The sequence below is a fragment of the Spirosoma harenae genome, from assembly GCF_054776975.1.
The window spans coordinates 1-461373 of record NZ_BAAHBD010000010.1; the positions used below are offsets into that span (position 1 = coordinate 1).

At 45.5% G+C, this 461373-nt stretch carries 385 protein-coding genes and 1 pseudogene (1 of these 386 only partly in view); 180 read left to right on the forward strand and 206 right to left on the reverse strand.

Features of this window, described 5'->3' with window-relative positions; all coding sequences use genetic code 11:
* The 9 genes and pseudogenes from ACYVE4_RS13955 to ACYVE4_RS13995 form a co-directional block, all read right to left on the reverse strand.
* Positions 1–407 (reverse strand): annotated as a pseudogene (locus ACYVE4_RS13955) (hypothetical protein); the annotation flags it as partial.
* A gap of 525 nt (positions 408–932) precedes the next feature.
* Positions 933–7148 carry a DEAD/DEAH box helicase gene (locus tag ACYVE4_RS13960; RefSeq protein ID WP_461040721.1) on the reverse strand — a complete coding sequence of 2072 codons (6216 nt, stop codon included), beginning with the start codon at positions 7146–7148 and terminating at the stop codon, positions 933–935.
* 12 nt (positions 7149–7160) lie between these two features.
* Positions 7161–10502: an STY4851/ECs_5259 family protein gene (locus tag ACYVE4_RS13965; protein ID WP_461040723.1), complete on the reverse strand. Its 3342-nt coding sequence runs from the start codon at positions 10500–10502 to the stop codon at positions 7161–7163.
* Positions 10503–10708: 206 nt separating this feature from the next.
* Positions 10709–14056 (reverse strand): DUF499 domain-containing protein, encoded by a 3348-nt coding sequence (locus ACYVE4_RS13970; RefSeq protein ID WP_461040725.1) that lies wholly within the window; start codon positions 14054–14056, stop codon positions 10709–10711.
* 35 nt (positions 14057–14091) lie between these two features.
* Positions 14092–17193: a DUF1156 domain-containing protein gene (locus tag ACYVE4_RS13975; protein ID WP_461040726.1), complete on the reverse strand. Its 3102-nt coding sequence runs from the start codon at positions 17191–17193 to the stop codon at positions 14092–14094.
* 65 nt (positions 17194–17258) lie between these two features.
* Positions 17259–18137: an HNH endonuclease gene (locus ACYVE4_RS13980; RefSeq protein WP_461040728.1), complete on the reverse strand. Its 879-nt coding sequence runs from the start codon at positions 18135–18137 to the stop codon at positions 17259–17261.
* Positions 18118–19485, reverse strand: a complete 1368-nt coding sequence (locus ACYVE4_RS13985; protein ID WP_461040729.1) for an AAA family ATPase — start codon at positions 19483–19485, stop codon at positions 18118–18120. The genes ACYVE4_RS13980 and ACYVE4_RS13985 overlap by 20 nt, the downstream gene beginning before the upstream one ends.
* 89 nt (positions 19486–19574) lie before the next feature.
* Positions 19575–23048: a helicase-related protein gene (locus ACYVE4_RS13990; RefSeq protein WP_461040731.1), complete on the reverse strand. Its 3474-nt coding sequence runs from the start codon at positions 23046–23048 to the stop codon at positions 19575–19577.
* Positions 23049–23086: 38 nt separating this feature from the next.
* A complete protein-coding gene (locus ACYVE4_RS13995; RefSeq protein WP_461040733.1) occupies positions 23087–24310 on the reverse strand; it encodes a DUF2130 domain-containing protein in 1224 nt (407 codons plus the stop codon).
* 137 nt (positions 24311–24447) lie between these two features.
* On the opposite strand from ACYVE4_RS13995, the gene ACYVE4_RS14000 reads away from it, so the two are divergent.
* Complete coding sequence (locus ACYVE4_RS14000) at positions 24448–25905, forward strand: sigma-54 interaction domain-containing protein (RefSeq protein ID WP_461040734.1); 1458 nt, start codon at positions 24448–24450, stop codon at positions 25903–25905.
* Between the two features lie 686 nt (positions 25906–26591).
* Positions 26592–27278 carry a nucleotide-binding protein gene (locus ACYVE4_RS14005; protein WP_461040735.1) on the forward strand — a complete coding sequence of 229 codons (687 nt, stop codon included), beginning with the start codon at positions 26592–26594 and terminating at the stop codon, positions 27276–27278.
* A gap of 486 nt (positions 27279–27764) precedes the next feature.
* On the opposite strand, the gene ACYVE4_RS14010 is transcribed toward ACYVE4_RS14005, so the two are convergent.
* From ACYVE4_RS14010 to ACYVE4_RS14050, 9 genes are all read right to left on the reverse strand, one after another.
* Positions 27765–28586 carry a DUF6371 domain-containing protein gene (locus tag ACYVE4_RS14010; protein ID WP_461040737.1) on the reverse strand — a complete coding sequence of 274 codons (822 nt, stop codon included), beginning with the start codon at positions 28584–28586 and terminating at the stop codon, positions 27765–27767.
* Positions 28587–28838: 252 nt separating this feature from the next.
* Positions 28839–29927 (reverse strand): AAA family ATPase, encoded by a 1089-nt coding sequence (locus tag ACYVE4_RS14015; RefSeq protein WP_461040739.1) that lies wholly within the window; start codon positions 29925–29927, stop codon positions 28839–28841.
* Positions 29928–29929: 2 nt separating this feature from the next.
* The gene (locus ACYVE4_RS14020) at positions 29930–30277 is read right to left on the reverse strand and encodes a helix-turn-helix domain-containing protein (RefSeq protein ID WP_461040740.1); all 348 of its coding nucleotides are present in this window, start codon (positions 30275–30277) and stop codon (positions 29930–29932) included.
* 77 nt (positions 30278–30354) lie between these two features.
* Positions 30355–31128: a hypothetical protein gene (locus ACYVE4_RS14025; protein WP_461040742.1), complete on the reverse strand. Its 774-nt coding sequence runs from the start codon at positions 31126–31128 to the stop codon at positions 30355–30357.
* A 9-nt stretch (positions 31129–31137) separates the two neighbouring features.
* A complete protein-coding gene (locus ACYVE4_RS14030; protein WP_461040743.1) occupies positions 31138–32268 on the reverse strand; it encodes a tyrosine-type recombinase/integrase in 1131 nt (376 codons plus the stop codon).
* Positions 32269–32270: 2 nt separating this feature from the next.
* A complete protein-coding gene (locus ACYVE4_RS14035) occupies positions 32271–32831 on the reverse strand; it encodes a helix-turn-helix domain-containing protein (RefSeq protein WP_461040744.1) in 561 nt (186 codons plus the stop codon).
* Positions 32832–33072: 241 nt separating this feature from the next.
* On the reverse strand, positions 33073–34449 hold the full coding sequence (gene mnmE, locus ACYVE4_RS14040) for a tRNA uridine-5-carboxymethylaminomethyl(34) synthesis GTPase MnmE (protein ID WP_461040746.1): 1377 nt from the start codon (positions 34447–34449) through the stop codon (positions 33073–33075).
* Between the two features lie 4 nt (positions 34450–34453).
* On the reverse strand, positions 34454–35527 hold the full coding sequence (locus tag ACYVE4_RS14045) for an oxygenase MpaB family protein (protein ID WP_461040747.1): 1074 nt from the start codon (positions 35525–35527) through the stop codon (positions 34454–34456).
* A gap of 126 nt (positions 35528–35653) precedes the next feature.
* The gene (locus ACYVE4_RS14050) at positions 35654–37180 is read right to left on the reverse strand and encodes a TolB family protein (RefSeq protein ID WP_461040748.1); all 1527 of its coding nucleotides are present in this window, start codon (positions 37178–37180) and stop codon (positions 35654–35656) included.
* 243 nt (positions 37181–37423) lie between these two features.
* Between ACYVE4_RS14050 and aat the strand changes: the two genes are divergently transcribed.
* The 6 genes from aat to ACYVE4_RS14080 all read left to right on the forward strand — a co-directional run bounded on the left by aat (position 37424) and on the right by ACYVE4_RS14080 (position 41733).
* Positions 37424–38032: a leucyl/phenylalanyl-tRNA--protein transferase gene (gene aat / locus ACYVE4_RS14055; protein ID WP_461040749.1), complete on the forward strand. Its 609-nt coding sequence runs from the start codon at positions 37424–37426 to the stop codon at positions 38030–38032.
* A gap of 53 nt (positions 38033–38085) precedes the next feature.
* On the forward strand, positions 38086–39120 hold the full coding sequence (gene proB, locus ACYVE4_RS14060) for a glutamate 5-kinase (RefSeq protein WP_461040751.1): 1035 nt from the start codon (positions 38086–38088) through the stop codon (positions 39118–39120).
* A 42-nt stretch (positions 39121–39162) separates the two neighbouring features.
* The gene (locus tag ACYVE4_RS14065) at positions 39163–39432 is read left to right on the forward strand and encodes a hypothetical protein (protein WP_461040753.1); all 270 of its coding nucleotides are present in this window, start codon (positions 39163–39165) and stop codon (positions 39430–39432) included.
* Positions 39429–39815 (forward strand): toxin-antitoxin system TumE family protein, encoded by a 387-nt coding sequence (locus ACYVE4_RS14070; RefSeq protein WP_461040754.1) that lies wholly within the window; start codon positions 39429–39431, stop codon positions 39813–39815. The genes ACYVE4_RS14065 and ACYVE4_RS14070 overlap by 4 nt, the downstream gene beginning before the upstream one ends.
* Positions 39812–41062: a glutamate-5-semialdehyde dehydrogenase gene (locus ACYVE4_RS14075; protein WP_461040756.1), complete on the forward strand. Its 1251-nt coding sequence runs from the start codon at positions 39812–39814 to the stop codon at positions 41060–41062. Before ACYVE4_RS14070 ends, ACYVE4_RS14075 begins: the two co-directional genes overlap by 4 nt.
* 62 nt (positions 41063–41124) lie before the next feature.
* On the forward strand, positions 41125–41733 hold the full coding sequence (locus tag ACYVE4_RS14080) for an OmpH/Skp family outer membrane protein (RefSeq protein ID WP_461040757.1): 609 nt from the start codon (positions 41125–41127) through the stop codon (positions 41731–41733).
* On the opposite strand, the gene solA is transcribed toward ACYVE4_RS14080, so the two are convergent.
* The 6 genes from solA to ACYVE4_RS14110 all read right to left on the reverse strand — a co-directional run bounded on the left by solA (position 41730) and on the right by ACYVE4_RS14110 (position 48188).
* Positions 41730–42899, reverse strand: coding sequence for an N-methyl-L-tryptophan oxidase (solA, locus tag ACYVE4_RS14085; RefSeq protein WP_461040759.1), 1170 nt, complete (start codon positions 42897–42899; stop codon positions 41730–41732). The two genes, ACYVE4_RS14080 and solA, sit on opposite strands and share 4 nt — an antisense overlap.
* Positions 42900–42922: 23 nt before the next feature.
* Entirely contained in the window at positions 42923–43135 is a 213-nt protein-coding gene (locus ACYVE4_RS14090; RefSeq protein ID WP_461040760.1) for a DUF4926 domain-containing protein, read from the reverse strand.
* 63 nt (positions 43136–43198) lie between these two features.
* On the reverse strand, positions 43199–44470 hold the full coding sequence (locus ACYVE4_RS14095) for a replication-associated recombination protein A (protein WP_461040761.1): 1272 nt from the start codon (positions 44468–44470) through the stop codon (positions 43199–43201).
* A 106-nt stretch (positions 44471–44576) separates the two neighbouring features.
* Positions 44577–45176 (reverse strand): RNA polymerase sigma factor, encoded by a 600-nt coding sequence (locus tag ACYVE4_RS14100; RefSeq protein ID WP_461040762.1) that lies wholly within the window; start codon positions 45174–45176, stop codon positions 44577–44579.
* 94 nt (positions 45177–45270) lie between these two features.
* Positions 45271–46977, reverse strand: coding sequence for an adenine deaminase (gene ade / locus ACYVE4_RS14105; RefSeq protein WP_461040763.1), 1707 nt, complete (start codon positions 46975–46977; stop codon positions 45271–45273).
* 2 nt (positions 46978–46979) lie between these two features.
* Positions 46980–48188 (reverse strand): acyltransferase family protein, encoded by a 1209-nt coding sequence (locus ACYVE4_RS14110; protein WP_461040764.1) that lies wholly within the window; start codon positions 48186–48188, stop codon positions 46980–46982.
* A 294-nt stretch (positions 48189–48482) separates the two neighbouring features.
* On the opposite strand from ACYVE4_RS14110, the gene ACYVE4_RS14115 reads away from it, so the two are divergent.
* Together ACYVE4_RS14115 and ACYVE4_RS14120 are read left to right on the forward strand one after the other, a co-directional pair.
* A complete protein-coding gene (locus ACYVE4_RS14115; protein WP_461040766.1) occupies positions 48483–50156 on the forward strand; it encodes a UxaA family hydrolase in 1674 nt (557 codons plus the stop codon).
* Positions 50157–50247: 91 nt separating this feature from the next.
* Complete coding sequence (locus tag ACYVE4_RS14120; RefSeq protein WP_461040767.1) at positions 50248–51021, forward strand: SDR family NAD(P)-dependent oxidoreductase; 774 nt, start codon at positions 50248–50250, stop codon at positions 51019–51021.
* Positions 51022–51147: 126 nt separating this feature from the next.
* On the opposite strand, the gene ACYVE4_RS14125 is transcribed toward ACYVE4_RS14120, so the two are convergent.
* Together ACYVE4_RS14125 and ACYVE4_RS14130 are read right to left on the reverse strand one after the other, a co-directional pair.
* Entirely contained in the window at positions 51148–52086 is a 939-nt protein-coding gene (locus ACYVE4_RS14125) for a DUF4249 domain-containing protein (RefSeq protein ID WP_461040769.1), read from the reverse strand.
* Positions 52087–52088: 2 nt separating this feature from the next.
* Positions 52089–54515, reverse strand: coding sequence for a TonB-dependent receptor (locus ACYVE4_RS14130; RefSeq protein WP_461040770.1), 2427 nt, complete (start codon positions 54513–54515; stop codon positions 52089–52091).
* A gap of 627 nt (positions 54516–55142) precedes the next feature.
* On the opposite strand from ACYVE4_RS14130, the gene uvrB reads away from it, so the two are divergent.
* Positions 55143–57164 carry an excinuclease ABC subunit UvrB gene (uvrB, locus tag ACYVE4_RS14135; RefSeq protein ID WP_461040771.1) on the forward strand — a complete coding sequence of 674 codons (2022 nt, stop codon included), beginning with the start codon at positions 55143–55145 and terminating at the stop codon, positions 57162–57164.
* A 116-nt stretch (positions 57165–57280) separates the two neighbouring features.
* Here uvrB and ACYVE4_RS14140 read toward each other — a convergent pair whose 3' ends face one another.
* Positions 57281–57757, reverse strand: a complete 477-nt coding sequence (locus ACYVE4_RS14140) for a hypothetical protein (protein ID WP_461040773.1) — start codon at positions 57755–57757, stop codon at positions 57281–57283.
* 84 nt (positions 57758–57841) lie between these two features.
* Here ACYVE4_RS14140 and ACYVE4_RS14145 point away from each other — a divergent pair, with 84 nt between their 5' ends.
* Complete coding sequence (locus ACYVE4_RS14145; protein WP_461040775.1) at positions 57842–58372, forward strand: DUF2911 domain-containing protein; 531 nt, start codon at positions 57842–57844, stop codon at positions 58370–58372.
* Positions 58373–58484: 112 nt separating this feature from the next.
* Here the strand turns inward: ACYVE4_RS14145 and ACYVE4_RS14150 are convergent, their stop codons facing one another.
* Positions 58485–59432, reverse strand: coding sequence for an alpha/beta hydrolase (locus tag ACYVE4_RS14150; protein ID WP_461040777.1), 948 nt, complete (start codon positions 59430–59432; stop codon positions 58485–58487).
* 139 nt (positions 59433–59571) lie between these two features.
* Here ACYVE4_RS14150 and lacZ point away from each other — a divergent pair, with 139 nt between their 5' ends.
* Entirely contained in the window at positions 59572–62847 is a 3276-nt protein-coding gene (gene lacZ, locus ACYVE4_RS14155) for a beta-galactosidase, LacZ type (RefSeq protein ID WP_461040779.1), read from the forward strand.
* Positions 62848–63046: 199 nt separating this feature from the next.
* A complete protein-coding gene (locus tag ACYVE4_RS14160) occupies positions 63047–64198 on the forward strand; it encodes a sigma-54-dependent transcriptional regulator (protein ID WP_461040781.1) in 1152 nt (383 codons plus the stop codon).
* Between the two features lie 67 nt (positions 64199–64265).
* Here the strand turns inward: ACYVE4_RS14160 and ACYVE4_RS14165 are convergent, their stop codons facing one another.
* Positions 64266–65369: a LuxE/PaaK family acyltransferase gene (locus tag ACYVE4_RS14165; protein ID WP_461040783.1), complete on the reverse strand. Its 1104-nt coding sequence runs from the start codon at positions 65367–65369 to the stop codon at positions 64266–64268.
* 38 nt (positions 65370–65407) lie between these two features.
* On the opposite strand from ACYVE4_RS14165, the gene ACYVE4_RS14170 reads away from it, so the two are divergent.
* Positions 65408–65950: a hypothetical protein gene (locus ACYVE4_RS14170; protein WP_461040785.1), complete on the forward strand. Its 543-nt coding sequence runs from the start codon at positions 65408–65410 to the stop codon at positions 65948–65950.
* Here the strand turns inward: ACYVE4_RS14170 and ACYVE4_RS14175 are convergent.
* Entirely contained in the window at positions 65947–67143 is a 1197-nt protein-coding gene (locus ACYVE4_RS14175; RefSeq protein WP_461040787.1) for a sensor histidine kinase, read from the reverse strand. The two genes, ACYVE4_RS14170 and ACYVE4_RS14175, sit on opposite strands and share 4 nt — an antisense overlap.
* Before the next feature lie 239 nt (positions 67144–67382).
* Between ACYVE4_RS14175 and hemA the strand changes: the two genes are divergently transcribed.
* A complete protein-coding gene (hemA, locus tag ACYVE4_RS14180; protein WP_461040789.1) occupies positions 67383–68675 on the forward strand; it encodes a glutamyl-tRNA reductase in 1293 nt (430 codons plus the stop codon).
* Positions 68676–68828: 153 nt separating this feature from the next.
* A complete protein-coding gene (locus tag ACYVE4_RS14185; RefSeq protein WP_461040791.1) occupies positions 68829–69422 on the forward strand; it encodes a DUF4230 domain-containing protein in 594 nt (197 codons plus the stop codon).
* Here the strand turns inward: ACYVE4_RS14185 and ACYVE4_RS14190 are convergent.
* Positions 69419–69829, reverse strand: coding sequence for a hypothetical protein (locus ACYVE4_RS14190; protein ID WP_461040793.1), 411 nt, complete (start codon positions 69827–69829; stop codon positions 69419–69421). The genes ACYVE4_RS14185 and ACYVE4_RS14190 overlap by 4 nt on opposite strands.
* Positions 69830–69882: 53 nt before the next feature.
* Positions 69883–71118 carry a sulfite oxidase gene (locus ACYVE4_RS14195; RefSeq protein WP_461040795.1) on the reverse strand — a complete coding sequence of 412 codons (1236 nt, stop codon included), beginning with the start codon at positions 71116–71118 and terminating at the stop codon, positions 69883–69885.
* 197 nt (positions 71119–71315) lie between these two features.
* Between ACYVE4_RS14195 and ACYVE4_RS14200 the strand changes: the two genes are divergently transcribed.
* From ACYVE4_RS14200 to ACYVE4_RS14255, 12 genes are all read left to right on the forward strand, one after another.
* Positions 71316–71876: a YqgE/AlgH family protein gene (locus tag ACYVE4_RS14200; protein ID WP_461040797.1), complete on the forward strand. Its 561-nt coding sequence runs from the start codon at positions 71316–71318 to the stop codon at positions 71874–71876.
* Positions 71877–72003: 127 nt separating this feature from the next.
* A complete protein-coding gene (locus ACYVE4_RS14205) occupies positions 72004–72615 on the forward strand; it encodes a porin family protein (RefSeq protein WP_461040798.1) in 612 nt (203 codons plus the stop codon).
* 13 nt (positions 72616–72628) lie between these two features.
* Positions 72629–73096 (forward strand): NADH-quinone oxidoreductase subunit A, encoded by a 468-nt coding sequence (locus tag ACYVE4_RS14210; protein WP_461040799.1) that lies wholly within the window; start codon positions 72629–72631, stop codon positions 73094–73096.
* 110 nt (positions 73097–73206) lie between these two features.
* A complete protein-coding gene (locus ACYVE4_RS14215; RefSeq protein WP_461040801.1) occupies positions 73207–73632 on the forward strand; it encodes a hypothetical protein in 426 nt (141 codons plus the stop codon).
* 4 nt (positions 73633–73636) lie between these two features.
* Positions 73637–74131 (forward strand): NADH-quinone oxidoreductase subunit B, encoded by a 495-nt coding sequence (locus ACYVE4_RS14220; protein ID WP_461040802.1) that lies wholly within the window; start codon positions 73637–73639, stop codon positions 74129–74131.
* 90 nt (positions 74132–74221) lie between these two features.
* The gene (locus ACYVE4_RS14225; RefSeq protein ID WP_461040804.1) at positions 74222–75166 is read left to right on the forward strand and encodes a hypothetical protein; all 945 of its coding nucleotides are present in this window, start codon (positions 74222–74224) and stop codon (positions 75164–75166) included.
* Positions 75167–75336: 170 nt separating this feature from the next.
* Positions 75337–76128, forward strand: coding sequence for a sialate O-acetylesterase (locus tag ACYVE4_RS14230; protein WP_461040805.1), 792 nt, complete (start codon positions 75337–75339; stop codon positions 76126–76128).
* A gap of 70 nt (positions 76129–76198) precedes the next feature.
* Positions 76199–77467: an MFS transporter gene (locus ACYVE4_RS14235; RefSeq protein ID WP_461040806.1), complete on the forward strand. Its 1269-nt coding sequence runs from the start codon at positions 76199–76201 to the stop codon at positions 77465–77467.
* Positions 77468–77619: 152 nt separating this feature from the next.
* The gene (locus ACYVE4_RS14240) at positions 77620–78867 is read left to right on the forward strand and encodes an MFS transporter (RefSeq protein WP_461040808.1); all 1248 of its coding nucleotides are present in this window, start codon (positions 77620–77622) and stop codon (positions 78865–78867) included.
* Between the two features lie 114 nt (positions 78868–78981).
* On the forward strand, positions 78982–79398 hold the full coding sequence (locus tag ACYVE4_RS14245) for a hypothetical protein (RefSeq protein WP_461040810.1): 417 nt from the start codon (positions 78982–78984) through the stop codon (positions 79396–79398).
* Positions 79399–79614: 216 nt separating this feature from the next.
* Entirely contained in the window at positions 79615–80841 is a 1227-nt protein-coding gene (locus ACYVE4_RS14250; RefSeq protein ID WP_461040812.1) for a heparan-alpha-glucosaminide N-acetyltransferase domain-containing protein, read from the forward strand.
* A gap of 32 nt (positions 80842–80873) precedes the next feature.
* Positions 80874–81332, forward strand: coding sequence for a lipocalin/fatty acid-binding family protein (locus ACYVE4_RS14255; RefSeq protein WP_461040814.1), 459 nt, complete (start codon positions 80874–80876; stop codon positions 81330–81332).
* Positions 81333–81523: 191 nt separating this feature from the next.
* Here ACYVE4_RS14255 and ACYVE4_RS14260 read toward each other — a convergent pair whose 3' ends face one another.
* From ACYVE4_RS14260 to ACYVE4_RS14275, 4 genes are all read right to left on the reverse strand, one after another.
* The gene (locus ACYVE4_RS14260; RefSeq protein WP_461040816.1) at positions 81524–82111 is read right to left on the reverse strand and encodes a hypothetical protein; all 588 of its coding nucleotides are present in this window, start codon (positions 82109–82111) and stop codon (positions 81524–81526) included.
* Positions 82108–82272, reverse strand: a complete 165-nt coding sequence (locus ACYVE4_RS14265; RefSeq protein WP_461040818.1) for a hypothetical protein — start codon at positions 82270–82272, stop codon at positions 82108–82110. Before ACYVE4_RS14265 ends, ACYVE4_RS14260 begins: the two co-directional genes overlap by 4 nt.
* A 103-nt stretch (positions 82273–82375) precedes the next feature.
* Positions 82376–82738 carry a hypothetical protein gene (locus ACYVE4_RS14270; protein WP_461040819.1) on the reverse strand — a complete coding sequence of 121 codons (363 nt, stop codon included), beginning with the start codon at positions 82736–82738 and terminating at the stop codon, positions 82376–82378.
* 211 nt (positions 82739–82949) lie between these two features.
* A complete protein-coding gene (locus tag ACYVE4_RS14275) occupies positions 82950–83864 on the reverse strand; it encodes a serine hydrolase (RefSeq protein ID WP_461040821.1) in 915 nt (304 codons plus the stop codon).
* 149 nt (positions 83865–84013) lie between these two features.
* On the opposite strand from ACYVE4_RS14275, the gene ACYVE4_RS14280 reads away from it, so the two are divergent.
* Positions 84014–85195: a cystathionine gamma-synthase family protein gene (locus ACYVE4_RS14280; RefSeq protein WP_461040822.1), complete on the forward strand. Its 1182-nt coding sequence runs from the start codon at positions 84014–84016 to the stop codon at positions 85193–85195.
* A 191-nt stretch (positions 85196–85386) separates the two neighbouring features.
* Here the strand turns inward: ACYVE4_RS14280 and ACYVE4_RS14285 are convergent, their stop codons facing one another.
* Positions 85387–86139 carry a hypothetical protein gene (locus ACYVE4_RS14285; protein WP_461040823.1) on the reverse strand — a complete coding sequence of 251 codons (753 nt, stop codon included), beginning with the start codon at positions 86137–86139 and terminating at the stop codon, positions 85387–85389.
* A 17-nt stretch (positions 86140–86156) separates the two neighbouring features.
* Entirely contained in the window at positions 86157–87845 is a 1689-nt protein-coding gene (locus tag ACYVE4_RS14290; RefSeq protein ID WP_461040824.1) for a VRR-NUC domain-containing protein, read from the reverse strand.
* 76 nt (positions 87846–87921) lie between these two features.
* On the opposite strand from ACYVE4_RS14290, the gene ACYVE4_RS14295 reads away from it, so the two are divergent.
* The 4 genes from ACYVE4_RS14295 to ACYVE4_RS14310 all read left to right on the forward strand — a co-directional run bounded on the left by ACYVE4_RS14295 (position 87922) and on the right by ACYVE4_RS14310 (position 91992).
* On the forward strand, positions 87922–88887 hold the full coding sequence (locus tag ACYVE4_RS14295; RefSeq protein ID WP_461040826.1) for a DUF2157 domain-containing protein: 966 nt from the start codon (positions 87922–87924) through the stop codon (positions 88885–88887).
* Entirely contained in the window at positions 88884–90074 is a 1191-nt protein-coding gene (locus tag ACYVE4_RS14300) for a hypothetical protein (RefSeq protein WP_461040828.1), read from the forward strand. Before ACYVE4_RS14295 ends, ACYVE4_RS14300 begins: the two co-directional genes overlap by 4 nt.
* Positions 90075–90175: 101 nt before the next feature.
* The gene (locus ACYVE4_RS14305) at positions 90176–90709 is read left to right on the forward strand and encodes an OmpA family protein (RefSeq protein WP_461040830.1); all 534 of its coding nucleotides are present in this window, start codon (positions 90176–90178) and stop codon (positions 90707–90709) included.
* Positions 90710–90804: 95 nt separating this feature from the next.
* Positions 90805–91992, forward strand: a complete 1188-nt coding sequence (locus ACYVE4_RS14310; protein WP_461040831.1) for a phosphoglycerate kinase — start codon at positions 90805–90807, stop codon at positions 91990–91992.
* A gap of 140 nt (positions 91993–92132) precedes the next feature.
* On the opposite strand, the gene ACYVE4_RS14315 is transcribed toward ACYVE4_RS14310, so the two are convergent.
* A complete protein-coding gene (locus ACYVE4_RS14315) occupies positions 92133–93077 on the reverse strand; it encodes a LysR substrate-binding domain-containing protein (protein WP_461040833.1) in 945 nt (314 codons plus the stop codon).
* 162 nt (positions 93078–93239) lie between these two features.
* On the opposite strand from ACYVE4_RS14315, the gene ACYVE4_RS14320 reads away from it, so the two are divergent.
* From ACYVE4_RS14320 to ACYVE4_RS14335, 4 genes are all read left to right on the forward strand, one after another.
* Positions 93240–94028, forward strand: coding sequence for a hypothetical protein (locus ACYVE4_RS14320; RefSeq protein ID WP_461040834.1), 789 nt, complete (start codon positions 93240–93242; stop codon positions 94026–94028).
* A gap of 77 nt (positions 94029–94105) precedes the next feature.
* A complete protein-coding gene (gene hemH / locus ACYVE4_RS14325; RefSeq protein ID WP_461040836.1) occupies positions 94106–95167 on the forward strand; it encodes a ferrochelatase in 1062 nt (353 codons plus the stop codon).
* 329 nt (positions 95168–95496) lie between these two features.
* On the forward strand, positions 95497–98505 hold the full coding sequence (locus tag ACYVE4_RS14330; RefSeq protein WP_461040837.1) for an alpha/beta hydrolase family protein: 3009 nt from the start codon (positions 95497–95499) through the stop codon (positions 98503–98505).
* Between the two features lie 91 nt (positions 98506–98596).
* On the forward strand, positions 98597–98974 hold the full coding sequence (locus ACYVE4_RS14335; protein ID WP_461040838.1) for a pepsin/retropepsin-like aspartic protease family protein: 378 nt from the start codon (positions 98597–98599) through the stop codon (positions 98972–98974).
* A gap of 37 nt (positions 98975–99011) precedes the next feature.
* Here the strand turns inward: ACYVE4_RS14335 and ACYVE4_RS14340 are convergent, their stop codons facing one another.
* Entirely contained in the window at positions 99012–99404 is a 393-nt protein-coding gene (locus tag ACYVE4_RS14340) for a DUF1573 domain-containing protein (RefSeq protein ID WP_461040839.1), read from the reverse strand.
* 282 nt (positions 99405–99686) lie between these two features.
* Between ACYVE4_RS14340 and ACYVE4_RS14345 the strand changes: the two genes are divergently transcribed.
* From ACYVE4_RS14345 to ACYVE4_RS14355, 3 genes are read left to right on the forward strand one after another with little or no spacing between them, the layout of a single operon-like run.
* On the forward strand, positions 99687–101015 hold the full coding sequence (locus ACYVE4_RS14345; RefSeq protein WP_461040840.1) for a sensor histidine kinase: 1329 nt from the start codon (positions 99687–99689) through the stop codon (positions 101013–101015).
* A gap of 2 nt (positions 101016–101017) precedes the next feature.
* Entirely contained in the window at positions 101018–101689 is a 672-nt protein-coding gene (locus ACYVE4_RS14350; RefSeq protein ID WP_461040841.1) for a response regulator transcription factor, read from the forward strand.
* Between the two features lie 45 nt (positions 101690–101734).
* Positions 101735–102859, forward strand: a complete 1125-nt coding sequence (locus ACYVE4_RS14355) for a hypothetical protein (RefSeq protein WP_461040842.1) — start codon at positions 101735–101737, stop codon at positions 102857–102859.
* Between the two features lie 146 nt (positions 102860–103005).
* Here the strand turns inward: ACYVE4_RS14355 and ACYVE4_RS14360 are convergent, their stop codons facing one another.
* A complete protein-coding gene (locus tag ACYVE4_RS14360; protein ID WP_461040843.1) occupies positions 103006–104403 on the reverse strand; it encodes a sulfatase family protein in 1398 nt (465 codons plus the stop codon).
* 299 nt (positions 104404–104702) lie between these two features.
* On the opposite strand from ACYVE4_RS14360, the gene ACYVE4_RS14365 reads away from it, so the two are divergent.
* The 7 genes from ACYVE4_RS14365 to ACYVE4_RS14395 all read left to right on the forward strand — a co-directional run bounded on the left by ACYVE4_RS14365 (position 104703) and on the right by ACYVE4_RS14395 (position 110178).
* Positions 104703–105407: an OmpA family protein gene (locus ACYVE4_RS14365; RefSeq protein ID WP_461040844.1), complete on the forward strand. Its 705-nt coding sequence runs from the start codon at positions 104703–104705 to the stop codon at positions 105405–105407.
* Positions 105408–105493: 86 nt separating this feature from the next.
* Complete coding sequence (locus ACYVE4_RS14370) at positions 105494–105706, forward strand: hypervirulence associated TUDOR domain-containing protein (RefSeq protein ID WP_461040845.1); 213 nt, start codon at positions 105494–105496, stop codon at positions 105704–105706.
* A 7-nt stretch (positions 105707–105713) separates the two neighbouring features.
* On the forward strand, positions 105714–106058 hold the full coding sequence (locus ACYVE4_RS14375) for a DUF3140 domain-containing protein (RefSeq protein WP_461040846.1): 345 nt from the start codon (positions 105714–105716) through the stop codon (positions 106056–106058).
* A 107-nt stretch (positions 106059–106165) separates the two neighbouring features.
* Positions 106166–106621: a ferritin-like domain-containing protein gene (locus ACYVE4_RS14380; protein ID WP_461040847.1), complete on the forward strand. Its 456-nt coding sequence runs from the start codon at positions 106166–106168 to the stop codon at positions 106619–106621.
* A gap of 120 nt (positions 106622–106741) precedes the next feature.
* Positions 106742–108868: a glycogen debranching protein GlgX gene (gene glgX, locus ACYVE4_RS14385; RefSeq protein ID WP_461040848.1), complete on the forward strand. Its 2127-nt coding sequence runs from the start codon at positions 106742–106744 to the stop codon at positions 108866–108868.
* Between the two features lie 171 nt (positions 108869–109039).
* Complete coding sequence (locus ACYVE4_RS14390; RefSeq protein WP_461040849.1) at positions 109040–109954, forward strand: LEA/WHy family protein; 915 nt, start codon at positions 109040–109042, stop codon at positions 109952–109954.
* A 68-nt stretch (positions 109955–110022) separates the two neighbouring features.
* Positions 110023–110178 carry a hypothetical protein gene (locus ACYVE4_RS14395; RefSeq protein WP_461040850.1) on the forward strand — a complete coding sequence of 52 codons (156 nt, stop codon included), beginning with the start codon at positions 110023–110025 and terminating at the stop codon, positions 110176–110178.
* A gap of 115 nt (positions 110179–110293) precedes the next feature.
* Here ACYVE4_RS14395 and ACYVE4_RS14400 read toward each other — a convergent pair whose 3' ends face one another.
* Complete coding sequence (locus ACYVE4_RS14400; RefSeq protein ID WP_461040851.1) at positions 110294–111544, reverse strand: MFS transporter; 1251 nt, start codon at positions 111542–111544, stop codon at positions 110294–110296.
* A gap of 319 nt (positions 111545–111863) precedes the next feature.
* Here ACYVE4_RS14400 and ACYVE4_RS14405 point away from each other — a divergent pair, with 319 nt between their 5' ends.
* Positions 111864–112997 carry a Gfo/Idh/MocA family protein gene (locus ACYVE4_RS14405; protein ID WP_461041306.1) on the forward strand — a complete coding sequence of 378 codons (1134 nt, stop codon included), beginning with the start codon at positions 111864–111866 and terminating at the stop codon, positions 112995–112997.
* Positions 112998–113020: 23 nt separating this feature from the next.
* Positions 113021–114166 carry a Gfo/Idh/MocA family protein gene (locus ACYVE4_RS14410; protein WP_461040852.1) on the forward strand — a complete coding sequence of 382 codons (1146 nt, stop codon included), beginning with the start codon at positions 113021–113023 and terminating at the stop codon, positions 114164–114166.
* Between the two features lie 42 nt (positions 114167–114208).
* Here ACYVE4_RS14410 and ACYVE4_RS14415 read toward each other — a convergent pair whose 3' ends face one another.
* On the reverse strand, positions 114209–114553 hold the full coding sequence (locus ACYVE4_RS14415) for a hypothetical protein (protein ID WP_461040853.1): 345 nt from the start codon (positions 114551–114553) through the stop codon (positions 114209–114211).
* A gap of 68 nt (positions 114554–114621) precedes the next feature.
* On the opposite strand from ACYVE4_RS14415, the gene ACYVE4_RS14420 reads away from it, so the two are divergent.
* The 8 genes from ACYVE4_RS14420 to ACYVE4_RS14455 all read left to right on the forward strand — a co-directional run bounded on the left by ACYVE4_RS14420 (position 114622) and on the right by ACYVE4_RS14455 (position 121512).
* Positions 114622–115674, forward strand: a complete 1053-nt coding sequence (locus tag ACYVE4_RS14420; protein WP_461040854.1) for a sugar phosphate isomerase/epimerase family protein — start codon at positions 114622–114624, stop codon at positions 115672–115674.
* A 56-nt stretch (positions 115675–115730) separates the two neighbouring features.
* A complete protein-coding gene (locus tag ACYVE4_RS14425; RefSeq protein WP_461040855.1) occupies positions 115731–116594 on the forward strand; it encodes a YDG/SRA domain-containing protein in 864 nt (287 codons plus the stop codon).
* A 22-nt stretch (positions 116595–116616) separates the two neighbouring features.
* Positions 116617–116820, forward strand: a complete 204-nt coding sequence (locus tag ACYVE4_RS14430; protein ID WP_461040856.1) for a hypothetical protein — start codon at positions 116617–116619, stop codon at positions 116818–116820.
* A gap of 64 nt (positions 116821–116884) precedes the next feature.
* The gene (locus ACYVE4_RS14435; RefSeq protein ID WP_461040857.1) at positions 116885–117886 is read left to right on the forward strand and encodes a phosphotransferase; all 1002 of its coding nucleotides are present in this window, start codon (positions 116885–116887) and stop codon (positions 117884–117886) included.
* Between the two features lie 55 nt (positions 117887–117941).
* On the forward strand, positions 117942–118496 hold the full coding sequence (locus tag ACYVE4_RS14440) for a pyridoxamine 5'-phosphate oxidase family protein (RefSeq protein WP_461040858.1): 555 nt from the start codon (positions 117942–117944) through the stop codon (positions 118494–118496).
* Positions 118493–119047, forward strand: a complete 555-nt coding sequence (locus tag ACYVE4_RS14445; protein WP_461040859.1) for a YdeI/OmpD-associated family protein — start codon at positions 118493–118495, stop codon at positions 119045–119047. Before ACYVE4_RS14440 ends, ACYVE4_RS14445 begins: the two co-directional genes overlap by 4 nt.
* A 128-nt stretch (positions 119048–119175) precedes the next feature.
* Positions 119176–120702, forward strand: coding sequence for a gliding motility-associated C-terminal domain-containing protein (locus ACYVE4_RS14450; RefSeq protein WP_461040860.1), 1527 nt, complete (start codon positions 119176–119178; stop codon positions 120700–120702).
* 18 nt (positions 120703–120720) lie between these two features.
* Entirely contained in the window at positions 120721–121512 is a 792-nt protein-coding gene (locus ACYVE4_RS14455; RefSeq protein WP_461040861.1) for a ThuA domain-containing protein, read from the forward strand.
* A 167-nt stretch (positions 121513–121679) separates the two neighbouring features.
* Here ACYVE4_RS14455 and ACYVE4_RS14460 read toward each other — a convergent pair whose 3' ends face one another.
* Together ACYVE4_RS14460 and msrA are read right to left on the reverse strand one after the other, a co-directional pair.
* Positions 121680–122888 carry an MFS transporter gene (locus ACYVE4_RS14460; RefSeq protein WP_461040862.1) on the reverse strand — a complete coding sequence of 403 codons (1209 nt, stop codon included), beginning with the start codon at positions 122886–122888 and terminating at the stop codon, positions 121680–121682.
* 86 nt (positions 122889–122974) lie between these two features.
* A complete protein-coding gene (gene msrA / locus ACYVE4_RS14465; RefSeq protein WP_461040863.1) occupies positions 122975–123631 on the reverse strand; it encodes a peptide-methionine (S)-S-oxide reductase MsrA in 657 nt (218 codons plus the stop codon).
* Positions 123632–123788: 157 nt separating this feature from the next.
* Here msrA and ACYVE4_RS14470 point away from each other — a divergent pair, with 157 nt between their 5' ends.
* Positions 123789–124637, forward strand: a complete 849-nt coding sequence (locus ACYVE4_RS14470) for a helix-turn-helix domain-containing protein (RefSeq protein ID WP_461040864.1) — start codon at positions 123789–123791, stop codon at positions 124635–124637.
* A gap of 77 nt (positions 124638–124714) precedes the next feature.
* Here ACYVE4_RS14470 and ACYVE4_RS14475 read toward each other — a convergent pair whose 3' ends face one another.
* Positions 124715–126277, reverse strand: coding sequence for a RagB/SusD family nutrient uptake outer membrane protein (locus ACYVE4_RS14475; protein ID WP_461040865.1), 1563 nt, complete (start codon positions 126275–126277; stop codon positions 124715–124717).
* Positions 126278–126311: 34 nt separating this feature from the next.
* Positions 126312–129542 carry a SusC/RagA family TonB-linked outer membrane protein gene (locus ACYVE4_RS14480; RefSeq protein WP_461040866.1) on the reverse strand — a complete coding sequence of 1077 codons (3231 nt, stop codon included), beginning with the start codon at positions 129540–129542 and terminating at the stop codon, positions 126312–126314.
* A 407-nt stretch (positions 129543–129949) separates the two neighbouring features.
* Between ACYVE4_RS14480 and ACYVE4_RS14485 the strand changes: the two genes are divergently transcribed.
* Both ACYVE4_RS14485 and ACYVE4_RS14490 read left to right on the forward strand, forming a co-directional pair.
* Positions 129950–131095 carry an FG-GAP repeat domain-containing protein gene (locus ACYVE4_RS14485; protein WP_461040867.1) on the forward strand — a complete coding sequence of 382 codons (1146 nt, stop codon included), beginning with the start codon at positions 129950–129952 and terminating at the stop codon, positions 131093–131095.
* A gap of 82 nt (positions 131096–131177) precedes the next feature.
* Positions 131178–131585, forward strand: coding sequence for a hypothetical protein (locus ACYVE4_RS14490; protein WP_461040868.1), 408 nt, complete (start codon positions 131178–131180; stop codon positions 131583–131585).
* 82 nt (positions 131586–131667) lie between these two features.
* Here the strand turns inward: ACYVE4_RS14490 and ACYVE4_RS14495 are convergent, their stop codons facing one another.
* The 4 genes from ACYVE4_RS14495 to bshA all read right to left on the reverse strand — a co-directional run bounded on the left by ACYVE4_RS14495 (position 131668) and on the right by bshA (position 136691).
* Positions 131668–133170, reverse strand: a complete 1503-nt coding sequence (locus tag ACYVE4_RS14495; RefSeq protein ID WP_461040869.1) for a Gfo/Idh/MocA family protein — start codon at positions 133168–133170, stop codon at positions 131668–131670.
* Positions 133171–133390: 220 nt separating this feature from the next.
* Positions 133391–134038: a sterol desaturase family protein gene (locus ACYVE4_RS14500; RefSeq protein WP_461040870.1), complete on the reverse strand. Its 648-nt coding sequence runs from the start codon at positions 134036–134038 to the stop codon at positions 133391–133393.
* An 85-nt stretch (positions 134039–134123) separates the two neighbouring features.
* Entirely contained in the window at positions 134124–135461 is a 1338-nt protein-coding gene (locus ACYVE4_RS14505; protein WP_461040871.1) for an NAD(P)/FAD-dependent oxidoreductase, read from the reverse strand.
* A 90-nt stretch (positions 135462–135551) separates the two neighbouring features.
* Entirely contained in the window at positions 135552–136691 is a 1140-nt protein-coding gene (gene bshA / locus ACYVE4_RS14510) for an N-acetyl-alpha-D-glucosaminyl L-malate synthase BshA (protein WP_461040872.1), read from the reverse strand.
* 205 nt (positions 136692–136896) lie between these two features.
* On the opposite strand from bshA, the gene ACYVE4_RS14515 reads away from it, so the two are divergent.
* From ACYVE4_RS14515 to ACYVE4_RS14525, 3 genes are all read left to right on the forward strand, one after another.
* Positions 136897–137772 (forward strand): geranylgeranylglycerol-phosphate geranylgeranyltransferase, encoded by an 876-nt coding sequence (locus ACYVE4_RS14515; protein ID WP_461040873.1) that lies wholly within the window; start codon positions 136897–136899, stop codon positions 137770–137772.
* 127 nt (positions 137773–137899) lie between these two features.
* A complete protein-coding gene (locus tag ACYVE4_RS14520) occupies positions 137900–138601 on the forward strand; it encodes a TapB family protein (protein ID WP_461040874.1) in 702 nt (233 codons plus the stop codon).
* A 158-nt stretch (positions 138602–138759) separates the two neighbouring features.
* Positions 138760–139140: a MerC domain-containing protein gene (locus ACYVE4_RS14525; RefSeq protein WP_461040875.1), complete on the forward strand. Its 381-nt coding sequence runs from the start codon at positions 138760–138762 to the stop codon at positions 139138–139140.
* 159 nt (positions 139141–139299) lie between these two features.
* On the opposite strand, the gene ACYVE4_RS14530 is transcribed toward ACYVE4_RS14525, so the two are convergent.
* From ACYVE4_RS14530 to ACYVE4_RS14555, 6 genes are all read right to left on the reverse strand, one after another.
* Positions 139300–140382, reverse strand: a complete 1083-nt coding sequence (locus ACYVE4_RS14530; RefSeq protein WP_461041307.1) for a cytochrome-c peroxidase — start codon at positions 140380–140382, stop codon at positions 139300–139302.
* A 23-nt stretch (positions 140383–140405) separates the two neighbouring features.
* On the reverse strand, positions 140406–141218 hold the full coding sequence (locus ACYVE4_RS14535) for an MbnP family protein (RefSeq protein WP_461040876.1): 813 nt from the start codon (positions 141216–141218) through the stop codon (positions 140406–140408).
* 413 nt (positions 141219–141631) lie between these two features.
* Positions 141632–142477 carry a sugar phosphate isomerase/epimerase family protein gene (locus ACYVE4_RS14540; protein ID WP_461040877.1) on the reverse strand — a complete coding sequence of 282 codons (846 nt, stop codon included), beginning with the start codon at positions 142475–142477 and terminating at the stop codon, positions 141632–141634.
* A 17-nt stretch (positions 142478–142494) separates the two neighbouring features.
* Complete coding sequence (locus tag ACYVE4_RS14545) at positions 142495–143577, reverse strand: NAD(P)H-dependent flavin oxidoreductase (protein ID WP_461040878.1); 1083 nt, start codon at positions 143575–143577, stop codon at positions 142495–142497.
* A 21-nt stretch (positions 143578–143598) separates the two neighbouring features.
* Positions 143599–145641 carry a beta-L-arabinofuranosidase domain-containing protein gene (locus tag ACYVE4_RS14550; RefSeq protein WP_461040879.1) on the reverse strand — a complete coding sequence of 681 codons (2043 nt, stop codon included), beginning with the start codon at positions 145639–145641 and terminating at the stop codon, positions 143599–143601.
* A gap of 192 nt (positions 145642–145833) precedes the next feature.
* The gene (locus ACYVE4_RS14555) at positions 145834–146325 is read right to left on the reverse strand and encodes a DUF6252 domain-containing protein (protein ID WP_461040880.1); all 492 of its coding nucleotides are present in this window, start codon (positions 146323–146325) and stop codon (positions 145834–145836) included.
* Between the two features lie 342 nt (positions 146326–146667).
* Here ACYVE4_RS14555 and ACYVE4_RS14560 point away from each other — a divergent pair, with 342 nt between their 5' ends.
* Positions 146668–147018 carry an MmcQ/YjbR family DNA-binding protein gene (locus tag ACYVE4_RS14560; protein WP_461040881.1) on the forward strand — a complete coding sequence of 117 codons (351 nt, stop codon included), beginning with the start codon at positions 146668–146670 and terminating at the stop codon, positions 147016–147018.
* 138 nt (positions 147019–147156) lie between these two features.
* Here ACYVE4_RS14560 and ACYVE4_RS14565 read toward each other — a convergent pair whose 3' ends face one another.
* From ACYVE4_RS14565 to ACYVE4_RS14575, 3 genes are all read right to left on the reverse strand, one after another.
* A complete protein-coding gene (locus tag ACYVE4_RS14565; protein ID WP_461040882.1) occupies positions 147157–148164 on the reverse strand; it encodes a 3-hydroxyacyl-CoA dehydrogenase family protein in 1008 nt (335 codons plus the stop codon).
* A gap of 114 nt (positions 148165–148278) precedes the next feature.
* A complete protein-coding gene (locus ACYVE4_RS14570; RefSeq protein ID WP_461040883.1) occupies positions 148279–149136 on the reverse strand; it encodes a helix-turn-helix domain-containing protein in 858 nt (285 codons plus the stop codon).
* 48 nt (positions 149137–149184) lie between these two features.
* Entirely contained in the window at positions 149185–149733 is a 549-nt protein-coding gene (locus ACYVE4_RS14575) for a cupin domain-containing protein (protein WP_461040884.1), read from the reverse strand.
* A 112-nt stretch (positions 149734–149845) separates the two neighbouring features.
* Between ACYVE4_RS14575 and ACYVE4_RS14580 the strand changes: the two genes are divergently transcribed.
* From ACYVE4_RS14580 to ACYVE4_RS14595, 4 genes are read left to right on the forward strand one after another with little or no spacing between them, the layout of a single operon-like run.
* Positions 149846–150052: a DUF4287 domain-containing protein gene (locus tag ACYVE4_RS14580; protein ID WP_461040885.1), complete on the forward strand. Its 207-nt coding sequence runs from the start codon at positions 149846–149848 to the stop codon at positions 150050–150052.
* A gap of 29 nt (positions 150053–150081) precedes the next feature.
* Positions 150082–150987 carry an aspartyl protease family protein gene (locus ACYVE4_RS14585; protein ID WP_461040886.1) on the forward strand — a complete coding sequence of 302 codons (906 nt, stop codon included), beginning with the start codon at positions 150082–150084 and terminating at the stop codon, positions 150985–150987.
* Between the two features lie 27 nt (positions 150988–151014).
* On the forward strand, positions 151015–151995 hold the full coding sequence (locus ACYVE4_RS14590) for an aldose epimerase family protein (protein ID WP_461040887.1): 981 nt from the start codon (positions 151015–151017) through the stop codon (positions 151993–151995).
* A 15-nt stretch (positions 151996–152010) separates the two neighbouring features.
* Complete coding sequence (locus ACYVE4_RS14595; protein WP_461040888.1) at positions 152011–152631, forward strand: trimeric intracellular cation channel family protein; 621 nt, start codon at positions 152011–152013, stop codon at positions 152629–152631.
* Positions 152632–152637: 6 nt separating this feature from the next.
* On the opposite strand, the gene ACYVE4_RS14600 is transcribed toward ACYVE4_RS14595, so the two are convergent.
* Positions 152638–153102 (reverse strand): Lrp/AsnC family transcriptional regulator, encoded by a 465-nt coding sequence (locus ACYVE4_RS14600; RefSeq protein ID WP_461040889.1) that lies wholly within the window; start codon positions 153100–153102, stop codon positions 152638–152640.
* Between the two features lie 203 nt (positions 153103–153305).
* On the opposite strand from ACYVE4_RS14600, the gene ACYVE4_RS14605 reads away from it, so the two are divergent.
* The 3 genes from ACYVE4_RS14605 to ACYVE4_RS14615 all read left to right on the forward strand — a co-directional run bounded on the left by ACYVE4_RS14605 (position 153306) and on the right by ACYVE4_RS14615 (position 157594).
* Positions 153306–154268, forward strand: a complete 963-nt coding sequence (locus ACYVE4_RS14605; RefSeq protein ID WP_461040890.1) for an NAD-dependent epimerase/dehydratase family protein — start codon at positions 153306–153308, stop codon at positions 154266–154268.
* A 5-nt stretch (positions 154269–154273) separates the two neighbouring features.
* On the forward strand, positions 154274–155482 hold the full coding sequence (gene kbl, locus ACYVE4_RS14610; protein ID WP_461040891.1) for a glycine C-acetyltransferase: 1209 nt from the start codon (positions 154274–154276) through the stop codon (positions 155480–155482).
* Positions 155483–155557: 75 nt separating this feature from the next.
* A complete protein-coding gene (locus ACYVE4_RS14615; protein WP_461040892.1) occupies positions 155558–157594 on the forward strand; it encodes a beta-L-arabinofuranosidase domain-containing protein in 2037 nt (678 codons plus the stop codon).
* 196 nt (positions 157595–157790) lie between these two features.
* Here the strand turns inward: ACYVE4_RS14615 and ACYVE4_RS14620 are convergent, their stop codons facing one another.
* Positions 157791–158798, reverse strand: a complete 1008-nt coding sequence (locus ACYVE4_RS14620) for a LacI family DNA-binding transcriptional regulator (RefSeq protein ID WP_461040893.1) — start codon at positions 158796–158798, stop codon at positions 157791–157793.
* Positions 158799–158963: 165 nt separating this feature from the next.
* Between ACYVE4_RS14620 and ACYVE4_RS14625 the strand changes: the two genes are divergently transcribed.
* The 7 genes from ACYVE4_RS14625 to ACYVE4_RS14655 all read left to right on the forward strand — a co-directional run bounded on the left by ACYVE4_RS14625 (position 158964) and on the right by ACYVE4_RS14655 (position 168310).
* On the forward strand, positions 158964–159758 hold the full coding sequence (locus tag ACYVE4_RS14625; protein WP_461040894.1) for an SDR family NAD(P)-dependent oxidoreductase: 795 nt from the start codon (positions 158964–158966) through the stop codon (positions 159756–159758).
* Between the two features lie 51 nt (positions 159759–159809).
* Positions 159810–160823, forward strand: a complete 1014-nt coding sequence (locus tag ACYVE4_RS14630; RefSeq protein WP_461040895.1) for a zinc-binding alcohol dehydrogenase family protein — start codon at positions 159810–159812, stop codon at positions 160821–160823.
* Positions 160824–161168: 345 nt separating this feature from the next.
* Positions 161169–162536, forward strand: a complete 1368-nt coding sequence (locus tag ACYVE4_RS14635) for a Gfo/Idh/MocA family protein (protein WP_461040896.1) — start codon at positions 161169–161171, stop codon at positions 162534–162536.
* A gap of 108 nt (positions 162537–162644) precedes the next feature.
* Positions 162645–164174, forward strand: a complete 1530-nt coding sequence (locus tag ACYVE4_RS14640; RefSeq protein WP_461040897.1) for an arylsulfatase — start codon at positions 162645–162647, stop codon at positions 164172–164174.
* A gap of 78 nt (positions 164175–164252) precedes the next feature.
* Entirely contained in the window at positions 164253–165371 is a 1119-nt protein-coding gene (locus ACYVE4_RS14645) for a GHMP family kinase ATP-binding protein (RefSeq protein WP_461040898.1), read from the forward strand.
* 22 nt (positions 165372–165393) lie between these two features.
* Positions 165394–166905 (forward strand): sulfatase family protein, encoded by a 1512-nt coding sequence (locus ACYVE4_RS14650; protein WP_461040899.1) that lies wholly within the window; start codon positions 165394–165396, stop codon positions 166903–166905.
* A gap of 19 nt (positions 166906–166924) precedes the next feature.
* Entirely contained in the window at positions 166925–168310 is a 1386-nt protein-coding gene (locus ACYVE4_RS14655; RefSeq protein ID WP_461040900.1) for a sulfatase family protein, read from the forward strand.
* Positions 168311–168400: 90 nt separating this feature from the next.
* Here the strand turns inward: ACYVE4_RS14655 and ACYVE4_RS14660 are convergent, their stop codons facing one another.
* The 6 genes from ACYVE4_RS14660 to ACYVE4_RS14685 all read right to left on the reverse strand — a co-directional run bounded on the left by ACYVE4_RS14660 (position 168401) and on the right by ACYVE4_RS14685 (position 173247).
* Positions 168401–168622, reverse strand: a complete 222-nt coding sequence (locus tag ACYVE4_RS14660) for a GNAT family N-acetyltransferase (protein WP_461041308.1) — start codon at positions 168620–168622, stop codon at positions 168401–168403.
* A gap of 10 nt (positions 168623–168632) precedes the next feature.
* Positions 168633–169220, reverse strand: coding sequence for a hypothetical protein (locus ACYVE4_RS14665; RefSeq protein WP_461040901.1), 588 nt, complete (start codon positions 169218–169220; stop codon positions 168633–168635).
* Positions 169210–169722 (reverse strand): RNA polymerase sigma factor, encoded by a 513-nt coding sequence (locus ACYVE4_RS14670; protein ID WP_461040902.1) that lies wholly within the window; start codon positions 169720–169722, stop codon positions 169210–169212. Before ACYVE4_RS14670 ends, ACYVE4_RS14665 begins: the two co-directional genes overlap by 11 nt.
* Positions 169723–169902: 180 nt before the next feature.
* Entirely contained in the window at positions 169903–171150 is a 1248-nt protein-coding gene (locus tag ACYVE4_RS14675; RefSeq protein WP_461041309.1) for an NAD(P)/FAD-dependent oxidoreductase, read from the reverse strand.
* A 105-nt stretch (positions 171151–171255) separates the two neighbouring features.
* Entirely contained in the window at positions 171256–172260 is a 1005-nt protein-coding gene (locus tag ACYVE4_RS14680) for a 4-hydroxyproline epimerase (RefSeq protein WP_461040903.1), read from the reverse strand.
* 81 nt (positions 172261–172341) lie between these two features.
* Positions 172342–173247 carry a dihydrodipicolinate synthase family protein gene (locus ACYVE4_RS14685; RefSeq protein ID WP_461040904.1) on the reverse strand — a complete coding sequence of 302 codons (906 nt, stop codon included), beginning with the start codon at positions 173245–173247 and terminating at the stop codon, positions 172342–172344.
* A gap of 143 nt (positions 173248–173390) precedes the next feature.
* On the opposite strand from ACYVE4_RS14685, the gene ACYVE4_RS14690 reads away from it, so the two are divergent.
* Positions 173391–174266 (forward strand): helix-turn-helix transcriptional regulator, encoded by an 876-nt coding sequence (locus tag ACYVE4_RS14690; RefSeq protein ID WP_461040905.1) that lies wholly within the window; start codon positions 173391–173393, stop codon positions 174264–174266.
* Positions 174267–175068: 802 nt separating this feature from the next.
* Positions 175069–175488: a hypothetical protein gene (locus ACYVE4_RS14695; RefSeq protein ID WP_461040906.1), complete on the forward strand. Its 420-nt coding sequence runs from the start codon at positions 175069–175071 to the stop codon at positions 175486–175488.
* A 143-nt stretch (positions 175489–175631) separates the two neighbouring features.
* On the opposite strand, the gene ACYVE4_RS14700 is transcribed toward ACYVE4_RS14695, so the two are convergent.
* The 8 genes from ACYVE4_RS14700 to ACYVE4_RS14735 form a co-directional block, all read right to left on the reverse strand.
* Positions 175632–177254, reverse strand: coding sequence for a hypothetical protein (locus ACYVE4_RS14700; protein WP_461040907.1), 1623 nt, complete (start codon positions 177252–177254; stop codon positions 175632–175634).
* A gap of 59 nt (positions 177255–177313) precedes the next feature.
* Positions 177314–179083 (reverse strand): L-lactate permease, encoded by a 1770-nt coding sequence (locus ACYVE4_RS14705; protein WP_461040908.1) that lies wholly within the window; start codon positions 179081–179083, stop codon positions 177314–177316.
* 55 nt (positions 179084–179138) lie between these two features.
* Positions 179139–181436: a GH92 family glycosyl hydrolase gene (locus tag ACYVE4_RS14710; protein WP_461040909.1), complete on the reverse strand. Its 2298-nt coding sequence runs from the start codon at positions 181434–181436 to the stop codon at positions 179139–179141.
* A 97-nt stretch (positions 181437–181533) separates the two neighbouring features.
* Positions 181534–183831, reverse strand: a complete 2298-nt coding sequence (locus tag ACYVE4_RS14715; protein WP_461040910.1) for a GH92 family glycosyl hydrolase — start codon at positions 183829–183831, stop codon at positions 181534–181536.
* 167 nt (positions 183832–183998) lie between these two features.
* Positions 183999–185438: a RagB/SusD family nutrient uptake outer membrane protein gene (locus tag ACYVE4_RS14720; RefSeq protein ID WP_461040911.1), complete on the reverse strand. Its 1440-nt coding sequence runs from the start codon at positions 185436–185438 to the stop codon at positions 183999–184001.
* A gap of 30 nt (positions 185439–185468) precedes the next feature.
* Entirely contained in the window at positions 185469–188954 is a 3486-nt protein-coding gene (locus ACYVE4_RS14725) for a SusC/RagA family TonB-linked outer membrane protein (RefSeq protein ID WP_461040912.1), read from the reverse strand.
* Positions 188955–188975: 21 nt separating this feature from the next.
* Entirely contained in the window at positions 188976–189995 is a 1020-nt protein-coding gene (locus ACYVE4_RS14730; RefSeq protein WP_461040913.1) for a FecR family protein, read from the reverse strand.
* Between the two features lie 79 nt (positions 189996–190074).
* On the reverse strand, positions 190075–190773 hold the full coding sequence (locus ACYVE4_RS14735) for an RNA polymerase sigma-70 factor (protein ID WP_461040914.1): 699 nt from the start codon (positions 190771–190773) through the stop codon (positions 190075–190077).
* A gap of 459 nt (positions 190774–191232) precedes the next feature.
* Here ACYVE4_RS14735 and ACYVE4_RS14740 point away from each other — a divergent pair, with 459 nt between their 5' ends.
* The 5 genes from ACYVE4_RS14740 to ACYVE4_RS14760 all read left to right on the forward strand — a co-directional run bounded on the left by ACYVE4_RS14740 (position 191233) and on the right by ACYVE4_RS14760 (position 198563).
* The gene (locus ACYVE4_RS14740) at positions 191233–193416 is read left to right on the forward strand and encodes an alpha-amylase family protein (protein WP_461040915.1); all 2184 of its coding nucleotides are present in this window, start codon (positions 191233–191235) and stop codon (positions 193414–193416) included.
* Between the two features lie 101 nt (positions 193417–193517).
* Positions 193518–195287, forward strand: coding sequence for an L-lactate permease (locus tag ACYVE4_RS14745; RefSeq protein WP_461040916.1), 1770 nt, complete (start codon positions 193518–193520; stop codon positions 195285–195287).
* 82 nt (positions 195288–195369) lie between these two features.
* A complete protein-coding gene (locus ACYVE4_RS14750) occupies positions 195370–196329 on the forward strand; it encodes a D-2-hydroxyacid dehydrogenase (protein ID WP_461040917.1) in 960 nt (319 codons plus the stop codon).
* A 93-nt stretch (positions 196330–196422) separates the two neighbouring features.
* A complete protein-coding gene (locus ACYVE4_RS14755) occupies positions 196423–197562 on the forward strand; it encodes a glycerate kinase (RefSeq protein WP_461040918.1) in 1140 nt (379 codons plus the stop codon).
* Positions 197563–197627: 65 nt separating this feature from the next.
* Positions 197628–198563 carry a S1/P1 nuclease gene (locus tag ACYVE4_RS14760; RefSeq protein ID WP_461040919.1) on the forward strand — a complete coding sequence of 312 codons (936 nt, stop codon included), beginning with the start codon at positions 197628–197630 and terminating at the stop codon, positions 198561–198563.
* Between the two features lie 129 nt (positions 198564–198692).
* On the opposite strand, the gene ACYVE4_RS14765 is transcribed toward ACYVE4_RS14760, so the two are convergent.
* On the reverse strand, positions 198693–199250 hold the full coding sequence (locus ACYVE4_RS14765) for an RNA polymerase sigma factor (RefSeq protein WP_461040920.1): 558 nt from the start codon (positions 199248–199250) through the stop codon (positions 198693–198695).
* A gap of 316 nt (positions 199251–199566) precedes the next feature.
* A complete protein-coding gene (locus ACYVE4_RS14770; protein ID WP_461040921.1) occupies positions 199567–201072 on the reverse strand; it encodes a peptide MFS transporter in 1506 nt (501 codons plus the stop codon).
* Positions 201073–201220: 148 nt separating this feature from the next.
* Between ACYVE4_RS14770 and ACYVE4_RS14775 the strand changes: the two genes are divergently transcribed.
* From ACYVE4_RS14775 to ACYVE4_RS14785, 3 genes are all read left to right on the forward strand, one after another.
* On the forward strand, positions 201221–201865 hold the full coding sequence (locus ACYVE4_RS14775) for a peptidoglycan DD-metalloendopeptidase family protein (RefSeq protein WP_461040922.1): 645 nt from the start codon (positions 201221–201223) through the stop codon (positions 201863–201865).
* An 87-nt stretch (positions 201866–201952) separates the two neighbouring features.
* Positions 201953–202453, forward strand: coding sequence for a GbsR/MarR family transcriptional regulator (locus tag ACYVE4_RS14780; RefSeq protein ID WP_461040923.1), 501 nt, complete (start codon positions 201953–201955; stop codon positions 202451–202453).
* Between the two features lie 53 nt (positions 202454–202506).
* On the forward strand, positions 202507–203271 hold the full coding sequence (locus ACYVE4_RS14785; RefSeq protein ID WP_461040924.1) for a thiol-disulfide oxidoreductase DCC family protein: 765 nt from the start codon (positions 202507–202509) through the stop codon (positions 203269–203271).
* Between the two features lie 31 nt (positions 203272–203302).
* On the opposite strand, the gene ACYVE4_RS14790 is transcribed toward ACYVE4_RS14785, so the two are convergent.
* Together ACYVE4_RS14790 and ACYVE4_RS14795 are read right to left on the reverse strand one after the other, a co-directional pair.
* A complete protein-coding gene (locus ACYVE4_RS14790; protein ID WP_461040925.1) occupies positions 203303–204229 on the reverse strand; it encodes a hypothetical protein in 927 nt (308 codons plus the stop codon).
* 71 nt (positions 204230–204300) lie between these two features.
* Positions 204301–205095: an alpha/beta fold hydrolase gene (locus tag ACYVE4_RS14795; RefSeq protein WP_461040926.1), complete on the reverse strand. Its 795-nt coding sequence runs from the start codon at positions 205093–205095 to the stop codon at positions 204301–204303.
* Between the two features lie 99 nt (positions 205096–205194).
* On the opposite strand from ACYVE4_RS14795, the gene ACYVE4_RS14800 reads away from it, so the two are divergent.
* The 4 genes from ACYVE4_RS14800 (at position 205195) to ACYVE4_RS14815 (ending at position 206943) form a co-directional block, all read left to right on the forward strand.
* Entirely contained in the window at positions 205195–205464 is a 270-nt protein-coding gene (locus tag ACYVE4_RS14800; protein ID WP_461040927.1) for a hypothetical protein, read from the forward strand.
* A gap of 60 nt (positions 205465–205524) precedes the next feature.
* Positions 205525–205785 carry a hypothetical protein gene (locus ACYVE4_RS14805; RefSeq protein WP_461040928.1) on the forward strand — a complete coding sequence of 87 codons (261 nt, stop codon included), beginning with the start codon at positions 205525–205527 and terminating at the stop codon, positions 205783–205785.
* Positions 205782–206171, forward strand: a complete 390-nt coding sequence (locus tag ACYVE4_RS14810; RefSeq protein ID WP_461040929.1) for a DoxX family protein — start codon at positions 205782–205784, stop codon at positions 206169–206171. The genes ACYVE4_RS14805 and ACYVE4_RS14810 overlap by 4 nt, the downstream gene beginning before the upstream one ends.
* 67 nt (positions 206172–206238) lie before the next feature.
* Complete coding sequence (locus tag ACYVE4_RS14815) at positions 206239–206943, forward strand: hypothetical protein (protein ID WP_461040930.1); 705 nt, start codon at positions 206239–206241, stop codon at positions 206941–206943.
* A gap of 61 nt (positions 206944–207004) precedes the next feature.
* Here the strand turns inward: ACYVE4_RS14815 and ACYVE4_RS14820 are convergent, their stop codons facing one another.
* Positions 207005–207532, reverse strand: a complete 528-nt coding sequence (locus ACYVE4_RS14820) for a hypothetical protein (protein WP_461040931.1) — start codon at positions 207530–207532, stop codon at positions 207005–207007.
* A 142-nt stretch (positions 207533–207674) separates the two neighbouring features.
* On the opposite strand from ACYVE4_RS14820, the gene sufB reads away from it, so the two are divergent.
* Positions 207675–209168 (forward strand): Fe-S cluster assembly protein SufB, encoded by a 1494-nt coding sequence (sufB, locus tag ACYVE4_RS14825; RefSeq protein WP_461040932.1) that lies wholly within the window; start codon positions 207675–207677, stop codon positions 209166–209168.
* A 67-nt stretch (positions 209169–209235) separates the two neighbouring features.
* On the opposite strand, the gene ACYVE4_RS14830 is transcribed toward sufB, so the two are convergent.
* From ACYVE4_RS14830 to lysM, 3 genes are all read right to left on the reverse strand, one after another.
* A complete protein-coding gene (locus ACYVE4_RS14830; RefSeq protein ID WP_461040933.1) occupies positions 209236–210120 on the reverse strand; it encodes a trypsin-like peptidase domain-containing protein in 885 nt (294 codons plus the stop codon).
* An 80-nt stretch (positions 210121–210200) separates the two neighbouring features.
* Positions 210201–211115: a DUF937 domain-containing protein gene (locus ACYVE4_RS14835; RefSeq protein WP_461040934.1), complete on the reverse strand. Its 915-nt coding sequence runs from the start codon at positions 211113–211115 to the stop codon at positions 210201–210203.
* 294 nt (positions 211116–211409) lie between these two features.
* Entirely contained in the window at positions 211410–211877 is a 468-nt protein-coding gene (lysM, locus tag ACYVE4_RS14840; protein ID WP_461040935.1) for a peptidoglycan-binding protein LysM, read from the reverse strand.
* Positions 211878–212150: 273 nt separating this feature from the next.
* On the opposite strand from lysM, the gene ACYVE4_RS14845 reads away from it, so the two are divergent.
* Both ACYVE4_RS14845 and ACYVE4_RS14850 read left to right on the forward strand, forming a co-directional pair.
* The gene (locus ACYVE4_RS14845) at positions 212151–213440 is read left to right on the forward strand and encodes an SGNH/GDSL hydrolase family protein (protein WP_461040936.1); all 1290 of its coding nucleotides are present in this window, start codon (positions 212151–212153) and stop codon (positions 213438–213440) included.
* A 7-nt stretch (positions 213441–213447) separates the two neighbouring features.
* On the forward strand, positions 213448–214245 hold the full coding sequence (locus ACYVE4_RS14850; RefSeq protein WP_461040937.1) for an outer membrane beta-barrel protein: 798 nt from the start codon (positions 213448–213450) through the stop codon (positions 214243–214245).
* 39 nt (positions 214246–214284) lie between these two features.
* On the opposite strand, the gene ACYVE4_RS14855 is transcribed toward ACYVE4_RS14850, so the two are convergent.
* A complete protein-coding gene (locus ACYVE4_RS14855; RefSeq protein WP_461040938.1) occupies positions 214285–214920 on the reverse strand; it encodes a hypothetical protein in 636 nt (211 codons plus the stop codon).
* Positions 214921–214979: 59 nt separating this feature from the next.
* A complete protein-coding gene (locus tag ACYVE4_RS14860; protein ID WP_461040939.1) occupies positions 214980–215318 on the reverse strand; it encodes a winged helix-turn-helix transcriptional regulator in 339 nt (112 codons plus the stop codon).
* Positions 215319–215673: 355 nt separating this feature from the next.
* Between ACYVE4_RS14860 and miaA the strand changes: the two genes are divergently transcribed.
* A complete protein-coding gene (gene miaA / locus ACYVE4_RS14865) occupies positions 215674–216570 on the forward strand; it encodes a tRNA (adenosine(37)-N6)-dimethylallyltransferase MiaA (RefSeq protein WP_461040940.1) in 897 nt (298 codons plus the stop codon).
* Positions 216571–216613: 43 nt separating this feature from the next.
* Here the strand turns inward: miaA and ACYVE4_RS14870 are convergent, their stop codons facing one another.
* The 8 genes from ACYVE4_RS14870 to ACYVE4_RS14905 all read right to left on the reverse strand — a co-directional run bounded on the left by ACYVE4_RS14870 (position 216614) and on the right by ACYVE4_RS14905 (position 223788).
* Positions 216614–216907, reverse strand: a complete 294-nt coding sequence (locus ACYVE4_RS14870; protein ID WP_461040941.1) for a rhodanese-like domain-containing protein — start codon at positions 216905–216907, stop codon at positions 216614–216616.
* Between the two features lie 68 nt (positions 216908–216975).
* Complete coding sequence (locus ACYVE4_RS14875; protein WP_461040942.1) at positions 216976–218967, reverse strand: T9SS type A sorting domain-containing protein; 1992 nt, start codon at positions 218965–218967, stop codon at positions 216976–216978.
* Between the two features lie 23 nt (positions 218968–218990).
* The gene (locus ACYVE4_RS14880) at positions 218991–219767 is read right to left on the reverse strand and encodes a PASTA domain-containing protein (RefSeq protein WP_461040943.1); all 777 of its coding nucleotides are present in this window, start codon (positions 219765–219767) and stop codon (positions 218991–218993) included.
* A 53-nt stretch (positions 219768–219820) separates the two neighbouring features.
* On the reverse strand, positions 219821–220414 hold the full coding sequence (locus ACYVE4_RS14885; RefSeq protein WP_461040944.1) for a riboflavin synthase: 594 nt from the start codon (positions 220412–220414) through the stop codon (positions 219821–219823).
* A gap of 47 nt (positions 220415–220461) precedes the next feature.
* Positions 220462–221232 (reverse strand): class I SAM-dependent DNA methyltransferase, encoded by a 771-nt coding sequence (locus ACYVE4_RS14890; RefSeq protein ID WP_461040945.1) that lies wholly within the window; start codon positions 221230–221232, stop codon positions 220462–220464.
* An 80-nt stretch (positions 221233–221312) separates the two neighbouring features.
* Positions 221313–222227, reverse strand: coding sequence for a glycosyltransferase family 2 protein (locus ACYVE4_RS14895; protein WP_461040946.1), 915 nt, complete (start codon positions 222225–222227; stop codon positions 221313–221315).
* 83 nt (positions 222228–222310) lie between these two features.
* Positions 222311–223396, reverse strand: a complete 1086-nt coding sequence (locus tag ACYVE4_RS14900) for a DegT/DnrJ/EryC1/StrS family aminotransferase (RefSeq protein WP_461040947.1) — start codon at positions 223394–223396, stop codon at positions 222311–222313.
* A complete protein-coding gene (locus tag ACYVE4_RS14905) occupies positions 223393–223788 on the reverse strand; it encodes a sugar 3,4-ketoisomerase (protein ID WP_461040948.1) in 396 nt (131 codons plus the stop codon). Before ACYVE4_RS14905 ends, ACYVE4_RS14900 begins: the two co-directional genes overlap by 4 nt.
* Positions 223789–224087: 299 nt before the next feature.
* Between ACYVE4_RS14905 and ACYVE4_RS14910 the strand changes: the two genes are divergently transcribed.
* From ACYVE4_RS14910 to ACYVE4_RS14945, 8 genes are all read left to right on the forward strand, one after another.
* The gene (locus ACYVE4_RS14910) at positions 224088–224732 is read left to right on the forward strand and encodes a DUF1684 domain-containing protein (RefSeq protein WP_461040949.1); all 645 of its coding nucleotides are present in this window, start codon (positions 224088–224090) and stop codon (positions 224730–224732) included.
* Positions 224733–224802: 70 nt separating this feature from the next.
* Positions 224803–227232: a phenylalanine--tRNA ligase subunit beta gene (pheT, locus tag ACYVE4_RS14915; protein WP_461040950.1), complete on the forward strand. Its 2430-nt coding sequence runs from the start codon at positions 224803–224805 to the stop codon at positions 227230–227232.
* Between the two features lie 86 nt (positions 227233–227318).
* Positions 227319–227657 carry a hypothetical protein gene (locus tag ACYVE4_RS14920; RefSeq protein WP_461040951.1) on the forward strand — a complete coding sequence of 113 codons (339 nt, stop codon included), beginning with the start codon at positions 227319–227321 and terminating at the stop codon, positions 227655–227657.
* Positions 227658–227704: 47 nt separating this feature from the next.
* Positions 227705–227992, forward strand: a complete 288-nt coding sequence (locus tag ACYVE4_RS14925; RefSeq protein WP_461040952.1) for a cell division protein ZapA — start codon at positions 227705–227707, stop codon at positions 227990–227992.
* A 104-nt stretch (positions 227993–228096) separates the two neighbouring features.
* On the forward strand, positions 228097–229701 hold the full coding sequence (rny, locus tag ACYVE4_RS14930; protein ID WP_461040953.1) for a ribonuclease Y: 1605 nt from the start codon (positions 228097–228099) through the stop codon (positions 229699–229701).
* 389 nt (positions 229702–230090) lie between these two features.
* Complete coding sequence (locus ACYVE4_RS14935) at positions 230091–230762, forward strand: hypothetical protein (protein WP_461040954.1); 672 nt, start codon at positions 230091–230093, stop codon at positions 230760–230762.
* A gap of 168 nt (positions 230763–230930) precedes the next feature.
* Positions 230931–231608, forward strand: a complete 678-nt coding sequence (locus ACYVE4_RS14940; RefSeq protein ID WP_461040955.1) for a DUF4230 domain-containing protein — start codon at positions 230931–230933, stop codon at positions 231606–231608.
* Between the two features lie 54 nt (positions 231609–231662).
* Entirely contained in the window at positions 231663–233657 is a 1995-nt protein-coding gene (locus tag ACYVE4_RS14945; protein ID WP_461040956.1) for a M1 family aminopeptidase, read from the forward strand.
* A gap of 128 nt (positions 233658–233785) precedes the next feature.
* Here ACYVE4_RS14945 and ACYVE4_RS14950 read toward each other — a convergent pair whose 3' ends face one another.
* The 14 genes from ACYVE4_RS14950 to ACYVE4_RS15015 all read right to left on the reverse strand — a co-directional run bounded on the left by ACYVE4_RS14950 (position 233786) and on the right by ACYVE4_RS15015 (position 252731).
* A complete protein-coding gene (locus ACYVE4_RS14950; RefSeq protein ID WP_461040957.1) occupies positions 233786–235810 on the reverse strand; it encodes an alpha-1,4-glucan--maltose-1-phosphate maltosyltransferase in 2025 nt (674 codons plus the stop codon).
* A 119-nt stretch (positions 235811–235929) separates the two neighbouring features.
* The gene (locus ACYVE4_RS14955; protein ID WP_461040958.1) at positions 235930–237438 is read right to left on the reverse strand and encodes a vanadium-dependent haloperoxidase; all 1509 of its coding nucleotides are present in this window, start codon (positions 237436–237438) and stop codon (positions 235930–235932) included.
* Positions 237439–237561: 123 nt separating this feature from the next.
* A complete protein-coding gene (locus tag ACYVE4_RS14960) occupies positions 237562–238482 on the reverse strand; it encodes a hypothetical protein (protein ID WP_461040959.1) in 921 nt (306 codons plus the stop codon).
* 208 nt (positions 238483–238690) lie between these two features.
* Positions 238691–239914: a DUF3179 domain-containing (seleno)protein gene (locus ACYVE4_RS14965; RefSeq protein ID WP_461040960.1), complete on the reverse strand. Its 1224-nt coding sequence runs from the start codon at positions 239912–239914 to the stop codon at positions 238691–238693.
* A gap of 8 nt (positions 239915–239922) precedes the next feature.
* Positions 239923–240501 carry a carboxymuconolactone decarboxylase family protein gene (locus ACYVE4_RS14970; protein ID WP_461040961.1) on the reverse strand — a complete coding sequence of 193 codons (579 nt, stop codon included), beginning with the start codon at positions 240499–240501 and terminating at the stop codon, positions 239923–239925.
* A 69-nt stretch (positions 240502–240570) separates the two neighbouring features.
* On the reverse strand, positions 240571–241158 hold the full coding sequence (locus ACYVE4_RS14975) for a carboxymuconolactone decarboxylase family protein (protein ID WP_461040962.1): 588 nt from the start codon (positions 241156–241158) through the stop codon (positions 240571–240573).
* Positions 241159–241202: 44 nt separating this feature from the next.
* On the reverse strand, positions 241203–242423 hold the full coding sequence (locus ACYVE4_RS14980) for an MFS transporter (RefSeq protein ID WP_461040963.1): 1221 nt from the start codon (positions 242421–242423) through the stop codon (positions 241203–241205).
* A gap of 21 nt (positions 242424–242444) precedes the next feature.
* Positions 242445–245234, reverse strand: coding sequence for a TonB-dependent receptor (locus tag ACYVE4_RS14985; protein ID WP_461040964.1), 2790 nt, complete (start codon positions 245232–245234; stop codon positions 242445–242447).
* Between the two features lie 99 nt (positions 245235–245333).
* Positions 245334–245894 (reverse strand): carboxymuconolactone decarboxylase family protein, encoded by a 561-nt coding sequence (locus ACYVE4_RS14990; protein WP_461040965.1) that lies wholly within the window; start codon positions 245892–245894, stop codon positions 245334–245336.
* Between the two features lie 108 nt (positions 245895–246002).
* Positions 246003–247550 (reverse strand): vanadium-dependent haloperoxidase, encoded by a 1548-nt coding sequence (locus ACYVE4_RS14995; RefSeq protein WP_461040966.1) that lies wholly within the window; start codon positions 247548–247550, stop codon positions 246003–246005.
* Between the two features lie 11 nt (positions 247551–247561).
* Positions 247562–248458 carry a hypothetical protein gene (locus ACYVE4_RS15000; RefSeq protein WP_461040967.1) on the reverse strand — a complete coding sequence of 299 codons (897 nt, stop codon included), beginning with the start codon at positions 248456–248458 and terminating at the stop codon, positions 247562–247564.
* A 26-nt stretch (positions 248459–248484) separates the two neighbouring features.
* Complete coding sequence (locus ACYVE4_RS15005) at positions 248485–250689, reverse strand: TonB-dependent receptor family protein (protein ID WP_461040968.1); 2205 nt, start codon at positions 250687–250689, stop codon at positions 248485–248487.
* A gap of 92 nt (positions 250690–250781) precedes the next feature.
* Entirely contained in the window at positions 250782–251897 is a 1116-nt protein-coding gene (locus ACYVE4_RS15010; RefSeq protein ID WP_461040969.1) for a hypothetical protein, read from the reverse strand.
* A gap of 294 nt (positions 251898–252191) precedes the next feature.
* On the reverse strand, positions 252192–252731 hold the full coding sequence (locus tag ACYVE4_RS15015) for a hypothetical protein (protein ID WP_461040970.1): 540 nt from the start codon (positions 252729–252731) through the stop codon (positions 252192–252194).
* A 342-nt stretch (positions 252732–253073) separates the two neighbouring features.
* On the opposite strand from ACYVE4_RS15015, the gene ACYVE4_RS15020 reads away from it, so the two are divergent.
* From ACYVE4_RS15020 to ACYVE4_RS15045, 6 genes are all read left to right on the forward strand, one after another.
* The gene (locus ACYVE4_RS15020; protein WP_461040971.1) at positions 253074–254675 is read left to right on the forward strand and encodes a hypothetical protein; all 1602 of its coding nucleotides are present in this window, start codon (positions 253074–253076) and stop codon (positions 254673–254675) included.
* Positions 254676–254735: 60 nt separating this feature from the next.
* Positions 254736–255716 (forward strand): GTP 3',8-cyclase MoaA, encoded by a 981-nt coding sequence (moaA, locus tag ACYVE4_RS15025; RefSeq protein WP_461040972.1) that lies wholly within the window; start codon positions 254736–254738, stop codon positions 255714–255716.
* A gap of 40 nt (positions 255717–255756) precedes the next feature.
* Complete coding sequence (locus ACYVE4_RS15030) at positions 255757–256827, forward strand: redoxin domain-containing protein (RefSeq protein ID WP_461040973.1); 1071 nt, start codon at positions 255757–255759, stop codon at positions 256825–256827.
* Positions 256828–256948: 121 nt separating this feature from the next.
* Positions 256949–257572: a hypothetical protein gene (locus tag ACYVE4_RS15035; RefSeq protein ID WP_461040974.1), complete on the forward strand. Its 624-nt coding sequence runs from the start codon at positions 256949–256951 to the stop codon at positions 257570–257572.
* A 62-nt stretch (positions 257573–257634) separates the two neighbouring features.
* Entirely contained in the window at positions 257635–258324 is a 690-nt protein-coding gene (locus tag ACYVE4_RS15040; RefSeq protein ID WP_461040975.1) for a hypothetical protein, read from the forward strand.
* 37 nt (positions 258325–258361) lie between these two features.
* On the forward strand, positions 258362–260044 hold the full coding sequence (locus tag ACYVE4_RS15045) for a M1 aminopeptidase family protein (RefSeq protein ID WP_461040976.1): 1683 nt from the start codon (positions 258362–258364) through the stop codon (positions 260042–260044).
* A 9-nt stretch (positions 260045–260053) separates the two neighbouring features.
* Here the strand turns inward: ACYVE4_RS15045 and ACYVE4_RS15050 are convergent, their stop codons facing one another.
* From ACYVE4_RS15050 to ACYVE4_RS15060, 3 genes are all read right to left on the reverse strand, one after another.
* Entirely contained in the window at positions 260054–261013 is a 960-nt protein-coding gene (locus tag ACYVE4_RS15050) for an ABC transporter substrate-binding protein (protein WP_461040977.1), read from the reverse strand.
* 233 nt (positions 261014–261246) lie between these two features.
* Positions 261247–262734: a capsule assembly Wzi family protein gene (locus tag ACYVE4_RS15055; RefSeq protein WP_461040978.1), complete on the reverse strand. Its 1488-nt coding sequence runs from the start codon at positions 262732–262734 to the stop codon at positions 261247–261249.
* A gap of 140 nt (positions 262735–262874) precedes the next feature.
* Positions 262875–263648 (reverse strand): NUDIX hydrolase, encoded by a 774-nt coding sequence (locus tag ACYVE4_RS15060; protein WP_461040979.1) that lies wholly within the window; start codon positions 263646–263648, stop codon positions 262875–262877.
* Positions 263649–263734: 86 nt separating this feature from the next.
* Here ACYVE4_RS15060 and ACYVE4_RS15065 point away from each other — a divergent pair, with 86 nt between their 5' ends.
* Positions 263735–266524 carry a PQQ-dependent sugar dehydrogenase gene (locus ACYVE4_RS15065; RefSeq protein ID WP_461040980.1) on the forward strand — a complete coding sequence of 930 codons (2790 nt, stop codon included), beginning with the start codon at positions 263735–263737 and terminating at the stop codon, positions 266522–266524.
* A gap of 61 nt (positions 266525–266585) precedes the next feature.
* Positions 266586–267611 carry a sugar phosphate isomerase/epimerase family protein gene (locus ACYVE4_RS15070; RefSeq protein WP_461040981.1) on the forward strand — a complete coding sequence of 342 codons (1026 nt, stop codon included), beginning with the start codon at positions 266586–266588 and terminating at the stop codon, positions 267609–267611.
* Positions 267612–267684: 73 nt separating this feature from the next.
* On the opposite strand, the gene ACYVE4_RS15075 is transcribed toward ACYVE4_RS15070, so the two are convergent.
* The 9 genes from ACYVE4_RS15075 to sucD form a co-directional block, all read right to left on the reverse strand.
* Positions 267685–268614, reverse strand: coding sequence for a polysaccharide deacetylase family protein (locus ACYVE4_RS15075; RefSeq protein ID WP_461040982.1), 930 nt, complete (start codon positions 268612–268614; stop codon positions 267685–267687).
* Positions 268615–268738: 124 nt separating this feature from the next.
* A complete protein-coding gene (gene porN, locus ACYVE4_RS15080; RefSeq protein ID WP_461040983.1) occupies positions 268739–269788 on the reverse strand; it encodes a type IX secretion system ring subunit PorN/GldN in 1050 nt (349 codons plus the stop codon).
* Positions 269789–269851: 63 nt separating this feature from the next.
* Positions 269852–271438, reverse strand: a complete 1587-nt coding sequence (gene porM / locus ACYVE4_RS15085) for a type IX secretion system motor protein PorM/GldM (RefSeq protein ID WP_461040984.1) — start codon at positions 271436–271438, stop codon at positions 269852–269854.
* Between the two features lie 127 nt (positions 271439–271565).
* Positions 271566–272378 (reverse strand): type IX secretion system motor protein PorL/GldL, encoded by an 813-nt coding sequence (gene porL, locus ACYVE4_RS15090; RefSeq protein WP_461040985.1) that lies wholly within the window; start codon positions 272376–272378, stop codon positions 271566–271568.
* 46 nt (positions 272379–272424) lie between these two features.
* Positions 272425–273555 (reverse strand): T9SS ring complex lipoprotein PorK/GldK, encoded by a 1131-nt coding sequence (gene porK, locus ACYVE4_RS15095; RefSeq protein ID WP_461040986.1) that lies wholly within the window; start codon positions 273553–273555, stop codon positions 272425–272427.
* 250 nt (positions 273556–273805) lie between these two features.
* Complete coding sequence (locus ACYVE4_RS15100) at positions 273806–274780, reverse strand: PorP/SprF family type IX secretion system membrane protein (RefSeq protein WP_461040987.1); 975 nt, start codon at positions 274778–274780, stop codon at positions 273806–273808.
* Positions 274781–274948: 168 nt separating this feature from the next.
* Positions 274949–275731, reverse strand: coding sequence for a uroporphyrinogen-III synthase (locus ACYVE4_RS15105; protein ID WP_461040988.1), 783 nt, complete (start codon positions 275729–275731; stop codon positions 274949–274951).
* Positions 275732–275852: 121 nt separating this feature from the next.
* On the reverse strand, positions 275853–277139 hold the full coding sequence (locus ACYVE4_RS15110; protein WP_461040989.1) for a DUF4271 domain-containing protein: 1287 nt from the start codon (positions 277137–277139) through the stop codon (positions 275853–275855).
* 32 nt (positions 277140–277171) lie between these two features.
* Positions 277172–278047, reverse strand: coding sequence for a succinate--CoA ligase subunit alpha (sucD, locus tag ACYVE4_RS15115; RefSeq protein WP_461040990.1), 876 nt, complete (start codon positions 278045–278047; stop codon positions 277172–277174).
* Between the two features lie 163 nt (positions 278048–278210).
* Here sucD and ACYVE4_RS15120 point away from each other — a divergent pair, with 163 nt between their 5' ends.
* Together ACYVE4_RS15120 and ACYVE4_RS15125 are read left to right on the forward strand one after the other, a co-directional pair.
* Entirely contained in the window at positions 278211–278807 is a 597-nt protein-coding gene (locus ACYVE4_RS15120) for a DUF6962 family protein (RefSeq protein WP_461040991.1), read from the forward strand.
* 125 nt (positions 278808–278932) lie between these two features.
* Entirely contained in the window at positions 278933–280015 is a 1083-nt protein-coding gene (locus tag ACYVE4_RS15125) for a DNA topoisomerase IB (protein WP_461040992.1), read from the forward strand.
* Between the two features lie 2 nt (positions 280016–280017).
* Here the strand turns inward: ACYVE4_RS15125 and ACYVE4_RS15130 are convergent, their stop codons facing one another.
* The 3 genes from ACYVE4_RS15130 to ACYVE4_RS15140 all read right to left on the reverse strand — a co-directional run bounded on the left by ACYVE4_RS15130 (position 280018) and on the right by ACYVE4_RS15140 (position 282438).
* Entirely contained in the window at positions 280018–280707 is a 690-nt protein-coding gene (locus ACYVE4_RS15130) for a DUF421 domain-containing protein (RefSeq protein WP_461040993.1), read from the reverse strand.
* 45 nt (positions 280708–280752) lie between these two features.
* The gene (locus ACYVE4_RS15135) at positions 280753–280962 is read right to left on the reverse strand and encodes a DUF2188 domain-containing protein (RefSeq protein ID WP_461040994.1); all 210 of its coding nucleotides are present in this window, start codon (positions 280960–280962) and stop codon (positions 280753–280755) included.
* 87 nt (positions 280963–281049) lie between these two features.
* Positions 281050–282438 carry a TolC family protein gene (locus ACYVE4_RS15140; RefSeq protein WP_461040995.1) on the reverse strand — a complete coding sequence of 463 codons (1389 nt, stop codon included), beginning with the start codon at positions 282436–282438 and terminating at the stop codon, positions 281050–281052.
* A 112-nt stretch (positions 282439–282550) separates the two neighbouring features.
* On the opposite strand from ACYVE4_RS15140, the gene ACYVE4_RS15145 reads away from it, so the two are divergent.
* Positions 282551–284182, forward strand: a complete 1632-nt coding sequence (locus tag ACYVE4_RS15145) for an amidohydrolase (RefSeq protein WP_461040996.1) — start codon at positions 282551–282553, stop codon at positions 284180–284182.
* A 46-nt stretch (positions 284183–284228) separates the two neighbouring features.
* Here the strand turns inward: ACYVE4_RS15145 and ACYVE4_RS15150 are convergent, their stop codons facing one another.
* Entirely contained in the window at positions 284229–284693 is a 465-nt protein-coding gene (locus ACYVE4_RS15150) for a 3-oxoacyl-ACP synthase (protein WP_461040997.1), read from the reverse strand.
* 1 nt (position 284694) lies between these two features.
* Positions 284695–286407 (reverse strand): GMC oxidoreductase, encoded by a 1713-nt coding sequence (locus ACYVE4_RS15155; RefSeq protein ID WP_461040998.1) that lies wholly within the window; start codon positions 286405–286407, stop codon positions 284695–284697.
* Positions 286408–286515: 108 nt separating this feature from the next.
* Here ACYVE4_RS15155 and ACYVE4_RS15160 point away from each other — a divergent pair, with 108 nt between their 5' ends.
* Both ACYVE4_RS15160 and ACYVE4_RS15165 read left to right on the forward strand, forming a co-directional pair.
* Complete coding sequence (locus tag ACYVE4_RS15160) at positions 286516–287877, forward strand: cytochrome P450 (RefSeq protein WP_461040999.1); 1362 nt, start codon at positions 286516–286518, stop codon at positions 287875–287877.
* Positions 287878–288090: 213 nt separating this feature from the next.
* Positions 288091–288465 carry an HPF/RaiA family ribosome-associated protein gene (locus ACYVE4_RS15165; RefSeq protein ID WP_461041000.1) on the forward strand — a complete coding sequence of 125 codons (375 nt, stop codon included), beginning with the start codon at positions 288091–288093 and terminating at the stop codon, positions 288463–288465.
* A 78-nt stretch (positions 288466–288543) separates the two neighbouring features.
* On the opposite strand, the gene metK is transcribed toward ACYVE4_RS15165, so the two are convergent.
* The 4 genes from metK to ACYVE4_RS15185 all read right to left on the reverse strand — a co-directional run bounded on the left by metK (position 288544) and on the right by ACYVE4_RS15185 (position 292967).
* Complete coding sequence (metK, locus tag ACYVE4_RS15170; protein WP_461041001.1) at positions 288544–289821, reverse strand: methionine adenosyltransferase; 1278 nt, start codon at positions 289819–289821, stop codon at positions 288544–288546.
* Between the two features lie 84 nt (positions 289822–289905).
* Positions 289906–291081, reverse strand: coding sequence for a lycopene cyclase family protein (locus ACYVE4_RS15175; protein WP_461041002.1), 1176 nt, complete (start codon positions 291079–291081; stop codon positions 289906–289908).
* Positions 291082–291169: 88 nt separating this feature from the next.
* On the reverse strand, positions 291170–292048 hold the full coding sequence (gene lipA / locus ACYVE4_RS15180; protein WP_461041003.1) for a lipoyl synthase: 879 nt from the start codon (positions 292046–292048) through the stop codon (positions 291170–291172).
* Positions 292049–292181: 133 nt separating this feature from the next.
* The gene (locus ACYVE4_RS15185; protein WP_461041004.1) at positions 292182–292967 is read right to left on the reverse strand and encodes a hypothetical protein; all 786 of its coding nucleotides are present in this window, start codon (positions 292965–292967) and stop codon (positions 292182–292184) included.
* A gap of 217 nt (positions 292968–293184) precedes the next feature.
* On the opposite strand from ACYVE4_RS15185, the gene ACYVE4_RS15190 reads away from it, so the two are divergent.
* Entirely contained in the window at positions 293185–293634 is a 450-nt protein-coding gene (locus ACYVE4_RS15190; protein ID WP_461041005.1) for an OsmC family protein, read from the forward strand.
* 186 nt (positions 293635–293820) lie between these two features.
* On the opposite strand, the gene ACYVE4_RS15195 is transcribed toward ACYVE4_RS15190, so the two are convergent.
* Positions 293821–294630, reverse strand: coding sequence for a hypothetical protein (locus ACYVE4_RS15195; RefSeq protein ID WP_461041006.1), 810 nt, complete (start codon positions 294628–294630; stop codon positions 293821–293823).
* A gap of 548 nt (positions 294631–295178) precedes the next feature.
* On the opposite strand from ACYVE4_RS15195, the gene ACYVE4_RS15200 reads away from it, so the two are divergent.
* From ACYVE4_RS15200 to ACYVE4_RS15225, 6 genes are all read left to right on the forward strand, one after another.
* On the forward strand, positions 295179–295967 hold the full coding sequence (locus ACYVE4_RS15200; RefSeq protein WP_461041007.1) for a FecR family protein: 789 nt from the start codon (positions 295179–295181) through the stop codon (positions 295965–295967).
* 39 nt (positions 295968–296006) lie between these two features.
* Positions 296007–299111: a SusC/RagA family TonB-linked outer membrane protein gene (locus ACYVE4_RS15205; protein WP_461041008.1), complete on the forward strand. Its 3105-nt coding sequence runs from the start codon at positions 296007–296009 to the stop codon at positions 299109–299111.
* Positions 299112–299159: 48 nt separating this feature from the next.
* Positions 299160–300863 carry a RagB/SusD family nutrient uptake outer membrane protein gene (locus ACYVE4_RS15210; protein ID WP_461041009.1) on the forward strand — a complete coding sequence of 568 codons (1704 nt, stop codon included), beginning with the start codon at positions 299160–299162 and terminating at the stop codon, positions 300861–300863.
* 172 nt (positions 300864–301035) lie between these two features.
* Entirely contained in the window at positions 301036–301962 is a 927-nt protein-coding gene (locus ACYVE4_RS15215; protein ID WP_461041010.1) for a sugar phosphate isomerase/epimerase family protein, read from the forward strand.
* Between the two features lie 75 nt (positions 301963–302037).
* Entirely contained in the window at positions 302038–302778 is a 741-nt protein-coding gene (locus ACYVE4_RS15220) for a 3-keto-disaccharide hydrolase (protein ID WP_461041011.1), read from the forward strand.
* Positions 302779–302846: 68 nt separating this feature from the next.
* Positions 302847–304172 (forward strand): Gfo/Idh/MocA family protein, encoded by a 1326-nt coding sequence (locus tag ACYVE4_RS15225; protein WP_461041012.1) that lies wholly within the window; start codon positions 302847–302849, stop codon positions 304170–304172.
* An 87-nt stretch (positions 304173–304259) separates the two neighbouring features.
* On the opposite strand, the gene ACYVE4_RS15230 is transcribed toward ACYVE4_RS15225, so the two are convergent.
* Both ACYVE4_RS15230 and pyrF read right to left on the reverse strand, forming a co-directional pair.
* Positions 304260–305543, reverse strand: coding sequence for a DUF2851 family protein (locus tag ACYVE4_RS15230; protein WP_461041013.1), 1284 nt, complete (start codon positions 305541–305543; stop codon positions 304260–304262).
* A gap of 88 nt (positions 305544–305631) precedes the next feature.
* The gene (gene pyrF / locus ACYVE4_RS15235) at positions 305632–306456 is read right to left on the reverse strand and encodes an orotidine-5'-phosphate decarboxylase (protein ID WP_461041014.1); all 825 of its coding nucleotides are present in this window, start codon (positions 306454–306456) and stop codon (positions 305632–305634) included.
* Positions 306457–306572: 116 nt separating this feature from the next.
* On the opposite strand from pyrF, the gene rfbC reads away from it, so the two are divergent.
* Together rfbC and ACYVE4_RS15245 are read left to right on the forward strand one after the other, a co-directional pair.
* Positions 306573–307118: a dTDP-4-dehydrorhamnose 3,5-epimerase gene (gene rfbC, locus ACYVE4_RS15240; protein ID WP_461041015.1), complete on the forward strand. Its 546-nt coding sequence runs from the start codon at positions 306573–306575 to the stop codon at positions 307116–307118.
* Positions 307119–307386: 268 nt separating this feature from the next.
* A complete protein-coding gene (locus ACYVE4_RS15245; protein ID WP_461041016.1) occupies positions 307387–309015 on the forward strand; it encodes a hypothetical protein in 1629 nt (542 codons plus the stop codon).
* Between the two features lie 18 nt (positions 309016–309033).
* Here the strand turns inward: ACYVE4_RS15245 and ACYVE4_RS15250 are convergent, their stop codons facing one another.
* A complete protein-coding gene (locus tag ACYVE4_RS15250; RefSeq protein WP_461041017.1) occupies positions 309034–309726 on the reverse strand; it encodes a type 1 glutamine amidotransferase domain-containing protein in 693 nt (230 codons plus the stop codon).
* Positions 309727–310014: 288 nt separating this feature from the next.
* On the opposite strand from ACYVE4_RS15250, the gene ACYVE4_RS15255 reads away from it, so the two are divergent.
* Positions 310015–310410 (forward strand): hypothetical protein, encoded by a 396-nt coding sequence (locus ACYVE4_RS15255; protein ID WP_461041018.1) that lies wholly within the window; start codon positions 310015–310017, stop codon positions 310408–310410.
* An 87-nt stretch (positions 310411–310497) separates the two neighbouring features.
* Here ACYVE4_RS15255 and ACYVE4_RS15260 read toward each other — a convergent pair whose 3' ends face one another.
* The 6 genes from ACYVE4_RS15260 to ACYVE4_RS15285 form a co-directional block, all read right to left on the reverse strand.
* On the reverse strand, positions 310498–312099 hold the full coding sequence (locus ACYVE4_RS15260) for a hypothetical protein (RefSeq protein ID WP_461041019.1): 1602 nt from the start codon (positions 312097–312099) through the stop codon (positions 310498–310500).
* A gap of 94 nt (positions 312100–312193) precedes the next feature.
* Positions 312194–313219 (reverse strand): DUF6807 domain-containing protein, encoded by a 1026-nt coding sequence (locus ACYVE4_RS15265; RefSeq protein WP_461041020.1) that lies wholly within the window; start codon positions 313217–313219, stop codon positions 312194–312196.
* A 100-nt stretch (positions 313220–313319) separates the two neighbouring features.
* On the reverse strand, positions 313320–313934 hold the full coding sequence (locus ACYVE4_RS15270) for a hypothetical protein (protein WP_461041021.1): 615 nt from the start codon (positions 313932–313934) through the stop codon (positions 313320–313322).
* 99 nt (positions 313935–314033) lie between these two features.
* A complete protein-coding gene (locus tag ACYVE4_RS15275; protein WP_461041022.1) occupies positions 314034–314927 on the reverse strand; it encodes a glycoside hydrolase family 16 protein in 894 nt (297 codons plus the stop codon).
* Positions 314905–316473: an aldehyde dehydrogenase (NADP(+)) gene (locus tag ACYVE4_RS15280; protein WP_461041023.1), complete on the reverse strand. Its 1569-nt coding sequence runs from the start codon at positions 316471–316473 to the stop codon at positions 314905–314907. The genes ACYVE4_RS15275 and ACYVE4_RS15280 overlap by 23 nt, the downstream gene beginning before the upstream one ends.
* A gap of 98 nt (positions 316474–316571) precedes the next feature.
* Positions 316572–318332 (reverse strand): DUF885 family protein, encoded by a 1761-nt coding sequence (locus ACYVE4_RS15285; RefSeq protein WP_461041024.1) that lies wholly within the window; start codon positions 318330–318332, stop codon positions 316572–316574.
* A 241-nt stretch (positions 318333–318573) separates the two neighbouring features.
* On the opposite strand from ACYVE4_RS15285, the gene ACYVE4_RS15290 reads away from it, so the two are divergent.
* From ACYVE4_RS15290 to ACYVE4_RS15300, 3 genes are all read left to right on the forward strand, one after another.
* A complete protein-coding gene (locus ACYVE4_RS15290; protein WP_461041025.1) occupies positions 318574–319377 on the forward strand; it encodes an alpha/beta fold hydrolase in 804 nt (267 codons plus the stop codon).
* Entirely contained in the window at positions 319374–320198 is an 825-nt protein-coding gene (locus tag ACYVE4_RS15295; protein WP_461041026.1) for a helix-turn-helix domain-containing protein, read from the forward strand. Before ACYVE4_RS15290 ends, ACYVE4_RS15295 begins: the two co-directional genes overlap by 4 nt.
* A 106-nt stretch (positions 320199–320304) precedes the next feature.
* Entirely contained in the window at positions 320305–322584 is a 2280-nt protein-coding gene (locus tag ACYVE4_RS15300; RefSeq protein ID WP_461041027.1) for a S9 family peptidase, read from the forward strand.
* Here ACYVE4_RS15300 and ACYVE4_RS15305 read toward each other — a convergent pair whose 3' ends face one another.
* The 6 genes from ACYVE4_RS15305 to ACYVE4_RS15330 form a co-directional block, all read right to left on the reverse strand.
* On the reverse strand, positions 322585–322971 hold the full coding sequence (locus tag ACYVE4_RS15305) for a VOC family protein (protein WP_461041028.1): 387 nt from the start codon (positions 322969–322971) through the stop codon (positions 322585–322587).
* Between the two features lie 28 nt (positions 322972–322999).
* The gene (locus ACYVE4_RS15310) at positions 323000–323404 is read right to left on the reverse strand and encodes a helix-turn-helix domain-containing protein (RefSeq protein WP_461041029.1); all 405 of its coding nucleotides are present in this window, start codon (positions 323402–323404) and stop codon (positions 323000–323002) included.
* A gap of 23 nt (positions 323405–323427) precedes the next feature.
* Positions 323428–324867: a serine hydrolase gene (locus tag ACYVE4_RS15315; protein ID WP_461041030.1), complete on the reverse strand. Its 1440-nt coding sequence runs from the start codon at positions 324865–324867 to the stop codon at positions 323428–323430.
* A gap of 12 nt (positions 324868–324879) precedes the next feature.
* The gene (locus ACYVE4_RS15320; RefSeq protein ID WP_461041031.1) at positions 324880–325998 is read right to left on the reverse strand and encodes a serine hydrolase domain-containing protein; all 1119 of its coding nucleotides are present in this window, start codon (positions 325996–325998) and stop codon (positions 324880–324882) included.
* Between the two features lie 85 nt (positions 325999–326083).
* Positions 326084–327991 carry a histidinol-phosphatase gene (locus ACYVE4_RS15325; protein ID WP_461041032.1) on the reverse strand — a complete coding sequence of 636 codons (1908 nt, stop codon included), beginning with the start codon at positions 327989–327991 and terminating at the stop codon, positions 326084–326086.
* A 184-nt stretch (positions 327992–328175) separates the two neighbouring features.
* A complete protein-coding gene (locus ACYVE4_RS15330) occupies positions 328176–328829 on the reverse strand; it encodes a hypothetical protein (protein ID WP_461041033.1) in 654 nt (217 codons plus the stop codon).
* A 244-nt stretch (positions 328830–329073) separates the two neighbouring features.
* On the opposite strand from ACYVE4_RS15330, the gene ACYVE4_RS15335 reads away from it, so the two are divergent.
* The 4 genes from ACYVE4_RS15335 (at position 329074) to ACYVE4_RS15350 (ending at position 333060) form a co-directional block, all read left to right on the forward strand.
* Positions 329074–329871: a HipA family kinase gene (locus tag ACYVE4_RS15335; RefSeq protein WP_461041034.1), complete on the forward strand. Its 798-nt coding sequence runs from the start codon at positions 329074–329076 to the stop codon at positions 329869–329871.
* The gene (locus tag ACYVE4_RS15340) at positions 329849–330232 is read left to right on the forward strand and encodes a DUF3037 domain-containing protein (protein ID WP_461041035.1); all 384 of its coding nucleotides are present in this window, start codon (positions 329849–329851) and stop codon (positions 330230–330232) included. The genes ACYVE4_RS15335 and ACYVE4_RS15340 overlap by 23 nt, the downstream gene beginning before the upstream one ends.
* A gap of 176 nt (positions 330233–330408) precedes the next feature.
* Positions 330409–331707, forward strand: coding sequence for a serine hydrolase (locus ACYVE4_RS15345; RefSeq protein ID WP_461041036.1), 1299 nt, complete (start codon positions 330409–330411; stop codon positions 331705–331707).
* A 36-nt stretch (positions 331708–331743) separates the two neighbouring features.
* Positions 331744–333060, forward strand: coding sequence for a serine hydrolase domain-containing protein (locus tag ACYVE4_RS15350; RefSeq protein WP_461041037.1), 1317 nt, complete (start codon positions 331744–331746; stop codon positions 333058–333060).
* A 156-nt stretch (positions 333061–333216) separates the two neighbouring features.
* Here the strand turns inward: ACYVE4_RS15350 and ACYVE4_RS15355 are convergent, their stop codons facing one another.
* Positions 333217–333660, reverse strand: coding sequence for a YybH family protein (locus ACYVE4_RS15355; RefSeq protein WP_461041038.1), 444 nt, complete (start codon positions 333658–333660; stop codon positions 333217–333219).
* 99 nt (positions 333661–333759) lie between these two features.
* Between ACYVE4_RS15355 and ACYVE4_RS15360 the strand changes: the two genes are divergently transcribed.
* The 9 genes from ACYVE4_RS15360 to ACYVE4_RS15400 all read left to right on the forward strand — a co-directional run bounded on the left by ACYVE4_RS15360 (position 333760) and on the right by ACYVE4_RS15400 (position 340680).
* A complete protein-coding gene (locus tag ACYVE4_RS15360) occupies positions 333760–334263 on the forward strand; it encodes a hypothetical protein (protein WP_461041039.1) in 504 nt (167 codons plus the stop codon).
* Positions 334224–334589: a LytR/AlgR family response regulator transcription factor gene (locus ACYVE4_RS15365; protein WP_461041040.1), complete on the forward strand. Its 366-nt coding sequence runs from the start codon at positions 334224–334226 to the stop codon at positions 334587–334589. The genes ACYVE4_RS15360 and ACYVE4_RS15365 overlap by 40 nt, the downstream gene beginning before the upstream one ends.
* A gap of 59 nt (positions 334590–334648) precedes the next feature.
* The gene (locus tag ACYVE4_RS15370) at positions 334649–336838 is read left to right on the forward strand and encodes an alpha-galactosidase (protein ID WP_461041041.1); all 2190 of its coding nucleotides are present in this window, start codon (positions 334649–334651) and stop codon (positions 336836–336838) included.
* A gap of 12 nt (positions 336839–336850) precedes the next feature.
* Positions 336851–337219 carry a VOC family protein gene (locus ACYVE4_RS15375; protein WP_461041042.1) on the forward strand — a complete coding sequence of 123 codons (369 nt, stop codon included), beginning with the start codon at positions 336851–336853 and terminating at the stop codon, positions 337217–337219.
* Between the two features lie 63 nt (positions 337220–337282).
* Positions 337283–338029, forward strand: a complete 747-nt coding sequence (locus ACYVE4_RS15380; RefSeq protein WP_461041043.1) for a hypothetical protein — start codon at positions 337283–337285, stop codon at positions 338027–338029.
* A 24-nt stretch (positions 338030–338053) separates the two neighbouring features.
* Positions 338054–338521 carry a hypothetical protein gene (locus ACYVE4_RS15385; protein ID WP_461041044.1) on the forward strand — a complete coding sequence of 156 codons (468 nt, stop codon included), beginning with the start codon at positions 338054–338056 and terminating at the stop codon, positions 338519–338521.
* Between the two features lie 69 nt (positions 338522–338590).
* The gene (gene xylA / locus ACYVE4_RS15390; protein ID WP_461041045.1) at positions 338591–339931 is read left to right on the forward strand and encodes a xylose isomerase; all 1341 of its coding nucleotides are present in this window, start codon (positions 338591–338593) and stop codon (positions 339929–339931) included.
* A 60-nt stretch (positions 339932–339991) separates the two neighbouring features.
* Positions 339992–340210, forward strand: coding sequence for a PLDc N-terminal domain-containing protein (locus ACYVE4_RS15395; protein WP_461041046.1), 219 nt, complete (start codon positions 339992–339994; stop codon positions 340208–340210).
* Entirely contained in the window at positions 340207–340680 is a 474-nt protein-coding gene (locus ACYVE4_RS15400; RefSeq protein WP_461041047.1) for a hypothetical protein, read from the forward strand. The genes ACYVE4_RS15395 and ACYVE4_RS15400 overlap by 4 nt, the downstream gene beginning before the upstream one ends.
* Positions 340681–340807: 127 nt before the next feature.
* On the opposite strand, the gene ACYVE4_RS15405 is transcribed toward ACYVE4_RS15400, so the two are convergent.
* Positions 340808–341623 carry an enoyl-CoA hydratase-related protein gene (locus ACYVE4_RS15405; protein ID WP_461041048.1) on the reverse strand — a complete coding sequence of 272 codons (816 nt, stop codon included), beginning with the start codon at positions 341621–341623 and terminating at the stop codon, positions 340808–340810.
* Between the two features lie 108 nt (positions 341624–341731).
* Here ACYVE4_RS15405 and ACYVE4_RS15410 point away from each other — a divergent pair, with 108 nt between their 5' ends.
* Positions 341732–342847: a T9SS type A sorting domain-containing protein gene (locus ACYVE4_RS15410; RefSeq protein WP_461041049.1), complete on the forward strand. Its 1116-nt coding sequence runs from the start codon at positions 341732–341734 to the stop codon at positions 342845–342847.
* On the opposite strand, the gene ACYVE4_RS15415 is transcribed toward ACYVE4_RS15410, so the two are convergent.
* Positions 342848–343825 carry a radical SAM protein gene (locus tag ACYVE4_RS15415; RefSeq protein WP_461041050.1) on the reverse strand — a complete coding sequence of 326 codons (978 nt, stop codon included), beginning with the start codon at positions 343823–343825 and terminating at the stop codon, positions 342848–342850.
* A gap of 78 nt (positions 343826–343903) precedes the next feature.
* Positions 343904–344746: an acetyl-CoA carboxylase, carboxyltransferase subunit beta gene (gene accD / locus ACYVE4_RS15420; protein ID WP_461041051.1), complete on the reverse strand. Its 843-nt coding sequence runs from the start codon at positions 344744–344746 to the stop codon at positions 343904–343906.
* Positions 344747–344941: 195 nt separating this feature from the next.
* Here accD and ACYVE4_RS15425 point away from each other — a divergent pair, with 195 nt between their 5' ends.
* Positions 344942–345382, forward strand: a complete 441-nt coding sequence (locus tag ACYVE4_RS15425) for a hypothetical protein (RefSeq protein ID WP_461041052.1) — start codon at positions 344942–344944, stop codon at positions 345380–345382.
* 159 nt (positions 345383–345541) lie between these two features.
* On the opposite strand, the gene ACYVE4_RS15430 is transcribed toward ACYVE4_RS15425, so the two are convergent.
* From ACYVE4_RS15430 to ACYVE4_RS15455, 6 genes are all read right to left on the reverse strand, one after another.
* Entirely contained in the window at positions 345542–347272 is a 1731-nt protein-coding gene (locus ACYVE4_RS15430; RefSeq protein WP_461041053.1) for a S41 family peptidase, read from the reverse strand.
* Positions 347273–347373: 101 nt separating this feature from the next.
* Positions 347374–349614: a peptidase domain-containing ABC transporter gene (locus ACYVE4_RS15435; protein WP_461041054.1), complete on the reverse strand. Its 2241-nt coding sequence runs from the start codon at positions 349612–349614 to the stop codon at positions 347374–347376.
* Positions 349611–350798: an HlyD family secretion protein gene (locus ACYVE4_RS15440; RefSeq protein ID WP_461041055.1), complete on the reverse strand. Its 1188-nt coding sequence runs from the start codon at positions 350796–350798 to the stop codon at positions 349611–349613. The genes ACYVE4_RS15435 and ACYVE4_RS15440 overlap by 4 nt, the downstream gene beginning before the upstream one ends.
* A 161-nt stretch (positions 350799–350959) precedes the next feature.
* Positions 350960–351202 carry a hypothetical protein gene (locus tag ACYVE4_RS15445; RefSeq protein ID WP_461041056.1) on the reverse strand — a complete coding sequence of 81 codons (243 nt, stop codon included), beginning with the start codon at positions 351200–351202 and terminating at the stop codon, positions 350960–350962.
* Positions 351203–351268: 66 nt separating this feature from the next.
* Positions 351269–351511 (reverse strand): hypothetical protein, encoded by a 243-nt coding sequence (locus tag ACYVE4_RS15450; RefSeq protein ID WP_461041057.1) that lies wholly within the window; start codon positions 351509–351511, stop codon positions 351269–351271.
* Positions 351512–351591: 80 nt separating this feature from the next.
* The gene (locus ACYVE4_RS15455; RefSeq protein WP_461041058.1) at positions 351592–351834 is read right to left on the reverse strand and encodes a hypothetical protein; all 243 of its coding nucleotides are present in this window, start codon (positions 351832–351834) and stop codon (positions 351592–351594) included.
* A 364-nt stretch (positions 351835–352198) separates the two neighbouring features.
* Here ACYVE4_RS15455 and ACYVE4_RS15460 point away from each other — a divergent pair, with 364 nt between their 5' ends.
* Together ACYVE4_RS15460 and ACYVE4_RS15465 are read left to right on the forward strand one after the other, a co-directional pair.
* A complete protein-coding gene (locus tag ACYVE4_RS15460) occupies positions 352199–352474 on the forward strand; it encodes a helix-turn-helix domain-containing protein (RefSeq protein ID WP_461041059.1) in 276 nt (91 codons plus the stop codon).
* A gap of 88 nt (positions 352475–352562) precedes the next feature.
* On the forward strand, positions 352563–352862 hold the full coding sequence (locus ACYVE4_RS15465) for a Dabb family protein (protein WP_461041060.1): 300 nt from the start codon (positions 352563–352565) through the stop codon (positions 352860–352862).
* A gap of 73 nt (positions 352863–352935) precedes the next feature.
* Here the strand turns inward: ACYVE4_RS15465 and ACYVE4_RS15470 are convergent, their stop codons facing one another.
* Positions 352936–353349: an Ohr family peroxiredoxin gene (locus ACYVE4_RS15470; protein ID WP_461041061.1), complete on the reverse strand. Its 414-nt coding sequence runs from the start codon at positions 353347–353349 to the stop codon at positions 352936–352938.
* Positions 353350–353702: 353 nt separating this feature from the next.
* On the opposite strand from ACYVE4_RS15470, the gene ACYVE4_RS15475 reads away from it, so the two are divergent.
* The 5 genes from ACYVE4_RS15475 (at position 353703) to ACYVE4_RS15495 (ending at position 359679) form a co-directional block, all read left to right on the forward strand.
* Positions 353703–355484 carry a tetratricopeptide repeat protein gene (locus tag ACYVE4_RS15475; RefSeq protein WP_461041062.1) on the forward strand — a complete coding sequence of 594 codons (1782 nt, stop codon included), beginning with the start codon at positions 353703–353705 and terminating at the stop codon, positions 355482–355484.
* Between the two features lie 129 nt (positions 355485–355613).
* Entirely contained in the window at positions 355614–356486 is an 873-nt protein-coding gene (locus ACYVE4_RS15480) for a DUF4292 domain-containing protein (RefSeq protein WP_461041063.1), read from the forward strand.
* A 25-nt stretch (positions 356487–356511) separates the two neighbouring features.
* On the forward strand, positions 356512–357936 hold the full coding sequence (locus ACYVE4_RS15485) for a murein hydrolase activator EnvC family protein (protein ID WP_461041064.1): 1425 nt from the start codon (positions 356512–356514) through the stop codon (positions 357934–357936).
* 102 nt (positions 357937–358038) lie between these two features.
* Positions 358039–358857: a 3-methyl-2-oxobutanoate hydroxymethyltransferase gene (gene panB, locus ACYVE4_RS15490; protein ID WP_461041065.1), complete on the forward strand. Its 819-nt coding sequence runs from the start codon at positions 358039–358041 to the stop codon at positions 358855–358857.
* 75 nt (positions 358858–358932) lie between these two features.
* Positions 358933–359679, forward strand: a complete 747-nt coding sequence (locus tag ACYVE4_RS15495; RefSeq protein ID WP_461041066.1) for an RluA family pseudouridine synthase — start codon at positions 358933–358935, stop codon at positions 359677–359679.
* A gap of 744 nt (positions 359680–360423) precedes the next feature.
* Here the strand turns inward: ACYVE4_RS15495 and ACYVE4_RS15500 are convergent.
* From ACYVE4_RS15500 to ACYVE4_RS15510, 3 genes are all read right to left on the reverse strand, one after another.
* Positions 360424–361641 carry a pyridoxal phosphate-dependent aminotransferase gene (locus tag ACYVE4_RS15500; protein ID WP_461041067.1) on the reverse strand — a complete coding sequence of 406 codons (1218 nt, stop codon included), beginning with the start codon at positions 361639–361641 and terminating at the stop codon, positions 360424–360426.
* Positions 361642–361718: 77 nt separating this feature from the next.
* Complete coding sequence (gene folK, locus ACYVE4_RS15505) at positions 361719–362198, reverse strand: 2-amino-4-hydroxy-6-hydroxymethyldihydropteridine diphosphokinase (RefSeq protein ID WP_461041068.1); 480 nt, start codon at positions 362196–362198, stop codon at positions 361719–361721.
* 51 nt (positions 362199–362249) lie between these two features.
* Positions 362250–363254, reverse strand: a complete 1005-nt coding sequence (locus ACYVE4_RS15510; protein ID WP_461041069.1) for a formylglycine-generating enzyme family protein — start codon at positions 363252–363254, stop codon at positions 362250–362252.
* Positions 363255–363375: 121 nt separating this feature from the next.
* On the opposite strand from ACYVE4_RS15510, the gene ACYVE4_RS15515 reads away from it, so the two are divergent.
* Both ACYVE4_RS15515 and ACYVE4_RS15520 read left to right on the forward strand, forming a co-directional pair.
* Complete coding sequence (locus tag ACYVE4_RS15515; protein WP_461041070.1) at positions 363376–365271, forward strand: ABC-F family ATP-binding cassette domain-containing protein; 1896 nt, start codon at positions 363376–363378, stop codon at positions 365269–365271.
* 97 nt (positions 365272–365368) lie between these two features.
* Entirely contained in the window at positions 365369–366040 is a 672-nt protein-coding gene (locus tag ACYVE4_RS15520) for a DedA family protein (RefSeq protein ID WP_461041071.1), read from the forward strand.
* Positions 366041–366166: 126 nt separating this feature from the next.
* On the opposite strand, the gene ACYVE4_RS15525 is transcribed toward ACYVE4_RS15520, so the two are convergent.
* The gene (locus ACYVE4_RS15525) at positions 366167–366649 is read right to left on the reverse strand and encodes a MarR family winged helix-turn-helix transcriptional regulator (RefSeq protein WP_461041072.1); all 483 of its coding nucleotides are present in this window, start codon (positions 366647–366649) and stop codon (positions 366167–366169) included.
* A gap of 177 nt (positions 366650–366826) precedes the next feature.
* Here ACYVE4_RS15525 and ACYVE4_RS15530 point away from each other — a divergent pair, with 177 nt between their 5' ends.
* The 4 genes from ACYVE4_RS15530 (at position 366827) to ACYVE4_RS15545 (ending at position 371288) form a co-directional block, all read left to right on the forward strand.
* Positions 366827–367939 (forward strand): HlyD family secretion protein, encoded by a 1113-nt coding sequence (locus tag ACYVE4_RS15530; RefSeq protein ID WP_461041073.1) that lies wholly within the window; start codon positions 366827–366829, stop codon positions 367937–367939.
* 7 nt (positions 367940–367946) lie between these two features.
* Entirely contained in the window at positions 367947–369527 is a 1581-nt protein-coding gene (locus ACYVE4_RS15535) for a DHA2 family efflux MFS transporter permease subunit (RefSeq protein WP_461041074.1), read from the forward strand.
* 94 nt (positions 369528–369621) lie between these two features.
* Complete coding sequence (locus ACYVE4_RS15540) at positions 369622–370956, forward strand: TolC family protein (RefSeq protein ID WP_461041075.1); 1335 nt, start codon at positions 369622–369624, stop codon at positions 370954–370956.
* A 101-nt stretch (positions 370957–371057) separates the two neighbouring features.
* Positions 371058–371288, forward strand: coding sequence for an acyl carrier protein (locus tag ACYVE4_RS15545; protein WP_461041076.1), 231 nt, complete (start codon positions 371058–371060; stop codon positions 371286–371288).
* A gap of 175 nt (positions 371289–371463) precedes the next feature.
* On the opposite strand, the gene ACYVE4_RS15550 is transcribed toward ACYVE4_RS15545, so the two are convergent.
* Entirely contained in the window at positions 371464–372219 is a 756-nt protein-coding gene (locus ACYVE4_RS15550) for a methyltransferase domain-containing protein (RefSeq protein ID WP_461041077.1), read from the reverse strand.
* Between the two features lie 308 nt (positions 372220–372527).
* On the opposite strand from ACYVE4_RS15550, the gene ACYVE4_RS15555 reads away from it, so the two are divergent.
* On the forward strand, positions 372528–372950 hold the full coding sequence (locus tag ACYVE4_RS15555) for an EamA family transporter (RefSeq protein ID WP_461041078.1): 423 nt from the start codon (positions 372528–372530) through the stop codon (positions 372948–372950).
* A 73-nt stretch (positions 372951–373023) separates the two neighbouring features.
* Here the strand turns inward: ACYVE4_RS15555 and ACYVE4_RS15560 are convergent, their stop codons facing one another.
* The 5 genes from ACYVE4_RS15560 to ACYVE4_RS15580 all read right to left on the reverse strand — a co-directional run bounded on the left by ACYVE4_RS15560 (position 373024) and on the right by ACYVE4_RS15580 (position 379222).
* Positions 373024–373734: a 2-phosphosulfolactate phosphatase gene (locus tag ACYVE4_RS15560; RefSeq protein WP_461041079.1), complete on the reverse strand. Its 711-nt coding sequence runs from the start codon at positions 373732–373734 to the stop codon at positions 373024–373026.
* A 111-nt stretch (positions 373735–373845) separates the two neighbouring features.
* Complete coding sequence (gene gcvT, locus ACYVE4_RS15565; RefSeq protein ID WP_461041080.1) at positions 373846–374937, reverse strand: glycine cleavage system aminomethyltransferase GcvT; 1092 nt, start codon at positions 374935–374937, stop codon at positions 373846–373848.
* A gap of 182 nt (positions 374938–375119) precedes the next feature.
* Complete coding sequence (locus tag ACYVE4_RS15570; RefSeq protein WP_461041081.1) at positions 375120–376571, reverse strand: TonB family protein; 1452 nt, start codon at positions 376569–376571, stop codon at positions 375120–375122.
* A 70-nt stretch (positions 376572–376641) separates the two neighbouring features.
* Entirely contained in the window at positions 376642–377289 is a 648-nt protein-coding gene (locus ACYVE4_RS15575; RefSeq protein WP_461041082.1) for a deoxyribose-phosphate aldolase, read from the reverse strand.
* A 91-nt stretch (positions 377290–377380) separates the two neighbouring features.
* Positions 377381–379222 carry a pseudouridine synthase gene (locus tag ACYVE4_RS15580; RefSeq protein ID WP_461041083.1) on the reverse strand — a complete coding sequence of 614 codons (1842 nt, stop codon included), beginning with the start codon at positions 379220–379222 and terminating at the stop codon, positions 377381–377383.
* Between the two features lie 282 nt (positions 379223–379504).
* On the opposite strand from ACYVE4_RS15580, the gene ACYVE4_RS15585 reads away from it, so the two are divergent.
* On the forward strand, positions 379505–381523 hold the full coding sequence (locus tag ACYVE4_RS15585; RefSeq protein WP_461041084.1) for an acetoacetate--CoA ligase: 2019 nt from the start codon (positions 379505–379507) through the stop codon (positions 381521–381523).
* 11 nt (positions 381524–381534) lie between these two features.
* Here ACYVE4_RS15585 and ACYVE4_RS15590 read toward each other — a convergent pair whose 3' ends face one another.
* The 4 genes from ACYVE4_RS15590 to ACYVE4_RS15605 form a co-directional block, all read right to left on the reverse strand.
* A complete protein-coding gene (locus ACYVE4_RS15590) occupies positions 381535–382086 on the reverse strand; it encodes an RNA polymerase sigma factor (RefSeq protein WP_461041085.1) in 552 nt (183 codons plus the stop codon).
* 341 nt (positions 382087–382427) lie between these two features.
* On the reverse strand, positions 382428–384863 hold the full coding sequence (locus tag ACYVE4_RS15595) for a 3-hydroxyacyl-CoA dehydrogenase/enoyl-CoA hydratase family protein (protein ID WP_461041086.1): 2436 nt from the start codon (positions 384861–384863) through the stop codon (positions 382428–382430).
* Positions 384864–384923: 60 nt separating this feature from the next.
* Entirely contained in the window at positions 384924–385394 is a 471-nt protein-coding gene (locus ACYVE4_RS15600; protein ID WP_461041087.1) for a MarR family winged helix-turn-helix transcriptional regulator, read from the reverse strand.
* 208 nt (positions 385395–385602) lie between these two features.
* Positions 385603–386874, reverse strand: coding sequence for a peroxiredoxin family protein (locus tag ACYVE4_RS15605; RefSeq protein WP_461041088.1), 1272 nt, complete (start codon positions 386872–386874; stop codon positions 385603–385605).
* Between the two features lie 81 nt (positions 386875–386955).
* Between ACYVE4_RS15605 and rsmH the strand changes: the two genes are divergently transcribed.
* Both rsmH and ACYVE4_RS15615 read left to right on the forward strand, forming a co-directional pair.
* Positions 386956–387861, forward strand: a complete 906-nt coding sequence (gene rsmH, locus ACYVE4_RS15610) for a 16S rRNA (cytosine(1402)-N(4))-methyltransferase RsmH (RefSeq protein WP_461041089.1) — start codon at positions 386956–386958, stop codon at positions 387859–387861.
* A 41-nt stretch (positions 387862–387902) separates the two neighbouring features.
* Entirely contained in the window at positions 387903–388748 is an 846-nt protein-coding gene (locus tag ACYVE4_RS15615) for a polysaccharide deacetylase family protein (RefSeq protein ID WP_461041090.1), read from the forward strand.
* Positions 388749–388796: 48 nt separating this feature from the next.
* On the opposite strand, the gene ACYVE4_RS15620 is transcribed toward ACYVE4_RS15615, so the two are convergent.
* From ACYVE4_RS15620 to ACYVE4_RS15640, 5 genes are all read right to left on the reverse strand, one after another.
* A complete protein-coding gene (locus tag ACYVE4_RS15620; RefSeq protein WP_461041091.1) occupies positions 388797–389819 on the reverse strand; it encodes an SPASM domain-containing protein in 1023 nt (340 codons plus the stop codon).
* An 86-nt stretch (positions 389820–389905) separates the two neighbouring features.
* The gene (locus tag ACYVE4_RS15625; RefSeq protein WP_461041092.1) at positions 389906–391537 is read right to left on the reverse strand and encodes an autotransporter outer membrane beta-barrel domain-containing protein; all 1632 of its coding nucleotides are present in this window, start codon (positions 391535–391537) and stop codon (positions 389906–389908) included.
* 226 nt (positions 391538–391763) lie between these two features.
* Positions 391764–392954, reverse strand: coding sequence for a PQQ-dependent sugar dehydrogenase (locus tag ACYVE4_RS15630; RefSeq protein ID WP_461041093.1), 1191 nt, complete (start codon positions 392952–392954; stop codon positions 391764–391766).
* Positions 392955–392994: 40 nt separating this feature from the next.
* On the reverse strand, positions 392995–393708 hold the full coding sequence (locus ACYVE4_RS15635) for a LytR/AlgR family response regulator transcription factor (RefSeq protein WP_461041094.1): 714 nt from the start codon (positions 393706–393708) through the stop codon (positions 392995–392997).
* Entirely contained in the window at positions 393708–394814 is a 1107-nt protein-coding gene (locus ACYVE4_RS15640; RefSeq protein ID WP_461041095.1) for a sensor histidine kinase, read from the reverse strand. The genes ACYVE4_RS15635 and ACYVE4_RS15640 overlap by 1 nt, the downstream gene beginning before the upstream one ends.
* Before the next feature lie 271 nt (positions 394815–395085).
* On the opposite strand from ACYVE4_RS15640, the gene ACYVE4_RS15645 reads away from it, so the two are divergent.
* The 9 genes from ACYVE4_RS15645 to ACYVE4_RS15685 all read left to right on the forward strand — a co-directional run bounded on the left by ACYVE4_RS15645 (position 395086) and on the right by ACYVE4_RS15685 (position 404823).
* Positions 395086–395874 carry a hypothetical protein gene (locus tag ACYVE4_RS15645; protein ID WP_461041096.1) on the forward strand — a complete coding sequence of 263 codons (789 nt, stop codon included), beginning with the start codon at positions 395086–395088 and terminating at the stop codon, positions 395872–395874.
* Positions 395875–395945: 71 nt separating this feature from the next.
* Positions 395946–396242 carry an ArsR/SmtB family transcription factor gene (locus tag ACYVE4_RS15650; protein WP_461041097.1) on the forward strand — a complete coding sequence of 99 codons (297 nt, stop codon included), beginning with the start codon at positions 395946–395948 and terminating at the stop codon, positions 396240–396242.
* A gap of 301 nt (positions 396243–396543) precedes the next feature.
* Complete coding sequence (locus ACYVE4_RS15655) at positions 396544–397023, forward strand: (2Fe-2S)-binding protein (RefSeq protein WP_461041098.1); 480 nt, start codon at positions 396544–396546, stop codon at positions 397021–397023.
* Positions 397024–397103: 80 nt separating this feature from the next.
* Positions 397104–397697: a hypothetical protein gene (locus ACYVE4_RS15660; RefSeq protein WP_461041099.1), complete on the forward strand. Its 594-nt coding sequence runs from the start codon at positions 397104–397106 to the stop codon at positions 397695–397697.
* Between the two features lie 7 nt (positions 397698–397704).
* Complete coding sequence (locus ACYVE4_RS15665) at positions 397705–399852, forward strand: molybdopterin cofactor-binding domain-containing protein (protein WP_461041100.1); 2148 nt, start codon at positions 397705–397707, stop codon at positions 399850–399852.
* Between the two features lie 10 nt (positions 399853–399862).
* Positions 399863–400762, forward strand: coding sequence for a helix-turn-helix domain-containing protein (locus ACYVE4_RS15670; RefSeq protein ID WP_461041101.1), 900 nt, complete (start codon positions 399863–399865; stop codon positions 400760–400762).
* 124 nt (positions 400763–400886) lie between these two features.
* The gene (locus tag ACYVE4_RS15675; protein WP_461041102.1) at positions 400887–401873 is read left to right on the forward strand and encodes an aldo/keto reductase; all 987 of its coding nucleotides are present in this window, start codon (positions 400887–400889) and stop codon (positions 401871–401873) included.
* 57 nt (positions 401874–401930) lie between these two features.
* The gene (locus ACYVE4_RS15680; protein ID WP_461041103.1) at positions 401931–404105 is read left to right on the forward strand and encodes a xanthine dehydrogenase family protein molybdopterin-binding subunit; all 2175 of its coding nucleotides are present in this window, start codon (positions 401931–401933) and stop codon (positions 404103–404105) included.
* 355 nt (positions 404106–404460) lie between these two features.
* Positions 404461–404823, forward strand: a complete 363-nt coding sequence (locus tag ACYVE4_RS15685; protein WP_461041104.1) for a hypothetical protein — start codon at positions 404461–404463, stop codon at positions 404821–404823.
* Positions 404824–404923: 100 nt separating this feature from the next.
* Here ACYVE4_RS15685 and ACYVE4_RS15690 read toward each other — a convergent pair whose 3' ends face one another.
* Together ACYVE4_RS15690 and ACYVE4_RS15695 are read right to left on the reverse strand one after the other, a co-directional pair.
* Complete coding sequence (locus ACYVE4_RS15690) at positions 404924–405637, reverse strand: LolA family protein (RefSeq protein ID WP_461041105.1); 714 nt, start codon at positions 405635–405637, stop codon at positions 404924–404926.
* Positions 405638–405748: 111 nt separating this feature from the next.
* Positions 405749–408319: a TonB-dependent receptor gene (locus ACYVE4_RS15695; protein WP_461041106.1), complete on the reverse strand. Its 2571-nt coding sequence runs from the start codon at positions 408317–408319 to the stop codon at positions 405749–405751.
* Positions 408320–408609: 290 nt separating this feature from the next.
* Between ACYVE4_RS15695 and ACYVE4_RS15700 the strand changes: the two genes are divergently transcribed.
* Positions 408610–408918, forward strand: coding sequence for a hypothetical protein (locus tag ACYVE4_RS15700; RefSeq protein ID WP_461041107.1), 309 nt, complete (start codon positions 408610–408612; stop codon positions 408916–408918).
* A gap of 483 nt (positions 408919–409401) precedes the next feature.
* Here ACYVE4_RS15700 and ACYVE4_RS15705 read toward each other — a convergent pair whose 3' ends face one another.
* Complete coding sequence (locus ACYVE4_RS15705; RefSeq protein WP_461041108.1) at positions 409402–413637, reverse strand: hybrid sensor histidine kinase/response regulator; 4236 nt, start codon at positions 413635–413637, stop codon at positions 409402–409404.
* A gap of 524 nt (positions 413638–414161) precedes the next feature.
* On the opposite strand from ACYVE4_RS15705, the gene ACYVE4_RS15710 reads away from it, so the two are divergent.
* From ACYVE4_RS15710 to ACYVE4_RS15720, 3 genes are all read left to right on the forward strand, one after another.
* Complete coding sequence (locus ACYVE4_RS15710; RefSeq protein ID WP_461041109.1) at positions 414162–417473, forward strand: SusC/RagA family TonB-linked outer membrane protein; 3312 nt, start codon at positions 414162–414164, stop codon at positions 417471–417473.
* 20 nt (positions 417474–417493) lie between these two features.
* Complete coding sequence (locus ACYVE4_RS15715) at positions 417494–419344, forward strand: RagB/SusD family nutrient uptake outer membrane protein (RefSeq protein ID WP_461041110.1); 1851 nt, start codon at positions 417494–417496, stop codon at positions 419342–419344.
* A 95-nt stretch (positions 419345–419439) separates the two neighbouring features.
* Positions 419440–422841, forward strand: coding sequence for a VCBS repeat-containing protein (locus ACYVE4_RS15720; RefSeq protein WP_461041111.1), 3402 nt, complete (start codon positions 419440–419442; stop codon positions 422839–422841).
* Between the two features lie 63 nt (positions 422842–422904).
* Here ACYVE4_RS15720 and ACYVE4_RS15725 read toward each other — a convergent pair whose 3' ends face one another.
* On the reverse strand, positions 422905–423888 hold the full coding sequence (locus tag ACYVE4_RS15725; protein ID WP_461041112.1) for a lipid A-modifier LpxR family protein: 984 nt from the start codon (positions 423886–423888) through the stop codon (positions 422905–422907).
* Positions 423889–424043: 155 nt separating this feature from the next.
* Between ACYVE4_RS15725 and ACYVE4_RS15730 the strand changes: the two genes are divergently transcribed.
* Entirely contained in the window at positions 424044–424667 is a 624-nt protein-coding gene (locus ACYVE4_RS15730; protein WP_461041113.1) for an HAD hydrolase-like protein, read from the forward strand.
* Positions 424668–424670: 3 nt separating this feature from the next.
* On the opposite strand, the gene ACYVE4_RS15735 is transcribed toward ACYVE4_RS15730, so the two are convergent.
* Positions 424671–426962 (reverse strand): FAD-dependent oxidoreductase, encoded by a 2292-nt coding sequence (locus tag ACYVE4_RS15735; protein ID WP_461041114.1) that lies wholly within the window; start codon positions 426960–426962, stop codon positions 424671–424673.
* Positions 426940–428988 carry a glycoside hydrolase family 2 protein gene (locus ACYVE4_RS15740; protein ID WP_461041115.1) on the reverse strand — a complete coding sequence of 683 codons (2049 nt, stop codon included), beginning with the start codon at positions 428986–428988 and terminating at the stop codon, positions 426940–426942. Before ACYVE4_RS15740 ends, ACYVE4_RS15735 begins: the two co-directional genes overlap by 23 nt.
* Here ACYVE4_RS15740 and ACYVE4_RS15745 point away from each other — a divergent pair.
* Together ACYVE4_RS15745 and ACYVE4_RS15750 are read left to right on the forward strand one after the other, a co-directional pair.
* Positions 428987–429289, forward strand: coding sequence for a hypothetical protein (locus ACYVE4_RS15745; protein ID WP_461041116.1), 303 nt, complete (start codon positions 428987–428989; stop codon positions 429287–429289). The genes ACYVE4_RS15740 and ACYVE4_RS15745 overlap by 2 nt on opposite strands.
* Positions 429286–429696 (forward strand): putative toxin-antitoxin system toxin component, PIN family, encoded by a 411-nt coding sequence (locus ACYVE4_RS15750; protein WP_461041117.1) that lies wholly within the window; start codon positions 429286–429288, stop codon positions 429694–429696. The genes ACYVE4_RS15745 and ACYVE4_RS15750 overlap by 4 nt, the downstream gene beginning before the upstream one ends.
* Here the strand turns inward: ACYVE4_RS15750 and ACYVE4_RS15755 are convergent.
* The 7 genes from ACYVE4_RS15755 to ACYVE4_RS15785 form a co-directional block, all read right to left on the reverse strand.
* Complete coding sequence (locus ACYVE4_RS15755) at positions 429646–431373, reverse strand: sodium:solute symporter family protein (protein ID WP_461041118.1); 1728 nt, start codon at positions 431371–431373, stop codon at positions 429646–429648. The two genes, ACYVE4_RS15750 and ACYVE4_RS15755, sit on opposite strands and share 51 nt — an antisense overlap.
* A 15-nt stretch (positions 431374–431388) precedes the next feature.
* Complete coding sequence (locus ACYVE4_RS15760; protein ID WP_461041119.1) at positions 431389–433911, reverse strand: glycerophosphoryl diester phosphodiesterase; 2523 nt, start codon at positions 433909–433911, stop codon at positions 431389–431391.
* Between the two features lie 44 nt (positions 433912–433955).
* Positions 433956–435041 (reverse strand): FAD:protein FMN transferase, encoded by a 1086-nt coding sequence (locus ACYVE4_RS15765; RefSeq protein ID WP_461041120.1) that lies wholly within the window; start codon positions 435039–435041, stop codon positions 433956–433958.
* On the reverse strand, positions 435013–436818 hold the full coding sequence (locus ACYVE4_RS15770; protein ID WP_461041121.1) for an FAD-dependent oxidoreductase: 1806 nt from the start codon (positions 436816–436818) through the stop codon (positions 435013–435015). Before ACYVE4_RS15770 ends, ACYVE4_RS15765 begins: the two co-directional genes overlap by 29 nt.
* A gap of 1 nt (position 436819) precedes the next feature.
* Entirely contained in the window at positions 436820–437944 is a 1125-nt protein-coding gene (locus tag ACYVE4_RS15775; RefSeq protein WP_461041122.1) for a hypothetical protein, read from the reverse strand.
* A 235-nt stretch (positions 437945–438179) separates the two neighbouring features.
* Positions 438180–439655, reverse strand: coding sequence for a RagB/SusD family nutrient uptake outer membrane protein (locus ACYVE4_RS15780; protein ID WP_461041123.1), 1476 nt, complete (start codon positions 439653–439655; stop codon positions 438180–438182).
* 86 nt (positions 439656–439741) lie between these two features.
* Entirely contained in the window at positions 439742–442798 is a 3057-nt protein-coding gene (locus tag ACYVE4_RS15785; RefSeq protein WP_461041124.1) for a SusC/RagA family TonB-linked outer membrane protein, read from the reverse strand.
* A gap of 332 nt (positions 442799–443130) precedes the next feature.
* Between ACYVE4_RS15785 and ACYVE4_RS15790 the strand changes: the two genes are divergently transcribed.
* Positions 443131–444183, forward strand: a complete 1053-nt coding sequence (locus ACYVE4_RS15790; RefSeq protein WP_461041125.1) for a LacI family DNA-binding transcriptional regulator — start codon at positions 443131–443133, stop codon at positions 444181–444183.
* Here ACYVE4_RS15790 and ACYVE4_RS15795 read toward each other — a convergent pair.
* The 18 genes from ACYVE4_RS15795 to ACYVE4_RS15880 all read right to left on the reverse strand — a co-directional run.
* The gene (locus tag ACYVE4_RS15795; RefSeq protein WP_461041126.1) at positions 444167–445021 is read right to left on the reverse strand and encodes an acyl-CoA thioester hydrolase/BAAT C-terminal domain-containing protein; all 855 of its coding nucleotides are present in this window, start codon (positions 445019–445021) and stop codon (positions 444167–444169) included. The genes ACYVE4_RS15790 and ACYVE4_RS15795 overlap by 17 nt on opposite strands.
* A 66-nt stretch (positions 445022–445087) precedes the next feature.
* Positions 445088–445750, reverse strand: a complete 663-nt coding sequence (locus ACYVE4_RS15800; protein ID WP_461041127.1) for a Crp/Fnr family transcriptional regulator — start codon at positions 445748–445750, stop codon at positions 445088–445090.
* Positions 445704–447662, reverse strand: coding sequence for a hypothetical protein (locus ACYVE4_RS15805; RefSeq protein WP_461041128.1), 1959 nt, complete (start codon positions 447660–447662; stop codon positions 445704–445706). The genes ACYVE4_RS15800 and ACYVE4_RS15805 overlap by 47 nt, the downstream gene beginning before the upstream one ends.
* A gap of 261 nt (positions 447663–447923) precedes the next feature.
* Positions 447924–450944, reverse strand: a complete 3021-nt coding sequence (locus tag ACYVE4_RS15810; protein ID WP_461041129.1) for a two-component regulator propeller domain-containing protein — start codon at positions 450942–450944, stop codon at positions 447924–447926.
* A 79-nt stretch (positions 450945–451023) separates the two neighbouring features.
* Entirely contained in the window at positions 451024–451656 is a 633-nt protein-coding gene (locus ACYVE4_RS15815; RefSeq protein WP_461041130.1) for a hypothetical protein, read from the reverse strand.
* Positions 451657–451785: 129 nt separating this feature from the next.
* On the reverse strand, positions 451786–452001 hold the full coding sequence (locus ACYVE4_RS15820) for a hypothetical protein (RefSeq protein WP_461041131.1): 216 nt from the start codon (positions 451999–452001) through the stop codon (positions 451786–451788).
* An 8-nt stretch (positions 452002–452009) separates the two neighbouring features.
* Positions 452010–452627 carry a hypothetical protein gene (locus ACYVE4_RS15825; protein WP_461041132.1) on the reverse strand — a complete coding sequence of 206 codons (618 nt, stop codon included), beginning with the start codon at positions 452625–452627 and terminating at the stop codon, positions 452010–452012.
* Between the two features lie 111 nt (positions 452628–452738).
* Positions 452739–453230, reverse strand: coding sequence for a hypothetical protein (locus ACYVE4_RS15830; RefSeq protein ID WP_461041133.1), 492 nt, complete (start codon positions 453228–453230; stop codon positions 452739–452741).
* 23 nt (positions 453231–453253) lie between these two features.
* A complete protein-coding gene (locus tag ACYVE4_RS15835; RefSeq protein ID WP_461041134.1) occupies positions 453254–454024 on the reverse strand; it encodes a leucine-rich repeat domain-containing protein in 771 nt (256 codons plus the stop codon).
* A 17-nt stretch (positions 454025–454041) separates the two neighbouring features.
* Complete coding sequence (locus ACYVE4_RS15840) at positions 454042–455151, reverse strand: hypothetical protein (protein ID WP_461041135.1); 1110 nt, start codon at positions 455149–455151, stop codon at positions 454042–454044.
* An 8-nt stretch (positions 455152–455159) separates the two neighbouring features.
* Positions 455160–455282, reverse strand: a complete 123-nt coding sequence (locus tag ACYVE4_RS15845) for a hypothetical protein (protein ID WP_461041136.1) — start codon at positions 455280–455282, stop codon at positions 455160–455162.
* Positions 455283–455415: 133 nt separating this feature from the next.
* Positions 455416–455895 carry a hypothetical protein gene (locus ACYVE4_RS15850; RefSeq protein ID WP_461041137.1) on the reverse strand — a complete coding sequence of 160 codons (480 nt, stop codon included), beginning with the start codon at positions 455893–455895 and terminating at the stop codon, positions 455416–455418.
* A 136-nt stretch (positions 455896–456031) separates the two neighbouring features.
* Positions 456032–456655 (reverse strand): ankyrin repeat domain-containing protein, encoded by a 624-nt coding sequence (locus ACYVE4_RS15855; protein ID WP_461041138.1) that lies wholly within the window; start codon positions 456653–456655, stop codon positions 456032–456034.
* A gap of 57 nt (positions 456656–456712) precedes the next feature.
* Entirely contained in the window at positions 456713–457909 is a 1197-nt protein-coding gene (locus tag ACYVE4_RS15860; protein ID WP_461041139.1) for a hypothetical protein, read from the reverse strand.
* A complete protein-coding gene (locus ACYVE4_RS15865; RefSeq protein WP_461041140.1) occupies positions 457893–458153 on the reverse strand; it encodes a hypothetical protein in 261 nt (86 codons plus the stop codon). Before ACYVE4_RS15865 ends, ACYVE4_RS15860 begins: the two co-directional genes overlap by 17 nt.
* Positions 458154–458173: 20 nt before the next feature.
* Positions 458174–459706 (reverse strand): TPM domain-containing protein, encoded by a 1533-nt coding sequence (locus tag ACYVE4_RS15870; RefSeq protein ID WP_461041141.1) that lies wholly within the window; start codon positions 459704–459706, stop codon positions 458174–458176.
* A gap of 6 nt (positions 459707–459712) precedes the next feature.
* Complete coding sequence (locus ACYVE4_RS15875; RefSeq protein ID WP_461041142.1) at positions 459713–460561, reverse strand: DKNYY domain-containing protein; 849 nt, start codon at positions 460559–460561, stop codon at positions 459713–459715.
* Positions 460562–460567: 6 nt separating this feature from the next.
* Positions 460568–461373, reverse strand: partial view of a hypothetical protein gene (locus ACYVE4_RS15880; protein ID WP_461041143.1) — the 3' portion only. Its footprint extends 34 nt past the window's final position; only the last 806 of its 840 coding nucleotides appear in the window; its start codon lies off the right edge, out of view — the gene reads right to left on this strand; the stop codon is at positions 460568–460570.

The following is a 461373-nucleotide window of genomic DNA, read 5'->3' on the forward strand; positions in this document are numbered from 1 at the left end:
CGGCCACTACTGGACGCATCGCCCATCTGATCAATTGAGACATATTGTAGAATCGAAGCACTACTCTCTGCATTAAAATAAATGGTTCCCCCATGAGTGGATTGAGGGTGGTAGGCAAGATCCGCTTTACCACGAAATCGGATAGAATCAGAGACGGTGCCCTTAGCAATCAGTATACCATATACATTAATGTCGCGGCCAAACTGAGATGATTCAACCACCACCCCTGCCTCCATAGTTAATGTTTGTCCAACAGGTATAGTTATTGAACCCGTAATTATATACGGGCTGTTGGCTTTGGTCCATAAACCAGATACTTCCCCATTTACGCCTGTCTGCCCAAAACTATTATTCTTGGATAAGAGAGCAGCAAAAAAAAATAGTAACCATCGAAAGGCTGAAGACATAACTTTTCAGGAAGATGTGGAAAGTAACTAATTTACAACCGTTACCTCCTCTTTAGTAGAAGAAGAGGTAACATATTAATTATTAGATCTCTATACGTTGAGGATTATTCGAAGAACCTGTATTATATTATAATTTTGGTTTACCAAGTGATAAAGTCCAACTTCAATCGTCGTTTGGTATACTTATCAGTAATGAGGCTACTTACTATTAAATCTGGCACATAAGCTCTATAGGATAAACCATTGTTTATAAGCCACTTACTCCTTTCTAGATCAAGCAAAAATGATACCAGATTTATACAAAGGGGAAATCATGGCTAATTCGAAGTACATTCACCTATATCCAGTTGAAAGGTCAACATAAGGAATGCCATCAGTTCTTCCCAATGAGAGCTGGGAAGAACTGATGTAGGCAACTCATTGGCATTATATTTTCCCACTCACTACCAATTTTGGGTCAGGAGTAAGTCAAAAAACATAAACGTTCTTTGTTTATTAGCATGAGTTGTAATCCAGAACTGAGTTTTATGATCTTCTAATAAATACATAAGTCGGTTCTAGCTGCCCATTGCGTATCCTGTATTTATTTATACTTGTTTGTACCCACTGCAGCTGGTCGAACAATGGTTTATCAAAAGGAAATATTGGATGTGGGAATGTATCGTTTTGCCAGTAACCTACACCTTGATCAAACCTAAATACGAGATGATGTCCATTATCAAAGGTTATTTTTAGGTTTCGGGAGTGGCTAATATCCTTTGTACTATTATACATTGTAACGGTACATTCCGTTGATAAATCCTCTAGTATTTTTTCTGTGAATGCTTGCCGCGACATATCCTCATATGGATACCAATTGGCAGTAACTCTTCGGCTATAATATTGATTTTTAGCGTCTTGCGAGATTAATACATGTAATCCAATCGAGCATTCATCTTCTACCGCAAATGGTATTGCTTTAAGAAGCTGAGTGAATAGGATTACGGTTAATGGAGAGGCTAGATACCTATCTGAGTACGTTATTGCACAGACTGATTGCTGCTTAAAATCATCTATGACTTCTGGTGCTTGCTGCCGGACCATTTCCCAAAACTTAAGTCCAAAATTGGCCAGCGTCCCATTTAACTCGGTAGTAATGGATACTTCCGCAAGATTTGGATTAACGACAGGTAAAAGCGTATTTTTATCAACTGACTTTCCGTTTAGAATCCATTCCAAATCGGACGAACGTACCAATAGCGCTCCTTCGGTATCCCCCCAGTTTTCATTGAATGCAAGTGCTTGGGCTTGTGTAGTTGCAAACGCTAGTTTGGTGGTATTCCCATTTCTGATAACACAGATTAGCGAGCCCGTCTTCAACGCAATCTCTTGAGTCGTTATTATTAAACTAATCCGATTATCGATCGATAGAAGGCTGTACAAGTCCCGTTTGCTTTCTTCGTCCAATAAATTCAGCTTTTCCGAATTGAGCCATATTTCTATCCCTGAAAACTTTTTTAGATAATCACCAATCCGTTTTCGGATAGATGACTCGCTTATGCTCCAATCGGATACGTCTCCATCAATTAGAATCTGTAGAACATCACCAGGTTCAGTACGTAGGAAATTCAGCGCTTGTTGTAATGTATAAACACAATATTTCGATGAAGTACCTAATAACTGGTCTTGTGGTTGCAGACCCAGTTGCTGCAAATAGCCATCGTTTAAAAATGCCAATGCTCTATGACGATCCAATTTATTGGCAACTTTCTGGGTGTCGTATTGTAATAGGCAACTTTCGCAGGCATTTATGCAGTGAGCTGGACATTCCAGCAGTCGTTTAGCTCCCTCAAACATTTCCTGTAAAACATGTGGAGCCTGCGAAGCAAACCCAGATCCCCCACCATTTGTATCGTATAGGCAAATACTATAAATAGGATAATTGTCAATCTCACTGTTATTGACCTGCCTAACTAATACACCAACTTCTTCGACATTGACCCCCAGTACTTGAGTAAGTCCATATCGTAATGCTACACCTAAGGACCAGCATAGTTCTTGATTATCAACAGTATCAATACGCAGAAACTGATTATTAATATTTTTTACAAAAAGTTCAAAAACATCAGTATAATGAACATGCCCTAAATGAAGGTTATGCTTAATACTATTTTGCGATGGTTCACAAAACCTATTACTTGTTGATTGTTTACCCCGTAGCTTTTCGTGCTGATTAAAGTTGATTGGTAACGAACCGTCGACTTTCATAGAATCGGCATAACCACAGCTTAGACAAACAGCAAAACCTTTCCCATGCTCGCCTGAGTTGTGATGGAAAACCTGTCCATGTTCATCGGTTCTGAAATGACCTAACGCTACATTTGGCAGTGGTTGAAGCGGTGTCATCGAGTTTACCCGTGGCACTTCGGTAGGTATATATTTCTGCTGAGATACGTTGTTAGTCGCATTTTCATAAAATCCCGTAGCAAAGCCAGTAGGTTCAATAAACGCAAATTGCTGATCAGGTTTAATAGACTTATCACACTGAGGACATTGACCAGAAAATGCGTTTCGTGCTACACCAGACATACCACAAGCTGTGCATCGCCAGGCGGTTTGTATTAATTGGGCTTCACGGTCTGTATCATCTAGATTATGCCAGTTTAGGGTAATACCTTTTGAAGTATATACTTTTCCATCGAGGACAATTTCTGCACCTGGTGCATACTCACTCAGCGCCACTGAAATGTCACGACTAGGTTTTTCTCGAATCAGCGACATACTGTCCTCTCGCTCCTCTTTCAGCTCCTTTGTCCATCTGAAATCGCTTATAGTGAACGGATTAAACGTGGCAATATTTGTGGGGAAACCATAGCCAGGTAGATAATCACCTGTAATAAGTTCGGTTAGCAGATACTCCTGCTGATGGCGTTTCAAGTCAAATTTAATCCTATTCACATAAGCGCTGTTGGTATCTGGACCTGCTGCTATTAATTCAGTTTGTAATCGGTCATAGTTGGTTTGCCACTGTTCTGCGATTTGTGTCAGTACCTGTGCTGATTTCAGATAAATCTGTTCTAGTTGTCCAGCCTGTAGCACGCTATTTCGTCGAATTGAATCGAGTCCTTTGTGCAGAGTCAACTGCTCACTACTGTCAGCTAATTTATTAAACCAGTCCAGCATCCGTTGACAAATTGATACTCCTTCTTGTTCAGCACGGAAAAACCAGTCTGTCGTAAGAGTTATCGTGTTGCCTGAAACAACCAACACCTCATTTAGAAAATAGCCAAACAAATAAGCGTTCAAGTGACGCTGGACAATACGTTCACTGGACAGAGTAATATTAGGTTGCTTCATCTTCGTCACAAATGGCCATAACGGGTTCCTAAAGACCTGTTGATCGAGTGGGTTACTTTTGCAAAGAGTAAATGAAAGTGCTCGTGACTCTCGGCGACGGCCCGCTCGACCTGCTCGTTGTAGATAATTGGCGGGGTATGGCGGCACATTATTATTACAGACGATGGTCAATCCTCCAATATCAACCCCCATCTCCATAGTCGTTGAACAACTCAACACATTAATACGGCCATCTTTAAATAGACGTTCATACTCCTTTAACCGTCGAGCTGATTGTTGAGCGGAGTGTTCAGCTGCTCGATAGAAAATCCCACCTTCAGCAATGCGATCGCTTTGATTCGTCCAGATTCCTTCGCTTCGTGCTGCTTGTACAAGTGGATCTGTTCTGAGCCAAGTACGCACCTCCTGCAGTTTTGCCTCATAATCCTGCGCCACTAGAAGTGGACGTTCGGGCATCTGGATGCTTCGACACATACCCTCACTCAAAAAAGCTCCGATGGGCAAATAAGGCGTAATACCCCGTAATGTAGTATCTAGTATACGTAGCGTGATTGGGCAGAACCAGGCCTCAGTAACTTTCCGAAATTTCATCTTAGTGAGCGGAAGTTGAAAACGCCCATCACCAAAAGGTTGTAGCAAACCAACACTGGTTAGCGCGAACCATGCCCGTTCTGTTAACTCGTTTAGTATGTCAATTTGTTGGCGATTGATTATAGTCAGATCAAAGCCCAGCACATGAGCCAACAATCGGATAATACGATGCTGCCTTACTCCACGAGTTTCACTGAAAGATATCCATTTTTTGAGATTCCGCTGCGACGCTTCAGGGCTGTTGGGTGCGAGTAGATACCTTGGATAGATAGTGGCCCCCATCCAATTAAGCCAATCCTCCGAAATACTAATATACACGTCGTCACGAACGTAAAAGTCTAAACACACTTTTAAGAAATCATGCCAGTCACTGAGTGCAAGGCCAGCACTAGTCCAAACGCCAGGCACTATTTTAACTGTATCCAATCCTTCATAGACAACGGCGGTTAATCCGAGCGTTTCGGGTGTATTAGCTCGTTTGGGTCGTCGGTTAAACTCGCGAGTAAGTAAAAAACGACAGAAATGTTCTAACGCCTGTTTACTAAATGATGCAGGGGCTAGGTCATGATAATATGTAAATAAGTGGTGTTTAATGTCCGGTTCATTGCTGAGAGCAGTCACCATCTCTTCCCATGTAACTGTATTTTGACTTAAGGTTAGCAGTTCGGCTTTTTTCTCATCAATTACAGTTTGTAAGCTTGGAATCAATGAAGCATGTGGTTCAATTTCCTGTATTTGCTTTTTGAGTTCAGCAATTTTAGTCAGGTTTACACTCCCCTGTACCTGTTGGTACACTAGGCCTCGAATCCGAGCACGTTCGGCATACTGCTGCATCTTCACGGCTAGACGCGCCGTTCCCTGTCTACTATCAGTAAAGGTCAATAACGTTCGCCCACGCATGGGCTTTGTTAACTCATTAGGGGTACCATCTGGAATATGCTCAAGTAGTGTTGGTACGACAAGACTTGTATAGAAGGGCATACCAAGATAGGCAGACCGAAAGGCTGATTGTTGTTTACGTCCTTTATAACCACAAGCCGAGCATTTTTCTGAGAACTGATTCCAATAAATCCGAAAAGCGTTCCGATTCGTTCCAGTTGTCAACGTACCTGAATGATCAAGCCAACCTTTTTCATATTCATACTCTTCATGCTGGAAAGTGCTTAATATAACACTTATTGAACGGCTATCCTGATTTACATCTTCGTCATCACTGTCGGGGATTTCGATGTCAAATGAAAAGCCATCTTCTTCATTTTGGAGGGATTGTACTAATTGGTCATCACTGCGTTTGGCTTTCAGATGTATTGTGTTGCATTCGTTGCATGACACTAGTTCATAAACGGGTGCCCCACAACCGCAGCTCAGCCGCTGTTGTGTATAAACATTACCAAAGCGCCAAGTAGGGTCTTCCAATGGAGTAGTTATTTTTTTTGTGCATTCAGGGTTAGCGCAAGCCCACAATCCGTGCAACACTTTATGAAAAAGATGCCCTCTTATAGGTAAGAAATGAGGTATATCCTCCACCATACTTGGCTGCGATACAAGGTCAAGCCATTCCAACGTTTGCTCTTGTTGCTGCCAAGAATCAAGTGTTGGTAGTATCGCCTGGCCTAAATTTGTTAATGTCTGAGGCCCTTGGACCAATTGTTCTCTTAAGTGTCGGGCCGTCTTATTGTTGATAATGGCAATTTCACGTTCTGCGTCAGACATAGATTTTAATACATCCGTTGCTAACGTGTTAGGTATATCCAGAGGAGGAAGGGGATGAACGTAACGATTTCCGTCGATAACGTCAATGTTTGTCATGGCAATGCCTGCCAAATCTGCTAAGTATTTTTTGAGACGCTCCTTAGCATTATCATCTGAACCAATGGTAGCTGATGTTGCAATAAATCGTACGTCCTCAGCCTTAACTCCAAAGCCATTTAACGCCCTTCGTAACAGTAAAGCTAATTCAGTTGCCTGCGAACCTATGTAAGTATGGGCTTCGTCCAGTACGATGTATTTGAGCTTACCTTGTGATCGCTTCAGGATAGGACGGTCTGCCTGTCGTATAAGCATATACTCCAACATAGTTGGATTCGTGATCAAAATCGGTGGGGGCGACTGCCATAAATTTTCGCGATCATGTACTTCATTTGCTGGACGATTTGCTACGCTATCTCTCTTTAAGCTACGAGGTGTATTGCCGTTATAAAGACAAAATCGAAGCCGATGTTTATAGGGTAATGTCCAAGCAAGTAGCCTTTCTCGCTGGCTATTAATGAGGGCGTTAAGTGGATAAATAAATAATGCTTGTACACCTTCAAGTTGCGTGTTATCTGATTCTTTTTCAATCTGCCCAACCAAGTCATTCAGAATAGGTACCATGAAACACTCCGTCTTACCAGAGCCGGTACCACTTGTCACAACAATGGAACGAGGTTCTGGAGACGATAAAATATTCCATGCCTGTAGCTGGTGAGTGTAGGGTTTGATATGTTCAGCTAAAGCTTGCTCTGAAAGATTAAGTATTGTATCATCATAAGGCACCTTTCGCTGTTCTTTCGCTAGTGCGCTCACCAATGCAGGACGGAGCGTACCATCAGCTGACAATTGTTGAAATGTAAAGGGACCACTTTCCCATGGAAAGACAGCTTCAAAAACAGGGTCGCTAAGGATACGATTACCTTCCGCTAGCTCGGTACTGAGTTGACGATGAAGATGGTTCTTTAGTGGTTCTGATTTAATACCCAGAGTACCCAGCGTAGCCTCAATTGAGCGACTACTCAATTGATTGAATAAAGGTTTAAAATAAGGTTTGTTAGGCATCTCTCAGCAAGTTTATGAAGCCAGTGTAAGCCAGCAGAATGACTGAATAAGATTAAAAAAGAAATAGAAATGTTCGGCATCAAAATCGATTAGCTTCGTAACTAGATGCGGAGATAACTGACGAATATCAATATGCTGTGGGCAAACCGAATGATAAGCTAGCACAACAGGCAAATACACAAGCGGTCGCGTATACGGCTGCGCTTTTAAATCGGGTAGTAATTGACGTACTGTTATAGGTAGCTGCAGTACACACGATCTGAGTTCTTCGGCAAGGTCGGTGGGGAATTTCTGATTAATATGCCTTCCAATAAGGCCTGCTTCCTTTTCCTGACCGATTAAGGCTGAGCTCAGTAACCATTGTACGGTTTTTGTTTGACTATAAACCTGAAAATTGTCATTAGAATCAGAAGACTGGCTTAAGTTGATTCTTCGAAGTATCTGCGCCAGACTCTTTAGCTTAAATCCCTTGTCCAATTCAGTTAGCTTTTGCTCTATAGCATCGTTAACGATCTCTCTGCTAGGCAGGTTAAGGCCATCCAGATATTGACGATAGGCAGCTATACCCTGTTGCCAGGTTACTATAGATATTCGATACCAGCAAATAGAAAATTCGTCAGTAAAGCGTTCAAGTCGATCTGGGGTTGAGCGTAAAAAAAAGCAAACCAAACCTCCATCAGACATCATGAGGGCTTTCCATGCATCCAATGCCTGAAGTGACAAATGCTTTGTAATTGTGTACAAGGCATCCAGTTCCACCCAATTAGCATCACTGAAATCGGATGCAATAGAATCGAATAATTTCCGAAGTACCTCCTGCCGATTCTGATAGGATAGATTAGCGGCCTCCCAAATGGCCGTTACTGTAGTACAGTCTCCTATTTCGGAATTCTCTAAAACAGCCACCTTCGGCCTGATTTGAATGCTTGAATCGGGGGCAGCGAAATAAAACCATTTCCCTTGGCACAAGGCAGGGAAACTCCAACCTTCTGCCAACGCTTCTAGTCGAATTAACTTCTCTGGCTTGAATGACTCATCTAAACGAAAGGCTTGTAAAATGGGTAATTGATTTATAGGCGAATCCCCTTTTAAACTAATTGTTCTGGTTGACTGATCAAAATTCGTATTGCAAGTATGCTGAGTAAGCCACAGGCGAGGACTTACAGGAAAAGTTGGTACTGATACGCGAACTTTTGCATCAACTGAATCGGCATACGACAACAACCTACGTATATCATCTTGAAAGCGGATAAGCGGAATTATTTCGGATGAAAAGGGTTTTAGTCGAATTTCTCGACGAATTTCTGCTAAAGAAGGGGGTTTATGACAGCCATCTAGAGTAAAAACAATGTCGTGTGTTTTCTCCCTTGAATCTAAATTGTTTACTACTAGTCCATTACCATAAATCTCATTTACTGAAAGTCGATTCTCACGTGGTGATTGAGCACTATATTTATCTATAAAATATCCACTAGTAGCAGGAAAAGGTACGTATATGTCAATTGCTTGAGTGGTTGGTGATGAAAGTCGAAGCCGGATTCGCTCACGATCATTATCACGAAGCAGCGTAACTCGGTGGCCATTACCTTCGCGGCTTATCTGTGCACTTAAATCTGTTTTACCAATGTATACACTTAAAGCAAACCGTTCCGACTGGAATAGTACGATTGATGGGTTCTTCTGATCAATATGAATAGCAAAATCAGATGGTAAGACTGAAATCTCCTGGCTATAGACTAATGCTCCCTCAGAGTCGATAGTTCTGATTTTGTAGCGTCCATATTGGAATTCGGCCCGGGTTAAATCACGCCAAGTAGAGCCTATTTTATATTCAATTCGGTTCAGAGAAACCAGTGAACGAATACCCGAGAGCGTATGAACTCGGAATAGTCGAGGAAAGCCTAAGTAGAGATGAGGGTGTAATCGTGGAAAATATTTGATTTGGCTGGCCCCTGATTGCGGTAAAAGCATGTACACATATGTATCATCAGCGTTCTCAGCAAGTCTTATTTGAAATGTCTGACCATCGTTTAGATCGTGTAAATGCGCCGACGAATGAATGTCGTAAATGACCAGTTCATTAGTTAAATCTCCAATGTACATTCGGGGTTTTTCAGTGTCTCGCCAATTTAGGCTGGCGGAGCAGACAACGCGTGCCTGACTCGACCGAATGCGGATGCTACCAATACCCGCTAATAACCAGTCGCCGACTTCGTTTTCGATAAAAACCCAAGGTAAGTCAGTTGGTAGTCCGTCACAATAGGGTATCGGGATGGTAGTAATAATCTCGTTATAGGTGTTAGTCAGTACTAACTGCCAAGGTTCTGTAGCTATATCATCAGGAATTATAACTTGAGTTAGCCCACGAACAGATAACTCATTTCCGTTTTTAAAGGCATAATCTAATCGATGCTCAGTCTTCGCTGTAACTAATTTAATAGCTACTTTATCTGGTAAGGACGCAAAATCATCCTGCATTATTGAAAGATCATCAGCACGATAGTGACCGTCAGGAATACAAAGCGTAGACTGGACGTACCAAATCTCCCTAGTCTGTTTCAGTCGATATTTTATAGTAATCTTCGTTGGCTCTCGGCGTGGAGTTCTGACTGTTTCTACAAGTAATTCGCCTAAGAATGTACCTGCTTTTGCATCGTGGTCAAGCCATAGTGGTAACCTGTCTTGCCAGTTAGGGACATGTTGTTGCAGATAAGAGAGTGGGTCGGATTGTAATGCCAAGCCATATTCCTTTTTCAGAGACAGAAGCCCACTTACTACCTGCCCGATTAGTTCATAAAAGGCATCATTCTGTAAGGTAGCAGGCAAGTTTAAACTCTGAGCAGCTTCTCGAACCAGCAACAAATAGTCATCAGAGAAGTACGTCTGCTGTTGATCAAATGCACGGACTACTAATTCACGAATGTGGCTGCTGGGATTAAGCAACACACCTATTGGTAAACCTGCTTCAACAAAAACGGTTCCTAAATAAGCGCGGTCACCGTTTGCGCGCTGAAAAACAGAGCGTTTCCAGTACTGTAATCCATTGGTAGTTAATAATTGTCGAGTGTTGGTATTATTCCATGACGTATGCCTGATTTCTGAAAAAATCGGTTCCCATTCCCAGTGTCCACCACTGTAATTACGTCTCCACCATTCGGCAGCAAATAGGACGAAACAAGCTGATATACTAAGTGAAGTGTCAGTTGGAGATGCTTGTATAAGCAATGTCTTTAAAGCTTTATATTCTTCTCGACTTGTCTTATATGAATACAAAGGTGTATCAAAAGAAGGGTTTCTATGGCGTTTAGTGAGAAACTGACTTAGAAATTCTTTTGCAGGGTGAGGAACTAGCATGGTGTCAAAAATTACGATGGTATACGTATATAATTGAGCAAGCACTATGCCAGACCTTAAAAGAGGCAAATAGGACCATTAAGATCTACCATAGATAGTATTTTTTGATTTTATATAGTAATTATTACTACATAACAGTATAATTATACTGCTATGAGAATCTACTCGGTAGCCTATATTTTTTAGTAATTTGAGTATTGAGGTTTCTATTCTTCGTCAACCTGCAACCCTAATTGACGAGCGCCTTCTATCACCACTTTATACTCCTGTGATGTCTCGGTTAGTGGCTTGGAAGCGGTGGATTTGCCTTTGATCCGAATTTCGATTTCAACGCCGTTCTGGGCCAACGGCATGATGAATGTTGTAAAAACCTGATTGTAATTGATTATATCGACCTTGCCATGAACTGTTACAGACTTAATTGGTCGAGGTCCATTATCCGGCTTGGAGCCTTGATCTGGCCAGGGTTCCTCAAAGCCTTCAGGTTTAACAGGATTTTGATAAGGCCTTGATCCATCAGGATCTGGTTCAGGCTCTTGTGCTGGCTTGGGTTGATATAAACTCTTATCAACTAGCCAATATGTGCTGTCCTGAACATCGAAGTAGGGAACAGATTCTTGATAGTAGACACGTTGAAAATCTTTACCATCCCCAGCAGCAATAGCAAATTGACCTGCACTACAGTAACGCAGTAGACTCTCCTGCAAAGCCTGTGGTCCAACGATCATATCTTTATCGTCGTACCTCAGAAAAGCTTCGTAGATTTCTTTAGCCTGAATAGGATGACCAACGGCGGGTAAAAGGTTAGCTTTAGCCAATGTGTTATAGCTAACTTTTTCCAGCACACAGATATCTTGACTACCTTCTTTCAATAAGGGTACCAATACGCCATTTACCTGTGCATCGAACGATTCGCGGAATTGGGCGGCTTCTACTTTGGTGATGCCATTCTTGGCAGAATACTTAATCAATACCGAATAAGTAGCAGCAAGCGCTTTTTCTATGTCCTGGTTTGTTGTATCAATTCGCTTTTTGAGATCAGTACGCTGGTCTGTATCTAACTGGCTTATGTAATCTAAGCTAACCCGCTGGCTGGCCAAGTAGGTAGTTACATAATCATTCAACTTGCCTAAACCAGCTGAGGTTGGCAATAAAAAGAGTAGCGTATTACGATATAATCGTTCATTGTTACCACGTTTTGTAGCTAGTCGTTCGATTCGTGCCTTAGCTTTCGTAGAAACGCCGTCATGCGTAGCTGGTTTATCGGGACCTAATACGATAAGGGTAGGTTTCTGTTGTTCCGGAATATCATCCACGGGGTCAATTAGTGTAGTAAACGTTTGTATATTGGCTTTCCGCTCGTTCAGTCGTCGCAGAATTTCCGGTTCAATGCCCGATTGCACTTCTTGCCGTGCACGGCTAACCAATATATTCAGACTCGGTTTGGTAAAGAACCAGTATCGTCTGGGGTTATTGCTGTAGTAGAGGTAATAGGCATTTGCTTCCAGCGCATCCAGCACCGCGTTGATGACGTTGTGGTTAAATGAGTCTGGTTTCATTACCGCTAGTTTCAGCTCATCAACACCAATACCCTGCCGAGAACCCGTAGACCCAAAGCTGTTGAGCAGAATAGTAGTGGCTATTCCCTGCGTAAGATTATACCGGCCAAAATCTGCCCGGTCGCTGTCTAAACGTCCGGCATTTGAGGCTGATCCAATTACATCAGCTGGTAAAACGGCATCATAGCCATTGCCATATAACTTTTTCATCTGGCCGGTTAACGCATCCAGATTAGCGAAGTTGACATCGGATGGGTGAATAAGTCCGTTAGAGCCAGGTAGGGATCGCTGCCGATTCCATAAATCAGAAACAATGGACCCTAGAAGCCGCAATACCCCTCGAGTTCGTTGAAAATCACTATTACTGGCCCATCGCTTATGAAACACGTCCATTAACGACGGATGAAAGGGATAGGACTTCCGCAAGAGATCACGGTATTTGCCCTGGCTAGCCTCGGCTGGGAGTTCAGATTTCATTTTGCGGTATTGCTCCATGTAATCCGAAATGACGGCTTCCCGTTCTTCTTCATCGCCCATGTCTTCGAATAAGCGACGTCTAACTACTTCATAAATCTCATCGTCGGCAACCGGTTTGGTATCCGCTCCTACGCGGGCCATCCTGGCTTGCAAACTACTCAGTATTTGGGCAGCATTTGGCGATGATGCTACCTCGGCCACACTAGCGGGTAACGTAGCTACTAGGACACATCTCTCAGAAGCCGATACCGACTCGGTCAGTTCTTGCAAGAAGCTAGTCGTTTGGTCGGCCAGGGTTAGCGCTCCTACAGGAATTCCAGATGCCGATATGCAGTAATCCGCTAATTCATCTACCAGTATCAGTGCTGGCTGGGCTTGAGCCAACACTTTTTTGAATAATCCTTTGGGAGCTACTCGGGTTTCATCATTCACCCGAATGAGTTCATAGGCCTCACGCCCACCAAGCTGGTAGGCCAATTCGCCCCAAATAGTCCTAAGCGTAATGTCTGCTTCAACCGGACGACCTTGTGACGGATCGTTCGTTGTGTTGGTAAAAACGGCAATGTTGGCCTTCTCAAACGTAGGTTCGCCGATCTGTGCCAATAAAGCTTTTGTTGCCTCGTAGTTAGTGGCCTGACGGCCCATTTTGGCCAAGTGGAACAGGCTAATCAACGTGTGTGTTTTACCACCTCCAAAACCAGTCTGCAAGGAAATAACCCGATTTTCGGCATCCTGACCGCCATTCAACCCCTTAATTACTCGACTTGCTACGGTTCGTAATCCTGCAGTTGGATATGTTTTGTCAAAAAAGAGTGGGGCGTTTCGATAAACTTCTGGTCCCTGATCCTGGGCCACATCAGCCAGGTTAGCCGCAAAAACCGACTCATCCAGATGCCCCCGTCGAATGTCCTGATGGGGTCTTACGACACTAAACCAAGGCTTTGCCGTGGCCAGTCCTTTTGCTGTAGATGCCGGAGTGTTAGTTACTTGGGTGGGTAACTGAGGAGTTGGGATGGATGGCGACGAGACTGTAGCCGCAGCAACTGGTGGTATCTCTATACTGGGCGAATCAACACCAGGCTGTTGTAATCGTTTGAGACTGTCTTTCAAATCTGTCATCCCGGTTTTGTCGGCAATGCGGCTCATATTGAAAAAAGCCATCGTTACCTCTGAGTCAGAAAGCTCTGTGTTATAATGGGCAAGTTTGTTCCGAACAGCAGTAATATCATCCAGCCAGGTTGCCAAACTATTAGCATCTTTGCCAAAGTCAGTTCTTAGTAGTTCCTTGAAGCCTAATGCGAAACTGCGGATGTTATTAAAGTCAATAAGTTGCTCCGGTGCTGTTCCATTGCGTAGTCCTTTATCCCAATTGTCTCGCTGGCCCATACTCAGCTTGTTAGCGTATTCGGCAGGCCACTTGTCGCCTTCGTTTTTAGCGAGGAGTGAAATAATATAGGGGCGGAATGCGTCGATAAATAGCCCTAAGGCTTTAAAGAGGTTTTCGTTTATTGTGGCCATGTTGATTAGGAAGGGTTATGGTGTATGGAATGGTACTAAAATTCTAAGCCTAACTGCGTACTTTGACTGGCTGCCGATGCCTGCCCCATAGCGCGAGCTTCGCGCAACAGACTGTCTCTGCTTGACAGTAATCCCTCTGCCGCCTTGTGATCGGCAGTACCACGAGGGAGCAGCTCGAACAACGATGCCAGTACCCGCCAGAATGGGGATTCGGGAGTGGAAGCCATTTGCCCGATGTACTGCACCAGCGACCGACGATCGGTACCAGCCCAGCGAAACATAGCCTGATGGAGTTTATCAATCATTGGGCTGTCGTCGGCTTGACCGATAGTACGGCCCGTAAAGGTGCGGTCAGTAGCGGTGGCGAGGGTTTGGCGATTGCCGTTTTGTAGTAGCAACCGGTGCCCTTCTATATCGGCGATGTTGAGGCTTAGGCTCATTTGAACCAATCGGCGAACATCGTCGTGATCGGCTTCGGCAAAGCCGTTGAGTTGCAACCAGGCCAAGTAAAAGCGGGTGTATTCATCGGTATCGATGTCGTTTACGATAGCGTTGAAGGCTGACTCGCGAGCTAACTCCAGCAATTCGGCGACGGTTACTTCATCACCATTAGGTTTTTCAACGAGCCGGTACTGCCCAAAAACCGATACCGTTTGTCCGAAGCAGGCAGTGAGTAAATCGGCACCCCGAAAGCCTAAGGTGGTCAAGATTCGAACCTCTTCTCGAACAGCCTTCTCAATATCCCGTTTGACCTCCCTAAACTCGCCAATACCTCTCTGTTCGGTTGGTCGACAGGATACTGTAACAGAAGATTCTAAGGCAGCATTACCAATACCTATCATACGGTTTCCAAGCTCTGTATCAATGGCCCAGCTTCCCGTAATATTCATCCTACTTCCAAGAATAGAATTACAAAGTGTAGTCCATGCACTCGTACTTTGGTGGGCAAACATAATACTGACCACGCCGGACGTTTGCTGTTCAATAGCGTTGAAAATCTCTTGAAGCTTGTCTTCAAAGTGCTGTTTTGCATTAGCGGCACTACCTTTATGGTGATGTTTAAGGGCAGTACATTCTTCGGCTTTGGGCGTTTGTGGCAATGCAAACGTCATAGGAAATACATTGCCCAATGTACGTTTTAGCCATACATAAAAGAAGTCTGATAAATCAGCGTAGGCTATGGCATCGTAGTAGGGGGGATCAGTGATAACTGCATCCAAAGATTTAGCTCCAAACTGATGCACATCTCCACTGGACGCATTCTGTAATTTAGCCGCAAAAGGACTATTACATTCGCTTTCAATGTATCGATTTATCCAGTCCAGTTGATTCAATGCACCTCCAGTAGTTTCACCAAATGGATTAGCTTCAGGGTAGTCGAACATCATTGCTATTCCTTGACGAGCAAACGGGGATTGTACATTTTCTCGGGTTATATCCCACCGGCCAAAAGTGTTGAGGATTGGGGCAACTCTATCAATAAAGATTCCTAAGTACGCACATACAGCTTTTTGGTAATCGGTTAGGTTTAGAACTAGCCCGTTTCCACCCCATTCCTCCTTAAGTTGGTTTAAAAGTCCTAGAAGAGTTTGTAGAGACAATAGTTGACGGTTAGAGAACATGTCTCCCCAAGTTGTCACGCCCCAAAATGTGACCCAGAGATTACGCGAGTCCCCCGGAGTGATTATTTCATTTATCTTTTCTAGTGGTGTTTCTATTTTTGCGCATTCAATTTCTTCTAAAATGGGTAAACGATAGGATTTGCCATTATCTCCATTTTCTATAACAGCTATAAGGCGCTGGGAAATGGTTTTATTAACAAACTGTTCTTTGAGATTGGCATTTGATGTAACATTTCCACAAACAGGGCATTTAAGATTTCCTCTGTTCAAGACCCACCCCTCTGCACTATAACTTCCCTCTCGAACCTCAAAATCAATCTGCTTCCCCTCAATAATTGGCTTCAAATAAACTTTTTTATCAGGTTTGTTGCAGAGATAAAACTGCTTTAACAGCGGTACTTCAGCACGGCAGGATGGGTTCGCACAGGTACCTACGCGAGCCCAATAATAGGCAATGGGTTTGTGTCCATTTACGGCTGGGTAATACTGGCCTACAGCTGCTTCGGCTTCGCTCAGGAGCCGTTTGGCGTAAAAAGCTACGTCGTGGCTGAGCCGGTTTTTGATGTGCACGGTGCCATCCTGTTTTACCTGTCCATTCTGCAGCATGGTTCTGTAGCTATCAGCACCATATAGCTTTTCAAACTCGGCTTTCGAGTAAATAATTGGTTTGCCGTAGCGTTGCGGAAACTCCAGGCTTCCGCGCTGAATGATATGTGCTACGGGGTTTATATCGTTGCCATAGGTACGGCAACCCAGCCGAGCCGCTTCGAGAGGTATAGCCCCACCGCCGGCAAACGGATCGAACACGCGCGGCATTCGGTCCAGAAACGCATCGATAGCAGTTTGTAGGTTTTCCGTTTTCTGTTTTCTGTCGTCAGTATCGAGGTGCCGATCCGTAGTTTGGTATAGATCGTGTTCAGCTTCTTTAATGGCCTGGTAGTATCGGTCAAAATCGGATAGGAGTGCGTTGACCTCACCCCGACCCTCTCCTAAAACAGGAGAGGGAGAAGTGGCTGCGTTATGAGATACCCAGATGAGTTTGCGGGCAATACCAAGGATTTTCTCATTGGCTTTATTATCCCACTTAATCAGACTGTGTTCGCTGATTTGCTGGCCCGATGGGGTGCTCTTGCCGGCTTTTTCGTTCGCAATAAACGTATCAGAAAACTTGCCAATAAAAGTCAGTAACCGATTCCGTCGCGTATCAGGTACAGGGTCAATCGCTGAGGTATATGGAATATCTTCGTAGGGCTTGTATGGATCGCCTGGATTATTTTTCTGACCAAGCAACGTATCAACCGCTTGTTGAAAAACAGCAGGGCAATTTGCATCGTCAGGGTCAGGAACCAAGCTGGCGAATACCACCGCCCGGCAAACAGGTAGTGGTCGGCGTGCCCACCACAGGTGTAATGTACTAATATGGCCGTGCCTAATCGATTTATCACGAACGCTCTCTGCCGAAACCTCGCGCACAGGCATGGCTACTTCAATCAGGTACTTATAAGAATTTGTCATGTGTTGTTAGGCCGTAGTTACGGTCGTTAGGATATTATCAGCTTTAAAGCGCATCTAGATTTCGGTTACCAGTCCAGAGCTTCAGGCGCGCTAGTTAAAAACTGATCTGTTTTGCGCAGGTTATTTCGCTGACGTTTCAGCTCAGCCCAAACGGTTGGGTGGGAATAGGTTTGTATATCGGAAATGATTTGCTCGCAGATTCGTTGCTTTTCTTGTGCCAAAGGAAGGTTCTGATCTATCCAGTCAGGGTCTTGCACACAGTCTTCAAGTATTTCGAATGTGTCGGCATCACGAGCTTTTATGTAACGTTCCAGCCGGTCAAGATAATATTTTGCTGCTGTCTTCCGGGCCGTCACAAGTGCATCGCGATTGTTAAGGCCAAGAAGTTTGAGCGTATATTCAGCTCTACTTTTATCGCGAGTATTAAGATTAATCTTTGGGTCGAGAACAAACGTTCTGTTTTCAATATCCAGCCAAAAAAACTGCAATGGATCTTCAATACGCGGGTCAATCATTACGCTGTCGTCTGTAATAGGCTGCGTATCTCGGACCAGTTCAATAGATGTATTGGAGCCGATAGGAGAAAATACGGCAAACTTATCGAGTTTGTGGCCACTATTGCATGTTTTACAGGCCAGCAGGTAGTTCTCCCATTGAAATGCGCGCCCCGGAAAATAGCTTTTCGGGTAGATATGTTCTACGTCGGTGGCTTCATTGTTTTCGCAGTAATTACAAATCTCAACGCCAACGCACATCTTAATCAACTTCTCTTTGATCTCACCAAAAGCAACTTTTTTTGCATTAGAACTAGCTTTGTTATCCCATTCAGTTTGAGCACGAGCCGCTTTTTCAGCAAAGTCGGGCTGACCGTCTATACGAGCCTGAACAGAAGCTAAATGATCTATAGCTAACTGCGACAGCGTATCAGAACTCAGTTGTATCATCGGTAATTAAAATTTTTCGCAGGTTCTGTAGCTCATTCTTTTCTGGCTCTGATATAGCCCCATAGCTATTTAATTGACTGAGGTGAGCCAGCCTTTGTAACTTATTCTTTGAAGTATCTGAGCGTTCCACATCCTGCCCAAATGCTTCCGTACCATATGCATCCAATACGTTACCGAAAATCAATCGATCACGCTCAACACCAGTTATCTCACCAGATTTTTGCTGACTACCAGGGGCGGCTAATCTCCAGATGGTTCCTTTTTCTGCTGCACGGCATACAAGTGGGCTGTGAGTTGTGACAATGAATTGCAAATTAGGGAAGTATTTGGTGAACCATTGGCCAATTTGCGTTTGCCATGTTGGATGCAAGTGAGCGTCTATCTCATCTATAAGCACTACACCAGGAAGTGTTATTTTTTTATATTTTTCCAATTCTTCATACACTCGATCGACCTTAAATACTCTCACTAATTGCCGAATAAGCTCGAATGTCATGCTCAAGATAGATCTGTATCCATCGCTCATTTGAATGGCGGATACCTCTTTACCATAGCCATCTTTAAAATAGACTCCATCAGTGGTAACGTTCGAAAGTTGTGTACCATGAGGTAATAGATTAGCGTCGTTTATAAAGTTGAAAATGACATCATAAAACTGGGCATCTGTTTGACGATTTGGCAGTTTGCCAGTATGATACTCCAAGCTTCTTGTATAAAGATTTGTGATATATGAAAGAGCCTCCGACAAGGCAACGTCTTCACCAAAAACGGAAAGGTGAGCGCCTAAATGAGGATTATTGGAATAGGCTTTTTCTTTAGCACTGTCACCGCCGGTAAATCTGCGAAAAGGCCCATATCCGGATGAAAACCAGTAGTCTATTGGTTCCTTAGGGGGCGCAGGTGTTGGAGTTGGAGTCGGGTATTGTGTAGTCGTTGAGGTACCTGAACCTGAACTCTGACTTCTATAAAAACTTATTCTCCCTCGAAAAACCACCTCAAGGATAGCAGCTCTGGCATCTGGGTAAACTCCCTCCCAACCTTGCCGATCAAACGTAATCCTGTTTTGTACTTTGTGGTTCGGTGTGTCTTTGTATTCTTCTGAGTATAAAGACAAATCAATTTGACCAAGAGGTTTTTCCTTTTTTAACCATTCGTTCCAGTCCTGATTACTCGCAACTATATCGCTGTAATCCAATAACCCCAATGCAATTGAACGCACAATTGTTGATTTCCCTGAACCATTATCACCTATTAATACGTGCCAACCCGCTTCTTTCCCAATAGGAAAGGCCATTTGGAAATGCTCAATAGAGCGTATGTTCTTTATATTGATTTCACGGATATACATTACTCAAATTTGATGGTTCTGTTCGATATTTTTAACTGTTCGACAAAATCGCACAATCAAAAATATCGAACATTTGTGACAATCACTCCCTAATTGCTAACATAAGGTATGCTTTGCGTCTGCTTACTTTTCCACTCGTTTTCGGCGAGAAAATACTGGACGCCTTTCGTCTGTCTCTCGAAACGTAATGTGGCTGCTGGATTCTGAAATGTAAAAAGCTGAGGACTACTTTTACAATGTGTAACGATGTAGAGCCAGGCGGATGAACCGAGCTGCTCTAACCGAAACATTTCGTTATCAGAAAGCATAACAGATCCGTCAACGCTCCGTCCTTTAACTTCAATATATCGTCTTATTCCATCAGTATCGACACTGCGAATATCATAGCCTACATTATCTGCTGAGACATCCGTTGGAAAACGTCCCGCTTCCTCTTCGAAGCTTATAGCAATTTTCATGGCAATTTGCTCAGCATCATCATCACGACTCATACCGAAATGGCCCTTAAATTCCATTTGCGTTAGAGGAACGACACGCGCACAGCCAAGTATCTGAGGTTCTTTCAGACTTAGGTTCGTCAACGATTCCAAATCGGCCAATCGTTGACTCTTACGTTCTATTAGCCGTCGAATATGATCTTGTTTTCGGTTAATCTTATCCTGCGCGCGGTTATCACCTAAAAGCCATTTTCGCTGTAAATCGCTGATTTCTGCCGTCAATTGAATAATCAGATTGGTAAAGGCCGTTTCCAAATACTGCCGACGTTGGATCGCATCCTGTTGAATCCGATTCTCTGTGTCGACTAACTGAGGTTCCGTAATATGTACGAAGCTCCAATCGATTATGGCATCTGTATGTACACTGGGAGGTATTTCTACCGGCTTTGCCAATAAAGCTGGTGGAAGCAAATCCAGCAGTTTAGCTGCCGATGTTACGGATATCTTGCCATCTTCAGCTTCACAGATCAGCATCAGCCTTTCATCAGCTACCGAGGTCGCACCAGTTTGGTTTCCTGTTTGCCGATGGTACGTTACCTGCGATTGTACCAAGAACGCCGTAAACGGTTCAGCATCTTCAGGAGATACCAGTATAGCTCCTTTAAGCGCATCAGGTCGGCATTGATGCTGAATTAGTTTTATTAGTGCATCGAAAATGGCATTGCCAGGATTAATGTAAACGGTCTTTGTTACATTACTGATCTGCCGCTGGCGTTCAAGAAAAAGGCGTTTGTCGAAACATAATAATAAGTTAGCAGGGTTGAACAGCATATCGTAGCTGGTACGCAGCAACGAAGCTAATTCATCCGGCATGTTTGTAATTCGAAAAAGCTGCGGTTGTTCTTCAGAAAGAGTACCCCCTATATGAGCAAAGGCTTTTTCGAAAAACTGTCGGATGTAAACAGGTTGTAGACGTTTTTCATCCGATTCTTCTTTTAACTGTCTTGCCTCTCTGTAATTTATACCACTATGTGCTAACTGATTTCGTTGCTCATTGATATGCTGTCGAAGAACAGTCGGATTTAATTGTTGTCTAATGGCTTCATTAAACGTCGTTTCTTCTCCATTAAATACCGCGTTAATAATATCGTCTAAACCAATATTCTCAAACACATCAGAGATTACATCATACACTCGGTCGTCGCCCATTTGATTCCTTATTTCGTCAAGCTTAAGAAGCAGCCGTTCCATGACTGAGCCTTCGCGTGTATTCTGAGCTACCAGATTAAATACCATTACGTTCTGTTGTTGCCCATAGCGATGAATCCGCCCCATACGTTGCTCCAGCCGATTGGGGTTCCATGGGATATCCCAGTTGATCAGGAGCCGACAGAATTGTAGGTTAATCCCCTCGCCAGCTGCATCAGTAGCAATCAGGATCTGAGCATCACGGGCAAATTCAATCTGCGCTACACGGCGTTCATCAACCGATTTGCCTCCGTGAATCGTGACTACCCTATAACCATTGTTCTGAAGCCGTTTTTCCAGATAGTCGAGCGTATCTTTATGTTCAGTAAAAATGACTAACTTTTCATTATGGTCTCGTACACCTTCTGAGCCGAGTAATTCACGCAACTTTGCGAATTTCTGCTCTTCCTGTTCAGAACTATATAGTGCTTCAGCAAGATCATATAAGGCTTTCACCTGACGAGCCTCATCACGAATTTCAGCTGGACTTTTGGCCGTAGTAAACAGACGAAATTTACGCGGGTCAGATAGAATATTTTCTAATCCTTCACGCTCTCGATCATCTAATTCATCATAATCATCAATCGAGTCAAGTCCCAATGAAGTCATAGCTGGATCCAATCGTTGCCGTTGACTCCATAAATTCGGATTGTTTGTCAGCTCATTAATTAGTCCTTGAAGGGCTTGATGACGATGTAATAATGTACGTTTGATAGCGTAGATTGAGCTAGTCAATCGTCGTTGCATTACCATCAAGGCTAACGTTACATGGATGTTCTGCTCCTGCCGAGCTTCTTCACGTTGTTGGGTCAGATAGGCCGTTACTCCATCATATAGCTGCTTTTCAGCTGGTGTCAACCGATATAAAATAGTCTTTGTGAAACGTTCTTTAAATAGCGGTTGGCCTTGCCAGTCCCGCATGTCTTCTTTAAGCCTTCTAATAAAGAATTTGTTGATTCCATTTTCGCCTAATTCTCTTACCCGCTCCGTTACGAGTGTGTCGGTTGCAAAAATATCTTCATCCAGTAATTGAAGCAGATTCCGAAAGGTATCCCGACGTCCTCGATGTGGCGTGGCTGTAAGCAGCAATAGATGTTCGCAAGACTGAGCTAACGTCTGAATAGCTTCATAGCGTTTCGATTTATATTTTCGCTCACCATAATCAAATGCGGAGAGCTTATGGGCTTCATCGACCACGATCAAATCCCAACGCAATGAACGTACTACGTTAAGTACACCTTCTCCTCGTAGAAAGTCGATAGACGTAACAATCCGATTTGAGCTCTGGAAAATAGTGGGATCGGCAGAAAACGCGGCCCGGTTCACTAGCTTAAAGGGAATATTAAATTTCAATCCCATTTCATCTTCTTGCCACTGACGAGTCAACCCTCCTGGTGTCACTATCAGAATCCGCTCTACTAAATTACGCGTCATCAATTCCTTGATGAGCAGACCTGTCATGATTGTCTTTCCTGCACCGGTATCATCAGCGAGCAGAAACCGAATATTCGGAAGGGGAAGTAAGTATTTATAGACTGCTTCTACTTGATGTGGTAACGGGTCGACTACACTGCAGTTGACGGCAAATAAGGGATCGAACTGGTAAGCAGAAAAAATACGTTCGGCCTCCGCAAAAAGGGTAAAGCCTGTCGGGTCGCCTGTAAAGGAAAACGATCCTTCTTCTGCTAATATCACTAGCTCGTCAGCTCGCTGTTGCGTAATGACCATGGTGCTGGCCATTCCTGTATGCTTACCAGTATAATGAAGTGAAATTCGCTGCCCCCGTGGCTGTACATTGGTAAGTACAACGGGTTCGCCCGGAACAAGATTACTAATAATTTGCCCGACTTGTAAAGAGCGTGACTGGGAAGTGAACATGGTTGATGTAGAACAATTCTATTGGATTAATAGCTCAGTTACTCAGACTCCATCAATTGGTGGTCTTCAACGAGAACCTCGTAATCGTCGAATTCTGTCAGGGTGAGCCCTGCAATACCGTTTATGGAGCCGACCACACCAGCTAGGCAATGCAAAATGGTATCGAGTTGTTTTTCTCGCTTGCTGAATATAGTTAGAGAGCGTTTTTTTTCAGCATCAAGGTTTCGACGCATCTGTCCAAATACCTCTCGGATAGTCACCAATTGATTTTTAAACTCTGGTCCCGTTAAGTAATTGTAAAGCAATTTCATTTTATCTCCCTGATTGGCTTGAATAACTTGCACTTCTTCTACCTGTACTAGCTGCGCTCGCAGGGCTATGGATAGTACTTTAATATCAGCCATAGTACAGATAAAAATGTTGTCGTCACATCGATGGTCAATACCCTCTACTCCTTTGGGCATAGTTGCCGTAACTAAAACGCCAATGAATGCATTCCGCTGGTGCATGTCCTGGCGGAGTTTATTAACCCACTCTTCACTAAAATGCTTCGTACGCTTGCTTTCGTAGAGGATGGTACCGCATAGTTTTCCAAAATGGTTTCGTACGACTTGTGCAACATCCGCTCCAAGCTCTCCCTTTCGGATCTCTTCTATATGATCAAGCCTATAAGTATCCCGTAGTAGCTGTTCCAGTAATATTTCCTGAACTTCGCCTTGCACCTGCATAGAGCCCTGATTGATTTTCTGCTGCATATCTTGCACTCGCTTATTAAGTTGATCGATCAGCAGATCTTTTTCCTGAATAAGGAACTGTGCTTTTTGCTTTGCTTCGGTGGCAAGTTGGGCTTGTAAGATTTTTCGTTCGGTAGCCAATCGCCGTTCAATTTGCGTTTCAATGCCAGCCTGGGCTTCTTCCAGCTCTCGTTGCTTACGACGCAGATCGGTCTCTGTTCTAAGCAACTCACTAATTTTTCTTGATTTAGTAGCCAGCTCTGTTTCCATCACCTGTTGCCGAGCAGCCATCTCGTTTTCTAGCTGCTTTCGAAGTTGGTCCTTAAGTTCTCGCTCTCGGGCTTGTACTTTCTGCGTAATTATCACTTCGTGTTGAGACTGTTGCATAGTCAATGTCTGCTCGCGAAATTTTAGGTCTTTCTCCCGCTGAGCATATTGAGCGCGATATTTAGCGTCAAACTGATCGGAAAGAACGGCGTCAATATCGAAATGATGTTGACACTGGGGACATGTAATGGGATGCGACATAAGGTGAAAAGTTTTGAAGGTTATAGATTTATATACTCAACCTGCAAGCCCTATGCCACATGGCTAATATAGCTACTATTGTAATTTTTTCCTGATTTATATAGTAAAAATTAAATTATTATATCAATATTTACTACATGAATATACTAATTTCCTGGTACGCCTACAAAAATGATTTTGATAAAATAGGTGGAGAGATCCATGTGAAAGAAGATGGTCCAACCATGCAATTCCATGAGTGGTTTTATAAGCAAGCTAATTATGAAAAACATGTGTTGTTAAGTACAGCTCGAGAAGCTGATGGCGATCAGGCTATTGATAGATTAAAGACAGCCATCTTGAGAAAATATCCCCATCGAGTAATTGAACCACATTTTGTAGATGTGAGTGATCCCATCGATCTAGTATCAATAAAAAATAAAGTAGAACGCATTCTACTACAATACCGGGAGTGTGATATTGACATCTTTTTTTCGCCTGGAACGTCTGCAATGCAGGTAAGTTGGTACATCTGCCATACAACACTGAATCTTCAGACACGCTTATTACAAACCCGTTCGGCAATATTTACTATGAGCAAAAAGCCTGAACTACTGGAAATGAGCGTGGAGGTTTCTCGAGTACCCTATTCAGCTATTATTGCTGAACAGCAAACGCAACGCACATCTCCTCCTGACGATTACTTAATTACCGAAAGTCTAAAACCTATCTATGAACGAGCTCGTCTAGTAGCTAAGGCCGAGCGTGTATCCTGTTTGATTTATGGAGCCAGTGGTACTGGCAAAGAACACCTAGCGCGATATATCCGTCAGCAAAGCGTGCGATACGACCGTCCTTTTGTAACTGTCAACTGCTCAGCCTTGGGAGATCAGTTGCTAGAGTCGAGACTCTTTGGATATGTTAGAGGGGCTTTTACCGACGCTCGCGAGGACCGAAAGGGCTATTTTGAAGAAGCCAACGGAGGTACATTATTTCTAGACGAAATCGGCGACATTTCCCCCTACATGCAACAATCACTACTTCGTGTATTACAAGAAGGTGAGATTATTCCAGTTGGAGATACCAAAGCTAGAAAAGTGAATGTACGAGTTTTGGCAGCAACCCATCGTGATCTTGAAACTATGTGCGCACAAGGGCACTTTCGTTGGGATTTATATTACCGATTGGCTGTAGTAGAACTCTCCATACCAATGCTGAGTCAACGGGGTGATACTGAAAAGAGAGCCCTTTTGGATTTTTTCCTGAAAAGAGTTCGAAAAGAGTTTGGCAAGCAGAACTTGCGCTTGAGCGCGGAAGCTCGTGAGCAACTTATACGATATCCTTTCCCTGGTAATGTACGCGAGCTACTAAATCTGATTACACAGCTAGCCGTTTTTGCTGAAGAAGAGATAAGTATGGCTGATTTACCACCACGAATAACACGTCCAAGCGTATCTAGCTCAGAGACATTCAACTGGGAAGAGGTCGAAAAAAATCTGCTAATTCGAGCACTAAACTTTTTCAAGGGTAATCAACGCCGGGCTTGGCAAGCAGTGGGTTATAAATCGTTAAGTACATTTAGAAAAAAGCTGAAAGATTATGGAATTGCTCCTTGATACCGTTCCAGCATAAACAACTCACTATCATAAACTTACCCCTTCAACAACCTTTTTTAACCCGAGATTATCAAAAAGGTATAACTAACCTCTTTAGTATCAATATCTCCTAGCTATTAATACTAAAGAGGTTAAACTATGTATGTTTAACTTCCTTAAGGTTAACGTCTGGAAAGTAACTTTTTGAAGCACCCGGGGTAGGTATAACACTAACTAATACTGGGGGCGGGTACGGGGGTAGGTACCAGCTCGTGCGTATTCAGATAAATATTAGGTCCAAAAAAATTTCTAAATTTTTTGATGAATTCCTGAGATCATCTATTCGGTTAGCTTCTATTTCTATATACGTTTAGACCCGTTAAGCTTCAATTATAGCGATATTATAGGTAATGCATAGCAATGAAACTTATACAGTCATAACTACTTGGCAGAAAAAAGAGGATATATGAATAGGCTGCTGTTTGCGCACGCTCAACGTATATAGATTCAGGTTACTCAATTTGTAGACCTTCAGCTTTTTTGTAGACCTTCGTATTTTTTCGAAGGCCTTTTTGTAGACCTTTTTTGTAGACCTTCAGTTTTTTTGTAGACCTTTGATAACCAGATAATTACACTGAATTTTGTAGCTCTACTAATTGTTTCCCCTTAACTTTGCACCTACTTATATATATTTTATACCTAGGAGGATGGGTAAACCTGTGGTCATCTTTATTACTTCGGCGAAAGGAGGAAGTGGAAAATCAAGTATCGCTTGGGATCTCGCAATTTTAGCTACTAAACGAAGCTGCCGAGTCGCCATCCTTGAGATGGATAGAAACCGAATGTGCTACAAGGCTTCAGAGTCACGACGAAGAAATATCAGTCTGTGGAATCAACAAAACATAGACGTTTACAATCCCCCAACTAGATTACTTCCACAATACATAGCTGACTTGAAAGGCAACACCGATATTATTCTAGTCGATGATGGCTTTTTATCAGAGGAGTTAACTCAGATTTGTTTAAAGGTGTCGGATGTTATCCTAATCCCTGTATTAGCCAGTAGACCAGATATTGAGGCATTGATTAACTACTATCCTATTCTATTGAAAGCTGTTCGAGTTGTAAAGAGGACAGTATCAATCGGTATTGTTATAAATAGAGTCAAGGATAAGCGAAATAACGCTGTAAAAATTATCAACAAATTAAAAGGGTTAGTGGGTGTCTATTTATTCCGACAGGTTCTCCATGACAGGTCAATTTATGAACGAAGCTTTATAGAAGGTCTAGGTATTTGCGAAATCCAGGGCAGAAACCAGGATAGTACTGCGGAAAAGGAGTTGCAGCAGGTTTTCGACGAGCTTAACGATTTAGTAATCAAAATCTTAACATAGAATCAAAGAGGGTGTATAAAATACTACTGAGCCTAGCCATTTTATACACCCATTTACCTTAATTTCGGTTAATTCCAGTTTGTATATGACAGATACTGCTCTAATCCGTTTCTGGCCTCTTGGTAGCGAGGTAACAACTCATAAAGTTCGTACTGTAAAATCAACCGACGAACCGAGATAAAGACAAGTAAACACATCGAAGAAGCCAACGAGGGCACAGACTTATGAAAAATTTCAGCTTCACTGAGTAAAAAGCTGATTTCCTGAATCTCCCCTATAATGTACTTACGAAGGATTATTTCAAATCTATCTGTTAGACTTAGGGTTACTAGCAGCTTACCAGATTGTCCGAATGACAACCCATTTTTCAAATAGCTAGGTCGTTGATCGTAAAAAATGGCCTGTACCTGTTCAGGAGAAATTGATGTACAAGAAAATGTATGATTGAGAAATGCTTTTCCTGATAAGTTATTCTTCATATATGGCTTAGTTCAGTTGGAAGGAAAGGGATGGATTTAGAGTAATTGCTTCGACTGGAGTACTCTTAAATTCTGTTCGCGCCGAACCTTCTTTGACACTTTCGCTAACAGGTTTATAGTCTCGCATAAGGAAATGTGCGATGCTAAATCCTGCAGCTCGTTCTTCGTCAGACGCATTATCTTCCAAGTAAGTCGAAACAACAATTTGACAGCCCAAATTCAGCTGAATTTCCCGAACTATACGATTCCATTTATTAAACGCCATTCCGTTACTGGATAAATTTGGGTATACAACAATATTCCTACCGGATAATCGCTGGAATTGGCAAAAATCAAGACTCAACCTCTTTTCTCCGCTAGCCAGCCAAACATAGTCAGGGTAAAACGCGGTTGCGATCAAGGCGGTTATTTCATCCTCGACGATAGCAACAACTGCATCTGGCTTCAGCTTCAATTGATGCTCACCGAACAAAGCTGGACGCACAGAGAAAGGATAAAGACCCAAAAACTGATGCACCATGCTTGTCTCTGGCTTCGGTCTTCCCGTTATGGGGTCGAAAAGTTTGATTACCCCCAATCGCGTCTCGCCGTCACGATCAATCTGCCAGAGAATGGTACCACCATTCCAATGATCTGATGTACCTATCTGAAATCTATCAAACAAGTTGCGAGCTTCATTTTCCCCAATCAAGGTGCAGATAAATAGAAATAGGTTATTCCGTTCATAGTTTGTCAATGAGGCAGAAACTATCTTAGAATCTATCTGGCCAGGAGGCATAGTCATCCATCTTGGTTTTAAATCGGATTCAAAGTACTCTTCGTGTTCCATTAGTAGAATTTTTTAGAATAAATTGTAGATAACATACGCCAGCCAGCGTATATCTGTATCATACATCCGCTCTACCCTATACAAGCTTGTTAGAGTTGCTCTCAGCCAAGGAATGTCAACTTCCCTCCAGTTCCAACAATAATTGTAACACTACCTATCTTTGTAGGTGGAAGCTACAGAAACGTAGCAGTAGGCGGTTGTTTCACTTGTTTCATTGTTTCAATTTGAAACAATGAAACAAGTGAAACGAAATCAAGCAGAAGTATTTAGGTGTCGATTCACCTTCGATAATGAAATACCCATTTCTTTAGCTATTTCACGTTGTTTCTTACCCTGGGATGTCAGCTCCCTTACTTGGGCAGATTCATACTCTTTTTTTGCAGCTTTGTCGACTAGTTGTGTAGTCTTTAGGTGTTCAAATTCAGCAGCATTGCTTACCCGTTCAAATTGAAGAAAACTATTCCGTTTTATAATCTGGCAGACGATTACATTGTCAGCATCATACTCAATAGCAACATTACGGGCTTTTACCTGTTTGAGATATTTCAAATCGCTTGCTTGTGTACTAGCTCCAATGCCGAAGCTACTATCACAGAACTGGATAAGTCGAGAACTCCCCTGAACATCATTTTGCGAAAGGGGTCTTGACGCATCGCGCTTAGGAGTATGAGCCAAAACCAGGAGAGATAGATCATACTTGGTTTTCAGCGCCTTTAATTGTTTCATCAATGGGGCTGCGGCCTTTGAAGTCTCCATGTCGGATCCCAAATAGGTCAGGTTGTCGACAATAACGACTTTTGTACCAGTGTGCTCAATAGCCTGCTCAATGGATTTGACCAGATAGTCTTCAAAACTAGAATAGCCAACCGGCATAGTAGCATCTGGATGAATCTCGCACCGATTTAAGTTATGCGACCAGCGATAATGCTTACTGCCTCCTTCACTATAACGAGCCTCAAATTGTTTAAATGACATTTCGAAGTCAAAATACAGCACAGGTTGCTCGCTGGTTTCTAATTGAAATCCTGAAATAGGCCTCCCAGTGCTGATACTGTCGGCAATTTGGACAGCCAGAATTGTTTTACCTTGATTAGAACTGGCAAATAGAATACAGATTTCACCTTCGAACCAGAAGGAATCAAAGAGCTTCTTTGGTGTTGGATGTTTTTGTGCTTCACTAATCCAATGGTTTGCTGACCGTACAACGAACGCGCCAATGCGTTCTCTGGGTTGCTGTAGGAGCTTATCATTACGAGCAAACTCCGATAACAGGCCCTCCATCGTGATGCCTCCATGTCGAGAAATAATAATTGGTACCTTTTCGGGAATATAGTTCTCCATCACTACTTATTCCGTTTTTGGGTGGTAGCGAGATATTGATCTGCTTTCGAAGCAATTTCGCTGTTAGTTTTACGATGTTGCTCTTTAAGCCATTGGTCAATCTCTGACTTTAAGAATGCCAAACGGTTTCCCATCTTTTTATGTGGTATCTCACGCCGTCGCACTTTTCCGTATATGGTCGTAATTGCAGGTTTACTTGGTAAGTATTCACTCAGTTCTTCAACTGAAAACCAGCAATCAGACTGCTGCTGTACTAGTGAAGGTTGATAGTTTGCTAATCCGCTCCTGACAGCTTCTTCCAGAAGTAGTTTTAGTTGGGAAGGAGTTGTAATTATAAATTCTGATGCCATGCGCTTTTGTTTTAGTGAAACATGGCGCAAAAATGAGAGAGTTATATTGCGTTGATTGCGTTGACTGCACAATGCAATCAACGCAATATAAGGTGGGTGAATTCTTCAACTATATTTTGATCAGGATCTGATAGGGTACGCCCCGCTTTACCTAAATTAAGTCCAGGAAAACGCTTTTCAAGAAGAGGTACTAATCTCCATATAGGACGAATAAATTGAATTTTATCACAATCCTCCATTCTGCGTATCCATGCTGCTAGAACTGCTTTTGCCCCATCTCGTTTCTGCCATCGTCCGGTTTCAATGCTGATGACTGGCCTTTCGGGACGAATAGTATATAAGGCCATCACACACACAGGCTCATCATCAGGGTTTAAAAATAGCTCACTAAAATCCTGAATAACATTACCATTTTCAGCTATAGGCACATTGGCAAAGGTTTCATAAATCGTAGCATCTACTGTTTCCTTACGGAGCTTAAAAAGAGCCTTCTTCAACCTTTTACGAACTTTTTTTAGTAGATGGTGTGTAATTTTTTTCGTTATACGAGATGAATGACTTTCAAACAAAATGAGCTTATATTCTTCGGTAAGTATTGCAGTATAAGCATCAGTATATGGATCACCTAAATCTAGGCCATAGTGTTCGCAAGCATCTTTATAGTGCTCGTTTAAGACATATTCAACTTCTTCAAATAAGCCATTAATCCTTTCAAACACACGTTCCTCAAAGGCAGTCCCACCTACCCTGTAAGAAGCATTATATAATTCCGATATTTTCGCTTGTATAATCTGTTCATCCTCGATCAATAAAAGATCGACAAAAAAACTAAGGAAATCATCTTTACTCATTTACCCAATTTATTTTAATTCGAACAAATCAATTTTAATACGATCAGCAGCTTCGCGCTTTGACTGATCAACTATCTTAGCATAAATCTGCGTTGTCTTCAGCTCACGATGACCTAACATCTTGGAAACAGTGTAAATATCTGTTCCAAGCGATATTTGTAGAGTAGCATAGGTATGTCGGAAACTATGGAATGTTATCGGCTTAGTAATTCCGGCATCTTTCACCCACTGCTTCAAGATTTTGTTCCAGTGTGCAGAATACGTAAGTCCGGGGAAGGCCGGTTGATTGTCTCCTAAACGTTCGCCCATTAGAGATACCGCCAGCTCTGATACCGGCATATATTCTACCCCTTCAGTCTTCTCCTGCCGAAAAGAAATAGTATAGCCGTTCAGGGAGTCATACCGAATCTGCCCCCAAGTCAGGGCTTCAATGTCTGAGTAGCGAAAACCCGTCAAGGCAGAGAATAGAGCGGCTTGTTTCAGGATTGGCAGAGTAGATAACTCCGTCGCGGCTAAAGCCTGTAATTCTGCTAATGTGAGATATTCACGCCGTGTCTCTTCTGGCTTGATCCCTTCAATTTTGGCGTCAAGGTCAGTACTTATTAGTCCATCTTTATAAGCTTGCTTAAGTGCTGCTTTAAACTTATTAAAATAACCAACAGTAGAATTGACAGCTAGTTGTTCACCGTTACGGCGACTCTTTGCTTGCATCATGTAAGTACGAAAATCTCGGCATTTCTTTATAGTCAGATCAGACAGTTTGAGCGTTCCGCCCGTAAAATCGCGCAGGTAATGTAAGGCACTCTCCCAGCCGTCTTTATTACTGCCGACTCGGGCAGCAGTTAACTGTTCACAGTAAGCAACAAAGCATATATTCTGCGTTTTTTTTGATAGAAAGCCATAGGCACCCAGTTGAACATCAATTTGCCGTTTAGCCCGGATCGTTGCAGCCAAGGCGATTGTCTCGCTATTCTGTTCTTTGTCGGCTGGTGTTTTAGGCCGATTGAACAGATACAGACCTAGAAACTCACGACGGGTCGGTTTACCCGTGTCAGGGTGAGGAATGGCTGGGTAGTAATCTAGATACAGGCTGGTTCTTCCGTTCGAAATCGGCTTTTTACGGAGTTTAACTTTAATCATTCTTACCCAGAAATAAGAGTCAATAGTTGGTCAATCGGCATTTTTGGTATATAGACAAACTTCCCTTTATGTTGTTTAGGGATGTTATGACGTCGAATCAGGTCGTATAAGGCTTTATTGGAAATAGGGTATTTCTCCAAAATCTCTTTGAGTGTATAGCAATTTTCGAGAGCAACTGGATCAGGTCTACTGGCTTCCATTAATTGTGTAGGTCGTTCGACAAGTTTGTCAATATCTGCCCTACGGATAATGGTACGACGAATTAGTTTGACAAATGGTAATTCACCTCGTTCATTCAGTCGGTACAGGGTACGGCGGCTGATACGTACTAAGCGAGAGGCTTCATCTATGGTAAGAAACTCCTCAGCTTTTAAATCCAATAAAGGTTTGTCAATAATCTTTCGAGTCTGCTCATTACTGGTCTTTATCTTTTCATCTCGCTGACGAGCCTTATAAGCCCTCTTACTACATAGATCGCTACAAAGCCTTGATGTCGTTTTACGAGCTTCAAAGCTTTGCTTGCAGTATTCGCAAATTCGGGTGACTCGAATGTTAGAGCTCATGTTATCAGTAAGTGTATATAATATCCCAGATATGCCTGAATATGTCAGTTTGTGCCATTATTTCGCCAAAAAAACGGATTCTTAAAGAGAATCCGCCGCCGAGGTACATCTAAGGTACAAATATTCACTCAACAAACAAATATTACCACTAACTAAACTGTTCCTAAATCATATCTAAAGTCTAATTTTAAGACTCTATGTACGATTTAGTAGTAAAATACAGTAGGTATATTAGGTCCGGTTACTTTCCGATACAGAATTTACTAAATATCGAGTCTAATAAATCATCTGTCGTTATTTCCCCGGTCAGTTCACCTAAATGTCGCAAGGCAACCCGTAAGTCCATGGCTAGCCAATCGGGAGTAACCTGATTATCTAATCCGATGATGGCGCGGTCTAGGGCGTCATCTGTAGCAGTAAGATGCTCGAAATGGCGGGCGTTGGTCACTACAGCGCTGCCCGTCTGCACGGCTGAATCGGTTCGAACACGAGTGGAAAGGGCTGTTTTCAGTTCGTCTAGATGTGTATGCTGGATGGCTGATATCCAGACGATCGATTCACCGGCGGCCTCCTCTAACTGAGTCTGCTGAGATGCTGTCAGCGCATCGAGTTTATTACCAACCAAGAGATACGGTTTATCTGACGCACGTACCTCTGCAACAGCTTTCTGCAATTCCGCAGGGCTATTATTTTTTCCGTCAAAAAGGTAAATAACTAGTGCGGCATCTCGCATTTTCTGCTGAGTTCGCTCAATCCCAATAGCCTCGATCCGGTCGGTCGCTTCTCTCAAACCAGCCGTATCAATAAGCCGAAAACGAATGCCATCAATGAATAACTCATCTTCGATAACGTCGCGGGTAGTACCGGGAATATCAGAGACGATTGCTTTTTCTTCGTTCAACAAGGCATTCAAGAGCGTTGATTTACCTGCATTCGGTTTCCCAACAATCACCGTTGGAACGCCGTTTTTAATGGCATTACCAGTTGAAAACGAGTCAATTAATGGATGAAGTACCCGTCTAATATCGACCATCAATTGCCGGAGTCGATCACGGTGAGCAAACTCAACATCCTCTTCGCCAAAATCCAATTCTAGTTCGACCAATGCGACAAAATCAATGAGTTGCTGACGAAGTTCTTTTAATTGTTTTGAGAAACCACCCCTAAGCTGCGTGAGTGCGGCTCGGTGACTGGCATCCGAATCCGACGCAATTAAATCAGCTACAGCTTCGGCTTGTACGAGATCAAACTGCCCATTCAGAAATGCTCGTTGTGTGAATTCCCCCGGTCGGGCCAGTCGAATACCTTCCTGGGTTAACCGACGGAGAATTTGCTGAATAATAAATTCCGATCCATGACACGAAATCTCAACAACGTCTTCCTTGGTAAATGAAGTTGGTGTATGAAAAACAGTAATCAAAACCTCGTCAATGATACTTCCATCTTTATTTCTGATCGTACCAAAATGAGCGGTATGACTGGCTTGTTTTGTGAGGTCTTTCCCTCGGAAAATACGATTAGTAAGCGAAATAGCGCCTTCGCCTGAGACGCGGATAACGGCAATGGCACCGATACCCGGCGCAGTAGCTAAGGCAGCAATAGGTTCTAGCTGATACAACTGTTTACGATTTACTGAAAAATGGGGTCCATTGATTCATCAGGCTAACCAGACGTTTTTCAACTGCTACATCTGGAATACCGAGCCAGTTGGCATAGGTATCGCCCAGAAAGAAACGCATTTCTGCGGCTGCGAGGTTCCGACGATTTTCGTACCCAGCGAATATACCTCCTGCCGGGTTCGCTGGCTGAATCTGCTGTAGTGCCGGGTCGGCCAACGCATTTAATAGCGCGTGTGTAAGGCCGATACCCGCTTCGGACGGGGCAAACTGCCGTCGGATAATTGCCTGATGGAGTGTATAGGCTTCGCGAAGATTTCGGGGCAACAACTCATCTGCCACGCCGTTTAGCCAGCCAACTACGTTGATATGATGCAGATAATTCTCTTCGTCCTCATCATCAGCAGATCGGACCGACCAACGACTAGCCGCTTTTCGTAGGCCCAGAAGGACAATATAGGAAAACGCCAGATTCGTTCCAGCCATATCTTCCTGATTGACAGGAAGTCCCCAGGCCATATTCCATCGCCCAGAGTGTAAAGAGAACCAGCGGGCACCAGCATGAATCAGACGGACTTTGAGAGTTCTTATGGTTGCTTTTCCCACCTGGGCATGTGTAGAATCAGGCAACCATTCTTTAGGGTTATTGACGGCCAATATCCATTCACCCGTTTCGCGCAATCGACGTAAGGTATCGTTTTTAATGCGTTCGGTTAGCCAGAGAACCTGTGCGCCATGAGCTCCTAAATATGAATAAGGGAGTGAAAAAAAACCGAGTACAAAACCAATCTGTTGAGCGTTCTTCTGGAAAAAGCGCATGCCGCGCTGCATTTTTTCCGTATCCGCCCAACTGGGTAAGTGCGCGTATTCAGTAAAAAACTCCTGAACGGAGGGATGTTGTTCGCTAACAGCAAAATCGCTCGTATCAGTCAGCCACTTCATCAGTGAACGCAATCCGATCGATCCACCTCCCTCAACAACAGACGCGATGACTGCATCGGCAGGTGCATCCCCCTGTTGTCGATGGCCCTCTAATAGCTCATCTGAAAATGGCCGTGTTGATTTGATAAGCGTTGGCATCGTTGCAGTAACGGTTTAAACGAACAACGATGTGCGGAAGGGATTGGTTTTCGCTTGTAAAGTTTGAGGTTAGTTGACGCATCAGCAATATATGCGTCAACTAACCTCAAACTATGCGCATCAACCTCATTTTTCAACCGGACTAATGCTGCTTTCTGCTGTATTGCTGATAAAGGCAACTCGTTTGCCGTCGGGCGACCAGGAAGGGGTATTGATCGTACCTTGTCCGCCATAGATGTAAGCCAGCACTTTAGGCTTTCCAGCACCAGAAATCGGTAGTAACCGAAGGTAAACGTGCTTATAGAATGGATGCTCATTGGATTTGACTTCCTCCTTTAGGAAGGACAGGAAAATAATCCATTTCCCATCGGGCGAAATATGCGGAAACCAGTCGTGAAATTCGCCATCCGTAACCGCTTCCTGTTGACTGCCATCAGCTTTCATTCGCCAGATTTGCATCGTACCTGTCCGATCGGAGTTGAAATAGATATACTTACCGTCTGGCGTAAACTCGGGTCCATCATCAAGGCCTTTAGCATCTGTTAATCGCACTTCGGGTCCACCGTCTGCGGGGACGTTATAAATATCAAATTCATTATTCCGAGAGCCAGTAAATACAAGCGTTTTATTATCTGGCGACCAGCCGTGCAGGTACGATGGTCCTTTAGGCGTAATCTGTTTAGGTTCTCCGCCCCTTATTGGAACAGTATAAATAATCGAACCGCCAAGTTCTCTCACCCCACTACTTAATCCAATCATTTTTCCGTCGAATGATAAGACGTGGTCGTTGTTGTTGTTCTTTACCGTACCCGTATTAAACACAGTGGGTTGCGCTTTAGCCAGATCAAACGCATACATGAGTCCATCACCATTGTACAATAGCGTTTTCCCATCTGGCGTCCAGTTAGGGGCCTGAATCGACTTAGGCGCATTGAAAATCACTTGTCGTTTTCCGGTAGCAATTTCCAGTAACTCTAAATTACTTGCCAGGTATTCGCGGTATGGAACAAGCTTGTCGTGTGCAGGTATGCTAATGCGCACATCCTGAAAAACCTCTCGCTCCAGCACATCTTTATTGTGTGAGCTAATAAATAAACCAACATATACTTCTTCGCCCAAATCTAGATCGGTAACTTGCTCGTTCACAAACGGTTCGCCGAATTTCGCCACTCGCATGGTGTAGGTATTACCCTTTCGTTCCAGTTGAAGAACATCAGCCTGAGTTATTTTAGAATGGACTTCTTCCGTATTAGCTCCCGATGTTTTTCGGAATTGCAGCGCATTCATTCCATCGCCATGTGTAGCTACGGTAACATGCGGAGACTTCCCGTCGAGGCTACTGCGAACCATCCAGCCTATTTTCCGGTGGCCATCAACTCCTTTCCCAACCAATGAGGCTCGTGTATAAAGGATAAAATCGCCTTTCATACGTTTCCAGAGGTACTGAAATTCGTCGTGATCGAACCAAATATTGTATCCGGAACCCGACATAGCATACTGATGGGTCTTCGAGTTATAACTGGCAGAACCTGGTTTTAAGACCGCCCCAATGTCTGTATGGCCCTCAAAAATACCGAGGTTTAACTTTTGGGCCTGACTAGTAGAAACTAAGAGTATACTGGTTAAACAGGCTAGTAGCGTTAGAACTTTCATTACGTTTTAAATAGGTTTAGGGAATGTATTTTCCTGAAATGCACCGTACGATTATCACTAAAGCAGTGTCATCCAATCACTTACTTAACCGATCAGTAGCTGATACGGTAATTATCTAAAAAGACGTATCTACCACACTAACAGTGAATTAATTCAGTCAAAATGACTCTTTATTGTACAAAATAGCGTATCAATTTTTCATTGAATTTTCTATCTTTGTCAGAATACACATTTACGATTTTGATGGACAAGCTCACTGCCGATGATTTAATCTACGGGTACGTGAACGGCATTTTTCCAATGGCCGATGCAGATGGGACGCTTTACTGGTATGCTCCCGATCCGCGCGCTATTATCCCAATTCATACCTATAAACCCGCCAAATCGCTTCGTCCGGTTCTAAATCGCAACCAGTTTGAGATACGACTGAATACAGCTTTTGAGGAAGTTATGCGCGGCTGTTCGAAACCACGCTCCGAAGAAGATAGTGTCTGGATTTCCGACGAAATTATCGATGCGTATACGGAATTGCATCATATGGGATTAGCGCATAGCGTCGAGACGTATATAGACAATCGGCTAGTGGGCGGCCTTTATGGAGTAGCATTAGGCTCCGCGTTTTTTGGTGAATCGATGTTTACCGTTGTGAGTAATGCATCGAAAGTGGCATTCCATTATTTAATTATGATGCTCCGCCAGCAGAAGTTCACCTTACTTGATACTCAATTCATTAACGATAACGTTCGACGTTACGGAGCCATTGAAATCCCTAAAGCTGATTATCTGCGACAACTCAAGCTAGCCCTGCGTCATAAAGTAAAATTCACGAACGAGTTGCCGGAGCAGGTGTAACGGTAGGCGGTTTACCGAAAACCGAATATCAAAAACCCGTTATCTTTGCCCGCATGTCAAAACCCGTTCTTGTTCTTAAATTCGGTACTGCTTCCATTACAAAACCCACCGGCGAGCCTAACGAGCCCGTTATGGTCGATATCGCTCGACAGGTAGCTGCGTTGCATCCTCATTATCGGATTGTACTGGTATCGTCGGGTGCAGTCGGCGCCGGGAAATCGTTGATTCGTGATTACAAAGGCGATATCACCCAGCGAAAAGCTGCCGCAGCTGTCGGCAATCTGTTGTTACTCAACCAGTACTCCAGGTTCTTTGCCATTTATGGAATTTCCATTGCACAAAGTTTATGTGAACGGCATCATTTTGCGAGTCGCGATCAGTTTCTGCAATTAAAACAGACGTACGAAGAGTTGTGGGCCAATGATCTGATTCCTATTGCCAACGAAAACGATGTGGTCAGCGACCGCGAATTGAAGTTTTCCGACAACGATGAATTAGCTACCCTGATTGCTATAGGTTTCGGTGCTAAAGCGCTCATGCTTTGTACATCCGTAGGTGGATTGCTCGACAACAATGGCCAAATTATTCGCCAGGTCACGGACTTTGATGAGCGAATTTTCGGTGTGGTTCGAACGGATAAATCGTCGTTGGGTCTAGGAGGTATGGCGTCTAAACTGACATTTGCGAAACTGGCGACCCGGATGGGGATTCGGGTCGTCATTTTCGGATTAAACGAAGCCAATAGTCTTAGCCGGGCATTAAAGGGCGAAATGGGAACTGAGTTTATTCCGCAAACGAATACGTTATCGGCCCGGAATCGTTGGCTTGGAAGTGGTAGTCTCGTGGTTGGCCGTATACAGATAGATGCCGGTGCCGGGCGCGCCTTAAAACAGCGTAGAAGTTTGTTAGCGGTGGGTGTACGAAACATTTTAGGTGAATTTGCGGCTGGTGAAATGGTCGAAATTTTAGACGACGAACAGGCAACTATCGCCGTAGCCCGAACGAGGATTTCGTCAGAAACGTTATCGCAACAGCTTAGCCAGCAAAATGTTGAAGTCGCCAATGCGAATGATATTGTACTTTTGTAGACCAATCTTTTTGGTCAATTTTGTGATTTAACGACGTACGTTATGGTACAGGTAACGAAACAAGCAGTGCAACAATGGATGTTACAAGACTATCTTGTGAAACAGCATCGCTTTCAGGATACAATTACCCAAATGGAGCGGAAATACGGTATGACCCTTGAGGAATTTGAGAAACATATCGAAACGGCCGAAAAAGAAGTCTTTGAAGAATGGGACGATAATATCGAATGGACAGCGGCTGTTAGTATGCTACCGGATGTACTTCACAGCATTGAGGAAATTAAGCAAGGGGCTATTGAAATAATTGAATGAGCGATAATTATTCCTTGATAGAGCATATTCTGGACGATTTAAACAAGCACACATTTATTAGTCAATATGGTATTCTTAAGTATGAACATACTGCCTTAAAGTTCCAGTTAAAATTGCGAATCGAATTCACAAATCAATATGTCTTATTTACAAATGAATACGTGGGAGGTGAAATCCGAAAGTATGCATTTCAATGGCAAACCGCTGATAATACGTGGTTGATGCGCTGGGACAATGTTCCCCATTTTCCTAAACTTACGTCATTTCCGCATCATAAACATGATTACCGAAGTGGCTCCGAAGTAGTCACGGAAAGTTTTAATATTTCACTGATGGACGTATTGGTTTACATCCATTCTCAGTTTCTGAATACTAATCAATGACACCAATTACACCTTTACTCCAGTCAGCACAACAGGCAGCCGCGACGGTTCGGCGGTTGAGCCCCGCTCAAAAAACGGATTTACTCAATCGGTTGGCGGACGTACTGGAAGCCAATTCACAACAGATTGTGATCGAGAATCAAAAAGATCTCGACCGAATGCCATCAACCGATCCGAAATATGATCGGTTGAAACTGACAGCGGCACGTATAACTGATTTGGCGAAAAGCTTACGCGACATTGCCGTATTGCCCGATCCGGCTGGCGAAGTAATTCTGGAGCGAACCATTGAGCAGGGATTACAGCTAAAAAAGATAGCCGTTCCGCTTGGCGTTGTGGGTGTTATCTATGAAGCCCGTCCGAACGTAACGGTTGATGTGGCCTCATTATGCCTTCGGTCAGGAAATGCGTGTGTGTTGAAAGGCGGCAAAGAAGCTGATTTCTCAAATCGCTATCTAGTAGGTCTGATTCAGAGCGTACTGGCGGAATTCAATGTACCGAAAGCCGCTGTTACCCTCCTCCCACCCGACCGGGCCGTGGTCAACGAATTGCTTACCGCGACTCGCTACGTCGATATCATTATTCCGCGCGGTTCCGACTCGCTGATTCAATTTGTTCGCAAGAATTCGTTGGTACCTACCATCGAAACAGGGGCTGGTGTCTGCCATGCTTATGTAGAAACTACAGCTGATTTGACTAAGGCAGTTGCAATTGTTGTCAATGCTCGGGTCTCTCGCCCATCGGTTTGTAATTCACTGGATTGTGTATTAGTCGATGAACAGATTGCGGAGCATTTCCTGCCTATGCTGGTTGACGATTTCAGAAAATGGAACGTCGAAGTTTTTGCCGATGAAATCAGTTATGCGATTTTTGAAAAAGCCGGTTATACGGCCTTGCAACACGCACAACCTGAAGATTTTGGCCGCGAGTTTCTGGATTATAAATGTGCGGTGAAAGTAGTAGCGGGTATGGATGAAGCTTTATCACATATTCAAACCTATTCATCCCGGCACTCTGAAGCGATTCTATCACAAAATCAGGAACTTATCGACCAGTTTCTGCGTGAAGTTGATGCAGCCGCTGTTTATGCTAATGCGTCAACCCGATTTACGGATGGCGGAGTCTTTGGACTAGGTGCTGAAATAGGCATTTCGACCCAGAAACTTCACGCTCGCGGACCATTCGCTCTCGAAAAACTAGTAACTGAAAAATGGATCGTTGTGGGCGACGGCCAGGTCAGATGGTAAATAAAGCGTATACATAAATCAGAACTAAAATTCAGCCTTACACTTGTTGATTATTATTGCTAATGATTAAATCAAACATTCTGTTTTCTACGCTTGTCGGAGCGTTATTCTTCTTCGGTATTAATGTACAAGCTCAATCGTTAAAAGTCGGTTTTACCCGCATTGACTATATTGTATCTCAAACCCCTGAAGCAAAGGAAGTTACCAATCAATTAACCATTCAACAAACCCAGGCTGAGAATGAGTTGAAGCGAATGCAGAAAGAGATTCAGGATAAATACGCAGCTTATCAGTCTGGGGCTGCTCAGATGACCGACGCAATTCGGAAAGCTCGGGAAACTGAAATACAATCTCTCCAGACTCGAATTCAGGAATTTAGTCGGACAGCGGAGGAGTCGTTACAGACGAAATACACCCAACTGATGAAGCCCATCCTGACGAAAGTTCAGCAGGCTATTGACGCAGTCGCGTCTGAAAATGGGTATAGCTATATTTTAAGTGCTAATGCAAATGGCCCCTCTCAAATTCTCTACGGAGCAGAGGAATTAAACATTACGGATCTGGTCCTTAAAAAATTAGGCATCACTCCTGGCCAAACCCCCGCCCCTACCGCACCTGCGAAAACTACGGCTACACCGCCTGCCAGTACGACAGCACCTAAAAAGAATTAAAGCTTCGTCCGTAGGTGTGTATCGAGTTGAAAGGGATTAGTAGGAAACTCCGTCCGGCCCTCTAAAACCAGTTCAGCCAGCATCTGCCCGACTGCGGCCGAGTGTTTGAAACCATGCCCTGAACATGCCGATGCCAGCAATACGTCTGGATAGCTGGGGTGTTGGTCAATCAAGAAATCGCCGTTGGGTGTCATGGTATACAGACAAACCGTCGATTTGACGCAATCGGACCCTATTCCGACAAAGTTTGGCTTGACGTAGTTTTCGTACATGAACTGCGTTTCGGCCTCGCTAACCGTTCGATTTACACTCTCAGGAGTTGTCGGAAATTCAAACATTTCTGTCGCTACTTTAATCCCTCCCCTTGGCCCGTTCACTGCCGGGAAACCATATACAGCCCGATCATTGAGAATAAAAACGGGGAACCGATCAGACGTAAACGTCTCATAGTCAGCTGTTATAGCAAACCAGTATAGCACCTGCCGATAGACACGAAGCAGATCTGCATACGATGTATCGCGAATCGATTCTGTTATCCAGGCCCCAGTCGTCAGAATTAATTTCCGGGTTTGATAAATAGCATGATCCGTTTGAATAGTGAGGCCGTTCGACGTTGATTTAATGGCTTGCAAACGCTCATTGGTATGGATCGAAGCTCCATTTTTTCGCGCTTGTTCGAGTTGTACGGTGATGCATCGTTCCGGCCCTAAAAAACCAGCTTCCTCTTCAAAATACCCGATGTCGTTTGGCTGAAATTTGAACTGCGGAAATCTTTGTCGAAGCGTATCCGTATTAAGTAGACTATGTGGAATATGAAACTGTTCAGCTGCCTGAATCGTCGTTGTCAGCCAACCCGCTTTGTTTCGCGTGCGAACGTCTGAGTTAGGTTGTCCAACAAAAAGTCCTCCCGTTATGGTCAATAATTGTTCGCCCGTAAGCTGTTCGAGTTCACGCCAGATATCGTAAGATCGTAATGCCAGAGGAACAAAATGAATTCCTTCGCCAATAGCCTGTCGGGTGATCCGGGTATCGCCATGCGTAGATCCCAGCGTATGCGGAGGAGCAAACTGATCGATTCCTAGTACATGAGGTGTCTGTTTGGAGAGCTGGTAAATCGCAGCGCTCCCCATTGCTCCAAGTCCTACCACAATCGCATCGTAAATCATAGATCCACTGAGCCTTTATCAGACTATACTTCGATTGGCTCTTGATAGACTTTCAGCAATTGCGTATCTGTTAACGAAGGCATAGCGTAGGTAACACCGTTTAGGTCAGCGAACTCAACAAGATAATTCCCCTTGTCAAACACCTCAACAATTGTCCCTAAGCTACCCTTTTTTAGTCTTTCGGCAGGTAAATCAGTGAGTAGGACAACCACATCTAATACGTGTAAAGAATCCATATAGTCTATCTTAATCGTTAACCTAACAACTTACTAAACGCGGAAACGGCACAACGATTTACGCTAATAGCCGTACCAATCGCTCCACCACTTCTGCAAACTCCGGCGAATTTCGGCTTCGCGCGCATTATGGCCGGGTTCATACAATTTGCGTCCTTTCAACTCGTCGGGCAGAAAATTCTGCTGAATAAAATTCCCCTCGTAACTATGTGCGTATTGGTACTCTTTTCCGTAACCAATTTGCTTCATCAATTTTGTCGGCGCATTGCGCAAATGTAGGGGCACCGGCAAATTAGCAGTTTGCTCTGCCAAGGCAATAGCCTCATCAATCGCTACATAACTAGCATTGCTCTTGGGCGACGTAGCCAGATAAACCGCTACTTGCGATAGGATAATTCGTCCCTCAGGCATCCCAATGGCTTTTATAGCTTGCACAGCTTCCGAAGCCATAATCATCGCGGTTGGATTAGCATTACCAATATCTTCCGACGCCATAATCAGCATTCGTCGGGCAATAAAGACCGGATCTTCACCCGCCACAATCATTCGAGCCATCCAGTACAACGCTGCATTCGGATCAGAACCGCGTAACGATTTGATAAAGGCCGAAATAATGTCGTAATGCTGTTCTCCCGATTTATCGTACCGAGCAATATTCTGTTGAGCAACCGCTGTTACACCTTCATCGGTAATTACTAACGGATCGGTTGATACGTGTGCTGACGCAACCAATTCGAGCAGATTTAATAGCTTGCGCCCATCCCCTCCCGACAATCGCAGTAAAGCATCGTAGGATTCAAACGTAATCTTTTTCGATTGCAAAAACGGGTCCTGAGCCACGGCCCGATCTACTACCTGAATCAACTCCTCACGACTGAGCGCTTCCAGAATATAGACCTGACAACGTGATAATAAAGCACTATTTACCTCAAACGATGGATTTTCAGTAGTGGCGCCAATGAGCGTTATTTGGCCTTTTTCTACAGCGCCTAGCAAAGCATCCTGCTGACTTTTATTAAATCGATGAATTTCGTCGATAAAAACAACGGGCGGGAACATACCACTTGGCCGACTCAGCACATCCCGAATTTCTTTGACGCCTGAATTTATGGCGCTTAGTGCAATAAAGGGTCGTTTAACCGCTTCGGCTAGTAATAAAGCCAGTGTCGTTTTACCAACGCCCGGTGGTCCCCACAAAATCATGGAAGGCAACCGACCGGCTTCGACTGATCGACGCAAAGCGCCACCGGGACCAATTAGCTTTCGTTGACCAATGACGTCATTGATTGTTTGCGGACGAACCCGCTCAGGTAAAGGCGTTGAGTCTGTATTCATCCAGCGAAGTTAATCACGACGACGCAAACCTTTTCCCTACTGCATAAAACAAAACCCGATAACTGAACCAGTTATCGGGTTCGGAAAGGGGTAGAAATAGCCAGCGTCAGAGTGACACATTTTCAAGCGTGACATACCGCTTGAGGTTACTCATAGCGCCAAAAATCAGATTATATACAGACTGGATATTGATTTGCATTAAGGCCGAAATTTCTTCGTTGCTCATGTTCTGAAAATACCGAAGATGAACGGCTTCGCGCTGACGGCGGGGAAGTTTTTCGAGTGCCTGATGCAGACAATCGTTGATAAACATATCCTCCTCGTGATTGATCAGCAAATTTTCGTGAGAGGGATCGGAGCCGGGGAGCGTATCGCCAACGCGTCGGCCATTTACCATCTCGTCCTGACTAACTAATTTCTGCTCGGCGGTCAGGTGACGAACTAATTTACGCTTAATTGAGGCCATTAAATAGAATCGTACCGAAGTGGTTGGCCCGATGGTGGAACGATGCTTCCAGAGTTCAACGAACAGGTCGTGGATGCAGTCTTTAATTAGCGCCCGGTCGGTGGCAAAGTGGACGCAGTAGTGATAAAGAGTTTGAACATAATTTTGATATAGTCGGGCAAACGCATTTTCATCGCCCCCGCGAAACAGATTCCATAAGGTTTCGTCGTCGGGGCCATTTTGGGTACGAGAGCGGGCCATGATGTAGGGAGTAAAGGTTAGGAATAGCCTTGAGGTCTGTAAACTTACCGATAAAAAATAGAATTAAAAAAATACCGTAAAAAAAAATTTCTGTTCACGGTTTTCCCGTTTGCAGAGACACGAAGGAAAAGCTTTTCCCATCGAATAACCCCTTATCACTCAGTTTCAAACTAGGAATAACTAGAAGTGCCATAAATGACAATGTCATAAACGGAGCGTCTAACGTGCTACCTAATTCTTGCTTGGCAAACTGATCGAGTGCCAAATATTGTGTTGCTATATCATATCCATCGCTGTCTGTCATTAGGCCAGCTACGGGTAAAGGCAGAAGTAAATTTTCCGGAGTCGTGGTCAAATGAAGGAACTCCCGTCGGCTCATCAGCTCATGATCGTGTTCATGTGGAGCCGTATTTTTTACAGCTGATAAACCACCTTTTGCTTCAATGACCAGGTTGATAGCCTCGCTAATACTAGCATCATCACAGCCAACCGCCGTAATGTTATGTGAGTCGTGACCGACGGATGAAGCGATGGCCCCTTGTTTTAATCCAAAGTTTTTAATAAACGCAACCGACGGAGGAACATCCTGATATCGATTGACAACGACTAATTTCAGAATATCCTGCGCTACATCAGCAACGATCTGCCCATTCTCCGCATTTGGTTCGTAGAGAAGTTCATTCGTAATCAATTGCCCGTTCAGTGCTTCAATCACGCGAAGCGGCCCTCCCTCCGAAGAATAGCTGACAGCAAAATCAGCTGGATTTTTAGGTGAGCAGTTGAATTTATTGACATGTTCACTCCGTAAGTCGGGGATAGCCGACTTTCCATTTTCCGCCACTACCTCGCCATTGATGACTGTTTGCTGTACGGTAAAGTCTTGTAAATTATCAACTACAATATAATCAGCCGGATCGCCTTCGCGTAGCAAACCGACGGGCAATCGATAATGTAAAACCGGATTCAGACAAGCCGCTCGCAATACATTCCAGAGTGAATTTCCTTTAGCCAACGCCCGAACGACTAACTGATTGATATGGCCCTCAGCCAGCGTATCTGGATGTTTATCGTCAGAACAGAACATGATTTGCTCCGGAAACTGAGCCAGTAGCGGGATCAGCGCATCGAAGTTACGGGCGGCACTCCCCTCGCGAATCAGAATGTACATGCCCCGCTGCGCTTTATCGAGCCCTTCTTCATACGTAAAACACTCGTGATCGGTAGTAATTCCGGCATCAATATAGCGCTGCGCATCGTCGCCCATCAGTCCCGGAGCGTGACCGTCAACAGGTTTGTTGAAGGCTTTTGCATAGGCAATTTTTGTCATTACTTCCGGGTCCTGATGCAGTACGCCCGGAAAATTCATCACCTCGGCCAGATATCCGATCTCTTTAAGCGCCAGTAATTTTTTCACTTCCTGCGCGCCAATCGTAGCACCAGCCGTTTCGAATGTAGTAGCCGGAACGCAGGACGGAGCGCCAAACATGAATTTAAACGGAACGCGCTTAGCCTCCTCAAGCATATATCGCACGCCATCTACGCCAAGTACATTACCAATTTCATGCGGATCAGACACCGTCGCAACCGTTCCATGAACAACGGCTAGCCGGGCAAATTGAGGTGGCGTCAGCAGCGAACTTTCGATATGGACATGCGCGTCGATAAAACCGGGCAATACATATGGTTCACCCGGACGTTCGGCGCTGAGTCGGCTAAATTGAGCAATACGGCCTTTCTCAATGGTGAGTTTGCCATAATAAATCGTTTGATCGAAAAGATTCAGAACGTTTGCAGTAATCATAATTAAATGCGGATAAATAATTTACGAGTGTACATCCACCAAAGTATCAGGTAAAAAATGCCCAGAGCAGTTATACCCATAAGCAAGGGCTCGTACGGTTCGCCCAGTAGAAGAAACGGTCCGTGTCCCAAATGTGTATATAGAGATGTAACGATGAACTTATCGATCAAATGCACCAGACAGTAGATGGCGATGGAATTCATGCCGACGACAACCAGTGGAAAAGCCCACTTCCGCCAGCCACCCACATCAATTACACCATAGAAAAAGGCCAATAACCAAAAGCACCAACCACCACTAAACAGTACCCAGGCCGGTGTCCAGATTCGTTTCACAACCGGACAAATTCCAGTTATATGCAAGAGCAATCCAGCAATAAGGCCGATAAAACCAGCTATGATAAAATATTTCAAGATGTCTCGATTCGACATTCCAGACCGCAACCAACGACCAGCCTGTAATCCTAACACCATTGTGCCGAGTGTTGGAATAAAACTGAGTGTAGCGTATCCACCGCCATTATATAGAAACGGCTTTGCCCGCGGAAATATGTTTAGAAACCAGGTATCGAATGCCCAGGCGAGATTGCTGTTTTTATTAAAATGAGCCATCAACCCGGTATAATGCTCTTGCCAATCAGCCGGAACGCCTACTGCGCTATAATCGAAATCGACAGTTGGAGGAGCTGGATACAGGATAAACGCCAACCAATACCCAACTAAAATTCCCGCAAACGTGAACCATCCGATTCGAGGTTTTGCATTGCCCAGTAAAAACAAAAATGGGTAGCCAAGCCCGATTTGGGTCAGTGTATCCTCAAACGTAAAGTTCGTTTGATCGGCATGGGTAGACCGAAGAAAAAAACCCAATAGAATTAAAATCAGAGAGCGCCGAATGGCATGGCCAAATTGTACGGAAAACGTTTGCGCCTGCTTTACTCGGCTGGCTATGGAATAGGGTAAGGCAACGCCCACCAAAAACGAGAATGACGGCTGAATCAGATCATGAAGTGAGCAACCGGCCCACTCCACGTGGCTCTGATGATGCGTCAGAAATGCCCAAAATTTGCTATCCGGCAATGATTCGTGCAGGCGATGAAATCTCAAAATTTCGGCAGCCATCAATGTCATGACAAAGCCTCGATAGGCATCCATCGACATAAGTCGGCCAGCCAGAAAGCCGGTCTGGGTATCGGACGTTACGTTGGGCATAGGAAACGGGTAGGAATTCGCTGCCAAAACTTAGCAATGGCATTCATATTCGCAACATTGCTGAATAAAGTTTTTCAGAGTGGTGGTATATTTCGGCCCGTTACGTCTCTTTAAAGAGAAGGTCAGATCGTTAATCCCGTGTCTGTGTCCTCACAGACACCTATGCGTCAGCAAAGATTAGCCTACCGGAAAGGTGTCTGTGAGGACACAGACACGGGGGACAAGGGACAACCAAGTTTTCTATTCTTGATTAATACCTTATTACGTTTACCAATTGTTTAAACCAGTTTTTCGATGACTGCGCGTGTTTTAAAAGTTCATCCCGCCGATAACGTAATTGTTGCGCTCCGGAATTTGTCGGCTGGCGAACGGGTTGAGTTTGAAAACGATACCTACGAGTTACCCTATGCCGTTGGCGCTAAGCACAAATTTGTGACGGAAGATCGGCAACCTGGCGATCCGATTACGATGTATGGCGTTCTGGTTGGCAAAGCAACCCAGCCCATTCGACGGGGGGAACCGATTACGACGTTCAACCTGAAGCATGATGCGGATCGCTACGGTCTTGATAAAAAACAGCCTTTTTCCTGGCAACCTCCCGACGTTTCGCACTGGCAAGGCCGAACGTTTATGGGCTATCACCGCGCTGATGGCAGTGTTGGTACCCGAAATTATTGGGTTGTGGTGCCGCTGGTCTTTTGCGAGAATCGAAACGTTCTGATTCTCAAAGACGCCTTCGAACGTGAATTAGGATACGCACAACCCGAAATCTACCGGGATCAGGTTCACGAGATGTTGAGCCTGTATAAGGCTGGCGAAATGGATGTTGTCCATAAAATGCAGCCGTTCGTTGATGAGTCGCAGAATAAAACACTCAATCATGCTCACGAAACTGCCAAACGTCCATTTAAAAATATTGACGGAATCAAATTCCTGACCCATGAAATGGGTTGTGGTGGCACTCGGCAGGATTCGGGCTATTTATGTTCCCTGCTGGCTGGATTCATCAACAATCCCAATGTAGCGGGAGCGACCGTTTTGAGTTTAGGCTGTCAGCATTTGCAGGTCGATATGATTGGTGCCGAAATCAAACGGCAAAATCCGAAATTTGATAAACCGTTGCTCCTGTTTGAACAACAGGCCGGAACCGAATACGCACTAATGTCGCAGGCGATTAAAGAAACGTTTTTAGGACTGGTCGAGATCAATAAAATTGAGCGGAAACCTGCTCCGTTGAGCGCCTTAACTGTTGGCTTAAAATGTGGTGGTTCCGATGGATTTTCGGGAATATCAGCCAATCCGTCATTAGGTCATCTATCAGATATTGTCGTAACGCTCGGCGGGAAAACTGTACTGGCCGAATTCCCTGAACTCAATGGTGTTGAACAAGAACTTATCAACCGCACAGGCGATACGGAGAAAGCGCAGAAGTTCATCGACCTGATGAGTACCTACTCAGCTCAGGCTGAAGCCGTTGGTTCAGGATTCGACATGAATCCATCACCGGGAAACATCAAAGATGGCCTTATTACCGATGCCATCAAATCGGCAGGAGCAGCTAAAAAAGGCGGCACCTCCCCTGTAACCGATGTACTGGATTATGCAGAACCGGTCAGAACTCCCGGTTTAAATCTGCTCTGCACACCTGGTAACGATGTCGAAGCCACAACAGGGATGGCTGGTTCGGGTACGAACGTCATCGTATTCACAACAGGACTTGGTACGCCAACGGGCAACCCGGTTTGTCCGGTTGTTAAAGTATCGACCAACACAGCGCTCAAAAATCGAATGCCCGATGTCATTGATTTCGACAGTGGTCCAATCATCGACGGCGAAGAAAGTATTGCACAAAATGCCGACGCCATGCTGGAATACATTGTTAAACTAGCATCAGGCGAAATCATAACCCAAGCCGAACGACTAGGCCAAGACGATTTCATCCCCTGGAAACGGGGCGTTTCACTTTAATAATTGTGAATGAGTGATTGAGTGATTGAGTGAATAGCTTACGCATGATTTATTCACTCAATCACTCAATCACTCATTCGCTCATTCACTTATGTTTTCACTCAAAAATAAAACCGCCCTCATTACCGGGGGAGCCAGTGGTATTGGGCTGGCCATTTCAAAAACGTTTGCGCAGGCAGGCGCATCGGTTCATATCCTTGATCTCAATGCTGACCTAGCTGAACAGGCGGCTGACAGTATTCGACAAGATGGTGGACAGGCTAGTAGTCATGAGGTTGATATCTCGAATCAACAGCAAACGATTGAGGTTATCAACCAAATTGCGGCAGAGAAACCCATCAACATTCTGGTTAACAATGCTGGCGTTTCGCATATCGGTACGGTGGAAACCACAACCGAAGCTGATTTCGACCGGATTTTCCGAATCAATATTAAAGGGGTTTACAACTGTCTGTTTGCCACGATTCCGCATCTGAAAGCAAATGGGGGTGGTGTCGTGCTCAACATGGCATCGATAGCGGCTACAATAGGCATCCCAGATCGGTTTGCCTATTCAATGAGTAAAGGTGCTGTGTTGACGATGACACTATCTATCGCGAAAGACTATCTGAAAGATAAAATTCGCTGCAACTGCATTTCGCCAGCTCGCGTTCATACGCCGTTTGTCGATGGATTTATCGCCAAAACCTACCCTGGTCGCGAAGCGGAGATGTTTGAAAAACTATCGAAAACACAACCCATTGGCCGTATGGCCGAACCGGAAGAAATTGGCGCGTTAGCGCTTTATCTATGCTCCGATGAAGCTGGATTTATCACCGGTTGCGACTATCCTATTGACGGTGGATTTACAAGGCTGAATAATTAATAATTTACCGTTGTCCTGCTCTGATCCAGGTTGTCAATTTCAGGCGAAAATTGACAACCTGGATCAGAGCCGCATCAGCAATTCCTGGATAAACAATTGGCTAATTAGGGCGGTATGCTTCCCGCTTTAGGGGAGGTGTACCGTCACGGTGGAGCGGTTGTAAGCGCCAAAGCATCCCAGCCCTCCTTGAATATTAGTCGGAAGCAGGACGGGCTCGGCAAATGGATTGTTGGCTGACTGAACCTGCCGATCAATAGCCTCGTGATACCGATAATAAGCTTCGTCCGTGTTCAGCAGATACGCATTGATGGGGCCGGTTGGTCGGCTGAGCTGAGCCTGATCATTGAGCCAGATTGACGGCGTAAAAAGTTGACCGCCCGTGAATATCATCTCATTACCATCGTTGCCAACGTCGGTTACCAGGGCACTTGATTGGAAAAGCCAGTTTCCACGGCCATCCCGAAATAGCCCTGGGTCAGCCATTGACAAGCTTTTTTGAAAATGGTATTCGTTGGTCCCCGCAATTCGGTAATAGTTAAGCTGTCCGACCGGGTCCCGCCAGTGTAATCGGGCGTAATAATCTAAATAGTTTCCGGCGCCTTCCTGGTAGGCCAACGAATCAATACGTACCTCCGTGATCGGTACGGCATTAGGGACTGTACAGGTACTCACAACCGACCGTCCATCCGGCACACTGACCCGCAGGGTGTAAGTGGTACCGGCGGCAATGGGAAACGCAATCGCCTGGACACTATACAGCGTATAGTCGATGCCGTCAAGCCCCCGGTTGTGTCTGCCGGACAATTGAACCGATCGACTGCCGTCCGAGAGCATAACAGTAGCATCAGCGACATCCGTTTTTAGCAAGGTGTCGGCTCCAAACAAGGGTTGGGACCAGGAAATGCGGGCCGCCAGCACGGTATCCTGCGGGGAAATAAAACAGCTAACCACTAATTTTTGGGTTTCTTCCGTAAACGCTTTCGGAAATACTTCCTTGCGCAGGCGATCACAACTAGTCAATAGGGTTCCCAGCAGGAACGTGACGCATAAAACGTAGAATCTCATGATTAGAATTTAAAATTGTAGCTGATGGATGGAAGAATGGGAAATACCGAGTAACGGAAGAGACCAACGGGACTTGAGCCACCCGAATAGACAGGCTCAATTCGATAAAAAAATGGATTCCAGCGATTATAAGCGTTATATACGCTGAATTCCCAGGTTCGTTCATGGTGCTTTTTTTGCTTATGAAACTGGAGGGATAGATCCAACCGGTGATAGGCTTCCGCCCGAAAATTATTTTTCTGCGGGCTGTACTCGTTCACCTTAGTGCCACCATCAAAAAAAGGACTGATAAAATAAGGCGATCCCTTAACATCAAAGACCGTCTGCAAACCGGGGTCATTACCATACGCCGAGTAACTGGCGAGGGGTAAAGTGAGCGCATTCCCCGTACCATATACCCAAGTGGCCGACAGCGTAATCCGTGGGCTTAGTTTGTAAATCCCAACCAATGAGATGTCGTGCCGCCGGTCGTAGCGGGGATAAAACGGGTTGCCCGCATTTAAGTCGGCGAATTGCCACTTTGTCCAGGAAAGAGTGTACCCGACCCAGCCCGATAATCGACCGATTTTGCGTTGAAACAGCACTTCGGCTCCATAACTCCAGCCTTTACCGGTCGTTACATTATCTTGCCAGTCAACGTTTTCCGTCGATTTAGGATCATCAATCAACAGAAAGCTGGCGCCTTCTTTATAGTTAACGAGATTCCGCATCGACTTATAATAGCCTTCCACCGTTAAGGCAAACCCCTTGCCCAGGGCAAAGTCATCCGCAAAATCGGTCGCTAAACCAATGGCTAGCTGCTGAGATTGCTGCGGTTTCACCCGGTCCGTAGTGGGTACCCAGAGGTCTGTTGGCAGACCGATACCCGTATTGCTAAGCAGATGGATATACTGATTCATAGCACCGTAGGAGAATTTAGCAGCTAGCGCAGGACGAATCTGGTAGGAGGCCGAGAGTCGGGGTTCGGGCCGCCAATAATGCGCCGTCTGCTGCGTAAACGAACTCAGCCGTACTCCACCATTGATGCGCCACCGCTGGCTGGGCCGCCACGTATCTTCCACATAAACACCCGTTTCCAGGGCCTTGATGGTATTGACCGATGAGTTGAATGCGTTCGCTGCGGGATTGTTGACGATGAGGGCACTCGGGGTAAACTGGTGAAAGACCATCTGGGCCCCAAGGCGGATGGAGTGCTGGGCCGACGGATAATAATCAACATCGAACTTAGCAGATACATCCCGAACGCCTGATGAATAACGCAGCGATGAATTGAGCGTCTCGGACAAGCGTTCATCGGACGCAATCTGAAACTGGTAATCGCTATAAATAAGGGAGAGATTGGAAAAAAGTTTCTGATTAAACAAGTGATTCCAACGGAGCGTACCGGTCACATTGCCCCAGCTGAGACTATTATTCGACGCGAGATCATTAGCGTAAAACCGATCACGACCAAGATAGCCACTCAGATAAAGTTTGTTTTTTGGCCCAAAATCGTAGTTGGCTTTCGCATTGACATCATAAAAATAGTAGCCCCCCTTCCCTTTGTTGTCACTCTGACCAGCCAGTATTGGGGCCATCAGCACGTCCAGATACGTGCGTCGGGCCGAGACCAGGAAGCTGCCTTTTTTGTTTTTGGTGAAGGGGCCTTCCAGGGTCAGTCGACTGGCAATCAGGCCAATTCCTCCCTCGCCGTGTAATCGCTCTTTATTGCCATCTTTCATGTTCAGCTCAATAACGGATGAGAGCCTGCCGCCATACCGGGCGGGAAACCCGCCTTTGATAAGTTCGACACTTTTGAGCGCATCCCCGTTGAAAACCGAGAAAAAACCGAACAAGTGATTGGCATTATAAACAGTGGCTTCATCCAGAATGATCAGATTCTGATCAGGGCCACCACCCCGTACGTAAAGACCTGTCTGGCCTTCCGACCCTTTCTGAACGCCAGGTAGTAGCTGGAGTACCTTTAACACATCTTTTTCGCCCATAATGGCGGGGATTTGCTTGATCTGCGCAACCGGAAGGTCAATTTGACTCATCTGAAGCTGTTCACTCACTTTTTCCTCCGAACGGCCTGCTTTCACATCGACAGCGGCTAACAACCGGCCGGGTGTTAATAGGATAGTCAGCGTAGTATTTTGCCGAAACGGAATGGTCTGTCGATGGGTTTGATAGCCAACATAGGAGTAAGCTAGCTGTAAGCTATCCTGAGCGGGCAAGGTCAACGAGTAGAATCCGTAAGTATTGGTGGTGGTGCCCAGGGCCGTACCGGGCAAATAGACATTAACGCCAATCAGGGCTTCCTGGCTTCCCAGCTCACGCACATAACCGCTGAGAGTGACTCGGTCTGCGGATGACTGGGAAAAGCCAGATTGAGGTAACAGGAAACTGAGGATCAGCCAAGATCCAATGGCAAAAAGTAAAGATCGCATAATACGTATAGAGTAAGGTCCCTGCTTCAAGGGGACAGGCTGTTGATTGGCATGAGCCAATAGGAAACGTTTGGGCTAGCTAACCAACACTGCTGGCGGTTAGTGTTGTCAGACCGGTTATAAACACGACAGGAGCAGATAGGCACACTTCCCCTTTACACCCAGTTTGACGCTGGTGTAGGCACATTTTATGGTAAGCACCTGGAATGTACTGGGCAGCGGATGGGTAAACCGAAGAATGTATTATTCAGTTGGCAGGCAAGTGGCCGGGACTGCGCGGCAAGAATTAGTAAGCGTAAACTTGTGAAAAGAAGGTTAGTCATGAATACTATTAATGGGTACTACCAGCTTAAACAATCCCGAATGGAATGTAGTAGGGATAACTTAATGAATACATCAAAAAATGTTGTCAAACGTGGTAAACATGACATCAATGAGCCGAAACCTACTCGTTTCTGGCTGAGCTATTGGATTAGCTAATCTATCCTCGTTCCATTACTGAAAATAGGTAGTGAATGCGCCCACAATTACCTTACTAAAAATTGTCATTTAGAGGTGTTATTTTAAAAACCCTCCTTGCAAAACAGGCCACTTTTTCGTAAATTGTCCAGATTCTAAACGGCACTGATGAACTTTAAATTAACTTCAGAATTTCAGCCCACTGGCGATCAGCCTAAGGCGATTGACCAACTTGTAAAAGGCGTAAACGAAGGTGAACCATCGCAGGTATTACTTGGGGTGACGGGATCAGGTAAGACATTCACGGTAGCTAACCTGATCGCTAAAACCAACCGCCCGACACTCGTTCTGAGCCATAACAAGACATTGGCAGCGCAGCTTTACGGCGAATTCAAGCAGTTTTTCCCCGAAAACGCAGTCGAATATTTCATTTCTTATTACGACTACTACCAGCCGGAAGCCTATATCGCTACGACGAATACGTATATCGAAAAAGATCTAGCCATCAACGAAGAAATCGACAAGCTTCGGCTGGCGGCAACGTCATCGCTGATGAGTGGTCGGCGCGATGTTATCGTAGTAGCTTCGGTTTCCTGCATTTATGGTATGGGCAACCCCGAAGAATTTAAGAATAATGTGGTTCGGATTGGGGTTGGCGAACGGATGAGCCGCAATCAGTTTCTGCATCAGTTGGTGAGCATTCTCTATAGCCGAACCGAAGCTGAATTTGGTCGCGGCAATTTTCGGGTTAAAGGCGATACGGTGGACTTATACGTCGCCTATGCTGACTTTGCTTACCGTGTCATATTCTTTGGCGACGAAATTGAAACCATTCAACGGATTGATCCATCGACGGGTAAAAAACTCTCGGAGGAAAGTCTGGTGACGATTTTCCCGGCTAATCTTTTCGTTACCAGCAGCGATACGCTTAAAGGTGCTATTCATCAAATTCAGGATGATCTGGTTGCTCAGATACGCTATTTTGAATCGGAATTTCGCGAACAGGAAGCCAGCCGAATTCAGGAACGAACTGAATTCGACCTCGAAATGATGCGAGAGTTAGGGTATTGTTCGGGCATCGAAAACTACTCGCGCTACTTTGATCGACGGCAACCTGGTCAACGTCCATTCTGTCTGCTCGATTATTTCCCGGATGATTATCTGTTAGTTGTCGATGAAAGTCACGTAACGATTCCACAGATTCGGGCGATGTGGGGCGGTGACCGTTCCCGAAAAACCGCCCTAGTCGATTACGGATTCCGGCTTCCCTCAGCGCTGGACAATCGCCCACTGACGTTTCAGGAATTTGAGGATTTATCGGGGCAAACCATTTATGTATCCGCAACGCCATCCGACTACGAACTCCGCCGAAGCGAAGGCGTTGTCGTCGAACAATTAATTCGCCCCACAGGGTTACTCGATCCTGAAATTGAAGTTCGGCCAAGCCTGAATCAGATTGACGACTTACTCGAATCGATTGATACGCGGGTAAAACGTGGTGAGCGCGTGCTCGTTACCACACTGACCAAGCGCATGGCTGAAGAATTGACGAAATATTTGGATCGGGTAGGTATCAAAACCCGCTACATTCACTCTGAAGTGAAAACACTGGATCGCGTCGAAATTCTGCGTGATTTACGATTGGGCAATTTCGATGTATTGGTTGGGGTTAACTTATTGCGCGAAGGCCTTGATTTGCCTGAAGTATCGTTAGTTGCAATTATGGACGCCGATAAAGAAGGTTTCTTACGCGACATTCGATCACTGATTCAAACCATTGGTCGAGCCGCTCGAAACTCGAACGGGAAAGTGATTATGTATGCCGATCGAATTACGGGTTCTATGCAGAAAGCCATCGATGAAACCAACCGTCGCCGGGCAATTCAGATGGAATACAATACCGATAATGGTATTACGCCAACTACCGTGCTAAAATCCCGCGAGGCCATTATGGGTCAAACCAAAGTGGCCGACTCAAAAGTGAAGCACTTCTATGTCGAACCCGAAGAAATTCGAATTGCGGCCGATCCGGTGGTTCAATACATGGGCAAAGGCGACCTGGAAAAAATGATTGTTGAAACGCAATCTAAAATGGAAAGAGCGGCCAAAGACCTCGACTTCCTAGAAGCCGCCCGTCTGCGCGACGAACTATTTCAGTTACGAGACAAGCTGAAGAAAGAGACGGCGTAGTCCCGATTTTGTAATTAAATGATTACAAATTGAAAGTATTTAATTACATTTGCAACGGTTGGGGAGAGATCCTCGACCCTTCCTTGAGGTAATGCGACCGGCCGGATAGCATTACCTCATTGTATTTTACGGCTAATAGTGCCATCGAAAATCTCCTTCCGTTTTAGCCGGAAAAGCTCACCTTTCCAGATCAGCCAGAGTTCCTTTATTTTCTGAGAACTAGTTCTCTTAAGTCGGTCTTTAATAGCCCATATCAATTTATTCCGGTCAATAGAACTCTGAATGTTAATCAGAATATAGTTAGCCTGTCCATGCGCATCCCTAATCTCATTATCAACAGCTCCAACAGTAGGCGTTTGGTTATGCTTGAATTCGATATAAATCTGTTCTTTTAATAAATAAGCATCCGGAGTGCGAAAAGCTGTATCAATGGCTAATAAACGTACCTGATAACCTAACTTTGCTAGCAAAATAGCGGTTTCAATATTTTGTTGAGCTTCGTGGGAGTTATGCGTACGGTGCACTTCAACATATCCTCCAGAATAATCTTCCGGATCAGGATAAACGAGCTTATAATTGCGGGTGTCAGACATTCGGCGATATCAACATAAAAGAACCCGCAAGTTACAAAATCTTATTACCTTAGCAGTCTGTCAACTTAAAACTACCTCGTAGCGATGAAACGTATTCTGGTCATTCTTGGCATTATTGCCGCCGTCGTCTTAATTGGCGTATTCTCGTTTAGTAAATGGACGAAGTCAGCCAGTCCGGAAGCGATCGCGCAGGTTGACCAGAATGGACTAAAAATTAAGGTCGATTATTGCCAGCCGTATAAAAAAGGGCGTAAGATTTTTGGTGGACTGGTCCCTTACGGAAAAGTCTGGCGTACAGGGGCTAACGAAGCTACGTTAATCGATTTCGATCAAAATGTGATTGTCGCCGGGCAACCTTTAGATAAAGGCGAATACACGCTTTGGACGATTCCCTCACAGGATGGCTGGATTGCAATTTTCAACGGTGAGACAGGCCAATGGGGAACCAACTACGACCAAACCAAAGACATTTTACGCGTGCCAATTGTATCGCGTAAACATAGCCCGATGGCCGAACAGTTTTACATTACGTTTGCTCCATCACCCAACGGTACAGATATGATTCTGGCCTGGGATGAAACCGAAGCGGTTGTACCGATTCAAAAAAGAGAGTAATTCAGAACCGGGATTTAGCAGATTTTGGGATTAACCTGATTTTGTTTTCGCTTCAGAGAATCACTATCAAGCAAAATCAGGTTAATCCCAAAATCCGCTAAATCCCGGTCTATTAACGATGAAAGCTCGTACCGATGAATTTTAGCGCATTGGGCAAACCCGTCCGCCAATAGGACCAGGTATGAGCACCATCGCGAGCGCGGTATTCATGTGGAATTTTCCGCTCTAACAGAGATAAGTGCAGCATCGCATTTCCGACTGTCAGCGCGTCATCATCCCCGCAGTCAAGATACCAGCGCACTTTTGTTAAATCACTCTCGGGAGCCGAACGAGCTAACGTGATAGGACTATTTCGCTTCCAGGTTAGGGTCAATCGTTCCTCACCTTTGACAGGCCCACTGAAAATTGGAGCAAAAACCGTGTTGTACCGCTCATCCGGCATGCTGGCAAATGTTTCGTCAGTACGAACGGCTGCACTCAAAGCTGCACAAGCAGTGAATAATTCGGGGTGATGCATAGCCAGCATCAAAGACCCATACCCCCCCATCGATAACCCCGAAAGTGCTCTGAATTCCCGCTGTGTACGCGTTCGAAACATCGAATCGATGTGCGGAATCAACTCCTGCACAAACATATCTTCGTACCGAATTTTATTCTGATAATCATTGACATACCAGGTCGTTCCTGCATTAGGCATCACAATAATCATCGGAGGGAATTCGCCGGATTTAATTCCTTCATCCGCAATTCGATCAGCCTCCCCAAACTGTATCCAGCTCGTTTCATTATCACCCAGCCCATGTAACAGATAAACCACCGGATAGCGACGGTTCGAGGTATAGTAGTCGGGAGGCAGGTAAATCGAGAATTTAACTTGCTGATTCATCAACGAACTATTAAAGACCAGACTTTCCAGAAGGCGCGTCTGCGGAGCTGCCACAACAGGAACAGGTCCGGTATTTTGCGGAGTTGTCAATTCCGTGCGTCGGCGCGATTGGGCTGATGCTGTTAAAGCCAGAACGGTCAGGAACGTACTGATTATAAAACTACGTATGGGCATTGGCGTAAAAGGCAGTGAAAGGGGTTTAAATTTATGCGAAATTTAGCTGGTAGCCATTGCAAAGGCCTAAATTGCATCGGCTTCGCTCAGTAGTCTAACCCAAATCATCCGCTTGTGTCATAAAATAAACGTGTTTACGATGCACAAACGCCTATACCTATTCCTCTTTTTAACAGTTTTAACAATAAAAGTCAATCAGGCGCAAACGTTAGCCGATTGGGAAGATCCGCAGATAATCAGTCAGAATACGGAGAAACCCCATGCTACCTTAATTCCCTTCCCTTCTGAACAGCAGGCTTTAAGCGCAACAGACTGGCGTACATCGCCCAACGTTAGTGTACTGAATGGTATCTGGAAATTCCGCTGGGTGAAACATCCGAGTAAAATACCCGTTGACTTTTACCAACCGTCGCTAAACGATCAGAATTGGGATAATCTGCCTATTCCCTCAAACTGGCAGGTCGTTGGTGCCCAAGAAGGCCGACCCTATGACCGGCCTATTTTTACCAATATCAAACACCCGTTTCCGGCCACACCTCCTCGTATTACAACCGATACAAACGCCGTTGGATTATATCGAGTTCGGTTTACTGCCCCGGCTGGTTTTCAGGACCGGAACATATTTCTGCATTTCGCGGGCGTTCAATCAACTTGCCGTGTGTATCTGAATGGCCAGTTGGTGGGTTATCATGAAGATAGTATGACTCCGGCGGAGTTCCTGATCAACGATAAATTAAAATCGGGCGAGAATTTATTGGCAGTTGAAGTCATTAACTGGTCGGATGGAAGTTATCTGGAAGATCAGGATTTCTGGCGTCTTTCGGGCATTTTTAGGGATGTTTGCCTGATTAGCACCCCCAAAACCTACCTACGCGATCTGGCCGTTGTGACGGATCTGGACGATCAATTCCAGAATGCAACGCTTAAACTTACGGCCTATGTTCGAGCGTTGAATGTAGTAGGTACGCCAGCCATTTATCGGTTTCGGACTACACTCTATGATTCCCAGAAAACGGTTATATTTTCCGAAACGATTAACTCCGACAATGCAACCGATACTGGACAGGAACGGCTTTTCCGCTTAACAAAAGAAATAAAAGCCCCTGCTCTTTGGAGTGCCGAATCGCCAAGCCTATACACATTAAGTATTCAACTCATTGGAGCCGATGGGCAAGTAACCGAAGCAATCAGTCAGCGAATTGGTTTCCGGGAAATGGCATTGGCAAATGGGCAACTGCTGCTCAATGGTAAACCTGTTACTTACAAGGGCGTTAACCGACACGAATTTGATCCGAATACGGGGCGGGTTATTAGCCGGGAATCCATGATACAAGACATTAAGTTGATGAAACAGAATAACATCAATGCTGTTCGGACGTCTCACTACCCCAACGTTACGGATTGGTACGATCTCTGTGATGAATACGGTCTATATGTAATTGACGAAGCTAATATCGAAAGCCACGACTTATGGGGAAAAGGCCAAACGCCAGCGGCCAAACCCGAATGGCGCGATGCATTCGTTGCTCGCGGCCGAGCGATGGTCGAGCGGGATAAAAATCATGCTTGCATTGTCATCTGGTCGCTGGGAAATGAAACGGGGATGGGCCAGAATTTTAAAGACATGGCCGATATTATGCGGCTAATCGATCCAACGCGCCCCATTCACTACGAAGGTCGGCAGCCTTACAATGGCACGTCGTTAACTAGTTTCGACATTATTTCAACTATGTATCCATCCGTTGATGACATGCTGAAACTCATGGAAAAGGACCCGGCCCGACCCGTCATTGTCTGTGAATATGCGCATAGTATGGGCAATAGCGTAGGAAACCTTAAAGATTACTGGGCAGCTATCGATAAATATCCTCGTTTACAGGGAGCTTTCATTTGGGATTGGGTCGACCAGGGGCTTCGGGTAAAGAATAAAGCGGGTAAAGAATTCACCGATCATATCAATTACATCGATGGCGCCAATGCGGGCGATGGTCTAGTAAATCCCGACCGAACTCCTCAGCCCGAAATAGCGGAGGTAAAACTGGTTTATCAGTACATAAAATTAACAACGCCAACTGCCTTATCGGCCGGGCAACCAGTTAAAGTGAATGTTCGAAATACGTATGATTTCCAATCGCTCGAACCCTTCAGATTAGAATGGGAACTCATCCGGAATGGCGAAGTTGTACAACGGGGGGCCGAAACGAATTTAGTCGCGAAACCGGGACAAACGCAGGTAGTGACCTTACCTGTTCGCCTGAACGCCGTAGTTGACACGCGCTTGATCGACGGAAATGCGCGCCCCTCTCTGGCAGCACTGGCGGAACGAGCAGCTCAAATTGGCGAGTATTTTCTAAACATCAGTGTTCGGTTAAAACAGGCAACGAGTTGGGCATCTGCCGGGCATGAAGTAGCATCCGGACAATTTCCAGTCAAAAGTGATTCGCCAACGCAACCTGTCATTGGCATGAACCGGATTCCGCCCGTAAAAGCAACCTCATCGACCACAACGATTACGGTTCGTGGAAAGGATTTTGCCATCGTGTTCGATAAAGCCAGTGGAGCTATGAGCCAGTGGTTTTACAAAGGAAAAAATATTCTTGTAAGAGGCCTACAACCTAGTTTCTGGCGAGTGCCTACCGATAATGATGAAGGAGGCAAAGAGCGATCGTTTGCCACCAGTTGGCGCAAAGCGGGTCTAGATACGGCCAAATTTTACTCTGTTGATATCAAAATCGAATCGCGCCCACAACTGGTACAGATCACTTGTACGAACGAATGGGCAGGTAATAGCAGCACGATTCGCCAACAGACGGATTATACGATTTACGGTACAGGTGATGTACTGGTCAATACGACATACACGCCTTCGGGCAGTCTGCCTCCTTTGGCGCGTGTTGGTATGCAATTTCAGATCCTGCCTACTTTTACCAATTTGACCTGGTATGGGCGCGGTCCTTTTGAAAGCTACGCCGACCGGAAAGATGCGGCTAAAATTGGTCGCTACGAATCCAAAGTCGCCGACCAGTTTTTCCCGTATATAATGGCTCAGGAAAATGGAAACAAAACCGACGTTCGCTGGACCAAACTGACCGACGAAATGGGATTAGGATTGCTAATTATGAGCGACCTGCCCACGGGCCCACTCCTGAACATCAATGCCCGTGACTACACAGATGATGCACTGCTGAATGCCAGGAAACCCGAAACACAGGAAGTTGAGCGTAGCAATGTTGTGGTCGTAAATGTCGATATGGCGCAGATGGGTCTGGGTGGTGATGATAGTTGGTCGCCACGGGTTCATCCGGAATTTCTACTTCCGGCAACTAAACCCTATTCGTATTCTTTTCGTATGCGGCCGGTCGATTCGCGAACCAACATTACCGAAGCGATCAATCTGTTGTTACCACGACAATAGTTTCGTCAAGGATTGCTACCAAGCTCATTTTCTGATTTTTAGGTGAATTTCGAAAAACGCTACTGATGAGTATCACCTTTATTTTATGAAAAAAGAAAGGGATTTTATCAAATTTAGTCGTGAGCATAACGGATACCGATATAAAATCACCTATTTTCGGGCTTCTACAAATCCCATAGTTTAAACTTACCCTACTTGTATGGCCAAACTGATTATCGTGGACGACGAAAAACCGATTCGGGCAGCGCTACGCGATATTTTGGAATATGAAGGCTACGATGTTGACGAAGCGAAAGACGGTGAAGAAGGGCTGGATATGATTCTGAAAGGCAGTTACGATGTGGCTTTATGCGACATTAAGATGCCTAAAATGAATGGTCTGGAAGTACTGGCCAAAGTCAGTGAAGCCGAAAAGAGCACCCAGGTTGTCATGGTTTCGGCCTTTGGCAATGTCGAAAATGCTGTTGAAGCCACTAAGCGCGGAGCCTTCGATTTTGTTACCAAGCCACCCGATCTGAATCGCCTGCTCATTACGGTTCGAAACGCTATTGAGCGGGCTAAGCTGGTTCAGGAAACCAAAACCCTCAAAAAGCGCATCTATAAGCTTAATGAAATCGTTGGCGAATCTGATCCAATTAAGAAAGTTAAGGATACCATCAATCGGGTTGCGGCTACTGAAGCACGGGTTCTGGTAACAGGGGCCAATGGCTCTGGTAAAGAAATGGTTGCCAAACAGATCCACGAAAAAGGCAGCCGGGCCAATCAACCTTTAGTTGAAGTAAACTGCGCTGCCATTCCGAGTGAACTGATTGAAAGCGAGTTATTTGGCCACGAAAAAGGTGCCTTTACAGGAGCATCTGCCCGGCGTGTAGGCAAATTTGAGCAGGCCGATAACGGAACACTTTTTCTCGATGAAATTGGTGATATGAGCCTCTCAGCACAAGCGAAAGTGCTTCGGGCATTACAGGAAAATAAAATAACCCGGGTTGGGGGTGATAAGGAAATCAAAGTCAACGTGCGAGTCATTGCCGCTACCAACAAAGACCTTCGTCAGGAAATTGTAAACGGTAATTTCCGCGAGGATTTATTTCACCGGCTGAGTGTGATCATGATCAACGTGCCGCCACTAGCCGAACGTCGGGTCGATATTCCATTACTAGCGGATAAATTTTTGCACGATATCGCTACGGAATACGGTGCTCCACCCAAAACGTTGACGTATGAGGCTATGAACCATCTACAGTCGCTTCCCTGGACGGGTAACGTTCGGGAGTTACGGAACGTCATTGAGCGATTAGTCATCATGTGTGGTGACGAAATATCACTGGAAGACGTAAAATCATACGCGTAGGTAATGATTGATTGAATTGTTGACTGATTGAATAAAGTATGCGTAAACCATTCAATCAGTCAACAATTCAATCAATCATTAAATTACATCCCCTCACATCGGAATTATCAAATCGGCCGATTACCCGAAACGCCCCTTCGTTGCCAACATATTGCCCTAAATCCTGCGTTTCAATGAACGAGCAGGAGTCCAGATTGGCCAGGTCGACGACGTTAATTCCGCCACTGCGCGTATAATCGTTGGGATAGATACAGAACGGATCGTTGATGTCACGGATAAGAATACGCATTGTTGAACCAGGTTGAAATATACCGTTACCCATTGAATAAGCTTGCGAAAGCAATTCGGTCATACCATATTCAGAATGGACCATTGACACCCCCAATTGTTGACTAAGTATTGCGTGCACTTCCTCCCGCAACAATTCATGTCGGCGCCCTTTCATCCCTCCCGTTTCCATCACAATCAGTTTATCAGATTTCCCTAGAAACGATAAGTCAGGCTCGGATTCGGCCCAATCCAGCAATCCGAAAGTAACGCCAATAAGTAAAATCTTGTTAGAATCGGCCTCTTGCGTCAGTTGCTTCAATCGTTCCGTAAGCTCAGCATGATTATTCAGATAAAAACCAGAAGCATTGGGGCCCTTTTGCGATCGACCGCTTCTGGTTATAAATTGCTGAACCATATACACCAACGAGGAGTTATTTCGTTCAAGGTAAGACGGCAGCAAGGCCAGAATATGAAAGTCTTGAAGGGAACCATATATCTGCTCAAAAATTCGGGAACTGATGGTATCATACAGCACCGTATCGGGCACTATATGATTACTGGTTTGATCGCCAGTAGTACCGCTACTGGCAAACGTAAGCGTGGTTGAATCTGTTGAAGCAGAACCTAGATCAACGCCGGTTAAAACGGTATGTTTCTTAAAGAAACCAATCGGCATAAACGGAATCTGATGTAGATCGTTGATTCGTTCAGGGCTGATTTTCAGATGATATAAATAGTCTCTATAGATAGGATTATGTATTGCCTGATAGCGAAAAACCGCTAGAGCCAACGATTCAAAGGCCTTATAGTCTGGAATCTCCAGACTGAGCGCCAGAATCTGCTCACGAAGTGATTGCCGAGGTGAAGCGGCTTCGGCAGAGAATGTTAATGAAAAAGACAAAGTAACAAAAGCGTTTATTGCACAACGAGTACAACAGTATGCGACGGCAACAAATTCACCTTTATCTCCTCGTAGTCGGAATTGGTCTGACTTTATCAGCCTGCTTCAACGAACCAAATTACTCTAATACTCCTGAAATTGAATTTAAAGGACTATTTAAATATACGCTTGCCCCTGGCAAAGGAGTAGGTGCCGCGAAGAGGGATTCGATTGTGCTTACTGTTGGCTTTAAGGATGGAGATGGTAACCTGGGTAATGATAATCCACTGGCCAAAGCTGATTCGCTCCGCTATGTATCTAGTGGTGGCTGGGGGAATTATGAAATCCGGACCTTTCGCCTGATCAATAAGCAATATGTTGAATACAAGCTGCCCATTAACAATTTCCTGTTATTCCCAGATCTGGCAAAAGCGAAGCCCAAAGGCCCCATTGAAGGCACGCTAGATTTCAATCAGAAATTTATCTACGGTACAGTTAACACATTTTACCCAACCAAGTTTCAGATCCGGATTCGGGACCGCGACCTGAATATCAGTAACGTAGTCGAAACCGACACAATTACCCTACCCTATCTAAATTAGTTTGCGTGTAAAACGATTCGGAAGGTTGTTCCTTTGCCCACTTCTGAGCTTTTGACGAAGAGTTGTCCGTCGTGGTATTCTTCTACAATTCGTTTGGCTAGTGTAAGCCCCAGTCCCCAGCCCCGTTTTTTAGTACTGAATCCGGGCGAAAACACTTTCTGCATATTAGCCTTAGAAATTCCTTTCCCAGTGTCGGTAATATCGATAGCCACTTCCTGATTTGGTAACGGAAGAATATTGAGTCGTAATTCGCCAACGCCTTTCATGGCATCAACCGCATTTTTACAGATATTTTCGATCACCCATTCAAACAGCAATTTATTGATTTTAACTACCTGATCGGCAGGAAATTGACTGGTAAAGCTCATTTTCACCTTGGTTGAGATTCGCCGGGAAAGGTAATTCGTAAATTGCCGGACCACCTCATTCAAATTCTCCTCTGTTAGTGTCGGAATGGAACCAATACTTGAAAAGCGAGCCGTAATCGTTTCCAGACGCTGCACATCTTTCTCGATTTCATCCGTGATCGACGCATCATACTGGGCTGGATCAGAACGCATATACTCTACCCAGGCCATCAGCGATGACATTGGCGTACCTAATTGGTGAGCCGTTTCTTTCGCCAAGCCAACCCATACCCGATTCTGCTCCGCTCGGCGCGAGGAGCTAAAGGCCAGATAAGCTAAAATCCCCAGCGCTGTCAGGATCACAATCACCGCGTACGGTATGTAATTAATCTGCCGCAGTACCTGCGAGTTTTCATAATAAACCAATCCCCGTTGACCGTCAGGCATCACAACAGTGATTGGCTCATGAATTAGACGCATCTGGGCAATTCTCTGTCGAAAAAAGGACTCCAGGTTCGCTTTAGGAACGCCTGTTGTATCGATATTCTGTTCACCAGCAATTTGATTGTTGTGATTCAGATAAATCACCGGGATGGCTTTATTTGCCTGGAGGATTTCGCTCGTTACAAAGGTTATATCTCCATTATCAATATTAGGACGACTCGAACTGTATAAATATTCAATCGCTTTCACATACAGCTGTACGTATTGTTTTTCACGATCTTCCAGTTTCAGAATCAATCTTCTTGTATACAGTAATGACCCTGTTCCAACCAGAAGTAGGTTAACGGCCATAATAATCTTCAGAATATTATTCTGATTATAAATATCAAATGACTTCAGCATGTGGTCTTGCTGGCGGTATTTTCAGCTTTACCTGTAAACGACAAAAGTGGTTTAAACGTGCATATCGGAACGTCTCGCAACCTACAAATGTTACGAATTTGAATTGGATGGAATAAAGAATTTAGAAATCTGTTTGGACTCGTTCTAAATAGCATATCGGTTCTTTAGCTCGTATTCATATACCATAATTATGCCGTAATTTTGTGGAGGCTGTAAGCCAATAAAGGTGATTTATTACCATGTTAGATACCTTCAAAGCAATTAGTTTATCGCACAAAATGGCTCCCCTGCGAGTTCGTGAACTAATTGCACTTAACGAAGATGAAGCCAAAGGGCTGATGCTTCGACTGCGGGACTTTTTTGGGTTAAGTGATTTGCTGGTTATATCGACCTGTAATCGGACAGAAGTTTATTATGCCTTTGAGCAGGATCTGAATACCGAAATTGCCAGATTATTACTCATCGAAAAAGGGCTGACCGATACTGAAAACTATTTGCCTTATTTCCAGTTTTTCGATGCCAACGATCAGGCTGTCCGGCATCTTTTTGAAGTATGCGTTGGTTTGCACTCACAGGTAGTCGGCGATATGCAGATTCCCAATCAGGTGAAGCAAGCTTATCAGTGGTCGGCAGATCTGGACATGGCAGGTCCATTTCTGCATCGGTTGATGCACACGATTTTCTTTACCAATAAGCGAGTTGCGCAGGAAACCCCATTCCGCGATGGAGCCGCTTCTGTTTCGTATGCCGCTGTCGAGTTAATCGACGAGTTAGTTGGTGAACACAATAATCCATCAATATTGGTCATTGGTCTGGGCGAGATCGGTACGGATGTTTGTAAGAATCTCGAAGCGCGGACTGGCAGCAACCCAGCCAATATTACCCTCTGCAATCGTACCCAAAGCAAAGCCGAAGCATTGGCTCAGCAGTGCGGTTTCCGGGTAGCTGATTTTGCAGATTTAACAGACGAAATTCGCCGGGCCGATGTGATTATCTCATCCGTAATGATGGATGATCCGCTGATTACACCCGAACTCTTAAAGAACGTTGACGTACTGACGTTCAAATACTTCATCGACTTATCAGTACCGCGCAGTGTCGATGCGACTGTCGAGCAAATTCCAGGTGTGCTGGTCTATAATATCGACCATATCCGGAACCGCGCTGATGAAGCATTACAACAGCGGCTGGCGGCTATTCCTCAGGTTGAAGCGATTGTATCGCAAGCTGTTGGTGAGTTTGGCGATTGGTCGAAAGAGATGGTTGTATCACCCACGATCAACAAACTCAAAAACGCGTTGGAGCAAATTCGTCGCGATGAAATTGCCCGTCATCTGAAACACCTTACGCCCGACGAGTCGGAGAAAATCGATAAGATTACGAAGGGGATTATGCAGAAAATCATCAAGCTACCCGTCTTGCAGCTCAAAGCAGCCTGCAAACGGGGCGAAGCCGAAACGCTGATCGACGTGCTGAATGATTTGTTCGATTTGGAAAAGCAATCCGTCGAAGAAGCAAAGCATAGTTATTAAAGCTGATAATTGATAGCGACTTACAAAACAAAACCTCCCAAAAGTGATAGGCTTTTGGGAGGTTTTGTTTTACACTATCGGATGGAAAACTACTTTGCACACAATGGCCTTTTTTACGTTATCTATCCAACAAATCCGGAATAGCCTATACTCATGACCCGACTCATCAATGCTCTGTTTCGTTTATTTTTAATTGCCGTACTGGTTGCGGGTCTGATTGCTATTTGGGAGCAAATTCGCGGCAATAGTTTAATGAGCCGCTTCCGGCGGGGTGATAACACGACTCAGCGTATTGTTCTGAAAGAAATTACGTCACTAGGCAAACTGGAACTAGTCAAATACACCTTCAAAGACATTGTTGAGCATGAGCAAGTGAATACGTTTCTGCCAAATGCCAATGCCATCCTGATTGTTGAAGGCGAAGCAACGGGTTGTATTGATCTTACCAAAATCACAGCTACTGATATTGCCATAGATAACGATTCGATTACAGTTCAACTCCCTAAACCTGAGCTCTGTACCTGGAAAATCAACCACGATCGATCGCGAGTGTACGATACGCGATTCTCGTTTCTGGATCAATCGCAACTGGTGAGCGATGCGTATCGAAAAGCGGAACGACAGGTTAAAGAATCGGCGCTGAATGGTGGTATTTTAGATCAAACTCGTCAGAACGCCAATCAGATGCTACGTCCGTTATTGGAGCGAATTTCAGGTAAAAAAGTAGGGATAGTCTTTAAAAACTAGTTCAATTTATACCACTGAACATCTTTCAGCGGAGCCCGTCGGAAAGCCGTTCTAGCTTGTATTGCAGATGGTCCGTAGTATTTTTCGAGATAATCAAGCACTACCTTTTCGGATTCGCCTAAGTCCCAGAGTTTATGGTATTTCTGCATCCATCGAATCCGCTCCAGCCAACCCGCCCGCGTAAATCGATGCTGTAAAATGAGTTTCGACGAATGACAGGCTGTGCATTGCGATTTCACCATCATCAAATTTGCATCATTGACCAATCCACTTTCCGCATCAATTGTTAAGGTGTCAGCCATATAAGACTTTGCGGGCTGGGCCTGAGGGACCGTAGTGATTGTCTGGAAACTGGCCAGCCCTACTACGATAAACCCAATAAAAAAGATAGCTTTTACAGTCTTCATTTCTTTTCTAATCAAGACCTAAAAGGTTTTGGAAACCTTTTAGGTCTGTAAAACTAGGTTGCTTTAACCGCAATACGGTGGCAGGCATTGTTTAAATATCCCCCCGGATTCCATTGTGGTATGACCATCGGTTGAGTCGTTCCATTACTATCCGTTGCCCGAACCCAAATTTCATAATAACCCGCTTGTGGAAACGAGATTTCAGTCGACCAATGTTGCCAGGCTAATCGATTTTTGGGCTGTTGTAGTTTGGTTTTTTGCCAGGTAGCGCCGTAATCAATAGACGTTTGCACTTCGGCAACGCTTCGGTCACCCGCCCAGGCATGCCCCCGTAGAGCAAGCGGCTTTTTCAGATCGAACATAGCCCCCGTTTTCGGATAGGTGATGAGCGATTTTACAGGCATTGATTCAATAATTCGGAAATTCGCAGGTGTTTCTGCAATTTTCTCTCCGGGCTGCACAGGTCGAATCGGCATTCGGTAGCTGTGTCCTTCCATTTTGGCGCCATCGTGTTCCTTATTCCGAACGGCAATGGTATGAAGCCATTTTCCTGATACCGATGCTGGCCACCCACCAACCACCAGCCGTAACGGAAAACCATGCGCTAATGGAATATCCTGTCCGTTAACTGCCCAGGCAATCAACGTTTCATTTTCGAGGGCTTTTTTAATGGGAACACCCCGTGAGATAGCTACTTTGGTAGGGTCTTGACTTAAATGCGGATCTTTTCCATAATAACCAATGTAAACCGCATCATCTTTCAGCCCAACATCGGCCAGAATATCCTTAAGCCGCACTCCCGTCCATTCCGCACAACTTACGGCTCCCTGATCCCACGGATTGCCTGTTGTCTGCGGCTCGAATCCCGACCGACCATTGCCTCCACATTCCAGCACCAACTGATACGTATGGGTTTGAAAGCGTTTTTTTAAGTCATTGATGGTGTATGTCTTTGCCGATTTTACAGACTCCCCGTTTATCGTCAGTATCCAGGTATCGCGATTGATTGCTTCGGAAGGAATCAGTCCGTTATTCCGAATGAACATTTTTTCGACGGGCGTAATAGCGTCATCTAGTTGATGAACAGGCGCTTCAACATTCCAGGGTTTATCGCCCAACACTTTCATATCAGGCACTTTTCCTTTCAACGGATCAACATCTGCGAATAATGGCGTATGATCCAACGGCATATTCTCAGCAAAAACGACTTCAGTACCCACCAGAGCGGTAAACGTAACCAATGCGCTTTTTTGAAGAAAATCCCGTCTGTTATGTATCTGCTTTTCCATGGCTTCTTTTTTGATCCCGTAAAAATAACGTTCTCGCGGACTAAACCGTACTGACAAATGCATCACTGAAGCCGAAATCTAACTTCCTGCTGCAAGGGTATACACATTAACCAGGTTTTGAGTAGTTTAAGAAATTTTAAGGAATATAGGTCCCGAAAAAGCGTTTACCCATAAATCTGATATTTACTCGATGTGCTATGAATACGCCCCCAACTTCTGTATCGAATGGAGATTTATTGATTGCTGAGCCTTTTATGGGCGACAATAATTTTGAACGTAGTGTTGTGCTGGTTTGCGAGCATAATCAGGCGGGTACGTTCGGGCTGGTACTGAACCAGTTGACCGACATTCATCTGAGCGACGTGATCGAAGAAATTCACACCGATCTACCCTTATATGTCGGTGGGCCCGTTCAGCAAAACACGCTTCATTTCATTCACCGACGGCCTGATTTAATCGATGGCTCCATCCGGGTACTGGACGGGCTTTATTGGAGTGGCGATTTCGATCAGATCAAGCGAGCGGTCAATTTAGGAACGCTGACCGAACGCGACGCTCGCTTTTTTATCGGCTATTCGGGCTGGAGTGAAGGCCAATTGGACAACGAACTCAGTCAGAAAGCCTGGATTATCAGTCGTATAAACGCTGAATTTCTATTCGATACGCCAACGAAAGAGTTTTGGCGGGGTGTTTTGAAACGAATGGGGGGCGAATACAAATCTATTGCCCACTATCCTGTTGATCCACGACTGAATTAACATTTTTTGACAGTCCCCAAACAACACAAACAGGGGCATCTTAACTTTTTTTCACCAATTTTGTGGCGGTCCGACGTTTCGGATAAAAATCGTTATCGAAAGGTTAACTTCCTTTCAGTCGTTCTGTATGTCTATCTATCGATTATTACTTTTTACTGTTTTCATAACTGCATCATCTATCGCTAAGGCGCAAAGTAACAAACCTATCGGTGGGCACTTTGGCCTAAAACTCGGTGCCTCATTCACGCAGATATCTATTTCTGGCGCTACCTCGAATATACCCCACCGTACATTGGAGCCGCACCTGGGGGCTATGTACCGCTATCGATATAATCGCTTTGTTGTGCAGCCCGAAGCGCTACTTTCCATTCGGGGTGGTAATTTTCAGCAGGAACAGTCGAATGGTACCCGTACCACAACAGGTATTTCTTATTACTACGCTAGTCTGCCACTCCTGTTAGGTTATATTCCGACTGAAGGGTTAACGCTACAGGCGGGTGGCGAATTTAGTTATGCTCTTAATGCTGGGCAAACCGGTGGCCCTGGTTCGAATAACGACGTAGGCGTAGTAGTGGGAGCGCATTATGATTTTCTGGATATGCTCAACAAATTCAGTCTGCATGCCCGATTCATCTACGGCCTGACCAACGTATCGCCCGAGGCTACAGCCGCTTATTACAATCGGAATCTACAGATTGCTGTCGTCTACAATCTGTATCCGAAAAAGAAGAAAAAATAAGGTATAGATTCATATGCTCTCCGATTTCGGCTTTATTCTCCTGTTTATTCTGGCCGCCTTTGCGTTCATTGCTATCGTGCTTTTTGTGGCCCGATTATTACGGCCCAATAAGCCGAATGTGGAGAAAAATAGCACCTACGAATCCGGCGAAGAACCCGTTGGTAATGCGAACGTGCAGTTCAATATTCGCTACTATGTTGTAGCGCTGGTGTTTGTACTGTTTGATGTTGAGCTTGCGTTTTTATTTCCTTGGGCAACGGTATTTGGCCAGAAACAACTCATTGAGGCTACAGATGGTCTGTGGGGCTGGTTTGCCTTAACCGAAGCTATATTGTTCATCGTCATTCTGGCTTTAGGGCTCGCGTATGTATGGGCCAAAGGGTATCTCGACTGGGTGAAACCGCAGCCCAAAATTCCGACGACCGAAACCAAAGTTCCAGCGCATTTGTATCAACAGATAAATGAACGTTACAAACGTTGAGCTTCTTTAAGCTACCCTGTTTCTGGCTGATCATATTTCTTACTAGCTCATTACCCGCTACTTTATATGCTCAGCATCTCGCGCTTGATGTCTATCGGGCGAGAGTTACCATGCAGACCGGAGAACACATCAAAGGTTTGCTGGACAATGTGACAGAAACGGAACTTTACCTGACGAATGCACGAGGTCATTTACTGGGTGATCCGCTTCCACTCAATCGGATTCGAAAAATAGTGCTTCGCCGGAATAGCAGAAAAAGTGCGGTGGTTACAGGGGCTATCATTGGCGGGTTGGCCGCGGGTTATGCCTCCTATAGATCGTTGCAACGAAATCAACCCAGTAGCGCTGTTGGTTACGGTATAACCTTAACGTTTGCTGCGGCTGGCGGTGCAGCGGGCGGTCTATTAGTTGGTGCAGCGGTAGGGAATCTAACCCGCCGAGTCATTCGCCCGCTGGATGTGGCTAACCCTGAAATCAGTTTGTTGCGCCAATTGGAGCCTTTTAGTTTACGATACCAGCGGAGTTTTATCAAATAAGTTTATGACATCACATTCCGTATCTGATAAATCAGGTGAAGCCAGTGTTATTCTAATGCACTCCGAAGATCTTCTGAACTGGTCGCGGGAGAAATCGCTATGGCCGCTGACGTTTGGGTTGGCCTGTTGTGCCATCGAAATGATGGGTGCGATGGCCTCTAACTACGATCTCGAACGGTTTGGTATTTTTCCTCGCCCCTCCCCTCGCCAGTCCGACATTATGATTGTTTCGGGTACGGTAACCTACAAAATGGCCGACCGAATACGGCGCCTGTATGAGCAGATGGCTGAACCTCGCTACGTAATTTCGATGGGATCTTGTTCGAATTGTGGGGGTCCCTACTGGCAGCACGGTTATCACGTCGTGAAAGGCGTTGATCGCATTATTCCGGTGGATGTGTACGTACCGGGTTGTCCACCGCGTCCCGAAGCGCTGATTGATGGTTTTCTGAAGCTACAGGAAAAAATCAGAACCGAACATCCGCTTTCCGAGAAATAATGTTCAATGTTTTAGGCTCTAGGTGTCAAGTTGTACGATTAAATGAAGAACTTGGAACCGTTCCGGCGGCCCGGCTGAAACAAATCTGACATGAGTAGTCTGCTCACCACATTCCGCCAAACAGTTAGGTCGCCTAGACTATTGTGGCTTATTTACGGCATTACGCTGGTTCTCGGCTTACTGGCGGCCCTACCTTTCTACAATACACTGCTCGTTGAGGACCAAAATTCACTCGCTTTCCAGCAACTGCTGAACGGTTTCGATTACACGGTTTATTCCGATTTCATGCATCGGAGTGAGCGTACTCTTTCGCCATTGATTAGCGTTGGACGATGGGTAGGCCTTCTCTACCTGTTTCTGAGCGTTTTCTTTGCTGGCGGTATTTTATTGCGCTTTTCTCAGCCAAACACCCGATTCGATGCTGGTCTATTTTGGCAAGGATGCACCCATTATGTCGGGCGATTTTTACGCAATTTCGGTGTTACCTTGTTATTTGTGATCGCTGGAGGAGGAGTCTGGCTAATTGCGGGTTCGCTATTAGCCGTTATGATGAGCGACGAAATAACCGAACGCGGTCAATTCTGGATCGGCTTTGTTTTTTTCGTTCTATTTGCCCTTACGGCTACGCTGATGCTATGCATTGGCGATTTTGCCAAAGTGATTTTGTTTCGGGAAGACCAGCGTGGCGCTTTCCGGGCCTTTGGCCTCGCCGGTCGACTTGTCCTGCGTAACTTTGGGAAAACGTACGGCCTGTACCTACTCTTTATACTGATTGGCACCGGATTATTCGGGATCTATTTTTTGCTCGATGGAATCATTCTCATGAGCGGCTGGGCTACTATTTTGACCATGTTTACTATCCAGCAAGCGTTAGTTTTCACACGCGTATTCCTGAAAGTGTGGTGGTTAGGAACAGCATACGCAAACTATCCGACCTTACCTCAGCCAATACCTGTTCAGCAACCTACGCCAGTTGCCAGACCTGATATGGAGCAGGAGTACACTGAACCTTCGGTCAGGCCAACGGAGCCGTAAATCAGTAAAAAATAAGGCCAATCTTGTTTAAACCTTGTATTTTTTGTCATTCTGAACGAAGTGAAGAATCTCAAAGTCGCTTATCAGGCTAGCTTGAGATTCTTCATTTCGTTCAGAATGATAAAACATTATTTACCAACCTTATTCGTACGTACTAACCTAATTGACAAATGATATCCACTGTAAAAATGGCCGTTTGCAGCCTGCTGCTTTTTTGTATGCTTGCCTTTAAACAGGATGTTCCTCCCCGCTTGAAACTATTTCTGCTAATTGGTCAATCGAATATGGCGGGGCGGGGCGTTCCCGAAGCCGAAGATCAACAAACGCATCCGCGTATCTGGATGCTCAATAAAGAATTAAGCTGGGTACCCGCTAAAGATCCAATGCATTTCGACAAGCCGACCATTATTGGCGTTGGGCCAGGGTACCCATTTGCCAAAAAATTAGCAGAAACTTACCCTTCCATGAATATTGGCCTGATTCCCTGCGCGGTTGGCGGCTCTGGAATTGATGTCTGGAAACCAGGAGCTTATTACGAACCAACCAAATCACATCCGTACGACGACGCGTTAGTTCGGGCAAAAAAAGCATTGGAGAATGGTGAACTGGCCGGTTTTCTCTGGCATCAGGGCGAATCTGACTCCGATCCGGAAAAAGCACTGGTATACGAGGAAAAATTAGCCGAACTAGTTCAGCGATTCCGCAAAGAGTTAAATGCTCCTCAGGTTCCGTTTGTCGTCGGCACGTTGGGCGATTTTGTCGTAAATCGAAACCCCGATGCGAAGATCGTTAACGATGCCTTACAAAGCGCAGTTCAGCACATTCCGAATGCCTATTGCGCCATATCGGCTGGCCTGACGGATAAAGGTGATTCCACCCATTTCGACACCCCTTCTGCCCGCGCTCTCGGCCAGCGATATGCCGACGTTTTTATTCAAAAGAAATTAGTAAAGGCGAATTAATCCTAATCTTCTTTGGTCCTTTCGTATTATTGCAGAATTGTTTCGCCCTTTTAACCAATGCTTTTGCAGCATGGCTGTCTCTCCTGTTTCTTCTAAATCAGATTCACCTACCGTTGGCTTGTTTAGCCTACCCGTAATTGTAGCCGCCCTCGGTTACTTCGTCGATATTTATGACCTGTTACTTTTCGGCATTGTTCGGGTTCCCAGCCTGAAAGATCTTGGCCTGACTACCGAGCAAATTTCAACCGTTGGCGCTAACATTCTGAGCTGGCAGATGGGTGGTTTACTGCTCGGTGGCATTCTTTGGGGCGTTTTAGGCGATAAGCGCGGACGACTGTCGGTGTTATTCGGAAGCATAATTACTTATTCCATCGCCAACATTGCCTGCGGATTCATCAAGAATATTACCTTCATGGATCCAGTTATTTATTACGCCCTTATGCGGTTCATCGCCGGTATTGGTCTGGCTGGGGAACTAGGAGCAGGGATCACGCTCGTCAGCGAAGTGTTGCCTAAAGAAAAACGCGCGATTGGCACCTCACTCGTAGCTGGAATTGGCTTGTTCGGTGCCGTAGTAGCCTATTTCACCGTAAAACTCTTCGATTGGCAGATGGCTTTCTTTGTTGGTGGTGGTTTAGGAATCGGTCTATTATTATTGCGTGTAGGGGTTGTCGAATCAGGAATGTTTAAAGATGTTTCCGAACAAGATCACGTAAGCCGTGGTGATTTCCTGTCTTTTTTCAACAACTGGGATCGATTTTCTCGCTATGTAAAATGCATTGGCATTGGCCTCCCAACCTGGTTTGTCATTGGTATTCTGGCTACGTTCAGCAATGAGTTTGGCAAAGCTTTGGGTATTACGGAAGAAATTCAGCCTGGTCTGGCGATTATGTGGTGTTATGTCGGGCTTGCCTTCGGTGATTTGGCCAGTGGATTTATCAGTCAGGCACTAGAATCCCGAAAAAAAGCGGTTTCCTTACTCATGGTTGTTTCGCTGGTTTTCGCGCTGATCTATCTGTTCTTTGGTGTGAATAGTGCCACTGTTCTATATGGCTTGTCGTTAGCCATGGGCTTTGGTATTGGCTATTGGGCCATGTTCGTCACGATTGGTGCGGAGCAATTTGGCACAAATCTCCGCGCTACAGCCGCGACAACCGTCCCGAATATGGTACGTGGCATGGTCATTCTGATGACAAGTTTATACGGTGCCCTTAAGCCTTCGTTCGGCATTATTTACGCTGGTGCTGCAGTTGGGCTGATTTCCTATTTTTTAGGATTTTACTCGATTCTTACCATCCCCGAAACCCACGGAAAAGATTTAAACTACCTGGAGGAATAAGCGGAATTTATGGGATTTAACTAGCTGACTATGCTTTTGCAAATGATCACTTTTTCGCACCGAAAACAAAATCAGTTTAATCCTAAAATCTGCTAAATCTAGGTTCGGAATCATAGTCAATCCGCTGAATCAGACAAATCCCAGTTCAGACAATGGAAACCCTCTCCCCACCCTCATCACAAACCTCTCTTCGACCGCTGTTTGCGCTCCCAGTCATTGTGTCGGCGTTGGGGTTCTTTGTGGATGTGTATGACATGCTTATTTTCAGCATTGTACGCGTACCGAGTCTACAGTCGCTGGGTTTATCGGAAGCGGATGTATCGAAAGCGGGAACGTTTATTCTGAATTTTCAGCAGGCAGGGCTCGTCATCGGCGGATTTTTGTGGGGTATAATTGGTGACAAGCGAGGTCGGATGTCGGTTTTGTTTGGCAGTATTCTGATGTATTCCCTGACCAATATTGCCTGTGGTTTCGTAAACGATGTCAATACGTATGCACTGCTTCGGTTCATAGCCGGTGTCGGACTATCGGGCGAAATTGGCGCTGCCATTGTATTGGTATCGGAAACGCTACCGAAAGCAATCCGAAGTTACGGTTCTGCTATGGTAGCGGGCATTGGTTATCTGGGCGCGGGCGTGGCTTATCTTACCGTCGAATATTTCAACTGGCGAACGGCTTTCTGGGTCGGTGGTGGTATGGGCCTTGCGTTGTTGCTGCTTCGCGTCAGCGTATTCGAATCTGGTTTATTTAGCCGGATGAAAACGGAGCATAAAGACGTTAGTCGTGGCAATGTTCTGTTATTTTTCAGAAGTTGGCGAGAAGCAATCAAATACGTACGCTGTGTGACGGTAGGTATGCCAACCTGGTTTGTGGTCGGTATTCTGGCTACGTTCGCCAATGAATTGGGGCAAGCGTTAGGTATTGAGGAGATTGTAAAACCAGGCCGCTGCGTGATGATGATTTATGTGGGCATGGCTGTAGGGGATTTGCTTAGTGGGCCAATCAGCCATTGGCTACAGTCGCGACTAAAAACTATTACAAGCCTGTTAATCGTAGGGGCCCTAATAAGTGGTATCTATCTTTTCGGTGGCATTCAAACAGCCAGTAGTATCTACATCGTTTGTTTATTGTTGGGTTTCTGTACGGGCTACATTGCTATGTTCCTGACGATGGTAGCCGAACTCTACGGGACTAATCTACGCAATACTGCCACTACATCCGTGCCTAGTGTGGTACGTGGCACCCTTATTCCTATGACGTTATTTTTCCAGGCGTTAAAACCTTCACAGGGCGCTTTAGTCGCTGCGGGTATTTTAGGAATTATTGTATATGGCCTTTCATTCTGGTCCTTGAGCCGAATGGAAGAAACGTTTGGGAGGGATCTCGATTTCGTCGAATAATTTCCGCCGTTCATCCTTTTTTTCTGCCGTTGTTCAAGAAGGCCAACGGTTGGTTTCGTTACCAGCATCATTGGGTTGACAGCTAAAGGTTCTATTAAACTCCTTATCAACTCAATGAAAACGTCCATTAAAACCCTCGCAGGCGCCTTTCTCCTGGCTCTAACCGTTTCCACTACATCGCCCGCTTCGGCCAGCGACGACAAGCACAACAAATCAAATCAGGCGTTTGCAGCAGCGATGTTCCCGGCGGCCAATGCGTCAAAACTCTGGCTCTGCCTGGAGAAATTTCAGGCCGAAAATAAAGTCCAACTGACGTTGGTTAACGAAAAGGGCGATGTGTTGTACGACGAAATTATAGCGGGCAAAAACAGCAAACGCAAAACCTTCCGTCAGCAATTCGATATGAATCAGCTTGGCGATGGCAATTATACGTTCCGTATATCGGCTGGTTCCCAAACCGAAGAATTTACGTTTAAACTGGCAACGCCAACTCTCGAAGCGGCTCCTACTCGACTGGTTGCGATTAAATAAGCAATCAAACTATTCTGAATAAACAGGTTGATACTTTTTTTGTCATCCTGAACATAGTGAAGGATCTAAAACTTGCCTACAAGAGGGGTTTTAGATCCTTCACTATGTTCAGGATGACAAACTATTATTTCCTCACTGATTAGTGAATAAGATAGAACTTTATTCGATTGGGCTTTTAAGCGGGTAGCCAATAAAGTCAACAAACTAACTACCCCGATGGTAGCCGCCCAAACGAAGCCAGATAGCAAAAATCTATTGCTAAAACGCGTCCTGTCAATTGACGTATTCCGCGCCTTGACGATGTTGACCATGATTTTCGTCAACGACTTGTGGACGCTCACCGACATTCCTCTGTGGCTCGAACACGCTAAATCTGATCAGGATTCGCTCGGATTTGCCGATACTGTTTTCCCCTGTTTCCTGTTTATCGTCGGTATGTCTGTTCCCTTTTCGGTTCGTCAGCGAATTAATTCGGGTGATTCGTATGGACAAATCAGTTGGCACATTATTGTCCGGTCGATTGCTTTAATCATTATGGGCGTTTTTACAGTCAATCTTCCGGATTTGAATGGGAAGGCTACCGGATTCAATTCGAGCGAATTTCAACTTCTAATGGTGCTGAGTTTTTTTCTGATCTGGAATCAATACCCAAAACGGGAAGGAATGCTAAAGGCTGTTTTTACTGGACTACAAGTGTTGGGGGTTGGATTGATGCTTTTTTTGGCGATACGCTTCCGGGGTGGTCCTTCGGAACAGCTAACCCGAATGGCTCCCCAGTGGTGGGGCATTCTCGGGCTCATCGGCTGGACGTATTTAACCTGTGCCTTACTTTACCTCTTTCTGCACAAACAGCCCATTTTGCTGATCGCTTCCTGGGTATTTTTTACATTACTCAATATTGCAGGACATTCAGGATGGCTACATCAATTATGGCCCGATGGTCCACGAACCTGGATTCCAGATAATGGCGCGTTCGTCTCGTTTGCGTTCGCCGGTATACTCGCTACGTTCTTTCTGACTCGGGCACAGCAAACGGCTAAACGTCAGCCCGTTCCGCTAGTTTTTATAGGAGCGGGTATTCTGTTCCTGATCGCTGGTTTTCTGGCTCGGAATTTCTTTATCATTTCGAAAATTCAGGCTACTCCCACCTGGATTTTCCTCTGCTGTGGCATTGCCTGTATTGTTTACGCAGGCCTTTATTGGCTAGTCGATTTGAATGAAAAAGGCAGTTGGTTTGATCTGATTAAACCTGCGGGCACCAGCACCTTAACCTGTTATCTGATTCCCTATGCATATTATAGCTTAGCTGATCTATCAGGGATTTCGCTACCAGAGTCTCTAAAAACAGGGGGAGTTGGCTTAGTTAAATCACTGCTGTTTGCGTTTCTGATTATTAGCATAACCGCTGTGCTGGGTAAGCTAAAAATAAAACTTAAGCTCTAAGTAGCGGGTTAAGTTTGCTTATGAACAACCTGATGCAAACTCTAATTGGTACCTGGTTTATCTGTAGCACCAATTTCCCGATGTGGCTGAAAGGCGATAAATTAAATCCCACCTTTACGTATTCGACAGTAGCCTCGGATAGCGGCATGGACCGTTTACTGGACGAAGTGAAATACGTTAAAAACGGCAGCCAGAAAACACTTACTGGCTACGACTATCCTGATAAAACTGATTCGATGGCCTTTGTCTGGCGTGGAAAAGGGTTGCTGAGTTTAATACAAAGTAAGTGGAAAGTGGCCTTACTATCTCCCGACGGGCAATGGGCAGTTATCTGGTTTTCCAAAACTCTGTTTACTCCCGAAGGTGTCGATATTATCAGTCGAACACCGCAACTTTCTCCCCAAACCCTCGACCATATTAAGTCATTGATGGCTAATAATCCATTGTTGTCAAAGCACTTGGAGAATATTCAGGAATTGACGAAAAAATAGAGATTTGGAGCAATTTTGTCATTCTGAACGAAGTGAAGAATCTCAGAATCCCCACTTACGAAAAACGAAAATTGATAAAGATTGCCTTCATGGATGACCCGTCGGGTTCATCCGTAATTGACTTCTAACTCCTGATTAGGCAAGCTTGCGATTCTTCACTTCGGTCACAATGAAAGAAAGTGAGCAATCAACTAATACAATTTCACCTTATACCGATAGCGACCCCGGAAATACTCGCGCATTTTAACGACCTCCCGATTTTGGTCTGAAATCCAGAATGTAGCCGACGCATTTTGTTGGCCGTAATCGATTTTCAAAAGCCAGCAATTTACTTTAGCCGATCCGCCAACAAGAATGTCTTCTCTACCCATTACCGTCAGCCGATAGTAATTAGCGGCAGGGCTTCCGGGTTCATAAAACGCAATGGCAAACTGCTGTCCTACCTTCTTATAAGGCAAAAGCGGTAAAATTTCCAAATCCATCGGAAACTCAAACGCTGGCGGGTTAATCACTACTTTAAAGGCACTGTCTTTCGCGGTGCGCTGATTGGCGGTTGGAATACGAACCGTTGTTCCGTTGAAAACGAAATTCCGGATACCTCGCTTAAAATAATTCCCATTGTGCGTAAGTGGAGCCAGCGAAGAAGCCAAGCCCGTTGCCGTGACGTGAGCCAGCAACGAATCTTTCTGAAACCATTGCCAATCGAAGTGGTAAATTTTCTTACCGTCGGAGGTTGTTGAAAAGCGGATGCTTCGATCCCACAAATCAGCAGATGTCAATCGTTTTCCAGTACTATCTTCAAAAATACGGCGTACGTGCGCTTGGTTTCCCGGAATGCCGATAGGTTTAGTTTCAGGTTGGTTGTATTGATGGTGTCAATTTGCGCATTAGCCGAAAAAACTGCGCAGAATAGACCAAGAAAGAGGAGAAATCGAGTCATGTTTATTGCGAGTGTTGGTATAAACATGAAATTAGGTTGCCCCTTCCTCCTGGACAACCTAATTTCTTCCAACGCGCTTTTGGCCTGATGATTGGCAAAGAACTTACTGCATCTCAACTACACGCTTCGTAGCTTTGGTTGGCTCTGTGAGCAGCGTAACTTGTTTGTGGATGCTGCCTTCGCTGGATTTTATTTCCAGGTCATACTGTCCATCTGTCAGATCATCCACATTCATTTTTACCGCGTAGGCAGCTTCTTTTTTGCCGATATTTTGTTGAAACAGAATCTGATTGTCTTTGTCGCGAAGAATGACGGCAACCGGAATGCCCGTTGCTTTATTTACCGATACACGAATTTGATGATTGATCGTTACGAACGCACTGGCATCAAACGATAAGACTTTAGGAGTGGTAGGGTTTACAAATGTAGAAGCACTCAGGAGCATTGAAGCGACGAATTTGCTCATTACAGGGAACATGGTAGTATTTGTGTTTAGTGTTAAAATCGAGTTGTTTACTGTTCGATGGATATATGCCAACGATTGTGCCAACAAAATAAAATCCCTGATTTACAATCACTTATCTCAAATACCAATTATCAAAACTGTACGTAACCGGACAATCGTTGTTCGATGACGGACAATTTCACCAGCGAAGTTCTGTCCGACAGCGTTTTGATTAGTGCTGCGTAACGTATCGATAAATCCACTCTGACACAGTTGCCAATCGATCAGATGTAATGGCATCATCCTTGATATCCTTTGATAAAAGAACGAGCACATATTTGCGTCCATCGGGCAGCAATACGATTCCTGAATCATGCCGAACGCCTGTTATGGAGCCGGTTTTATGTGCCACTTTCACCTCTTTGGGCAGCTTTGCCGGAATGACCGTATTAAATTTTTGCGCCAGCAGTGTAGTAATCATAGCCTGAGAAGATTCTGAGCTGACAACCTGATTTTGAGCCAGTTTCTCAAAAATCAGCATTAGATCATAGGCAGTGGTTTTATTGTTCAATCCTTGCGCAAAGGCTTTGGTATCTTCCACACCACGCCAAACGTCAATATCTTTCGCGCCCAGTTCACGCATGGTCTGAGTGACGTTTTTAGCCCCTACCCGCTCAATAATCAGGTTCGTTGCTAAGTTGCTGCTCACTGTAATCATATCAAATACCAAAGAAGCTAGTGTTCGTTTGGTTCCCGCTTGCGAATAGGTTATCGTATCGCTGTCGGAAGAAACCGGTAATGTATATACGCTCCCGTCGACAATACTCCTGAAATCAGTTTTGATCAGAATCGAGTCCGATAGGGATAGTTTATGCTGAGCCTGTTGCTTATATACTTCGATCATGACTGGGGTTTTCATCGTACTAGCTGCATGAAAAAATTCCCGTTCCCGAATTAGCAACTCCTCTCCCGTTGTCAGATCTTTAAACGCGACGGCGAAAACACCTGGCTGTTTTTGAAATTCCTGCTCAACCTGCCGACGTAATTCACTAATTGTCAAGTGTGACTGAGCTATTGATGGCAAACAGATAAAGAAAAAGCAAATGAGACTGAGTCCCGCCAAACTAGCTTTAACGTGTAAATGCATGTCTATTCAGATTGTATGTAAGAGGGTATCGGCCAATTTAGCCAATTAGGTGCATTTTTTACGTATTATTACCCTTTCCAGTAATTGACAAGTCAATCGCTGAACAGCTTCGATAATCAGTTATATACCTGAATAACAATCACAAAAGAATGGATTTTTCGACATACAAAAAGGGAACAGCTTCGGTATGGGCTGGCGAAACTGAGTCATTTACCAAAGGAGCGGTAACGGCACCGATTGTCAAAAGTGTAGCTTTTGCTTACGACGATCTGGACGAATGGCACAACGTAGCTACCGGAAAGGCGGATGGCTATATCTATAGTCGGAATACGAACCCCACGGTTCATGTACTCGAAGAGAAAATCCGTATTCTGGAAGGGGCCGAAGCCGCTACGTCGTTTGCTACCGGAATGGGAGCTATCAGCAACACGCTTTTTACCTTTCTGACTCCCGGCAAACGTGTTGTTTCCATAAATGATACCTATGGCGGAGCCAGTCGTCTTTTTCTTGACTTTTTACCCCGTTATCAAATAGCTGTTACTTTGTGCGATACGACAGATTTCGATCAACTGGAAATCGAAATCGCAAAAGGTTGCGATGTACTTTATCTTGAAACCCCAACCAATCCAACCCTAAAAGTTGTCGATATAAAACGATTGGCGACCGCAGCCAAAAAAGTGGGAGCCATTACGGTTGTTGATAATACGTTTGCCACGCCTATTAATCAAAATCCATTAGCACTGGGAGCTGATTTAGTCGTTCACAGTGCTACAAAATTTTTGGGTGGTCATTCTGACGCAATGGGTGGTGTGTTGTGCGGGAAAAAGGAGCTGATCGAAAAAGTGTTCCAGTTCCGGGAAATTAACGGGGCCAGCCTCCAGGCCGATCCGGCTTACATGATTGCCCGTGGCATGAAAACGCTGGAACTTCGAATTGAACGCCAAAATGCGTCGGCACTGAAAATTGCGCAGTATCTGAAAGCGCATCCCAAAGTCCGCGATGTATTTTATCCCGGTCTCGAAACGCATCCTGGTCACGACATTGCCAAAGCACAGATGACTGGTTTTGGGGGAATTTTAAGTTTTTCCTTAAACGGCGGTTACGAGCAGGTAAAGGCGTTTTTGCCGACACTTAAATTCGTGCATCTGGCCGCTAGTTTGGGCTCAGTAAGTACGCTGGCAGGCCCTCCCCGAACAACCAGCCACGTTGAACTGACCGAAGCGCAACGAAGTCAATTAGGCATACCCGAAAGCTTGATTCGCTACTCCGTCGGCATCGAAAATGTCGATGATTTAATGAGCGATTTAGATCAGGCATTGGCATCTTTGTAGAATTGTATAACAGTAAGTAATTACAGAATCACAGAACAACTCCTAGGTCTGTGCCCCCACAGATCCCTTACCGGATGGCAACGGTGGCTGACGCACGGGTATCTGTGAGGACACAGACACGGGGAGTTCAGCGGTTATTTACTACAATTCAATCAGCAGTGGGCTAATAGTTCTAGATGATTCGCTATCCCTCACCAAATTTTACTAGCGATAAAATTGATTAAGATATTGATCAGTAAGGCCAAACCAAACGAAACCGCAATCGAAAACTCAGTGAGCCAATAAGCTTGCAGAAACAGGAAGGTGGTGAAACCCAGCAAGCCCATAACAAGCCCTCGGAGTGTGCTGATTACGACATTACTACCCTGAAGCGTATGCGAAAAAATAGCGAGAACAGAGGTCAAGATGGGAAATGGCGTTAAAATACCACTCCAGTTTGGCCCCAGAATATTCGCTAACCCAGTAATAACCAACACAAATAATGTGGCCACGCCCATTCGGATGGGTATGTCGTACGCTAGTCGTTTGCCTTTGTCGGGCTGTTCAGTTGGTGAAGGGAAAAGCCAAATTGCCAGCAAAACGTAGCTCAGGACAAGCACATAACTGATTTTTAAAGTGAGTCGTAAGTAATCGAAAACGACAGCCGTTACCGTATATAAAAGATACGATAACAGCAACGTAGGTAGCCAGGTCAATTTTCGGCAGAGAAGAGCGTAGCTTAGGCAAAAGGTGATTAAGGCCAGAATACCCGTCATCGCGCCCGGTATCGACTGAATACCAAAGGCTTTCCCTTGTTCCAGAATAAAAAAGAGTAGAATAGCACCGGCAACCCAGGGCATACTCCCAATCAATCCACCGATTTTACCGCCCCATTTACGAACAGCTAACGTAACCAAGGCAACAATTGTTGGAATGAGGGTGAGTTTCAGAAAGAGAAGCGTCATTGCGGCAAAAATAGCAATTACGCTTCCCAAATCACCCGGACAACTTTACCTCGGACGCCAATCGTTTGAAAAAACTCCAGCCAATGTAATTGTTGCGGCCCCAAATGGTCCGTCGGCGATTTCACCTCAACGAAGTCGTACTCGCCCTGTTCATTCCAGACCAGTAAATCCGGAAAACCACGCGTATGTTCGCGGACATTACGCGCCATTTCGAGTAAAATTAGCCTTAACTGCTCCACCGATAATAGGTCAACCATACGCTGTACCAGCGTCAGTAATTCATCCGACCAATCAACCAAAACATTGGTAATTCCGTATTTCGCGTTGAACATCCGGCCTGTATGCCGTCGCCAGTCGTCTTTTGTTTCCAGTTCAGCAAGTCGTTTTTTTAGCAGTTCTTCACGCTTCAAATAAAAGTCCGGCAAGTAAAAATCCGACGGAGCCCGTTGAAGTGGATGGTGAATGGCCGATACGTTGGCATCGTAAATAATATCCCAGAAAACCAGCCCGAACAGACCTCGCCAGGGATAATTTTCGGTGAAAGCCGCATCGAACTCATTCTCCAGATAATAATTCATTACCCCAGCCTCGACATGATGCCGATAAGCCGCCGGAATATTTACACTTTCAGCATCCGACAAAAAGCGCGTTGTGGCTTTTCGCGTCCGTTTCTTTTCGCCCATGCTCAGAATCTTCTCCCGAAAATCATTGGCGAAATAGCGCTCCTCAGCGTTCAGGGGATGGACAGCAATTTCGTCGCAAAGAGCGAGCGCTTCGTCTATAGAACCATTTCGAAATAGTAAGCGCACCCGACGCTCACGAGCCGGTACGCGATCCGACAGTTCGTATACAGACAAGGCTTGTTCGGGCAATTTTTGTCGCTCCAGATAACCGCCTACGCGACATACCAGTTTTTGATAACCGGGAATGGCAATTTCAGTCAGCTCAGGGCGGGTTTCATTCCAGTTCAGGAACCAGTTGTAAATGTCATCAGCGGGCGTTTCAGCTTCTTTCAAGTCGTAAAATTCTTCGCTCGTTAATGAAATCAATAGCTTATCTTCTACTTCTTTGCGGGTGCGAAAACGGGCCGTCAGCTTACTTTCGTCGTACCGTTCGAAGTTCACCATGCCCAGATCGCGCACAACAAACTCCGTCATGCTTGCGCTCCGGTTGCCGAAAAAGAGGTATTTAATCATCATATTCTCGGCCTCGAAATTCATTTTAACGACGGTTTCGAAGGTGGTCAGGCTGGTAACAATTTCGCCAAAGTCCAGTTCGTTCAATGCATAGCGTACAACGCCTTCCTTCTTTTCTTTTCCAAGCGCCTTGACTTCCTCCGGCTCTAAAGGCAACAGTTCCAGTAATTCGGGTTTAGTAAAAACGCTGAGCGCGTCGTCGCCCAAATTAGCCTGCTGAGTTGACAGACGTTCGATAAAACCTGTATTGATCAATTCGCCAACAGCAGCCGGTAGGTCAGTAATTTCGTTATACTGTAGTTTATTAACGCGAAAAAAGAGTCCTTTGCGGTTACTAAATCGTACGTACAGACATTGGGCATCAAGGGATAAAGCCTCGAACCGACGCACAAAATCCCATTCGGATTCGTTCAATAAACCACCGTATAACCGCTTGACAAAGTCCAGCACGTAGCGAAAATTGTCGAGATAATATCGGGGGGTAAGAATAACTTTCTGTCGTCCAACCATAGTAGCAGGCGAGTTAACTACTCGAACTTATTTTATGGGTTTGTTCTACATTAAATGAACAAAAAAACAACCGTTTATGTCCCCAAACGACATTCTGAATGAACTAACAAAAAAGGGAATTTTACCGGCTGAACAACAGGTAAAAGTCGCCGAAATTGAGGAGCGGAAGCCGTTTTCGATTCACTGGGAACTGCGGTCTATGCTGTACATCGGTATCCTTTTACTGAGTTCAGGGTTGGGATTGCTCGTCTACGATAATTTCGACCGAATTGGACACGGCGCGTTACTGGTGATGATTGCCCTTGCCTGTGTCGGCAGCTTTTATTTTGCCTGGCGCAATCGGCCCGACTGGAAATTTAGCGAAGCTAAAAGTCGATCTACATTTGGCGATTACGCCTTGATTTTAGCCTGTCTGCTTTTTCTGACGCTCGAAGGTTACGCACAATATGCCTACAATGTTTTCGGAACACGCTATGGTCTCGTCACTCTGTTACCGGCTGCTCTTTTTCTGCCACTAGCCTATCGATTCGATCATCGGGGAGTTCTGGGTATGGCGTTAACCGCGCTAATTTCCTGGGTGGGCGTTACGGTTCGACCGCTTGAGTTGTATTTCAAAACAAACTTCTTCGATCAGGACACGGTATTCTCAGCCATTATTCTGGCTCTTATATTGATTACCAGTGCCCTATTGCTGGAAAAAAGAAAGATTAAACCTCATTTCACCTACACTTACCTGACAATGGCCGGAAACCTGCTGATGGTCGCTCTGCTAGGTGGATTGTTCAATTTTGAGGGATTACGACTCTGGTTCGCGGTTGGGCTGGCCGTTGCCTGTCTGGCACTTGACCAGTATGCCCGTCGCGACCGCTCATTCTTTTTTCTACTGATGAGTACGATTTACGGCTATATCGGGGCAACTTACCTGTTTTTCCATTATCTGGATTTGGACGACAACGCCTACTATTGGTATTTCATCATCACCGGAATTGCGTTAGTGTATTATCTGATGAGCCAATTACCTAAACGGAATACAAACGGATGAAAGCCTACAACGAACAGTGGATTTATAACCGCGAGATTGCCGATCAGGCTGAACGATGGTATCGTCAGAAATTACTCTCGGATGACCAGATTGCGGCTGTACGAAAAGCGTATCCAGTCGAGTTTCGGCAAACGAATGGATTTATTGAAATCGGGCTGTTTCTGTTTACAACGGTAGCCATACTTGCCTGCTATTTGCTGCCTGCCAGTATGTTTTCCATGTTTTCAGCTAACTCGACGGCCTTTAGTTATTTTAACATTATCTCTGGTATCGGCATTGGAATCGTCGGACAATTTCTGATTAACCGACGATTATTGTATCGCAACGGAATAGACAATGCGTTCGTCGTAACAACAGCGGGTTTTCTGGCGTTCGGCTTTAATCAACTTCTGCCCGATGCACTATCAACGGCTGGACATTGCTTCCTGACCCTACCTCTTCTGCTGCTCATTCTCTGGTATTATGGCGATACGCTCATGGCTTTGTTTATGTTGGGCACGTTTTATATAGGCATTTTTGATGGCTTAATTTCGTATGACTGGGGGAAAGACTTGTTACCCTTCATCATAATGAGTGTTTCAATACTAATTTATCTAGCTGTCAGACAGACGATTAAACTTAATCCAAAAGACGTATACTATAAAGATCCGCTAAACCTGGCGCAATGGATTTCGCTAGTCATGCTGGCGGCTGGCGGTAACTATTTCGTCGTTCGCGAAGTAAACGGCTTACTTTTTGGAACGAGTCTTCCCCGCACCCATTCAACAGGTGCACCGGAAATTTCGCTGGCGTGGCTATTTTGGCTACTGACCTTCCTGATTCCAGCGATCTACCTATGGCAGGGTTTGATGAAGCGAAATCGAATGCTGATCATTCTGGGCGTTCTGGGGTTGATTGCCGCATTTATGACTCTGCACAATTACGCAGCCTTAGTACCCTTAAACGTCGCACTGACGATCGGCGGTTTGGTGCTGATTGGCTTAGCTGTTGCCACAATCCGCTACTTAAGTAAGCCCAAATACGGCTTCACCGACGCGCCTGACGATGACTCACCCGATGAATTTTTCGTCAATGCCGCTAACGTAGCCATTGTCCATGCAACAGGTACGGCCCAACATTCTTCTAAAAACGATCTTCGTTTCGGTGGCGGTGATTTTGGTGGCGGAGGTAGTGAGGGGAAATATTGACGATACATAGTAAGCTAGTAACTGCCAGTTGGACCTGCTTAACAAAGTCCTCTGTAAAGAGGTTTTTAAGTGAGTCTATCCAATTAATAGTCAGCTACGTTATGAAAATCTTATGCTATCTCTGCCTTATAGCTTTGTCAAGTAGTCCCGATTTTTCAGACAAATTGGGGCAGAATCCAGCCCAAACAACTTCGGGCGACCTTCAAATCAAAGGATCAGAAAATCAATATGATATTCTGTTACCAACTGACATCCTGTTTGATTTCGATAAATCGACTTTGCGTCCAGAAGGGTTGGCCCTGCTACAAAAAGTAAAACAGCACTTCGCCACCCACGGGGTCGACCAACTTCATGTATGGGGCCATACTGATTCAAAAGGTGATGATCAATACAATTTTAAACTAAGCCAGCGACGGGCGGTAGCCGTGGCCGATTGGCTAAAAAAGAATATAAAAACCAAAGGGCTTATCATGGCTGTTGGTCGAGGGGAGCAGGAGTCATTAGTACCTAATACGAAACCAGATGGAACAGATAGCCCGGAAAACAGACAGAAAAACCGTCGTGTTACTTTGTCTGTGGTTAAATATCCGGATGTCAATAAAATGATGAACAAGGCTAAAAAATCACAGAGTTAGACGTCTCGTTCCATCAGCAGTGCACAGTTAGGTGCTCTTTTTAATTAGAAAACACCTAAGTTTGGCCCCGCAAACCAACGACCATACGCAGTCGCATGAAAACCGTAGATTCCTACAATTTTGCCGGAAAGAAAGCCCTCGTTCGGGTTGATTTCAATGTGCCGCTCGACAAAGAGTACAACATCACCGACGATACCCGGATCAAAGCAACCATCCCAACGGTTATGAAAATCGTGAATGATGGTGGTTCGGCCATTCTAATGTCGCACCTGGGCCGACCTAAGGGTGGTCCCGAAGAAAAATATTCGCTGAAACATCTGCTGCCAGCGCTGAAAGAAGCATTTGGTCGCGAGGTGAAATTTGCGGATGATTGCATTGGTCAGTCGGCTACTGATTTGGCCGCCAACCTGCAACCCGGCGAAATTTTGTTGCTGGAAAACCTGCGATTCTACAAAGAAGAAGAAAAAGGAGACGTCGAGTTTGCCAAAAAACTTGCTCAACTTGGTGATGTTTGGGTGAATGATGCTTTCGGAACAGCGCACCGGGCGCACGCAAGTACAGCTGTCATGGGCCAGTTCTTCGACGAGCGAGTAGCGGGTTACGTGATGCAGGCAGAACTGGACAACGCCAAGAAGATTCTGGAAAACGCAGAACGGCCTTTCACAGCCATTATGGGTGGAGCTAAAATCTCTGATAAAATCCTGATTATCGAGAAACTTCTGGACAAGGTTGACAACCTGATTATCGGCGGTGGAATGACCTATACGTTCACGAAGGCGCAAGGTGGCCAGATTGGGAAATCACTTCTCGAAGCGGATAAACAGGACCTGGCGCTGGAGCTGTTGAAAAAGGCAGAAGCAAAGGGCGTTAAAATTTACATGCCAGTCGATAATGTCTGTGCGGATGGTTTTTCGAACGATGCCAATCGTCAGATCGTAGCAACTGGTCAAATTCCTGATGACTGGGAAGGATTAGATATTGGTCCTGAAACAATCAAACTGTTCACGGAAGTAGTTCTTCAATCAAAAACGATCCTTTGGAATGGCCCAATGGGCGTGTTTGAGTTCGAGAACTTTGCCAAAGGAACAAACGCTATTGCAGAAGCAGTGGTGAAAGCCACCGAAGAAAATGGCGCGTTCTCGCTCATCGGTGGTGGCGATTCTGCATCGGCTATTAACCAAGCGGGCTACGGCGACCGTGTTAGCTACGTCTCGACGGGTGGTGGCGCTTTGCTGGAATACATGGAAGGGAAAACTCTACCTGGTGTTGCCGCTCTGGAATAAACTGCTCATTGACTATTTTTTGTCATTCTGACCGAAAGGAAGAATCTCAACGTTCACTCGTAGGTAAGCTTGAGATTCTTCCCTTCGGTCAGAATGACAAAACAGTGCCGCATCTAGTGAAAGACACATCATTCCTCCACTTAGGACCTCAGTAACACTTTCTGGTTAGCCTTCCCAGCTTCTACCAATTCTTTGGGCAAATGCGCAAGAATTTCCGCTTTGAATGTGTTAATCAATTTCCGCTTCAAAAAACTCCGGTGCATCACCAGACTCACCTCCCGAACGGGTAACGGTTCTGCAAATGAACGAAGTCGACTCTGGCGTGTACTGTCCATATCCAGCGTAGCTAAATAGGGTAATAAAGTAAATCCCCCCTGTTTATCAATCAGCTTGATCAACGTTTCGAGCGAACCGGTTTCGTAATTCAATGCGCTACCGCTATTCGTCTGGCGATCGGCTCCGCATAGTTTGATTACCTGACTTCGAAAACAATGTCCTTCTGTTAGTAGCCAAAGTCCATCAGTACGTAGATCGTCAGGTATAATGGTCGTTTTGTTGAGTAAAGAATTTGACTCAGCTGCGTACGTCACAAAGGGTTCCTGAAAGAGGGGCACTTCGGCAATTCCGTTTTCGGCCAATGGCGTTACCACCAGCCCCACGTCAATTAACCCGTTCCGAAGTCGCTCAATAATTTGCTCCGTAACTAACTCCTGAATCTGCACCGAAACCGCCGGATATTTCTTGATAAATTCCCCGATAAAGTACGGTAACAGATACGGGGCTAATGTTGGAATAATACCTACCCTGAAATCACCTCGAAAATCCTCTTTCGATTCATTTACAATTTCAGGAATACGACGGGCTGCCCGGAGTACATCCCGCGCCTGTGTCAGAATCGCCTGCCCAGTTTCGGTCGGCACAACAGGTTGTTTTGAGCGGTCGAATATCAGGACGCCCAATTCGTCTTCCAGTTTCTGAATCTGCATACTCAGCGTTGGTTGAGTAATATGGCAGGCGTCAGCGGCTGTCGCGAAATGCCGGTACGTATCCAGGGCAACAATATAATCGAGTTGCGAAAGTGTCATAAACTATAAGCGGTACAATTAGTAATGAGTGCAACGAATACTTTACGTTTCACGTCCTATACCGTACGGATATATCTTTACCAAAGAACAAATCTAAAGTAGACCAAACTAAATGAATTTGTCCTTGTTCTATTTTTGTCCATATAATCTCCTCTGATTACCATGAAAACACGTCTCCTAGTCATCTGTTTGGTGTGGTTCAGTGTGCTTCCAGGTTTAGCTCAGTTGCAGAAGATTACAAATCCTCCAGCGCCTGGCTTCAATCTGGCAGGTTCAGACGGCCAGGCGCTGTTGGTTGCTGACCAAGTTATGGCAGCAGTAGGCGGACGGGCAGCCTGGGATGATACACAATTAATTGCCTGGAATGTTAATGGAGTTCGAAAACTGGTCTGGGATAAATGGTCAGGCAATGTACGGGTTGATAATTTATATGACGACCAAACCATTCTACTTAATGTTAACAATGGGATGGGAAGGGTTTATCGAAACGGAGAAGAATTGACAGAACCGGATTCTGTAGCCAAATATGTTCGACAAGGAAGGCAACACTGGCTGATGGATTCCTACTGGCTGCTGTTGCCATTTAAACTTAAAGATAATGGCGTAACACTCAAGTACCTGGGTACTGAGCCTACTCAAAACGGCCTTCCAGCCGACGTGCTCCAGATAAATCTTAAGCAGAACAATCCCGTTGTCGACACTCGGTATAAAATATGGGTCGACAAAAAAACGCGCCTAGTTTCGCAGTGGGCGCAGTACGCCAAACCCACTGACAAACAGCCAATTTTTACCCTTCCATGGGCTAATTATCAACAACACGGCAGTATTTTGATCGCCAGTAATCGTGGCGACCAAAAACTGACGGATATTATGATTTTCACAGGATTACCAGGCGAAGTGTTCAGTGATTTCACTCGAACTGATTTGAGCCGCTATTCTGAGCCAAAATGAATTAATTTTGCAATTCACAACGATCAGTTAACGGTATTCGCTCAAACTAACTCGCTGAATTACCTGTTCTGCCCATTATGGAAGTTTCTGTTTTACAATCTCCCGTTTCTATCCAAAAATCAGTTGGAAAAACGGGCGTTTTATTGGTCAATCTCGGCACGCCCGATAGCCCCGCCGTTCCAGATGTCCGAAAATATTTACGTGAGTTTTTAATGGACAGTCGCGTAATCGACATTCCTTTTGTCTCCCGTTTTTTTCTTGTTAATGGTGTGATTGCTCCATTTAGAGCGCCCAAATCGGCTAAAATTTACAAGCAGCTTTGGCAGGAAACGGGCTCACCCTTAAAGTATTATGGCGAGATCGTCGAGCGTGAGCTTCAGAAAGAACTGGGTGATGATTACGTTGTGAAACTGGCTATGCGCTATCAAAGTCCCAGTATTGAAGCCGGACTAAATACGTTTCAAAAATTGGGTCTGACTGATATTGTTGTCGTGCCTTTTTTCCCACAATATGCCTCTGCATCAACCGGTTCTGTTTACGAAAAGGTGATGACCCTACTTAAAAACTGGGAAGTCATTCCATCTATCAAGTTCGTCAATCGGTTTCTGGAACATCCTAAGTTTATTGAAGGATTCGCCCAGATCGCCCGGAAATACATGGCGACTTACGACTACGACCATTTCCTGTTCAGCTATCATGGTCTGCCTGAAAGTCAGATTCGAAAAGGTGATGTGACGAAAACCGTTTGTCAATTCGGCGATTGTTGCCATACGTTTCAGGCCTTGAATCAGCATTGCTACCGGGCTCAATGTTTCGAAACAACGCGTCTGCTTGTCAAAGCCTTAGGCATTCCTGAGGGTAAATACACAACCTGTTTTCAGTCGCGGTTAGGCAGCGACCCCTGGATTAAGCCCTATACCGACGATATCATTAAAGAATTGCCTGCAAAAGGAATCAATAGTGTACTAGCTTTTTCTCCCGCTTTTGTGGCTGATTGTCTGGAAACGACGATTGAAGTTGGGGTTGAGTACAAAGAAATGTTCGAACAGGCAGGTGGAAAACATTGGCAATTGGTCGAGAGTCTGAACGATAGTCCGTTATGGATTGAGACTCTGGTTGACCTGGTCAAAAAAGCGTAGTCATCCCAGCTGATATATCACAAAAAGCCCGCTTCCTATTTCAGGCAAGCGGGCTTTACATTACGGCAGGTACAGCACAGAAGATTATTAATATGCTATACATGCTTCATAGTTTATAGAACGCATAGTTGAACGAAATGTTTTAGTATATCATCTTACGCAAATCAAACTACCACTTACTTGGAATGGATTTAACGGCTGTTCAAAAAATACGCTGGTATAAATTCAAGGATAAACAGTACTGATTTTATAAATGAGAAAAGGATGATCAGGGGCTTTCCTAAACTGGCTGTTTTTTGGTAGTTTAGTAGGTCCTAACTTTCCTCATTATGACTCGCTTCACTCAACTTTTACTCTGTTTTATTCTCTTAACTTCTCTGCTTACTCAGGCTCAGAAACGGCCGTTGAATGCATCTGATTATGATCGCTGGCAGAGTGTTCGCTCCGAAAAAATTTCGAATGATGGGCGTTGGATTGCTTACCAGGTTGACCCGCAGGAAGGCGACGGGCGGCTGGAAGTAGCGGCCAGTAGCCTGCAAAATGCGAAAACGCGATATGTTTTCCCACGCGGCTACATGGCACAATTTACGCCCGACAGTAAGTTTCTGGTTATGCGATTGAAAGTACCAGTTGCTGATGTGCGTAAAGCAAAGCTCAAAAAAAAGAAACCGGATGAAATGCCTAAAGACAGTTTGCTGGCGTTGAATCTGAGTACAGGGAAGTCGACTAAATTACCCAACGTAAAGTCGTATGCCTTTGGGAAAGAAGCAGGTTCATGGTTAGCTGTTGTACAAGAGCGGAGAGACGAACGTGAACGACCCACTCCTCGAGCCACTGCACAGACCACTAAAGACACACTTCTACCGGCCGCTCCTGTTTCAACAACGACCGTAGCAACTCGCCGAGGCCCAACGAAAAAACCCAAAGGCGACGATCTGACACTCTTCAATATGGCTGATGGATCGCGTAAAACAGTTCGGTATGTCACGAACGTTGCCGTAGCCGATAACGGCCAGAAAATTTTCTACAGCAAAGAATCGGCCAGTGATTCGTTGAAAACAGGCGACAATGCTATTCCAGGTGTATTTCTGTTTAACACGACGAGCGGACAAACCATGCTGGTTGATACCAGTTCGAAACGCAAGATTTACAAAGGATTAGCCATTGATAAAGCCGGACAACAACTGGCCTGGATGGCATCGGCCGATAGCGCCGGGGCTGATGTAAAAGTATTTTCGCTCTATTATAAAAATTTAGCATCAGCGGTTCCAGCGAAAGCAAAAAAGACCAAAGCGCCTGAGCCCGAAGCGCCTTACCGCTTACTAGTCGATACGCTGGCGAAAGTGCTTCCTAAAGGCTGGTCGGTCAATGAGTTCCGCGAACCAAAGTTTTCTGATGATGGCAAACGCCTTTATTTCTCAACGTCGCCAATCCCGCCAAAGCCCACAAAAGACACATTAACACCTGACGATGAGAAGGTTAAAATGGATATTTGGACATGGACGGATACTCGTCTACAGCCAATGCAACAGCGTCGTCTTCGGGAAGAAAAAGAGCGTGGTTTTCTGACACTCTACGATGTAGCTTCCGGAAAAGTCGTTCCACTGGCTAACCGCGAAGTTCCAACGATTGCTTTCGATCCGAAAGTAAATTCACGCTATTTACTGGGTTTGAGCGATTTACCATATCAGGTGCAATCATCCTGGGACCCCGGCCATACGGACTTATATCTAATCGATACGCAATCGGGTGAGAAAAAACGGATCGCCAACGATGTAATGGCCTCGCAACCCAAACTGTCGCCGGGTGGGAATTATGCGTATTGGTTCGATGAGCGCGATTCGCTCTGGCGAGCCTGGTCGATTGCCGAGAATAAACGAATTGATCTGACAAAGGGATTACCTAGTAAATTTTTCGATGAGGAGCACGACACGCCAAATCTACCCGGTGCTTACGGCTCAGCAGGCTGGACAAGTAGCGACCGTTACCTATGGCTCTACGACCGCTACGACATCTGGCAGATTGACCCGACTGGCCGCGAAAAACCAACGAATCTAACGGCAGGTTGGGGACGAAAAAACAATGTCCGACTTCGGTTTTCTGAACTGGCCGACGATGATTCGCCCGGTTTTGGTCGATTCTCCGCTATAGAAAAACCGATCGATCCGAAAGTTGAGGTGTTCCTGACTGGCATTTGGGAAAGTGATAAATCGACTGGAATTCTGAAAAGCAAAAATGGCCTTTCAGCGATGGAGCCAACTGTTCTCAAGCGGAGTAACCACCGCTATTTTGGAATCAGCAAAGCGAAGAATGCACCGATTATGACCTTCTACCGGGGCAATTTCCAGGAACCAATCAATCTTTTCCAAACAGATAGTACGCTGGCAAATCCTGTACAGTTGACCCGTGTCAATCCACAACAGGATAGCATTCGATGGGGTAGCGTTGAGCTGGTTAACTGGGTAGGCACCAATGGTATTAAACTCGAAGGATTGCTTTATAAGCCAGAAGGATTCGATCCAAAGAAAAAATACCCGATGCTCACCTATTTCTATGAGCGTAATGCTGAAACGTTAAACGATTATAAGGCACCAGCTCCCAGCCGCTCAACAATTAACGTGGCTTACTGTGTATCGAACGGATATCTGGTTTTCATTCCGGATATTGTTTACACAACCGGTCAGCCAGGTCCTAACGCGTATGATTGTATTGTGCCGGGTGTATTGAGTTTGCTCGACAAAGGCTTTGTTGATCGCGATCGGCTGGGCATTCAGGGTCAAAGTTGGGGCGGTTATCAAACTGCCTACATCATTACCCGAACCAATTTATTCCGGGCCGCCGAAGCAGGTGCCCCTGTAGCCAATATGACTTCGGCCTACGGTGGTATTCGTTGGGAGACGGGCATTGTACGCCAATTTCAGTACGAAAAAACGCAGAGCCGTATTGGCGGTACTTTGTGGGATAAACCCATGAATTACATTGAAAACTCTCCACTTTTCTTCGCCAATCGAATTCAGACACCATTAATGATGACCCATAACGATGCCGATGGAGCTGTTCCCTGGTATCAGGGAATTGAATTCTATTCAGCTCTCCGTCGACTAAATAAACCTGTTTGGCTACTGGTTTATAATGGCGAAGGGCACAATTTAACTCAACGTCATAATGCTAAGGATTTAAGCATTCGACTCTACCAGTACTTTGATTATTACCTGAAAGATGCGCCTATGCCGATTTGGATGAAAGAAGGACGAACGGCGGTGGAGAAAGATCGCGGTGAAATGAAGTATGGATTGGCGGTTGAGCCAGCACAAATGCAGAGCAGTGGTTCAAACTAGTATCCTATTTGAGCAAATCTGGCTAGATAATGCACTGGAGTGTTCGTAAGTAACGGGCTTTTATGTAACTTTACACAAACAAATTGCCGACATGTCTATTATTAAAAAGCCCTTACTTTACGCAGGTTCACAAGGAGAGCGTCATTTATATACGCTATTTGATAGTGGAGCTAATCTTTCATGCATTCATCCAGAGCATGTTCCAGATTTAGCCCATTTAGAAACCTTGGGCCGAATTAGAAAGATTGCCACGGCCGCAGAAGGTCACTACATTGAAGTTAATTACCGGGTTACGCTGGATTTTTATCTGGAAGATGTACTTCTGTCGGATGAATTTCTGGTCGTACCGGGTCTTAGTGAGGAAGCGATTATTGGAGCCGCTACTATGCAGAAATGGCGAATTAAATTAGACTTCGAACACGATACAGTTCATGTGGACCCCAAGGTTGCGAAAATGCAATTAATCTGAAAGAGAGAGCCGGGCCTTAACACCCGGCTTTTTCATTTTACTGAGCGGCAACGGCTTCTTTTATTACTTCACCTTTAAAATATAAAACCGCAGTTCCGCCTTCAGCATTCGACTCAACAGTTACCGACTTATTGAAAGCGCCAATCGCAGCGGCATTAAACGTAGCTTTGATCGCTCCCGCTTGACCTGGCATCACAGCTGCTTTAGGATACTCAACGCCCGTACAACCACAAGACCCTTTCGCCTGATTAATCACTAGCGGTAATTCCCCTTTGTTAGTAAAAGAGAACTCTACTGTAACAGGCTTCCCCTGCGGGATTCGCCCAAAATCATGCGTAGCGCTACGCCAGTTAAAAACGGCCGCTGGAACCGTCATGGCAACAGAAGCAACTAACAATACCAATGCGCCAAGAAATAGGAAGCGTTTCATAAAACAAAATGGTTTAAGATGATTTCGAAGACCACTCACTCGAGTGACAATGCAAACCTACTTCACTAGCCAACCAGGCGCTGTTAAGCGGTTCCTAACGTTTGTTAATGAGTTGTTAACGACTTAGTAGTGACTTGTATACAATAGTTCAGCGAGTATCTTTGGTTTGTCAATGATTGAAATATTGAGTGATTGACTAATTAACCTATTCCACGTATCACAGATCAACTCAACTGCAACGGCGGACCGTAATTCAATCATTCAACAATTCAATCATTCCTTATGTCTCGCCTTCGCCTACTGGTAATTCTTTCGGTATTTTCCATCATTGGAATTCTGGCTGTGCAGACCGTTTGGGTACGAAATGCCTATGCCCTCCGAGAACGCCAGTTCCGACAATCAGCGTTTATTGCCCTGCAGGATGTAGCTGATGAGGTAGCCCAACTCAACAATTTTACGCTGAATCGATACGCTGTAACGCAACTCTCTGCTGATTACTTCATTGTCAATACAGACGCTCCTATCGATCCGACAACGCTGGAAACGTTTATTCAAAACTCTTTGCAGTCGCATAACTTAATTACCGACTACGAATACGGTATCTATAATTGCGAGACGGACCGAATGGTTTATGGAGCATATGTCAGCACTAGCAGCCCAACGTTAGCCAAGACGCGACTCCATCAAAATAAAAATCTGCCGAAATTCTCCCGCTATACGTACTATTTTGGTATCCGATTTCCGAATCAGGCAGGATTTGTTGCCGGGCAATTAAATGGCTGGCTATGGTCAACGGTGGCGGTGTTACTGGTAGTGGTCTTTTTTGGCTATACGTTAGTTGTCGTGTTGAAACAAAGGCGATTAACTGAGGTACAACGCGATTTTATAAATAATATCACTCATGAACTTCAAACGCCGGTTTCAACCATCCGTATTGCCGCCGATGTACTTCGAACCGAAAACATTACACAACAACCTGATCGGCTGAAGCAATACGCTCGTGTGTTGAACGAAGAAAGTCAGCGTCTGCAAAAACAAGTGAATAGTATTTTGCAATTAGCCCGATCAGAACGTACTGGGTTTGCGCTTGAACCAACAGATGTTGATTTACACGAATTAATGACTACTGCTGCGAACACATTTGGAACGGCCATCACGCTTGATCTACAAGCTGAAAACGCACATATTCGGGCAGATCGTTATCATCTCGAGATGGTCTTAAACAATCTGATTGATAACGCTATAAAATACTGCGATCAGTTGCCTGATGTTGTCGTCAGGACCCGACAGGAAGCTGGTTTATTAAGCTGGTCAGTTAGTGATAATGGAATAGGCATCGCTCCCAAACACCAAAAAGCAGTCTTTCAGCAGTTTTTTCGTGTTACATCGGGCCACACGCACAATGTGAAAGGATTTGGCCTGGGATTGTATTATGTCAGGCAGGTGATTCGAGCACATGGTTGGCAGTTAACGCTGACGAGTGAAGTAGGGCGAGGTAGTACGTTTACGATAGTCACAAAGAGTATAGCTATAGAAAAGAATGTAAAACTGGAGACTTTTCGGTCATTTATTCGTCCAATCGTTTACTCGTTAAAAATCTCTCGCACCTAACTTTGCCGACTGCTCGTATCCTATTTGTTGAAGATGACGTTAATCTTGGATTCGTCATTCGCGATACGCTCGAAAGTGTACCGTTTCAGGTAACGCACTGTACTACCGGAACAGACGCCTGGAGTAGCTTTCAAGCCGAACGATTCGACCTTTGTTTGTTGGATGTAATGCTTCCACAAAGCGATGGGTTTACCTTAGCCCGTCAGATTCGTGCAGTGAATACACAAGTTCCGATTCTCTTCCTGAGCGCCCTTGCTAATAAAGATGATCGGCTACAAGGTTTTCGGCTAGGGGGAGATGATTACCTGACAAAGCCGTTTAGCATTGAAGAGTTAATCCTGAAAATCAATGTATTTCTGCGTCGATCAACTGGTATTGAATCAAAAGCAGTTATCAGTGCTTTCGAACTGGATCGACAAAATTTAGCGCTCACCGTAAACGGACAAACGCAAATGCTTACGCACCGGGAAGCCGATGTATTGGCTTATCTGCTGGATCGCCCCAACGTACTGATTCGACGGGAAGAACTCTTGCGGGCCGTTTGGGGGGATGATGATTATTTTATGGGCCGAAGTCTGGATGTCTTCATTTCACGCCTTCGTAAACGATTCACCTCTATCAATAATATCCGTATAGAAAATGTACATGGTGTAGGGTTCATTTTACGGCAGTAACCAACGACATTTGCAGCCATTATAGTCAGTAAATCTACTACACTTATGAACAATCGATTATCTGCGATTGCCTTATTGATTCCCCTATTTTTCGTCGGTTGCAGAACCGTTAAGCCCACCAATACATCACCGTCGACTTCAGCGCCGACCACAGCTGCTATTACCCAGGAAGGATTTTTAACTTGCTTTGCAGCAGGCACTTCGTTAAATAACCAACCTGTTTGGTGCGAAGCATCGGCCGTACTGTTCGATGGAAAACATATTTTATTTGCCAATGACAAAGACATGCCATCGGGCCAGAGTCCAGTGTTTTTGAAAACACCTGAAGATCTGGCCGATTCGACACAATCACCGACGTATCTAACCCGACCGATCTTTACGTCGACTCGTAAATATGAAGATTTTGCGCAAACGCCTGATCGTCGGTTTGTCTTTCTGACTACTGCGTTCGACCGCATAAAGCCCGGAAGCCATGACTGGGATAGCTACAATACTATTCTCTACTGGCGAAATGGCGATGAGCATCATCCTAATGTACTGGCCCCCGACGATACAAGCCGTACCTCAATTGCCTATCGGGACCAAATTGCAAAGGTATTGGCCACTAATGAGTTTCCGGGAGCAATGCCCTATTTTAAAATCGAAGGATTAGCCGCTACCGATCGTCAGTTGCTGTTCGGTATCCGAGAGGAAGGGAAGTCGTACGATAGCTTCAATTATCGCGCAAAAATCATCAGCGTCTCGTACACAGTTGAGAAAAAAGGTGATGCTGAACGAATCCGCTTATCCAACGACTGGAAAATCATCAACGACTTCGATATTGCCAAAGTTGCTCCAAGCTTACCCTCGCCACTTGCGCTTTCCAGTCTAGAATATGATCCCTACCGAGGGTGTTTCTGGTTATTAACATCGCTGGAAGCCAAGGATAAATTAGATGCTTATCTGTGGACCATTACCCCAGCCGACCTGTACGCTGGCAAGCCGTTTACTCTGATGCGTACAGCTGATGGTCAGCCTGTTCATACACCTGGTCATAAAGCCGAAGATGTGACGCCCCTGGATAAAAACCGGCTTTTCCTTATTAGTGACGACGATCGCATGCGCACAACGGTAAATGGGCAAACTCGTCAGCCCAATCAGGCAGCCTACGCGATTCTAACGGTGAATTGAGTTTATCAGGCTTGCCAAAGCAAGTTTTATATAATTGGTCTATTAACCCCTAAACTCCCTAAAGAGGACTTTGCCTGTGTTTGAATAAAGTCCTCTTTAGGGTTAATGAGCTTTAATCGAAAGTAATTTCTCTCACTTTAAGTAAATCATTCCTTCTCTTTGGCGTAGACAATATCCAGAGCAGCCCCAGTATCGCCCTGCTGCTTCATCCACTGCTCAAGTTTTTGTTTATACTGACGGATGCGTTCCTGATGAGCTGGAGCATCGGCCAGATTAGTTAATTCAAACGGGTCGTTTTGTGTATCGTAGAATTCAATAGCGGGTCGTTTCTCAAATCGCTCGGTGATTCGTTTCGCAGATGGATCGCTAACGGCCTGATCCATCCAGGAAAACCAGACTGAATTTCGATCCCGTTGCGCCGAATTCATCATGAATCGATTGTAATACTCTTTATCGGGAGTCAGATTCAGAATAAGTTTATAGCGCGTGTCACGGATGCTTCGTATGGGATAGGGATTACCTTCTGGAATATTGTTATGAATGCCGTAAGCCAATTGTCGCGTTCCCTTACTTTTACCCTGAAGAACTGGCAAAAAACTTTGCCCATCAAGACCGGCAATTGGCTGACCACCAGCCAGATCAATCAGCGTTGGCGTAATATCTTCATATTGGATAAGCGCATCGGTCTGCGTGCCCCCTTTAATGGTACCAGGCCATTTGATTAACATCGAGCTTTTTTGGCCAGCATCCCACAGGTTCCATTTTGCCCCCGGAAATTGCGCGCCCTGTTCGCCCAGAAAAATAACAATAGTGTTTTTATCCTGGCCTGTTTCTTTTAATAATCGAGTAATATCCCCTACCTGATTATCTAGTCGCCGTACTTCTGCTAAATACTTAACAAACTGCCGACGGGTCACTTTGGTATCCACCCAGTTTTTGGGCAGACTTAATTTGTCTGCATCAAATTCGGTCGTATCCCCCACCGTCCAGGGCGCGTGCGGGTTGATGCTCATAATAAACAGGCAGTACGGCTGGTCTGAACGGGTAATATACTCTTTGATGTCGTTTAACTCATAGTCATCCGTCGGTGCCACACAATTTGGTTCAAATCCTTTGATAATCTCAAATGGGAAAACGGTTTTGGGTTTAGTCACATGGTCTTTACCCGTTAGTCCAACGCGATACCCCAGATTCCCCAGATAATGCCCCACGCTTTTTAGGTTTTTGTAAACAGGTTTATGATTTTGGAACGAGCCATGCCGCACAGGATAAAGTCCTGTAAATAAGGATGCCCTCGTCGGTACGCACATCGCTTCTGACGCATAAATCTGATTGAATTTTAGTCCTTCTTTAGCTAGTGCATCAATATTTGTTGTTCGGAGATTTTTTCCGCCGTAGCAACTTAATTGCTGACTATCCAGGTCATCAGCCATGATAATCAGCACATTAGGCTTCCGCGCTGAATTCGTTTGAGCAAAAACATTGACGATACTGCTGAACGCCAATAGCAGTAGACCAACGATACACTTCTCTCTATGTTCCATCTTATTTAGCAGGTAGCTATTCGGTTCGGGTTTGAATCACTCAAATGTAGTGTTACATCTGATCACTTGCCTGTTTATGTGGAAGAGGCTCCACAACAATAGGCATCTTACTTCCCGTTTAATCTAGTAAAACACTTCGGTAAATAGAGATTTACACCTTTTTTTTGTGCTTCAATTGTTGAGATAACTAATTGATTATAAATCACATAAACTAATCTCATTTCCCATCGACAAAGCGAATAATTAAACTGGTACAGGGTTTGGACATCTAAAAAGCAATACCAATTATTCACAACGCTATGAATTATATGATGAAATCAAGAGGAACAAAGGCATTGGCTTTAGTAATGGCCGTTGCCTTACTATCGGGCAATAATGCCTGCGCTCAAAATAAAAAATTGAACAAATCACAAAAAGGAGCGATAGTAGGTGCTAGTGGTGGTGCTGTTGTGGGTGCCATGATTGGCAAAGCGAAAGGCAGTACGGCTATGGGTGCTATTTTGGGTGCTACCGTTGGCGGAGCTGCTGGTGCTGTCATCGGACACCGAATGGACAAACGGGCCGAAGAAATAAAACGCCAGCTGCCGGATGCACAGGTTGAACGAGTCGGTGAAGGTATTAAAGTTTCATTAGGCTCTGATATCCTGTTCGATACGGACTCTTATGCATTGAAACCAGCTACACGCCAACAACTGAACCAGTTTGCGCAAACGCTTAATAAGGAAGAAGATACTGATATTCTGGTAGAAGGACACGCAGATGCAACGGGTTCAGAAGAGCACAATCTGAAACTTTCTAAACAACGGGCCGACGCAGTAGCAACTTACCTGGAAAGTCAGGGTGTGAAAACGTCCCGAGTTGATGAAAAAGGTTATGGTGAAGCCCAGCCGATCGCTGATAATGCAACGGCATCAGGTCGTCAGAAAAACCGCCGGGTCGATATTGCCATCTTCGCCAATAAGAAGATGCAACGTGATGCCAAAGATGGCAAACTGGGAGACTAAAGAATAGTTCAGCCTACTGTAAGGAATTGATTTGCAGTAGGCTGAATTCTCAAAACAGAGTTACTTACCAATAAATGACAGAACTGATGGCAACGGTTAAAAAAGGAGATCAAGTACAGTGGAATTACGGTCGTGGGAAAGGAAAAGGAACGGTTGCTGAAGTTCACGAAGATACCGTTGAACGAAAAGTTCAAGGGGCTACAGTTAAACGAAAAGGCTCACCAGAAGAGCCAGCTCTCGTCATCAAACAAGGTGATAAGAAAATTATTAAGTCGGCCAGTGAGGTAAAAAAAGTGTGAGGAAGTGATGGCAGATCAATTGAATAACGAACAGAAGTCAACGATCCGAAACGAGTTTTCCGATCTGGTCAATATGTCGGCTTCGCAATTGGAAAAATGGCTTAAGACTGATGAATCGAAATCAGTTGGACAGAAGAAATCCAGTGATAATGAGTCGGTTGGCCATAAATCAGGTAAACACATAATCGATATTCTTCACAAGAAAGTTGATGATTTATCTGATGATGACTACACCCATATGAACAAAGTAAATGGATATATTAAGCGGCATAGCGCTCAGCAACCCGAACATGTAGAGGGTTCAAATTGGGCCTATTCGCTAAAAAACTGGGGACACGACCCCGAAAAATAGTGCCTGTTGATAAGAATGACAAAACATTTGTACCCAACAATTGCTTTCTGATTTACTCAACTCATACAAAAAGGCGGTTTTATTAACCATCTAGCTCAAAAAACGTTATGAATGTAAAGACAACTCGAGGGGAAATTATCGACCAGCTTAGTCGACTCCTGACGCTCAACCATGATGCCGAAAAAGGCTATCTCGAAGCGTCGGAGCATGTAGACGACAACGAATTGAAAGCATTGCTTATCACTCAATCGAAACTGCGGGCCGATTTTGCTCACGAATTAGATCAGGAAATACGGGCGTTAGGTAGCGAACCTGATGATAATACCAGCTTGGTTGCGGATATGCACCGGGCCTGGATTAGCATAAAATCAGCCTTCTCTTCCAACGACGATAAAGCTGTTGTACAAGAATGCCATCGGGGCGACAAAGAAGCGCTCAGTGCCTATAATTCTGTACTTCAGGAAACCGACTTAGTTGCCAGCACACGAGAAATGCTGCTTCGCCAGAAACAGAGCATCGACACGGCCAATTCTACAATGGCACGTCTGGCCTTGGTAGTGTAGTGAATGGTGGGATTGGAAAGCCTACTCTCTATGAGGGTAGGCTTTTTTGTGCCATTTCCTGTAAACAATCCAAAGTCACACTCAGTTTAAAACATTAACTATTCATCTACACAAGCTGATATGAGTAAACCATTTAATGTAGAAGTCACGACGAAATCCATTTCATCAAAGCCGGGCAAACCCTATCCGCTCGGCGCTACCTACGACGGCGAAGGCGTTAACTTCGCCTTATTTAGTGAGAATGCCACAGCCGTTCACTTATGCTTATACGATCCAGCCGATCCTAGCCATGAAATGGCGTGCATTCCGCTAGTCGAGCGAACAGAGCTTGTCTGGCACATATATCTCAATGATATTCAACCCGGTCAGTTATATGGTTATCGGGTTGATGGCGCATACGATCCAGCTGGAGGTTACTATTTCAATCCGCATAAACTATTACTCGACCCCTACGCCCGCGCTATCAATGCACCAATCACGCACGACGATACCTGGCTAGGATACGACCATAGACAGCCAACTTCGGAAGATGGCCGAGATGTGTATCTTCAAATGAGTCAGGAAGATAGCGCACCTACGATGCCTAAATGCGTAGTGGTTGACCCAGAGTTCGATTGGGAGGATGACAAATCTCCAGAGATTCCCCTTCACCGGTCAGTCATTTATGAAGTGCATGTGAAAGGCTTCACGCACCTTCATCCGACTATGGCGAAGTCTATTCGAGGAAAATACGCGGGTCTGGGAGCGCCGGAAAGTATTGATTATCTTAAGAAATTAGGCATCACGGCGGTAGAACTACTCCCCGTTCATCAGTTTACCAACGAAAGTTATTGGGGCTATAACAGCATCGGCTTCTTTGCACCCCAGAATACATATTCATCGTCGGGAATGGCGGGCGAGCAGGTTACCGAGTTTAAACAGATGGTCAAAAATCTGCACAAAGCTGGCATTGAGGTTATGCTGGACGTCGTGTACAACCATACTGCAGAAGGAAATCAGTTAGGCCCTCTCCTATCGTTTAAGGGTATTGATAATCGGGTGTACTACCATCAGGTAGGCGACAAGCCGGAGTATTACATGGATTATACGGGTACGGGTAACACCTTCAACCTCAGTCACCCACGCGTATTGCAGTTGGTCATGGATAGTCTACGGTATTGGGTCACGGATATGCACGTCGATGGATTTCGATTTGATCTGGCCTCCGCACTGATCCGTACTGACGAAGAGTTTGGCAGTGTTTCGTCGTTTCTGGACACCATCGCTCAAGACCCTATTCTGGCTCAGGTGAAGCTGATTGCCGAACCCTGGGACATTCAATCTTACCACGTTGGCGGCTTTCCGGTACCCTGGTCGGAATGGAATGGGAAATATCGCGATACACTTCGAGGTTTTTGGAAAGGGGATGAAGGAAAAGCACGCGAGACCGCCATACGATTGTTGGGTAGCCCTGACCTGTACGGGAATAATGGTCGCTCACCTGCCAATAGCATTAATCTGATTACGGCTCACGATGGCTTCACACTCAACGATTTAGTTAGCTATAACGACAAACATAATGAGGCTAATGGCGAAGATAACCGTGATGGTTCCAACGATAATTTAAGCTGGAATTGCGGAGCCGAAGGCCCTACCGACGATCCTGCTATCAATGAACTTCGTGAACGACAAAAACGAAATTTCCTAAGTACGATGTTCCTCAGCCAGGGGACACCCATGCTCGTCATGGGCGATGAATACGGGCGTACGCAGGGTGGCAACAATAACGGCTATAATCAGGATAGTGAGATTAGCTGGATGAATTGGGATTGGACCGAGAAGCAACAGGCTCAGTTTGAATTCACTAGTCAGCTCACAGCGCTTCGTCGTGAGATACCCCTTCTAAGCCGTCGCCGTTTTTTCGGCAGCGAGCAAGTTGCTTATCTGCGACCCGACGGTGAAGAAATGACAGACGATGATTTCAACGATCCGGGTACTCGTTGTATTGGATTGTTTATCGATGGCTTGCGCGTCGATGAACAAACGGAAGATGGTCAGGATATTGGCGATGAGCAATTGATCTGGATTTTGAATGCGTATTGGGAAGATCTTCCTTTTATGCTACCGAAAATCAAGCGAAAAAAGGCGTCCTGGCAAGTGGTTGTAGATACGGCTTCGGGCGAGATTACACCAAAAGGCGATCCAATAAAAGGCGGTCAACCCTTTACAATGCCAGCTCGCGCTTCTGTACTGTTAAGACTATTCTAACGTTCGCAGTTTCGGCCATTGCATTTAGTTATCTGGGCGATCTACCTGTTTGATTGTAAACGGTGGATCGCCCAGTTGCTTAATATCCGTATTCGATAAAAGCCTCTATCCCAAATCCATAGTTTTTAGTAATAAACAGTACTTATCACGATTTATGTCAACGAAAAGGTTATGAAAAAAGGATGGGCCATTGCTTTGGGAATCGTACTACTGCTTGGGATCGGTGGTTATATATGGTATAGTCGTCTGAAACAGGAAGCGGCCTCCGAAAAAGGCGCTTACGATAACACACTGAAACCACGGCTGGAGTTGGCTCGGTTTGCCATTACGGATATTAGCGATGAGGCTATCCATATGAATATGTATATGCTCATCGACAATCCTTTACCAATTAGTTTCAGTGCACATCAATTAGATTACACTGTTTACATTGCGAACACGCCTGTCGTTGTTGATTCCTACAAAAAGCCAATTGCAGTGAAGGCAGGCGATAGTACATTGCTGGAATTACCCGTTAAGGTAATGGCAGAGAAAGCGACAAAAGTGCTTAAAACGCTGGAACGCAAAGGTATAGATAGTACAAATTACAAAGTAAGATCGAGCTTCGCCCTCGATATACCGATTGTAGGCGAAAAGACATTTGCCATTACCATAGACCGTCGGCTTCCAACGTTTTACATTCCTCAAATTAAAATTGAAGATATTGACTTCGGTACCTTGGGTTTAAAACGAACGGATGTTGCTACCAAAGTGGCCATAACGAACAAAAACAAGTTTCCTTTTAACATTACCGACGCGCATTATACCGTCACGATCAATGGCAAGGAAATAGCAGACGGAGAACAATTGGAGCCGATTCGAATTAAAGCACAGGCTACTACGCCAGTGATTTTCCCCGTAACGGCCCGACCCGGTAAAACGCTGAGCGTACTCCCGAAAATGTTATTCGATAAGAAAGATACTCCTTTCGAAGTTGCCTTCCGTTGTAAACTCATCGACCCAAAAAATGATCCCATGATTCAGCATAGCAAATTCATGGCTACAATTAAAGGCACGTTGGCCGACTTCAAGAAGCTCAAGAAGTAACTGTATGTCAGGAAGTAGAGGTATTTATCTCTATCTTGTGCGTCCATTTCAAAACTTCCTCGCTGAATATGCTCAAGTCTGACTTCATGCTGTATTTCTGGAATTTTATTGTTTTTCTATTCTGGATACTTATTGTTGTAACAGTCATCAAATTGCTGATCGTCCTTTTCAAAGCAGACCGCACCCTTGATGAGCTACGTGAGTATATGAAACGACGCTCTTAGTCCACTTATAGTGTTTGAAATGGCTCTGTCCGATATATAGTCCGTTTACATATAAAATGCCTGTAATCAGCTGACTACAGGCATTTTATATACTATAGATAAGTAACTGAAAGACTTACAGCTGAGGCTGTTCGGCTACCATTGTTTCATCAACATGACCAGATGCTCTACGGTTACCTGCCCAGAACCACAGGGCGGTGAAGGCAACTATAAGAATAATCGGGAAGGTCATCATAGTTGACAGGGTAGCTTGTCCCGCTGCTAATTCCAGCGCAGGACCAGTTAATCCCTTGGATGCGGCTTCAGCATGATCTCCATCAATCCATCGACCAATAATGGGCTGGAAGATAGATGTTGATAACATACCCACCCCGCCAATTATAGACATTCCTAATGCTCCGCTTAAGGGAACTCGCTGCGCAACAAATCCGATCATGGTTGGCCAGTTAAAGCATACACCAAGGCCGAATATGACAGCGGCTACGTAAGCAACTGGACCTGTAACGGTACTGAACATATAGATACCAATGGCGGCTAAAATAGCTCCTCCAAGCAGAACGCCCGTCTGTCCTAATTGATCAACTACCGGACCGGTGAAAAGGCGACCAACCGTCATTACGCCAAATGTCAATGCTAAAACCAGCATGGCATCCGCTCCGCTGCTACTTAACACAACAGCTACCCACTGGTTAGGACCAAACTCAGTAATGGCTGTTAGTGCCATGCAGCAGAACAAAGCAATATATAAAGGCGTTAGCATCGCCTGGAAGTTTTTCGCTAATGACGTAACACCTTCCACTTTTGGTTTTGGGAAAGCCTGTCCGAAGAACATGAATGCATAGACTATAGTAGGAAGCATAAGCACCCAAATCTGTGCCTGCCATGAAAAACCTCCAGAAGTCATGAATTTGGAGATCAAACTCCCAATAACAATTCCCCCAGGAAACCACATATGGAATCGTCCCAGCATTTTGTTCAGCTTATTGCTGGAATACATATCGGCAATCATCGGATTACAGGCAGCTTCTGTACATCCGTTACCAAAGCCAATAAAGAATGTCGAAATCAATAGGCTAGCGTAACCACCTGAATAAATAGTTAATAAAATACCCAGGGTGTGCGCAACAACGGCAACCTGCATAATTATTTTAGGCCCCACTGAGTGATAGACTATCCCACCAATAACCATTGAAATAGGAAAGCCAAAAAAGAACATGGAGTTAATAAAGCCTAATTGCTCGGCCGTCAGGCCAAAATCAGCTCCTAATTGAGGCAGAATGCCCGCCCGAATACTGAATGAAAAGGCCGTCGTAATAATAGCTAGGCAACTAGCTATAAACAGCCTGGAAGGATTAACTTGGTTCATTTTTCGAGAAAAGGGATTTAGTGAGTTTTTAAATTGATTAACGAACAAAAGACGAGAGCAAAGACAAACTCCCCGTTTTGCGAGGGTTTTCGTGCAAATTTTCCGAAAAATAAGAGAAAACCGCTAATTTCCAGCCGCGAAAAAAGGAGCGTTTTGAAAGTCTGTTCTATTATGTCAAGTTTCAGATTTCAAGTTTATCGAATGAAATGGAAAACTTGACACCTGAAACTTGACACAAACTATAGTAAACTAACCACTATACTCCTCTTTTCTAATCTCTTTACTCTCAACTTCATTACCAATGCACAGAAAATTGCGAATGGGTATGGTTGGTGGAGGGCTCGATGCGTTCATCGGCGCCGTACACCGTCGGGCGGCTAGTTTCGACAACGAAATAGAATTGGTTTGTGGCTGTTTTAGTTCGTCACCCGACAAATCGAAAGCGGCTGGTCACGCGCTTTACCTACCCGAAAATCGAGTTTACACTTCATTTCAGGAAATGATTGAGCAGGAAAAAGCCCTGCCCGAAGGCGAACGCATGGATTTCATCTCGATTGTTACGCCGAATCACATGCATTTTCCGCCAGCTAAAATGGCCCTCGAAAATGGTTTCCATGTGATGTGCGACAAACCGATGACGCTTACACTCGACGAGGCTAAAGAACTGGCTAAAATCGTTGAGAAATCGGGGTTAGTATTCGGTCTGACACACAACTATACCGGCTATCCAATGGTGAAAGAAGCCCGCGACATGGTGAAAAATGGGAAGTTGGGCAAGATTCGGAAAGTGGTTGTCGAATACCCTCAAGGTTGGTTATCGAAAAAAGAAGAGGATACTGATTACAAACAAGCCATCTGGCGCACCGATCCGGCTAAATCAGGAGCAGCGGGTTGTATGGGCGATATTGGAACGCATGCAGAAAACCTGGCCGAATACGTAACCGGCCTAAAAATCAGCCAACTCTGTGCCGATTTGACGGCGTTCGTTCCGGGCCGTATGCTTGACGATGACGGCAATGTATTGCTGCATTTTGAAGGCGGTGCGAAAGGAGTTCTGCACGCCAGTCAGATTGCCAATGGAGAAGAGAATGCGTTGAAAATCTTTGTGTATGGCGAATTGGGCGGCCTGGAATGGCACCAGATGGAGCCTAACACTCTCAAATACAAGACTCAGGAAGGCCAGCGTATCATTCGTCCGAATGTGGGTGATTTGTCAGCCTCGGCCAAAGCCCACTGGCGCATGCCATCAGGTCACCCTGAAGGCTTCTTTGAAGCGTTTGCCAACCTTTACCGCAATTTCGCCTATGCCGTAAAAGCCCACATGGAAGGGCGCGATCCCGACCCAATTTATGACTTCCCAAGTGTAGAAGATGGTGTTCGCGGTCTAGCCTTCATCGATACCGTCATTGCCTCAAACCAGTCTGACGAAAAGTGGACGAAGTTTGTCTCATAGTTTAAATTTCTTACAAAACCCTTATGCAAAAAATCAATGTTGGTGTCGTCGGCACCGGGTTCATTGGGCCAGCGCACATCGAAGCCCTGCGTCGCTTACCGAATACGAATGTTCTGGCACTCTGCGAAGTGACGCAAGAATTGGCTCGCCAGAAAGCAGATCAGTTAGGAATTGAACGGGCTTGTACGTTTGATGAGCTGCTGAAGATGGACGACATTAAAGTGGTCCATATCTGTACACCCAACTTCCTGCACTATTCGCAATCGAAAGCAGCTTTGCTGGCAGGTAAGCATGTCGTCTGCGAAAAACCGCTGGCAAAGGACCTACACGAAGCGGAAGAACTGGTGCAACTGGCCAAAGAAACCGGCTTGGTAAACGCAGTCCATTTCAACCTACGCTATTATCCGTTGGTGCGTCAGATGAAAGTCATGCGTGAGCAGAACGATTTGGGCGAAGTTTACTCCGTACTTGGCTCCTACCTACAGGATTGGCTTTTCTACGATACCGACTATAACTGGCGTCTGGAGCCCGATAAATCAGGCGATTCACGCGCCATTGCCGACATTGGTTCGCACTTAATGGACAGTCTGGAATACATTACGGGTCTGAAAACAGTAGCCGTCATGGCCGATTTCAATACCATCCATAAGTTCCGGAAGAAGCCGCTGAAGCCCGTTGAAACCTATTCAGGCAAAATGCTTAAACCCGAAGATTATGCCGACGTCCCCATCAATACTGAGGATCACGCCAATGTACTTCTGCGATTCGATAATGGAAATAAAGGCAGCATTACGGTGTCGCAGGTATCGGCGGGACGTAAGAACCAGATGAAGCTGGAAATTGCAGGATCCAAAAAGACATTTGCCTGGAATTCTGAAGCACCTAACCAGATGTGGATCGGCAATCGAGACGGAGCAAACGAGTCGTTCATGCGCGATCCATCGCTGGCACATCCAGAAGCTCGTTCGGTAATGTCGTTCCCCGGCGGTCACAACGAAGGATTTCCTGACACATCGAAACAGTTGTTTAAGGAGGTTTACGACGCTGTTGCGGCTGGCAAACAACCTGAGAAACCAACCTATCCAACTTTTGCGGACGGCTATCGTGAATTATTGATTTGCGAGAAAATTCTGGAGTCGAACCGAAAGCAGGCGTGGGTAGAGATTTAAACTAAAAACGCGGTCTGACTGATTTCAGACCGCGTTTTTACGCTATATATTCGATGCGTATTTGCTTTTATGCAAGACAATTCGTTTACCCTCGTCAAACTGTTCGACATCAAGGATTTCTTCAAATCGAATGACATCTTCGGAAAGAAGTTCAAGGATACGTTCGTTTTGACGATCATTCCGTTTCAACAGGTGTTCATGTCGGGTTAAAATCTCAGAATGCTCTTTAAGGATTTCGGAATGTTCCTTTAGGATTGCGCTGTGACCATCAAGGCGTTGATTGGTACCAACTAACTCGCTCTTGACATTGCGTAATTCGTCAATAAAAATATCCTGCTTGATTAGCATCTCAGCAAGCAACTCAACTATTCGTCCTTCGTTTTGCATAATTCAACTCCATTTGTCAGCAATATAAAGAAATTAGAAGACAAAAATCACCCTATTACCAGAATAGTATGAAAACAATGAAAGGACCGGGCATTTTTCTTGCCCAATTTTTAGGCGATGCCGAACCCTTTAATTCGCTCGATTCCATTGCCAAATACATGGCCGATCTTGGCTACAAAGGTATCCAGATCCCAACCTGGGACCCTCGCCTAATCGATCTAAAAAAAGCCTCTGAAAGTCAAACGTATTGCGACGAACTGAAAGGTAAGTTAACAGATATTGGGGTTGAAATCACCGAGTTGGCTACACACCTACAAGGCCAATTAGTAGCCGTTCACCCAGCCTATGGCCCAATGTTCGATGGCTTCGGACCAGCTGAACTGGCGGGAAAACCTAAAGAGCAGCAGGCCTGGGCCGTTGACCAGTTGATTATGACAGCCAAAGCCAGTAAAAATCTTGGTCTTAAAGCTAGTCCGACGTTTTCGGGTGCGTTGCTTTGGCCGTTTATTTATCCGTGGCCGCAACGTCCGGCAGGTTTGGTAGAAACTGGTTTTACCGAACTCGCTAATCGTTGGAAACCAATCCTGGATGCTTACGAAGATGCTGGTGTCGATCTGGCCTATGAATTACACCCCGGCGAAGATCTACACGACGGTATTACGTTCGAGATGTTCCTCGAAAAAACAGGCAATCACCCACGTGTAGGTATCAATTACGACCCAAGTCACTTCGTCTTGCAGCAACTCGATTACCTGCAATTCATTGATTTCTACCACGAGCGTATTTATGCCTACCACGTAAAAGATGCGGAGTTTAACCCAACAGGTAAACAAGGTGTATACGGCGGTTATCAGGGATGGGTCGAACGTGCTGGTCGATTCCGTTCACTAGGCGACGGACAAGTTGATTTCTCAGGTATCTTCTCGAAACTAGCACAATATGATTATGACCGGTGGGCCGTACTGGAATGGGAGTGCGCACTAAAACACCCAGAACAAGGAGCTGCCGAAGGTGCCCCATTTATAGAAAGCCACATTATCCGCGTCACCGAACGCGCCTTCGACGATTTCGCTGGCACTGGTGCTGACGAAGCTTTCAACAAGAAAGTGCTAGGATTGTAATAACATAAAAAGGCCTGCCGGTTATCTCGCAGGCCTTTTTTAATTCCATAAAGACCGTGCGCATTTTTGGCGAAATAGAAGGAATTCTCGAAGGCAGCGAATTCGAAAATCGCTACTATTTGTCATACTATGGCGTGCATAAACCACTTCAGGCAGGTATAAGTGGTTCTCAGACTGAAGGAGCAGATTCTATTGTCCTCTCAGGTGGTTATGAGGATGATGAAGATTATGGAGATATAATTATTTACACTGGTCATGGTGGCCGAAGTCAATCGACAGGAGCTCAAGTTGCGGATCAACAACTCACCCACCAAAATTTAGCATTGGTTTTAAATTGTCAAAGGGGATTGCCTGTGCGAGTAGTACGTGGCTATAATCATAAATCTCCTTTCTCTCCAGAACAAGGTTACCGCTATGATGGGCTGTACCGTATTGAGTCATACTGGCGCGAGAAAGGGTTGTCTGGTTTTTTTGTATGGCGCTTTCAATTAATTAAAATAGATCAGATAACTGGTCCTAATGTAGTAGGGGAAGAACAGCCTGTTTATGGAAAGCCAAATCGAGCTGAGACAACTATTCAACGAATTATCAGAAATTCTTCGCTGTCACTCTACGTAAAAGAATTATATGACTTTAAATGCCAAGTATGTCAATTGGGAGTTGTAACAAATACAGGATTATATGCAGAAGCGGCCCACATTCAGCCTTTGGGACTTCCTCACAATGGCCCTGACATCCTTGACAATCTTTTATGTTTATGCCCCAATCATCATATTATGCTTGACTTTGGCGGGTTTGGAATAGCAGATGATCTAGTTTTAATAGGGGTTGAGGGTAAATTATATAGAAAATCTAAACACAACATCGATCAGAAATATTTACAATATCATCGCGAGCATTTCATGCTACTAAATCAATAGTACTAATAAAACAACAAACACAATGGCAGGTCAGGGATCGGGTGGTAACGTATTAGCGGCCCTTTGCAGTTTTTTCATTCCGGGGTTAGGGCAATTGTTGCAGGGTCGCCTGATGATTGCCATTGTTCAATTTGTATTGGCCGCTGTCCTTTGGTTCTTCTTACTCGGCTGGGTCATTCATTTGTGGTCGATTCTGGACGCAGCCCGCTATAAGCCCAACTCCTAACGTCTGCGAGTAGCCCGCTTAAATGGAATGCTGGAACTTGCTGGTTGACGGTTAACTTTGCGCTATGCAAGCCTTTCCTGTCTCTTCCTCCATTCTATCACCGATTCATCTTGCCCAGTTCGTACAGGAGAAATATCAGCTCCCTCAAGGCACAACGTGTCAACTGCTGAAAGCAGGTGTCAACCACTCTTATCTGATTACGAGCGGCTCGGCCAAAGCAATTTTTCGTATCTATAGCCTCAATTGGCGAACTGAAACAGATATTTCCGAAGAAATACGTCTGTTGACATTCTTGCAGGAAAACGATCTTCCTGTTTCCTATCCTTTGGCCGATACCACCGGTCAGTATATCCAGGAGTTGAATGCGCCGGAAGGAAAGCGATTTGGCGTATTATTTTCCTTTGCGGAAGGCGAAAAATTGCTGACATTTTCGGAAGATCTGCACCACAAAATAGGGCAGATTATGGCTCAATTTCACCAGTTTACGCAGCCTATATCCTTAGACCGGGTAACCTACACACCCCAAATTTTGCTAGTTGATTCTATTGAAAAATTTAAGCCGTTTCTACCGATCGATACGCCGGAAATGCAGTTTATGCTGTCTGCTCAACAGTATTTATTGGATGAGTTCGCAAAGATTAATTACGCAGAAACTCGTCGGGGAATTGTTCATTTAGACATCTGGTTCGACAATCTGAATATTGCTCAAGACGGCACTGTAACGCTCTTCGATTTTGATTTCTGCGGCAATGGACTGCTTTGTCTGGATATAGCCTATTACATTCTCCAAATTCATAGTACAGAAACCGACATCGCTGAATTCCACAAAAAGAAAGATAGTTTTCTACGGGGTTACGAGTCGATTTCAGCCATCAGCGATGAAGAGAAAAGATTACTCCCAATGTTGGCCGAGAGCATTTATTTCTTTTACATCGGCGTGCAATGCGAACGCTTTGAGAACTGGTCAAATACATTTCTGAATGAGATGTACCTGAAGCGATTTATTAATTTGCGTATCAAACGCTGGTTTGATTTCAACCAATTAGGTCAAGGAATACAGGCTTAGATAGTAGCCAGACGTTTTTAAAAAGGAACACTCTCAGTATACAATCACAACAGACATGGGTAAATTTCATGAGTACATCAAACCCGCTCACAAGAAGTTTATTGACGAGCAGCACATCTTTTTCGTCGCGACAGCCCCATTAAGTCCTGATGGTCATGTTAATTTATCACCGAAAGGTCTTGACTGTTTTCGGGTTCTATCCGAATCGAAAGTGGCCTATATGGACTTGATTAGCAGCGGCAACGAAACGTCGGCGCATACGCTCGAAAATGGTCGTATTACCTTTATGTTTTGCTCTTTTCAGGGTGCTCCGAATATTCTTAGACTTTATGGCAAAGGGATGACTGTGTTACCCGATACGCCCGAGTGGGAAGAATATGCTCCTCATTTCACAATCTACCCAAGCACTCGTCAACTAATTATTGCCGATATCGACTTAGTGCAAACCTCCTGCGGCTTTGGCGTACCCTTATTTGAGTATACAGGCGAACGCGATATTCATTTCGACTGGGCTGAGAAACAGGGAAAAGATGGGCTAATGGATTACATACAGGAAAAGAATTTGGTGAGCCTGGACGGATTACCAACAACAATCGGACTAGCCCAATGAACCCCATCTTCTTTCCGTCACAAGATGATTTTCGAAAATGGCTAGCTGAAAATCATGACAAAACCAGTGCATTACTAGTCGGTTATTATAAGGTTGGGTCGGGTAAACCCAGTATGACCTGGTCACACTCGGTCGATGAAGCACTTTGCTTCGGATGGATTGATGGTGTTCGTAAATCCATTGATGAGGATAGTTATTGCATCCGATTTACACCCCGAAAATCGGCGAGTATCTGGAGTGCAGTCAACATTCAAAAAATTGAGGAACTTACCCGGCAGAATCGAATGCATCCGGCGGGTATAGCAGCCTTCGAAAAGCGTCAGGCCGCCAAATCAAAAGTTTACGCTTACGAACAAGCAGCAATAGCCTTTTCGCCGGAATTTGAGAAAGCATTTATAGCTAACGAAAAAGCCTGGACATTCTTTCAGAAACAAGCTCCGTGGTACCGAAAGCAGTTTATTAACTGGGTTATGTCGGCAAAACAACCAGCCACTCAGCTAAGCCGACTCGAAAAATTAATCGCCAGTAGCGCCGACGAAAAGCGGCTATAAGCGGCATTCAGCGAAGCAACCTTTCCTGATTATCAATCGTATTGCTCAAAAAATTCGTATCTTGGATATTGTTTGCACGCTTATTTTATGCAAATAATTCCTAAACCCACAGATCGTGTAGCAACGCTATGCAGAAAGGCTATTTCTGGCTGTTTGTCTGGTTCGTCATCTACCTGCCAGGTATTGTTGTGGGTCAAAACCTTGTTCCCAATGGTAGTTTCGAAAATTTCCGAAACTGTCCTATCCACGATAATCAGCTAGAGGAAGCGATTCCCTGGTACAATCCCAACAAAGCCACTCCTGATTTTTATAACCACTGCTACGATTTTGGCCAGTTAATTCTTCAACCACATTCAGGCAATGGTGCAGCACACTTATTTTTTGATGTCGACTGGGAGGAGTATCTGGGCATCGAATTAACTCAGCCACTAATCGCTAACGAGTGCTACTATTTCGAAATGTACGTTGCCACAAATACCCCAAGCAAGTACATTACGGAAACGATTGGCGCTCATTTTTCGACTCAGCCAGTTACCAGTACGAATACCAGCATGTTTCGGGTAACTCCGCAGATTCTTGATAATATTCCCCGAAATGGTGTAGGCAACTTAGAGTGGCACCGCGTGTCGGGTGTTATCAGTGCCCAAGGAGGTGAGCGCTATCTAACAATCGGCAGTTTTATGAAAACACCTCCTTTTCTTGGCTATTTTTATATTTTCGTCGACGATGTTTCGCTTGTTCGTGTCAAGATGGATTTAGGTAATGACAGCACACTATGCAGTCGGAAAGCGACGTATCAGCTCGATGCAACTACTCCTGGAGCTATTGATTACCGCTGGCAGGACGGTAGTACTAAGTCTACTTTTCTTGTTACGAAGCCTGGCACATACGCCGTCACCGCCGTAACAGCCTGCAAAACCCTCAGAGATTCAATCAAGATTGATTATGCTCTAGATTTTGATTTGGGAGCGGATACTACACTTTGCAATGAGCAAACGCTTACTCTTCAAGTTCCGGCCAGTACGGCTTCAACCTATTATTGGCAAGATGGATCGGCGCAAACGACGTATCTAGTCAGACAAGCGGGTACATATAGCATTCGGGTCCAACAGGCAGATTGCGTTGCCAGCGATACCATTCGGGTTCGATTTATCCGCCCCCCTACCCTCGATTTAGGTCTGAATAAAGAGCTATGTGGTGCCCAGACATTCACCATACGACCTGCATTTACTGATGGAAAATTTAGCTGGCAGGATGGCTTTGTTGATGAAGCGCGAACAGTAAACACATCAGGCGTCTTTTGGGGACTTGTTAAAAACGACTGTGCCACAGTCATAGACTCCATTGAAATTGATTACGGAGCCTGCGATTGTGTTCTGTATGCGCCCAATAGTTTTTCGCCCAATGGTGATGGACTGAACGACGTATTTCTGGCCTATGGTTGCGGGGACATTACCATTACATCACTCGCCATTTACAATCGATGGGGAGAAGTGGTTTTCAAAACCGATAAATACCCTTTCCAATGGGATGGATTTTATCATGGTGAAGTCTGTGAAACAGGTGTTTATGCCTGGAAAATACAGTATGATTTAAAACGTGCGCGAAAAGTAAAGTCCTATCAGGATCATGGTCCGCTCAGTTTAATTCGCTGACTTATCCTATAAAATTCTATGTCTATTCAGTTGATAAAGATCGGTCTCTTCTGCCTCCTACTAATTACTCCCAATTTTCTGATTTTCGGCCAGGTTGACAAACCCCGGTTTCGCGTAGTGGCTATTGCCGAAAAAGGTGGAGGAGTGCATGCTCCGTTTGTTGCCGAAGCTAAAAAATGGCTCGCCCAGTTGGCTACAGAAAATAAGTTCACCATTGATTATATCGAAAATACGGAACCGATTAACACTGATTTCCTAGCCAATTATGACTTATTCATCCAGCTCAATTACCCGCCATATATGTGGACGGACACAGCGAAAGAAGCTTTTCGCAACTACATTACCGAAGGGAAAGGCGGTGGTTGGATCGGCTTCCATCATGCGTCTTTACTAGGCGAGTTCGATGGGTATGCCATGTGGCCCTGGTTTTCGGAATTTATGGGCGGCATTCGGTATAAGAATTACATTGCTACGTTTGCAAAGGCAACTGTACATGTAGAAGCGAAAAGCCACCCTTGCCTGAAAGGTTTACCGGCCACGTTTGACGTAGAAAAAGAAGAATGGTACACGTATAACAAAAGTCCTCGCCCGAACGTAAGCGTGTTGGCAACCGTCGATGAATCCAGCTACTCGCCTGATTCAAACATTAAAATGGGCGGTGATCATCCTGTAATTTGGTCGAACGAGAAAATGAAGGCGCGGAACGTATATATTTTTATGGGTCATCACCCCGATTTATTTAAGAATGATGCCTTCGTAACGATTTTCCGAAACGCTATTTTTTGGGGTGCTAAGCATGAAAAACCCTGAACGATCATCCCCAACAAATTCCTTCCCTTTTCCAAGCGAATACCCGATTCATGCGTAACGACTGGATCCTCTTTCGGTCAACTAGTCTCGCCAAAAACATCTCTAGAATGGTACACCTGACTTTCTCCGTTGTTTAGGGATATGGCAACTGCTGCTATGATTACTGCTCAGAATAGCTTCACAATGCGGGACAAAGCTGCCGAGATGAGTAAGATAATCGCAACAAAGCCCAGACCATAATAAAGTCCAAACCATTTAGATACGAATCCGATTAAAGGCGGTCCAGCCAAAAATCCAATAAAGCTAAAGGTGGCAAATGTAGCCAGTCCAGCGGCAGGTGGAATACCGGGTACACGCATCGACGCACTATACAGAATTGGGGCTCCCAACGAACAACCTACTCCTAACAAGGCAAAGCCAATTAAAGCAGTGGCAGGATAGGGCAATGCGATAGCGATAAACAAGCCAAACGCAGCAACCAAACCGCCAACCTGAAGCCAGCGTTTAGGCCCAATTTTAGGAATAATACCGTCCCCAAGAAAACGGAAGCCGGTCATTGTCAATGAAAAAGCACCGAAACCCAACGCGGCTATTTGACTACTCGCTCCCAACGTTTCGCGCAAATAAACAGCACTCCAGTCGAGCGCTACTCCTTCTCCCATCGCTACAGCCAGACCAATCAAAATCATCAATAATAAATCCAGATTTGGAACCACAAACGACGATCCGGCTTTTTCGCCCGATTCAGTTCGACTACTGGATGGAATGATGCGTAGGGCAGGTTGAAGCAGAAAGGTTGCAATGAGTATAATTCCGGCCATAATTGCCATGTGCACAGACGGTGATACGTGTAATGCAATTACGGCTCCGGCAATACCTGAACCCAGCAAGCCACCTAAGCTCCACATCCCATGGCACGACGACATGATCGAAATCCCCTGCGACCGTTCTACATTGGTAGCACAGGTATTCATAGCCACATTAATAAGGGCGCTACTAAGTCCTAAAAGAAATAACCCTGATGCCATCACAGCGGTATTCGGCGCATTAATTGGAATGCACACTGCCACTGTGATGCCTATTGCCGACCAGAAACAGGCTTTTGCTTCACCAAGTCGGGCAACGATCCAGCCCGTCAGTGGATTCATAACCAACAGACCAACTGGCATGGCAAAAAGCACGAGACCTAATTCAGCATCCGATAAATGCAGTTTTTCTTTTACGTGCGGAATGTGTGCCACCCAACTCCCAAACAGGATACTATCTGATGCAAATACTAACCCAACAGCCAGTGCCTGCCAGTTCAGAAAAAACGTGAGTAAGTTCTGAACGAATAAATTACGAGGAAGTCGATTAAATGATACAGTTGTATTCATATCACAAAAATAGCCGGACTTCACCGGCTATTTGCAACAATACATTGCCCTTTACTAATGTTAGATTAACTATTTGACAACGTTTTTTAGTCAATCATTGTCAACGACGTATTATTTTTGAGGTGACCAGCCATTGCTTTACGCAGTTTTTCAACCTTTGGCAACGAAACACTGCGGATATAAGGTTGGTCAGGGTGAAGAGCGAAATAGTTTTGGTGATAGACTTCGGCTGGGTAAAAAACAGAGAATGGGGCAACTTCTGTTACTACCCGGTTAGTATAATGCTTCGACTCGTTCGTACGCTTGATAGCAGCCTCGATTTCGGCTTTTTCTTCAGGCGTCCGATAAAAAGCCATTGAGCGGTAATCACGACCAACGTCCGGTCCCTGGCGGTTCAATGTAGTCGGATCATGCCCAGCAAAAAAAGCGTCGAGCAATTGCGAATAGCTGATCACTTTAGGATCGTAATAAACTTGTACCGATTCAGCGTGACCAGTTTGATCTGTGCAGACTTGTTCATACGTTGGGTTTTTAGCGGTACCACCCGCATAGCCCGAAATAACTTCGCGAACTCCTTTAAGTTGATTCATGCCTTCTTCCATCGCCCAGAAGCATCCACCAGCAAAGGTAGCGACCGCTTCACCGGGTTTAAGGGCAGGCAGTTTGGCAGGTTCTTTCGATTGACCTAACGCGCAGCCTGCAAACAGAAGCATGCTGAGCACATATACATGAATTGATTTCATACAGTTTCCAGATAGGATTTTGTTGATATATAAACGATTAAAATCGATTCGCGGTTTCATTGGCAGAGGGCAAAGGGATAAGAGCAGCGTGTTAAAATTTCTTATTTCCACTCTTTCTCTAAACTCTCTGCCCCAGCCCCATGCCCTCCACTCTATCATGAAACTCCAATTTGAAAAAATAGAACCTGAAGCTGGCAGTTCGTTTAAGGTTATTCATAATACGGAACCCGAAACTTGCCGCGTTTATTGGCATTATCATCCTGAATACGAGATAGTTTATATTCCATCTGGCAATGGTAAGCGTCGTATTGGCACGAATGTATCGTACTACGAAGCAGGTGAATTGGTATTTATTGGTCCTAATTTGCCGCACCTCAATTTTAGCTATGGAATTGAAGGACAATATGAAGAAATCGTCGTTCAGATGCGTGATGATTTTATGGGGTCAGATTTTCTTCAACGTCCTGAATTGGCATTTGTTAAACGCTTGTTCGAGCGATCAAATACAGGTTTGACCTTTGGAGTCACCACAAAACAACAAGTAGGTCCATTATTGGAGCAATTACCTGAACAATCTCCTTTTGAGCGGTTTCTGACCTTACTGCAGGTATTACAACGACTAGCAAATGCCACTGACGTCGAACTTTTACACGCTAACGGTGTTCGCTTTGATCTCAATCCCAAAGAACAGGAACGTATTAATCGAGTTTGCCACTACGTCGAGCAGCATTATACAGAAATCATTGATATGCAACGAGTAGCTGATTTGGCCAGTCTGACTGTTCCAGCATTTTGCCGCTACTTCAAACGAATGACCCATCTGACATTTACTGACTTTGTTAACGAATACCGTGTCAATCAGGCTCGTCAATTATTGCACTCCGCACGTACAGTAGCGGATGTTGGCTTTACGGTTGGATTCAATAATCTCTCTCATTTCAATAAGACATTTCGGGCTGTAACTGGGCAAACACCAAGTGCGTATAGAAAGGCTCTAGTTGGATAAGGCCGAAATACAGATTTCAAAAAATGCCATAAAAAAACGCCCCAGTGAATTACCGGGGCGTTTTCCTTATTTACTTATTAGTTTGGATAACCTGGATTCTGAGGAGTCAGTTTAGGGTTATTCAGCATCTCTTGTCTTGGCAATGGCAATAGCAAGTGCTTTTGCTCCAAGGCTTTGTTTGTGCTCAGGTTAACGTGACCTACAAAGTTATCGAAGCCTTTGGTGGTTTCGTTGAACACTTTACGCAAACGAACCATGTCGTACCATGTAATCTGTTCATAACAGAACTCATACCAGCGCTCGCGCCAAACAGCTTCCCGGAAAGATGCCTGGTTATACGTTCCTAAAGCAGGAGTAGTCAATGTAGCCCGATCACGAATGCGTTTAAACGCGTCGTAAGCCGCCTGCGTTGGTCCACCTACTTCGTTTTGCGCTTCTGCGTACAACAATAGAGTTTCGGCATAACGAATCTGCGGTACGTTCAGGTTGTTCAGACGCGTACCAGCGACACCAAACGTACCATTTGCTGTACGGTTGAAATGCTTAAATACATAAGGTGCACCCAGTTCGAAGCGAACTCCGTTACCATTGGTGAAATAGGTCGTGTAAAACCAACCATCCTGATCTTTTGCCCGTAGGTCACCGGCTTCAAACGATTTATAGAATGAAGGCGTTGGAACAGAGCTTCCCGTACCCGTAGGCCCGTTGTAGTTGATTGGCTTAAAGTTTCCGTAGAAATTGTCCATCGGATTACTAGCCACAACAGAATTGTATTGAAGCATGTAGAGGTGTTCTACCCGGTTCTTCTGGCTTTCTTTGTGCACATCTTCGTAGGTTGTGAACAAATTAATTGTCGACGGATTGGCGTTGGCGTATGTAATAACTTCAAACGCTTTGTCGGCAGCCAGTTTGTAGTGCGATGCGCCTTTGCTTAACGGAAAACCAGCCATGGTCAAATACACTTTTGCCAATTGGGTTTTCACAGCAGCCAAATTAACACGGCCACTCACGTCCATCCAGGGTAATCCAGCGGCTTCAGCAGCGATCAGGTCATCAACGATCAGCTTATATACATCCTCTGTTTTAGCGCGAGTTGGCTGGAAATCTTCAGATGTAGCCGTTTGTGGCTTCGTGATCAGCGGAATATCACCCCAAAGCTGAACAGCTGCGAAATAAGCTGTTGCCCGTAGGAAGCGGGTTTCCCCCAGGATTCTCGTCTTTTGAGCAGCATCCATCGGCGTAATCGGCGGTACTTTTTCGAGTACCTGGTTTGCCTGCGCAATTACCCGGTATAAGCCGTTCCAATAGTTTACCACGTGTGCTGTATTGCCGTCATGCGACATGCTATACAGGTTGTTCAGGTCAGAGTTCTGAGCGGTTTCGGTAGTAGATGTTCCCGTCATGGCTTCGAGTAGCTGCCAGTTAGACGAGAAGATACCAGCACCATCACCCATAAACCGCAGACTAGCATATACAGAAGCTAATCCAGCCTCAGCATGGTCAGGGATGGTATAGAAACTCTCATTCGTCAGGTTCGACGGAGCTTTCTCTTCTAGAAAGCTAGTGCAACCTACCGGCCCGATAAAAACGGTGCCGCACAAGAGCGCTTTTGTTATTGTTTTTACTACAGTATATCGCATAAAAATGTCATTCAATTTTAGGAAAATACGTTACTTAGAAACCAACTTGTAAGCCTAGTAAGTAAGTGGTTGGCTTCGGATAGTTGTGCCAGATCATACCTTGTGAGAAAGCGCTGTTACCATCGCCCTGGTTGGTAGGTGTTACTTCTGGATCGCCAACGATTGGATCATCAACTAACAGGAAGAAATTCTGCACCGTAGCGTATACCCGCAGACGGCTCATTTTCATCCGGCTTACCAGAGCTGATGGCAGCGTATAACCGAGCAATAAGTTACGTCCACGCAGGAAAGAACCATCCTTAATCCAGTGGCTATCCACGTTTGTTACATAACCAGCACGAGTTTCCCGGATTTGGGCAATCATCGTGTTCTGATTTTGTGGTGTCCACGCATTCAATACTGACTTGTAGCTGTTAGCAATGGCCTGACGGTCTTCACTTGGGTGAAGGTTCATCAGCATAACGTCGTTGCCATACATAAATTGCAGTTCCAGCGTAGCATCGAAACCTTTGAAACGGAACTGGTTCGTCAGAGCGCCCCAGCCTTTTGGGCTACCATTACCGATAATGCTACGGTCAGCATCTGTGATCGTCTTATCGCCATTCACGTCCAGGTATTTGATATCCCCTGGCAACATGGTCAGGTTGTTACGGTAGCTGGTGAATTTGGCAGCTTCTTCGCGTTCTGCTTCACTCCATACACCCAGGCGGGTTAATCCCCAGAATGCACCAACTGGCTCACCAACACGGATTACGTTGGTTGGGTTTGTGAAGTTAGGACCACCTACGTTGAAAATATCAGATGGGGTTGCCAGCGTGAGTACTTTGTTGCGGTTCAGTGAAAGGTTGAACGTTGTATTCCAGGAAAATCCGCCCCGGTCGATGTTCACCGTATTCAAGCCAAATTCAAAACCATAGTTCTGCATTGAACCTACGTTCCGACGAATCGTTCCATAACCACTCGTACGTGGAACGGGAGCGTCAAGCAGCATGTCGGTCGTTAAACGATAGTAGTAATCCGCTTCTAGGTTAACCCGTCCTTTGAATAAGCCAATCTCCACGCCTACGTCTGTCTGAGCGGTTTTTTCCCAACGCAAATCAGGGTTCGCCAGACGGTCGATACCTGTTCCACCAATCCGTGTATCGTTAAAGATTGTCGAGTAGTTAGAGCTCAACAGGGCAAGCGACGTGTAAGGAGGAATTTCAGAGTTACCTGTCAGACCGTAGCTGGTACGTACTTTTAAGTTGTTAACAACAGGATTACCTTTCAGGAAAGGTTCTTCCGAAGCACGCCATGCCAACGCTGCTGATGGGAAGAAGGCAAACTTGTGGTTAGCTCCGAATTTCGACGAACCATCGGCACGACCTGTTACTGTCAACAAATATTTGTCGCGTAAGCTATAGTTAATACGGCCAAAGTATGAGTTAAAGGCAAAACGCGACGCACCAGATCCTACTTGTGGGTTAACCGAACCGGCTCCTAAGTTGTTGTAACCAAAGTAGTCAGTTGCGAAGTTGTTAACCGTAGCACTCATGTTGAAGATATTAGTCTCCTGCCACGAAATACCCAACAGCCCTGTAAAGTTGTGATCCGTACCAATCTGCTTGTTATACGTCAGGTAGTTTTCCAACGACCAGAAACTTTCCTTACGGTACCGGGTGGCTGCGTTTCCTAAGCTACCTGGGTTCAGTACGCGTGTCTGCGATTCGTTGTTTTCCTGCGTCTGAATGTTTACGCCTAATACCGTACGCATTTCCAGTCCTTTCGCCAGATTGATGTTGGTATACAAGCTACCCAGCGTTGTTTGGGTATTCAGGATGAAACGACGGTCGTTTAAGCGAATGGCTGAACTAAACGTTCCTTCTGCGTTTGGATAGTCGCGGTTGTTAGCATACGTACCATCAGCATACTTCACAGGTAAGAATGGAAAGTCTTCAACGATCTGCCGGGCAACGGCGTCATTGATATCCACAAGGTTTTCAGACTGATTGTTGTAACTAACCGTACCACCAATTTTCAACCATTTCTTCACTTGATCGTCGATCGTGAAACGGGTAGAGTACCGCTTCATATACGATGTTTTGATAAGCCCCTGGTCATCACGATACCCTAAAGACAGCGAGTATTGTGTGCGCTCGCTACCACCGCTGAAACCTAACTGATGGTTCTGAGAAAGCTTGTTCTGCGCGTTTTCTTTGAACCAATCCGTATCATAAAGTGGGTTCAAATTCGCATCAAAAACCCCCGGATATTTGGCACTGTAGGCCTTCCGGCGAGCTACTGGATCCAGATAAGTATACTTACCAGATGCCCAACCAGCTGGGTCAAACTTAGCAATGTTAGCATAAGCCAGATCTTCAGTTGCCAGATATTCTCTCGCATTCAACACTTGTGGCTTATTCGGCCCGATTGTGTTTACACTGAAATCAGCATTATAGGTAACGGTTCCTTCGCCAGCCTTACCTTTCTTGGTGGTTACCAGAATAACACCGTTAGCACCCCGCGCTCCATAAATAGCTGTCGACGAAGCATCTTTCAATACCTCAATCGAGACGATATCATTCGGGTTGATATAGTCGATAGCAGAGCTGAACTGGTTCTGGTTACCTTGTGGCAGCATTACACCGTCGACCACATAAAGTGGGTTGTTTGACGAGTTAATGGAGCTAAATCCACGAATCCGCACCGTTGTCCGGCCACCTGGGCGACCTGAGTTGGTATTTACCTGCACACCCGGCATACGGCCCGATAGTGCCTGGTTAAGTGAAGGAGCAGGGCGTTCCATCAGCTGCTCGGTTTTAATCGTGCTAACAGCACCTGTTAAATCCGATTTCCGCTGTGTACCATACCCGATAACTACGATTTCGTCCAGCGTTTTGTTGTCAGCTTTCAGGCTAAGGTTGATAGACGACTGGCTTCCAACAGCTACTTCCTGAGCAAGATAACCTACAAACGAAAATACGATAGTGGCATTTGTTTCAGGCACATCAAGCCGATAACGTCCGTCGGCATCGGTTACGGTTCCTCGCTGAGAACCTTTAACAACAACGCTTACGCCTGGTAAGGCTTCATTCTTTTCATCCGTCACCCGTCCCGATATGGGTCGGTCTGCTACGTTAACTACGCTTGAATTACTAGGTACATTTCCGTCATTCGCCTTTGCAGTATAAGTATTAGAAAGAGTAAATGTTGTGAGTAGCGATAGGGTAAGAGAAAGTTTGGATACCCTGACAAGTAAATTTGGGGGAGGTAGGCATTTGTACATAGGTTTTAGCCGATTGCGCGGTTGTTTAGGTTCACGACAATTGTAAATAAGTACGAATATTTTAGACAAAATTAACTACACTGCTTTAACTACCTATGGATGATTAAAAAAAAATTTAAAAACCATTAATCGAGGTTAAAAATATGAGCAGATAAAGGAGCAAATCAGGTTCATGAATTGCATCATTGCATCAACTAAATGTTACTTATAAAAACTTAAAGGCAACAAAATACTAACCCTATTCGATATGAATTTTCTTCGAAAAAATACAACCTGCTTTTTATAATTATCTCTTTAACAAGTATTTAATAGAAATTAAAATATGAGTAAAAATACTATTGTAGATGAATTACTCAATTTGTTATACACAGTTCGACCCGAAAATTAACTTGTAGAAAATACATTGTATGCTTCGATTGATAATTGCCCTGTTTAGCCTATTTGCCTTTGTCAGTTTGACGGCTCCTGAGCCTGAACTCCATTTTCGTCGCTATTTTGTGGCTGCCGAAAGCTACGAGTCAGTGGCTGTTTTTGATGTAGACAAGAATGACACGCTCGATATTGTCTCTGGTGATTTTTGGTACGAAGGGCCTCAATTTCGACGTCGTCACCTCATAGGAAATGAGCCCCGGAAAGACCAGTACTACGATGATTTCTCTACCATTCCCATTGATGTGAATAAAGACGGTTATCTGGATTTTGTGACTGGTGGTTGGTTCGATCAAACGATCCGCTGGGTTGAAAATCCGGGTACAGATAATAAAAAGAATACCTGGCCTCTGCATGAAATCGGCAAAGTGGGCAATGTAGAAACAACGCGAGCCTGGGATATTGATGGCGATGGCACAGTAGATATTGTTCCTAATAATCCGAACCATCCATTGAAATATCTAAAATTGGCTGGATCGGGGGAATTTAAAACGATAAACGTTGCTCCAACGCAAGGTCATGGACTGGGATTTGGGGATATAAATGGCGACGGTCGGGGGGATATGATTGTTAGTGATGGCTGGCTCGAAGCCCCAGCCAATCGGGAAGAAGGCCCCTGGACACTTCATAAAGAATTTGCCCTTGGAACAGCCAGCGTACCTATTATTGTGGCGGATGTCAATGGCGACAAGGTAAATGATCTCATCGTTGGGCAAGGTCATAGCTATGGTCTACATTGGTATGAGCAGGTTCGTTCTAGTAATGGGCAACGCACCTGGACTAAGCATCTGATCGATGATAAAAACTCACAATACCACTGCCTGGAGTGGATAGATATTACAGGAGATGGCCGCCCAGAGTTGATTACAGGTAAACGATTTAGAGCGCATAATGATGGCGATCCCGGTTGCTACGATCCTGTTGGTCTGTATTATTTCACCTGGAATACGGCTGAAAAGAAATTCGTCAAGCACAATATTGCCTATGGCCCGGCAGGAGAAGGCAAAGGAACGGGTATTTATTTTGCCGTAGCCGATTTGCACAAAAAAGGCCGAAAAGACATCATTGTGGCGGGAAAAGACGGCTTATTTGTCTTTTTTAATGAAGGGGCTGCGAAAAAATAATCCAGAATAATCTAGTTGCGGAGTAGTTTTTGCCGTATTTTTAACAATTGTACTTTACTCTCTTCCGTAACTTTATTACTATATGCAGCGCTCTCAACTCAAAGAATTCTATGGCTATGGGCTTATTTTATTCGTATTGATAACCGTCCAACTGTACTCCGTATACGTAGCCGCCACAACTGATTTATCCCTAACCTGGCAACACTACACTGGTTTCATTGCGACAACTGTAGCGTGTGTTTTTTGGATTATCCGTAAACCGCTTTACCTGTTCTACGCACTCGGTCTAACCTTAGTATTGGGTTACGAAAATCTGATTGGTTTTACGCCAACGCTCGATTTTACAGCAACTCGCTATTATATTAATAACATGGTTTTGCCGATATCGTATCAGGATTTCTCCATGTACATGCTCATAATTTGGGCATACATTGCGCATACTCGCTTACGAACTATGGTACAATCTTTATTCCTGAAAACAGGAAATTAACGACAAGCATACACGATCATAAATAATAAAGGCCACAGAAGACATTAATATCTCTGTGGCCTTTATATATGGAATAAACCTTCTACGCATTCAGCGACCAGCCTTCACGGTATTCGCGCTTCACAAACTGATTGGCTTCATCGAAGTTGGTGATTTTCATGTTTTTACCATCCCACATCAGTTTCTTACGACCGGGATAATTAAAGCCTTTTCCGTCGGCTTTGGGCTGGCGAACCGTGTAGCTACGGATGGCCAGGTTACCCATCAATACAGATTCTGTCAGCGGGCCAGCGAAATCGAACGAAGACGTAAGTGCTTTGTGTTCTTTGCTGTTGTATCCGGCTTTGCAAGCTTCCGTCCACAACACCTGGTGACCATTTTCTGGAAGTGGTTTGGATCCATCAGCAGGCTTCGGTTTTGGATCGCCTACTATTTTCTGGCCATCTTTTGTGTAGAGTTTTGGGTCTTCGCCATACATGCCACAGATCAGAAGTCCTTTGTCGCCATGGATCAGAACGCCATTTTCGCCGTTTTCCGGCATCGGCTCACCTTCCGGTAGCATATCTGGACGGAATGGGCGAAGGCCGCCATCTTCCCATACCATTTTAACCACCGACTTATTTTTGGCCGTTGCCGGGAATTTCAATTCTACATGCGATGATGGCGGGCAACCTTCAGGAATGTACTCAGGCGTCCAGTCTTTCAGGAATACCTGACCGATGCTGGTTTCTACTTCTGTTGGATAACCAAGCCCAAGTACCCGGAATGGTGTGTCCATAATGTGGCAACCGATATCACCAAGAGCACCAGCACCAAAATTCCACCAACCACGCCATTTAAATGGGTGATAAGCAGGTGTATAGCCAACTTTTTGAGCGGGTCCTAGCCAAAGATCCCAATCCAGATCAACTGGAATTTGATCAACGGCTTGTGGTACTGGAATACCTTGTGGCCAAACAGGTCGGTTCGTCCAAAGATTAACGGTATGTACTGTACCTAATAATCCTTTATCGAACCATTCTACCATTTGCTTTTGCTGTGGGTTCGACGATCCCTGGTTACCCATTTGCGTAACCACTTTATATTTACGAGCGGCTTCGGTTAGCATCCGAGCTTCGTAAATATTATGCGTCATCGGTTTCTGCACATATACGTGTTTGCCCCGCATCATAGCAGCCATAGCAACAACTGCGTGCGTATGATCGGCCGTTGATACCGTTACGGCATCAATGGTTTTCCCTTCCTTATCCAGCATCTCACGGAAGTCCTTGTAGCGTTTCGCATTCGGATGCTTGGTGAAGTTTTCCTTCACGCGTGGAAGTCCCCAATCCACATCGCAGAGAGCCACGATGTTGTTAGCGCCATTGTTGTACGAGTTATTGGTGTCGCTAAACCCTTTACCACCAAAGCCTACCCCGGCAATATTGAGTTTATCGCTCGGAGCAATGAAGCCTTTTCCACCCAGTACATGCCGTGGCACGATCATAAAACTGGTTGCAGCTAATGCGCCAGCCTGGATAAACTTCCGTCTCGATGTTGTGCCCGAGCTGTCCTGGCTGGGCGTTGAGTTATCAGATAAGTTCATAAAAAAACAGATGTCAAACGTATTCCGTGTGATATAAAAGTAGGGGCTCAGTTTTTTTTACCCCTAACCAATTCAGAATTCTTATGCTATATACTCGTATTAGAAGCATAAAGCCTACTGACATCTGCATTTTTCTCAATTATTTATTATTCCTGTTAACACAAACGGGCCGTTCAACTAAATGATGAACGGCCCGTTTGTATGCCTCTAAAAAACTAGTTTACTTCTGAAACGATCCGAAAATATGATCCCAGAAAGGAGATGATACGCCGTAATTGCTTTCCGGATTTTTATAGTGGTGAACACTATGATTGATCCATAATTGCTTAAAGAAATTCTTCGGTGGCGCATAGGCATGCACGATAAAATGCGTAGCCAGATAGCCAGAATACCCTACCAGAAAACCAGGGAAGAATGCGTAAGCCGCTTCACCCATCAGTAGAAAAAACATTCCAAAGAAAAAGGCCGCAATAAAAATAGCCAGTGCAGGCGGCATGGCTAGCCGAGTTTTATCTTTTGGATACTCGTGGTGAACGCCGTGAAACGTATATTGAATCTTGGCACGTTTTGGCGTTGTTGGTGCCAGATGATACAGATACCGATGTAAAACGTATTCAAATAGCGTAAACGAAAATAAACCGGCAACAAATAAAAGAGTAATCGTTGAATTACTCATGTCAGTATACGTAAAGGCATACCAACCCAAAAACGCCGACAAAGCCAACCACATCGAAATGGGGACCATGATGTGCGTTCTCGACAGGGCTTCCAGAATAGGATTATCGAACAACTTTTTCGTACCGCTATTCTTGGGCCGCGTTTTGCCGTGCCCAGCCATCGTCTGTAACTTTTCAGTAGTTGATTCCATAAAGGTGTACTCAATTAACGACACAAAAGTAAGATGAAAAAGCGTTCATTGTCGCAGCTAGATAGTAAAATCAGTTTACTATTTTTTATGCCTTACTAACCTCGATCTGGTCAGATAGTTTTTCCTGCATGGCTTTTACATCCCCTTTAGGTAGTTTCGGCTTAATGATTAAACGTAGTGAATTGCTATAGGTAATATAATTAATCATCCAATTCAGAAAAATGAACAGACGGTTTTTTACGCCAACTATCGACATTAGATGTACGAACAACCACGTTAGCCACGCAAAAAATCCCTGAAACTTTAAATAAGGCAAATCAACAACGGCTAACCCTCGTCCGATAGTAGCCATCGTGCCTAAATCGTGGTACGTGAATTCTTCCGGTTGTTCGTTACGAGCCCAATGAAGCAGGTTTTTGGCCAGATGTCGACCTTGCTGAATAGCAGGTTGGGCAACTTGAGGATGACCATTTGGCCATTTATCTTCAGTCATGAGCGCTACATCACCAATGGCGAAAATATCTGTAAAGCCTTGCACCTGACTATAACGATTGACCAACACGCGCCCTCCGCGCCCAATCACTTCGGACGGCAAACCGGCTAATGGATTCGCTTTCACACCAGCGGCCCAGATTAAATTATTGGTGCGAAGTGTAGAACCATCATTCATGGTAACAATACGTCCATCAAAATCTTTAACCCGTGTATTAAGTCGAACATTTACGCCCAATTTCTGCAAATAATCCAGTGAGTGCTCCTGCGACTGTACCGACATTGGGCCCAAGAGTTCGCCACCAGACTCGATGAGGTAGATGTCCATCATCTTAAAATCCAGTTCCGGGTAATCAACTGGTAAGACTGTCTTCCGCATTTCGGCTAGTGTACCACAGAGTTCTACCCCCGTTGGCCCCCCTCCTACTACAACCACGTCCATCAGTCCTTCTTTTTCGTCCTGCGTTTCAACACTTAACGCATCTTCAAAATTCTGAAGCATTCGGTTCCGTAGTGCAATAGCTTCCGATACAGACTTCATCGACAATCCTTTTTCAATAATATTCTGCTGATTGAAAAAGTTAGTATCCGCGCCCGTAGCCATCACCAGATAATCGTAGGTAACAGGGCCTAGTTCAGTATCAATTGTTTTATCGGCAGGCCGAATGGTAGTTACATTCGTAACACGGATATGTACGTTTTCGCATCCGCCAAATACAGCTCGTAAAGGGAATAAAATTGAATTAGCCTCTAATCCTGCTGTAGCTACCTGATAATAAAGGGGTTGAAATTCGTGGTAATTCTGTTTATTGATCAGAACGACCTGAAACTCTTTTCGGCGGGAAAGTTTACGGGCCAATTTTAGCCCTCCAAAGCCAGCCCCAACAATAACGACTCGTTTACGGTCTGTTTGCGGAATATTTGGGTTCATTAGTATCGGTTTATAGTTTACGGTTTACAGGTGCTTGAAACGTAGCTGTCCTATTCGTCATTCAACTGTAAACTGTAAATCGTAAACTCTTTAACTCACGAGTGGTTTTGCTTCCTGAAGTACTCGCTCATAATGAGCTTCGTAAAGGGGCAAGATACGCGATAACTCGAATTCTTTAGCCCTTGCCAACGCATTTTCTTTGAATGTCGGCAGGTTTGCATCATCTAAAACATACAATGCATTTTTGACCATATCTGCTACATCGCCAACAGGACTCAGAAAGCCGGTTACGCCTTGTATATTTAGTTCGGGTAAACCACCTGCGTTCGACGTGATCAGAGGAACTTCGCAAGCCATTGCTTCCAGAGCCGCCAGCCCAAAACTTTCATTTTCGGAAGGCATAATAAACAAATCGGCTACCGAAAGTACTTCTTCAACCTGATCCAGTTTACCCAGAAAACGTACCTGATCGTAAATACCCAGATCGCGGACAAGTCGCTCGATACGAGCCCGTTCAGGCCCATCGCCAACCAGCAGCAGTTTAGCGGGCGTCTGTTGCTGAATGTGATAAAAAGACATTACCGCATCGTCGATCCGTTTTACGCGCCGAAAGTTTGAGGTATGTACGATCAGTTTTTCACCATTTGGGCAAATGGCTTTTTTAAAATGTTCCTTTTGCTGCCGTTTGAATCGACTCAGGTCAATGAAGTTCGGAATCACCTCAATATCCCGATGTACTTTGAAATGTTTGTACGTATCCTGCCGCAAGTCTTCCGAAACAGACGTTACGCCGTCCGACTCATTAATACTAAACGTAACAACGGGTTCGTATGAAGCATCTTTACCAACCAGCGTAATATCTGTGCCATGCAGGGTTGTTACAACCGGCACATTCCGACCCTGCGATCGTAAGATCATCTTAGCCATGTAAGCGGCTGATGCATGCGGAATGGCATAGTGAACATGCAGTAAATCAACGTTTTCGTTGAGCACCACATTCACCATTTCGCTCGCCAGCGCCGATTCGTAAGGAGCGTACTGAAAGAGCGGGTAAGAAGGTATATTTACTTCGTGATAAAATACGTTTTCGTTAAAAAAATCGAGCCGGGGAGGTTGTTGATAGGTAATGAAGTGAATTTGGTGGCCATTCTTAGCCAGCGCTTTACCGAGTTCGGTAGCGACCACACCACTACCCCCAAATGTAGGGTAGCACACAATGCCAATTTTCATGCGTGAGAGAACGAGTTTGTCCTTCAACAACAAATGGACGCAAAAAGAATCCCGCCCGATAAGTAAGCTTACGTAAAAGATTTTCAGGATTGATGAAAAACCAGATGCAACGTATTCCAGACAAGCCTTGCCTTTATTCATCCAGGCACCGAATGACCGTCGGTAAGACTAAAAATCGTATTTTTGAATCAAAAAATATCCACTAATGGTTGCGCGACAAACTGCACCTTTCTCGACGTTTACGTTCGGTTTTCTGCGACTCATCCGAGTGCAGAATCTGCTGATCGTTGTCTTGATGCAGTTGCTGGCCCGGCTATTTTTAGTTGGCCCCCGTGAAGAAGGTCTGAAATTGCTTACCGACCTAAGTTTCTGGTTACTCTGTTTTTCAACGGTTTGCATTGCTGCTGCTGGCTACATTATCAATGATTATTTCGACGTCAAGATTGATTTGATCAACAAACCTGAGCGAGTGGTTATAGGTCGATTTCTAAAACGCCGGTTAGCCATCGGTATTCATCAGGCACTAAACGTAATTGGCTGTCTGATTGGTCTTTACATAAGCAAATGGGTATTTTTGGTGGATGTAACGGCGGTAACTTTGCTATGGTTTTATTCGGCTCAGTTCAAACGCCAACCGCTCATTGGCAATCTTGTCATCTCGTTATTAGGTGCTCTCTCACTGTTGGTTCTGGCCGTCTATTACCGGGAAAACACTGAAATGGTGCTCATTTATTCATTATTTGCCTTTGGAATTTCTCTGATTCGGGAAATCATTAAAGACATGCAGGATATACGAGGGGATGCCCGTTTTGGTTGCCGAACTTTACCAATTGTATGGGGATTACGTCGAACTAAATACTTCCTTTACTTGCTGATAGGCGTATTTATCAGCACCCTTTTTCTGATAGCTGGTACGCTTCAAAACGATCGCCTAACATTCATTTTTCTACTGTTACTACTCCCAGTCGGTTGGCTCATTTACCGACTCATTATAGCCGACACCCGTCGCAGTTTTGGCTATCTTAGCAACCTCTGCAAGCTCATTATGCTCATGGGCATTTTTAGCATGATATGGGCATAAAGATGTATGAAATCCCATACCTACTTCATACATCATACATCTTTACACCGTTCCCTCAAGCATTTGGGTATACATTTCGAGTATAGATTATCTTTGATCTTGTCTATACTAAATCATGTAAATTCTTATGAGAACGCTTGTTTTTTCGCTCATGTTGGTCTTGTCAATGCTAATAAAAAGCCAGGCGCAGGACTGTTTGGGAATGACATTTAAAGCTGGTTCGAGTTTTGAGCTTAGCCATTTCAGTGCGAAAGATAAACTGACAGGCAAAGTTGCTTATCAGGTAAAAGATGTCCGAAAAGAAGGGGGTTCAACCATTATAGACATTTCGGCCCAATTCGAAGATGAGAAAGGGAAACAACGTCCTCCCTATCTCATTCACTATACCTGCACCGGAAATGAATTGATTGCCGATATGTCAGGAATGCTACAATCGATGCAGGCTAGTACCATGAAAGACATGGAAATGAAGCTAAAAACCAACAAATTGGTTTTCCCTGGTAAGCTAAGTGTTGGTCAGAAATTAAGTGATGGTCAAATGGAAGCCGAGATGGTGAACAGCGGTAATACCATGGCGAATATGTCGATGACAATGGCAAATCGGCAGGTCGAAGGCAAGGAATCCATAACAACCCCGGCCGGAACATTTGATGCCTATAAGATCACATCAGACGTAAATTTCGAGAATCGAGTAATGGGAATTCCCATACGTAATGCGATGAAGGTGATTAGCTACCGAACAGATAATCAGGTATTAGATATTAAATCTGAAACCTATAATAAAAACGGCAAATTGATGGGGTATTCACTTCTGACCAAAGCAAACTAATGAACAAATCACGCCGTACAGACTCTTGATTTTCAATGTCATTCGCTAAATCAGGAGTCCGTACGGCGTAATTCTTTTTCTTTTACGCAACTTTGTTGCAAAAAAGTGAGTTAAAAGGAAGTACAATTCTCTAAAGCATTGTACTTTTGCGCTTGCTCATGAAAACAGATATCCTTTCCCGCAAAGCCGATTATATTGGTATTACTGGCTCGGTATTGTGTATTATCCACTGCCTTATTACGCCTATCCTGCTATTAACCAGCTCGGTATTACAAAACTCGACGTTGCGCGTTGGGTATCTTAGTCTGGACTACGTTTTTATCGTTGTCAATTTTATAGCGGTTTATTTTGCCACTCGCCACTACGCTTTGCCTGTAATCAAACGGAGTCTTTGGGGATTTCTAACTCTTTTTAGCGTAGCTCTCCTTTTAGAAGAAACGGCCCCAATTTTTGAATACATCGCCTATATGGCTTCAGCAGGATTAGTTGTCTCTCATCTACTGAACATTCGCCAGCATCGACTGAATCACGCTCATTGATCTGAACCGGGATTTGTGTGATTTGATAAACCGACTATGATTTTGAACCGGGATCTGTCGGATTTAACTTATTAAGCTGATTTTGTTTTTCGCTTCAGAGAAGCGTTGCAATCATCTACAAAATCATAGTTAGTCAGTTAAATCAGCTAAATCCCGGTCTTAGTTCGGGCTGAAGGCTCGGTTATTCATAAACGTGTCGTCAGTTAATGCCTTGAGGAAAACGACAAGTCTGGCCTTTTCTAAATCAGTTAGCGCAATACCGAGCTTTCCATTGGCCTTTAAAGCAGGATCAAGAGTTGGGCTGTCTACAACTCCAGATCGGTAATGATCGATAACCTGTTCCAGAGTGGTGAAACGACCGTCGTGCATATAAGGAAAGGTTTTTTCAACATTCCGCAGGCTCGGCACTTTGAATTTCAATCGATCGGTTACATTTAGGGTAATCACATAACGTCCCTGATCATTAATAGTACCAACAGGCAATCCATTATTCCGATAGCTCTTATCCGTAAATAAATCGGTAGCATGGCAAGTCGCACATTTCTGCTGAAACAAAGCTAATCCTGCCAGTTCATCAGTTGTCAAATCTCCGCCAGCTTCTTTTCTGATGTATTTATCGTAACGAGAATCTGCCGAAACCAATGTCAGCAAAAATTGGGAGATAGCTTTGAGAAATCGGGCCGTTGTGACTGTGTCGGAGCCGAAAGCGGCTTTGAACATCGGCGGATATTTCGGACTTTTCTGAACACGGCTAAGCGCTTCCGAAAATTTCAGGTCCATTTCAACTGGATTCTGAATCGGCGATATTGGCAACTCATCCAGGTTTGTCACACCGCCATCCCAAAAAAATTCGCGATCCCATCCTAAATTTTGTAATCCCGGCACGTTGCGCGTTCCGAATTTACTGTCGATTCCATGACTTAGCGCATGATCTGAATGCCCGAATCCGGCAAATTGCTGGTGACAAAACCCGCAACTAACGGTTGTATCACGCGAAAGTTGGGCATCGTAAAACAACGATTTCCCAAGCGCTACGCCTTCAACCGTTAATGGATTCATAGGTAGATTGTAAACGAGCGCAGGAAAGTTTGAGGGCTGTCGGAGCGTAACAGGGGTTGGCTTATAAACAACTCCGCCACCATCAGGATCTGTTGGTCCGGGTGTAGGATCTGGGTCTTTCTGCGTCTGACAACCAACCACCAATGCAAATAAAAGGGTACTGATTACCAAACCCATTTGCATTGAAGATATGGAACCTAACCGTATCATTGATTGGCCTGAATCTGGTCATAGCTAAACATCTGTGCGTAATTGTCAGCGATGTTGGTTGAATATGCATCAAACATCACCGACGAATTTTGAGCAATGCTTAGCTTTGTTGGACCATTGAATACCTTCAACGCATCTGTAACAATTCGAACCGATGGCGTTTTATCAGGCTGAATATTGGCTGACTTAGCGGCAAACGATAGCGTAACTGCACGCAAATTGTTAATTGTTTTCTTGCCATTATAGCCTCCACCAAAGCCACCTATATGATAAAAAAAGGTATTGTTTTGAGTAGCAGGAGCCACCGACGAAATACCTTCCATCTTCATGAAGATATAACCCGAATTCCAGTCCCAATACATCCCATCGTTCAGGCCTGGGTCCAACACGCCTGTTCGTAGACTAATATCTGCCAGACTACGTGTGCTATCGACTCCAACCATAAACGTTAAACCGGTATAATTACCCGCTGGAATGTTCGATAAGGTGATGGTTTGCGAAGCCGGTTTTTCTTCCTGTACTAGAAAGTAACTGCTATCCTGCGGTACAATAAACTCACTACCGTCCTCTTTTCGAAGCCGGATATTACTGACAAAATAGTTGAATTTAGTAATTGTAAATGACTCGCCGACAGCATTCTGATACGTACTTGCATTCAATTTTAAGTCAGATGCACCTACTACATTATCGAATGCAATACGCATTTTCCCCATGTTACCGGGGCTAATTGAGTCATTTGTTTCGCAGGCAAAAATGGCTAATCCGACCAAAATTACGGATATCAGCCCTACGGTAGCAGTTGTTTTCATAGACTATACATGCTTCCTAAAATGTAAACGTTGCGCTATTAGCTAACGAAAACAACGGCAAAATCATGTGTAGCTACTATTAAATCAGCGTTAGAAATGAAACGGGAGAGAGTATGGATAGCATTAGTCACTCTAATGCACAGAGAATTCAAGTACAGAAAAAGCGACTTATATAATTCCTCTTGTTGGATAGCTATTCTTTGACCTACACGTTCAATTTCGGCACTATGCCAATCAATTCGTTGGAGGGTTTCAGCCAATAATTCTAAATTTGATCCTCGTTTTTCATGGTCCAAACATATGCCTTAACGCAAACAAAACCAACAAACAGGCTACTATACAAAAGTGAGATCAGGCCTGGCCAGGCAATTTTTAATAATCCCCTGAGCAAACATGATCTCGCTTTTGCATGGTTACAAGCTCTTCAAATAAGCCATACTTTTAGGCACTTGCTGCTCAGGGATTTTGCTTTCATCTTCAATATAATAGTGATCGACCGACGATTTGCGTGCCGCTTTGAGTACGGCTGGCCAATCAATCTGGCCTGTTCCTAAAACAACCGACTGCTCATTAGCCATACCACCTTTATCACTATGCGGAACACCTTTTTCTACATCTTTCAGGTGCATCAATTTAAACCGATCTGGATATTTCTGCAGAAGTGCGGCTGGGTCCTGACCAGGTAAGAATGTCCAGGTAACGTCCATTTCGTAGCCAACATACTGAGGGTTTGTTTGCTTGACCAAATAGTCGAACAGAGTGCCATTTTCGTAAGGTTGAAACTCAAAACCATGATTGTGATAGCAGAACATAAACCCTTTGTCGTGTGCCTGCTTACCGAATCGATTGAATACTTCAGCCGCTTTCTGCATCATTTCCAGCGTGGCTGCGGTTTTGTGCGGAATGGAGCCGATACGAATATACTTAACACCTAATGCTTTGGCATTTTGCAGAATTGAATCGGGCTTTTGATCAATGGCGTCGTAACTTACGCCATAGCTGCTGCAATGCAGTCCGCGCTGATCGAGTAGTGCGCGTAGTTCTGGAGCTGTTTTACCGAATAATCCTGAAAATTCAATATCCGTAATTCCCCAGGATTTAATCTTATCCAGGGTTCCGGGAACATCTTTGCTAAAACTCTCCCGCATGGTATAGGAAACAATACCCGGCGTTTTCGGAAGAAGTTTACCGAACGGCTGCGCCTGTATAGCCGATGTTACAGCTGTAAGCGCTATCAGAAATAATGGAATGCGTTTCATATTGACGAAAAAAAGGATTACTGGTTAATGAATTTAAATCGTTGTAAACTTTCACTGGCTAATCGCTGGGTTAGTTCAGCAGCTGGCAACTCGCGACCCAAATGAACCGCCTGACCAGACCATAAAGCCCAAAAATCGCCTGAACCTTTTGTCTCCGATTGAGTACGCAAGGGCATCAATGCACCACCCGCAAGTGGAAACGCAGGTGCATCGTCCGACATAGGGCCAACTTCACGCACTAAACGATTAACAATGCTTCGCGCTGGACGCCCTGTAAATACATTCGTGAGAACCGTGCTGTTATCTTCCGCTTTACGAAGCGCATCTCTATGAATATCAGACACTTTCGCTTCTGGGCAAAACAGATAGGCTGTTCCAATCTGGACCGCCGAAGCACCCAAAGCAAATGCAGCAACAATGCCCCGAGCATCAGCAATGCCGCCAGCCGCAATGACTGGAACCTGAACCGCATCCGCTATCTGTGGCACAAGGGCCATAGTACCCGTCTGCGTGGCAATCGAATCGGTTAAAAACATGCCCCGGTGCCCACCTGCTTCAACTCCCTGCGCAATGATGGCATCGCAACCTCGTTGTTCCAGCCAGCGCGCTTCATCGACCGAAGTTGCGGACGAAATCACTTTGGCGCCCGTAGCTTTTACCCGATCGAGAAGAGACTGTTCAGGTAAACCAAAATGAAAACTAACAACTTCTGGCTTTAACTCTTCAACCAGCTCACAAAGTACGGTATCAAACGGGGCACGATTCGACACAGGAATTGGTGCGTTAGGATCTATGCCCAGTTCGTGGTAGTAACTGGCCAACCGCTGCTCCCATCGTCTCTCTCGTTCGCGATCTATAACTGGGGGTTTATGACAGAAAAAATTGAGATTGATCGGCCGCGTAGTATGCTCCCGAATGATCCGAACGTCACGTCGTATCTGCTCAATAGTTAGCATAGCACAAGGCAACGAGCCTAATCCACCCGCTTCAGCAACCGCAATAGCCAATTCCGATGATCCAGGTCCGGCCATTGGTGCCAACAAAATAGGCAACTCAATATCAAACAGTTTCTGAATACGATTGTCAGGCCAAGCGCTCATTACAGAATCATTTTGGGTAGTTTATTTTATAACCGGAAGCGCTACAACTCGCAGTTTAGTACAACCATAAGGAATGAACGTCAGCGTTTCTACTTTATCGGAAACGTCGCCCTGATAGATGCCTTCACGGGTCGTAACGGGCTGCCGGGCAACGCCTTCCACTAGCTTCCAGTTCGGAATTTGACGGCCCGTTGTTTTAATTTCGATGGGCGCATTGGCTTCGTTCCAAACAAAGTTAGCGGGCATAGATTTGACCGTTACCGTTGTGTTTTTTACTGGATCTTCCACAACAGATGCAGGAAGTCCGTAATTCCAGGTGCTTTTGGGCTGATACTCGTAATACGTTCCTTCCGTGGGTTCTGTTTTTTCTTCCACGTTCGCATCTACCTTGAGCGCATACACCAAGGGACCACGCTCCAGCGTACGGGAGTTTTTAGACCAGTTACTCGTTCGAACCGGCATTGGCAGTTGCAAAGTCAGTTTATCCCCATTTTTCCAGGCTCGCACCAGACTAACCACCTGACCACCTTTATCCGTCCGTAGCTTCTGCCCATTTAGTGCTATCGTTGCTTCGGTACACCAACCCGGAATCCGCAAATCGATAGGAAATGTGGCTGTTTTTGGGAGATTTATTGTGAACGTAATCTGATTGTCAAATGGGTAATTGGTGGTTTCCTGAATAGTCAGGTCAGTTCCGCCAGCAAGTTTCGTTTTGAGTGTATTGGGAGCATATTCCAGCGCGGCTACTCCTTTTGCTGGTCCATTCGGCGAACCCGTTGCATACCAAAGATGCGACGCAAATTTTGTCCATCCCTGATGCATATTGGCCGTACAGCACGTATAACCCGCATACGGGCCAAAGACATTATTCATACCACGGCCAAAGGGAAGGGAGAAATCGAACACACCCCGCGAAACCTGTACCTGATTGGCAATCTGAAAATACTGTCGAGATCGGTAATCATCGGTGGTTTGTGTGGGTAAAGCGTTGAAGGTCATACGTTCTAAAGCATCCATATAGGCAGGATCGCCTGTAATACCGATGATTTCTTCTAAGGAAAACATGGCTTCGACAATCGCGCAGAGTTCGACGCCCTGCGTAGGTTCATTGCCGTGGAGATCTTCATCACCCGAGAACATTCCGTGCGGCAATCCATGCAGCGTCATCAAATCACCAAAACCCGTTTTCACCGCAGTCAGGTATTTTTTGTCTTTTTTACCCCGGTAATATTCAGCAGGCATTTTTAGTCCCATGCCCACATTTACCGCATGGCGATCCATCCATTTCGCACCTGTCTGATTAACAGCGGCCCCAATTGCCCAATTTCGACCACCCAGTAAATCGGTCCAATTGGTGGTTTGCTTATAGAGAATGTCGGCCAGATCGAGCAGGAAGGCATCACCAGTGCGTTCGTAGAGCCAATACACCGACATAATATTATCCCCTCCCCGCGACTCCGACCATTCTGTCCATTTGTTGAGTGGACAGGTTTTCAGACTGTTGTATTGATACCGAAAATATTTCGTCATGAACGGAATAACGCGCGGATCGTTGGAGGCAGAATAGTATTGCTGCAAGACTTTAAGCATAATCATGCGCGGCCACCAGTCGTCCCCATCTGCACAGGATTCCATTGGCTTCCCCTCCAGTTCTTTTTTGGTCAACGGACCGAAAAAACCACTTAGCCGTTGCTTATCGAGACTCCAGTTTACATATTTCAGTACTTTATCTTTCAGGTCTTTATCGTCCAAAAGATAGGCCAGCGGCAAAGCACCATCGAGCCAGTATGGCGTTTCTTCCCAGCCATCTCCTTTTCCACCAAGCCAGCCATTATCATTTTTCACTTTAGGGTAATATTCATCCAGATGACCTGTTGCGCCATTTTTCATCGTAACAAGTTGCTGTTGCAGCCAACCTTCTGGCTTTATGGCTCCCAGCGGTAGTTCCTGATATTTTGATGGTGCTAAGGATGTCGGATTTTTGCCAGCTTTTTGCTGCCCTTGAACGGAACCTGTAGCTATAAAAATGGCTGCGATAGCCAATTGAACGAATGTGGTTTTCATGCAATCACGAATCAGACATTGATGTCAGCAAAGTAAAGACATTGCAAACTCAATTTACCCTATTAGGGCATTAGTCATCTTTCAAATGCGTGTAAATGCACCTCGCCAGACTGCCTTCTGGTACATCGGCTAAAATAAAAACGGTCAGTCTCAGAGCAGACTGACCGCACAAATAGATAGTTTTTTGATCAATTATCGAATATTCACATTAAATGTTCCTTCGCTAAAGACTACTTTCTGCGCATTGGTTGCATCATAAGCTGTAAACTTAAACGAACCTGCTATATAGGTAGCTGTTTTTTTACTGATTGTTACGGTGCCGCTTCCGCCATTGATGGTTGAATAATCGGATTTATTCAGGGTAACAGCTGCCAGATTTACAGTTCCAAGCTGATACGTTCCCTCACCAACTGTATTAGGCAGAGCAATGGCTACGACGTCATTAGTCTGGCTGTTAAGTCCGTAAACGGCATAGTAGCCATTAGCTCCCGGAAATGTGGCCAGTGCATACGCATAATCTGGCGCAAAGTTTATTTTCCCATCAACTTTTGCTTTGAAGCCTACTGTTGTTTCCATCTGCTGAACAGGTGCAGGTGTCACGCTGTCATCGGCCTTTTTACTACATGAACTGAAACTTATAATACTGGCAATAGTAAGCGCTGAAAAGAAGTAAATGGTTTTCACGATTGGTCAGGTAATAGTTGAAAAAGAGAGTGAGTGGTTGACAGATCAAAACTACTACACCTCAATCGTCGCTTCCATCGGGAGTCTACAAAAGGTGGGTTTTACTCTAAAAGTGGGGCAAATGGCTATACAACTGGTAGCGTACCTACAATCATTTGCCTGTTCGTTTAAAGCAGCGATTGCAACCGATTAGATACTTTATACTGACTGTACGCCTATTTTGAGGAACATATCTAACCATTTAACGAGCATGGTAGTGTTGGTCTCAGGAAAGCCAACTGTTTACGCAATTTCCCGAAAAGTTGTAAATTCAGGACCAGCAAATACTCGTAATAACCAGTAATGATAGATTTAAATCAGATTAGAGAAATAGCGCTGTCGTTGCCCGAAACGACCGAACAACCTCATTTCAAAAAGCCTTCTTTCAAAGTCGGCAAGAAAATATTTGCGACCTATAACGGAGCACACAATCGAATTTGTGTCAAATTATCGCTTATCGATCAGGGTGCTTTTTCGTCATTTGATTCGTCTATTATTTACCCCGTTCCGAATATGTGGGGCAAACAGGGCTGGACCTTGATTAACCTGAATAAAGTACTGGAAGAAACCTTGGTCGATGCGCTAACAATGGCCTATTGCGAAGTAGCGCCCAAGAAACTTTCTGACCTCATCAAGCAAAGTCGGTACGAGTAAAGCAATGTGAGTTAACTCATTTTATTGATGCCGTAAGGGATTGAAATTGAAAACGTTATCCTTTACATTTACCCTCCTGACAGAAGGGAAGGAGGGACAAAAATGGTAAATCGACAGGCATTACTCACATCAAACTTGCTAGCTAGCCGTATCATCATCACTGCTTTTCGCTAATTTCTTTTTCACGACATCAGCCGGATATTTGAGGGCTAGTCGCCGAATATCGTAGCTGAATTCTTCGTAGGTTTCTTTCCAGAGTTTCGCTTCTTCGGGTGTGTAGTCATAAAAACCCTGCGCGTTTAAAACACCTTTTCCACCGGCCTGTACAATATCGTCAATTAGTTTGGGCACATCTGTTCGATTGCTCAGTGTTGGAAACAGATCTTTCATAACAGTGTGATAGGCGGGTACACCTGTTAAATCCATCCACCGAAAAACGCCTACCAGTGTCATCCAGTAACCTGCATTATTCCGGCAGGCCCGATCGACATCTTCCACCGTCGCGTAGCCATTTTCAACCAGATTGAAAGCTTCTCTGTACATAGCATACATCAGCCGGTTGGTAATAAAACCCCGAATATCTTTTCGAACCAGCGTCGGTTCTTTATCCCAGAAATGTGCTAATTCGTATAGCCATTCGGCAGTGGAAATATCGCTCAGATCACCACAGATAATTTCCAAAAAACGAGTTGTGTGTGAAGGTTCCGACCAATGTAAGCCCAAAAAACGGCTGGGTATGCGAATTTCACGCTGAAGAAGGCTAATCGGAATAGCCGAAGTATTGCTGGTAATGATGGCATTATCAGAAATAACGGCTTCGATTTTCTCGTAGACCGATTTTTTGATCGCTATGTTTTCAAGCGTACATTCCAAAACGATCTGGCTGTCTTTCAACAAACCATAGTCCTTTGTAATAATCAATTGCCGAAGATACGACTCTGGACTTTTCGTAAGCATCCCTTCCCGAAAAGCTCTTTCCAGATGTTCACAAATGCGCGGCTCAGCCGTTTCCATATCTATAGGAAGTGGGGCAACTGCCACCACTGGATGGCCCGACAGCAACAGGCAGGTGGTAATACTGCACCCCATCAGTCCTAGTCCCACTACACCCACGGGTACTTTTTCTGGATTTACTGGCCGGTTCATGCTATTTAGTAAATCTATTGCGTGATATACACTAAGTAATTGATACGTTTACCAATCGACGTTCGTGAATATACGCATCTGAACCAGAATGATATAGTTTTATTTAGTCGTCAATTAGGTTTCCGTTACGCCAAATACACGCTCAGGCGATTTACCATCGGCCTCTAAAAATGCGTTGGGCGTCAGCTGCGTAAACTCTTTGAAATCGCGAACCAGATGCTGGTAATCATAATATCCCAACTCAATGGCCACACTCAACCAGTCGAGTGACGGGTGGGTGTTTTTAAGCTTCATGGCGTTTTCGAAGCGGGCGATCCGAGCATATAGCTTAGGGCTAACCCCCTCACCCTCCACAAATTGTCGGTAAAACTGACGCTGACTCAAACAAGCCTGATCGGCCAGCCAGTCTAGCCCGAGCCTATTGAATGTAATGTTCGTTGGATGTTGCAGCATAAACCGACTTACTTTGTCGATCGGGCGAAGTTGTTTCTGTTTCGTCCGATTTATTAGGTACATCAGGAAAGCCTCTACAATCGGAATCATTTCGGTGTAGTGCTTTGTATAACTCAGCCGCTCATTTACCCGATTAATCTCGGACGAAAAAACGGCTTCGGCATCCACAAACGTATTCGTCAACTCAGAAACCGGAATACCCGTCAGACGAAAGAGGGCCCCAGGCTGAAACTGCACCTGAAATACCATAAAATCGCGCCCAACGTGTCGATTCGTTACAATAGAGTATTGACCATTGAGTGTTGAGCAAGGCTTGCTGAGCAACGATCCGTCAAACCCATAAGCAAGCTTTTCGGGATCTTTTGGATAAAATGCCAGCGAATTTTCGGCACGTGGCCAGTAGGATTTGACGGGCAAAATGGGCATTGACGCCGGAAACGAACAAGCCACAATTTGCAGCGTACGCACATACTCGCGTAAGGCCGGGTGTGGGAGTCGATAGTCGTAGATGCCGTCCATAATAATAAAAGCAGAAAGCAAAGGGAATGAACTTGAAGAAGCCCTCTGCTATTTTAACGCCAGCGGTGGGCCAACAACAGTCATGCCATGTTCTTTATGCATTTTCTGGCTTAACTCTTCGCTGGGTGGTCCTTTTAACTCGTTCATTTTCAAGAAAAATTCTTCCAGATTACCTGCGGGCTGAACCATATATACCTGTTTGCCCCGTTCCGACAACTGAATCCAGGAATGCGGTATACCTCGTGGCGCAAAAACCGTATCGCCCGCTTTTACCGTAAATTTCTCGTTCCCTACCTGAAAGAGATATTCACCCTCAATAATCGAGAACATCTCGTCTTGGTCATGATGTATGTGCAGCGAAGGCCCAACCTTTTGGTTACCAATGTACTCAAAAACAGCTAATTGCCCATTGGTATCTTTACCCGATATTTTCACATCGTTGATGTTTACTCCTCGAAATGGGGTATGAATACCAAAACGAGCCTCTCCACCTTTCACAGTAAATGGCTTAGTGGTTCGTGAATCTTCAATGGGCTGGGTTTGTGGAGACAAGGATGCGGCTCCCAGGGTGGCGGCTAAAAAATGTCTGCGTTGCATAACGAGTTTTGTTTAACTATGTTATGCAAATTTTCAAGGTCAAGCAGAGTGTTTGGTGGTAAAAATCAGCCATTTTTACCATTGATACAATCACCCCTACCTACAAATACCTATGTCTTTTCAAGCGTATATCGACAACATCCGGGCAAAAACTGGCAAAGGACCAGACGATTTCATCAAACTTGCCGGAGAAAAAGGGTTACTTAAACCGGGTACCAAAGCAGGCGCAATTGTGGCCTGGCTTAAAGAAGATTTCGATTTAGGACACGGGCACTCAATGGCGATCTACAAACTCTTTAAAGATTCGGGTTTGGTTTAGCTCGATTCATTGACGAAGCTCGCATTTGTTTGTATAAACTTTGGACGCTGAAGCGTTATGAAGGCGCTCTACGCTACTTTTGCGTTTTAGCTGAACGCTCCAATTCTGCGCCCGTGCCTGTTCTATTTCGCTTCGTATGCTTGTTTTTGGTTGGTTATTCAGCCTTCGGACAATCCACGCGACAGCATACACTCCTAACGATTCGGGACAATCTGATGTACATTCCAGTGAAAGTGAATGGGCGCGGACCGTACAATTTCTTATTAAATTCTGGAGTTACGGGAACGGCTCGTATTGATCGTCATTTGGCAAAAGAACTGGGGTTGAATATTGTAGGTTTCCAGCAGAACACTTCTGGCACTCAGGTCAAGCGGGAATTTTTGGTAGCTGTCAACCAACTTAACATTGACAATATCAGTCATTCTGCGCTTCAACTGGCTGTCGATGATTATAATCCAGTCGCTAAGCCGCAGCTTACGGATGGAGTAATCGGGCAGAATTTCTTTGATGGTTATCTGATTACCATTGACGGCCCAAATCATCAGTGGCTGGTTACGAACGATACGTTATCCCGTCAGGGAAAAGGTATTCTTATTTATTCAAGAGCATTCGTTGTTGGCGGAACAGTCGGCCCCAAAGTCATGGCTTTCAATCTGGATATCGGCTCGAATCACGCGCTGCTCTTCCCCAAATCTTCATTAGTGGGCGTTCGTTACACGGATACGGGCAATCAGCAGACGCTTACGCAGGGAACCACAAATTTTATTTTACAGGAAGCCATTATTCATGATGAAATCGTACTGAGTAATTTGCGATTAACCGACCAGAAAGTATATTATTCGGACAAGGTTCATCAAATCAGTGTCGGCACTGCTTTTCTGAAAGACCATGTTGTTCGCTTTGATCAACGCAAAAAACTGATTCGAATCGATTAATCATCTGCCTAAAAAGATTCTTTACCTATGCCTTTTCAGATTACCACAGAATTACTGGACACATCCAATCCGTCAGAATCATTTACAGCCTATGTCCTTCAAAATCAGGAGACAGGCGAATTCATTCGTGTTATTCCGGAGTTTGGCGGCATCCTTCATAAACTAGTTTTGCGAAAGGGAGATCAGCTAGTTTCGCTTCTCAAAACTCCCGGCTCAACGCAGGCGCTACAGCAGGATAATACCTACGCCAGTGCTTTTCAGTTTCCATTTGCCAGTCGAATTCCAGGAGGATTATACACGTTCGACGGACAGCAGTATGCTCTTCTTATCAACGAAATCGGTCACAATAATGCGATTCATGGCTTGGTTCATAAGAAACTATTCACAGTAGCTGATCAGACTGCAATAGACGCCCACGCGAGCATAACGCTTCAATACGAATACCTTGGCGATGTAGCTGGTTATCCGTTTCCGTTTCGGTTTCAGGTCACGTATACGCTAACGGATTATCTTTCTGGTTCTGCTTTATCGATCCGCTATAACGTAACCAACACAGGTACAAAGCACTGTCCCGCCGGATTTGGCTGGCATCCGTACTTTACCCTTGGAAACAGCTCGGTTGATGACTTGACGATAACTTTGCCAGCGCGCTCGGCAGTCATGCTGGACACGGATTTGCAACCCGTTGGCTATCAACCTGAAGAAGAGTGTTCGACAATTCATTTACGTAGTCAGGAGCTAGACAATGTATATGCGCTTACGCCTACTGAAATAGGCACTGCCGAAACTAAGTTGGCATCTCCCAACGATGATTTGCAACTGGTAATTGGTCAGGAAACAGGCGTAGGAAAGCTGTCTTACCTGATTTGTTACACTCCTTCCAGCCGAGATTGTATTGCAATTGAACCCCAAACGGCAAATGTCAATGCGTTCAATACGGGCGATGGGCTAACAATTCTTGAACCGGGCGTCCAACTGACAGGTAGCATCCGGGTTCAACTGGTTTAACCTGCCAATTCACAAATGAACATGACGGTCTGGTATTTAACGGATTTAATAGGTATTGGTGTATTCGCTATTTCGGGGACGTTATCAGCGCTGAACAAAAAAATATACCATGACCTGTTCGCTCTGTTTTTCATTAGTTTTTTTACCGCCGTCGGTGGTGGAACACTGCGCGACATCATAATTGATGCTCACCCACTCGCCTGGATACGAGACCCTAACTATTTGATCGTCATCATTATCAGCGTAGTTATTGCCGCAGTATGCCGTCGGTGGTTTCTGGGTGGACTGAAACGACCTTTGCTAATTTTCGATACCATTGGAGTCGGCATTTATACCATTCTGGGAATGCAAAAGGCGCTCGCAGCTGGTGTAAATGAGTGGGCTGCTATGCTCCTGGGAATCGTATCAGCGCTATTTGGCGGGGTCATTCGGGATACACTGGTGAACGACCTCCCCGTTATTTTTGATCGTCAGCTCTACGCAACTCCCTGCCTGACAGGCGCTATCTTTTACCTATTAGGTCGTTCATTATCCATCGATCCAACGCTGAATTTTATGATCTCAGCAGGTACAATTACATTATTTCGATTAATCGCCATTCGCAAAGGATGGTCCTTACCCCGAATCAATAATTAATAGGTGTTATGGAATATAATACCCCAGATTGTGCTTGATTTCTTTCAAGACGAACGTACTGTTCAACACACCAATGTTCTCGATCTGAGAAAGTTTGTTCTTGACAAAATCGTGATATTCGGTTAGGCTGCCAACGTGAATCTTGAGCAGGAAATCGACCTGACCAGCCATATGGTAACATTCCTGCACTTCTTCTAACTTCTGTACTTCCTGTTCAAAACTGTCGATAAATGCTTTATCGTGGTAACGCATCGACACTTGACAGAACGTTGTAATAGGTTGTCCTAACAAACTTTTGTCCAGAACAGCAACATACTGCTTGATGAAACCTAAACCTTCCAGCCGTTTGATCCGTTCGTAAATTGGGGATAGCGTTAGACCAAGTTGAGCGGCTAATTCCTTCGTTGTCAGCTTCGCATCTTTTTGTAAGAGTCGGAGCAATTGTTTGTCAATATCGTCCAGTGATTCCATGCCGAAAATTTTTCTACAACCGAATATAACAAGAAATCGATTCAGTGATTTTATCTATTAATAAGCGTATTGTCGACAATATTCACTGATTTTTTTAAGATTATTCGGTCAATTATCTATAAATATAACTTTGTACCATAAATCACTAACACTTCATCAACAAAATTTTTCTTATCCGTTTCCTGAGTTTCAATTGATTGACTATGAAACGAGACACTATTTTAATCATCGGTGCAAATGGGCAAATCGGCACCGCTCTCCTACCCCGACTACAGGCCCAATTTGGCGTTAATCATGTTATTGCGTCTGACCTTCGTAAAACGCAATCGGAGCAGGGCATTTTCGAACTCCTCGACGCAACAAAGCCTGACGCCTTAACCGAAATCGTCCGTCGGTACCGCGTTACCCAGATTTATCACCTGGCGGCTGTATTATCGGCAAAAGGCGAAAGTGATCCCCTTTGGGCCTGGAATCTGAATATGCAAACGGTGCTCAACGTACTGGAAGTAGCTCGGCTGAATAAGGTCAAAAAGGTGTTTATTCCCAGCTCGATTGCGGCATTCGGCGAACACGCGCCTAAATACGATACTCCACAAATGGCGTTTCTGGACCCGGCAACAGTGTACGGCATTAGCAAAGTTGCTACCGAAAACTGGTCGATGTACTACCACAAACGATATGGGCTGGATGTTCGCTCTCTGCGGTATCCGGGCGTAATCAGTTACCAGTCCATGCCCGGTGGTGGTACGACAGACTATGCCGTCGCGATCTTCCACGAAGCGGTCCAGGGACATGATTTTGAGTGTTTTCTGTCGGAAGATACGCTTCTGCCAATGATCTATATGGACGATTCACTACGGGCTACGCTGGAATTGATGGATGCGCCCGAATCGAAAATAAGCGTTCGAACGTCTTACAATTTGGCAGGAATGAGCTTTACCCCCGCCGAGCTAACAGCCGCCATTCAAGTGCATTTTCCGAACTTTACTACGCACTACAAACCTGATTTTCGGCAGGCAATTGCCGATTCGTGGCCTAAAACCATCGACGATTCTGTAGCCGAGCAGGATTGGGGCTGGAAACCAGCGTTCGACCTGCCCCGAATGACACAGGAAATGATTACTCATCTGACACCGGTTTATCAACCACTCGTCGCAACTCACTAATTCTTATGTACGGAACGATCAAAGAACAACTTCAGCAGGAGCTGGACAGCATCAAAGAAGCCGGTCTGTATAAGTCCGAACGAATCATTGTTTCGCCCCAATCGTCGGTGATTGCTATTCACGGCGGGCGTGAAGTACTTAATTTCTGTGCGAATAATTACCTCGGTTTATCCTCACATCCAGATGTTGTAGCGGCTGCGCACGATACACTGGATACGCATGGTTTCGGGATGTCGTCGGTGCGTTTTATCTGTGGTACACAGGATATTCATAAAGAATTGGAGCGTCGAACGGCTGAGTTCGTTGGTGCAGAAGATTGTATTCTGTATGCGGCTGCATTCGATGCCAACGGGGGTGTTTTTGAACCAATCCTGAATGAACAGGACGCCATTATTTCCGATGAATTAAATCACGCGTCGATCATCGATGGAATCCGGTTATGCAAAGCGAAACGGTTCCGCTACAAGCACAACGACATGGCTGATCTGGAAGCGCAGCTAAAAGCGGCTGCGGGTTCCCGCCGGATTTTGATTGTTACGGATGGCGTTTTCTCAATGGATGGCACCATTGCCCAGCTCGATAAAATCTGCGATCTGGCCGATCAATACGATGCAATGACGATGGTCGATGAATGCCACGCGAGTGGTTTTATGGGTAAAACAGGACGCGGCACACCTGAATTCCGGAACGTTCTGGGTCGTATTGACATCATTACGGGTACGTATGGGAAGGCGCTGGGAGGTGCCTCGGGTGGCTTTACAGCAGCTCGCAAAGAGATTGTTGAGATGCTGCGTCAACGTTCGCGTCCCTATCTGTTTTCCAACACATTAGCGCCATCCATCGTTGGCGCGTCATTGAAAGTGCTCGATATTCTGGAAGGCTCAACGGCTCTGCGAGACAAACTGGAAGCCAACACGAAATACTTCCGCGAAGCCATGACGTCTGCCGGTTTCGATATTCTGCCGGGCGAACATCCAATTGTACCAATCATGCTTTATGATGCTCCACTAGCGCAGAAATTTGCGGCTCGTCTGCTGGAAGAAGGCATCTACGTAATTGGTTTCTTCTACCCAGTCGTTCCGAATGGCAAAGCCCGGATTCGGGTACAAATTTCGGCGGGTCATGAGATGGAGAATCTGGAAAAAGCCGTAGCCGCTTTTACTAAAGTCGGCCAGGAACTGGGCGTTATTCCAACAGCAGAATTAGCGAAGTAAACGATTTTTATAGGGAGCAGGGATTTTTAGGATGGCTATGATCATCGTAAAAATCCCTGCTCTATTTTTGTCTTTATGCGCCTATCAATCACAGTGCTTCTTTGGGTTAGTCTGGCTCTGTCTGCATTTGCACAGACCAAACCTTCTTCATTTAGTGGCTATCTCAACAATCGCTCACCACTTCGTCCCAATCCGTATATCGAATTACCGCTGGGCGCGATTCAGGCACGGGGATGGCTGACAGAAATGCTGATTCGGCAGAAAACGGGTGCAACGGGGCAACTCGATGAGCTTTATCCGCTCGTTATGGGCAAGCGAAATGGCTGGCTCGGGGGTGATGGCGATCAGTGGGAGCGCGGACCATACTGGATTGATGGATTACTGCCGCTGGCCTATCTACTGAAGGATAAAGATCTAATTGCCAAAACCAAACCCTGGGTCGAGTGGGCAATCAATAGCCAGCAGCCGAACGGATATTTTGGTCCGCTGAAAGATTATCCAAATGAGCCGGGTGTTCAGCGCAATAATTGTCAGGACTGGTGGCCTAAAATGGTGATGCTGAAGATATTGAAGCAGTATTATTCAGCTACAGGCGATCAGCGCGTCATCAAGCTGATGACCAATTATTTCCGGTATCAATTACAGGAGTTGCCTAATCACCCGCTCGATCACTGGACGTATTGGGCGCGTTTTCGTGGGGGCGACAACTTGATGGTGGTGTATTGGCTCTATAACCAGACCGGCGACAAGTTTTTGCTCGATCTGGCCGAACTAATTCACAAACAAACGTTTGACTACACTAACGGCTTTCTGAGTACAAATATGCTCAGTCAGCAAGGGAGTATTCATTGCGTCAACCTGGCGCAGGGTTTCAAGGAGCCGCTGGTGTATTATCAACATCATCCGGATCAAAAATACGTCGACGCAACGAACAAAGGACTGGCTGATCTTCGACATTACAACGGTATGGCCCATGGCATGTATGGCGGAGACGAAGCCTTACATGGGAATAATCCGACACAGGGATCGGAGTTTTGTAGTGCGGTTGAGATGATGTTTAGTCTCGAAAGTATGCTGAATATCACGGGCAATGTAGCCTACGCCGATCAATTGGAGAAAATCGCGTTCAATGCGCTACCCACACAGGCCAGCGACGATTTTATGAGTCGGCAATATTTCCAGCAGGCAAATCAGGTGATGCTTACGCGGCACGTTCGCAACTTCGGCGACAACCACGGTGGCACAGATGTCTGCATGGGATTACTGACGGGTTATCCATGTTGTACGTCGAATATGCACCAGGGTTGGCCTAAGTTCACGCAAAATTTGTGGTACGCCACCGGAACACAAGACCCAGTCAATCAGGGATTAGCCGCGCTGGTTTATGCGCCTAGCGAAGTCAAAGCGTACGTTGCCGGAGGCAAAGAGGTGACGATTGCAGAAGAAACAAATTATCCATTCAGCGAAACCATCCGGTTTACTATCACGACAGAAAAAAGTATAAAATCCGTCAATTTCCCGTTCCACCTTCGCATTCCGGCCTGGTGCAAACAAGCGACAATTTCTGTTAATGGGGCCGTAATTCAGGAAATCGGGGGTAATCAAATTGTACCTATACAGCGTACCTGGAACTCCGGCGATGTAGTGGAGCTACGTCTTCCAATGTCGGTATCGAAAAGTAAATGGCATGAAAATTCCGTTGCCATTGAGCGAGGTCCATTAACGTACGCGCTGAAAATTGGAGAAGAATCGCAATTGGTTAAAAACGAGCGCGATCCAATTGCCTATGGCAGTGAGTACACAGAGGTTCGTCCAACAACGCCCTGGAACTATGGCCTGATCGCGATACCCGACAATAAATTGGAAGAAGCCACTAAAGTAACGGTCCAATCACAAGTTGCGGCTTATCCCTGGAATACCGCCCATGCGCCATCTGAAATTCGGGTAAAAGCCCGGCGCATTCCTTCGTGGACGCTCTATAACGACATGGCGGGTCCAATTCCTTACAGCAGCATTTACGGCATGGAATCGGTCAAAGAGGAAGAAGAAATTGTGTTGATTCCGTACGGTTGTACGACCTTACGCATTTCGCAATTTCCGGTATTGAAATAGTTTTTTGTCCTCGTGACCGAAGAAAAGGATTTCAACGTATCCTCACTTGAGTGTTAGTAAACAGCAAGATCCCTCTCTATGGTCAGAAGGACAAAGAAAACCAGGATAGGCATCTGATTTTCAAACATCTATGTATCCGTATTAAGTAATACATCTGCAACTTACTAATCTTGCCCAATACAAGTTACATACCCTTTTATCCACCTCGCACAACCAGTTCAGGTTCCAAAATAATTTTTTGCAGATCGTTTCTATCTAACGTACCATCGTTAATTTTTAGAAGAATTTGGGCAGCGGTAAACCCGATTTTATAAGGATGCTGCTCGATGGATGCTAAGGGCGGATGCTCCAGATAGGAAGTGAGCGGGAGATTGGAAAAACTGACAAACGAAATATCCTGATTGATTCGCTTTCCCCGACTTCGGCACACCTGCATCGCATCCAGGGCTACGTAATCATTAAAGGCCAGAACGGCATCTGGATGGGCCGATGTCAGAAGTTGTATCATCTTTTCAGCGATATCAGCAGTAGTCAGATCAACCCGTTTAATAAGCGAATTTTCAACTGGTAATTTCGCTTCGATCAACGCCTTTACATACCCTCGATAACGCTCTTCACTGGCCACCAGCGGTTGAGGGCCATTCAGCAAAGCAATTCGTTGACAACCACGCTGAGCTAGCCAGTTTGTGGCATCAAACGCACCTTCCTCGATGTTGCATTCGACCTGGTGCGTGTTGATTTTCGGCGGAATACGATCAAACAAAACGACGGGTATGCGACGATCGAGCAAACGCTGAATATGGTCGAATTGCTGCGATTCTTTCGCAACAGACATCAACACGCCATCGACCTGATTCGACGCCAGCGTTTCCAGAATCTGTTTTTCCCGATCGTAGCGATCATGCGACTGATACAGCGCCACAGTCGAATGAGCCGCAAAAACCACTTCTTCAATGCCATTCACTACTTCTGAAAAGAAATTCTCCCGAATCTCGGGCAGTACTACGGCAACAACTCCGGTTTTCCCCTGACGCAGATTCCGCGCCGTTATACTGGGAATATATTGCAACTGCTCCGCCAATTTCCGAACGGCCTCCCGCGTTGTTTGGCCAATTCGTGGATTATTCTGGAGGGCGCGCGAAACCGTGGAAGGTGAAATCTTTAACTGACGGGCAATTTCTTTAATCGTAATCGCTTCTTTCATTCGGCGGATTGATCTCTTTAACAAAGTACGTATTTCAGCCATCAATCTGAAACTTTTACCCACTTCTTCCTTAACAGGAACTTGGTGTTCTACCGGCACAAAGCTCACACTACTTTTGTTACAGGTTCGCAGAACCGAATACAACTTCAATAAAATTAATTGCTCATGGATTTAAAATTAACAGGCAAACGGGCGTTTATCAGTGGCTCTACAGCGGGTATTGGTCTGGCAACCGCCCGGCGACTTCTGGCCGAAGGGGTCGAAGTGATCATTAACGGCCGCACTTCCGATGGTGTAGAGGAAGCGGTGGATATGTTGAAAGCAGAGGATGAAACGTATGTTGTCTCTGGCCTGGCGGCTGATTTTGGGAATGCAGATGACGTAAACGCGTTGATAGCGGCCTTGCCAGAAATAGACATTCTCGTCAATAACGCGGGAATTTTTGAACCGAAACCTTTTGTCGACATTCCAGACGAGGACTGGTTCCGTTTTTTCGAAACGAATGTGATGAGTGGAATTCGCCTATCCAGACATGTCTTTCCCGGCATGTTAGCCAAAAACTGGGGGCGCATTATTTTTATCTCTAGTGAATCCGCCGTGTTTATCCCCGACGAAATGATTCACTATGGAATGACCAAAACAGCCCAGTTGGCCATCAGTCGTGGCCTGGCGGAACTGACAAAAGGAACGAACGTCACGGTAAATTCTATTTTGCCGGGCCCTACCAAATCCAGAGGTGTAGGCGGTTTCATCGAAGACCTGGCCAAAGCCGGAGGAAAAGAAACAGCGGACGTAGAAACTGATTTTTTCAAGAACATGCGCCCTACCTCGCTCATCCAGCGATTTGCTTCCGTAGAAGAAGTCGCCAACACCATTGCCTATTTTGCAAGTCCGTTAGCCTCAGCGACAAACGGCGCATCCATCCGGGTAGACGGTGGCCTTGTGAGGTCCATTGTATAGATGCGGTTTATTAATTAGAAACCGCAATTGATTCAAATAAACTAGTTTACGATGAAAGCAGTAGGATTTAAAACATCATTGCCGATCCAGGAAGCGGAAAGTTTCATTGACTTCGAAACAGACATACCCACACCCAGCGATCGACAACTTCTGGTGAAAATAAACGCGATTTCCGTCAACCCGGTCGATTTTAAAATTCGCCAGAATAGTGCCAAAGACACAGTACTGGCTGAACCTAAAGTAATTGGCTGGGATGCCGCTGGAGTGGTCGAAGCCGTGGGTGATAACGTAACGCTGTTTGCCGTAGGAGATGCCGTTTACTACGCTGGCGACATTACAAAGCCCGGAAGCAACGCTGAATATCAATTAATTGACGAACGTATCGTCGGTAAAAAACCGGCTTCGTTGACGAATGAAGAAGCAGCCGCTATACCACTAACCGCCCTAACCGCCTGGGAGATTTTATTCGACCGGATGCGCATTAGCGTCGATAAAGACAAGGGCAAATCGCTGTTGATTATTGGGGGAGCTGGAGGAGTGGGGTCCATTGCTATTCAGATTGCCAAAAAAGTGGCTGGCTTAACCGTTATTGCCACGGCCAGCCGTCCTGAAACTATTGCCTGGTGTCAGCAGATGGGAGCCGACTACGTAATAAATCACAACGATTTGGTAGCAGAGGTCCGTAAAGCTGGCTTTCAGTACGTCGATTTCATTGTTGATTTTGTGGATACGAACCTCTATTGGGATGCAATGGCTGATCTGATCAAACCACAGGGTCACATTGCTTCCATTACGGGCTCCTCAAATCCAATTACCCTTAATAAACTGAAAAACAAAAGTGCCAGTTTTTCGTGGGAATTTATGTACACGCGCTCTACGTACCAGACCAACGATATGATTGAGCAGCACTTTATTTTGGACAAGGTCAGTAAATTGCTCGATGACGGTACGCTGGTCACGACTTTACAGGAAACCTTACATGGTTTATCGGCCGATAATCTAAAAGCTGCCCACGCCAAACTGGAATCTGGCAAAACGATTGGAAAGGTCGTTATCTCGTACTAGAACCACAGATCATTACCATTTTTTGTCCTCCTGACCGAAGAGAAGGATCTTAAGGTTTCCAGAAATTCAACTAAGGACACTTTAAGATCCTTCCCTACGGTCAGGAGGACAAAAAAATGACAAATAGAATTCTATAAACCACCCGTCTGCCTACAAACCCCGATTATTTTCAATTTTAGACAAACGTTTGCACACGCTAAAGCAACCGTTTGCGCACCCCTAAATCACCATTTTGTTAGCGACGCAGTTGCTTACCTCTTGACGTTCCTTGTTCAAAGCGCTAATTTTCAATCAGTTTTTCTAGATAACTGATCCGTTTTTCGTGTCTTTTAAGCGCTCCTACCCATGACAACCCGTCGCTCTTTTCTACGGTCAGCCGCTTTAAGTACTGCTGCTGCCCCGTTTATTCCCGCATTATATAATTCAAGCTTAGCGGCCAATCAACCCGCCCCTCTAGCCAAAGTTCGTCTGGCCTTTATTGGCGTTGGCCTGCGCGGTCGGAATCACGTTCAGCAGGCCCTTTACCGGCCCGATGTCGAGATTACCGCCATCTGCGACATTTCGGCGGATGCTATCGCTAAAACGAATGCGATGATTGAGAAAGCGGGCCGTAAAGCGCCAGTAGCCTACACAAAAGGTGACGAAGCGTTCAAGGATATGCTCAAACGTGACGATATTGATGGAGTTGTGATTGCGACGCCCTGGGAATGGCACGTTCCAATGGCCGTAGCAGTCATGAAAGCGGGCAAATACGCGGGGGTAGAAGTATCGGCTACGGTAACATTGAAAGAATCCTGGGATTTGGTCGATACGTTTGAGAAAACAGGTTCCCACTGCATGATCCTGGAAAACGTCTGTTATCGTCGCGACGTCATGGCGATTCTAAATATGGTTCGTCAGGGCATGTTTGGCGAAATGACATATGCACACTGCGGCTACCAGCACGATTTACGAAATATAAAATTTAACGACGGTAAAGGACACGGGGTAGGTGCTGAATTTGGGAAAGGCGCCTTCTCGGAAGCCAGTTGGCGCACTCAACATTCCGTCGACCGAAACGGTGATTTATACCCAACCCATGGGCTAGGGCCTGTAGCGCACTGGCTCAATATCAACCGGGGAAATCAGTTTGTTCGCCTAACCTCAATGGCCACCAAAAGCCGGGGACTGCATAAATATGTCGTTGATAAAGGTGGAGAAAATCACCCGAACGCGAAGGTTAATTTCAAACTAGGCGACGTTGTGACAACGATGGTCGAGTGCGCGAATGGGGAGAATATCATGATTATTCACGATACCAATTCACCCCGCCCCTACTCGCTTGGTTTCCGGGCGCAGGGAACGCAGGGTATCTGGATGGATGATAACGATATGATCTATCTGGAAGGAACCAGCCCCAAACCACATACCTGGGAGCCTTTTCAACCCTATCAGGACAAATACGATCATCCACTCTGGAAGCAACACGCACAAACGGCTCAAAATGCAGGCCACGGCGGTATTGACTTTTTCGTACTCCGTGGATTTATCGAATCCATTAAGAATCAGGTTGCTCCCCCCATCGATGTATACGACGCTGCCGCCTGGAGCGCCATCAGTCCTCTGTCGGAAGAAAGCATAGCCAAAGGCAGTAAACCCATCGATATTCCGGATTTCACCCGGGGCAAATGGAAAACAAACAAACCCATTTTCGGGCTTACTGAGGTGTATTAGGTCAAGTTAATCCGCGAGTGGCTACAATTTTTGGTTAGTACAATAGGTTGGTTGCATGCATGACGCGGTCAGTATAGAAAGGCCGCGTCATCATTTTACTTGGTAATTATGAGAAAGCCTTACCTCCGATTTTCACTCCTAATCCTCTTTCTGGCAACCGGCTGGCTATTAACAGGCTACGCACCCCATGCCCCGCGCCCCTTGCCACATGCCAAACTCCCAAACATCATCTACATCTATGCTGATGATATGGGCTACGCAGAATTAGGTTGTTATGGACAGCAAAAAATTAAAACGCCGAATCTGGATCAGCTTGCCCGGGAAGGCATGCGCTTTACCCAGCATTATACGAGTATGCCCGTTTGTGCGCCCGCCCGTTGCATGCTCATGACGGGCAAGCACGGTGGGCATTCCTACATCCGGGGTAACTACGAGATGGGCGGCTTTCCTGACTCACTGGAAGCCGGGCAAATGCCGTTATATCCGGAGGCATTTACCATTGGCAAAATGTTGCAGCAATCGGGTTATAAAACGGCGTGCATTGGTAAGTGGGGAATGGGCATGGCAAACACCACCGGCGATCCGAACAAACAGGGATTTGATTATTTCTACGGCTATCTGGATCAGAAACAGGCGCACAATTATTACCCAACGCACCTCTGGGAAAATGGCAAATGGGATAAGCTGAACAATCCGGTTATCAATGTCCATAAGAAATTAACGCCCGAAACCGCTACGCCCGAGGCCTTTGCCTATTACCGGGGCAAGGATTATGCTATTGATAAAATGGCTCAGAAAGCGCAGGCATTTGTACGCGCCAACAAAGATCGGCCTTTCTTCCTGTATCTGCCATTCACAGTTCCCCATGTATCGCTCCAGGCACCCGAAGCGGCTGTAAACGAATACATTGGCAAGTTCGACGAGAAACCGTATCTGGGCGAGAAGAGCTATGCATCAACGCCTTATCCACGTGCTACCTATGCCGCCATGATCACGTATATGGATAAGCAGATTGGCACCCTGATGCAATTACTGAACGAACTGAAACTGGCTGAAAATACCATCGTCATGTTTTCGAGCGATAACGGCGCTACATTCAACGGTGGTATAGATGCCGTTTATTTCAACAGTGTAGGCAAGTTACGGGGGTTGAAGATGGATGTGTATGAGGGTGGTATTCGGGAACCGATGATAGCCCGCTGGCCTAGTAAAATCAAGGCTGGGCAAATCACCGATCATGTATCGGTTCAATATGATTTACTGGCTACACTGGCCGATTTGGCTGGTTATAAACAACCGTTCCAGACAGATGGCCTTTCGTTTTTGCCTACATTACTTGGTCAGACCTCGAAGCAGAAAAAGCACGACTTTATCTACTGGGAATATCCCGAAAAAGGCGGTCAACTCGCCATTCGGATGGGTAATTGGAAAGCAGTGAAAACGGATATGCGTAAAAATCGCAAAGGTCCCTGGGAACTCTATGACCTCAGCAAAGACGAAAGCGAAACGATTAATGTAGCGGCCCAACACCCTGACCTGCTTAGACAGTTTGACGCTATTGTTGCCCGAGAGCATACACCTTCACACATTAACGAGTGGGAAATTGTGACTCCGAAACAAACCGCTGGTGGCATGTAGTCATCAAACTAGCCCTACATAAACTCGTTACCATTGATGAATGATTAGGTTCAGACTACGTTACTCTTTACTTATTGCATGAACAAAAACGCGATTTCCGTCTCCACACCCGGCCGTATCTGTCTGTTTGGCGAACATCAGGATTATCTTGGGCTCCCTGTTGTTGCCGCTGCTATATCCTGTCGGATTCAGATTAAAGCCGAACGCACCAACGACAGGCATGTCCATCTGAATCTTCCAGATATTGGTGATCAGGAGACGTTCAGTCTGGCTACCCTTCCGCTAGCCTATCAGCACGACCGCGATTATTTCCGCAGTGCAATAAACGTATTGTTTCGAAATGGCTTTCAGTTTAGTTCGGGTATTGTGGGAGAAGTGCGAGGGCGAATTCCCATCAATGCCGGTACGTCCAGTTCGTCAGCTTTGCTCATTACCTGGCTTAACGTACTGGCCCAATTGGCTGATAATCCACAATTGTTAAATCCCAAACAATTGGCGGAACTGGCGTATCTGGCTGAAGTACTGGAATTTGGCGAACCGGGAGGTATGATGGACCACTATTCGACAGCGGTAGGTGGTGTAATTTACCTGGAATCGCAGCCTGCTATCTACCTGGAAACGCATCATCCACCGTTAGGTACGTTTGTGCTGGGCAATTCGCAGGAGCCCAAAGATACTATTGGCATTCTGGGCCGGGTAAAATATGGTATGCTTCGCATTGCCAAACAGTTGACGGAATTGAATCCTGAATTTTCACTGCATACGACCGATATCACGGCCATTACGGAATACAAAGACGTATTGACCAAAGACGATTACATTCTGCTCAAAGGAACACTCTCTAATCGCGATATCCTGCGAGAAGCCCTGACACTTGTACAAGCCAGCGATACGTCGTTCGATCACGTAAAATTCGGGCGGCTTCTCACTGACCATCAGGCTAATCTGCGCGATGCCCAGCAAATTTCAACTCCCAAAATCAATCGTATGCTGGATGCGGCACTGGCCGCTGGAGCATTAGGTGGTAAAATAAATGGATCAGGTGGTGGCGGCTGTATGTTTGCCTACGCGCCCGACAACGCTGATCAGGTAGCCGAAGCCATCGAACGCGAAGGTGGGCGCGCTTATATTGTTTCGATCGATACAGGAACAACAACAGAATCCCATCCAGCCTTTGCCATGGAATCGGCCTCTTAATTCCTAATCCTTCCTTTCCCTGATGAACAAACTATTTCTACTGATCGCTGGCCTACTTTTTTACGGCATCGCTACGTTTGCTCAGTCAACTAAGCAACCGAACGTAGTACTGATTTATGCCGATGATATTGGCTACGGCGACCTAAGTTGCTATGGAACCTCAAAAGTAAAAACGCCTAATGTAGATCGGCTGGCTAGTCAGGGGTTGCGGTTTACAAATGCTTATGCGACAGCAGCTACCTGTACACCATCCCGCTATTCGCTCATGACAGGAGAATACGCCTGGCGGCAAAAAGGAACGGGCATCGCACCGGGAAATGCTTCGCTTATTATCAAGCCAGGACGCAGCACGCTACCCGGTGTGTTTAAAGCGGCTGGCTATCAAACGGGAGCCGTCGGCAAGTGGCACCTCGGGTTAGGTGGCCCGGAAGGCCCGAACTGGAATGGCGAGGTGAAACCTGGCCCACTGGAATTAGGGTTTACGAATTCCTATATCATGGCCGCTACAGGCGACCGGGTGCCCTGTGTATACGTAGAAAATCACCGTGTCGTCAACCTCGACCCGAAAGACCCGATTCAGGTCGATTACAAACAGAAAATTGGTGACTGGCCGACTGGAAGCGAGAATCCGGAAAAACTAAAAATGAAACATTCGCATGGCCATGATATGACCATTGTGAATGGAGTAGGCCGTATTGGCTGGATGACGGGTGGTAAATCAGCACTCTGGAAAGACGAAGATATGGCCGATACATTCACGAGTCAGGCGGTCAAGTTTATTGAAACGAATCAAAAAAGCCCCTTTTTCCTCTATTTCGCTACCCACGATATTCACGTACCCCGCGTACCGCATCCCCGATTTGTCGGTAAAAGCGGTTTAGGCGCTCGTGGTGATGCCTTACTCGAATTCGATTGGGAAGTGGGCGAAGTCCTGAAAACTCTCGACCAACTAGGGTTGACGAATAATACAATTGTCATGCTATCGAGCGATAACGGCCCGGTGGTTGACGATGGCTATCAGGATCAGGCCGTTGAGAAATTAGGCGGTCATAAACCTGCTGGCCCATTACGAGGTGGAAAATATAGTGCATTCGAAGCCGGAACGCGCGTACCTCTGATCGTTCGTTGGCCGGGACAAGTGAAACCAGGCATTTCGGAAGCGCCTATTAGTCAGGTTGATTTTCTGGCCGATTTTGCCGCACTGTTAGGACAATCGTTCAATCACACAGACTCACCTGACAGTGAAAATCAACTGAATGCGCTTCTCGGTCGCGATCCGGCTGGTCGATCAGTGATTGTAGAACATGCCGGTACGCTGTCGATTGTTCAGGGAAACTGGAAATACATCGATCCCAGTAGTGGACCTGCTCTTTCAAAAGAAACGAACACCGAACTCGGCAATAATCCAGCACCACAATTGTATAATCTGGCCGATGATCTGGGCGAGAAAAAGAACGTAGCCGAACAACATCCAGATCGCGTTCGCCAACTGAAACAGCAGCTGGATAAAATTCGGAACAAAGAAGCACAGTAGATATTGACCTGAACTTGCTATGACTATTCGACTGGTTCTTCCGATAGTAGCTTTAGCGCTGCTATTCAGTAGCTTTGGTCCTTCTGTACCACTGTCCAGGCAGAAGCAGACAAACCGACCGCCCAACATTATTCTGATTTTAATCGATGATATGGGGTCAGCCGATGTGGGTTGCTATCGACCTGCCAGTTTAGCCAATCAATTACCGCCCACGCCCAACATCGACCGGATGGCAGCGGAAGGTATAAAATTCACAAATTACTATAGTGCGGCTCCGATCTGTTCCCCCTCGCGGGTTGGTCTCCTGACGGGCAATGTACCCGGCAAATGGCGAATCACCTCGTTTCTAGCCGAGCGAAAGCACAATCGTACGTGCGAACAGGCTGATTTTCTAGACGTTTCGGCTCCATCGGTAGCGCGTGAGCTCAAAACAGCAGGATATTCCACCGCACACTTTGGCAAATGGCACATGGGCGGAGGACGTGACGTAGATAATGCACCCGGTATCCGAAAATACGGTTTTGATGAATACGCCAGCACCTGGGAAAGCCCCGATCCTGATCCGCTACTCACGTCGACCGATTGGATTTGGGCTAAATCAGACAGTGTGAAACGCTGGAATCGCACAGCATATTTCGTTGATAAAACGCTCGATTTTCTGAAGCGAAACCCGGCCAAACCCTGCTTCATTAACCTCTGGCCCGACGATGTTCATACGCCCTGGGTACCTGATGAAACAAGCCTTAACGAATTCCCAAAAGGAACCGAAAAACCCCGCGAATTCAAAGCTGTTCTGGCCGAACTCGATGTACAGATTGGCCGGTTGATGGCAGGATTGAAAGCGTTGGGTATTGACGAGAATACGCTTGTTGTATTTACCAGTGACAACGGTGCGTTACCTACCTTCCAGGGACAGCGGTCGGGTACCTTCCGGGGTAGCAAACTATCGCTTTATGAAGGTGGCATTCGGATGCCGTTTATTGTTCGCTATCCAGCCCGAACGCCTAAAGGCAGCATTGATAACCAATCGGTATTGAGTGCCGTCGACCTGTTGCCTACGTTCGTAAGTCTGGCGGGTAAAAAAGGAAGTAACGCTCAGGCTGACGGGGAAAATATGGCGGCAGCATTGCTGGGTAGACCTGTCGTTCGAAAGAAGACTATTTTCTGGGAATATGGCCGTAATAATGAATCGTTTCGTTACCCGCAGGGCCGCGATAAAAGCCCGAATCTGGCCATACGCGAGGGAAATTGGAAGCTGCTGGTTCAGGCCGATGGCTCTGGCACTGAACTCTATAACCTTGCTATCGATCCCTCCGAACAAACCGATGTAGCCAGTCAAAACCCTAAACTGGTAGCTGATATGCGAGCAAAGCTGCTAACCTGGCGAGCTGGGTTGGCGAAATGATCCTTTATAATTCTTTTTCAAAAACGACACAGTCACGTCCTATTCCCGAATAATCAACGATTACCTCTATTCCATTGGAATTTTTTTCTCCTAAAAAACGCATGCCATTTTTTTATGAAAGGCAATCGATAGAAAATTCGTGGGTGATGTTATTGCTTTCAATGTAATACACCCTTTTTCTTTTGCATAGTGAATGAAATGGTTGTAAATTTTAGTACCAATTCCTGTATGTTGATAGTCTTTATGTACGCCAACCAAATGTATATAAGCAGTCGGAGTTGTTTGAGTAATAAATCCAAATAAATAGGCAATAACTTGATCATTAACTTACCGTTTCTTCTTCCTGAAGTTTTTGTTGTAGCTTCTCCAATTCTCGCTTTTTGACTTCGTAAATGTTATGCTCCCAGCCACTGGCAAAATAGCATACGACAAAAAAGAGTAGTAGTCCCAGCGCTTGCCAAACTGATTTTCCACTCGCCCAAACACCTAATACGCTAAAGGCACCGATAGGCAGTACATTCCAGCGCATCAGTCGGGAAAGACGCACCTGATAAGTAGCTATGGAGAGCGCATGATTTAGCTCATCGAGCATGGAACGACCAACAAACTCATCATTTTCTCTCTTTAATCGCTGAGTTCGACTGGCTAAACTATATAAGCCCGTAACGAACATCCAGCCAGCCATCAGATACATGAATACATTCGATGAATGATTGACGAAATTGAGCCCAAGTAGAATGAAGCCTCCGCCTATATAGACGTACGTTAAGAGCAATTCCGTGATATTGGTAACATGATGAGCCTGATTTTTTTTTGCGAGAATATGCTTTTTTAATGCCTGTTCATTAATAACCCAAAGTGGCTCTTCGGTCTGGGAATTCCATATTTTTTGCAGTTCGTCAAATTCCATGATAAGCCTGTTGTTTAGATTTAGTGATGAGCTGTTTTTTGATTCGATTGATTTTTACCCCAACATTCGATTCCGAAATCCCGAGTATAGTAGCCATCTCTTTGTAGCTAAAGCCATCCAGTAACAGCAAGCAAAGGGAACGATCGATTTCATCGAGTTTATGAATTTCCTCGTAGAGCCAAGTGAGCCGGTCATCTAATTGACTGACTGATTCCGATAAAATAGACTGTAGATGATCGAGTGATTGGTTGGCCTGGGTATGCTTACGTTCTTTGTTGACCCACTTAATAGCCGTATTGAGGGCAATACTATAGATCCAGGTGGTATCGGAAGACTGCTGTCTGAAGCTTGGAATCGAATACCAGACTTGAATGATGATCTCCTGAAAAAGGTCATCCTGGTCCATGGCCGTTCGTGCGTAAGACCGTACTACTTTAAAGAGCAGTGCCTTGTATTGGGCAAGCCACTTGTCAAATAGATGGTTCTGTTCTAACTCACTCATGGTACCAGGAATTTACCCCATTAGTACCAATCAGAAAGTGAAATCTTACAGATGCCTAAAAAATTATTGCTGGCACAAACAAACTCATCATGCCAGCAATAATTTAAATACCTATAAATCAGCAGCTTATTCTACAAAATTAGTATAGACTTATTTACGCAATTGTAGAATAAGGTTAGATTACGCAAATCGGTCTGGACTAAAAGCAGAGATGTCCATACTGGAAACATTGTGATCAACCAGTTCGCTAACCAGCTTCCCGGTTGCAGGTCCCAGACTTAGGCCCATCATACCGTGACCCGTGGCAACTACTATATTCTCAAATCGGCCAGGCTGTCCGATATACGGCAATCCATCAGGTGAACAAGGGCGCAGTCCTCGCCAGACGTTGTCGACAACTGGCATATCGACTTTGATATCCGGGTAATAGTTGCTGATGGACTGGACGATGCCACGTACTCGATTCATGTTCACCGTCATATCCGTACCAGCCACTTCGAGCGTGCCGGCAAATCGTAAATCACTTCCCATCGGCGTAGCGGTAGCGCGAGCTTCGAGCATAATAGCCGGAATGCGTACGTTATTAGGTACGTTTCGCAGCATAAAACTGTAACCCTTTCCACCCTGCATCGACAAATTCAGTCCCAATAAATTAGCAATATCCGTCGACCAGGCTCCGCCAGCAATAACGGCAACGTCAACCGGAAATGAACCTTGCGCTGTTCGAATTGACGTAATGCGAGAACCCGTTTTATCGAAACCCGTAACGGCCTGATTTTCCAGAATTTTTACGCTTTCCTTTCGCAGATACGTCACCAACGACCGAACCAGCTCACCGGGATTAACGTGGGCATCGCCAGGAAACCAGATTCCGCCCCGCACATCGACCCGCGTCGTTGGTTCCATTTCCTGTACCTGCTGCCCGTTGAGTACTTTCGCATCAATCCCAGCCCGGTTCGCTACATCGGCTTCCTCGGCCATTTCGTGTTCGGCAGAGGCTGTTTTGTACAACATAAATAGCCCCCGTTCCTGCCATTCGAAGGTAAGATCGCCGTTGGCGGCTAAATCCTGATACAGCGTTTTGCTAAGCAAACTCAAATCACGAAGTACCGGAATCGACCGCTCAACATGCTCATGAGTTGAATGACGATAGAATAACCATCCCCATCGCATCAGATCGGCATTAAGTCGTGGTCTCACGTAAAATGGACTGGTCGATTTCAGCATCCAGCGCAGACCTTTGGCAATCATACCCGGCTGTGCGAGTGGAATAATATGACTAGGCACAATCATTCCCGCATTGCCAAACGAACAACCGTCGGCAATCGGCCCCTGATCGAACAGGGTTACCTGATGTCCTGCTTTGTGCAAATAATAAGCTGAGCAAAGGCCAACAATCCCTCCGCCAACAATCCCAACGTGTGACATTTTACAAATAATGATGAATGATAACCGGGCCGCCGGTGCGGTGATGAACGATGAGTGATGAGTTGGCTGACGTATTCTATTCATCACTCATCGCTTATCATTCACTTAAATAACTTGAAACCCGTGAACGTAGGGGTCGTCTTCGTCCAGAATAATGTGATTATAACCATGGATACGCGCCCACCCTTCTATACTCGGAACAATAGCTGGTTTGCCCGCTAGTTCGGTTTCCGCTTCGATACGCCCGTTGAAAATGGAGCCGATAATGCTTTCATGGACAAACACATCACCCGGTTTGAGTAAGCCTTTAGCATACCGCTGCGCCATCCGGGCCGATGTTCCCGTACCACAGGGCGAGCGGTCAATAGCTTTGTCACCGTAGAAAACAGCGTTTCGAGCTGTTGAGGTTTCTTTCAGTGGCTTACCCGCCCAGAGAATATGACTCAAGCCGTTAATCGTCGGATTTTCGGGATGAACAAAGGTGTATTTTTCATTCATCTGCTGACGCATCACCCGCGCCCAGGCAATGAGCTGTTCGGCATTGTAGTGTTCCAGTCCCGGAAAATTGGGCTGCTGGTCAACAATCCCGTAAAAATTCCCTCCGTAAGCCACATCAAGCGTCAACGTTCCCAGATCCGGGCATTCAACCGTCAGATTTTCGGCCGCCAGATACGACTTGATATTCGTAATCTTTACCGACGTTACCTTTTTTCCTTCCTGTACATATTCGGCACGAACCAGCCCGGCCGGTACTTCCAGATTTAACACACCTGGCGTTTTAGGTCGAATCAGATTCTGCTCGATGGCAACCGTTACTGTTCCAATCGTACCATGTCCGCACATCGGCAGACAGCCCGACGTTTCGATAAATAGCACACCCGCATCATTCGCCGGATCGGTGGGCGGATATAGAATACTGCCCGACATCATATCGTGGCCGCGCGGTTCGAACATAAGTCCGGTTCGTATCCAGTCGTATTCCCGAAGAAAATGCTGGCGTTTTTCGCTCATGTTTGCTCCCTGCAAAAACGGAAGACTACCGCCCGTTACAACCCGAACCGGATTGCCGCAGGTATGGGCATCTATACAGAAAAAATGATATTCAGCCATAGGCGAAAGAGTGAATGCGCGAAAGAGCGAAAGAGTGTACCAAGCACAAAACGCCCATTCACTCTTTCACTAGTTCGCTCTTTAAACCAATACCGGCCGTTTGGCCAGAGCAGTATTAATAATAGTTAGCACCTGTTCGCGTTCGGCACCGATGAGCGGCAAACGGGGAGCACGAACGTATTCCGATCCGATACCAGTGGCGGTGGCTGCTAGTTTGATGTATTGAACCAGTTTTGGGTGAATATCCAGTTCGAGCAACGGCATAAACCACCGATAAATATCCAGCGCTTCGGCAATCTGACCGGCTTTGGCAAGGTCATAAATCGCTACGGTTTCCTGCGGGAACGCATCGACCAGACCACCGACCCAGCCATCGCAACCCAATAACAACGCTTCCAGCGCTAGCGTATCCACACCGCCCAATAATTTATACCGATCGCCAAACGCATTCCGCATCCGGGTCACGTTGGTCAGATCGCGAGTCGATTCTTTAACGGCCTGAATAGTTGGCAATTCAGCTAATTCCTCAAACATGGCTACGGTCGTCATGATCTTGTAATCATAGGGATTGTTGTAAATCATGATGGGCAACGACGTTTCCTTTGCCACCGATTTAAAGAACGTAACCGTCTCGCGCGAATCGGCAGGGTAACGCATGGGGGGCAATAACATCAACCCATCGGCACCGTTGGCTTCAGCTTCCTGCGCACAAACAATGGCCTGTCTGGTAGCCTGTTCAGCAATGTTGATCAACACTGGTACTTTACCATCAGCAACGGCTAACCCTGATTTGAGCAATTCGATCTTTTCTGTGTTGAGTAGCGTACTGGCTTCACCCAGCGAACCACCAATGATAAACCCATGCACGCCCGCGTCGAGTTGAGCCGTCAGGTTTTTTTCAAAAAGAGGTATATCGAGCTGATCATCAGCCGTGAAAGGAGTCAGAAGGGCTGGATAAACACCTTCCCAGCGAACAGAAACGTTCATAGAAGTTTATAGTTTTTAGGTTGCGATACCAATGTAAAAGTAAAACCAATCCACAACATCAGCTTTTCTACAATTCGTCAATACTAATACTATTTTCACTAGATTTAACTTAATATCAAGAGTAGTACGTCAAAAAGGTATTGATGAAAGCATTATTATTCAAAGTACCGGCCGTTGATGATCGTTCTTTTCGGATAGAGAAGTATACTTTCTCGCACTTTTACGGCCATCTACACTTTCATCCTGAGATCCAGTTAACCCTGATCCAGGAAGGAGTTGGCACATTAATCGTTGGCGATAAAATAGACCGTTTCGAACGAAATGACGTATTGATGCTGGGATCGAATTTACCCCACGTATTACGAAGCGATCCAGAGTTTTTTCAGCCCGATACGCATCGACGCTCAACCTATGTTTCCGTTTTGTTTCGTTCAGAATATCTAGAGCCTACCGTATTAAGCCTACCCGAAACCCGGCATTTACAGAGCCTTTTGCGCGAAGCTCAGCACGGTATTCGATTTCGGTGCCCGGAAGGTCATCCGCTGACCGAGCAATTTGAGGCCCTTTCCGCGCAACGATCTTTCAACCAGTTGGTATCACTCCTGTCTATTCTGGATTTTCTGGCAACCAATCCTGACCGTGAGATTCTTTCGGTAACTGCCTTCGAGCATCCGCAACGCCCCGAGGATCATCAGCGACTCGAACGGGTATTTTCCTATATCCTAGAGCGTTATCAAGACCCCATCTCACTAGATGACATTGCTAACGTAGCTAACCTGACACCAGGGGCTTTTTGCCGATTTTTTCGGCAACATACGCGCAAAACCTTTTCGACTTTACTTAATGAAGTACGGGTCGAACATGCCTGCCGATATCTGCGCGAGTCGCAGCAAACTATTAGCCAGATCGCTCTCTCCTGCGGCTACACCAATCTCTCCAATTTCAACCGCCAGTTTAAGGAGATCACAGGCATGTCGCCCAGCGATTATATCCGAAACTATAATCAAGTCCATAACTAACATCCTGACAATCACTTACAATAAAGTAAGTTACCAGTAAACCTGCACAAATTGATAGGGAGAATTTATAACTATAGTAAGGCTTTTTGAAGCTCCTATTTAGTTTGAAACAGAATGGTTTATTTTCCATTTTCCAAACGGTTTCAATCGGCTTTTGTGGCTAATGTCTAAGGTATCCCGGATATTTACTTAGAGGCAAAAATTATAGATTAAACGGTAGCAGTCTACTACACTCCTTCACATACAGGTATACGTACAGTTCTAAATTTCCTATAAAACATTAATTATCAATCTCATAGCAAATAATTACCTTACTATGACAATGAATGATTCAAGAATCATATTCTACCGATTTTATTGAGTAAATCCAACGCATTTTGCCGAATAGTTAATAAGTTACCATAATCCTTTTTTTCTTCCTAAAATGTTTTCGATTGCAGACTAAAGGTTCTATGGCTTGCAAGCTCTTATGGGTTAGACTGAAACGCTGGTCTCTCTGTGGTCAGCGTTTTTTTTGCACTTTTTCACGAATGACTTCTTATCAGTAGTACCTCTGCGCACTCATTCATTCTTCATAGTGAACCTGTATAACCTATTAGTCAATGCCATTCAGGTATGGGTAATTTCCGCTATCGCCAGCGATTCAGGATTTTTGTTTCAGCAGACAAATGCGTTCCATCTATTTTAGCCGAAATAGCTCGCAGTTCTCATCAGATAGATGTTAACCGTTCGCACAAAAAATAACAGTCTAAATCAGCAAGACCCGTAGTTTTATGAGCTAACCATTGCCACTATCTGTGTTATGAGAGAAACGATGTTATTCCTGCATTTCATTGGGCTTACGATGGGACTTGGTACTAGTTTTGCCCATGCATTTTTAGCGATTGCAACCTCAAAAATGCAGGAAGACGAAGCTCGTCGATTTCAGCTACAGAGTTTGGTTCTAAGTCGAATGGGGCATGTAGGAATTGTATTACTTGTCATTTCTGGCCTTTATTTGATAACGCCCTATTGGCAGGTACTGACTTCCTTACCGTTGCTGATTGCCAAATTGATGCTGGTTCTTGCTCTTATAGTACTTATTATTTTAATAGAAGTTCGCTCAAAAAGGGCCAAAAACGGTGACGCCGTAGCGCAGCTAAAAAAGATGGAGTCATTAGGAAAAATGACCCTACTTATTGGCCTCGCTATCGTAATTCTTGCTGTAACCGTATTTCATTAAAAAAACAGAGCAACAACTGTCTTCGTTTAACTATACCCCTGCTTAAAAACAGGTTCAGATTCTACAAAAAAGCATGGCAGAAAATCTGCCATGCTTATCCAACCAACCTACAATAAGGCATAGTCACCCATGCCATAATATCGTTAATGCGTTTTTCTGGCCTCAGGCACAGCCTGCGGGATGAACTCGATGAAGTCGATCCGGGCCGTTTCTCGCCCATTAGCAATTCCGATCAATTCAATCACATCGCCCGTATTAATTTTAAGATTGGGGATCGTTTTACGTCGCCAGCAATCTACATCTTCGGCCAGTTTCCAGGAAGCTTTCTCCTTCCCAGCAATGGACAACGCCATTGTGCCCTGCCCGTCTTTTTCATCGGCATATGAAACCACTAAAGTATAAGTCCCTGATGGGTTCGTAAAGGAGGTTTTAGCGGTTCCTTTCCCCGTTGTTTGCACGCATTTTTCAATCAGAAATTTGTCGACTTTGTAGCCAGTAAGTGTCATATTTTCGGCTTCAATGCCCATCACGGGCTTAAATCCGGCTACTCCTGCTTCGCTCAGCCCGTTCCGAACAGCCCGCAGATTCGAATAGGGCGATCCATCGTAATGCTTGATACCGATGCCTTTGGACCCATTTTCGACCGAAATTTTAATGCTCGATTTTATGATTTCAGGGGTAGTCAGCAAGCGCGTAGGTACGCCGGGTATAATCGGAATTTCGTTGCCCATGAAATATTTAGTGGTCATTATCCTGGATTTTCGATCCGATTTCTGATAACCGTTCTGCTCAGTATGCGTCGATAGGTGAACCGAATTGATATTACCCTTTAGCTCTTCGAGCGTTAAACCTGATGTGCGGTCATTTAGGTCATTCAGCCGAAAATCGATCTTTGGATTTTCCTGATGGATTTTATCGGTAACCTCCTTATAGATTTCGGTCGTACAATCGCGTCGAAATTTGCGCCAGTTGCTCAGTTGAGGTTCGGCGTACGGATTATCTTTCAGGACAGGAATAGCTTCTTCCAGGTTGAAACCCATTGCTTTAGCCTTATGCTTACAGGATTCGCAAAAACAGGTACCACCTTTCACCGGGTCGTCGGATCGGCTGAACAATAGCATACAGGTCTGGATATAATCGACATCGTAATGTTTTGCCAGATCAGTGTACAACGTTGTCAGATAGGCTCGCACATCGGGATTGTTGGTGCAGGGCCGATCAACGATGTTGTTCGTAATATCGCGCTGTTTGTATTCAGGATGGGCATTCAACACCTCGACCGGTATATATGTGTGCGATACTTCCACACCAGCCCGCAATCCTCGTGCATGCGCTTTATCAAGTACAATTTTTAGATAATCGGTATCATTCAACCAGGACTCTTTCGACAGGAGTGGTTTAATTTTTCCATACATCGACATATCCGGTTTAAAATAGGCGCGGGAATCCTCAGCATCCCAGTGCGAACGAACTGGATTGTGTATAAACGTAAATGTACCTGGCAATTTATCGTTGTTGAACGGACGATGTTCTTCATGCATCACGGCAATCAAATACACCGAATTGACGCCCGCAATGCTGGTCATGTTGTCCAGAATCAGGTCGATGCCTTCATCGTGAACATCCCAGGGATAAATACTGCCCGTTACTTCAAAAGCAGGAGCCGGTACGTTGGATCGTTTTATGGACTGTGCCTGTACTTTCTGAATACACAAACTAAAAAGTACCGCCAGAAAGTAGCCTTTATTTATGAATATCAATTTCATGGTGCTTTCTAACTAGAATGAGAAATTAGGTTTAGTATGCTTGTATAACTTGATATGAATCAGTCAATCAAGGTTGGCACTTTCGACTTTTTTCGTGCCATAATCAGAACCGTTGCGGACAGTGCCACCAGAAGAATAATCAACAAAATCAATAAGGTGTAGCCTTTGGACAAGTCAGGCGCAGTAGCTGTTTTCGCTGCCCCAAGCATCTCATACTTAGGAATAATCCACTTGATTGCATACGCTTGAGCTAAGGTGATCAGACAAATGAAGCCCAGCATAATGAAGCTGTGCTTCACCGTGAACCGAAATAAATCCGACTCCTGCCCCACCAGATCACCAGCCGCTGCCGCCACCGCGATCGACTGGGGGGAGATCATCTTGCCCACCACTCCCCCCGACACATTCGCCCCCACACTCACCACCGGGTCCACCCCGATCGACTCCGCGGTGGCATACTGCAACTTGCTGAACAGCGCATTGGCCGAGGTGTCCGACCCCGTGATGAACACCCCCAGCCAGCCCAGCACCGGCGCAAAAAACGGAAACCAGCTCCCCGTGCTGGCCAGCACCCGAGCTAAGGTTAACGTGATGCCCGAGTCATTGACCAGGTAGGCAAAGCCCAGCACTGAAGCCACCGTCAGGGTCGGAAACCGGAGTTGGTACAGCGTAGCGCCAAACACCTGTAAACCTTCCCGATAGGTGAGTCCAATCAGAGGAATAGCCACCAGGGCGGCAATCAGAATGGCCGTACCAGCGGCTGAGAGGTAATTAAACTTGAAAACTTTGGCCAGCAGGCTACCATCCTGCCCCTGAATCGCATTGTGCAGGCCGGGAAACTCGAACTGGATTTGGCCGTGGGCATTCAGCACGTCCTTGATGGACTGCATGCCCCAGAAGATGACCAGGATGGTCAGCAGCAGAAACGGGCTCCAGGCTCTGAGCATCTGCCCCGAAGAGTAGCTCACGGAAGTATCGAAGGTAGGGGCTGGTTCGTTGGCGAATCGCCAGATGGTGTTGGGTTTCCAGACGCGAAGAAATGCCATCAAACAGATGATCGAACCCAGTCCGGCGATCACATCGGGCAAAGCGGGTCCTAAGAAATTAGAGGAGAGGTATTGCAGCAGGGCGAAGGCTCCTCCTGATACCAGTACAGCGGGCAGCACTTCCTGGGCTTTCTTAAAGCCGGCGATGATGGTGACCAGATAGAAGGGCAGAATAACGGACAGGATAGGCAGGGTACGGCCCACCATCTGAGAGATGGGCAGCTCGGGGATGCCGGATACCTGCGAAGCCACGGTGATGGGAATGCCAATAGAGCCGAAAGCGACGGGAGCAGTATTGGCAATCAAACAGATGCCGGAGGCATACAGGGGGTTGAAGCCGAGCCCAACGAGCATGGCGGCTGTGATGGCGACGGGGGCGCCGAATCCCGCGGTACCTTCCAGGAAAGCCCCGAAGGAGAAGGCGATGAGCAGGGCCTGGAGTCGTCGATCGGATGTGATGGCGGCCATGAAGTGTTTGATGATCTCGAACTGGCCAGCTTTGACGGTGAGGTTGAAGAGGAAGACGGCCATGGTGACCAGCCAGCAGATGGGAAAGATGCCGTAGAGGGCGCCATGGAGGATGGAAAGTCCCGCCAGTTGGGGGGGCATTTTATAGACGAAAATGGCGATAGCAGTAGCGATGAGGATGGCGATGAGGGAGGCCTGATAGCCTTTCATTTTCCGGATGATGAGTGCCCAGAAGATGAATAGGATGGGCAGGGCGGCCAGCAGGGCGGAGAGAGCCAGATTGTCGAAGGGGTCAATAACTTGTTTCCAGACCATGAGTTAGTTGTCGTTCGAATTTTTCAAAACGTGAATCAATAGTGCGTACCAGAAATCAGTTTTGCATCTCCCATTTTTTATCGGTTTTCTCGCCCATTTCCAGCACCAGTGTACCGCCCTGCATCAACTCATCATGGGTAAATGACAGCGATTTCAGCGGTTTTCCGTTCAGCGTAGCCGATTGAATGTATTTGTTGGTTCGTGAGGATTTTGGTGCCGATATGGTAAATGTCTTGCCATTGGATAGGGCTACACTAACCTTCGTAAAAAATGGACTGGTGATCGAATAGCGCGGTATACCGGGTGTCGTTGGGTAAAATCCCATAGCCGAAAAGACCACAAACGAAGACATCGAACCGCCATCCTCATCGCCGGGAACGCCGAAGATGTTATCCTGAAACCAGGTATCCAGCAGCAGTCGGGTGTATTTCTGGGTTTTCCAGGGCGCGTTTGTATAATTGAAGAGATAGGGAATAAAAAACGTTACCTGATTACCCATGGCAAACTGACCGATCATCCCCGTTTGATTCGGCCACATTTCCCAGAAAACGGGCTTGCTTTTCTCCATGCCTTCCCGGAAAAGCTGATCCAGTTTTTGCTCCATTTTTTCAGGACCACCAATCAAGTCTCGCAGACCTTTCACATCCTGCTGGACATTCCACAGATAACTCCAGGCGTTGTTTTCATTGTAATAATCAAATCCATTGTGCCCCCCATCGAACTTCGGATCAATGTCGATCCAGTTGCCTTGTGCATCTTTGGGCATAAACAGGCCGTATTTTTCACTCCAGAGATTCTTGTAATTCTGCGCTCTGGGAGCATATTTGGTAGCAATAGATTGATTGCCCAGTTCTTTAGCCAGTTCGCTCAGTGCCCAGCTATCGTAACAATCCCCCAGCGTAATAGCCACGGCCGAGCGTTTCTGACCGGGTTTCTGCGAAGCAAATGCATCCGTTTCTTTCTCACCCGGACGTAGTGCTGGATAATAGCCATTCTTGGCATAAAACGCTTCCAGATCACCCGCTGGCCCATTTCGGAAGGGCAACATAGTAGCCTGTTCCGCATTTTTAAGCATGCCGTCAAACGCTGACTTCACATCGAAATTTCGAATCCCCTTCCGATACGCATCCAGAAACATGACTGACGATTTGAAGCCAAACATCCCCGGCCGATCCCCGTAGGGTTTGGGATATTCGGGCATCCAACCACTTTCCTTGTACATCCGAACATACGATTCGAGCATGTCGGCTTCTTTTTCTGGATTTAGGATGATTTGTAGCGGGTGAAGCGCCAGATAATTTCCCCAGGTGTAATCATCGTTGTAAAAGGGCCGCTTGTCTTCGTGCACCTTCTTGTCGTAGCCACTGTAATATTTCCCGTTTTCGGTCATATCGAACATGCGGGCGTAGCATCGATACAACGCCGTGTAGAAACTCCGTTTCTGACCTTCAGTTCCACCTTCTACGTGAATCTTGCCTATGGCTTTTGCCCAGGCAGCCTGCGCTTTGTCTTTCTGCTGATCGAAACTGACTCCGTTCAACTCAGTCTCTAAATTCTTCTTGGCCTGCTCAACACTGATAAACGAAATGCCATATCGAAATTCAACCACCGGACTATCTGATTCCGAATAACTTGCATAGGCCCGCTCACCGGGTACTTTTTTGGGTTTTTCGGGAATGCCACTTACTGTATATCGTCCCCAATCTTTTTCCCCGTCTTTCTTACCCGTTTGCGGCTTACCCGTAAACGTGCCATACAAATACGCCATGCCCTTCTGCTCGTGAATCGCATCGTTCACAAACTCGGTGCCTACGATGACATTGCCATTCTGAAAATCATATTTCCCATTGGCGTAATAGTGCGATAGAAGCAGATTCTTTTTCACACCTGCTGGAAATGTAAATCGATAAATCCCCGTTTTGGCTCCCGGCGTAAACTCCAGCAAAATATTATCGTCAGTCAGTTTGACGGAATAATACCAGGGGCGCGTCACCTCCAGATCGTGATCGTAGGTAAGCCGGCGGTACCAGCCCGTATCGGCCAGCGCACCTGCGGAAGGTTTGATAGCAAACACCATTTGGGGGGTAATAATATTCTGAGACAGCATCGGAAAATCCGTAATCTGCATATCCAGATGGTCCTGCCGTTTAGGATAAACACGCACCATCTGATTCGGCAGATGCGCCACCGGTCGATTGGTATTCAGCAGCGGAGCTACATTGCCAATCGTCGGATCGATGTAGTTTAGATCGGGATTGGTTGTCTTTCCGGTTTGCCCAAAACTAGCTTGACCAATTCCGGTAATAATTAGTACAGAGACTAAACATGCATTCACTAATTGACTAGAAAACATTGAGTTATCCGTTTATATGCAGAACTCTATTTAAATTTTCCATTAAAGTCTGTTTTGTCATGCTGAAGAACGAAGCATGACAAAATCCTACTTATGATTATTCATACGTTATCGCCCATTTTTTATCGGTTTTCTCGCCCATATCGAGTACGAGCGTACCACCCTGCATCAGCTCATCGTGCGTAAACGACAGTGATTTCAGTGGCTTCCCGTTCAGGGTAGCCGATTGAATGTATTTGTTGATTCGGGAGTTTTTAGCAGCTAATACGGTGAAGGTTTTTCCGTTGGGAAGGCTCACTGTCACTTTGTTAAACAATGGACTGGTGATCGTGTATCGGGGAATACCGGGCGTAACCGGATAAAAACCGATCGCGGAAAAGACGGCGAACGAACACATAGAACCGGCATCTTCATCACCCGCTACACCAAAAATGGTATCCTGAAACCACGTATCCAGCAGCAGCCGAGTGTATTTCTGGGTTTTCCAAGGAGCATTCGTAAACGTGAATAGGTAGGGAATAAAGAAAGTCACCTGATTACCCATCGCAAACTGACCAATCATCCCCGTCTGATCGGGAAATTTCTCCCAGAAAACCGGCTTGGGTCGATCAAGCCCTTCACGGAATAATTGATCTAGGTTCTGCTCTACTTTGTCGGGCCCGCCCATCAGTTCCGTCAGTCCTTTGATGTCCTGCTGTACATTCCAGCGATAATTCCAGCCGTTGTTTTCGTTGTAATAATCAAGCCCCGCATGTCCACCGTCGAACTTCGGATCAATCTCAATCCAATTTCCCTGTGCATCTTTGGGCATGAAAAAGCCTGTTTTCGGATAGAACAGGTTCTTGTAATTCTGGGCATAAGGCGCAAACTTCTTCACAACATCCTGATTACCCAGTTCCTTTGCAAACTCGCTCAATGCCCAGCTATCGTAGCTATTGCCCAGTGTAATGGCAACGGCCGACCGTTTTTGACCTCGCTTCTGAGAGGCAAACGGATCGGTTTCCGTTTCGCCCGGTTTGAGTGCAGGATAGTAGCCTTTAGCGTAATAAAAATCCTCCAAAGCTCCTTTGGGACCGTTTCGGGATGGAAGCATGGTTGCCTGCTCGGCATTTTTGAGCATCCCCTCCAGAGCCGTTTTTGTATCAAAATTCCGAATCCCCTTCCGATACGCATCCAGAAACATCACACACGATTTGAAACCGAACATCCCTGGTCGATCCCCGTAGGGTTTGGGATATTCGGGCATCCAACCGCTCTCTTTGTACATCCGCACGTATGATTCCAGCATATCGGCCTCTCGATCCGGATCCAGAATACAGCGCAATGGATGTAGAGCCAGGTAATTACCCCAGGTGTAATCATCATTGTAAAAGGGCCGCTTGTCAGTGTGAATTGTTTTGTCGTAACCGCTGTAATATTTCCCGTCTTCGGTCATATCGAACATGCGGGCGTAGCATCGATACAACGCCGTGTAAAAACTCCGTTTCTGCGATTCGGTACCGCCTTCTACCTGAATACGACCAATTGTTTTAGCCCAGGCTGTCTGCGCCTTAGCTTTCTGTTGATCGAAACTGACTCCATTCAACTCAGCCTCTAAATTCTTCTTGGCCTGCTCAACACTGATAAACGAAATGCCATATCGAAATTCAACCACCGGACTATCTGATTCCGAATAACTCGCGTACGCTCGTTCGCCCGGCACTTTCTTGGGTCTCTCCTGCGTACCTGTCACCGTATATCGTCCCCAATCTTTTTCGCCCTCTTTTTTCCCAGTTTGCGGTTTACCCGTGAATACACCATACAGATACGCCATGCCCTTCTGTTCGTGAATCGCATCGTTCACCAACTCAGTCCCCACAACAGCATTACCGTTCTGGAAATCGTATTTCCCATTGGCGTAGTAATGCGACAATAGTAAATGTTTCTTCTCGCCAGCCGGAAAGGTGAATCGATAAATTCCGGTTTTTGCACCAGGTGTAAATTCCGTCAGTATATTGTCATCCGTCAATCGTACGGAATAATACCAGGGGTGAACAGTCTCGAAATCATGATCATAGGTGAGTCGACGGTACCAACCTGTATCAGCTAGCGCACCTGAGTAGGGCTTGATGGCAAATACCATTTGGGGGGTTATGATATTCTGAGACAGCATCGGAAAATCCGTAATCTGCATATCCAGATGGTCCTGCCGTTTAGGATAAATCCGCACCATCTGATTCGGCAGGTGAACCACCGGTCGATTGGTATTCAGCAGCGGAGCTACATTGCCAATCGTCGGATCGATGTACTTCAGGTTATCCGCTGGATTCGACTTCTTCTGCCCAAAACTAGTTTGCGCACTTATCAGGAAGCACAATAGGGATAGAATGGCGAATGAGCTGATTTTTCGTTTCATAATGTGAGAAAAGGAAGGTATTGGATATAGGCTTGCATTCACCCTCACCCCAACCCCTCTCCCAAAACGGGAGAGGGGCTAATCAAGATAGTTTTCTTTTACCCTCCTATCCCGTTTTGGGAGAAGGGCAGGGGACGGTCGGCCGCTGCCGTGAGGGGAAAAACCGATTAACTATACCCCGGATTCTGAGGCAGTATGGATGGGTTATTGATAATCTGAATTTCAACCAATGGAATCGGGAAAAGTGCATTAAATGGCTTAAGCCCCAGTGGCCCCATCACACTTTCCAGACGCCCCGTTCGGGCCAGATCGAACCAGCGAACGCCCTCCATCGACAATTCGTATATCCGTTCATCGTAGATTCTGGTACGGAGTTGATCTTTCGTCATGGTGGTAAATACGGGCATTTTGGCGCGGGTGCGAATCTGATTCAGATACGTCAGCGCCATATCTGTTTTGCCATTTTCATTTAGTGCCTCTGCGTACATCAATAGCACATCAGCATAGCGAATTACTTTCCAGTTTACTTTACTGTCGTTCAGCGAGTTCGTAACAGCCAGATACTTTTTCGTGAACGTAGCAATCTGTAGAAAGCCCTGAAAAACACCGTTATTATCCGTGTAACCTTTGGCAACAGTAACATCTCTACGAGGATCTTTCGAATCGAATGAATCAAACAGAGCGAGTGTAGGAGTGTTCTGTTCCCCTGCCCCACCTTTAATTCCGTAAAAGGTTTCAGCCAGTGAATTAGCCGATTTAGGAAGGAATTTATTCGAAAAACCACTGCCTGCGCCTAAATTTCCATCCTGATATTCGATATCAAAGATGTATTCGCTGTGATGCTCATCTTTTGTATAGTCGAACAGATCGTTGTAGTTTGCCAAAAGCGAATAGCCTAATGTGGTCACTTCCTGCAGTTTGGCTTCAGCTTTGACAAAATCCTTGCGAGTCATATATACTCGGCCCAAAATAGCCTTTGCCGCCCCTTTCGTAGCCCTTCCCACATCGACACCAGTATATTTTGCAGGAAGTTTCGCTTCGGCTTCCATCAAATCTTTGACAATCACATCGTCATAGATTTTGTCAACCTTCTCACGAACTTTTGTGTACCCTTCATCAGCCGTTGTCGGAACGGTATTTAAAGGTACATCGCCAAAAATTCGTACTAGATCGAAATAGGCAAAAGCGCGTAGAAACTTAGCTTCACCCATGTGGCGATCCTTATTCGTTACTACGGCCGGATCAGCCGATTCCAATTTGGAAATCACCAGATTAGCCCGGTTAATAGCGCTATAATAGTTGCGCCAGGAGGAAATCATCAGGTTGGCATCGCTATTCATGTTGAATTTATCGACCGATACCAGAAACGCATCGTTCCCCAGTGCATGCCAGGACCCATCGGATCGTAGATCACCGAAAATCCAGAAATCCTGATACTGATTTCGCAGCATGGCATAGATTCCGACAACAGCATCCTGGAAATCTTTATCGGTTTTATACACCGCATCTACGCTGACAGTAGAAATCGGATTCAGTTCAATAAAACTCTTTTGGCAGGACGTGAAAAACACGGAAGCCAGGGTTAGTAAGCCGAATATTTTTTTCATCACTTGACGTCTTTTAGTCGATTCCGCATCTTAAAATCCTACATTCAAGCCAACCATAATAGTTTTTGGCAGCGGGTAATCATTCGCTTCTACGCCCGGCGTCAACGGATTTTCAGTGGTACTGACCTCCGGGTTAAACGCGGTATTTTTGGTGAAAATGAACGGATTGGTCGCATTTACGTACACCCGCAACGAACTGAGTTTCAACTTCTGACTAATAACAGCAGGCACTACATACGACAAGGTTATGTTGTTGATACGCAGGTAAGTACCTGTATCCAGAAACAACTGACTGGGTAAGCGAACACCGCCCGTTGGTGTATCATTCGGACGAGGGGTTTTGCCATCGCCAGGATCTTGTTCGGATTTCCAATAGTTATTGCTGAACGCATACCCACGAACCCGAGCCCGGCCACTATTACCACCACCTCGGGAGGTGTTATAAATCATGTTGCCTTTCGACCCTTGTAGACTAAAACTGAGTGTCAGGTTTTTATACGAAACGCGATTGGTCATGCCGTAGAAGAAATCGGGATAAGGCGAGCCCATCAGTGTTTTATCCGCATTGGTGATCACGCCATCTCCGTTGATGTCGACAAACCGAACATCGCCAACACGCGACCGATCACTTCCTCCCGGATTGTAGATCGGCCCGCGATCGAGTTCAGCCTGCGTTTTGAAAATGCCATCTACCAGCCAGCCGAAAAACATACCAATTGGTTGCCCGATCATAGTTACGTTATTACCCGAATAAATCGGATCGCCCTGTGGTCCTAACCGTACCACTTTGTTCCGGTAGGTCGATAGGTTGAAATCGGTTCCCCATTTGATTTTCCGATCGACGTTGATGGTATTCAACACAAACTCCCAGCCGGTATTCTGCACTTCACCGATGTTCTGCAAAGCGGTGCTGAAACCCGTATTATTCGGAATATTGACATTCAATAACAAATTGGTATTACTCGATCGGAAGTGATCGATCGACGCATTGATCCGATTATTGAATAGACTCGCATCGATACCAAAGTTGAGGGAACTCTGCGTTTCCCAGGTCAGGTTTGGGTTCGCAATCCGACCCGGTGCGATGGCGGTTGCCACGGAATTGCCCAAGCCATAATTCTCGTAACTTATGGTAGCGTACTGATCGTAATTTCCGATGTTGTTGTTACCCGTTACACCATAGCTGGCGCGTAGTTTCAACTCATTGATTCCCCGTGTATTCTTCAAAAAACTCTCATCCGAAATACGCCAGGCTAATGCCACCGATGGGAAAACCCCGTATTTATTCTGCGTACCAAATCGGGACGAACCATCCGTACGAATCGACGAAGTCAGGTAGTATTTGCTGTTGTAATTGTAGTTTACCCGAGCCAGATACGACACCAGCGACCATTCGTAAATCGAAGCCGTTCCGTTCGTAATCAACCCACCTACAGCACTTAACGTTGGCACCAGATTATTCGGAAATTTATTGCTCGACATCGAACTGATTTCTCCCCGTTCTTTCTGCGCGGTAAACCCAGCTAGACCAGCAATGGAGTGCTTGTTGATGGTTTTAGCATAATTCAGCGTATACTCTGTAAGCCAGTTCGTTGTAAATCCGGCATTGTCCGATCCGGTTGGCAATTCATTGGCGAAATAAGCCCGCTGCGGACGGAAGTACATGCCTTTATTATTCAGCAGGCTCCCTCCTAGTAATACATTGAATTTTAAGTCATTAATGATCTGATATTCCAGATTTATGTTTCCTAACAGGCGTAGATTCTTTTGTGATGTGATCGTTTCCTGAGCGACGGCGAGTGGATTATAAATGTCGGCCATATCGGCCAGACCGGCATAATTGAAATAGCTTCCGTCAGGGTTAAGTAACGGACGAAAATTGTGAACTTGTAATGTAGAAGCAACAATACCTAATGTAGCGGCTGTACCGCCACTGACACCCGTTGAGGGCAATGAACGCAATTCTGTATACGAGGGGTTTAGATTTAGTTTCAGTGATAATCGTTTCGATAGCTGCGCATCGATGTTCGTCCGCAAAGAATATCGTTTGAATCCGCTGTTGATAATAATACCATCCTGATTGAAATATTCACCACTTACGGCGTATCGAATGTTCTCCGAGCCGCCCGTAGCCGATAACTGAATTTGACGTTGCGGAGCGGTAACTAATACTTTATTCAGCGAATTTTCGTCGGTCGTATTGCGGCCTTCGATCACATCCATAATAATAGCCGGTACGGGCGTTGCCCAACCCGTTGGCGGTCCCGTTACATCTCGGCCTGCATCGAGATTTTTATTCCGCATGCCATCGTAAAAGAATTGAGCCTGTTCGCGCGAATTCTTCATGATCGGTACTTTCGATACACTTTGCCAGCCGTAATAGGTATCCAGCGAAATGGCCGCTTTGCCAGCTTTCCCGCGTTTGGTACTGATAATCACCACGCCATTCGACCCCCGCGACCCGTAGATGGCTGTGGCCGACGCATCTTTCAGAATATCCAGCGTTTCGATGTCATTGGGATTCAGGGTCTGGATGTTATCGGTTGGAAAGCCATCGACAACGTACAGAGGACCCGCTCCCGCCGAAATACTTCCGATACCCCGCACCCTGATTTGAGGAGCTGCTCCGGGCTCACCCGAAACGGCTTTCACCTGAACCCCAGCCACCCGACCAGCCAGACTCTGCTCGATGCGGGTCACGCCCAGGTCTTTCACTTCTTTGTTGCTGATCATGCCAACCGATCCCGTCAAATCTTTCTTCTTCACTGTACCATACCCAACCACAACAATCTCATCCAGCGTTTTATCGTCGGCTTTCAGCGTAACATCCAGCATTGTCTGATTACCGACCGTTACTTCTTTCGACAGGTACCCGACATAGCTAAAAATGAGAATGGCCGAAGCATTCGGCACATCCAGTCTGTATTTCCCTGCGGCATCCGTTGTTGTTCCTTTCTGAGAGCCTTTAATGATGATACTCACTCCAGGCAGGGATTCCCCCTTTTCATCCAAAACCGTTCCCTGAACAGTTATATCGGCAATCTGAACATCGAGGGAAGTTCGGAGCGGGAGCGTGAAGCTTGATTCTCCGCTATCGTTGTTCGTGGCTGACTTGTCAAGGGCCTCGGGCGATGCAATGGGTAACGGAATACTATTGGATTCAACTTTTCCGGCTGGCTCTTTAGACACCACCACATAACCACCGTTCTTCACCTTTTTATACTTTAGGCCTAGTGGCTTCAGGATTGTACCAAGGTTTTGTTCGATGTTCGCGTTGAAGTTGACCGCGTTGCCAACAACAACGAGACCTTCTACATTTCGGTCAAAAAACAGGATATCGACGGCGTAATAATCCTGTAGTTTCTTCAGTACGTCTTTGAGTTTTTGGGGAGCGGCTTTGGACAGTCCATCTTTTTGCGGGGTCTGCTGCGCTCTGGCCAGCACCTGCGAAAAGCCAGGCCGTACTCCTCCCAGCACCACTCCGGTGAGGAGTAGTATACGTAAGAGCTTTTTCATCGTTAGGTAAGGGTTCTTTGGTTAATGATTCTGTGTTATCACAATAGTATCGCCCTGCTGTCTGTAGGATAGATTGGATGCACTCGTTAATGCCTCAATAAGTTCGTCAGCGCTGTATGCCTTGAAAGCCCCTGAAATTGCCCATTGAGACATTGTTTTATCGGAAATTTGTAGTTGTAATTCAATGCCGTAATTTTCCTTAAACAGCGTGCCTATCTCGGCCAGGGTCGTTCCGTCAAATACAAATCGATGTTCTTTCCAGGAAGTGAAATTCTCGGGTTTGGCCGTTTCCTTCAAACTTACCCGTCCTTTCGTATCGAACGTAACCAGATTACCGGGTTTCATTGTGAGCTGTTTACTGGCTTTCCCTTCCTGATACAGCAGTTGCACTTTCCCTTTGTTGAGAACCACTTTTTTGGTCTTTTCCCGTGTATTCACCATAAATTCGGTACCTAACACAACTACTTCAAAATTCTTATCAGTCTGAACAATAAAGTTCTGATGATCAGGCAAATGTTTAATAGAAAAATCAGCTTCACCAATTAATCGGACCTGTCGGTTTTTCTGACCAAATCCGAATCGGGGCACGCGTAAGGATGAGTTTGCATTTAAGGTAATCTGGCTTCCGTCGGAGAGTTTGACCAGACGGGTTTGCCCAAAAGACGTTTGGTAGGTACTATACAGCAGAGTATCCTTAAAATAGAGTCCACTTAACAGAAGAATCACACCGACGGAAGCCGCCATCATCCATCGGAACCGGGTCGGATTTAATCGGCGGGTAGCCGGTTCTTCAGCTATGGATGGCAGCGTAGCCAGCTTACTTACTTGTCCGTCCAACATACGTTGCCGGTGTCGCTCCAGGGCTACTCTGTCATCCGCAATGAACTGTGGGTTCTGACTTTCCCACATAGCCAGATACATGAAAAACAGCTCACGGTTTTCCTCGTCCTTTACCCACTCGTCAATGGCCTGTTTCTGCAAAGCAGTTGCCCGGCCAGCAAAGTAGTTGAGAAGCGATTCTTTTGATACCTGAGTTTTCATTAGTCAAATGTTAATAGTATCATGACGATTTCGGGGTAAAAAGTACCTAGTCATTCTACTAAAAAAGAAAAATTTCCCGCTAGAATTGGGTTAGTATACAGACAATCAATAGCCATTTATCTTTTAATAAAGCTCGAATCTGGCGAATTCCCTGAAAGAGATGTGCTTCTACCGTCCGTAGTGACAGATGCAGTTCATCCGCTATTTCCTGGTATTTTTTCCCTTCAAAACGATGCATCACGTAAATCTGACGACGTTTCAACGGCATCGCATTGATAGCATTTTCAACATCGTGATACAACTCTTCGTATTGCGTAATCGAGTCAGGACTTTGGGTTTTATGCGCGGGCATGAACTCTGCATTATCGAGCGAGGTATTATGCCGCATTTCGGCCCGTACATAATCAAAAGCCCGATTTCGGACTGCTGTAAATAAATAAGCCCGGTAGGAGGTATTTATCGTTAGATAGCGCGATTCGGCCTGGAATTCATAAAAAATATCCGATACAATATCTTCTGCAATGGCTTTTGACGACACATACCGAACGGCGTGGCTGCATAAAAGGGCGTAATACTGCCGAAACAGCAACCCAATGCCATTGTCGACGTCTTCTTCAAAGGCCTTTCGGAGAAACAATTCAGTATCCCAGCCCGCCTTACCAGACGACGACCTGCCTGTTCCTTCCGTATCCGATACGTATAGCGGCCCTGAATCCGGACGCTGTCTGAGTGGCTGGAATTGCCCCATCTCTACTGACAAATGAAGTGGGTGGTTCATGGGTATAGTTCCTCTTAGCTTAATTCGTTTTGGGCCGCCGAGTCGTTTGCGTATGCGAGAACCGTTTGAAAGAAAGACGATAAGAGACCGTTAAAACACTTAGTCCTTTTTCATTATTTTTTCAAAAAATTGAATTTAATAGTGTAGAGAGAAGAGAATCAACTGCTTTACGAATGTGGAGAGGGATAGTATTGATCGGTGTGAATGCTATTGATAGCCACAAATCACGTACGTTTTCGTTGGTTTATCCGATTCTGAAAGCTAAAGCAAAGTAAGATCAATATATCCTCATCAACAGCGAATTCGGATAAAATCGGCGAATCCTGCGGTAATAAATGCGCCTAGTCTTCTTTTAAAGTTGATACATAATGTATTTCCCTCAAAACGGCTAGTCATGCCGTGAATAAGTAAAAGCGCTTAACCTTAGCCTTCCTGACAAATTTTCTGACTACCCATCGTATGGAACGAAGAGATTTCATTAAAAACACCAGTCTTTTAGGGAGTGCCTATGCCCTTTCAGGCACGTCTATTCTGGCGAACGCATCTCCGCTAGTGACTGGCGTAGCACCTGTTGAACCATTTTGGCTCGACGGTCCAATGCGATGGGCGCAGCTTGCCTTTGTCGAACGCGACCCCGGCCATTATGATCCTGATTTCTGGCTAGCTTACTTCAAACGTATCCATGCGGATGGTGCATTGTTGAGTGCGGGCGGAATTGTTGCGTTTTATCCCACCAAAATTCCGCTTCACCATCGAAGCGATTTCATGGGAAATTCCGATACGCTGGGCTATCTGGTAGACGGTTGTCGGCAGCAAAATATGAAGATCATGCTCCGTACCGATCCGCACGCAGCCCGGCAGAATGTTTATGACGCTCATCCCGACTGGATTGCTGTAACCGTCGATGGGCAAAAACGTCGTCACTGGGCGAATCCGGATTTATGGGTAACCTGCGCCTTAGGCCCTTATAATTTCGAATTTATGCCGAAGGTGAATCAGGAGATTATGGAGCGATTCGAGCCAGAAGGCATTTTCTCGAATCGCTGGCATGGTCACGACATCTGCTACTGTGAACATTGTCGGAGCAATTTCAAAAAAGCCTCTGGACTAGAGTTGCCCCAAAAAGCGGATAAACTCGACCTCACTTATCGCAAGTGGGCCGATTGGCGCATGAAACGATTACGGGAAGTATGGGCACTTTGGGATGCGGGTATTCGAAAACAAAAGCCAACTGCCCGCTTCATTCCGAACGGCTTTCCGGATAAAATAATGACGGGAAAAGAGGCAGATCTGTTTTTTGCTGATCAACAGGCCCGCAAGGGTTTAACTGCGCCCTGGGCAAATGGAAAAGGAGCGAAAGAACTCCGTTCGACGCTGGGTATGAAACCGTTGATCGGCATTTTCAGTGTAGGAATCGAAGAGGAGTTTCGTTGGAAAGACTCGGTACAAAGTGACGCCGAAATCCGAATTTGGGTAGCCGAAGGGGTAGCTAATGGCATGCGCCCCTGCTTCGTAAAATTCGGGGGTGATATATACGACAAACGCTGGATGGAATCCGTCGCGAAGTTGTATGAGAGCTATTATAAGGTAGAAAAATACCTTCGCAATACCTCTCCAATGGCGCGAGTGGGGGTCGTCTATTCGGAACAAACGGACCGCAACTACGGCGGAAAAGCTTGGCAACAGAAAAGCAGTGACCATCTGGACGGCTTCTACCACAACCTGGTCGAAAATCGGATTCCATTCGATATGGTCAATGACAAACTGCTCTCAGCCGACGAACTGAAACGCTTCAAATTATTAATCCTACCGAATATAGCGGCTCTTTCGGATGAGCAATGCAAGCAGCTACAGACCTTCGTCGATAATGGCGGAAGTTTGGTCGCTACATTTGAAACGTCGCTTTACGACGAAGAAGGCAAGCAACGGCCTGATTTTGGGCTCGCCAGTTTATTCGGTGTCGCCTATGATCAGAAGGTTGAAGGCCCCATGCGAAACAGTTACCTGCATTTGAACCGAGAGGCCAAGGATAGTCAGACCCAATTGATTCTGAAAGGGTTAGACGATACCCCCCGTATTATTAATTCCATTTACAGAGTGTCTGTCAAGCCGATCACTGCTTTCTCCAGCCCGGTCACGCTGATTCCAACTTACCCTGATTTACCAATGGAAGATGTTTATCCGCGCGTTGCCCAAACCGATACGCGGGAATTGTACTTGCGTCAGGTTGGTAAAGGGCGAGTTGCCTACATTCCCGGCGATATGGATCGGTCGTTCTGGCAACTGCTGAATGTCGACCATGGGCAATTGCTGAACAACGTCGTTCAGTGGGCTCTCGATGAAGAACCGATCGCCAACGTAACAGGCCCCGGCGTAATCGACGTCAATGTCTGGCGGCAAAGCAAATCCATAACGGTCCACCTCGTGAATCTGACCAATCCAATGATGATGAAAGGTCCCTTCCGTGAGCTGATTCCGGTTGACGCAAGGGTATCGATACGAGTACCAACGGGAGCCAAAGTGACGGGCGTAAAACTCTTAATGAGTGGTCAGAAACCTGCTTTTGAGCTGAAGGGAAGTAAAGTGACGCTAGCTGTACCCAAAATTCTCGATCACGAGATTGTAGCACTGGATTTCGCTTAATTCTGTACTTCTTACTATCCGATCTAAGTATAAAATGCCCCTGAAAACGTCTGTTGTCTGATGGGGCTATTAAATCCACTAGCCTAAACGCCAACTAACTCATGGTTTGGAAACAAGTTATTGACCCCTTTGACAACCTGGCTCTCTCCGCCCTGCTGGCCGCCCTGCCCATCCTATTCATCTTCTGGGCACTCATCATCCGGAAAATGAAAGGATACCAGGCTAGCCTGCTGGCCATCCTCATCGCCACCACCATCGCCATCGCTGTCTACAAAATGCCCATCCAGTTGGCCAGCCTCTCCATCCTCCATGGTGCCCTCTACGGCATCTTCCCCATCTGCTGGCTGGTCACCATGGCCGTCTTCCTCTTCAACCTCACCGTCAAAGCTGGCCAGTTCGAGATCATCAAACACTTCATGGCTTCCATCACATCCGACCGACGACTCCAGGCCCTGCTCATCGCCTTCTCCTTCGGCGCTTTCCTGGAAGGTACCGCGGGATTCGGCGCCCCCGTCGCCATCACAGCCGCCATGCTCGTTGGGCTCGGCTTCAACCCCCTGTATGCCTCCGGCATCTGCCTCATCGCCAACACCGCCCCCGTGGCTTTCGGCTCCATCGGCATTCCCATTACCGTGGCTTCGCAGGTATCCGGCATCCCTGAGCTGCCCATCTCTCAGATGGTGGGTCGTACCCTGCCTATCCTGTCCGTTATTCTGCCCTTCTATCTGGTGACCATCATCGCTGGATTCAAGAAAGCCAAAGAGGTATTGCCTGCCGTATTGGTATCAGGTGGCGCTTTTGCCTTGCTGCAATACCTCTCCTCTAATTTCTTAGGACCCGCTTTGCCCGATGTGATCGCCGGACTGGGTTCGATCATCTGTTTGATGGCATTTCTGCGGCTCTGGAAACCCAACACCATCTGGCGGTTCGCCAACGAACCAGCCGCTACTTTCGATACATCAATCACCTACTCTCCTGGCCAGATGCTCCGAGCCTGGAGCCCGTTTCTGCTGCTGACCATCCTGGTCATCTTCTGGGGCATGCAGTCCATCAAGGACGTGCTGAATGCCCACGGCCAAATCCAGTTCGAGTTTCCCGGCCTGCACAATGCGATTCAGGCACAGGATGGCACATTGCTGGCCAAAGTCTTTAAGTTTAATTACCTCTCAGCCGCTGGCACGGCCATTCTGATTGCCGCCCTGGTGGCTATTCCATTAGTAGGATTATCGTATCGAGAAGGGGTACAGGTCTTCGGGTCTACCCTCTATCAACTCCGGTTTCCGACCCTGACGGTGGCATCGGTGCTGGGCTTTGCCTACCTGGTCAATGATTCGGGCATCACGTTAACCTTAGCTCGGGTGCTGGCCAGCACGGGGAGCTGGTTTCCGTTTTTTGCGCCGGTGCTGGGCTGGCTGGGGGTGTTCATCACGGGGTCGGACACCTCGGCCAATGCGCTGTTCAGCAAGTTGCAGTATGCCACCGCGGAGTCGATCGGGGTGGACCCGGTGGTGAGTGTGGGGGCGAATGTGTCGGGGGGAGTGGTGGGTAAGATGATCTCCCCCCAGTCGATTGCGGTGGCGGCAGCGGCTGGTGATCTGGTGGGGCAGGAGTCGGATTTGTTTCGGTTCACGGTGAAGCACAGCTTCATTATGCTGGGCTTCATTTGTGTGCTGACGCTTTTACAGGCGTATGTATTGCAGTGGATTATTCCTAAGTATGAACTGCTGAGTAGTGCCAAAGGAGTTGGTGCAGTGGACTTATCAAAGGGCTATACTTATCTGATCGGATTGGTTATTCTGATTATCGTATTAGCGGTGATTGTACGAATGATGAACCGAAAGCCCGTTCAAACACCCAACATGGCTAACTAATTTCCCTGCCAAACAAGTTTGCTTGTTTTAACTTTCGGGCTAAAACGTCCCGAACGATTCCATAAACGAAAGAAACTCACGAATGAAGATTGTCGTATTAGATGGTTATACACTGAATCCAGGCGATTTATCCTGGGAAGGCCTGGAAAAATTAGGTGACCTAACTGTTTATGATCGAACGCCGGTTGATCAAATTGTCGGGCGGGCGCAGGATGCCGAGATTGTATTCACCAACAAGACGCCATTAGATGAAGCTACTTTGTCAAAACTGCCTGATCTGAAGTTTATTGGCGTTCTGGCGACTGGCTACAATGTTGTCAATACCGATGTAGCGAAGCAAAAGGGCATTATCGTTAGCAACGTACCAGGATATGGAACCCCCTCAGTAGTTCAGATGACCTTCGCACTCTTGCTCGAACTCACCCAACACGTTAAACACCATAGCGATACGGTAAAAGCAGGCAGATGGGCAAAATCAGCCGACTGGTGTTATTGGGATTACCCATTGGTTGAACTGGCCGGAAAAACGATCGGTATCATTGGCTTCGGAAGCATCGGCGAGAAAGTTGGCGACATAGCCACGGCTTTCGGCATGACTATTCTCGGCTCGAAACGGCACCATACCGACCAATCGCACCGATCCAATTTTCGCTGGGCGGAAGTATCGGACATTCTGGAACAGTCGGACGTAGTCAGCATTCATTGCCCATTAACGCCCGAAACTAAAGACTTAATTAACCAGGAAAACTTGAAGCGAATGAAGCCAACGGCTTTCCTGCTGAATACCTCCCGAGGTCCTATTGTAGTTGATCAGGATTTAGCGGATGCCCTGAATAATGATGTCATTGCCGGTGCGGGTATCGATGTATTATCCCTGGAGCCGCCCGCTCCCGACAATCCACTTTTTACGGCTAAAAACTGCCTGATTACACCCCATATTGCCTGGGCAACCAAAGAAGCCCGATCCAGATTAATGGACATTACGGTTGCAAATCTGTCAGCCTATATCAATGGTAATCCGGTCAACGTAGTCAATAAATAACGGTTAGGTTTTCTCCTTTCCTTAATCCTGTGCTTGTTCGTCATCAGCAAACAGGCACAGGATGCACTATTAGCCCACTCCTTCAACACGATAATGAAACAAACCCGCATTCTCATTGCCCCTAATGCCTTTAAACACAGTCTCAATGCGCTGGATGCCGCACTTGCCATTCAGGAAGGATTTCAGAAGAGTGCGCTCAATTGTGTATGCGAATGCTTTCCCATTGGCGACGGGGGCGATGGTACGGGGGAGTTAATGATCCGAAAACACAACGGCCAGCCTATCTCGGCGGAAGTTGATGACCCATTTGGCCGGAAAATTACCGCTTCGTTTGGAGTGGTCAACAACGGCGAAACAGCGATTATTGAAATGGCTAGCGCGTCGGGGCTTCACCTGATCAAACCCGATGAATTGAATCCACTCAAAGCTACCTCATTTGGTACTGGCCAGCTTATTAAACTGGCTCTGGATAAAGGTGTGAAAAAACTCGTGCTGGCAATCGGTGGATCAGCAACGGTCGATGGGGGAACAGGTATTCTGCGGGCGCTGGGCGTTCGGTTTCTGGATGCATCAGGCAATGAATTAACCGAGCCCGGAAGTTTCACCGAAATGATCAGGATTGACATTTCACAATTGGATCAACGTGCATTAGCTTCCGAGATGTCCATTCTTTGCGATGTCGATAATATGCTACTGGGTGATCAAGGATCTGCAGCGGTGTTTGGCCCGCAAAAGGGAGCTACTCCGCAAATGGTCACACAATTAGATGCGGGTCTGGGTACACTGGCCAATATAGCTCAGCGGCAAACGAGTATTGATATGGCGGCTATCAAGCATGGCGGAGCAGCTGGCGGGGTATCAGCAGGACTCTATACGTTTCTGAACGCGAAGCTGATCAATGGCATCGAATTCTTCCTTGATTTTACGGGCTTTGATGCGTCTCTAGCCAACACTGACCTTGTCATTACGGGCGAAGGTAGTATCGATGAGCAGACCCTAAACGGAAAGGGTCCATACGGAGTTGCTTACCGGGCCAAAACAAGAAGTTTACCCGTAATTGGCCTGGCCGGAAAAATTCCGCTCGAACAACACCCTGGTCTGAGTCAGTATTTCGATATGCTGCTGGCCATTGGCAATACTCCTACTGATCTAGCCACTGCGCTTAAAAACACGAAACAAAACCTAGTCCGAACAGCCTGCCAGATTGGCAATTTATTGGCAACGAATACATAATAAACGATTGGGTTAATGTTTGAAGGTTAGTGTTAATTTTACACCCATCACTTCCTCTTCAACATATGCTTCGGCCTTATTTCCTCCTCCGACTTACTGTTCTAGGGCTCCTGCTTACCAGCGTATCGAGTGTGTATGCCTGGAATAAAGCAACCCACATGGTCATTGGCGCGATGGCGTATCGTAACCTGAAAAGCGATTCTCCTCAAACGCTGACGAAAGTTGTGTCACTTCTGAAGCAGCATCCTTATTTCCAGAAACAGTGGGCTCCGCAGTTTTCAAAACTGAATTTGTCGGAGGAGGAGCAGAACGAATATTTATTTATGATGGCTGCCCGTTGGCCGGATGATGTTAAGGGAAAAGATCCGTATCATGACCATTTTACCTGGCATTTTATCAATTATGTATACGCTCCGAAACAGGGAATTGCACGAACGGACACGACGCTTCCTACGGGGGAAACGATCTTACAAGCGTATGAATTAAATCGACAGCTATTGATGAGCAACGCGCCCGATAGCTCAAAAGCGATTGCGCTGTGCTGGTTATTTCATTTGGCGGGCGATGTGCATATGCCGCTCCATAACGTAGCACTGGTGGATTCGCAGTTTCCGAAAGGAGATCAGGGAGGTAACCTGTTTAAGATCAAGGTGATGATGAGCAGCCAAACGATCAATCTGCATTCCTTTTGGGATGGCATGCTCTTGGGGGCCGATGATTTTCGATCAGTCGATAATCTGGCGGTGCAGTTACGCCATGACCTACCGCCAACTCAATTGGCCCAGTTGGGTAATCCAGGTATTGTAGCCTGGTCGAAGGAGAGTTTCCAGTTGGCTCAGGACAACGCATATCGTAACAATACGCTCCAGCCCGGTACCGACACCGAAGGAACTGTATTACCAACTGATTATGTAGCCACCGTAAAACCCATTGCGCAACGCCAGGTAGCCCTATCAGGCTATCGATTAACAAATGAGTTAGTAACCGACTTAACTAATTGATTTCTGATGTAAAAATAGCGATATACCTATAAATGAGACGTTTATAAAGACGCACGATGGATCACCTGGCCTAATTACGGGAGCCAGCGAGCTATGTTAATATTGACAAATAACTGATGATCTGAGCTGTTAATTGAGATATTGCTGAGCACAAATAGCCTGTACTTTCTCCCGACTCCGCTTTAGTCGCATTTTAACAGCACTCGGCTTAAGGTCATACAAATCAGCAATTTCATCAATACTCATTCCATCTTCATACTTCAGACGAAGTAACGTACGCTCTTTAGATGTGAGTTGCTCCATAGCCTGCTTTACCGCTTGTAAGGTCTCTTCATGCAATTGAGCTTCTGTAGATTCTGCCCGGCTTTCTGATAGCCGCTCATCCAAATCTGTTGTTTGAAGCCGTTTGGCAATTCTAAGCTGATCGGAGCAATAATTGAAGGCAATTGAATAAAGCCAGGTAGAAAAACTAGAGCGCTGTTGAAACGCATCGAGCTTATTAAAGACTTTCAGAAAGATATCGTGCGTAAAATCCTGCGCCTGATCGGCGTCTTTCGTCATAGATAAACACCGGCGATATACTTTGTTGACATATCGATTATACAGCGTTTCAAAACATTGATTCGGCTGTGTCGGTAAACATTGCCGAAGCAATTCCTCGTCTGTTAATGAAGTAGGTGAAAGCATGAACTAGCAATAGGTATTAAGTATGAGTTAGTAGCAGTTTTTAAAATTTATTAATTAGATTAAAAAGGAGAGAATTGGTAACTGAATATTTCGTAAGCGGTGGATATATTTTGTTCAGTGCAATAATTGGTTAGTTTATTTATAGATTCGTTAACCATTAATTAACCAAATAAAAAAAGCAGACTGCTAGTAAGCGGTCTGCTTTTTTAGTAATAGTACAAGATTTTATAGCAATTTTCCCGCTGATCCTTTATTTTATTCTATTCCGGAATAAAACTTGCAGAGCGGCATAAAGTCACTATTTTTTCGTGCCAAATTATTGAATGCCCCCCATCCACTTTTTCAGTGGCCCGGATAAAATCAGGAGCAAAAAACCAAAGCCAAGGCTAAAATAAACTACACTCATAAACAGATCTGGCATTTGTTGTACGTTTTTCTCATCGAATCCTCCTGCGAATAAACCTGCAATCAGATTACCCAATGAATTACCGACAAACCAAAGCCCCATCAGTTGGCTACCATACCGCTTGGGTGCCAATTTAGTAAATGCACTTAAGCCAACCGGGCTCAGACACAGCTCTCCGATTGTATGAAAGAAAAAAGTAAACATTAGAAACATCGGAGAAGCCAGTTGGCCTGTTACCGCAATTTTTGAACCGGCTACCATCACTAAATAGCCTACTCCCAATAAAAGCAGGGCAAAAGCTAGTTTCATAGGAGTCGGAAGATTGATGTTCCGATTGGCTAATCCAATCCAGACAGCCGCCATTACGGGCGAGAAGATCAGAATAAAAGCTGCGTTGAAATTCTGAAACCAGCTCGATGGCACTATCCACCCGAATACATTAAGATCCGTATACCGATCGGCAAAGATTTGCAGCGACGACCCCTGCTGCTCAAATCCCGCCCAGAACAACGCACCAGCTAAAAAGAATGTAAACAGGACGACCAATCGCTTCTTCTCAACAGTCGTCAAACCGCCCAGCACCAGAATATAAATGAAATAACCAACTGCCACCAGTGAGATAATTAATCCCATAGCCTGAGCGAGTCCTTGCGCCGTGGTCAGATTGATGACATTTGTTACCTGTAATAAAACCAGTACGCCAATCAGACCCACTATAAAACCAATCAATGACCTATTACCACCCGATGTTGTTGATTCATTACGTTCAGATGGTTTGGGTTGATTTCCATATTGGGCAAGGTAGCGCTGTCCCAGTATTCGAAACGTAATAACGCCTATTCCCATACCAATCGCTGCTGCGCCAAATCCATAATGCCAGCCTACTTTCTGGCCCAGAAGCCCCACAATAGTAACGCCGAGGAAAGAACCCAGATTAATACCCATATAGAAAATCGAGAAAGCCGCATCTCGCCGAGCTCCTCCCTCAGGATACAATTCGCCAACAATAGAGCTGATATTAGGTTTTAGCAAACCCGTTCCGATAGCGACCACGCAGAGCCCTGAGTAGAATAAGGCCGGGACAGTTGGAAAGGCCAGAATGATATGCCCAAGCATAATTATCAGACCTCCGAGCAATATGGCTTTACGCTGTCCCAGAATGTTATCGGCAATCCAACCGCCGGGTAGCGATAGCAAATAAACCGAAGCGGTATAAATTCCATAAATGGCAGCCCCTTCGATTTCCGTTAAGCCCATACCTCCCTTTATATTGTCGAGCAAGAACAAGAGCAAAATGGCCCTCATTCCATAGTAACTGAACCGCTCCCACATCTCTGTGAGAAACAGAACAAAAAGGCCTATAGGATGACCAAATAACGTAGGAGTACTTTGGGGCTTTTCAATAGTGGCTTGCATTCAGTTGGGGAGATCAGTTAGTTTGCCGAAGATTATGCGTAAATAACGAACAAAATAACTGTAAATATACTCTTATCCGCCGAAAGCATCAATAGGATTTAGTAGGATGAAAAGTTCGTCCTATTTCGCCATATACCTAGCCTTACTCATGCTGCTTCCCTTCGATTTTCAGAAAGGTTCGTACCTCATTCTTGACTTCTCAGCTACAAATCCGGACCTGCTTACGCTCGACCTCACGGACACGGCTATGTTTACCAATTACGTTTTCGGGAAACTATCAGCCGCTGGAGCTAAGGTTGGCGTAGGTGGCTACAACGAACATCGAATCATTTACCGTCGAAGTGCGCATTTCAATACGTCGGATGAAGAGCCGCGCGAAATTCATCTTGGTATAGATTTCTGGGCCAAAGCAGGAACGCCCGTTTTTGCGCCAATGGACGCTACCGTTCACAGTTTCCAGGACAATGCCAATTTCGGCGACTATGGTCCAACCATTATTCTAGAACATCCCCAATCCGATTTTGCCCGCTATTCACTCTATGGCCACCTGACACGCCAGTCGCTGGAAGGGTTGTACGAAGGAAAGATTGTTAACGCCGGAGAACCAATTGGAGCGATTGGTCCCTATCCCGAAAATGGAGATTGGCCGCCACACCTGCATTTCCAGCTTATGAATAATCTTCTAGGCCGAAAGGGCGATTTTCCGGGTGTTTGCTCGGTGAACGATCGAGCCAAATTCCTGGCCATTTGCCCTAATCCAAATGAGTTTTTGCGTATTAAAGGTTTAACGTAAAAGTCAATTTATCTTGTGTCGATTATACAGCTACATAAATCTTTCAAAATATTTTGAAAGTACAAAAACATTCATTTACCTTTGAGCATGACATTCGACGAGGCAAAAGATAAATTCATTCATACCTGGGGAACACTGGCTACTCAGTGGGGCATCAATCGATCAATGGCCCAACTACATGCCTTATTACTAATCTCCCCTGAACCACTGGCCACCGAGGATGTCATGGAACAGTTACAAATTTCGCGGGGTAACGCCAGCATGAACCTTCGGGATCTGATGGATTGGGGACTGATTTACAAGCAGCTTAAACCGGGTGAACGACGTGAATTCTTTATGGCAGAAAAAGACATCTGGAAAGTGGCCCGCCAAGTGGCTAAAGAGCGCCGTCGTCGGGAAATAACGCCTGTGATCGAAATATTAAATGAACTGAAAACCGTCCCGACTGATACACCTGAAGCTGCTGAATTTCAGCGTGTAATGGAAGGCTTGGGTAATGTAGTTGGTTTTGCTGATAATACGCTCAACGCGGTTATTAAAGCGGAAGAGAATTGGTTGATTGGGCAGTTTCTGTCTGTGTTTCGATAATTTTTTTGCTCTACAATTTCAATTATTTCTGAAAATTCAAAATTTACAAAGACATGAAAAAGTTAATTATCTATGATGATAGTTGCCCAATGTGTCGACTTTATACAAAAGGTATGGTATCTGCCGATGAGAGTGGTTGTCTTCAGCGCATTGGCGGGAATCAATTAGCCGATAAAACACTTGTTGATCGTTTAGACTTGCAACGAGCCCGGCATGAAATACCGCTAATTGATCTTGATGGGGGTGAAACGCTTTATGGGGTAGATACCTGGATTTATGCATTGGGACAGCGAAATCAGTCCACTGCAAAACTCCTGTCGCTGAATTGGTTTAACTTATTGCTTCGAAAAATATACGCGTTTATTTCCTACAACCGGCGTATTATCATCACATCTCCTCCTGGACGATGGCAATTATTAGATCTCCAGCCTGACTTTAGTTTGAAGCTACGAATCCTGTTTATACTTGTCGTTTTTACGCTTATAAGTACTCTTTCTATAATCGGGCCTAAATGGCCATCAACCTTTTTCCTATTAGTTCCAGCGCAAATTCTGACAGTTTCTTTATACCTGCTGGCACAGCGATCCGGCAATTACCTTGAAGAGTTATTCGATTATATAGGCCATCTGGGAATGAGCCTGTTAGTTGGTATGTCCATCATGACCATTGGCTATGCTATTAATCAGTCCCCCCTTATCCTGATCGGCTACGCCTTAATGATCGGTCAGCACTTTATTCGCAGTTACCGACTTGGATTAACGCCCTGGCTAAGTATCATCTTCACGGTTTTAGTTTTCTTATTATTCCGTCCGTTATGAAAGCCAATATGGTTATTTTGGCTAGACATGGTTAGTAATTTAGTAGCCAGTTCAATGTTTCTTTCGGATCAATGATCGACCATGAATGCGGATTGCGGGTCTTTTGCTGTTTGCGATAGCCTCTCCCAGATGTGGGCACATAAGCTGCATTTGTATTGCCAATCGTTCGTAGATAATTGATTAGGCCTACGCAGTCAATAGTATTCAGATCATACACATCCCGGCTCCGTTCTGTTAGTTGCCAAACCAGATCGGGTTCACTGATCAATCGAATGGGCATAGTTTTCAACAGATCAGCATTCCGATTTGTCGTATCAGCGCGGCAGTAAGGCGCGAAAGCTATATACTGCGAAAATTGTTTAGCTGGTGATCCACCAAATTCTTTATCCATCCGGTCAATTAGAAAAGCCGCTTCATTTACCGCTACAGCCACTTTTCCGTATTTACGCTGATGCAAAGCCGCTTCATAGAACCGAACAAAATCCAGTGGAGGATCAGCTGCAAAGATAGCGTTAGGCTTCGGTAAGTTTGCATTAGCACTAGCCCGTTCGGCGTATCGGACAACACCGCTTCCGCCCAACGAGAAACCACCTAAATAAAGCTTTTTACCAGCCAGTTTATAACGATCCTGAATTTCTTTAATTACCTCACCAATCGTCTGTTGAGAAACCTCATCAATATAGAAGGATTGCCAGCCTTGTTGGAGCGTAATGATAGCCGTTAGCAGGCCACGTTTGGCGGCTTCTTTTGGCAAATCCGTTTCTCCGTAGGCCGCTTCGGGTAGTTCACCAAATCCCGGCAGTAATACTAAAAGTCCTTTCGGCGTTCCGACAGGTTCAACGGTTAAATAGTAGTTGACGGAGCTATCTTTCGTATTGCGAAACGTCGTTCCGGTTTTCTGCGCCCAGACTAAACCAGGAATGATCAATAACAAGCTAATCAGTGCGGTAATCTTCATATAAGCGCCTATTGAGAGATCGGTAAAACTAACCGAATCATCATCGCTGCTCCTGTTAAAAATAGTAACGATTACTTTGCCAGAAAGTCGACGACGGCTTTCGCAAACTCAGGGGTCCGCATGGCTCCTCCATGATTCCCCGGCACAATGACTAAACGTGAACCGGGTATAGCGTCTACCAACGTTTGCGGGTCACCATTATCCATATCCTGATCACCGTTGACCACTAACACTGGAATCTTGATTTTAGCTAATTCTGCTTTGCTGGTAACAGGTTGAAATTCCTGTAAACGAGCCAGCACAACGGTATCAGCACCTGCTTTTTTCGCATTATCGACGGCGGGCTGCAGTTCGGGATGGCTTCCAGGTTTGGTCAACGCTTCGAAGAAATTTTTGCGTCGAATCCAGTTTGGATCGGAGAAGTCGACGCTGATTCCCCCCATCACTGCCCGCCGAACCTGCTTATCCATGGTTAGCAATTTAGCCGTCAGAATGGCACCGCGTGAATAGCCAACTACATCATAGTTTTTCAGGCCAAGGTGTTTCATCAGGGCCATTACGTCCTTCAACTCCATATTGTCGCGGTAAGCTTCGGCTGTGTGAGGTTTATCCGACAAGCCATTACCGCGTAAATCCAGCATGACAACTTTGAAACCCGCATCAGCCAATGCCTGTCGAACAGCAGATCGTTTCCAACTTTCGCTGGTGCTGATAAAGCCATGCAACAAAACAACTGGTTTCCCTTCGCCTAATATATCGTAATGAATTTTGGTGCCATCGAATGAGGTAAATAATGGTTCGCGGGATGGTTGCGAATGGCAGATTGTAGCTACCAGCAGGCAAAAAAAAAGTAAAAATCGTTTCATAGGTCTTTCGTTTCGAGTTTCTGGTTTCAAGTTTAAAAGAAGTCTAACCTTTCTCTATTCTACCGGGTTATCTCTTTATAAACCAACAACTCAACAACTATGAAAACGCTGATAGATTATCCCACGGCTACCGATACTGGAGTTATAGGCTCCCGGATGGATCGCATTGATCCCGATATTTTCCGAAATGAAGCTGGCCCAGCCGTAGACGAAGAAGATGGGCTGGACGAAGATATGGCTGACGACGAACCCGACGAAGAATTATATGACGAACCCACTGATGAAGACGGTGACCCAACCGGCGAACACGATCATCATCAGGATGATAACTATGCGTTAGGCGGTCACGTAACTCGCTCAAGTTCATAATAAACCTAAAAGGTTTTGGAAACCTTTTAGGTTTGGTCTACTAACATATCACCCAAATCGATGAATCCGAACGATAATAAAACATACAATCCAGCCGAGGATGACAACCAGGGGGTCGTTCAGCTATTGGCGCAGGGCGAAGAATCAAACGCTGGGATTCCTCAGGTTGCACAACTGAGTCCTGTGACTGCGTCAGGACCGGAACCTGAAAAAGCGGAAGTACCAGATTCTGGTGGCGGTAATGGCACCAATGACGATCTACTCGCCGAAGAAGAAGTAGAAGATGGCGATCTGGAATTAACCAACAACGAGGACGAATGAAAGCCAATGCGTTAGCCCAAATCGTTATCCGTATTGGTCTGGGAATTAACATGCTTATGCACGGGCTCGTTCGCATTCCGAAATTGGCTGCGTTTGTCGCGAAAACGGAAGCAGGATTTGCTACAACAATGCTTCCGCCCATCGCCATAAAAGCGTTCTTGTATACACTCCCATTTCTAGAGTTTTCGATTGGTGTCTTGATTCTACTGGGCGGCAAATTCGGCAAATGGGGATATTTTTTAGGTGGTATTTTAATGGGTGCTTTATTGTTCGGAACCTCCCTGAAAGAAGACTGGTCGGGCGCTGGTAATCAGTTGATTTACGTTATTGGCTTCTACCTAGCCCTACGCGGTTTAGATGATTCTGGGCGGGGTCGGCTGCGATAATTTTCACGAAAGTTTACAACGGTCATCAACTTTGCGGAGTCAATAGAGGAAACAAACCAAGTTAATAATGAAATCAACGTTGTGGTTATCGTCCGTTTTGGCGGGCAGTGTCTTCCTCTTTTCCGCTTGCAGTCAGGACAGTGTTCCGGTAGGACCTGGTCTCCCCTATCAATCCGCTTTTCAGCAGGGCGCCGACGGCTGGACAGCCGATATTACCGATTATGGCACTCCACAGAGCGACATTATGGAGTTCAAAGCAGCATGGAAAGGATTACCTTCCCCATTGGATACAACCCGTAAATCATTAATGCTGTCGAGCATGAACCGTAGCGACGACGCGTTTATGTTCCTGAAAAAGAAGGTAGTTGGATTACAACCCAGTACAGAGTACAAACTCGTTTATGACATCGAATTGGCATCGCAATATCCAGAAAATTCTGTAGGTATTGGCGGATCACCTGGGAGCAGCGTCTGGTTGAAAGCAGGGGCTTCTGCTATTGAGCCTGTAAAAGAGTTGAAGGATGGATTCTATTCGCTCAACATCGATAAAGGTGCACAGAACAATGACGGGAAAGACGCTGTTCGATTGGGCAATATTGCCACCGAAGACGGTACCGAAACCTACTCGCTTATCAAGCGTTCCAATGCCGATACGCCGTTTTCAGTGAAGAGCAATGATAAAGGTGAACTCTGGCTTCTTGTTGGCACCGACTCAGGCTTTGAAGGACTAACGACGCTGTATTACAGCAAGATCAACGTAACACTCAAGTAATTTCTGATTTACTCAACGTAATAGAAAAATGCCCATTACTAGAAGTAATGGGCATTTTTCGTTAAGGTTCTGGACAATCACTCAACTCTACCACTTTATTCCGGTCGAGAAGCCAGCAGTTGCCATACACATCAGCATAGTGAACCCGAAGATGAAACGACGTGTCACTCACGACATCGCCTAATTTGCTACTCAATGCTTCATCATTTCTAGCCAGATTAAATATATTCACTTCATCGCCCGCTTTTAGAACCCCCTCCGACTGTAAATCCCGGTGAAAAAAGCCACCATTCAACGGTCCGGTATGGCGCATCATAAGTGCATAAAGCGAAGGGTAAACGATTCCCTGATAGCTTACAGTCACTTTTTTTATAACCGCAGGCCCTACGCCTTGATTGGCAATGGTATAGGTAAAGTTTTTATCAAGAATACTGGCCTCAACAGCTAACCTTGGCCAAACGGATGCCTGTTGCTGCTCCCGGGCAATCTTGGTTTGAAAAACTGAGACGATCAGGGCGGCTAAACTTAGAAATGTAGCGGATAGGCTAAGATGCAATTCAATATTGATTCGTTTTTTGGGAGCAGGCATAAGTAGATAGACTATAGACGCTGAGATGCCCGAAATAACGGAAAGTTTCCGATATTTGTCCAGTCTGCCAGGAACGTACCCCTCCGGCAAATTGTTAAAAATATATTGCACTGACTCATTTACAGAGCAATTAACCGAGACTATGAGCAAGGACGTTGAAATTTTAGAGAGTATTACCAACGCCGAGTATAAATACGGATTCGAGACGTTGATTGAGGCTGATGAAGCCCCCCCAGGTCTTGATGAAGATACCATTCGCTTTATTTCTGCAAAGAAGGCTGAGCCTGAATGGCTGCTCGAAAGCCGATTGAAAGCATTTCGGATGTGGCAGGAAATGACCGAACCTACCTGGCCGAATGTTCACTATCCAAAGATTGACTATCAAGCGATTAAGTACTATTCAGCGCCAAAGCAAAAGAAAACCGTTAACTCACTCGACGAGATCGATCCTGAGTTACTGGATACTTTTAATCGACTTGGTATTTCACTGAGCGAACAGAAACGTCTGGCGGGTGTCGTCGATCAAAACGTTACAGATTCAGCTCCTAGTGACCGTCCTCGGGTAGCGGTTGATGCCGTTATGGATTCGGTTTCGGTAGCGACTACGTTCAAAAAAGATCTCGCCGAACGGGGAATTATTTTCTGTTCGATTACCGAAGCGGTTCATGAACATCCTGAGTTGGTAAAGAAATATCTGGGCTCGGTTGTTCCTGCTAAAGACAACTATTTTGCCGCGCTCAATGCAGCTGTATTTACGGATGGTTCATTCTGCTACATTCCAAAAGGCGTTCGCTGCCCCATGGAATTGTCTACATACTTCCGCATCAACGCGGCTGGAACGGGGCAGTTCGAACGGACACTGATCATTGCTGACGAGGGCTCATATGTAAGTTATCTCGAAGGTTGCACGGCACCCATGCGCGACGAAAACCAGCTCCACGCAGCCGTAGTTGAACTGATCGCTCATGCCAATGCCGAAATCAAATATTCGACGGTACAGAACTGGTACCCAGGTGATAAAGATGGTAAAGGTGGCATTTACAACTTCGTAACCAAGCGTGGTATCTGCGACGGTCCGAATGCCAAAATTTCGTGGACGCAGGTAGAAACAGGTTCAGCTATTACGTGGAAATATCCGTCGGTTATTCTGAAAGGCGATAATTCTATTGGTGAATTTTATTCGGTTGCGGTTACCAACAACATGCAACAGGCCGATACCGGAACCAAAATGATCCATATCGGCAAAAACACCAAGAGCCGGATCGTATCAAAAGGAATTTCGGCGGGTAAAAGCCAGAATTCCTACCGGGGTTTAGTACAAGTATTGAAACGAGCCGAAAACGCCCGTAATTACTCCCAATGTGATTCGCTTCTGCTAGGTGATAAATGCGGAGCGCACACGTTCCCTTATCTGGAAGTTAACAATCCATCGGCGACGGTGGAACACGAAGCGACCACCTCAAAGATTGGTGAAGATCAGTTGTTTTACTGCAACCAACGCGGTATTCCGACGGAACAGGCTGTTGCCTTAATTATCAATGGATATGCCAAAGAAGTTCTGAATCAATTGCCTATGGAATTCGCGGTCGAAGCACAGAAACTGCTGGCAATCAGTCTGGAAGGCAGCGTTGGTTAGATCATTAAATTGATATTTATTCTACAAGAAAAAGCCTCTATGCACACGTAGAGGCTTTTTCCTTTTGTCATGCTTCATAAAATTTCACACCTTTTTCCCGAAGGAATGATTTAATTACATCGACATGAACGCATCGGCCAACATTGAGAAATGGATAATTGGAAACTCGCCTTTTTCGACCATTCACCAACACTTCATGATCTTCAATATCAAAGCCAAGATGTAAATGACTCGTTGCCGATTGCATTCCATAAATCAGCCCGTTTGTATCGAACAAAGGACCTCCGCTTTGGCCTCGCAAACCGGGTGTGCTCATTTCAATACCCAAAACATTTCCATTATCAATTGATAATCGAGTCACAATACCATCAATTGGAAACGAAGGAGACGTCGTACGCCCTACTACATCCCATTCTATATCATCGACAGCGGGATTGAAGCGAAAATTGGTGAATTCTGGAAACGGATAACCTAATCGACACAAACTCCGCCCCGGTTTTATGCGGCTACTATCGCCTAAAAAAGTAGCGTGTGAACTGTATAACAGACGATTGTAGCCTTCAAAACGCAGAATGGCCAGATCCTGCGTCGGATGCCGCTCGATGCTCAATCGCTTAAATTGATCGACACAACCCACAAAATTATTCCGTATCCGAATGATTGTGTCAAGACTTAGCTTATATTTTGCCTCCAGTTGGCTAATCAGGTAGGTTGCATTTTTTTCCCGAAGTACGCCCTTACGAGCTCCCTGAAATTCCCGGTAGTTATGAAAAATGGAATCTGCCTGCGCCACTAAATCAGCAACGTGCTTACACGTAATGGCACAGCCTTCCCGATTGACAAAAAAGAGAGTTGCCGTACCTGGCACAATCCCATCGTGCCCATAAAGTCGGATAATTGAGTGAAGCGGACGGGTAAATAAATCAACGCGTTCAATGGCGTCAACAAACATATAAAAGGGTAATTACCGAGTGAATCAATTCGTCGGCAATATAAGGAATGCACACGATTGACCCACCAGTAATTGTCAGCCTACTTTGGTTTTACCTGCGATGAATCGCGAATACCGAGCGGTCCCGGCACTGTGGAGTCAGTAGTCTGACCATTTGCTTCCCGAATACTTTCTTTGGTAGCCGCAGATGTGTCTTCAACGGCATTTGATTCAACGCGGGCAGTCGAGTCTGTACTAACTCCATCTATGCTATTCTGATTCTGGCTACACTTCTGAATGATCAGTCCAATAACCAGAATCAGAATAGCGATCATTGCCCAGCGCAACCACCGAACATTTTCATGACGACGGTCACCCTCGGCGCTTTTCGGGATATTGGGATTAATAACATTTCCACTGAAATTATCAGTGCCCTGTACGTCGGTTTGCGGACCAATTGGGGTTACTAGTTCATTGAAACCGAATAAACTTTCTATTCCTTCCAATCCACTGGGCAATGCTTGTCGGATTTCGGTAGCCTGGCCCAGCAATAGTGTAGTCAGGCTTTCGGCAGTAAGTCCTTTTTCCTGCTCCTGTCGGCCCAAGACGCCCATCAATACCATACCTGCCTGTACTAGAATGGCGAGTACTGATTGAGGTTTTGCGCCACTATATAAGCCAATCAACTCAGTAGCTTTAGTTAGTTGATCATCAAAAATATGATCCAGAAATTCACGACCAGCTGCGGTTGCTTCGCTCGTAGCCGGATGCTCGCCAATCGCCTGGCTGACATCCAGAGGAATATCAACGTATTCTTCTTTGTCCAGAAAAGTGAGGATCGATGCTGCACCGCCCGTATGTTGAATCCTGCGTGTGAGCACTCCCAGCAGTGTTGTTACTGATCCGTTAACAGCTTTTAGCGTAGTAGCCGACGATTCATTCAATTCGTTACTTAGCTGATCGACAACTGCGGGCGTAAATTGTTCTTTTAGATAGGATAATAAATGAACAGCCATGATTTTTCCATTACGTTGAGACTAATAGAACTGTACATGTGCCGAAAAGTTGCGGGTAAAGAGTCTAGTGGTAGATAGCAAACAGCTTCAATTCCTCTAGACGTTCTACGACACCGTATCTATCAAAACGCATTTTGCCGCAGAAAGGCTTTGCTGGTGTTTGTAAGACATTCCCGCTCATTTGCTTAATCGATAGTGGTCGGCCCGTTATAAGTAACACGGGCTGGATTTCCCGGATTCGTTCAGAATACAGAAAACCCAGCCCGTATAAATAAACAGTACGCTAAAAGCGGCTTATAGTTGTGGAATCCGCAAAACCTGATCAGGATAAATCAAGTCGGGATCTTTCAGCATTGGCTTGTTGGCTTCGAAAATAATGCCGTATTTCATGGGATCTCCGTAAACTTCTTTAGCAATTTTCGATAGCGAATCCCCTGATTTTACCGTGTAGTATTTTCCTTCTGGAGCTGGAGTATCGACCGTTAATTGGTTATCGACCGCTGACACGCCTTCAACGTTTCCAACAGCTAACGCAATTTTTTCAGCATCTTCCTGCGTTTTAACGGAACCAGTCAACGTTACCGTATCACCTTTCGTTTTAACCGTCAAGCTATTGTACGAAAGTCCAAGCTGCTTTACGTGATCGAGCAGTGCCTGCGCACGAACTGGTTCAACTTTTTCTGCTTCAGCAGGAGCTGGAGCTACCTCATCTTTATGAAAAATTTTCTCACCTACTCCTTTAAAAAATGACAAAAGGCCCATTGGATTAGCTAGTTTTAGAATGAAACATCAATTAACTGCTGGCAATTACGCGAACACAGTTAAGACAAACAACATATTCGTATTATGGTTTGTTTTCCACGGTATCGATCATTGCCAGAATTTGACGGATAATCGGTTTCCTGGTAACAGAAAGCCCGTACTTTTGCGTTCTTTTTTTACAATTTGTCTATTTTCAATACAATTAACCCCTTTATCCGGATGGATATCAAGAATAGCGTTTGGGGGAGTATGATACTAGCAATACTTGTTAGTATGAATGCCTGTACCAATAATGACATTGACCCCAATGGCAGCAGTACAGGCCAGGCGCCTACCAAAGGAAGCGCCGATTTTACAAAATACGTGGCTGTAGGTAATTCACTAACTTCGGGTTACGCTGATGCAGGCTTGTATCGAGAGAGCCAGCTCAATTCGTACCCGAATATTCTGGCAGGCCAGTTTAAAACTGTTGGAGGTGGCGATTTTGTGCAGCCACTATTTACGGAAGCACAAGCAGCCGGGTCTGGGTATCTAAAGCTAATTAAAGTCCCATCTCCTACCGATCCAACGTCGTTGGCAACATCGTTGGGGCAAGTAGCGCCTGGTGCTGCACGAGGGGGAAGCAACCCTAATGGAGCTTTATTAACCAAGTTTACGGGCGCAAATCAAAACCTGGGTGTACCGTCTATTAAAGTAGCCGACATTCTGACGGCCGGCTATGGATCAACCCAACAAGGAAATCCCTATTTTGAGCGATTCTTAAGTGATCAGGCACAGACTACCACGTATTTTCAATACGCCAGTGACAATCTGAACGGGGCCACTTTTTTCTCTTGCTGGTTAGGTAACAACGATGCCCTTTTATACGCAACGTCTGGTGGTATAGGTGCCGAAAACGCTCCAAATGGCTTAACTTCGACAACGCTGTTTACTACCAATTTTACGGCGATTATGAACAAATTGACCGAGGGGGGTCGTAAAGGGGTTGTGATTGGTATTCCGAATATCATCAAGACCCCTTATTTCACAACCGCTACCGACCAGATTGGTAATTTGCTAAAATCACAGGGTCTTACAGGACTGGCAATTGCTTCTAAATCAGCGCCTGGTGGTGTTCGTATGTCAGGAGCGGGCGATTATTTTCTACTATCTATCTCGTCTGTACTCACCAATTTCATTAGCCGGGGTGTAGGGCTAAGTGCGGCTAATCCTGTTCCCGATCAATATGTATTGGATGCCAGCGAAGTAGCGGCTATGAATAGTCGGATTACGGCGTTCAATACGATCATGAAAACACAGGCTGATGCCAAGGGAATTGCCTATGTCGATATCAATCCCATTTTTGATCAATTGACCCAATCCGGCGGTCTTGTTCAAAACGGTATTACTTATTCGGCAGCTTATATACAAGGGGGAGTGTTTAGTCTCGATGGGATTCACCTGACTCCAGCCGGTTATGCAATGGTTGCCAATGAAATTATCAAAGGGATCAATGCAAAATACAGTTCAACAATTCCGACTGTCAATCCAGCCAATTATCGTCGCGTACTGCTCCAGCAATAAATTACTTATGAAATCGAATCAATTTTTAATCGCCGTTTTGCTTTGCGTTTCTACATCAGCAGCAATGGCGCAATCAGATATTCCGAGTTTTGAGGGAGGTATCAAAGGGGGCGGAACGTTTACGCATGGCTATACGACGATTCCTGGACAACAGGTGGGCAGTGTAACTGTTCCTGATCTGAAAAACCAAAATAACGGTATTGGGTATGGTTATTCAGGCGGAATATGGATTCGCAAGAACTTCGATAACTTTTTTATTCAGGCAGAAGCAACATACAATCGTTTCGTATTGAATCAGAAAAGCGCTATTACCCTCGATATAAACGCCAGCTCGGCCATTGCCAATGCATTACCGGTTAGTGTACAACCTGGCATTTTGAATGCCTCCTTGAATGTCGTTTCTCAATCCGTTCTGGAAGCAGTCGATGTACCAATTTTAATTGGTAAGCGATGGATGGACGGCAAATTACGCGGTTATGTTGGGCCTAATTTGATTTTCATTCAGAAAGCAGAGGCCACTCGAACCACCAACGGAGTGTTGAATGCGAATGCGGCTGTTTCGTTTCCTGAAACAACTATTCCGGCCAGTACAGGTACAACGAATCTGCTCAACAAATACGAAGCGCAGAATTTAGAAGTCAAAGACTTTACATATGCTGTGGAACTAGGCGTTGGTATAACGCCCATTCGTTTTCTGGACGTGGATGTCCGCTATGCTCTACCAGTTGGCGGAGTTTATAAAGACAACACGATCAAAGGCTTTCTCGGCATCGCCACCGTTTCGCTAGGTATCAAAGTATTTTAAAAAAATAGTTGACGAGTCGGTAGTCGATAATAACTGACGCTATCGACTATCGACTATCGACTCGTCAGATACAAGCGTATATCCCGCCCCAATAGCCTGTAGTTGATAGCGCATCATCCGAGAACCACCCGACGGTTCGGCATTCGCATCACCAGCCTGATAAATAGGGTATTTTCGACAAAGGATCGACTTCTCGACCCATAGACTATCGTGCCCCATATAACCTTGGGCAGCAGGCGATTGCCAGTTTTTTAGCGTAATAGCGGCCAAACGTTCAGGCAGGAACTGCCAGGCGTAAACTTTCCCAAACGATCCACTTCCGTAGCTGGTACTGTACAGGTATAGTTCAGGGAAGCGATTATTATCCAAATCGGCTACTTCAGCTCCCGTTAGTGCGCCATCGACGCGAACACGAAAATTGGTCAATAACAATTCACCCCGGTAAGCTTTAATAACGGCCTCCCTTACACGTCCAGTGTCAGGAGCGGTCACGCTGAACTTATACACGTTAAATTGCAGGGTTTTACTATACTCAGGAGCCTGTTTGCGCCCATAGTTAACTACCTGATTTGCCGACAACTCTGGTAACGCCACGTCCATATGCTGCCACTTAAACAGGGCCAATTGCCCTAACCCCCAAATGGCTACAAATAAGCAAAAAGCGTTTACATTCATTGAATCCGTTTTCGTTGTCTCAACAAATAACGATACGGAATCAAAAAAAGTTGATAGAATTAGGGTTCCAGGAAAGTTTCGCCGATTGACGTAAGTTCAATCAACTTAGGCAGTATTTTCTGTGCTTTAGCCGTCAGGCTATATTCAACTCGGGGAGGCACTTCATTATATGATTTCTTTTCAATAACCCCTAAGTCAACTAACGCCTTAAGTTCCTGAATTAAAACCTTTTCACTTACCTCCGGAATCATGCGTCTTAATTCACCATATCGCCGGGAATTAGTACCCAATTGGTAAATAATATATAATCGCCATTTTCCGCAGATAATATCTAATGTTTTCTTTAGCGCGAGATGCGTAGAACCTGAAGAATTATGCGTACTGAATTGTTCGTTCATGGATACTAAAAGCACTAACTTTTTGGTATGTAACAGTCTGATTAAAAGGTACTTGCAATAATATGAGCAAATATAGATATTTACAGCTAATGTATACGGCAGATTAATTATTTCTAAAATTAGAATTAGGTATTCTTGTAGTAACTACCTGCTAATCAGCAATAAATTTCCACCTATATGGATTAGCCAATTTTAGGCTTCTACCCTACGATCAATTTAGATTATACATAGCTTGTTATTGCTCATGTCAAGTAACGAACATACCGTTCATTCTGTTTATTATCAGACCTGGCTTACCTAAAATCTTCTTACCTTGTAAATAAGTAAGTTAGCCATAAATTTGTTAGATTATCAATTGAAAACATTACTGGTTATAGCGGGTCCTACAGCCGTTGGAAAGACCGCTCTCTGCGTTCAATTAGCGAAACATCTGCATACCTGTGTTGTATCGGCTGACTCAAGACAACTTTATCGAGAACTGACTATCGGAACGGCTAAGCCCACTCCTTTAGAAATGGATGGCGTTCCCCATTACTTTATCAATTCGCATTCGATAACGGATTCAATAAACGCAGGACGTTATGAACGAGAATGTTTAGGTATACTAACTGATTTATTTGAACAACAGGAAGTCGTTATTTTGTCAGGCGGAACGGGCCTGTATATCAATGCAGTGTGCTTCGGATTAGACGATATGCCTGCCGTAGACCCTATTCTACGCGAAAATTTACACTTTCGATTACAGCAGGAAGGCTTGGGTGTACTACAAGAAGAGTTGCGCCAATTGGACCCGATTTATGCGCAGACAGCCGATTTACAGAATCCAATCCGGGTCACGAGAGCGTTGGAAGTATGCCTGGCAACTGGACAGCCTTATTCCTCGTTCCGCAGAAAGCAGTCAATTGACCGTCCTTTCCGATCAATTATGATTGCACTTGAACGTCCACGGGAAGAATTGTATGCTCGAATTGAAGCCCGCATGGATGCTATGCTGGCAGCCGGACTTGTTGATGAAGCCCGATCACTTTTGCCTTATCGGTATTTGCCAGCCTTACAGACTGTGGGCTATCAGGAAGTTTTTCCGTATCTGAATGGCACGTACAATAGTGAGGAAATGGTCCAATTACTTAAGCGCAATTCACGCCGGTACGCCAAACGACAACTTACCTGGTTTCGCAATCAGGGCAATTACAGTTGGTTTCACCCCGATGATCAGGAGGGAATTTTGAGATGTATGATGTATGATGTATAATGATAGTTTTATATCCTACACCCTATATCATACATCATACATATTATTGCGCTCGGTACGCCAGCATGCCACCGATTACATTACGGACATTATTGAATCCATTCTCTTCCAGAATTTGCTGGGCCATGCCACTACGCTTACCTGAACGACAATGTACTATTACTTCTTCGTCCTGCAATCCGTCGAGTTCATCTAAACGATAAGGCAAATCACCAAGAGGAATCAACGTAGCCCCGATGTTATCTTCTTCGTATTCGTTGGGTTCGCGAACGTCGAACAGATTCAATTTTTCCCCTTTCTCAAGTCGTTCTTTTAACTCCTGTACGGTAATATCCATAATAGTCGATAGGTAGCTAGTCAAGAGTCTACAGTAAGTTATTACATGGCATTGACTAGCGACTGAGTTTAATGTTGAATGATTAATTTCTGTACAACTGATCGCTGGTCGGCAAAAAGCCGGAGTAAATAAAAACCATCGGGCAGATGACTCAAGTCTAACGTTTGCTGCCCTCGACTTGGTTCGTGTGTCAGTAAGGTTTGTCCACCACTCGTTAACACATCCAATCGAGTCAGTTTCGCGTCGCTGTTCCAACGAATCAGGCCAGACGTTGGATTAGGGTAAGTTCGGAGAAGAGCTAACGGTTCTGGTTCGGTTGTAGGTGTCAGCACGCCTTTTTTATCCATAACTGGCCGAAGCATAAAAGCACCTGCTATCTGAAACGATGATAACGGTTTCCCTGCATTGTCTTTCCGCAGGTTCTGTTCCCAGTTTGCTCCGCCGTTATAAAAAATATTTTCGCCGAACGGACTATTTCTATCGAACCCAATTCGTAACAATGTTGTATCGGCAGAACTAATTTGCTGATATCCAACATAAAATGTATCTGTCACAATCACATTCCGCGTGAATTTGTAATCGACAAATCCATTTCTCGTAGCTGGATATTGCATAGCGAAGGATTGTTGATAAAGCGCTATACCCGGTTTGCCATTCTTGTTGCTATAAATGGTGATAACGAACGGTTGCCCGGTCTGATCATTCGTAAAAGGAACCAGGCATGCCTGAACACTACCCACTGTATCGGGTTTGTTCAGGATAAATCGCACTGCAATCTGCTCGCGCTGACGAATCTGATACGCATATTCCCAAGATCCATCGTCGTACGCATAGTAATTATCGAGTACGGCTACCGATGAAATGGTATCGTTAGTCAGCAATGTTTTAGGATTAGCGCTAAAAATAGGGTTCTGAGCATCAGAAGTTTCCAGATCAATTTCGTATCGAAGCGTCGCTCTTGTTTGTGTATTTCCAAACGTGAACGCACGAGGCTTTACCGTTCTACGCTGTACCCCATTTACGAAAATGGGCGATGTAATATCATTCTGCAAAATGCTGCCCGATATCTCATCGCGCACAACAAATCGGTGAGGGGTTGGCGTCGGGTTGTTAATCAGGTTATTAATTACCGTACTTACCGAATCGGCCACTTCATTTTCAAGTCGATACTGCGCCAATGGCATAGCAGTATAGCGTTTCAACAACGGTGTTAATTGCTGCTGCGTTGCAATATCAATCATCGACCTGAAGAGCGCACTTGATGGATTTCGTCCTTTGTCCAGATATATGTAATCAATATTCCACGTATCGAAAGGACCCGAACGTCGTCCAAACGTGCGAAAACGGAAAGCAAATCCGTTGTGGAAGTATCTGGCATCGGTTACCTGAACAAATGCCTGATTAAATGTACTATCGGCTCGCCCTCCTACTTGCTTCCAGACATTCCGCCAGATATTGTCAGAACCTTTGAACTGGAGAAGCAGCGAGTCGGCTTGCTGAATAACCAGTGTATCGATGTAAATTTTCAGCGAATCGCCATTCCGAATCAGCAATTGATCATAAGGTCCAGGTTTTTCACCCGGAAGAAGTTTGGTTGTATCAGGTCGCTGAACCTGAATAGCGCCGGGATCGGGTAACTCGCCATAGCCTTTTGCCTGCCAGTAGAAACTCAGGTAAACACCACTGTTAGCTGTCAATCCTGCCAGATTAATGGGCTTCGACTCCAACGTATCGGTATAACCCTGATCCAATGCCGAGTTTCGCACATAGGGTAACCCATTGGCTCTCAGTCCGTCGAACGTCGCTATATTGATGGAGGGATGACCAATGCCCATCGTATTGTTGATGTATACCCCACTCCCCGGCTGCCAGCGAGCGGTGTTGGGCTGCATCGAATTTTGTTGAGTGGTTGAAGCAGCAAAGTCATCAAAAAACGGGAGTTGTAATGAAGCTTGCGCCCTAACCTGTGTTGACCAGAAAATAGCCAACGCGGAAAGAAATCCCAACAAAATTTGTCGGATAGACAATTGATACAACTGGCAAGACAAAGCAATTCTCATTTGGCATTCGTGCCGGAAAGCGTTTATTGATCCGGCTCAACTGGTCCCACAACCCACAAATCCATTGTTTCGCCCACACGGATGCGTTCACCAGACTTAGCTTCGGGTCGTTGTCGAACTACGGTTCCGACTTCCTTTTCCGGATCATCAACAGAAATAATCGTGCCGACTTTCAAATTCGACCCCTGAATGGTTAGCCTGGCCTCATCGAGTGGCTTACCTACAACGTCAGGAACCTCAAACATCGTACTTCCGAGCCCATCGCCAATTTCAAGATCAATTGCTGCGCCCTTTGGAACGAGGGTACCGGGAGCGATTTCTTTGCCGTTGTATAATTGACGCAGTACCGCATTCTTCGCTACGTCGGGAACATAAATTCGCTCGCCAATCGTCAGACCCAGCGATTGCAAATTCAGCTCAGCACTCCGAAAAGTCAGGCTAGTTAATTGAGGCATCGCGACCATTGGTGGTACGCGTTTAATCAGGGTTATGTATATTTTTCGCCCCTCTTTTACTTTGGCATTTGCTCGCGGATACTGTTGAAAAACGGTTAACGGTGGCTTTCCGGCAACATACGTGCAATCTTCTACTTCGTAACGCAGGTCACGGTCGTCCAGCAGATTCTGCATTTCATCAACACTAAGACCCGATACATCAGGCACCGTAATCGTTTGCCCATGATTGGTCGTAAACGGAAGATAAAGGAAGAAAAAACCCAGAAACAGAACTGTCAGGAAGGCGACAATAATACCAATCTGCATCAGCAGGTCAGAGACGGTGCGGGTGCTGATTTTAATCATTAGGAAGTAAATAAAATGGGTGAAGTACGTGCACGTAACACAAAGTAAGTCGCTTATTGATAGCTTGCCAACATTTTTTTGATGTACTTCCCAACAATATCGAACTCAAGATTGACCTCATCACCAACGTTCAGGTCACTAAATGTAGTATGCTCGTAGGTGTAAGGAATGATAGTCACCCGAAAACGATCAGGCTCTGAATTAAAAACGGTTAAACTGACGCCGTTGATACAAATAGACCCTTTTTCGACTGTAATATTCCCGGACAGATCAGGTTGATACTGAAAATCGAACAGCCAGCTCCCGTCCATGTCCTGTACAGACGTACAAATGCCCGTCTGGTCAACGTGTCCTTGAACAATATGTCCATCGAAACGACCATTAGCAGGCATACATCGCTCCAGATTGACACGATCACCGATTTTTACGTTTCCCAGGTTCGTCTTTTTGAGGGTTTCATCGACCGCCGTAACGGTATAGCTTCCATCGCTAACACTGGTCACCGTCAGACAAACGCCATTATGGCTAACACTCTGGTCTATTTTCAACTCCTGAGCCATCGACGACTCAATATGGAAGGTTAAATTGGTTCCCTCCGATTCAATAGCCGCTACCCGGCCTGTTGATTCAACAATTCCTGTAAACATACGTACTAGTCATTAGTCAAGAGTCGATAGTCAGCAGCCTCTTTTGATTATCGCCCCTGACTATCGACTACCATAAACAGCGAACTTCCAAAAGGGGTTCGGCCCAGAATTTTTTGCTCCGCTCGAGCAATTCGATAAAGTGCTTGATTGATCCAGGGACTGGGCAAATACACATCCGATTCAGGGTTTTCAGTTTGGCGCCGACCTAGTTTGAGCTGTAATCGCTGCCACTGGCGGATGGGTAAAATCAGAAACGACAGAATAAAGCTCCAGTAGCTCGCGTAGCGAATCGATAAACCTGCCTTCGGCAAAAGACGCTGAAAGTCAGCTACTACAAATCGTCGCATACTTTTAACTGCCAAATCATGTTCTCCCCAAAAAACGTTAAAGGCGTTATTATTTGTGACTAATAAACCATTAGTTTTCAGTCGATTACTCATTGCCCTTAAAATCGGAACTAACTGAGAATCTGGGAAATAACAGAATACATCATTACAAATAATGACATCATATTGATTTTCAGGCTCGAACGCAGGTAAGTCATTTAAATCGAGCAGGGAAACAGAAAAACCGCGTTCGTGGCAAAATGCGACTGCATCACTTGAACCATCAACTCCTCGAATGTTAGTATAACCCCATCGACGCAGAAAAGCCTGCATGCCGCCCGTGCCGCAACCCACGTCTAAAATCGTCAAATCGCGTCGCTGACCAAAGCGTCGCTCCACTACGTCGACGACCCGTTCGTGCAGGTGACGATACCACCACAGTTGGCTTTCCACCTGAAACATTTTCTCGTATTCCTCCGATCGACCGATCATAAGACGTGTGAGCGATGAGTGATAAACGATGAGTGATAAGTTTGTCAATTGGCGTCAGCAAACTTATCACCCCTCGCTCATCACTCAGCACTCCTTTTTTCTACATACGGCGGCAGACCGCTGTAGGCCATAAATAATTTACCTAAATATTCCCCTAGTACGCCCAGAAAAAGCATTTGCAATCCTAATCCGGTCCCAATAGCCCAAACGACTATTCCCCAGCCCGGCAGAACGAATGCGCGGGTCACGTAGCCGATCAAAAGGATAATACCGGTTATAATGCCCAGTAGAAACAATCCTGCTCCGATTATGGTGAAGAGTCGAATTGGCCAGAGCGAGTAACCTATAAATACATTCAGAAATAGTGCGATCAGTTTTCGGACCGTATAACTAGAACGCCCTTCCGAACGGGCATTATGGGGTACTTCAACGCTACCCACATTTCGAGTTACCCGAAAAATCAATCCATCAATATAAGGATAAGGTCCTCGATAACGGATTATTTCATTAATTACATCACGGTGAATCAGTTTAAAACTTGACAGATATAAATTCCGTGGTTTTCCAATCGAATAAGTTGTTAGTGTATTTACAAGCCAGCTTCCTAGATTTCTGAACCAGTGATGCTGTTTTTCGGCGTAACGACTATATACAACATCATACTGCCCCATTTTAGCCGTTTCTACAAGCGTTAAAATAGCTTCGGGTGGATTCTGGAAATCATCATCTATAATGACGGCGTATTGGCCAATTGTATGATTAAGTCCGCAGAGCACCGCATTAAATTCTCCGAAATTCTTCCTCAAAGAAACCAGTTTAACATTCAAAAATTTAGCGGCCAACTTACTGCAAACGGCCTCTGAACGATCGCGACTTCCATCATTAACCAGCACAATTTCAAATACGCAATCACTCAGGCAAGTCTGCAAATGCTCAACCAGCGGACCAATCGTTCGTTCGCTATTGTAGACTGGAATGACGACAGACAGAGTCATAAAGGAGCAATGAACGATGAGTGATGAACGATGATATCTGGCGTCAGCAAACTCATCATTCATCGTTTATCACTCATCACTAATTAAAACTGGTTAATTGTATCAATGATATAAATTACTTCATCATCAGTCATTACCGGATTTAAAGGTAAGCTCAATACTTCTCGGTGCAACTGTTCCGAAATAGTTAACTCCAGTTGAGACCACGATGCATAAGCGCGCTGTTGATGAGGTGGAATTGGATAGTGCACATCGGTAGCAATACCCTTGTTCCGCAAAAACGATTGTAATTCGTCACGCTGTGGATGGCGAACCACAAACAAGTGCCACACATCCTGCTCAATCTGGTCGGCTGGGGGCAGTATAATAGTTGGGTTCTGGATACCTGCAAGATACTGTTTCGCTAGTGCTCTCCGACGCTTGTTTTCACGATCGAGCGCGGGCAATTTTGCCGATAATATAGCAGCTTGTAATTCATCGAGTCTACTATTATGACCTTGATAGTCATTTACATACTTCTGCGACGATCCGTAGTTTCGCAAAGCCCGAAGTCGTTTGGCAAGTTCATCGTCGTTAGTTGTAATTGCTCCGGCATCGCCAAGAGCGCCTAAATTCTTACTTGGGTAAAAACTCCAGCCAGCTGCATCACCCAGATTCCCAGCACGCTTGTTACGATACATAGCTCCATGTGCCTGAGCTGCATCTTCAAGAACCTTCAATTGATAACGCGCTGCTAACTCCCGGATTGGCGCCATGTCGCAACAGCGTCCGTAGAGATGTACGGGTAAAATTGCCCGGGTATGCGGTGTAATGGCAGCTTCGATGCGATTTGGGTCCAATAAATAGGTTCTTGGATCAGGCTCGACCAGAATGGGCTTCAGTCCAGCGAGTGTGATGCTTAAGATAGATGCGATATAGGCATTCGATGCCACAATCACTTCACTATCAGTCGGAAAACTCCAGGCTTTTAATACCAGCGTTAGGGCATCGAGTCCGTTGGCGACCCCAATACAATGCGTTGTTTTGCAATAAGCTGCAAACGTAGATTCGAACGCTTCGACCTCGCGACCCAAAATGTACCAGCCTGAGTTCAGTACACGTTCGGTTGCCGTTCTAATCGCTAACTCATGCGGTTCGTTAACACGCTTCAGATCCAGAAATGGAATCATTCGGAATCGGCCATAATCAGCCGACTATTGGGGTAAGGTTCGTAGATATAATCGTCTTTGTCGTAGGGCTCGTTCGAAACGACCAGTAAAATGGCATCGCTCGAAAACTCATCCATAATATGCCAATCTTCCGGATAAAGTACCAGGCATTCACGTGGATTAGTTAGCTGATAGTTGGTTTCTTCACGGCCATTATTTGAATATACCCGGCAACTACCGTTTAGACAAATGAGTGCATTCCAAGCTTTATGATGCCGATGGCCCGCACGAACACGCTGACCAGCTTCGTAGATATAAAAGACACGTTGAATCACCCCTGGAATGATATCTTCGAACACAGTTAAGTTACCATTTCCAGATGTAAATGTCTTTAATTCGTAAAGTTGTGCCATCCGTAGTGTACAAGTTTGTTAAGAAAAAGAGAAAGTTATTATTGCAGCTTTAAAGATATTAAAAACGGGTTAAAAAGATAACAATCTCCTTATTGAGTATCAGTATAAGCAGGGATTTACAAATAGCTTTTTGGCGAAAAATCAGAACATATTTAGCCAAAAAACTCGGTTTTTCAAGAAAGACATATGATTTTCGTTCAATATTTCCACTATTTCGCTAAATAGTCCACAATAAATAACTGGTTTAATTTTTAGTCATTTTTTGGCCTAAAGTTACAATAGGCTAAATAAATTAGAATATGATAAAAAATAAATTTTTCCTGACCGGGCTTTTTCTAATTGCCTTGCTTGTAATTTATTATACATTTTTCGATAGCGGTAACATAACATCGGCCGATGGATTAGATGAAGTTGTTAATCCTGAAACCTATCGCCAGCAGGTCGATGCTGCTCGAACAAAGAAAGATCAATTTTTCCGCACTGATGCGGAATCACCTGTTCAGGATAAAAAAGCTTTTACAGGTTTACGTTATTTTGCTCCAGATCCTACTTATCGAGTTGTTGCCCGGCTCGAACCGTTTGCCGATAAAACGCAAAAACTTGTCGTTAAAATGAGTGACGGTTCAGAGGAGGTTTACGAAAAATTTGCTCATGCGGTTTTTAGTCTCAAAGGTGAAACTTGCCGACTATTGATCGTAAAATTACAGAACACCTATTCCATTCTTTTTCGGGATGGTACATCTAATAAAGAGACTTACGGGGGAGGCCGTTATCTGGAACTTGATCCAGCCAAATTAACTGATACCCGCGCTGTGCTGGATTTTAATGAGGCTTATAATCCATATTGTGCTTATAATGTTGGCTACGCTTGCCCTATTCCGCCACCTGAGAATACACTCTCAGTACCTGTAAAGGCCGGAGAGAAATATGTAGATCATAACTAACTCATCGCGCTACCTACTTCACTCACACCACTTTCTCCTTACCTTTGCAGTAATTACCTTTTTGCGATATATGGAAATTTCCTATAAATGGTTACAAGAGTTTATTGAATTACCTGAATTACCCGAAGAAGTTGGCAAAATGTTAACCGCAACCGGGCTGGAAGTGGAAGGAATTGAAAAAATTGACGCTGTTCCTGGTGGACTGGAAGGAGTTGTTATTGGCGAAGTATTAACATGTACGAAACATCCTGATGCTGATAAACTGAGCCTGACTACGGTCGATGTAGGAGCGGAACAGCCACTGCCAATTGTTTGCGGAGCCCCTAATGTAGCAGCAGGGCAGAAGGTCGTTGTGGCGCTGGTTGGAGCAACGTTGTACCCTAGCTCCGGCGAGTCATTTCAAATCAAAAAAGCTAAAATTCGGGGAGCGGCTTCTGAAGGCATGATTTGTGCCGAAGACGAAATTGGTTTGGGGGCATCACACGCAGGCATTATAGTTTTAGACACTGATCTACCCAACGGGACACCTGCAGCCCGCTATTTCAATCTTGAAGCCGACTATCAAATCGCCATTGGACTAACACCCAACCGAATCGATGCAGCTTCACATTTCGGTACCGCCCGCGATTTAAAAGCAGTTCTGAAAAGGCCTTTGACATTACCTTCTGTTGATGCATTCGCAGTCGACAATACCGATCTGACGCTTGACGTCAGGGTAGAAGATCAAGCTGCCTGTCCTCGTTATACTGGCTTAACGATCAGTGGCCTTACTGTAAAAGAATCGCCCGACTGGCTGAAACAAAAGCTGCTGGCCATTGGTCAAAAACCGATCAATAACATTGTCGATATAACGAATTTCGTTTTGCACGACCTTGGGCAACCACTTCATGCATTTGATGCCGCTAAGATTGCCGGTAATCAGGTAATTGTTAAAACATTGCCCGAAGGTACACCTTTCGTAACGCTCGATGGTGTCGAACGAAAATTAAGTGCTACAGACCTAATGATTTGCGATGCCGAAAAGCCGATGTGCATCGGTGGTGTATTTGGCGGTCAGTTTTCAGGCGTATCGGCGCAAACGACTAGTATCTTTCTAGAATCAGCCTATTTTTCCCCGACCTCAGTTCGGAAAACAGCACAGCATCACGGGTTAAAAACCGACGCTTCGTTCCGATTTGAGCGGGGAACTGACCCTAACATGCCGATCTTCGCTCTGAAACGGGCAGCGTTGCTAATTCAGGAGATTGCAGGTGGTGTGATCAGTTCAGATATCACAGACCTCTATCCGGCTCCTATCGAGCCGTTTCGCATACCTGTTCGCTACCGGAATATTGATCGGTTGATCGGGATAAAAATCGAGCATTCAGAAATTCACCGCATTCTGGAAGCGCTTGACATTCAGGCCGAGAATCAAGATTCGGAAGGTTTTGTTGCGATTGTACCGCCCTATCGCGTGGATGTAACGCGCGAAGCAGACGTTATTGAAGAAATTCTGCGGATCTATGGCCTGGACAATGTTCCTCTATCAGTCCATCTTGCTGCAGACACGTTGTCGGAATTCCCCAAAATCGATCCAGATGGTTGGCAGAATCGGGTGGGACAACTCATGGCAGCGAATGGATTTTACGAAATTCTCACTCTTTCACTTACCCGTCCGGCTTATCACGATGCTATTCGGGCGTCGCTGCCAGAAGTTGATGTTACTCTACTCAATCCACTGAGCGATGAACTATCGGTCATGCGACAAACGTTGCTGTTTTCATCGCTTGAGACATTGGTATACAACCTGAATCGACGTCAGAAAGATCTCAAAACGTTTGAGTTTGGCAAAGTCTATCATAAAGTAAAACTTGAAGATGGAGCAACAAAGTATGTGGAAAGAATGCGGTTAAGTCTAGCCATGACGGGTAACCACTCGTCGGAAAGCTGGCTTCAGAAGGGACAGCCGACGACTTATCATGATTTGGCAACTGCTGTTCAGCGCGTGCTTAATCTGTTCCGGGTCAAAGCCGTAGAGACCCAGCCAGCCGACTCAACCATTTTCCAATACGGGTTAACTTACGTGGTGAATAAAAAACCATTGGTAAGCTTAGGTTTAGTGCAACCCAAATTGGCAAAACTCGTTGATTTGAAACAACCTGTTTTCTATGCGGATTTCGATTGGACTGCGCTCTTAAAACTGGCAACAGGTAAAGTTCGTTACGAGGAAGTATCCAAATTTCCCGAAGTCCGACGCGATCTGTCGCTGGTCATCGACAAGGGAGTCACATTTGAGCAAATCAGTCGATTGGCGCGGCAGACAGAACGGAAGTTGCTGCGTTCTATTAATGTTTTTGATGTTTATGAAGGCGACAATCTCGGTAACGGAAAAAAGGCGTATTCTGTCAATTTCATGTTGCAGGATTCTACCCAAACCTTAACCGACACCGCCATTGATAAAACAATGCAAAGGCTGATGGCAGCTTTTGAAAAGGAACTAGGCGCCGTCATTCGTAAATGATCGAATGATTGACTGGTTGAATGACCAAATAAAGTTTAGGAATTATTCAACAAGTCAATCATTTATCAATTCAATTATTCACTACCGTGGTTAGCGAACATCAAATTATTGCGTTAGTTGAGCGATTTGAGCATAAACTCAAGTTGCTGAGAGGCATGTATACCGATGCCAAGTATCAGATTCATCAACTTGAGCAGGAAAATGAGGCTCTTCAGGAAAGCCTGAAAGCGCAACAGGATGAGGTTCGGGAATTACGAAAAAAACCGGTTAAGCCGGAAAAAAATACAGCTATTTCAAAAGATAGTAGTATAATTGTAAAAGACAACTTGTCTGGTACAGATACGAATGCTGAATTAAAACAACAACTCGACGAGTATATCCGGGAATTGGAACGGTGCATTGCTCATTTGAGTAGTTTGTCATAAACCCAAATTGGCTCCGGGGCATAAGCCTAGCTGAGCCGACTGCAGCGATGGAAGAACTGCCGATCCGCGTAAAAATTGCCGACCGAACCTACAAGTTATATGTAGAGCCGGAATCGGAAGCTGTGGTGCGCGAAGCCGCCAGGCTGATTCAGGATGAGCTGAAAGAATACCGGGATAAGGGATTTTCTGAAACCCAGGAAGCCCTGGCAATGATAGCCTTCGACTGCTTGGTCACCAAGCTCAGAGGAGAACGAAAAATGCAGCGATTACAACAAATGGTGTTTGACAAAATCACTCAATTAGACCAGGTCGTGACGCCGGTCGTGACGACATAGACAATCACGGGTTACCTACCCAACAGAATCTCGAGTTCGCAGTTAGGGCATTCATATCGCAGCAGGTTGATGGTTTATTTGTTCAACCCTAACGATATAGTCCGATGGACATTTGGTTAATCATTCTTACTGGCCTTGTTGGGGCTGGTATAGGTATATTCATTGGCCGCCAGATGATGGCGGGCGTTCGCGCAAAGCACGAGAAAGAAGCAGAAGAACAGGCAGCTACAATTTTAAAAAATGCTGAACTACAGGCCGAAACCATCAAAAAAGATCGAATTTTAGAAGCTAAAGAGAAATACCTACGACTAAAATCTGAATTTGAGGAATCGACTAATCAAAAACGAAATTTACTTCTTCAGAACGAAAACAAATTAAAGCAGCGCGAGCAGCAATTAGCTCAGCAAGCCGATCAGCAACGAACACGCGAAGGCGAATTAAATCAACAACGAAATGAGATTGGGCAGCAGAAAAATAGCCTTTCTCAGCAGATTGAAGCCCTTAATAAACGACGAGAAGACGTCGACCGTCGGCAGCAGGAAGCCGACCGAATGCTGGCTGATCAGGTAGCTCAGCTCGAAAAAATTGCCGGTCTTTCTGCCGATCAGGCCCGCGAACAACTCATCGAAACGCTAAAAGCTGAAGCCGAAACCAGGGCCTCCTCTTACATCAAAAGCATCGTTGAAGAAGCCAAGTTGACGGCTACTAAAGAAGCAAAGAAGGTTGTTATCGAAACCATTCAGCGCACAGCCACTGAACACGCTATCGAAAACTGTGTATCGGTGTTCAACATCGAATCCGATGATGTCAAAGGCAAGGTAATTGGCCGTGAAGGTCGAAATATCCGGGCACTGGAAGCCGCTACTGGCGTCGAAATCATTGTCGATGATACGCCTGAAGCCATCATTATTTCAGGATTCGACCCCGTCCGACGCGAGATTGCGCGCTTGTCTCTCCATCGGCTTGTACAAGATGGCCGAATTCACCCCGCTCGTATTGAAGAAATCGTAGCCAAAACCCGCAAGAATATCGAAGATGAAATTGTGGAGATTGGCGAGCGCACTGTAATTGATCTAGGCATTCACGGACTGCATCCAGAGTTGATTAAAATGGTTGGTCGGATGCGTTTCCGGTCAAGTTATGGGCAAAATTTGCTTCAGCACTCCCGCGAAGTTGCCAAGCTTTGCGCTACGATGGCTGCCGAATTGGGATTGAATGCAAAGCTTGCTAAACGCGCTGGTCTGCTCCATGACATTGGTAAAGTGTGGCCCGAAGAAGCCGAACTTCCGCACGCCATTCTGGGCATGGAACTGGCCAAGAAATACAAAGAGAATCCAGAAGTTATCAACGCCATCGGCGCCCACCACGACGAAATCGAAATGACCAGTATGATTTCGCCGATCATTCAGGTTTGTGATGCCGTATCAGGATCGCGGCCCGGTGCCCGACGCGAAATGATGGAATCATACATCAAGCGTTTGAAGGAACTGGAAGAACTCGCGGGTAATTTCCCCGGCGTTACCAAATGCTATGCAATCCAGGCCGGTCGCGAATTGCGAATTATGGTCGATGCAGACCATGTTTCCGATGAACGAGCTGGCGTACTTTCTTACGAGATTTCGCAGAAAATTGAGAAGGAAATGCAGTATCCCGGTCAGATTAAAGTAACAGTTATTCGGGAAATGCGTGCTGTAGCCTACGCAAAATAGGTCGTCTGCATCATAGAATAGAAGAAATCCCTGGTAAGATCAATGTATCAATTGTTCTTATCAGGGATTTCTTTTATAAAAATACCCTTTCCGACTGAATCGAATGGGCATATTTAACTAACAAATAGTATTTGGCAAATATAAACTTAGAGAAAATAGATCAGCCCAATTTGGAGAATTTACCACTATTTAATAGGTAAAATCGTAACCGAACAAGATAATATTCGACCTTATAACCTACTAATATTATATTTTTTACAAACAAAATTCAATTATTTTCGAACATAGGCACTCAAATTGCGTTAATTTCTTTCAATTCACTCCTTTACCAACTAACGCCTACCCGATGGCTAATCATCTGGGTTTGCTTTAGTTGACTAAGAATTGTTATGAGAAAGAATATACTGCTGTTCCTGAGCCTTTTGTGGCTCACCCTCCACGCCTGGTCTGCCTCTGCAACTACATGGAATCCTGGCAAAGTACTATTACGAAATGGCACCGAGCTACAAGGTGAAGTTAGCTTTAACTGGAAAGCGCAAATAGTACAATATCGAAAAGAAAACCAGATTAAAGCCTATTCAACCGATCAGGTAAGCAACTTCGTTTACTTTGATAATCAGCAAAATAACTTACATAAATTTGTGGCCATCGAACATTGCGATCTATTCCAGCATGGGCGACCACAATTTTTGGAGGAAATAGCCTCCGGTACATTAATGGTTTATCGCGGTTTGCACCTGAACCGCGATTTCGTCAAAGCGCAGGATTTCGATGTGGATGGCAAATTGACGAAAAACATCAATGCCTTTACGTATGTAGTCTTTACGGACAACAAATGGCTCACTTTAAACGATTTTTATGCCAGCCGATGGCCCGAACTTGTTCTACCCTATGAAGATCAGATAAAACATTACACAAAAGTCCTTGGTCGCGAGTCAAAAACACTGGTAGGCCGAATGATCCTGATCTGTAAGTATAATGCCTTAATCGCTCGTGCAATCACTTCTGGTTCAGCTTCCGACGAGTCGCTAATAACAACTGACCTAGCCTATGACGACTAATTGTTCGCTCATACGCCTTGCTTGATCAGGCATTTTTCGCTCACGTACACTGGCCGTATCACTCAAAATAACGCTTGAGTAATACGGCTATTTTGTTAGATAACCGATCGTAGTTGAGGCAGTCAGAAATCCGTTACTTTTGCCTCTTCATGGGTCATATACTCCATTATGGATTTTTTTGTCGTATTACTTCTTCTTCTCGTTGGTGCGGGCGGGGGCGTTGCATTAGCCAATGTACTTCGCCAACGATCCGGTATTACAGATATACAGCGCGATTCGGTGTTGCTGCTGGAACGCATCGAGAAGGTTTTTAAGGTAGTAATGGCCGAAGGGTACTTTTCGGAAATCTACAATTATCAGAATCAGAAAAAGATTCTCTACCTATTGAACGACCCTAAGAAAGCGATGGTCATTGCGAAAGCGAAAGTATTGGTTGGCTTCGATTTTTCGAAAGTTCGCTTTCGGGTACCGCAGGAGGGTGAAAAAAAGCTGGTCATTGAAGCGTTTCCAGAACCAGAAGTTTTGTCGATTGATACTGATTATAAGTTCTACGACATTCAGGCGGGTATTCTCAATCACTTTAGTGGTGCCGATTACACCCAAATTCTGGAAGAAGCCAAACGAGCCATGAATGAGCGGGCTATGCAGAGCGATCTGCCCAAAATAGCCAATAATCAAATCCAGTACATGATGTATCAGTTGGCCAGTTCGATGGGCTGGCAACTTCAACTCCCAGAAGCTGAGCAACGTAAACTAGAAGCTGTAAAGGCCAGAGCGGAAGACGCGAACTTGGCACCGAAGTTGCTTAATCCTGGTAGTAGTGCCGAAAAAAACGAAGAAGAATAAGCAGGTTTTTGCCCATTCTCCGTTTTGAGATTAAATCAACCCAACGTTTGCCTCATGAAGTATTTATATCTTCTGCTTTTCTTTCCGCTTCTAACCTATGCTCAGGTTGAAACCGATGGTGGCCAATTCTGCCGAATTAGCAAAGTGCGCTACTTTGGCCAGTTAGCCTCTAACCCGAAAGCCCGGCTAGCCTATCCCGGTGATGCCTCTATCGACGTTACCTATTATGGCCTCGATCTAAGTCTGACAACCACCCCCGCGAATCTAAAGGGCGCGGCAACTATTACGTTGAAAAGCACGCTACCCGCTCTCAACAGTTTTTTTCTGGACCTGAATTCAACGACTGCCACTACAGGCGAAGGTTTACGCGTCGATTCGGTAAAAGCAGGAACGCGAAAATTGACCTTTCAACATAGTCAGAATAAATTAACGATTACGCCTGCTCAACCACTAGCCAATGGACAGGCATTTACATTAACTGTTTTCTATCACGGCGTACCGAATAGCGCAGCCAATGGTAGTTTTGCCTTTGGCAAACATGAATCAACAAATGACCCGGTCATCTGGAGTTTGAGCGAGCCATATGGTGCTTCTGATTGGTTCCCCTGTCGCGATACGCCCGCCGATAAGGCCGACTCGTCCTCGGTGCGTATCACCGCGCCAGCCCAGTTAGTGTCGGTATCGAATGGAAAGCTCATCAGTACAACAAGCAATGCTGATGGGACAAAGACGTACTTCTGGAAAAACAGCTACCCTATTGCCCAGTACCTAATTTCGATTGCTGTATCAAATTATTCCATCTTCGAAACACCTTTTACGTACAGTGGCGAAACAATGCCCGTAACGCATTATATTTATCCAGAGACGTTACCACAGGTTCAGTCAAATCTGGCGCTTACGCCAAAAATGCTGCAATTGTTTACCAATCAATTTGGTCCTTATCCTTTTTTACAGGAAAAATACGGACACGCTCAGTTTGCTTATGGCAATGGCGGCATGGAGCATCAAACAGTAAGCTCGATGGAGTCGCGAGCATTTACCCCAACAATCATTGCGCATGAACTGGCTCACCAGTGGTTTGGCGATAAAATTACCTGTCGCGATTGGCAGAATATTTGGCTGAACGAAGGATTTGCTTCCTATGCCGAGGCACTCTATACGGAGTCTGCAAGTGGGAAATCAGACTATCAGTCGTATATGAACAGCTTTATGACCAGCGCCCGTAATGCACAGGGAAGCCTCTATGTACAGGATATCAGTAACATGGCGTCCATTTTTAATAACAATCGTACGTACGCGAAAGGAGCGGTTATTCTTCATATGCTGCGGGGCGTTGTGGGCGACAGTGCTTTCTTCAATATTTTACGCACCTATTCCGCCAATCCATTATTAGCGTATAAAACGGCGGTTACAGAGGATTTTCAGGCGATTGCCGAACAGGTAGTGGAGAAAAATCTGGATTACTTTTTTAGTCAATGGATTTACGGGGCTGGTTATCCGACTTATAAAGCTACTACGCTCACAGGTGCAAAATCGGCTACTGTCCGGTTAACGCAACGCAACACAGGCGGTGCGAATCCAACGTTTTTTACCATGCCGCTTCAGATAAAAATTCAATCTGCAGGAGGTGATACGACCGTGACTGTCTATAATGATAGCGCCGACCAGACATTCACGGTCCCCACGCGGGGAGTAGCCACCGCTGTTATTATCGACCCAAATAACTGGGTACTGAAAACGGTGGAATCATCCGTCGTGACGTCCACGATCGTAACCGGAGTTACAGAACCTAATCCGATTGGCTTGCAGATTTATCCCAATCCAACGACGGAAACGCTTACAGTCGATTTTACACAATTAGCTACGGGTCCTGTCAGCCTTGGGTTGACTAATTTGCTTGGTCAGTCGGTACGCAGCAGCAACGAATCCAATCTTCCACCTGGTAAGTATAGCCGTACAATAAGTTTGCGTGGATTATCTGCTGGCCGATACACAGTCACAGTCGAAACATCGAATGGGTTGCAAAGTACAGTCGTTTTAGTCAGGTGAATTTTCGACAGTTTTTTTGCCATGCTGATGAAGGAAGCATCTCAAGGTTCCCTTATTGCCTTGTTAGGATAGTTAAAGATGCTTCCTTCGGCAGCATGACAAAAGTCTTCTGGAAACTGCAATCAATGCTATATGTCAATCCGAAACAGATGCATTGGTAAACTATAAGGATCGAGTTCAACGTAATTTTTTTCGCCCTGCCAGGTGTAATGCGCTCCTGTTAGCAGATCCTGAACGGTATAATATTGGTCGTGGCCAATGCCCAATTGCCAGATCGGTACCTGCACAACGCCAGCCCGGCGGCTATACGCATCTGTATTTACCACAATAAGTAGCCGGTTCGTACCAGAGACTTTCAGGTACGCCATAATGGCATCATCGTTTACAGAGCAGAAGGTAATGTTATTGGTTGTTTGTAAGGCTGCGTTTTCATGGCGAATGCGATTCACAAGCGTAATCAAATACGTTAGTTTGTTCGTCTTATTCCAGTCCCACTGCCGGATTTCATATTTCTCCGAGTTCAGGTATTCTTCTTTGTTTGGAAATGGCACATGTTCCATCAGCTCGAACGACGGCCCATAAATACCATAATTACTGGTCAACGTAGCTGCCATGAAATATCGAATCAGGAATTGGGGTTCATGGCCACCTTGCAGAATGTATGGATTGATGTCGTGGGTAGTGGGCCAGAAATTCGGGCGATAATAATACTTCATTTCGGTTTGGGTCAGTTCGGTCATGTACTGCTCCAGCTCGTATTTCGTATTCCGCCAGGTATAGTAGGTATAGGATTGTGCAAAACCACGTTTACCAAGTTCCTGCATTACTTTTGGACGCGTGAAGGCCTCGGCCAGAAAAAGCATATCCGGGAATTCTTTTTTCACTTCAGCAATCACCCATTCCCAAAAAACGAATGGTTTGGTGTGCGGATTGTCGACTCGAACAATGCGCACTCCCCAGGATGCCCATACCAATAAAACGCGTTTAAGTTCTTCCCACAGGTTCTGCCAGTCTTCTGTTTCGAAATAAACGGGGTAAATATCCTGATATTTTTTGGGCGGGTTTTCGGCGTATTGGATCGTACCATCAGGTCGTTTTTTGAACCATTCGGGATGTTCTTTTGCCCACGGGTGGTCGGGCGAACACTGAATAGCCAAGTCCATAGCGATTTCCATTCCATAGTTCGCAGCAATGGCAATCAGGTGTTTAAAATCCTCGACCGTACCGAGCTCGGGATGGATCGCATCATGCCCACCTTCAGATGAGCCAATACCGTAGGGAACACCCGGTTCGCCCGGCTGGCAGATCACAGAGTTATTTTTACCTTTCCGGTGTGCCATACCGATTGGATGAATCGGCGGTAAATACAGCACATCGAATCCCATATCTGAAATGCGTGGCAAGAGCCCTTCAACGTCTTTGAATGTACCATGCCTACTTGTTTCAGCCTCATCACGCACAGCCGACCGGGGAAACAGGCAATACCATGTGCTAAATTCAGCGCGCGCACGATCAACTTCCACGCCTAATTCATGACTATAGCGGGTTACATATTGCCGTTCGGGATAGCGATTAGCATAAAATGTAAACTGCTCACTTTCAGCAACAGAAACGGCTTCATCGTAACGAGATTCATCTCGAAACAAGGCAGCCATTGCGCGAATTGCCCGTATATCTGGAGATTCTTCTACTGGTGTATTTTTACTCTTTTTCCCTTTTGGTTTCTGTACCTCTTCTTTGCCTCCTGCCCGTTTCAACATTCCGTCCAGATACTGCGCCCCCGCCAACAATTCACTTGTAATACGCTGTCCATCAGCTACTTTCAAATGCACTTCGTGATGCCAGGAACCCGGATGATCAACCCATGATTCAATGGTATATAGATAACGTCCCTGCTTTTCAACCATAAACGAAGCTCCCCATCGATCGTTGACAATCAGTGCCATAGCGGTTTCGGTCCAGGCCGCATCGTTGATATGTTTATAGAGGAGAACAGCGGTTACGTAATCATGTCCATCCGCGAAGATATCGGCTTCAACGGCGATCCGATCACCGGGAATTGCTTTTATCGGAAACTGTCCACCATCAAGTTCGGGAGATACGCGTTCAATAACTACGCGAGACTGTCCGGAAGCGTTTTCAGGAACGTACATAGAGTCTTTTATTTGATGGGTAAATCGCAAATAATGGGGCAATGTTACAAAAAAGCCGAATTATCGAACGCAGCCGTTGATAATTCGACCTCTTCTCACAGGAGAATTTAACAGCATTTTCACTTAGCCCCGTCGGCTTTTGCACCCGAAACAGCCAGTTGCCCAATGGTGCTCCCCCACTTTGCCCCTTCATCATTATCAAATCTGAATTGCGTACCACCATACAGACCTGACAACGACGCTTCGGTCGCCTGTCCCGTTAGATTAGTCCCTTCGGTTGGAAATATGTAGCTCAGAATTGTCGCGGCTGCGTTCGAAACAGTAGCGCGCTCCGAAACGTAGCCTGGCGTATTGGGAATAACCGTCGCGGTTTTAATCGCCGGATCGATTTGAGAAGGGCGGGGAACAAAATATTGGAATTGACTCCGCCAGGTTGCTGTAGTCGCATCGTGCATGGCTCTATTGAGCAGCGCATATGTTCGAGCCGTTCTGAGTTCATTTTGTCCGGCAGCCCGAATCAGGTCTTCGGCCAGTAAATTCCACAATCCCGAAAAAGCATAGGTATTAGGCCCGTTTTCCCAATAATTGGCGATGCGCGTTTGGTCGCGCGTACGTGAATCCGCAATGCTACGAACTTCACTTAATGCTTTCTGGAAATCCGTCGACGACGTAGCTGGAGGGGCTATTGGCTGAGCCCGGAAAATAGTGGTGGAATCGTACCAGGTTTTTACTCTCCCCGCCAATGGAAGGATAGGCGACCGGGCAGGATTTTCAAGACTTTTCCATTTCTGGTCGTAAGGGGCATTGTTCATGGCAGTCTGCCAGGTGTTAGTAGGATCATGCGCTACATTGAATCGATCCGTTTTCGCTCGATCAACCAATTTAGTAGCGACGCTCGCACCCAGACCTTCCCCTGCTTTCACATCAGTAGGTACGCTGGCTCCAGCCCAAATCCGACTCTGTTTATGCTCCGTTGCTTTGGTCTTAAGCCAGGTTGCTTCAGCAGGGAAGAAGTACGCCAGCATCTGACAGGACACTTCTGCAATAGCTGCGTCTTCCGACGGATACGAGGGAACATTCAGCACAGGAACTCGCGAAATAACGCCCTGATTTTCCAGCGATGGCCGATTGTATTGGTATTTCGCTCGCCAGGCCACAACCATCGCATCATATTGCGCAACGCTCAACAGCGCATAAATGCGAGCGGCATAGGGGGATCCTGCAAACAGATTGGCCGACTCAGTTGGTGTATTTTGTCCCGTAACGTAATCGTAACCGGCCGGAATATTGTACTTCGCCACCAGTTGACGGGCAATCTGATTCCATCGTAAAACAGCGCCGTATGCCCAATAATTAACAGCTGTATTCTGTTCAGGTGTAGCCGAAGCGACTCCATTTTTAACATCCGTTAATTCTTTCTGATAATCGCTTGAAGTTATAGCCATAGGCTGAGGGACAGAAACATCAGCCGTCGATTTCAGCACGATCGTACGCCAGTTCCCTCCATCCGCATCGACCGACGTGGGGACAATAAATGGCTGAAGCCCTTCATCAATAGTTGGTTCTTTACAACCCACTATCCACATCAGCAAAGCCACCAGACTAATCGATAAAAAAAGCGTTCTCATATTCGTTCGTTTGACCTCTGACCTCACCCCCGGCCCCTCTCCTGTATAGGAGAGGAAGGGGAATTTTGGGCTAAACTCCCCTCTCCTGTTTTAGGAGAGGGGCTGGGGGTGAGGTTAATGTAGTTACCTATTTGCGGTCCAATACCCGATGACTATACCTCCGTTAATCTGCGTACTCCTACCAATATTACGGCCATCTAGCGTGGTGTTATAACCCGCTGTGATACCGAACTGGGGTAATAATCGCACATAAGCGGTTGCTCCTATTCGTGTAAATCCGATGGCATTGGTTGGAAATGGAATACCCGGTCCCATGTTTGTCCCTTCCGAATGTGGAGTTTGGTGCTGTCCCCACACGTCCAGATTCAGCCATTTGTTTACGTATCCTCCTCGAACAATGAGTTCAGTCACATCGGGTACGTTCACTGTTGATCCGCTATTCGGATTAAGTTGACTAGGATCATAGTAATTGACTACATGATCTAATTTCACCTGCCCACGCCGGATATAGCCGTATTGTCCCGTAATAAAAAATGACTTTCCTTTCAGGTGGAGCAATGTACGCCCATCCAGATTCTTTGACCCTTGTCCAAGGGCAACCATAGCATCGTTCACGTAATTTTGAATCGGCATTGAATAGCCTACTGCAAATTGCCACGATAGCTTCAGGCTTTTCCCCAATTTATAATCGTAGGCTTCCCAGCGCAGAGCCGCATAGGCATCCTGAAAGCCTTCCTGTTTCGGGAAATAACCTGCACTAGCTTCGGTACGAACATAGGAAGCCGCCACAATTAAGTCGAGATCGAAACCTAAGCCGTAGGTTCCGGCTGCGGTTAATGCCTGTGTAGTAACACTGCCTAGGTTGGGATTTTTCGTTTCGGTCGTATTGAGGTAATACGTGTCGTAGGTTTGCTGCGAACCCCAAACGGCCAAACTGGCTTTTCGCTGACCCTGCATAAATCCGCTGACTAAGCTTTGTGCCTGTGATTGTCTGGCATTTACCAGAGAGATAAGTATAACGAGAGCTAAAGGTATAAATCGCATAAGGCCGTTTGTGCCGGTAAAGGTAGTCGTTCAGCCGAATCGTAGACTATGAACTGCTCAATTCTGTATGAATGGCCATTGAAAACCCGATTTACCAATCACTCGAAGAACGTTGCCGAAGGCATAGTATTGCTTTTATAAATGAGTATGCCCCCGATGGGGGCATACAATTTAAGATGCTTTCTGCGTCAGCATAACAAAAAATACACTACCTATACTGCTCCGTATTCGGATGAAAAGATCGCCAGGAATGCCAGAACTCCTGATAGGCTTTTGGGAAACTACCTAATTTTTTCCCAATCAATGGCCCAGCAATACAATGACCTCGCCAGGTCCAGACGGAATGTGTCTCGCGGTCCGTAAGTTTACGATTCTCATATTGAAATGTAAGAACTTGAACACCTACCCGACGGCTCCATGCACCAAATGAAGCACTATCCGGCGACAATGCTACTAGAATAGGCTCCCCTCCTACCACATCATTCACGACGCGACTTGTCTGTAATTGATTCCAATCGTAAGCTTTCGCAAAACCAAGGCGCTCAACACCAATTACCCATGATTTAGGTTTCCAGGAAGCCGAATCACGACGGGTTAGTTTACCTTTCGACAAGCCTTTATCGTACGTTTTCATTCGCTCGAATTCGTCAGCAAAGGCTGGATCAGCCTGTAGGACGCGGGTATTCGGATGTTCAGCCGCCCATTCGCCAAGTGTCATATGCCGGGCAGATAACTCTAGTAATCGTTTTCCGCGTAAAGGTCCAACAATAGCTTCGCCCGTCGCTTGCCGCCACCAGGACCCTGTCCGGCTATCTTCAAACATGGCATTAAAATGATCCATACCGACTAGCCGAAACTCATCATTTTGTCCCTGTACAACTGGGCTAAATGCTCGCCCTGTCCGGCATACGGTGCAGTAGGTAACCATAACAGGCTGTCCTCCCACCGTATCACGCACTTGGTGGTGATAACCAATCAGTTGAATGGGATAAGCCGTAGCCTGCCCACTCGATTCGAAACCCAGGACGAGCTTATTCAGCGGAATTTTATTTTCGCTTAGCGAAACCACCCGCTTGTGAATCGGCTGTAAAAACATGTGGTCAGCCATCATTTCCTGGTTGACCTCATACAACACTCCGGCATAAATCAATAGCAACAACCCTCCGATATACCGATGCCATTTACGATTCGGTTTGGTAAACACCCCGAAGCCAGTAAAAACCAGCAACAGAATCCCAATGGCTCTTAGCCAGCCAGTATTTTTGTTTAGCCAATACGCTAACTCAACCCGACCTAACGATGACTCGCCGGGATTATCCATCGCCAGACCGAGTTGGCTACCGGGAAACGGCATGATAAAATACACGCGGGCTACTTCGAATAAGATTAGAAGCAGAACTGCAATGAGAAAAAATAGAAACGAGCGTTTCATCGATCGGATTAGGTAGTTGGCGGCATATAATGATCTTCGTGGGTGTAGCCATATTCAGCTACTTTCTGAGCGCGATACCGATACAAGGAAGTATCTTCAGGAGCGCAGGTAGCCAGCCCGTCTACGTATCGATTGAACATACAGAACGCAGCGGCAATCAGTACTGTATCGTGAATATCATGGTCAGTAGCACCTTCCGCACGAGCGGCTTCAACCTGCTCAGTTGAAACCGACTTACCACCCTGTTGCACACTAGCGGCAATCGCTAGTAATGCTTTTAGTTTAGGGCTAATCTCAGCTTGTTGCGGATTGCGTTTGACCGATCGTACAAGACTCCAGTCTTCATCACCAAGGTGTTGACTCGCAACCGCTCCGTGAATGGTTTGACAAAAAAAACAATCGTTTAACGAGGATACGTAGGTCGCGATCAGTTCCCGTTCTCCCTCGGTAAGTCCCGACTCAGGACGATGGGCATTCGACCGTAGCAATACATTAACCAGGTCATTCAATGGGCGAGCGGTTTCGGGACTAAACGCCATTGGCCCTCGAATTCCGGGTAGCCCGGCGGGTAGTTCGATATGTGGCATATGCTTTATAGTTTATAAACGGAATAACAATAGTACCCCAGCCGCAAAGCAGCCGGGGACTATACCAACCTATGATGAATGCGTAGTAGGGCTAGCGACATCGCTAGCCTTTTTTGGTAATTGATAGCCGATAGTTCCCATCCGTTCGCCCATGGCTTCATATGCGGCAGGGTCTGTAGGTGTCAGCGTAGCCAGTCCGTCTACGTAGCGGTTATACATGCAGAAAGAAGCCGAAATGAGTACGGCATCATGAATATCTCCGTCAGTAGCCCCTTCATTACGAGCGGCTTCCACAAGCTCATCCGAAACCGTTCGAGCATCCGACTGCACATGATCGGCAATGGCTAGTAATGCTTTTAGTTTCGCAGAAATAGGAGCCGTTGCAGGATCAGCCAAGGTTTCGTCAACTACAGCCCGTTGATCGGCATAGAGGTAACGAGACGCAGCCGCATGACTATTCATGCAAAAATCCGTGCGATTTTGCTTCGAGACAAACGCAGCAATCAGCTCGCGCTCAGCATCCGACAACGTACTATCAGGCGAGCCTGCACGGAGCAAAGCTTGCGCCAAATCGTAGAGATGCTGACCCGTTTCAGGTCGATACATAACTAAACTCCGAATTCCGGGAACGCCTTCTGGAAGTGTGATATGTGGCATGAGTAATGATTGATTTTTTGAATGATTGAATGAGAATAGTCTGCTTATTTTTTTATCCAGATGCCACCAAACGCAATCAGGAAAGCGGCTGAGAAAACGACGAGCGCATTCCCGATACCACCCAACGCGGTTGTTAATGTTCCAACGAATAAGACGGCTGTAGCCGTGAATAATCGACCGATATTGAAACAGAATCCTGTAGCAGTAGCTCGAATCGGAGCGGGAAACAACGTCGGCACATAGCTCGACAATGATCCCTGGCTTATGCCAAAAAAGAGCGATAGCAGTGCGAGTTCTCCGTAAATAATGGGCGAAAACGATTGGTTCGTCAGAAACAGTAATCCACAAGCTAGAATGCATCCTGTAAACGTTACTAATAGCGTTCGACGAGGGCCAAGTTTAGAAACCAGAAAGCCTGATACAATACCGCCAATAATCCCTCCGACACCTAGTAGCATCATCGTAATACCGCGTTCGGTCTGTCCCGTTTGACCGGCAGATAGCAACGATTGCACCCAGGTAGGAATCCAGGAAAAAATACCCCAAAGCGCAATCAGAACCGATCCAAATATGATAGCTCCGCTGATTACATTGGGCTTATTTTCAGGACTGAACAAGTTCGGCTTTTGAGATTTTGTTTGCAGTCGTCCCTCCTTCCAACTAGCTGATTCGGGAATAAATACATTAATCAGAATGGCAATCAAAACGGGGATCACACCAATAGTAAACGCCGTTCGCCAGTCGCTAAAACCACTCGCTAATCCACCCGTTGCCACAATACCAACCGGAAATGCCGTAGCCAGTACGCCCAATGCAACTGGTTTGGATGACGCTGGCCATACTTCTGATATATAGACAGTTGATACTAGTAGAATCCCTCCTACGCCTGCGCCAGTCAACGCTCGAAGCAGAAACAAAATATGCTCATTCGGCACAAAAACTGTCGCCAGCATAGCTCCTCCACACAAACCCGTTGCCAATGCCAATGCCCGAACTCGTCCAATACTATCAGCTAAGGGGCCAAACAAAAATCCACCAATCACCCAGCCATACAAAAAGGCAGCACTGATCCATGAACCCACTTCGTTCAACTGACCAGTCGATACGTTTCCCCCCAACAATTGAGGAATGGCCACAGGCAAATAGGTCGCCATCAGCGTACTGGCCGTTCCGCCAAACACATAGGCTACCATACAAAGGGTAAAACTAACCCACGGAAGCGCCACGCGCTGCTCCTGATCAATTGACATTGTACTTGTTTCCACGGCGTTTGGTTAGGTTTATTTTTAGCGTGTTAACTGATCGAACGTGAGCGATACGTAATACAACCCGCCAACGGCTGGTGAACCATATGCCTGTACGATGTACTGGTTCGTCAGATTCGATGCACCTACTTTCAGTAAAGTTTTGTAAGCAGGAATCTTCAAGGTTACCTGAGCGTCGATGAGGTTGTAGGCCTGAATACGGCCTGGACGCAGATCATTAAATGAGCCGACCCAATCGAAGGCTTCCTGCCAGTGCCAGGCCACATTGAAGCCCAGATTCGGTGCGATATTCCGGTGACCAATCGTTACGTTCGTTTTGAAACGAGGGGTATTAAACGCTGGAATATTGTTCGGATCGGCGTTTTGCAGATTGAAGGCCGACCAGGTTCCATTCCCCGTCAGCGTGTAGCCGCCCAATGTTGTATAGTTCAGACCTAGTGTAGCTCCCTGGGCAGTAACGCGGTCGGGTGCGTTGGTATATAGCTGAAACGCCTGATAAGTAGAGTTCAGAATATCCTGTGCAGCAGCGGGATTGATACTACCATCAGCAGCCAGAACGGGACTGTTAGGGCGAATTACCACCGTATTCAGAATAAAATTTCGATACGCACCGTAGTAGTAATTAGCGTCGAGCGATAGTCGGCTTGTGAGCAAGGTACGATATCCTACTTCAAAGCTCTGTACGCGCTCGGGGGCAATGTACGGCACGTTCGATTTTACCAGTTTGGCCTTATTGTTCACCACAGCCTGTTGTGGTCCAACACTGTTTACTTCGGCTAAAAACCCGTTCACGAAGCCACCAATAGACGTTGAGTTGAACGAATTTTCATAAACATTCATGCCCGCGCTATTACTCGGTGCTCCACCCAGAATCGTGATCGGACCAACGTTGAGTTTGATGAATTGATCACTGGGCGTAGGATTCCGAAAGCCCGACTGAAACGAAGCCCGGAAATGGTGACGATCCGTTGGTGAAAACACGGCCGAAGCACGGGGAGTAAAATAGCCTGCGAAATTCTGGTTTTTGTCGTAACGACCTGATACAGTTAGCTTCAGTTTATCAGCTAATAAGGATTTACTCAGCTGAGCAAATGCACCAAACTCACTATACTTAATCCGCCCGCCTTTATCATCAAAAAGTGTCCCATTTGTGAACAGGCTATATTGGCGAAAATTTCCACCGACCAGCAGTTCGGTTCCGGCAAGACCTGCGGAAGCTAAAGCGGATGTTAAATTATACTGAGCATCTGCATGATACATATTGGTTTGACTCAGAATACCAGCTCCCGCCAATCCCTGAACGCCAATCAGTCGTGCTTTTTGCTGCTCATATTCAGCTGATCCCGGCACAAAACGTCCCTGATCGGCAAACAAGCGGGCGCTGGCTGCATCACTGGCCGTTACATTTTGCACTTTACCCTGATAGGCAGCCGTATACCGGTCGAACCAGGTTTGATCGGCCAGGTTTGGCGCCACGACATTTCCGCTCAGATCGCGTACCCAGGTTCGGTCAATTTGTTGTCCCAACGAACGGGTGTTGTACGAATCATGTGAGTCTTCCTGGTTCGTATATCCTCGAACAAAGAAGTTCGTCCCACGTAATTCGATCCGATGCTGAAGCAGCGAAAACCCATTGACAGAGAAGCGGTTACTGCCGGTATAATTCGTTGTTCCTTTCGCAAAATTATAGGAATAAATAGCTTCCAGTTTTGGCGTAATGCGATAATGAACAGCCCCATTCAGTTTAAGGCTATACACGTTATAATCCGTCAGGTCTTTTTCCAAATAACCCGTACGCGATACTTTGCCAATACCTGTAATTGTCCGGTTTATCTCATCGCCGTAGATGTTCAAGCCATTGTAAGCCGGGTTCGAAGGCCCTCGTTTTTCAGGTGACGTAGTTGCGTCTACATCTGTGTAATCGGTAGCGAACCAGTCGAGCCCTTTCATGTACGAAGCGACAAGCTTGATCGCTAATTTATTATTGAATGCTTTCGCATATCGGAAGCCATAGTCCTGATACAGAGCAGCCCCAGTATTTGGATCATTAATGTGATTTACTCCCATTTTGGCCTGTACACTTAGTCCCTGATACCGAAATGGATCTTTGCTGGTCATTAATAAGGCTCCATTGAAAGCGGCTGGCCCGTACAAAGCCGACGCAGCACCGGGGACTAACTCCGCACTTTCGGCATCTAAATCACTCAACCCAAATAAATTCCCCATCGAAAAACCGAAACCAGCGGGTTGATTGTCGATGCCGTCAATCAGTTGCAAAAAGCGGCTGTTACCTGTGCTGGCAAATCCGCGCGTATTAATTTGCCGATAAGTAAGCCCACTCGTGACCATATCCACTCCCTTAAGGTTGTTCAGTCCTTCGTAGAATGTAGCCGACGGGGTTTCACGAATGGCCCGCGAATCCATTTTTTCAACCGTTACGGGTGCCCGGAGAATACTTTCTTCCACTCGGGAAGCAGCTACAACCACATCCTGCAACGAGTTAGTCGCCTGTCGAAGTTTGACAGCGACAGGTTGCGCATCATTCGATACGACCAAGGTCTGTGCTTCGTGGCCAACCATCGAAACGATCAGCGTAAGCGGTCCGCGTTGATTGGTTGTGAGTGAAAAACTACCGTCAGCATTAACAACCGCACCTGTAAGCTGGCCTTTTACGACCACGCTAGCTCCGGCCAGCGGCTTGTCAGTTTCCGTATCAAGCACAGTTCCTGAAACCCGGCGAGATTGTGCTTGCGCACTAAAGCCGAGGGAAAATAGCATCGCCAGAATGGCAATAAGTTGAGTTAGTTTCATGTCTATAGCGTAAAAAAGAGCAAATGGTGACCTGATCGACCAAAAAACAGCGATTTTGGTCGGTTGAATAAATGTCAGTAAATGGGATAATCGGTTTGTCTAGTGTGTTTTTACAGGATACCCACCTGGCGGACGAACATATCCTCGTCCCGTAATTCGCTCCCCAAGCATTTGGTAGAATGCCGGATCGGTTGGCGCTATGGTTGCCAGTCCATCTACATACTTATTGTACAGACAGAATAGAGCCGCAATCAGCACCGTATCATGAATTTCTCGATCTGTTGCCCCAGCCTCGTGGGCACGGCCAACTGCTTCGACTGACACATTCCTACCATTCTGTTGCGTAAGAGCAGCAATCTGCAGAAGAGCTTTCATTTTCTCGCTAACAGGAGCCGTTTCAATATCCTGTTTCACAACACGAGCCGTTTCATCGTCACCTAAGAGCAAATCCGCAGCTTTTGTATGAGCCGCTTCGCAGAAATTCGTGCAATTACGCGACGATACTAAAGCAGCAATCAGTTCGCGCTCGCCCTGCGACAACGTTGATTCGCCCCGCAGCAAAATCTGCGTCAGTTCCCGAATCGGCATGGCGGTATCCAATCGATATTCGAGCAGTCCGGTAATGCCCGGCAATTGCTCAGGTAGTGGTATATGCGGCATAGCTTTTTGAGTGATGAGTGATAAACGATGAGTTATGAGCGATAAGTGATGAGTGGGCTGACGTAAGAAAGCACTACTCATCACTTATCGCTCATAACTCATCGTTAGTTAAAGTCCTGAACCATCGGCTTTACCTCGTGCTACGGCATAGGCACCAATCTTATTTCCATGGTCCAAACCACCGTTCGAATCGAATCGGTAATGGATCAAGCCGTATACCCGTGATGTGGATGCATCCGCTGCCTGATCGTTGAAATCCTTCGCTTTATCTGGAAAAATGCTACTCAGCACCGTAGCCGCTGCGGCTGAAAATGTCGAGTGACCAGATGGATACGATGGGAAGTTGGGTAATCCAACCGACGTTTTCATACCAAATTGCTGCGGACGAGGATAATAGTAGAAATACTTGGCATCCCAGCATCCAATAGCTGCATCCATTAGCGCAGTTCCGACTAAAGCCAGCGTTCGGGCCATGCGCACTTCGCTGTATTTGGCGTCGTTAGCTGCATTGGCTGCTGTGCGATGCCAGTGGCCTGGAGGAGTATAGCTACCAGGACCGTCGGCCCAATAGTTGGCAATCCGTGCCTGCTCACGAGTCTGACTTTTGTTTATTCCGCGCAACTCTGACATATCTTTTTCATAATTGGCATCGTTCAGCGCAGGTGGGGGCGTAGGCCGTATTTGGAGCAACGTAGCCTTATCGAAATTCCAGGTTGTTACCGCCCCGAAATTCGGCAGCATTGGTGGACGAGCAGGTGTTTCCTGGCTTACCCATACTTCCGTTAGTCCGCGTTCTTTAGCTGCCTGAATCATACCTGCCGTTACTGCCTGGTTATTGGCGGCACTCATGCCATCGGTTCTGGCTCGACCCATCACTTTGGCAGCTACCTGATTCCCTAAATCAACACCAGCCGCTATATCACTGGATACATTCATACCTGCCCATAGGCGGCTATTCTGATGTTCAGCTAGTTTAGCATCCAGAAAAGGTACTTCACCAGGAAACATGGCTTTCAGCACAACGGCCGAAGCTGCTGCAACAACCGCATCTTCCGACGGATAGGATGGCAAAGCCGATACGGGCAGTGCTACTCGAATAGTAGCATCAGTTTTCGACGGAGCTGCTCGATTGAACTTGTATTTATAGCTCCAGGCGGCTACCAATGCATCATACTGAGCAACGCTTAGGTAAGCTAACGCGCGAGATGAGTAAGGCGGGTTGGCAAACGGGAACTTAGGATCAGCCAATGGGTTAGCGGCATCCGGAACCGGATATTTACCATCAGGAGTCGATGCGGGAGGTATGTTATACCGGGCGCACAATTCGCGGGCGATTTCATTCCAGCGATAAACGGCACCAGCCCCCCAATACACAACAGCCTCCTGTTGTTCCTGCGTCAGGCTGGCTGATTTCGCCTTAAGGTCGGCCAGTTCGGCCACGTACTGCGATGAGGCCGTCGTTGTAGGGGTAGCCACCGTAACATCGGTTGGTGCGGTTAGCACGTACGTTTTCCAGGTGCCAGCCTTTTCATCCACACTGGCGGGGGTGTAGCCTACACGCTGCGGTTCGGAAATGCTTTTATCGCACGAAATAAAGGCAGCCGACAACCCGACCACCAGGCTACCAATTAGAACAATTCGATTATAAGTTTTCATAATGTTACGGATCACTTTTTGAAATTGATTTGATAAAGAAGCCCAACCATATAGCTGGTGCTTTGTCCCACGTTTAAGCCATCGACAACGTAGCCAACACGGGCGTTTACGCCAATGTTACGTGGCTGAACCTTGCCATACCAACCTACGGAGTTCGCTTGCATGTTGTTGGTTAAGAACGGCATATCGTTTCGGCGAATGTTATCGCCGTCCAGACAGGATACGCGCTCAGCCCACACTTCGGTTTGCCACCCCTTACGCAGTACACCCAGGCGAACTGCAGCATCGTACGTGTTTGGAACACGAACCTGATCTGTATTATACACCCGATCATCAGCCAGATAAGCATTCTGATCCAGGGTTGTATTACCACGCCAACCATAGCTACCGTGTGCGGTTAGATAGATACCCGTTTTTGGCTCCTTATAGTTAAGCAATAGACGTCCGGTAAAGGTGCGACACTGCATACCAATCGACATCGGCATAAAGCTGGCCACGTAACTGCCAATCGGGATAGATCCGCCTACAATCGCATTCACTGAAAAACCACCTGCTTCAACAGCTTTGACTTTCAGCCAGGCCGACAAATCCTGAATGCCACGCTGCCCCATCAGATTTCCCGCACTCGCGCTGGTCCATATATAGGGCATATTCAAAATAACGTTTACCCGGCTGCTAATGCCGTAAGCAGGCATAACCGAAACGCTCTGCGTAGTAAGCGTACCGATATTGAAATTTTCGCGTTTGAGCGTATTTTCCCAATACTGACTCCAGCTACTGTAGCCATACATACCCGCTACACAAAGCTGCTTTTTGCCCATATAAATGGCATCGTGTGGCATCTGAGCCCAAGCAGCGCCGGGAATCAGCAACGAAGCAATGAGTAGGGCCTTTAAATGTGTTTTCATAGATTAAGTTAGTTATATACTAGGGGTTAAATTGTTAAGCCAACCGTCAACACGGCGGTACGACCATCCGATGGCCATACACCAGGACCTGGGTAGAAAGTTGGACGTTTAGTGAAATATTGTGCGTTGAACAGGTTATTTACACTGCCTCGAACCGTCAATAGCTTCTTGATATGCCAGGTCCCATTCAGATCCCACAGGCTATAGGCAGGTACTGGCCCAATAGCTCCATTTGCTGAAGGTGTTGCCGTGTTTAAAGCATCGGAGAAGGTTTGCGCTACATAGCTGTATTGAAGCGTCAGACTAGCGGTACCATAACGGGCAGATAATCCATTGCGCGTTGTCCAGCGAGGAGCCGATTCAACCTGATTGCCAGTTATGTTACGATTTTCGGTACCTGCGGCAATACGACCATTGATGTATCGAGCATAATTATAAGCTGTCGAGGTGAACCCGCTAATCAGGACTTTATTAGTTCGCAGAATCTGTGTTTCGATCAAGCCTTCAACACCTGTGCTACGACTATCGCCGATGTTCGTCCGGTAAATGTAGTTCGATCCATCAGTGTTTGTTAACAGCAACGTTCCCAATCGGTTACGATAGAGCAAATCAAAAACGGTGATATTGACATGAATACCCTGCCAACGACCGTTCACGCCAATTTCAGCATTGTAGCCGTATGCATCTTTCAAACTTTTGTCGATTCGCTCATACACCGACGTCGGAATAATATCCTTAAAGACAACCGGACGATACGCCTGCGACCAACCGCCATAGATTTTAACCTCATCGCTCAGTTTGTACTCGGCGTTAATGCCCATCAAAGCAAAATGGTGGCTAATATCCGTTGGCAGATTACCCGCATCGTAGTAACTGATAGTGCCCCGCATTTCCGTTTTCCCATTTTCAATTCGAATACCCGGCGATACCATCAGACGATTGGTCAGGTAAAACTGATTTTCAACGAAAGCGGCAATGTTTTTTGTCCGGAAATGTAGATCACGCTTAAATGGATCGGTTAGGGTTAGATCGAAATTGCTGGCCGTGGTACCTACCCCCAATTGGCGACGGTGTAAATCTGTACTGATCAACTGCAAACCCCCAGCCAGAGCGCCACTGATACTCCCTAATTTGTATTGATGCAATAAGCGAGCTTCGGTTGTGTAACTGTTAAAGTTATCGATATCTACCTGACGTGCTTTGTATTGTCCTGTTACCCGGCTAATCGTGTCGGGAACTGTTGCAAAGGCATCCAACTGAACGCTGTTACGCGCACCTAACACTGCTGAGTTTGTCCATAAAATGCGGGTTCGATCCGATATACGCCAATCCATTTTCAAAGATGGAATGTAAATATCAGGGTTGAAGTAGTTACGGCTACGAGTAGATTGTTGAGGGTCCTGCGCAAACATCGCATCCGTCAAAGGACCAGGAATCTGGTATGTATACGCCGACCGGCCCAACTCAGCGGTAAAACTCAGTCGCTGAGTAGCTTGGAATTGTACCCGAGCTAATTGTGCTTCCGCATTCGAGTTGCTGTTTTGCCGATAGCCATCTGAATGACGGCGATAGTAATAGGCATAATAAGTCCATTTTCCTACGCGTCCACCGATGGCATTGTACGTACTCCGTAATCCATACGTTCCAATAGAATTGATTGTCTCAAAGCCAAATTTGCGAGTCGTATCGGCCTGCTTGGTTATGTAATTCAACATACCGCCAAACTGAGCGCCGAATTGTAGAGAGGCTGTACCCCGTACCAATTCTACCCGTTCAATGCTTTCCATCGGTGGCGAATAGTGACTGGCCGGATAGCCATACATATCGGAGTTGGTAATCACCCCATTCTGACGAATATTGTTTTCCCACGATCGGTGAGGGTCCAGCCCACGGGTAGAAATATTTACCTGATTACCCGTACCATCCATGTCGTAGACGAATACACCGGGAATCCGGGCAAAGATTTGGCGAGGGTTTTTCTCGGCTACATTAGCGTCAATCTCCGACACGCGAATGGCCTCGCTACGTTTCCCGCCCATTAAATAGGTGTTATGCTCATTCGGCAGCGATTCAACAATAATCGAACGGGCGCCTTTTACGGTAACGGCATTTAACGTCTGCGTACGTACAGAATCAATCGTTTGTTTTTGAGTAACGTTCTGACCCTGTGCATTACTAATTAGGCAAATTAGTAGACTGGTTACCCATAACTCTATTTTAGTATAGTTCATAAGCAGAATGCAGAAGTAAGAATTTAGTATCGTGTTTACGCCTTCTGTGCAAACACGATACCATAATTTTTAATCAGTACAAACGATAGAGCTTAAAACCAACGAGATAGGTTAACCGATACGAGATAATCAGCAAAAGCAGCATCGCCTTGTCGTACGCCCAGCGGATCCAATCGATCGGAGTAGCTTTTGATTCGATTACGATACACCGCTACTGGCACTGTAGCAGCTACGGATGTTTTATTGCGCATGTAGGACAGGCCCGGCTCAACCGATACGATATACCCTGGACGGCGGAAACCTGAACTTCCCCCAAACGCGTCGATAGCTGGTACGCCTTCAACCCGGCCACCGAGCATAACGGCCAAACCTGGAATTGCCTTGATCGACTGGCTTAGTCCAAGACGAGCGGCAAACTGATCGGCTACCGAGAATGTTCCTGTAACCAGGTCAATCGTTGTAGCGGTTGGATTGCGAACAACGCCATTCGTTTCGCGTGGATTGAATAGATAAAAACCATTGGCATAGGCCGTCAGTGTTTTAGTCAGCGACGCATACCCCTGCAATTCAACGCTAACGCCAACACCGCCATCGCCAAGTTGGATTGACTGGTCGATGGGCTGATTGATCGTATAATCCGCCCCTTCTTTGGTCAGCTTATGAAAATCGTCGGTTACACGATAGTTACCTGTCGGTAATTTCACGCCCAGCCCTGCTGCAATGTTCGCTTTGGGCAGTTTAACGGGGTTAATAAGCCAGTAACTTCCAGAAATACGCAGATCGCCGATTCCCTGTGAGCCTGTGTCAAATCGCTTCTGCTGCGGATTTTGGGCAACGGAATTACCATAGTGTTCGTAAAGCGATGAGCGATCATTGTATTGAATGGGCAGATTGACCGAAAATGACAATCGCTGGTTCACCAGATAGGTAATACCCAGGTCAAGCGCGTGCGATACGTTGATTACATTGGTACCCTGTTCAATTCGTTGTTTTTGTTCGACATCACCCACAAAATGCTTGTAGGACCGAAAGAAGCGATAGCCAGCCGACACCTGCCAGTGACCATTACGTTGTTTAAAATAATCAGCAGAACCGGCTGGAGCAGCACAACTCATATGCCGTACGGCTACGCAGCCTTGCGCTGATACGGACGAATTAGAAAGTAATATATAGGCTACCGCCAGAACGATTGTATAAATCGTTTTCATAGTAGAAAATATCTATAATAGAGGATACTTATTTACATAGCTATGCAGATAGACACCCAATCGTGTCCTGATTTGTCGAAATACAAATCAGACCATGGGAAATTCTCAGATAGCCACCAAACAATAGAAAACCGCGCAGATTAGCCGTACTCATTGCATTGTCCAATATACAGGATGCATTTTGCCGAGTCCTTCAGCCCAATTGAATAGAATTGGCTTGATCAGCTAAAAGGATACGCCGAAACACCCATCAAATAATGGCCAATACAGTACAAACGCGATTACTTAGTTCCCTCAGATTTCAGGCGGGGGCGAATGAACAGGCAGGGCACGGGCAGCAACCACGAACAATACGTCGGGAATACGAACAGCTTCGCGCCAGAGGGGGGCTAGAAAACTAAAAATAGCTCGCGGAGTAGGCGAGTATTCTTTTAAGAGAAACTTCAGAAATTGATTGGCTTTCTGGTGCGAATCGGTGGCACCAGCTACGTGCTTATTTAGGAATGAGAGCAAATCGCCCTGCCAAAACGAACGACCTCCCAACTCAATTGCCGCAATGTGCAGCATATTATCCTGCACCTCGACACTGACAACGGAATAGTAATGTCCACGATAGCTGAACCCGTCTGAGGTAGTACGCGTAAGGGTACTTGCTTCCAGCTTATCCTGGAGCGGAAGCTCAAACTCAACGATACTATCAACCGACCGGTATACCTGTAGTCGCTCCGACAGATCATGCTCTGCCTGCCACCACGCGCTCACAAACACCAGCACATAGGCCAGCATGTGATACACAAGGAGTGCAAAGAGACCAATGGATACGACTTTCTTCAACTGAGCGTACGGTAAATTTTTCCCAAAAATAATACTAAATTTTAAACAAAACCCGCGCTAGCGCACAGTAATTATTTTTTAATTCATGATTGGCGTGTTTAACCAGAAAACAATATCCGGCAAATTGCTCCCTAGACGAAACAAATAGCACTGATTACTAGTACAGTGAATGGTAGACTTATTGATGGTTTAGTAGTAAAAACAACCAAATAGTATGCCAACCTTACAGTCAGAAATTCGACAAAAAACCGTTTTCTACGTAAAAAATTAGCTTTTTGTCGTTTTATTCATTCAATACCGACCTTTTCGCCGGTGAAAGCAACTCTTTTTCGCAGCCCTTTTATGAAGTTAATCAGCCTGGCAGTTCTGCTTGGCGTTGCCGGTTTTGGTTACTGGTACGTCCGTTTTTTGAGTCCCGAACCGGTAGTCAGTACCCAGCTAGTGGGTCAGCTTCCTGCTCAAAGTAAACTGATTTCCACACCCCGGTCGCGTTTTACACCAAGTACACGCAAAGGTTTTTACAGCTTAGATATCGTTAGCGATTTTACTATACCCGCAACCAAGTCCATTACATTTTGCGGTGCCGGGCGAAATCTGCATGTTAAACAAGACCCAACGAAAATCTTCCGACGTGGCTTTTCAGCGGTCGATAAGAGTCGGATGATTCCCAATGTTGAAATATGGGGCGGTGATTACCCTCCTCCAGGCTGGAAAAGTAGCTTACAAATCAGCCAGCGAGCTACTATATTATACCGGGGCTATTTTAGAGATGCCTTTGGATTAGGTTGGGCCGAAAATAACGGGCAGGCCGACAAAACAATCTATCAACTGCCCGCCCGCCTGAACGCACCCGTTAATCGTAGTACGATTTATCAATCAGGAATGGAGTTACGAGGAGGATGTGTTGGTTTCGGCGATTGTCCCAAAGATTGGAAAAGTACTTACGGGCTTATGTTTCTGGATATAGAAAATAATTACGGCATTCAAAACCTGCAGGAACAAACCAATCTATATGTCTACTTATTGAAAACCATTAAGGAAAATTCGAGTCCACAAACCTTGGTTGGCTCCATTGATCCGGTAGCGCATAACAGCTATGGTTATTCGCGCAATTCCGATTACAAAGCCGGACCTGATGAATTCCTAACGACGCGTGTCCGTCATACAGCCTCCAGTCGCCAGCGGGGTATGCCTGATGATATCGTCGGAAAAACGTATAGCGACTACGCTGATTTTCTGATGCCAGGCACTTACTACCTATATCCTGAGTTTGATTACACCATTCAACATACCGCCGACAACGACCGCCATTGGTTGGGAGCACTATTGGGTGAGCAGGAAGTCAACATGAAATTGTCGCCTAAAAAACGGATTGCCTGGCATTGGCTATTCAACACGCAGAATAGTGAGTTTAATAAGAGTGCCAAAGCTGAACATTCCGCACCGCCCGCCATAGCCGAAGGGATGGGTATATTTTACTGGTTTACTGGAGCTTACGGTGTTTTATTTTGGGACGACCACACTGACTTAATTCCCGATCAACCCTCTCCTACCGATCCAAACCTTGCGGGTCTGGGTAATGACCGAAATTATGCCTGTTATGAACATTACGTACATGGTCTGTGGCGTCTATTCAAACATCATGGCGATCTGTTTAACGGGCGTGAAACTTATCTGAACGAAAATACAGAGTGTTCATTTGATGGCGGGAAAACCTGGTATAAGTACAATGCCAATCAGATTAAAACACGCGATCTACCTTTTGTACGCGCCATTGTAAATGGAAACCAAATTCTGGTAGCCGCTACCAAAGCCTACGCCAAACCCGAACAGGCCAGTCAGGTAATGGTTCGGTATGTAGACAACGGCTATAAGTTTTATACGACAATTGCGCTAAAAGGCGATGAGATTTATCTGGGCCGGGCAACGATGCCAAGAGGCTAACTCACCAAAAGAATAGCCGAATGCAATCAAAATCAGTAGTTTTGTGTTAGCTTGTTGCGCATGATTTACGACAACCACAATCGCCCAATTACCTACCTCCGGCTGGCCGTAACGGATCGCTGTAATTTGCGATGCTTTTACTGCATGCCCGAAGAAGGAATCAAGTATCTACCTAAACATCAGGTACTAACCTATGAGGAAATGGAACGATTAGTGCGGGTATTGGCTCGTTTGGGCGTACAGAAAGTGCGGATTACAGGCGGAGAGCCTTTTGTCCGGGCCGGTCTGATGGGTTTTCTGGATAAACTGAGTCAAATTGATGGTTTAACCGATCTTTCCTTAACCACCAACGGTGTTTTAACGGCCCCTCATGTTGCTGACTTAGCAGCTCTGGGCGTTCGCTCTGTGAATCTAAGTCTGGATACCCTTGACCGCGAACGGTTCCGAAAAATTACCCGGCGCGACGAACTTCCAGCTGTCCTGAAAACGCTTGATGCATTACGGAATGCTGGCATTCAAACCAAAATTAACGCTGTGGTGATGGATGGGCAGAACATTCAGGATTTAATCCCCCTAACCGAATTAACGCGACAATTACCTGTCGATGTGCGGTTTATTGAAGAAATGCCTTTCAATGGAGAAGGTAGCCATTACCCAATTTTGTACTGGACTCATCGGCGAATTATTAACGAAATACAAACACACTTCCCCAACCTCCAGAAGTTACCAGATCCGCTTTTTTCGACGTCGGCGAATTATCAAATTCCAGGTCATCAGGGCACTATTGGCGTTATTGCAGCTTTCAGTCGAACGTTTTGCGGCACCTGCAACCGCATCCGCCTAACTGCTCAGGGAACACTCAAAACCTGTTTATACGACAATGGCGTTCTGGATGTTCGCGCGCTCCTGCGATCTGGGGCCACGGATGAAGAGTTGACCGCAGCTTTCTTACAAGCTTTTGCCCATCGTCCACTGAATGGATTCGAAGCTGAAAATCAACGCGTTACCGTCACCGAATCGATGTCGACAATTGGTGGTTGACCGTTAGTTTTTTAATATCAGGCTAACTCACATTGTACAAATGCAGCTATCAATTGTTGCATACACCTCTCGCTGGGTCTTTATTGGCTTATTCCTTAGCAACGCTCTCCTGGCAAAAGCTCAATTTACCAGTCGCATAGACTGCTTCTTTCCGGCGGCTTGGGAAGGCAAAGAAACCAAGCTGATAGTCAGACCATTAGACAAATTACCTATTATTGATACAGCAGTTGTCACTAACAGGCGGGTGACGTTTTCGGTCAATACACCCGATTTAAGTTCTGCCTATATCTGGATTGAGGGAAATCAGGACGACGTTCACTTTCTAATTGATTCGCCAAACATCACGATCGCCTTCGATCCGCAGGCAAGTGTTCAAACCGTCATTTCTGGTTCATCCAGCAGTGAATTATGGAATGAACAACGTGAGGCACTTCACCAGTTAAGTGAAGCCAGCGCCGACTACAAGGCCGATTTTCTGAAAACTAACGATTCTGCCGATTCGTTATATCTTGCTTACCAAGGAGCAATCGCAAAATTGATCGATACTCACCCGACTGCTGCTTCGAGCTGGTTCTTATTCGCATCTAATTACACTAGTTTTCCCTACAGATTATCAAAGCAATTGTTTGACAAATTTGCTTCGTTCAGTTTCTATCCTTCTTATCAAAAGATTGCAAAGAATTTATTGGCTAAACAGCCGGGTAAAAAAGCAATCGATTTTACGTTGTCTGATCTTTACGATAGATCGATCCAGTTGTCGCAACTCAACAGTCAATACATCTTGCTGGATTTCTCTTCCTCACATATGATATCTTGCCAACAGCGGCATAAATTATTCAAAGGACTTTATAAACAATACCACGCTAAAGGATTAGAAATAATTACACTCTCTCGGGAGTTCAATAAACAGGCAGGAAGCGACCAATTAAAGAAAGAAGAATTACCCTGGCCTGTTATCGTAATTTCTCCAGAAAACTTCAGTTTATTTAGCAGCTATGTAGCTGACCGCGTACCCGATAATCTATTGCTTGACCAAAGTAAAACGATACGTTATCGGGATTTATCTATACACGAGCTGACTGCAATCCTGGAAGAGAAACTAGTAAAATAAACTAGTCATTTCTTGTATAGTTTATTCAGTAATTTGTTAAAAAGGCTTAACAAAAGTTAAAAAAGCATCTATGAATAAAAAGTAAAAATACCTTTACCGGAAATAACAGCTCAGCTAAAAAATGAGAAATTTATTACTCCTATTGCTCTGGGGTATTACAGTAATGGCAAATGCGCAAAACCTGCCAAACAATAATGACATCCATACCTGGAAAGCGCCCTATCAGCTGATTATTCCGGATGGGTGGACAACTGAGCGTTTTTGCATTCCCATTGATTTTGCTCCTCAAATTCCTTACAAAGGTGTTGAAGAACTACGGTTTGCACCGGGTTGGGGCAAACGAACAAGCGCGGATTACTGGTCGTATGCTTACGTATGGTGGCTTGAAGGTACTCCGAAGATAGATGCCGCCATATTACAAGAAAACCTGAAATTTTATTACTCAGGATTAGTGGAGCGAAATCGAACGACTCGAAATAACGTACCAGGAAAAGCAATACCGACAGAGGTAATTATTAAACAAGAAAAACCGACTCCAGAAGGAACAGAAAGTTATAGTGGTTCTATTAAAATGCTGGATTATATATCACAATTTCCAATTACGTTAAACTGTCTAATTTATATAAATAAGTGTAAACAGCAAAAGCATACTGCAATTATTGTTGAGATATCGCCTAAAAAAAATGATCACATTATTTGGCAAAAACTACATAGTATTCAACGCAATTTTATTTGTTCAAAATAAAGTTTCTCTGGCATAGTATAATCAAGATGTCCGTTGTCTTTTATTACCAAAAATCAACGGACATGAAAATACGAATTATTGCCTTGTGGGTATTTGTAGGATTAGGTTTCTTCGCCTGCCAGAAACCTGCTGAACTTACTGACACAAGGCCGGCTATTAAATCCGTTTCCTTCACTGGGGTTCCTGCTGAAAATGTTCGCTTCGATGCGGCTAATGCAACAATTACAGTGCAGCTTCCTGCTGTCCTATCGGGAGGTCTACGACCCGTATTTACCCTGTCGGAAGGGACAAGCGTAATCGACGGAGTACAAACCGATAATACAATTGATCTCACTCCTTTCTGCTACTGTAATAGGTCCAGTCAATCCAGAGAAGTAGTGATCCGGGTCGGCAATAATACCGGCACATCGGTTTATCGGCTAAACGTAATTACTTCAGGTCAATTAAAAGCGCAGAATAGCAATACGTCGATTACTTTTTCCCGTCAGACAAAACTTCTGGAAATGAGCCTGCCGGTAGAAAATTTGTATAGCAATCCGCACATCAATACGATTGACTTTACCAATGTAGAAACAGGAGCTCTAACACGAATCAATGCCGACGCAGCTTGCCTGAATACCTGTCAATCGAACGCACCAAATCAACTTATTTTCCGACTATCGTCGCCCATTGAACGAGAATTACTCCTTGGCACGTATGCGATTTCGTTGGCTGGTATTGTGTTCCCGCAACAACTTGTTGTCACGGAATAAATTGATTAGCAAGTGCTTTAACATCCATTCCTACGCCATGCCTATCCATCGATTCGTTTTAACGGTTCTTTATTTCGTCGTTTTTTCGGCAAATGCGCAAACTCCACATATCAAGGGTGACATTTACCTATCGATCAAGAATGGCACGTTTAAAGCAGATCTGGCGGTTTCTGGATTACCAAATCTTTCTCAATACGCCATTCGGTTGAACAGCGGCTTCAATATTCAGTCGTTTAGAGATAGCACCGATACATTTTCCTACTCGGCCGAACGAGAGTATGATTCTGAAAAATCGTACGAAAGTTTTCAATACTGGTTTCCCAGCAGCGACAAAAAAGGCCGCTACTTGCCAAAGCATTTTCGAGTTAGTTATGTAGGCGCTTTTCCTGTTTACACAGATTCGGTCAAAAAGGGCGATTGGGGTGACTGGAAAGGAAATATTGCCTTCAATGGCAAAACCATTCGCGCTTCTGAGCAGTCAGTATGGTATCCGATTCTATATGATATTCAGGAAGATAAAGCTTATCAGAACGTTACGTTTGATTTAACGATCCATAGCCCTGACGCTAAAGCTATTTACCTGAACGGCTGCCCTCCGCAGTATACTCAGACTGCTCGTTTCAGTTCTAACCGTCCGTTCCCGCTGCTTCTGTTTGCAGGTGATTTTGACTTTAAGAAAGAACGGAATACTTATCTGCTCAATACAACTCTTACCGCTGCTCAGGCAGATGTATTGGACAGGTGGTTTTCGCGAATTAAACTGTATTATGAACAACATTTGCGTATTCCTTATGGCGCTGATATAACGTTACTGGCGAGTACCCCTGTTTCTAAGCGTAATGATTGGCTGTTTGTTACCTACCCAACGATTGCCTCTGTCAGTCCCAATGGATGGATGAACAAACTCGTTGACGAGAAAAAACTAGCCTTATCGGATTCATCGCTTATGTCGTTCATGGCGCATGAGCTGGGGCATTATTATTTTGGCTCGGTCATATCGCCCAATTCAACCCTCCGCTGGGCATTTCTGGAAGGTATAACGGAATACCTATCCTTACAAGTTACACGCGACCTCATCGGTCAAGCTTATTATGAAGGCAAGCTTAAGTCATACGCAGGGGCCTGTAAAAACATTTCCAATTTCATCCCGCTGAAAAGGGTAATTGCTGCCAGTGAAATTAATGAGATCTACCGCTATCAGTATATTCCATTGCTGTTGACGGCTCTTGAGCGACAAATTGGCCGGGAAAAAATGTGGAAATGGCTGAGTGGCATTCTGGCGACGAAAAACCCAACGACCAACTACCCGTTTTTTCGTAATAGCTTATCAGAAAGTGGCGTCTCTGAAAAAACCATCACTGATTTTGAGAATTCCTATCTGGAATCTGCTGATGGATTACCCAGAGTGTTAGATCTTTTTAAATCAGCCAGTACGTCTTATTTCTATTGGGGTATAGCGAAAGACGTGCTAAAATCTGGAGACAGTAGAAAACCACAGGCGTTTTACACATCCATAAAAAGTATAAAACGGGACGACCAGGAACTGGGGAAAATTGCTCAACAGTATTTTGCTTTTGCGAAAAGCCAATGTAATCCAGCTAATGAAACGTGTACAAGCGATTTTAACTCCTACGATACGCTGGAAGAAGCACAGAAAGCTCAGGATAAATGGCTCAAAAACTTAGCTGAAAAATACACTACGAAACAAGTGGAATTCTGATTTTTCGGACTACCAGCGAATCATAGCAGGAATGCCTTCCAGAAACTTATTGGTGAATAATTCGTCCACCTCCATTCGCTGAATAATTTCTCCGTTGGGGTCAGTAAGCATACGGTTACGAATCATCCAATTGACAAACGAAAGCCAGATGTTGCGATGCATAAACCCCCAATGTCCTTCTCCATCCAGATAATAACCCGAAACCATCTGTTGACTTTGTTCAACAAAATTACGGTTTGTTAATGTCGGATGATTAGCCGTTTTCATCAATATTCTGGCTGCTTCGTCCGGGTTTTTCATTGCTTCCCGAAATCCGGCAGCCGTAGCTTCCAGAAATCGTCGTAGGGCATCGCCATTTTTTTCTGCCCAATCGCGGTGGGCTGTTAGCACTGGATTATAGCCGTACGGAATTTCGTATTCATCGAACAAAAACTGATTGAGATCAACGCCATCAATATCAGCTTTCACCCCTTCCCAGGTTAGCCAGCACCAGGCAGCATCGACCTCACGCGTTACCAATGCACGCCAGATACCCGCCCACGGCGATTTATGTGCCACAAACTGCCCTCGTCCGTCGTCATTTTGAATCAATTGCCGAATAATATCTTCCTCATAACGCGCACCATAAGATGCGTAGACCTTGCCATCTAACTGCCTGGGGTGATCGATTCCGCTTTCTTTTAGGGTGACAATTGCACTAATATCCCGAGCCAGTAACGTTGCCACAGCAATCAGTGGAATACCATTGGTTTGATAACTAATCACGCTTTCAGACGGCGTAATAGCCAGATGCGCGTTATTCTGGGCAACGCGTCGGGCAGGCATCGTTTGATAATTTTCTTTATCGGGGGAGATAAATACCACGTCAAGACCGGCCTTTTGATAAGCACCCTTGGCAAAGGCCACATAAAACCCCGTGTGATTGGTATTGGGTGTCCGATCGAGGGCTAAACGTATTTGCGTATTCATACAACGCGGTAGTGTTACGGCTATGTTAACTCGTCAATTCAGGTAAGGTTTGACAAAAATACGATTAGCCGCTACTCCAAATGTCAAAAATATTATCCTATATCAGGCTTAATAATCTCTTTTCAGGTCATTTTTGCTTGTTCGGGCTTTACTTTTCGTCTATTCCATCAAATTAGAAAACCCGACCCGAATAAAACAACGGTCTTCGATTTCAAAGGGAAGCTATTTTTGTTTTATTGATTCCGTTGCCAGACTGTTTTGCGCAAGCCCACATAAGCACCTACCGTATTCGTATATAATTCGCCCCAATCGGCTGCTATAGAAGCCGTTAGTGCCATTCCTCCTAACCAGTTTACAGGTGTTCCTAATTGAACAAGTGATGACCATTGTTTTGGCATACAGAGAAGTGGCTCACCCGGTACGCCATGGTTTATGCTATACGAAACCTTAGCCAATAGCTTAATCTTCTGTAAAGCAGTAGCTCGTATGCCAACATGAGCCATCTGCACAAGATTGTTATTGACAACCTGAGATGTATTATGCTGGTACTCTGCCTTAACATCCTGTCTCCGAGTGATGAATGGAGTACCAATAATACGCCCTTTATAGGCCCATCCTTCCTGATATTGAGCATTATTGAAATAATTATCAGTGCCTTTTGTATGGGTATTATCCTGATAAAACGTAGGGCCACTTTGATTTAACGTAGATAAGTATTCAACCAGAAAATCATCGATGTAAAACCTTGATGCACCATGCTGTAGCGGTTGGATACGAAGTCCGGTTAACCCATCGGGCACATTCTGAAAGAGAACTCCCGAAGCATCATCAAAACTGTGCTGATGATACAGCATGAAAAGTGCAGACTTTAATCGCAGTTCAAGACCGAAGTCCGTACTTCCTACATGATTTCCGTAGAGGTTAACGTAATCAAATGACGTAATGCGCGGATTATTGATACCCTCTGTTCGGATGGCGAAGAGGACATTGGGGAAATCACGCAATTCACCGGGCAATTGTCCATCAACCGCATAATGATAATCAAGGTAGTCCGAACGTCCTCCCCACTGTACACTGTGATTCACTCCAGCGTACCCCCGAAGCAAGGCTTTCGGCTTACCAAATCGGAACATGACAGATTTCTGATGCAGAAAGGAGTGCTGCATATAATCGGTATCGGCAAACAATCCATGAGCAATAAATGCATTAATCGACAGCCACTGCCGACGGCCTAATGGAGCAAATCCCTTCGTACCAAATTGAATTTTAGGAATTGGTAACGCATTGCCTGACCAGGCATACGATCCAGACGTAAGCATCGTATCGACCAGGCCGATGACTTCGCGTCGACGCCCAATCACCAGTTGAATCTGCCTATGGGCTAGTTTTACATAGTACTCAGGAGTTATTATCTGGCTCTCACGGCCAGCATTTCCTACGATTTCGGCCGCATAACTGAATACCCAGGCACGGGTCGCAGGCTTGACCTGCTCTGTGGTGTCCGTTAGATACACAGAACCCGACAAACCAACACGTAATGTACCCACTGGCGAAGAATACGGAACAATACCAAATTGATTAGCCCGTAACCAAAAGGGGGTTTGGTTGGAGGATACAAATCCGCCTGCTTCTACGTAGGCTTGATACCCGTTATCCGTTTGCGCAAAGGCTGAAAAAAAAGCAGATAGATAAAGTGCAGATAGAATAAAAAGTTGTTTCATAACTGCAAAAAAGCAGTTTTTCCTCCACTAACATTAAAAACCGAACGTTTTGAGTATTCGGTAATGATTAGTTTATCATTTATTAATAAATGTACAGAAAACGGAATAAAAAGGTAGAAAATGACTTTTTTTTAGAATGGCTATCCTACAAATAGTCGTTCATCAGCCAGTGCCTTTTCATATTTCTCTTTGTCGAATCGATATAGGTAAGGCGCTTTGTGGGCACCACCCGTTTTCCGTTCTTCCAATCGCTCAAGAATATCATAACCCAACATTCGTTTCTGAAAATTTCGTCTGTCGAGCGATTGTCCTAGAATGGTTTCGTATAGTTGTTGTAAATCAGGCATTGTAAATTTCTCAGGCAGCAGATTGTAGCCAATAGGTTGATAGCTAAGTTGCCGACGGAGTGTTTTCAGAGCCAGCGTAATCATATCGTTATGATCGAATAGGAGAAGTGGCACCTGATTGATATCCCACCAGCGGCACTCGTCTGTGAAGATATCGGGCGTTGGCACTACGTTCGCAAACTCAACCAGCGCGTAATAACCAACTGATACATCGCGGCTGGAAAACTCATGAACCACGTCGTTAGGCAATCCAAGTCTGGTAAAAGTTTCCTGCTTGCTGAAATGGATATATCGTCTGACATCGCCAAACGTGTGGAATTGCTGTAAGAAAATTTCCGGTAACCCCGTGCGGTCGTATAAGCTCCGGTAAGCAGCCTCATGTAAACTTTCTTCATGCCGAATACGTCCTCCCGGCAAACACCAATCGTCAGTATTTTTCCAGCGCAGCAACAATACTTTTAGCTGTCCATCATGAAAACCGAAGATGACAAGGTCTACCGATACCGATGGTAAAAAATCATTTTTAAGCTGTTGAATTAGCCTTAGTACTTGATCTTTGTATTCCATGAAGAAAATTTACGAACAAATATAGTGTGTACTCAATACACATTGACAATTATATATGTATCATTGTGTTAAAATTACACAACCCTATGATACGTACTAACTTCCCGAAGCAATCGTATCGAATGGTAGCTATGATCAGCATAAGCGCCATTGGATTATGGGCTTACTCGGCAAGGCCACTAACGGCTCCCGGCGATAAGCTGAACGCAGCCCAACCCGACGAAAATCGTTTCACAAAAGTAGTGCTGGCCGAGAAACTGAATGAACCACTCGAAATGGCTATCCTACCTGATGAACGCGTTATTTTTATCGAACGGCATGGTAATGTTCAGCTTTATTCACCGACAACAAAACAGGTAAAAACCATTGCGACTATTCCAGTCAGCACAAAATATAAAGATAAAGAAGGGCACGAAACCGAAGCAGAAGATGGGCTATTGGGTGTGAACATCGATCCAGATTTTGCAAAAAATCATTGGATTTACTTTTACTATTCGCCCGCTGGTACTGAGTCAAAAAATATTCTGACTCGCTATGAGATGAAAGGCGACGAATTGGTCCTTTCATCGAAAAAAACTCTGCTGGAAGTACCCGTTCAGCGGGAGCAATGCTGTCACACAGGCGGTTCTATCGACTGGGACCGCGACGGTAATCTGTATCTTTCGACCGGTGATAACACCAGCCCACGCGCGACACTCTACGCACCCATCGACGAACGACCCGACCGTGGTCCATGGGACGCTCAAAAGTCATCGGGAAATACGAACGACCTCCGGGGTAAAATCCTGCGTATTCATCCCGAAGCTGATGGTACATATACTATACCAGAAGGAAATCTATTCCCGAAGGGCACGCCTAAAACTCGTCCCGAAATTTATACAATGGGTCATCGAAATCCATATCGTATTTCAGTAGATAAGCATACAGGTTATGTGTATTGGGGCGATGTGGGTCCTGATGCAGGTGCAGACTCGGCAGGAGTTGGTCCGAAGGCAGAGGATGAATACAATCAGGCTCGCAAGGCCGGAAATTTCGGATGGCCCTATTTTGTAGGGGATAACAAAGCGTACAACGACGTAGATTTTGCATCGAATAAATCAGGTGCCAAGTTTGATCCAGCTCATCCGTTTAACGATTCGCCCAATAATACTGGTTTGCGCGACCTCCCTCCTGCTCAGCCTGCTATGATTTTCTACCCCGCAACTGAGAGCAAGAAATTTCCATTTATGGGTACGGGCGGACGTAGTGCGATGGCCGGACCAACCTATTACCAGGAAGATTTCAAAGGAGCTAAACGGCCTTTCCCGGAATATTATAACGGTAAAACATTCCTATTCGAGTGGATGCGCGATATGATTCTGGCTGTCAACTACGACAGCAAAGGCGATATGACCAACGTTGAGCGATTCCTGCCGAACATGGCGTTTAGCCATCCTATCGACATGGCATTCGGCCCAAATGGCGATTTATACGTACTGGAATACGGCACCGGGTGGTTCCTGAAAAACGACGATTCTCGACTTGTCAAAATTGAATTTAATGCAGGTAACCGTAAACCCAATATAGTTGCCTCTGCCAGCCAGAAAGTTGGCGCGGTTCCGTTAAAAGTAGCCTTATCGTCGGAAGGCACAAAAGATTTCGACGGCGACGCCATGACGTATCAATGGAAAATTGTCTCAAAAACAGGTGGCCAGCCGACGGTTTTAAACGAAGCCAATCCGACTTTTACCTTTCAGAAACCCGGCCAGTATAAAGCTATTTTGACCGTAACAGATGCGCATGGTCTCAAAGATTCGCGCGAAATCGATGTATTAGCAGGAAATCAGCCTCCTAAAGTCGAATTAGCTATTACGAAAGGGAACAAGAGTTTTTACTTCCCCGGAGAGCCAATTGCTTACCAGGTGAGCGTATCCGATAAAGAAGATGGGACTTTGGTGGGAGGTAAAATCTTACCAAAACAAGTGACGGTTCGGGCAACGTACCAAGATGAATCTAATACCCAAAGTAGTAGTGAGGCTGGTCACAAATTCTCCGAAGCAACGTATCTCGGCACGGGCAAAGTGCTGATGGAAAAAAGCGATTGCAAAGCCTGCCATTTTACCGACAAAAAATCGGTTGGACCAGCATTTATTGAGGTGGCAAAACGATACAAAAGTGATCCAAATGCTGTTGCGAGTCTATCAAACAAGATTATCAAAGGCGGGGGTGGTGTCTGGGGAGATGCGATAATGACAGCGCATCCGCAGTTAGGCAACGCTGATGCCAGCGAAATCGTGAAATACATTCTCACTTTGTCGGATAAGAAAACTGCTACTCCAACACTGCCTACGCAGGGGTCTTATACACCCGGCAAGGATGAGAAAGGAGCTTTAGTATTGCAGGCATCCTACAAAGACAAAGGTGCCAATGGCATTCCCGCTCAAACAGTTGAAGAAGCACTCGTACTCCGTAATCCAATTGTGGCATTAGGATCGAGTGATAGTCAGTCGAAAGGGGTAACGCTCTTTAAAATGGCCACCCAACCTCATCCAATTGTCATTGTGATGGCATCGGGTACAAACGTAGCTTTCAACAAGATCGACATGACGGGTATTCGGTCGATGGAATTTGCAGTGGCAGTTCCCAAAGCACAACTCATTTGCGTTGGTGGACGAATCGAAGTACGTATAGATTCGCCTGAGGGTCAGTTACTAGGTCAAACAGAAGAACTGACGCCCAACGAAAGCAAAGATCCTGCTGACATATTTAAACTCAGCAAGGCGAAGGTAAATGTAACACCTGCTACTGGTCAGCACGATTTATACTTTGTATTCAAGAACGAAAAAGCGGGTAAAGCCCCTTTGTTCGTTCCGGCCACTGTTCAATTCTCTAACTAATTTTCACCTCACCCCAACCCCTCTCCAAGAATAGGAGAGGGGCTTTTCTTCTGTCAAAATCATGACCCAATCACGTCGTCAATTTCTTAATCAACTTGGCCTGACAGCGGCAGGAATGAGTCTGTCATCGGTTTTACCTGCTCAATCGATGATCGATATGGCTCCGAAAAAATTCAATTTTGAGATTTCATTGGCTGAGTTTTCGTATTTCCCGGATATCATGTCGGGGAAAATGACCAATCTGGATTTTCCGGCAAAAGTCAAAAAAGACTTTGGTATAAATGTACTCGAATACGTATCGATGTTTTTCAATAATAAACACACCGACCAAGCGTACCTGAAAGACCTTAAACAACGCTGCGACGACCTGGGAATGAAAAATAACCTCATTATGGTCGATGGTGCAAACATTGCCGATTTAGATGCTGCCAAACGTCAGAAGGCCGTCGAAGCGCATTATGCCTGGATTGATGCCGCTAAATTTCTGGGATGCAATTCCATCCGGGTTAATCTGGGGGATAGCTCTAAAGCTCTGACTGGTGTCCCCGATGACCCTGCTGAAGAAGCGTCTAAATCGGCAGCTGACGGCTACCATAAGTTACTTGAATTTGCGGCTAAATCGAAGATGGATGTGATTGTTGAAAACCACTTCGGTAACTCAACTGACATTGATTGGCTAGTGGGCGTTTTAAAACAAGTCAACATGCCTAACGCGGGATTGTTACCCGATTTTGGTAATTTCTGTCGGCAACGTAGTAAACCTGTAACCAATGATATTAAAGGTGTTATGGATACTAAATGCATTCAGGAATACGACAAGTATGAAGGCGTAAAGAAAATGATGCCGTATGCGAAAGGTATTAGCGCTAAAACCCATAAGTTCGATGCTCAGGGCAACGAAACCGAAATCGATTTCCGGCGTATGTTTAAGATTATTAAAGACGCGGGTTTCAAAGGCTACGTAGGTATCGAATATGAAGGTGGTTTAATGAATATGTACAACCCGACGGGTGGCTATCTATCAGCCACTGATGGCATTCGTGCTACCAAAACGCTGCTTGAACGTGTCCGTACCGAATTGGCTTAACCTGATCTAGCGACTACCCTATACAGAAAAAGCGGCACAATGGCCGCTTTTTTCATTTGGGAAAATGTTCTGTTTATTTTCCATCGAAACTCTGTATCATATTTCGATACATGGTCGAGGTTTTCCATTGCCCACCGGCAATTATACGTCTAACAGTGTAAAGTGGCATTTGATCGTCTGGTTTATCGGCTAATGTAAAGGCAGCAGCATAACCACGTTTCTGAATTTCAGGCAGCGCTTGCTTATTCCACAAGCCAAACGGATAAGCGAAGTATTTCACTGGCTTACCAGTAATTGCTTCCAGCTTTGTTTTTGGTTCTTCTAGCTGAATTTTCCAATCGTCGCCCTGGTATTTCTTTACGTTGTGATGATCCCAGGTGTGCGCGCCAATCGTATGTCCACGATCTGACAGATCTTTAATCTGCGCTTTATCCATGTATGGCTGTTTTCCACGACGGCCAATCGCAACGGTCATAATAAAGAAAGCGCCTTTAAAGCCATGTTTCTCCAGAATCGGAGCGGCTGTTTCGTACTGATCCAAATCCCCATCATCAAACGTTAACATGACGGGTTTAGATGGTAGAGGAGCACCAGTAGCCAGATAGGCATACAGTTGATCGGGCAGAATGGTATGATAACCACTATCGGCCAGCATCTGCATTTGTTCCGTAAAAGCTGCTACCGGAATGATATAATCTTTCGCTGTCTTTGAATCGCTTGAACGCCAATCGCGAACCTGATGATAACATAAAATAGGTACTTGTGGCCGTGCTAAAATTGTTGCGGCACTAGCGATTTTATCGGCCGGAATACTTGATGGATCAGGGGCTGGCGAAGTGACTTCCGCTTTTATGTCTTTGGGATTATCCACAGAAGCGGTGGTATCAGTTTTCTCAGTGGTAGCTTCGTTGGTTGTCGAACCTTTGGACTGACAACTTGTGAGATTAGTAGTGGCTATAACTGAGATACAGATAGCTGCTACAAGAGGTAAGGTTTTACGCATGAATATAAGTAAACAAATAGGTATCAAACATAGTAAAAGTAGCTTACTGTTTCTAACTAGTTGCTAAAAGTATGCCACTTTTAATGAGCATAAAAAAAGCGGGCCGCTCAGCCCGCTTTCCTTTTTAGTATTCCCAGAGACTGTGTTCGGTTTCCATCAGTTCGTATTCCGTCTGATAGGATTTTATCAGACCTTCCCGATCACCGTACATCCCTACTAAATCCTGATCACCTGGGTTCGCTACTTTTGTAATACGTCCATAGAACAACCGCAGATCAAAGGCATCGGCCAGGTTTTTATGCTGAGCCTGGTTTTGCGGGTTATACCAGATAAATTTCTTTGGATCGCTGCGGAAGAGTTTGTCCAGATCTTTGTATTTGAACGTTGCCAACGGAGTTTCCACACCAGCTGCGTTTTTATCCGAAGGTAAATAGATCGTTACAGCCTGAATATCATAGTACAAACGTGAGCGTTTGCGATCGAAGATCCAATCTTCTTTGATCTCCATGACGCTGAATTCCTTTGCAAAATATTCATCACCCATTGGTGCAGCGGCAACTTTGGCTACTGTATCTACTTTAGGGGCTTCAACAACAGGCTCAACTACTTTTCCTTTTTTGCCTTTCGCATTTTTAGCTACTGATTTTTTCTTTACAGGCGTTCCCCAACCGTCATCAGCGGGTTTAGCGGTAGCTTTGGGAGCCCCCCAGCCGTCGTCAGCTGGTTTGGCGGCAGCTTTAGGATCTTTTTTCTTAGGATCTCCCCAGCCATCGCCCGCGCCATTGGCGGCATTTTCGTTTCCGAAGCCTGCTGCAATTTCTTCAGCGGATAACCCCGCAGCAGTGTTAGGCATAATCATCCGCTTCTGAAATTTATCCGGAGTCAACTTCGTTGTCAGCGAATCATTTTCATAGCCGTCAATAAGCCCAGCTTTCATTGCTTCAATTAGATACTTCGAGATTTCGTTATTCTTTGAGAACATCGACTGATTCTGTTTCTCCTTCAGGTCGATTCGACGCCAAAGGGTTTTCTTCATCATGATATCATTCTCATTAATTCCGCGAATCGAATTTGAGTTAGTCGTGGGATTTGCCTTCTCCTGCGCCATTGCTCCCCCACCAGCTACCGCTAGTATGGTAGCGGCTATGGCCATCGTTCTAACTTGTTGTTTCATTGTCAACTGTTTTTTTAGCCCTTCGTCCTTTGCATAACGAAAGTGATTGCCATTTAGTACGAACTAGTACAGAGAAGCGGTTTGCATCGGATTTCCCATGTTCACATCGCTAATATCGCCTTTGAAATTACGCCGTTGAACACCGTCAACTGTAATAACCAAACGATCACCCGGCTGAAAATCACCCGCCATAGAACCTAACGATCCGCCAGCAGGTCCGAGATTTTGTTGTCCCATTTTCTTAGTGCCCCGAGCCCAGATTATTGTGACACCCGTTACGCGGAAATTGGCATCTTCAGGCGAGTAATTTTTGAAGCTTTCATCAGGTATAGCCGCGACCCGGATACTACGGGCTTGTGCAACAGGTACACCACGAGGATCACCAACTTTTGTACCACCTATATAATATTCAATTGTAGGTTTCGGCACTCGATTCACCCGGAATTTTTCGGTCCCTAACAAGCTACCACTATTACTAATATTTATGGCTACATTGTTCGAGCTTGGCACTACAGTAATTTTTCCTTTCTCACCAGATTGAATAACCTGTGCACCATCAGCCGAAAAATTAGGATTCCACAAAGCACCAAGCTGTGGGCTTTGTATGCTTAGTTTATTGGCACAACCTAAGTACAAAGGAGGCATCGTACCCGTTTCAACCTGATAAGATGGTTTTGCGACGAAATACTCAGCCGATAAAGGAACGGTTTTCAAACCGGCTGGTGTCTGGTAGGCAATTGAGCCAGTCAGTACTCGACGAGCCAGACCATTTTTATCATAAGCACCTCCCTGTGCGGTAAACTCAACAATACCCTGCCCATCCTGCATACGAACAGGACCACCATTCAGACTCATACGAGGTTGAATCCCGGAAGAAGAAGCTGCCAGAAACATTTGTCCTTTGAACTTCGTACCCGCTACAACCACTTTTGAATCCATGCTAAGCATGGCAATGATCTTATCGAATTTAACGTCCTGTGCACCAACTTTGCTAGCCAATACGTCCAGTACTTCGCCTTCAAGCCGACGAACATCGGCCTGTTTCTGGCTCAGAACGGCTAACGCTGCTGGTACAGGAGTCTGCGCAAAGTTCAATTCTGCAAAGTCTTTTCTCCGCTGATCTGGTGAGTTGCTCGCAATTGGGTCATCTTTACCATCTAGGGCCATTGCTGGATATTTAGTACCCGAATACTTCGAAAGGTTATCAACGTAACCATTTAATTGGTCTTTCAATTTGAAAGCAGCTCCGTTACGATTCGTTCCAATCATAAGTTGGGCAACTTTCTCTTCTTCGCTCAGGTTCTTGATATTGCCTGCTTCATCGCGTCCCCCGCCAGCTTCTACAATCTGTTCTTTAAGCTTATCAAGTTCGCTAATCATGTCAGCCGATAGCTTTCGTACTTCATCGGCCTGCTTAACGATGACTAGATCTGTAGCGCGGTTACCCGACTTTTCAACAGTACCCCGGATATTATCAAACGTAGCTTGGTTAACCTTACCAACAGCGCCGGTAGATTGCTCCAAACTGTTATTAATTAAAACGAATTTTTCCAGAATGGCCGATGTAACTTGTAAAGCCAACAGTGCGGTCAATACCAGATACATCATCCCGATCATTTTCTGACGGGGTGTCTCTTTTGTGCCTGCCATAAACTATGGTAGTATGAATAAGGAAGTTGTAGAGTTATAGAGTTGAAGAGTTGTAAAGTTTTTTACAGAGTTGAAGCTACCTTTAGCGACTTTATAACTCTAAAACCTTACAACTCGATAACAACTTTTAGTTGCCGCGCATAGCAGTTAGCATGCTACCATATACACCGTTGAGCGATGCTAGGTTACCTGTTAGTTTAGCCAATTCGTTTTTGAACTGTTGCGTATCACGGCTGGCATCACTCATATTTTCCATAGCAGCCGTTAAGCTACCATAGAAAGCGTTCATTGCTTTGAGATGTTTGTTTGTGTCTTGCAACTCCAGTTCATAGACAGCATTTAGCGCACCCATGTTTTTAGTTACTTTCTGGAATTGATCGCGGTAATCTTTCGCATCGGTCGTAGCATCAGCCATAGAATTCATTGCCGTGATAGCCGTACCATATGACTTGTTCATTTCGCTAATTGAACTAGATGCCGATTTCACATTACGTGCGTAATCATTAGTGGCTACCGTTGCTTCCGTAAGATCAGAAAGTTTCGAGACAGTATCGTTTAAGTTGCGGAAACCAGAACCAAGTCGTTCGAAAACATCCGGCGTTACCTTCGCTTGCGCCAACATCTGATCCATATTGGTTGTCAATCCATTAGGTTGAGCAACGGGTTTACGAGCTTCCCCTTTATAATCATCTGCCAGTTCAGGATACACCTTTTCCCAGGCATAGCCATCTCCAGAGGTAGGTGGCGATGTAAAACTTTGAACAGCGTACAAGGCAAAAATAACTACCTCAGTCAGCAGACCAAGCGTCAACATGAAACCAAACTGTTCGTTGTGTGTAATTTTGGCCCAGGCGCCGAAGATAACGACGGCTGCCCCAGCACTATAAATAGTTGGTACTAAGCGATCCCAAAAGAAACTCGTGGATTTTTCTGCTGCCATGATAAGCGAATTATTGGTTGGAATAGGTAATTGACTTTATTACGGGTTAAACTTTCTTCGTTGACGATTTTTTACTGCTTTTGCTCTTGCTGCTACCGCCTACTCTTCCACCCCGAGCCGATGCTGTGCGTCCTTCCAGGTTGTCCATGATACAACGGAATCCAATGTACGAACGCTTCTGATCTTCATATTCGTAATACCGTGTACCTGTTTCCAGGTAGTAGGCGATATCTTTCCATGAACCACCGCGAACAACTTTACGAGGCTCGTCTGCATTCTGGTTATCTGGGTTCATATCCCAAACGATAGCGTTGGTATTGTCGGCATAGGCATCGCGGCACCATTCGGCTACGTTACCAGCCATGTTGTAAAGGCCGTAATCGTTTGGACTATAGGCCGTTGCTGGAGCGGTGTATGGATAACCGTCAGCATCGAAATTGCCGCGTTGTGGTTTAAAATTAGCCAGATAGCAACCTTTGCCGTTAGCTACATAAGGATTACCCCAAGGGTATTTTGCGCCATTTTTGCCACCCCGAGCGGCCCACTCCCATTCAGCTTCAGAAGGCAGTCGGAAACCAAATGATTTGTATCCTCCTTCTTTTGTGCGGAAATCGTCGAGCGTATTCGTACGCCACTTACAAAAGTGGTTGGCAGCAATCCAGCTAACGCCCACAACTGGGTAGGTATCAAAAGCAGGGTGTGCGTAATAATGCTCAAGCATTGGATCACCATTGTGGTAGGTGAAGTCATTTTTCCAGACGGTGGTATCCGGATAATACTTAGCCATGATGTCTTCCTCTCCCATAGTTGAGACAGAATCGGCAAGCAGGGCATTGATGTACTGACGGTATTCGTGGTTTGAGATTTCGGCATCGTCCATGTAAAACGAGCTGATCGTTACCTGACGGTTCATGTTAATCTGGGTAGCGGCTACATCTTCGTCAGCCTGACCCATAATGAATGAACCAGAGGGAACTAGCACCATGCCATAGGGAGTTGGTTGTTTCCAGCCTTTACGTCCGGTAGCCGTAATTTCTCCGTTCGTAACACCGACTTCGCCATTACTTCCTCCTTTTCCCCCAAATTTTGACTTCAGAAAGCCACAACCTTGCATTAGCAGTACGACTGCTGCGACCATCACCACCCGGGTTGCGTTGCCTGTATTATACTTCATCATCGTAGAACTTTTCTTCTTCTTGTGCGAGACCAGACTAAAAACGAAAATCTGTTTGGTTATTGTATGTCAAATCGGGTTCGGAATTATTTTCTGTCCACCCGTTGATTCAACTATTTATCTACTTTAAAACAACTTGGTAAGTAGGCAATCCGTCTATTTCCTCAAAAATAAGTGGCTAATCGCAAACTACCCAACAAGAATACTGCCAAAAAAGTCGGTAAGCGTTAAAATTAGCCACTTTCTGTAGGTATTAATACCGAAAACGCGGAGTCCGTATAATCGGTTTTTTGCGAACGTCAAACGTTGGTAAGGCATACGCCACTAAAATTTCATGTGACGTTGCACTTTTTATCTGCGTACCACTCGTAACAATGTCTAGCGAATACCCAACCCGAAGCGCGTTATTCCTCATTAAGTTAATGCCAGCGGTAACCATAACTGCGTCTTTCACTCGATATCCCACTCCTGCCCAGATTCGATTATCGTACGTCCCAGTGATATTGGCAGTGATAACCGATCCAGGCAGTCCCTGCGTTGTACTGTATTGTAACAATACAGACGGCTGAATATCAATATCATACCCTAGACCAAGCCGATAGCCAGCCGATACATACGCTTTACTATCCGAAGGCTCCGTCTCATAACCACTTGTATAACTATATTTTGCCCGATTCAGGTGCGTCATACTTACACCTAACCAATAATCGGTTGTATTATAGTAAACGCCAGCGGCAACATCTGGTTTGAACATATTGATTCGTCCACCAGGCAAAAGCGGATCTCCCGGATCAGTTGGGCGAAATTGGCCAAAATCATATCCACGATTAAACATCCCCGCTTGTACGCCCAACGCCAACGTGCCGTTTTTCAGCGCTAATCGATAAGCGTAGGATAGTTGAATTGCCTGATTGATCGACGGACCATATTTGTCGTTGAGCGCATAGATGCCAATACCACTCTTTATTTTATCCAGGGGCATATTGAATGATAATACTTGCGTGCTTTGTGCAGCACTCCCATCCCCATTGCCTATTGTTTGATAACCCAGATATTGCGTTCGATGCGTAATCTGCAATCGAGATACGCCCTCTGATCCAGCGGCTGCCGGATTGTAATAGAGAGGGTTATACATGTACATACTTAACTGCGGGTCCTGCTGCGCCAGAGCGGAAGACGCCACAATCGTCAGTAGTAAAAAGGTGTAAACGTAAACTATGCGAATCATACAACCTGAGCAAAATACAGAACTCCTTTTGGGACCCTGGGAAAAACACCACAGTTTACATGTAAACGTGTGTAATACCAAATTATTGGCCTATTAGTAAAGCCTAAATGCCGGAAATTAGGCGACTACCCGATTCCGGCATTTTGTTTTGTACAACCGCAATTAATTTTAATTGTTGGCCTTCTTTAAATACAGGTCCAACGCACCTGTCATGGAAGGAGCATTCGGTAATGGTGCTTCAATATCAAGGGTCAGTCCGGCTTCTGTAATTGCCTTCGCTGTAGTTGGTCCAAAAGCGGCCAATCGCGTTCCATTCTGATTAAATTCAGGGAAGTTGCTCAGTAGCGAGCTAACCCCCGATGGGCTAAAAAACGCAATGATGTCGTAGCTTTTGATATCCAGATCCGATAGATCGGTGGGCACAGTATCGTACATTACCGCTTCCGTGAAATGCAGTCCGCTGGTATCCATGAACTCTGGAATGTCGTTACGCCGAATATTCGAGCAAGGAAAAAGAAACTTTTCGTTTTTATGTTTCTTGATCAGATCGAATAATTCGGTAGCGGTTTTGGTTCCATTAAAGATTTTACGCTTCCGAATAACGATGTATTTCTGCAGGTAGTTAGCCGTTTGCTCCGAAATACAGAAGTATTTCATATCGGCCGGAACCTCGATTCGCCCTTCCTGACAAATCCGAAAGAAATGATCGATCGCATTCCGACTTGTGAAAATAATAGCTGTATGAGCTAGAATATTAATTTTCTGACGGCGGAAATCCTTAAAAGATTCTCCCTGAATCTGAATAAACGGCCGGAAATCGACCTGAATATTGTATTTGGTGGCTAAATCAAAATACGGAGATTTTTCGTCGGCGGGTCGGGATTGGGTCACTAACATCCGGTTTACTTTCGCGAGCCGGGTTTCTGTGGATTGTATACTGGTCTCGTTCATTGAATCTCTACGCGGGGTCAATAGTCAGGTTTAGTTTATAGTTTTGAGTTTATCGTTAAACACTTTCTCATTCGAGAATCGATTAACTAGGAACTATTAATGAAAAACTATAAACTTCTCATCAAAGGGCAAAACGCAATCCGATGATGAGGGGGATCAATTCAACGATACAAAGGTACGAAAATAAATAAAGATTCTTGATAGGTTCAAGACTCCGAATCACGAAGTATAACAAAGCCAGCCGCCCCACATAAAACACGATCAGCGGTAGCAACAATGCATTTTGCGACCATACTAGTGCGGAGGTATTATACGCAATGCCAACCAGCAGGAGCGTTAATAGGGCGAAAAACAGCAAAGAGGATTGTAAAACTTTAAAGTAGTGGACATTCACTACTTTATCCAGTTTATAGAGTCCTCCCATAATCTCCAGAGAAACATATTTACCCATCAGGCTTAGGAAAGCCACAATACTCAACAGAAAAAATTGGCCGACTTGCCAACCAAATTGCTGTTCGCCTAATAGTAATGCCCGTGACGCAAATACATCCAGATTACGGCTTTGCGCAAAAACTACCAGATAAGCAATGACAAAACTAAGGTTGAGTACAAAAAGCAGGTTCGTGCCACTAAGTGGGCGATTAATCAGAAATGATTCTTCTGGCGCTCGGAGCGAAACAAGATCACGCAGACTATAAAATCGTAAGAAAGCCCGGTGCGAGAACGTAAACAAAAAGGCATGAGACGCTACTAGAAATAGCAAACCAAGTCCTAAAAAGTTATCGTAGGCGGTCCGGATTCGGGGGCGAACGCTCAGATTATCGTCACGTAGAACAACCGGTTTCTGAGTCGCGGATTTGGGATAACCGATATAGAGTTGCTTATCTTCAATGCCGGGAGCACCATAGATAGTCAGGAAAATTTCGGGCTGCCGATAGACTCGATATAGGCTATCTATGTTGAGAACCTGCCATTGACCAGCGCGTAACTTTCGCTTCAGGGCTGCATTAATAAAAAGATAACCGTCTTGTTGAGTCGATACAATTAAACTGTAGCGTCGATTACTTTCGAGATCAATGTATGCACTTAATGCTGTTTGAGCAGCGTGTTGTTCAACGATGTAGGGCACGTAGGCTTTTGCTCCCTCATCGTACACCTGAAAATCTTCCTGAAAGCTGTGTACCGGATAATACTGTCCGCCTGGTCCGACTCCTATATTACGGGACGATTGAGCAGAAGCGGAAGAAATAAAAAAGAGTAAAAAAGCGAGAGAACTTAATAAAGAGCGAATCGGAGCGCCGAATCGGAATGAAAGAGCGAAAGAGTGAGGGCACACTGATAAGATTCTGGTATCGCTGTATCCTTTTGTCACTTCGCTCCGATTCGGCGCTCCGATTCGCTCTTTCACTCTTCCGCTCTTTAGTAAGCTCCCGTACTCTTTTATTTCCCAAGTGCTTTTAACATTGTGTCACCAATGTTGGCAGGGGATTCAACAACGTGAATACCGCACTCCCGCATAATAGCCATTTTAGCAGCAGCTGTATCATCAGCTCCGCCAACAATAGCCCCTGCGTGACCCATCCGACGGCCTTTTGGCGCTGTTTGTCCGGCGATGAATCCAACGACGGGTTTACGATTACCATCCGCTTTAATCCAGCGAGCGGCCTCGGCTTCCATGCCACCGCCAATCTCGCCGATCATAACAATTGCCTCTGTATCAGGATCATTCATCAGCAATTCAACAGCCTGCTTAGTTGTAGTTCCGATAATAGGATCACCACCGATACCAATAGCTGTCGATTGTCCTAAGCCGGCTTTCGTTAATTGATCAACCGCTTCATAGGTTAGCGTACCGGATTTAGACACAATGCCGATTGTTCCTTTCTTGAAAATGAAACCTGGCATGATACCTACCTTACATTCTTCGGCCGTCATAACCCCAGGACAGTTTGGTCCGATCAGACGCACATCTTTATCAGCCAGATAATTTTTCACCGCAACCATATCTTCTGTCGGAATACCTTCGGTAATGCAGATGATTACCTTGATACTAGCCTCGGCGGCTTCCATGATAGCATCAGCAGCAAAAGCGGGCGGCACAAATATGATCGACACATTGGCACCTGCTTTATCAACAGCCTCCTGAACGGTATTAAATACGGGCCGATCCAGGTGAGTTTGGCCACCTTTACCAGGTGTTACGCCCCCAACCACGTTGGTACCATATTCGATCATCTGCTGGGCATGAAAACTGCCTTCCGAGCCAGTAAACCCCTGGACAATTACTTTAGAATCTTTGTTGACTAAAACAGACATGATAGGTTTTAGAAATCGTTGGCGATACGGTTAACTAGAGGAAAGACGACGAAATAACAGTAGAAAGATTTTCAGAACATCATTCATCTTTCTTCGATTGTCTTATCGTCTCACATCTTCTAAAAAGTTGGGCAAAAGTAGCCGAAACTTCGTAAATTACGTGATGATTTTTTCGCACATCCTTTCTGGTTCTATTCTGGCCGGGGCAGGCGTTGGAGTATTCTGGCACTTTTTTGGACGGATTTCTCTATTCAACCGACTGTTATGGGGGTTCTTTCTGTTAACAACTTCGTTAGCCGCCCTAACTGGTGTTATTCAGTTCACTGGCAATGAATCCCTTGAGCCGCTGCATCACTCCATGATCGTTTTGTCTGATACTCTGGGAGTTGTATGCGCCGTAACGGCTGTCTATGCGCTTCTGAATCAGCAAACTATATCCTGGCTCACGTTTGTAGCGACGCTAATTTTTGGGCTATTTCTATTTATTAGTTTATTGATGCCCAACGCCGAGGTTTTTACACCTATCGTGCCTTCAATGGGTATTCTAGTGTTAATGTTACTTGCTGTGTTTTCACTGCTTCAGCGAAATAAACGCGGGTTATGGGTAGTTATGGCGGCTATGGCAATGGGGCTGGCCACCAAAGCGGATGCATTCAGCAGCCTGATTCATCCAACCGATTTTTACCATTATGCTACCACACTAGCCTTGTGGTTCTTCGGGAAAGCTTCCGATTGGCGCGTTGGCCCACAAAGAGATTAAACTATTCGTTAAATTATTTTAACTAAATGATTTATTAAGCAGTTAGAGCAGAGCATCCCTCATTGGTAGGGTTATTGAACGACCAAAGACGCTTTCTCGGCGTATAAACGCTTTACTCAACGAACGTGAATTTATTGGAAATAACCCACGATCCTATACAGATCGCTCAGTCTGCCCGACTTATTTATATGAGCGACACTATGCCTGGCATTCATCGCCAGCGCGCCAATCAGCAATTTGTTTATACTGATACCAAGGGTAACAAAGTAGACGATAACGAAACACTGAACCGTATCCGAAGCTTGGCCTTACCCCCCGCCTGGGAAAACGTCTGGATTAGCCCGAAAGTGAATGGGCATTTACAGGCTACAGGCCTCGATTCTAAACATCGGAAACAATATCGGTATCATCCTAAGTGGAATGCCATCCGTAGCGAAACGAAATTTTATCGGATGCTGGCCTTTGGGAAAACTTTACCCTTGCTGCGGGAAAGAATTGCCAAAGACCTTAAAACAACCTCTTTATCAAGAGATAAAGTCATTGCCATCGCTCTCAGTGTTATGGAGCAAACGTTGATCCGGGTAGGAAATGCGGCTTACGAAAAAGAATATGGTTCATATGGCCTGACAACTCTCAAGAATCGACACGTAAAGCTGGAAGGCAGCGAAGTCCGGTTCAGTTTTAAAGGCAAGAAAGGTATTTATCATGATATTACGCTGCACGACCGACGGCTGGCTCGATTGGTAAAAGCCTGTCGCGAGCTTCCGGGTAAAGAGTTGTTTCAATACCTGGACCAGAATGGAGAACGTCACCCGATTGACTCAGGAATGGTTAATGACTACTTGCACGAAACAATGGGCGACGATTTTTCAGCGAAAGATTTTCGAACCTGGGCAGGTACGGTCAACGCGCTACGATTGTTAGCCGAACTGGAGCCTTGTACTACCGAAAAAGAATTGAAGAAAAATGTGAATACCGTACTGGATGAAGTAGCCCATCAATTAGGCAATACACGTACCGTTTGCCGAAAACATTACGTACATCCGCAAATTCTAGAAGCGTATGAGTGTCAGGATTTGTCTCCTTATATCGCCCAAAAAGCCAGATTCCGTCAAACGAGTCCGTATGGCCTTGATGGAATTGAAAAATTATTATTGAAATTTCTGGAAGATCAGATCAAAAACGGCACAAAAAAATCGGCTAATTAGTCTTACTGTTCTGCCTTGACCCATTGGTCATTTTGGCAGTTTGAACAGATAGGAGTATCAGTAGCCGTTAATTTCTGTACGTTTCCGCAAACGCAACAAGCGTATGATCCAGGCTGCTTGATCAATTTGGTTGCCGTTTTCAGTGCATTCGGTAAAATGGGTAATCCAGCCCGTTTATCAGCCGATTTATAAGGAAAAACACTGAGCTCGCCAGTTGGCTCACGGATAGCTACGGATACCTCACCTAAATGTTTGATTCCTTCTAGTCGGAGGGCCGTGAATAATTCATCCTTGGTAAGATCTTCATCCTTAAAATTATTGATCAGGATAGAGCCATTTTCAATCACATAAACTGGTTTGCCTTCCAGTGCTCTCCGCACAAGATGATTTTTGTCTGATAATAAAGTCGTTAGTTTGTAACTGACAATCATGACAATGAATACGACTAATACCGAGGCTAATGGAACATCTTCATAAAACATAGGATCGCCAGCGGCTGAGCCTAATCCAATCACCAAAACCAGCTCAAAAACAGACAATTGCTTAATTTGTCGTTTTCCTGAAAGCCTGAGTGCAATGAGCAGAATCAGGAACATAGAGAAGGTGCGAAAAGCAACTTCACCCAAATATTGCCAGGGAAATTCGTCCAACAGGATACGCTCCCAGTCGAAGGGTTCAACCGGATCTTTCATATAATCAGCCAGAAATAGTGAGAGGGTAAATCCTGTAAGTAACTATTAATTTTTAGGGGCGGGGGCGTTGCTTTTACGAATTTTCATACCTCGATTTGAGGCCCATTCCTCCGCTTTGGATGTGCCGATAGCAATGGCGCGTTCTTCTTCGTATCCTTCAGCCAACAGGGCATTTGCAATGTCAACGGCTTTGCTGCGAACAGGAGCCATAAAGTTTTTCAACGAAACAGGATAATCATTCTTTGTCCAGGGCATGTCTGTAATAAATTATCGATAAACAGTTGAGTAACTGAGAAATAACTCCAACAGCAACTCAACTGTTTATCGATAATCCGGAATGGCCTATAAACCCATTTCCTGAGTGATTGTGCTACTTAGACGAAGTAGTTCTATTTCAGCGGCTTTGGCGGTATATTCGGCTTCGATCAGGCGAGTTTGCGCATCGACAGACGTTCGTTGTACATCCCGAAATTCAACGAACGTCGAATTACCGATTCGATAGCGATCGTAAGCAATTTCGACGTTTTGATTCGCTAATTGATTATTCAATACTTCCAGATTCAGGATGTTCAGACTATTCTGATAAGCCTGATAGGTTTGATTCAGTGCCGCTGAAAGTTGTAATCGCTGATTAGACTCCTGATCCTGAGCAATAATGGAATTGACCTTCGCATTTTGAATCTGGCGTTTCAGGTTATATCCATTAAAAATGGGGATAGCGGCCACTACGTTGTAAGTAATCGCGCTAGTGCGACCTGTTGCCACCCCAAAACCGCCCTGGTTATCCTGAAACTGATAGTTATAGCCCGTTTGGGCGGTTACCAATGGCAATTGCTGAGCATTTGCTAACTGGATATTTAAGTCAACAAACGAACGATTTAACACAGCAGCTGCTAATAAAGGGTTGTTAGACGTCAGTGATTGCTGTAGAATAGGCAATTGGAGTCCAGGACGAGCAATAATGGTGTCGCGAACCGAAAACTCGGTCTGTGGATCACGAATGAGCAAGGTATTCAGAATAATTTTCGCATTTCGCAAAGCCTGTTCCTGTGATAGCAGAGCAGCACTATCCGTATTATAATCAACTTGTGCGCTCAAAAAATCTACTTTCGATCGGGTCCCGACTTCGTAGTTTGCCCGGGCGAGTTCAAGACGTTCTCGCGAAATATCGAGTGCCTGACTAAAAGCAATCAATCGACGCAATTGGCGTACGACGTCATAGTAACTGGTTGTTATACTGGCAACCGTAGCTTCTACGTTTGCCCGCGTATTAACAGTACTTATTTGAAGTAACTGCTGAAGTTGCGAATAAAGTGTTCGGCGGGCATACCCATTAAAGACCGTGTAATTCAAATTGATACCCAGATTGGAGGTACGGTTAAAAATACCTTTTGCTTCCTGAGGAGGTCGAATATTATCAATGAATGTTTGCCGGAAGCTTTGTAAACTTCCGTTTGAGTTGCCGTTGAAGGTTAATGAAGGTAAATAGCCAGCATTTCCTTTGCTATAATTGTTTTGCGCAATCTCTTGTAACGACTTGTTAATATGAATTTGGTAATTCTTTTCAACAGCCTGCGAGATAGCCTGATTTAAGGTTAGAAGTTCACCAGGCTGGGGTAAATTAGCCATTGTGAAAGTCCGCTGCTGAGCACGTTGAATAGCATTGGGAGTTTGTTGAGATAAAGCCAGAATTGGCAGGCACACAAAAAGAAGGCAACTGCTGAGTTTCATTGATTTGAGGTTGATCGCTACAGTAGGACAAAAGTAAGAGAATCTGCAATTGGCCCGTCAGCTTATTCACCTTTCGTTTATCTTGCATACTTTCTTTTTCTTGCCAACCACTATGAAACACCTTTTTCTACTATTTTCTACTCTATCACTCCTATTATCAGGATGCTCATTCAAGGAAAAAGCAGATCTGCTTGTTACAAACGCCCAGATTTACACTGCCGATTCAAGCTTTTCCATGGCCGATGCATTCGTTGTAAAAGATGGAAAATTCCTAGCTGTAGGAAAAAGTCAGGAACTCAGTGATAAATATGAAGCGGCCACCAAGGTCGATCTGGATGGGCAACCGGTTTACCCAGGATTTTACGATCCTCATTCCCATTTTTTAGGTCTGGGCCAGGTACTAGATCAGGCCGATTTAGTAGGTGCGGAGTCGTACGATGAAGTCATCGAACGACTCAAGACATTCTATCAGGCACATCCGAACGCATTGTGGCTTACAGGTCGTGGCTGGGATCAGAACGACTGGCCCGAAAAAACATTTCCTACCAAAGAAAAATTAGATGCGGCTTTTCCAAACATCCCTATTGCATTAACTCGTATTGATGGCCATGCGCTGCTTGTCAACTCGAAAGCACTTCGTCTAGCGAATATTACAGCCGGATCATCAATAGCGGGTGGAGAAGTAGTGCTCGAAGGTGGTGAGCCAACAGGCGTATTGGTCGATAACGCCATGCAGTTTATTAAGCGAGTCATTCCCCGGCCCGATGTTGCCGACAAAGCCCGAATGCTCCTCAACGCCGAAAAAGCTTGTGTGGCATTGGGGCTTACAACTGTATCTGACGCTGGCATCAGTCCCGATGAAATCAATCTGATCGATAGTTTACACCGGGCTGGTAAACTCAAAATCCGCGATTATGCCATGATTAGTCTTGGTGAGCCAAATCTGAATTATTTTCTCAAACGTGGCCCTTTTCAAACAGATCGGCTTACGGTTCGCTCGTTCAAGCTTTATGCCGACGGAGCGCTAGGCTCGCGCGGTGCCTGTTTACGTCAACCGTACAGTGATCGTCCCGAAACGAGTGGTTTTCTATTACTTAGCCCATCCGAATTGGAGCGTGTCACAAAACTCCTCTATGCATCTGATTTTCAAGCTAACACGCACTGCATCGGCGACTCAGCCAATCATTTGATGCTGGATTTATATGGCAAGTTGCTGAAAGAAAAAAATAACCGGCGCTGGCGGATTGAACATGCCCAAGTCGTATCGCCCGACGATGTCTGGAAATTCGGGAAATATTCGATTATTCCGTCAGTGCAGCCAACCCACGCAACATCAGATATGTACTGGGCGGGTGATCGACTAGGGCCCGTTCGCGTCAAAGGAGCTTATGCGTTTAATGACCTGATGAAACAGAATAGTTTGATCGCTTTTGGCAGCGATTTTCCAGTAGAGGCCGTTAATCCATTGTTTGGGTTTCATTCGGCTGTAGCTCGTCAGGATGCTAAAAATTTCCCAGCTGGCGGCTATCAAATGGAAAACTCCGTTGATCGAAAATCAGCCTTGTTGGCAATGACACGCTGGGCAGCCTATGCCTGTTTTGAGGATCACCTCCGAGGCAGTATCGCTCCTGGTAAACAAGCCGACTTTGTTGTTCTCGATCAGGACATTATGACCGTTCCCAATCCACAAATTCGTCAGACAAAAGTACGCCAAACCTGGATCGGCGGAGAGCGCGTTTTTTAATAAAAGCTATCGAACGCAGGTCGTTATGCTCTGCGTTCGATTATTCTCAATAAACTTCCAGTAACTGATACATCATTTTATTGAACGTAACAGTCTCGCCCGCTTTTCGGCCTGTTAAAGCGTTTCCAATCGGTGATGCAATCGAAACGGCGAAATAATCTCGTCCGGCAAATGTCAGTTTCCCAGCGCCGATGCTGATAAAAAACATTCCTCGATTGGTTGTAACCAGACTTCCAGGTTGAACGGTATCATAGCTTTTCTCAACGGAAATCTGCTTAAGATCACGCTCTACTTTTAAGGCCTCGCCTAGCAGTTGGGCATGACGATCTCGCTCAAGCTGAGCCATTGCCCGACCAGTTTCGTATTTGTCTCCTGCACTGCTCTTCGATTCCGAGTTAGCGGCCTCCTGCGCAGCTTCCATAGCCTCTTGCGCAGTGCTAATTCGCTGTTGAACATACGATTCACAAAGGGCAAAGAGGGCTGATTTTGTTTGCTGATGCGTATTACTCACGTTATAAATTTCTTTTTTTCATCTCGGTTACTGCGAAATTGACGGCTCGTGCCGTTAGCGCCATAAATGTGATGGATGGATTTTGTGAACTGGTAGAAGTCATTGAAGCACCATCCGTTACAAACACATTCTTGACGGCATGCAGTTGATTATGTCCATTGAGCAACGATGTTTGCGGATCACGACCCATTCGTACGCCACCCATTTCGTGAATATCAAGACCCGGATTTCGGTGATCATCGTAAGGTCGAATGTGTTTACAACCCGATTTTTCAAGAATTTCAGCGCCCTGTTCCAGAAAGTCCTTCATCATTTTCAGATCATTGTCAGTATAGTCAATCGATGTAACGAGCTGCGGAATACCCCAGTCATCTTTGTGATCTGTACTTAGGCGAACGTGATTTTCATATCGCGGAATCGTCTCTCCTTGCATCATCATGAATACTGACCACGCTCCCGGATTACTTAGCTTATCTTTAAAATCTGCTCCAAAACCTGTCTGGGACGCCCCTCTATGCCAATTTGACCGAGCTGCGCTAAATGCTACCATATAACCACGCCGAAAATCCGTTTCCTGAGATCGAACGTTTCGAAAGTTGGGCATAAACGCCGTTGTTGGACGACGGCCATAATAATATCCATCGGCAAAGCCTTCATAATCAGCAACAATATTACCTCGGTAATTATGAAAAGCGACGTATCGGCCCAGCAAACCACTATCATTACCTAACCCATTCGGAAATCGACGCGAGGTGGAATTGAGCAGAATCAGGTTGGTATTTAGGCACGCGGCATTGACGAAAATAATTCGAGCAAAATAGTCTGTCTGCTGTTTAGTATGCGTGTCCATTACCCGAACACCAGTAGCTTTCCCTTTTGTCTCATCATAGATAATTGAATGGACAACCGAATCAGGACGCAAGGTTAGCTTACCCGTTTTAGCCGCCCAGGGAAGCGTCGATGAATTGGAACTGAAATAACCTCCATATGGACAGCCCCGATAACACAAATGCCGAGCCTGACATTGCGCCCGGCCCTGATCGAAATGAATTTGTTTCGGCTCCGTCAGGTGAGCACATCGGCCAATAATGACATGGCGATCTTTGTAATTTTCGGCAACTCGTTTCTGAATGTGTTTTTCCACACAGTTCAACTCCCAGGGCTTCAGAAATTCGCCATCGGGAAGCGTTTCCAAACCATCCTTGTTGCCACTAATCCCAACGAATTTCTCAACATGACTATACCAGGGTGCCAAATCGTCGTATCGAATTGGCCAATCGACTGCGGCTCCATCACGAGCATTGGCTTCAAAATCATATCGACTCCAGCGTTGCGTTTGTCGCGCCCAAATCAGCGACTTTCCTCCTACCTGATAGCCACGAATCCAGTCGAAGGGTTTCTCCTGTATATAGGGATGTTCAGCATCTTTGACGAAAAACTGCTGCGTGCTTTCGTCCAGCGCATAGCATTTAGTAGCAATAGGATTAGCTAGATCAAACGCGTCGGGCATCCGATTTCGATGCGGGAAATCCCAGGGATTTTTTGTAGCCGTCGGGTAGTCAACAATATGCCGAACATCACGGCCACGTTCCAGCACGAGCGTTCGTAAGCCCTTCTCACAAAGCTCCTTAGCCGCCCATCCTCCGCTAATTCCCGAGCCAATCACAATGGCGTCGTAAGTATTAGCTGCTTTAGCATCACCATTAATATGCATACGTTGATGATTTGAATCTACGATATTACACATTCTGCTCTCCTGCGCAAAGCCTATTCAGCTTATATTTATAGCCCTTACGAATAAGATACAAGACAGCTATTTTGTATGGAAACTATTACTGACGCTCCGCTTTCAGTTCCGCTACATCCAGGAGTGCCACTGCTGGGCAATACCCTCGCCTTTCTGTATAACCCACTGAGCACGTTACGAACATTGCAGGAGCGCCATGAACGACTTGTGCATCTGCGAATTGGCGGTCGGCATCAATATTTGGTTTTAAAGCCCGAAGATGCGAAACATGTTTTGCAGGAAAATCACCGAAATTATGGTCGTTCGCCCGCGTTTGAGGTATTGAAAATTTTCCTGGGAAATGGTCTTCTTACCAGCGATGGTGATTTCTGGCGACGTCAACGAAGACTGGCTCAACCGGCTTTTCACCGGCAGAAATTAGCCGCTCTGAGTCATACAATGGTTACCGAAACGGCAGAATGGATCGCTGAATTAAGACAACAAAACACTCAGCAGCCTATAAACATATCGCAGGCGTTTATGGACGTAACCATGCGAATCGTCTGTAAAACGCTGTTCGGTTCTGATGTTGTCGGAAAACTGCATGGACTATCATCGGCGCTCGATTCGCTTAACTATCTGGCGAACGACCGAATGCTATCGCCGATTCGGTTTCCGATTCACTGGCCAACGCCTAAAAACCAACGCTTTCGACGAGCGGCTGAGCAAGTTGACTCGTTTATTTATGGTATCATTGAGCAACGTCGGAAAAATCAGCAGACAGAGCATACTGATTTATTATCGATGTTTCTGGATGCTGAAGATGAGTTGACGGGCGAGCGTATGTCTGACAAACAGCTTCGGGATGAATGTGTAACTCTTTTTTCAGCAGGGCACGAAACAACAGCGGTGTCAATGGCTTGGACGATGTATCTACTCAGTCAGCATCCAAACGTCTTAACCCAACTGCAGAATGAAAGCAAAACGGTTCTGGGCGACACACTAATTCCATCACCAGAAGTTTTCCGATCGTTAACCTATACGCTTCAGGTTGTTCAGGAATCGTTGCGACTTTATCCACCTGCCTGGATCATGAGTCGACGAGCTTTCAATCCCGATCAGGTTGGCCCTTATACGATACCGGCTGGTGATTCGGCACTTATTTCCCCTTACCTGCTTCACCGCGACCCGGCAAATTGGCCTGATCCCGATCGATTTGATCCCGATAGATTTGCACCTGGTGGCCCTAAAGAGCAGTTACATTCTTATGCCTATCTACCGTTTGGCGGAGGACCTCGTCTGTGTATTGGGAATCAGTTTGCACTCATGGAAATGCAGATTTTACTAGCTATGCTGGTTCGTGAATTTGATGTTAAATCGGTGAAGAACCAACGTATCGTTCCAAAGCCACTCATTACTTTACGACCGAATCAACCTATTAAAATACATCTTGCCTAATTAATCAATTTAGATTTTTTGAAGAATTTTTGATTTAAACCGTTCCACGGAGCAACCTAAATGGCTATTATATAAGCTTATTAACATTTTGGTAATATACAACCGTGAAACAGATTTGTATCTTTTGGAGATAGGCTTGACTTTATGGGTCAGATCGTCAAACTTAGATAGTCCATTGATGTTCTTAATTCAATTCACTTTAAAGGCGACACAATGAGACTACAAATGCACGCCGTTAAATTTACGGCAGATCAGAGCCTGTTCGATTTCATCCAGGCTAAGCTTAACAAATTAGACACTTTTTATGATCGCATTATTAGCGGAGAAGTGTTTCTGAGATTAGAGGGAGCCGACTCTAATAAAGTCAAAGAAAAAATTGTCGAGGTCAGACTATTGATTCCCGGAAAGGAGATTTTCGTAAAGGAGCACGACAAAAGCTTCGAAAGCGCTACCGACCGGGTAATGGATGTTCTGAAAGACAAACTCGTTCGTTTTAAACAGAAACGAAACGATATTTCCAGTCCGGCAATAGTAGAAGCTAAGTCCCGAGTTGAAGCCGAGGATGAAATCTTCGAAGATGATTTGTAATCCATCTAACTAGCCCAATAACAGCGAAAGCCACTCCAAACGGGGTGGCTTTCAATCTATACAATAAATAGGGGCTGATTACAGGCTGAATTCAGCTTTGATTTGATCGACAAAATCAAGTTTTTCCCACGTAAATAGCTCAACTTCAACTTCTTTTGAGTTACCGTTTGAGCCGAAGGTTTTCTTAACAATCTCGTTTTTACGACCCATGTGTCCGTAAGCCGCTGTTTCCGAATAAATCGGGTTACGTAGTTTCAATCGTTGCTCAATCGCGTACGGACGCATGTCAAAGATTTTGCCAACTTTCTCCGCAATATCTCCATCGTGCATATCCACTTTAGCGGTACCGTAGGTATTTACATACAAACCACATGGTTTCGCGACGCCGATAGCGTAAGAGACCTGAACTAGCACCTGATCGCAAAGACCAGCGGCCACCAGATTTTTGGCAATATGGCGAGTCGCATAGGCAGCTGAGCGGTCCACTTTCGAAGGATCTTTGCCAGAAAAAGCCCCACCGCCGTGAGCACCTTTTCCACCATACGTATCAACGATAATCTTACGACCCGTCAAACCTGTATCGCCGTGTGGCCCACCGATTACGAATTTGCCGGTTGGGTTGATGTAATACGTAATATCGCTGGTAAACAGGCTGTGTAATTCCGCTTTTTGAGCAGCTTTTACACGAGGAATAACAATATTGATAATATCTTCCTTAATTTTTGCCAGCATCGTTGCATCTTCGGCAAAATCGTCGTGTTGTGTTGAAACGACAATAGTATCAATCCGAATTGGCTGGTGATCGTCAGAATATTCAATCGTCACCTGCGACTTCGCGTCAGGGCGCAAATACGGCATTAGATCAAGCTCGTTGTTGCGGATATGCGACATTTCACGCAGAATTGCGTGGGCCAGATCCAACGGCAACGGCATGAAATTATCGGTTTCGTTGGTTGCATACCCGAACATCATTCCCTGGTCACCAGCACCCTGTGCATTTGCTTTCGTTTCAAAATCGTCGTTTGCAACTTCACGGTCAACGCCCTGATTAATGTCAGCTGACTGATCATGCAAGGCAGAGAAAATACCGCAGGAGTTTGCTTCAAACATATATTCGCTCTTGGTGTAACCAATTTTACGGATCACCTCACGCGTAATTTTTTGAACGTCTAAGTAAGTGTCGGTTTTGATTTCGCCAGCCAGTACAACCTGTCCCGTGGTAACGAGGGTTTCGCAGGCTACTTTGCTGGACGGATCAAACGCTAGAAAATTATCAATGAGTGCATCGGAAATTTGGTCGGCGACTTTATCGGGGTGTCCCTCAGACACAGACTCGGAAGTGAAAAGATAAGGCATTGCGCTATCCGTATGGCTTGGTTCGAACCGCAAATTTATTAGTTTCTAACCAAGCAACAAGTCAACAATATCCGACCCTATCTATTAACCAACAATTTTTCGTTTTAACACAGCGAAAAAAGCAGATAGAAAAGGCCAGAAGGGCATAGTGGAAAATAGGCGCACTTCCTCGAAAAAGTGGGTATCTTCATCTAAAAACTTAAAAACACGACGAGGATTTTCCGTGTAAACTCGGGTAAAAATATCATCGGCAGGATGCCGACGATTTTCCAGCACATTCAGAAAAATACTATCATACAGTTTAAATCGACGTTTAAACCAGGGTTCTTTTCGATGCGGTTTCCCCGTTTCGGCCAGATTTTTAACGATAGCCTGTAAATAGCGCTGTGTTCGCTGGAATGTGTACCCCGTCGATGCTTTTGTAAATCCTCCAGCTGTCCCTATTCGGATAATATGATCCGACGGGTTTTCCTGCGTCGGTTCGTCCGACATAGGAATTACACCATACTCTGTTTCGCAAATTTTGTAGGTACCGGTATCCAGAAATCGATCAATATACTGGCGAAGTTCCGTGTCATATTCATCATGTGGCAATAGGGTTTCATTGAATAGTGTGAACTCCACCAGAGCCGTTTTTTCATTGAAGGGCAATACATAAAAAAACCGGCAATCGCCTTTCTGATCGATCCGAAAGTCCATTATTTCAGGTCTTTCCGGGGTGAAACACGGTTTTTCGGTCGTAATTACCCATCCCTTAAAATGCTGAAGTAGGTTGTGATTTTCAGGTTGATCGAGTTTTAACGCGAACGTACTATCAAAAATGTAATCGGCAATGTATGGCTCATCGTCGGCAATAATAAAGCCGCCCTGGGGTGTATCCTTAATCCGCTCAATCGTCACTTGTTTTCGCTCGACGTTAGGCCATTTCGCCAATTCGGCTTCCATAAATGTATAGAAATCTATTCCGCGTAACATCTTGTATCGATACTTTCCCATGTCGAGCGGGCCGGAATACGTAGTGCCGTGAAAGGAAATTGACTCCCATGTACGAAACAGGATGCCTTCAAAAGGCCGAGAACGAATTGTCTTCTTTTTCGATGAATCACGCTCCCAAAAACACCAGGTTCGGTCGTTGCGATTCTTCGGTTCGCGATCCAGAATCAAAATACTTCGATCACGCAAGGGCGACTGTAACAAGTAATAGGCCAGACTTAGGCCTGCCATCCCCCCTCCCGCAATGATGAAGTCGTATTTTTTCATGCAACAAAAAAAGTCCGGGCCGTTGGTCCGGACTCTGCTCTTTAAACGAACGAAGGTAGTTAAATTGTTTTGGGCGAAATAAAGGCGCCTACACGTTTACGTGTTTTTCAGCATGGTAACTCGAACGCACCAGTGGGCCAGATTCCACATATTTCAAGCCGCGTTTCAGTCCTTCCTCACGATACATCGCAAAGGTTTCGGGATGAATCCACTCAATTACTTCGTGGTGCATTTTCGTCGGTTGCAGATACTGGCCAAGCGTTAATACGTCGAGTCCATTTACAACCAAATCATCCATTGCTTTGAATACTTCGTCGTGAGTTTCTCCTAAGCCGAGCATAATACCCGATTTAGTTCGTTGTCCATATTCTTTAGTCCGACGAATTTGCTCAAGGCTACGTTCGTAACGCGCTTGTGGGCGCACACGTCGATACAGTCGTTCAACGGTTTCCATATTGTGCGAAACCACTTCCTGACCGGCCGAAATCATTCGCTCAAGGGCTTCCCAGTTTCCTTTCGTATCTGGAATCAGTGTTTCAATAGTTGTTGCTGGCGACGCTTCCTTAATAAGCCGTACAGTTTGATACCAGATTTCGGCACCCCGATCTTTCAGTTCATCGCGATTAACCGAGGTAATAACGGCGTGTTTCACTTTCATCAACACAATGGCTTCAGCCACACGTCGGGGTTCATCGGTATCGTATTCGTTCGGGCGTCCGGTTGCTACTGCACAGAACGTACAGCTCCGCGTACAGACATTTCCCAGAATCATAAATGTAGCGGTACCAGCTCCCCAACATTCGCCCATATTCGGGCAGTTGCCACTTTCACAAATCGTATGGAGCTTATGCTCATCAACCAACTTACGGACTTTGGCGTATTCGGGCCCGATTGGAAGTTTCACACGAAGCCAATCTGGCCGTTTTTTTCGTTGTTGCTCGGAGGGTATTACAGGTAGTTCGATCATGTCTCCTCAATCCTTTCCAGCAAAATTCGTTTTCGGGCGGTAAAGTTCAAATAGCAAAAGGCAGAGGGGTAAGGGCAGGGGGTGAAATTTTGCTTCTTTTTACCCTATGCCCTTACCCCTCTGCCTTTTGCTATTATTTCTTACTTCCAAAAAAGAGCGTTAAGTACGCCGAGGTGAAGAAACTCCGATTTCCATCTTCTCGACTTCCTGTATTACTTTGGTTGGGGATAATTACGATTTTATTCGGAAACATTTCAGCCAGAAAACCGATTTCAACGCCGGTGGTATTGGCTCTAAATGCACTTAATTCAAAACTCAAAGCTGCTTTTACGTTCAATCCCACCGTCAGTTTCGACTGATCCAGGCCTTGAAAAAAACCACCTGCGCCCGTAACGGTTTCGCCGGTAGCGGTCGCAAATCCATTTACCTGCGATGCCGGAACAGTTCGTGATGAATTGCCGTAGGAAACTTCAAGATAATAGGGTTTAATAATTCCCAACGATGGGCCAGCTGCCAGAATTCCGCTGACGGCAATCCCCTCGTCGCTATTCCGCTGAAATAATTTTACTTCTCGACCGTACTGAGGACGCACCACAAACAGATAATTTTCTTTTCCGAATATGTAGCGTGAACCAATCGAATTAATCGATGACTGAAGCTCTTTGGGGTGTTTTACATTGACAACCTCAATACTTAAATATCGATACTGAGGCATACCAAACAGCTTCCCCGGCAATAGTTTCGACCGCCGATAGGAGAATCCGCCAATAATACCTGAGTTTGTATTAGTTGTAAGCCCAAAGGTGGTTATCGTAGAGTAATTGTCATCCTCGGCGTCCGAATTTTGCGCAGAAGTAACCGTACTCGCTAAGAGCAGGCTAGCTACCGCAAGGCCAAATAGTCTGTATAGTGTTTGCATTTCAGTAAGATCCTGAATTAAAGCTAATCATTTTTACACTTATTCACAAAATCGGCAATCACAATTAGCGTAACTACACCATTCTTTATATGTTTAAGGCTAAAACAACCAACTCTATTTTTTTAATAGGAATTTAGGGAATGTTACTACTCCCAATATCCAGGGAATTTATCTACTGGCCCTTTCCTGATTAACAAACTGATATACGTATTTCTTTATGGCAACGATTCATATCGATTATTTGGGCGGTTTGCGAACCGATTGTGAACATCTGCAATCCGGTACACACATCAATACAGATGCTCCTACTGACAATCAGGGATTAGGTGAAGCCTTCTCTCCTACTGATTTAGTCGCGAATGCATTAGGAACGTGCATTATCACTACCATGGCAATCAATGCACGTCGTGATAATCTTGATCTGGCAGGTAGCGAGCTTGACGTAACGAAGGTCATGACTACTCAACCACCACGGCGGATCGCCCGAATTGACATCAGTCTACTGCTTCGCGCCAGCCAGGATGGTAAGGCTATTCTTCCCGATGATGAAACGCGCGCCAGACTGGAAAAAATTGCTCATACCTGCCCGGTTGCCTTATGTCTTCATGCCGACGTTGAACAGCGAGTAAGTATTCGATGGGAAGAAACAGTTGGTGAAACAGCCTGACTGAGCTCAGCATTCTGAATGGCAAACCTGCAGGCTGCTGTCTGTAATATTTGCTTGATTGAATTTTTACGCGTAAAAATTCAATCAAGCAAATATCTTTCTTTGTTCACACGCCTACTTTCCAGTTAATATAGATCGAGCATCTATAGTTGATCGCTGACGAATATACGTCCATCGCGCACAACTTCATTTCGATTGCTTTTTCTGTTTACGTTTCTGCCGCCAATACTTTATGTCAGCTGTCAGATTCTCCAGAAAAAAGGATGGCCCTACAGACAGATACAGCCCCGAGTAATTAATCTGGCTCTCGGGTATATCTTTTTTGAGTATGAACCGATAACCCGTCAGCACGTTTAATCCGAACCAGTGTAGAGGGCGCAACCATCGTACGGTTGGAAACTGGTAGGCAGCCGATACCCCAACACCCAAAGGAATAAAGACTCCACGGGCCAGTTCATGCTTTTCAGCAAGGTCATCGTTCAGTTCATAACGTGAATGGCCGTATCCTAATTCAATAGGCATACTCACTTCAAAGGCTTTCCGGCGCAGCCAATAACGCTCATAATAAACGGTAGCCATACGAAGGTGACGCGTAATCGATTCTGATGAATTGGGCAGCAAACCAGGCTGATCCAGATGTTGATTAACAAAATAAAACCCTACTCCCGCCTTAAAACTAGCCGATCTTCCACCCGACAAATTCGCTCTTCGGTGGCTGGGTGGAAACAAAAAACCGGCACGTAATCCATATACACTAACTGGCCTGCGTCGGTTATCTTCTGTACGGGTATCATTAAAAAAAGTAAAACGCTGATCGGTCGAAGCTGTAAATGTGAGCGACTTAGGCTTAGTTGCTGAACTTGAATCAATAGGTTGTTGTACCGACTTATCGGTCAATCGAGTAGTTTTATCGATCGATACTTTAGGTTGAGCTGTTATCGTCTGGATAGAAAGCCATAGTAAATAAGCTATGGTTAAATTTCCTATAAACTGCATAGTTTCATTCCGTTGATAAAGCTTATAACGGTATCTGAAACCAATAGTTTAGTTTAGGACCCTGCCTTTAATTGCTTCTGTGGAGGATTTTTTATTAAAAATTTTTACTAAGTCCGATAGCCTATTTGCCTTCAAAAAAAGTAGTGCCAATTTTCTTTGATGAAACCAGGGTATAAACCTTAGCAAAATATTAGAATAATACAAAATATCATACATTACTGTTTCTATAAACATAGATAGATTAACTTATAAATACAGTGAATGAATTACTTTTAAACCTTCAAATTCTACTAATTTTCACGACCGGGAACGATCCCGGAAACGCTTGCATAAAAAAGTGAGAAATTTTATTCTTTATGTCTATTTTTTTTCAGAATATTATAGTGGCATTATTTCAAACTAAAATAGTACATAATAAAGCTTATTCGAAGAATAATCCATAATCATCTTCAGTGACGTAGACGAGTTTTTGCCCATCTGAATAATGCCTTCAATAAGTAGAAACCCTTATATCTGACGCTTTGGCCTACACGCAACAGCTATACACCGTGTCCCATAAGCCATATTCCGCTTACAGTGTCGAGGAGCTTGCCCTTGATGACTTGTTTGTGCGTTGGGTTCAGCACCCCAACGACGACGAGGTGGAAGCGTACTGGCAAAATTGGCTGGCACAAAACCCAGATTGTGAAGAAACCGTTGAGGCTGCTCGCAGGCTGATTCAGGCCAGTAGTCAGCCAATGTTACCAGCTCTAACGACTGACGAAATATCATCTGTGTGGGGTCGAATTCGGGAATCACTCCAAACGATGGAAGACCTGCGTACGTTGCAACCTGACGTGCGGGTTGTTGTTGGCTGGTGGTACTTTATTCGAACAATAGCGGCTGGGTTAGGTGTCATGCTTCTGATTGGCTGGGCATTGTGGATGCAATATGGTCCTAATCAGCGTATCTCAACCATTAGTACAACAGCTCATCAAACCCGACAAATTCGCTTGCCCGATAACTCAACGGTAACGCTTTATCCAAATAGTTCAGTGCGGTATGCCCGGCGATGGAATGACGAAACACCCCGAGCCGTCTGGCTGAAAGGAGAAGCCGATTTTTCGGTAACACACCGTAGCGATACGACATCGGCACGCCTGTTTCGGGTTCATACAACCGATCTAACAATTGAAGCACTGGGAACAGCATTCCGAGTGACTCAACAGTCTGCTTCTACATCGATAGCTTTAACATCTGGTGCTATCAACCTGCTTGTCAAACACCATAACCCCATCCAACTGAAACCGGGAGAATGGATCGAGGTTCCAACCAGTTTGGACAAATCATTACCCTAAGCTGCTTTCTTTAATAATTAACTCTTACTTAAGCCTACAATGCAAAACACAATTACCCAACCTCCACGGAGATCGTGGCTTCCTCTGCTTGGCCTGACAGCGCTCGCGCTGCTTGGGCAACCGGCGTATAGTGCGCCACCAACCAACCGACCGGCAACGGATAATCCTGCTCAGGAGCGAACGGTAACCGGGAAAATCCTGTCGGCAGATGACAACACTGGCCTGCCAGGCGTAAGCGTGGCCGTTAAAGGTACTACTCGTGGAACAACCACCGACGCTGAGGGCACCTACCGAATTAGCGTTCCTACTAACAATGCGGTGCTGGTATTTTCAGCAGTAGGCTTTGTTACCCAAGAGGTTACCGTTGGCAATAAATCAGCCGTTAATCTGACCTTGAGTACGGATAACCGATCCCTGAACGAAGTGGTCGTCGTTGGTTATGGTACATTGAAAAAGAGCCAGACTACAGGTGCTATCTCATCAATTACTCCTAAGCAAATCACCGAACAACCCGTGACCAATATCGGTCAGGCCATGCAGGGACGAGTAGCCGGGGTGGACGTAGCTCAGTCAGGTAGCCGACCCGGTTCTGTGCCAACGATCCGCATTCGCGGACGCCGTTCGTTCAACGCCGGTAACGATCCATTGTATGTAGTAGACGGAATTCCGCTCGCCAGAGAATACGAAGACATCAACCCGAATGATGTGGCTTCTATGGAAATTCTGAAGGATGCTACTGCAACAGCTATCTATGGCGCCAGAGGTGCTAACGGCGTTGTACTGGTTACGACCAAACGCGGCAATCCAAACGGTAAAACGACCATCAGCTACGATAATTATGTAGGGTTTACTGATCCACTGGATAAAATTCACTTATTCAGCGGCTCTGAATTTGCTGAATTTGTTCGGGAAGCTTATCGGACTACGGGCAACTACAAAGACGCGAACGGAAATCCAGTACCAACGGGTGTAGCTGATGCTTATGCTGATTCTAAGGTAGCTGTATTGGGTGGCGATCCAAACGTAGCTGCGGGTCTCGCTGCAAACCGGAATACTGATTGGCAGTCGTTAATTCTGAAACAGGGCTTCCAGCAGAACCACTCGCTAGGTATTCAGGGTGGCAATGAGAAAACTCAGTTTTATATCTCAGCTGGCTTTTTCCAGGACAAAGGGATCATGCCTGGGCTGGATTTCACCCGCTATTCGCTACGCGCCAATGTTGATCACCAGATCAATAAGGCACTTAAAGTGGGAATTGCCTCCTATATGATGTACAGTCTGCGTAATGGAGAGACATTGAACCCATACAATTCAACGCTTCAGCAAAATCCGCTCGGCAGACCGTACGACGACAACGGAAATTTGATTTTCTTCCCAACCAATGATGCACTGCTTACCAACCCGCTGGCCGAAGTAATACCGGGCGCTCAGATTGACGAACGTAAAAAATACCGGATCTTCAATAGCGTTTATGCGGAAGTTAACATTCTGGAGGGATTAAAATACCGGGTCAATTTTGGTCCTGATTTCACCATCAACCGATATGGCCGCTTTATTGGCGCTCAGACGAATGCCCGGAAATATGGCGATCCACAGGCTTCTTTCACTAGTACCTTCAATTTCGACTATACGCTGGAGAACGTAGTGACCTATAATAAGAAGGTTGGCGATCATAACTTTGGCATAACAGCGCTCCAATCCATTCAGCGCGATAATTCTGAAGGAAATAATATTTCTGTGCAGGGTGTTCCCGCCGAATCTCAGCAGTTCTACAATGTAGGTAATGCCAGCTCAGTATTGGGTGTCGGTAGCGGACTGGTTCAGTGGACGATTAACTCCTACATGGGTCGTATTAACTACGACTACAAAGACAAATACCTAGTGACAGCCACCATCCGTCGGGATGGATCGAGCCGATTCGGTGAGAACACGAAGTATGGTAACTTCCCTGGTATTGCGCTGGGCTGGAATATCAGCAATGAGGACTTCCTGAAAGGCTCTTCCTGGGTTGATCTGCTGAAACTGCGGGCTAGCCGGGGGTCGGTAGGTAACCAGGGGGTAGCACCTTATCAAACCCAGGGACTATTAGGCCGTACAGTATATGCATTTGGTAACACACCAGCTTATGGCTATCGTCCAGAAACAATCGGAAACCCTGATTTACGGTGGGAAACCTCAACGACCACAAACGTTGGTGTTGATTTCAGCCTCTGGCGTGGCCGGGTAACGGGTGCAGTCGAACTGTATCAAACCCGTACTACCGACCTGTTATTATCGGATTTGCTACCTACGTCCGTTGGTTTCAACGCTGTAACCCGGAATATCGGCGAAACCCAGAACAAAGGGGTAGAAGCTAGTATCTCGACCGTAAACGTGAATACAAAAAGTGGTTTCAAATGGACCTCCGACATTGTGTTCACCAAGAATTCGGAATCGATCATATCGCTCTTCAATGGCCCTGTTGATGATGTAGGGAACAAACGTTTCATTGGCAAACCACTGACCGAGTTTTTCGACTACAAAAAAGCCGGTATCTGGCAGACGAACGAAGCTGATGCGGCTAAGTCTTACCAAAGTGCAGTTGGCCAGATTAAAGTACAGGACACAAATAATGATGGTAAAATCACGGCTGACGACCGCGTGTTCTTAGGTTCTGATATTCCAACCTGGAGCGGTGGTATCACCAACCGGTTCAGCTACAAAGGATTTGACTTTAACTTCTTTATTTATGCCCGGATTGGCCAAACCATCCTGAGCGGTTTCCACCGGGATAACAACCAGTTAGCTGGTCGTTATCAGCAAATTAAAGTAGATTACTGGACACCCAACAACCCGACAAACGAGTTCCCACGGCCTAACTCAAGCCAGGAATTCCCTGTATACAATCAGGCCATCTATTACTTCGACGGTTCGTTTGTGAAGGTTCGGAACATCAACTTTGGGTACACGTTCCCAGCAAGCATTACGTCGAAACTCCGCATGCAGTCGCTTCGTTTGTTCGCCAGCATCCAGCAGCCATTCATCTTTTCGAGCTACCGGTCGAAGTATAACGGTGTCGATCCTGAAACAAGTGATGGTACAGTCAGTAACGGTGTTACTCCAGCTACCCGAGTTACAACTTTTGGTCTAAACGTTAAATTCTAAACATAGGCACACAATTGACCCGTGTTTAAAAACATCATTATAAAAGATATGAACTCATTTTTTTCGCCAAAATCATTCCGTATCCTGGCCCTTTCCGCTCTAATGTTGAGCGGTCAGGCCTGTAAGGATATACTGGATGAAAAAGTAATCTCGCTTATTGGCAACGATTATATCAACACGCCCAAAGGCTTTGAAGATGCCAGTAAAGCGGCTTATTCATCCATGCGAAATTTCTACGCATCGGAGCGCGGACTGACAATGACCGAGTTCGGTACGGATATTTACCAGGCCGGGGCCGATGGTAGCTATAAAGGGTTTCACTTCTACGATACCCAAATGAACAGCTTCGTCGACATTATCCAGCAGATGTGGGAAGAGTTGTACAAAGGGATAAATACCTGTAATGCAGTTATTGAGCGTGCTCCATCCGCTACTGTTTCAGATGCGATCAAAAAGCAACGCGTAGCCGAAATGAAATTTCTTCGGGCGCATTACTACTTTATTCTGGTACAACAATTCGGTGGAGTTGACCTGCGGTTGACAGAAACTCTGGGACCAACGAAAGTAACCAGCCGGGCTTCTGAAACAGATATTTATAAACAGATCACGGCCGACTTAGAAGCATCTTTAGTAGATCTGCCTGCTGTTAGAGCAGCAGCACAGGGTGCTAGTGATTACGGACGGGCTACCAAATCGGCGGCTGAACACCTGCTCGCTAAAGTTTATCTGACCAAAGCTACGTCAACGGCCAAAGCCGCAGATGATTATGCGAAAGCTGCAACTTACGCACAGAACGTAATTAGCAACTACAGCCTGAAATTATTGCCGGATTTTGCCAACGTGTTCGCTCAGGGATCTGGTGAAATCAACGATGAGGTTGTTTTCTCAGTGCAATACACATCAGATCCGCTCACCAATATGAACACAGCGAATACGAACAATGGCGACGGAAACAAGCTGCACTTGTATTTTGGGATGCAGTACGATGTGCAGCCTGGTATGAAGCGCGATATTGCCAACGACCGGCCTTTTAAACGTCTACGTCCAACGCCTTATCTGCTTGAAACCGTTTTCAAAGATCGGGTGAACGACTCTCGCTACAAGAAGACGTTTAAGGATACATGGCTGAGCAACAACCCCGGCGCAAACCTGAATACATCTTTCGACAACAGTAAGGCCAAAATGACGCTGAAAGCGGGTGATACAGCCATCTATATTCCGGGTGTTGAATGGACGATGGCGCAACGAGCCGCTAAGCCTTATCAGGTTTTGGTGCCTAGTGCCTACACCGCAGCTTTATTCCCAACGCTGCAAAAATTTCTTGACCCGAACCGTCCTGACTTGACCTACGAACAAGGTAGCCGCGATTACATCGCTTTCCGGTTAGCTGAAACGTATCTGATTCTGGCCGAAGCGCAAATAAAATTGGGTAAAACAGCCGAAGCGACTACTGCCATTAACACAGTACGTCGGCGGGCAGCTTGGCCTGGCAAAGAAGCGGCTATGGAACTCAATGTCGCTGATGTGTCGATGGAAACAATCTACGAAGAGCGTGCCCGTGAATTAGCTGGCGAGCAAACCCGTTGGATGGATCTTAAGCGTTGGGGAATTTTGGTGGATCGGGTTAAAAAATATAACACCGATGCTGTGGCCAACATAAAAGAGACGCATAATTTCCGTCCAATTCCACAAACACAGATTGACCGAACAGAAGGAGGAAGCGCAAAATTCCCGCAGAATCCGGGCTTCTAAATAAGTGAAAAGTGAAAGAGCGAATGAGTGAATGAACGAAACTAATCCGATAGAAATTTTCTGATTTTTTCGCTCTTTTGCTCATTCGCTCTTTCACTATTTTAAAGCAGTAGAATAAAAAACCTTCCTCTTCTTTCAATCTTAGTCAACTTGATTTTACCATTTTTAACTTATGCAGGAAACCGTCAATCGAAGACAATTTCTCACTAGGGCTGGCTTATCAGCCTTGGCAATTACAGCTGGATTCGATCAATTATTGGCTCGTCCGGCCATTCCAACAGGACTCAAAATTGCTTACTCGGCGATTACGTGGGGAGGTAACGATGCACAGGCGATTACGGATCTGTCAACACTAGGGTATCACGGTATCCAACTTAGGGCTAATGCCTTTGGGCCCTACAAGGCTAAACCATCTGAGCTGAAAGCGATGCTTGATCAGAATCATCTGACGTTGGCGATGTTTTCGAGCGGTAATGTTGAGATTGATCCGGCAAAAGAGCAAAGTACGATTGACATGCACGTTGCCCACGCCAGTTTTGTGAAAGCGCTGGGCGGTTCCGCTTTTCAAATGACTAACAGTTTGCGTCCGAAAGATCGGCTACCAACAACGGACGAATTGAAACGGTTAGCGGCTGTTATGAATGAAATTGGCAAACAGACGGCTGACTTAGGCGTTCAGGCCACTTACCACAATCACATGAATCAACTCGGTGAAACACCCGAAGAAGTGGATGTGATTGTACAGGCAATGAATCCCAAATACTGTAAACTCCTGCTCGACATTGCGCATTACAAACAAGGAGGTGGCGCCCCTGAAAAGGCGGTAAAACAGTATAAAGATATTATCCATGCGCTGCATCTGAAAGACACAATGTCGCCTGTTCCTGATAAGCCGAACGATCCGAAGGCGTACAAATTCGTTGAATTGGGCCGGGGAAATGTAGATGTTCCAGCTGTTTTTAAAGCGCTGGAAGAAATCAGGTTTAAAGGCTGGGGAATTGTTGAACTAGATGGTGTACCTGAGAAAGATAAAACCCCAGCTCAGTGCGCTCAGATCAATAAAGATTATATAACTAAAACACTTCGCGTTCCCTTATGAAAGCTTGACTGAGCGAAAGAGTATATTGAGTCGACTAATCACTCTTTCACTCAGTCACGCTTTCACTCTTTATTTATGAAACAATTCATTTCCGGATTACTGCTGTTAAGTCTGATTGCAGCTAAAGATCCACAGGCGCCCAATACGTTAACAGCGCAGGAAAAAAAAGACGGCTGGAAATTGCTCTTTGATGGCAAAACCACGAACGGTTGGCGGGGTGCTTACAAAGATAAGTTTCCCGCAAAAGGCTGGGACATTACCGATGGTATGCTGACTATTCAACAATCGAACGGGTCAGAATCGGAAAGTTTTGGCGATATTGTTACGGATGGCGAATACAGCGATTTTGATCTCGTGTTCGATTTTAAACTGACCGAAGGAGCCAATAGCGGCCTTAAATATTTTGTAGCGGAACAGTCTCCTAAGCCAAAGGGCTCCGCTTTTGGGCTTGAATTTCAGGTATTGGATGATGATAAACACCCTGATGCTAAACTAGGTCGTGATGGAAATCGCACCGTTGGTTCGTTATATGATTTGATTCCAGCTACAGGTAAAAAAGCGAATCCAATTGGGGAATGGAACACAGGAAGGGTTATCTCGAAAGGAAAACATGTCGAGCACTGGCTCAATGGTAAGAAAGTCGTTGAATATGAGCGAGGCAGTGAGAAGTTTCGTGAGCTGGTCGCTATGAGCAAATACAAAGCGCCGGAATACAATGCTAATGGTCGTTTTGGGGAAGCCCCCAAAGGTCATATTCTGCTTCAGGACCACGGCAACCGTGTGTACTTCCGGAATATGAAAATCAAAACTCTATAAATGGCGTTAGAATTCTCTGCTAAACGCCTTTATATCAATAGCTAACATTCATTTATTGGTTAAAGTATATGGAAAATCGTCGTGATTTTATAAAAAAATCAGCGTTAGCTGGCCTGGGGATGAGCTTCTCAGCAAGTAGTTACGCTCGTATCCTCGGCTCAAACGAACGCGTTCGGGTTGGGATTGTGGGCTTCTCGGATCGCTTCCGTCAGTCGTTAGCCCCTGCCTTTGCCGAACATGCAAAAGCTCAAAATTTTGCCTTCGTCGGCGTATCAGACATCTGGAGTCGTCGCCGTGAAGAAGCAGAAGCCTACCTGAAAGGAAAAGGCTGGAACGATAACACATTTTTCAAAGCACGCAACAACGACGAACTATTCGAGCGTAAAGACGTCGATGCTGTTATCATTTCAACTGCCGACTTCCAACATGCTTTACACTGTGCAGCAGCCGTTGAATCGGGTCATGATGTGTATTGCGAGAAGCCGTTCGCTGAAGCATTAGACGACGCCCGTAAGGCGCTGAAAGCGGTTGAAACTTCAAAGAAAATTGTCCAGATTGGTTCACAACGTCGGTCAACACCAAGTTATCACGCAGCCAATGATTTTATTAAATCAGGGAAGTTCGGTGATATCACGATGGTCGAAATGACCTGGAATGTCAATCAACCCGGTCGTTGGCGCCGTCCTAAACTGGTATCCGAAATTCGGAAAGAAGATACCGACTGGGATCGTTATCAAATGAACCGGCCTAAAGTTGCCTGGGACCCACGAAAGTACCTTGAATTCCGATTATTCTATCCCTACTCATCGGGTATTCCAGGACAATGGATGTCACACCAGATCGATACAGTCCACTGGTTCAGTGGCTTAGATCACCCTCGTTCGGTAGTAGCAAACGGCGGAATCTATTCCTGGAAAGATGGACGTACGAATGGCGATACGTTTACGGCTGTATTTGACTACGGTCCGGACAACGACAAAACCAAAGGTTTCCAGGTACTATATTCCTCCCGAATGAATAACGAAGCGGGTGGTGTTAAAGAATATTACTACTCGAACGGGGGTATGATTAATCTCGACACCAACAAGATTTCGCCAGAAGGAGGGCTAGAAGCTAAATACGCTAAAGAAATGAACATGCAGGCCAATCTATTGCCTAGCATGGCCCTCGGCGAAGCGGCTAAAGTTGAAACATCAGCCAACACAGGTGGTGATCCGATGACATCGATGCACATGCTTAACTGGATGGAATGTGTACGTAGCCGTAAAGAGCCGAATGCACCCGCCCGTGCTGGGTTTGCCCATTCCGTGGCAAGCATTATGGCTACGACAGCACTGCATACAGGCAAACGCGTAACCTGGGATTCAACGAAACAGGATCTGGTGGTTAGCTAGTGATTGCAGTGATAAACGATAAGTGATGAGTTTGCTGACGCCAATTTGTTTATATGCGTCAGCAAACTCATCACTTATCGTTTATCACTATTTCAGCAGTGCCGCGCCGATCTGGCAAATCAGGCATTTTTTAACAGAGCAAAATTCATTGTAGAGTTCAATGGCCGCCTGTGAATCGAAAGCTGTACGGATACCTAATCCGATGGTATTCCAGCCTTCGATCAGGTGGTTTTTTTCGGCAGGTAATTGTTCTAGTAAGCTAATAGCCCGATCAATATAAGCAGGCTCTCCTCTGTGCTCCGCATACGCTGCCAATAAGGGAACAGCCGTATTAATGACAATGGCAACAGCTGAAGTATGGCCTAATGTTGAACTCCCCTTTTCACCTGCTTTGCCGAATCGATAGTGCGTTTGCCAATAGTCCGACGGAACAATTTGTAAAGCCTCTACCAGCGTTTCGACACATTCTGTTCCCACCAGCAGAGAAAATAAGCTAGCTGGCTGAGTGACCAAACGCGCAAATTGGGCAATCCGCAAGGTGGGGAAATTAGCAGGCCGTAGTCGTCCCCATTTCCAGACATGAGCCTCCATTTGTTTGTCGGCTAACCCATATTTAGCCGCCAGAAATCGATATTCCCGCTTTAGGGTCATAACGTATTCATCTTCAGTACTCAACAAACCCGCTGTCCCGAACAGCATCGCTTCAACCTGTAAGAGTACATCCCGGTGTTTAAGGAGTGCTTTCAACGGCACTGCACGGCTGAGTTGCCCCATTGGATCGGCGTTAATTTTAAATCCCAGCGTGTTCGCCAGCAGTCTGTAAGTCGTTTCCTCCCAATCCCCTCCTGTTTGAACGTAAAGTTTCCGGACATCGGCCGCTTTACGTTCCAATCGCTGTAACATAGCTTTATCCAGCATCGACGTTATTCGAAGTGGATGAACAGTCCGAAATTGGGTAGCACAAGGAATTGAATCAGGTGAATTACTCAGCGTAGAATAGCGATCCAGTAAAAGGGTATCCGTAAACAAGCGAAGCTCTAGCGTAGGAATTGAGGTTCCATTAACTCGATCAATCCGACAACCTGTGATGGATGTATCGTCCTGCCAAACTACATGCAGAATTACATTATCGTAAGCCCGATCGTGCTGATGCCGATGGGCTAACCAATCTGATGTTCGGGTATGCATTTCAACGGTACCTACCCATTCGACCTCGTTTATTAATAAACGAGAATTTATAAAATCGGGGCCAGCATTGTAGTTGCGAAACCCTGGCTGAATTATTTGCACAGCCTCTCCGTCTGTTGTTTTCAGGTCCGCTGTTGTAAAGTATTGATATTGCCAGATAAAATAAAGAAAAGCTTCAGACACAGATGTTATGTATAACAATTTGAATATATCATACAATTATCTGTATTCTTAATTATAAAATCAAAAGCTTTATGGCATAAATGTGTGGCTAATTCAGATCGACTAGATATTCAGCCATTTCAGCCTGCATCCGCATAGCTTCTGCTCGTGCCTGATCGGCAAAATCGGTTCCGCTGGATGCATAGAGTATACTTCTTGACGAATTGACCAGCAATCCTCCATCTGATGTAAGTCCATATTTAGAAACCTCAGACAATAAACCCCCTTGTGCACCAACACCAGGAACGAGCAGGAAATTTTTCGGAGCGATTTCCCTGATGCGTTCAAATTCTCGAGCCTGCGTAGCGCCAACAACAAACATAAGCTTTTCAGGCCCCGCCCAGGTATGAGCTGTTTCAATCACCGTTTCAAATAATTCCTGGTCATTAACAGATTGACGCTGAAAATCGGCGCTACCGGGATTTGACGTTAAGGCCAGTAGAATAACCCATTTATCCTCATAAGCCAGGAAGGGTGTCACAGAATCGTGCCCCATATAAGGAGCTACCGTAATTGAATCGAAAGATAGGCCAGCAGCCGTAGGATCAAAAAAGGTACGGGCATATAAATCTGATGTATTCCCGATATCACCTCGCTTGGCATCTGCGATGGTAAAACAATCTTTTGGAATATATTCGAGTGTTTTCTGCAAGCTTTCCCATCCTTTAGGCCCCTGAGCTTCGTAGAAAGCAATATTTGGTTTGTAAGCAACTGCAAAATCAGCCGTAGCATCAATAATAGCCTTGTTAAAGGCAAATACAGGATCAGTTTCGGTGAATAAGTGTGGGGGGATTTTGCGAAGATCAGTGTCGAGCCCTACGCACAAATAGGACTGTTTTTTAAAAATCTGGTTGGTTAATTCTGCGTATGTCATCTTAACGTATAGAATCACAAATTGAAAATGATTCTTGGTCAAAAGTACAAGTTATAGTGTCGGTTTCATAAATTTGCTTATTAACACAACGTACAGTATACATAACAACCTCTACCATGCAAGTTCGCCAAACGGCCATTGAGGGTCTTATCGAATTGATTCCACGCATCTTTGAAGACGAACGGGGTCATTTTTTCGAGTCTTATAACAAACCTCTTTTTGCTTCGCTGGGGTTACCTATGGAGTTCGTACAGGATAACCAGTCTTTCTCAGTCAAAGGGGTTTTACGTGGCCTACATATGCAAAATGCTCCTTTTGCTCAGGGAAAATTAGTGCGGGTAATTACGGGGCAAGTGCTGGACATTGCGGTTGACTTACGGCCCGACTCGCCAACGTTTGGTCAGTATGAAACGTTTTTGCTGGATGCCAAACTGTCGAATATGGCCTACATTCCAGAAGGCTTTGCCCATGGATTTGTTGCTTTGGAGGACAGCATATTCAGCTACAAGTGTACCAATATTTATAACAAAGCTTCCGAATCAGGGATTTTGTGGAATGATCCTGATTTAAATATTAACTGGGGTGTCAGTAACCCAATTGTCTCGGAAAAAGATCAGGAACTGAAGTTGTTACGCGAGGTTTTTCCTCAGGCAGTTGTCTAAGTAAATTCATAAAATAGGGTCTTACTCAAGGGCGGTTTTAGACCTGGCTACTCGCTCTTAAGCTAATCCAACTAATTAAAGAGTATAAAACGTCTTCCTTATTCAGCTTCAAATAAACTGAGTAATATGTTGCTATGCCATAACTTCTTAAGTTACTATTTGGCATATAGTATATCATGCAATTCCATTGCCCTGTCGATTTTATATACTTATGATTAGTTTGCCCTCTTTTTTATCTAAGGAAAGAAATCAGTTAGTTTTTATTGTAGTGGTTTGGATCATCTCCACAATTGCGATTAATCCATATGGAGAGTTCCCGTTTAATGACGATTGGGCTTACGCCCGATCAGTGAAAGCCCTGGTAGAAACCCGGACTTTTTTTATGTCAGCCTGGACAAGCGTAAATTTACTAACTCAGATTGGCTGGGGGGCTTTGTTCTGTTTACCTTTTGGCTTCTCCTTTACAGCCCTTCGGATATCGACCCTGGCAGCCGGGCTACTCGGATTATGGGGGACTCACCGGTTTATTTTTAATGCAACAGGTAATAGCCAGCTCGCCTTTTTAGGGACGCTTTTAATGCTGATGAATCCAATGTATTTGGGATTATCAGCTTCCTTTATGACTGATGTACCTTTTTATACGCTCGTTGTCTGGTCATTGGCGTTCATGGTTAGAGGATTGAAAGAAGATACAATTTCTCCTCTGCTCATTGGCTTTCTACTAGCTATTGCCACGCTTTTGCTACGCCAATTGGGTATTTGCCTTTTTGTCGCCTTTAGTATGGCTTACGTTATCCGAAAAGGGGTCAACCTGCAGAGTCTGGTTATAGCAGCTATGAGTATAAGTCTTGGATTAGGCATCCAAATGGTTTATCAGCGATGGCTAAAGCATGTAACCGACATGGTTTCTTACAATGTTCAGGCAACTAACTTCTTCAGTAAGAGCTTTTATGAGCGGCCACTCATTCATGATTTTCTTAACAATACGTTTGTTGCGTTCATGTACACAGGCGTTTTTTTAGCTCCATATTTTTTGATTCTACTCACCAGAGATACGCTGGCCACTTTTCGGAAAAACATATGGCTATGGATTAGCCTAACGGTCGTTGTGCTAGGCTTTTGGTTTTATTTCTTTCAGGGAGCCAGTATGCCACTTTGGTGGAATACAATCAACGGAAGTGGTTTAGGTCCTTTCTTGACAAGAGACTTTTTCTATCGATTGTATAGCCTGCCAGGATCGGAGTTTGTTCACATCCTTATGATTTGCATTACAATTGGTGGTTTATTGGGTAGTGTCGGTATTCTTTTCTATTTAATTCAGATTATCAGTTATTTACTGGATCGATCAACTCCCCTCCCTCAGCGATCAATTGGTATTTTGTTACTTGCAGTTACCAGTATTTATTATTTACCACTGGGTCTACAGGGTTTATTTGACCGATATCTTCTCCCACTGCCGGCCTTATTACTCGTTCTGATTCATCTGGTTCGCTCTAATTCGGCTCAGGTAACAACAGCGCAACCTTTGCGACTACCCATTTATTTAGCCCTGGGTCTGTACGTTTTTTGCTCCGTGTATAATATTCTCATTACGCACGACTATATGGCCTGGAATCGGGTGCGTTGGACAGCTTTGAACAAGCTGTTAGAACAGGGTATTCAGCCTACGGAAATTGATGGAGGGCTGGAATTCAATGGATGGTATTTATATGATGGCAAGTATAAATCCAGCCCTGACAAGAGTTTCTGGTGGGTTCATAACGATACTTATATGCTGGGAGCTAGCATATTACCCGGTTTTACCCTGTTTCAAAAGCATCCTGTAAATACATGGCTTCCTTACGGGATACAGGATATTTACATTAGTAAGAAAAATCCGGTAAAAGTTTCAGAGTAATTCCCAGAGGATTTCAGGTCATTTTTCGTACATCTCTTCCAGTACCTTCCGACCGACTTTACGTGCTGACAACGGGTTCTGTCCGGTTACCAGTCGTTCGTCTACTTCAATGTAGGGAAGAAACGGTATTAGGCTTTTACTATATAAAGCGTTTTTCTGGCGCAGGGCATCTTCCAATAAAAAGGGAACCTCTTCATCAAGTCGAACCAGCTTTTCTTCCATGTTCGAAAATCCCGTTACCTGCCGTTTATCCAACAAAAGCGAGCCGTCCGACAAAGTAATATTTAGCAAGGCCCCTACTCCATGACAAACGGCGGCTACCATGCCTCCACTCTCATAAATCTGCCGTGTAATTCGCTGGATATCCGGATTATTCGGAAAATCCCACATGGTGCCATGCCCCCCCGAAAAATAAATAATCTGATAGTTGGCAGCATCGATCCCATCGAGCCGTAGTGAATGGTCTAATTTGGCGCGAAAAGTCGGGTTGTGATACCATTTTTCGTTAATAGTATCCCGTCGATCTATACTTTTCTCATCAATTGGAACAGGTCCACCGTTGGGACTGGCAATGTCGTAAGGTAAATTCCGCTCGGCTAGCTCATCATAGAAATGCGTAACCTCGCTCAACCATAACCCTGTTTTATGCGGCTTTGTCGGGTAATCGGTATGGTTGGTGCAGACAATTAGCGTACGATAAATAGGATCCATGGAAAATAAGCAGTAGCAATTTGCTGTGTATCATCGACATCAGGACGAAGATACAGGGTTTATATAGGAATTTTGCAAATACCAGGTACCTGTTTTGTCAGCTGCCTAAACACCCATTCATACATATATACCTGTCGAAAACTTTAAGTGCAGCATCCTAAGCTTATCGATTCGTTGGCTACTGAGAAGATACGCAGATAAAAATTTGCCCTCTCACCGTTTTGACGAATCAAATAAGCTGAGTTTTGTTATATTTGTTACAGAACCGTACTGTACTATTTACTCATCATGAAAACGATTACCTACGAATCCCTTCAGGCAGAACATGCCTGGATTCTTGTTTGCGATCAGCTTCAGCAACGTAATAATGTGCTGGCCAAAAGCATTTCGCATATGGAGCGCGATCCTAAACAATTACCCATGGCCAGTCGGTTGATTATTCTTCGGTATCATCTTAAAATGAGTTTGCGTCAACTGACGCAGGCAGCTCGCCAGAAAAATCAGCAATCACAGCCAATTAGTCAACTGGCGGCTCAGTGGGAGCACGTTCACCAATTGTTCTTCTTATTACGTCAGATTGATAACGAAATCGGTCAGGCTGCCAGCGAGAATCACAATCTCCGTTCCTGGATAAAAGCAACTGAAGGATGCGTATATCGTTCTTCTTTAGTTCACTTGAATTAATTCGTTAGTTGATTAACAGTCTTATAATAGAAAAAGCTAGTTTATGTGCTCTACATAAACTAGCTTTTTCTATTATAAGACACGCTTTTATCGCTTTCGATTTGAGCGTATATATTGAATTTTTTTCACATCAACCGTAAGACAGCCTGGTTCGCAAGGGGCTGCAGGAATAAGGAAATTCTCGTTTGGTGTTTCAGGTGTAGGACCACTCGCTTGCGTAGCAATCCAGGCTATCTCTGCCCAGGATCCAGGTGCTGGCCCATCTGCAACTAATGCAAGCTGTATCTGTCCAATGTCATGATCTAACCAATCATGATCTTTGCTAAGATCAATTTCATAGGTATGGTATTGTCCATCATTAATAATTGGAAAGTCAGCCTTTCGATTGTCGATACCAATTAGTACCTTATCCTCAGCCCGACGCCATCTGATCTCTGCCTTTTGGCTCTGGGTCTTAAAGGCAGCTCCCAAGTAAAGCTTAGGATTGTCTTTCCCCTTCCAAAACACGAATGGGGAAAAAAGGCTAGCGTCTTTTTCATTATCCAGCCGAACATGTAGTTTACCTGTAATTGGCCAGCCTGTATCCGTAGTGTTTCCTAACGTCCAGCCTTTACGTGAGGTATCAAACAGATAATTTGGGCCAGTAGCAGGTTTAGGTTTTTTGTATACATAAGAGCGTATTTCACTTAAATGCCCTAGAACAAGCTCATAATCCCACTCACGAACGAGATTGTGATCTAATACAACCCGATTAGTGGCTGCAATGTAAGAAGCTACAGTACTAAATTCATCCCCCCCCAGATCGGCTCCAAAGTATCCCCTTTTCCATTCATAATTATTTCCAGCTACATACAATCCGACTCCGTATCCATTGTCATTGGTCGATGCCATCCAGGGCTCGGTCGGAAAAACATCACCAAACATAGCAGTTGTTGGTGGTTGTATCTGGTCGATACGGGAAAGTGTAAGATCTTGATTCGTGTAAGGATTCGTACCCTGATAATACCACATATTGTGGTAGTCGCCAATTAAATATACACAGGGAAATTCCTGTTGTTGAGCCGGATATTGCGTTTTATCCTGACGAAGCATTGTTACTTTCGCATGTACTTTTACGACGTTACCTTCCAAACGAATCCAGTGTTCAATGATCGCTTCATCATCTGGCTTTCGCTCGGGCGAGGTGGAGTTGTTATTAAATGCAAACTGCTTAGGATGCGTTTTAGCATATAACAGGTTATCTTCTTTTCGTACATCAAGCACCGTCGACGAGTTTCCGAATACGTCACCTGCCTGAATCGGGTTCCAGCCAAGTCCAGTCCACCAGGATGATGCCCCATTGGAGTAATCGGATGGACCGCTATACAAGGCAATCTGGATTTGCCGCCCCAGATCAGGATTACTGACCATATTTTTACCAGCCGTAACCTTACCGCCATGACTATCTAAAAAAGTAAGGTACGTTATAGCACCTCCCGCATTGGTATTGATTCCTACCCGAATCTGCGAGTTTTCAATGGTCAATAAACCATCCGCTGGCAAACGAAGTGATGGTGAAGCAGGTCCAGATTTGGCCCCGGTAGGTTTTATACGAGGGGGTTGTGCTACGGATAAACCAGCTATGAGTAGAAAGCCAGCCAAATAAAGGCAACTTGAACGAAGAGTTTTAAAAGAGGCAATATGGGTCATAAAACCAGTACGATTTGATGTACTAAAACCCTAAAACACAAATAGCATGCCAATTAATTGGCATGCTATTTTAGCTCTTCTCGTAGTCTATTATTTACTTGACTAATTGCCCAAGCGCATTATCCGAAAGTGGACCAGATTGGATTAACAGCCGGTAACGGAATGTGGTCGTTTTTCCAGCTGGAAGCGTATAATTCATTGCAGGGGCTTTACCACTACTCATAACTGATGCACCCACTGGGTTGGCGGCAAATAGTCCATACCCGCGAGCATGCCAATAGGTTGGATAACCTACATTTTTGGGGTTATCGATTAGAGCGACCGAAAGAGCTTCTCCATTGATTGTACCCGTTAATTTCATCCAGGACGCACGAGTTCCCCACACGGCATCACCCTCAACACCTTCACTACTATGATAAAGCCCGGTTACGCCTTCATTATTCATTACAGGTACTTTCGTAGCTACGCCTTGAGCATCCGTAAACACTTCCGGTTTAGTCGATGGCTGTTCGAGTTGGTGAGCTACTCGTAAAGCAATCATACCTTCTTTGTTATCCTTGAAAAGTACGTCTTTATCAGCCGCTTTCAGCGTAGCAATTCGATCAATAGTACGGCTATTGGCATCAGCCCGAAACTCATAGGTCGTTGTTTCCTGGAGCATTACTTTGCCGTCTTTATCAAGCCAGTCAGCCGTTACGACCAGTTCGGCCTGTCCTTTGCCACTTTTCATGGCTTTAACGCCCGTATGAACAATGGTTCCGAATGGCCCTTTATGCTCTGGCCCTACCTGAATCGAATTATTCCAGAAATCATGGCCATTTACGTCGCCATAATTGAACCACATACCGACATGGTGAGGGTGATCAATACGCTCACCAGGACGCGGATCAAGCGGCCATCCCCGTGTGATGAAGTTCCCCCCTGCTGATCGAATAGGGTATAAAACCGGCTTTTTCAGAACGGTTGGACCTGGATAGATATAAGAGGTGAAAGGCTTTCCATCAACCGTTATATCGACGCGTTTTTGCCCTTCGTTGTGGGTAATCTGAATGGTATTTGACTGAGCAAAACCTGATAAAATCGAGGAAAGTAATAGAAAGGTAATAAGGGAGTAGCGCATTGGATTGTTAGTTTTCCGAACAACAAAGTTTACGTCAAAACGGGCAATAAACAAATTGGCCCAACTAAAAAGCCGGGCCAATTTGATTGCTACTTGCGATTTAGTTTCCCAGAAGGATTTTGTTCGTCACTTCCTGATCGATCGTTATATAACCAGGGTAGTTAATCGCTTTGTTACCCAGTGCCAGCGTTGGCTTAATTCTGATCGTTAGCTTCGAAGGTTGCGTATTGGAGGAACCTGAAAGATTCTTAACCAGCTGGGTAAATGCTTCGCGGGTTTTCGAGTCGGTTACGAGCTGATAGGCATTCGTACTCAACCGAATCGGGACGCGGGTTTTCCCTCCCGGCTGAACCTCAATTCGTTGATTCAGAAAGCCATTGAACAGCTCCTGACCAGCCAGTAAAACACGGTATTCCAATTGATTGATACCGGCTAACTTTCCCGTTGGATTCGTAATATCGAGGTTGATGCGGGCATCCAAAGGCACATTTCGTGTTAGTAAGCCAGCAGCCAGTCGGGGAAACTGGGCAATATTCATATCTTCTAGCTTACGAAACTCACGAATATCCGTTCCAGCCAGATAAACACTGTCGGCTGATGCAATCGTATATCGACAATCGCCCAGTGCCTTTGCTTGCGAAATCTGCTTATTGACACTGCACTGGCTAAACAAAAGTGGTAGAGCCAGCAAGGCTAAAACAAGTATTTTTCTCATAATTGGTTGTACGTCTTTTTATTTAAACGTTCGACATGGGGGAAAGTGTTTGGTTTAATCAGCGTGACAAACACGATCGACAGTCAATATGCTTTATTGCTATTTTTTCTGGTAAACCCGAACGTAATCCACTTCAAATCGGGTTGGGAACGAAGTTGTTACTGGGTCTCCCCCATTATCACCGCCAATAGCCAGATTTAATAGTATATACTGCGGCTGATGAAAAGGATTAATACCTGTTCCATCCTTATTGATGGTTTCCGTCAATAGAACTTGATTCAACAGCTCATTGTCAACGTATAAGCGAATGGCGGTTTGGTCCCAATCCATTCGCCAGATATGGAATTTCTTCGCCCAGTCAGGATCTCGAAATGAATCCATCGGCTTTTTCGTACTTCGCCATTCGGCTGTATATCGTTTACCCGTTGCCCAGGCAACATTAGCCAGAAGCATATTCCGATAGTACTCCATAATGTCGATTTCACCGTTCGCAGGCCACTCGCCTTTTACGCCCAGCGTCCAGAAAGCGGGCCATAAACCTGGACTGGTATCAATACGCCCACGCATTTCAAAACGACCATATTGCCAGCTATGATGCCCACGCGTATGGATACTGGAAGCCGTATAGTCAATTGTCGGTCGATTGGTTTGCCAGTTGGTGCTATTTGCCTGATAGTTCGGATTTGGCTTCTGTTCGCGACGCCCCTCAATAATCAACATTCCGTTCTCGCAACGGGCATTATCGGGTTGATACCATTGAATTTCACGATTCCGCACAAAGCCGGTTTCAAACGTCCAATTTTGGGGATTGGGCGGTCCAGCGACGATAAATTCATCGGCCCACACCAATTTCCAGGCCGTATCTGCCTGAGCCGATAATCCACTGACTTGGCCAATACCTTCAATTGAAGAGCCTAAGATACCAAGCAGCAGAATTAGCCATCGACTCATAGCGATACAGATTTCCCGATCATTCATTGGTATGTTTTCCATTGACTAACCGCCAGATATGCAATGGATTGGACGCTTTTAATTCGTCAGGCAACAATGCATCTGGGAAGTTCTGATAACAAACAGGCCGGGCAAATCGCAGGATCGCATTTGTCCCAACAGACGTTGATCGGGAATCGGTTGTGGCTGGATAGGGTCCGCCGTGTTGCATGGCGTGGCTAACTTCAACACCCGTTGGGAATCCGTTAATCAACAATCGACCGACTTTCTGCTCTAGAATTTCCAGCAAATCCGCGTATTCCAGCAGTTCGTCGTCGGTTCCATAAACAGTGGCGGTTAAATGTCCCTCCAACTCTTTGGCAACGGCTAGTATTTCCTCACGACTATTGGCTTCGATAATTACACTGCTCGGCCCGAATACTTCTTCGGCAATGGCCGAGTTAGCTAGTAAAGTTTCAGCGGTAGTGGTTAGCAAGGTCGGTGTTCCATTGGCGAAACTTTCAGCAGTCGTTGCCTGGCCCAGCACACTAACACCTTGTGTAGTGCTTAACTTGGTAATACCTGTTGTAAATGCCTGTTGAATACCTTGGGTCAGCATGGTAGCAGGCTGAGCACTAGCGATCAACTGGCTAGCATCCTGCATAAATGCAGCGGCTTCGGGCGTTTGCTGTACAATTGCCATTCCCGGATTGGTACAGAACTGACCAACACCTAAGGTTACCGAATTGACATAATTCTGGGCTAATGCATTGCCTTTCTCCTGAAGAATTTTTGGCAAAAAGAAAACCGGATTCGTACTCCCCATTTCGGCATACACCGGAATCGGTTCCGGACGACGGGCAGCGGCATCAAATAAAGCTTTTCCTCCTCGCCATGATCCTGTAAACCCAATCGCTTTAATAGCCGGATGTTCGACAATTGCCATACCCACCGCAACGGTTCGCCCTTGAACCAGCGAGAATGTCCCAGCTGGCAAACCGCAAGCACCAACAGCCCGACTAATAGCGTCGCCCACTAACTGTGAGGTACCGGGATGAGCCGGATGGCCCTTCACAACAACTGGACAGCCAGCCGCCAATGCCGACGCCGTATCGCCACCCGCGACCGAAAACGCTAATGGAAAATTACTAGCTCCGAATACGCCAACAGGACCCAACGGACGTAGCATTTGCCGGAGATCAGGGCGAGGTAATGGCTGACGATCAGGCAAGGCGGTATCGATTCGGGCATCTACCCAGGAACCTTCTCGGAGGTATTCAGCAAACAGGCGCAACTGGCCTGTTGTCCGTCCACGTTCACCTGTGAGCCGGGCAAGTGGCAAACCGGATTCAGCCTGAGCACGCTGAAGTAATTCATCGCCAAGGGCCTCTATTTCAGTGGCTATCTGCTCCAGAAAGGTTGCTTTGTCAGCACCTGATTTCTTGCGGTATTCAGCAAAGGCTTCAGCTGCCCGTTCGCAGGCTTGAGCCACCTCGTTGGTGGTAGCTTCCTGAAATAGTCCGGGTAAAGGCTGGCCGGTAGCCGGATTAATGCCTTGAAATGAATCGGTATTGGTAGAAGACAGGTTAGTCGCTGGAGAATCGGTCATAACAGCAATTAATTAAATGAGGTTGTATTTTGTGGTCGTTTGACTTTTTTGTCATGCTGACGCAGAAAGCATGACAAAAACCATTCTAACAGTATGCATTATTTCGTTTGCGAATTAACAGCATAAAACCGCCAATTCGTGTTAAAATCTTTCTCTAATTTCTGATTAGTAAGAATAGCCCGAATCATTTCTACTGGCATTGCATTGAGCTGCAAGACGGCATCGTGATATTGTTTGTAGGTCATTTTTCCACTGTCGACCAACTCTTTTTTCAGCGCCAGGAACTGGAAACCACCCGTCATATAGGCCAATTGGTAAAGCGGAGGATACCCTCCAATAAATGATCGTCGGACTTCCCCTTCGGCATTAGCACGCTCGTGCCCTACCCGATCCACCAGAAAATCAATACACTGCTGGGGCGACCACTGACCCAAGTGATAATTGAGCGAGAAAATAATGCGAGCGCAACGGTGCATTCGCCAGAATAACATCCCGATCCGATCTTCAGGCGATTTCGGAAAACCCTGATCCCAAAGAATCATTTCCCAATACAACGCCCATCCCTCCGTCCAGAAAGGAGTATCGAAATTCCGGTACACCTTATATCGGTTATTCATAAAGCCCTGCAAATGATGTCCGGCAATGAGTTCGTGATGCACCGTAGCGCGGGAAAAATGAGGGTTATTTCCGCGCATACTCATCAACTTGTCGGGGTGCGTCATGCCATCAGTCGGATAGGAGATTTGGAGCACTTCGCCACCGAGGAAAAACGGATTCACTAACTGCCGGGCGGGCGACATCATACTCATTCGCCAGGTTTCTTCGGCCAGGGGCGGAATGGTAATCAAGTCTTTTGACTTCAGAAAGGCAATAGACTCGTTATAAAGCCCTAGAATCATCTCTGGCTGTTTTCCGACGGGTACATACGAGTTTTTGACTTTCTCCTGAGCCGCCTTCCAATTGTCGCCAAATCCCATTTCCTTCGAAGCTTTCAGCAATTCACGGTCGCACCAAGCAAATTCTTTATTGGCAATTTCGATCAACTCTTCCGGCGAATAGGGAATCATTTCAACCTGTAACTGACGCAATAATTCGGTTCGACCTACAGCGACTCCGGTAATACCACTACCATCGTCTTTTCCAGGCATGGCATCGCGTGACTTTTTCCGAAAAAACTCAGCATAAGACGTTAACAAACTATCAGCTTTGGGGTAGGATTTTGCCATCCACCACGAAAAATTCGGATCGTAGCCATTGTAGAATGTGTACACACTTCTTAGAGCCAGTTGCAAACCTAGTGCTGTCGATTCGGCACGGCGGATGAGTGCGGGATCAAGTTTGTCCTGTTTATCAATGTCTTTTCGGGCAGCTGTAATTTGCGGTCCCAGTGCGTTCAAATTGGCGGCCAGACTTTGTGCATTCAGGACGTGCCCGCGCCGACGTAGTTTTTCGACCGCATACATTGAGTCAGCAAAGGGAAACCAGGCTTTAATTTGCGTTCGCTCAGTCGCTTCCTGATTCAATTTGTACAATTCCTGCTGCAAATTCCGGCGAAACAAGATGTAATCAACCCGACTATCGGTATTCATCCGATTGAAATCCAGCTTCTCCAATTTCCCCAGATACTCATTGTAAAATGACTGAAAACGCTCTCGTCGCTCTGGCGAACCGGTTATGGTATAAAATCGATTTAAGCTTCCATAATCCGCTTCATATTGCGTCAGCAAAAAATGGACATCGCTCGTTTGCGAATTGACACCACTAAGGGGATTGGGCTGAGCAATCGTTAGGTGAAGGTTGCCAAGTTGCCAGAGTAGACAAAACAGGATTGGCAGGATTTGGTGTTTAAAAGAGGCCATGAAGTGTCGTTTTTTTCTAGTTCAGGTTTCAACCGTAATACTATTCTAAGTCAGTCTGTTTTGCAAACGAGTTTAGTTCATGTTTCCAATACCATACATTCTTAGCCTTTCGATACAATCTATTTTGTAGATATTCTACCGTATGTAAACCCAATAATAAACCCTAAAAAGATGTCGATTTTCTACTTGTAGACTCTTGAAACCAAGTGGTAGGTTTGCCAGAAACTAAACAAGAACTAACATGAAAATCAACGCTTTACTACTCACTCTTACGATTCTGTTCCAAACTCTTTCAGTGGCTCAAGCTAAAACGTATATTCTTGTACATGGAGCGTGGCACGGGGCCTGGTGCTGGAAAAAAGTAGTTCCATTGCTGGAAGTCAAAGGCAATCAAGTCGTAGCGATTGACTTACCTGGTCATGGCGAAGATAAAACACCCATTGCCTCCGTGACACTGGAGGATTACGTACAGAAAGTTGTCAGTGTGGCCAAATCACAAAGGGGGCCTGTTATTCTGGTAGGGCACTCTATGGCGGGTGTAGTGATTGCGCAGGCAGCCGAAGTATTAGGGCGTGAAAAAGTGGCAAAACTTGTATTTCTGGATGCATTCATGCCTAAAAATGGAGAATCTGTCTTTGCCTTAGCTGGAAAGGCAGAAGCGTTGAATAAAGCGGCCGGTAATGTACCATCGGGGCCATCCCTAACGGAAAGCCTGATTCTTTCAGCTGATCAAAAAACATCAATGATAAAGCCCGAAAACGCTACCCAACTCTTTTATCACGACTGCTCTACCGACGATATTTCATTTACTAAAGCTCATCTGGGTTGGCAGTCAATGGCTTGCCTGGGCACACCCGTAAGCGTCACAGACGCTAGGTATGGTTCTATTCCCAAAATATATATTCTCTGTACACAGGCTAAAGACTTGGATAAAAGTAGATTAACAGATAATGTTCCTATCCAGAAAAAGTATACATTAGCTAGCAGTCACTCGCCATTTTTCTCTATACCTGAGAAACTGGCAGCTATCCTTCAGGAGCTATGATTTATCAGGAGATACTCCCTAGCCTTCCTTTACAGCCCTTTATTCAGAATTACCTATTGGTTCATTTTGACTTTCTGCCAGAAGAATTTCAAACGAAACCTTACCCAACTCGAATCGAGCAAGCGCTGATCTTTTTTGCAAGAGGTTATATCAAATCCCACGATCCTCATTCGGGCGTCATAGTTAAAGTAGCGAATAATGCTCTATTTGGTCAGCACGTTTCACGAGTAAATTTTCAAACGTTCACAGAGCCTGATTTTCTAATGCTGATGGTAATTTTTCAGCCAGGGGCTATGTATCGGTTGTTAGGGTTTTCGAATAGTGAGCTTACCAACGAATTCTGCAATGCGGAGTTGATGATAAACGTAGAGTTACAATCGGTAAATGATCAGATTGCCAACGCGCGCAATTATCAGGAAATGCTTGAACAAGTGGAAGCTTACTTACTACGAAAACTTCGGAAGGTCAAGATAAATGCGCATCCTATCGACCGAATTGGTCAGTTATTACTTTATAATCCAGTCCCTTTTTCCTTGGATTGGCTGGCAGATCAGGCCAATCTGAGTCCTCGTCAATTTGAACGGAAATTTGTTGAGCGAATGGGTGTAGGTCCTAAGTTATACAGCCGCATAAGCCGTTTCCACAAGGTGTTTCTTCAAAAAGAAAGAGCCCCTCACCTCGACTGGCTTACCATAGCTGTTCAATATGGTTATACGGATTACAATCATCTAGCTAAAGATTTCAAGCAATTTGCCAACGTTACCCCAAATCTGATGCTGAAAGAATACAGCAAGCGCCCCGAAATCATTGTCACCTTATGAAGCTCATTTTATTCCAGCAGCAATAAGTAGTCAATTTTATAGAAACATGGTGTTTTAGCCTGTAGAGAGTATATTTAACCATCAAACTTCCTCTCTCGAACGGCTCATGACTGCTTTTTCGCTCGCACCAACCTGGCGAACTATTATTTACGTCTTACTATTCATTACTATTCCTTTTCTGGGCAAAACGCAAGGAACGTTGGCCGATTATCAACGGGCAGAAGCCATGAATGGTGCATTTCAAAACAAGGTTTATAATGCACCCGAACGGATTCAATGGCAAGGCAAAACGCATTTGTTCTGGTATCTAAAGACGACTGCCAACGGAAAGGAATTTATCAAAGTTGATGCTGATCGGGCTATAAAAGAACCCGCTTTCGATCAGGTTCGATTGGCGGCATCGTTGAGCAAGCTTACCGGACAAACCGTTTTGCCTTATCAATTGCCGTTTATGGATATGGCTCTTCAGGCAACGGAGGTATCCTTCAAAATTAAAGATTCGACATTTACCTGCCCATTTGATACCTATCAATGCCGAATAAAGGAAGTGGCTGATCCTAACCCGCCTAATCGCTATTGGGGTGGTCAGGCCGACGAGCGTGAAGGCCGACCCGTTCTATCGCCCGATGGATCGTATATAGCATTCATCAAAAATCACAACGTATATATTCGACCGAGCCGTCGCCCAACGGAGGAAGTAGCTTTGAGTTTCGATGGGTCGGAAGGTGAGTATTATTCGGCCCGAATTTCCTGGTCACCTGATTCGAAAAAGCTGGCGGTCAATAAAGTACGAGCGAATGCTCCTCATCTGATTTACCTGATCGAATCGTCGCCCACCGACCAGTTGCAACCAAAGCTCCAATCGCGTCCGTATCTGAAACCCGGTGATGCGCTTCCTCAGCGAACCCCGAACCTGTTTCTAATTGATAGTAAACGGCAGATTCCTGTTCCCGCTTCGCTTATTGCTGAGCAATACAATGTAACGACTCCACAATGGCGAAAAGATAGTCGTGCGTTTACGTTCGAATACAATCAACGCGGCCATCAGCGATATACCATTTTTGAGATGAATACCGACGGTGCTGTAAAGCCGTTGATTGACGAAACCAGTAAAACGTTTATCCATTACAGTGGAAAAAATTACCGTTACGACGTAGCTGATGGGAAAGAAATCATCTGGGCATCGGAGCGAGATGGCTGGAATCACTTGTATTTGTATGATGGGAGCGGTAAGCTCAAAAACCAGATCACCAAAGGCGACTGGGTAGTTCGGCGAGTGGTTTACATAGATGAAGCCAAACGGACGATTTTATTCGAAGGAAGTGGACGGGAAGCAGGTCAGGACCCGTATCTGAGTCAGTATTACCGAATTAACTTCGACGGAAGTGGACTAACGGCTCTGACAACGGAAAACGGCAATCACCGAACCTATTTTTCAGATGATTATCACTATGTTGTCGACAATTATTCCCGCGTTGACGAACCCCCAGTAACCGTTCTTCGACAGACTGCAACCGGCAAAATAGTGATGGAATTGGAGAAAGGTGATATTCAGCCATTGATGGCTACTGGCTGGAAAATGCCAGAAGTCTTTACGGCCAAAGGACGGGATGGCAAAACCGATATTTGGGGCATCATCGTCCGGCCGTCGAATTTTGATCCATCAAAGACGTATCCCGTTATCGAATACATTTATGCCGGTCCGCACGATTCGTTTGTGCCGAAAAGTTTCGTCACCGATTCGCGCGGATCGCTGCACGAGATGGCTGAACTCGGCTTCATCGTTGTCCAGTGCGATGGCATGGGAACCTCCAATCGGTCGAAAGCCTTTCACGACGTTTGCTGGAAAAACCTGAAAGATGCCGGTTTCCCCGATCGAATTGCGTGGATGAAAGCAGCCGCTCAAAAATACAGTTATATGGATTTGAGCCGAGTCGGTATCTGGGGGAATTCGGCGGGTGGGCAAAGCTCAATGGGTGCCTTATTGCTCCATCCGGATTTTTACAAAGTAGCCGTTTCGTCGTCGGGTTGCCACGACAATCGAATGGATAAAATCTGGTGGAACGAGCAATGGATGGGTTACCCAATTGGCCCTGAATACGCAGAATCGTCGAATGTAACCCATGCCAAAAATCTGCAAGGAAAACTCCTGCTCATTCTGGGCGAGCTCGATGATAACGTTGATCCATCCTCTACCTTTCAGTTAATCAATGCGTTAATTAAAGCCAATAAGAATTTCGACTTTCTGATGGTGCCCGGCATGGGGCACTCGCTCGGTGGTGATTATGGCGAGCACAAACGACGCGATTTCTTCGTGAAGCATTTGCTGGGCGTAAACCCTCCCGAATGGACCTGGAAACCGAATATCACTGTACCAAAACCGTAATTATAGCATCTGTACCAGTTGAATGTTATTCCCACAGGTATCATTCAGAACGGCAATTTTAACAGGTCCCATTTGCGTTGGTGGCACGCTGAACTGAACGTCAGCCTGCATTAATCGCTCGTATTCTTTCTCTACGTTCTCAACATCAAATGATGCAAGAGGAATACCCGCGGCAAAGAGAGCTTTTTGGTAGGTACTGGCGGGTGCAAATCCCATCGGTTCTAACAACAATTCAACTCCGTCCTGTTCTTCTTTCGATACGACCGTTAGCCAACGATGCTCTCCCATCGGCACATCAACTTTCTTTACGAAACCGAGCTTGTCAGTATAAAATATAAGGGCTTTTTGCTGGTCGTCGACCAGTACACTGGTTAGGCGAATTTTCATGACGGCTTTCTTTATCGTTGCGCAAATCTCAGCAATGATTTTCTGTCACAGCTCTTGAAAATTGCTTTTTCCGATACGCAGCGGGCGTTGTTCCCGTCATTTTTTTAAAGAGTGCAATAAACGATGTCGTACTATCGAACCCTACTTTTACACACACATCAGTCAGACTATCAGACGTTTGCAGAAACTCTTTGGCTCGTTCGATCCGCACTGAGATCAAATATTGATGAGGAGTTCTACCATACAGCGATTTAAAGCATCGGATAAAGTGAAATTTCGAGTAAAATGCTTCCGAGGCAACACCTGAAAGATCAATGGCTTCGGCAAAATGAAGATCAATAAATTGCTTGGCTTTGATTACCTGTTGGATTAACTGATCTTTTGGATAAACTTCGCGCTGGAGTTTTAAAATCGTTTCGTTATAGAAAGTCATAGGCCACATTAGCACCACAAACACTAATTCGTACTCGTTAGCGCTTTTAGTCTATTTTTAGCTTCTTCATTAGTAGGATTAATCGCTACAGCTTTTTGATAATAGGTAATCGCGTCCTTCTTTCGATTTAACGCTTCGTAGGTTTTAGCCAGACTGACTAACGCGATATCTCTATTCGGAAATTCAGAAGCATTATTTTCGTAGAGAATTCTTGCATCTTCATAACGCTTTAGTGTAAATAATTGCCCTCCAAGTTGATCCATTGCTAACCAATCTATGTAATAATGGCTGGTATCACTTTTCATTTTTTTGTACTCTTCAACCGCTTTTCTACCATCCTGCGTAGCGAGTGATTTTTCTAAAATTTTATGAACTGGCTGCTTCAACACAACGGGTTTATCATAAAGAATTTTTATAAGATTAGTAGCAATACCAAAGAAATGAGTTGGCGAACTATTGCAGAGAAAAACAACCAAACTATTCGTTGACGGAATACGAACGATGAACGATAAAAAACCCTCGGTCATTCCCAAATGATAATTAACAAAGACGCTATCGGTCGGTGTGTATTTAAATTGCTGATTAAACCAGCCAAAACCATATCGCCATGGCCTTATACCGGGCGTAAACATCTGGTCGGTTAATGATTTATTTAATAGTGCGTTGTTGGTGATAGCCAGATGTAGTTTAAATAAATCCTCTACTGTCGAGTAAATATCGCCCGTTCCCATCGTATTCGACTGATCCCGAAAATCAGCGCTTGTATAACCACCCAAACTATAATCATAACCAGACGCTCGTTTAGTCACAATTTGCGTATGGTAGTAAGACCCTGAACTCTTCATTCCAAGCTTATCGAATATGTCTTCTTTCATCAATTGAGCATACGATTTTCCCGTAACCTGTTCCATAATATAGCCGAGCGTAAAATAGCCCCAGCTGCTGTAGTTGTAATTGGTCCCAGGTTCAAAGACAAGTGTTGAATCTTTATATAATTTAATATACTCTTCGCGGCTAAAGTTTTGTCGGCTTATTCTAGGAAAGAAATCGGCTATTACATCATAATTTGGCAGACCAGATGTGTGATTTAGAAGTTGTCTTATTTTGATACGGCTACCATTTTTGGTTGAAAATCCTGGCAGATAATGATCAATTGTTTTATCAAGATCGACTAATCCTTTCTGAACCTGTATCAGCATCAATATCGCCGTAAGTGGTTTTGACACTGACCCAATCATAAATTTTGTATCAGTTGTATTAGCAATACCCCATTCGCGATTAGCCATACCAAAGGCATTTTTATAAATAACCTGCCCTTCTTCAGCAATTAAAACGCTACCATCAAACATATTAAATTGATGATAGGCTTTCATCAACTGATCTAGTTTGTCGCGTTTTTTTTGCGCTTTGCCAGATTGACAAACGAGAGCAAGCAGGCAGGCAATTATAAAAATCCGGCTCATTATAGTCTGTCTTTATTTTTCAAGAAGATTCGTTATCGATTTTATTAATTCTTCTCTTTTTTCGTAGGCATTATTAGAGAGGAATAGGATAGTTTTGTCAACCTCGATAAGGCGTACGATCTGCGTTTTATAACCTGGATTATCGCCATCATGCCATACCACTTTACCCAATTTAGGATTCTGTTCTATTACCCAACCAAATCCATACGTCGTGAATGAATCATTAGTTAGTTTCGCTGGCGTAAAAGCCTCCTTTAACGTCTGTTGACTCACTAATCGATTGGTATACAACGCCCGATCCCATTTTAACAAATCGTCGGCCGTTGAGCTGATACGTCCCGGCCCTTTGCGATTTCCCAGCCAGATTGCATAGTTAAATTCTGGAAATGAATCGGCTCGCACGTACCGTTTTTTCTCAGGAACATACATATACCCCAAAGCCATATCCGATAAGCTGCTTTTCTCCTCTCGAGTCCGGATATCGGTATGAGTCATGCCCACTGGCCCGAAAATTCGCTTTCGACAAAACTCGATAAAATCCTGTCCTGATGCTTTTTCAGCAATGCTGGCTAAAAGCATATAACCCGTGTTGCTATACAGATATTTTGTGCCAGGATCGAACAACTTTGGCGGATGATACTTAATTAAATACGCAATGTTATCAGCGTTGCTGGCTACTTTGCTCTTATCCCAATGCCGATCCATTACATCCTGATAGTCAGGCAATCCGGACGTATGGTTCAGCAAGTGACGAATGGTAATAGTAGGATAAGGCAGCCCCGGAATGTATTTCTCAACCAGATCATCATACGCCAGTTTGCCTTCCTGTTTCAACATTAGAATGGTCATGGCCGTAAACTGTTTTGAAACCGACGCCAGTTCAAAAATGGTCGATGTAGTTATGGGCTCTTTCGTCTCAAAATTTTTGTAGCCGAAGGCCTTTTTGTAAATCGGTTTCCCCTTGTCAGCAACCAATATCACGCCACTAAAATCGGGTTCACTGGCAAAAAGGGCGTCTAATTCTTTCTCGATGGGCGTTGGTAGACTAGTTTGAGGAGCGATAAAAGCAGCTACTAGTACTATACTGAATAATAAGCAGGGCAAACCAAAACGTAGGAGGAAAACGTGCATCAAATCAGGCTGTTATAAGTTATGGATTCCAATTTACGGAGTTGTGGCAACATCCGCAATTGACCTCACGGCCGATGCCGTGAGGTTATTTTCCCTTCACAAAAAAATCCCGCACTAATTCCTGTTGATCTGTACTAAGGAAATCGACACCTGCTTCTCGCAGTTTTGCCCAAACGACTGGATCTTCGGGACTAGCCCAGAGTCGTACTTTTTTGCCTTCCTTATGCGCTCGATCAACAAGTTGACGTAGTTTCTGAAATTCACTAGCGGGTATATCCCCTTGCCCGCGCCAGCTTAGTTGATTTGGATACGCATCGCTAATAATCGGCATAATAGCTTTTGAATAGCCTTTGCCTAAATCACCAGGACGTCCGTCGAGTGTTAGTAAACGATCTTTCGCTTTAGCCACGGTCGCAATTGGGCGATTGCCGGACAATACAATTGTAACGCCAGTTAATGTCGATCTGTATCGTTGCAGGAGTTTCTTCAAAGCCTGATAGGTACTGTCAGCCTGCGTTTTCGCATCGATCATCAGATAAAATGGCCCTTTGTGGCCAGCCAACACCAAACCACCCTGCTGATGAATTCGCGCGATTAGTGGTTTTAGATACAAATTCTCCAGCGTCGCTTCGGCATTTCTGATAGCCGGTCGGTTATGTGATACGTAGAGCGTATCGGCTATGAGATGAACATCGGCTTCAACACTGGTGAACCCATTATCCAGCGCATCCCAAAGCGGCCTGGATTGCTCATAATCATTGTGTGCGTGCGCGTTCGGCAAGGGAACTACATTAGCAATAGGCTGAGGTATCTGAGGCTGCGAGATGGGCTGTGTCCAGGCGGTTTCCACGTCGCCTGGCATGAACGGATTGTATTTTGGCTTACTGGAAATAATCTTGGCGCGAAGTAGCAAAACGTCATTCGAGAGACTGTAATTAGCCACCGAATCCGTCACTTCGCGAAGCAATTCGGCCTGTTGTTTTCCTTTTTTTAAACCAAAAAACTGAATCTTATAGGTGATGCCCGGCTCGGTTTTGATACGTACGATCAACGAATTATCGACCTGTGGCAACTGCTTGAGTGTAACTCCCGAAGTAGCATAAAATCGTCCGGCTTCCATCGATTCAATAATCGATTTAGGCGTTAATTCAGGTGCATCGACCATCACCCAAGCTCGACCTGAGTTGCTATACGTCGGGCCAAAGAAATAATAATGATGGCTATCATCCGTCCCTAATCCATACATGAGTGGTCGGCCCTGTTGCAAAAAATGCAGGTTGATTTTGTCCCACATCGACTCGGTTCCTTCGCGGGTACTATCGCCATAATTATGCACGAGCGGATGGCCGTTAAAGACCTCGAAAAATCGTTCGTAGCGTAGCTGCATCAGATCTTCAGCTTTGATGGCCCAGTAAAAATTAGGATGGTTAATATGCGGAAACATAGGCTGCCCAGTCTGTCGCCGTTGAGCCACCACCATATCAATATTATTCTGCATTACATCGGCTACGCTATTGCCGGGCAACGGCTTAATCAGGTTTTTGACGTTTGTTACGTTCATGTGAATCGGCTTACCCTGATAGCCCGTCGACACTTCTTCGCTTTTGATAATCAAAAACTTACCGGCTTCTTCAAAATAACTCCGGTATTCTTCCAGTTTTTTAAGCTGTACTCTGAGCGAGTCATTAGGGCCTTTCTGGTACTTTACCCAATCGGGACCGAACTTGCGTAGGTACCGATCAAAGGTTCGGCGTCGATCCTGCTGACGGGGTACATTCACCCATTTATCGACATCCTGTATAATATTATGATCCGACAGACCAACGAAGTTATAGCCATTGGCCTTGTACCAGTCCATAATCATTTCCGGATAGTCGTCGCCATCGCTCCAAAGCGAGTGAGTATGCAAATTGCCTTTATACCAATGTTGTCCCTGAGCAGGATAAGTCAAGAGAGCAATAACTACTATAATGAAGCTGGCATATGTTCTCATCGTGTAAACGGATCGTTTGGAAGGATTTAAGTCGTAAAAGTATCAAAAAGCCTTTCAGAATGAGCCCTATTTAGGTGAATCCAACGTTAAGGAATGCAACGTATAAAAACACCGACGCTGACTATCCCCAAGAAGATTTCCTGAGAAAGCCAGCATCTATACCATTGCTTTAGGAGCGGGTATTTTATCGACCAGCTATTTTCTGCTCAATCAAGTACGTCATTAATCGGGTGGCTGAGTCAATAACGGGACCTGCCATTGGGTCATTCTGAAAAACACTAAACGGCCCTTGTCCGAAATACAATCCGTCCGAAACCAGGAATGACAATTTTACCATTCCTTCCTCTGGAAAGGTCGTGCGTTCCTGATCCCAGGGGCCAATTCGATTAACCACATTCAGACTATCTGAAAGCAGTTGCCCAATCAATTGATCTGACTGATTCGTTTGAGTTTCCCAAACTAGCAAACTTTCTACGTGATTAATGTATCGGCAAGTACCGTCGCTGTAAGCAGCCAACACATCAAGTCCGTCTTCTAAAGCCACTTCGATAATGACGCCTAAAAGTACTTTGGCTGGTATCGGAAAGCCTTTTGCTAACAGCCAGTTATAAGCCAGTATCCGCTGCCGTGTCTCTAGCGTTTCATCCGTTGCCATCCGGGTCAATTCACTCGGATCAGGTGTATCGGAAAGCAGCACATTCCAGGGATAATCGGTTGATTGGCTCGATGACTTGTATAGTTCAATATTATCGCAAAACAGCAGTCCATAAATTGTATTCAGCCCTTCACTAGTATACGGTTTGATTAACTTTCCGGAAGACAGATAGATTGAGTTCATTGTAGTTGTGTTTTCGGTTTAGTGCTACGAGTAAATTGACTATGACAAAGGTAGAGTCGGCAAAATCCTCTACCTTGACGAAATGAACAACTGGTGTACATGACTTGATAGCTGACGAAAACAGGGTAATTGTTGGCTCAATGCGAAAGAAAGATTCAGGCTCTGTGGGCACATCAATCATTTTTTCTCAAAAATTACTCCTAAATTTCCCGGCTACTACCTGATCTCTATTGCGCCATATTCTGTGCTAACTAATCCGCCCGAACTCCGCAGTGTTAACGTAATTCGCTACGTCACGCCTTTGCGTGAAGGCGGTTCGCTCCCCGCGCTGGTGGAGGCCGATGATGATTTTTTATATGTACTGAAGTTTCGTGGAGCGGGTCAGGGAACAAAAGCCCTGATCGCCGAATTGATTGCTGGCGAAATCGCCCGAAAGCTGGGCCTGCGTATACCAGAACTCGTATTTGTCAATCTCGATGTTGCCTTTGGTCGCAGCGAACCCGATGAAGAAATCCAGGACTTACTTCGGGCTAGTGAAGGCCTGAATCTTGGCCTGCATTACCTGTCCGGCGCCATTACTTTCGATCCTATTCTAAACACGATCAGCGCCCGATTAGCGTCGGAAATTGTCTGGCTGGATGCGTTTGTGATGAACGTAGATCGTACGGTCCGGAATACGAATATGTTGATGTGGCACAAGGAGTTATGGCTGATCGATCACGGCGCTTCGCTTTACGTACATCATACGGGGCCTACCTGGCCTGAGCTAAGTCGTCGGCCTTTTACCCAAATTAAAGACCATGTGCTCCTGCCTCAAGCTACCGAACTCGATGCCGTTGATGCCGATTTTCGCCAACGACTTACTGCGGAACAAATTCAGGCTATTGTCTCGTTAGTGCCCGATGATTGGCTAATGCATAACGGTTCATCAGAATCAGCGTCCGAGCAGCGGCAGGTATATGCCCGGTTTTTAATCGATCGACTAGGGTCATCCGAAATTTTTGTCCACGAAGCGCAACATGCCAGAAAAGCACTTGTTTGAGTACGCTATTATCCGGGTTGTCCCCTGCGTTGAACGACAGGAATTTCTGAACGTTGGCGTTATCCTATATTGTCGATCACAGGGCTTTTTACAGACCCGTTTCCAATTGATCGAGAGCCGATTACACGCTTTTTCAACAGAAGTCGATATTCAGGAATTAACCGAACGCCTTAGGGCATTCGAGCGGATTTGCGCAGGTAAAGCACAGGGCGGCCCAATTGGTAAGTTGACGATTGCAGAGCGTTTCCGCTGGCTTACGTCTACACGAAGTACCGTTGTCCAAACGTCACCTGTTCACCCCGGCCTTTGCATAGAAGCGGGCGAAACGCTTGATCGGCTTTTTACGCAACTGGTTTTATAATTTTCACAAAGGCACCATAGCTTGTGAATACATACTGCTAACAAGTATTTTGTCATTCTGAACGTAGTGAAGAATCTCAAACTTTCCTAACAGGAGACTCTGAGATTCTTCACTACGTTCAGAATGACAAAAAAGCACTGAGTTTTAGGTTTAAACAGGTCCTGTATGTCGACTATATGAAACTAATAACCAATCACTTTATCTTACTTTTCACTCTCTGTTCATCCCTGCCAACTTACGCCCAACCCCGAACAGACAGCTTTTTAATTAATTTATTTGCTGGTAACAAAATCCCTATTTTTCAAGAGGTTATTAAGCATCCCGATCAATATCGGCTACAAATTATTTATACACAGATCAATCGGGACAAGGCCAACAAACCTTCGTTCAGGAATTACTATTTCCGGGTTGATAGTACGGAATATTTCAATCCAGCATCGACTGTAAAACTGCCTTTAGCACTCTTATCACTGGAAAAACTGAATCGGTTGAATAAACCGGGCGTGACTAAGTATACACGCATGCAATTCGACAGTACGTACAGCAAACAAACCAGGGAATGGAAAGATAGTACAGCTAAAAATGGCTTTCCGTCGATTGCTCATTTTATTAAAAAGGCGTTTCTGGTAAGCGAAAATGATCCGTATAGCCGTATGTATGAGTTCGTTGGACAAAGCGAAATCAATCGATCTCTCCACGCGAAAGGATATGTAGATACGCGCATTACGCATCGCTTTGTGCGTATGACTGCCGATGAAAACCGGCACACGAATCCGATTCGATTTATTCAGGAAGATGGTAAGTTGATCTATAGGCAACCCCCAGCCTTTAATCAGGACCCGTTCGATTTTCGGCGCGAAGCCAGGCTTGGGAAAGGCTATTACGTGCGCGATAGCCTGGTTCACGAACCGTTCAATTTTACCGAACGAAACAAGTTTCCGCTGGAAGCTTTTCAACAGATTTTGCAATCCGTTCTGTTTCCGGAATCGGTTTCGCCTAAACAGCGATTTACACTGACCGCCGACGATTATACGCTTGTCTATCAATACCTTTCGCAGTATCCCAGTGAAACGAATTATCCCAAATACGATGCGAAACAGTATTACGATAGTTACGTAAAATTCTTTTTCATGGATAGCCTGCATCACCAGATGCCAGCCAACTTACGGGTGTTCAATAAGGTAGGCTGGGCATACGGTTTTCTAACGGATGCATCGTATGTTGTTGATTTCAATAACAAGGTAGAGTATATGCTCACCGCAACGATTTACGTCAATAGCGACGGAATTTTAAACGATGATAAATATGAGTACGACAGCGTCGGTCATCCTTTTATGTACCAATTGGGACAAACCATTTATCAGTACGAACTAGGTCGCAAACGGCCGAATGTCCCTGATCTGAGTACGTTTAAACTGACGTACGAAAAACGCGTAAACGATGGCCGACCAACGGTGAAAAATGTCGATAATTGATAATCATTAACTAGCATCTCTCCTACCTTTAATCGTATGTTTTTCAAGCAAATCTTCCGCTCATTATTGCTGGCTGCGACGACGACCCTGGCGATATATGCCCAAACAGGAACCAAGCAAAATCCTCCCCTTTTAACTACTGCATCGCCTGAGTCCGCCGGTTTCTACTCCGAACGGCTCAATAAACTCGATGGACTTATTCAATCGTACATCGACAAAGGGGCGTTTCCGGGCGTATCAGCGATTGTGGTGCGCAACGGCAAAATTGTGTATCACAAAGCGTTCGGAAAATCGGACCTCGACACGGATAAACCATTGGCAAAAGATGCTATTTATCGCATTGCCTCGCAGACGAAGGCCATTACGTCGCTGGCCGTAATGATGCTTCATGAAGAAGGGAAAATCATGCTCGACGACCCAATCAGCAAATACATTCCTGAATTCGCCAAACCTGTTGTTCTCGACAAATTCAATGAGAAAGACAGTACGTACACGACTATCCCCGCCAAACGGGAAATTACGGTTCGTCACCTGCTTACGCATATGTCGGGCATCAACTATAATGTAATTGCCAGCGATCCACGAATGCGAGCGATTTATACGAAAGCGGGGGGTATTCCAGATGCGTTTGTCACGCAGAATTACACACTTGCTGAGATGGTAAAAAAGCTTGCCAAACAGCCACTAACTCACCAACCTGGCGAAAAGTGGACGTATGGCTTGAGCATCGATGTACTGGGTTATCTGGTCGAAGTCGTATCTGGACAAACGCTGGCGCAGTTTTTTGACAAGCGAATTTTTGAGCCGCTGGGCATGAAAGACACTTATTTCTACCTTCCCGATGCCAAGAAAGATCGACTCGTTCGGTTGTATTCGGAAAACAAAGAGAAAAAACTGGTAAAAGCCAGCACGGCATCCCTACCCGTTGATCCTGACTACCCGATTGTGGGTGCTAAAACGTACTATTCGGGCGGTGGGGGTCTGTCTAGTACGGCCTACGACTACGCCATTTTCCTACAAATGCTGCTCAACGATGGCGTTTATAATGGCAAGCGTTTTCTTAGCCGTAAATCAATCGAGCTGTTTACCCAAAGTGATCAAACCGGCACGCTGTTTCCAGAACCCGGTAACTATTTCAGTTTAGGCTTTCGCGTTATCGGCGAAAAAGGTCATGCCAATGATCTGAACAGCGTCGGTACGTTTGCATGGGGTGGCGCTTTTAGTACGCACTACATCGCCGATCCCAAAGAAAAAATCGCCATCGTACTCATGAAACAGATGTGGGGAACTTCCTTAGGTGGCGAACTTGATAGAAAATTTGACGTAATGGTTTATCAGGCGTTGGACGATTAATATACGTGCTATTTTAGCTTAGTTGTCATGCTGAGGCACGAAGCATCTTAAAGTTTCCTAACCTAAGAACCAGGCTAACTTAAGATGCTTCGTGCCTCCATGACAAAATAAGCTACTTCACGACAATTAACTTCCCATCGGCATAGGTTTGCGTAGTCAGTGCGGCAATTTCCATTGGCCCGATTGCTTTTGTAACACAACGACATCGCTGCCTTTATAAAGACCAGCCGGTAATTCCCAATTACTCGTTTGGCTAACCCAGGCCATATTCCCCTGCACATGAATCCGAAAATCAGAAAGGCTGTATTTGCCTTTAAAATCGTTCGGGTCGTTTTTCATGTGAGCCCCAACCATATTGTCATGGCCTCCCAGCCATGTGCCATAATTACCTTCAGCCGTATGAACCTGATAAAACAGGTCCGGCGACTTAATAAAATAGGCAGCAAAACCATTCAGATCGCGTTTACTGAAAGCGTCAAAAGACGTAGTCAGAACCTTTTGAATTGCGGCTTCTTCACCAGATCTCTGAGCGAACGTAACGGTTGTTGATGTTGTCAGTGAAGCAACAATCAGGAGCATCGAAAGCAAAATCGTTTTCATTGGTTTACGTGTTTTTTGTGTTAAGAGATTGAACATCCAGGTCATCCGGAAATCGAAACGAAGGTGTTAGCACACTAAATCCCGTACCACTACCTCCGGATGAAGTGCAGAAAAGACTATGTAGATGACGGCATTTTTACGGGAATTGCTTCGCTCAAAAATCCGGCTATTAATCCGGCCAAAACTGCCATTCGCAGGAAATCAATAGGCTTCGTGGAGGTAATTGACGATATTCGAAGGGCTATTTACCGGCCTGTCGATGAAAGGTTTACGCTGTTAATTGCTGTTTTACTGCTCAGTCGGCTATCTATTTGCCAACCCATAATGCTCTATGGTCAGCCCGTAGCAAAGCAGGAAATCGACATCAGTCGGCAGACTTGGTTTTACGAAGATCCAGCCAACGATACACTTCAAACGCTGGCTTCTGTTCGCCGACAACATTTTATTCCCCTGTCCGTCACTCCACACGGTGAACTCATCAAATCGACACGGATTGTCTGGCTTCGCTTTCAGCTCGTAAAACCCATCCGACGGACACGCTACATCTCTGATATGAGCCGGGTATGCACAACATCAATACGCTGTATGATTCCCAGCGTTTAGCCGAAAAGATTGCGGTTCCTTATCAACAAGGAGTGATTTTTCTGCCAGTTGGTGAAATTATCTACTGCGAATCCGATAGTAACTACACCAAAGTTATTACTACCCAAAATCGTCAGTATCTGCTTACGCGTACGCTATGTGAGGTTCAGGAGGTATTGGAAGAACGGAATTTTCTACGCATTCACCGTCAATACGTTATCAACCCCGACCAGATTAAGCTGTTTATGAAAGGCAAAGGCAGCTACGTAGTCATGACGAATGAAGTTAGCATTCCTGTGGCTCGCAATCAGAAAGAAAAATTGGTACAGCGATTTGGTTGGCTGTAAACGAAGGAATTCCGTAAGTTGGCAAGCGAATTTCTTTGCCAACTCACGGCTTCTCTAACATGAATCGATTTTACTGGGCCATTCTTTGTTACCTACTGACTTATAACGGCTTTTGCCAGATTCAATCACTCCCTGTTTATAAACTGACTGCGGCCAAAGCGGATTGGTTGATTACGCCCATTGCACAAAAAGCGGGCGTTTTTCAGGCAAATGGTGGTAAAGATATTGTGCTGTCGAACGGTTTAGTCAGTCGTCGCTTTCGGGTTACGCCCAATTTGGCAACGGTCGATTACCAGAATCTGACAACGGGCGAACAATTTATCCGTTCAATACGTCCCGAAGCTATGGTCGCTCTGAATGGCAAAACGTATTGCGTCGGCGGCTTATATGGCCAGCGGGAACACGCCTATCTCCAGGAAGAATGGCTCGATCGATTTACTGCCAATCCAGCTGATTTTCTATTTAAGTCATTTAGTATTTCGCCCCTGAAATCGCACGTAAACTGGCAGTCACGCACTTGGGCGATGAATAAACAGCAACCTACAGGCCAGGAACTTACGCTGCTATTTAGTTCTAGTTTGCCCGAATTGCAGGGAATTGATGTAACTGTGCATTATGCGCTTTATGATGGCATTCCTACGCTTTGCAAATGGGTTTCCATTCAGAATAATACGAAGCAATCTTTTCATATCAATCAGGTTATCAACGAGATTCTCGCAACACCAGAAGAAGAATCGGCGGTCGTTGGGAAACCCGATCAGATGAAGAAACCACAGCGGATTTACATCGAAAACAACTTCGCGTTCAACAATGCCATGCGGTACGATTTATCCGATCAGGCAACGCATTGGAAGACCGATTCGCTCTACACGTCGCAGGTCAATTACAATTACGAAACGCCTTGCTTGCTGGAAATATACCCAACACTGGGCGTTGGAATCGATCTGGAGCCGACAAAAACCTATACATCTATTCGCAGTTTTGAACTGCTACTAGATTCCTACGACCGCGAACGGAACGGTCTAGCCCGTCGGCAGTTCTACCGTACGGTTACGCCCTGGACGACGCAAAATCCCATATTTATGCACTTGGTAAGTACCGATCCAGCAACGGTAAAAAATGTGATTGACCAGTGCGCAGAAACAGGTTATGAGATGGTGATTCTGAGTTTCGGCAGTAAACTGAATATGGAAGATACCAGTGAGGCAAATATCCAGAAATTCAAAGCCTTGGCCGATTATGCGCATAGCAAAGGGATTCTGTTAGGTGGATATTCTCTATTCAGCAGCCGTCGGATTGACGATGAAAATGATGTGATTGACCCTAAAACCGGCCTACCTGATAAAGGTGCTTTTTTCGGTCATGCACCTTGCTTAGCCAGTCGGTGGGGTGTCAATTACCTCAATAGCCTAAAGAAATTTATTACCGAAACCGGCTTCGATTTACTCGAACACGACGGTCCTTACCCCGGCGATGTCTGTGCATCGACCAAACATCCCGGACATAAAGGATTGGACGATTCGCAGTGGGTGCAGATGGAAATGCAGAAGGGCTTCTACCGATTCCTGGCCGAAAAAGGTGTGTATATCAACGCTCCCGACTGGTATTTCATGGATGGCACAAACAAGATTGCTTTGGGCTATCGGGAAGTCAATTTCTCACTCTCTCGCGAGCAACAGAAAATCCTGAATCGGCAGAATATTTTCGACGGAACCTGGGAGAAAACGCCAGCTATGGGCTGGGGATTCGTACCGCTTACCAAGTATCAGGGCGGTGGACCAGAAGCTGTATTAGAACCACTTAGTGAGCACCTACGTGATTACGAGCAACTCATGATGCAATACTACGGAGCGGGTGTACAGGCTTGCTATCGAGGACCACGTTTATACGACACAGAAACCACCAAACAAACTGTAAAGCGAGTAATTGACTGGTATAAGAAGTACCGAACTATCCTTAACTCCGATTTGATTCATCTCCGACGAGCCGATGGACGCGACTGGGATGGCTTCATGCACATAGCTACTCACCTGAAAGAAAAAGGATTGGTAATGCTTTTTAACCCACTAAAAACAAAAATCACCCGAACTATAAAGTTGCCTTTGTATTATACCGGACTTCGCGAAACAGCCCAAATTCGGCAGGGCGATAGCCCTGCAAAAGCGTACCGTCTCAATCGAAATTACGAAATTGAATTAACTGTAGAACTGGAACCAGAAAGCTACGGTTGGTGGGTCATTGAACAGTAAAATCATAGAAATATGTCACTCAAACATTTAAATCTGGCCGTGCCTGATGTGGCACGAACCAAAGCCTTTTTCGAAACCTATTTTGGCTTTACTTGTGAGGAAGTCAAAGGCGATAACGTCATTGCTATTCTGGAAGATAAGGATGGTTTTATTCTTTCGATCAGCAATTTCAAGAAAGACGTAATTCCTGAATACCCAGCTGATTTTCACGTCGGTTTTGTGCAGGAAACGCCCGAGCAAGTCAGAGCTGTTTACGAAATCATGAAAGCAGATGGCGTCGAAGTGGGTAAAGAGCCGCATCACTACGGTGGTCGGGGAACGTTTTCCTTTTATGTAGAAGCGCCCGGAAAAATATTGATCGAGGTATTGTGTGAAATATAATTTATAGTAGATTTCGTCTACAAAATAGTCTATTGCCCTGTATCTACTCAAAAGAATAACACGATGAAATACGTCACTTTTCTTCTCGTTTCGGCGGTTTTATTAGCCAGTTGCTCTCCTAAAGTTCAGGTTGTTACGTTACGCGGTTCGAATCTCCATCCGGCCGAGGAAGGTCTGGTCATGGATAATGACACGCTGACTCTACGCTATAATTTCGCCAGCGAACGTGGCCTTATGCACCTCACGCTAGTTAACAAGCTCAACAAACCACTCTATATCGACTGGAAACGCTCTTCGTTTATCATTGGCCAGGAAAAAGTAGACTATTGGTACGACGTAGCCGATGTCAATTTTGAAGGAACAACGCTTCGTTATAATCGGTATCGATCGTCTACGTCATTCAATGGTCAAATTGCCAAAGAAGACCGGATTAGCTTTATTCCACCACAAACAAAACTCGACAAGAAGCAATTTGTGATAGTCCCGTCTGGAACGGTTAGGCTCACAGGCCAATTTAAAACGGAACAGGAACCATCAAAATCAACCGATAGCAAGAAGCCAGTGGATGTCAATATCTACACGTATCAAGCAAACGAATCTCCGTTGACCTTCCGTAATTACCTGACACTATCGACAGACAAAGATTTCAAAACAGAATTCAATATCGATACAAAGTTCTGGGCTTCTGATGTAAAAGTGCTTCCCCGCGATCAGATATTAACGCAAAAAAGTACGGGAGACTATAACTATGTTATCCCCGTCCCTTTTAAGCAGGCTGACGGCTTTTATATCCCACTACCAACTCAATAATATTTATCCAATAATTCCTCTTTTATGAACCCAGTCTTCGCTAAACTTAATTACAAAGCACAGCCGGAAATTGCTGTGCTAAACGCTCCCGACGAGTTCTTACCAATTATGGACGAGATGCGTCCTCTTGCCACAATTATCACAGATCCACAGCAGATTCAGGTGGGCAGTTTTGCCATAGCGTTTGTAAAAACACAGCAGGAAGTTGATAGTGTTAGTCAGATTCTGGCCGAGAAAGTTCAGGGCGACGGTGTATTGTGGCTTACCTACCCAAAAGGTTCGTCGAAGAAATATAAATGTGATTTTAACCGGGATACTGGCTGGGCTTCTTTGGGTAAACTAGGTTTTGAACCCGTCAGAATGGTAGCCATTGATAACGATTGGAGTGCATTGCGATTTCGACGGGTGGAATACGTAAAAAAGATGACCCGCCAGGAAAGTGGAGCGATTTCGGATCAGGGAAAAGCAAAGGTTCGCCGAGAAGCTAGTTAATGGCATTGGCTGGCAAGTAAGCAGGAATTACTTTTGACTTTCTCAAACGGTACTATTTCAACTATTCTCATGTCCGATACGAAGCTTACCCTCGGCCAAAAAACGTATTTCCCCTTTCTGGAAAAACCTGTTCAATATGAAGGCCGTGAGTCCGATAATCCGCTGGCGTTTAAATTTTACGATGCCAACCGACTCATTCTTGGCAAACCCATGAAAGATCTGTTCCGGTTTGCAACGGCCTACTGGCACACCTTCTGTGGCACCGGCGCTGATCCATTTGGTCCAGGCGTAAAACATTTCCCCTGGGATGCCAACCCCGACCGACTCGCTGCGGCCCACGATAAAATGGATGCTGCGTTCGAGTTCATCACCAAAATAGGTATGGAGTTCTACTGCTTCCACGATGTGGATGTAGCGCCGGAAGGGAATTCAAATGCGGAGTTTGAGAAAAATTTCCGGGCCATTGTCGATTATGCGAAGCAAAAACAAGCCGCCAGTGGTGTCAAACTGTTGTGGGGAACGGCCAATCTGTTTTCGCACGAGCGATACATGAACGGTGCCAGCACGAATCCAGATTTCCACGTATTGGCTCACGGCGGCTGGCAGGTCAAAAACGCGATAGATGCGACGATTGAATTAGGTGGTTCGGGCTATACATTCTGGGGAGGTCGCGAAGGGTACATGTCGCTGCTGAACACGAACATGAAACGTGAAACCGAACACTTGGGTAAATTCCTACAAATCAGCCGCGATTATGCTCGTAAACAAGGTTTCAAAGGTGCGTTCTACATCGAACCGAAGCCAATGGAGCCTAGTAAGCATCAATATGATTTCGATGCTGCAACCGTAGTTGGTTTCTTAAACCAGTACGGTTTACAGGATGATTTTGAATTAAACATCGAAACTAACCATGCCACGCTGGCCAATCATACATTCGCCCATGAATTGCAGGTAGCCGCTGATCACAACATGCTCGGAAGCATCGACGCGAACCGGGGCGATTACCAGAACGGCTGGGATACTGACCAGTTTCCTGTTGATGTATACGAACTAACAGAAGCGATGCTGGTCATTCTGGAAGCGGGTGGATTGAAATCAGGCGGTGTCAATTTCGACGCAAAAACCCGCCGGAATTCAACAGATCTGGAAGACATCTTTATCGCCCACATTGGCGGAATGGATACGTTTGCCCGCGCTGCGATTGCGGCCGAAGCTATTCTGGCTAAATCGCAGTACAAAAAACTTCGCGCTGATCGGTACGCCAGTTACGATTCAGGCGAAGGTGCACGGTTCGAGAAAGGCGAACTCACTCTCGAAGATCTCCGGGAATATGCGTTGACCAATGGTGAGCCGAAGCAGATCAGTGGTAAACAGGAACTATACGAAATGATTGTAAATCAGTATATTTAGCAGCATTCAGACCTAAAAGGTTTTAGAAACCTTTTAGGTCTATTGAAATTGACGTAGGCTATGCATGCATTCATAGGTATAGGCGCTATCGAACTGATAGTTATCTTAGCGGTTGGTGGCCTATTATTTTTATTACCCATTATCGCCCTTGTCGACGTTATTCGTAGTGAATTTCGAGGATCGAACGATAAGCTAATTTGGGTCATTGTTATTCTCTTTCTGAATCTGATCGGCGCTATACTTTACTTTTTTATCGGTCGTAATCAACGCATCTCATGAAGCACCTATCGTTGGCCATTGCACTTTTTTTTGCACTTCCGACGTTCGCCCAATCCAACGCAAACGACGAAACAGCGGTTAAAACAACCATTAATATGTTTTTTGATGGGATGCGTAAGGCCGATTCAACGCAGGTAAAAAACACCGTTTTACCGGGTGCTACTTTGCAGTCAGTTGCTAAAAATAAGGAAGGTGTAGTTTCAGTACGGAACGATGACATAAGCAAGTTCACGGCCTCTGTTACAAAATATCCAGCCTTTACACTCGATGAGCGCCTATCTGGCATGGAAATAAAAATCGACGCTGAGCTAGCCACGGCCTGGACACCTTATGTTTTTTACCTGAAAGATCAGAAAAGCCATTGTGGCGTCAATGCCTTTACACTCGTTAAGGTGAATGGTAATTGGAAAATTCAGAACATCATCGACACCCGCCGAAAAGAAAACTGCCCGGATTTGCCAAAAAATTAGTCGATAGTGACTAACAACGATTTCCAAAGTCTGTGTCCTCACAGGCCGCAAACTCGGATGATAATTGCTGGCTGACGCAAATGGGTCTGTGAGGACACAGACTTTGGATGTAACTATCAACTATTGGCTATCCTCTCCATTCCGGCTTTCGTTTTTCCAGAAATGCCGCCATACCTTCCTTGGCATCGGCTGTTTGTTGAAGCTGCTGAAACTGATCGTATAAAAAAGCCTGTTGCTGATCCGGCAACAGGCTTTTTAATTGCTGGTAAGCTCGTAAACCTGCCTGCATAGCTGTAGGCGAATAGCTTTTCAGTTCATCGATCAATTGCTGAACGGCTGTATCCAGCTCATTTAAAGGAACAACGCTTGTTACCAAACCTAATTTGAGCGCTTCCATAGCCGTAATCGTTCGGGCGCGTAGACAAAGGTCAAGGGCCGCACGAGCGGGCATACTGTCGAGTAGAAGCGCTAATACCTGAAATGGAAACAAGCCTCGTTTTACTTCTGGCAATGTCGCCGTGGCAGATTCGGCCGCTACTACATACGTGCTCCCTCCTACTAATAAAAAACCTCCTGCATAGACTGGCCCCTGCATACGGGCAATGCAAGGTTTGTGCAAAGCTGACATTAGTTCTCCCAATCGAACTGGCCCCGATGGCTCGGGGATGGTAGCCTTCTCATTATCGCCCGTCGATAAACTTTTCAGATCCATCCCTGCGCAAAACGTATCGCCCGCAGCGGCTAAAACTACTAACCAAACGTCTGATTTATAGTGTGCATACGCTAGTACAAACGCCAGTTCTGCGAGCATTGGGGCATTGAGTGCGTTCTTCTTCTCCGGCCGATTCAACGTGATCGTCAGCACATGATCGTCGAAGGAAGTAAGCAGGTAATGGAACCCATTTTCAGGTAATTGAGCGGCTTGTTCGGCAGTGTATAGCATAGCTGAAAGGTACGGAAATACCAGTAAAGAAATCTTTGTCAACTCGTATATGGTTAAACACTCCTTTTCAGTTATTAGCCTAAATCCGACTTCTTCCCTTACGTATTCATGAAACCGTTTCTACTTCTGGCATTTCTGGTGCTGAGTATTCCGTTGGCAAAAGCTACACATCTTATCGGTGGCTATGTTCAGGCAAAATCTATTTCGACAACATCGCTGACGTACCAGGTAACGCTTGTGCTATATATGAACGAAGTACAGGGGAAACAGGCAGCTGATCAGGCAGATTCGTACCCAATCTGTTTTGGCGATGGTACAACAAAAACAGCGGTTCGCTCGAACCGCTTATTCATTAACGACCGAACGGCGAGTATTAGTAGTTATACATTAATCCACACGTATTCAGGGCCAAGTACTTATAGTATAACGGCATCCGTCCCTAATCGAACCCTTGCCCAAAATATAACAAATGCTGACAGCCAATTATTTACACTTGGTACGACTATCTCAGCGACTCTCCAAAATCAAACGCCAACGCCCGACTATCCAATAACTAGTTTTCGACTTGGGCTTTATCAGAAAGCAACTCTTTCCTTAAAAGCCACCGACGCAGACGGGGATAGTTTGGTATATGGCCTGGCAAAATCATTAACTAATATGGGTACTGACGTCTGTAGTCAGCAAGCCGTAAAGACGTATCAATTTCCCAACGATCTGACACGTCAGGGAACTTTCAAACTCAATAATCAAACGGGGGATTTAGTTTGGGATAGCCCAACAAAAGAAGGAAATTACAGTGTCGCCATAACGATTTACGAGTATCGTCGCGGCCTGCTGATTAGTCAGACAACTCAGGAAATTACACTGCTTGTGTTAGACTTACCCGGAACACCTGGCTCAGTCCCAGCTTATGAACCAGCTATAGAAGGAAACAATGGTATCGTTACAGGGACTGTCGTTTACTCTGACCCGGATATACTATTTGTTACGTTTCCCAATCCCGTCGAAGGACCGTTGCAAGTGGTGATTCGAACCAGTAATCCAACCACAGCTACGATACAGTTGATGGATGCAAATGGCCGAAAACTACATGAATTAGGCTTCAGTAAAGCATCGCGCCATCATGAACAACTAATCGGGATGGACAGTCTAACGCCAGGCATCTACATGCTTCGGGCGGATGTAAATGGGCGATCTTTGGTCAGGAAAGTGGTCAAGAAATAGCTATAGCAATTGCTTCCAGGTGCCTTTTATCCAGTTATATTTCAGGGTGCTGGGCAAAGCATGCCAAAAATACTTGTTGACTTCCACCGCAAACGACGGCTGCATATAACAGTTTATAGCACACCCTTCGCAACCCGGCAACCGACCTTCCAGCGCCACTAATTGCTGCACTTCAGCAGAGCGATAGATCTCGAACAAATTATTGTCGATGCTGAATTCTTTCAGACCAAGGTGGTAACAGGGAAGCACAACTTTGTTTTCGGGCGAAATAACGATGGTCGTACTACCCGCCCGACACACAGGCGATTCGATGTGATTCCCCCCATCGCGACGAAGTTGTACGAACGCGTCATTGAGGTACACATTTTTCTGCTTCCCCCACCACGACATTTGCTGTAAGGCAGCCTCCGAAAATCGTTCTCCGGTTTCAACTGCATTATAGTCAAATACCGGATTCAGGATTAAAACCAGATCATTTGGCAGGCAAATCTCCTCATACATCTGCCTGATCTGGTGGACATTGTGTTCAAAGACTGTAAATAAAATATCCGGCCGTTCGCCCAGTTGGCGAGCTAACGCAATCGATTCCATTACTTTATCGAAACAAGCCACTCCGCGCGAACGATCATGCTCTTCCGCAATTGGTGAATCGAGAGAGAAATGCAGCATATCGACCAATCCACGCAGTCGCTCAGCCTGTTTTGGGTAAAGCAACGCATTGGTCGTAACGGTTGTGATTAGGCTAAGCTGTTTGGCTTCCTGAAGTAGTTCGGGTAATTGGCGATGTAATAATGGTTCGCCCCCCGTAAAATCGACAACTCGAACACCCAGCTTTTTAAGATCACGCAAATTCTGGCGAACATTTTCGAGCGTAACGTAAGGCGATGGCCGCTCCCAGATGTCGCAAAAACTACAACTCGCATTACAGCGGTACGTAACGTAATAGTTGCAAAGCACCGGATGAGAGACAAGGCGCATAGACGGGGCAGAGAGGTAAGGGCAAAGGGTAGAGGGTTGAAACGGTAAAACTTTTTACCCTCTGCCCATTGCCCTATGCTACAACAGCATCTTAAACAGATTCACGACCTTGTCTTTCAGATCTTTTCGATCAACGATAAAATCTAAAAAGCCGTGTTCCAGGACAAATTCAGCGCTCTGAAATCCTTTCGGGAGGTCTTTACCAATGGTTTCCCGAATAACACGTGGTCCAGCAAAGCCAATCAGGGCCTCAGGTTCAGCAATGTTAAAATCACCCAACATGGCATACGAAGCGGTTACGCCACCCGTCGTGGGATCAGTCAGGAGTGATATGTAGGGAAGTTTTGCTTTATCGAGCAAGGCAAGTTTCGCGGAGGTTTTCGCCATTTGCATCAGCGAAAAACCGGCTTCCATCATGCGGGCTCCACCTGACCGTGAAATCATCAGGAAAGGCGTTTTATTCTTGATCGCATGATCGATAGCCCGAGCAATTTTTTCACCAACGACCGACCCCATCGATCCGCCAATGAAATTAAAGTCCATTACGGCTATCGTAACTGTCAACCCATTCATTGGGCCAGACGCCGTCCGAACGGCATCTTTCAAACCTGTTTTTTCAATCGTTGACTTGATCCGGGCTGGATAAGCCTTTGTATCGACAAATTTGAGTGGATCGCCGGATTGCATATCAGCATCCATCTCCGTGAACTCGTTATCATCGAATAGAATCGAAAAATAGGCTTCTGAACCTATTTTTTCGTGGTAATTACAATGAATACACGTATACGCATTGAGTTTGTGCTCCCGTGTGTGCATTGCTTTTTTACAGTTCGGGCACTGATACCACAACCCATCGGGAGCTTCCCGTTTCATTTCGGTTGGGGTCTGTATACCTTTATCTTTTCGGACGAACCAGGACATTTTTTAGTAGTTGATTTTCTGGACAGGGGTGTAAAGGTACAAACAAAACAGTCCCAACAGGTATAAGTTCTGTTTGGGCTTCACAATTATCTACACGCTTTCTAGGATAGAAACGACTTCAATTCAGTGAAACCAGTTAATTGTTTTATACCAGGAACCCTTTTTTATGCCCGATAAAATCGTTGTTTTGCGCTCATGAAACATGTCTTCACTGCTCTATTTGTAGCCTTTACGGTATCAGCTTTCGGTCAGGCTTCGGTAGCCTATTACCCGTTCAACAGCGTTGTTTCGGTCAGTACCAACTCCGATAAGGCGTTCTGGCTTGATGCTCGTATGCAAACCAATACGTTGTTTGGCTCGTTGAGTACCACGATTTGCCCCATGATTAATGTGGCCCGAAAGCCGCAGGTTAATTATTACACCGGACTAGGGATCCGTTTCAACGTGCTGAATAGCATCGATGATCGGGATATTCTGGAAGGGTATTCCCTGCACGTCGGTGTCCGTGTGCGACCGCTTACGATGCTACCTAATCTGCGTGTTGCTTTCGAAATTGCGCCCTATTCACGTAAAGATTTCAAAACGGGCAACCTACAATCATCTCTTGGCTTGGTGTATCAGTTCAGTAAAAAATAATTTAGGGTGGCTAGCGCTAGATTAATTGTGCGTTAGCCACCCTAAACAAATTCAAGTTTTTTTGTCATGCTGACGAAGGAAGCATCTTACAATTTCCTGACTCAAGAATAAGGATAGTTTAAGATGCTTCCTTCGTCAGCATGACAAAAAACTTGTAAACTACTTCTGATTATACGTCATCGGACTATGTTCCAGCTTATCGGCCCGATCAAATAATTTCAGCGCTTTCTGATACGTATCGTCGCTTTGGCTGATAACCCGGAAGAATTCATTATTCTGCCCACCACGATTATTTTTCTGATAAACCGACCGTGCTACCAATGCTTTGATCTGCGTACGGATGTAAGCCTTCGAGCGATTAAATTCCTTTTCATTGAACTTGATACCCTCGTTCGTCGCCATTTTCACCAGATTATTCATCTGCTCATCCGTAATGTTGACAGTGCGATTAAATTCATCGAACGGCATTTTCTCCAATTTTTTCTGGTTTTCGCTCGTGTATTCCATAGCATACTCCCGAATGATGTTTTTGCCATACAATTGCACCAGATAGGCCGTTTGCCAGGTCGAATCGCGGGGGATGAAATAGTCGGGGGTGATGCCGCCACCACCATATACGATGCGGCCACCATCTGTTTTGAATTTCAGTTTCGGATCGTTTTTGATCGAGTCAGCAATGTAATACTCCCCACGTTTTGAGCGAGTTTCGAGATCTTTTTCGTAGTCGCCTTCCTGACCCGGCACATATGGTTTCTGAATACTTCGGCCACTAGGCGTATAATACCGAGAAATCGTCAATCGCAATTCTGACCCGTCGGAAAGTGTTACCGGCATCTGCACCAGGCCCTTACCAAACGAACGTCGACCTGCAATCAATGCCCGATCATGATCCTGTAGAGCGCCAGATACGATTTCGGAAGCCGAAGCACTACCTTCATCCACCAACACAACCAGCGGACCTTCTTCAAACTGCCCGGCAATATGTGCGTACGTTTTCCGGTCGTAACGATTGTCTTTACCATCGGTATAGACCAGCAATTTATTACCCGAAATAAATTCGTCGGCAATGTTGGTAGCCCGATCCATGTAACCACCAGGATTATTGCGCAGATCGAGCATAAGCTGTGTCATACCTTTCGCTTTCAGCCCTGCCAATGCTGTTTTGAACTCGTCGTAAGTAGTTTCGGAAAAGCGGTTGATTTTGATGTAGCCCGTTTTTCCATCAATCATATACGATGCGTCAACGGAATAAGTTGGTATTCGATCGCGCGTTAGGGTAAAGTCCTTCAGTTGCTTATCGCCCTTTCTCATGATAGACAATTTCACCTCCGAACCTCGCTTTCCTCGTAGGGCCTTAAATACAGAGCCATTTTCAAGTTTGCCACCCGTTGCTAACGGTTTGTCATCGACCTTGATTATTTTATCGCCACTCAAAATACCGGCAGCTTCGGATGGACCACCTGCGAGTGGAGTAACGACGTAAACCGTATCCTTGTAAATATTGAACTCAACCCCAATTCCATCAAAACCACCTTCCAGTTGCGACCGGGCCGCAACAGCATCCTGTGGATTGATATAGGCCGTATGCGGGTCGAGTTTCTGGAGCATTTTCTCAATCGAATAATCGACCAATTCGTCGGTATTGACTGAGTCAACGTAATTATTTTCAATCAATTGCAGAATTTCCCGGTACTTGGTATAGCCACGTCCAATGTTGTTCAGGCTTTTGGTACCGCCAAAAAATGTAGCGCCAATAAGCATTCCTCCCGCTAACGTAACACCTAGTATCATTGGTAGCCGAACGGTTGCTTTATCGTTCTGAATCCGAGGTTCTTGTCCGTTGAGTTTATGACCGGCGGGGTCATCGTTTGTATTCAATCTATCTTCCATTCGCTTGTTGCTTAACAGGTGGCTTTTCTACTTTCTAAACGCTATGAAGATAGCGAAATGTTTACCAGAAACTGAATACGTTCTTAAAAAATCATAATTTCTCAAACCACCTCTGTTTGCTGCTGCCAGAACTGCGAATACGCCTTTCCATTTTTGAGCAAATCGACGTGTTTTCCCTGCTCAATAATCCGTCCCTGCTCCAACACGACAATCTTATCGGCCTTCCGAACCGTACTTAGTCGGTGGGCAATAATGATGATCGTTTTCCCTTCTTTACGGAGCTGTTGCACAGTACGTTGCACAAACTGTTCCGATACCGAATCCAGTGCCGACGTGGCTTCGTCCAGAATCAGAATTTCGGGTTGTCGATATAAAGCACGGGCGATGGCTAATCGCTGGCGTTGACCACCGGAAAGCGTCGCGCCATTTTCTCCCAGATACGTTTTATAGCCATTCGGCATTCGTTCAATGAAATCGGTAATGCCTAATTGATCGCAAATGGATAGCAACCGTTGCATGTCTGGCTCTTCTTCCCCAATGGCAATGTTATCAATCACATTACCGGCGAAAAGATCGGTCTTTTGGGGCACTACACTCACAACCTGTCGCAGGCTATCTGGATGCAGGTGTTTGATGTCGTAATCGCCGATGAAAATACTACCGCTCTGCAACGGATAGAGCCCTTGTACGAGCGACATAAGCGTCGATTTACCCGAACCACTTTCGCCGACAACGGCTGTGATTTTCCCTTTGGGCATTGTCAGCGTCAGATCGTCAAACACGGTAGCTCGGGTACCATATCGGAAGGTTACGTTCTGGAAGCGAATCTGCCCAACCATATCAGGCTGTAGCTGAACCTTATTCTCATTCGATTCGCGGTCGAGGTCCATAATTTCAAATAGTCGGTCAGCGGCAATAATCGCTTCCTGAATGCTACGGTTGGCCCCGATCAAGCTACCCGCCGGGCCTGTGAAATAGCCGATGAGCGCGTAAAAGGAAAGTAGTTCGCCCGGTGTCAGGTCGTTTTCCAGGACGTATCCAGCCCCTACCCAAAGCAGAATAATGGTAAATAATCGGGTGATCAATTCCGATGCATTACCAGCATAAATTCCCGCACTACTCGTCTGAAAAATCGTTTGTAACAAAGCAACGAATCGGTTTTCGGTTTTCTGGCTGGCAAACTGCTCTAATCCAAACCGCTTGATCGTCGGCATCGCATTAAGCGATTCGACCAATTGTGCTTCCAGGTCAGCCGAATTTTCCATCAGTTTCCGCTGATACTGCTGGTTAAATCGGTTCATCACCCAGTAGACACCCGCGTAAAAAGGCACGATCAATATCAGAATCAGGGCGAGTTTCCAGTAATAGGTAAACATCAATCCGAACGAGAAAAAGACGATCAGTACATTTACGAGCAGGCCAAGTGCCACATCATTCACAAACGTCCGAATTTTGACCGCATCGTTAACTCTGGAAATGATCTCCCCTACCCGCATTGTGTCAAAGAATGACTGAGGTAGAGTCATCAGGTGTTTATAATAGCCCAGAATCAGAGCAGCATCAATCCGCTGGCCGGTTTTTAGGTTAAAAAAGCTTTTGGTTGCACCAATAAAAATTTGCAGGATCAGCAGGCCAATCATGACAACACTAAGCAGGTTCAGCAAATTACGATTGCCATTGACCAAGACGTTATCGACGATTTTCTGAATGTAAATGGCCGACGATAATCCTAGAACTGTATAAATCAACGCTCCAAACAGTGCCTGAAACATAACAGCTCGGTGAGGTTGCAGCAATTGCCAAAATCGTTGAAGAACAGATACTTTCTGGTTGCCTATTTCAAACGTTTCATCAGGAACCAGTAAGACCAGCAATCCCGTCCAGACTGATTTGAATTCATCGGGCGATAAGTGACGCATCTGTCCAGTAGCCGGGTCCATCACTGTAATCTGCTGAGGAGTAACCCGATAGATGACTATGTAATGCTGTAGCTGGCTATTGGGGATATTGACGTGAGCAATTGTTGGCTGGGGAATTTTCGACAAGCTTTCGAACGGAGCCTTAACACCTTTAGCCTGAAAACCAAGCTTTTGAGCCGCTTCAACTATGCCCAATACGGTAGTACCTTTTTGGTCAGTAGCAGCCAGCTGCCGAATTCGGGCAACGGGCAATAGAAGTCGATAATAGGCCGCAACCGATACCAGACAGGCCGCTCCACAGTCGGTGATATCCCGTTGTTTGATTCTCACCCGGCTACTAATGCCTTTTTCGGCAATCCATTCGCGCGTACGCTCCAATAACTCGAACGCTTTTCCATTTTTACCTGACTGCGTGACGTTCATATGGTTTTGCCGCCCTCCTTCTGCGCACTTGCTGTAGCTGGTTTTGGATTGTTTATAGCCGGATTTAGCCAATCATCCGCTTTGTCATATAGTAACTGGAAGATTGAGCGTCGGGCCACTTGAAAGCGCGTTTGTACAGTCATTCCCTTTTTCAGTCGTCCCTGATAGCCATTTTGTAACGATAAGTAGGGTCGATCTAACTGGCATCGGACTTTAAAAACGGGTTCGCCATTTGTGGTTGTGAAATCGTTTGCAATGTCAATGACTTTCCCAGTAAGTAGCCCCCATTGGTTGTAATTAAAGGCATCGACTTGCAGACGTACCGGTTGTCCAGGCTTCAACAAGCCAATATCTTTGGATGGTACGTAGGCTTCGGCAATTAATGTGGAGTCAGGAGAAATAATGGCCAACACATCGCCTGGTTGTACATAACTGCCCGCATAACGTCCGGCCAATTGAGAAGCCGTTCCGCCAACAGGTGCTTTTAATATGTATAGTTCCTGCTCTTCGCTGAGCTGTTTTACCTCCGTTTCAAGGCTCGCTAAATCTCGTTTACTTTGCGTCAGGTCCGTCTGCCAGTCGCTACGCTGCTGTTGAACTAAGGTGTTATAACGGGCCAACGCGGCTTTATGTGCGTAAAGTGCGTCTTCGTATTCGAGCCGTGCAATGACTTTTTGAGAATATAATAATTCAGCCGTTTTGAGTTCGCGTTTACGCTTTTCCTGCAAATTCCAGCTCTCTTCAACAATTGCCCGAAATTGATTGTATTCCTGCCGATAGAGTGGAGCCGTCAGACCGCTGACTACTTGCCAGGACTTCCTTGTTAGCTGATCTAAATCCTGAATAAAACCTTGTTTTTCAGCAATTTGCTTGTCAACTAATTGTTTGCGGGTTTCCAGCGCATCAGATCGGAGCTGAAATAAGGGGTCTCCCCGTTTAACGGATTGCCATTCGCGCACCATCACTTTTTCCACAACAGCTCCGGCAGTGGCTTTTACTTCGCTCCGTTCTGAAACGGGTCGAATCAGTCCATTAGCCTGCACCGAAACATCAACATAAATAAATGGCAGCGCCAGTAAGGTTAGGAATACAACAGCCAGTACGGTTGTGTAAATCAGCTGACTTCGTACAGTTACGCGAGGTAAATACGTGACTAAGCCATAGGAAAAGTCGTTCTCGTTCATGATTTTTCGTTGAGTAATTGACTTCTATATACGTATAACTAAAAAGCAGGGATTTGACCCATGAGCCAGAAACAATTGATACGTTTCTTACTCTCCGGGCCAAATCCCTGCTTTACTTCTATTACTTCACCGGGCTAATTTACCCGGCTCATTTCTATAATTTACGATTCGCTCGAGCTAAAATTAAAGAGCGCGCTCGTCACTGGGTTTACACTCGTGCTATTGCCGCTGAACAGATAGCTGTCGCCATTGAACAGGCTATTGCCACTTACATCAACCAAATCGGCGACGAGTATCGAACCTATATTACCAATGCTAGTGGAATCACCACCGCCATTGTTATTGATCATTTCCTGGTTAGTTAGCTCCTCAATACCGAGGGTAGCAAAATCGAACGTTTTCATAACGATAAAGAATTAAGTGAAAAAATATTTACTCAATTAACTGCATTGCGACCTACTTGTCGTCGCTTATGATTCATTCGTGGTGACGCTAACGCCCACACCTGTACTTGGATTTACACTGGTCGAATTTCCACTGAATAAGGCATAGTTGCCGTTGAACAGGCTATTGCCGCTCAAATCGACTAAATCACCAATAGAGATTGAACCGATGTTTAGTAGGCTGGTGCTATCGCCACCGCCATTATTATCAATCATTTCCTTATGGGTCAGCTCCTCTACACCGAGAGTCGCAAAATCGAACGTTTTCATAATGAACTAAAATTTACGTGAAAAGAAATCACTCAATTAATCACTATTTCGACTGACATTTAGCCAATCTGGTTCTTCAATTATGACTCACTCGTACTAAAATTAAAGAGTGTATTCGTCACAGGGCTAATGTCAGTCTGATTACCGCTGAACAGCGCGTAATTTCCGTTAAAAAGACTGTTGCCGCTTACATCGACTAAATCGCCAATAGCAATTCCGCCGATATTTCCGATGCTGGTGCTATCGCCACCGCCATTGTTGTTAATCATTTCCTGATTGGTCAGCTCCTCTACGCCGAGGGTAGCAAGATCTACGATTTTCATAACATTATTCATTAATTATACCTACTCTATAAGCTTTTCGGCAGCCGCTTGGCAATAGACAATTAATAAGCTGTTCACGAAAAATTGTTAGCTGTTATTGCCGTTTGCCTGGGACAAAGTTGGGGGATTAAGTGGCTGATGCTGATAACTAAACCTTATAAAAAAATAGCTTTCAGTTATAATTTTATAACTACTTAGGGTAAGACCAGAACCTCACTATTTACCAAATCGGGCAAAAATAGAAATCTAAACCCCAACCGACTTTCGTAGGTTTACCTACCAATCAATAAAGAATACGTATCCATATGCCACGACGATCTACGCTTTTAGTATAGTAATAAGTTGGATTAAACCTTAGTAAATTATGCCAGTACTATCGGAGAAGCTTCGTCGGTTACGTCAGTTATTTGGATATTCGCAGGAGTACATTGCTTTCAATATTGGTATGACTCAGCCCGCTTACTGCAAATGGGAAAGTGGGCAGACCCAACCCTCCATCAATAAGCTAGAAGAGCTGGCTAATTTATATCAGTTAAGTTTGGGAGATCTGATCAACGATAGTGATCTGGATATCATTCGCAAGCTACTGGCGGATGAGCATTTTGCGGAAAAATTGATGGGACGTGGGGATGTTAATTAATCCCCTTTACCTTACTTTCGCCCCCCGCTTACTGGAAAGTATTCGTACTTTTACGGGACCATTTTTATAATTCCTCCCAACCAAGATTATGTTTGTTCACACAGTTTTTTTCTGGCTCCATCATCCCGAAACCCAGGCCGACCATGATGCGCTCCGGGCAGGCCTTGAATCCCTAAAAGGTATTACCGAAATCTCAGCCGCTTACATCGGAACTCCTGCCGAAACCCGTCGACCAGTTATCGATCATACGTATGACTTTTCGTTAACCTTCGTTTTCGCGGATAAAGCTGCACACGATACGTACCAAACACATCCGGTCCATCTGGCATTCGTAGATAGCTGCGCACACTTATGGCAGCGTGTACAGGTGTATGATGCGATTGGCTAGCATGGGGCATAAGGTTGAGGGCATAGGGTAGATTTTACTTTAATTAACCCTATGCCCAACGCCCTCTGCTACTTCACACCAACACTTCGATTTTCATTTCCATATTGCCTTTCACCGCTTTAGAATAAGGGCAAACGGAATGAGCAACCTCGGCGAGTTGTTGAAGTTGATCGTGATCCATACCGGGAGCTTTCACGGTAATTTTACCCGATAGAAACATATTGTTTCCATCTTTATTCAGCGAAATACTGACTTCAACGGCATGTTCTGGCAAAATGATTTTCCGCCGGTCAGCAACTGTCATCAGCGCACTATTATAGCACGAACTATAAGCTGCGGCAAATAGCATTTCAGGGTTAGCGGCCCCTCCTTCCCCATGCATCTCGACCGGTCGCTTGACATCCAGTTCTAAAACCCCATCGAGCGATTTAACATCACCTTCGCGTCCGCCAACATTACTGACTGTGGCAGTGTATACAGTTTCCATTAATAAGAGTATTGTGTTTTTGAGTAGGTAGCCTGATGGCTATTGAGGAATAAACCCAGGCCTCCACGAAAAGTTATTGATTGCAAATTTCATTTCTCAGGCGATTTTCCCAGTTTATTGATAATCAGACCAGACAGGCAAAGTATTTGTATAGGAATCGAAAAGCGAGGAACTAGTTGTAAAATCCGTTTTAGCCAGCGATTCAGGTCAGCCTCCCGATGGTCTTTGCGTCATATGCAGCTTTCTGCTATTTTAAACTATCTTTGTCTAAGGAACTTACTTACTTGTGAACCGCAATAGAACCAGACAGAGCGCGTTTTTTTGTAAGTACATTTGTCTATACACTGACCGGCATGAATACGTTATATAAATTTTTCTGCAATCGACTTCTGCTTGGGTGGATTGGGAGCCTGACAATGGTTCTCTGGTTCAGTTTGACACCAGCTTCGGCACAACGCCGACGAGAGCGAGCAGAGCCCGATACGGCATTAGCCAAAGCTGGATCGACTACAACGACAAAGATTGAAGCCGAAACTCAATTCACGGAGGGCGTTCGATATTTGATGACGGATGAACCGGCAAAAGCCATCGCTCAATTCAACAAACTGCTTCAAAAAGAACCTAATAACTCAGCTGCTCAGTATTCGATTGCCACTGCCTTGCAGAAAACAGGCAAAATTGCCGAAGCCATTCCACATGCTGCGAAAGCCCATTCAATAGATGGTCAAAATAAATATTACGCACTTCTATTAGCTGAGTTATATGTTAAACAAAAACGCTATTCAGAAGCCGAAGAACTTTACGAGAAGCTACTCAAAAAAGGGCCCGAAAATGCTGAGTATGGGGTTGAGCTGGCTGCTATTTACCTCTTTAATGAAAAACCCGACAAAGCCCTCGAAGCCTATAATTTGGTCGAACGGGAATTAGGCCTGAACGAAGAAATTACCCGGCAGAAACAGCGTATTTATCTTAAACAGAACAAAATAGACAAGGCTGTTGAAGAGGCAGAGAAATTAGTATCTTCCGAACCATCCGACCCGGATTATCTGCTCGAAGGGGCTGAGCTATTAATTGCCAATGACCGAACCGATCAGGCAATAACCTGGATTGATCGGGCACTAAAATTAAACGCAGATTCTCCACAGGCCCACGTCCTGCTAGCCGATATCTACCGTAAAAAAGGCGATATGGCCCGCGTTACCCAGGAACTTAATCAGGTGCTGGCTAACCCAAATCTGGAAGCTGGCCTAAAAGCAAGAATTCTATCGAGCTATGTAGGCATGACGGGCGAAAGTCCAGGTGCTCAGAAAGATGCGCTTAACATGGCACAGAATCTGGCGAAAACCTCCCCCAACGATCCTAAAACACAGGTGATGCTGGCAGATTTGCTGATGCAGCAAGGGAAGAAAGCAGAAGCGCGAGATGCTTATGCTAAAGCAGCCCAACTCGATGGTTCGGTATATGAGGTTTGGGGAGCATTACTCCAACTAGATGGCGAATTAAATCAGGTAGATAGCTTACTGCTCCATTCCGAAAAAGCTCTCGAAGTCTTTCCAACGCAAGGTTTATTCTGGTATTCGAATGGGTCAGCGAACCTGTACAAACGGAAGTATCAGCAGGCAGTTGATGCACTGGAAGAAAGTAAGAAACTGCTGGTTTCCAACTCCAACAATGAATTAAAACGGGGAATTGATGCTCAGTTAGGCGATGCATACAACGGACTAGGCGATTATGCGAAATCGAATGAAGCCTATGAAGCCGTTCTGAAAGTGGACCCAATCAATGACCACGTTCTGAATAATTATAGCTATTTTCTATCCCTCCGAAAAGAAAATCTTCCACGGGCTCAGCAACTAGCTCAGAAACTGGTTGAACGGAATCCAACCAATGCAACGTATTTAGACACCTATGCCTGGGTACTATACGTTTCGAAAGATTACGCCAAAGCACGGCAATATCTGGAAAAAGCCATGGCTGATCCGGCTAATGTAAGCGGCACAATTATAGAGCATTATGGCGATGTCCTTTATCAACTTGGTCAGCAGGATAAGGCAATGGAGCAGTGGAAAAAGGCCAAAGAAAAAGGTGGTGCCAGCCCCGATTTGGATAAAAAGTTAGCTACCGGAAAGTTGTAACAACGGTTTACGATTTACACCGGGCCGTCGCTACGGTGATTAGCAGATTAACAATTTTCCGCATTGGCTACCGTAGCGACGGCCCGGTGTAAACCGAATACCGTAAACCGCGAACTGTAAATTGCCCAAATGAATAAATATCTGTTTTTTAGTTTCATACTAATTGTCTTACTGAGTTCGGAAGGTTGTCGACGAAATCGAATGTCGCACTCCAGTGGCTCAATTACTTCTCCATCCCCTACTCCTGATTCTAGTATTGCCGTTCGCCCAATCGCAGTTCCTCCAAGCGATTCATCAACGGCTACCAAAGTAGGTCGACCTGGCATTGAAGAAGCCCGTGCCAATGTTGCTGAAATTGATTTTCGCTACCTGACAGCCAAGTCGAAAATTTCGTTTAAAAGCCAGCAACAGGACATCGACAATGCGAATGTGAATATCCGGGTTCGCAAAGACAGTCTAATTTGGGTATCCATTTCAAAGTTGGGAATCGAAGCTGCCCGAGGATTAATTACGCGCGATTCCATTACGATCATGGATAAGATCCATAAAGAGTATTCGGTCTATGATTTTCCCAGCCTGAGTCGTCAGTTTAATTTCAGTATGAATTTCGAATTGCTTCAGGCTTTGATTGTTGGCAACCTGCCACTTCCAAAACGCCCGGCGCAAAAGATCAAAAATGAGCGAGATTACCTGCTGTTGCGTCAGAGTGAAGGCAAGGTATCAGTGGAAAATTATATTGGCGAGAATGATCGTAAACTAAAGAAATTAATGGTCACAGAGCAGCCAACCAAGAACACTTTACGACTGGACTATGAGGATTTTGCTTCACTAAACAACTTTCTATTTCCGTATACTAGTTTAGTGACACTCGATTACAAATCGCAGAAAGATGGTCAATTCTACCAGACTCTGCTCCAAATTAAACACAACAAAGTTGAACTGGTCGATAAAAGTCCGGGATTCCCGTTCACTATTCCTGCAAATTATACTCGTCGCCCATAACGTCTATCCGTTGGTTTTCAGAGCCATGTTTCCTAAATCTTCATTTTCTTTCCAATCTGTTTGCTGGTCAGTAGTCCAACTAGTTGCCCTTAATCTAATCGGGTTTTCGGCAATGGCGCAGGCTACGCAAACCCAGCAGAATAGGCAAATTCTGGAAAAAGAGAAAAAGCAGAATCAGGAGAAACTGGCTCAGATTCGTACGATTCTAAAGCAAACGTCTACAGAAAAGCTGGCTGGCTTAGGGCAGTTGAAGGCAATTGAGCAACAGATCCAAACGCAATCGAATCAAATTAATCTGCTAAATAAAGACCTTAGGCTAACTGAATCTGAGATTGTTGAGTTACGCCAGGCCAGTCAGGCACTTACGCAGGATTTAAATAACCTAAAGGAGGAATATAGCTCCATGATCTACGCAGCGGATAAGCGTCGGCAGCAGGTTAATTCATTAGGATTTTTGTTCGCGGCCAATAACTTCAATCAGCTCGTTGCCCGGTATCGTTACCTGCGCCAATACTCTGATGCCCGCCAGAGCCAGGTTCGTAAAATGAACAATATTCAGGTAATGTTGCAGGGCAAACAAAAAGCAACTCAAAATAAGCGGCTGGCCCAAAAAAGTACCATCAACGCGAAGCTACAGGAGGGCAAAAAACTGCAATCGCTTAAAGAAGAGAAGAATACTGTTGTTAAGGAATTAGGACAGAAAGAAACAGAACTTCAGCAGGAATTGGCCGAAAGTCGCCGGGCTATTGGCCGATTGGAAACAATGATTACGCGCCTGATTGCCCGCGAAGCGAGAGAACGGGCTGAACGCGAAGCGCGTGAACGAGCCGAACGTGAGCGACTTGCCAAACTGGAAGCAGCTCGAAAAGCAGCTGAGCGCAAAAAGGCGGAAGAAGCGATTGCAGCCGCTGAAAAAGCGGGCGAGAAACCAGCTGCCGAAGATGTGGCTAAAGTAGAAAAACCGGTCGAACCAGAGGTTGTTAAAAAACCGGATGAACGGCGAAACAACAATCTGAACGATGAAGAAACAGCATTGGCATCATCGTTCACATCTTCGCGGGCTCATCTGCCCTGGCCAGTTACCAAGGGATTTATCTCCGATCGCTTTGGCCGAAAACCCCATCCTGTCCTCAAGGGTATTTTCGTTGAAAATCAAGGCATTGACATTCAAACCAATGCCGGTGAGGGTGTTCGATCTGTTTACGACGGAATTGTTCAGGATGTAACGAATATGCCCGGCATGAACAACGTCGTCGCCATTCAGCACGGCGATTATTTTACCATCTACGCGAAACTCCGAAGTGTATCGGTCCGAATTGGTCAGCGTGTAAAGGCTCGTGAATCCATCGGAACCGTAGCTACCGACAAAAATGGCGTCTCTGAAATCCAGTTTCAGATCTGGAAGGAGTTCACCAAACTCAACCCCGAATCCTGGTTAACACCAAGGTGAAAGTCATGAAGTTATAAAGTTGTATAGTTATTGAGTTGTATAGTTTGTCCTCTCCTGCTTACAACTCTATAACTTTACAACATTATAACCCTACGACTCAAAATGTCTGTTCATAATCCCGATATAAAGCGCGTTACGACGCATACCATTCAGGAACTGAAAAATAAGGGAGAGAAAATCTCTGCACTAACTGCCTACGATTACTCAATGGCGCGGGTAGTTGACGCGGCCGGCGTCGAAATGATCCTCGTCGGCGATTCGGCCTCGAACGTTATGGCAGGCCATGAGACAACGCTACCGATTACCCTCGATCAGATGATTTATCACGCCAGTTCCGTTGTGCGAGGTGTGAAACGAGCTTTGGTTATCGTCGACTTACCGTTTGGCTCTTATCAGGGTAATTCGTCAGTAGCGCTCCAGTCGGCCATTCGCATCATGAAAGAGTCGGGTGCGCACGCCGTAAAAATGGAAGGTGGTCTGGAAGTGAAAGAATCGATTGTCCGTATTCTGAGCGCAGGCGTTCCAGTTATGGGTCATCTCGGATTAACTCCTCAATCCATTTATAAATTTGGTACGTACGCCGTTCGGGCGAAAGAGCAAGCCGAAGCAGAAAAACTAATGGCCGATGCCCGTATGCTCGAAGAGATTGGTTGCTTTGGCCTGGTACTGGAGAAAATTCCGGCAGTACTCACGAAAAGCGTCTCGAAAAGCCTTCATATTCCAACCATCGGCATTGGCGCTGGTCCCGACGCCGATGGACAGATACTGGTTATTCATGATTTACTTGGGATCAACAACGAATTTAAACCGCGCTTTTTACGTCGATACGCTGACTTGCATAAGGTTATGACTGAGGCCATTGCTCACTATGTCGATGACGTAAAAGCAAACGACTTTCCGAACGAGAAAGAAGCATATTGAGTTAGAACATAAAGAAAAGGCAGACGAAGACATCAACCGTCTACTCAATGTCTTTGGTTTTTAGTCTGAAAATCAATGAAAAAGAAACCATATCAGGTTGTTTACGAAGATAATCACCTGCTAATTGTCAATAAAGATCCGGGTATACTCGTTCAGGGTGATCGCACGGGCGATATCACGCTCCTGGACGTTCTAAAGGATTATATCAAAGAAAAATACAACAAACCTGGCGAAGTTTTTCTGGGTTTAGTCCACCGACTTGATAGGCCGGTAAGTGGCCTTGTCGTTTTTGCCCGAACCTCGAAAGCACTCGAACGCATGAATGAAATTTTCAGGAAACGTCAGGTACAAAAGACTTACTGGGCAGTAGTTCGCCACAAACCGCCAAAGAATGCGGATAAGCTGGTTAACTGGTTGGTGAAAGATGAGCAAAAGAATCAGGTAACCGCTTACGATTACGAAGTTGCCAACTCACAGAAAGCAGAGCTATCGTATCGAGTTTTGGGTAGAATTAATGAACATTATCTGCTGGAGGTAAACCCTATTACTGGACGACCGCATCAAATTCGGTCGCAGCTGGCTCACATGGGTTGCCCGATTCGGGGTGATGTAAAATATGGCTATGACCGGGCCGTCGCTGACAAAAAGATTTATCTACACGCACGTCGGCTTTATTTCATCCATCCGGTAAAACAAGCCGGAGCGCCAGATCGGCCTCTTATTTGTAAGGCAGGTCTACCTAATGATCCATTTTGGGAGGAATTTCTGGAATTGGATGACGAAAATTACAAGGATAAAAACATGGACTTCATTTTCGAGTAATACAAGATGACGTATTAACCAGAAAAGTAAAGGGCCGCAGATTCTGATCCCCAGAAAATGCGGCCCTTTGCATTAGTCTCTATTTATTATCCCATCCTACTTACATCAGTAAGCAGTTAAGGTTCGGTTATAGTAGTTGATGTTGCCGTTGGCTCTGAAGGCGCAACATCCAAAATAATCTGTTCCATCACACGCTCTATCATCTGTACGATTCCACGCAAAGCCCCGAAGATGATACATAACGGTAGAATTATGGGCAGGAAAAAGACCCATTGAAAGATCATGTATAATCGAAAATTTCTCATTGGCTTAATAAAAAATTTACAAGATTAAGGTTACGGTTAGGATCACCCAAACAACTTATGAAGTCAATCCAAGTTACTATTCCATCGATATTCAAAATTAAACTTGCCTTAGTACAAAAACAAGGGTATTTTAAAAATGTTTACCGCTGAATAGCGTCTAAATCAACTTTTACTCAAAAAATCATTGGATTTTTCCTAATGTAATTTACCTATACTCAATTTTGATGCCAATCTCCTTAATGTTACTCAAATATAATATTTTTATAGCTAAAGCTTACATTAAAATCCAATTTTATAACATAGCTTTTGTTGCCATTGATTATCAGCCACTTCCGCATATTCAGCTGCCAAAACCCAGTTTAATCAATTTAAGCTATTAAGCTAATATACAAACAGGCGACCGTATAGCCGCCTGTTTGTATATTAGTTTTCTTTATTTCTAGTTTAATGTGGCAACGGCATCCTTGATGCGTTGTACCGCTTCAACAAGCGATTCGTCAGATGCAGCCGTTGAAATCCGTAAGCAGTCAGGCGCACCGAATCCAGAACCAGCAACAGTTGCTACAAATGCCTTATTGAGGAGCCAAAGCGCAAAATCATCCGAATTTTCGATCGTCGTTGTTCCGTCAGATTTACCATAATAGTAGCTAATATCCGGGAAAGCATAGAAAGCACCTTCAGGTATATTCGTTCGGAAGTGCGGTACTTCTTTCAATAATTTCACTACTAAATCCCGACGACGGTGATAGGCTTTGGTCATCTCCATAGATGGCTCCAATGGACCAGTCAAGGCGGCAACCGTTGCTTTCTGGGCAATTGAGTTTGTACCTGACGTAACTTGTCCCTGTAGTTTCTCGACTCCGTCAGCAATCCATTTAGCAGCGCCGATGTAGCCAATACGCCAGCCCGTCATAGCAAATCCTTTCGCTACGCCATTCACCGTAATCACGCGCTCAGCAATTTCCGGAATCGAGCCGATACTGAAATGACCTTCGGGTGTAAAGTTGATGTATTCATAGATTTCATCAGCCAACACATAAATGTTGTCATGACGAGCCACTACGTCGGCAATAGCGCGTAACTCGGCTTCGGAATAGATCGAGCCAGTCGGGTTATTCGGCGACGCATACATCACGATCTTCGTCCGATCTGTAATGGCTGCTTCGAATTGCTCCGGCGTTACTTTGAAGTTATTTTCAAACGAGCCATCCACTACAACCGCTTTCCCTTCAGCGAGTTTCACCATTTCGGAGTAACTAACCCAGTAAGGCGAGAAAATAATGACTTCATCACCTGGGTTAATCAGTACCTGAATGACATTCGCCAGCGAGTGCTTGGCCCCGGTTGAAACGACGATATTTTCGGGTTTCCAGTCAATATTATTGTCGCGCTTGAATTTATCAGCAATAGCTTTGCGAAGATCGGGATAACCGGCAACAGGCGAATAGCCGTGGAATCCATCATCAATGGCTTTCTTGGCGGCTTCGCAAATGTGCTGTGGGGTTTTGAAATCCGGCTCTCCAACGCTCAGGCTAATTACTTTGTGGCCCTGAGCAGCCAATTCACGGGCTTTCTTGGTCATCGCCAGCGTGGACGATTCCTCCAGCGCGTTGATGCGGTCGGCTAATAAACTCACGGTGTCAAGCGTGGCAGACATAATTCTTGTGTTTTTTGATAAACTGATAACAAACTGACCGCAAAGGTACTACGTTTTCAGCGCAGGGGCGATATTATTTAGAAATTAAAAATCGTTACTTCACTCTTATCCTCACAGTCTGCCAATAATTCAAGTGATGTTTTCTGCAGAGTAGGGTGGACAAAGTCTGGTGCAACTTCAGCTAACGGCACTAGAGTAAAGCGTCGTAGATGCAGAAATGGATGAGGAATCGTTAGTTTATCCGTTTGCAGAATGAGTTGATCGTAATACAGAATATCAATATCAATTAACCGAGCGCCCCATTTTTCCAATCGAACCCGCCCTAAGTCTTCTTCTGTTTGTTGCGTTTGGCGAAGCACTTCTAACGGTTCCAGATTTGTTTCAACGACCAGAACCTGATTCAAAAAAGATGGCTGATCGATAACACCCCAAGGTGCCGTTTCATACAAGTTGGATTGCTGAACCACCAACCCAACTCGTTCATCAATCAGCCTAATTGCCCGATTCAACGTTTGCAAACGGTCTCCGAGGTTAGCCCCGAGGAGGATAATTAGCATATATGATGGATGAAATAGGGGTACGCCCAACGCATGAGCGACCATACCTTCTTAATAATCTTTTATCACTTTAATATCGTAGTATGCTTTAATTTCTTCTTCGCTGGGTGTTTTAGCCGGTCGTACAATGCGGAAACCAACGAACGAAGCGGATGTCAGCCACCAATCCGATTTTGGACTTTGTGGATCGAGTATCTTCCAGGCTGGGGCCGAAGGCGTTCGAGCAGCGGAGCGAAGTACGCCCGGTTCATCGTCCCAAGAACCTCCACGTACTGAATTCGGATAAAGTGTTGTCGTGGGTGCGTAAGGCTCTTTTACTTTTCCACTGGCAACCTGTTTGTAATAATCTTCAATGTATTGATCTTTCGTCCATTCCATTACGTTTCCGTGCATATCGTATAGCCCAAATGGATTTGGTTTCTTGGTACCTACTTGCTTGTAGCCCCCTCCGCTATTGCCATTGAATACTGCGTATTCACCCAGCTTTTTCACATCAGCCCCAAATGAATAGGGTGTGTTGGTATTAGCACGACAAGCGTATTCCCATTCGGCTTCGGTTGGCAGTCGATAAAAAATACCTGTCTTCGCATAAAGCCAGGCGCAAAACTTAATGGCTGCATACTGAGTCATATTGATGGCCGGATACCCCGCCCGACCCATTCCAAAGGACATGTCTACATAAGGCGGACTCGGACGTGTGGTTGCATCTGTTTTTGCCAGATTCGCGTCCGTCTGTGTGTACTTAGCCGCCATCTCCTTCTCCATATTCGTGAAGGCAAACAAATCGTAAAGATCCCACGTGATTTCGTATTTGCCCATGTAAAAAGGCTCAATCGTTACACTATGCTGAGGTCCTTCGTCTGGATTACGGCCTTTCTCTGTAGCCGGACTGCCCATTAGAAATTTTCCGCCCGGAATAGCTACCATTGCATAGGTCTGATTGCTTCCTGGAACGACCTGAGTATAGGACTTAAACTCGGTAGAAGTCTGGGCTTTGGTTAGCGTGATTGCCCCAATTGTTAATAGGAACGTTGTCAGGAGATGTTTAGAAGACATTTTTGGTTATATCGACATGAAGGAACAGCATTGAATGGTAAAAGTACGAACGATTTTCTTTGTTGTACCTTTGTGCTTTCATACCTGCAAGGTTTAAACACTTTACAGGTTTTTCAAATATATGAATTACCTATCAGCCGAAAATTTAACGAAGTCCTACGGTGACCGCTTTCTGTTCAAAAATTTAACCTTTGGAGTAAACCGAGGTGACAAAGTGGCAATTGTTGGTGCCAATGGTTCGGGCAAAACCACTCTCCTATCTATTTTAGCCGGAGCTGTTCCACCTGATTCAGGTATTGTCAGCCATCGAAAAGACATTACAATTGGCTACCTCGATCAGCAGCCTGATCTGAACGACGCACTTACGGTTATGGAAGTCGTACTGGCGGGCGAGAGCGCCCAGCTCGATGCAGTTCGGGCTTATGAACTGGCGCTGGCCCACGACGACCATGCGGCTCTCGAACGAGCGATGGTCGATATGGAAAAACTTGAAGCCTGGGATTACGAAACGCAAATCCGTCAGATTCTGGGGGAATTGGGGATTCATAATGTTGAGCAATTGGTAGGGTCACTCTCAGGGGGGCAACGAAAACGGGTGGCATTGGCGCGAGTTCTCATCCAGAATCCAGACTTGTTAATTCTGGACGAGCCCACAAACCACCTCGATCTCGAAGCTATCGAATACCTCGAAAACTTCCTGAATACGAATAATGGGACATTATTAATGGTTTCGCACGACCGCTATTTTCTGGATCGAGTGTGTAATCAGATTGCTGAACTTGATGGTGGTCAGCTTTATACGTACAAAGGCAATTACGCTTATTTCCTGGAGAAAAAAGACGAGCGGGAAACGGCGGCAGCTTCAGAATTAGCCAAAGATCGAAATACGTTCCGACGCGAACTCGAATGGATGCGCCGACAGCCTAAAGCGAGAGGCACCAAAGCACAGTATCGCATTGATGCGTTTGAAGACTTAAAAGAAAAAACGAGTGGCAAGCGCAATGATGGTGAACTCGACCTGAATCTGCGAATGACTCGGCTAGGCAGCAAGATTCTCGAAGTTGAAAACCTAAGCAAACGATTTGGCGATAACGTATTGCTCGACCATTTCAATTATACCTTTAAGCGGTTCGACCGGGTGGGATTAATCGGCAAGAATGGGATGGGCAAAACCACGCTGATGAACATGTTGACGGGCCAACTTCGTCCTGATTCGGGTAAAATCGTAACGGGTGGAACGGTCAAATTCGGGTATTACACACAAAGCGAGCTCGATCTACCCGAAAATCAACGGGTCATTGATGTCGTACAGGATGTAGCCGAAGTTATGAAAGTGGCCAATGGCGATACGGTTACTGCGACCCAATTACTGAGTCGTTTCTTATTTGATCGGGCGAAACAATACGACTATGTATCGAAATTAAGTGGGGGCGAAAAACGGCGGTTACAGTTGCTTCTAGTTTTGGTCCAAAATCCAAATTTCCTGATTCTGGACGAGCCCACAAATGACCTTGACATTACGACCCTTAACGTATTGGAAGAGTTTTTGCTCAATTTTTCGGGATGCGTCCTCATTGTGACCCACGACCGCTATTTTATGGATCGACTTGTGGATCACGTTTTTGTGCTGGAAGGTGAAGGTAAAGTTCGCGACTTTCCGGGCAACTACACCGACTATCGCGAATGGCGGGATGCGCAACCCAAGAAATCGATTTCACAAAATGATAAACCGGCGCAGAGTGCGTCGAAGAACCAAACTCCGACAACTGTAGTTTCTTCCGCAACAAACTCAACAAGTAATACCAGGAAGAAACTGTCTTTCAAGGAAATTCGCGAATACGAAACGCTGGAAAAAGAAATCGAATCATTGGAGCAACGAAAGACCGAAGTGGTGGGTCTTCTTAATATGGGCGGACATCATGAGCAACTAACAGCCTGGGCCCGCGAAATTGAGCAGATCGACCAACAGATCGCCGAAAAATCAGACCGCTGGCTGGAGCTGGCGGAATACATTTAATTGCAAATGAGTGATGAACGATAAGTGATGAGTGATAAGTAAGCTGACGCATATTATTCATCACTCATCACTTATCGCTTATCACTCATTACTCACCATGGATCAGATTATTGAGTTTTTCAGGTATTTACTTAATTCCGAGGAAGTAATCCGAACAGGTGGACTTGTTTTGGTCACTCTCATTATTTTCGTTGAGAACGGTATTTTTTTCGGTTTTTTCCTCCCCGGCGATTACCTGCTGTTTCTATCGGGCGTATTTGCCGGAACAAAACTTCTGAATGTACCGATTAGCTTGTTACTGATCTGTATTTTTGGTGCAGCCGTTCTGGGTTCTCTAACAGGCTATCTAACAGGTTATTATTTCGGCGCCAGGATTAAGAATAGGCCCGATTCGCTCTTTTTTAAACAGAAATACATTGATAATACACGCGATGCATTCATGCGTTATGGTAATAGTGCCTTAATTGTGTCCCGATTTCTACCAGTTGTTCGCACGTTTGCACCTTTACTGGCGGGGCTCATTCACATGCCTTTCCAATACTTTATGCTCTATAATATTGTGGGAGGTGCAATCTGGGTGATTACGCTAGTAGGGGGTGGTTTCTACTTCGGTGAGCGGTTCCCCTGGATTGTGGATTACGTACAGTATATTATTATTTTCTTCCTGGCTATTACCACATTTACCGTTGTTAAAGGTTATTTAAACGCTCGGAAAGTAAATACCAAAACAGCTCTGACGCAGAAAGAACAGGGAAAACAAAGCGAATAACTTTCCACAAATCCGCTCCTAAGGCAGTATGTTTTAGATATTCTGGCTATATGGAAACAACAAAGCCGACCACTTATAGTCGGTTTGTATCGTTTAAACGGACGGAAATCGTACTTTCCCGTAAAATCATAAGTCTTCTTTTTCCAGTTCTGTAACGAGCTTAGACATTGTCTCAATCACCTGCTCCATACGTTCATGGCCTACAATTTTATCGAACTTACCGCGCGCTTCCTGCATACAGCCCTCAAGCGCAACAAATAACTCTTTACCCCGCTCATTGAGGAAAATGATGCTGGAACGAGAATCATTCGGATTTTTCCGTGTATAGATGTAGCCTTTTTCTTCCAACAGCCCGACAATTTTACTCATCATCTGCTTCGTAACGCAGGCTTTTTTAGCTAATTCATTATTCGTAGTCCCGTGTTCTTCAATGTTTGATAAGAACATCAGGTAGCTCATTTTAAAATCGGTATAGCCAAGCGCGTGCAAACGAGGCTCAATATAGCTAGCTGTAAATCGTTTGAGCCGCCAGAATAAACGCCCGACTGATCGCTCCCGGATCAGCTTAAATTGGTTAAAATCAAAGGAATTCTTATCTATTTTCATCATGATGAAAGCAAAATAGAAAAATCTGAAACGATTCTGATCAAAATATTGTACAAATTTAGTCAACCTGCTTGACTTTATAGTCAACTCAGTTTACTTTTGCCAACAATAGTCAAACATGTTGACTAATTTATTAGTTCTCACACGCTTATCCCAATTGCCTAAAACATTAATGAATCTATGGCAACTCTCACTCAGCAAATGGCAGCAACAGAAGAAAAAAGCGGAATTCGTGCTTACTTACCCCGCATTATTATTGCTATCGTGCTTTTAGTCGGTGGTTATTTTGGCTACCAGGCTTATCGTCACGGACAACAATATGAATCAACCGACAACGCTCAAATCGAAGGCAACTCAGCTCCAGTACTGGCTCGGGTAGCTGGTTATGTTACCGCTGTTAACGTAGATGACTATGCTGTGGTTAAACAAGGCCAGCAGCTGGTCACTATCGATCCTCAGGAATATGATGTGGCCTTGTCTCAGGCCGACGCTGATTATCAGCAATCGCTGGCGGATCTCGCCAATGCACAGGCAGATTTACAGAATGCCCAGGCTAACGCTCGTAATGTAGCGCAGAATGCTCGCGTAGCTCAATCAACTGCTCAAGTTCAGGCTGCTCGTCGCGATAAAGCGCAGCAGGATCTACAACGCGATCAGAACCTTTACAAAGAACAGTCGCTGACCAAAAAGCAACTGGAAGACTCGCAAAACAATGCGGAAGTACAAGGGCGTCAGTACGAAGCGAATGTAGAGCAAATCAATCTGGCGAAAACCTCACAGGCCGTGGCACAGGCAGGTATTGCAAAAGCACAGGCGAACATTCAGAAGATTCAGGCGATGCTGAAAGTGAAACAGGCCGTTATCGACAATGCTAAATTGAAAGTCGGTTACGCACACATCGCAGCACCAATTGCTGGCAAGATCGGCCGGAAAAATGTAGTGGTTGGTCAGTACGTACAGCCAGGACAGAATCTGTTTACAATTGTAGCTGATTCTACCTTCTGGGTAGTGGCCAACTTTAAGGAAACTCAGCTCGAAAAAATGCAGCTTGGCCAAGAGGTTGATATTAAACTAGATGCCTACCCTGACCTCGACATCAAAGGCCGCGTAACATCGCTCTCGGAAGCTACAGGTGCCCGTTTTGCTCTCCTTCCTGCTGATAATGCATCGGGTAACTTCGTAAAAATCACCCAACGTGTACCGGTTAAAATTGAAATCCTCAATCCGGAAAAATACAAAAATCAATTGCGTGCAGGCTTAAGCGTAGACGCTGAAGTTCGGGTCGCAAATTAATAGGCACATGGCACAACAAAGTGGATTTGGTCGCTGGATCGTGGTTGTTACTGCGGTATCGGCCGCAATCATGGAGCTGATTGACACATCGATTGTCAATGTTGGCCTGAACGATATAGCCGGAAATCTCGGCGCCACGATTGAAGATGTAGCCTGGGTAGTGACCTCGTATGCCGTTGCAAACGTCATTGTTATTCCTATGACGAGTTTTTTGCAACGGTATTTCGGTCGAAAAAACTACTACATCGCTTCTATTATTTTATTCACGCTGGCGTCCTACGGCTGTGGATTTGCGAGTGATTTATGGACGCTTGTTTTCTTCCGTTTCCTGCAAGGTGTAGGTGGTGGCGCTCTGCTATCGACCTCGCAAGGGTTGATGTATGACGCTTTCCCGCCTTCGCAACGGGCTGTGGCATCGGCTCTATTTGGCATGGGAATCGTATTGGGCCCAACATTAGGGCCAACGCTGGGTGGTTATATCATCGATAATTATCACTGGAGCTGGATGTTCTATATCAACGTTCCAATTGGCATTATTGCGGTTATGCTTAGCATAGCCTTCATTGAAAAGAAAGAAGACGAGGTCAATATTGATCGAAAAAGTATTCATATCGATCAGATTGGGATTCTATTACTGGCGGTTGGTATTGGCGCTTTGCAATACGTACTGGAGCGCGGTGAAGCCGACGACTGGTTCGATGATAAAGTAATTCTGTGGTTAACTGTAGCCGCAGCCTTAGCCATTCCGGCCTTTATCTGGTGGGAATTACGCGGTACTAAAGCGCCAGTTGTGGATTTGCGAGTGATGAAAAATACAAACCTCGCAATTGGATCAATTCTGGTTGTCGTGGTAGGTTACGGGCTATTTACGTCTGTTTTGCTTTATCCGCTCTTTGCCCAACGTGTGGTTGGCTTAACAGCTACGCAAACGGGTAAATTACTGATTCCTGGTGGGTTAGTCACGCTGCCAATGTTCGCGATTACAGGTCGACTATTGGCCAAAGGTGTCTCGCCCAGAATCATTGCTAGTTTAGGATATGTTGCTTTCGCTGCGTTCTGTTTTATCATGTCGACCTATAACATGAATGCGTCGAACGGTGATTTTATTACAGCGCTCATCATTCGGGGGATCGGTCTGGCCTTTTTGAACGTACCGCTCATTAATCAGTCAGTTTCTACGTTGGAGCCTCGCCAAATGCCAACCGGCATCGCAATTGTCAACATGATGCGGCAAATTGGGGGCGCTTTCGGCGTTGCAATCACCAATACGTACGTGACACAACGAACAGCAGTTCACCGGGGCGATTTAGTTTCAAATCTGCAACCGGGTGAAATGCTTACTACCGAGCGTCTCAATACGATGACTCAAGCCTTAGTCGCCAGAGGAGTCAACGCGCTCGATGCCATGACAGGAGCCTACAAGAATCTGGATCAAATCATTTCAAGACAGGCCTTAATGATCTCGTACTTAGATACATTTAGGCTGGCAGGCTTGTTTTTTCTGGTCTCCTTTCCTCTGTTGTTTCTACTGAAAAACAAAAAAATGGACGCGGCAGCAGCCAAAGCAGTCGCTGATTCAGCACACTGATTAAGTGTATGGTTAGACCGTTTCATGTTCAGCATTTCAATCCGGTATTGACTAAAACTGGAGCCTTGAACACGAAACCAGAAACTTAAAAAACATGAATAACAAACTTCTTATACTTTCTTTCTGCCTATCAATTGGTGTTGCCCAGGCGCAAAGCCAGTCAGGACAGCTTCCCGACGATCTGCGGACGCTGATTCAGCAGGCAAATAATAATTATCCCGTTCTGAAACAGCAACAACAGCAAATCCAGGCGAGTGATCTGCGAACCGATATTGCCCGGTCGTCACTGAAACCAACTGTGTCAGGAAATGCTACGTATCAGTATCTGACTCCGGTAGCCCAGGCAACATTGCCAGTGGATGGCGTTAACCGGACACTGCAATTTCAACCCAATCATAATGTCAATGCCTACGTTGGAATTGGGCAAACCATTTACGACTGGGGCCGTACGAAAGCGGCTGTCCAGCAAGCAGCCGACAATTCGCAGGTGTTACGCCGGTCGATGGAAACCACGCAGCAAACGCTGGCTTATCAGGTAGCGGCAGCCTATTATGGGGTTGGGTTTCTGCAACGGAGCTTAGCGGTTCAGGATTCGGTCATTCGGACAGCAGGTGCCAACGTTCAATTGCTGGTTACCCGATTGCAAAATGGCGATGCCTTGCAATATGACGTGCTGACGCAACAAGTACGGGTAAAAACAGCCCAGAACCGCAAAATTGAGATTCAAAACCAACTGGAGCGACAGTTGGCTCTGCTTACGTATTTGACAGGAAATCCGAATCCAGATGCTAATCAGGCCGTGAAGCAGTTTGATCTTGAAACCGCTGGGAATAATGTAACTACGCAGCCTTATACCCTGGCTAACGATACGCAGTCTGGATTGGCAAGTAATAAGGATGTGCAGTTGGCCCAGGATCGGATTCGGCAAGCCGAAACGGATATTCTAGTCAGTAATCTGGCAGGTCGTCCCAATCTTAGTTTCTCTGGATCAGCCGGTTATCGAAATGGTTATCTACCAGAAATCAATACCCCAAAATTCAATATTGCTGCTGGTGTTACGTTAGCTGTACCGATCTATTCGGGCAATCGGAATAAACTGCAAAATCAGGTGGCCCAATTGAATCTGAATGCTAGCCGCTATGCGCTTGATAACGCCAATGCACAGGTTCGGCAAAATATTGCACTGTTGAATGCAGATATTCGTAGTAATCTGACTCGCCTGGAAAACCTCGAAACACAGGTCTTACAGTCGAAAAAAGCGCTCCAGATTGCCAACGCTCGTTTACGAAATGGGGTCATAACGAATGTTGAACTGCAAAGTGCAGAAACAGGTGTAGAAGAAGCTGAACTAGGTCGCTTAAACTTCCAATACCAATTGTTACTCAATCAGTTAGAACTGAAGCGTTTGCTGGGCGAAACCCTGCTATAAAATTAAAGTGTGTTAAATTTTTAAAAATCCACATACTAAACTGCCTTAAAAATCTCTTTTATAAGCGTATAGTAGGTTGGAACTTAACAAAGGAGCATGTTATGAAAGAACGAGTTATTGACATTCTGAAACAATTCGGCGTGAACGAATCCGCCATTACGGAACAAACCCATTTCTCCCGTGATCTAGGTTTAGATAGCCTCGATAGTGTTGATCTGATTATGCAATTGGAACAGGAATTTGGTATCCGCATCCCCGATGAGGACCATCCAAAGCTGGTTACCATGAAGGGTGTACTGAGTTATCTGGAAGCCGAACAAGCAATTGCATAACTTCAGCCTATACTTCTCTATATTATCGACATACCAGGCTGTACCTTCTCTTTCACCGTATTAAAAATCCCCAATGGATGTCGGTTAGGCATCTATTGGGGATTTTTAAGCTCCTATTGATTTTAGGCTAATTGCCTGAGATAACCAGTCTTCAACGAGCCAGATCTAAGCTATTTTACCAAATAATTACATTAACTGGCTGATCAGGCTGGTCAGTTTTTTTGAAAACAATGTGTATGCAGTCGCGTAATGAAGATCTGAATTGCTTCAGGAAATTTCGCAAAGGAGAGGTTTCGTAGAAATCAGATAGGGTGATATTTGTTACCTCGAAACCCGTCTTTGCGGCATATTCGGAAAGTTCAGCGGTTGTGTATTCCCGAAAATGGCCAGGATTATTGAGAGTAATACGGATCTTTTCAAAAGGATTTCGGCCCATCAACATACCGATTCGTTGATTTAAGCAAACTCCATTTGGCGTTCCGATAAGCAGATGTCCTCCAGGCTTCATTATTTTCCGAATAAAACCCAAAAAGTATTCAGGAGCCGTGTATAGGTGCTCAAACACCTCCGCCATAACTACAATATCATGTTGAGGACAATCGGGCCATTTCTCCTGATAAGGACTATCGTTTAGGTCAAAGGTAAAATGTTCGTTCGCACTGCCTGCTGGCACAATCCTTTCCACATTTTTCCAGCCCAATGTGTTTATCACCACTGAAGGGCCCAGAGCTTGCCGAAATAGTGTTGTTTGGAAATGGGGCCCAATATCCATTATCGAAACGGATTTGTCAGGATAACCATGATTAGTTGCCAGACGTATTACCTCTTCAGTCAGGTAAGAGAATCGCTTCCGATGAAACTTGAGATACACAATTTCGGCAGGCTCAAGCGATTGTTCCCAGTCTAAGAACAGATCAGTAGTGGATTGCATAATAGTGTATAAATTGATTGATAAAGCCGTTTTACAACAATGGAATTATAAATCTGGCACTGTACCAGAAAAGTGTAACTGATTAATATTCAGCAGAAAATGCTCAGATTTTGACGTAGGCTTTCTAAAATTTCGATACTAACTAGTTGGAAAGTAAAACAGGCATTTTTTTTATAGTCTGATACTATATTTTTATTATCTGGTATATGTTGTGGCCGTGAAATCGAGAGTTTTAGAAAAACCTTTCATTATTTCAAATCATTTCGGTTCCCATTTCACTTAATAGATTATATCTAGTCGTCTGCCTTATGTGGATTGTTTTTGCGCTGTCAGCCGCTTTAACGGCAGCTACTGTTGTTACGCTATCAAAACTGGGCATCAAACATGTTGATTCAAGCCTGGCCTTTGCTATTCAGTCGATTATGATTTTTTTGGTATCGTGGAGTGTTGTCATCTTTCAGGGGAATCTCTCTGACATAGCTACAATCGACCGGCGATCCTGGGCTTTTCTGGTGGGCGCGGGTGTACTTACCTGCGTTTCGTCGCTGCTATCGTTTTATGCCTTAAAGATTGGGAATGCAGGGCAAGTATCTCCCTTGACGAACACGTCATTAGTGTTCGCAGTTATTTTAGCTACCGTTTTTTTAAAGGAAAAAATTAACTGGCAGATTATCCTCGGAGCGGTATTGATGGGCGTTGGGGCCGTCTTGATTGCGGTTGCTAAAAAGTAATTTTTACAAATAAAAATGACTATGAACCTGGAGTCCATAGTCATTTTTATTTGTTCTGAGAATATCCTGAAAATTACACTTCCATACTCACAAGCGCATTTCCCCGTAATACGGGAACTACATCGTATAAGTCGTGCTGAAGGCAATAGGGAATATCTTTCTGAATACCTAATCGCTGAAGTCGTCGGATGTGGGATGCATTGGACATGTAGGCTACCAGGTTATCTTTTCCCTGCACATATAGTCGCCAGGCCATAATCGCACTGTCTTCAGCCATGGCGTAGCTGTCTTTCAAACGATCGACCAAAGCCCCAGCAAAGAGCGTATCTTCCAAATTAACCCGGCCTTTCCAGCCTGCACAGAGTACCATCACATCGTAGCCTTCTGTTTTCAGATACCGGACAATAGCGTCTAGATTCAAAAATGACCCAACCAGCACTTTCACCGCCGACCGGGATTTTGTGATGGCAAACGTTCCATTCGTGGTAGTCATGGCGATATTGGCGCCCCGGATGCGTTCGTCCATGTAGGTAAACGGTGAGTTATCCAGTTCAAACCCCTCGACTTTTCGGGCATTTCGTTCGGCAGCAGCCAGATAGCCTCTATCCTGTAATTCCCGACATTCTTCTACCGTAGCTACCGGAATAATGCTGTTGACACCATACGCAAAAGCCGTTACCATGCACGAAGTAGCCCGAAAAACATCCGCTACCACCACAATCGTATTTTCGATGGTATGCAGTTGCAATAAATCGGGCGTTAAGCAAACATCAATTTGTTTCATATTAGCTGAACCGGGATTTACCAGATTGATGGATTAACCAGATTTTGTTTTTGCATCGCAGAAACGCTTATCTACAAAATCGGGTTAATCCGTCAATCCGTTAAATCCCGGTTATTTTTTCACGAAAGGAAGTTTAACGACCTGAGCTTTTAAGAACCGGTCGCGGACTTTGACGAAGATTTCGGTGCCGGGTTTGCTGAATGCGGTTTGCACATAACCCAGGCCAATACCCTTACTCAATACAGGCGATTGCGTACCCGACGTTACTTCGCCGATAAGATTGTTGTCGGCATCGGCTAATTCATAATGGCCACGAGGAACACCTCGATCAATCAACTCGAAGCCAACTAATTTGCGGGGAACGCCTTTTTCTTTCTGAGCTTTTAATACATCGGCATCGATGAAGTCGTGAGTGAATTTTGTCACCCAGCCAAGACCGGCTTCAATGGGCGATGTCTCGTCGGTGATGTCGTTGCCGTAAAGATTATAGCCCATTTCCAGACGCAAGGTATCGCGGGCGCCAAGGCCAATAGGTTTAATTCCAAATGGCTCACCCGCTTTCATAATGGCGTTCCAGACAGCTTCAGCCTGGTGGTTAGATACATAAATTTCAAAACCGCCCGCACCTGTGTAGCCTGTTGCGGATATGATGACATTAGCACAACCCGCAAAATCCGTTTTCTCAAAGGTGTAATAACCCATCGACTCAAGATCGGCATTGGTGAGCGGCTGTAACGCTTTGGCAGCCAATGGTCCCTGCACGGCAAACAGGCACGTCCCATCCGAAATATTCGTCAAGGTAACGTCGTAGTCTGACGCGTACTGACTGATCCAGTTCCAGTCTTTTTCAATGTTCGACGCATTGACTACGAGCATATATTCCAGATCGCTGATCCGGTAAATAACCAAGTCGTCGACAATGCCTCCACGACCGTTGGGCAGGTAGCTATATTGCACTTTACCATCGAATAAAACGCTCGCATCATTGGCCGAGACACGCTGAATCAGGGCCAGCGCTCCTTCACCTTTGAGGACGAATTCGCCCATGTGTGAGACGTCGAAAATCCCGACACCATTGCGAACCGTATTGTGTTCGTCGAGATCTGAGGTATAACGAACGGGCATCTCGTAGCCCGCAAACGGCACGAGTTTCGCGCCTAATTGCTGATGAATGTGATGGAGAGGAACTTGCTTGAGCGACATTTGCGCGGAGGTTATCCGGCAAATTTACAAACAGTTCACGGGTTTCAACCCTTCTTTCTACAATTCGATGGAATTGCCCTGGTAGCAGCTAAACAAAAATCTATACATCAGTAAGATACGTCAGAGCGGTTTTGGTAGCCGAATATTTAGATTCTGTTATTAAATTCTGGATTATACAACGATCAGTACAGCGAAAAATTAATCGGCAGATTATATTTCACCCGAACATTCTGCCCACGTTGCGTACCCGGTTGCCATTTACCGCTCATCTTTTTGACGACGCGCATAGCCTCTTCGTTTACGTCAGGACGTATGCCTTTTAGTATTTCGTAGTCGCATAGTGTCCCATCTTCGCAGACAACAAAACTCACAAAAACTTTCCCCTGAACTCCAGCTCGTTGAGCACTAACAGGATACTGAAGATTCTCGGACAGAAACTGGCCTAAACCAGTCATACCACCTTTAAATTCAGGCATTTTTTCCGGAGTGGTATACCGAACTGTATCTGCATTACCTATGCAAGATTTACCACCCTGGCAGATACCTTTCTCGTAATACTCTTCGTAGAAAAAGGATTTATCGGCATAGTTACCAATCCAGGTGCCTTGTTTTAGTCCATTTTCATAAGCACCCTGTTCCGTAAATAGTGTCTCATTTAAGCTGACACGCGATTTTACGTTTGTCTGATGAACAGCCTTCCCTGACCCGTTTTTGACTAATTGATTGCCATCTTTATCCCACATTCCGGCAATTTGGTCGGGTCTGGGCGGATTAGGTGATACCGGCTTATAACTGGTTCGAACGTAATGAATCTGGCCGTTTGGGTGCCAGGATGTATTGACAAAGCGATCCTCAAATTCTTCACTTTTTTCGTCAACAATACCGTTTGGATAGTAAGTCAGTGCTGTACCAATCCGCTTTCCATTCTCGTAGTACATCTGTTCCCTAAGATCTCCAGCCTCATCCACGGCAATTAGTTGACCTTCCCATTGCAAAATCGCGTTCTGATAACCAATCAGTTGAACATCTTTCCCATCTGAACTTTTGTAAGCATGCTCTTTATGCCGTAACGCCAAGCGGGAATATTCTTTCCAGGAAGAGCCTTTAAGCCGATAAACGACGACATCACCGGCGGGTAAACCAAGTGAATCCAAGGGATTAATCTGTTTGTACAACGCCTGCGTACTATCCTTTACTGGCTTTTGTTCGGAATCGTAGTAAGTTACTTTGGCCCCGTTTATATACAGGAAAGGCTCATTACGGGCAAACGTAATGGGAACCGTGATTTGCTGTCGAACAGCTTTACCATTTTTCTGAGCCGGCTTCCAGGCATTATAGAGTCGGAATACTCGCAACGCTTCTTTGTCACAGTCGGGTTGAAAACCTTGTATGACCTTAGGGTTCGATAGTCGTCCGTCTGTTTCTACAACGCCCGTCAGCATCACACGCCCACCTGTTCCCGTTGCCTCAATCGGCATGGGCTTCCGGAGATTTGCCGCCATAAACGTACTCAAATAGGCTTGGCCGCCACGCGGTTCGGCAGCACTATCGACTTCAAAAACTTGGTAAGGGGTTTCCTGCGCAATGGCTGAAAGGCCGCAAAAAAGGGAGATGAATAGAAATAAGCGATTCATAAGGTTGACGGATTGGATGTAGCAGATGCTAAACTAACGCAAAGCGTTGCTCCTGTCAACATTCCTTATGTTAAATTGTATGGGGCAATTGTCGCAATGATATACGCTCGACACCAGCTTTGATTAGGGCTTCGAGTTGTTCCTCGCTGGCTCCGTCGGCTACAATCTTCACCCCTAGCGACTTAGGAACCTGTTGTCGAAATTCGATAGCCGCCTGTAACGAAAATTCTGTTGGGAAAGCTCCGCTGACATTTTTTATTAAATCAGCACCCGCATCGGCAGCCAGCTTGATCATTTTCAGAAGCTGCTCTTGATTCAATAAACTTGACTCCAGAATGACCGTGAGAAACTTCTCCTGCGCATGAACCATGGCAACCAGTTTCGCCAGTTCAATTTTGAGCCAGACGGACGTAGGCGAAAACAAGGCCGACGTGTTCAGAACCACTTCAATTTCACTCGCTCCATCTTTCAACGCCCATTCTACTTCTGCCTGTTTAGCTTCAGTGCGCTGATACCCATATGGATAGCCAACAACTGTAGAAAGAATAGCTGGGTGATTATCCCCTAATTCCCGACGGAACTTCTTCATCCAAAACGGCGCGACCGTTATGCCCGCCATACCTAACTGGCTCACCTCATCAAGCACCTCATACTGCTCATTGATTGTCACGCCAGGGTGCAGCAACGTCCGTTCGATATAAGGGAAGAGGTGGTTCATAAGCTTTAATTGTGAATGAGTGAATGATAGACTGAGCGATAGAAGCTGTTGCAAATTTTATTCACTCAGTCTATCATTCACTCATTCACAATTAATTAAAGTATTTCAACTTCACGACCTCTTTCGGATCGAGGAAGCGCCACTTGCCACGGGGCAGCTCTTTTTTGGTAAGACCAGCGTAGGTTGTGCGGTCCAGCTTGGTCACTTCGTAGCCGAAATGTTCGAATAGCCGACGAACAATCCGGTTACGGCCTGAGTGAATCTCAATACCAACTACCTGTGCATCAGGCGTAACAATACTTAGCGCATCCGGTTTGATCGGCCCGTCTTCCAGATCAAGTCCTTTTTTGATTGCTTCGAAATGTTCATCCGTAATCGGTTTGTCGATCTCAACCTGATAGATTTTACGGATATTATTCGACGGATGCGTCAGTTTGTCAGCCAGTTCACCGTCGTTGGTCAGCAGAAGTAAACCCGTTGTATTCCGGTCTAAACGACCTACGGGATACATACGGAAATTACCAGCGTCAGCCACCAGTTCCATTACCGTTCTGCGCTCTTCCGGGTCGTCAGTTGTGGTAATGTAATCCTTGGGTTTGTTCAGCAAAACGTACACAAAGCGCTCTGGATTCAGTACTTTGGTACCGTATTTAACGGTATCGCCATCTTTTACTTTATAGCCCATTTCGGTAACAACTTTGCCATTTACCGAAATATCACCTCGGGCAATGAGTTCATCAGCTTCCCGACGCGAGCAAACGCCCGAATTGGCGATGTACCGATTCAGCCGAGTCAGTCCGGGCCCATCGGTAGGCTCAGCGGCTTTCCGTTTGGGTTTCTCATCCGAATGCTCACCACGGGTTTTTGCGGGACGCTCTCGACGGAATGACGTATTCTGGCGAGCCTGCTCCAGATCATAGTTTGGGGCTTTGGTGTATTTACCCGTACGGCGTTCACCCGATTCTTTACGTTGCTGCCCCGAAAAACGCGAAGTTTCATCGTCCCGATTCCATGCTTCTTTATTACTAGCACGTGGTTTTTTATCGCGCGATTCATCGTCACGAAGCCGATTTTTCGGACGATCCTGTTCATCGCGATTAAAATCGCCAGCACGTTTAAATTGAGGTTTCTCGTCGCGGAAAGGCCGATCTCCCCGATCGCGCCTGAAACCTGGTCGGTCGTTATTGCTCCGATCTGAAAAACGACCGTTTTTTGGGCGATCTCCATCACCAGAACGATCTTTTTCATTTCGCCAGGCTGGCCGACTCTCGCGACGTTCGCCATCGCGTGGTCCGCCGAAACGCGGTTTATCTTCTCGATTAAAACGCGGACGCTCTTCGTTACTGTCATCTCGACGGAAACGCGGCTTATTATCTGATTCATCCCGAAACCGTCGTTCACTGCCAAAACGATCTGTATTTCGCTCAACGTGAGATGGACGGTTGCGATTCTCGTCTCGATTAACATTAGGTTTTCGCTCACCTGAATCGCCTGAGCGATCATTGAACCGGCGATTCCCTAATTCGCCTTCCCGACGATCAGGGCGATTATTGCCAAAACTTGGTTTATCATCGCGCGATTTAAAGGCAGGTCGCTCATTCGAATCGCGATCAAAACGCGGACGGCGGTCACTAAATTCATCTCGGTTTCCCCGCTCAAAACGCGGTTTATCTTCCCGATTAAAACGTGGTTTGCTGTCACTACGTCGATCACTGAAGCGATTTTCGTCTCGATTTCCTCGGTTATTATCGCGTGGGACAGGTTTTTCGCTGTGATCCCGATTGGAGCGGGGTTTGTCATCCCGGTTAAAGCGTGGTCGGTCGCCATCCTGGCTCCGATTAAAACGTGGGGCGTCATCCCGACGGCCAACTGAACGATTTCCGTTTCGGTTTGATCCGAAATCGCGGTCGTTCTGTTCTGAATCCTGATTCATGGAAAAATACAGTAAATCGCCTTTTTAGAAATTATAATCTGCACTGACAATCAGTGCGCTGTTTGAGATTGGTTAAAAAGGGGTTACAAATTTAATACTTTTCAAGATAACCCCTTCATGCTCTTTTTTCTGCAACGCTTTTTATTCCAAAAACAATCCAGCGCAGCCAATAGTCGTTAGTCGATAGTCAGTCAATCGATAGATCATTTGTTTATTGACTGATCGCTCCGGCGCCCGACGCAATGGCGGATCGTGACTATTGGCTATCGACTAACAACTACAATGCCCAACCCACCTCTGACACCCCTCTACACGCCCGACCGGCGAAGCATGGAGCAATCGCTGATGAAACGATACATGGATTGGCTTTTCATTAAAAAGGGTCTGTATTTCCGGGATTATAACGACCTGTGGGATTGGTCGGTAACCGATCTGGAAGCATTTTGGGAAAGTATCTGGCAGTTTTTTGAGGTACAAAGTCATACCCCTTACCGGCAAATCATTTTCCGGCCAAGTCAAACGGATATGGTTGGGATTGAGTGGTTTTCGGGAGCAACACTGAATTATGCCGAACATATTTTTCGTCATAAACCGACGCAGCGATCTGCAGATAGACCGGCACTTCTCTTTGCCTCAGAACGTCAGTCGTTAACCGCTTTATCGTGGGATTCTCTGGAGCGTCAAGTAGCATCTGTTGCAGCTCATCTACGTCAACAAGGTGTCGAAACTGGCGATCGTGTTGTGGCGGTTTTGCCCAATACGCCTGAATCAGTTGTGGCGTTTCTGGCGGTAAATTCGCTTGGAGCAGTCTGGTCAAGTTGCTCACCGGATTTTGGTACGGGCAGTATACTGGATCGGTTTCAGCAAATTGAACCCAAGGTGTTAATTGCTACCGATGGTTATCAATACAATGGCAAGCTTATTGATAAACAAGATGCGATTATTGATTTAGTCTCACAATTACCTTCGCTCCGGGAAGTTATCTGGATACCTTGTTTACAACCGGAAAACGCTGGTTCATTCGATCTATTAACCGATCAATCGTTCGGATTGACTGCCACATTTACAAGCTGGCAATATGTGTTAGAGACGCCATCACCCGAGGGGTTGTACTTTGAACCAGTTCCGTTTAACCATCCAATCTGGATATTGTACTCGTCGGGCACAACCGGCAAACCCAAAGCCATTACGCACAGTGTAGGCGGCTGCCTGCTCGAACACATGAAAGCTCTCGCATTGCATCAGGATGTACGGGTTGGGGAACGCTATTTCTGGTACTCGACAACGGGCTGGATGATGTGGAATTATGCGATTGGTTCTCTGTTAGTTGGAGCCACACTGGTTCTTTACGATGGCGCAGCCAGTTACCCAACACTGAACCGGTTATGGGATCTGGCAGAAATGGCACAAATAGCTCATTTTGGTGGAGGAGCTGCCTACTATTTAGCCTGTTTACGAGCAGATCTTTCTCCCATTCATACAAATAAGCTTTCTCATTTACGGTCTATTGGCTCAACGGGCTCGCCTTTACCGCCTGAGGGTTTCCGCTGGATTTATACCTCAGTAAAATCCAATGTCTGGCTGATTTCACTAAGTGGCGGTACCGATGTATGCAGTGCATTTGTTGGTGGCAATCCGTTACTTCCCGTTTACGAAGGTGAAATTCAATGCCGAATGCTAGGGGCAAGTGTTGAAGCCGTTGACGAACAAGCCAGACCTGTGCGGGATGGACTCGGCGAAATGGTGATTTTGGAACCTATGCCTTCGATGCCCATCTATTTCTGGAACGATCTTAACAATACCCGCTATCGAAACAGCTATTTTAACGAATACCCCGGCATTTGGCGACACGGCGATTACATTGAAATTACCCCGCGAAATGGCGTTATCATTTATGGTCGATCTGATGCAACCCTAAATCGTGATGGCATTCGAATCGGCACGAGTGAAATTTACAGTGCGGTAGAGAGTTTACCCGAAATTGCCGATAGCCTGATTGTTGGCCTAGAACAACCGGGCGGACGCTATTTCATGCCTTTGTTTGTGGTGCTGAATGAAGGCTTCTCTCTGACCGACGAACTGGTAAAACGAATCAAACAAACACTCCGAACTCAGTTTAGCCCCCGTCATGTACCCGATGCGATCTATCCAATCCAGGAAGTTCCCTATACGATCAGTGGCAAAAAGCTGGAAACGCCCATCAAGAAAATTTTATCGGGCATGAACGCATCTCTGGCTACCAGCCGGGATACACTCCGAAATCCGGCTTCGCTAGAGCAATTCACAGAGTTTTCCCACTAAAAAACGGTTTCTTATTGATTACACAGTTTTGAGTAGAGACGCTCCACTTTGTCACGGCTACGCTTCAGACGCATTTTAACGGTACTAGGATTCAGTCTATAGAGTTCGGCAATTGAATGAATGCTTAGATTCTCTTCGTATTTGAGCTGAAGCAAGGCTCGTTCTTTTACTGAAAGGGTGCTTAAAGCCCGATTGATTAGCTGTAAGGCTTCTTCGTTTAGCTGACTTTCCTGCGGTTCGGGAATGTTTGGATTAGGCTCCTCTTCAGCCGTAATAAAATTCATCCGCTTGGCTAGTCGAAGTTGATCAGAGCAATAATTGTAGGAAATTGCGTAGAGCCAGGTTGAAAAACTTGACCGCTCCTGAAAGGCATCCAGTCGGTTAAATACTTTCAGGAAGATGTCGTGGGTGTAGTCCTCTGCTTTTAAGGGGTCTTTCGTCATAGACAAGCACCGCCTGTATACTTTGTGGACGTATCGATTGTAGAGAGTCCCAAAACAGTGCTCGGGCTGATTCGTCAGGTACTGACGAATCATGTCCTCATCGCTGATAAGGTCAGTCATTTGCATTAAGAAATTTATTATATGGGTTAGGGCATAAAGCCACTGAAAAGTTAATGCAAAACCTCGTCAGTATAGGCAAAATATATTAAATGGTGGGTCAGATTGATTATATGTAAAATCACCTCACTATAATCCAAAAATCGAATACTACTACTAACCCAAATAAACTATTTAGATACAAATTGATGTATATACTATCTCAAAAAACTGTAGTACTTTCTGTGTTAGAATCAACCAAATTTAGTATACGGGGTATTTCGTTTTGCCTATATCTTATATAAAAAAATACACCAGCCAATCCGAAAGTAGCTGGTGTACATTTGTATCGAGTGCTGGTTTGCCTAATTCCGAAGTGGTTTTCCGCCCGTCAATAAGCTCTGAATTCGCTCAAGAGTTTTCTTTTCGCCAGTCAGTGAGAGAAATGCTTCGCGCTCCAGATCAAGTAAATATTGTTCTGAAACGTTTTGCGGTGTACTTAAATCTCCTCCGCAAATTACGTAGGCCAGTTTATCCGCAATTTTCCGGTCGTGATCGGAAATATAGCGGCCCATATGCATGGCCGTAATTCCGGCTTTAAACAAGGCAATACCTGTTTTACCCTGTACCTTAATATCCCTTCTGGGCTTAGGTTGTGTGTAGCCATTTTCAGCCAGTTCGATAGCCGCCTGTTTGGCTTCGGCCAATAACCGACTACGGTTCAATACAATCTGATCAGTCGAGCGCAAGTAATTCATTTCGCGAGCTTCCTGCGCTGATGTTGAAACCTTAGCCGTAGCAATATTCATGAACACATTTTGCAGTATGTTCAATTCAGGATCGCCGGTTTGATAAAGATCGGATGCACGAGCGGCCATTTCTTTCGTACCACCACCCGCCGGAATCAGACCAACACCCACTTCAACCAATCCAATGTAGCTTTCTGCATGAGCAACAACGCGATCAGCATGGAGTACAGCTTCACAACCACCACCAAGTGTAAGGGTATGTGGAGCAACAATAACTGGAATCGCCGAGTAGCGAAGACGAGTGATCAATTTCTGGAATTGCGCAATCATCAGGTTTACTTCGTCGAATTCCTGCTCAACGGCAAACATAAACAGCGTGGCCAGATTCGCGCCAGCCGAAAACGCTTCCGTCGAATCGTTTCCAACAACCAGTCCTCGGAAGTCTTTCTCTGCCAGTGCAATACCTTTGTTCAACGCTTCCGAAACTTCCTGCCCAAACGTATTCATTTTACTACGAAATTCTACGTTCAGAATACCGTCGCCCAAGTCAACAATAGTAGCGCCCGCATTTTTCCAGACGATATTATTGCTGAGGTTTTCCAGAATGGTAAATGCTTCCGAACCCGGAATAACCTTGTAGCTTTTCGTTGAAATGTCGTAGTACTTCCGTTTGCCATTTTCAACTTTATAGAACGATTCGAATCCTGCATCAAGCATGTCGTAAACCCATTGAGCAGGTTTCTGACCAAGCGACTCGATGAGTTCAACGCCTTTCTTTACACCAATAGCATCCCAGGTTTCGAAAAGTCCCATTTGCCAACCGAATCCAGCCGTAATGGCGGCATCGATCCGGTAGAGTTCATCCGAAATTTCAGGGATTCGATAGGTTGCGTATCGGAATCCATCGGCAAACGTCTTCCGGTAAAACTCACCCGCTTTATCTTTTCCAGCGATCAATACCGGAAAACGATTTTTTAGATTTTCAATCGCTTTGGTACTTTCCAGTGTCGCGAATTTTACCTTTTCCGACGGCTTGTATTCGTACGTTTTCAGGTCGAGTGCCAGAATCTGCGTCTGTCCCTTGTCGTCTTTTATCTTTTTATAATAGCCCTGACCTGTTTTATCGCCAAGCCACTTATTCTCCATCAATTTCTTTACGGAGTCTGGTAACTCAAACGACGTACGCGACTCATCGTGTTCCATTTTTACCAGATTTCCGGCAACGTTAACCGTCGTATCCAGCCCGACCACATCCGATAATCGGAACGTCCCCGATTTTGGGCGACCTACCACCGGCCCCGTGAGTTTATCGACTTCTTCAACCGTCAACCCCAATTCCTCGGCTACGCGAATAGTCTGAATCAGCGATTGTATGCCCAGTCGGTTGGCAATAAAACCGGGCGTGTCTTTACATAACACAGTCGTTTTTCCAAGATACAGATCGCCATAGTTCATCAGGAAATCAACAACAGCATGATCGGTATCAGGACCAGGAATTATTTCGAGTAACCGTAAATAACGGGGTGGATTGAAGAAGTGGGTTCCGCAGAAATGCCGACGAAAATCTTCGCTACGACCTTCTACCAACAGATGCATCGGAATGCCCGATGTATTGGATGTAATCAACGTTCCCGGTTTACGAAATTGCTCAACACGCTCATAGACAGACCGTTTTATATCCAGTCGCTCTACAACTACTTCGATGACCCAATCATACGTCGCAATGTCTTTCAGATTATCGTCGAAGTTTCCCAGCTTGATTCGATCAGCAAACTTCGGGCTGTAAAGCGACGCCGGACTAGCTTTCAGCATGGTCTGAAACGCATCGTTCACAATGCGGTTGCGCACCACCGGACTAGTTACTGTTAAGCCTTTAGCCTGTTCAGCTTCATTAGGTTCTTTGGGAACAATATCCAGCAATAATACATCGACACCGATATTGGCAAAATGAGCGGCAATACGTGAGCCCATAATACCGGAACCCAGCACGGCCACACGCCGGATCGTACGATTTTTAGTTTGGCTTTTGGGTTTTTCTAAGGTTGCTTCCATGGTTCTGTCCAGTCAATAGAATGATGAGACACTCATCCGTTTTATTGTCTTAATAAGGGATTAGTCTAGTGATAATTCTTCGGGTTCAGTTGTTTTGATTCGGGCGTTTTCCTCTTCAACCATCTGAATAATATCTTTCATCACGTCGAAAAAGGTAACTAGCTTATCGAGCGGGATTTTCTCACGGATCATGTTATTGAACAGAATAACGCCATCGCGGGCCATCTCACGCTTGGCTTTTCCTTCATCGGTGAGGTAAATCCGGACAAATCGTTTGTCGGCCTCGTCAACTTCCCGACGAATCAGTCCACGTTCTTCCAGGTTTTTCAGCATTCTGACCAGCGAACGGGGCTCCATGCCCAGCATTGGGCCAATTTTGGTGGCTGGGGTTCCTTCTTCCAGATCGATATTCAGCAGCACATAGCCAATCGCCATCGTAATGTCGAAGCGAGCTGCGTAGGCATTGTACATGCGTGATATGGCATGCCAACCCCATTTTATATGAAAATCAACGGTTTTTTCCTTCTTCATGGCAGGTGTCGTCCTTTCTCCTGGACGTAAATCTACCAATTTTCCCACAAATAGTATGCATGCATAATATTCTATGCCGGATTTATTTGATTGAACTGATTAAGCTGGTTTGGAAAACGAATAGAGCGCTTCAAAGAAGCTAAAAAACAAAATCAGCTTAATCAGTTCAATCAAATAAATCCCGCCGGGCCGCCGGAGTGGTTCAGAATCATTGTTCAGACACTAGTTTATCAATCAGGCGATTGAATTCTTCGACGTATTGGTCGTAATATTTGCCAGTGCCGGGGCCAGAGAAGCCTGTGTGAATGTGCCGCACCGCACCTTTTTTGTCGATGAAAATAGTGGTAGGAAATGCGACGACAGCATTCAAGTCGGGCAATGCTTTGGAGGCTTGCGCTTTATCGTTTGTACCAGCCAACACAACTGGATAATCGATCTGAAAACGTTGCTTCATCCGATCAATTTTTGGTCCTGATATAGCCATTTCTGGCGACCGCTCAAACGACAGGCCGAGTATTTCAATACCTCGATTTTTATTCTTTTTGTACCAAGGGCTCAGGAAGTTCGTTTCATCCATACAGTTTGGGCACCAGCTGCCCATAATCTGCACAATCGTTACTTTATTTTTGAAACGATCATCGGCCAGCGACACTATTTTCCCATCTGTTTGAGGGAATGATGCGTTAAATTGCGTTGAGCCCGGTTTTAGATACGTCAGTTTAGCAGGATCAGGCAGATCGGCTTTGGGATCAAACTTAGCGACCCAGGATTCGTAGCCACTGATGCCCGCCCATAGGCCGCCTTGAAGCGTTTTTGTTGCTGGATCGTGTTTCGCCTTGAACAAATACACATGCGAACCATCAAAGCAGGATAGAAATAAACTATCACCCACTACATTTCCTTCTAAATATCGGTAATCGCCCGTTGGTGTGAGGAAAGTACCCGTTAGTCGACTACCTTTTTGGTCGAAAATACCAACAGCATTGACGGTATCGACTTTGCCGGTTTTACTTCCAAAAGTCGTAGCCCATTTACCCGTTACATTCGTAGTTGCCGAACGTGACTCCTGATCGGGTACAAACCGATAATTCTGACCGTACTGGGCTTCAAATGGTAGAGTTTGCGCAGGTGATCCTACACGTTTTCGTCGATAGACACCCCGAAGCGTATTCCCTTCTATCTTTGCAACTAGTTCCGACTCAAACAGAGCAATAGGCATTCGTAGCGAATCTCCTTGAACCGTCGCTGCATCCAGTGGCAATCGTTCGTTGCCATTTAGGGCAAAAACGGTGTAAGCCTGCGGATCTTTTTGGCTCGACTGAATCGACAAGCCAAAAGGCAAATCGCCCCCGCGAGTTTTCAGAACGGCCCGATATTGACCAGGTTTGACTGTAGCAGCAGGTGGATCGGATGACAAAGAATGGCCAAAAGAAAGATCGGGGACGGCTAATAAAGTGAGTAGAGGAAGGATGTGCTTCATGCTTTTTAGAAAGAAGGCTCAATGCAGGTTGTTGACAATCAATGACCCAATTAACGATGACTCAAGACGGTTAGTTTCTGAATGACCAATTACCACGATCCTGTTTTATTACAAGCCTGTATCGACGGGCTGAATTTGCAAACCGGCGGCACCTACGTTGACATTACGTTTGGCGGTGGAGGCCATAGTCGCGAAATATTGAATCAACTGACCGAAGGCCGATTATTTGCTTTCGATCAGGATGCCGACGCACGCGCAAATGCCCAGGCGATTGGCGATTCCCGTCTGACATTTATTGCCTCGAATTTTCGGAATATCAAACGATACCTCCGGCTCTATAAAGCAGAGCAAGTCGATGGAATTTTGGCCGATTTAGGCATTTCGTCGCACCAGATCGATACGCCCGAACGGGGTTTCTCAACCCGCTTCGATGCTGATCTGGATATGCGGATGAATCAGAATGCCGACAAAAGTGCTCGCGAGGTGGTTAATGACTATTCAGAAGCTGATCTCCACCGAATTCTGGGGATGTATGGCGAGATCACCAATGCCCGAACAGCCGCTGCCGCGCTTGTATCGGCTCGCTCAAACCGACCCCTCAAATCGGTCAACGACCTAAAAGCAGCTTTGCAACGTCTGGCTCCGCGCGGCAAAGAGAATAAATATTTTGCCCAGGTTTTCCAGGCATTACGGATTGAGGTAAACGAAGAATTACAAGCATTAGAGGAATTTCTGGAACAGGTTCCCGACATTCTGAAACCAGGCGGGCGTTTAGTGGTCATGTCGTATCATTCGCTCGAAGATCGACTAGTTAAAAACTTCATTAATAAAGGAAAATTCCAGGGCGAAGTAGAAAAGGATTTGTTTGGTAATGAGATCAAACCGTTGCGAGCTATCACTCGCAAACCCATCGAAGCGACACCGGACGAAATTGCCCGTAATCCACGCGCCCGAAGTGCCAAACTGCGTATTGCCGAGAAGATTTAAACCAACGTGAATTATGAATAATTGATATGTGTCATCTTATTATGAAATCGTTCGTCTGTCTCTTTTTCTGCTTACTCGCTGGCAGTTCCTTCGCCCAAACTCCTCCCCGGCTCATTATTCGTGGAGACGACATGGGGTATTCGCACGCAGGAAACGAAGCCCTTATAAAATGCTTTAAAGACGGTATTGAAACGTCTATCGAAGTGCTTGTTCCTTCGCCCTGGTTTCCGGAAGCCGTTAAACTACTGGCAGAAAATCCAACCGTCGATGTTGGTATTCACCTGTCGCTCAGTAGCGAATGGGATAATATTAAATGGCGCCCCGTATCGGACTGCCCCAGCCTACGCGACGCTGACGGGTATTTTTATCCGATGATTTATCCCAATAAAAATTATCCGAAACGATCCGTAGTTGAGAATGACTGGCAGTTGGCCGATGTTGAAAAAGAATTCCGGGCACAGCTTGAGCTGGCGTTAAAGAAAATACCTCGTATCAGTCATTTTTCCGGTCATATGGGCTGTACGGATATGGGTAATGATGTGAAAGAGTTGGTTAAGAAACTGTCGAAAGAATATAAGATTGACATTGTTCCAAGAGACCGGGGCGTCAACAGTATAAGCTACATAGGTGCTCATGCTACCTCGCAGGAGAAAATTGACAGTTTCATGAAAATGCTCGAAAGTCTGGAAGCGGGTAAAACCTACCTTTTCGTTGATCATCCAGGTTTGAATACACCCGAAGTGCAGGCTATTCATCACATCGGCTACGAACAAGTCGCCATCGACCGACAAGGTGTAACCGACACCTGGACCGACCCGCGCGTAAAAGCTCTCATCAAAACAAAAGGAATTCAATTGATTAGCTACAAGGATTTGGCGAAAGAGTAAAAGAGCGAATAGCTGACGCACGTTTTATTCGCTCTTTCACTCATTAAATTACGCCCACACTTTTGTGCCTTCTGTGCAATTCCGGCACATTTCGATTTCGGAACGAGAGCGGAGTAATGTCTGGCGAAAATCCTGATAAGCTGGGCCTTGCCAGATATCAGCAAAGGATTGCGTTTGTAAATCGCCCAGCCGGTGATGGGCATCTTTGTCGAAGCAGCAGGGAACAACAAGACCATCCCAGGTAATTACGCAGGAATGCCACATTTTCCAGCAATGATCGCCAAAGCCATTTTTGATGCGGTATGTCCCATCGGCCTGCGCAGCATAACGGCTGTATTGATCCAACGTTGGGATTAAATCTGAACCTTGCTGGTAATCATAGATTTGCGCGGTTTTCAGACCAACTTCATCAACGCCTAATTCACGAGCTAGCTTTTTGACTTCCGCAATCTGATGCTCGTTGGGCCTGACAACCAGAAATTGAAAAACAACGTGTGGCGTCCGTGATTTGAGTTCTTTTTTCCAGCGCAGAATGTTCTTTGTTCCTTCCAGCACTTTCTCCAGTTTCCCCCCTACCCGATATTGCTGATACACTTCCTGCGTCGTGCCGTCAATCGAAATAATTAATCGATCCAGTCCCGATTCGACCGTTTTGCGGGCATTGGCATCGGTCAGGTAGTGGGCATTGGTGCTGGTAGCGGTGTAGATATTACGGTCCGTCGCATAACGAACCAGATCCAGAAATTGCGGATGTAAATACGGTTCGCCCTGAAAATAGAAAATCAGATAGAGAAGCGTATCATGAAGTTCGTCAATAGTGCGCTTATACAGGTCTTCGCCAAGCATTCCGGTTGGGCGAGTAAATGACCGAAGACCACTGGGGCATTCAGGGCAGCGCAAATTGCAGGATGTCGTCGGCTCGAACGATACAGACATTGGCAATCCCCGCTGTATCGGACGACCTGTTTGTTTTGCTACATAATAGCTCGACAATACCTTCAGGGCATTAGCGACCCGTTTAGGCGTGAGCTTGGAAGCAAAATTGAGACCATCCGTCAGATTGCGATTCATAGTGTAAAGGTACGCTCGAAATAGCTACCGCAGTGATTTTTTCAGCGAACTGAACGAAAAGTGAACATCAATATTCAAGCGCCACTCTATTTGGTTTGATGCTCAAGTTTGCTTTCTAGCTGTTCAATTCGTTTCTGTTGCTGAATCAGATATAACGTCAACTCCTCAATTTTTTCCAGCAATGTAGCATTCATTTTGGCTAGGTCAACCCCTTCTTTAACGACTTCGTTAGCCGACGGTACACCGGGTAAATGCCCCTGCTCACATACATAGTTGGCTACGGAGTCCAATGGGCGGAGTTTATAAGTAGGTGAAAAGACTTTATCACTCCATTCACTAGTATTGCTAATTCGTAGCTGATAACGGGCTTTAATGACATCACCCTTTTCGTTGACTGTCAAAAATTGATCTGTACTTTGAGTAGTGGGACTCTTAGTGGTCAGTTGACTTAATCGCAAACCGCTATTATCGGCATTGGGGCTAACGACTTCCAGCCGAGTAGAAGGGGATGAAGTACCAATCCCAACGTTAGCCTTGTGACCCAGCACAACCGCATTACTAATTTCAACACGCGCATCAGCTCCGATGGCGGTTGCATTTTGCAATGTTATTGCTTCTGCGCTAGCCTTATGACCAATTATTGTATTACCAGAACCTGCCCAAAGGCCACTACCGGCTTCACCACCAATAATTACATTATGCCCTCCCTGCCCATTACCAGACTGGACATTGTAGCCCATTAATATATTATCATCGCTAGTAGTAATAGTTGTACCCGATTTGGGACCAATAATGATATTGTTGTTTCCTGTAGTATTATAATAACCAGCATTGGTGCCAATAAACGTGTTTGATGCGCCAGTTGTATTGGAGTACCCTGCGTCATTCCCTATAAAAGAGTTGTAGGAGCCCGTTGTATTCTGGTTACCTGCTTCATAGCCATTAAATGTATTTGCCGATCCTGTTATGTTGCTAATCCCGGCAAAACTCCCGGTAAAAGCATTAGAATTACCCGTTGTGTTATTAGCGCCCGAAGATGTACCCAAAAAGGTGTTACGGACACCAGTGGTATTTTTATTACCCGCTGAAGTTCCCATAAACACATTACTATACCCGGATGTATTGGCGTAGCCCGCAGTATACCCCAAAAACACATTACTATAACCCGTCGTATTTTGATTACCAGTCTGTCGCCCGACAAATACATTTCGGTAACCAGATGTGTTCGAAAAGCCAGCAGAGCTTCCAACAAATGTATTCTCAACACCTTCAGTATTGTAATAGCCTGCATTAACTCCTATAAATGAGTTCTCACTACCGATAGTATTACCTTGTCCTGCCGTCCGACCTAAAAAGACGTTATTATAGCCACTGGTATTATAGAATCCAGCATCTGCCCCAACAAACGTATTATTTGATCCAGTTGTATTGGTATAACCCGCAGCTGTTCCCAGAAATGTATTGGCATTACCTGACGTAGTAAGTCGTCCTGCGTTCGAACCATACAATGCATTTTCAGTACCGCTGGTTAGATAATGCCCCGCATAACCACCCGTAATTGTGTTACCAGAACCTGTTAGATCAGAATTGCCAGCGCCTATACCTACCATCACATTAAAGATACCAGGTGAGTCGGCCGCCGGTGAGGTAGCTATAAAGTTATTCTGCGCCATTACGGACGAACTAAATAAAAGCGGCAGTAAATAAAGTTTTCGCATCGTGTTGGATTCTGGTCTAAGTGGATTAATGAAAGATTCAGGTTACCCGGAATAGGAGAGCAATAATTATCAGAACTAGTAAAGCAAGTTCTAGATGCAAATACTGTATCATAGTCCATAGGCTATGCAATTAAAAAGCTGTCCATACCCTTCGACACTGCCGAAATGGATATAAACAGCTTTTAATTCCCTCCACTAGTCAACAACTAAGCGAGAGTCGTAAACCTTATTTTTTGAAGATGCGGTACAGTCTGCCTCCATCTGTAATGGCATACAAAGCGCCGTCTTTGCCTTGGGTAATATCGCGGAAACGTTGATGCTCATCGACGAGCAACCGCTCTTCGCCAACTACTTTATTATCCTTAATCACCAGTCGGGCGATGTGCATGCCGCTTAGCGTACCAACGAAAAGATTGTTTTTCCATTCAGGAATGACATCACCGCTGTAGAAGGTCATACCACTAGGCGAAACGGATGGGTCCCAGTAATAAACGGGTTGCTCCAGACCGTCTTTTTGCTGGATGCCTTCCCCTACTTTCTCTCCGCTGTATTCGATTCCGTAGGTGATCGTTGGCCAGCCATAATTCTTACCAGGCTTAATCAAGTTGATCTCATCACCTCCCCGTGGCCCAAATTCGCCTTCCCACAAATCGCCCGTTGCGGGGTTTATTGCCAGACTCTGTACGTTGCGATGGCCGTAGGAATACAATTCAGGTCGAGCGTCGGCCTGATTGGCGAATGGGTTACCAGAAACGGGCTTACCATCTTTGGTAATATGAATCACTTTCCCCAGTCCTGAATTGAGCGACTGCGCCTGTGGTCGGGTTACTTTATCCGAACGCTCTCCGGTACTAATAAACAGATTACCGCTTTTGTCGAACAGAATTCGTCCGCCGTAGTGTAGATTACCTTTATAAGCCGGTGTTGCCTGATAAATGGTCGTTGCGCCTTCAATCTTTTTTTCATCGGCTGATAATTTACCTTTGCCAACTGCGGTTAAGTTTCCATCCGCTGTAGGATCTGAAAATACCCAGTAAATCATCCGGTTTTTCGCGAAATCAGGATCAGGGCGAACGCCCAGTAGACCACCCTGGCCCGACGAATTTACTTTCGGAAGACCTGTAATTGGCTCGCTTACTTTACCAGCAGTGGTGACGATCCGCATCGTTCCTTCTTTCTCGGTAACGAGCAATCGACCATCGGGCAAACTGTAAATACCCCATGGTTTCTGAAGGGTTTCCGTCAATACTTTTCCTTCATAATTGGTCGATGATTTTACACCAGCTATTCTGGTTTGGCCCGAAAAAGCCGATTTGTAGTCTGAATTAGGATTTTTAGTTTCCACAGAGGCACTCTGGCCGAAAGATGCCAGGGATAACGAGGTGCCTGCCAGAAATAGGAGGATGCTGTTTCTCATTTTAGTTTTGACTTGTTAGGAATTGGCAATAAAAAAGCTTTTAAGTCCGCTGAAGTACTTCCTCAAGCTTGGCTTTATAAATGCGCCCAATCGGAATTTCTTCATTGTGAACGCGAATATACGTTGCGCTGACGGCCTGAATATGATCCAACGAAACAATAAACGATTTGTGAATACGGACGAAGCGATCCGGGGGTAGTTTTTCTTCCAGATAACTAATCCGCAGGTAAGAAACCAGCGTGCCCGAAACCGTATGTATTCGTACGTAATCCTTTAAACTTTCAATCCATAAAATGTCTTCCAGAAACAGTTTGACCATTTCTTTATCCACTTTAAAATATTGATAGTCTCGCCCGGTTTTTATTGGTTCGGGAACTTCCGAAAACGTGGGTGTACTCGGTGAGAATCGATAAATCTTGCCCACAGATTGCAGGAAGCGTTCGAACGAGATAGGTTTGACCAGGAAATCCACAACATCAAATTCGTAGCTATCGAGCGCATATTCCCGAAAAGCCGTCGTAAAAATGACTTTCGGTCGATAGCTTAACGGACGAAGCAAATCAAACCCCGTTAGTCGGGGCATCTGAATATCCAGAAAAATTACATCGACGGGCGTCTGCTGCAATTGTCTGAATGCCTGCGTTGGACTGTTCGACAGTCCGATCAACTCCAGATCCGGTAATCGATTGATATAATCCTTTAGCAAATCAGTAGCCAGGGGTTCATCGTCCAGCACAAAGCAACGGATAGCCATTAGTTTAGGGTGAATTTTAAGACCGCCAGAAACTGACTATCTTCTGGTAGCGTGACTAATTCATAATTGCCGGGAAACAGAATATCCAACCGCTGTTTCAGATTGGTTAAGCCCAATCCCGTTGTCGACGGGTACGAAACGCCATCTGGCACCGAATTTTCGACCGAATAGATCAGGCGATTACCACTTTGAGATAAATGCAACTGAATCCAACAGGCATTTTCAGATTGAGCGGCTCCGTGCTTGAACGCATTCTCCACAAAGGGAAGCAGCAGCATGGGTGGAATCTTCAGGTTGGTCAGCTCACCCAATTCACCGAAATTAGTCTGTACATCCAGCCGGTCGCCATACCGAATTTGTTCCAACGAAATATAATCCCGTAAATAAGCAATCTCTTTCGAGATCGGTATTGTTGATCGGTGACTTTCGTGCAGTTGGTAACTGAGCAGACCCGCCAGTCGCTGCAATAAATTGGGCATTTGAGCAGGCTGGTGCATGGATACCGAAACCAGATTATTCAACGTATTGAACAGAAAATGGGGTTGCACCTGCGATTGAAGTAGTCGGTACTCAGCCGCCAGTTTTTCTCGTCGATACGTTTCATTTAGTCGTTGTTGAATCAACGCATGGCGCACCAGATCAGCAGCTACAAACAAGGCAACGACCAAATGTAAATGCATACTTTCGGCCAGAATTTTAGGCCAGTACAGTAGCGGTTTTGCCAACCCATCTGGATAATAGATCGGGTAGAGGAAAGTGTAATTGATAAACCGACGAGCAATTCCAAAGACTAGGATCCCTCCTGCTAAACTGATCCAAAAACTAACCATACGCCCCGACAACAAAAAGCGTCGGACGGTAACGAGCAAATGCCAGTAACCGGCTACAATGAGCAACGGTAAATTCAGGCTGATCTGACGAAAACTCTGCTCATAATTTTCCATGTAGGCTCCCGTGTTGAGCCATTCAAACAAAAAATAGCCTACCCAGAAAAGTCCATGAGCCAAAACTTCCCGCCGAAGTTGGTTAATGCCTCGGCGACTGGTACTCGGCCCATTTGTCGTTCGAGGATCGGTGGTCTGGTCGAGCGTACTGTAACGAGTCATTTGTTAGTGATTTCTCCCGCAATGAACTATCAAAATTACGCGTACTTACCGTTGAAACTCAACTAATTTGCCCAACGGTTCACGTAAGCTCCTCAACACGGGAATCTTTCGACAAACAACCGATTTTCTCGACAAACGGCACTGTGCATCTACTTTTCGCGATGTGTAGTAACTGCACTGTCGTTCGTCTAAAATAAAATTTATGTATTGATGCGCTCCTTTGATTTGCCACCAGAATACAACCTGAATCAGTTTAAACAAATCATTGGCTATGAATCACGTTCGAATTTTCTCGTCTCCGTTCGGCTCCCAGGTAGCTATGGGCTTCCGGCTTATTTTCTTCGGCCTACTATTGAAAGCAAATGCAGGTCTGGCGCAATTGATCAATCAGACGACGATCCCAAACGCGGCTGAAATCGACTCGGCAAGAGGTTACTGGCGACTCAATACGCAGGCCACTACCCGCAGTACCATCGTTCAGTTTTTCGGTACGAATCGACAGCTTCTTTATGAAGAAATCTTACCTGAAAAATGGGTTAAACTCACACGGAAAAATCAAAGGCAATTCGATCAATTGCTAGACCATCTGGTAGCCAATCAACTCCTGACGGCCCGAATCGAAACAGAACCTCTTCCTCCAACGTCAGCGGAACCAGTGTTAGCCACATCCCCTCGACTGAATACGGCTGAAAATTCCGCATCTGCGATAAGTAGTTATCGTGTCCATGCGTACATCAATCCGAATGGCAAACTGTACGTGATTGTGAATAATCCCGACCGGTTACGGTATGCAATTAAAGTGGTCGATCAACACAACCAGTCACTGTATGAGGAATTCACCAATCTGGAGCGATACCGACGTAAACTGGATGTATCGAGCCTAACTCAGCATTCGTATCAGGTTGTTGTTCGAATTGACAATAAACCGTATACCTATAAAGTCAAAATGCAGGATACGAAAGTCGCTTATAGCCTTCAACCCTCGTCAGTTACGAACCAGCAGATTATCCCGGAGCCAAATCGCGAGGAGACTAAACCTTCTGCTACTCTCAATTTGTAAATGCGCGATCTACCTCCCATCATCCTCAACATTGAAACGGGGCAGTCTTTATGATTGATAATCAACTAATAGTGAAACAATTAGCCAATATGCTTAAGGCGGTGGGGCATCCGTTGCGTATTCAGCTTGTTAGCATTATTGCTCAGGAGCGGATGGTCAGCATTTCTACGTTGCAACAATACTTACCTGATATAGACCATTTTACACTATACAGCAATTTGCGGTTTATGCACAAAAAGCACATTGTGAGACAGCGACGAAAAGGGCGGGAAGTTTATTATGCTCTTTCTGAATTGGCCATTCGCGAAGGGTTCGATATTTTCTTCCGACGCCAATCCGAGCTGCAATTAACCCTCAACGACAATTAACTGGATAACGACTTTTAAATACAACGATGAGCCGTTTTAGCTTTTACATGGTTTGAATTTCGTAATTCTTTATTTGAATAACATAAGGCCGATAATCTGTATACTAGTAGTTTAGCGGTGTTAACCTGAATAGATAAGCTTCAGGCAGCTCCCAATAACAAATAGTCAGGTAGTCGGTTGTAAATGAGAAGATTGGTAGGCTTAAAACGTCGAAAAACACTACCATTTAAACATACCAATTTTTCAGGGTAAGACGGAAGGTAACAACGAGCAACTGGGATCAAAATCAACGATTAAAGCTATGGCAATCATCAAATGTAACATCAATGGGAAAGCTCACTCGCTCGACGTCGACCCGCAAATGCCGCTGCTTTGGGCCATCCGAGACGTGGTTGGTCTGAAGGGTACAAAATACGGTTGCGGTGTGGCTCAGTGCGGAGCCTGCACTGTGCATCTGAATGGCGAAGCGGTCCGCTCCTGCGTGACCAGAGTTAGCCGGATTGCTGGGCAAAAGGTCGTTACGATTGAAGGGCTGTCAGAAAACAACGACCATCCTGTTCAGTTGGCCTGGCAGGAAATCGATGTACCCCAGTGCGGCTATTGCCATTCTGGTCAGATTATGTCGGCCGTTGTATTACTGCGCGAGAAACCCAATCCTACGGACGAAGATATTGACGCAGCCATGGCCGGTAATATCTGTCAATGCGGTACCTATCCCCGTATTCGGAAAGCCATTCATTTAGCCGCCGGCACCGAACGCAAACTCGGCAAAAGCGAGTAAACGGATAAGTTATTCGCTGTCTTTGAACGCATTTTGAAACGAAAGAACGTCAGTATATGCATTTTAAAGCAATTTATATCTTGACCATCCTCCTGTCGGTGACGGGAATTATGGCTTCTACGTTCAACCACGAAACAGCTTCAGTTAGTGTAGACCCAGCGACGGTAGTTGTTCCGATAAAAAAGGATAGTGCAGCATCTGTTAAAGCTTTTGCGAACGTCTATAAAGTGCTGATGAGTCCTCGTTGCATGAACTGCCACCCATCGGGCGATGTGCCGTTACAGGGCGATGATAATCACCTGCATACAATGACTCCTCGTCGGGGTATGGATGGCAAAGGTCTTTATTCCATGAAATGTGCGAACTGCCACCAACCTACTAATACCCCAGGTCTGCACACACCACCGGGAAATCCAGACTGGCATTTACCACCCGCATCCATGCGAATGGTTTTCCAGGGTCGAACACCCAATCAGCTAGCCAAACAACTCGTGGACCCGAAACAAAACGGGGGCAAGAATATGGATCAGTTACTGGAACACGCAAACGATGGCTTAGTATTGGCAGGCTGGAATCCCGGCGAAGGACGCACGTTGCCACCAATGAGCCATGCCGAATTTAAGAAAGCCTGGGATACCTGGATTAAAACCGGTGCGTATGCGCCTAAACCTTAACACAATCATGACATTATCCAGACGAAATTTCCTAAAAGTATCGGGCCTGACCGGAGCGGTTCTGTCGCTGGGCTTCTACATTCCTACAAATGCTGAGGAAGCTGAGATTATAAAGGCTACCGAGGCCGAGAATTTCGGCGTTGAACTCAATGCCTGGATACATATCGATACGTCCGGGAAGGTCACCATTTTTAGTCACCGGGCCGAAATGGGGCAAGGTGTGTATCAGGCCATTCCGCAGATGGTTGCCGAAGAACTGGAAGTGAATCTAGATGATGTGAATATCGTATTTGCCAAAGGCGACCAGAAAAAATATGGGAATCAAATAACCGGCGGAAGTTCGACGGTACGGGGGTCGTATAAAAACCTATTGAACTTGGGAGCAACCGCTCGCGAACTACTAATTCAGGCGGCAGCTACCAATTGGAACGTCCCTAAATCGGAGTGTTACGCTGAAGCTGGGCATGTCATACACAAGCCTTCTGGAAACAAAGTCCATTATGGCGAACTGGTTGTTGCCGCGTCGAAGCTTGAGACGCCTAAAAACGTAGTCTTGAAGAAGCGATCAGACTATAAGCTCATTGGTAAACCACTGCTCCGGCAAGACACTAAATTGAAAACCAATGGCACTGCTACATTTGGACTGGATAAGCAGCTTCCGGGCCTACTGTATGCAGCGGTGGAGCGTAATCCTCGTCTTCGTGGGAAAGTAAAGAGTTTTGATGATAGTGCAGCCCGTAAAATCCCTGGCGTCAAACACGTATTGAAGACTAAAATGATGGTCTTCAATACATACCGCGAAGGCGTCGCGGTAGTAGCCGACTCGACCTGGGCGGCCATACAGGGCAAAAAAGCGCTGAAAGTAGAATGGGACGATAGCGGTTTTGAGCACTTGAGTACCGATGAGATTTACAAGCGTCAGCAGGAAGCGCTCCAAACTCAGGAAGGGCTTTCGTTTAAAACGCAGGGAGATGCATCAGGCATTATTGCTAAAGCACCGAAAAAGCTCGACATTGTTTACGAGACGCCTTATCAATACCATAGTTGTATGGAACCCCTAAACTGTACGGCTCATTATCAGGACGATAAACTTGAAATCTGGGGACCAATCCAGGCACCGGAATGGGTGCAAGATGCCATCAGTAAAGAAATGGGCTTACCCCGCGAAAACGTGATTGTAAATCTGACGTTTCTGGGTGGAGGTTTTGGCCGAAAAGCGTTTATGGATTACCCGCACGAAGCGTCGATGATTTCCAAGGAAATAAAAGCCCCTGTACAGGTCGTCTGGACGCGCGAGGATGATGCCACGCAAGGTCCTTATCGACCCGGTATTTCCTATCGATGCGAGGGCGTGGTGGCTAATGGCGAAATCAGTGCCTTTAAGGTTAAAATGGCTGGTCAGAACAACAATCACTGGCGCGGAGGTCCGAAAGATAAGCCTAACGGAAGTGCTTCCGAAGGTTTTTTAAAACCTTACTTCGATAGCATCAAAAATCTAAGTATTCAGGATGTACCGTTTGAAACACCCATTCCAACCATGTGGTGGCGGTCAGTATATGCCTCCACCAACGGCTTTGCCTATGAAAGTTTTCTGGATGAATTGGCCAATGAAGCAGACAAAGATCCATTGGTGCTTCGACGGGAGTATCTAAAAGATGAACGATTGCATCGCCAGATTGCTAAGTTGGAAGAAGTCTCGGGTTGGAAAACTCGAAAGAAAGGCGAGGGCTACGGAGTAGCCATGACCGAATGTTTCGCCAGTACGGTAGGCCATGTCGTGAAAGTGTCGAAAAACTCGGATGGTAAAGTCAAAATCGATCACGTTTGGGCCGTAATGGATTGCGGTTGGTATGTCAATCCCGATACGATCAAAGCACAGGTAGAAGGGTCAATTGTGATGGCGCTGGGAGCAGCGACCCAACATCAGGTAACGTTCAAAGATGGCATTCCCGTCGATAAAAACTTCTATTCGTATCAGCTTCCTCGTATCACGGACATACCGCCCATTGACGTATATATTATGGACAATGATGAGCCAGCCGGTGGGGTCGGCGAACCCGGTTTGCCCGCCTTCGCTCCTGCCCTTACAAACGCCATTTTTGACTTGACCGGCAAGCGCATTCGTAAATTGCCGTTCAATATGGCGACAGTTTAGTTGAAACAGAATGGATAAAATTGAAACATTAGAAGAACTCTATAAGCGCAAATTCGATTGGATGCCCGATTCAATCCGTAACGAAATCGGGCATTTCAACGTATTTCGGTTAAAGCCTTTCCTGGGTGATAAAGCCCAACCCGTTCCCTATAAACGGCGGGATTATTACAAAATCATGCTGGTCGTTGGCGGCAGCAATGTCCATTATGCCGATAAAGTGATTGAAGTAAAAAAGCAGGCTTTATCTTTTTCTAACCCACATATCCCGTATAAATGGGAACATACGGATCAAATTCGTCAGGGCTTTTTTTGCATCTTCAATCAGCACTTTTTCAATCACTTCGGCAACCTGAATCAGTACGAGGTTTTTCAGCCAAACGGAACGCATATTTTTGAGCTGACCGATGAGCAGGTGAGTCGGATTAGTGGTGTGTTCGAACGCATGTTTGAGGAGATCAACTCCGATTATATCCACAAGTACGATGCTCTGCGAAATCTCGTGTTTGAGCTATTGCATTTTGCTACGAAAATGCAGCCGTCTTCTTCCTTTGATAAGCAGCCAATTAATGCATCGCAACGAATTTCCACCCTGTTTCTAGAGCTCTTAGAACGGCAATTCCCGATTGATGATACTCATCGACAAGTAGCCTTCCGCTCAGCGTCTGATTTTGCCAATCAGTTGAATATTCACGTCAATCACTTAAACCGGGCTGTTAAAGAAACAACCTTAAAAACCACCTCCCAATTAATTGCTGAGCGTTTTTTGCAGGAAGCAAAAATTCTGCTGAAGCACAGTACCTGGGGTGTATCGGAAATTGCGTATGCGCTAGGGTTCACAGAAGTGACTCATTTCAATAACTTCTTCAAAAAGCATACAGAGCTCAGTCCGTTGAAATTCCGAAATAGCTAATTCGGATTTTAGCCGTGTAGCCCTGTTTGATTTTCGTAAGTTCCTATTTGTTTTTCGTTGTTTAACCATCGTTCGTCCTTATAGGTTTGTACAATAAATAATCAACATCGTTATGAGTACAACAATGCAAAAACGGAAACTGGGAAACAGTGGTCTTGAGGTATCAGCCATCGGATTAGGCTGTATGGGTATGAGTTTTGGTTATGGTCCGGCTAAGGACAAAAAAGAGATGATTCCGCTGATTCATGCGGCTGTCGACCAGGGCGTTACGTTCTTCGATACGGCTGAAGTGTACGGACCTTATAGTAATGAAGAACTTGTCGGTGAGGCTCTGGAGCCATTTAAAAGCAACGTAGTCATTGCGACCAAATTCGGCTTCAATATTCAGGATGGAAAAATGAATGGAGTCAACAGCCGTCCAGAAAACATTCGAGCGGTAGCTGAAGCCTCCATGAAACGATTAAAGGTCGATGTGATCGACTTATTTTATCAACACCGTGTTGACCCCAATGTGCCGATTGAGGACGTAGCTGGAACAGTAAAAGACCTAATTCAGGAAGGAAAGGTAAAATATTTCGGACTGTCGGAAGCGGGCGCCCAAACGATACGCAAGGCGCACGCTGTACAACCCGTTTCTGCTCTACAAAGCGAATACTCCCTCTGGACCCGTCAGCACGAAACCGAAATTATTCCGACCATCGAAGAATTAGGTATTGGTTTGGTAGCGTTTAGTCCACTGGGAAAGGGTTTTCTGGCCGGTAAAATTGATGAAACGACCAAATTTGCGGAAGGTGATATTCGTAACATTTTGCCCAGATATACCGAAGAAGCCCGCACAGCCAATAAAGCTTTGCTGGATTTGCTGGGCCAATTTGCCGAACGACGGAATGCTACCTCCGCTCAAATTGCGTTAGCCTGGGTATTGGCGCAGAAACCCTGGATTGTTCCCATTCCGGGTACGACGAAGCTACACCGTCTGACGGAAAATAACGGAGCCGCTGCGATTCAGCTAACGGCCGACGAACTTCGGGAGATCAAAGAAGCCACAGCCCAGATTGACGTGATAGGTAATCGGTATACCGAACAAATGGAGAAATCGACTGGATTATAAACGGTAAAGCGGCATCGATTTGGCGCTCGTTCGCTATCCAATGCTCTCCTAAATGCCATGACATCCAAACCTTTTTCCCGCCGGGATTTCCTTCAGTACGCTGGCTTGACCGGCTCTGCCTTTCTGCTGGGAATCTCCTCATTGAAAGCAATTTCGGATAAGCTCCAGGTAACAGCGAATGTGCTGGCTGAACCTGTGCAGTTTACGCCCTACATTCGGATTGATTCAACAGGGGCCATCCCCATCTTCAATACCAAACCGGAGATGGGACAGGGAGTTTTTCAGTCAATCCCGGCGCTAATCTGTGAAGAACTGGAAGTGACGCTGGATCAGGTAACGATCAAACAGTCGAACGGGGAAAAGGAATTGGGTACGATGCAACGGGCTGGGGGCAGTGCATCGATTCGAACCAGTTTCACCGAATTACGTAAGGTTGGCGCTGCGGCTCGGGAGATGCTGGTCAAAACGGCCAGCAATCGCTGGAGTGTTGACGTTGCTAGTTGCTATGCTGAAAAGGGAAAGGTGATTCATAGCCCAACCAAGCGGGCGTTTACGTACGGTGAGTTGGCTCAGGAAGCGTCAACACTAGAAATTCCCAAAGAACCGAAACTAAAAGATCGGAACGATTTCAAGATTATAGGCAAGTCGGGCAAGCGTCCTGACGTGCCGCTGAAAACCTGTGGCAAAGCCGAGTTCGGGATTGATGTGGAGGTTCCCGGTATGCTATACGCTATGGTGGAACGATGCCCGGTAATCGGCGGAACAGTAAAAAGTTTTGACGCAAGTCAGGCGCTTAAAATTCCTGGTGTAGAAAAGGTAGTTGAGGTTGAACGAGTGGTAGGCCGATTTCATTTCAAGGGCGTAGCAGTCATTGCCAATTCCTATTGGACGGTTACGCAGGCACGTAAGAAACTGACTATCGAATGGGATACAAAAGGGTTTGAAACGTTCAATTCGACTGATTACGAAGCGCAGTTGCGTACGCTGGCCAAAACGGAGGGTTTGCCTGATAAAACCATTGGGTCGGTCGATACGCTGAATTTGTCTCCGCAAAATACTATCGAAGCCTTTTATGAAACGCCGATGGTTGCGCATCATCCATTGGAACCGATCAACTGCGTGGCTCACGTACGGGGTGATAAAGTGGAAATCTGGACTTCGACCCAAGTAGCCAGTACGGTAACCGGCAGCGGGCCTAACGATCTACATAAGCATACCGGTTTTGCTCCCGAAAACATAAAGCTTCACTCAACATTTATTGGTGGAGGTTTCGGCCGACGACTCTACATCGACCATATTATCGAAGCGGTAAATCTGGCCAAACAAATTGATAAGCCTGTCAAACTGATCTGGACTCGGGAAGACACCACATTACAAGGGCCGTTCAGACCGATGACATTCTCGCAACTGAAGGGCGGCTTATCCGACGACGGTAAGCTGATCGCTTTTGAACATAAGGTCATCAGTCCTTCGTACCTCGAATCGGTCAACACTACGTTCGACAAAACTAAGGTTGACCCAATCATGGCGGAAGGCATTGGAGAACAGGCTTACGAAATTCCGAACCTAAAAACCTCGTATGTGCGAGCGGATTATCACGTTCCGCTGGGTGCCTGGCGTTCAGTAACCAGTTCTACGTTAGCGTTTGCTCATGAATGTTTCATTGACGAACTAGCCTACAAAGCCAAGAAAGATCCCTTGACGTTCCGGCTGGATATACTCACGAAACCCTCCGACGTACAACGTGTATTGCGAAAACTCAGGGAAGTGTCGGACTGGGACAAACCACTACCGAAAGGTAAAGCCAGGGGAGTTGCCCAATGGGAATTTTTCGCTGGTTTGTGTGCGCAGGTTGTGGAGGTGAGCTATCGCCCAGATAAATCCGTTAAAATCGACAAAGTAATTGCCGTTATTGATCTAGGTGAAGTTGTTAATCCTGATAATGTACGAAATCAGGTCGATGGCGCTATTATCATGGGAATTGGTGCAGCCACCAAGCCCGGTATTACCCTGGAAAATGGGAAAGTGATGCAACGCAATTTTTATGATAACCCGCTGGTTCGCATCAACGAAGTACCTGAGATCGAAGTGCATATTCTGGCCGAAGGAGGTAAAGTAAAAGGGGTTGGCGAGCCGGGTTTACCAGCTCTCGCTCCTGCCCTGGCCAACGCCATTTTTGCCGCTACAGGAAAGCGTTTTCGAAAGATGCCCTTCACGTTAGACGCTGTTTAAGCTTCTCTTCTACTTATTTATGGCTAATCTCCAGGGAATTAACAGTTCTCCGGAGATTAGCCGTTTTGTTTTGCCATAGCTCACTTGCGAGTTATGCAGGATTTTACACACTTAATACAGTGATTTCTACACTTGGCCAATTTATAGTTTCAACCAATTCCAAACTCGCCCTACTTTTGTCCGCATCTGAACAAGACCTGTCCACTTGCGGACAACGATGAAAATTGGCACAACTAACAATTGCCTGATTTTCAGAATTTTAACTAAGTTGGCACAGGCTTTGGATCAGTATTAACAACCAGTAAACAACACAACTTTAAAAAGACTAAACAACACTACGATCATGTTAGCACTAATGAACACTCTTGCAGCCTCTGTCCTTTTGAGCGCTTCTACTCTCTTCAATCCTACCACTCCTAAAACGCTTTCTTTCGATGCCAGCGCCTATGTGACGATCAACCACGAAATCCGGTTAGCCGTCCAAAAGTCGGCTGAAATGCCTGTACAGGTTATCCTGCGCAACAAATCCAATGAAGTGCTTTATCAGCAAAGCCTGGGCAAAAAAGAAACGAAATATGCCGTGAAACTGAATGTAGATGAACTGGCAGATGGTATGTATGAATTGGAAGTTCGCTCTAGCGAAGGCAGCATTGTGAAGCAATTGAACCTGGCAACCAAGCCGGTTGAAAAAACCAGCCGCACAATTGCCATGCAGTAGAAAAATAGAATTCGAGATAGGTTAGGAGTAATCATGACAAAGCCCGACAAATTGCCGGGCTTTGTTTATTTATGATCTGTCAGAATACTAACCGCGTTGATTATTTCGCTGGTTTTTTGAAGATCGATTCATCGACCGGGCCGTTTACGGTAATCTTTTCTGTGGAAAACGTCAGAGCGCCCTGTGGCGAATTCATTTCCATCGTATTAGCGAACTTTATACCATCCTTATCTTTATAATCTGAAAAAGAGATTTCGCCTGTCTGCCCGTTCATAGCCAAACCAACTTTACTAACCAGATACGTAGTTGCATCCAGATATTCATCAATAGTCTGGCCTTCTTTGGTGGTCACTTTCAGGTGGTACACATCTTTACCATCCGATTTCTCTTTACCGACCAGTTCGACTTTATTGCCTTTGTCTTTGTAATTCACCAGTGCTCCAAAAGGATCAAGTTGACCCAATTGCTGTTTAACCTGATCGGCAGGCATATCTTCAGGATCGCCCGTTCCACCCATCATCGCCGGACGGATCATCCAGCCAGTTGTCCCGTTAACTACCTGAACCATGGAATTGCCCATAACTGACGATTCTGTGCGCATGGCCTTCCCAACGAGAACCGTCGATTTGCTCGGAATTGCCATACCATTAACAGAAAGTGACCGTTCGACATATAAGGTTTTGACACCATTTAATTTATCCATCCCGCCCAGTGCAGCTACGTGTTTGTCGACGATTTCATCTACGGTTTGAGCCTGTGCGCCAACGGAAAGAGAAATGGCAAAGGCGAGGGCCAGAAACTTGTTGGTTTTCATCTGGAAATTGGTTTTAGGTATTGAAAATTTAGTGAACTGTCGGCGGTTTAGCTCCTACCGATCTCCAACAGTTCACGACTAAGTTAAGACATTATTGACGATTAAAATGAATTACTGACGAGGTGTTCCTCCACCGCTTGGGGCTCCACCGCCACCATTGCCTTGTCCGTTACCATCCGATTTCACGTCATCGTTGTTGACCGATTTCGCTTTCTTACGAGGAGCATCCATCGTCATCTTACCAATTTTGAGCGTAAACGTCAGACGCACACCACGGTTATAGAGGTAGACATCGTTCACCTGACTGAATAGTGGCGAGTTCAGCACCGTGTGAATGTTAAACCGATTGCTCAGGAAGTTTTCAGCAGCTAAACCCAGACTAGCTTTTTTATTGGCGAATTCCTTCTTAACACCTATCGTATAGAAACCAAATCCACCTTGCCGACCTTGCAACTGAACCTGCGACCCCTGCATAAATCCGAATGCCTGAGCGCCCCAGCCATTCTTAAAGGTAGCGTTCATGAACGTTCCACCGCTGATATTCATACCACTATTGCTCGTCTCAACCGAAACTCCGTTGACGCCCATCGCCTGGCCAGTCAAATCCGTATAGAAGGCATTCAAAAAGATACCGATGTTAATCTTTGAGGTAGCAGCCACGTTGGCGAATAAGTTGGTACCATACGCATGTTGGCGACCAATGTTCTGATACGTAGTGACGATAGCACCCGGAATCGAATCGGATGGCTGGCTAATCTGCGTAATCGCGTTATTAGTGATCCGACCAAAGAATGTCGCATTGATGAATGTTTTGCCGATGGTTTTACTAATACCCAGTTCAGCGTTATTCGTCAATTCAGGGCTCAGGGTCGGGTTTCCTTTGGTAATGTTCTGTGGGTTAGCGGCATTGAAGTTCGGGTTCAACTGCTGTAAACCAGGCCGCTGAATCCGACGGTTAAAGCCTAATTTAAAGGTCGTTCCTTTAACGGTTTTCGAGGCATTGATACTCGGAACCAATACACCATAATCACCAACCCCCAGGCTACCACCTTCACGAGTGCTTGCATCGATAAAGGTATGTTCGTAGCGCAAACCACCTTTAAGCGTATACCGATTTTTAGTGGTATAGGTATACGACGAATAAGCGGCAGCAATATTCTGATGATACGTGAGTTCACCCAGTGTATTGTTTCTTTCGGTCGTAAACTGCCCCGATGGACCAGCTACCAGATAACTATAATCACTGTTCACTTCGCGGAAGATGGCTTTACCACCAAACTCCAATAACTGATTTTTCTTGATCGGCGTCTGATAATCCGTTTGCAGCGTGAACTCCTGGTTGACGTTTTTATTCAGGTTTCGTTGACGGGAAGTCAACGCACCTGTACCATTTAGTATATCAGCATCAAAGTTGTTGGTCAGGTCATTCCGGCTGTACAGGGTCGAAATGCTCCATTCCTGCTGAGGCTTAAACGTATGCAGGTAATCAATGTTGGCATCGATCGTACCTGACAGGTTTTTGGCATCCACATTCCGATTGGTCGTTGAATTAAGCGTACCGTTGTTAAACAGTTGCGTAACCAGATCTTGTTGGCTCAAAAAGTTACGTACACCATAACGTACACCCGCCGTTAGGCTCTGGTTCTTAGCCAGATCGTAATCGAAACCTAAATTATATTGACCGAACAATCCTGAGCTATGCCCATCACCACTCTGGCGAGTTAGCGTCGTTACATTACCTACCTGACTGGTTTGATCCAGATTGGTTTTCGTAATGGTGTTGTACATTGCCCGACCAAAGCCACCCAGCGTAAAGCCAGCCTTACCTTTTCGGTAATTTCCATTTAATGACAGCATCGACCCCCGGTTACCGACGCCCGAATCAATATTCAGGTTTAGTCCTTGCAGGCTGTTCTTTTTCGTAATGATGTTGATAATCCCGCCCGAGCCTTCAGCATCATATTTTGCGGAAGGACTGGTAATTACTTCAACGGTTTTGATCTGATCAGCAGGAATTTGCTTCAACGCATCGGCAACACTGCTGGCTACAATCGTAGATGGTTTGTTATTGATCAGTACCCGGATATTCTGGCTACCACGTAACGATACATTACCATCCAGGTCAACGGTAAGCATCGGCACTTTGCGCAGAATATCGGTTGCATCACCACCTTTCGCTGTAATGTCTTTTTCAGCATTATAAACCAGCCGGTCAACCTTTTCTTCGATCAGTGCGGCCTGACCAACAACCGTTACCTCCTCCAGCGTTTTCACATTGGCGGGTAGTTTGATTGTGCCCAAATCCAGCGATTGTCCATTAGCCAGCGTTATGTTACTGATGGTCTTGTTCCGAAACCCAACGAAACTAACCAGCACGTCGTAATTACCTGCAACCAGTTTGGATAAGGTAAATTTTCCTTTTTCATCGGCCACCGTACCATCCACGGCTTTTCCGGTTGCTTTATTGTAGAGTGCGATACTAGCAAATTCAACCGCTTTCGCCTGGGTTGAATCGACAACGGAGCCCGTGATTTTCGCGCTGCCTTTTGGGCTTTGATCACCAGCGGTACCTGGCAACGCTTTGGGCTGGGCTGAACCACCACCCATTGGGAACTGAGCCTGAGCGGTTGTTAGCAAACTGCCAATAAGAAGAAGTGTAAGTAGGGAGATGTTCGTTTTCATATATTTATTCTGACTTTACAAAGGTCATACCTATTCAGAAAGTCTGAAAACGAAAATGGATGAAGTACAGATTCGGACGGATGGATAGGGGTTTATTGCTGACGAATGAATTGGGGAGGGGTTTTATGACTGTTTCCGCCAATTAGCCTGTCTGATGGAGATATTACAGCCATTAAGCTTCGTTTTACCAGCAAAATCGCTCCATCCCTGACGAAGCTCCCGAGCATCTATTTGTCGGTATAACATTTTGACGGACAATATGTTATTACAATTAACTCAACATCAGCTATATGAATACTCAAAAACACCATCCAACCTTATTAAAACCCGAAGTACTACTTCGAGTCATGCTGGACGACAATTTTGAACCAGCGTATCCACAATCTTTGCTTGCTCCTGATACCTGGATTGATTTTGATACTGCCTTTGGTCCGCAATATCAATCGGGTACAGAGCATATGCTTACCTTGCTGAATCCTCCTATTCAGGCAATCAACTATCGAGTAGCAAAGACCCCTATCCTAGCTCAGTTTCGCAGTAAAAACGGAAAACTTATACCCATGGCTATGATTTATATGGCCCCAGCTACTTCGGAGTAAGAATTAGGAAATGAGTTAGATGAGATGAAAAAGCAGTAAATGGGACGTTGGCTTGTTATATCCACAAGATAATTTTACTAAAATCATTAACATGTAGGACAAGTATTCTTAAACAAAACCACTTATCTTCGAAGCAGGTTTTCTGCTCATCCTGCCATTAATTCCCAGCCCTAGCTTCTTCATAAGCAGGGCTTTTCTCTTTTATTAGCGCCAATCAGGCAAAACGATACAGACTACATTGTTCATTTACTAAACTGTAAGCAATCGTTTATATTACTGCCTAGCGACCAATCTTAGTAGACTGTTGACTTGTACCACTAAATAAGAGAAGATGTCAATGCAAATTGTGGAAGCGACTTTTCGCTATTTTTACTTCTGCGTTTACAATGCCGACCCATAGACCACCGTATTATAGATTAAAAAGCCCCGTCTATCACTAGCGGGGCTTTTATTTTACAGTGTGATTTTTCAAGTAGTCTTTTGTCAGCCAACCTCCACTTCCTGCATCTCCCGTTCAAGTCGATGCTTCCGGGCGTAATCAGAAGGCGATAGGCCATGCACCTGCTGGAAAGCTTTTCGGAAATACTTCACATCTTCAAGCCCCACCAGCGCGCATACTTCCGATACACGCAATTGACTGGTGGTGAGCAATTGGGCGGCTCGTTTCATCCGCACATCATTAATAAATTCGACAGCCGAATGTCCCGTAATGCTTTTAATCCGTCGATAGAATACCGATCGACTCATGGCCATTTCTTTCACCAACTCCTGAACGGAAAATTCAGGCTCAGTCATGTTTGTTTCTACGATGGTCATGGCTGTTTCCAGAAAGGCTTTATCCGCATCAGGAATCAATACCTGCGTAGGTTCGAGCAAGATTTTCTGCTGGTAGTACTGGCGAAGTTTTAGTCGATTATACACCAGCGTGTTCACCTTGGCAATGAGCAAATCCGGGTTGAACGGTTTGCTAATATACTCGTCGGCTCCTGTTTCCAATCCTTCAATTTCATGCACGACCGCTACCCGAGCCGTTAGTAGAACGACGGGAATATGCAGCGTTTTCGGATGCTGTTTAATCTTCTTACAAAGCTCGAGTCCATCACTGCGAGGCATCATAATATCGCTGATGATCACGTCTGGTAGGATTTCCATAGCTTTCTCCCAGCCATCAATCCCATCTACAGCGGTATAGACCTCGAATTTAGCGGCAAACAAATGGTTGATGTAGTGCCTCACTTCGCTATTATCTTCAACAACTAGTAAGCGCAGGGTCGTTGGAACAAGCGCCGTTACGGGCGATAGCTCCGCAAGTGTGTCAATATACACTTCTGACTCTTTCAGCAGCGTAGCAATCGATGCTTCTTCAGCCAGATCAGAAGCAGGCAAATGTTCCTTTCCGAACGGCATCCGAATCGTAAATGTCGTTCCCTGATCAACCTGGCTTGCAATAGCCACCTCTCCTCCATGCCGTTCAATGAATTGTTTCACCAGCGATAATCCAATTCCCGTACCAACAACCCGCATGGTTTCGGTACGGGTGGCTTGATAATAGACATCAAATACACGACTCAAATCGTCTGGTCTTATTCCAACCCCTTCATCTCGTACAGTGATTTCCAGAAAGTTATTCACAAGCTTATGCTGTTGAAAACAGGCTGGCTGCCCTGGATCGCCCACTACAGAAACGCGCAACTGAACACCGCGATCAGCAGGCGTATATTTAAGCGCGTTCGACAACACATTAATGATAGCGACTTCTAGTTTACTTCGGTCGAAGTAGAGCATTATGGGTTCGGGAAGCGTATGGATCGTATAGTGAATATGTTGTTCTTCAGCTTTTAGCTTGAACATTAGAAACAACTCCGTCAGGAATGAACCAGCGTCGCTTTTTACGGCATGAAGTGGAATATGCTGCGATTCCATTTTTCGAAAATCCAGCAACTGATTGATCAGCGATAACAATCGACGAGTTTGTTGATGTACCAGCAGAACTTTGTCTTTCATACTGGAAAACTTCCAGGCCGAGGCTGCCAACTCTTCCATCGGGCCCAGAATCAGCGTCAATGGTGTGCGCAATTCATGCGATACGTTGGTAAAAAACTCCAGTTTTAGCTCACTAAGTTCTTTTTCTTTCTCATATTGAAAATGCTCAAACGCAATCTTGTTTTTCAGGGCCTGTTGTTGCAACAGAATACGTCGTGCCAACAGCAGGGCCCCGCCAAAAAGTACTGTATATAAGGCATAGGCCCACCAGGTTTTCCACCAGGGGGGCAGAATGCTAAGTCGAAGTGTAGCTGGATGATGTGTCCATTGGCCTTCTCCATTTTCGGCTTTCACCTGAAACGTATAATTTCCAGCGGGCAGGTTTGCAAAATTGGCCATTCGCTGACCGGGTGCCAGCTGAACCCAGTTATCATTATATCCAACCAGTTGATACATATATCGGTGTTTCTTCGGGTTGGCAAAATTCAAACCGACAAATGAAATGGAGAAATCGTTTTCAGTGGCTTTAATTCGAAGCGATTGAGGCTTATTCAGTGGCTCCTGAATAAGCACACGCCCATTGACCAACTGACCAACACCGATTGGCTGGTTCGAAATCGACAACCCTGTAATGCGAACAAAAGGCGGGTACGGATTCGCCTGAATCAAACGAGGCTGTAAGTAGGTAATCCCGTTAATACCACCGAAATAGAGCGTTCCATCGCTGGATCGGCAAGCGGCTCCAATCTTGAACGAATTGCTTTGTAATCCGTCGACGATATTATACCGTAATACATGATGCGTCTTCGGCTGAACCCGAACAAGTCCTTCGCTACCTAGCCACAAATTCCCCTTATCATCCTGCAGAATACTCTCGACATCGCTGTCGGGCAGCCAGCTACACCGTTGAATGATTTCGCGGCCATCTTTGGTTCGCTTGATCTGATGCAACCCGCCCCCAATAGTTCCTACCCACAACGTTCCCCAGCGATCTTTTGTCAAAGGCCAGGCATAATTGACTCGTAAACTGGCTGTATTGTGGGGATCGTGTTTGAACTGATTCAGTATTTCCAATCGATCAGCCGAGATCCGAAGTTTGAGTACGCCTGCATCTCGGGTGCTGGCCCAAAGCACATCCGAGTCTTTATCATAAAGCAAAAACGTAAACTGATCAGTTGGTAATCGGCTATTATCAGTTGTGTACGTAGCCAATACGCGGCCATCCCGGCTCATGCGTGTCAACCCATTACTAAACGAACTGAGCCAAAGCGTTCCGAATTTATCTTCAAGAATACATTCCAGATTTCTGAATAAGCCATCGTGTTCAGGATAGGTTTTGAAGACATTTTGCCCATTTTGTCGACGAAGCGAAATCAGGCCATCATAGCGACTACCAAACCAGATTGTCCCATCACTATCTTGAAAGATGGAAGCTACATCCATTCCCGTTACATTACCGGGCAACTCCCGACTAAAGTAATTCTGGTATTTTTTCCGGGCCAGATCATAACTGGAAATACCGTTTCGTGTCGCGATCCAGAGTATCCCTTTCGCTTCTTCCTTGTAAACTGAGTTGATGTAATTATTGGAAAGTGTAGGCTGCTGGCTCAATTGTCGACAAAGATGACCAAATGGTTTCTGGCGGAGATCAATTTTGTTAAGTCCACCCGCTGATGCAGCCAGCCACAACACCTGAAAACGATCTTCTAAAATGCAGTGAACGCGCCCTGAGTTAATGCTAAACGGATCGGCATCCAATGGCCAATAAGTCGTCATCTCTCCTGAAATGGCAGGGGACCCACCAGCCGACAGTTGCACTGGAACCATCGACAGGCCAAAGTCAGTCCCTATCCATAAATGCCCAAACGAATCCCGATGCAGACAACCAATACTACGGAATGTTTGAGGTAGTATATATGGATCATGCGCCTGCCTTGCCCGCAATTTACTATCTGAAATCCAGGCAACTTGGCGATTGGTCCCTACCCACAAACCTGCCTCCTGATCAATAGCTAAAGCTAGAATAGGCGCTTTATCGAAGGTATTAGCCAGTTTTGCGACCGCTTCCGGCTGACTGGCAGGTATCACAAATAGACCTTCACTATAGGTAGCTATCCACACATTTTCGAAGGGATCAATTATCAGATCCCGGATATCGGGCGTAGTACCCGACGGAATTGCCAGTTTTACCTGTTTTATGGATTGGATCACGCCCTCCCGACTAGATTGAAGGACAAACAAGCCTTGCTGTCTTGTAGATACCCAAATCAGTCCCTGCCGACTACTGACGATTGCTGTTATTTCTGTCCGGGCCAGGGCATGCAACAGGGATCGGCCATTGGCATTTAACTGGCTACCGTTTACGCGCACAAACTGATCCCGATTGGGGTTGTACACATTAAGCCCTCCCCCTTCTGTCCCTGCCCAGATAATCCCTTGAACGGTTACATGCAGCGATCGTACTCGATTGTTCGACAATCCATTTTCATTGTCGATGGGTAATATGTAATGTTTTATTTCATACCCATCGTAGCGATTGACCCCTTTATTGGTCGCGATCCAGATAAATCCCTCCTGGTCCTGAGCAACGGCCATTGCGTCACTATGTGACAATCCGTCGTTGACAGTTAAATGCTCGAACCGAAAAGAACTCAGGTCTTTTTGAGCGTATCCTGCCAGACTAAAGCAGAAAAAAGTGGCCGAGGTAAGCAGAGTAAAAATACGTGCTTTCATCATCTATGGGAATGGCCTATATGTGGGAAGATACAAACTGTACTCGAACCTGATCAGTTGGGCTTGCCGTTGGGATAACCTTACCTACAAGTTTTAAACTATAAAGTGAAAAATACTAATTTTTGGAGATTAAATTAATTAGAATAAGGGAATCCAATCAGCTGCCCGAAACCTCCATTTCTCGTCAATAAGCAAAAGAAGTGGTCAATTTACCCCCCTATTTTGAACAATTTGCCCCTTACTAATTGTGTTTTACCAACATATTTTTGCAATACGATACTTTATCGGGCAAAATAAACTTAGTTGGATAAAATCAGACGTGATTAATATACGCTCATCTCCATTCGAACACATAGATATCAAGGCTCGCGTAAGTAAGAATAACAGGTCATTCTAGCAAGAATTATAGTTACCGAAAAATCAAATCTGTTATGATAATAGTAACATAAGTTTGATTTGAGAATAAAGGCAGTTTCCTATCCATCGTATTAATCGTTTTACCAATCTAATTCTTTAAGCTAAAATTTATGCAAAAACCCTGTACACGCCGAACGGTCTTCTGGCATGGGAGAAGTACCTATGAAACGAATACGTCGCTATGGCTGAGGTCGACGTTATGCTACCTGTTTTTAATCAGTCTATTTGCTTCGACGGCTGCCTTTGCGCAACAAACGAGAGTCTCTGGAAAAGTAATTGATGCGCAGGGTATCGGATTGCCAGGTGTAAGTATTGTGGTCAAAGGAACAACGACCGGTACTGTTTCCTCGGCTGATGGCGGTTACAACTTGAACGTGCCCAGCAAAACCGCTACCCTTGTATTTTCTTACATTGGTTTTACGACTCAGGAAATACCCCTGAACAATCGTACTGAGATTAACCTGACGCTGGCTTCTGATGACAAAATGCTGAACGAAGTGGTGGTCGTTGGATATGGCGAACAAAAGAAAGAAACGGTAACAGGGTCTGTAGCCACAGTTAAAGGACAGGATCTGGTGAAATCACCAGCCGTAAACCTGACCAACTCGATTGCTGGCCGGATGCCGGGCGTTATTGCAACCAACCGTAGTGGCGAACCAGGCTATGATGGCTCGGCCATTCGTATTCGGGGTTCGAACACACTGGGTAATAACGATGCGCTGATCGTTATCGACGGTGTTCCTGCTCGTGCCGGGGGTATCGACCGACTGAATCCGGCGGATATCGAAAGTATCTCTGTCCTGAAAGACGCATCGGCTGCGATCTATGGTTCTCGGGCTGCTAATGGCGTTATTCTGGTAACGACCAAACGAGGAAAGACTGGCAAACCTGAAATTTCGTACAATTTCAACCAGGGTTTTGCTCAACCAACGGTCATTCCTAAAATGGCATCGGCGGCTGAATATGCTCAGTTGAACAACGAAATCAACGTGTATAACCTGCCTGCACAATACTGGAAAGATGCCAACGCAGCGTTCAATACAACGGGAAGCTACACTCGCCCAGACAACGGGGCTGTTGCCAAAGCAGCTTTCACACCTGACGAAATCAAAAAGTATCAGGACGGTTCTGATCCCTGGAAATATCCAAGTACGGATTGGTTCGCAGACGCGTTGAAGCCTTGGTCTCCACAGTCACGGCACACGCTTCAGTTAGTGGGTGGTGGTGAGAATATCAAATATTTAACCTCTGTTAACTATCAGAGTCAGGATGCGTATTACAAAAATTCAGCAACGGGCTATAAGCAGTATGATTTCCGCCTAAATCTGGATGCGAAGGTTAGTAAGTATATCAATACGGTTATCGGTGTAGTTGGTCGTCAGGAAAACCGCTTCTTCCCAACGGTTGGTGCAGGTGCCATTTTCCGGATGCTGATGCGCGGTTACCCTAACAAGCCTGCTTTCTGGCCCAATGGCTTACCCGCTCCTGACATCGAAAATGGTCAGCAGCCCGTTCTTGTAACGACTAACGCAACGGGATACGACCGTGACACACGGTACTATGTACAAAGCAATGCCAGTATTAACATCACGAACCCTTGGGTACCAGGTCTGAAATTTAGCGGTAGCGTTGCGCTCGATAAATACATTCAGCAGGGCAAAACCTGGCAAACCCCCTGGTATGTCTATAGCTGGGATTACACATCCTACGATGCTAACAAGCAGCCTATTCTGCAAAAAGTAGCTAAAGGTCCGGCTCAGGCAACGCTTAATCAGTACACGAACGATCAGTTCAACTCACTGTTGTCAGGTATTCTATCATACGATCACACATTTGGCGGAGCTCATGCTGTAACACTGCTGGCTGGTATTACGAAAGAGCAGTCGAACTCAGCCGGTTTCTCTGGTTATCGGAAATATTTCGCGTCGACAGCCATCGACCAGTTATTTGCTGGTGGTAGTGCCGAAAAGAACAGTAACACAACTTCGGCCTGGGAACGGGCTCGGATGAGCTACTTTGGCCGGGCAGGTTATAACTTCAAAGAAAAATACCTGGCTGAATTCTTATGGCGGTACGATGGTTCCTACATGTTCCCAGCCAATAGCCGATGGGGCTTCTTCCCAGGTATTTCTGCAGGCTGGCGTATTTCTGAAGAAGGTTTCTTCAAGAAAGCACTACCTGTTGTTAGTTCGCTCAAACTGCGGGCTTCGTGGGGACAGCTGGGTAACGACCAGGTCTATTTCAACGACGCACTTCGCGAGTACGATTACCTGCCAACCTATGCATATGGCGACGTAGTCAACTCTAACTGGGGTTATGTAGTTGGTAATCAGGTGGCTCAGACACTTTATGAAAACGGTGTTCCAAACACTACCCTGACATGGGAAGTAGCCAACAACGCTGACTTGGGTCTGGAAGGTTCGCTGCTGAATGGCAAGGTGTTCTTCGAATTCGATGTGTTCCAGAACAAACGGTCGAACATCTTATGGCGTAAGAGCGCATCCATTCCGCAAACCACTGGTGCTACATTGCCAGCAACCAACATTGGTAAAGTAACCAACCGTGGCTTTGAATTTAATGTTGGCTACAACGGCCAGTCTGGTGATTTCAAGTATACCGTAAGTGTAAACGGTGGTTATGCGAAAAACGAAATTACCTTCTGGGATGAAACACCAGGTGCTCCTGAATGGCAACGGTCAACGGGCAAACCAATTCCGAGTAACGTAAACGACCCGAACCAGGCCAACGGTACGCTGATGTACCAATACGACGGAATTTTCTCTACACAAGCTGAAATCGATGCCAATAAAGTCGATTATAGCGGAGTAGGTGCCAGCTTGCTACGTCCTGGCGATATGCGCCTGAAGGATATCGACGGAAATGGTAAAATCGATGCACAAGACCGGGTACGGGCCGATCGGAATAACCAGCCTCGTTTCCAGGGTGGTATCAATGGAAATCTGCGCTGGAAAGGCTTCGACTTCACGGTGCTGATTCAGGCTTCGACCGGTGGACAGATCTTCCTGCAAACGGAATCGGGAACGATTGGTAACTTCCTGAAATACAATTATGATCACCGTTGGACAGTTGATAATCCAAGCACAGTAGATCCTCGGATTGTTGACCGCTCGAACCAGTACTTCTCGAACGGAACGACCTACTGGCTCAAAAGCACCGATTATGTTCGTCTGAAAAACGTTGAGTTAGGTTATACCCTGCCAGCAACCATTGCCAACAAGATCGGTCTCAGCAACTTACGGGTATATGTAAACGGATTGAACCTAGCGACCTTCTCGCCCGCTATGAAAGGCATACTCGATCCTGAATCGACAAGCGGTGCTAGTGCATCGTCGAACTCGACGAATGGCCAGTATTACCCTCAAGCGCGGATTATTAACACAGGTTTGTCACTTAGTTTCTAATAACGAACAATCAGTATACTATGAATTATATGCTAAAATGCCTGTCGTTCGGCCTGTTTTTAGGGGTAGCGATGGTAGGTTGTAATACAGATTTTCTGAACACAAAACCGCTGGACAAGGTGTCTGGTGAGGCTGTCTGGTCTGATGTTGCGCTGTCAGAAGCGTTCGTAACAGATGTTTACAATGGCCTTCGGGATGGTGTTCTGGATCAGATGAGTTTTGACTGCCAGACCGACAATGCGCTGTACAGCTTTGGTAAGCAGGATGTTAACGAAGCAAACGTAAGCCCATCCAATTTAGGAACGATTAAAAACACCATGGAGTGGGGTCAAATGTATGCTCGGATTCGGGCGGCTAACATTGCGCTGGCAAACCTGCAAAAGCCCAAGTTCGACAATGCAACAATGGCCGATCGGATGAAAGGGGAAATGTATTTCATGCGGGGTTATTTCTATAATCAGTTGTTGCGTTACTATGGTGGAATTCCTATCATCAAGAATCCATATACGCTAAACGAAGCTGAATTCACAGTTGCTCGTAACACGTATGAGGAATGCGTAAACGCCATTGTGAGTGACCTGGATTCGGCTGCGATATTGCTAAAAGGAAAAACGCTGGCAGCTGGTCGGGCTACACAGGGAGCCGCGCTGGCGCTAAAAGCTCGGGTATTGTTATATGCTGCTAGTGATTTGCATGATATCCCAACGGCAAAGACTAAATCGACAGTAATCGCTAGCTTCTCGAATCCCGAACTGTTGGGATATGTCAGTGGTGATCGAACAGCCCGTTGGCAAAAAGCAAAAGACGCAGCGAAAGCGGTGATGGATCTGAATCAGTATGGCTACAAACTGAACCTGACTGCCCCCGTTACAGCCGCCGAAGGTCAACAGAATTATCTCAATCTGTCGCTGTCCCGGAATGGAGGAGAAGCTGATGGTATTTTCCTCAAATATTACATCCGCGCTTCGTTCGATGACTGGGGTTCGTGGTATCCACGCAACAACATGCCGAACGGCTACCATGGCTGGACCTCCAGCGAACCAACGCAGCAGTTAGTAGATAGCTACGAGATGATGGATGGTACAAAGTTCGACTGGAAGAACCCAACGCATGCGGCAGCACCGTACGAAAATCGTGACCCTCGCTTCTACATGTCTATTCTGTACGATGGTGCACAATGGAAACCTCGTACGCCCGATGGCGCAGGTATCGATCCAGCTGGTCAGATTCAAACCGGCTTCTACGAAACCGGAACGGGCGGGGGAACAGTTACGCCCTTCGCTGGTCTGGATACGCGCAATAGCACCATCGAGAACTGGAATGGCACCTGGACGGGTTACGCGATTCGGAAATTTATGGACCCAGACCCAACGCTGGTTGACATGAATATTCGTCAGGAAGTTCCTTCTATTCAGATTCGCTTCACGGAAGTTGTATTGAACTATGCAGAAGCCTGCATGGCGCTGGGTCAGGAAGCGGAAGCAAAAACCTGGATCAACCGAGTACGATTCCGGGCGGGTATGCCAGCCATGACCGAAACAGGAACGGCACTGATGACGCGCTATCAGAACGAACGGAATGTCGAAATGCTGTTTGAGGATCAACGTTTCTACGATGTTCGACGATGGATGACTGCCCCGGTTGCTTTAGGCAAACAAGCCCAGATTGTTGTTATCACTGGAAAACTCAAACCGGGCAAGTCCGTCACCACTTATAAGTACAGCAAGGATAACTACACTTATACGTATAGTGTACAGGACTTGGGAACGGGTAAGGAAAACCGGAAGTGGAACGACAAAATCTACTTCCTGCCAATCAGCCGGGACGAAATCAACCGGAACAATAAGTTGATACAAAACCCAGGATATTAAGTTACGCTCCAATTATGCCTGAAAATGCCAGCGCTTACGGGTGCTGGCATTTTTGGTTTAATTTTATACGATCATTCTCCTAAAACCCACCGTACGTGAAAACGATTCTTTGTTTCTTTTTCATTTTCATTGCTGTTTTTATCGTTGGTTGCACAGGTTCGGATTCCAGCGAAAAAGCGGCTGATGGCCCTCCCCTCTTTACGTCGCTGACTCCTGAACAAACCGGCATTACCTTCTCCAATAATCTGACGGAAGGGCTGAATACCAATGTATTGATGTACGAATACTTCTACAATGGCGGAGGTGTGGCAGTAGGTGATTTGAATGGCGATGGGCTGGACGACGTTTACTTCAGCGGCAACATGGTTCCGAATCAACTGTACCTGAATAAAGGACAGATGAAATTTACGGACGTAACGGCTACGGCGGGCGTTGCCGGTCGCGAAGGTCCCTGGAAAACAGGCGTATCGATGGCAGACGTCAATGGAGATGGTCGGCTGGATATATTTCTTTGTTATTCGGGCAGTTTACCTCTATACAAACGAATACCACAATTATTTATCAACGATGGGCCAGATGCTCAGGGAATTCCTCATTTTTCTGAACAAACCGCACAATGGGGATTAGATCGACCTGGTCAAACAACTCAAGGCACGTTTTTCGACTACGACCGCGATGGCGATCTCGATTTATTCCTACTGAACCATAATCCCCGACTCTTACCCGTTCTTGATCCCGGCCCAACGGCGGCTTTACTAAAACAAAGCAATCCAGAAATCGGCGTCCGGCTCTTGAACAATACTGGTTCTCATTTTGAAGACGTTACCGCAAAAGCAGGCTTAAGCAGTTCGGTGCTTAGCTATGGACTAGGTCTCGGCATTTCTGACTTAAATAATGACGGATGGCCTGACTTTTACATTTCCAACGATTACACAATTCCAGATTATCTCTACATCAACAACCAGAACGGCACCTTCACGAATCAATTAAAAGCCGGAGTCCGGCATACCTCCCATTTCTCGATGGGCAACGATGTTGCCGATGTAAACAACGATGCTCTTCCCGATATTCTGACACTGGATATGTTACCGGAAGACAATCGGCGGCAGAAGCTGCTCATGGCTCCCGACAACTACGAAAAGTTTAACCTCGCTGTCGAATCGGGCTTCTATTACCAACACATGCGGAATATGCTACAGTTGAACGAAGGCAATGGACGCTGGGCAGAGGGCAAAGGACAAAAGAGTTCACAAACCTCTGCCCCTTTCTTCTCCGAAGTCGGTCAGTTAGCGGGTGTTTCAAATACGGATTGGAGTTGGTCGCCGTTGCTGGCGGATTATGATAACGATGGATGGAAAGATCTATATGTGACAAACGGCTACGTCCGGGACTATACCAATCAGGACTTCCTGAAGTTCATGACGGATTATATGCAAAATCGCCCGGCAAATTTCAGTCGCGAAGATGTGCTGGAACTGGTGCATAAAATCCCGTCATCGAACGTGATGAATTATATGTTTCGGAACCGGGGTGGTGATGCATCGGGCGAAGTTACGTTTGCCAATGTCGGAGCCGCCTGGGGTCTATCACAAACGTCTAACAGCACAGGAGCCGCCTATGCCGACCTCGACAATGATGGTGATCTGGATTTAATTGTCAATAACACCAATATACCTGCCTTCATTTTTCAGAATGAAGCGAACAAAGAACGTCAGCATCATTACTTATCCATAAAACTTGTAGGTGCAGGTGCCAATACGCAGGGAGTTGGCACAAAAATTACATTATACCAGGCTGGCAGACAGCAGTATATCGAACAGATGCCCACACGGGGTTATCAGTCGAGTATGTCGCCCCGGTTGCATTTTGGTTTAGGAACTACTTCGAGTATTGACTCGCTGCTTATCACCTGGCCAACCGGCAAACAACAGCGTCTGACAGGCATAAAAGCGGATCAACTTCTGACCATTCAGGAAAAAGAGGCAAAGGCTACGAACCGACTAGCAATCTCCCCTGCCCCACTCTTTCAGGAAGTTGCTTCGCCAATTCGTTATACCGATCCGATTAACCGAGTCAATGATTTTAAACGTCAGATTCTGTTAGTCAACGCGCAGTCGTTCAATGGGCCATGCATGGCAAAAGCCGACGTCAATGGCGATGGTCGCGAGGATGTATTTGTTGGCGGCAGCAGTGGCCAGGCAGGTAGTTTGTTTATCCAGCAAGCTGGTAATCAATTCAAACCGCAATCGCAACCAGCGTTTATCGCGGATAAAGAAAGCATTGATACAGATGCGATTTTCTTCGACGCCAATGCCGACGGTTCGCCAGATTTATACGTGTGCAGTGGTGGCTACGGCGATAGACAGCCCGATGATCCGCGCTTACAGGATCGATTGTACCTGAACGATGGAAAGGGTAATTTCACGAAAACGCCAAATGCACTGCCCGTTATGCTGAGCAGCAAAAGTTGCGTTCGAGCATCTGACATCAACGGCGATGGCAAGCTCGATCTATTCGTTGGTGGACGAGTAGTTCCGGGTCGATATCCCGAAGCCCCCCAAAGCTATTTGCTCATCAATGACGGGAAAGGACATTTCACCAATCAAACGGCCAAACTTGCCCCAACGCTTTCAACTATTGGCATGGTCACGGATGCCGCCTGGGTCGATTTGAATGCTGATAAAAAAGCTGAATTGGTACTCGTCGGAGAGTGGATGCCTATTACGGTGTTGAGTTGGTCGGGAAATCAATTAGCTGATCAGACGAAAATGTATTTCGAGAAATCGTACCAGGGTTGGTGGAATAAATTAATGGTCGATGATCTCAATGGTGATGGTCGGCCTGATCTGGTTGTTGGTAATCAGGGCTTAAATACCCAATGTCGAGCCAGCGATACCGAACCCGCAGAGTTGCTCTATAAGGACTTCGATAAAAACGGCAAAATTGATCCCATTTTGTGCCTGTATGTGCAGGGGAAAAGCTATCCCCACGCCACCCGCGACGAACTGCTGGATCAGCTCGGTATGCTGCGCCATCGCTTCACGAATTACGACAAGTACTCCAACGCTACATTAACCGATGTATTCACAGCTGAAGAATTAAAGGACGTTCCAAAACTGACCGCTAACGAGTTAAAAACAACCTATTTCGCCAGTTCAACTGGCGGGAAACTGGTTGAAAAAGCCTTACCATTAGCTGCCCAGATTTCGCCCGTTTTTACAATCACTTCGCTCGATTACAATCAGGATGGTCATAAAGATTTGCTGTTATGCGGTAATACCTCGCAGGTTCGGTTGCGTTTCGGACGAGCTGACGCCAATTACGGACTTTTACTACAGGGAGACGGTAAAGGAAATTTCACAGCACTCCCTCAGTCAAAATCTGGCTTCCAGTTGGTAGGCGATGTACGATCCGTATTGCCCATTGGCAATACCCTTGTTTTTGGCATTAATCAACAATCTGTTCGGGCTTATCAGCTAGCGAAATCCACCAAATAATAGTGAACGAACTACATCTAAAAGGTCTCGGAGACCTTTTAGATGTACCAGGAGTAATCTCACTCATTTTCCAAATCGGTACGCTGCTGTTAGCCCAACATATTGCTCATCCTGCCGCATCGTTGCCGCTTCCCGCTGTTTGAATGAATAGACAATTTGTAAGGTCAAACGAGGCTGCGAGAAAACGAAACCGATGTCGTGCCGATAGCCCCAGTGCCTGATTGGCGATAAAATAGCACCTGTATTATTACTGAAAAGCCCACCCTGCACGGTTGCATTATAAAGTTGATACTGATAGCTCGGTTGCCAGAAGATATAAAACTCTGTAGCTTTTTGCGCTTGCAAATTCCCTCGACTGATTCGGGCATCGTATAAAGAAGACTGATCGGGTTTAGCAAAAAGACCGACCTGAAACAGAAGTCCTGCTGATGCATTGGTGAATGTATTACCAACCGCTATCTGCGTGGTACTATGCACATCAAGCCACGATTTACGCCAGGTGTTCGGAATAAGTTCGTGCCAGTATTGCCCTTGTGCATTAATACCAATTTCATTGTGTATCTGATAATTCCAACCTGTAGGCGGTATCAGGTCGAACGTTTTGTGGATCAGGCGCTGCGATTGCTCAGCCAGTGAATTCTTTCCGATGGTACCAGCTGCCAGTGTCGTTTTCAGCACATGGCCTTTTCGGTAAAAAAACGTTAGTCCCTTTTCCAGAAAAAGATATCCGGTGTAAGGCCGATCCATCAAATCGCGGGTAACCGTTGGCGAAATCGATCCAGGGGTAAAGATCATCTGCCCAAGGCGATAGAACGACGTAACTTTCGTGAGCTTATCCGTCTCTAGAAGCGATTTATTGAATCGATCCGGCAAATAGTTGACCGTCAGAAACAAGCCATTTGTATAATAGCCATCGTGAAATCGAAGACAATAATTATCGTTTTCAGAGGTTATCTTCAGTTCATACGGATGTTGTTGGCTATAGCCATGATAGGTATAGGAACCCAAAAGTAAGCAACTCAACAACCGAATATAGAAAGAAGGCATACGCTTGTAAACAACTGTACTAATAATCACTACTCTTCGACGATCCAGTTTATCACTCTTTTTTACGGTTCAAGACACGAACAAGCGGCTTCGCCTAAAGTCCATTTAGGTATTGCCCGATGAAAGCGTAGCTTGCTTTCGATTTCAATAGTACCATGAACTACAAACTGATTATTTTCGATTTCGACGGTACGTTGGCCGATTCCTTTCCTTTTTTCCAACGTACACTCAATACATTAGCCGACCTGTATGGATTTAAGCGCATAGAACCCGAAGAAATTGATAGTCTACGCGGCCTCGACGTTCGGCAAATGATGAAACATGTCGGTATGCCCGCCTGGAAAATGCCATTCGTCGCCAATAAGTTTATTCGATTGATGGCTACTAGTATCCATCAGATTCAACTGTTCGATGGGGTTTCAAATCTGCTGAAACAACTCTCCGATATGGGTGTTCAGTTAGCCATTGTCAGTTCCAACTCGGAAGAGAATATCCGTCATGTACTTGGCACTCAAAATGCAGCATTGATTAGCCATTATGGTTGTGGAACATCGGTGTTAGGCAAGTCGCGTAAGTTCAGGAAGTTGGTCGCTAAAAGCGGCTTTTCGCCCAGCGACATTTTGTGCATCGGCGATGAGATTCGGGACATGGAAGCAGCCAAACAGGAAGGTATGGCTTTCGGCGCAGTAACCTGGGGCTATACCCGGATCGATGCATTCAAATCGTATCCGGATATAGCGTTATTTCATACAATAAACGATATTTTTCAGGCTGTATAAGAATTAATAACAGCGGATTTCCATCAACGAAGCCGGTACCGACTGAGATTCGTTATTGCCGTTTACGGCCTTCAAATGCAGTGTTAAGCTAGACGTTTCAATGGGCTGATTGAAACGAATTGTTTTACGAGTCTGGTGATTATCCGTAGCACTGAAAATTCGCTCCTGTCGATCATTACAGAGAATATACTCGTTAACGCAGAAGGGCGAAGCCGTTTCGGGATGGGTCATCAAAACAGATTCCAGCGGGTGATCGAAATCTGTATCGAAGAATAGTTCGATCTGCTGAATGCGTTTTTTAGCTGTCCAATTTACTGTAATCGTTGGGTTCGGGTCGGACAATTCAGCTACGTATGCATTCGGTTGCGAGGTTGGCCGTTGAATCCCATTTCGCAGATTATCAGCACCAAACAATCTAATTCCTGGTTCGATTATCATCGCCATATTATGTCCTTTCGGACGCCGTTCAGGGCACCAAAACTCGAATGTATCTACACCGATGTCTTCCGTAGGTTCCTGTTTCCCGTAGTTTGATACTGCCGGATTGATTTTATTAAATACCGACAAAACGCCTGTTACACGCTGCTTACTGAATTGTAACCGAACGTGCTCGTTTTTCAATAGGGTAACAAACACATAACAGGGTTCATCAATAGGCGCAGTAAAGGGAAGTGATACTTCCTGCTTGCCTTTCCGCAATGGTACTGTTAGCGTTTCCAGCGTTATATCCGGTGTGTGGTTATCAACCCGGCTGCTTCGCCGTAACTCCACCGTAAGGGATGTATCCTGATCAGCGGTGATAAAGAGGGTTACCTCTGGCATAGCTCCGGCAGTCACAGGGACCATCTGTGCTACCGACGAGGTCAACGGTTGCAAAGGGCCATCAGGAGGCAATTGATTGAGCACAAATTCGCTGGATGCGGTTATAGTGGCCTGTTGTACCAGATCGTCCGAATCCAGAAGATGCAGTCCAGGAATATGCTGACCCGTTTTCAGGAGTTCCTGCTGAAGCTTCTGCATACGATCTGGTTCCGTAAGATCTCGGGGAAGCAATCCTTCCTGCGTACACAATACCGCAGCCATTCCCACAGCCTGTGCCACGTGAGCGCTTGTAGCCATTACCCGCGAAGACCCAAACGCAACGTGTGACGCACTGATAATGCGCCCAGCCAAAAACAGATTAGATACATTGTGGCTATACAAACACCGGTATGGAATCTGATAAATGCCTTTGCTATGCCATTGATTACAGCCTGGTTTTTCCGAGAAAACGCCATCTGCCGGATGCAAATCGATGCTCCAGCCACCAAAAGCAACGGCGTCGGGGTGCGTTCGCTGCTCCACAATATCCTGCTGTTTCAGCATGTAATCACCTTCAAAGCGACGGCTTTCGCGTTTACCCGGAATTTGTCCCACCCATTCGAGCGTCATGGCTTCGGCTTCGGGAAACTGCCCTGAATTTTTGATGTAATTCCAAACGCCGTAAACAACTTTCCAGAGTTCCCATTTAATGGTTTCCGTGTCGTGTACCGTATCTAATCGACCACCATACTCCAGCCACCAAAGCTGACAACCTTGTTCCTGCGCGTTGAATTTTCGATAACGGGGAATTTTCGTAATGTCTGTCAACGCATAAGCGGGCGGAACAAATCGGACGGGTTTACCAACGTCTTTCGAGTAGAAATACAGCGAATGCCCGAGCAACTCACCGTATTCGGCTGAGGGTGCGAATTTTTCACCAAACTCTTCCTGACTTTCGGCCCCCATCCGGAAAGCCGCCCCCGACTGAAAGCCAACGATTCCATCGCCCGACGCATCACAGAATAGCGGAGCAACCAACTCATACGCTGTACTATTCTGGCTGCAAAACGCTTTCAAACCACTAATCCGATCGGGTGCCGACTTTTCTACTTCGTAAACGGCAGTATTCAGGAGAAGTGTAATGTTTGGCTCCAATACGACCTTTTCCAGCAGAATTGTATCGAGTATTAGTGGATTGCCTTCGGGATTACGGTATAAATTTTCAATCAAAATCTCGTCAATAACGCCCCCTTCGCGAGCCCAGCGATTGTTGTTGCCCATGTGTGACGTAGCCCCCAGCACCCAAAGGCGAACTTCAGAGGAGGAATTTCCGCCCAATACCGGGCGATCCTGAACCAGTACGACGCGGATACCTGCACGGGCCGCTGTGATGGCGCAGCATACACCCGATAATCCACCGCCCGTAACAATCAGATCGGCACTATGGTGTATGGTTTTTAGGGTGCGTTTATCAGTTGCCTGTTCGCGTATCATTTGTTAAATCAAAGGTTTGTGTGAGAATTGAGAATCCGGTGGGCTTTACAATGTCCACCGTTAACGTTTTATCGAAACCGCGTACGGGAATGATTACATCAGCCTGTTGACCTGGCTGTAATTCGGGAATAGGCATAGTCGAACCAGATGTTTTTACGAGGTAATTTCGGAGCGCGTAAGCCGGAAAATCGGCCCGAGCCATTACCCGAAGTTTTAGGGTATGCGTGCCTTCCGGCCCTGGCTCCCAGCTAATTTTTTCGACAATAACGGGCGCCATGCCGGTTTGATGCGCTTTATACAAAGGGCGTTTCGAACGATCTGAGCGCACCAGTCCCCACGGGCGAGTACCATCTGGATTGGTCCCATCGTGTCGGCTCAGATAATCATTGTACGACCACCATGAAGCACCGACTACGTAAGGCAATTGGCGAACATCCGTGAGGAATTTCTCAATGTGGCTCACCTGACCGACTTCGCCATCTTTTCCGTCCGCTCTTGTCCCGTATTCACTGATAAAAATTGGTTTATCTGGATAAAGCGAGTGAATGTGTTTCAGGATATTAGCGTGATTTCCGTAGGTGTTGGTCGAAATAAAATCGCAGTATTGACTGGCTTCATCTTCCGGCTTTTTGGGCAACGTATTCAGCCGCATCGATGCAAAGGTGTACAGCCGTGTCGGATCGAGTTCACGGGCGTAGGCGATCATATCTTTGGTCCAGCGCTGACCGGCGGGTTGCTCGGATAGGTATTCATTTCCAACACTATAGGCAATCACACAGGGATGATTCCAATCGCGCTCGACCATCTCCCGAAACTGTTGCTTGAACTTCGTTCGGATGGTGTCGTTATCCATTTCTCTCGGCGTCAATTGCCAGTTGCCTGCTTCCGAAATAATCAACATTCCGTTTTTGTCGGCCCAGTCATAAATAGCTTCAGAAGGTGTATAATGCGTCAGTCGATGAAATTCCATACCGGCTTCTTTCATCAATCGCATATCTTTTTCCACCAGCCAATCGGGCTCCAGCGAACCCAATCCCGGATGGTCGACAACACGATTTCCACCAGCAACCTTAATTGGCTGACCATTTAGCAGCAGTTGCATATTGCGAACTTCCACCTTCCGAATCCCGAAATTGGTCTGAACGGTATCCGTACCGGCAATTACCTGCGCATCATATAACGTTGGCTGATCGATGCTCCAGAGTTTTACATCGGCCGCCTTCAGCACCGTTTCCGCTTCCATAACTCCCGTTTGATTAGCCGCAAGATTTCCTGTGAGTTGCTTCCAGACAAGAGGAATAGTCTTACCATTTTGCCTAACCCGAAACGCCAGCTTGGGCGTAGCAGCTTGATTACTGGCGTTGCGAATCCGAGCTTTAATTTTTAGTGTAGCCGTACCTTTTGCCAAGTCAGGAATGGCTTCCGTTTTGACATTTTCGACATAAACCTCTGGCTCTACTGTCAGATAAACCGGACGAATTAGACCACCATAGTTTATCCAGCCAGGAAATGGATCGTTGGGTTGACCATTATCTTTCGCGCCCGGTATGGTTCCAACTTCCCAGGTATTGTTATTGACCGAAACCGCGATGGTATTGCTACCGCTTTTCAAATACGGCGTAATATCAAACTGAAAAGGCGTATAGCCTCCTTCGTGTGTTCCAACTTTCTGATTGTTCAACCAGACCGATGTTTTGTAATAGGATGCATCAAAATGAAGCAATACCCGTTTACCCGTCGCCGGTTGCCAGGGAAAAGCCCGTCGATACCAGGCGATTCCGGTATAAAACTGGTAGCGAGGATCTACCGAAAAGCAGTGTGGAACGGTCACTTTATCCAGACGTCCCAACGGCAAATCCTCTCTGTACCACTTGTTAGTTTCGCCTGCATTCGCAGGGTCCATCATAAACAGCCATTCACCATGTAGTGGAATGGCTTTCGGATCACGAATAGCATATTGGGCGCTGGCTACAGTGGCAAGACAGCTAACTAAAAAGATACTCAGAACGTTACGTATATAAACCATGCAGTTAAAAGAGAGTCGTAAATCCGGTGCGCTTTGTTTTATATTTGCGAAAAAGAAGAATACAATGGCCGCTTCAGAAACAATCCCCACGAAACTGAGCAACCTTCAGATGGAACTTCTGAAGCTGTACCCCTATATGGTTTCAGAAGAGGAACTGAAAGAGATTCGCCAGGTATTAGCGGATCATTTTGCTCGGAAAGTTGATAGCGAAATGAATCAGTTATGGCAGGAGAACGGTTGGAACGAACAAACCATCGAGGGTTGGAAAAATGAGCATTTGCGTAGCCATCCCAACCAATGAGAGTCGTATTGGATATTAATGTTCTGTTGATTTCACTTCCTGTTTCGTCAACATATCGTCCAATTTTTAATGCCTTACGAGCAGGTAAATTTGAGTTGATTCTCAGTAATGATATCCTATTCGAATACCATGAAAAGCTAGCTGAAAAGACTTCCCCTTCCGTTGCCGATAATGTCGTCAAACTTTTGCTCTCACTTGATAATTGTTCTTTGCAGCCTATATACTTTGAATGGGGTCTGATGCACAACGATGCGGACGACAATAAATATGTCGACTGTGCATTAGTCGCTAATGCAGACCATTTAGTATCGGAAGACCGCCATTTTTCCATCCTGCGTAACATTGACTTTCCTCAGTTATCGGTTATTCGAATTGACGAGTTTCTCGATTGGGTCGTTCGCAACTAGCTGAGCCCGCTGGGCAGCTCGCCAGGGGATCAGAGCGGCCAGTAGAACGGCTGCCCCAATTCCTGCGGTAATGCTCCCACCCATGTCGGCTAATGCGCTTAGTCCAAACAGCATCAGCGCCGTAAAGGCCAACGATCCCGCAATAACCTGTAACCCGAATCGATTTTGTTTTCGTACCTCCAGTAGCTCTTCGGCTGATTCCGAAAGTGCTTCATCCCGTTTCTGCTGACGAGCCATCAGGTAGCGATAGTACTCCTCTGCAACCCGATCTTTCGAACGAGCCCATAATTCATAACCCAATAGAAGCAACAACGGAAGGCCCACACCAATAATGGTTTCGGCTCCACGGGTCAGCTTAAAATCGAATAATAAGGGTGATAAAACCTTGAAAAACAGATTCATAGTCAGGCTAATACCCGTTACCCAGAGCGTGACCCGACTGGTTAGTCGTTTGGAAAAGAGTGCCCAAAGTGGTGGCGCTAACAATGGTCCTCCGGAAATCGATGAAATACTCAGTACAACTTCGACAATGCCGCCCGCTGCTGGCACCAGTAAAGCGATACCAATCATCCCTAATCCAAAGACCCAGGATGAGCCACGAGCTACACGAATCAATTGCTGATCAGAAGCGGTTGGATTGATAACTCCTTTGTAGACATCATTGGTAAATACGGCTGAGACGACATTCAAAGCCGTATTCGCACTTGCTGAGGTTGAGAAATACATACCCGTAAGCATCAACCCCAGCAACCCCGGCGGCAGCACGAGTTTACAAATCATTAAGTAGGCGTTTTCAGTATCCAAGCCAGTCAAGGCGGGGTTGATGGCCTTATAAATCATGGGCGGCATCATCCAGATAACCGGACTAACGAGGTATAATCCAGCAAACAGAAATGCTACTTTACGGGCCGATTTTGGACTGTCAACGCTGGTATACCGTTGTACGAAGGTCCAGTTGCCGCCAATGTAACAGATGTGATAAATGACAAAGGCTGCAACAAAACCGAACGTGTATTCGCCATTAAGCAGATTGAAAAAATCGTCCGGCACCTTCTGCGTGAAGCTAGAGAAACCACCGACTTTATCCAGAGAGAGCGGAAGCAGAATAAATACGGCCGCTGACAGCACGACAAACTGCAATATATCTGTAACCATCACGGCCCAAAGACCACCCATAGCTGTATAGGCAATCATAAATAGCCCTAATCCGATAGTGCAGGGCACCAACGGCAAGTTGAGGGATGAACTAACCAGCTTAGCAACCGGATACAGCACCGATCCTTTGATAAAGAGCGAAACCAGGGTAAAAATGAAGATATACGCTTTCTGAACGGTAGCCCCCAATCGTTCACGAATGAACTCTGCAGCCGTGAGTGCGCCAGTGGCTTTCCAGCGTGGAGCCAGATACAAGCCCGTAACCAACGCGCCAATGCACATCGTCCACTGAATTGTAATAGCTACCCAACCGTGTTTATACGCGATTGATCCCCAGGCAACAAAGGTTCCAGCGGAGAAAAAACTCATAAACAATGACAGCCCACCAATAAACCAGGGCACGGCTTCACCACCCGCAAAGAACGATTTCAGATTCCGTCCTGTCCGGGCGAAAAGCAAGCCAATCCCCAGTACAAACGCTGAGAAAATGACAATGACGGCAGTATCTATGGTTGTATTCATTCAATCTGTCTCAGATTATAAGCCCTTTTCATCAACCGTAATCACTTCTATTCCAAACGCGGGTAACTGCTTTTTCATCGTTTTGCCGTTCTTCATCGTCACCGTAAAATCGCTTGTTTGGCCCCTGTTATTCAGCAAGACTACGAATAGCTTTCCGTCCTTCACAGACTTAGCCAACAGGTGATCGACGGATGGATTATCAAGTTGAACCAGCGTTTCATCGATGACCAGATTGGCTTTCTCGCCGTTCACCGTTCCCGGTGCAAAACCGTATGTTTGGTGCGGGCCAACTTTGGGCGTTACAAACCCACGAGGGAAAGTCACCTTTCCACCCGACCGTAATTCAGCTTCGGCCAGTAGGTAATCGGTTAGCCAGCCAATTTGCCACCAGGCATGGTGTGGGTATGGGCCAGCACCCCGGTTCATAGCCTGCCAGTAATACGAAGCAACACTCGTTTTAGGATCGACAAAAGCATCGCGACCGATTGCGCCAGCCCGTGCCATATCAGCGAAAATCGGCTCTTTGGTCAACCCGTACATTCGGATAAACATACCGGCATGGCTGCATAATTGAATAGGCCCGTGGCGAGTAGCCGATCCGAAAATACCGCCATGCTCGAAACTCAACCCCGTTTGGCTAATTTCCCAATCTTCGCGCTGGGTACCATTTACCGTCTTTATAGTATGGTTAGCAATTGGGTGCGTGTAAATCGACGTTGTATAGATTTTGGCCGCTGTAATGGCTCCAGCCTGATACCGAGCGTCTTTTGTCAGATCGTATAAATCCAGCAGGGCCTGTGCTGATTGGCCCGTTGCAAAATCAGGTGCATAGCGTGCATCCCCACAAACGCCCAGAAAACTTCCTGTTTCAATGGCATTCTTCAGAAACCAATCCGCTCCTTTGCGGGCTGCCGCGAGATATTTTGGATCTTTCAACAGCCGATAGGCCACAATCAGTCCGTAGAATGTTGGCCGAACATCCTGAATATCGTTGAATACCTCCTGATCTGTATGCTTGTCATACGCTACAGCCCATTGCCCATTGGGTTTCTGCCAAGTCAACAGTCGGTCGGCACCGAAACGGAGTCGTTCTTTGAGTTCAGCATTGGTTGGCTCGAATAGCAGCATATTTCCAATGTCGAGCATCGTATAATACGTCAGCGCGATCGGTTCAACTACTTCACCCCACTCTTCTACGAACTTTTTGGATTTGGCGAGATAATACTGTCCTTCTACCGCACCTTTGAAAAAATTGTCCTTTGTTTCCTGCTGAACCAGCTTGAAATTCAGTGCATACGGCAACACATTTTGCGTCAACAGCGGGTCTTTCGTTGCATTAGCCAACATCCACATAGCGCCGTAATCGGAGTTTTTCATAGCGTCTTTGTCGGAGCCAACTACGCCACCCAGATATGACTGCGCACCGATTTTTTTCCCGTCAAACTCTTCAATGTTCCACATCGATGTTTTTGGTTCGGTCAGGTAATGGTGCATTTTCTCGATCCGACTAGTCAGCGATTGTTTGCTTTGACGCAGTGCTAACGTCTCTTTAAATCGATACACATCATAAACCGCATGATTCAACGCCTTGAACCAATCACCATCGATCAGGCTATATCGGAATGTGTAGCTTATAGATTCACCCGTTTTCAGCGCAGATTTCGGCTCACCTAAAACCGGGTAATACAAGGTGGGTGATAACTGCACCTTGCGGTTCATGTGTGACAGACCAATATTCCAGTCAATCTGTGTGATTTTGTCCTTTGCCCAGGGATCGCGAGCGAGTCCGGGTTCGGGAATAACGGAGAGGGTAATGCCATTTTTGGCTGTCACCATCGGGCAGAGCGTACTGGCGCAACGTTCGCGGTAAATAGCGGGAATCGTCGGAATACCATGACCGTACGCATAAGCGAGCGCAAAATTTGGCTGCATACGATTTCCCTGAAAATAACCGGGTACAGTAGCCCAGGCCAGATTTTGCTCCGTTAAACTGGCAATTGTAGGCGTTGCGAGTGAGAAGAAACCGTCTTTCTTGGGTGTAATAGTTTGTTTTACCAGAATATCCGAAGCCGCTTTGGAATCGAATGTCCACTCCGTCTGGATGGTTGCCACATCGGTTTCCTGTTGAAATACCAGGCTATTTTTACCAACTTGTTTCCCCTCTTTCGGAAAAAAGAAGAACGCTTTTCCTGCCTTATTTAGCGAAACGGGATTGGTACTTTCGGCCCATTGCACCTGCTGGTAATGGTATTTTTCGCTGGGGAATTCGGCCCCAGTAATGTCTTTAAAGGTTGTATCTGGCTTATCAGAAGGCTTTTCGGCAGCATAGATCAGGGTATTTTCACCCGATGGCGCTGGCATCGTGACCCAGCTAGCCCCTTTCCGCACAGATACTTGCTTAATCGACCAGCCTTTTGCCGACGATTGCCAGTCGATTTTTACCCGATCATTAGCCAGCGACAGATTTTTGGGCGACTGTGCCTGTAAGGATAAAGTAGTTATTGACAGAAAAAATAAAAGACCTTGTAGGTACTTCATAGGATTCGATTTTTCACCAACACGCAATGCGGCATCCGGTGGTGTTAATTAATCAATAGTTTCGATAGACCATCGGTAATGAATGTCTTCATTTGACCCTGATTATCAGTATAAATGAGATAAGCATCCAGTTCTGTATGGTTTTCGAGAAAACGCTTCGTCGCTTCCAATCCCATCACCATAAATGCGGTGTCGTATCCATCGGCGGTTATGGCATCGTCAGCGAGCACTGTTACGCTGAGTAATTCGCTTTGCTCCATTAGCCCGGTTTTGGGATTAATGATATGGGTAAATAGCTGTCCATTCGATTCATACCGATTCCTGTAATTACCAGCCGTAGTCATGGCCCGATTCGTTAATGTCAGTTTGGCTTGTAGTCGATCAGGATGCAGCGGATTTGTGATTCCGACCGTCCAGGGTTGTCTATCTCCTTTCTGACCTTTCGTCCGAATCTCCCCGCCAATCTCTATCATATATTCTTTAATTCCTTTGCCTTCCAGAAACCCCGAAATCACATCAACAGAGTATCCCTGCGCAATTCCGTTGACATCCAGTCGTATTTTTTTCTTTCTTTTTTTCACTGAACCCGCGTCAAATTCAACATATTGAAAGCCAACCAGCTTCAAGAGAGAATCTACATTTACCACATCGGTTTGCGCTGGCTTTTTAGGTCCAAATCCATAAGCTTCCACCAGCGGTAACACAGTGGGGTCGAAAGCCCCTTTTGTCGCTTGAAATATCTCTGCCGATTTCTTCAGTACAGGATAAAAAAATGGCCGTACAAACTGATGGCTCATACCCCGATTGAACTGCGACAGTTCGGAATCTGGCTGGTAAATCGATAGGCATTTGTCGATCTCGCTCAATACCGAATCAACGCCTTTTTTAAGATTACGACGCTGAGCATCCTGGTATTTAATGTGATACGTTGTCCCCTGCGTTTCACCTTCCAGACTGACCATTGGCAACTGAGCAGTAGCACTAATGGTTGATACAACGAGAAACAGTAATAAGACCGCCACCGTTACCCCTAAATCCCCTAAAGGGGACTTTAAACGCTGTTGGGCAAAGTCCCCTTTAGGGGATTTAGGGGTCTTATAGCTACGGCTTACTCGCAGTTGCAGGCTCATCTTTAATGATTCCCATAAATTCCGGCAGGTGTTCCTGATAGACACCTCTTGGTGAAGTATTGTATTTCTTAGCCACATACGCAGCAAAGCCAACAACCTCGCCCATCATACCGCAAGTCCGCATGACGCGCGTACTTCCGAAAGCTACGTGCGTCGTGCTGATGTTACGGCCAGCCATAAACAGGTTAGAAATATTTTTTGAATACAAACAGCGATATGGAATGGTATAGGGAGCTACTTTGATATGCTTCGTTCCGGCAAAAAACTCCTGTCCTTCAAAGTATTTGCTGTTCTTTGGGTCCGGAAAATGGAGATCAATTGTCCAGGTGGCTGTAACGGTACCATCGGAATATTGTTTGCCTTCCTGAATATCCATCTGGTTCAGAATGTGATCGCCGATTAAGCGCCGGGATTCGCGTTTCCCACCGATGTAGGCGACCCAAGCTAGTTCACGTTTGCCGTACTTTTCCTTTTTGTTCGTCTTCAGATACGACCAGTTGCCGTAGATAGCCCGCAGGTTATGATCGCGGATTTTTTCGGCATCGGTGATGGTGTTGTAATTGCCAAAACCGGTTTCCCACTGCCAGTCAGAGCGGGCTTCGTCGATGTGGTATTCATCGGAGAAAGGCAAGGCCCAGGGAACTTCAGGGAACGACGAAACCGTATCACGCTCCAGCGATGCCCACAAATTTGACGTACCCAATGTAAAATTATCCGATTTTTCAGCCGCCAACGACTCACCTGTCTCGGCCTTACTTTCCCGGCCAAATCGGAGGTCAGCGCCAACCAGATAGCCTAGTGTTCCATCGCCCGTACAATCAGCGAAGTAGGTTCCTTCGAAGCGGGTTTCTTTGTTGGTGGCAATATCTCTACCCACTACAGCAACCACTTTTTCTTTGTCTTTTTCGGCCTTATAGACGTGGGTGTTCAAAAACATGGTGATATTGCGCTCGGCTTTTACGATGGCAATTTTCCGGGCATCGCCATATTCCTTTCCGTCTGGGTGACCATTGCCCGGATCGCCGTTATCCATTTCCCGAACGATGCGTCCGAGTTTTGGATAATGATTCTGATCGGTTTCGCCCCGAAGGTGTACACGAACTTCGGAACTATTATTACCCCCCAGCAGCGGACGATCCTGAATTAGAGCAACTTTCAATCCCATTCGAGCGGCAGAAAGCGCGGCACAAGTTCCGGCAATTCCACCACCCACAACGACCAGATCGAAATGACCCACGTTGGCCGTTGTCCCAGTCAGATTGAGTAGTTTATTACGAAACGCGTTCAGCTCTTCCAGTTTGTTAGGTGGCGTAAACTTAGGAGCGTTCGTAAACAGGATAGCGTCGCAACGGCCGTTGAAACCCGTCAGGTCATGCAGAGCCAGCGCAACTTGCTCGTTGGTTACGTAGATTTCGCCCCCGTTATACCATTTCCATTCATCGGAACCACTTTCACCAAAAACGGTCGCTAATGGCTGATTATCGAGCTTTATCTGAAACTTACCGGGGCCTTTTGGAAAAGGAGCCCAGTCTTTTGTCCGAACCCAAATCTGGTATTTGCCTTTTTTCGGAAAACGAACCGTCGTGGAAGCATCTTTCACAGGCCGACCCATGCCATGCGCCATGATATAGGAAGATCCCTGAACCACAAACGATTGCTGATCGATAACCCAGCCACCCTTGTTTTCGAACGATTCCGTTTCGACAAAAACGTGATCCTGTGCTACCGATACGATCGACAACAGCAGAAAAATCAGAACGTTTATACCTGTTTTCATATCATTTATTGGTTTTCGGGGAGGTTGTTTCAAAGGCATTCATGTACTTTTTAACTTCCTGATTTTTAGGCTGAGACTTTTTCAGCAGTTGGTATATATCAGAAGCTTGTTCCGACGTCGGGTCGGCTAACTGTTTAGCCAATTGTCTCTGCGACTTTTCGGTAATTTTAGGTTGCGCTGCCAGCAATTTTAGCATCATCGAGAACTGTTCCTGATTGGCTTTGGGCAACTCCTGAGCGATTGCTTCGCTTAATGAAGGTTGAAAAGGAATCGTTGCTAGTTTTTTCAGGATTGCGACCTGAACCACATAACCCGTATTTTTATAGGTTTCCCACAACCAGTTTTGCCGACTATCACTCAGAAAAAATTTATCCGAAATGTGTTGTAATGCATACCGGGCCGTGAACAGGTTTTTACCGCGCATGATTTGGAGTACATCGGAGGTGAATTCAGCAAAAACTCCACCCTCCGGTGCAATCACTTTTTCCATCGCCCAATACTGATAATGATGGTTGTTACTAGTCAGAAAATAGTGCAGTAATTGATCGTCCTGAAAGGTTTCCGTTATTCGGCGAATTTCCGCGACAACGTTTCCGTGCGCCAAGTGCCAGAGTGTATAGCAAGTATATACAGCTCCATCAATCACCTCATTCTTAATAGTTTTCAACGTAGCTCCGGCTTTGGCATCTACAGAATCGGCCAGATTTTCGGTGCCTTTTCCAATCAGATCATTCATCGCTACGTCCTTTAGCAAGGAGTTCGGATTATCGAGTATATCGCGCAATTTTTCGTAATCAGCTTGCTTGAATTCCTCGTGATCCATTTTGGTCAGTACCTCACGGGGAGGCAGATCATAGCGGACGTAGTTACCCAGTAAATCCCAGTAAAAATTGATGTATACTGGTTTGCACTCACCTGTCAGACAAACGGGCGTAAAGATGTTCCGAAAGAAATACAGCGGTCGTTCGGACTCATCTAATGCCAGTTTTAGCGTGTAAGAGGTGGTGTCGTTTTCGCGAATGGTAAACTCCCGAATTTTCTCCAACTTTCTGATAGGTCTATCTGGTCGTTGCGAAAAGCCGAAAAGAGATAGAAGAATCAGTAAAAAAGCCATTGAGCGCACCATTCCTATATGTAATCGTTTAAGCTTGGCCTTTATATAAATGAGCCTCTTTGAACTTTTGAAATAACCCCCTATAGGAGTGCTTTTGTCATTCTGACCGCAGGGAAGAATATTACATTATCCTTACTCAAGACTTAGGAAACAGTGAGATTCTTCCCTGCGGTCAGAATGACAAAAGTTATCTTCAAGTACACGTTTAACCAAACTCAGCGGTAAACCAGTTGACTTCTGTCGTCCCTTATTTCCAATCTGGATTCTGCGTCAGTTTTAGATTGGCATTCAGCTCATCCTGCGGAATCGGGAAATATTTGTTTTTCGCCGTAACCGGACGAGATGGATAGACAGCGTTGACTGCTTTTGGAATTACGGTCAGATATTTACCGGTACGGGTCAAGTCGTACCAGCGATCACCTTCAGCGAAGAATTCCCAGGCACGTTCCTGAATAACGGCATCAATGAACGCATCTTTGCTCAGACCAGTCTGCAAATTGGGTAGTCCAGCCCGTGTGCGTACCGTGTTGATGTATCCATAAGCCGTTGCCGTTGGTCCATTCAGTCGGGCTTCAGCTTCGGCAGCAATCAGGTACATATCGGGCAGACGCAGAATAGGGATATTTGAAATGTTACCCTGCGTTGAATTGGGGTCCTGGTATTTCTTGATCAACACACCATCCGTAGTGATTGGCGTAATGTTTCGTTGCGAGACAGTTTTGCCGCTTCGATCAACGTAGGTTGTATCGAGCAATTGACGCCGTTTATCAATTGGATTAAACGAATTAAAAAACGACTGATAGGCAAACATCGACCCAAAGCTCGTACGAGCATATTCAACACCTGCGCTACCCGCAGGACCACATAATCCGACCAGCTGATGCGAACGGCCTGGAGAAATCGGGTCTACTTCATAGGCCCACATATTCTCAATTCGGGCGGCATCTTCCTGATCATATTTATACACGTTACGCACATCCGGCATGAGCGAATACTTGCCTGATGTGATTACAGCCTGCGCTTTTTCCAGTGCTTTTGCCCAATCTTCGTTGTACAAAGCCGCTTTGGCATACAGTGCATTCACTACTTCTTTCGATGGACGCCCTTTATCAACAGCAGGATATGACGGCAACCCTGCGGCAAACGCCTGATCTAGATCGCTGTAAATCTGCTTATATACATCCGCTTTTGTGCTTTTCGCTACCACTGCGTCGGCTTCCGAATAGCTTGGCGTTGTTTTGACAACGACATCCCCAAAGTTTTTGGTCAATGCCCACATGTAGAAAGCACGCAGAAAATAAGCTTCGCCAATGATCTGCTTTTTGCGGGTTTCGTCCATGACGGCCGCTGGTACTTTCGCAATAATCCAGTTCGTTTTTTCAATACCATCATAACCCGATGCCCAGATTTGCTGGGGCGATTCGTTGGTCCGTGAATTACTTTTCTGGACGGTATAGTTCACGTCATACGAAAAGAGTGTCAGCGTGTTACGGCCAACTACACCACGCGGATAAGTCTGATCGTCGCTGAAATCAGGGACCAGCGTCATGGCCGGACCACTATACAAATCCGCGACGGGATCATACGCAGCAATCAGGCCTTTTTCAGCGTCGGAAGATGTTTTATAAAAGGCTTCGGTATAGATGGACGAGTAGATCGTTTCGTCCAGTTTGCAGCTTGCCAGGCAGAGTGCTGCGAGTATGGGGATGACTATCTTTTTCATTAGTTCAATGATTGAATTGATGAATTGTTGACTGATTGAATTAGAAATGTTCGTGTAGATTCATTCAGTCAACAATTCAATCATTATTAAAGAGTGATTTGCAAACCACCTAAGAATGACTTGGCTTGTGGGTAAACAAGGTTATCAATACCGATGGCCGTGTTTGAACCAGCGTAGGTATTTACTTCCGGATCGTAACCACTGTATTTAGTGATCGTGAACAGGTTGTTGGCACTCACATACACCCGAATGTTCTGAATACCTTTGATGCGTGGAAGCGTGTAGCCCAACGTTATGTTCTTACAACGGAGATACGACCCGTCTTCCACAACATAATTGCTGATAGGCATACGTCCGCCCTGTGCCGGAGCGGGGAATTCATTGTTTGGATTGGTTGGCGTCCAGCGGTTTACAACTCCTTTCAGCATATTACGTTGACCAAGCGGCATCGTAAACGAAAGGCGGCTGGCATTATAGATATCGTTACCCTGCGATCCTGACAGGAACGCGTTGAAATCGAATTTCTTAAACGACAGGTTGGTCGAGAAACCGTAGATAAAATTAGGATTTGGATTACCAGTAATGATCTGATCGGCGGCTGAAATAGTACCATCGCCGTTAAGATCTTTTACTTTTTGGCTGCCTACTGTACCGCCATAACCTGGCAAAACGGTTTCGCCGGTTTGGTTAACACCATCAAACACGTAGGTTTTAAACAAACCGAGAGGACTACCTACCTGCAAAATCGAATAGGTTGTCACAAACCGCTCCTGCGTGGTTCCTCCGTCGAGGTCCAGCAATTTGTTGCGGTTGAACGTCGTATTGGCCGACACATTCCATTTCAACGGACCATCCAGAATTCGTGCATTGACAGCCAGTTCAAGTCCTTTGTTTTCGAGCGAAGCAAAGTTACCTGTGATAGTACTGTAGCCAGAACTTAGCGGTAACGTTTTCACGTAAAGCAAGTCTTTGGTGGTTTTTTGATATACATCCACAATCAGACTAATTCGGTTGTTCAAGAGACCAATATCAAGACCAATGTCGGTCTGAGCCGAACGTTCCCAGCGCAAATCAGGGTTAGCAATGCCCGAGGGATTAATACCTGTTGCGTACGCGTGGTTGATGTTGTAATCGCTACCAGATGCCGAAACCGTTGCCAGCGATTGGTATGGATCAATACCGGCGGCATTCCCCGTAATCCCATAACTAGCCCGTAATTTCAAATCGGAAAGCCAGGTAATCGATTTAACAAATGGCTCCTCGATAATCCGCCAACCTGCCGAAACAGCCGGAAATACACCATATTTATGATTGGCTCCGAAACGGCTTGACCCATCGACACGAGCCGTTAAGTCCAGGAAATATTTGTCCTTGAAACCGTAGTTGATCCGTCCGAGATAGGAATCCAATCGTTGCGTAGAGCGAAAGCTGTTAACGGTCCGGTTAAGCGCTAGTTGCAGGGCTTCATTCTGCGTAGCATCGTTTGGAAAACCGTTGGCGTTAATTATATTCTGATTGTAATTCTCTGATTGAGAAGCAAATACGCCCGTCACTTTCAACGAATGATCTTTTGCAAACGTCGTGCTATACGTCAGGATACTTTCGTGTAGAAGCGCCAGGTTGTTAGTATTCGTTTTCGACGCAGAACCTGAATTATCGTTCAAATCCGTTTTGTTGACAATCGAACGGGGTGAATATGTGTCGCGAAGTGTCCCCTGCATATCCACATTGAACGAAGCGCGATAGGTCAGCCCTTTGAACAGATTCACCTCGCCGTAGACATTAGCTAACGTACGCCGGATAGCAGTTTGGTTCAGAATCGCGGTGTAGTTCAGCGGATTGATAACTTCCCGATACTGGCCGTTTGCCTGCTCGCCAAATGGGAAAATACTGCCGTCAGTCCGGTAAGGTTGCAACGTAGGTGGAGCACCAACAGCGGCTCCCAGAACACTGCCAGTCACTACACCCGCATCACCAATGGATTGGTTACCCGTTGTAACGCCAGAGTTAACCACATAGCTACCTAGAATACTGGTTCCTACTTTAACCCGGTCGCTGATGCGGTGATCGACGTTCAGACGGAACGAATAACGTTTGAAGTTCGAGTTAATGATAATCCCGTCCTGATTGAAGTAGTTACCCGAAATCGACAACTGCGTTTTTTCAGAACCGCCGTTAATCGACAATTGATGGCTTTGGATAGGCGCTTGTCGGAAAATGATATTCTGCCAATCCGTCCCTTCGCCCAACGATGCGGGATTTGGGTAGTAGTTATTTTTAAACGTTTCGTTTTCCACCTGAGCAAATTCGGCGGCATTTAGCAGCGATAACGTTTTGTTTACGTTCTGCACGCCATAGTAGCTGTCGATGGTCACACGGGTTGCTCCCGTTTTACCACGTTTGGTGGTAATCAGCACAACGCCATTGGCCGCTCGAGAGCCATAAATCGCTGAAGCTGAAGCATCTTTCAGGATTTCAACTGATTCAATATCATTTGGGTTGATCGTCGAAAGTGGGCTAACGTTGTTGATTTCGCTACTGTTGTTCGAGCCATTCGAGATCTGAATCCCATCGACAACATACAATGGCTCAGAGTTACCGTTAATCGAGTTTGTACCCCGAATCCGAACGCTGATGTTACCACCTGGCGCACCCGTATTCTGGCTCACCTGTACGCCCGATACCCGTGCCTGTAACCCCTGCGCTACGTTGGCAACGGGTGTCTGCACGAGTTCAGCCGATTTAACCGAGGCAATCGCGCCGGTCGTTTCCACTTTGCGTTGCGAACCGTACCCGACAACGACCACTTCATTCAGCGAACGATCGTCAGATTGTAAGGTAATATCGACCGTTGATCGATTGTTAACCGCAACTTCCTGCGAGACAAACCCGATGTACGAAAAGGTCAACGTAGCAGTTCCAGAGGGTACAGATAATGTATACTGCCCATCAGCATTCGTGGTGGTTCCCTGCTGGGTTCCTTTTACCAGGACATTAACGCCTGGCAAACCCCCATTGGTGACGGCGTCAATAACTCGCCCGGTAACAGTCAGGGCGCGGGTCGATTGTGCGTGACCAGTCAGCGTGATCAGTACCAGACAAATGAGTCCGATCACGGTTCGTAGTGGTAGATTATAGTTCATTGGAAAAGCAGCATAGTGTCTGCTCAATTAGGATTTAAGATAAAAAAAGTACAAAAAACAGAGGTATTGCAATTTGAGCTTTAATGGCTTCACAAACTCGTTAGCCTCGTCCAGTTTTACACTCATTTAGGACTAAAAAGCTCATTTTTTGATCTTGTTAGTGATATTACGGCCAAACGGTGACTATACAAAGAATTTATTGACTTTTTCTATTGGGAACATTCCCAGAAAATTGGGAATGTTCCCAATAATAGCAGTAAAATCCACGCTCTATTGCCTTATAGCTTATAGACAAAAAAGCGAATAGCTTAGATAAGTTATATTTTTCCACCATGCATCAAACAACGATCATCGATATTGCCAAAACGTTAGGAATCTCCAAATCAACGGTTTCACGGGCCTTAACAGGCCACCCTAACGTTAACGCGAAAACGCGCCAACGTGTGTTGGACATGGCAGCTCAGGTTGATTACCAGCGGAATCAGTTAGCCATTTCGCTGCTGACGAATCGCACCAGTACTGTTGGCATTGTCGTGCCGGAGTTTATTAGTTATTTTTTCCCGAGGGTGATTATTGGTGCGCAGGAAGAATTGGCTCGATCGGGTTATAACGTGGTTATTTGCCATTCCAACGAATCGTATGAAACGGAAGTAACCAATGCCAGAGCACTGTTAGCCAGTCGCGTAGATGGTCTACTTGTATCGCACACGAAAGAAACCCGCAACTTTGATCACTTCCGAATTTTCCAGCGCAAAGGCATTCCGGTCGTATTTTTCAATCGGGCCTGCGAGGATATGGACGTATCGAAAGTAACGGTCGATGATTATAACGGTGCTTTTCAGGCCGTTGAACACCTGATTCAAACAGGCCGTCGGCGAATTGCCCACCTGGCGGGACCCGATACCCTGACAAATAGCCGCAACCGACTCAACGGATACCGGGACGCTTTGCAGAAGAACGGCTTATCCATTGATCCAGAACTGATTATCTCGTATGACCTAAATCTGGATAAAGCGAATATCTACGTCAATCACCTGTTGAATTTGCCCAATCCGCCGGATGCTTTATTTACGATTAATGATCCAACCGCTCTTGAAGCGCTCAATGTAGCCAGACGCCGTGGCCTTCGCGTTCCCGAAGATCTGGCGATTGTTGGGTTCAGCGACGACCCAATTTCTGCCTTTATCGAGCCGGGTTTAACGACAATTGCGCAACCCGTTGATGAATTAGGGAAACAGGCCGCTCAACTGCTTATCAACCAATTATCAGCCGACAACGAACGCCCTCCTTCCGAATCCGTTGTACTCCCTACCCGATTGATTATTCGGGGTTCAACTGTGTTGCCTTCGAACCTGAACGACGTATCAGCTACTTCACCGATTTAAAGTAGGTATCCAGAAACTGACTGATAACCTCAACATGCTTTTGTGACTCAGTATGGCCTCCTTCAATCGCCAGGTGCTTATAATGCCAGGGAAACGATTTGGCTTTCAAACGTTGCATTATTTTATCACACATAGGCGTAGTGGGTACAATTTCATCCTGCGTTGCCGACAAGAGTAGAATTGGTCCGTTGATACGCTCGACTTGTATCATCGCCTTTTTTTCGGCAAGGGTATCTTTCAGCATAGCCTCAAACGTGCCGCGCAGATTCCGTTTTAGTAAAAAGGGAATAGCCTCTTCATTTACAGGAACAAAGGGTAGCTGCTTGCCCTGGTAGCTCCAGGCAGCAGTCGAGAAATGGGCCGTATGCCCCGGAAAGACAACATGGCTAGGAACCATAGCCACAATACAGCGTATGCCTGGATAATAACTTCCCAGCAACAAGGCTAAATCTCCTCCTCTTGATCCACCAATAATCGCTATCTTCTTTTTATCAATGAGGCTATTTTTGGCGGCTTCAGCAATAGCTCCGTATACCTTATCAATGGCAATTTGATTCAGCGTATCCGGCGTTCCGGGTGAACCAAAATAGCCAATAGCCAGGAACGCATATCCGTTACGAATAAAGTGCTCCCGCGTTTTGCGCCAATGCTCGCTGGCCCAGGCATTTCCCCCTTCGGACCCGCCTAATCCAACCAGCAGCGGTTGGTTTGGGCCAGTACCCAAATATAGTTTAGCCTCCACACCGGGAGTCGATACCGTTTGTTGAGCCCGCAGGCTAACCGAAATAAAACAGACTAGCAAAGCCAAGGCAACTGGCCGGAAAAGAATGATGTTCATCGTTCGATTTGTTTCCGGCAAAGCTCCCGAATTGGTAACCCAATTAATTTGACCTAGATCAAAAAATCAGCGTTCAGCCCTGATTCGGCTTAAAGTCTCCTGGGTAATCCCCAGATAAGAAGCAATCATTCCCAAGGGAATACGGGGATATACTCCGTGGTAAACCTCACAAAAATGATCGTATTTCTCTCTGGCCGTAGAGAAACGCATGGATGTGATACGCTCCATAAAATGCCCAAATAGACTACCCATCGATAACCGGGCGTAGCGTTCCATTTCGGGGAAATTATCAAACAGGTAGCCTAAATCATTGATGTGTAAGCAAAATGTATCCGTTGATTCAATAGCATCGATAAAGTAATTATCCGGTTTTCGTTGCATCAGGCTGCGGGGCGAATTCACCCACTCACCTTCCGCACTAAAATATTCGCTGATTTCCCGACCATCTTTAACAAAAAAGGTTCTGACAAGCCCTTTCTGAATAAAATAACTACGTGTACAAATTGCATCGGCATGATGAATCAGCTCGCCTTTCCTGAAACGTACTGGCTTAAGTCGTGAATAAAGCTCCTGTTTCAGTGAGTCACTGAGCTTAATAAACGTCTCGAAATGGGCGTATAGGGCTGATTCGTTTTCGATAGTAGTACTGACTGATTTCTTCCATAAAGATGCAAAAAGTAGCTCATTGTCGCCCAATACGCACTGGTCGTTTTGTCTGATGAATGACAAATGGTACGCAGTTATTTTCCGGGCATACACAGCCAGTTGGCGTTAACGCTACCGATACATCTGTATAACATCCACTACTATTATAAACCCGTATTGTATAAGACTGACGTACAGCGGGGTTCGTTAGATTAGACACCAGAATACCATTTACCGGGATTTTCTGCTGAGAACCTGATAACGAATGAGCTACATCAAAGCTATTGCCCGCACTATATTGATACGTATAGTCTGATTTAAAGCCGCTTAGTTTAATCATTCCATTCTGCTGAACAACATTACCCAAACAGGTCGCAGCTATAGCAACAGCCTGAAATTCAGGTAAAGAATCCTCTTCAACAATGATTGGGCAACAACTAAAAGCAGGGCACATACCGGGTATGTTATCCGTCGCCAAACTATACGCACCAATGGCTGATACTTCTAATGTATTCGTCGTTTGCCCAACAATCTCTTCCCCGTCTTTAAACCAGGTGTAAAAACTTCTTCCGGGCGGTGCAGTCAGCATGAACGCAAATGTTTCCCCGGCACAAACCTTAACCGGTATAGATGTACAAATCGTTACCGTATCGCCGGGGATGGCGGCCTTGGTGAATAGAACTCCCAAGCTATCCGCAGTGGCTCGATAAGTCATAGACAATTGTTCGCCAACGGCAAGTGAATCGACAACCCATGTGCTAATTGGCATTCCCTGCGTAAATGTAGTTGCTACTGGAATAGTAGCTGAATTAGCCACGTATGCCAGGCCATTTGACGTAGAATCCCAGACTATAGTATTCCTAGCGGGGGCCGTCCCTATATTTCTGAGAACGAGTGTGTAGGTTATCGTATCTCCGAAATAAGCGCGTGATTTATCGACTAATTTTTGCAGGACAACGACTGGTCGTAAACAGGAATCGGGAGCGGTATAGGTTACGCTGGCCATACCGCAGCTGCTTAATGAAGCCATCACCATACGCTGCCCAAAACCGGAAGGCAAGCCCGATAACGTATAGTTGACAGTCGTTGTACTGTTGACGATGGTTACCGTAGTACTTACCAATCCATCCGAAATAGTCAGCTTACCCGGCTGTGCATTGGTGAGCAATACTGTTCCGGTAATCGAATATTGATTAGTCGCTGACTGGCATTGACCGGGTGTAACGGTTACGTGAATCGGCTCTGTTCGAACAATCTGGACGGTATCCGAGCAACTCGTTGTGTTGGAGAGAATAAATCGATACGTCCCATTTGCTGTCATCCCTGTTATATGACCTTCCTGCGTAATCGTAACGCTCGATGGATTAGCTGCCTGGGCCGACCAACTCTCTCCCCCGCCAGCTGGTAACACATTCCCCATAGATCGAGGAGAGCAGATAGCCTGATCGATACCCGCGCTGGGTTTGATGCAACAACCCGACCGATCAACGGTTACGTGTTTTTCGGTATAATCATTAGGATTGGCGGGGTTAAAAACCCGAATTGTGTAGGTTCTGGGTAGTTCACTATCGTCCAGATTAGTAACAGCGATCTGCGACGAACCCGTTAACGATACAGGTGTAGCCGGAAGTTTTGTACCCGTAGCAAAGTCCGCACCATCTACGTATTGGTAGACGCTTCCTGCGGTATAATTCGACACGGTAATGTAGCCCTTTGTCGCCGTTCCGTTGGCGCTGCAAACTGGCGATGTGGGAGTCGCCGTGAAGTCGGCATAAGAAATCGGCTTGCTCGGTTTAGTTAATGGTATGGGGTTCTCTGGAAGGGAATGAGCCTGACAAAAAGAAGACAAAAGCAGAAAGGCCCAGATCAGTTTATTACGGGCGCACCACTCTTGTAAGGAGGCAACTATCCTTTGTTTTAGGGTAATCGTTAGACCTCGGTTTTTCAGAGCATAGCTGCCCCTTCGACCGAGATCTAACGGAGTACAAGTTGACATACGGCGGAATAAGTAAAGTTACGGCGGTACAGGTAGGCATAGCCTTTGCACTCCTGTTTAGGGTACAAAGGCTATGCCATGTGCTGAGCCAATCCGTTGGCTAACTCAACTATTTGCCTACTATTTTTTCTACGTACTCGTCCGTTACTAATCCATATACTTAGGCAATTACCTACCGCCTAGTAAGTTATCCGCGCCTTTTCAAGCGCAAATAATATGCCAATGACTGTTTTGAAAGCAGGTGATTTTAATGAAATTAAATCAAGACGATTTCCCTAATGGAATCACCATTCTTACGCGAGTACCGGCGGGTTTCTGATCGGCGTCGAATAGATCGATGAGTTCGATTTTAGCCGAGCTATCTCTCCGGCGTAACGACTCAAAAATACCTTTCGTCATTTCCTGACCACGCGAGATGTGGCCTTCCGTACGGGGCGCAAAGGATCGTCCGACGCCATTATCTTCGATCAAACAAACGATATGATCGTCTTCCACATAGGCAGAAATCGTCAGTTTTTTATCGCCTTCTTTCGGCATCAATCCATGCCAGATCGCATTCTCGACGTAAGGTTGCAGCAACATTGGCGGCAGCATCGAATCCAATAGTTTCTCGTTATCCTCAATGTCGAACGAATAGCTGAATTCCTGGTTAAATCGGAACGATTCGATTTCGACGTACATCCGCAAGGTGTCGATGATTTGCTCGAACGACAGGTATTGGTGGTTGGAGTTTTCCATGATCCGCCGAACCAGCTTGGAAAACTTCGACAAATATTTGGCTCCTTCAATACTGCGATTCGTCAGCAGGTAATTTTGAACCGAATTAAGCGAGTTAAACAGAAAGTGTGGATTCATCTGCGATTGCAGAGCTTTAAGCCGCCATTCTGTTACTTCCACATCCAGTCGATTGCGTTCGGCTAGTGTGCTCATCCGCCAGCGCATAATGCCCACAACCAGACCGCCCACCGCCAGCCCGATCAGGAGTTTGAAAAACCAGGTATCGGTGAAATACGGTTTTATCGTCAAATGCACGACCAATGGCTTATTACTTTTTGAGCCAAACGTATTGCTGCCTCTCACCCGTAGCGTGTATGAGCCTGGCGGCAGATTCGTAAACGAAACCGTATGTTGATTGCCCAAATCGACCCAGTTAGCATCAAATCCGTCCAACTGATAGCTATACATATTCTGTGACGCTGGTTCAAAATTCAAAGCCGAAAAACTGAGGGTCAACAGGTTTTCATCGGGTTGGAGAATGATTTCTTTACTCAAATCCTGGTGCAGCGTTTTCCCCTTCACATCAATAGTACTGATAGCAATTGGCAGTTGCGTTTTGGCTTTACTCAAACTGCTGACATCCACAATGTTGATGGCGTTGACGTAGCCTAAAATCAGCTCATCAGAGCCATTTTTCAGAAAGCCGACCGGGTAGTTGCTGTGCAATCCTTCGATGGTGGAGAGATATTGTATTTTCCGGGTTTGCGGATTGGCGATATGAAGCCCTTCGTTCGTACTGAACCAGATATTACCGGCCTTGTCTTCGCAGATATTCGAGCAATAGGTATCGGCCAGTTTGTCGCGCTGGTAATCGAAAGAGGTTAAAATCTCACCAGAGGACGAAACTTTATTGACACCACCCCAGCTGGCTACCAAAATAGATCCATTGGCACTCCGGCATAAATCATTGACACATAGACCGCTCAGCGTTTTCCCTCTATTGATCGGCAATGTCAATACATTGACAAAGTTGGCGTTGCGCTCGTCAAAATAATACAGTCCATTGGGGCAGGTAGCGATCCAGATTTTACCGTCATCGCCTTCTTCAATGGTTTTGATGTAATTATTATGCGTAAGTTGACGACCTACTGTTTCGGTCCATAATTGATGCTCACGGCTAGTGGCAAGGTCAATTACTTTCAGTCCTTCGGTTAAATTGACGAGCCAGAATCGCCCTTTCCGATCCAGTAAGCCATCTTTAAATTCAGTACTGGTAAATAGCCGGGAAGCCACCGGGAAAGCAGAAAAGTTACCCGCAGCCGAGCTACCAACAAACACACCTTTATCCGTAAACGCAAATGGTCGATTCTGAATCCATCGGAGCTGATTGGTATATGCATTAACCGGATAGGGTTGCAGTCGAAACTGGTTAGTGGATGGCTGCCAGGCCAACGCTCCGGAATGCGACAAGCCTAATAGATAATTGCCGTCGGGCGTTTGTAGTGGACTCGTGACACTAGCCGATACCTTAACGAGACTGACCGGAATATCGACTGTGTTGATGCCGGGGTTTCGATACCGGTATTTATAAAGCCCCTCGCGGGTACCGATCCAGAGAATGCCGTTCGCTTTATCGTCAAACATCACTTTGACGTGAATGCCTTTAGAATAAAATTCAGGCAGTTGATATAATTCGGCTCGATCTGGATAATAAAGACTTAAGCCCTTTTCAGTGCCGATAAACAGTAGTTTTTTGTCGTTTTCATCGACTGACGCTTGCCCACCAATAACATTCTGATTTTCAAAGCCTTTCTGAATAAATTGGACCGACGAATCACTAGGTGAAAAGCGGAGTAATCCCTGATCGTAGGCACCAATCCAGATCGTTCCGGCTTTATCTTCAAACGCCATCTCTAGCCGAACGGGCTTTCTGTTTTTGGCCTGTTGCGCTTCCTGCCCCAGTAAACAAATCACCCGATCCGTCGAACGATCGTAACGATACAGGCCCAACTCTGAAATGATCCAGAGACGATGTTGGCGGTCTTCAAAAAAAGTGGCATCCTGGTGAGTATTCTCGGATTTGGAGAGTGCGTATAAGTGCAGCTTTTTCCGAGCCAGATCGTACCGTTTTACCGATGTGTAATCGCAGACCCAGGCCTGGTTTTCAGAGTCAACAAATACGCGGTCGTGGGTATCGTTGCTCCGGTCGTTATCCCCGTATTTATTGGCCAGAAGTACACTAACAAGTAGGGTTTTAGGATCAATCGAACAAAGTCCTTTGGTGGCCAGCGACGCATAAATAGTTCCTTTGGAATCGGTCGCAAGGCCCGAGCAATAGCCTATTTTTTCATCAGATAATGTCTGAAATGTATACCCATCGTATCGGCAGAAACTTCGACCCGTTCCTACCCATAGAAACCCCTGTTTATCTTTCGTTATCGACCAGATATCGTTCGACGGCAGCCCGTCTTTGGTGGTCAGGTGTTCGAGGGTGAGCGTAGGCATTTGGGCGTAAGTTCCCCAGCAGGTTAGTAACACCAGAAAGGAAATTACAGCATAACGCATACGTCGATGGGTAAAGGCTCAACCGGCTTAGGTTAGACGTCGGCAAGAGTAATCAGTTCATACCGGGCAATTTACGCGATTAACGCATAATATTTTCAATACCAAACTGACTACCACCACCCATAGCCCAGCGACCGCGCGCTTTATTGCCAGCCATAGCATATTCGACTGTGCCAAATGATTGACCCGGACCATAACCAATCACCATATAATCGCCACTCATAAACCCAACGCCATTGATTGTCTGATTGGCAACCTGCCATTGAGCCTGAAAGGTATCACCCGTTTTCTGAAGAGTTAACGTGCCGCGATAAACACCGCCATCGGGATTGGTACCCGAAACTTCATACAGGCCCTCCCGCTCGGTTAGGATTTCGGTCCCCATTGCCCCGTTCATACCCGATGCCGTCCAAACTCCTTCGATTTGTCGACCAGCCGTATTCGTTTTATAGATGACAATACCGTAGCCACCACTCACTCCGTAGCCCACAAACAATTTCCCATCGACAAACAGCCCTAAGCCGTTGTAATTACCAGCAGTGGTTCTCCAGTTCACATCGTATGACTTCCCTAAACGATTGATGGTCAGCGAACCATTGTAGGATTTACCATCAGGTAATTCGGCGTGTTCAATGCGCCAAACGCCATCCTGCGCGAAAAGAGTTGGGGCACTAAGCATAAGTGAAAAAGCAAGAGAAAGGACTAGTTTCATGATTGGAGTGACTGACGTTTAATTAGCTGTTTAGCCCCTCTCCTGTTTTAGGAGAGGGGTTGGGGTGAGGAGAACCGCACTTGCCCTCACCCCCGGCCCCTCTCCCAAAACGGGAGAGGGGAGTATGGCTCATTTCCTGTTTGCATGATTACCACTTTGAAGCGGTTTGCTGGAAATCTGCATACCAGAATCGTTCGAATGAGCTGAAAACAGACCGATCAACGAAACCGATTTGGTGGGTGTCGCCACCTGATTTAATTGATTGTATTGCTGTTGGCGCTCCACCAGCTTGTTACCCGCCAGAAACAAAACAAACATAACAGCGTACGGAAATAAGGATTTCATAGTCAGGCTTATCGATCAAAAAGTTGGAAAAATTTAGAGAGCGTACTGTAAGTACGTAATGACTTTGTGGTGCTGTTTGTCAGATCGTCAAGGACTACTTTCCCGTTTTCATTGACTACATATTCGTACATCGTACCCTCATGCGGAAGAACTTTATAGTTCCGAAGGGCAATCAGACACACAAAACCAATCAGGAATAAAAGTCCTGGCAAAAACAGGATGTAGACATTATCGCTGAGTTGTCGCTGGTAGCTGCTGGTCAGATAAACCGTATCTGATTGAGGATTGTAGAGAATTGGTGCGGCCTTTCCTTCCTGCACAGCCGCAAACTCCTCGACCGATATGCCGCCCGTTTGTGTACGCTCTACGGATTTACCAGATTGGTCAACGAAACGTACGTCGAGACTATTCGATGATTTTTTGAGAACAGTCGCCTGCGTTGTTATACCATTTTTCTCTACGGCTTTTAAGTCCCGATAATCGGTGTACCACCAGTAGCAAACAGCGAGTCCGGTGAAGAAACAGAGAGAGAATATGCGAAAGCCCAGCGCATTGTACTTACGAAGGACGAAATAATAGTAGGCTAGATAAAAACACCCAACAGCAAGCAATACAGACGTACCCATAAAAAAAGCAGATTAAGGCGTGTTAACGAAACAAAGCTAACAGGACCTTATCTGCGCAAAAGAAATAGTCTATATCAGGAGAGATTCTGCCGATAAGCGGCAGGTTTTAGTTTATGTATGGAGCTGCCGGAGTGCCAATGTGTATTCCCAGAAGCGAATATCGGAACTACTCTGTGCCTGAAAAATGATCCACAGAATACCGTATAGAATAGCCAATGGAATCAATCCGTTGACAAGAACAGCGATATCCTCGGTCTTGAAAAACTCCGAAATGCAGGCAAATACAAACAGCATTAATGGAATTCCAAACACTGAAAACGCAATGATTACAGGTGGGCTGGGCCGCACATCGAGTGTCACGATTGTCTTGCCATCAATGTGATTATAACTACCCGCAATACTGGGCGCCATGCTCTGTTTCTTAATCCTGCTGCTCGTTTTTCGAACCGAAAAACTATAGGGTGTAAAAGTCCCATAATAGGGTTTCTCGCTGTAGAGCGTAAACCCGGTAATGACGTTATCCCTTAATCGCTGCCCGATCTGGTCAGGAGTTAAATCGGTTTGATAATTGAGATAGCGATACGGTAGAAATGTGCTTGGCATAACCCGAAATAAAGAATTATCAGCTATAATTGGGGCATTGGATTCCCGCTAAAATCGGTGCTGACAACCTTTTTGAACTGTTCCAGTCCATCTCGTGATGTAAGTCGATTATTGGCTATAAATAACCATCCCAAATTGGGGCAACCCAGAAGGGTTTTCAGGTTGGTAATTTGATTGTCTGACACGTCCAGCCGCTCAATCTCAGTAGACTTCAGTTCGCTCATATCCGATAGCCCACAGTTCTTCAGATACAAATGATCTAACTGCGGGAGTTGAGAAAAAAGGGCTAGCTGGTGAACGGGATGGTTCGACAGCATCAGCCCTGTTATATGGCCCTTCTGCACACAAATCTGAAATCCGTTTGTAAGCGAATCTTTTGCCTTTGCCATATTCCAATGCTCCGTAAAAACAGCGTCGGTCATAGTTAAACCAGCATCGTGCGTCAGTTGAGCAAGAACCGCTTTTTCCGTAGGATCAAGTCTCGAAAAACTGTAGTCGTACTGCCCTGGTGTTGTTTTTGGTCCAAATTCCATCAGTAAAACTGTGGCATAAATACCAAGCCCGAACGTACAGAACATCAGCGAAATAATGGCGGTGATTTTGTGGTCGCTAAATCCTTTGAACGCCCACCAGGCAGCTACAATGTACAAAACAGCGCATCCGAAAAATAAAACCATACCAGCCCACTCGGGTATTTTTTTCAGCAATGAATCCGGATCGGTTAGGCCTACAGTGAAGCAGTAGCCTAAAACACCCGTTGTTGCCAGGGCAAGTAATAAACTGCGAATAGCCATGATGAATGACAGTCAAATTAGATCTGAAACCAGAATAAAGTACCTTCTTTCAGCACGTAGACTGATCCATTCGCTGATTGCAGGTAAAAATCGTTCGATAAGCTAAGCGGGTAAATCCACTTAAAATGAGCCGTTTCGGCCCCGAGTTTCAGTTCGTAATAAAACAGAAACTTATCCATTGAACTTCCGCCCAGCAGAAAGTCATTGTGCTGGGCAATGATCCCATCGGTCATCCGAATAGCAGCCTTTTTATCCGTTACAGACTCTCCTTCCGACAACGCAAAACGACCCGTCGATAACGACGAACTGTCCTTCGGCCGACCAACGGTACTGTTGGCATTTACATCAACTGTATGCAGGTTGACGTTGGTCTTTTGGCGAAGAGCTTCGTCTACCGTAAACGCGACCGTTTTTCCGTCCCCTAATTTGGTAAAAATATATAAGGCATTTCCGTCGGGACTTCGATACGCAAAAGACGCTTTACCCGACCGAATTTGCCCCAATGCATACGCTTCGTAGTATGCTTTGTAGCGTTCTGATTCGAAGTTTATTCGATCTTCTTTCGCTTTTAGCATAGCTTCCTGATAGGTTTTGGCGTTTTTTAGGCTATCAACTTGTTGAGCGATTTCCTGCTGTTTGCGGCTAGCCCAAACTTTACTTTCCTGAGCAACGTTCGTCCAATCGCTATCTTTCTGAGAGCTGGGATAATTTCCTTCCCAATAGGTATGCACTTCGTCGATGATGGAAAATGTTTTCACATCAATTCGAAAAAACAGGTTAGAAAACTGCCACATTAGCAAATCGGGCTGGATCAAAGCCAGTTCCGTTTGCTGGATAGTTCGTTCTCCAAATGAGAGCCGACGCAATTCATGACCCATCTGATCAAATTCGACCAGGGTGTGCTCGGCAAACACACCCGTAGACGCAGTTAGAACAATCGCATAAATTTTGGTTTTATCTGCCGAAAAAACGAAGGTATGAATTCTGGTATTCGCTAATGAATCGACCTGGATGTGAGCATTATCTAGTTGGGGCAAAAGAGGTACTTCCGGATACTTATCCCGATAACCAAAACAACTGAACAAGCTCAATACCAAGCCTATATATACCAATCTGGCGAGTTTCATCTCTTACCTTACGGACGACCGCTATCAGAGAAATAAAGCCATGCACCGTAAGCCGCCATACAGGCTATTAACCACCAGCCAATGATGAAAATTGCGGTAATAACCCGGATACAAAGGAACACGATTTTCATAGCGTTAAACGTTTATTTCCCTGTGTCTATGAGGACACAGACACCTGTCCAGTTGGTCAATTTTTGCTGACGCATAGGTGTCTGTGAGGACACAGACACAGGGAATTTTGCAGATAGTCTCTTTGGAAAATCACTAGTTCGACCAGTCAGGAAACTGTGCTTTCAATTTATCATCCAGTTCGTCAGCCCACAGTTCCAGATCGCTGATGCAGGTTGTCAGCTCCTGATAATCCATACCCCGAATATCGCGCTCGTAGGTAGCGAATACTTTATTGGAGTTTGGCATAATGCCTAGTTTCACACCGAGTTTCAGATCGTTCAGTTCAAGCAGATGGCGGTAGAAGTTAAGCAGATTATTGGCCGGAATAGCCATCAGTGGTGAGCAAATGCGTAGGTAATCGCGTCGGCTACCGCTCTGAAACATAATAGTTTCGATGAACACTTCAATCGATGCTGAACCTTTTTTCCAGAGCCAGTTTTTATTGGTCGGATTATAAGTTTGTTCACGAGAGAGCCCAACCGATTCTACATAGCACTGAATCATATTGGTTACGCGGTTGTACTGCTCGTCGTGAGCTGCGTATGGGTTGGCAGGATTTTGCGTTGATTCCATGATGATCTGGTCGATTTAGAAATGATTCGTTTGTGAATTGATGAATCAAAACTACCATCGCCAGACCCTTAAAAAGACACAACTCTATACCGTACGGATTTAGCTTTATAGTTGGCGGAAACGAACTTACAACTGGTCAATTTCTGGCTAGGCTTCGCAAGTAGGCCGCGATAGACAGTGCTTCGCTGGCATCTCCATTATGGCCAACACTTTTCCAGGCTTCTTCAATTAGAAACTCCACATTATGAATGGGTAATGTTAGATCAGCTCCTGATTCAACCAGCATTTTCACTGCCTTATAACTACCTCCATAAGGCAAAACGGCATGGTATAAAGCGGTAAATCCATCTTCGTCGGCTACGTTGACATCGAACCCTTGTTCGATAATCAACTGCATAGTGGCTATATCAAGCTTCCTGGCTGCCACCAACCAGGCACTTTTCCAATGATCTGCGGTTTCCATCAAATCGGGCGGTAAAAATTTCCACAAGGCTTTGTTCAGATCATCCACCCGTCGGGTATGAGGTTGCTTCTCCGGTGTAACCTGTACTTGATTGATGCTGAGATCGTATAGATAGGTCACACCATTCGCTTTATCGACCCAAGAAAAAACAGGAGCTGGGGTAGATCCTGCAAAATGAGCCAGAAACACGTCTTCCGACGGCGCATCAGGATTGTTCATAAACAGCCCGTACCAATCGAAGTTCCGCCAGATAGCCTGTAAAACCCGCAGAGAGAAAATAATACGCTCAGTCGCCATAGTAATGCTCCTACTTTGTAAGACCGGGCATGCTGCTCAGCCCCAATAAAATGGATTTCATTGCTCAGTGAAGTGAAGTTGACCAAAGGGAAGTAAACTACTGATTGATTCGCTGTGAAAGTCGGTGCGCCAGACGGGCTGCTGCGTTTGCGGATCATAGCAAACCCAATAATCATAAAGGAGGTTACCCGGTTGACTGAAATTCGGTGCTTCAAAATGGAGAAGAAACTGGTTATCAGACGTAAAATAAGCACCCTTAATCGTTGACTCCTTGATAAATGGTATGTCTACCTGCTTAATCAGACGACCACTATTGCTATCTACAATACGAATTATGTTATGCGTACCATCCTGATGCCGGGATAAAATTGTCAGCTGGTTACCGATTTCCGAAAGCTGGCCGAATGAGAATGCCCCATTGAGCCGCCAGATTTCCTGTTGTGTAAACGGGTTAAGTCGTCGGACAACCGTTTCGGTACGTTCATAAAATCGGTCATTACAAAGTGGATAGTAAGTTCCTTTGGTAATCCCTCGATAGTGCTCTTTACCCGTTTTTAGCGCGACAATCTGATAGGAATGCCCCTCTCCTATTTTCTGTTCAGGGTTAACAATCAAAACGTTATCGCCCTTAATTATAGGAGCATATTCGATATTCACAATTTGTTTGACAGGAGGCAAAAACCAGCTTGTTTCATTGGTGTCCCAGGTTTTTGCTGTAATGCCAATTTTCCATGAATCATCCACTTTTCCGTTTACGACCACCTGCTGGTAGAGTGGTTTTGTCGTTAGATAGACGTCGTCACTAAATGCCATACCCGTGTATAAACTGGACAGACTGGTTAGGTGAGCCGGAACTGGTGAAATACGGCGACTGATTTTGCCGCTGCGAGGTTCTATAAAATGGACCGCTTCGGTTTTTGCTTCGAATACCAACATATGCCTGCTCGTCTGTCCAATGATCTTGCCGTCAAAAGGTAACTGCCACAGTTTCTGAGCCGTTGTTTGCTCAAACGCACTAATGGCAAAAAGATCCGAAGATTGTTTCTTCGTCCCAATTACTACGGTCGAGTCGGGCGATGACTGGTAGATCAAATCGGTTGGGAATTTCAGCCACAAAGCAATCGCTTTGACTGGCATATTTTCGGCAAAAAGGGTTGTCTTTTCAGCGGCTCGACCTCGCCAAAAGCTCATTACACCGCCCAGTGCGACACAGAATAGCAACGTCCCAACACACACCTTAATCAGCGTTTTCACGATTAGCGAGTAAGAATTTTCGGATAACCCAGTCTTCGGCCATTACCGCAGAAACTTCGCCCAGGCTGTCAACATAGGCTTTTTCAAAATCAGGTTCGGCTTTCAGGAAAATATGAAACCCTTCTCCCTGGAACCAACCGATTTCATACGGTGACGATTGTAGAATCATTTGCCGTTCCGCTTCTGAGAGCCGACGAATTTGGCGTTCCAGTTGCCGTTTCTCCCTATATTTTTTGAAGCACATGGTATTTATACAAGCTAAAATTACCAACTACTACCAGCACCACCACCGCCTGAACTACCTCCACCCCAGCTGCTACTACTCGAATAACTACTTGACGATGAACTACTCCAGGAACTACTACTGCCCGATGACGAATAGGTTGTAGACGAATAATCGCTGGCTGTCCTGCGTTTGCGAACGGCAATCATATACGACGCATCCCGATGATGGCCGCAAGCTTCACACTCGTACTCTTTCACGCCACGACCTTCACGATCCTCAGTCGCTTCTTTTACAGTTCGATTCCTGACTAAATGCATGGCTCTCGAACCACATTTATTACAGCGCTGGTACGTCGTATTCCCAAAATCTTCGTACCCAATGGTCTGCGTAACGTCGTGCGTTTCGTTGCGCCACACGTCGTATTCCATTGTTTTCAATCGTTCTTCTACTTTTTGATGATCCGTCAGAAATTCACCTTTTCGACTTGCCTCTACTTTCGTCAATTCATACCCGTTTGCTGATTGACGAGGGCGGTTTCGTAAGGTTTTCATTGCCTGATCATCCTGACTCCGTAGCCATCCGAACGGAATTGGAAACAGGAGAATATTACCCCAGCCATTCAGTCCGGCCACTTTTTGGCGAACGTATCGTTCGGGTTCAGTCATGGAACCGTACAGTTTCGTAAATGCCTTTTTTCGACGCCGACGGCCATCCCACAAAACCACCCCGATGTAGGTGTACATAATCAGCAGAATTTGCCAGCCCTGCAACGATAATGATTGACGAACCTCCACCACCGCAAAGCCCAGCGCAATCGGCAGAATCACATATAGTAAGAAGATCCATGCCCATCGTCCTTTCGTCTGAGTAATGCTTGTCTGAATCTGAAGCGAAATAGGATTTGAACTTCGCAGAAAAAACGTGATCGTTCGAAGGACTAACAAGGTGGGAATCAGCAGTAGAAAAAAGGCCATTAGCCCCGAGTTAGTCAGAGGTTCATCAGACGTACTGGCACTGTACTTCGACTCGTCATAGACTTCTTTTGCCGCTTCTGGTTCGCTGATCAGTTGAGCAACTTCTTTAACTCCATCAATCAGCGCGCCATCGAAATCGCCCTCTTTCAGTCGCGGAACCATTTTCTCCGTCTGAATTCGGCGGCAAATGGCATCGGGCAGAATCCCTTCTAAACCATAACCCGTTTCCATCTCAAGTCGACGTTGGTCTTTTACCAGGAGTACTAGTAAACCGTTGTTTTTATTCTTGTAGCCCAATTCCCATTTTCGAAAAAGAGCCGTAGCGAAATCTTTGGGAACAGCTTCACCGATGGAATTAACGCAAACAACTGCCACTTGTACCGTAGTCGAATCTTCCAGTTGTCCCAGTATCTGATCAATCCGTTGTACGGCAAAATCCGACAGAATTTTATCCGGATTGCTAACATAATGTGAACTACGACTCTGCTTCGGATTAGGAACCGTTTCAATCGTATATGACTGAGCAACACAGACTGTAATCGATCCGTAAACAAGCAAACAGAGCAGAATTACTTTATGAGTAATAGACTGAATCATAGCGGATTAATTTTTAGCGGTGACACTATGTCCCGAGGAATACGTCCTGTTTTTGTCTTTAGCCTGTAAATAATCGGTTTCTTCAAACGTTGCGGGGTCAGCGTCTTTAACAACTTCATTACTGAAATACACTCGCTGGCTGTCTTTAGCATAGTATTCTCCGATGGAAGCAAACGTAGCCAAATCAACCTCTGCAATTGGACTCCAATACGTATCCCTACCCAGTACCAGCCCCCAGGCACGCTGCTTATCCTTGAAGTGAAACTGTGATACTTTCTGAAAAGAAGCGCCATCGACGCCTTCCAACGGCCTATCGTGAAAGTAAACGTGTCGATGATCACGCGATAAATAGGAGCCATTAAACATCGAAACAAAGGCGAACGTAGCCGGATCAGCCTCCTCCACGATGAACGTACCCTTATATACCTTGTGGCTATCATGTGCGTAGACAATTCCGTACGACGTTATGTGAGTAGGTGTTTCTTCCGGGTCTGGAACAATGTCGAAATGAGGGCCATCGGTGCTGATCAGATTCTCCTGCGAGTATCCATTGTTTTTATCCTTTGCATACGCACCATCCAGATAGGTGAATGTTGCCGGATCAGCGTTTGGAATGATTTGTCCGATATAATAAACATGGTTTTTATCTTTCCCATATTCCGTATTAATCGCTGTGAACGTCTCCGCGTCTGCCGGTTTTACAACCGACCGATTGGCGGGCCAGCCTCGATAAATGACCACCTCGCCATTTTCGATTCGGTAACCTTTTCGTGAACTTTCTCCGCAGCCTTTCAGAAACAGGCTGATGGCGAGTAACCCAACGGATGTGAATAGTTTTTTGAGCAAAGGTTTCATTGTAAATTAATAATGGCGTTGAGGTTGCGTACGCGCTGCGTGTTCCAGCATAGGCTTATCCTGAATTTTACGATCTGTATAGCCAGGACTTTGCGCTGTAGTCTTAGTAGCAGTTTCTAGTTTATCAGACTGAACAGGCTTTGCTTTCGGCTTCATTGATAGGTTTTCTTTCAGGAAATTCAGGTAATAGGTATAGCATTCTGCCGTCTGATACGTCTGCCACATGACGATGAAACTGCCATCTAGTGTTTCTTCGATTCGACAGGGCCGTTCGGTATCGAGCCTAAAAAAACGCCTGAATTTCTGCTTAAATGTGAGTTTCGATAGATCGGCTTTTGCATAAACAACCTGCCTGAATTCGTCGCTTACAACGTTGGGAGCAAAAGAAATGGCCAGAAAATGATTGAAGGTCGTTGTGCGCGTATTTCCAGTGGACACTGTCGATGAGGTCATGCCCTGCCACCAATGAATAGGAACTTCGTCGCCTTTCACTGTCTTGATCTTCGTTTCTGCACAGCTGTAAAATGCGCTGCCAAGCACCTTAGCCACCTCATCAGGGGGCGAGATTGCTTTGTAGATGTGATTATCCGGAAAAAATTTATCGAGTGATTTATCCACTTTCTTACGAAAGACAACTAATAAAGCGATCACCGTCGGGATAAATACAAGGCCTGAAATTGTCCCGCCAAACAGAACCATAATCGTCATCAGGACGATCCAACTGCCTAGCGAAAGCCTGATCGCCAACGTACGCGATGCCCGACGACCAGCCAGATAAACCAGAAAAAATGTTATAGCGTAAGAACCGCCGA

Coding starts and splice junctions, on each gene's coding strand:
- ACYVE4_RS13960 (WP_461040721.1), bottom strand. CDS start 7,148: ATGCCTAACAAACCTTATTTTAAACCTTTATTCAATCAATTGAGTAGT.
- ACYVE4_RS13965 (WP_461040723.1), bottom strand. CDS start 10,502: ATGCTAGTTCCTCACCCTGCAAAAGAATTTCTAAGTCAGTTTCTCACT.
- ACYVE4_RS13970 (WP_461040725.1), bottom strand. CDS start 14,056: ATGGCCACAATAAACGAAAACCTCTTTAAAGCCTTAGGGCTATTTATC.
- ACYVE4_RS13975 (WP_461040726.1), bottom strand. CDS start 17,193: ATGACAAATTCTTATAAGTACCTGATTGAAGTAGCCATGCCTGTGCGC.
- ACYVE4_RS13980 (WP_461040728.1), bottom strand. CDS start 18,137: ATGATACAACTGAGTTCTGATACGCTGTCGCAGTTAGCTATAGATCAT.
- ACYVE4_RS13985 (WP_461040729.1), bottom strand. CDS start 19,485: ATGTATATCCGTGAAATCAATATAAAGAACATACGCTCTATTGAGCAT.
- ACYVE4_RS13990 (WP_461040731.1), bottom strand. CDS start 23,048: ATGTTCACTTCCCAGTCACGCTCTTTACAAGTCGGGCAAATTATTAGT.
- ACYVE4_RS13995 (WP_461040733.1), bottom strand. CDS start 24,310: ATGTCGCATCCCATTACATGTCCCCAGTGTCAACATCATTTCGATATT.
- ACYVE4_RS14000 (WP_461040734.1), top strand. CDS start 24,448: ATGAATATACTAATTTCCTGGTACGCCTACAAAAATGATTTTGATAAA.
- ACYVE4_RS14005 (WP_461040735.1), top strand. CDS start 26,592: ATGGGTAAACCTGTGGTCATCTTTATTACTTCGGCGAAAGGAGGAAGT.
- ACYVE4_RS14010 (WP_461040737.1), bottom strand. CDS start 28,586: ATGGAACACGAAGAGTACTTTGAATCCGATTTAAAACCAAGATGGATG.
- ACYVE4_RS14015 (WP_461040739.1), bottom strand. CDS start 29,927: ATGGAGAACTATATTCCCGAAAAGGTACCAATTATTATTTCTCGACAT.
- ACYVE4_RS14020 (WP_461040740.1), bottom strand. CDS start 30,277: ATGGCATCAGAATTTATAATTACAACTCCTTCCCAACTAAAACTACTT.
- ACYVE4_RS14025 (WP_461040742.1), bottom strand. CDS start 31,128: ATGAGTAAAGATGATTTCCTTAGTTTTTTTGTCGATCTTTTATTGATC.
- ACYVE4_RS14030 (WP_461040743.1), bottom strand. CDS start 32,268: ATGATTAAAGTTAAACTCCGTAAAAAGCCGATTTCGAACGGAAGAACC.
- ACYVE4_RS14035 (WP_461040744.1), bottom strand. CDS start 32,831: ATGAGCTCTAACATTCGAGTCACCCGAATTTGCGAATACTGCAAGCAA.
- ACYVE4_RS14045 (WP_461040747.1), bottom strand. CDS start 35,527: ATGCCAACGCTTATCAAATCAACACGGCCATTTTCAGATGAGCTATTA.
- ACYVE4_RS14050 (WP_461040748.1), bottom strand. CDS start 37,180: ATGAAAGTTCTAACGCTACTAGCCTGTTTAACCAGTATACTCTTAGTT.
- aat (WP_461040749.1), top strand. CDS start 37,424: ATGGACAAGCTCACTGCCGATGATTTAATCTACGGGTACGTGAACGGC.
- proB (WP_461040751.1), top strand. CDS start 38,086: ATGTCAAAACCCGTTCTTGTTCTTAAATTCGGTACTGCTTCCATTACA.
- ACYVE4_RS14065 (WP_461040753.1), top strand. CDS start 39,163: ATGGTACAGGTAACGAAACAAGCAGTGCAACAATGGATGTTACAAGAC.
- ACYVE4_RS14070 (WP_461040754.1), top strand. CDS start 39,429: ATGAGCGATAATTATTCCTTGATAGAGCATATTCTGGACGATTTAAAC.
- ACYVE4_RS14075 (WP_461040756.1), top strand. CDS start 39,812: ATGACACCAATTACACCTTTACTCCAGTCAGCACAACAGGCAGCCGCG.
- ACYVE4_RS14080 (WP_461040757.1), top strand. CDS start 41,125: ATGATTAAATCAAACATTCTGTTTTCTACGCTTGTCGGAGCGTTATTC.
- solA (WP_461040759.1), bottom strand. CDS start 42,899: ATGATTTACGATGCGATTGTGGTAGGACTTGGAGCAATGGGGAGCGCT.
- ACYVE4_RS14090 (WP_461040760.1), bottom strand. CDS start 43,135: ATGGATTCTTTACACGTATTAGATGTGGTTGTCCTACTCACTGATTTA.
- ACYVE4_RS14095 (WP_461040761.1), bottom strand. CDS start 44,470: ATGAATACAGACTCAACGCCTTTACCTGAGCGGGTTCGTCCGCAAACA.
- ACYVE4_RS14100 (WP_461040762.1), bottom strand. CDS start 45,176: ATGGCCCGCTCTCGTACCCAAAATGGCCCCGACGACGAAACCTTATGG.
- ade (WP_461040763.1), bottom strand. CDS start 46,977: ATGATTACTGCAAACGTTCTGAATCTTTTCGATCAAACGATTTATTAT.
- ACYVE4_RS14110 (WP_461040764.1), bottom strand. CDS start 48,188: ATGCCCAACGTAACGTCCGATACCCAGACCGGCTTTCTGGCTGGCCGA.
- ACYVE4_RS14115 (WP_461040766.1), top strand. CDS start 48,483: ATGACTGCGCGTGTTTTAAAAGTTCATCCCGCCGATAACGTAATTGTT.
- ACYVE4_RS14120 (WP_461040767.1), top strand. CDS start 50,248: ATGTTTTCACTCAAAAATAAAACCGCCCTCATTACCGGGGGAGCCAGT.
- ACYVE4_RS14125 (WP_461040769.1), bottom strand. CDS start 52,086: ATGAGATTCTACGTTTTATGCGTCACGTTCCTGCTGGGAACCCTATTG.
- ACYVE4_RS14130 (WP_461040770.1), bottom strand. CDS start 54,515: ATGCGATCTTTACTTTTTGCCATTGGATCTTGGCTGATCCTCAGTTTC.
- uvrB (WP_461040771.1), top strand. CDS start 55,143: ATGAACTTTAAATTAACTTCAGAATTTCAGCCCACTGGCGATCAGCCT.
- ACYVE4_RS14140 (WP_461040773.1), bottom strand. CDS start 57,757: ATGTCTGACACCCGCAATTATAAGCTCGTTTATCCTGATCCGGAAGAT.
- ACYVE4_RS14145 (WP_461040775.1), top strand. CDS start 57,842: ATGAAACGTATTCTGGTCATTCTTGGCATTATTGCCGCCGTCGTCTTA.
- ACYVE4_RS14150 (WP_461040777.1), bottom strand. CDS start 59,432: ATGCCCATACGTAGTTTTATAATCAGTACGTTCCTGACCGTTCTGGCT.
- lacZ (WP_461040779.1), top strand. CDS start 59,572: ATGCACAAACGCCTATACCTATTCCTCTTTTTAACAGTTTTAACAATA.
- ACYVE4_RS14160 (WP_461040781.1), top strand. CDS start 63,047: ATGGCCAAACTGATTATCGTGGACGACGAAAAACCGATTCGGGCAGCG.
- ACYVE4_RS14170 (WP_461040785.1), top strand. CDS start 65,408: ATGCGACGGCAACAAATTCACCTTTATCTCCTCGTAGTCGGAATTGGT.
- ACYVE4_RS14175 (WP_461040787.1), bottom strand. CDS start 67,143: ATGCTGAAGTCATTTGATATTTATAATCAGAATAATATTCTGAAGATT.
- hemA (WP_461040789.1), top strand. CDS start 67,383: ATGTTAGATACCTTCAAAGCAATTAGTTTATCGCACAAAATGGCTCCC.
- ACYVE4_RS14185 (WP_461040791.1), top strand. CDS start 68,829: ATGACCCGACTCATCAATGCTCTGTTTCGTTTATTTTTAATTGCCGTA.
- ACYVE4_RS14190 (WP_461040793.1), bottom strand. CDS start 69,829: ATGAAGACTGTAAAAGCTATCTTTTTTATTGGGTTTATCGTAGTAGGG.
- ACYVE4_RS14195 (WP_461040795.1), bottom strand. CDS start 71,118: ATGGAAAAGCAGATACATAACAGACGGGATTTTCTTCAAAAAAGCGCA.
- ACYVE4_RS14200 (WP_461040797.1), top strand. CDS start 71,316: ATGAATACGCCCCCAACTTCTGTATCGAATGGAGATTTATTGATTGCT.
- ACYVE4_RS14205 (WP_461040798.1), top strand. CDS start 72,004: ATGTCTATCTATCGATTATTACTTTTTACTGTTTTCATAACTGCATCA.
- ACYVE4_RS14210 (WP_461040799.1), top strand. CDS start 72,629: ATGCTCTCCGATTTCGGCTTTATTCTCCTGTTTATTCTGGCCGCCTTT.
- ACYVE4_RS14215 (WP_461040801.1), top strand. CDS start 73,207: ATGCAGACCGGAGAACACATCAAAGGTTTGCTGGACAATGTGACAGAA.
- ACYVE4_RS14220 (WP_461040802.1), top strand. CDS start 73,637: ATGACATCACATTCCGTATCTGATAAATCAGGTGAAGCCAGTGTTATT.
- ACYVE4_RS14225 (WP_461040804.1), top strand. CDS start 74,222: ATGAGTAGTCTGCTCACCACATTCCGCCAAACAGTTAGGTCGCCTAGA.
- ACYVE4_RS14230 (WP_461040805.1), top strand. CDS start 75,337: ATGATATCCACTGTAAAAATGGCCGTTTGCAGCCTGCTGCTTTTTTGT.
- ACYVE4_RS14235 (WP_461040806.1), top strand. CDS start 76,199: ATGGCTGTCTCTCCTGTTTCTTCTAAATCAGATTCACCTACCGTTGGC.
- ACYVE4_RS14240 (WP_461040808.1), top strand. CDS start 77,620: ATGGAAACCCTCTCCCCACCCTCATCACAAACCTCTCTTCGACCGCTG.
- ACYVE4_RS14245 (WP_461040810.1), top strand. CDS start 78,982: ATGAAAACGTCCATTAAAACCCTCGCAGGCGCCTTTCTCCTGGCTCTA.
- ACYVE4_RS14250 (WP_461040812.1), top strand. CDS start 79,615: ATGGTAGCCGCCCAAACGAAGCCAGATAGCAAAAATCTATTGCTAAAA.
- ACYVE4_RS14255 (WP_461040814.1), top strand. CDS start 80,874: ATGCAAACTCTAATTGGTACCTGGTTTATCTGTAGCACCAATTTCCCG.
- ACYVE4_RS14265 (WP_461040818.1), bottom strand. CDS start 82,272: ATGACTCGATTTCTCCTCTTTCTTGGTCTATTCTGCGCAGTTTTTTCG.
- ACYVE4_RS14270 (WP_461040819.1), bottom strand. CDS start 82,738: ATGAGCAAATTCGTCGCTTCAATGCTCCTGAGTGCTTCTACATTTGTA.
- ACYVE4_RS14275 (WP_461040821.1), bottom strand. CDS start 83,864: ATGCATTTACACGTTAAAGCTAGTTTGGCGGGACTCAGTCTCATTTGC.
- ACYVE4_RS14280 (WP_461040822.1), top strand. CDS start 84,014: ATGGATTTTTCGACATACAAAAAGGGAACAGCTTCGGTATGGGCTGGC.
- ACYVE4_RS14285 (WP_461040823.1), bottom strand. CDS start 86,139: ATGACGCTTCTCTTTCTGAAACTCACCCTCATTCCAACAATTGTTGCC.
- ACYVE4_RS14290 (WP_461040824.1), bottom strand. CDS start 87,845: ATGGTTGGACGACAGAAAGTTATTCTTACCCCCCGATATTATCTCGAC.
- ACYVE4_RS14295 (WP_461040826.1), top strand. CDS start 87,922: ATGTCCCCAAACGACATTCTGAATGAACTAACAAAAAAGGGAATTTTA.
- ACYVE4_RS14300 (WP_461040828.1), top strand. CDS start 88,884: ATGAAAGCCTACAACGAACAGTGGATTTATAACCGCGAGATTGCCGAT.
- ACYVE4_RS14305 (WP_461040830.1), top strand. CDS start 90,176: ATGAAAATCTTATGCTATCTCTGCCTTATAGCTTTGTCAAGTAGTCCC.
- ACYVE4_RS14310 (WP_461040831.1), top strand. CDS start 90,805: ATGAAAACCGTAGATTCCTACAATTTTGCCGGAAAGAAAGCCCTCGTT.
- ACYVE4_RS14315 (WP_461040833.1), bottom strand. CDS start 93,077: ATGACACTTTCGCAACTCGATTATATTGTTGCCCTGGATACGTACCGG.
- ACYVE4_RS14320 (WP_461040834.1), top strand. CDS start 93,240: ATGAAAACACGTCTCCTAGTCATCTGTTTGGTGTGGTTCAGTGTGCTT.
- hemH (WP_461040836.1), top strand. CDS start 94,106: ATGGAAGTTTCTGTTTTACAATCTCCCGTTTCTATCCAAAAATCAGTT.
- ACYVE4_RS14330 (WP_461040837.1), top strand. CDS start 95,497: ATGACTCGCTTCACTCAACTTTTACTCTGTTTTATTCTCTTAACTTCT.
- ACYVE4_RS14335 (WP_461040838.1), top strand. CDS start 98,597: ATGTCTATTATTAAAAAGCCCTTACTTTACGCAGGTTCACAAGGAGAG.
- ACYVE4_RS14340 (WP_461040839.1), bottom strand. CDS start 99,404: ATGAAACGCTTCCTATTTCTTGGCGCATTGGTATTGTTAGTTGCTTCT.
- ACYVE4_RS14345 (WP_461040840.1), top strand. CDS start 99,687: ATGTCTCGCCTTCGCCTACTGGTAATTCTTTCGGTATTTTCCATCATT.
- ACYVE4_RS14355 (WP_461040842.1), top strand. CDS start 101,735: ATGAACAATCGATTATCTGCGATTGCCTTATTGATTCCCCTATTTTTC.
- ACYVE4_RS14360 (WP_461040843.1), bottom strand. CDS start 104,403: ATGGAACATAGAGAGAAGTGTATCGTTGGTCTACTGCTATTGGCGTTC.
- ACYVE4_RS14365 (WP_461040844.1), top strand. CDS start 104,703: ATGAATTATATGATGAAATCAAGAGGAACAAAGGCATTGGCTTTAGTA.
- ACYVE4_RS14370 (WP_461040845.1), top strand. CDS start 105,494: ATGGCAACGGTTAAAAAAGGAGATCAAGTACAGTGGAATTACGGTCGT.
- ACYVE4_RS14375 (WP_461040846.1), top strand. CDS start 105,714: ATGGCAGATCAATTGAATAACGAACAGAAGTCAACGATCCGAAACGAG.
- ACYVE4_RS14380 (WP_461040847.1), top strand. CDS start 106,166: ATGAATGTAAAGACAACTCGAGGGGAAATTATCGACCAGCTTAGTCGA.
- glgX (WP_461040848.1), top strand. CDS start 106,742: ATGAGTAAACCATTTAATGTAGAAGTCACGACGAAATCCATTTCATCA.
- ACYVE4_RS14390 (WP_461040849.1), top strand. CDS start 109,040: ATGAAAAAAGGATGGGCCATTGCTTTGGGAATCGTACTACTGCTTGGG.
- ACYVE4_RS14395 (WP_461040850.1), top strand. CDS start 110,023: ATGCTCAAGTCTGACTTCATGCTGTATTTCTGGAATTTTATTGTTTTT.
- ACYVE4_RS14400 (WP_461040851.1), bottom strand. CDS start 111,544: ATGAACCAAGTTAATCCTTCCAGGCTGTTTATAGCTAGTTGCCTAGCT.
- ACYVE4_RS14405 (WP_461041306.1), top strand. CDS start 111,864: ATGGGTATGGTTGGTGGAGGGCTCGATGCGTTCATCGGCGCCGTACAC.
- ACYVE4_RS14410 (WP_461040852.1), top strand. CDS start 113,021: ATGCAAAAAATCAATGTTGGTGTCGTCGGCACCGGGTTCATTGGGCCA.
- ACYVE4_RS14415 (WP_461040853.1), bottom strand. CDS start 114,553: ATGCAAAACGAAGGACGAATAGTTGAGTTGCTTGCTGAGATGCTAATC.
- ACYVE4_RS14420 (WP_461040854.1), top strand. CDS start 114,622: ATGAAAACAATGAAAGGACCGGGCATTTTTCTTGCCCAATTTTTAGGC.
- ACYVE4_RS14430 (WP_461040856.1), top strand. CDS start 116,617: ATGGCAGGTCAGGGATCGGGTGGTAACGTATTAGCGGCCCTTTGCAGT.
- ACYVE4_RS14435 (WP_461040857.1), top strand. CDS start 116,885: ATGCAAGCCTTTCCTGTCTCTTCCTCCATTCTATCACCGATTCATCTT.
- ACYVE4_RS14440 (WP_461040858.1), top strand. CDS start 117,942: ATGGGTAAATTTCATGAGTACATCAAACCCGCTCACAAGAAGTTTATT.
- ACYVE4_RS14445 (WP_461040859.1), top strand. CDS start 118,493: ATGAACCCCATCTTCTTTCCGTCACAAGATGATTTTCGAAAATGGCTA.
- ACYVE4_RS14450 (WP_461040860.1), top strand. CDS start 119,176: ATGCAGAAAGGCTATTTCTGGCTGTTTGTCTGGTTCGTCATCTACCTG.
- ACYVE4_RS14455 (WP_461040861.1), top strand. CDS start 120,721: ATGTCTATTCAGTTGATAAAGATCGGTCTCTTCTGCCTCCTACTAATT.
- ACYVE4_RS14460 (WP_461040862.1), bottom strand. CDS start 122,888: ATGAATACAACTGTATCATTTAATCGACTTCCTCGTAATTTATTCGTT.
- msrA (WP_461040863.1), bottom strand. CDS start 123,631: ATGAAATCAATTCATGTATATGTGCTCAGCATGCTTCTGTTTGCAGGC.
- ACYVE4_RS14470 (WP_461040864.1), top strand. CDS start 123,789: ATGAAACTCCAATTTGAAAAAATAGAACCTGAAGCTGGCAGTTCGTTT.
- ACYVE4_RS14475 (WP_461040865.1), bottom strand. CDS start 126,277: ATGCGATATACTGTAGTAAAAACAATAACAAAAGCGCTCTTGTGCGGC.
- ACYVE4_RS14480 (WP_461040866.1), bottom strand. CDS start 129,542: ATGTACAAATGCCTACCTCCCCCAAATTTACTTGTCAGGGTATCCAAA.
- ACYVE4_RS14485 (WP_461040867.1), top strand. CDS start 129,950: ATGCTTCGATTGATAATTGCCCTGTTTAGCCTATTTGCCTTTGTCAGT.
- ACYVE4_RS14490 (WP_461040868.1), top strand. CDS start 131,178: ATGCAGCGCTCTCAACTCAAAGAATTCTATGGCTATGGGCTTATTTTA.
- ACYVE4_RS14495 (WP_461040869.1), bottom strand. CDS start 133,170: ATGAACTTATCTGATAACTCAACGCCCAGCCAGGACAGCTCGGGCACA.
- ACYVE4_RS14500 (WP_461040870.1), bottom strand. CDS start 134,038: ATGGAATCAACTACTGAAAAGTTACAGACGATGGCTGGGCACGGCAAA.
- ACYVE4_RS14505 (WP_461040871.1), bottom strand. CDS start 135,461: ATGAACCCAAATATTCCGCAAACAGACCGTAAACGAGTCGTTATTGTT.
- bshA (WP_461040872.1), bottom strand. CDS start 136,691: ATGAAAATTGGCATTGTGTGCTACCCTACATTTGGGGGTAGTGGTGTG.
- ACYVE4_RS14515 (WP_461040873.1), top strand. CDS start 136,897: ATGGTTGCGCGACAAACTGCACCTTTCTCGACGTTTACGTTCGGTTTT.
- ACYVE4_RS14520 (WP_461040874.1), top strand. CDS start 137,900: ATGAGAACGCTTGTTTTTTCGCTCATGTTGGTCTTGTCAATGCTAATA.
- ACYVE4_RS14525 (WP_461040875.1), top strand. CDS start 138,760: ATGAAAACAGATATCCTTTCCCGCAAAGCCGATTATATTGGTATTACT.
- ACYVE4_RS14530 (WP_461041307.1), bottom strand. CDS start 140,382: ATGCAAATGGGTTTGGTAATCAGTACCCTTTTATTTGCATTGGTGGTT.
- ACYVE4_RS14535 (WP_461040876.1), bottom strand. CDS start 141,218: ATGAAAACAACTGCTACCGTAGGGCTGATATCCGTAATTTTGGTCGGA.
- ACYVE4_RS14540 (WP_461040877.1), bottom strand. CDS start 142,477: ATGAAACGCATTCCATTATTTCTGATAGCGCTTACAGCTGTAACATCG.
- ACYVE4_RS14545 (WP_461040878.1), bottom strand. CDS start 143,577: ATGAGCGCTTGGCCTGACAATCGTATTCAGAAACTGTTTGATATTGAG.
- ACYVE4_RS14550 (WP_461040879.1), bottom strand. CDS start 145,641: ATGAAAACCACATTCGTTCAATTGGCTATCGCAGCCATTTTTATAGCT.
- ACYVE4_RS14560 (WP_461040881.1), top strand. CDS start 146,668: ATGATAGATTTAAATCAGATTAGAGAAATAGCGCTGTCGTTGCCCGAA.
- ACYVE4_RS14565 (WP_461040882.1), bottom strand. CDS start 148,164: ATGAACCGGCCAGTAAATCCAGAAAAAGTACCCGTGGGTGTAGTGGGA.
- ACYVE4_RS14570 (WP_461040883.1), bottom strand. CDS start 149,136: ATGGACGGCATCTACGACTATCGACTCCCACACCCGGCCTTACGCGAG.
- ACYVE4_RS14575 (WP_461040884.1), bottom strand. CDS start 149,733: ATGCAACGCAGACATTTTTTAGCCGCCACCCTGGGAGCCGCATCCTTG.
- ACYVE4_RS14580 (WP_461040885.1), top strand. CDS start 149,846: ATGTCTTTTCAAGCGTATATCGACAACATCCGGGCAAAAACTGGCAAA.
- ACYVE4_RS14590 (WP_461040887.1), top strand. CDS start 151,015: ATGCCTTTTCAGATTACCACAGAATTACTGGACACATCCAATCCGTCA.
- ACYVE4_RS14595 (WP_461040888.1), top strand. CDS start 152,011: ATGAACATGACGGTCTGGTATTTAACGGATTTAATAGGTATTGGTGTA.
- ACYVE4_RS14600 (WP_461040889.1), bottom strand. CDS start 153,102: ATGGAATCACTGGACGATATTGACAAACAATTGCTCCGACTCTTACAA.
- ACYVE4_RS14605 (WP_461040890.1), top strand. CDS start 153,306: ATGAAACGAGACACTATTTTAATCATCGGTGCAAATGGGCAAATCGGC.
- kbl (WP_461040891.1), top strand. CDS start 154,274: ATGTACGGAACGATCAAAGAACAACTTCAGCAGGAGCTGGACAGCATC.
- ACYVE4_RS14615 (WP_461040892.1), top strand. CDS start 155,558: ATGCGCCTATCAATCACAGTGCTTCTTTGGGTTAGTCTGGCTCTGTCT.
- ACYVE4_RS14620 (WP_461040893.1), bottom strand. CDS start 158,798: ATGAAAGAAGCGATTACGATTAAAGAAATTGCCCGTCAGTTAAAGATT.
- ACYVE4_RS14625 (WP_461040894.1), top strand. CDS start 158,964: ATGGATTTAAAATTAACAGGCAAACGGGCGTTTATCAGTGGCTCTACA.
- ACYVE4_RS14630 (WP_461040895.1), top strand. CDS start 159,810: ATGAAAGCAGTAGGATTTAAAACATCATTGCCGATCCAGGAAGCGGAA.
- ACYVE4_RS14635 (WP_461040896.1), top strand. CDS start 161,169: ATGACAACCCGTCGCTCTTTTCTACGGTCAGCCGCTTTAAGTACTGCT.
- ACYVE4_RS14640 (WP_461040897.1), top strand. CDS start 162,645: ATGAGAAAGCCTTACCTCCGATTTTCACTCCTAATCCTCTTTCTGGCA.
- ACYVE4_RS14645 (WP_461040898.1), top strand. CDS start 164,253: ATGAACAAAAACGCGATTTCCGTCTCCACACCCGGCCGTATCTGTCTG.
- ACYVE4_RS14650 (WP_461040899.1), top strand. CDS start 165,394: ATGAACAAACTATTTCTACTGATCGCTGGCCTACTTTTTTACGGCATC.
- ACYVE4_RS14655 (WP_461040900.1), top strand. CDS start 166,925: ATGACTATTCGACTGGTTCTTCCGATAGTAGCTTTAGCGCTGCTATTC.
- ACYVE4_RS14665 (WP_461040901.1), bottom strand. CDS start 169,220: ATGGAATTTGACGAACTGCAAAAAATATGGAATTCCCAGACCGAAGAG.
- ACYVE4_RS14670 (WP_461040902.1), bottom strand. CDS start 169,722: ATGAGTGAGTTAGAACAGAACCATCTATTTGACAAGTGGCTTGCCCAA.
- ACYVE4_RS14675 (WP_461041309.1), bottom strand. CDS start 171,150: ATGTCACACGTTGGGATTGTTGGCGGAGGGATTGTTGGCCTTTGCTCA.
- ACYVE4_RS14680 (WP_461040903.1), bottom strand. CDS start 172,260: ATGGCTGAATATCATTTTTTCTGTATAGATGCCCATACCTGCGGCAAT.
- ACYVE4_RS14685 (WP_461040904.1), bottom strand. CDS start 173,247: ATGAACGTTTCTGTTCGCTGGGAAGGTGTTTATCCAGCCCTTCTGACT.
- ACYVE4_RS14690 (WP_461040905.1), top strand. CDS start 173,391: ATGAAAGCATTATTATTCAAAGTACCGGCCGTTGATGATCGTTCTTTT.
- ACYVE4_RS14695 (WP_461040906.1), top strand. CDS start 175,069: ATGAGAGAAACGATGTTATTCCTGCATTTCATTGGGCTTACGATGGGA.
- ACYVE4_RS14700 (WP_461040907.1), bottom strand. CDS start 177,254: ATGAAATTGATATTCATAAATAAAGGCTACTTTCTGGCGGTACTTTTT.
- ACYVE4_RS14705 (WP_461040908.1), bottom strand. CDS start 179,083: ATGGTCTGGAAACAAGTTATTGACCCCTTCGACAATCTGGCTCTCTCC.
- ACYVE4_RS14710 (WP_461040909.1), bottom strand. CDS start 181,436: ATGTTTTCTAGTCAATTAGTGAATGCATGTTTAGTCTCTGTACTAATT.
- ACYVE4_RS14715 (WP_461040910.1), bottom strand. CDS start 183,831: ATGAAACGAAAAATCAGCTCATTCGCCATTCTATCCCTATTGTGCTTC.
- ACYVE4_RS14720 (WP_461040911.1), bottom strand. CDS start 185,438: ATGAAAAAAATATTCGGCTTACTAACCCTGGCTTCCGTGTTTTTCACG.
- ACYVE4_RS14725 (WP_461040912.1), bottom strand. CDS start 188,954: ATGAAAAAGCTCTTACGTATACTACTCCTCACCGGAGTGGTGCTGGGA.
- ACYVE4_RS14730 (WP_461040913.1), bottom strand. CDS start 189,995: ATGAAAACTCAGGTATCAAAAGAATCGCTTCTCAACTACTTTGCTGGC.
- ACYVE4_RS14735 (WP_461040914.1), bottom strand. CDS start 190,773: ATGAACCACCCACTTCATTTGTCAGTAGAGATGGGGCAATTCCAGCCA.
- ACYVE4_RS14740 (WP_461040915.1), top strand. CDS start 191,233: ATGGAACGAAGAGATTTCATTAAAAACACCAGTCTTTTAGGGAGTGCC.
- ACYVE4_RS14745 (WP_461040916.1), top strand. CDS start 193,518: ATGGTTTGGAAACAAGTTATTGACCCCTTTGACAACCTGGCTCTCTCC.
- ACYVE4_RS14750 (WP_461040917.1), top strand. CDS start 195,370: ATGAAGATTGTCGTATTAGATGGTTATACACTGAATCCAGGCGATTTA.
- ACYVE4_RS14755 (WP_461040918.1), top strand. CDS start 196,423: ATGAAACAAACCCGCATTCTCATTGCCCCTAATGCCTTTAAACACAGT.
- ACYVE4_RS14760 (WP_461040919.1), top strand. CDS start 197,628: ATGCTTCGGCCTTATTTCCTCCTCCGACTTACTGTTCTAGGGCTCCTG.
- ACYVE4_RS14765 (WP_461040920.1), bottom strand. CDS start 199,250: ATGCTTTCACCTACTTCATTAACAGACGAGGAATTGCTTCGGCAATGT.
- ACYVE4_RS14770 (WP_461040921.1), bottom strand. CDS start 201,072: ATGCAAGCCACTATTGAAAAGCCCCAAAGTACTCCTACGTTATTTGGT.
- ACYVE4_RS14775 (WP_461040922.1), top strand. CDS start 201,221: ATGCTGCTTCCCTTCGATTTTCAGAAAGGTTCGTACCTCATTCTTGAC.
- ACYVE4_RS14780 (WP_461040923.1), top strand. CDS start 201,953: ATGACATTCGACGAGGCAAAAGATAAATTCATTCATACCTGGGGAACA.
- ACYVE4_RS14785 (WP_461040924.1), top strand. CDS start 202,507: ATGAAAAAGTTAATTATCTATGATGATAGTTGCCCAATGTGTCGACTT.
- ACYVE4_RS14790 (WP_461040925.1), bottom strand. CDS start 204,229: ATGAAGATTACCGCACTGATTAGCTTGTTATTGATCATTCCTGGTTTA.
- ACYVE4_RS14795 (WP_461040926.1), bottom strand. CDS start 205,095: ATGAAACGATTTTTACTTTTTTTTTGCCTGCTGGTAGCTACAATCTGC.
- ACYVE4_RS14800 (WP_461040927.1), top strand. CDS start 205,195: ATGAAAACGCTGATAGATTATCCCACGGCTACCGATACTGGAGTTATA.
- ACYVE4_RS14805 (WP_461040928.1), top strand. CDS start 205,525: ATGAATCCGAACGATAATAAAACATACAATCCAGCCGAGGATGACAAC.
- ACYVE4_RS14810 (WP_461040929.1), top strand. CDS start 205,782: ATGAAAGCCAATGCGTTAGCCCAAATCGTTATCCGTATTGGTCTGGGA.
- ACYVE4_RS14815 (WP_461040930.1), top strand. CDS start 206,239: ATGAAATCAACGTTGTGGTTATCGTCCGTTTTGGCGGGCAGTGTCTTC.
- ACYVE4_RS14820 (WP_461040931.1), bottom strand. CDS start 207,532: ATGCCTGCTCCCAAAAAACGAATCAATATTGAATTGCATCTTAGCCTA.
- sufB (WP_461040932.1), top strand. CDS start 207,675: ATGAGCAAGGACGTTGAAATTTTAGAGAGTATTACCAACGCCGAGTAT.
- ACYVE4_RS14830 (WP_461040933.1), bottom strand. CDS start 210,120: ATGTTTGTTGACGCCATTGAACGCGTTGATTTATTTACCCGTCCGCTT.
- ACYVE4_RS14835 (WP_461040934.1), bottom strand. CDS start 211,115: ATGGCTGTTCATTTATTATCCTATCTAAAAGAACAATTTACGCCCGCA.
- lysM (WP_461040935.1), bottom strand. CDS start 211,877: ATGGGCCTTTTGTCATTTTTTAAAGGAGTAGGTGAGAAAATTTTTCAT.
- ACYVE4_RS14845 (WP_461040936.1), top strand. CDS start 212,151: ATGAATGCCTGTACCAATAATGACATTGACCCCAATGGCAGCAGTACA.
- ACYVE4_RS14850 (WP_461040937.1), top strand. CDS start 213,448: ATGAAATCGAATCAATTTTTAATCGCCGTTTTGCTTTGCGTTTCTACA.
- ACYVE4_RS14855 (WP_461040938.1), bottom strand. CDS start 214,920: ATGAATGTAAACGCTTTTTGCTTATTTGTAGCCATTTGGGGGTTAGGG.
- ACYVE4_RS14860 (WP_461040939.1), bottom strand. CDS start 215,318: ATGAACGAACAATTCAGTACGCATAATTCTTCAGGTTCTACGCATCTC.
- ACYVE4_RS14870 (WP_461040941.1), bottom strand. CDS start 216,907: ATGGATATTACCGTACAGGAGTTAAAAGAACGACTTGAGAAAGGGGAA.
- ACYVE4_RS14875 (WP_461040942.1), bottom strand. CDS start 218,967: ATGAGAATTGCTTTGTCTTGCCAGTTGTATCAATTGTCTATCCGACAA.
- ACYVE4_RS14880 (WP_461040943.1), bottom strand. CDS start 219,767: ATGATTAAAATCAGCACCCGCACCGTCTCTGACCTGCTGATGCAGATT.
- ACYVE4_RS14885 (WP_461040944.1), bottom strand. CDS start 220,414: ATGTTTACAGGAATTGTTGAATCAACAGGCCGGGTAGCGGCTATTGAA.
- ACYVE4_RS14890 (WP_461040945.1), bottom strand. CDS start 221,232: ATGATCGGTCGATCGGAGGAATACGAGAAAATGTTTCAGGTGGAAAGC.
- ACYVE4_RS14895 (WP_461040946.1), bottom strand. CDS start 222,227: ATGACTCTGTCTGTCGTCATTCCAGTCTACAATAGCGAACGAACGATT.
- ACYVE4_RS14900 (WP_461040947.1), bottom strand. CDS start 223,396: ATGATTCCATTTCTGGATCTGAAGCGTGTTAACGAACCGCATGAGTTA.
- ACYVE4_RS14905 (WP_461040948.1), bottom strand. CDS start 223,788: ATGGCACAACTTTACGAATTAAAGACATTTACATCTGGAAATGGTAAC.
- ACYVE4_RS14910 (WP_461040949.1), top strand. CDS start 224,088: ATGATAAAAAATAAATTTTTCCTGACCGGGCTTTTTCTAATTGCCTTG.
- pheT (WP_461040950.1), top strand. CDS start 224,803: ATGGAAATTTCCTATAAATGGTTACAAGAGTTTATTGAATTACCTGAA.
- ACYVE4_RS14925 (WP_461040952.1), top strand. CDS start 227,705: ATGGAAGAACTGCCGATCCGCGTAAAAATTGCCGACCGAACCTACAAG.
- rny (WP_461040953.1), top strand. CDS start 228,097: ATGGACATTTGGTTAATCATTCTTACTGGCCTTGTTGGGGCTGGTATA.
- ACYVE4_RS14935 (WP_461040954.1), top strand. CDS start 230,091: ATGAGAAAGAATATACTGCTGTTCCTGAGCCTTTTGTGGCTCACCCTC.
- ACYVE4_RS14940 (WP_461040955.1), top strand. CDS start 230,931: ATGGATTTTTTTGTCGTATTACTTCTTCTTCTCGTTGGTGCGGGCGGG.
- ACYVE4_RS14945 (WP_461040956.1), top strand. CDS start 231,663: ATGAAGTATTTATATCTTCTGCTTTTCTTTCCGCTTCTAACCTATGCT.
- ACYVE4_RS14950 (WP_461040957.1), bottom strand. CDS start 235,810: ATGTACGTTCCTGAAAACGCTTCCGGACAGTCTCGCGTAGTTATTGAA.
- ACYVE4_RS14955 (WP_461040958.1), bottom strand. CDS start 237,438: ATGAGAACGCTTTTTTTATCGATTAGTCTGGTGGCTTTGCTGATGTGG.
- ACYVE4_RS14960 (WP_461040959.1), bottom strand. CDS start 238,482: ATGCGATTTATACCTTTAGCTCTCGTTATACTTATCTCTCTGGTAAAT.
- ACYVE4_RS14965 (WP_461040960.1), bottom strand. CDS start 239,914: ATGAAACGCTCGTTTCTATTTTTTCTCATTGCAGTTCTGCTTCTAATC.
- ACYVE4_RS14970 (WP_461040961.1), bottom strand. CDS start 240,501: ATGCCACATATCGAACTACCCGCCGGGCTACCCGGAATTCGAGGGCCA.
- ACYVE4_RS14975 (WP_461040962.1), bottom strand. CDS start 241,158: ATGCCACATATCACACTTCCAGAAGGCGTTCCCGGAATTCGGAGTTTA.
- ACYVE4_RS14985 (WP_461040964.1), bottom strand. CDS start 245,234: ATGAAACTAACTCAACTTATTGCCATTCTGGCGATGCTATTTTCCCTC.
- ACYVE4_RS14990 (WP_461040965.1), bottom strand. CDS start 245,894: ATGCCGCATATACCACTACCTGAGCAATTGCCGGGCATTACCGGACTG.
- ACYVE4_RS14995 (WP_461040966.1), bottom strand. CDS start 247,550: ATGAAAACTTATAATCGAATTGTTCTAATTGGTAGCCTGGTGGTCGGG.
- ACYVE4_RS15000 (WP_461040967.1), bottom strand. CDS start 248,458: ATGAAAACACATTTAAAGGCCCTACTCATTGCTTCGTTGCTGATTCCC.
- ACYVE4_RS15005 (WP_461040968.1), bottom strand. CDS start 250,689: ATGAACTATACTAAAATAGAGTTATGGGTAACCAGTCTACTAATTTGC.
- ACYVE4_RS15010 (WP_461040969.1), bottom strand. CDS start 251,897: ATGAAAACGATTTATACAATCGTTCTGGCGGTAGCCTATATATTACTT.
- ACYVE4_RS15020 (WP_461040971.1), top strand. CDS start 253,074: ATGAAGTTAATCAGCCTGGCAGTTCTGCTTGGCGTTGCCGGTTTTGGT.
- moaA (WP_461040972.1), top strand. CDS start 254,736: ATGATTTACGACAACCACAATCGCCCAATTACCTACCTCCGGCTGGCC.
- ACYVE4_RS15030 (WP_461040973.1), top strand. CDS start 255,757: ATGCAGCTATCAATTGTTGCATACACCTCTCGCTGGGTCTTTATTGGC.
- ACYVE4_RS15035 (WP_461040974.1), top strand. CDS start 256,949: ATGAGAAATTTATTACTCCTATTGCTCTGGGGTATTACAGTAATGGCA.
- ACYVE4_RS15040 (WP_461040975.1), top strand. CDS start 257,635: ATGAAAATACGAATTATTGCCTTGTGGGTATTTGTAGGATTAGGTTTC.
- ACYVE4_RS15045 (WP_461040976.1), top strand. CDS start 258,362: ATGCCTATCCATCGATTCGTTTTAACGGTTCTTTATTTCGTCGTTTTT.
- ACYVE4_RS15050 (WP_461040977.1), bottom strand. CDS start 261,013: ATGAATACGCAAATACGTTTAGCCCTCGATCGGACACCCAATACCAAT.
- ACYVE4_RS15055 (WP_461040978.1), bottom strand. CDS start 262,734: ATGAAACAACTTTTTATTCTATCTGCACTTTATCTATCTGCTTTTTTT.
- ACYVE4_RS15060 (WP_461040979.1), bottom strand. CDS start 263,648: ATGGAATACAAAGATCAAGTACTAAGGCTAATTCAACAGCTTAAAAAT.
- ACYVE4_RS15065 (WP_461040980.1), top strand. CDS start 263,735: ATGATACGTACTAACTTCCCGAAGCAATCGTATCGAATGGTAGCTATG.
- ACYVE4_RS15070 (WP_461040981.1), top strand. CDS start 266,586: ATGACCCAATCACGTCGTCAATTTCTTAATCAACTTGGCCTGACAGCG.
- ACYVE4_RS15075 (WP_461040982.1), bottom strand. CDS start 268,614: ATGCGTAAAACCTTACCTCTTGTAGCAGCTATCTGTATCTCAGTTATA.
- porN (WP_461040983.1), bottom strand. CDS start 269,788: ATGAAACAACAAGTTAGAACGATGGCCATAGCCGCTACCATACTAGCG.
- porM (WP_461040984.1), bottom strand. CDS start 271,438: ATGGCAGGCACAAAAGAGACACCCCGTCAGAAAATGATCGGGATGATG.
- porL (WP_461040985.1), bottom strand. CDS start 272,378: ATGGCAGCAGAAAAATCCACGAGTTTCTTTTGGGATCGCTTAGTACCA.
- porK (WP_461040986.1), bottom strand. CDS start 273,555: ATGATGAAGTATAATACAGGCAACGCAACCCGGGTGGTGATGGTCGCA.
- ACYVE4_RS15100 (WP_461040987.1), bottom strand. CDS start 274,780: ATGATTCGCATAGTTTACGTTTACACCTTTTTACTACTGACGATTGTG.
- ACYVE4_RS15105 (WP_461040988.1), bottom strand. CDS start 275,731: ATGAACGAGACCAGTATACAATCCACAGAAACCCGGCTCGCGAAAGTA.
- sucD (WP_461040990.1), bottom strand. CDS start 278,047: ATGTCTGTTTTAGTCAACAAAGATTCTAAAGTAATTGTCCAGGGGTTT.
- ACYVE4_RS15120 (WP_461040991.1), top strand. CDS start 278,211: ATGATTTTTTCGCACATCCTTTCTGGTTCTATTCTGGCCGGGGCAGGC.
- ACYVE4_RS15130 (WP_461040993.1), bottom strand. CDS start 280,707: ATGAAAGATCCGGTTGAACCCTTCGACTGGGAGCGTATCCTGTTGGAC.
- ACYVE4_RS15135 (WP_461040994.1), bottom strand. CDS start 280,962: ATGCCCTGGACAAAGAATGATTATCCTGTTTCGTTGAAAAACTTTATG.
- ACYVE4_RS15140 (WP_461040995.1), bottom strand. CDS start 282,438: ATGAAACTCAGCAGTTGCCTTCTTTTTGTGTGCCTGCCAATTCTGGCT.
- ACYVE4_RS15145 (WP_461040996.1), top strand. CDS start 282,551: ATGAAACACCTTTTTCTACTATTTTCTACTCTATCACTCCTATTATCA.
- ACYVE4_RS15155 (WP_461040998.1), bottom strand. CDS start 286,407: ATGCATATTAATGGTGATGCTAAAGCAGCTAATACTTACGACGCCATT.
- ACYVE4_RS15160 (WP_461040999.1), top strand. CDS start 286,516: ATGGAAACTATTACTGACGCTCCGCTTTCAGTTCCGCTACATCCAGGA.
- ACYVE4_RS15165 (WP_461041000.1), top strand. CDS start 288,091: ATGAGACTACAAATGCACGCCGTTAAATTTACGGCAGATCAGAGCCTG.
- metK (WP_461041001.1), bottom strand. CDS start 289,821: ATGCCTTATCTTTTCACTTCCGAGTCTGTGTCTGAGGGACACCCCGAT.
- ACYVE4_RS15175 (WP_461041002.1), bottom strand. CDS start 291,081: ATGAAAAAATACGACTTCATCATTGCGGGAGGGGGGATGGCAGGCCTA.
- lipA (WP_461041003.1), bottom strand. CDS start 292,048: ATGATCGAACTACCTGTAATACCCTCCGAGCAACAACGAAAAAAACGG.
- ACYVE4_RS15185 (WP_461041004.1), bottom strand. CDS start 292,967: ATGCAAACACTATACAGACTATTTGGCCTTGCGGTAGCTAGCCTGCTC.
- ACYVE4_RS15190 (WP_461041005.1), top strand. CDS start 293,185: ATGGCAACGATTCATATCGATTATTTGGGCGGTTTGCGAACCGATTGT.
- ACYVE4_RS15195 (WP_461041006.1), bottom strand. CDS start 294,630: ATGCAGTTTATAGGAAATTTAACCATAGCTTATTTACTATGGCTTTCT.
- ACYVE4_RS15205 (WP_461041008.1), top strand. CDS start 296,007: ATGCAAAACACAATTACCCAACCTCCACGGAGATCGTGGCTTCCTCTG.
- ACYVE4_RS15210 (WP_461041009.1), top strand. CDS start 299,160: ATGAACTCATTTTTTTCGCCAAAATCATTCCGTATCCTGGCCCTTTCC.
- ACYVE4_RS15215 (WP_461041010.1), top strand. CDS start 301,036: ATGCAGGAAACCGTCAATCGAAGACAATTTCTCACTAGGGCTGGCTTA.
- ACYVE4_RS15220 (WP_461041011.1), top strand. CDS start 302,038: ATGAAACAATTCATTTCCGGATTACTGCTGTTAAGTCTGATTGCAGCT.
- ACYVE4_RS15225 (WP_461041012.1), top strand. CDS start 302,847: ATGGAAAATCGTCGTGATTTTATAAAAAAATCAGCGTTAGCTGGCCTG.
- pyrF (WP_461041014.1), bottom strand. CDS start 306,456: ATGACATACGCAGAATTAACCAACCAGATTTTTAAAAAACAGTCCTAT.
- rfbC (WP_461041015.1), top strand. CDS start 306,573: ATGCAAGTTCGCCAAACGGCCATTGAGGGTCTTATCGAATTGATTCCA.
- ACYVE4_RS15250 (WP_461041017.1), bottom strand. CDS start 309,726: ATGGATCCTATTTATCGTACGCTAATTGTCTGCACCAACCATACCGAT.
- ACYVE4_RS15255 (WP_461041018.1), top strand. CDS start 310,015: ATGAAAACGATTACCTACGAATCCCTTCAGGCAGAACATGCCTGGATT.
- ACYVE4_RS15260 (WP_461041019.1), bottom strand. CDS start 312,099: ATGACCCATATTGCCTCTTTTAAAACTCTTCGTTCAAGTTGCCTTTAT.
- ACYVE4_RS15265 (WP_461041020.1), bottom strand. CDS start 313,219: ATGCGCTACTCCCTTATTACCTTTCTATTACTTTCCTCGATTTTATCA.
- ACYVE4_RS15270 (WP_461041021.1), bottom strand. CDS start 313,934: ATGAGAAAAATACTTGTTTTAGCCTTGCTGGCTCTACCACTTTTGTTT.
- ACYVE4_RS15275 (WP_461041022.1), bottom strand. CDS start 314,927: ATGGAAAACATACCAATGAATGATCGGGAAATCTGTATCGCTATGAGT.
- ACYVE4_RS15280 (WP_461041023.1), bottom strand. CDS start 316,473: ATGACCGATTCTCCAGCGACTAACCTGTCTTCTACCAATACCGATTCA.
- ACYVE4_RS15285 (WP_461041024.1), bottom strand. CDS start 318,332: ATGGCCTCTTTTAAACACCAAATCCTGCCAATCCTGTTTTGTCTACTC.
- ACYVE4_RS15290 (WP_461041025.1), top strand. CDS start 318,574: ATGAAAATCAACGCTTTACTACTCACTCTTACGATTCTGTTCCAAACT.
- ACYVE4_RS15295 (WP_461041026.1), top strand. CDS start 319,374: ATGATTTATCAGGAGATACTCCCTAGCCTTCCTTTACAGCCCTTTATT.
- ACYVE4_RS15300 (WP_461041027.1), top strand. CDS start 320,305: ATGACTGCTTTTTCGCTCGCACCAACCTGGCGAACTATTATTTACGTC.
- ACYVE4_RS15305 (WP_461041028.1), bottom strand. CDS start 322,971: ATGAAAATTCGCCTAACCAGTGTACTGGTCGACGACCAGCAAAAAGCC.
- ACYVE4_RS15310 (WP_461041029.1), bottom strand. CDS start 323,404: ATGACTTTCTATAACGAAACGATTTTAAAACTCCAGCGCGAAGTTTAT.
- ACYVE4_RS15315 (WP_461041030.1), bottom strand. CDS start 324,867: ATGAGCCGGATTTTTATAATTGCCTGCCTGCTTGCTCTCGTTTGTCAA.
- ACYVE4_RS15320 (WP_461041031.1), bottom strand. CDS start 325,998: ATGCACGTTTTCCTCCTACGTTTTGGTTTGCCCTGCTTATTATTCAGT.
- ACYVE4_RS15325 (WP_461041032.1), bottom strand. CDS start 327,991: ATGAGAACATATGCCAGCTTCATTATAGTAGTTATTGCTCTCTTGACT.
- ACYVE4_RS15330 (WP_461041033.1), bottom strand. CDS start 328,829: ATGAACTCAATCTATCTGTCTTCCGGAAAGTTAATCAAACCGTATACT.
- ACYVE4_RS15340 (WP_461041035.1), top strand. CDS start 329,849: ATGCCAGAAAAGCACTTGTTTGAGTACGCTATTATCCGGGTTGTCCCC.
- ACYVE4_RS15345 (WP_461041036.1), top strand. CDS start 330,409: ATGAAACTAATAACCAATCACTTTATCTTACTTTTCACTCTCTGTTCA.
- ACYVE4_RS15350 (WP_461041037.1), top strand. CDS start 331,744: ATGTTTTTCAAGCAAATCTTCCGCTCATTATTGCTGGCTGCGACGACG.
- ACYVE4_RS15355 (WP_461041038.1), bottom strand. CDS start 333,660: ATGAAAACGATTTTGCTTTCGATGCTCCTGATTGTTGCTTCACTGACA.
- ACYVE4_RS15360 (WP_461041039.1), top strand. CDS start 333,760: ATGAAGTGCAGAAAAGACTATGTAGATGACGGCATTTTTACGGGAATT.
- ACYVE4_RS15365 (WP_461041040.1), top strand. CDS start 334,224: ATGCACAACATCAATACGCTGTATGATTCCCAGCGTTTAGCCGAAAAG.
- ACYVE4_RS15370 (WP_461041041.1), top strand. CDS start 334,649: ATGAATCGATTTTACTGGGCCATTCTTTGTTACCTACTGACTTATAAC.
- ACYVE4_RS15375 (WP_461041042.1), top strand. CDS start 336,851: ATGTCACTCAAACATTTAAATCTGGCCGTGCCTGATGTGGCACGAACC.
- ACYVE4_RS15380 (WP_461041043.1), top strand. CDS start 337,283: ATGAAATACGTCACTTTTCTTCTCGTTTCGGCGGTTTTATTAGCCAGT.
- ACYVE4_RS15385 (WP_461041044.1), top strand. CDS start 338,054: ATGAACCCAGTCTTCGCTAAACTTAATTACAAAGCACAGCCGGAAATT.
- xylA (WP_461041045.1), top strand. CDS start 338,591: ATGTCCGATACGAAGCTTACCCTCGGCCAAAAAACGTATTTCCCCTTT.
- ACYVE4_RS15395 (WP_461041046.1), top strand. CDS start 339,992: ATGCATGCATTCATAGGTATAGGCGCTATCGAACTGATAGTTATCTTA.
- ACYVE4_RS15400 (WP_461041047.1), top strand. CDS start 340,207: ATGAAGCACCTATCGTTGGCCATTGCACTTTTTTTTGCACTTCCGACG.
- ACYVE4_RS15405 (WP_461041048.1), bottom strand. CDS start 341,623: ATGCTATACACTGCCGAACAAGCCGCTCAATTACCTGAAAATGGGTTC.
- ACYVE4_RS15410 (WP_461041049.1), top strand. CDS start 341,732: ATGAAACCGTTTCTACTTCTGGCATTTCTGGTGCTGAGTATTCCGTTG.
- ACYVE4_RS15415 (WP_461041050.1), bottom strand. CDS start 343,825: ATGCGCCTTGTCTCTCATCCGGTGCTTTGCAACTATTACGTTACGTAC.
- accD (WP_461041051.1), bottom strand. CDS start 344,746: ATGTCCTGGTTCGTCCGAAAAGATAAAGGTATACAGACCCCAACCGAA.
- ACYVE4_RS15425 (WP_461041052.1), top strand. CDS start 344,942: ATGAAACATGTCTTCACTGCTCTATTTGTAGCCTTTACGGTATCAGCT.
- ACYVE4_RS15430 (WP_461041053.1), bottom strand. CDS start 347,272: ATGGAAGATAGATTGAATACAAACGATGACCCCGCCGGTCATAAACTC.
- ACYVE4_RS15435 (WP_461041054.1), bottom strand. CDS start 349,614: ATGAACGTCACGCAGTCAGGTAAAAATGGAAAAGCGTTCGAGTTATTG.
- ACYVE4_RS15440 (WP_461041055.1), bottom strand. CDS start 350,798: ATGAACGAGAACGACTTTTCCTATGGCTTAGTCACGTATTTACCTCGC.
- ACYVE4_RS15445 (WP_461041056.1), bottom strand. CDS start 351,202: ATGAAAACGTTCGATTTTGCTACCCTCGGTATTGAGGAGCTAACTAAC.
- ACYVE4_RS15450 (WP_461041057.1), bottom strand. CDS start 351,511: ATGAAAACGTTCGATTTTGCGACTCTCGGTGTAGAGGAGCTGACCCAT.
- ACYVE4_RS15455 (WP_461041058.1), bottom strand. CDS start 351,834: ATGAAAATCGTAGATCTTGCTACCCTCGGCGTAGAGGAGCTGACCAAT.
- ACYVE4_RS15460 (WP_461041059.1), top strand. CDS start 352,199: ATGCCAGTACTATCGGAGAAGCTTCGTCGGTTACGTCAGTTATTTGGA.
- ACYVE4_RS15465 (WP_461041060.1), top strand. CDS start 352,563: ATGTTTGTTCACACAGTTTTTTTCTGGCTCCATCATCCCGAAACCCAG.
- ACYVE4_RS15470 (WP_461041061.1), bottom strand. CDS start 353,349: ATGGAAACTGTATACACTGCCACAGTCAGTAATGTTGGCGGACGCGAA.
- ACYVE4_RS15475 (WP_461041062.1), top strand. CDS start 353,703: ATGAATACGTTATATAAATTTTTCTGCAATCGACTTCTGCTTGGGTGG.
- ACYVE4_RS15480 (WP_461041063.1), top strand. CDS start 355,614: ATGAATAAATATCTGTTTTTTAGTTTCATACTAATTGTCTTACTGAGT.
- ACYVE4_RS15485 (WP_461041064.1), top strand. CDS start 356,512: ATGTTTCCTAAATCTTCATTTTCTTTCCAATCTGTTTGCTGGTCAGTA.
- panB (WP_461041065.1), top strand. CDS start 358,039: ATGTCTGTTCATAATCCCGATATAAAGCGCGTTACGACGCATACCATT.
- ACYVE4_RS15495 (WP_461041066.1), top strand. CDS start 358,933: ATGAAAAAGAAACCATATCAGGTTGTTTACGAAGATAATCACCTGCTA.
- ACYVE4_RS15500 (WP_461041067.1), bottom strand. CDS start 361,641: ATGTCTGCCACGCTTGACACCGTGAGTTTATTAGCCGACCGCATCAAC.
- folK (WP_461041068.1), bottom strand. CDS start 362,198: ATGCTAATTATCCTCCTCGGGGCTAACCTCGGAGACCGTTTGCAAACG.
- ACYVE4_RS15510 (WP_461041069.1), bottom strand. CDS start 363,254: ATGTCTTCTAAACATCTCCTGACAACGTTCCTATTAACAATTGGGGCA.
- ACYVE4_RS15515 (WP_461041070.1), top strand. CDS start 363,376: ATGAATTACCTATCAGCCGAAAATTTAACGAAGTCCTACGGTGACCGC.
- ACYVE4_RS15520 (WP_461041071.1), top strand. CDS start 365,369: ATGGATCAGATTATTGAGTTTTTCAGGTATTTACTTAATTCCGAGGAA.
- ACYVE4_RS15525 (WP_461041072.1), bottom strand. CDS start 366,649: ATGATGAAAATAGATAAGAATTCCTTTGATTTTAACCAATTTAAGCTG.
- ACYVE4_RS15530 (WP_461041073.1), top strand. CDS start 366,827: ATGGCAACTCTCACTCAGCAAATGGCAGCAACAGAAGAAAAAAGCGGA.
- ACYVE4_RS15535 (WP_461041074.1), top strand. CDS start 367,947: ATGGCACAACAAAGTGGATTTGGTCGCTGGATCGTGGTTGTTACTGCG.
- ACYVE4_RS15540 (WP_461041075.1), top strand. CDS start 369,622: ATGAATAACAAACTTCTTATACTTTCTTTCTGCCTATCAATTGGTGTT.
- ACYVE4_RS15545 (WP_461041076.1), top strand. CDS start 371,058: ATGAAAGAACGAGTTATTGACATTCTGAAACAATTCGGCGTGAACGAA.
- ACYVE4_RS15550 (WP_461041077.1), bottom strand. CDS start 372,219: ATGCAATCCACTACTGATCTGTTCTTAGACTGGGAACAATCGCTTGAG.
- ACYVE4_RS15555 (WP_461041078.1), top strand. CDS start 372,528: ATGTGGATTGTTTTTGCGCTGTCAGCCGCTTTAACGGCAGCTACTGTT.
- ACYVE4_RS15560 (WP_461041079.1), bottom strand. CDS start 373,734: ATGAAACAAATTGATGTTTGCTTAACGCCCGATTTATTGCAACTGCAT.
- gcvT (WP_461041080.1), bottom strand. CDS start 374,937: ATGTCGCTCAAGCAAGTTCCTCTCCATCACATTCATCAGCAATTAGGC.
- ACYVE4_RS15570 (WP_461041081.1), bottom strand. CDS start 376,571: ATGAATCGCTTATTTCTATTCATCTCCCTTTTTTGCGGCCTTTCAGCC.
- ACYVE4_RS15575 (WP_461041082.1), bottom strand. CDS start 377,289: ATGAACCACCTCTTCCCTTATATCGAACGGACGTTGCTGCACCCTGGC.
- ACYVE4_RS15580 (WP_461041083.1), bottom strand. CDS start 379,222: ATGAATCAGGATTCAGAACAGAACGACCGCGATTTCGGATCAAACCGA.
- ACYVE4_RS15585 (WP_461041084.1), top strand. CDS start 379,505: ATGCCCAACCCACCTCTGACACCCCTCTACACGCCCGACCGGCGAAGC.
- ACYVE4_RS15590 (WP_461041085.1), bottom strand. CDS start 382,086: ATGACTGACCTTATCAGCGATGAGGACATGATTCGTCAGTACCTGACG.
- ACYVE4_RS15595 (WP_461041086.1), bottom strand. CDS start 384,863: ATGGAAGCAACCTTAGAAAAACCCAAAAGCCAAACTAAAAATCGTACG.
- ACYVE4_RS15600 (WP_461041087.1), bottom strand. CDS start 385,394: ATGAAGAAGGAAAAAACCGTTGATTTTCATATAAAATGGGGTTGGCAT.
- ACYVE4_RS15605 (WP_461041088.1), bottom strand. CDS start 386,874: ATGAAGCACATCCTTCCTCTACTCACTTTATTAGCCGTCCCCGATCTT.
- rsmH (WP_461041089.1), top strand. CDS start 386,956: ATGACCAATTACCACGATCCTGTTTTATTACAAGCCTGTATCGACGGG.
- ACYVE4_RS15615 (WP_461041090.1), top strand. CDS start 387,903: ATGAAATCGTTCGTCTGTCTCTTTTTCTGCTTACTCGCTGGCAGTTCC.
- ACYVE4_RS15620 (WP_461041091.1), bottom strand. CDS start 389,819: ATGAATCGCAATCTGACGGATGGTCTCAATTTTGCTTCCAAGCTCACG.
- ACYVE4_RS15625 (WP_461041092.1), bottom strand. CDS start 391,537: ATGCGAAAACTTTATTTACTGCCGCTTTTATTTAGTTCGTCCGTAATG.
- ACYVE4_RS15630 (WP_461041093.1), bottom strand. CDS start 392,954: ATGAGAAACAGCATCCTCCTATTTCTGGCAGGCACCTCGTTATCCCTG.
- ACYVE4_RS15635 (WP_461041094.1), bottom strand. CDS start 393,708: ATGGCTATCCGTTGCTTTGTGCTGGACGATGAACCCCTGGCTACTGAT.
- ACYVE4_RS15640 (WP_461041095.1), bottom strand. CDS start 394,814: ATGACTCGTTACAGTACGCTCGACCAGACCACCGATCCTCGAACGACA.
- ACYVE4_RS15645 (WP_461041096.1), top strand. CDS start 395,086: ATGAATCACGTTCGAATTTTCTCGTCTCCGTTCGGCTCCCAGGTAGCT.
- ACYVE4_RS15655 (WP_461041098.1), top strand. CDS start 396,544: ATGGCAATCATCAAATGTAACATCAATGGGAAAGCTCACTCGCTCGAC.
- ACYVE4_RS15665 (WP_461041100.1), top strand. CDS start 397,705: ATGACATTATCCAGACGAAATTTCCTAAAAGTATCGGGCCTGACCGGA.
- ACYVE4_RS15670 (WP_461041101.1), top strand. CDS start 399,863: ATGGATAAAATTGAAACATTAGAAGAACTCTATAAGCGCAAATTCGAT.
- ACYVE4_RS15675 (WP_461041102.1), top strand. CDS start 400,887: ATGCAAAAACGGAAACTGGGAAACAGTGGTCTTGAGGTATCAGCCATC.
- ACYVE4_RS15680 (WP_461041103.1), top strand. CDS start 401,931: ATGACATCCAAACCTTTTTCCCGCCGGGATTTCCTTCAGTACGCTGGC.
- ACYVE4_RS15685 (WP_461041104.1), top strand. CDS start 404,461: ATGAACACTCTTGCAGCCTCTGTCCTTTTGAGCGCTTCTACTCTCTTC.
- ACYVE4_RS15690 (WP_461041105.1), bottom strand. CDS start 405,637: ATGAAAACCAACAAGTTTCTGGCCCTCGCCTTTGCCATTTCTCTTTCC.
- ACYVE4_RS15695 (WP_461041106.1), bottom strand. CDS start 408,319: ATGAAAACGAACATCTCCCTACTTACACTTCTTCTTATTGGCAGTTTG.
- ACYVE4_RS15700 (WP_461041107.1), top strand. CDS start 408,610: ATGAATACTCAAAAACACCATCCAACCTTATTAAAACCCGAAGTACTA.
- ACYVE4_RS15705 (WP_461041108.1), bottom strand. CDS start 413,637: ATGATGAAAGCACGTATTTTTACTCTGCTTACCTCGGCCACTTTTTTC.
- ACYVE4_RS15710 (WP_461041109.1), top strand. CDS start 414,162: ATGCAAAAACCCTGTACACGCCGAACGGTCTTCTGGCATGGGAGAAGT.
- ACYVE4_RS15715 (WP_461041110.1), top strand. CDS start 417,494: ATGAATTATATGCTAAAATGCCTGTCGTTCGGCCTGTTTTTAGGGGTA.
- ACYVE4_RS15725 (WP_461041112.1), bottom strand. CDS start 423,888: ATGCCTTCTTTCTATATTCGGTTGTTGAGTTGCTTACTTTTGGGTTCC.
- ACYVE4_RS15730 (WP_461041113.1), top strand. CDS start 424,044: ATGAACTACAAACTGATTATTTTCGATTTCGACGGTACGTTGGCCGAT.
- ACYVE4_RS15735 (WP_461041114.1), bottom strand. CDS start 426,962: ATGATACGCGAACAGGCAACTGATAAACGCACCCTAAAAACCATACAC.
- ACYVE4_RS15745 (WP_461041116.1), top strand. CDS start 428,987: ATGCAGTTAAAAGAGAGTCGTAAATCCGGTGCGCTTTGTTTTATATTT.
- ACYVE4_RS15740 (WP_461041115.1), bottom strand. CDS start 428,988: ATGGTTTATATACGTAACGTTCTGAGTATCTTTTTAGTTAGCTGTCTT.
- ACYVE4_RS15750 (WP_461041117.1), top strand. CDS start 429,286: ATGAGAGTCGTATTGGATATTAATGTTCTGTTGATTTCACTTCCTGTT.
- ACYVE4_RS15755 (WP_461041118.1), bottom strand. CDS start 431,373: ATGAATACAACCATAGATACTGCCGTCATTGTCATTTTCTCAGCGTTT.
- ACYVE4_RS15760 (WP_461041119.1), bottom strand. CDS start 433,911: ATGAAGTACCTACAAGGTCTTTTATTTTTTCTGTCAATAACTACTTTA.
- ACYVE4_RS15765 (WP_461041120.1), bottom strand. CDS start 435,041: ATGAGCCTGCAACTGCGAGTAAGCCGTAGCTATAAGACCCCTAAATCC.
- ACYVE4_RS15770 (WP_461041121.1), bottom strand. CDS start 436,818: ATGAAAACAGGTATAAACGTTCTGATTTTTCTGCTGTTGTCGATCGTA.
- ACYVE4_RS15775 (WP_461041122.1), bottom strand. CDS start 437,944: ATGGTGCGCTCAATGGCTTTTTTACTGATTCTTCTATCTCTTTTCGGC.
- ACYVE4_RS15780 (WP_461041123.1), bottom strand. CDS start 439,655: ATGAAAAAGATAGTCATCCCCATACTCGCAGCACTCTGCCTGGCAAGC.
- ACYVE4_RS15785 (WP_461041124.1), bottom strand. CDS start 442,798: ATGAACTATAATCTACCACTACGAACCGTGATCGGACTCATTTGTCTG.
- ACYVE4_RS15790 (WP_461041125.1), top strand. CDS start 443,131: ATGCATCAAACAACGATCATCGATATTGCCAAAACGTTAGGAATCTCC.
- ACYVE4_RS15795 (WP_461041126.1), bottom strand. CDS start 445,021: ATGAACATCATTCTTTTCCGGCCAGTTGCCTTGGCTTTGCTAGTCTGT.
- ACYVE4_RS15805 (WP_461041128.1), bottom strand. CDS start 447,662: ATGTCAACTTGTACTCCGTTAGATCTCGGTCGAAGGGGCAGCTATGCT.
- ACYVE4_RS15810 (WP_461041129.1), bottom strand. CDS start 450,944: ATGCGTTATGCTGTAATTTCCTTTCTGGTGTTACTAACCTGCTGGGGA.
- ACYVE4_RS15815 (WP_461041130.1), bottom strand. CDS start 451,656: ATGAAACTAGTCCTTTCTCTTGCTTTTTCACTTATGCTTAGTGCCCCA.
- ACYVE4_RS15820 (WP_461041131.1), bottom strand. CDS start 452,001: ATGAAATCCTTATTTCCGTACGCTGTTATGTTTGTTTTGTTTCTGGCG.
- ACYVE4_RS15825 (WP_461041132.1), bottom strand. CDS start 452,627: ATGGGTACGTCTGTATTGCTTGCTGTTGGGTGTTTTTATCTAGCCTAC.
- ACYVE4_RS15830 (WP_461041133.1), bottom strand. CDS start 453,230: ATGCCAAGCACATTTCTACCGTATCGCTATCTCAATTATCAAACCGAT.
- ACYVE4_RS15835 (WP_461041134.1), bottom strand. CDS start 454,024: ATGGCTATTCGCAGTTTATTACTTGCCCTGGCAACAACGGGTGTTTTA.
- ACYVE4_RS15840 (WP_461041135.1), bottom strand. CDS start 455,151: ATGAAACTCGCCAGATTGGTATATATAGGCTTGGTATTGAGCTTGTTC.
- ACYVE4_RS15845 (WP_461041136.1), bottom strand. CDS start 455,282: ATGAAAATCGTGTTCCTTTGTATCCGGGTTATTACCGCAATTTTCATC.
- ACYVE4_RS15850 (WP_461041137.1), bottom strand. CDS start 455,895: ATGGAATCAACGCAAAATCCTGCCAACCCATACGCAGCTCACGACGAG.
- ACYVE4_RS15855 (WP_461041138.1), bottom strand. CDS start 456,655: ATGGCGACTGAGCGTATTATTTTCTCTCTGCGGGTTTTACAGGCTATC.
- ACYVE4_RS15865 (WP_461041140.1), bottom strand. CDS start 458,153: ATGTGCTTCAAAAAATATAGGGAGAAACGGCAACTGGAACGCCAAATT.
- ACYVE4_RS15870 (WP_461041141.1), bottom strand. CDS start 459,706: ATGATTCAGTCTATTACTCATAAAGTAATTCTGCTCTGTTTGCTTGTT.
- ACYVE4_RS15875 (WP_461041142.1), bottom strand. CDS start 460,561: ATGAAACCTTTGCTCAAAAAACTATTCACATCCGTTGGGTTACTCGCC.